Annotated in this window: 370 protein-coding genes and 10 pseudogenes (2 of these 380 running past the window's edge); 190 read left to right on the top strand and 190 right to left on the bottom strand. The window is 66.2% G+C overall.

Annotation, left to right across the window (positions count from 1 at the left end; all coding sequences use genetic code 11):
• The 5 genes in view from ACQP0C_RS19980 to ACQP0C_RS19960 are tightly spaced (at most 13 nt apart) and all read left to right on the top strand, a layout consistent with a single transcriptional unit that may run on beyond the window.
• Positions 1 to 215, top strand: the final stretch of a protein-coding gene (locus ACQP0C_RS19980) for a vWA domain-containing protein (RefSeq protein WP_433721922.1). 520 nt of this gene lie to the left of the window's left edge; the window shows 215 of its 735 coding nt (coding positions 521-735); its start codon lies beyond the left edge, outside the window; its stop codon occupies positions 213 to 215.
• Positions 216 to 221: 6 nt separating this feature from the next.
• Positions 222 to 1739, top strand: coding sequence for a protein phosphatase 2C domain-containing protein (locus ACQP0C_RS19975; protein WP_433721920.1), 1518 nt, complete (start codon positions 222 to 224; stop codon positions 1737 to 1739).
• Between the two features lie 9 nt (positions 1740 to 1748).
• Positions 1749 to 2840: a hypothetical protein gene (locus tag ACQP0C_RS19970; RefSeq protein WP_433734388.1), complete on the top strand. Its 1092-nt coding sequence runs from the start codon at positions 1749 to 1751 to the stop codon at positions 2838 to 2840.
• A gap of 13 nt (positions 2841 to 2853) precedes the next feature.
• Positions 2854 to 5463, top strand: a complete 2610-nt coding sequence (locus ACQP0C_RS19965; RefSeq protein WP_433734387.1) for an ATP-binding cassette domain-containing protein — start codon at positions 2854 to 2856, stop codon at positions 5461 to 5463.
• An 8-nt stretch (positions 5464 to 5471) separates the two neighbouring features.
• Complete coding sequence (locus ACQP0C_RS19960) at positions 5472 to 5987, top strand: hypothetical protein (protein WP_433734386.1); 516 nt, start codon at positions 5472 to 5474, stop codon at positions 5985 to 5987.
• Positions 5988 to 6011: 24 nt separating this feature from the next.
• Here ACQP0C_RS19960 and ACQP0C_RS19955 read toward each other — a convergent pair whose 3' ends face one another.
• Entirely contained in the window at positions 6012 to 7376 is a 1365-nt protein-coding gene (locus tag ACQP0C_RS19955; protein ID WP_433734385.1) for a protein kinase domain-containing protein, read from the bottom strand.
• A 97-nt stretch (positions 7377 to 7473) separates the two neighbouring features.
• Here ACQP0C_RS19955 and ACQP0C_RS19950 point away from each other — a divergent pair, with 97 nt between their 5' ends.
• Positions 7474 to 8229: a CAP domain-containing protein gene (locus ACQP0C_RS19950; RefSeq protein WP_433734384.1), complete on the top strand. Its 756-nt coding sequence runs from the start codon at positions 7474 to 7476 to the stop codon at positions 8227 to 8229.
• 111 nt (positions 8230 to 8340) lie between these two features.
• On the opposite strand, the gene ACQP0C_RS19945 is transcribed toward ACQP0C_RS19950, so the two are convergent.
• A complete protein-coding gene (locus ACQP0C_RS19945) occupies positions 8341 to 8775 on the bottom strand; it encodes a MarR family winged helix-turn-helix transcriptional regulator (RefSeq protein WP_433734383.1) in 435 nt (144 codons plus the stop codon).
• A 116-nt stretch (positions 8776 to 8891) separates the two neighbouring features.
• On the opposite strand from ACQP0C_RS19945, the gene ACQP0C_RS19940 reads away from it, so the two are divergent.
• Together ACQP0C_RS19940 and ACQP0C_RS19935 are read left to right on the top strand one after the other, a co-directional pair.
• Positions 8892 to 10019: an NADH:flavin oxidoreductase gene (locus tag ACQP0C_RS19940; protein ID WP_433734382.1), complete on the top strand. Its 1128-nt coding sequence runs from the start codon at positions 8892 to 8894 to the stop codon at positions 10017 to 10019.
• Between the two features lie 204 nt (positions 10020 to 10223).
• Positions 10224 to 11480: an NAD(P)/FAD-dependent oxidoreductase gene (locus ACQP0C_RS19935; protein ID WP_433734381.1), complete on the top strand. Its 1257-nt coding sequence runs from the start codon at positions 10224 to 10226 to the stop codon at positions 11478 to 11480.
• Positions 11481 to 11535: 55 nt separating this feature from the next.
• On the opposite strand, the gene ACQP0C_RS19930 is transcribed toward ACQP0C_RS19935, so the two are convergent.
• Positions 11536 to 12396, bottom strand: coding sequence for an SDR family oxidoreductase (locus ACQP0C_RS19930; RefSeq protein ID WP_433734380.1), 861 nt, complete (start codon positions 12394 to 12396; stop codon positions 11536 to 11538).
• 503 nt (positions 12397 to 12899) lie between these two features.
• Between ACQP0C_RS19930 and ACQP0C_RS19925 the strand changes: the two genes are divergently transcribed.
• A complete protein-coding gene (locus tag ACQP0C_RS19925; protein ID WP_433734379.1) occupies positions 12900 to 14279 on the top strand; it encodes a bifunctional lysylphosphatidylglycerol flippase/synthetase MprF in 1380 nt (459 codons plus the stop codon).
• Here ACQP0C_RS19925 and ACQP0C_RS19920 read toward each other — a convergent pair.
• From ACQP0C_RS19920 to ACQP0C_RS19905, 4 genes are read right to left on the bottom strand one after another with little or no spacing between them, the layout of a single operon-like run.
• Positions 14276 to 14920, bottom strand: a complete 645-nt coding sequence (locus ACQP0C_RS19920) for a pentapeptide repeat-containing protein (protein WP_433734378.1) — start codon at positions 14918 to 14920, stop codon at positions 14276 to 14278. The two genes, ACQP0C_RS19925 and ACQP0C_RS19920, sit on opposite strands and share 4 nt — an antisense overlap.
• A 52-nt stretch (positions 14921 to 14972) precedes the next feature.
• Positions 14973 to 16604, bottom strand: a complete 1632-nt coding sequence (locus ACQP0C_RS19915; RefSeq protein WP_433734377.1) for an RNA polymerase sigma factor — start codon at positions 16602 to 16604, stop codon at positions 14973 to 14975.
• Positions 16605 to 16613: 9 nt separating this feature from the next.
• Positions 16614 to 17027, bottom strand: a complete 414-nt coding sequence (locus ACQP0C_RS19910; protein ID WP_433734376.1) for a YciI family protein — start codon at positions 17025 to 17027, stop codon at positions 16614 to 16616.
• A gap of 42 nt (positions 17028 to 17069) precedes the next feature.
• Entirely contained in the window at positions 17070 to 17723 is a 654-nt protein-coding gene (locus ACQP0C_RS19905) for a DUF998 domain-containing protein (RefSeq protein ID WP_433734375.1), read from the bottom strand.
• A gap of 133 nt (positions 17724 to 17856) precedes the next feature.
• On the opposite strand from ACQP0C_RS19905, the gene ACQP0C_RS19900 reads away from it, so the two are divergent.
• Entirely contained in the window at positions 17857 to 19023 is a 1167-nt protein-coding gene (locus tag ACQP0C_RS19900) for a serine hydrolase domain-containing protein (RefSeq protein ID WP_433734374.1), read from the top strand.
• 151 nt (positions 19024 to 19174) lie between these two features.
• On the opposite strand, the gene ACQP0C_RS19895 is transcribed toward ACQP0C_RS19900, so the two are convergent.
• The 4 genes from ACQP0C_RS19895 to ACQP0C_RS19880 form a co-directional block, all read right to left on the bottom strand.
• A complete protein-coding gene (locus ACQP0C_RS19895) occupies positions 19175 to 20062 on the bottom strand; it encodes an NmrA/HSCARG family protein (protein ID WP_433734373.1) in 888 nt (295 codons plus the stop codon).
• A gap of 215 nt (positions 20063 to 20277) precedes the next feature.
• Entirely contained in the window at positions 20278 to 20889 is a 612-nt protein-coding gene (locus ACQP0C_RS19890) for an isochorismatase family cysteine hydrolase (protein WP_433734372.1), read from the bottom strand.
• Positions 20890 to 20940: 51 nt separating this feature from the next.
• A complete protein-coding gene (locus ACQP0C_RS19885) occupies positions 20941 to 21867 on the bottom strand; it encodes an MBL fold metallo-hydrolase (protein WP_433734371.1) in 927 nt (308 codons plus the stop codon).
• A 2-nt stretch (positions 21868 to 21869) separates the two neighbouring features.
• The gene (locus ACQP0C_RS19880; protein ID WP_433734370.1) at positions 21870 to 22694 is read right to left on the bottom strand and encodes an enoyl-CoA hydratase/isomerase family protein; all 825 of its coding nucleotides are present in this window, start codon (positions 22692 to 22694) and stop codon (positions 21870 to 21872) included.
• A gap of 123 nt (positions 22695 to 22817) precedes the next feature.
• Between ACQP0C_RS19880 and ACQP0C_RS19875 the strand changes: the two genes are divergently transcribed.
• Complete coding sequence (locus ACQP0C_RS19875) at positions 22818 to 23432, top strand: TetR/AcrR family transcriptional regulator (protein ID WP_433734369.1); 615 nt, start codon at positions 22818 to 22820, stop codon at positions 23430 to 23432.
• A 133-nt stretch (positions 23433 to 23565) separates the two neighbouring features.
• On the opposite strand, the gene ACQP0C_RS19870 is transcribed toward ACQP0C_RS19875, so the two are convergent.
• Both ACQP0C_RS19870 and ACQP0C_RS19865 read right to left on the bottom strand, forming a co-directional pair.
• A complete protein-coding gene (locus tag ACQP0C_RS19870; RefSeq protein WP_433734368.1) occupies positions 23566 to 23799 on the bottom strand; it encodes a Tn3 family transposase in 234 nt (77 codons plus the stop codon).
• A 62-nt stretch (positions 23800 to 23861) separates the two neighbouring features.
• Entirely contained in the window at positions 23862 to 27560 is a 3699-nt protein-coding gene (locus ACQP0C_RS19865; RefSeq protein WP_433734367.1) for a carboxyl transferase domain-containing protein, read from the bottom strand.
• Positions 27561 to 27588: 28 nt separating this feature from the next.
• Between ACQP0C_RS19865 and ACQP0C_RS19860 the strand changes: the two genes are divergently transcribed.
• Both ACQP0C_RS19860 and ACQP0C_RS19855 read left to right on the top strand, forming a co-directional pair.
• Positions 27589 to 28200 (top strand): TetR/AcrR family transcriptional regulator, encoded by a 612-nt coding sequence (locus tag ACQP0C_RS19860; RefSeq protein ID WP_433734366.1) that lies wholly within the window; start codon positions 27589 to 27591, stop codon positions 28198 to 28200.
• A 416-nt stretch (positions 28201 to 28616) separates the two neighbouring features.
• Positions 28617 to 29846, top strand: coding sequence for a glycosyltransferase (locus tag ACQP0C_RS19855; protein WP_433734365.1), 1230 nt, complete (start codon positions 28617 to 28619; stop codon positions 29844 to 29846).
• Positions 29847 to 30035: 189 nt separating this feature from the next.
• Here ACQP0C_RS19855 and ACQP0C_RS19850 read toward each other — a convergent pair whose 3' ends face one another.
• Positions 30036 to 31586: a flavin-containing monooxygenase gene (locus ACQP0C_RS19850; protein WP_433734364.1), complete on the bottom strand. Its 1551-nt coding sequence runs from the start codon at positions 31584 to 31586 to the stop codon at positions 30036 to 30038.
• A 332-nt stretch (positions 31587 to 31918) separates the two neighbouring features.
• On the opposite strand from ACQP0C_RS19850, the gene ACQP0C_RS19845 reads away from it, so the two are divergent.
• The 3 genes from ACQP0C_RS19845 (at position 31919) to ACQP0C_RS19835 (ending at position 35037) form a co-directional block, all read left to right on the top strand.
• The gene (locus ACQP0C_RS19845; RefSeq protein ID WP_433734363.1) at positions 31919 to 33340 is read left to right on the top strand and encodes an APC family permease; all 1422 of its coding nucleotides are present in this window, start codon (positions 31919 to 31921) and stop codon (positions 33338 to 33340) included.
• A gap of 139 nt (positions 33341 to 33479) precedes the next feature.
• Positions 33480 to 33893, top strand: a complete 414-nt coding sequence (locus tag ACQP0C_RS19840; RefSeq protein WP_433734362.1) for a YybH family protein — start codon at positions 33480 to 33482, stop codon at positions 33891 to 33893.
• Between the two features lie 103 nt (positions 33894 to 33996).
• A complete protein-coding gene (locus ACQP0C_RS19835; RefSeq protein ID WP_433734361.1) occupies positions 33997 to 35037 on the top strand; it encodes a crotonase/enoyl-CoA hydratase family protein in 1041 nt (346 codons plus the stop codon).
• A 33-nt stretch (positions 35038 to 35070) separates the two neighbouring features.
• On the opposite strand, the gene ACQP0C_RS19830 is transcribed toward ACQP0C_RS19835, so the two are convergent.
• Positions 35071 to 36459 carry a phenylacetate--CoA ligase family protein gene (locus ACQP0C_RS19830; protein WP_433734360.1) on the bottom strand — a complete coding sequence of 463 codons (1389 nt, stop codon included), beginning with the start codon at positions 36457 to 36459 and terminating at the stop codon, positions 35071 to 35073.
• A gap of 172 nt (positions 36460 to 36631) precedes the next feature.
• On the opposite strand from ACQP0C_RS19830, the gene ACQP0C_RS19825 reads away from it, so the two are divergent.
• Both ACQP0C_RS19825 and ACQP0C_RS19820 read left to right on the top strand, forming a co-directional pair.
• Positions 36632 to 38203, top strand: a complete 1572-nt coding sequence (locus tag ACQP0C_RS19825) for an alpha/beta hydrolase (RefSeq protein ID WP_433734359.1) — start codon at positions 36632 to 36634, stop codon at positions 38201 to 38203.
• Positions 38204 to 38265: 62 nt separating this feature from the next.
• The gene (locus tag ACQP0C_RS19820; protein ID WP_433734358.1) at positions 38266 to 39390 is read left to right on the top strand and encodes a BTAD domain-containing putative transcriptional regulator; all 1125 of its coding nucleotides are present in this window, start codon (positions 38266 to 38268) and stop codon (positions 39388 to 39390) included.
• Here ACQP0C_RS19820 and ACQP0C_RS19815 read toward each other — a convergent pair.
• On the bottom strand, positions 39387 to 41501 hold the full coding sequence (locus ACQP0C_RS19815; protein ID WP_433734357.1) for a serine/threonine-protein kinase: 2115 nt from the start codon (positions 41499 to 41501) through the stop codon (positions 39387 to 39389). The genes ACQP0C_RS19820 and ACQP0C_RS19815 overlap by 4 nt on opposite strands.
• A gap of 188 nt (positions 41502 to 41689) precedes the next feature.
• On the opposite strand from ACQP0C_RS19815, the gene ACQP0C_RS19810 reads away from it, so the two are divergent.
• Positions 41690 to 42298, top strand: a complete 609-nt coding sequence (locus ACQP0C_RS19810; RefSeq protein ID WP_433734356.1) for an HAD family hydrolase — start codon at positions 41690 to 41692, stop codon at positions 42296 to 42298.
• Here ACQP0C_RS19810 and ACQP0C_RS19805 read toward each other — a convergent pair.
• Positions 42295 to 42942: a TetR/AcrR family transcriptional regulator gene (locus tag ACQP0C_RS19805; RefSeq protein ID WP_433734355.1), complete on the bottom strand. Its 648-nt coding sequence runs from the start codon at positions 42940 to 42942 to the stop codon at positions 42295 to 42297. The genes ACQP0C_RS19810 and ACQP0C_RS19805 overlap by 4 nt on opposite strands.
• Before the next feature lie 131 nt (positions 42943 to 43073).
• Here ACQP0C_RS19805 and ACQP0C_RS19800 point away from each other — a divergent pair, with 131 nt between their 5' ends.
• The 4 genes from ACQP0C_RS19800 (at position 43074) to ACQP0C_RS19785 (ending at position 45593) form a co-directional block, all read left to right on the top strand.
• The gene (locus ACQP0C_RS19800; RefSeq protein ID WP_433734354.1) at positions 43074 to 44222 is read left to right on the top strand and encodes an acyl-CoA dehydrogenase family protein; all 1149 of its coding nucleotides are present in this window, start codon (positions 43074 to 43076) and stop codon (positions 44220 to 44222) included.
• Between the two features lie 35 nt (positions 44223 to 44257).
• Positions 44258 to 45010 carry a 3-oxoacyl-ACP reductase FabG gene (gene fabG, locus ACQP0C_RS19795; protein WP_433734353.1) on the top strand — a complete coding sequence of 251 codons (753 nt, stop codon included), beginning with the start codon at positions 44258 to 44260 and terminating at the stop codon, positions 45008 to 45010.
• A 130-nt stretch (positions 45011 to 45140) separates the two neighbouring features.
• A complete protein-coding gene (locus tag ACQP0C_RS19790; protein ID WP_433734352.1) occupies positions 45141 to 45359 on the top strand; it encodes a hypothetical protein in 219 nt (72 codons plus the stop codon).
• A 24-nt stretch (positions 45360 to 45383) separates the two neighbouring features.
• The gene (locus tag ACQP0C_RS19785; protein WP_433734351.1) at positions 45384 to 45593 is read left to right on the top strand and encodes a hypothetical protein; all 210 of its coding nucleotides are present in this window, start codon (positions 45384 to 45386) and stop codon (positions 45591 to 45593) included.
• Between the two features lie 15 nt (positions 45594 to 45608).
• Here ACQP0C_RS19785 and ACQP0C_RS19780 read toward each other — a convergent pair whose 3' ends face one another.
• Complete coding sequence (locus tag ACQP0C_RS19780) at positions 45609 to 45857, bottom strand: hypothetical protein (RefSeq protein WP_433734350.1); 249 nt, start codon at positions 45855 to 45857, stop codon at positions 45609 to 45611.
• A 100-nt stretch (positions 45858 to 45957) separates the two neighbouring features.
• Between ACQP0C_RS19780 and ACQP0C_RS19775 the strand changes: the two genes are divergently transcribed.
• A complete protein-coding gene (locus ACQP0C_RS19775) occupies positions 45958 to 46812 on the top strand; it encodes a helix-turn-helix transcriptional regulator (protein ID WP_433734349.1) in 855 nt (284 codons plus the stop codon).
• Here ACQP0C_RS19775 and ACQP0C_RS19770 read toward each other — a convergent pair.
• Positions 46803 to 47465 (bottom strand): hypothetical protein, encoded by a 663-nt coding sequence (locus ACQP0C_RS19770; protein WP_433734348.1) that lies wholly within the window; start codon positions 47463 to 47465, stop codon positions 46803 to 46805. The two genes, ACQP0C_RS19775 and ACQP0C_RS19770, sit on opposite strands and share 10 nt — an antisense overlap.
• 65 nt (positions 47466 to 47530) lie before the next feature.
• Positions 47531 to 47833, bottom strand: a complete 303-nt coding sequence (locus ACQP0C_RS19765; protein ID WP_433734347.1) for a winged helix-turn-helix transcriptional regulator — start codon at positions 47831 to 47833, stop codon at positions 47531 to 47533.
• An 83-nt stretch (positions 47834 to 47916) separates the two neighbouring features.
• Between ACQP0C_RS19765 and ACQP0C_RS19760 the strand changes: the two genes are divergently transcribed.
• Positions 47917 to 48648, top strand: a complete 732-nt coding sequence (locus ACQP0C_RS19760; protein WP_433734346.1) for an arginase family protein — start codon at positions 47917 to 47919, stop codon at positions 48646 to 48648.
• 177 nt (positions 48649 to 48825) lie between these two features.
• Positions 48826 to 49365 carry a hypothetical protein gene (locus ACQP0C_RS19755; RefSeq protein WP_433734345.1) on the top strand — a complete coding sequence of 180 codons (540 nt, stop codon included), beginning with the start codon at positions 48826 to 48828 and terminating at the stop codon, positions 49363 to 49365.
• 450 nt (positions 49366 to 49815) lie between these two features.
• Here ACQP0C_RS19755 and ACQP0C_RS19750 read toward each other — a convergent pair whose 3' ends face one another.
• The 3 genes from ACQP0C_RS19750 to ACQP0C_RS19740 all read right to left on the bottom strand — a co-directional run bounded on the left by ACQP0C_RS19750 (position 49816) and on the right by ACQP0C_RS19740 (position 52855).
• Positions 49816 to 52098: an ATP-binding cassette domain-containing protein gene (locus tag ACQP0C_RS19750; RefSeq protein ID WP_433734344.1), complete on the bottom strand. Its 2283-nt coding sequence runs from the start codon at positions 52096 to 52098 to the stop codon at positions 49816 to 49818.
• A 173-nt stretch (positions 52099 to 52271) separates the two neighbouring features.
• Complete coding sequence (locus ACQP0C_RS19745) at positions 52272 to 52439, bottom strand: hypothetical protein (protein WP_433734343.1); 168 nt, start codon at positions 52437 to 52439, stop codon at positions 52272 to 52274.
• A gap of 65 nt (positions 52440 to 52504) precedes the next feature.
• Entirely contained in the window at positions 52505 to 52855 is a 351-nt protein-coding gene (locus ACQP0C_RS19740) for a hypothetical protein (RefSeq protein ID WP_433734342.1), read from the bottom strand.
• Between the two features lie 160 nt (positions 52856 to 53015).
• On the opposite strand from ACQP0C_RS19740, the gene ACQP0C_RS19735 reads away from it, so the two are divergent.
• The 4 genes from ACQP0C_RS19735 (at position 53016) to ACQP0C_RS19720 (ending at position 54621) form a co-directional block, all read left to right on the top strand.
• Positions 53016 to 53924, top strand: coding sequence for a helix-turn-helix domain-containing protein (locus ACQP0C_RS19735; RefSeq protein WP_433734341.1), 909 nt, complete (start codon positions 53016 to 53018; stop codon positions 53922 to 53924).
• Positions 53914 to 54129, top strand: a complete 216-nt coding sequence (locus ACQP0C_RS19730) for a DUF397 domain-containing protein (protein ID WP_433734340.1) — start codon at positions 53914 to 53916, stop codon at positions 54127 to 54129. Before ACQP0C_RS19735 ends, ACQP0C_RS19730 begins: the two co-directional genes overlap by 11 nt.
• Positions 54119 to 54331, top strand: a complete 213-nt coding sequence (locus ACQP0C_RS19725; RefSeq protein ID WP_433734339.1) for a DUF397 domain-containing protein — start codon at positions 54119 to 54121, stop codon at positions 54329 to 54331. The genes ACQP0C_RS19730 and ACQP0C_RS19725 overlap by 11 nt, the downstream gene beginning before the upstream one ends.
• Positions 54332 to 54411: 80 nt before the next feature.
• Positions 54412 to 54621: a DUF397 domain-containing protein gene (locus ACQP0C_RS19720; protein WP_433734338.1), complete on the top strand. Its 210-nt coding sequence runs from the start codon at positions 54412 to 54414 to the stop codon at positions 54619 to 54621.
• Between the two features lie 309 nt (positions 54622 to 54930).
• Here the strand turns inward: ACQP0C_RS19720 and ACQP0C_RS19715 are convergent, their stop codons facing one another.
• Complete coding sequence (locus tag ACQP0C_RS19715; RefSeq protein ID WP_433734337.1) at positions 54931 to 55536, bottom strand: IPT/TIG domain-containing protein; 606 nt, start codon at positions 55534 to 55536, stop codon at positions 54931 to 54933.
• A gap of 320 nt (positions 55537 to 55856) precedes the next feature.
• The gene (locus ACQP0C_RS19710) at positions 55857 to 56576 is read right to left on the bottom strand and encodes an IPT/TIG domain-containing protein (protein WP_433734336.1); all 720 of its coding nucleotides are present in this window, start codon (positions 56574 to 56576) and stop codon (positions 55857 to 55859) included.
• A 127-nt stretch (positions 56577 to 56703) separates the two neighbouring features.
• On the opposite strand from ACQP0C_RS19710, the pseudogene ACQP0C_RS19705 reads away from it, so the two are divergent.
• Positions 56704 to 57101 (top strand): annotated as a pseudogene (locus ACQP0C_RS19705) (transposase); the annotation flags it as partial.
• A 244-nt stretch (positions 57102 to 57345) separates the two neighbouring features.
• Here the strand turns inward: ACQP0C_RS19705 and ACQP0C_RS19700 are convergent.
• Positions 57346 to 58233, bottom strand: coding sequence for a TIGR03621 family F420-dependent LLM class oxidoreductase (locus ACQP0C_RS19700; protein ID WP_433734335.1), 888 nt, complete (start codon positions 58231 to 58233; stop codon positions 57346 to 57348).
• Between the two features lie 58 nt (positions 58234 to 58291).
• Between ACQP0C_RS19700 and ACQP0C_RS19695 the strand changes: the two genes are divergently transcribed.
• From ACQP0C_RS19695 to ACQP0C_RS19680, 4 genes are all read left to right on the top strand, one after another.
• The gene (locus ACQP0C_RS19695; protein WP_433734334.1) at positions 58292 to 58690 is read left to right on the top strand and encodes a TetR-like C-terminal domain-containing protein; all 399 of its coding nucleotides are present in this window, start codon (positions 58292 to 58294) and stop codon (positions 58688 to 58690) included.
• Positions 58691 to 58774: 84 nt separating this feature from the next.
• Entirely contained in the window at positions 58775 to 59086 is a 312-nt protein-coding gene (locus tag ACQP0C_RS19690; RefSeq protein ID WP_433734333.1) for a nuclear transport factor 2 family protein, read from the top strand.
• 14 nt (positions 59087 to 59100) lie between these two features.
• Positions 59101 to 60294 (top strand): alkaline phosphatase family protein, encoded by a 1194-nt coding sequence (locus ACQP0C_RS19685; protein ID WP_433734332.1) that lies wholly within the window; start codon positions 59101 to 59103, stop codon positions 60292 to 60294.
• A gap of 70 nt (positions 60295 to 60364) precedes the next feature.
• Positions 60365 to 60733, top strand: coding sequence for a hypothetical protein (locus ACQP0C_RS19680; RefSeq protein ID WP_433734331.1), 369 nt, complete (start codon positions 60365 to 60367; stop codon positions 60731 to 60733).
• Between the two features lie 91 nt (positions 60734 to 60824).
• On the opposite strand, the gene ACQP0C_RS19675 is transcribed toward ACQP0C_RS19680, so the two are convergent.
• On the bottom strand, positions 60825 to 61250 hold the full coding sequence (locus tag ACQP0C_RS19675) for an MmcQ/YjbR family DNA-binding protein (RefSeq protein WP_433734330.1): 426 nt from the start codon (positions 61248 to 61250) through the stop codon (positions 60825 to 60827).
• Between the two features lie 147 nt (positions 61251 to 61397).
• On the opposite strand from ACQP0C_RS19675, the gene ACQP0C_RS19670 reads away from it, so the two are divergent.
• The 3 genes from ACQP0C_RS19670 (at position 61398) to ACQP0C_RS19660 (ending at position 64619) form a co-directional block, all read left to right on the top strand.
• Positions 61398 to 62618, top strand: coding sequence for a transcriptional regulator (locus ACQP0C_RS19670; protein ID WP_433734329.1), 1221 nt, complete (start codon positions 61398 to 61400; stop codon positions 62616 to 62618).
• A 79-nt stretch (positions 62619 to 62697) separates the two neighbouring features.
• The gene (gene exaC, locus ACQP0C_RS19665) at positions 62698 to 64215 is read left to right on the top strand and encodes an acetaldehyde dehydrogenase ExaC (RefSeq protein WP_433734328.1); all 1518 of its coding nucleotides are present in this window, start codon (positions 62698 to 62700) and stop codon (positions 64213 to 64215) included.
• Positions 64215 to 64619 (top strand): DUF779 domain-containing protein, encoded by a 405-nt coding sequence (locus tag ACQP0C_RS19660; protein WP_433734327.1) that lies wholly within the window; start codon positions 64215 to 64217, stop codon positions 64617 to 64619. Before exaC ends, ACQP0C_RS19660 begins: the two co-directional genes overlap by 1 nt.
• 157 nt (positions 64620 to 64776) lie before the next feature.
• Here the strand turns inward: ACQP0C_RS19660 and ACQP0C_RS19655 are convergent, their stop codons facing one another.
• On the bottom strand, positions 64777 to 66330 hold the full coding sequence (locus ACQP0C_RS19655; RefSeq protein WP_433734326.1) for a succinic semialdehyde dehydrogenase: 1554 nt from the start codon (positions 66328 to 66330) through the stop codon (positions 64777 to 64779).
• A 179-nt stretch (positions 66331 to 66509) separates the two neighbouring features.
• Between ACQP0C_RS19655 and ACQP0C_RS19650 the strand changes: the two genes are divergently transcribed.
• The 5 genes from ACQP0C_RS19650 to ACQP0C_RS19630 all read left to right on the top strand — a co-directional run bounded on the left by ACQP0C_RS19650 (position 66510) and on the right by ACQP0C_RS19630 (position 71083).
• Entirely contained in the window at positions 66510 to 66878 is a 369-nt protein-coding gene (locus tag ACQP0C_RS19650; protein WP_433734325.1) for a DoxX family protein, read from the top strand.
• Positions 66879 to 67263: 385 nt separating this feature from the next.
• Positions 67264 to 69750 carry a nitrate- and nitrite sensing domain-containing protein gene (locus ACQP0C_RS19645; protein WP_433734324.1) on the top strand — a complete coding sequence of 829 codons (2487 nt, stop codon included), beginning with the start codon at positions 67264 to 67266 and terminating at the stop codon, positions 69748 to 69750.
• Positions 69728 to 70123 (top strand): roadblock/LC7 domain-containing protein, encoded by a 396-nt coding sequence (locus ACQP0C_RS19640; protein ID WP_354960371.1) that lies wholly within the window; start codon positions 69728 to 69730, stop codon positions 70121 to 70123. The genes ACQP0C_RS19645 and ACQP0C_RS19640 overlap by 23 nt, the downstream gene beginning before the upstream one ends.
• Entirely contained in the window at positions 70120 to 70494 is a 375-nt protein-coding gene (locus ACQP0C_RS19635) for a DUF742 domain-containing protein (protein WP_433685066.1), read from the top strand. The genes ACQP0C_RS19640 and ACQP0C_RS19635 overlap by 4 nt, the downstream gene beginning before the upstream one ends.
• Entirely contained in the window at positions 70475 to 71083 is a 609-nt protein-coding gene (locus tag ACQP0C_RS19630) for a GTP-binding protein (RefSeq protein WP_433685065.1), read from the top strand. The genes ACQP0C_RS19635 and ACQP0C_RS19630 overlap by 20 nt, the downstream gene beginning before the upstream one ends.
• A gap of 244 nt (positions 71084 to 71327) precedes the next feature.
• On the opposite strand, the gene ACQP0C_RS19625 is transcribed toward ACQP0C_RS19630, so the two are convergent.
• Complete coding sequence (locus ACQP0C_RS19625; protein ID WP_433734323.1) at positions 71328 to 72524, bottom strand: lipase family protein; 1197 nt, start codon at positions 72522 to 72524, stop codon at positions 71328 to 71330.
• A gap of 342 nt (positions 72525 to 72866) precedes the next feature.
• On the bottom strand, positions 72867 to 73547 hold the full coding sequence (locus ACQP0C_RS19620) for a hypothetical protein (protein ID WP_433734322.1): 681 nt from the start codon (positions 73545 to 73547) through the stop codon (positions 72867 to 72869).
• Positions 73548 to 73580: 33 nt separating this feature from the next.
• Between ACQP0C_RS19620 and ACQP0C_RS19615 the strand changes: the two are divergent.
• Positions 73581 to 73773: pseudogene (locus ACQP0C_RS19615) on the top strand (integrase core domain-containing protein); the annotation flags it as partial.
• 165 nt (positions 73774 to 73938) lie between these two features.
• Here ACQP0C_RS19615 and ACQP0C_RS19610 read toward each other — a convergent pair.
• Positions 73939 to 74298 carry a hypothetical protein gene (locus tag ACQP0C_RS19610; protein WP_433734321.1) on the bottom strand — a complete coding sequence of 120 codons (360 nt, stop codon included), beginning with the start codon at positions 74296 to 74298 and terminating at the stop codon, positions 73939 to 73941.
• Positions 74299 to 75291: 993 nt separating this feature from the next.
• On the opposite strand from ACQP0C_RS19610, the gene ACQP0C_RS19605 reads away from it, so the two are divergent.
• Both ACQP0C_RS19605 and ACQP0C_RS19600 read left to right on the top strand, forming a co-directional pair.
• Positions 75292 to 75489 carry a hypothetical protein gene (locus tag ACQP0C_RS19605; RefSeq protein WP_433734320.1) on the top strand — a complete coding sequence of 66 codons (198 nt, stop codon included), beginning with the start codon at positions 75292 to 75294 and terminating at the stop codon, positions 75487 to 75489.
• Between the two features lie 289 nt (positions 75490 to 75778).
• Complete coding sequence (locus tag ACQP0C_RS19600) at positions 75779 to 75991, top strand: hypothetical protein (protein WP_433734319.1); 213 nt, start codon at positions 75779 to 75781, stop codon at positions 75989 to 75991.
• Between the two features lie 172 nt (positions 75992 to 76163).
• On the opposite strand, the gene ACQP0C_RS19595 is transcribed toward ACQP0C_RS19600, so the two are convergent.
• The 3 genes from ACQP0C_RS19595 to ACQP0C_RS19585 are packed head-to-tail and all read right to left on the bottom strand — an operon-like array spanning position 76164 to position 77640.
• Entirely contained in the window at positions 76164 to 76661 is a 498-nt protein-coding gene (locus ACQP0C_RS19595) for a hypothetical protein (RefSeq protein WP_433734318.1), read from the bottom strand.
• Positions 76662 to 76709: 48 nt separating this feature from the next.
• On the bottom strand, positions 76710 to 77126 hold the full coding sequence (locus ACQP0C_RS19590; RefSeq protein ID WP_433734317.1) for an NUDIX hydrolase: 417 nt from the start codon (positions 77124 to 77126) through the stop codon (positions 76710 to 76712).
• Between the two features lie 25 nt (positions 77127 to 77151).
• The gene (locus ACQP0C_RS19585) at positions 77152 to 77640 is read right to left on the bottom strand and encodes a winged helix-turn-helix transcriptional regulator (protein ID WP_433734316.1); all 489 of its coding nucleotides are present in this window, start codon (positions 77638 to 77640) and stop codon (positions 77152 to 77154) included.
• Between the two features lie 54 nt (positions 77641 to 77694).
• On the opposite strand from ACQP0C_RS19585, the gene ACQP0C_RS19580 reads away from it, so the two are divergent.
• Complete coding sequence (locus ACQP0C_RS19580) at positions 77695 to 78498, top strand: acyl-CoA thioesterase (protein WP_433734315.1); 804 nt, start codon at positions 77695 to 77697, stop codon at positions 78496 to 78498.
• Between the two features lie 15 nt (positions 78499 to 78513).
• On the top strand, positions 78514 to 79941 hold the full coding sequence (locus ACQP0C_RS19575) for an MFS transporter (protein ID WP_433734314.1): 1428 nt from the start codon (positions 78514 to 78516) through the stop codon (positions 79939 to 79941).
• Between the two features lie 241 nt (positions 79942 to 80182).
• Here ACQP0C_RS19575 and ACQP0C_RS19570 read toward each other — a convergent pair whose 3' ends face one another.
• Together ACQP0C_RS19570 and ACQP0C_RS19565 are read right to left on the bottom strand one after the other, a co-directional pair.
• A complete protein-coding gene (locus ACQP0C_RS19570) occupies positions 80183 to 80314 on the bottom strand; it encodes a hypothetical protein (protein WP_433734313.1) in 132 nt (43 codons plus the stop codon).
• On the bottom strand, positions 80308 to 80583 hold the full coding sequence (locus ACQP0C_RS19565) for a hypothetical protein (RefSeq protein ID WP_433734312.1): 276 nt from the start codon (positions 80581 to 80583) through the stop codon (positions 80308 to 80310). The genes ACQP0C_RS19570 and ACQP0C_RS19565 overlap by 7 nt, the downstream gene beginning before the upstream one ends.
• 580 nt (positions 80584 to 81163) lie before the next feature.
• Here ACQP0C_RS19565 and ACQP0C_RS19560 point away from each other — a divergent pair.
• The 4 genes from ACQP0C_RS19560 to ACQP0C_RS19545 all read left to right on the top strand — a co-directional run bounded on the left by ACQP0C_RS19560 (position 81164) and on the right by ACQP0C_RS19545 (position 85100).
• Entirely contained in the window at positions 81164 to 82327 is a 1164-nt protein-coding gene (locus ACQP0C_RS19560; RefSeq protein WP_433734311.1) for a helix-turn-helix domain-containing protein, read from the top strand.
• Between the two features lie 482 nt (positions 82328 to 82809).
• Positions 82810 to 83130 (top strand): hypothetical protein, encoded by a 321-nt coding sequence (locus tag ACQP0C_RS19555; RefSeq protein WP_433734310.1) that lies wholly within the window; start codon positions 82810 to 82812, stop codon positions 83128 to 83130.
• 37 nt (positions 83131 to 83167) lie between these two features.
• Positions 83168 to 84487: a WXG100 family type VII secretion target gene (locus ACQP0C_RS19550; RefSeq protein ID WP_433734309.1), complete on the top strand. Its 1320-nt coding sequence runs from the start codon at positions 83168 to 83170 to the stop codon at positions 84485 to 84487.
• A 166-nt stretch (positions 84488 to 84653) separates the two neighbouring features.
• Positions 84654 to 85100 (top strand): hypothetical protein, encoded by a 447-nt coding sequence (locus ACQP0C_RS19545; RefSeq protein WP_433734308.1) that lies wholly within the window; start codon positions 84654 to 84656, stop codon positions 85098 to 85100.
• A gap of 465 nt (positions 85101 to 85565) precedes the next feature.
• On the opposite strand, the gene ACQP0C_RS19540 is transcribed toward ACQP0C_RS19545, so the two are convergent.
• The 3 genes from ACQP0C_RS19540 to ACQP0C_RS19530 form a co-directional block, all read right to left on the bottom strand.
• Complete coding sequence (locus ACQP0C_RS19540; protein ID WP_433734307.1) at positions 85566 to 86678, bottom strand: winged helix DNA-binding domain-containing protein; 1113 nt, start codon at positions 86676 to 86678, stop codon at positions 85566 to 85568.
• 92 nt (positions 86679 to 86770) lie between these two features.
• On the bottom strand, positions 86771 to 87721 hold the full coding sequence (locus tag ACQP0C_RS19535) for a M56 family metallopeptidase (RefSeq protein ID WP_433734306.1): 951 nt from the start codon (positions 87719 to 87721) through the stop codon (positions 86771 to 86773).
• Positions 87718 to 88098 (bottom strand): BlaI/MecI/CopY family transcriptional regulator, encoded by a 381-nt coding sequence (locus ACQP0C_RS19530; protein ID WP_040690485.1) that lies wholly within the window; start codon positions 88096 to 88098, stop codon positions 87718 to 87720. The genes ACQP0C_RS19535 and ACQP0C_RS19530 overlap by 4 nt, the downstream gene beginning before the upstream one ends.
• Positions 88099 to 88226: 128 nt before the next feature.
• Between ACQP0C_RS19530 and ACQP0C_RS19525 the strand changes: the two genes are divergently transcribed.
• Positions 88227 to 89105, top strand: a complete 879-nt coding sequence (locus ACQP0C_RS19525) for an alpha/beta hydrolase family esterase (protein WP_433734305.1) — start codon at positions 88227 to 88229, stop codon at positions 89103 to 89105.
• 217 nt (positions 89106 to 89322) lie between these two features.
• On the opposite strand, the gene ACQP0C_RS19520 is transcribed toward ACQP0C_RS19525, so the two are convergent.
• Positions 89323 to 90039 (bottom strand): MerR family transcriptional regulator, encoded by a 717-nt coding sequence (locus tag ACQP0C_RS19520; protein WP_433734595.1) that lies wholly within the window; start codon positions 90037 to 90039, stop codon positions 89323 to 89325.
• A 113-nt stretch (positions 90040 to 90152) separates the two neighbouring features.
• Here ACQP0C_RS19520 and ACQP0C_RS19515 point away from each other — a divergent pair, with 113 nt between their 5' ends.
• Positions 90153 to 91364, top strand: coding sequence for an erythromycin esterase family protein (locus ACQP0C_RS19515; RefSeq protein WP_433734304.1), 1212 nt, complete (start codon positions 90153 to 90155; stop codon positions 91362 to 91364).
• An 86-nt stretch (positions 91365 to 91450) separates the two neighbouring features.
• On the opposite strand, the gene ACQP0C_RS19510 is transcribed toward ACQP0C_RS19515, so the two are convergent.
• Positions 91451 to 91687, bottom strand: a complete 237-nt coding sequence (locus ACQP0C_RS19510) for a MepB family protein (protein ID WP_433734594.1) — start codon at positions 91685 to 91687, stop codon at positions 91451 to 91453.
• Positions 91665 to 91976: pseudogene (locus ACQP0C_RS19505) on the bottom strand (MepB family protein); the annotation flags it as partial. The gene ACQP0C_RS19510 and the pseudogene ACQP0C_RS19505, both read right to left, overlap by 23 nt.
• Positions 91977 to 92321: 345 nt before the next feature.
• Here ACQP0C_RS19505 and dinB point away from each other — a divergent pair.
• From dinB to ACQP0C_RS19480, 5 genes and pseudogenes are all read left to right on the top strand, one after another.
• A complete protein-coding gene (gene dinB / locus ACQP0C_RS19500; RefSeq protein ID WP_433734303.1) occupies positions 92322 to 93593 on the top strand; it encodes a DNA polymerase IV in 1272 nt (423 codons plus the stop codon).
• A gap of 271 nt (positions 93594 to 93864) precedes the next feature.
• Positions 93865 to 94017: a hypothetical protein gene (locus tag ACQP0C_RS19495; protein ID WP_433734302.1), complete on the top strand. Its 153-nt coding sequence runs from the start codon at positions 93865 to 93867 to the stop codon at positions 94015 to 94017.
• Between the two features lie 357 nt (positions 94018 to 94374).
• Positions 94375 to 95787 (top strand): PQQ-binding-like beta-propeller repeat protein, encoded by a 1413-nt coding sequence (locus ACQP0C_RS19490; protein ID WP_433734301.1) that lies wholly within the window; start codon positions 94375 to 94377, stop codon positions 95785 to 95787.
• Positions 95788 to 95952: 165 nt separating this feature from the next.
• A pseudogene (locus ACQP0C_RS19485) lies at positions 95953 to 96220 on the top strand (hypothetical protein); the annotation flags it as partial.
• Positions 96221 to 96626: 406 nt separating this feature from the next.
• Positions 96627 to 97004, top strand: a complete 378-nt coding sequence (locus ACQP0C_RS19480; protein ID WP_433734300.1) for a PLD nuclease N-terminal domain-containing protein — start codon at positions 96627 to 96629, stop codon at positions 97002 to 97004.
• Between the two features lie 21 nt (positions 97005 to 97025).
• Here the strand turns inward: ACQP0C_RS19480 and ACQP0C_RS19475 are convergent, their stop codons facing one another.
• The 6 genes from ACQP0C_RS19475 to ACQP0C_RS19450 all read right to left on the bottom strand — a co-directional run bounded on the left by ACQP0C_RS19475 (position 97026) and on the right by ACQP0C_RS19450 (position 103368).
• The gene (locus ACQP0C_RS19475) at positions 97026 to 98192 is read right to left on the bottom strand and encodes a thiolase family protein (RefSeq protein WP_433734299.1); all 1167 of its coding nucleotides are present in this window, start codon (positions 98190 to 98192) and stop codon (positions 97026 to 97028) included.
• 202 nt (positions 98193 to 98394) lie between these two features.
• Entirely contained in the window at positions 98395 to 99273 is an 879-nt protein-coding gene (locus tag ACQP0C_RS19470) for a phosphoribulokinase (RefSeq protein WP_433685042.1), read from the bottom strand.
• Positions 99274 to 99316: 43 nt separating this feature from the next.
• Positions 99317 to 100381, bottom strand: coding sequence for a class 1 fructose-bisphosphatase (locus ACQP0C_RS19465; RefSeq protein WP_354956715.1), 1065 nt, complete (start codon positions 100379 to 100381; stop codon positions 99317 to 99319).
• Between the two features lie 15 nt (positions 100382 to 100396).
• Positions 100397 to 101425 carry an AAA family ATPase gene (locus tag ACQP0C_RS19460; RefSeq protein WP_433734298.1) on the bottom strand — a complete coding sequence of 343 codons (1029 nt, stop codon included), beginning with the start codon at positions 101423 to 101425 and terminating at the stop codon, positions 100397 to 100399.
• Between the two features lie 61 nt (positions 101426 to 101486).
• Positions 101487 to 101909: a ribulose bisphosphate carboxylase small subunit gene (locus ACQP0C_RS19455; RefSeq protein WP_433734297.1), complete on the bottom strand. Its 423-nt coding sequence runs from the start codon at positions 101907 to 101909 to the stop codon at positions 101487 to 101489.
• Between the two features lie 16 nt (positions 101910 to 101925).
• Entirely contained in the window at positions 101926 to 103368 is a 1443-nt protein-coding gene (locus tag ACQP0C_RS19450; RefSeq protein WP_433734296.1) for a form I ribulose bisphosphate carboxylase large subunit, read from the bottom strand.
• A gap of 126 nt (positions 103369 to 103494) precedes the next feature.
• Here ACQP0C_RS19450 and ACQP0C_RS19445 point away from each other — a divergent pair, with 126 nt between their 5' ends.
• The 4 genes from ACQP0C_RS19445 to ACQP0C_RS19430 all read left to right on the top strand — a co-directional run bounded on the left by ACQP0C_RS19445 (position 103495) and on the right by ACQP0C_RS19430 (position 108478).
• Complete coding sequence (locus ACQP0C_RS19445; protein WP_433685038.1) at positions 103495 to 104361, top strand: LysR family transcriptional regulator; 867 nt, start codon at positions 103495 to 103497, stop codon at positions 104359 to 104361.
• Positions 104362 to 104654: 293 nt separating this feature from the next.
• Positions 104655 to 105827, top strand: coding sequence for an aminoglycoside phosphotransferase family protein (locus ACQP0C_RS19440; RefSeq protein WP_433734295.1), 1173 nt, complete (start codon positions 104655 to 104657; stop codon positions 105825 to 105827).
• 113 nt (positions 105828 to 105940) lie between these two features.
• A complete protein-coding gene (locus ACQP0C_RS19435) occupies positions 105941 to 107239 on the top strand; it encodes a cytochrome P450 (protein ID WP_433734294.1) in 1299 nt (432 codons plus the stop codon).
• 363 nt (positions 107240 to 107602) lie between these two features.
• Positions 107603 to 108478, top strand: coding sequence for a class I SAM-dependent methyltransferase (locus tag ACQP0C_RS19430; RefSeq protein WP_433734293.1), 876 nt, complete (start codon positions 107603 to 107605; stop codon positions 108476 to 108478).
• Here ACQP0C_RS19430 and ACQP0C_RS19425 read toward each other — a convergent pair.
• Genes ACQP0C_RS19425 through ACQP0C_RS19415 form a run of 3 tightly spaced genes read right to left on the bottom strand, consistent with a single transcriptional unit; the run spans position 108469 to position 111732 of the window.
• Positions 108469 to 109746, bottom strand: coding sequence for an FHA domain-containing protein (locus ACQP0C_RS19425; RefSeq protein WP_433734292.1), 1278 nt, complete (start codon positions 109744 to 109746; stop codon positions 108469 to 108471). The two genes, ACQP0C_RS19430 and ACQP0C_RS19425, sit on opposite strands and share 10 nt — an antisense overlap.
• Positions 109743 to 110186 carry a hypothetical protein gene (locus tag ACQP0C_RS19420; RefSeq protein WP_433734291.1) on the bottom strand — a complete coding sequence of 148 codons (444 nt, stop codon included), beginning with the start codon at positions 110184 to 110186 and terminating at the stop codon, positions 109743 to 109745. The genes ACQP0C_RS19425 and ACQP0C_RS19420 overlap by 4 nt, the downstream gene beginning before the upstream one ends.
• Before the next feature lie 4 nt (positions 110187 to 110190).
• Positions 110191 to 111732, bottom strand: a complete 1542-nt coding sequence (locus ACQP0C_RS19415; protein WP_433734290.1) for a hypothetical protein — start codon at positions 111730 to 111732, stop codon at positions 110191 to 110193.
• Between the two features lie 117 nt (positions 111733 to 111849).
• Between ACQP0C_RS19415 and ACQP0C_RS19410 the strand changes: the two genes are divergently transcribed.
• The 15 genes from ACQP0C_RS19410 to nuoN all read left to right on the top strand — a co-directional run bounded on the left by ACQP0C_RS19410 (position 111850) and on the right by nuoN (position 128608).
• Entirely contained in the window at positions 111850 to 112260 is a 411-nt protein-coding gene (locus ACQP0C_RS19410) for an Rv3143 family two-component system response regulator (protein ID WP_433685031.1), read from the top strand.
• A 420-nt stretch (positions 112261 to 112680) separates the two neighbouring features.
• Positions 112681 to 113049, top strand: coding sequence for an NADH-quinone oxidoreductase subunit A (locus ACQP0C_RS19405; protein ID WP_433685701.1), 369 nt, complete (start codon positions 112681 to 112683; stop codon positions 113047 to 113049).
• 78 nt (positions 113050 to 113127) lie between these two features.
• Complete coding sequence (locus ACQP0C_RS19400) at positions 113128 to 113682, top strand: NuoB/complex I 20 kDa subunit family protein (RefSeq protein WP_354956693.1); 555 nt, start codon at positions 113128 to 113130, stop codon at positions 113680 to 113682.
• Positions 113679 to 114449, top strand: a complete 771-nt coding sequence (locus tag ACQP0C_RS19395; protein ID WP_433734289.1) for an NADH-quinone oxidoreductase subunit C — start codon at positions 113679 to 113681, stop codon at positions 114447 to 114449. Before ACQP0C_RS19400 ends, ACQP0C_RS19395 begins: the two co-directional genes overlap by 4 nt.
• A gap of 8 nt (positions 114450 to 114457) precedes the next feature.
• Complete coding sequence (locus ACQP0C_RS19390) at positions 114458 to 115807, top strand: NADH-quinone oxidoreductase subunit D (protein ID WP_433734593.1); 1350 nt, start codon at positions 114458 to 114460, stop codon at positions 115805 to 115807.
• Positions 115804 to 116511, top strand: a complete 708-nt coding sequence (gene nuoE, locus ACQP0C_RS19385) for an NADH-quinone oxidoreductase subunit NuoE (protein ID WP_433734288.1) — start codon at positions 115804 to 115806, stop codon at positions 116509 to 116511. The genes ACQP0C_RS19390 and nuoE overlap by 4 nt, the downstream gene beginning before the upstream one ends.
• Positions 116511 to 117824, top strand: a complete 1314-nt coding sequence (gene nuoF, locus ACQP0C_RS19380) for an NADH-quinone oxidoreductase subunit NuoF (protein WP_433734287.1) — start codon at positions 116511 to 116513, stop codon at positions 117822 to 117824. Before nuoE ends, nuoF begins: the two co-directional genes overlap by 1 nt.
• Positions 117821 to 120349: an NADH-quinone oxidoreductase subunit G gene (locus ACQP0C_RS19375; protein WP_433734286.1), complete on the top strand. Its 2529-nt coding sequence runs from the start codon at positions 117821 to 117823 to the stop codon at positions 120347 to 120349. Before nuoF ends, ACQP0C_RS19375 begins: the two co-directional genes overlap by 4 nt.
• Complete coding sequence (gene nuoH / locus ACQP0C_RS19370) at positions 120342 to 122174, top strand: NADH-quinone oxidoreductase subunit NuoH (protein ID WP_433734285.1); 1833 nt, start codon at positions 120342 to 120344, stop codon at positions 122172 to 122174. The genes ACQP0C_RS19375 and nuoH overlap by 8 nt, the downstream gene beginning before the upstream one ends.
• Complete coding sequence (locus ACQP0C_RS19365; RefSeq protein WP_433734284.1) at positions 122171 to 123073, top strand: NADH-quinone oxidoreductase subunit J; 903 nt, start codon at positions 122171 to 122173, stop codon at positions 123071 to 123073. The genes nuoH and ACQP0C_RS19365 overlap by 4 nt, the downstream gene beginning before the upstream one ends.
• Complete coding sequence (nuoK, locus tag ACQP0C_RS19360; RefSeq protein ID WP_062982135.1) at positions 123070 to 123369, top strand: NADH-quinone oxidoreductase subunit NuoK; 300 nt, start codon at positions 123070 to 123072, stop codon at positions 123367 to 123369. Before ACQP0C_RS19365 ends, nuoK begins: the two co-directional genes overlap by 4 nt.
• Position 123370: 1 nt before the next feature.
• Positions 123371 to 125257, top strand: a complete 1887-nt coding sequence (nuoL, locus tag ACQP0C_RS19355) for an NADH-quinone oxidoreductase subunit L (RefSeq protein ID WP_433734283.1) — start codon at positions 123371 to 123373, stop codon at positions 125255 to 125257.
• Positions 125254 to 125376, top strand: a complete 123-nt coding sequence (locus tag ACQP0C_RS19350; RefSeq protein WP_433734282.1) for a hypothetical protein — start codon at positions 125254 to 125256, stop codon at positions 125374 to 125376. Before nuoL ends, ACQP0C_RS19350 begins: the two co-directional genes overlap by 4 nt.
• Positions 125373 to 127001, top strand: coding sequence for an NADH-quinone oxidoreductase subunit M (locus ACQP0C_RS19345; protein WP_433734281.1), 1629 nt, complete (start codon positions 125373 to 125375; stop codon positions 126999 to 127001). Before ACQP0C_RS19350 ends, ACQP0C_RS19345 begins: the two co-directional genes overlap by 4 nt.
• Positions 126998 to 128608: an NADH-quinone oxidoreductase subunit NuoN gene (gene nuoN, locus ACQP0C_RS19340; protein WP_433734280.1), complete on the top strand. Its 1611-nt coding sequence runs from the start codon at positions 126998 to 127000 to the stop codon at positions 128606 to 128608. The genes ACQP0C_RS19345 and nuoN overlap by 4 nt, the downstream gene beginning before the upstream one ends.
• Positions 128609 to 128697: 89 nt before the next feature.
• On the opposite strand, the gene ileS is transcribed toward nuoN, so the two are convergent.
• The 3 genes from ileS to ACQP0C_RS19325 all read right to left on the bottom strand — a co-directional run bounded on the left by ileS (position 128698) and on the right by ACQP0C_RS19325 (position 134026).
• Entirely contained in the window at positions 128698 to 131844 is a 3147-nt protein-coding gene (gene ileS / locus ACQP0C_RS19335; RefSeq protein ID WP_433734279.1) for an isoleucine--tRNA ligase, read from the bottom strand.
• Positions 131845 to 132151: 307 nt separating this feature from the next.
• Positions 132152 to 133096 carry a serine/threonine-protein kinase gene (locus tag ACQP0C_RS19330; RefSeq protein ID WP_433734278.1) on the bottom strand — a complete coding sequence of 315 codons (945 nt, stop codon included), beginning with the start codon at positions 133094 to 133096 and terminating at the stop codon, positions 132152 to 132154.
• Between the two features lie 99 nt (positions 133097 to 133195).
• Positions 133196 to 134026 (bottom strand): alpha/beta fold hydrolase, encoded by an 831-nt coding sequence (locus ACQP0C_RS19325; RefSeq protein ID WP_433734277.1) that lies wholly within the window; start codon positions 134024 to 134026, stop codon positions 133196 to 133198.
• Positions 134027 to 134351: 325 nt separating this feature from the next.
• On the opposite strand from ACQP0C_RS19325, the gene ACQP0C_RS19320 reads away from it, so the two are divergent.
• The 7 genes and pseudogenes from ACQP0C_RS19320 (at position 134352) to ACQP0C_RS19290 (ending at position 141964) form a co-directional block, all read left to right on the top strand.
• Positions 134352 to 137366 (top strand): Tn3 family transposase, encoded by a 3015-nt coding sequence (locus ACQP0C_RS19320; RefSeq protein WP_433734276.1) that lies wholly within the window; start codon positions 134352 to 134354, stop codon positions 137364 to 137366.
• A 109-nt stretch (positions 137367 to 137475) separates the two neighbouring features.
• Positions 137476 to 138660 carry an NAD(P)/FAD-dependent oxidoreductase gene (locus ACQP0C_RS19315; RefSeq protein WP_433734275.1) on the top strand — a complete coding sequence of 395 codons (1185 nt, stop codon included), beginning with the start codon at positions 137476 to 137478 and terminating at the stop codon, positions 138658 to 138660.
• Complete coding sequence (locus ACQP0C_RS19310) at positions 138657 to 139553, top strand: RNA polymerase sigma-70 factor (protein WP_433734274.1); 897 nt, start codon at positions 138657 to 138659, stop codon at positions 139551 to 139553. The genes ACQP0C_RS19315 and ACQP0C_RS19310 overlap by 4 nt, the downstream gene beginning before the upstream one ends.
• Before the next feature lie 184 nt (positions 139554 to 139737).
• Positions 139738 to 139980: pseudogene (locus ACQP0C_RS19305) on the top strand (recombinase family protein); the annotation flags it as partial.
• Positions 139981 to 140102: 122 nt separating this feature from the next.
• On the top strand, positions 140103 to 140345 hold the full coding sequence (locus ACQP0C_RS19300; RefSeq protein WP_433734273.1) for a hypothetical protein: 243 nt from the start codon (positions 140103 to 140105) through the stop codon (positions 140343 to 140345).
• Between the two features lie 186 nt (positions 140346 to 140531).
• Complete coding sequence (locus ACQP0C_RS19295) at positions 140532 to 141125, top strand: TetR/AcrR family transcriptional regulator (protein ID WP_433734272.1); 594 nt, start codon at positions 140532 to 140534, stop codon at positions 141123 to 141125.
• Complete coding sequence (locus ACQP0C_RS19290; protein ID WP_433734271.1) at positions 141122 to 141964, top strand: alpha/beta fold hydrolase; 843 nt, start codon at positions 141122 to 141124, stop codon at positions 141962 to 141964. The genes ACQP0C_RS19295 and ACQP0C_RS19290 overlap by 4 nt, the downstream gene beginning before the upstream one ends.
• A 163-nt stretch (positions 141965 to 142127) precedes the next feature.
• Here the strand turns inward: ACQP0C_RS19290 and ACQP0C_RS19285 are convergent, their stop codons facing one another.
• The 4 genes from ACQP0C_RS19285 to ACQP0C_RS19270 form a co-directional block, all read right to left on the bottom strand.
• Complete coding sequence (locus ACQP0C_RS19285) at positions 142128 to 143336, bottom strand: DUF418 domain-containing protein (protein ID WP_433734270.1); 1209 nt, start codon at positions 143334 to 143336, stop codon at positions 142128 to 142130.
• A 101-nt stretch (positions 143337 to 143437) separates the two neighbouring features.
• Entirely contained in the window at positions 143438 to 144205 is a 768-nt protein-coding gene (locus tag ACQP0C_RS19280; RefSeq protein ID WP_433734269.1) for a hypothetical protein, read from the bottom strand.
• 228 nt (positions 144206 to 144433) lie between these two features.
• Positions 144434 to 145840 (bottom strand): three-helix bundle dimerization domain-containing protein, encoded by a 1407-nt coding sequence (locus ACQP0C_RS19275; protein ID WP_433734268.1) that lies wholly within the window; start codon positions 145838 to 145840, stop codon positions 144434 to 144436.
• 454 nt (positions 145841 to 146294) lie between these two features.
• A complete protein-coding gene (locus ACQP0C_RS19270; RefSeq protein WP_433734267.1) occupies positions 146295 to 147293 on the bottom strand; it encodes a zinc-binding dehydrogenase in 999 nt (332 codons plus the stop codon).
• A 54-nt stretch (positions 147294 to 147347) separates the two neighbouring features.
• On the opposite strand from ACQP0C_RS19270, the gene ACQP0C_RS19265 reads away from it, so the two are divergent.
• Positions 147348 to 148157 carry an AraC family transcriptional regulator gene (locus ACQP0C_RS19265; RefSeq protein WP_433734266.1) on the top strand — a complete coding sequence of 270 codons (810 nt, stop codon included), beginning with the start codon at positions 147348 to 147350 and terminating at the stop codon, positions 148155 to 148157.
• 1488 nt (positions 148158 to 149645) lie between these two features.
• Here ACQP0C_RS19265 and ACQP0C_RS19260 read toward each other — a convergent pair.
• The 3 genes from ACQP0C_RS19260 to ACQP0C_RS19250 form a co-directional block, all read right to left on the bottom strand.
• Positions 149646 to 151064 (bottom strand): S8 family serine peptidase, encoded by a 1419-nt coding sequence (locus ACQP0C_RS19260; protein WP_433734265.1) that lies wholly within the window; start codon positions 151062 to 151064, stop codon positions 149646 to 149648.
• Positions 151065 to 151126: 62 nt separating this feature from the next.
• Complete coding sequence (locus ACQP0C_RS19255) at positions 151127 to 151723, bottom strand: DUF308 domain-containing protein (protein ID WP_433734264.1); 597 nt, start codon at positions 151721 to 151723, stop codon at positions 151127 to 151129.
• An 88-nt stretch (positions 151724 to 151811) separates the two neighbouring features.
• A complete protein-coding gene (locus ACQP0C_RS19250; RefSeq protein ID WP_433734263.1) occupies positions 151812 to 152423 on the bottom strand; it encodes a maltokinase N-terminal cap-like domain-containing protein in 612 nt (203 codons plus the stop codon).
• A 341-nt stretch (positions 152424 to 152764) separates the two neighbouring features.
• Here ACQP0C_RS19250 and ACQP0C_RS19245 point away from each other — a divergent pair, with 341 nt between their 5' ends.
• Entirely contained in the window at positions 152765 to 153799 is a 1035-nt protein-coding gene (locus ACQP0C_RS19245) for a fatty acid desaturase family protein (protein WP_433734262.1), read from the top strand.
• A 328-nt stretch (positions 153800 to 154127) separates the two neighbouring features.
• Here ACQP0C_RS19245 and ACQP0C_RS19240 read toward each other — a convergent pair whose 3' ends face one another.
• Entirely contained in the window at positions 154128 to 155060 is a 933-nt protein-coding gene (locus tag ACQP0C_RS19240; protein WP_433734261.1) for a hypothetical protein, read from the bottom strand.
• 923 nt (positions 155061 to 155983) lie between these two features.
• Here ACQP0C_RS19240 and ACQP0C_RS19235 point away from each other — a divergent pair.
• Both ACQP0C_RS19235 and ACQP0C_RS19230 read left to right on the top strand, forming a co-directional pair.
• Positions 155984 to 156391: a YciI family protein gene (locus tag ACQP0C_RS19235; RefSeq protein ID WP_433734592.1), complete on the top strand. Its 408-nt coding sequence runs from the start codon at positions 155984 to 155986 to the stop codon at positions 156389 to 156391.
• A 6-nt stretch (positions 156392 to 156397) separates the two neighbouring features.
• Complete coding sequence (locus tag ACQP0C_RS19230; protein WP_433734260.1) at positions 156398 to 157543, top strand: RNA polymerase sigma factor; 1146 nt, start codon at positions 156398 to 156400, stop codon at positions 157541 to 157543.
• A 178-nt stretch (positions 157544 to 157721) separates the two neighbouring features.
• On the opposite strand, the gene ACQP0C_RS19225 is transcribed toward ACQP0C_RS19230, so the two are convergent.
• On the bottom strand, positions 157722 to 158090 hold the full coding sequence (locus tag ACQP0C_RS19225) for a hypothetical protein (protein WP_433734259.1): 369 nt from the start codon (positions 158088 to 158090) through the stop codon (positions 157722 to 157724).
• Positions 158091 to 158433: 343 nt separating this feature from the next.
• Between ACQP0C_RS19225 and ACQP0C_RS19220 the strand changes: the two genes are divergently transcribed.
• Positions 158434 to 159090 carry a winged helix-turn-helix transcriptional regulator gene (locus tag ACQP0C_RS19220; protein WP_433734591.1) on the top strand — a complete coding sequence of 219 codons (657 nt, stop codon included), beginning with the start codon at positions 158434 to 158436 and terminating at the stop codon, positions 159088 to 159090.
• A 17-nt stretch (positions 159091 to 159107) separates the two neighbouring features.
• Here the strand turns inward: ACQP0C_RS19220 and rox are convergent.
• Positions 159108 to 160537 (bottom strand): annotated as a pseudogene (gene rox / locus ACQP0C_RS19215) (rifampin monooxygenase).
• 471 nt (positions 160538 to 161008) lie between these two features.
• Positions 161009 to 161899, bottom strand: coding sequence for an RNA polymerase sigma-70 factor (locus tag ACQP0C_RS19210; RefSeq protein ID WP_433734258.1), 891 nt, complete (start codon positions 161897 to 161899; stop codon positions 161009 to 161011).
• 279 nt (positions 161900 to 162178) lie between these two features.
• Here ACQP0C_RS19210 and ACQP0C_RS19205 point away from each other — a divergent pair, with 279 nt between their 5' ends.
• The 4 genes from ACQP0C_RS19205 (at position 162179) to ACQP0C_RS19190 (ending at position 165515) form a co-directional block, all read left to right on the top strand.
• Positions 162179 to 162826, top strand: a complete 648-nt coding sequence (locus ACQP0C_RS19205) for an ABC transporter ATP-binding protein (protein ID WP_433734257.1) — start codon at positions 162179 to 162181, stop codon at positions 162824 to 162826.
• A complete protein-coding gene (locus tag ACQP0C_RS19200; RefSeq protein WP_433734256.1) occupies positions 162823 to 163599 on the top strand; it encodes an ABC transporter permease in 777 nt (258 codons plus the stop codon). Before ACQP0C_RS19205 ends, ACQP0C_RS19200 begins: the two co-directional genes overlap by 4 nt.
• Positions 163600 to 163685: 86 nt before the next feature.
• The gene (locus ACQP0C_RS19195; RefSeq protein ID WP_433734255.1) at positions 163686 to 164894 is read left to right on the top strand and encodes a site-specific integrase; all 1209 of its coding nucleotides are present in this window, start codon (positions 163686 to 163688) and stop codon (positions 164892 to 164894) included.
• Between the two features lie 207 nt (positions 164895 to 165101).
• The gene (locus ACQP0C_RS19190) at positions 165102 to 165515 is read left to right on the top strand and encodes a hypothetical protein (RefSeq protein ID WP_433734254.1); all 414 of its coding nucleotides are present in this window, start codon (positions 165102 to 165104) and stop codon (positions 165513 to 165515) included.
• 247 nt (positions 165516 to 165762) lie between these two features.
• Here ACQP0C_RS19190 and ACQP0C_RS19185 read toward each other — a convergent pair whose 3' ends face one another.
• On the bottom strand, positions 165763 to 166626 hold the full coding sequence (locus tag ACQP0C_RS19185; protein ID WP_433734253.1) for a class I SAM-dependent methyltransferase: 864 nt from the start codon (positions 166624 to 166626) through the stop codon (positions 165763 to 165765).
• 530 nt (positions 166627 to 167156) lie between these two features.
• Here ACQP0C_RS19185 and ACQP0C_RS19180 point away from each other — a divergent pair.
• Positions 167157 to 168605, top strand: a complete 1449-nt coding sequence (locus ACQP0C_RS19180; protein WP_433734252.1) for an amidase — start codon at positions 167157 to 167159, stop codon at positions 168603 to 168605.
• A 321-nt stretch (positions 168606 to 168926) separates the two neighbouring features.
• Positions 168927 to 169451: an ATP-binding protein gene (locus ACQP0C_RS19175; RefSeq protein ID WP_433734251.1), complete on the top strand. Its 525-nt coding sequence runs from the start codon at positions 168927 to 168929 to the stop codon at positions 169449 to 169451.
• 16 nt (positions 169452 to 169467) lie between these two features.
• Here ACQP0C_RS19175 and ACQP0C_RS19170 read toward each other — a convergent pair whose 3' ends face one another.
• Both ACQP0C_RS19170 and ACQP0C_RS19165 read right to left on the bottom strand, forming a co-directional pair.
• Positions 169468 to 170130 carry a maleylpyruvate isomerase family mycothiol-dependent enzyme gene (locus ACQP0C_RS19170; protein ID WP_433734250.1) on the bottom strand — a complete coding sequence of 221 codons (663 nt, stop codon included), beginning with the start codon at positions 170128 to 170130 and terminating at the stop codon, positions 169468 to 169470.
• Positions 170114 to 171019: an alpha/beta hydrolase gene (locus ACQP0C_RS19165; RefSeq protein WP_433734249.1), complete on the bottom strand. Its 906-nt coding sequence runs from the start codon at positions 171017 to 171019 to the stop codon at positions 170114 to 170116. The genes ACQP0C_RS19170 and ACQP0C_RS19165 overlap by 17 nt, the downstream gene beginning before the upstream one ends.
• Before the next feature lie 24 nt (positions 171020 to 171043).
• Here ACQP0C_RS19165 and ACQP0C_RS19160 point away from each other — a divergent pair, with 24 nt between their 5' ends.
• From ACQP0C_RS19160 to ACQP0C_RS19150, 3 genes and pseudogenes are all read left to right on the top strand, one after another.
• Positions 171044 to 171835 (top strand): TetR/AcrR family transcriptional regulator, encoded by a 792-nt coding sequence (locus tag ACQP0C_RS19160; protein WP_433734248.1) that lies wholly within the window; start codon positions 171044 to 171046, stop codon positions 171833 to 171835.
• 26 nt (positions 171836 to 171861) lie between these two features.
• Positions 171862 to 171942, top strand: a pseudogene (locus ACQP0C_RS19155) (hypothetical protein); the annotation flags it as partial.
• Between the two features lie 115 nt (positions 171943 to 172057).
• Positions 172058 to 172384 carry a recombinase family protein gene (locus tag ACQP0C_RS19150; RefSeq protein WP_433734247.1) on the top strand — a complete coding sequence of 109 codons (327 nt, stop codon included), beginning with the start codon at positions 172058 to 172060 and terminating at the stop codon, positions 172382 to 172384.
• Here ACQP0C_RS19150 and ACQP0C_RS19145 read toward each other — a convergent pair.
• The gene (locus ACQP0C_RS19145) at positions 172363 to 172746 is read right to left on the bottom strand and encodes a winged helix-turn-helix transcriptional regulator (protein WP_433734246.1); all 384 of its coding nucleotides are present in this window, start codon (positions 172744 to 172746) and stop codon (positions 172363 to 172365) included. The genes ACQP0C_RS19150 and ACQP0C_RS19145 overlap by 22 nt on opposite strands.
• Before the next feature lie 132 nt (positions 172747 to 172878).
• On the opposite strand from ACQP0C_RS19145, the gene ACQP0C_RS19140 reads away from it, so the two are divergent.
• From ACQP0C_RS19140 to ACQP0C_RS19130, 3 genes are all read left to right on the top strand, one after another.
• On the top strand, positions 172879 to 173814 hold the full coding sequence (locus ACQP0C_RS19140; RefSeq protein ID WP_433734245.1) for a zinc-dependent alcohol dehydrogenase family protein: 936 nt from the start codon (positions 172879 to 172881) through the stop codon (positions 173812 to 173814).
• 158 nt (positions 173815 to 173972) lie between these two features.
• Positions 173973 to 174464, top strand: coding sequence for a hypothetical protein (locus ACQP0C_RS19135; protein WP_433734244.1), 492 nt, complete (start codon positions 173973 to 173975; stop codon positions 174462 to 174464).
• 244 nt (positions 174465 to 174708) lie between these two features.
• Positions 174709 to 175347, top strand: coding sequence for a lysophospholipid acyltransferase family protein (locus ACQP0C_RS19130; RefSeq protein ID WP_433734243.1), 639 nt, complete (start codon positions 174709 to 174711; stop codon positions 175345 to 175347).
• A 73-nt stretch (positions 175348 to 175420) separates the two neighbouring features.
• Here ACQP0C_RS19130 and ACQP0C_RS19125 read toward each other — a convergent pair whose 3' ends face one another.
• Both ACQP0C_RS19125 and ACQP0C_RS19120 read right to left on the bottom strand, forming a co-directional pair.
• Positions 175421 to 175987, bottom strand: coding sequence for a TetR/AcrR family transcriptional regulator (locus ACQP0C_RS19125; protein ID WP_433734242.1), 567 nt, complete (start codon positions 175985 to 175987; stop codon positions 175421 to 175423).
• A complete protein-coding gene (locus ACQP0C_RS19120) occupies positions 175980 to 176831 on the bottom strand; it encodes an alpha/beta fold hydrolase (RefSeq protein ID WP_433734241.1) in 852 nt (283 codons plus the stop codon). The genes ACQP0C_RS19125 and ACQP0C_RS19120 overlap by 8 nt, the downstream gene beginning before the upstream one ends.
• Before the next feature lie 268 nt (positions 176832 to 177099).
• Here ACQP0C_RS19120 and ACQP0C_RS19115 point away from each other — a divergent pair, with 268 nt between their 5' ends.
• The 6 genes from ACQP0C_RS19115 to ACQP0C_RS19090 all read left to right on the top strand — a co-directional run bounded on the left by ACQP0C_RS19115 (position 177100) and on the right by ACQP0C_RS19090 (position 180179).
• Positions 177100 to 177510 carry a nuclear transport factor 2 family protein gene (locus tag ACQP0C_RS19115; protein WP_433734240.1) on the top strand — a complete coding sequence of 137 codons (411 nt, stop codon included), beginning with the start codon at positions 177100 to 177102 and terminating at the stop codon, positions 177508 to 177510.
• Positions 177511 to 177980: 470 nt separating this feature from the next.
• Positions 177981 to 178853 (top strand): helix-turn-helix domain-containing protein, encoded by an 873-nt coding sequence (locus tag ACQP0C_RS19110; protein WP_433734239.1) that lies wholly within the window; start codon positions 177981 to 177983, stop codon positions 178851 to 178853.
• Positions 178850 to 179062 (top strand): DUF397 domain-containing protein, encoded by a 213-nt coding sequence (locus ACQP0C_RS19105; protein WP_433734238.1) that lies wholly within the window; start codon positions 178850 to 178852, stop codon positions 179060 to 179062. The genes ACQP0C_RS19110 and ACQP0C_RS19105 overlap by 4 nt, the downstream gene beginning before the upstream one ends.
• 60 nt (positions 179063 to 179122) lie before the next feature.
• Complete coding sequence (locus tag ACQP0C_RS19100) at positions 179123 to 179359, top strand: DUF397 domain-containing protein (protein WP_433734237.1); 237 nt, start codon at positions 179123 to 179125, stop codon at positions 179357 to 179359.
• Positions 179356 to 179574 carry a DUF397 domain-containing protein gene (locus ACQP0C_RS19095; RefSeq protein ID WP_433734236.1) on the top strand — a complete coding sequence of 73 codons (219 nt, stop codon included), beginning with the start codon at positions 179356 to 179358 and terminating at the stop codon, positions 179572 to 179574. Before ACQP0C_RS19100 ends, ACQP0C_RS19095 begins: the two co-directional genes overlap by 4 nt.
• A 53-nt stretch (positions 179575 to 179627) precedes the next feature.
• Positions 179628 to 180179: a DUF402 domain-containing protein gene (locus ACQP0C_RS19090; RefSeq protein WP_433734235.1), complete on the top strand. Its 552-nt coding sequence runs from the start codon at positions 179628 to 179630 to the stop codon at positions 180177 to 180179.
• Between the two features lie 11 nt (positions 180180 to 180190).
• Here ACQP0C_RS19090 and ACQP0C_RS19085 read toward each other — a convergent pair whose 3' ends face one another.
• A complete protein-coding gene (locus tag ACQP0C_RS19085) occupies positions 180191 to 181588 on the bottom strand; it encodes an amidase (RefSeq protein WP_433734234.1) in 1398 nt (465 codons plus the stop codon).
• Between the two features lie 144 nt (positions 181589 to 181732).
• Between ACQP0C_RS19085 and ACQP0C_RS19080 the strand changes: the two genes are divergently transcribed.
• On the top strand, positions 181733 to 182371 hold the full coding sequence (locus ACQP0C_RS19080) for an MspA family porin (protein WP_433734233.1): 639 nt from the start codon (positions 181733 to 181735) through the stop codon (positions 182369 to 182371).
• A 5-nt stretch (positions 182372 to 182376) separates the two neighbouring features.
• Positions 182377 to 182715 carry a hypothetical protein gene (locus ACQP0C_RS19075; RefSeq protein ID WP_433734232.1) on the top strand — a complete coding sequence of 113 codons (339 nt, stop codon included), beginning with the start codon at positions 182377 to 182379 and terminating at the stop codon, positions 182713 to 182715.
• A 62-nt stretch (positions 182716 to 182777) separates the two neighbouring features.
• On the opposite strand, the gene ACQP0C_RS19070 is transcribed toward ACQP0C_RS19075, so the two are convergent.
• From ACQP0C_RS19070 to ACQP0C_RS19055, 4 genes are all read right to left on the bottom strand, one after another.
• Positions 182778 to 183254, bottom strand: coding sequence for a nitroreductase family deazaflavin-dependent oxidoreductase (locus ACQP0C_RS19070; protein ID WP_433734231.1), 477 nt, complete (start codon positions 183252 to 183254; stop codon positions 182778 to 182780).
• Positions 183255 to 183368: 114 nt separating this feature from the next.
• Complete coding sequence (locus tag ACQP0C_RS19065) at positions 183369 to 185648, bottom strand: molybdopterin-dependent oxidoreductase (protein ID WP_433734230.1); 2280 nt, start codon at positions 185646 to 185648, stop codon at positions 183369 to 183371.
• 521 nt (positions 185649 to 186169) lie between these two features.
• Positions 186170 to 186346, bottom strand: a complete 177-nt coding sequence (locus ACQP0C_RS19060; RefSeq protein ID WP_433734229.1) for a hypothetical protein — start codon at positions 186344 to 186346, stop codon at positions 186170 to 186172.
• A gap of 206 nt (positions 186347 to 186552) precedes the next feature.
• On the bottom strand, positions 186553 to 186882 hold the full coding sequence (locus tag ACQP0C_RS19055) for a rhodanese-like domain-containing protein (RefSeq protein WP_354955125.1): 330 nt from the start codon (positions 186880 to 186882) through the stop codon (positions 186553 to 186555).
• Between the two features lie 90 nt (positions 186883 to 186972).
• Between ACQP0C_RS19055 and ACQP0C_RS19050 the strand changes: the two genes are divergently transcribed.
• The 3 genes and pseudogenes from ACQP0C_RS19050 (at position 186973) to ACQP0C_RS19040 (ending at position 191032) form a co-directional block, all read left to right on the top strand.
• A complete protein-coding gene (locus ACQP0C_RS19050) occupies positions 186973 to 187452 on the top strand; it encodes a MarR family winged helix-turn-helix transcriptional regulator (RefSeq protein WP_433734228.1) in 480 nt (159 codons plus the stop codon).
• Positions 187453 to 187827: 375 nt separating this feature from the next.
• A pseudogene (locus ACQP0C_RS19045) lies at positions 187828 to 190080 on the top strand (MMPL family transporter); the annotation flags it as partial.
• A 151-nt stretch (positions 190081 to 190231) separates the two neighbouring features.
• Entirely contained in the window at positions 190232 to 191032 is an 801-nt protein-coding gene (locus ACQP0C_RS19040; protein ID WP_433734227.1) for a class I SAM-dependent methyltransferase, read from the top strand.
• 25 nt (positions 191033 to 191057) lie between these two features.
• Here ACQP0C_RS19040 and ACQP0C_RS19035 read toward each other — a convergent pair whose 3' ends face one another.
• Positions 191058 to 191768 (bottom strand): SDR family NAD(P)-dependent oxidoreductase, encoded by a 711-nt coding sequence (locus tag ACQP0C_RS19035; protein WP_433734226.1) that lies wholly within the window; start codon positions 191766 to 191768, stop codon positions 191058 to 191060.
• A gap of 563 nt (positions 191769 to 192331) precedes the next feature.
• On the opposite strand from ACQP0C_RS19035, the gene ACQP0C_RS19030 reads away from it, so the two are divergent.
• Positions 192332 to 193654 carry a family 1 glycosylhydrolase gene (locus tag ACQP0C_RS19030; RefSeq protein WP_433734225.1) on the top strand — a complete coding sequence of 441 codons (1323 nt, stop codon included), beginning with the start codon at positions 192332 to 192334 and terminating at the stop codon, positions 193652 to 193654.
• A gap of 80 nt (positions 193655 to 193734) precedes the next feature.
• Here ACQP0C_RS19030 and ACQP0C_RS19025 read toward each other — a convergent pair whose 3' ends face one another.
• From ACQP0C_RS19025 to ACQP0C_RS19000, 6 genes are all read right to left on the bottom strand, one after another.
• Positions 193735 to 194667 (bottom strand): TauD/TfdA dioxygenase family protein, encoded by a 933-nt coding sequence (locus ACQP0C_RS19025; RefSeq protein WP_433734224.1) that lies wholly within the window; start codon positions 194665 to 194667, stop codon positions 193735 to 193737.
• A gap of 109 nt (positions 194668 to 194776) precedes the next feature.
• The gene (locus tag ACQP0C_RS19020; protein WP_433734223.1) at positions 194777 to 196123 is read right to left on the bottom strand and encodes an LLM class flavin-dependent oxidoreductase; all 1347 of its coding nucleotides are present in this window, start codon (positions 196121 to 196123) and stop codon (positions 194777 to 194779) included.
• Between the two features lie 9 nt (positions 196124 to 196132).
• The gene (locus ACQP0C_RS19015; protein WP_433734222.1) at positions 196133 to 197008 is read right to left on the bottom strand and encodes an ABC transporter permease; all 876 of its coding nucleotides are present in this window, start codon (positions 197006 to 197008) and stop codon (positions 196133 to 196135) included.
• Positions 197001 to 197843 carry an ABC transporter ATP-binding protein gene (locus tag ACQP0C_RS19010; protein WP_433734221.1) on the bottom strand — a complete coding sequence of 281 codons (843 nt, stop codon included), beginning with the start codon at positions 197841 to 197843 and terminating at the stop codon, positions 197001 to 197003. Before ACQP0C_RS19010 ends, ACQP0C_RS19015 begins: the two co-directional genes overlap by 8 nt.
• The gene (locus ACQP0C_RS19005; RefSeq protein WP_433734220.1) at positions 197840 to 198925 is read right to left on the bottom strand and encodes an ABC transporter substrate-binding protein; all 1086 of its coding nucleotides are present in this window, start codon (positions 198923 to 198925) and stop codon (positions 197840 to 197842) included. Before ACQP0C_RS19005 ends, ACQP0C_RS19010 begins: the two co-directional genes overlap by 4 nt.
• A 302-nt stretch (positions 198926 to 199227) precedes the next feature.
• Positions 199228 to 200007, bottom strand: a complete 780-nt coding sequence (locus ACQP0C_RS19000) for an IclR family transcriptional regulator (protein WP_433734219.1) — start codon at positions 200005 to 200007, stop codon at positions 199228 to 199230.
• Between the two features lie 251 nt (positions 200008 to 200258).
• Here ACQP0C_RS19000 and ACQP0C_RS18995 point away from each other — a divergent pair, with 251 nt between their 5' ends.
• Both ACQP0C_RS18995 and ACQP0C_RS18990 read left to right on the top strand, forming a co-directional pair.
• Positions 200259 to 201833 carry an FAD-binding protein gene (locus ACQP0C_RS18995; protein WP_433734218.1) on the top strand — a complete coding sequence of 525 codons (1575 nt, stop codon included), beginning with the start codon at positions 200259 to 200261 and terminating at the stop codon, positions 201831 to 201833.
• Positions 201830 to 202168, top strand: a complete 339-nt coding sequence (locus tag ACQP0C_RS18990; protein WP_433734217.1) for a 4Fe-4S dicluster domain-containing protein — start codon at positions 201830 to 201832, stop codon at positions 202166 to 202168. The genes ACQP0C_RS18995 and ACQP0C_RS18990 overlap by 4 nt, the downstream gene beginning before the upstream one ends.
• A gap of 11 nt (positions 202169 to 202179) precedes the next feature.
• Here the strand turns inward: ACQP0C_RS18990 and ACQP0C_RS18985 are convergent, their stop codons facing one another.
• Positions 202180 to 202878, bottom strand: coding sequence for a TetR/AcrR family transcriptional regulator (locus ACQP0C_RS18985; RefSeq protein WP_433734216.1), 699 nt, complete (start codon positions 202876 to 202878; stop codon positions 202180 to 202182).
• 410 nt (positions 202879 to 203288) lie between these two features.
• On the opposite strand from ACQP0C_RS18985, the gene ACQP0C_RS18980 reads away from it, so the two are divergent.
• Positions 203289 to 205016, top strand: coding sequence for a GMC oxidoreductase (locus tag ACQP0C_RS18980; RefSeq protein ID WP_433734215.1), 1728 nt, complete (start codon positions 203289 to 203291; stop codon positions 205014 to 205016).
• A 271-nt stretch (positions 205017 to 205287) separates the two neighbouring features.
• On the opposite strand, the gene ACQP0C_RS18975 is transcribed toward ACQP0C_RS18980, so the two are convergent.
• On the bottom strand, positions 205288 to 206088 hold the full coding sequence (locus ACQP0C_RS18975; RefSeq protein WP_433734214.1) for a dioxygenase family protein: 801 nt from the start codon (positions 206086 to 206088) through the stop codon (positions 205288 to 205290).
• 90 nt (positions 206089 to 206178) lie between these two features.
• Here ACQP0C_RS18975 and ACQP0C_RS18970 point away from each other — a divergent pair, with 90 nt between their 5' ends.
• From ACQP0C_RS18970 to ACQP0C_RS18950, 5 genes are all read left to right on the top strand, one after another.
• Positions 206179 to 206628 (top strand): MarR family winged helix-turn-helix transcriptional regulator, encoded by a 450-nt coding sequence (locus tag ACQP0C_RS18970; protein WP_433734213.1) that lies wholly within the window; start codon positions 206179 to 206181, stop codon positions 206626 to 206628.
• 85 nt (positions 206629 to 206713) lie between these two features.
• The gene (gene merB / locus ACQP0C_RS18965) at positions 206714 to 207403 is read left to right on the top strand and encodes an organomercurial lyase (RefSeq protein WP_433734212.1); all 690 of its coding nucleotides are present in this window, start codon (positions 206714 to 206716) and stop codon (positions 207401 to 207403) included.
• A 187-nt stretch (positions 207404 to 207590) separates the two neighbouring features.
• Positions 207591 to 208070 (top strand): hypothetical protein, encoded by a 480-nt coding sequence (locus ACQP0C_RS18960; RefSeq protein ID WP_433734211.1) that lies wholly within the window; start codon positions 207591 to 207593, stop codon positions 208068 to 208070.
• A 1176-nt stretch (positions 208071 to 209246) separates the two neighbouring features.
• Complete coding sequence (locus ACQP0C_RS18955; protein ID WP_433734210.1) at positions 209247 to 210428, top strand: cytochrome P450; 1182 nt, start codon at positions 209247 to 209249, stop codon at positions 210426 to 210428.
• Positions 210429 to 210552: 124 nt separating this feature from the next.
• Positions 210553 to 210888, top strand: coding sequence for a histone-like nucleoid-structuring protein Lsr2 (locus ACQP0C_RS18950; protein ID WP_433734209.1), 336 nt, complete (start codon positions 210553 to 210555; stop codon positions 210886 to 210888).
• Positions 210889 to 211159: 271 nt separating this feature from the next.
• On the opposite strand, the gene ACQP0C_RS18945 is transcribed toward ACQP0C_RS18950, so the two are convergent.
• The 4 genes from ACQP0C_RS18945 to ACQP0C_RS18930 form a co-directional block, all read right to left on the bottom strand.
• Positions 211160 to 212623 (bottom strand): glycosyltransferase family 39 protein, encoded by a 1464-nt coding sequence (locus ACQP0C_RS18945; RefSeq protein ID WP_433734208.1) that lies wholly within the window; start codon positions 212621 to 212623, stop codon positions 211160 to 211162.
• Positions 212624 to 212793: 170 nt separating this feature from the next.
• On the bottom strand, positions 212794 to 213708 hold the full coding sequence (locus tag ACQP0C_RS18940; RefSeq protein ID WP_433734207.1) for an MFS transporter: 915 nt from the start codon (positions 213706 to 213708) through the stop codon (positions 212794 to 212796).
• A gap of 5 nt (positions 213709 to 213713) precedes the next feature.
• The gene (locus ACQP0C_RS18935; RefSeq protein WP_433734206.1) at positions 213714 to 214442 is read right to left on the bottom strand and encodes an MFS transporter; all 729 of its coding nucleotides are present in this window, start codon (positions 214440 to 214442) and stop codon (positions 213714 to 213716) included.
• Positions 214439 to 215860, bottom strand: a complete 1422-nt coding sequence (locus tag ACQP0C_RS18930) for a condensation domain-containing protein (protein WP_433734205.1) — start codon at positions 215858 to 215860, stop codon at positions 214439 to 214441. Before ACQP0C_RS18930 ends, ACQP0C_RS18935 begins: the two co-directional genes overlap by 4 nt.
• Positions 215861 to 216124: 264 nt before the next feature.
• Between ACQP0C_RS18930 and ACQP0C_RS18925 the strand changes: the two genes are divergently transcribed.
• From ACQP0C_RS18925 to ACQP0C_RS18910, 4 genes are all read left to right on the top strand, one after another.
• On the top strand, positions 216125 to 217183 hold the full coding sequence (locus tag ACQP0C_RS18925; RefSeq protein WP_433734204.1) for an alpha/beta hydrolase: 1059 nt from the start codon (positions 216125 to 216127) through the stop codon (positions 217181 to 217183).
• Between the two features lie 109 nt (positions 217184 to 217292).
• The gene (locus ACQP0C_RS18920; protein ID WP_433734203.1) at positions 217293 to 218588 is read left to right on the top strand and encodes an NtaA/DmoA family FMN-dependent monooxygenase; all 1296 of its coding nucleotides are present in this window, start codon (positions 217293 to 217295) and stop codon (positions 218586 to 218588) included.
• 51 nt (positions 218589 to 218639) lie between these two features.
• Positions 218640 to 218774: a hypothetical protein gene (locus tag ACQP0C_RS18915; RefSeq protein WP_433734202.1), complete on the top strand. Its 135-nt coding sequence runs from the start codon at positions 218640 to 218642 to the stop codon at positions 218772 to 218774.
• Positions 218775 to 218845: 71 nt separating this feature from the next.
• Positions 218846 to 219313: a cupin domain-containing protein gene (locus tag ACQP0C_RS18910; protein WP_433734201.1), complete on the top strand. Its 468-nt coding sequence runs from the start codon at positions 218846 to 218848 to the stop codon at positions 219311 to 219313.
• 31 nt (positions 219314 to 219344) lie between these two features.
• Here ACQP0C_RS18910 and ACQP0C_RS18905 read toward each other — a convergent pair whose 3' ends face one another.
• Together ACQP0C_RS18905 and ACQP0C_RS18900 are read right to left on the bottom strand one after the other, a co-directional pair.
• Positions 219345 to 220706 (bottom strand): NtaA/DmoA family FMN-dependent monooxygenase, encoded by a 1362-nt coding sequence (locus tag ACQP0C_RS18905; RefSeq protein WP_433734200.1) that lies wholly within the window; start codon positions 220704 to 220706, stop codon positions 219345 to 219347.
• Between the two features lie 11 nt (positions 220707 to 220717).
• Positions 220718 to 221959 (bottom strand): LLM class flavin-dependent oxidoreductase, encoded by a 1242-nt coding sequence (locus tag ACQP0C_RS18900; protein WP_433734199.1) that lies wholly within the window; start codon positions 221957 to 221959, stop codon positions 220718 to 220720.
• Between the two features lie 316 nt (positions 221960 to 222275).
• Here ACQP0C_RS18900 and ACQP0C_RS18895 point away from each other — a divergent pair, with 316 nt between their 5' ends.
• Together ACQP0C_RS18895 and ACQP0C_RS18890 are read left to right on the top strand one after the other, a co-directional pair.
• Positions 222276 to 223046: a GNAT family N-acetyltransferase gene (locus tag ACQP0C_RS18895; protein WP_433734198.1), complete on the top strand. Its 771-nt coding sequence runs from the start codon at positions 222276 to 222278 to the stop codon at positions 223044 to 223046.
• A gap of 13 nt (positions 223047 to 223059) precedes the next feature.
• Positions 223060 to 224139, top strand: a complete 1080-nt coding sequence (locus tag ACQP0C_RS18890; protein ID WP_433734197.1) for an LLM class flavin-dependent oxidoreductase — start codon at positions 223060 to 223062, stop codon at positions 224137 to 224139.
• Positions 224140 to 224213: 74 nt separating this feature from the next.
• Here ACQP0C_RS18890 and ACQP0C_RS18885 read toward each other — a convergent pair whose 3' ends face one another.
• Positions 224214 to 225611: a lipase family protein gene (locus ACQP0C_RS18885; protein WP_433734196.1), complete on the bottom strand. Its 1398-nt coding sequence runs from the start codon at positions 225609 to 225611 to the stop codon at positions 224214 to 224216.
• Between the two features lie 199 nt (positions 225612 to 225810).
• On the opposite strand from ACQP0C_RS18885, the gene ACQP0C_RS18880 reads away from it, so the two are divergent.
• Together ACQP0C_RS18880 and ACQP0C_RS18875 are read left to right on the top strand one after the other, a co-directional pair.
• Positions 225811 to 226236 carry a Scr1 family TA system antitoxin-like transcriptional regulator gene (locus ACQP0C_RS18880; protein WP_433734590.1) on the top strand — a complete coding sequence of 142 codons (426 nt, stop codon included), beginning with the start codon at positions 225811 to 225813 and terminating at the stop codon, positions 226234 to 226236.
• Positions 226170 to 229334, top strand: coding sequence for a multicopper oxidase domain-containing protein (locus ACQP0C_RS18875; RefSeq protein WP_433734195.1), 3165 nt, complete (start codon positions 226170 to 226172; stop codon positions 229332 to 229334). The genes ACQP0C_RS18880 and ACQP0C_RS18875 overlap by 67 nt, the downstream gene beginning before the upstream one ends.
• A 5-nt stretch (positions 229335 to 229339) precedes the next feature.
• Here ACQP0C_RS18875 and ACQP0C_RS18870 read toward each other — a convergent pair whose 3' ends face one another.
• The 5 genes from ACQP0C_RS18870 to ACQP0C_RS18850 all read right to left on the bottom strand — a co-directional run bounded on the left by ACQP0C_RS18870 (position 229340) and on the right by ACQP0C_RS18850 (position 236100).
• Entirely contained in the window at positions 229340 to 230311 is a 972-nt protein-coding gene (locus ACQP0C_RS18870; RefSeq protein WP_433734194.1) for an antibiotic biosynthesis monooxygenase, read from the bottom strand.
• A 10-nt stretch (positions 230312 to 230321) separates the two neighbouring features.
• Positions 230322 to 233048 carry a molybdopterin-dependent oxidoreductase gene (locus tag ACQP0C_RS18865; protein ID WP_433734193.1) on the bottom strand — a complete coding sequence of 909 codons (2727 nt, stop codon included), beginning with the start codon at positions 233046 to 233048 and terminating at the stop codon, positions 230322 to 230324.
• A complete protein-coding gene (locus ACQP0C_RS18860) occupies positions 233045 to 233872 on the bottom strand; it encodes an FAD binding domain-containing protein (protein WP_433734192.1) in 828 nt (275 codons plus the stop codon). The genes ACQP0C_RS18865 and ACQP0C_RS18860 overlap by 4 nt, the downstream gene beginning before the upstream one ends.
• 157 nt (positions 233873 to 234029) lie before the next feature.
• Positions 234030 to 235046 (bottom strand): alpha/beta hydrolase, encoded by a 1017-nt coding sequence (locus ACQP0C_RS18855; protein WP_433734589.1) that lies wholly within the window; start codon positions 235044 to 235046, stop codon positions 234030 to 234032.
• A gap of 409 nt (positions 235047 to 235455) precedes the next feature.
• Complete coding sequence (locus ACQP0C_RS18850; protein WP_433734191.1) at positions 235456 to 236100, bottom strand: dihydrofolate reductase family protein; 645 nt, start codon at positions 236098 to 236100, stop codon at positions 235456 to 235458.
• 375 nt (positions 236101 to 236475) lie between these two features.
• Between ACQP0C_RS18850 and ACQP0C_RS18845 the strand changes: the two genes are divergently transcribed.
• A complete protein-coding gene (locus ACQP0C_RS18845) occupies positions 236476 to 237954 on the top strand; it encodes a dynamin family protein (RefSeq protein ID WP_433734190.1) in 1479 nt (492 codons plus the stop codon).
• On the opposite strand, the gene ACQP0C_RS18840 is transcribed toward ACQP0C_RS18845, so the two are convergent.
• The 6 genes from ACQP0C_RS18840 to ACQP0C_RS18815 all read right to left on the bottom strand — a co-directional run bounded on the left by ACQP0C_RS18840 (position 237949) and on the right by ACQP0C_RS18815 (position 246278).
• Positions 237949 to 239475, bottom strand: coding sequence for an Hsp70 family protein (locus ACQP0C_RS18840; RefSeq protein ID WP_433734189.1), 1527 nt, complete (start codon positions 239473 to 239475; stop codon positions 237949 to 237951). The genes ACQP0C_RS18845 and ACQP0C_RS18840 overlap by 6 nt on opposite strands.
• 133 nt (positions 239476 to 239608) lie before the next feature.
• Entirely contained in the window at positions 239609 to 241474 is a 1866-nt protein-coding gene (locus tag ACQP0C_RS18835) for a dynamin family protein (RefSeq protein WP_433734188.1), read from the bottom strand.
• 67 nt (positions 241475 to 241541) lie between these two features.
• Positions 241542 to 242006, bottom strand: coding sequence for a hypothetical protein (locus ACQP0C_RS18830; protein ID WP_433734187.1), 465 nt, complete (start codon positions 242004 to 242006; stop codon positions 241542 to 241544).
• A 501-nt stretch (positions 242007 to 242507) separates the two neighbouring features.
• Positions 242508 to 243413, bottom strand: a complete 906-nt coding sequence (locus ACQP0C_RS18825; protein ID WP_433734186.1) for a DUF4344 domain-containing metallopeptidase — start codon at positions 243411 to 243413, stop codon at positions 242508 to 242510.
• 599 nt (positions 243414 to 244012) lie between these two features.
• A complete protein-coding gene (locus ACQP0C_RS18820; RefSeq protein ID WP_433734185.1) occupies positions 244013 to 244918 on the bottom strand; it encodes a DUF4344 domain-containing metallopeptidase in 906 nt (301 codons plus the stop codon).
• Positions 244919 to 245657: 739 nt separating this feature from the next.
• Positions 245658 to 246278 carry a glycosyltransferase gene (locus tag ACQP0C_RS18815; RefSeq protein ID WP_433734184.1) on the bottom strand — a complete coding sequence of 207 codons (621 nt, stop codon included), beginning with the start codon at positions 246276 to 246278 and terminating at the stop codon, positions 245658 to 245660.
• A 46-nt stretch (positions 246279 to 246324) separates the two neighbouring features.
• Between ACQP0C_RS18815 and ACQP0C_RS18810 the strand changes: the two genes are divergently transcribed.
• Complete coding sequence (locus ACQP0C_RS18810) at positions 246325 to 246639, top strand: CU044_2847 family protein (RefSeq protein ID WP_433734183.1); 315 nt, start codon at positions 246325 to 246327, stop codon at positions 246637 to 246639.
• A 3-nt stretch (positions 246640 to 246642) separates the two neighbouring features.
• On the opposite strand, the gene ACQP0C_RS18805 is transcribed toward ACQP0C_RS18810, so the two are convergent.
• Positions 246643 to 250782 (bottom strand): NB-ARC domain-containing protein, encoded by a 4140-nt coding sequence (locus tag ACQP0C_RS18805; protein WP_433734182.1) that lies wholly within the window; start codon positions 250780 to 250782, stop codon positions 246643 to 246645.
• Positions 250769 to 251869: a hypothetical protein gene (locus ACQP0C_RS18800; protein WP_433734181.1), complete on the bottom strand. Its 1101-nt coding sequence runs from the start codon at positions 251867 to 251869 to the stop codon at positions 250769 to 250771. The genes ACQP0C_RS18805 and ACQP0C_RS18800 overlap by 14 nt, the downstream gene beginning before the upstream one ends.
• A gap of 159 nt (positions 251870 to 252028) precedes the next feature.
• On the opposite strand from ACQP0C_RS18800, the gene ACQP0C_RS18795 reads away from it, so the two are divergent.
• Positions 252029 to 252538 carry a hypothetical protein gene (locus ACQP0C_RS18795; RefSeq protein ID WP_433734180.1) on the top strand — a complete coding sequence of 170 codons (510 nt, stop codon included), beginning with the start codon at positions 252029 to 252031 and terminating at the stop codon, positions 252536 to 252538.
• Between the two features lie 207 nt (positions 252539 to 252745).
• Complete coding sequence (locus tag ACQP0C_RS18790; RefSeq protein ID WP_433734179.1) at positions 252746 to 253369, top strand: TetR/AcrR family transcriptional regulator; 624 nt, start codon at positions 252746 to 252748, stop codon at positions 253367 to 253369.
• Between the two features lie 43 nt (positions 253370 to 253412).
• On the opposite strand, the gene ACQP0C_RS18785 is transcribed toward ACQP0C_RS18790, so the two are convergent.
• The 10 genes from ACQP0C_RS18785 to ACQP0C_RS18740 all read right to left on the bottom strand — a co-directional run bounded on the left by ACQP0C_RS18785 (position 253413) and on the right by ACQP0C_RS18740 (position 265463).
• Positions 253413 to 255596, bottom strand: coding sequence for an MMPL family transporter (locus ACQP0C_RS18785; RefSeq protein ID WP_433734178.1), 2184 nt, complete (start codon positions 255594 to 255596; stop codon positions 253413 to 253415).
• 34 nt (positions 255597 to 255630) lie between these two features.
• Positions 255631 to 257064 carry a DHA2 family efflux MFS transporter permease subunit gene (locus tag ACQP0C_RS18780; protein WP_433734177.1) on the bottom strand — a complete coding sequence of 478 codons (1434 nt, stop codon included), beginning with the start codon at positions 257062 to 257064 and terminating at the stop codon, positions 255631 to 255633.
• An 88-nt stretch (positions 257065 to 257152) separates the two neighbouring features.
• Complete coding sequence (locus ACQP0C_RS18775; protein WP_433734176.1) at positions 257153 to 257665, bottom strand: TetR/AcrR family transcriptional regulator; 513 nt, start codon at positions 257663 to 257665, stop codon at positions 257153 to 257155.
• A gap of 43 nt (positions 257666 to 257708) precedes the next feature.
• The gene (locus ACQP0C_RS18770; protein WP_433734175.1) at positions 257709 to 259619 is read right to left on the bottom strand and encodes an anthranilate synthase family protein; all 1911 of its coding nucleotides are present in this window, start codon (positions 259617 to 259619) and stop codon (positions 257709 to 257711) included.
• Positions 259616 to 260245, bottom strand: coding sequence for an isochorismatase family protein (locus ACQP0C_RS18765; protein ID WP_433734588.1), 630 nt, complete (start codon positions 260243 to 260245; stop codon positions 259616 to 259618). The genes ACQP0C_RS18770 and ACQP0C_RS18765 overlap by 4 nt, the downstream gene beginning before the upstream one ends.
• A gap of 44 nt (positions 260246 to 260289) precedes the next feature.
• Positions 260290 to 261054 (bottom strand): 2,3-dihydro-2,3-dihydroxybenzoate dehydrogenase, encoded by a 765-nt coding sequence (locus ACQP0C_RS18760; protein ID WP_433734174.1) that lies wholly within the window; start codon positions 261052 to 261054, stop codon positions 260290 to 260292.
• Positions 261051 to 262535 carry an amidohydrolase family protein gene (locus ACQP0C_RS18755; RefSeq protein WP_433734173.1) on the bottom strand — a complete coding sequence of 495 codons (1485 nt, stop codon included), beginning with the start codon at positions 262533 to 262535 and terminating at the stop codon, positions 261051 to 261053. Before ACQP0C_RS18755 ends, ACQP0C_RS18760 begins: the two co-directional genes overlap by 4 nt.
• Entirely contained in the window at positions 262532 to 262795 is a 264-nt protein-coding gene (locus ACQP0C_RS18750) for a phosphopantetheine-binding protein (protein WP_433734172.1), read from the bottom strand. The genes ACQP0C_RS18755 and ACQP0C_RS18750 overlap by 4 nt, the downstream gene beginning before the upstream one ends.
• Positions 262792 to 264420 (bottom strand): (2,3-dihydroxybenzoyl)adenylate synthase, encoded by a 1629-nt coding sequence (locus ACQP0C_RS18745; RefSeq protein ID WP_433734171.1) that lies wholly within the window; start codon positions 264418 to 264420, stop codon positions 262792 to 262794. The genes ACQP0C_RS18750 and ACQP0C_RS18745 overlap by 4 nt, the downstream gene beginning before the upstream one ends.
• 8 nt (positions 264421 to 264428) lie before the next feature.
• Complete coding sequence (locus ACQP0C_RS18740; protein WP_433734170.1) at positions 264429 to 265463, bottom strand: ketoacyl-ACP synthase III family protein; 1035 nt, start codon at positions 265461 to 265463, stop codon at positions 264429 to 264431.
• A 197-nt stretch (positions 265464 to 265660) separates the two neighbouring features.
• Between ACQP0C_RS18740 and ACQP0C_RS18735 the strand changes: the two genes are divergently transcribed.
• The 4 genes from ACQP0C_RS18735 to ACQP0C_RS18720 all read left to right on the top strand — a co-directional run bounded on the left by ACQP0C_RS18735 (position 265661) and on the right by ACQP0C_RS18720 (position 273920).
• Positions 265661 to 266998: a phenylacetate--CoA ligase family protein gene (locus tag ACQP0C_RS18735; RefSeq protein ID WP_433734169.1), complete on the top strand. Its 1338-nt coding sequence runs from the start codon at positions 265661 to 265663 to the stop codon at positions 266996 to 266998.
• Positions 266999 to 267145: 147 nt separating this feature from the next.
• Positions 267146 to 272188, top strand: a complete 5043-nt coding sequence (locus ACQP0C_RS18730) for a type I polyketide synthase (protein ID WP_433734168.1) — start codon at positions 267146 to 267148, stop codon at positions 272186 to 272188.
• A gap of 295 nt (positions 272189 to 272483) precedes the next feature.
• Positions 272484 to 273059 (top strand): TetR/AcrR family transcriptional regulator, encoded by a 576-nt coding sequence (locus tag ACQP0C_RS18725; protein ID WP_433734167.1) that lies wholly within the window; start codon positions 272484 to 272486, stop codon positions 273057 to 273059.
• Between the two features lie 72 nt (positions 273060 to 273131).
• Positions 273132 to 273920, top strand: coding sequence for an oxidoreductase (locus ACQP0C_RS18720; protein WP_433734166.1), 789 nt, complete (start codon positions 273132 to 273134; stop codon positions 273918 to 273920).
• 76 nt (positions 273921 to 273996) lie between these two features.
• Here ACQP0C_RS18720 and ACQP0C_RS18715 read toward each other — a convergent pair whose 3' ends face one another.
• The 13 genes from ACQP0C_RS18715 to ACQP0C_RS18655 all read right to left on the bottom strand — a co-directional run bounded on the left by ACQP0C_RS18715 (position 273997) and on the right by ACQP0C_RS18655 (position 300764).
• Positions 273997 to 275718: an ABC transporter ATP-binding protein gene (locus ACQP0C_RS18715; RefSeq protein ID WP_433734165.1), complete on the bottom strand. Its 1722-nt coding sequence runs from the start codon at positions 275716 to 275718 to the stop codon at positions 273997 to 273999.
• The gene (locus ACQP0C_RS18710; protein ID WP_433734164.1) at positions 275715 to 277478 is read right to left on the bottom strand and encodes an ABC transporter ATP-binding protein; all 1764 of its coding nucleotides are present in this window, start codon (positions 277476 to 277478) and stop codon (positions 275715 to 275717) included. Before ACQP0C_RS18710 ends, ACQP0C_RS18715 begins: the two co-directional genes overlap by 4 nt.
• A gap of 68 nt (positions 277479 to 277546) precedes the next feature.
• Positions 277547 to 277789, bottom strand: coding sequence for a helix-turn-helix domain-containing protein (locus ACQP0C_RS18705; protein ID WP_433684888.1), 243 nt, complete (start codon positions 277787 to 277789; stop codon positions 277547 to 277549).
• Between the two features lie 24 nt (positions 277790 to 277813).
• Positions 277814 to 278998, bottom strand: coding sequence for a thioester reductase domain-containing protein (locus ACQP0C_RS18700; RefSeq protein WP_433734163.1), 1185 nt, complete (start codon positions 278996 to 278998; stop codon positions 277814 to 277816).
• A complete protein-coding gene (locus ACQP0C_RS18695) occupies positions 278995 to 280311 on the bottom strand; it encodes an aspartate aminotransferase family protein (RefSeq protein WP_433734162.1) in 1317 nt (438 codons plus the stop codon). The genes ACQP0C_RS18700 and ACQP0C_RS18695 overlap by 4 nt, the downstream gene beginning before the upstream one ends.
• Before the next feature lie 10 nt (positions 280312 to 280321).
• On the bottom strand, positions 280322 to 280732 hold the full coding sequence (locus ACQP0C_RS18690; protein WP_433734161.1) for a type II toxin-antitoxin system RatA family toxin: 411 nt from the start codon (positions 280730 to 280732) through the stop codon (positions 280322 to 280324).
• Between the two features lie 44 nt (positions 280733 to 280776).
• Complete coding sequence (locus ACQP0C_RS18685; RefSeq protein ID WP_433734160.1) at positions 280777 to 282558, bottom strand: acyl-CoA dehydrogenase family protein; 1782 nt, start codon at positions 282556 to 282558, stop codon at positions 280777 to 280779.
• On the bottom strand, positions 282555 to 284336 hold the full coding sequence (locus ACQP0C_RS18680; protein ID WP_433734159.1) for an acyl-CoA dehydrogenase: 1782 nt from the start codon (positions 284334 to 284336) through the stop codon (positions 282555 to 282557). Before ACQP0C_RS18680 ends, ACQP0C_RS18685 begins: the two co-directional genes overlap by 4 nt.
• On the bottom strand, positions 284333 to 285946 hold the full coding sequence (locus tag ACQP0C_RS18675; protein ID WP_433734158.1) for a PfaD family polyunsaturated fatty acid/polyketide biosynthesis protein: 1614 nt from the start codon (positions 285944 to 285946) through the stop codon (positions 284333 to 284335). The genes ACQP0C_RS18680 and ACQP0C_RS18675 overlap by 4 nt, the downstream gene beginning before the upstream one ends.
• Positions 285943 to 293004 carry a beta-ketoacyl synthase N-terminal-like domain-containing protein gene (locus ACQP0C_RS18670; protein ID WP_433734157.1) on the bottom strand — a complete coding sequence of 2354 codons (7062 nt, stop codon included), beginning with the start codon at positions 293002 to 293004 and terminating at the stop codon, positions 285943 to 285945. The genes ACQP0C_RS18675 and ACQP0C_RS18670 overlap by 4 nt, the downstream gene beginning before the upstream one ends.
• 4 nt (positions 293005 to 293008) lie before the next feature.
• Positions 293009 to 299074 carry an SDR family NAD(P)-dependent oxidoreductase gene (locus tag ACQP0C_RS18665; RefSeq protein ID WP_433734156.1) on the bottom strand — a complete coding sequence of 2022 codons (6066 nt, stop codon included), beginning with the start codon at positions 299072 to 299074 and terminating at the stop codon, positions 293009 to 293011.
• Positions 299075 to 299131: 57 nt separating this feature from the next.
• Positions 299132 to 299410: an acyl carrier protein gene (locus ACQP0C_RS18660; RefSeq protein WP_433684879.1), complete on the bottom strand. Its 279-nt coding sequence runs from the start codon at positions 299408 to 299410 to the stop codon at positions 299132 to 299134.
• A gap of 52 nt (positions 299411 to 299462) precedes the next feature.
• Positions 299463 to 300764: an NAD(P)/FAD-dependent oxidoreductase gene (locus tag ACQP0C_RS18655; RefSeq protein ID WP_433734155.1), complete on the bottom strand. Its 1302-nt coding sequence runs from the start codon at positions 300762 to 300764 to the stop codon at positions 299463 to 299465.
• Between the two features lie 413 nt (positions 300765 to 301177).
• Here ACQP0C_RS18655 and ACQP0C_RS18650 point away from each other — a divergent pair, with 413 nt between their 5' ends.
• The gene (locus ACQP0C_RS18650) at positions 301178 to 301996 is read left to right on the top strand and encodes a UbiA family prenyltransferase (RefSeq protein WP_433734154.1); all 819 of its coding nucleotides are present in this window, start codon (positions 301178 to 301180) and stop codon (positions 301994 to 301996) included.
• A gap of 29 nt (positions 301997 to 302025) precedes the next feature.
• On the opposite strand, the gene ACQP0C_RS18645 is transcribed toward ACQP0C_RS18650, so the two are convergent.
• The 9 genes from ACQP0C_RS18645 to ACQP0C_RS18605 all read right to left on the bottom strand — a co-directional run bounded on the left by ACQP0C_RS18645 (position 302026) and on the right by ACQP0C_RS18605 (position 313635).
• Positions 302026 to 303090: a sensor histidine kinase gene (locus tag ACQP0C_RS18645; RefSeq protein ID WP_433734153.1), complete on the bottom strand. Its 1065-nt coding sequence runs from the start codon at positions 303088 to 303090 to the stop codon at positions 302026 to 302028.
• A 376-nt stretch (positions 303091 to 303466) separates the two neighbouring features.
• Positions 303467 to 308989: a biotin carboxylase N-terminal domain-containing protein gene (locus ACQP0C_RS18640; protein ID WP_433734587.1), complete on the bottom strand. Its 5523-nt coding sequence runs from the start codon at positions 308987 to 308989 to the stop codon at positions 303467 to 303469.
• Between the two features lie 151 nt (positions 308990 to 309140).
• Positions 309141 to 310037 carry an extracellular catalytic domain type 1 short-chain-length polyhydroxyalkanoate depolymerase gene (locus ACQP0C_RS18635; protein WP_433734586.1) on the bottom strand — a complete coding sequence of 299 codons (897 nt, stop codon included), beginning with the start codon at positions 310035 to 310037 and terminating at the stop codon, positions 309141 to 309143.
• Between the two features lie 118 nt (positions 310038 to 310155).
• Positions 310156 to 310866, bottom strand: coding sequence for a thioesterase II family protein (locus ACQP0C_RS18630; protein WP_433734152.1), 711 nt, complete (start codon positions 310864 to 310866; stop codon positions 310156 to 310158).
• Positions 310867 to 310901: 35 nt separating this feature from the next.
• Positions 310902 to 311405 carry a DUF2505 domain-containing protein gene (locus ACQP0C_RS18625; protein WP_433734151.1) on the bottom strand — a complete coding sequence of 168 codons (504 nt, stop codon included), beginning with the start codon at positions 311403 to 311405 and terminating at the stop codon, positions 310902 to 310904.
• 40 nt (positions 311406 to 311445) lie between these two features.
• Positions 311446 to 311835: a hypothetical protein gene (locus ACQP0C_RS18620; RefSeq protein WP_433734150.1), complete on the bottom strand. Its 390-nt coding sequence runs from the start codon at positions 311833 to 311835 to the stop codon at positions 311446 to 311448.
• A gap of 258 nt (positions 311836 to 312093) precedes the next feature.
• Complete coding sequence (locus ACQP0C_RS18615; protein WP_433734149.1) at positions 312094 to 312621, bottom strand: TetR/AcrR family transcriptional regulator; 528 nt, start codon at positions 312619 to 312621, stop codon at positions 312094 to 312096.
• A 196-nt stretch (positions 312622 to 312817) separates the two neighbouring features.
• Complete coding sequence (locus ACQP0C_RS18610) at positions 312818 to 313468, bottom strand: response regulator (RefSeq protein WP_433734148.1); 651 nt, start codon at positions 313466 to 313468, stop codon at positions 312818 to 312820.
• The gene (locus tag ACQP0C_RS18605) at positions 313468 to 313635 is read right to left on the bottom strand and encodes a hypothetical protein (RefSeq protein ID WP_433734147.1); all 168 of its coding nucleotides are present in this window, start codon (positions 313633 to 313635) and stop codon (positions 313468 to 313470) included. The genes ACQP0C_RS18610 and ACQP0C_RS18605 overlap by 1 nt, the downstream gene beginning before the upstream one ends.
• Positions 313636 to 314135: 500 nt before the next feature.
• Here ACQP0C_RS18605 and ACQP0C_RS18600 point away from each other — a divergent pair, with 500 nt between their 5' ends.
• Positions 314136 to 315140 carry a heme/hemin ABC transporter substrate-binding protein gene (locus tag ACQP0C_RS18600; protein WP_433734146.1) on the top strand — a complete coding sequence of 335 codons (1005 nt, stop codon included), beginning with the start codon at positions 314136 to 314138 and terminating at the stop codon, positions 315138 to 315140.
• 35 nt (positions 315141 to 315175) lie between these two features.
• On the opposite strand, the gene ACQP0C_RS18595 is transcribed toward ACQP0C_RS18600, so the two are convergent.
• Both ACQP0C_RS18595 and ACQP0C_RS18590 read right to left on the bottom strand, forming a co-directional pair.
• Entirely contained in the window at positions 315176 to 316381 is a 1206-nt protein-coding gene (locus ACQP0C_RS18595) for a metallophosphoesterase (protein ID WP_433734145.1), read from the bottom strand.
• 504 nt (positions 316382 to 316885) lie between these two features.
• Positions 316886 to 322348: a carboxyl transferase domain-containing protein gene (locus ACQP0C_RS18590; protein WP_433734144.1), complete on the bottom strand. Its 5463-nt coding sequence runs from the start codon at positions 322346 to 322348 to the stop codon at positions 316886 to 316888.
• A gap of 408 nt (positions 322349 to 322756) precedes the next feature.
• Between ACQP0C_RS18590 and ACQP0C_RS18585 the strand changes: the two genes are divergently transcribed.
• Complete coding sequence (locus ACQP0C_RS18585; protein WP_433734143.1) at positions 322757 to 323122, top strand: hypothetical protein; 366 nt, start codon at positions 322757 to 322759, stop codon at positions 323120 to 323122.
• A gap of 206 nt (positions 323123 to 323328) precedes the next feature.
• Here the strand turns inward: ACQP0C_RS18585 and ACQP0C_RS18580 are convergent, their stop codons facing one another.
• The 4 genes and pseudogenes from ACQP0C_RS18580 to ACQP0C_RS18565 form a co-directional block, all read right to left on the bottom strand.
• Positions 323329 to 324486, bottom strand: a complete 1158-nt coding sequence (locus tag ACQP0C_RS18580) for a lipase family protein (protein WP_433734142.1) — start codon at positions 324484 to 324486, stop codon at positions 323329 to 323331.
• 292 nt (positions 324487 to 324778) lie between these two features.
• Positions 324779 to 325060, bottom strand: a pseudogene (locus ACQP0C_RS18575) (pyridine nucleotide-disulfide oxidoreductase); the annotation flags it as partial.
• Between the two features lie 232 nt (positions 325061 to 325292).
• Entirely contained in the window at positions 325293 to 325784 is a 492-nt protein-coding gene (locus ACQP0C_RS18570; protein ID WP_433734141.1) for a nuclear transport factor 2 family protein, read from the bottom strand.
• Between the two features lie 10 nt (positions 325785 to 325794).
• Entirely contained in the window at positions 325795 to 326382 is a 588-nt protein-coding gene (locus ACQP0C_RS18565; protein WP_433734140.1) for an NADPH-dependent FMN reductase, read from the bottom strand.
• A 137-nt stretch (positions 326383 to 326519) separates the two neighbouring features.
• On the opposite strand from ACQP0C_RS18565, the gene sigJ reads away from it, so the two are divergent.
• Positions 326520 to 327410, top strand: a complete 891-nt coding sequence (gene sigJ / locus ACQP0C_RS18560; RefSeq protein ID WP_433734139.1) for an RNA polymerase sigma factor SigJ — start codon at positions 326520 to 326522, stop codon at positions 327408 to 327410.
• A gap of 4 nt (positions 327411 to 327414) precedes the next feature.
• Here the strand turns inward: sigJ and ACQP0C_RS18555 are convergent, their stop codons facing one another.
• Together ACQP0C_RS18555 and ACQP0C_RS18550 are read right to left on the bottom strand one after the other, a co-directional pair.
• Positions 327415 to 328155: an SDR family oxidoreductase gene (locus tag ACQP0C_RS18555; protein WP_433734138.1), complete on the bottom strand. Its 741-nt coding sequence runs from the start codon at positions 328153 to 328155 to the stop codon at positions 327415 to 327417.
• Between the two features lie 412 nt (positions 328156 to 328567).
• Positions 328568 to 329242, bottom strand: coding sequence for an alpha/beta hydrolase (locus ACQP0C_RS18550; protein ID WP_433734137.1), 675 nt, complete (start codon positions 329240 to 329242; stop codon positions 328568 to 328570).
• A gap of 285 nt (positions 329243 to 329527) precedes the next feature.
• On the opposite strand from ACQP0C_RS18550, the gene ACQP0C_RS18545 reads away from it, so the two are divergent.
• The 8 genes from ACQP0C_RS18545 (at position 329528) to ACQP0C_RS18510 (ending at position 342237) form a co-directional block, all read left to right on the top strand.
• Positions 329528 to 329800 (top strand): hypothetical protein, encoded by a 273-nt coding sequence (locus tag ACQP0C_RS18545; RefSeq protein WP_433734136.1) that lies wholly within the window; start codon positions 329528 to 329530, stop codon positions 329798 to 329800.
• Positions 329801 to 330231: 431 nt separating this feature from the next.
• Positions 330232 to 331071: a hypothetical protein gene (locus ACQP0C_RS18540; protein WP_433734135.1), complete on the top strand. Its 840-nt coding sequence runs from the start codon at positions 330232 to 330234 to the stop codon at positions 331069 to 331071.
• 1 nt (position 331072) lies between these two features.
• Positions 331073 to 332800 (top strand): non-ribosomal peptide synthetase, encoded by a 1728-nt coding sequence (locus ACQP0C_RS18535; RefSeq protein ID WP_433734134.1) that lies wholly within the window; start codon positions 331073 to 331075, stop codon positions 332798 to 332800.
• A 9-nt stretch (positions 332801 to 332809) separates the two neighbouring features.
• Positions 332810 to 333781, top strand: a complete 972-nt coding sequence (locus tag ACQP0C_RS18530; protein ID WP_433734133.1) for a TauD/TfdA family dioxygenase — start codon at positions 332810 to 332812, stop codon at positions 333779 to 333781.
• Positions 333778 to 336690 carry a condensation domain-containing protein gene (locus ACQP0C_RS18525; protein WP_433734132.1) on the top strand — a complete coding sequence of 971 codons (2913 nt, stop codon included), beginning with the start codon at positions 333778 to 333780 and terminating at the stop codon, positions 336688 to 336690. The genes ACQP0C_RS18530 and ACQP0C_RS18525 overlap by 4 nt, the downstream gene beginning before the upstream one ends.
• Positions 336678 to 336929, top strand: coding sequence for an acyl carrier protein (locus tag ACQP0C_RS18520; RefSeq protein WP_433734131.1), 252 nt, complete (start codon positions 336678 to 336680; stop codon positions 336927 to 336929). The genes ACQP0C_RS18525 and ACQP0C_RS18520 overlap by 13 nt, the downstream gene beginning before the upstream one ends.
• The gene (locus ACQP0C_RS18515; protein ID WP_433734130.1) at positions 336926 to 340993 is read left to right on the top strand and encodes a type I polyketide synthase; all 4068 of its coding nucleotides are present in this window, start codon (positions 336926 to 336928) and stop codon (positions 340991 to 340993) included. Before ACQP0C_RS18520 ends, ACQP0C_RS18515 begins: the two co-directional genes overlap by 4 nt.
• Entirely contained in the window at positions 340990 to 342237 is a 1248-nt protein-coding gene (locus tag ACQP0C_RS18510) for an MFS transporter (protein WP_433734129.1), read from the top strand. The genes ACQP0C_RS18515 and ACQP0C_RS18510 overlap by 4 nt, the downstream gene beginning before the upstream one ends.
• On the opposite strand, the gene ACQP0C_RS18505 is transcribed toward ACQP0C_RS18510, so the two are convergent.
• The 4 genes from ACQP0C_RS18505 to ACQP0C_RS18490 form a co-directional block, all read right to left on the bottom strand.
• Positions 342204 to 342992 carry a class I SAM-dependent methyltransferase gene (locus ACQP0C_RS18505; protein WP_433734128.1) on the bottom strand — a complete coding sequence of 263 codons (789 nt, stop codon included), beginning with the start codon at positions 342990 to 342992 and terminating at the stop codon, positions 342204 to 342206. The genes ACQP0C_RS18510 and ACQP0C_RS18505 overlap by 34 nt on opposite strands.
• Positions 342989 to 344368: a DUF6002 family protein gene (locus tag ACQP0C_RS18500; RefSeq protein ID WP_433734127.1), complete on the bottom strand. Its 1380-nt coding sequence runs from the start codon at positions 344366 to 344368 to the stop codon at positions 342989 to 342991. The genes ACQP0C_RS18505 and ACQP0C_RS18500 overlap by 4 nt, the downstream gene beginning before the upstream one ends.
• Before the next feature lie 131 nt (positions 344369 to 344499).
• Positions 344500 to 345288 carry a pyrroline-5-carboxylate reductase family protein gene (locus ACQP0C_RS18495; protein WP_433734126.1) on the bottom strand — a complete coding sequence of 263 codons (789 nt, stop codon included), beginning with the start codon at positions 345286 to 345288 and terminating at the stop codon, positions 344500 to 344502.
• A complete protein-coding gene (locus ACQP0C_RS18490; protein ID WP_433734125.1) occupies positions 345285 to 348338 on the bottom strand; it encodes an amino acid adenylation domain-containing protein in 3054 nt (1017 codons plus the stop codon). Before ACQP0C_RS18490 ends, ACQP0C_RS18495 begins: the two co-directional genes overlap by 4 nt.
• On the opposite strand from ACQP0C_RS18490, the gene ACQP0C_RS18485 reads away from it, so the two are divergent.
• Complete coding sequence (locus ACQP0C_RS18485; protein ID WP_433734124.1) at positions 348234 to 350189, top strand: amino acid adenylation domain-containing protein; 1956 nt, start codon at positions 348234 to 348236, stop codon at positions 350187 to 350189. The two genes, ACQP0C_RS18490 and ACQP0C_RS18485, sit on opposite strands and share 105 nt — an antisense overlap.
• Before the next feature lie 32 nt (positions 350190 to 350221).
• Here ACQP0C_RS18485 and ACQP0C_RS18480 read toward each other — a convergent pair whose 3' ends face one another.
• The 4 genes from ACQP0C_RS18480 to ACQP0C_RS18465 form a co-directional block, all read right to left on the bottom strand.
• Complete coding sequence (locus ACQP0C_RS18480) at positions 350222 to 350398, bottom strand: hypothetical protein (protein ID WP_433734123.1); 177 nt, start codon at positions 350396 to 350398, stop codon at positions 350222 to 350224.
• Positions 350395 to 350718 carry a hypothetical protein gene (locus ACQP0C_RS18475; RefSeq protein ID WP_433734122.1) on the bottom strand — a complete coding sequence of 108 codons (324 nt, stop codon included), beginning with the start codon at positions 350716 to 350718 and terminating at the stop codon, positions 350395 to 350397. Before ACQP0C_RS18475 ends, ACQP0C_RS18480 begins: the two co-directional genes overlap by 4 nt.
• Before the next feature lie 135 nt (positions 350719 to 350853).
• A complete protein-coding gene (locus tag ACQP0C_RS18470) occupies positions 350854 to 351084 on the bottom strand; it encodes a hypothetical protein (protein WP_433734121.1) in 231 nt (76 codons plus the stop codon).
• Positions 351085 to 351131: 47 nt separating this feature from the next.
• The gene (locus tag ACQP0C_RS18465) at positions 351132 to 352403 is read right to left on the bottom strand and encodes an NADH:flavin oxidoreductase/NADH oxidase family protein (RefSeq protein WP_433734120.1); all 1272 of its coding nucleotides are present in this window, start codon (positions 352401 to 352403) and stop codon (positions 351132 to 351134) included.
• A 106-nt stretch (positions 352404 to 352509) separates the two neighbouring features.
• Here ACQP0C_RS18465 and ACQP0C_RS18460 point away from each other — a divergent pair, with 106 nt between their 5' ends.
• Complete coding sequence (locus ACQP0C_RS18460) at positions 352510 to 353112, top strand: TetR/AcrR family transcriptional regulator (RefSeq protein WP_433734119.1); 603 nt, start codon at positions 352510 to 352512, stop codon at positions 353110 to 353112.
• A 39-nt stretch (positions 353113 to 353151) separates the two neighbouring features.
• On the opposite strand, the gene ACQP0C_RS18455 is transcribed toward ACQP0C_RS18460, so the two are convergent.
• Positions 353152 to 353850, bottom strand: coding sequence for a type 1 glutamine amidotransferase domain-containing protein (locus ACQP0C_RS18455; RefSeq protein WP_433734118.1), 699 nt, complete (start codon positions 353848 to 353850; stop codon positions 353152 to 353154).
• A 119-nt stretch (positions 353851 to 353969) separates the two neighbouring features.
• Between ACQP0C_RS18455 and ACQP0C_RS18450 the strand changes: the two genes are divergently transcribed.
• From ACQP0C_RS18450 to ACQP0C_RS18410, 9 genes are all read left to right on the top strand, one after another.
• On the top strand, positions 353970 to 354578 hold the full coding sequence (locus ACQP0C_RS18450) for a TetR family transcriptional regulator (RefSeq protein ID WP_433734117.1): 609 nt from the start codon (positions 353970 to 353972) through the stop codon (positions 354576 to 354578).
• 43 nt (positions 354579 to 354621) lie between these two features.
• Positions 354622 to 355182: an ElyC/SanA/YdcF family protein gene (locus tag ACQP0C_RS18445; protein WP_433734116.1), complete on the top strand. Its 561-nt coding sequence runs from the start codon at positions 354622 to 354624 to the stop codon at positions 355180 to 355182.
• A gap of 178 nt (positions 355183 to 355360) precedes the next feature.
• The gene (locus ACQP0C_RS18440; protein WP_433734115.1) at positions 355361 to 356524 is read left to right on the top strand and encodes an ROK family protein; all 1164 of its coding nucleotides are present in this window, start codon (positions 355361 to 355363) and stop codon (positions 356522 to 356524) included.
• Between the two features lie 155 nt (positions 356525 to 356679).
• Positions 356680 to 357723, top strand: a complete 1044-nt coding sequence (locus ACQP0C_RS18435) for an ABC transporter substrate-binding protein (protein WP_433734114.1) — start codon at positions 356680 to 356682, stop codon at positions 357721 to 357723.
• Positions 357720 to 358568, top strand: coding sequence for an ABC transporter permease (locus ACQP0C_RS18430; protein ID WP_433734113.1), 849 nt, complete (start codon positions 357720 to 357722; stop codon positions 358566 to 358568). The genes ACQP0C_RS18435 and ACQP0C_RS18430 overlap by 4 nt, the downstream gene beginning before the upstream one ends.
• Entirely contained in the window at positions 358544 to 359266 is a 723-nt protein-coding gene (locus ACQP0C_RS18425; protein WP_433734112.1) for an ABC transporter ATP-binding protein, read from the top strand. The genes ACQP0C_RS18430 and ACQP0C_RS18425 overlap by 25 nt, the downstream gene beginning before the upstream one ends.
• A gap of 16 nt (positions 359267 to 359282) precedes the next feature.
• Positions 359283 to 360626 carry an LLM class flavin-dependent oxidoreductase gene (locus ACQP0C_RS18420; RefSeq protein WP_433734111.1) on the top strand — a complete coding sequence of 448 codons (1344 nt, stop codon included), beginning with the start codon at positions 359283 to 359285 and terminating at the stop codon, positions 360624 to 360626.
• Positions 360623 to 364456 (top strand): ABC transporter ATP-binding protein, encoded by a 3834-nt coding sequence (locus ACQP0C_RS18415; protein WP_433734110.1) that lies wholly within the window; start codon positions 360623 to 360625, stop codon positions 364454 to 364456. The genes ACQP0C_RS18420 and ACQP0C_RS18415 overlap by 4 nt, the downstream gene beginning before the upstream one ends.
• Before the next feature lie 185 nt (positions 364457 to 364641).
• Positions 364642 to 365448 (top strand): VOC family protein, encoded by an 807-nt coding sequence (locus ACQP0C_RS18410; protein WP_433734109.1) that lies wholly within the window; start codon positions 364642 to 364644, stop codon positions 365446 to 365448.
• A gap of 263 nt (positions 365449 to 365711) precedes the next feature.
• On the opposite strand, the gene ACQP0C_RS18405 is transcribed toward ACQP0C_RS18410, so the two are convergent.
• Genes ACQP0C_RS18405 through ACQP0C_RS18390 form a run of 4 tightly spaced genes read right to left on the bottom strand, consistent with a single transcriptional unit; the run spans position 365712 to position 369570 of the window.
• Positions 365712 to 366677 (bottom strand): ABC transporter substrate-binding protein, encoded by a 966-nt coding sequence (locus ACQP0C_RS18405; RefSeq protein ID WP_433734108.1) that lies wholly within the window; start codon positions 366675 to 366677, stop codon positions 365712 to 365714.
• A gap of 28 nt (positions 366678 to 366705) precedes the next feature.
• A complete protein-coding gene (locus tag ACQP0C_RS18400; RefSeq protein WP_433734107.1) occupies positions 366706 to 367479 on the bottom strand; it encodes an ABC transporter ATP-binding protein in 774 nt (257 codons plus the stop codon).
• Position 367480: 1 nt separating this feature from the next.
• Positions 367481 to 368254 carry an ABC transporter permease gene (locus ACQP0C_RS18395; protein WP_433734106.1) on the bottom strand — a complete coding sequence of 258 codons (774 nt, stop codon included), beginning with the start codon at positions 368252 to 368254 and terminating at the stop codon, positions 367481 to 367483.
• Complete coding sequence (locus ACQP0C_RS18390) at positions 368251 to 369570, bottom strand: aryl-sulfate sulfotransferase (protein WP_433734105.1); 1320 nt, start codon at positions 369568 to 369570, stop codon at positions 368251 to 368253. The genes ACQP0C_RS18395 and ACQP0C_RS18390 overlap by 4 nt, the downstream gene beginning before the upstream one ends.
• Before the next feature lie 116 nt (positions 369571 to 369686).
• On the opposite strand from ACQP0C_RS18390, the gene ACQP0C_RS18385 reads away from it, so the two are divergent.
• The 3 genes from ACQP0C_RS18385 (at position 369687) to ACQP0C_RS18375 (ending at position 372167) form a co-directional block, all read left to right on the top strand.
• The gene (locus ACQP0C_RS18385) at positions 369687 to 370757 is read left to right on the top strand and encodes a LacI family DNA-binding transcriptional regulator (RefSeq protein WP_433734104.1); all 1071 of its coding nucleotides are present in this window, start codon (positions 369687 to 369689) and stop codon (positions 370755 to 370757) included.
• Positions 370758 to 370917: 160 nt separating this feature from the next.
• Positions 370918 to 371355: a TIGR03618 family F420-dependent PPOX class oxidoreductase gene (locus ACQP0C_RS18380; protein WP_433734103.1), complete on the top strand. Its 438-nt coding sequence runs from the start codon at positions 370918 to 370920 to the stop codon at positions 371353 to 371355.
• Between the two features lie 350 nt (positions 371356 to 371705).
• On the top strand, positions 371706 to 372167 hold the full coding sequence (locus ACQP0C_RS18375; protein WP_433734102.1) for an aminoacyl-tRNA deacylase: 462 nt from the start codon (positions 371706 to 371708) through the stop codon (positions 372165 to 372167).
• Positions 372168 to 372223: 56 nt separating this feature from the next.
• Here the strand turns inward: ACQP0C_RS18375 and ACQP0C_RS18370 are convergent, their stop codons facing one another.
• The 3 genes from ACQP0C_RS18370 to ACQP0C_RS18360 all read right to left on the bottom strand — a co-directional run bounded on the left by ACQP0C_RS18370 (position 372224) and on the right by ACQP0C_RS18360 (position 374046).
• The gene (locus tag ACQP0C_RS18370; RefSeq protein WP_433734101.1) at positions 372224 to 372424 is read right to left on the bottom strand and encodes a DUF6186 family protein; all 201 of its coding nucleotides are present in this window, start codon (positions 372422 to 372424) and stop codon (positions 372224 to 372226) included.
• Positions 372421 to 372834, bottom strand: coding sequence for a hypothetical protein (locus tag ACQP0C_RS18365; protein ID WP_433734100.1), 414 nt, complete (start codon positions 372832 to 372834; stop codon positions 372421 to 372423). The genes ACQP0C_RS18370 and ACQP0C_RS18365 overlap by 4 nt, the downstream gene beginning before the upstream one ends.
• A 165-nt stretch (positions 372835 to 372999) precedes the next feature.
• Positions 373000 to 374046 carry an endonuclease/exonuclease/phosphatase family protein gene (locus ACQP0C_RS18360; RefSeq protein ID WP_433734099.1) on the bottom strand — a complete coding sequence of 349 codons (1047 nt, stop codon included), beginning with the start codon at positions 374044 to 374046 and terminating at the stop codon, positions 373000 to 373002.
• Positions 374047 to 374079: 33 nt separating this feature from the next.
• Here ACQP0C_RS18360 and ACQP0C_RS18355 point away from each other — a divergent pair, with 33 nt between their 5' ends.
• The 5 genes from ACQP0C_RS18355 (at position 374080) to ACQP0C_RS18335 (ending at position 380233) form a co-directional block, all read left to right on the top strand.
• Complete coding sequence (locus ACQP0C_RS18355) at positions 374080 to 374895, top strand: helix-turn-helix domain-containing protein (RefSeq protein WP_433734098.1); 816 nt, start codon at positions 374080 to 374082, stop codon at positions 374893 to 374895.
• A gap of 53 nt (positions 374896 to 374948) precedes the next feature.
• On the top strand, positions 374949 to 375431 hold the full coding sequence (locus ACQP0C_RS18350; protein ID WP_433734097.1) for a VOC family protein: 483 nt from the start codon (positions 374949 to 374951) through the stop codon (positions 375429 to 375431).
• A gap of 482 nt (positions 375432 to 375913) precedes the next feature.
• Positions 375914 to 376849 (top strand): hypothetical protein, encoded by a 936-nt coding sequence (locus ACQP0C_RS18345; protein WP_433734096.1) that lies wholly within the window; start codon positions 375914 to 375916, stop codon positions 376847 to 376849.
• 706 nt (positions 376850 to 377555) lie between these two features.
• Entirely contained in the window at positions 377556 to 378560 is a 1005-nt protein-coding gene (locus ACQP0C_RS18340; RefSeq protein WP_433734095.1) for an RDD family protein, read from the top strand.
• Positions 378561 to 378781: 221 nt separating this feature from the next.
• Positions 378782 to 380233: an amidase gene (locus ACQP0C_RS18335; RefSeq protein ID WP_433734094.1), complete on the top strand. Its 1452-nt coding sequence runs from the start codon at positions 378782 to 378784 to the stop codon at positions 380231 to 380233.
• A 41-nt stretch (positions 380234 to 380274) separates the two neighbouring features.
• Here ACQP0C_RS18335 and ACQP0C_RS18330 read toward each other — a convergent pair whose 3' ends face one another.
• Both ACQP0C_RS18330 and ACQP0C_RS18325 read right to left on the bottom strand, forming a co-directional pair.
• On the bottom strand, positions 380275 to 380745 hold the full coding sequence (locus ACQP0C_RS18330) for a nucleoside deaminase (protein WP_433734093.1): 471 nt from the start codon (positions 380743 to 380745) through the stop codon (positions 380275 to 380277).
• Positions 380746 to 380758: 13 nt separating this feature from the next.
• Entirely contained in the window at positions 380759 to 381523 is a 765-nt protein-coding gene (locus ACQP0C_RS18325; protein ID WP_433734092.1) for an ankyrin repeat domain-containing protein, read from the bottom strand.
• A gap of 105 nt (positions 381524 to 381628) precedes the next feature.
• On the opposite strand from ACQP0C_RS18325, the gene cynR reads away from it, so the two are divergent.
• The 6 genes and pseudogenes from cynR (at position 381629) to ACQP0C_RS18295 (ending at position 385071) form a co-directional block, all read left to right on the top strand.
• Positions 381629 to 382513 (top strand): transcriptional regulator CynR, encoded by an 885-nt coding sequence (gene cynR / locus ACQP0C_RS18320; RefSeq protein ID WP_433734091.1) that lies wholly within the window; start codon positions 381629 to 381631, stop codon positions 382511 to 382513.
• 104 nt (positions 382514 to 382617) lie between these two features.
• Positions 382618 to 382878 (top strand): annotated as a pseudogene (locus ACQP0C_RS18315) (carbonic anhydrase); the annotation flags it as partial.
• Positions 382879 to 382981: 103 nt separating this feature from the next.
• On the top strand, positions 382982 to 383275 hold the full coding sequence (locus ACQP0C_RS18310) for a carbonic anhydrase (protein ID WP_433734090.1): 294 nt from the start codon (positions 382982 to 382984) through the stop codon (positions 383273 to 383275).
• 109 nt (positions 383276 to 383384) lie between these two features.
• On the top strand, positions 383385 to 383855 hold the full coding sequence (gene cynS, locus ACQP0C_RS18305) for a cyanase (RefSeq protein WP_433734089.1): 471 nt from the start codon (positions 383385 to 383387) through the stop codon (positions 383853 to 383855).
• A 16-nt stretch (positions 383856 to 383871) separates the two neighbouring features.
• The gene (locus tag ACQP0C_RS18300) at positions 383872 to 384375 is read left to right on the top strand and encodes a nucleoside deaminase (protein WP_433734088.1); all 504 of its coding nucleotides are present in this window, start codon (positions 383872 to 383874) and stop codon (positions 384373 to 384375) included.
• 132 nt (positions 384376 to 384507) lie between these two features.
• The gene (locus ACQP0C_RS18295; RefSeq protein WP_433734087.1) at positions 384508 to 385071 is read left to right on the top strand and encodes a GlcG/HbpS family heme-binding protein; all 564 of its coding nucleotides are present in this window, start codon (positions 384508 to 384510) and stop codon (positions 385069 to 385071) included.
• Between the two features lie 75 nt (positions 385072 to 385146).
• On the opposite strand, the gene ACQP0C_RS18290 is transcribed toward ACQP0C_RS18295, so the two are convergent.
• Positions 385147 to 385875, bottom strand: coding sequence for an IclR family transcriptional regulator (locus ACQP0C_RS18290; protein WP_433734585.1), 729 nt, complete (start codon positions 385873 to 385875; stop codon positions 385147 to 385149).
• A 232-nt stretch (positions 385876 to 386107) separates the two neighbouring features.
• Between ACQP0C_RS18290 and ACQP0C_RS18285 the strand changes: the two genes are divergently transcribed.
• A complete protein-coding gene (locus ACQP0C_RS18285) occupies positions 386108 to 386998 on the top strand; it encodes a fumarylacetoacetate hydrolase family protein (RefSeq protein WP_433734086.1) in 891 nt (296 codons plus the stop codon).
• Complete coding sequence (locus ACQP0C_RS18280; protein WP_433734085.1) at positions 386995 to 387759, top strand: IclR family transcriptional regulator; 765 nt, start codon at positions 386995 to 386997, stop codon at positions 387757 to 387759. The genes ACQP0C_RS18285 and ACQP0C_RS18280 overlap by 4 nt, the downstream gene beginning before the upstream one ends.
• 205 nt (positions 387760 to 387964) lie before the next feature.
• On the opposite strand, the gene ACQP0C_RS18275 is transcribed toward ACQP0C_RS18280, so the two are convergent.
• Complete coding sequence (locus ACQP0C_RS18275) at positions 387965 to 388714, bottom strand: SDR family NAD(P)-dependent oxidoreductase (RefSeq protein WP_433734084.1); 750 nt, start codon at positions 388712 to 388714, stop codon at positions 387965 to 387967.
• On the bottom strand, positions 388711 to 389070 hold the full coding sequence (locus ACQP0C_RS18270; RefSeq protein ID WP_433734083.1) for a nuclear transport factor 2 family protein: 360 nt from the start codon (positions 389068 to 389070) through the stop codon (positions 388711 to 388713). The genes ACQP0C_RS18275 and ACQP0C_RS18270 overlap by 4 nt, the downstream gene beginning before the upstream one ends.
• A 152-nt stretch (positions 389071 to 389222) precedes the next feature.
• Here ACQP0C_RS18270 and ACQP0C_RS18265 point away from each other — a divergent pair, with 152 nt between their 5' ends.
• Positions 389223 to 389900, top strand: a complete 678-nt coding sequence (locus ACQP0C_RS18265; RefSeq protein ID WP_433734082.1) for a class II aldolase/adducin family protein — start codon at positions 389223 to 389225, stop codon at positions 389898 to 389900.
• 39 nt (positions 389901 to 389939) lie between these two features.
• On the opposite strand, the gene ACQP0C_RS18260 is transcribed toward ACQP0C_RS18265, so the two are convergent.
• Both ACQP0C_RS18260 and ACQP0C_RS18255 read right to left on the bottom strand, forming a co-directional pair.
• Positions 389940 to 390419, bottom strand: a complete 480-nt coding sequence (locus ACQP0C_RS18260) for an SRPBCC family protein (RefSeq protein WP_433734081.1) — start codon at positions 390417 to 390419, stop codon at positions 389940 to 389942.
• Positions 390416 to 391309, bottom strand: a complete 894-nt coding sequence (locus ACQP0C_RS18255; protein ID WP_433734080.1) for an NAD(P)-dependent oxidoreductase — start codon at positions 391307 to 391309, stop codon at positions 390416 to 390418. Before ACQP0C_RS18255 ends, ACQP0C_RS18260 begins: the two co-directional genes overlap by 4 nt.
• Positions 391310 to 391448: 139 nt before the next feature.
• Between ACQP0C_RS18255 and ACQP0C_RS18250 the strand changes: the two genes are divergently transcribed.
• Complete coding sequence (locus ACQP0C_RS18250) at positions 391449 to 392192, top strand: GntR family transcriptional regulator (protein WP_433734079.1); 744 nt, start codon at positions 391449 to 391451, stop codon at positions 392190 to 392192.
• 324 nt (positions 392193 to 392516) lie between these two features.
• On the opposite strand, the gene ACQP0C_RS18245 is transcribed toward ACQP0C_RS18250, so the two are convergent.
• The 4 genes from ACQP0C_RS18245 to ACQP0C_RS18230 all read right to left on the bottom strand — a co-directional run bounded on the left by ACQP0C_RS18245 (position 392517) and on the right by ACQP0C_RS18230 (position 396782).
• Positions 392517 to 394157 carry a long-chain fatty acid--CoA ligase gene (locus ACQP0C_RS18245; RefSeq protein ID WP_433734078.1) on the bottom strand — a complete coding sequence of 547 codons (1641 nt, stop codon included), beginning with the start codon at positions 394155 to 394157 and terminating at the stop codon, positions 392517 to 392519.
• A 279-nt stretch (positions 394158 to 394436) separates the two neighbouring features.
• Complete coding sequence (locus tag ACQP0C_RS18240; RefSeq protein WP_433734077.1) at positions 394437 to 395288, bottom strand: alpha/beta fold hydrolase; 852 nt, start codon at positions 395286 to 395288, stop codon at positions 394437 to 394439.
• Between the two features lie 3 nt (positions 395289 to 395291).
• A complete protein-coding gene (locus ACQP0C_RS18235) occupies positions 395292 to 396200 on the bottom strand; it encodes a VOC family protein (protein ID WP_433734076.1) in 909 nt (302 codons plus the stop codon).
• Positions 396201 to 396239: 39 nt separating this feature from the next.
• Positions 396240 to 396782 carry a VOC family protein gene (locus ACQP0C_RS18230; RefSeq protein WP_433734075.1) on the bottom strand — a complete coding sequence of 181 codons (543 nt, stop codon included), beginning with the start codon at positions 396780 to 396782 and terminating at the stop codon, positions 396240 to 396242.
• A 188-nt stretch (positions 396783 to 396970) separates the two neighbouring features.
• Here ACQP0C_RS18230 and ACQP0C_RS18225 point away from each other — a divergent pair, with 188 nt between their 5' ends.
• Positions 396971 to 397366, top strand: a complete 396-nt coding sequence (locus ACQP0C_RS18225) for a YciI family protein (protein ID WP_433734074.1) — start codon at positions 396971 to 396973, stop codon at positions 397364 to 397366.
• A 23-nt stretch (positions 397367 to 397389) separates the two neighbouring features.
• Here ACQP0C_RS18225 and dmpG read toward each other — a convergent pair whose 3' ends face one another.
• From dmpG to ACQP0C_RS18195, 6 genes are all read right to left on the bottom strand, one after another.
• The gene (gene dmpG, locus ACQP0C_RS18220; protein ID WP_433734073.1) at positions 397390 to 398406 is read right to left on the bottom strand and encodes a 4-hydroxy-2-oxovalerate aldolase; all 1017 of its coding nucleotides are present in this window, start codon (positions 398404 to 398406) and stop codon (positions 397390 to 397392) included.
• Positions 398403 to 399362, bottom strand: coding sequence for an acetaldehyde dehydrogenase (acetylating) (locus ACQP0C_RS18215; protein ID WP_433734072.1), 960 nt, complete (start codon positions 399360 to 399362; stop codon positions 398403 to 398405). Before ACQP0C_RS18215 ends, dmpG begins: the two co-directional genes overlap by 4 nt.
• Complete coding sequence (locus tag ACQP0C_RS18210) at positions 399359 to 400219, bottom strand: 2-keto-4-pentenoate hydratase (RefSeq protein ID WP_433734071.1); 861 nt, start codon at positions 400217 to 400219, stop codon at positions 399359 to 399361. The genes ACQP0C_RS18215 and ACQP0C_RS18210 overlap by 4 nt, the downstream gene beginning before the upstream one ends.
• 961 nt (positions 400220 to 401180) lie before the next feature.
• The gene (locus ACQP0C_RS18205; RefSeq protein WP_433734070.1) at positions 401181 to 401609 is read right to left on the bottom strand and encodes a DUF6069 family protein; all 429 of its coding nucleotides are present in this window, start codon (positions 401607 to 401609) and stop codon (positions 401181 to 401183) included.
• Positions 401610 to 401766: 157 nt separating this feature from the next.
• Positions 401767 to 403485, bottom strand: coding sequence for a CocE/NonD family hydrolase (locus tag ACQP0C_RS18200; protein ID WP_433734069.1), 1719 nt, complete (start codon positions 403483 to 403485; stop codon positions 401767 to 401769).
• Between the two features lie 490 nt (positions 403486 to 403975).
• Positions 403976 to 404593, bottom strand: coding sequence for a TetR family transcriptional regulator (locus tag ACQP0C_RS18195; RefSeq protein WP_433734068.1), 618 nt, complete (start codon positions 404591 to 404593; stop codon positions 403976 to 403978).
• Positions 404594 to 405369: 776 nt separating this feature from the next.
• Between ACQP0C_RS18195 and ACQP0C_RS18190 the strand changes: the two genes are divergently transcribed.
• Both ACQP0C_RS18190 and ACQP0C_RS18185 read left to right on the top strand, forming a co-directional pair.
• Entirely contained in the window at positions 405370 to 405609 is a 240-nt protein-coding gene (locus ACQP0C_RS18190; RefSeq protein ID WP_433734067.1) for a hypothetical protein, read from the top strand.
• Positions 405610 to 406222: 613 nt separating this feature from the next.
• Positions 406223 to 406483 carry a hypothetical protein gene (locus ACQP0C_RS18185; protein WP_433734066.1) on the top strand — a complete coding sequence of 87 codons (261 nt, stop codon included), beginning with the start codon at positions 406223 to 406225 and terminating at the stop codon, positions 406481 to 406483.
• 49 nt (positions 406484 to 406532) lie between these two features.
• Here the strand turns inward: ACQP0C_RS18185 and ACQP0C_RS18180 are convergent, their stop codons facing one another.
• Together ACQP0C_RS18180 and ACQP0C_RS18175 are read right to left on the bottom strand one after the other, a co-directional pair.
• Entirely contained in the window at positions 406533 to 407321 is a 789-nt protein-coding gene (locus ACQP0C_RS18180; RefSeq protein ID WP_433734065.1) for an FkbM family methyltransferase, read from the bottom strand.
• Positions 407315 to 431743, bottom strand: a complete 24429-nt coding sequence (locus ACQP0C_RS18175; RefSeq protein ID WP_433734064.1) for a non-ribosomal peptide synthase/polyketide synthase — start codon at positions 431741 to 431743, stop codon at positions 407315 to 407317. Before ACQP0C_RS18175 ends, ACQP0C_RS18180 begins: the two co-directional genes overlap by 7 nt.
• Before the next feature lie 630 nt (positions 431744 to 432373).
• Here ACQP0C_RS18175 and ACQP0C_RS18170 point away from each other — a divergent pair.
• The 5 genes from ACQP0C_RS18170 (at position 432374) to ACQP0C_RS18150 (ending at position 434593) form a co-directional block, all read left to right on the top strand.
• Positions 432374 to 432547, top strand: a complete 174-nt coding sequence (locus tag ACQP0C_RS18170) for a hypothetical protein (protein WP_433734063.1) — start codon at positions 432374 to 432376, stop codon at positions 432545 to 432547.
• A 503-nt stretch (positions 432548 to 433050) separates the two neighbouring features.
• Positions 433051 to 433290, top strand: a complete 240-nt coding sequence (locus ACQP0C_RS18165; RefSeq protein ID WP_433734062.1) for a hypothetical protein — start codon at positions 433051 to 433053, stop codon at positions 433288 to 433290.
• Between the two features lie 99 nt (positions 433291 to 433389).
• Complete coding sequence (locus ACQP0C_RS18160) at positions 433390 to 433596, top strand: hypothetical protein (protein WP_433734061.1); 207 nt, start codon at positions 433390 to 433392, stop codon at positions 433594 to 433596.
• Between the two features lie 312 nt (positions 433597 to 433908).
• Positions 433909 to 434205, top strand: a complete 297-nt coding sequence (locus tag ACQP0C_RS18155; protein ID WP_433734060.1) for a putative quinol monooxygenase — start codon at positions 433909 to 433911, stop codon at positions 434203 to 434205.
• Positions 434206 to 434467: 262 nt separating this feature from the next.
• Positions 434468 to 434593, top strand: a complete 126-nt coding sequence (locus tag ACQP0C_RS18150) for a hypothetical protein (protein WP_433734059.1) — start codon at positions 434468 to 434470, stop codon at positions 434591 to 434593.
• Positions 434594 to 434637: 44 nt separating this feature from the next.
• Here ACQP0C_RS18150 and ACQP0C_RS18145 read toward each other — a convergent pair whose 3' ends face one another.
• Complete coding sequence (locus tag ACQP0C_RS18145; protein WP_433734058.1) at positions 434638 to 435636, bottom strand: NAD(P)H-dependent flavin oxidoreductase; 999 nt, start codon at positions 435634 to 435636, stop codon at positions 434638 to 434640.
• Between the two features lie 221 nt (positions 435637 to 435857).
• Between ACQP0C_RS18145 and ACQP0C_RS18140 the strand changes: the two genes are divergently transcribed.
• The gene (locus ACQP0C_RS18140) at positions 435858 to 436520 is read left to right on the top strand and encodes a PadR family transcriptional regulator (RefSeq protein WP_433734057.1); all 663 of its coding nucleotides are present in this window, start codon (positions 435858 to 435860) and stop codon (positions 436518 to 436520) included.
• Positions 436521 to 436586: 66 nt separating this feature from the next.
• Here ACQP0C_RS18140 and ACQP0C_RS18135 read toward each other — a convergent pair whose 3' ends face one another.
• The 8 genes from ACQP0C_RS18135 to ACQP0C_RS18100 form a co-directional block, all read right to left on the bottom strand.
• Positions 436587 to 437474, bottom strand: coding sequence for a haloalkane dehalogenase (locus ACQP0C_RS18135; RefSeq protein WP_433734056.1), 888 nt, complete (start codon positions 437472 to 437474; stop codon positions 436587 to 436589).
• Between the two features lie 15 nt (positions 437475 to 437489).
• Entirely contained in the window at positions 437490 to 437861 is a 372-nt protein-coding gene (locus tag ACQP0C_RS18130; RefSeq protein ID WP_433734055.1) for a hypothetical protein, read from the bottom strand.
• A gap of 211 nt (positions 437862 to 438072) precedes the next feature.
• Entirely contained in the window at positions 438073 to 438747 is a 675-nt protein-coding gene (locus ACQP0C_RS18125) for a DUF6875 domain-containing protein (RefSeq protein WP_433734054.1), read from the bottom strand.
• Positions 438744 to 455984, bottom strand: a complete 17241-nt coding sequence (locus tag ACQP0C_RS18120; RefSeq protein WP_433734053.1) for an amino acid adenylation domain-containing protein — start codon at positions 455982 to 455984, stop codon at positions 438744 to 438746. The genes ACQP0C_RS18125 and ACQP0C_RS18120 overlap by 4 nt, the downstream gene beginning before the upstream one ends.
• Complete coding sequence (locus ACQP0C_RS18115) at positions 455981 to 456103, bottom strand: hypothetical protein (RefSeq protein WP_433734052.1); 123 nt, start codon at positions 456101 to 456103, stop codon at positions 455981 to 455983. The genes ACQP0C_RS18120 and ACQP0C_RS18115 overlap by 4 nt, the downstream gene beginning before the upstream one ends.
• 869 nt (positions 456104 to 456972) lie before the next feature.
• The gene (locus ACQP0C_RS18110; protein ID WP_433734051.1) at positions 456973 to 457482 is read right to left on the bottom strand and encodes a thioesterase family protein; all 510 of its coding nucleotides are present in this window, start codon (positions 457480 to 457482) and stop codon (positions 456973 to 456975) included.
• 25 nt (positions 457483 to 457507) lie between these two features.
• Positions 457508 to 458404, bottom strand: a complete 897-nt coding sequence (locus tag ACQP0C_RS18105) for an SCO6745 family protein (protein WP_433734050.1) — start codon at positions 458402 to 458404, stop codon at positions 457508 to 457510.
• Positions 458405 to 458589: 185 nt separating this feature from the next.
• Entirely contained in the window at positions 458590 to 459189 is a 600-nt protein-coding gene (locus tag ACQP0C_RS18100; RefSeq protein WP_433734049.1) for a TetR family transcriptional regulator, read from the bottom strand.
• A 368-nt stretch (positions 459190 to 459557) separates the two neighbouring features.
• On the opposite strand from ACQP0C_RS18100, the gene ACQP0C_RS18095 reads away from it, so the two are divergent.
• Both ACQP0C_RS18095 and ACQP0C_RS18090 read left to right on the top strand, forming a co-directional pair.
• Positions 459558 to 459686 carry a hypothetical protein gene (locus ACQP0C_RS18095; RefSeq protein ID WP_433734048.1) on the top strand — a complete coding sequence of 43 codons (129 nt, stop codon included), beginning with the start codon at positions 459558 to 459560 and terminating at the stop codon, positions 459684 to 459686.
• Between the two features lie 5 nt (positions 459687 to 459691).
• Entirely contained in the window at positions 459692 to 460504 is an 813-nt protein-coding gene (locus ACQP0C_RS18090) for an enoyl-CoA hydratase-related protein (RefSeq protein WP_433734584.1), read from the top strand.
• 62 nt (positions 460505 to 460566) lie between these two features.
• Here the strand turns inward: ACQP0C_RS18090 and ACQP0C_RS18085 are convergent, their stop codons facing one another.
• A protein-coding gene (locus tag ACQP0C_RS18085; RefSeq protein ID WP_433734047.1) for an NADP-dependent oxidoreductase crosses the window boundary here: on the bottom strand, positions 460567 to 461373 show its 3' portion. Its footprint extends 195 nt past the window's final position; only the last 807 of its 1002 coding nucleotides appear in the window; its start codon lies off the right edge, out of view — the gene reads right to left on this strand; the stop codon is at positions 460567 to 460569.

The following is a 461373-nucleotide window of genomic DNA, read 5'->3' as shown; positions in this document are numbered from 1 at the left end:
TGGTGGCCTTGGGCATCGGCGATGTGCGAGAGGAGACGGTGCGACAGCTGCGGTCCCGCAATCCGGTCGGTGTCGCATGTGTCGCCGAGGGCAGTGTGGCGCCGGGAGATCTGTTGCGCGCCATCATCAACAGCATCAAGTTCTCGATCAGCAGCAGTGTCGGCCAGGGGCGGTTCCTGTTCCGCACTCCTCTCGGCATGCGGGAACTGGACTGAATACCCATGACACCGACTACCTTTCGCCGCCGACCCATCCTGGTCGTGGCCGGTATCGCCGTGCTGGGCACATTGCTGTCGATCATCGTGCAGCTACTGGCCGACAGTGGGCACGACAGCTGGACCACGGCCGACGTCGCCGACCGAGTAGCCGCCGATGTCGTGGGCTGTCCGCAAGCGGCGCCGAGCGAGCCGGAAGCCGCTATCGGCCCGGCGAAGTCGCCGGTGCGCGCGCAGCTGGTCAATAAGTCCAGCGACCCCTGTGCGCTGATTTCGGGTCTGTCCATCACCTTGGCCAAGGGCAGCCAGTTGCCCAAGCAAGGGTCGGATCCGGTGTCGCTACGCGATGTCGATGGCAAGGAGGTCAACGCCCGGCCCTTCGGCAACAACGGTGATGTGCTGCTGGTCTCGATCGCCGATCCCGCGCCGAAGCGGTCCTGGTTGTGGTGGTTGCCAACGACTCTGATGTGCCTGCTCACCGCGGCGGCGACCGGAGCGGCGGTGGTACTCGTGGGGCCGAGTCGGGCAACCACGCCGGCGCCGCCGGTCATCGATCGTCGCGCGCCCGAACGCCGCGAATCCGAACGCCGCGAATCCGAACGCCACGAGCTCACCGACCGAGCCGAGGCCGCCCGGCCGGTCGAACTCCCCGCATTGACCACCTCGGGTGTGAGCGGACTCGCGGTCGACCGCGGCCGCAGCGGCCGTTACGACGTCTATGCCGCGACGCAGGTGGGACTTTCGCATGCCAAGGACGGCCACACCCGCGAGGACGCCTACGCCATCGGCGGCGATCCGGATCGCGGCTGGGTGTATCTGGCGGTCGCAGACGGCCTCGGTTCGGCCGCCAATTCCCACGCCGCCGCGCAGCGCGCGACCCGCGCCTGCCTGACGCTGCTGCACCGATATGCGGGCTCGCTCGACCGCATCGGCTATCCATCCACCTGGGAGCCGCTGGCCGCGGAGATCACCGCGAAGGTCGCCGCACAACTCGACGCGGGCGCCGTCGACGAACTGGCCGCGGAGCTCGACTATCGCAGCCCGCACAGCTCGGGCCATAGCAAGCGCACGTCGATCCCGGCCTGCACCTTGGCCTTTGCCGCGCTCGGGCCGGTGTCGGCGGACGGCTACCCGCTGGCCTGGGCCACCGTCGGCGATTGCGATCTGCTGCTGGTCGATCTGGATTCCGGTGCGACCAAATGGCTGACCCAGCACGCGACAAAGCACGGGATGATCAGCAATGTCACGCCCTCGCTACCGCGCGACACCGACAAGGTGATCGCCGGGCTCACCTTCGTGCCAGCGAATCTGATGGTGGTGCTGGCCAGCGACGGTATGGCCGATGCGATCCGGCTGGTGCCCGAACAGTTCGCCACGCTGTTGCCGCAGATCGCCGGGCCGCGCCCGGCGGAGCATGTCTTCGGTCAGCTCGTCGGATTCGACCTGCCGGGCTTACACGACGATCGCACCATCGTCGCGGCCTGGCCGACACGCGGGCGTGGGTCCGCACGGGAAATACGGTAGGTGGGGGCAATGACAATGCCGGGGTGGTCGGCGGACGGTCGCACGGAATACCGGGTGGACGAGCTGCGCATCATGGGTGACTTTCCATTGGGCGAGGGCGGCTCCGCGCAGGTATGGCGGTGCACGACACCGGATCAGGTGTCGGTCGCGTTCAAACGCTATGACCGGGATACGGTGCGGCAATTGCAGCCAGCAGTGCTGCGCGAGTTGGTCGGCTGGCCGCACCGGCTGGACCAGGACGACCGCAAACGACTGCTGGAACTGTGCGCGTGGCCGCATGCGGTGGTTGTCGAAAACCACACTGTCGTAGGCATTCTCATGCCGTTGGCGCCGCGCGAGTTCTTCTTCGATGCCAATAGCGGGCCGCAGCCACGCGCGTTCACCCGGGTCGCGGTGCGGGTGCCGGACGCGCAGAAGCGTGGCCACACCTATTTCGATTTCCCGCACAAGATCGCCCGGCTCGGCCAGTTGCTGGTGGACCTGCAGTTCCTGCACGATAGCGACATTGTCGTCGGGGATCTGCAGCCCAACAATATCCTGACCACCGACGCCCACCCGGTCGATGGCGTCGTCTCGGCGCACAACTACTTCTTGGACTGCGATTCGTTCGTCATCGCGGGCCGCGGGGCGACGCCGCGGCTGGACCCGCTGCCCTGGCGGCCGCCGTATCCGGTACAGCAGTTCACCGCGACCACCGACATGTTCAAATTCGCCCTGTTGATGATCCGCTGCCTCGCCGAGAATCTGGCCGCCGATCAGCTGGACTACCGCCAATACGTCCAATTGCTGCCCACCGGGGACTTCCAGAAGATCGACCGGCTGCTCACCACACCCCAGCCCGATCTGACCTCCGCCGACCTCCGTGCGCTCGCACTGGCCTGGCAGGCGGTGGTGCGGCCCGACGGCCGGGTGTATCGGCGCACGGACTTCGCGCTGCGTGAACCGTGGAACGAACACACTCGCGCCGCGCACTTCGCCGAATTCACCGCCGCCGCGATGACGCCGAGCAGCACGCCGTCCCACAGCATTTCGCCCTTAGTGGTGGTCGCGTGGATCGCGGTGGTCCTGGTAGTGCTCACCGTCATCATCGCGCTCGCCTGATCAGGAACGACCGATGCCGGTACCCGAACCCGCACTCCTGCTCACTATCGGAGCGACCCGCCACCGGATCGCCGGACGCACTCATTCCCTCGGCTGCGGCCCCGGCGCCGATATCTCGATCAGTGACAACGGCCCGGCCGGACAATGGCTTCGCTTCCGGTACGTCAAAGGGTGGGCTATCCGCGCTGTCGATCCGGTGATCGAGGCGACCCTCGACAATGTGCCGATCGCGACGAGTGCTTGGACGGCGGTCGAGGATTCGGGCGCGCACGAACTCCGTATCGCGGTGCGCGGGCGGACGTTCCGCATTGTCGTCGCGAGTGCGGACCACAATGGAAGCGTCACGCCGCCAACAGTTGTCGGTGCGTCGGGTCGTGGACCGGATCCAACGGTCGACCCCCGCGCGTCCCGAACCCCGCCGCGACAGCGGCCGACCCCGCCCGCTGCTGGCCCACCGGCGGCGGACGCCGGACATGTCCCTTGGCAGGTCGATCCGGCGATGCCTGGACGGACACCGGGCGCAGCGCCGAGGCAGACCCCGCCACGACGTACCCGCGCACAGTCGACTCCGCCGTCGGCTGCGCGTCCGAAAGCGCGTGCCGTAGCCGACCCGACGATCATCGATGAGCCCGTACACGCATCGTCGGCCCACAGCACTCCCCCGCAACCCCATCCCGCACCGGGACAACAAGTCCCACCGTCCACCCCGCCCGGAACCTGGTCTGTGCCGAGCGATAGCCCGCTGGTGATCGGACGCGAGGGTGGGACCGCCGAAATGGCCTTGTCCGGTTTGGATTTGGCGCATCGGCATGCGACGGTGCGCTGGACCGGGCGCGCTGTCGAAGTGCGCGGACTCGCCACCAACGCGCGACCGTTCGTCGACGGCAAACCGGTATTGCACGCCCGGCTGCGAGTGGGCGAGCAATTCATGCTGGCGCACCACACTTTTGAGGTATCGGGCCCCGCGCAGCTCAGGTTGGTCCCCGTCGCCGTGATCGCGCGCGAGCCGCTGTTGCGGTTCGACGGGGTCAGTCTGCGCTACCAGGGGCGCACCGAACCCACCTTGCGCGACCTGACTTTCGAACTGGCGCGCGGTGAGGTTTTGGCCGTTATCGGCCCCTCCGGCGCCGGGAAGTCCACCATGTGTGCGGGGCTGCTCGGCGAGGTCGCGCTCGCCGCCGGATCGTTGCGGCTGGGCCGGGTCGACCTGGTCGCCTCCCGTATGCAGGCCAGCCATCTGGTTTCCTTCGTGCCGCAGCAGCCCGCCATGTACGGCGACCTCGCGGTGCGCGATGCCCTGCTGTGGGTGGCGGGTCTGCGCACGGCCAGCGATACCAGCCGGTCCGAGCGCGCAGCGCGGGTCGACACCGTGATCGCCGAGATGGAGCTGGGCGGTGAGGTGCACAAGCGGATCGACACACTGTCCGGCGGTCAGCGCAAGCGTGTCTCGACCGCGATGGAACTGCTCAGCGATCCACAGCTGCTCGTGCTCGACGAACCGACCTCCGGACTCGACGAGGGCTTGGACCGCGCGATGATGCAGCGGTTGCGCGTGGTTGCCGAAACCGGTTGTGCGGTAATCGTTGTCACGCATTCGATGGTCAATGTCGATTGCGCCGACAAGGTGCTCGCGGTGACCGGGCGCGGGCGGCTCGGATTCTTCGGATCGCCCCCGGAATTGCTCGGCGCCTTCGAGGTCGACAGCTATGCCGAGGTGATGGATCGGTTGCGCGCCGACCGGCAGGCCGGGCAGCCGTCGACACCATCGACTCCACAACCGGCCGACCGGGCGGTGGCCGCGCCGATGCGGGGATCGGTGCACCGGCATCTGCCGCGCCTCATCGGACGGGAATGGGCCCGGCAGCGCAATGGATTCCGCACTCTCGCGTTGGGTTCGGCGGCGGGTATCGGCTTGACCACATTGCTCGCCGCGGCCGCTTCCGACGACGGCCTCGGCGGTGATCCGCGCGCGATGAGTTCGGTCATGATCGCCTTGATCGTCTGTCTCACCTTCTTCTCGATGGCGCAGTCCTTCGCTGCCATCGTCGACGATCGCGTCGTCATCGAACGCGAAGCGCGCTGGGGTATTTCGGCGGCCTCGGTGGTGCTGGCGCGCGCGATCACCTGCACTCCACTCGCGGTCCTGCTGGGCGTGGCATCGATGATCGGATACCTGCGCGTCAAGTCCGGGCCCGCGGATCCGGTGCTGCCCCAGCCCTACGGTCTGCTGCTCTTCGCGATCACGCTGCCGCTGGCCGCGATGGCACTCGGCCTGCTGGTGTCGGCTTGTTCGAAATCGTTGCGGCAGGCGGTTTTCGTGCTCATGGGTGTGCTGGCATTGCAGGTGGTGATGACCGGGCTCGCGCCACCGTTCGAGGGTGGGCCCGGTGAGGTGCTGCGGATGTTCGCCTATGCCGCGCCGTCACGCTGGGCATCGGCCGGGTTGGGGTCCGATGTCGGCCTCACGGTGGCCGATCCCGCGACGAATCCGTTCAAAGATTTGATCTGGACCCATGATCTGCGACATGTCGAGACGGCCGCGGCGGTGCTGGTCCTCATCGCAGTCGTCGCCATCGCATCGACCATTCGCGTACTGCGGCGACAGCTGCTGGCACTGAAGTAGGAGCTGGTATGACATCACGACGCGGCCTGTCGCTCATCGTCGCGGCCCTGGTGAGTTTCGGCGCCGCAGGATGCTCCTCATCCGTGCGGAACGCCGTCGAGAACCGGCCGCAGGAGCCGCACGCACCGCGTCCGGCTACGGTACGGGCGGGACGGATTCCCAGCGGGACCATCACCCTGCGCACCAACCGACAGGTCACCTTCGATCCGAATTCGCTGCGGTACTGCACCACCGACGGCGCGGGATTCACATTGAGCACCGGAGAAATCATCTGGCTCAGCGGAATCGCGTCCCTGGAATTCGGTCCGCAACAAGGTTCGGAGTTGCCGGTGACCTACCGGCCGCGGAGCCCGAAAGGTGCGAACGCACAGATCTTTCCGAGCCCCGGCGCCCCGAATGTTCAACCCGCTACCGGTCGAATGTCGGCCGGATGTCAATTCTTCGTGGTGAATCGCGGTGAGCGGTATCTGCCGGGTGAGCTGACGAGTATCACCTTCGACCAGGAGACCGAATCGCATAACTGATATCGGCGATCCGGTCCGAACGAATCATCTGGCCGTGAGTGCCACCGCGATCACGACTATCGATATGGCGAGGGAAATCCAGCCGAACCGCAGCCACCGCGCGGCCGACAATGGCGGGGCGACGAATGCCCGTCGCGCATAGACCCGTTCGCGGATACCGCGCACGATCGCGATGGGGCCGAACAATAATCCGTATCCGAACAGCGACAACACAATAATTGCCACGACAACCCAGGTGCGGCCGAACGGATCGGACGCGGTGGCCGGTGTCGGCGGCTCCGTCGCGCCGACGGGCTGGCGCTGCGGGGTGAGGATATCGTTGCGCGACACCGGAGGGGTCGATGGCAAGGTATTGCGACGGGGTTGCGGGTCGGCGGACAGCAGATGCGGATCGTCGGAGGCGACCATGACCTCATCGGTCTCCGAGAAGGCGATGTCCTCGGGCACGGAGGAGGCCGGGCCATCCGACTCGGGCATCGCAGCACGGTCCGGCTCGACAAGCGTGACTTCAGCCGACTCGGACACCCCGACCTCGCCGCCCGAGGGCGCGACCACCGTCTTTCGCCGCCCGCTCTGCTCGTCTCTGGCTTGTGCCGCAAGGAAATTCACCAGCTCGGGGGCCGTCGGTCTGGCGTCGGGATCCTTGTCCATGGCAGCAACGACCATGCGCCGATAGCGACCGGGCACACCGGCCAGATCGGGATCGTCCCGAATTATCCGTGCTATCACCGCCGCCTGGGTGTCGGCTCGAAATGGTGGCCGACCGGTTGCCGCGAAGGCGACCAACGCGCCCCAGGCGAAGATGTCGGCGGGCGGGCCGACCTCGCGATTGCCGAGCATTTCCGGCGGCATCCAGGCCAGTGTTCCGATAATGCGGCCCGGCTCGGTGAGGCGGGTGGCGTCGGTGATTCGGGCGATACCGAAATCGATGACCCGCGGCCCGTCCCAGGACAGAATTATGTTGTCCGGCTTCAGGTCCCGATGGATGACCTCCGCACCGTGTATGCAGTCGAGCGCTTCGGCGAGGCCGCTGGCGAAATCGTAGAGTTGTGCGGGCGACATCGCGCCGTGCTCCCGAATCGCCTGTGCCATCGATTCCCCCGATACGAAGGAATTCGCCAGCCAGGGGCGCTCGGCATGGATATCGGCGGCCACCACCTCCGCGATGCGCCGCCCGTGCACACGCTGGGCGGCGGTGACCTCCTGCCGGAATCTGGCCCGGAATTCCGGATCCCGCGCCAATTCCACATGCGGCATCTTTATCGCGACAACGCTGCCGTCCGGTCCGAACCCCTGAAAAACGACGCCCATTCCGCCCGCGCCGAGACGTCCGTGTAACACGAAGGGACCGATAGCCGTCGGATCATCCGGCAACAATGGTCTCAGCATTCTCCCTCACCCGATTACGCTGAGCTGTCGTAGTTTTCGGAGCTTAGCACTCCGCGCCGCTGTTTTCCGACTTCATTGGTTCGCCGTTGGAGTTTCATTGGCCGAAGCCACGAATCTCATGGGTATGACCCCGACAACACACCCGATGCGCCGCCCCGCCGCAGCCGTGCTGGCCACCATCGCGGGCCTGACGATCGCAGCCCTGCCCGTGACACACCCGGCCCCCGCAGCCGCGGCACCGACCGCCAACTGCGCGCACGCCGACGATCCGGTACTCCCGCCGGACAAGGCGCCGACCGACAACTCGGGATCGCGCAACCGCCTGCGCGTTCTGTTCCCCGACCTCGCCTATCGCCACGAAATCGAGAAGGCGGTCCTGTGCCTGACGAACTTCGAACGCACCCAGCGCGGTCTGCCCGAACTCGAATGGAATATGCAACTCGTCGATTCCGCCGAAAAGTACGGTGCCGAGGCGGATCGCCTGAACTGGTGGACCGGATCCTCCCGTGCGGAAACCGTGAAGTGGCACATCCACCCCGAGTCCCCCCGCACCTCCGCCGACGACGAACAGGAGGCCCCGATCCAGATCGGCAAGCGCATCGGTGCCGCCCAACCCTGCGCTCCCGGTAAGACTTTGGTGTTCTGGACCGAAAACACCGCGTGGGGCACCGGCAATCAATCCACTGCCCGGGTCGTCGTCGACAAATGGATGCACAGCGACCGCCACCGGGACAACATCCTCAATAGAGACGCCACCCTCGTGGGCCCCGGCGTGGTCTACGGCTTTGCTCAACCCGGCACGGCACCGGACCAGGCAGGTCTCTACGTCCAGCACTTCGCATCCTGCAAATGATCCGTCCGACCGAATGATTCGGATGGTCTAGAGGTCTTGGTCGGGCGAAGTTGTGAACGGCCTGGCGGCGTCCGGCGTGACGGGTCCGGTGACCGTCGCGGGTCACCCCGGTCAGACGGCGCGCCGGGAGACGAAAACCCGTTCCAGCAGGACGTACAGGCAGTCCCGGTCCTGGTCGCTGAGCCTGTTCAGACCATCTTGCGTGGCGCGCATCTTCGCGCGGATCGCGTCGGTGACACGCTCGCCCTCGGCCGTGAGGACGAGATTCTTGACGCGCCGGTCGGATGCGCTGGTCTCGCGGCGCACGAGGCCGCGCTTCTCCAGCCGGTTGATGATCCCGGTCACGTTGGAGGCGTCGCAGACCATGGTCTCGGCCAGGGCGCTCATCGCGGCGGGTCCCCGGCGCAGCACGGTCAGCGCCTTGCCCTGGCTCGCTGTGAGGTTCTCACTCGCCGCCGCGACTGTGAAGTCGCCGTAGTAGGCGCCCAGCGACACCGAGAGCAGCTCCATGAGCTGGGCCGTGTCGACGCGGGGAGCTTCTGTCATGAGAGCCACCCTATCCGCTGAAACTTGACTATCTCAAATATCTACCTCTACGGTGTCCGCATTGCTTGAAGTTCTCAAGCATCAACGTTGTCGAGTAGCTACGAGGAGCGTCCTCTGTGACCGTCACCGCGTCCCCCGCCTCCCGCGCGGCCGAGATCCTGTCCCGGCCCGTCGCGCTGAACGGCCTGACCGTCCCGAACCGCATCGTGATGGCGCCGATGACGCGCATGTTCTCCCCTGGCGGTGTACCCGGTGACGACGTGCGGTCGTACTACGCCCGCCGCGCCGCCGCGGGTGTGGGCCTGATCGTCACCGAGGGGACCTACGTCGGCCACGAGTCGGCCGGGCAGAGTGATCGTGTGCCGCGGTTCCACGGTGAGGAGCAGTTGGCGGGGTGGGCGAAGGTCGCCGAGGCCGTGCACGCGGCGGGCGGCACGATCGTGCCGCAGCTGTGGCACATCGGCATGGTGCGCAAGCAGGGCGACGCGCCCTACGCCGACGCCCCCGCCGTCGGGCCCTCCGGTATCCGCGTCGACGGCACCGAGGGCACCGGCAAGGCGATGGTCCAGCGTGACCTGGACGACGTCATCGGCGCCTTTGCCGAGGCCGCCGCGGCCGCCGAGCGCATCGGCTTCGACGGCGTCGAACTGCACGGTGCCCACGGCTATCTCCTCGACCAGTTCCTGTGGGCGCGGACGAACCGCCGTACCGATGCCTACGGCGGCGACTCCGTGGCTCGTACAACGTTCGCGGCCGAGATCGTGGCCGCGGTGCGGGCGGCCGTCTCGCCGGGCTTCCCGGTGATCTTCCGCTACTCGCAGTGGAAGCAGGACGCCTACGACGCGCGGCTCGCCGAGACCCCGCAGGAGCTGGAGGCGATCCTGGCCCCGCTGGCCGCGGCCGGCGTCGACGCCTTCCACGCCTCGACCCGCCGCTACTGGCTCCCAGAGTTCGACGGCTCGGACCTGAACCTGGCCGGCTGGACCAAGAAGCTCACCGGCAGGCCCACCATCACCGTCGGTTCGGTCGGCCTCGACGGCGACTTCATCCGTGCGTTCACGGGCGAGGGCGCCGAGCTCGGCAGCCTCGACAACCTCCTCGATCGCCTGGAGCGCGACGAGTTCGACCTGGTCGCCGTCGGCCGCGCCCTGCTCCAGGACCCGGAGTGGGCGTCCAAGGTCCTAGGGGGGCGGATCGACGAGCTGAAGCCGTACGACGCGGCGACACTGAAGACGCTGAGCTAGAGGTGATGGTCGGGCGAAGCCCGATCTTCCGAGTCCTGGGCCGCGGCGGCGCGGCTTGCGGGTTGATGACGACGCTGACCGGGTCGACGACCCGGCCGCGGCCGGGTCGTCGACGGCGCCCCACTACCAGCGCTCCGACCAGCAGCATCAACGATCAGGATGTTCGACCGCAGTATTAAAATGACCCCTGTGCACCGCGCTGCAGTGACCGATCCTTCGCGTGTGGTGGTTCTCGGGTCCGGGTTTGCGGGTCTGTGGGCGGCGCTCGCGGCGGCCCGGCGGCTCGACGAACTCGGTGTGGCGGTCGGAACCGTCGATGTCACGATGATCAGTTCCACGCCGTACCACGACATCCGCGTGCGCGACTATGAGACCGATCTGAGCACATCCCGCATCCCGCTCAGCGCCCTTCTCGATCCAGTTGGAATCAAGCACATCATCGGCGAAGTGACGGCGATCGACCCGCTGGCGCGGGTCGTGGAATCCACCGCGGGCACTCACGGCTACGACCGGCTGGTGCTCGCGGTGGGCAGCCAGGTGGTCAAGCCCGATATTCCTGGCCTGCGGGAGTTCGGTTTCGACATCGATACCCATGACGCAGCGACCAGACTGCAAGCCCACCTGCGCCGGCTTGCCGAAGGCCCCGCCGACCCGGCGGCCGCGACAGTGGTCGTCGTCGGGGCAGGTTTGACCGGGATCGAAGCGGCGACCGAGCTGCCCGCAATGCTCGCCGACGCCTTTGCCGCGCGCGCCGTCGCACCGCGGGTCATCCTGATCGACCGCAACCCGTTCGTCGGCTCGGACATGGGCGCATCGGCGCGACCGGTCATCGAGGCGGCGCTGGCCAACATCGGGATCGAGACCAAGTTGGGCGTCGGGGTCGTCGGCATCGATGAGTGCCGCGTGACGCTCTCCTCGGGTGAAGTGCTGACCGCCGCCACCGTCGTCTGGTGTGCCGGCATGCGGGCCAACCCGCTGACCGCAGACTTCGGGGTCGACCGTGACCGGCTGGGTCGACTGCCCGTCGACGATTATCTGCGGGTCTGCGGTGTGCCCGGAGTATTCGCCGCCGGTGACGTCGCGGCCGCAAGAATGGACGACGAGCATATGTCGGTGATGTCCTGCCAGCACAGCCGCCCGATGGGCCGGTGGGCGGGATACAACGTCATCGGCGATCTTCTCGGCAAGCCCATGAAGCCGTTGCGGATCCCTTGGTATGTAACGGTTCTCGATCTGGGACCGGCAGGCGCGGTGTATACCGAGGGCTGGGATCGCCACGTGGTCGCGTGCGGCGAGGAGGCCAAAGAGACCAAGCGCACCATCAACACCCGGCGTATCTATCCGCCGTTGAACCGTGACCGCGACGCATTGCTGGCGGCCGCCGCGCCCGAACTGCAGGCCGCGCCCGAGCACGGACCCGAGTCCGCCCATCGACTACCAATCGCGCTGATGGATATATAGGAAGAGCCCGGCTTCGATCGCGGGCTGCGGCTCGGCTATGGGTGGTTCCTGTTCGTCAGACCTGGTTCGACACGGGTTCCTTCTCGATATAGCGGCTCATCGCCCAGTTCAGCCCGCGCATGGCGAGGTTGTAGGACGGCGGGAAGTAGCGCTGTGCGAGATAGCCGACGCGGATATCGGGCGAGGTGAAGACCATGTACCGATTGCGCTCGACCCCGCGCACCACCGATCGGGCGGCCTGCTCGGGAGTAACCGCGTGCCGCATGAACAATGCGACGCCCTTCTGCACCGCCGCCGCTTGCCGGTCGACGCCCGCGATATCCGCGCTGTCCACCATCGGTGTCGCCATCGCACCGGGGCAGACCAGGCTGACGCCGATGCGGTGCTGGCGCAGATCGAAGCGCAGCACCTCCGAAACGCCGCGCAAGCCGAATTTGCCCGCACTGTAGGGCGCATGCCAAGGCAGCCCGAAAAGTCCGGCGGCGGAGGCCACATTCACCAGATGCCCGCCGCGACCGGCCTCGATCATCGGCGGCACGAACTCCTCGATCACATGGATGGGCCCCATCAGATCGATATCGATAGTGCGCCGCCACTGTTTGTGTGTGAGCCGATCGACCGTGCCCCAGGTGGCAATGCCCGCCACATTCATCACGATGTCGACGCTGTCGACCTCGGCATGCGCCTTCGCGGCAAAGGCGACCACCGCGTCGTAATCGCTGACATCGGCACGCTCGGCGAGATGCACGACGCCGCCGGTCGCGCGCACATCGTCGGCAGTACGCTGCAAGCCGATGTCATCGATATCGGTCAGGATCACCGACGCCCCCTTGGCGGCCGCCGCCAGCGCCGTACTGCGTCCCAGCCCGCTGGCCGCGCCGGTGATCAGGCAGCTCTTGCCGTCGAACTTCGTCATGGATCGACGATAGACAATTATGAACACTGTTGTCTATAGATCCTGACCACCGTCTCAGACGAACTTTCCCCGCCCGCCAGCGCCGGATCGTAAAACGTGATTGATGCGTGACCGACTGAACGATAGCTGTTGGCTATCGATGGTGCGCAGGCTCACCGCCGAAGTAGGTCCCATGTCCACTGATCGCCTCGTCGTCGGCGCTGTCGGACCGGTCGTGATGGTAGTGGACGGAGCATTCGCGGTGGCTGGGCCACCCGAGATCCGGTCGTGATCCGTGCTTCACGGCAGCGTCCATCGGGTCACGGCGCAACAACTCCTCCCGCCCGACGGCCCGATGCGCTAGCCGAGCGAACGCCATCGCCGCCCGGTGATCCGGATGCGCCAGGAATGTTCGAGCCCTCATCCCATGTTCCGCATACAGTTACGTGTACAGGATCATCGGGAGGACCACATGGGGAACCTGTTCAGACGCAGCGCGTCGATCAGCCTAGGGGCGTACCGACGTGGCTGAAGGACGGGAAACAACAGCGCGCAGTTCGACACTGGCGGTGTACCGCGATGCCTCGATCACCACCACACCTGCGGCGCGGCCGATTATTTCCATCGCACTGCTGCTGATGAGCGTTGTACTGGTCTACGAGGCCGGTCGCGCTACGCCCGGACAGGACCACGGCTGGTTCATCGCCGTCTCCATCGCCGGACTCTTCGTGGTCCGCGGGCTGCATCTGCGCCGCCCGATCACCCTGCCGCATTTCACCATCGCGGTCTTCGTCCTCGCGGCCGCCAATGCCGCCTACCGCGCCTCACATCCCGGCTTCGGGTTCGTCTTCCTGGCCGCGACCGGATTCATTCTGATGCTGCCGCAGGCGAGTCGGCCACAGCCCGAGCAGTTGTACCGCGTCGCCGAGCTGGTCGGACGGACCGCGCGCGATCCGCTCGCCCCATTCGCGCTGCATTCGTCGAAGTCCTATTACTTCAACGCGAATTCGACGGCGGCGATCGGCTATCGGGCCCGCTTCGGTATCGCGGTCGTCGCCGGGGATCCGATCGGTGATCGGGATGCTTTCCCTGGACTGCTCTCGGATTTTTCCGAGTTCGCGGCGAATCACGGATGGCGGATCGCGGTGCTCGGCGCCAGTCCCGATCTGACGCAGCTGTGGCGGCATCGGGCGATCGAGCATCGTGGGTTGCGCGCGATACCGGTCGGACGCGATGTGGTCATCGATGTGGGCACGTTCGCGATGGTCGGGCGGACCTTCCGCAACCTGCGCCAGGCCGTGAGTCGCACCCGCAATTTCGGCGTGACCACCCAGGTGATCAGCGAGGCCGACCTGACCGAACCGCTGCGGGCCGAACTGCTCGACATTGTCGATTCGTGGAAGACCGGTCGGCAGAATCGCGGCTTCTCGATGATCCTCGACCACCTGCTCGACGGTCGGAATCCGGGCATGCTGCTGGTGCTCGCCAGGGATGCGGACGGGCGCGTCGCGGGGTTCCAGCGCTATGGCGTTTCCGGGCGCGGGCGCGAGCTCAGCCTGGATGTGCCGTGGCGGCGCAAGGACGCCCCGAACGGACTGGACGAGCGGATGATCATCGATCTCCTCGACCACGCCCGTGCACAGGGGATCGAGCGGATCTCATTGGCGTTCGCGCCGTTTCCCGAGCTGTTCGCCGAGAAGGAGCGGTCACGGACCGAGAAGCTGATCTATGTGCTCGCGCATCTGGGTGATCCGCTGATCCGGCTGGAGTCGCTGTACCGGTTCCTGCGCAAGTTCCGTTCGATGTCGGATCAACGGTTCGTGCTGATCCGCTGGCGCGAGGTACTGCTGGCGGCCGCGGCACTGCTCACCTTGGAGTTCGTGCCGCACCGCAAGCAGCACTAGTCGCGGACGGCAATGCCGATCGATCGGGCGAATTCGGGTGCCAGATCGAGCAATTGGAGCGGGGTGATGGTCGCGCCGCGCAGCGCGTCCAAGCCCTCGGCGATATCGAGGTGCGCGGCGCCGCGCAGGTCGACCTGTTGCAGTCGGGCGCGGTTGATCAGCATGCCCTCGACGGTGGTGCCGGGGAAGCTCAGCTTGGTCAGTTCGGCTTCACCGAAATCGGTGTGCCGCAGGACGCAATCGACGAATTGCACCTCGCGCAGTCTGGCTCTGCGGAAGTTCACCGAGTCGAATTTGCAACCCTCGAACCGCACCCGACGCAAGTTCGCACCGCCCGCATCGACACCGGACAGCGCACCGGCGATCAGTTCGACGTCCTGCCAGGAGGTATCGGACAGGTCGGTGCCGACCCAGCGCACATTGCGCTGCCAGACGTCGGTGAACCGGGCGAAGCGCAGGCTGCCGCGATTGATCGCGAGCGAGGTGAAGACGGTTTCGTTGAAGCGTCCGTTGCCCGCTTCGACGTCCTCCAGATCGGCACCGGTGACGTGTACACAGTCGTAGTCACCTTCGGGCTCGAGCGCCCCGTCCAGCGGCTTCAGAAAACGCGCATAGGGCAGATCTTCGAGCTGGTCGGGCACGGCTGACCTCCGGATTCGGCGACGGTCCTCCCTGTCTACCAGTCGCGACCGACTAGGGCTCGATGCGTTCGAGCAGCCAGCGCGGGCCGACGGATTCGGCGCCGAACGGTTCGAGTCGAGCACGGAGTCCGCGGTCGGCGGTCACGACGGTGATCGGCCGGGCGCTGTCCTGCTCGACCGCTGCCGCGACGACCTCGACTATCGCGTCATCCCCCGAACCCGGCGCGAGTACCACACGCAGACCTTCGAACTCCTCCGACGCCGCGGCCTTCGCGGCACCCTCCAACACGACGACCACCTCGGCCGGGTGCTCCAGTGTGCGCAGCCGCACGAGTAAGCGCCGGGCCGCACCGGCGCGGTCGCGCCACCAACCATCGGGCCGCGAGCCGACGACATTCGCGGCGTCCACCACGATCAGCATCACTGCATCGTTACTCGCCCGTTCGTCAGGTGCGCGGCGGGCCGCGCGTGCGTGCAGGTAGCGCTGCTGCGGCAGGCTCATGGTCTGCTGCGCGGCAAGCAGATACGCCGCGCGGGCGGCGGTCCGATCCCCCAGCGATTCCAACAGATGCGCGCGGACCGCGGACAGGCGGTGATCCCCGACCAGTTTGCCCTCGGCAGCCAGGTCGTCGACGAGTTTCAACCCGAGGTGCGGGCCGCGGGCCATCGCGACGGCTACCGCGTGGTTGAGGGCGATGATCGGGTTGTCCACCAGTGCGAGCAGGCGTTCGTACAGCAGCATGATCTGCGGCCAGTCGGTGGCTGCGTAGGTCGCTGCCTCATCGTGCAGTGCGGCGATGGCCGCTTGGAGTTGGTACGGACCCGGCACACCACGGGGCAGGGCATCGGTGATCAGCGCGATGCCCTCGGTGATCGCGTCGGTATTCCAGAGTGCGCGGTTCTGGTCTTCCATCGGAACGAGTTCGCCGTTGTGTCCGGTGCGGGCTGGTCGGCGCGCGTCGGTGAGCAGCATCAACGCGAGCAGGCCGGTGACCTCGGCGTCATCGGGTAGCAGTCGGTGCAGTAGACGGGTCAGGCGGATCGCCTCGGCGCAGAGTTCGACGCGGTGCAGGTTCGGTCCCGAGGTGCTGGCATAGCCCTCGGTGAAGATCAGATACAGCACATGCAGCACGGCGGCCAAGCGCGCGTCGCGCTCAGCGCTGGCGGGCGGGGCGAAACCGACACCGCTGTCCTTGATCGTCTTCTTGGCGCGGCCGATGCGTTTGGTCATGGTCGCCTCCGGCACCAGGAAGGCGCGGGCGATCTCGGCGGTGGTCAGGCCACCGACCGCGCGCAGGGTCAGTGCCACCTGCGAGGCGGGTGTGAGCGACGGGTGGCAGCACATGAACAGCAGGACGAGAGTGTCATCGGCGTCGGTCGGATCGCGGTCGGCGGGCGGGGTCAGCCAGTCCTCGGGGAGCGCCCAGCGGGCCACGGTGTCCTCGCGGCGGCGTCGAGCCTGCTCATTGCGGAGCAGATCGGTCAGGCGGCGCGCGGATACCGTGATCAGCCAGGCACGCGGATCGTCCGGTATGCCATCGACCGGCCATTGGGTGGCGGCGGCGAGCAGACCCTCCTGCACCGCGTCCTCCGCGGTGGCGAAATGTCCGTATCGCCGCACCAGTGCGGCGAGGACCTGCGGCGCGGAAATCCGCAGCAGATCCTCCACCAGGGCATCCGACATCGAAGGGGCTCAATCGAATTCGGGTGCCCACTCCTGGATCGGCCGGACATCGGCGTAGGCCGTCTCGGCGATATGCGCCGGGGCCGGGCATTTGCTGAGTTCGGCCGCGATTTCGGTGGCGCGATCGAAGTTCTCGCATTCGACGATCCAGTATCCGGCCAGCACCTCCTGCGTCTCGGCGTAGGGCCCGTCGGTCACGAACGGCGCACCGTTCTTGGTGGTGATCCGACGGGTGTGCACCGGCTGGGCCAGACCGCGCGTCTCGACCAGTTCGCCGGATTCCTCCAACTTCTTATTGAGATTGCCCATGAACTCCGCCATCGCCGCGAACTCCTCGGCGCTCCACGCCGGTTTGCCGGTCTGCCTGCCGACCATGCCGTCGTAGTCCTGCTGCGAGCCGTAGCTCAGGATCATGTACTTCATGACAACTCCTCCGCTGTGGCGGCACCCCGGTGGCACCGTTCGTCAGATACGTCGCAGCCGCTGACCATTCTCGGACATGGCCGCCGCCGAGCGCAGCAATCGCCGCGCGAGCATGGCGACCGCGCCGAATTCGATGGCGGTCGCAAGCAGCAGTCGCACGCTGAATCCGTCCAGCGACGGCCACGCGACCAGTGCGAGCACGGCCACCAGCGCCGTGATCCAGGGCCACTTCGCGGTAGATCGCCGGATCATGGCGATGACGAAGACCAGCCACCCGAGCTGTGCCACCACAAACCCCACCTCGTGCAGCAGGCCGTGCCAGCTCATCCGCTCCGGTGCACCATCCGGCGCGCCCGGCGGGAAGCCCGCGCCCGGATCGGTGACGAAAACCCCGGCAATGATCGAACCGACGCCGAGCGCGGCCACCGCAAACGGAATCACGGCGCCGCCCCAGGTATTTCGCAACTCCTGCCGCAGTCCCACCGCACTTGCCGCGAACACTGCACCCGAGACAACGAAGTTCGCGATCTGGATCCAGCCGAGTGAGCCGAGACTCAGCAGACTGATCGGATGGCGGCCGAGATCGAATCCCCTGCGCGTTCCCGCCTGCAGCAGCACAACCAGCACGAACAGCGGGCCGACCGCGATTGCGCAGCCGAGCAGTGCGCGGGTCTTATCGCTTTGTTGGTATGACATCGGTGCTCCCTTGGTCGCTGGACTATTCGTCAGGGACGTCGAAGCGGCGGTGGGCTGATGGACAGCGACTGCGAGTGGCAGAGTTGGCGAGCTCGGACGGCGGGCGGTGTGCACCCGTGACATGCTGGGGGACATGGTGATCGATGGTTTTGTCGCGTCCGGGTTCGAGGCGGTGCGTGAGGTGTTCGCGGCGAATTTCGCCGAGCAGGGGGATGTCGGTGCGGCGGTGACCGTGTATCGAGACGGTGAGCCGGTGGTGGATCTGTGGGGTGGGCTGGCCGATCCGGAGGGTGAACGGCCGTGGGAGCGCGACACGCTGCAGCTGGTGTATTCGGCGACCAAAGGGGTCACCGCGACCGTCGCGCACCTGCTGGCGCAGCGGGGCGAGCTCGAGCTGGACGCGCCGGTCGCGCGGTACTGGCCGGAATTCGCGGCGGCGGGCAAGGGCGACATTCCGGTGCGCTGGCTGCTGAGCCATCAGGCGGGGCTGGCGGCGCTGGACAAGGCGGTGCCGCTGGCGGATGCGCTGGCCTGGGGGCCGATGGTGGACGCGCTGGCTGCGCAGACGCCGAACTGGCCACCCGGTACCGCGCACGGGTACCACGGACGGACGTTCGCGTGGCTCGTCGGTGAGGTGATCCAGCGGGCGGCCGGGCGTACCGTCGGGCGGATTCTGGCCGAGGAGATCGCCGGTCCGCTCGGTATCGACTTCTTCATCGGTTTGCCCGCGGCCGAACAGCACCGCGTCAGTCGACTTGTGTTCGCGCCCAAGGTCGATGTGGCGTCGGTGCCGGAGGAATTCGTTCCAGCGGAGCTGCGGCCGATGGTCGCCGCGATGCGCGATCCGGAGGCGCTGGTCAATCGCGCTTTCGAGGTCACCGATCCGGCCGATATCGATTTCAACGATCCGGCGGTGCACGCCGCGGAGATTCCGTCCAGCAATGGCATCGGCACCGCGCGCGGTCTCGCCCGGCTCTACGCCGCGACTATCGGCGAGGTCGACGGCGCCCGCCTGTTCACCCCCGAAACCCTCGCTGCGGCAACGCGCGAACAGGCCAGCGGCATCGACCGAGTCATGATGCTCGAGGACCGCTATGCCAGCGGATACATGCTTCCCACTGCGGGTTTCGCCCTCGGCGGCCCCAACTCCTTCGGCCACCCCGGCCGCGGCGGATCCCTCGGCTTCGCCGACCCGGACACCGGCATCGCCTTCGCCTATGTCACCAACTACATCATCGAAGGCGCACCGGATCTACGCGCCCGCAACCTTGTCGATGCCGTGAACAAGGCGCTCGGGTAGGCGGCGTCTCGAGCGCCCGTTCCGGTCTCGATTCCGTACAACGAGGCCGATCGGGCCGCTCGAGCCACCATCGGCAATCATTCAGTGCCGAATTCCCTTGTCCACTGGCCCGATTCATCGTCCGCCGAGGTCTTCCCCGATGTTCGACGGGTCAGGCGGTGTGTGCGGAGTATTGCCGTATTCCTTCGCGCTGCAGCCAGGTGGTGAAATCCAGTAGTTCGGGGTGGCGTTGCCGCAGTGTCGCGATATCGGCGTTCCAACCGCCGCTCTGGTTGGCGAAACGGTAGCCGGCCATGGCGTCGGGGTCCTTGTCCGACAACGCTTCTCGTGGGATCGCACGGTATCGGATCGACTGCCCGAGGGACCGGCTCATGGCTGCCGCTATCTCGGTCATGGTCAGCTGGTCGCCCGCGAGTTCCACGGCGACGCCGATGTATTCATCGGGGTGGGCGAAGGCGAGCGCGGCGAAGGCGCCGATGTCGGCGCCGGCGATCAGCTGTACGGGTACGTCCGGGTGGATGACGTCGGCGAGGACTCCGTCGCGGAAGCCGAAGCGGGGGTCGAGCTGGTTTTCCATGAAGCGCACCGGGCGCAGCATGGTGGTCGGTAGGTCCAGTCGCGCGGAGTATCTCTCCAATGTCGCCTTGCTCTGCCAGCGTCGAATGCCGTGATCGGCGTCCGCGGCGCCAACCGAGGCGTAGACGAAGTGGGCGACACCCGCTGCCGCGGCCGCGTCCGCGACATTGCGACCCAGCCTCAGTTCGTCGTCGACGGTGAAGCCGGGCGGCGTGCCTGGGTACCCCGCGGTCGGTTGCACACTGAACACGCCGTGAACACCCGCCGCCGCGGTATCCAGCGTGGTTCGGTCGCCCATATCGCCGCGCACCAGTTCCGCACCCGCCTCGGCCAGCACCCGAGCACTCGCCGTGTCGGGGTCGCGTACCAGCGCACGCACCCGCCAACCCGCCGCGAGCAGCGCGCGAGCCGTTGCGCCTCCCTGGGTGCCCGTAGCTCCGGTAACCAACACGATGTCCGACATCGCATCCTCCTCGAATAGCCCTGTTCACCTACACTGGCCAGCAACCGGGGATTGTCCCCGTGTAACCGTCGGCTACGATACGGGGACAATCCCCGTTTCGCAATTGCGGTCGATGCCGGTCTACGACTGAGGTGGTCGGCCGCGAAAGCGGAGGCGGTGCCGCTGCTGACAATCGAGTACGGCAAACAGGGCACCCGGTCGGCCCCGGGGACTCTTCAGGCGGTGACGAGTTCGTCGGTGGTAACGATCGCGTGTGCGAAGGTGGGTCCGTTGATCTCGTGGGCGGTGCGCATCCCCTCACGGCTGAGGGCGGCGGTCGCATCCCTGACCAGGGTCGTGTGGTAGCCCAGCTCCGTCGCAGAACGCGAGGTGGACTCGATGCAGGTGTTGGCGAGCATACCGACGGTCACGACGTGGTCGATCCCACGCTGCCTGAGTTGGTGGTCGAGATCCGTATTGGCGAAACCGCTCTGCGCCCAGTGCTCCTTGATTACGACGTCGCCCGGCTGGACTTGGAAATCGTCGTGGAAGGCACCACCCCAGGTGCCATTGGCGAAGGTCTCGAGCTCGGCAGAAGCCACCTGTGTGGGGGTCGGGAACTTCCAATCCGCGTAGTCGCCTGGTTCCCAGCGGCGATGGGGCACGAAGAAGACCTGGACACCGACCCGCCGCGCCGTGTTCACGATGGTGCGCAGATGGTCCAGCGCATGCACTTCCTCGGCAACTTCCATTAGCCGCGGCCACAGTTTGCCGCCCTCGCTGAGGAAGTCGTTGTAGGGGTCGACCAGTAGCAGGCCGGTCCTCGCTGGGTCGCGATGAAAAGTCACAATGCACCTATACGCTTTCAAATTCCGGCAATCGACCGGTTCGGATTGCTGTCACGATTTGGCGAACAGCGGGTAGCCGCTGGTGTAGGTCAGTTCGATCAGTTCGGTACGAGGTGCTGCCCGGGCCAATGCGGCGCGGATCGGGCCGATGTCGGCGGGGATGGTGAGGCCGGGCAGGAAGTCGTCGTGGTGGCTGAGAATCACGCGTGCGGGATGGAGGAGTTGGGCTTGCCGGGCGATGAAGTCGGCGATGCTGCCCTGGATCGGTTCGCCGTCGAGGGTGGGCCTGCCGGTTGCGGCGAGGATGGCCACGTCGGGGTGTAGGTCGCGCAGGATGCCGCTCCAGTGTCCGGAGGTGTCTTGGAACAGCAGGCTGCCTTGGCTGGTTTCGAACAGGTAGACAAGTGCGCCGCCATCGCCGCGCGGGTGCTGGTTGCTGAGCTGGAAGTGGGCGAGCATCTGGGGAGAGAGGCCGGCCAGCCCGGTGGCCGGGGGCCGTTCGGCCTGACGGACCTGGCGTTCCTGGTAGGTGAGCCACAGATCGCCCAGGCATGCTTGGTCGGATGCGGGGAATTGGTGGGTCCAGACCGAGGAATGCAAGCTGGGGTAGACCGCGACGGTCACGTCGGCCGACAGGCGGATGCGTTCGCCTCCGCTGACCGGTAGCAGTTGGTCGTCGGAAACGCCCTCTCGTTCCATGATCCGGATGGTTTCGTGGCTGCCGATGATCGTGGCGCCGGTGCGCCGGGCAATGCGTTCTGCGCCCCACAAATGATCGAAATGGGAGTGGCCGATCACGATCCAGTCGGCTCTGTCGATATCGTCGGTGCGCACGTCGGGTCCCGGCGCACCGGGAAACCGATCGATGTAGGCATCGAGGAAGACGACGAGCTCGCCGATGGTCAGGCGGAAGGTCGCGCAGCCGTACCAGTCCAGGGTCGCCTCGGTCCGGGCGGTGCCGCCGTCATTGCCGCCCACTGCTAACCCCGGTTGCCAGGTCGGTCGGTGAAGACGCCGAAGAGCTCGTGGGCCATGCCGAAACCATGATCCTCCAGCAATCGCCGCCGGAAGGGCCGCTGCACGATGGCGTGGGTCAGGCGTCGCGTGGATCGGGGCCTGTCCATCATCGTCTGGGCGATCTGTCGTGCGCGAGGCAGCAGATCATTGGTGGGCAGCACCTCGTTGACCAGTCCCAGGTCCAGCGCCTTGCGCGCATCGATTCGCTCGCTGGTGTACAAGGCATGAGCGGCCCGTTTGGGCCCCAGCAAGGATTGGAAGGCCAGTTGCAGACCGTCGCCCGGCGCCTGCCCGGCGGCGAAGTGCCCGTCGGAGAAGACCGCGTCCTCGGCGGCGAGTGTGATGTCACAGAACAGGGCGAGCTCGGTGTGGAAGCCGGGACCGTTGACCACCCCGATGGTGGGGACATCGACTCCGAAGACAAGGTTCTCCAGGAGCTTCATCGCGTCGTAGTAGAGTTCGTGCGCGATATCGCCGGGCCATTCATGAAACGGCTGGGCGAAGGAGACAGGGTCGACGCCGGCCAGCCACGCGTTACCGGTCCCCGTCAGGATCACGACCTCGTTGCGAGGGTCGTTGCCGATCTCCTGCCACGCCTGGCCCCAGGCATTGTGAAGCCCCAGGGAGTAGATGGCGGGACCCCCCTTGGAGTGCATTCGCAGCTCTATGACCCCGCCGTTGCGCTCGATGACAAAGTGGTCGGAGTACTTATCTGCGTACTCCTCCAACGTTGGCCGCCTGACGAATCCGCCCAGGCGGTCATGCCACTCATCCAGCTCCTTGGACATTGGCCCACACCTCTCAATCCGACGCCCTCGCTGATGCGAGGAACTAAACGGGGACTGTCCCCGGTTAGGTCCTTGTAGAATACGGAGACACTCCCCGATTTGCAACCACGACCGAGGGACTACGTGACCAAGCCGGAGACCAGCGTGCCTGGAGCGGTACAGCGCCCCATGCGCGCCGATGCGCGCCGCAACTACGATCGGCTCCTCGCGGCGGCGAGGGACGCCTTCGCCGCGTACGGAGCCGATGCCTCCCTGGACGACATCGCCCGTAGCGCGGGGGTCGGCAACGCTACGCTGTACCGGCATTTCCCCAGCCGAGAGGCCCTACTGGACGCGGTCTTCCGCGACCGAGTCCACACGCTGTGCGCTCACGCGGAGGAGTTGCACGGCCGCGAGTCACCCGATGAGGCGCTGGTCACCTGGCTACGGGCCCTCGTCGTCCACGTCACCACCTATCGAGGCCTGGCAGCCTGGCTCATGTCCACCGCGGCCTGGCAAGTAGAGTCCCCGGCCTCCTGCCAGGAGTTGATACACGCGGCTGGAAAGTCCCTGCTCGTTCGGGCCCAACAATCCGGAGCTGTCCGTCCTGACGTCGGCACCTCACAACTGCTCAGGTTCACCAACGCGATCGCCCTGGCCACCGAACAGACGCCAGGCGAAGCCGACCAGCTGCTTTCACTGGTCATGGACGGCCTAAGGCAGACGTCCCCACCACCCGGCTTCTCCCCCGCGACCTGACGCACTCAGCCCGAGGCTCAACCGAGCTTGTCTCACCCGACCGGCGATGTGGACACGGATTTGCCCGGTCGTCGGCGAGGGCGGCGTGACCGGTGCCGTCGTCGCCGTGCGGGTCAGTCGTCTTCGGTCGGCGTCACGGAGTTCGCGGGCACCGGTCCACGTGTGACAGCCGAGCGCACTCGAGCGCGGCGGTGCTGGGCTTGGTCACCCGCGCGTACCCGATGTTGAGAGACTCGGAGATCAGGCACGCCGCCACCGAGACCTCGAAGCCGATCAGCTTGCTGGTTCCGCCGGCCACCGAGGTGAACGCCTGCTCGAACCCCTGCACGCGGCCCATCACCTCCAGCAGCAGCACGGGCAGGTCCACGCGCGGGACCGGCGTCGATGTCGGCCTCGGTGACCTTCTTCTTGCGGCCGCGACTACCGGGTTCAGCGCAGGGTGCGGATCCACCGCCGAGTGTCGGCGGGGTCGATTACATCGTCGAGTTCCAGGACCGTGGCGGCGGTGAGGGCCTTGCCGTTGGCGTAGGCGAGTTGGACCAGGTTGTCGAAGGCTTGCTGGCGTTCGGCGGGGTCTTCGATGGCGGCGAGTTCCTTGGCGAAGCCGAGGCGGACCGCACCCTCCAAGCCCATACCGCCGATTTCGCCGGTGGGCCAGGCGATGACGAAGCGCGGGGCGCGGAATGAGCCCGCTGCCATCGCTTGTGCGCCGAGGCCGTAACCCTTGCGGATGATGATGGTGCCGAGCGGGACGGTCAGTGCGGCGGAGTCGATGAACAGCTTGCTGAACTTGGTGACGGTCGCTTCCTTCTCCGCTTCCGGACCAACCATGAAACCTGGTGTGTCGCACAGCGATACGATCGGCAGGTTGTGGGCGTTGCACAGGTGCAGGAAGGCACTGAGTTTGTCGGCGGCTGGGGCATCGATCGCGCCGCCGAGGTGATGGCAGTCGTTGGCGATGAGACCGAACGGGCGGCCTTCGACACGCACGAGCGCGGTGACGACACCGACGCCCCAGTCGCGACGCAGCTCCAGCACCGAATCGACGTCGGCGACCGCTGCGATGACTTCACGGATATCGAAGGCGCGCAGTCGGTTCTCCGGGACGACATGGCGGGCGATCCGCGGATCAGGTGCCGCCCAATCCTTCAGCGGCCCTTGGAAATACGACAAATAGCGGCGCGCAACGGCGACCGCCTCGACCTCGTCGGCGGCGACGATGTGGACAACCCCGTTGCGCCGTTGGACATCGATGGGGCCGATGTCCTCGGGTGCGTACACACCGAGCCCACCACCCTCGATCATCGCGGGCCCACCCATGCCGATATTGGCATCAGGGGTCGCGATGACCACGTCGCACATACCGAGTAGAGCGGCGTTGCCCGCGAAGCACCGCCCGGACACGATGCCTATCAACGGAACTCGACCCGATAGCGCACCCATTGCCCGGAAGGTGGTCACATCGAGGCCGGAGATGCCCGCGTAGTCGGTATCCCCCGGTCGCCCGCCCCCGCCCTCGGTGAAGAACACCACGGGCAGCCGCTGTTCGTGCGCCAGTTCCAGCAACCGGTCGGTCTTGGCGTGATTGCGCATGCCCTGGGTGCCCGCCAGCACGGTGTAGTCGTACGACATCACCAGTGCCCGAGCGGCTTGCGCGCCGAATAGGTCCGCGTTGATGGTGGCGATGCCGCCGATCAGTCCGTCGGCCGGGGTGTTGGCGATCAGATCCTCGGGGCTGCGGCGAAGTCGCTGTGCGGCGACAGCCAGGGCACCGTATTCGAGGAAGCTGTCCGCATCGACAAGATCGTCGATGTTCTCCCGGGCCGTGCGGCGCCCCAGCCGGTGCCTCTTCGCAACCGCCGTCGGACGACCCGCATCCAGCCCGATCCGATGCCGCTCCCAAGCCTCCGCCAAATCGGCGCGCACCGCATCGAGGTCGATGGCCTCGATATCCGCAGCGGGACCATCGTGGTCGGCCTCGACCCAGCTCAGCAACAACGCATGCGGATCAACTGTTGCGCCCGGGGCCACGAAATGCCGCAACACCCGCAGCGGACGCTCGGCCCGCAGCACGTGCTGCATCTTCATCGCCTCGAGCACGGCAACTTCCGCCCCAGCCGCGACAACACTGCCCTGCTCGGCAAGGCCCACCACCGTCGCACCCATCGGCGACCGCATCCCCTGCTCATCGCCGGTCAGTACGGCCTCGGCCGCCGTTTGGTCGCGCACTCCCGCCGCCTCGAGCAGTTGATCCTGAACCACGGCATGTTCGTAATCGCCCGCCCGCTCGACGAGTTCACCGATGTGCTCCTCGAACCACGACGTGGACGCGATGACACCATCGGCGAGCTGATCCAGCACGGCACGCAGCAGGCGCGCATTGGTATCGACGCCAGCGATCATCGTTTCCGCCAGCGCATCCGAACAGCGTCGCACCGCAGCCGAATAGGTGGGACCATGCGCGACGACTTTCGCCAGCAGCGAATCGAACTGCGCACCTTGCCGCATCCCCGTGAATGCCGCGGTATCCACCCGAACTCCGACCCCGGTCGGCGCGGCGAACTCCGTCAACACACCGGTACTCGGGAAAACCTCCCCACCCGCCGTCATTATCTCAGCATTGATCCGAGCCTGCACCGCGAATCCGCGTACTCCAGCACGCCCTACGGCACCATCGACATTCGGCGCAGCGCTATCCGCCAGATCATCGGGAGGATCGGTTCGCACACGATCGCCGCGCTGGGGAGTGCCCGCGTCCTTCCCGGCGACACGAACGGCGTCCGAGGATCGGCTGCTGCCTGCTCGATCGTCTTCCTCGGGCGCAGCAGAAAATTGCCTGGGCTCAGCGGTTTCCACTAGTCCGATCTGATCGTCATACGAGGTCGGATCGTCCGATCCATCGGCGGCCGAGAGCTGTCGCGTGGCGGCCGCCACGCCTTCGAACAGCCTTGTGTCACTGGCGAGGTCGTGCGGCCCTGTAGTCGGGTAATCGGCGCGCCCGGTCCTCGCCGGATCGAACCGCCCTGTGTCACTGGCGAGGTCGTGTGCCACTGCAACCGTGTGATCGTCTCGCCCAGTTCCCGCGGGATCGGTTGTAGCCGCAGCGATGCCATCGCCGTGGGCGACGGCTGCCCCGAGGTTGCCCAGCGCGAGATCATTCAGTCCGGCGCCCTGCGCGAGGTCGAGTTGTACCGCCACCAGGTCAACGCCGGTCACTGCCTCGGTAACCGTGTGTTCGACCTGCAGGCGCGGGTTGACCTCGAGGAACCACGCGTCGTCGCCGGTGACAAGGAATTCCACGGTGATCACGCCGCGGCAGGAGACCGATTCGGCGATACGGACAGCGTCGTGGTGCAGTCGTTGCCGAAGTGCGACAGGCAGATTCGGGGCCGGGGCGATTTCGATCAGTTTCTGGTGGCGGCGCTGGACGCTGCAGTCGCGGTCGCCGAGAGCCATGGCCCGGTCGCCATCCGCGATGACCTGTACTTCGATATGTCGTGCGTCGGCGGCCAGTGCCTCGGCGTAGACGGTGTCGTCACCGAAGCCGGCGTGGGCTTCGGCCCGGCAGCGGTCGAGTGCTTCGGCGAGCGCATCGGCCGTGCGCACCACGCGCATGCCGCGTCCGCCACCACCGGCCACGGCCTTCAGCATCACCCCGGCGGGGTGGGCGGCGAGGAATGCGGCCATCTCGGCCGGATCCGCGCCGAGTGCTGTCGCGGGCAGTACCGGAACCCCCGCCTGCCGCGCGGTGTCCCGAGCCGACAGTTTATTGCCGAACACGCGTAGCACCTCGGGCGAGGGACCGACGAAAACCAGCTCGGCCGCCGCGCAGGCCGCCGCGAAATCGGCGCTCTCGCTGAGGAATCCGTAGCCGGGATGCACCAGCGCACCCGCACCCGCGGACTTGGCGGCCGCGACCACGGCGGCGCTATCGAGGTAGGCGGCGGCTCCGCTACCGGGCAGTTGGACCGCATCGTCGGCCAGCCGCACCGGCAGGGTCGCCGCCTCGTCGCCGGTATACAGCGCCAGGGTGGCGTAATTCCGCTCGCGGGCCGTCCGGAGCACCCGGACCGCCACCTCACCCCTGTTCGCCACCACCACATGCATGCCGACAGTCTGCTTTGACATTGACGTCAATGTCAACGACGATGAGTGCATGACTCAGGCAGGCTGGTCGGTCCGCGCGGCGCGGGAAAGGTCGCATACCGACCGCCACCGCGCCCTGCTCGACGCGGCCGCCCGCGTCTTCGCCGAGCGCGGCTACGATAGGACCACCGTCGCCGATATCACCGCCGCCGCAGGCGTTTCCCGTGCGACCTTGTACGTCTACTTCGCTTCCAAGGACGAAATCTTCCTCGCCCTCGCCGCCCAGGTCCGCGATGATTTCCTCGCCGCCCAGGAACCCGATCTCGATACCGACGATCCCCGGGAAGTGCTCGCCGCCACCATTGATGCCTTCGCCGCCGCGGTTGGCAATGCCGGACCGATGCTGCGCCTGATCGACGAACGCGGCGCCGTCGACGATCGCGTCGCCGCCCTCGCGCAGGAAATCGCCGAACGCCCCGTCCGGCGCTTCACCCGCTACCTCGAACGCCTTCGCGCCGCGGGCCGCATCTCCCCCGCCGTCCCAACCCGAATCGTCGCCGAAACCATCGGCTACGCCCTGACTCGCGGCACTCTCACCCGCATGGACGCCACCCCACGCGCCCGCGCCACCTACCTGGCCCACATACGGACCGTCGCCGAAACTCTCCTGTCCCCGACTTGATGCCGGGCTCGATCATGCCGTAACGCCGATCATCAAAGTGGCCGCCTTGCCGAAACCGGCTCGATGTGCTCGCATCTGTGGCCGAATTAGCAACTGCCGCAGCACATCACGATGCCGCGAACACGAGGCTACCGCTGGCCGAGAGCCAACAGAAGAGCGATCGAGCTGGGGTAGTCGATCAGCGCCGGAATCGGCGCGCGCAGGGTCCTCCCGTACAGACCGTTCCGAGGTTCAGGCCAGGATGTCGTAGGAGAAATTGCCGCTCACAGCGGCTTTCGGTGTGGCACAAGGGCACGGTGTCCAACCCCTTCCCCCCTTCAACCTATAGCGCACCCGGGGGCTTGCGGCAAGACCCGGGTCGTGCCCCATCATTGTCCGCCGAAGGCCAGTAACTGTGGAAATGGGAGATTCGCGAAGTGCGTGTGCTGTTGACGACGTGGGGATCACGCGGGGATGTCGAACCACTGGTGGGGCTCGCGGTCGCATTGCGAGGGCTCGGTGCGCAGGCACGGGTGTGCGCGCCGCCGGACGAGGATTTCGCGGCGCTGCTGGCGCGTGTCGGTATGCCGCTGGTCCCGCTCGGGCCGACGGTGCGCTCAGTGGTCGCGGGCACGAAGCCGCCGACCGCGGAAGATGCGTTCCGGCTCGCTCCCGCGCTGGTCGGCGCGCGGTTCGACACGTTGACCGCGGCCGCCGAAGGATGTGACGCGCTACTGGCGACCGGGCTGATGCCGGCCGGCGCACGGGACGTGGCCGAGAAGCTGGGCATCCGCTATGTGTACGGGTGCTACCACCTTGCCGGACTGCCGTCGCGGCACTTCGCTCCGGGGGTGCGGCCGGGCAAGCCGTCCCCCCAGGACGAGACCGACAAGCGGGTGCTGTGGGAGCAGGACGCCCAGCGGGTGAACACCTTGTACGGCCCGGCGCTCAACAGCCACCGGGCGGCGATCGGCCTGCCGCCGGTGGACAACGTTCGCGACCACGTCTTCACCGATCAGCCGTGGCTGGCAGCAGAGGCGACGCTGTGCCCGTCGCAGGGCATGACGGACCTCGATATCGTGCAGACCGGGGCGTGGACCCTGCCCGACGACCGCCCGCTCCCGGAAGATCTGGAGGCGTTCCTGGACGCGGGCGAACCGCCGGTGTACGTGGGCTTCGGCAGCATGGCCGCGCACGCCCCGAAGGGCATCGCCCGGGTAGCCATCGAAGCGAGTCGCGCGCACGGCCGCCGCGTCCTACTCGCTCGCGGCTGGGCCGACCTGGCCCTGATCGACGACCAAGACGATTGCTTCGTCGTCGGGGAGGTCAACCAGCAGGCGCTGTTCGGCCGCGTCGCCGCCGTCGTGCACCACGGCGGCGCGGGCACCACGACGACGGCCGCCCGGGCCGCAGCGCCCCAGGTGGTGGTCCCGCAAATCGCGGATCAGCCGTACTGGGCCGGTCGGGTGGCCGAGCTGGGCATCGGTGTGGCACACGACGGCCGGACGCCGACCGTCGACTCCCTGTCGGCCGCGTTCGAGGTCGCCGTGGCCCCCGAGACCCGCGCGCAGGCAAGGGCCGTGGCCGACACGATCCGCACCGACGGGGCGACGGTGGCCGCGAAAATGCTTCTCGACATCACCAGCCGGAGCGGGTCCACGGACTGATCGCCCGGCGGCCGCGCGGGCGGGCCCTCCGCTTGTCCGCGCGGCCATCCGGGGACACTCGAGCCCGTTCGACGGCCTCTTCTTAAACAGGACCCCCGCTGCGCGCGTCCGCCGGCATGGCCCGCAGTTCGTGACCTGTGCAACGTCTGGGCGTATCCGGACGTCGAATGGCGACGGCCGAAAGAGCTTTCAGGCGCTACGGGATACGACGACGGCCGCGCCCTGGGCGATGAGCTTGCGGGCCTGGCCGGTCAGCTTGCGACCGGGCCGAGCAGCGCCTGCCGCACCGTCGAATGTGAGAACCCCGTCCTCCAGCGGTGCTTTGCGCAGCAGAGCTCGGTCGCGGAAGTAGTTGTTGATCACCTGCCACGGGCCCCGGCTGCCTTGCCGCGGCATCACGCCGTCGCCGCGCTGGATGTAGCCGGAGGTCAGGGCGCCGCCCATCACCGATTGATCGGAGCGGTCGGCGTCCTCGGCGACCGCGAGCACCTTCGTGAAGCCGTGCGACTTCATGTGGTTGAGGATTCGGCAGAAGTATTCGGCGGCCAGATCCGCCTTCAGGGTCCAGGAGGCGTTCGTGTAGCCGAGCACCAGCATCGCATTGGGGATGCCATCGAGCAGGGTGCCCTTGTAGACCACCCGCTCGCGGGTCAGCACCGGTTCGCCGTCCACTTCCAGCGTCGCACCGCCCAGGATCTGCACGGTCAGACCGGTCGCGCTGATCACGATATCGGCGGGTAGCTCCTCGCCGGAGGCCAGACGGATGCCGGTTTCGGTGAAGGTGTCGATGTGGTCGGTGGCGATCGAGGCCTTACCGCTGCGCAGCACCTTGAACAGGTCGCCGTTGGGGACCACGCAGAGCCGCTGATCCCACGGGTTGTAGGACGGCGTGAAATGCCGCATGTCGATATCCTTGCCGACCTGCATTCGCACCGCGCCGAGGAACAGCTTCTTGGCCAGTTCGGGATTGGTGCGCGAGAGCTGGAAACTGGCCCGCTGCAGGGCGATATTGCGCGTCCGCCCCGCCCGGTAGGCGAACTTCTCCGGTACCCGCGCCAGTTTCATCCCGACCGCGACCGGATCGTCGGCGGGCAGTGCGGTGATGTAGGTGGGCGAGCGCTGGAGCATGGTGATGTGCGCGGTGTCGTCGGCCATCGCCGGAATCAAGGTGATCGCGGTGGCGCCGCTGCCGATCACCACGACGCGCTTGCCCCGGTAATCCAGATCCTGTGGCCAATGCTGCGGGTGCACGATCGGGCCGCGGAAGTTCTCCTCGCCGGGAAATTCCGGGCGGTACCCGTTGTCGTAGTCGTAGTAGCCGGTGCAGCCGACCAGGAAGTTGCTGGTGAAGATCTCGGTCTCGCCGGTCTGCTCGTCGAGTGCCTCGACGGTCCATTGTCCGGCCGCGCTCGACCAGCTGGCCCTGGTCATCTTGCGCCCGAAGTGAATGTGCTCGGTGACGCCGTACTCGGCGGCAGTGTCCTCGATGTACTGGCGGATATGCGGTCCGTCGGCGAGCACCTTGGTGCCGATCCAGGGACGGAAGCCGAAGCCGAAGGTGTACATATCGGAGTCGGAGCGGATGCCCGGGTACCGGAACAGATCCCAGGTACCGCCGATGGCACGGCGGCGTTCCAAGATGGCGTAGCTGCGTCCGGTCTGCTCGCGGGTGAGATGGCAGGCCATCCCGATGCCGGACAGACCCGCGCCGATGATCAGTACGTCGACATGCCGCGTCATTGAGGTATCCGTTTCGTCTGGTCTCGCCCGGGCACCCTTGTCCGAGCGTCCCCACGAGGTTACGTGTTATCGGAAGTAACGTCTAGTGGCCTGCTTCGCGATCGTTGCAACCAGCTGCGCATAGACGCTTGCCCGAGAATTGCCCCAATGCCGGATTGCGCCGCATGCAATGCCGCGCCTGGCGCACAACCGCACGGCACGCATATTTGCGCCGATGGTTGCCTGTTGGTCGCCCACAACCGCCCCGACGTCAACCGCGTCGACTCCGCCCACCAGAATGGATAGCCGACTCCGTCCCGTCGGCGGAGCCAGAGCACGCATTAAGGGAGTTCATGACCAGCGCAACCCGATGGCGCCGCCGCTTGCCCGACTCCGCGACGAGCCAGGAATCCGGGGCGACCCTCCAGCGCAGTCTGAGGCGCATCGATCTCACCGCCATGGGTGTCGGCACCATTGTCGGCGCGGGCATCTTCGTCATCACCGGAGTGGCCGCCGCCGAGAAGGCCGGCCCCTCGATCGTGCTGTCGTTCCTGCTGGCCGGTACGGTCTGCGCGCTGGTCGCTCTCTGCTACAGCGAACTCGCGGCCATGGCGCCGGTCTCCGGCAGTGCCTACACCTACACCTATGCCACGCTCGGCGAAGGTCCGGCATTCCTGGTCGGCTGGAATCTGCTGCTCGAATTCGTCATCGCGGGCGCCGCCGTGGCGATCGGCTGGTCCGGCAGCGTGGTATCGGCACTGGACACCATGTTCGGCATCACCCTGCCCACCGCGATCACCGCGGGCCCGTCCGAGGGCGGCATCGTCAACCTGCCCGCTGTACTCGTCATCGCCGTCATCGTCGCAGTTCTCGTCGGCGAGGTGACCCTGACGGCCCGGATCACCAAGGCGCTGGTCGCCGTGACGATCGGGGTGCTGGTCCTGGTCGTCGCGATCGGCGCACCGCATATCGATATCGGCAATTGGACCCCGTTCGCGCCCTTCGGATTCGGCGGCGTTGTCGGCGGCGCCGCCATCGCGTTCTTTGCCTTCCTCGGATTCGACGTGGTCGCCGCGTCCGCCGAGGAGGCGCGCAATCCGCGCCGCGATATCCCGTTCGCGATCATCGGCACCGTCCTCATCGCGACGCTGCTCTACGCATTGGTGAGCGCCGTGCTCACCGGCATCGCGCCGTTCGCGAGCCTGAACAACGCGTCGCCGATCGCAACCGCCTTCGGAAATCTGCGCATCGGCTGGATCGGTAATGTCATCGTGATCGCCTCGATCATCGCGCTCACCAAGGGCCTGCTGCTCATCGTCTACGCACAGGTCCGGCTGATGTTCGCGATGTGCCGCGACCGCCTGCTGCCGCGCGGACTCGCCGAAACCGGTAAGCGCGCTACCCCCGTCCGGCTGACACTGCTGCTCGGTGTCGTCTGCGCGACCATCGCCGGTCTGCTGCCGATCGATATCGTGGTGGAGTTGGTGAATATCGGGGCGCTTTCGGCCTTCGCCGTCGTCTGCGTCGGCGTCCTGGTATTGCGCAAGCTGGAACCGAATCGGGACCGCCCGTTCCGCACCCCGCTGGTGCCGCTGGTCCCGATTCTCGCGCTCATCGGCTGCGTACTGCTGGCAACCACCTTGGACGGGCTGACCTGGGTGCGTTTCGCGGTCTGGGTAGTTGTCGGTATCGCGGTCTACCTGGGCTACGGTCGAAAACGCTCCACTGTGGCAACTCCGACCGTAACCGTCTCAACGGTTTCTGCCGATCGGTAACCGGCGCGAATTTCGCCATTGGGATTCTGCACGAATGCATTCCGAGTCATTGCGTCGCACAGGCGCATTCGGCACGCTCTCTGAGTAAGAGCCACGGCGCATACCTCCGCGGCCGTGCTGGAAAGGACGACGACCCGATATGTCCGATGACGAAAAGCAGATCCGAATCCTGATCGAGCGGTGGGCGGCGGCGGTTCATACCGGTGATCTGGCCGGAGCGCTCACCGATCATGCCGACGATATCGTCATGTTCGATGTCCCCCCGCCGAACGAGGGGGTGCGCGGTATCGACGCGTATCGGGATATCTGGCCCGGCTTCTTCGAATGGCAGGCATCGGGTGCGACATTCGACATCGTGTCGCTCGAGGTCGTCGCCGGCGCGGATGTGGCCTTCGCATATGCGCTACTGCTGTGCGGTACGGCCGAGGATTTCGCCCGCGATCCGGCCAAGCGGCTGCGGATAACGTTCGGCCTGCGCAAGGAGTACGGTCGCTGGGTCGTGGTGCACGAACACCATTCCTTCCCCGACTACAGCATCGCACCCGAGGTCTGAGACCACCCGGTTCGCTACGGTGGCATCGAGCGCAACGATGCACCGGCCGTCCGTGGCAGCATCGTTGCCGAGAGCGCGGCATCGAGTGCACCGGGAGTTCCACGTGAATCAGCCTGATAACGACGCCTTTCCCAACCATGCGGGCACCCGCCCCGCCGCCTGGTACGAGAACTGGACGGAGGTCCCCGATTCGCCGTGGCGGGATCGGCCCGCCCCGGGCGGCGAACGCGAATACCGCACGCTCACCTACGAGCGCGATGGACGCGTAGCGCGGATCACCTTCAACCGTCCGGAGAAGGGCAATACGATCACCCCGGATACCCCGGTCGATCTCGCGCACGCGGTCGAGCGCGCCGACCTGGATCCGCGGGTGCACGTGATCCTGGTGTCGGGACGGGGCAAAGGTTTCTGCGGCGGCTATGACCTGGACATGTTCGCCGAACAGGGCAGCCACGGTGTCGGCGGTTCGACCGAGACCACCGGCACCGTGGCCGATCCGGTGGTGCAGGCGGTCAATCACAATCCCTGGGGCACCTGGGATCCGATGATCGACTACGCCATGATGAGCCGGTTCAACCGCGGTTTCGCCAGCCTCATGAATGCCAATAAACCGACGGTCGCCAAACTGCACGGCTTCGCCATTGCGGGCGGCACCGATATCGCGCTCTACTCCGACCAGATCATCTGTGCCGACGACACCAAGATCGGCTACCCGCCCACCCGGGTGTGGGGCATCCCGGCTGCGGGCATGTGGGCGCATCGCCTCGGCGATCAGCGTGCCAAACGGCTGCTGTTCACCGGCGACTGCATCAGCGGGAAACAGGCCGAGGAATGGGGTCTCGCGGTCGAATCCTGTCCCGCCGATGAACTCGACGAGCGCACCGAGGCCCTGGTGGCCCGCATCGCGCGAATGCCGGTCAACCAGTTGATGATGGCCAAGCTCGCGCTCAATTCGGCGCTGCATTCGCAGGGCGTGACGAACTCCGCGATGATCAGCACCGTCTTCGACGGAATCTCCCGGCATACCCGCGAGGGTTACGCGTTCCAACTGCGTGCGGCCACCGTGGGCTTCCGCGAGGCCGTCCGCGAACGCGACGAACCGTTCGGCGACTACAAGCGCGCCCAGTTCCGGTCCGAGGAATAAGCAGCGAACACGGGATCTCGATCCGCCCCGTACTCAGCGGGTGTAGCGGTGTTTGACGCCGGGTGGGAAGTAGTCGGGGTCGCCGCAGGGGCGTAACTCGACGTGTGGGAGTTGGCGTTCGGCTGGCACGTAGTGTGCGTATTCGCTATTGCGGCGCAGTAATTCGTCCCGGATCGATGCGGCGACGCGGCGGGTACGTTCGGGGGTGTTCGCCGCATCGGGGACCAGCTCGACGGTAACGCGCAGCATCCGGTCGTGGTCGGCGTTCTCCCACGCCTCCAGCACGAATTTGCCCGTCACCCATTCGCTGACCTCTGGCTGTTCCAGTCCGATCGTCACGGTCTCTGGAAAGACGTTCGCGCCGAATACCGATACCGCGTGCAGTGTTCGCCCGAATACGTACACGAACGGCAGTTCGGGCCCGGTATCGGTACCGAGGTCGAGGCCGTGCTCCGCACAGAACGCGAGCATATCGGCATGCGAGACCACGCCACCGTCATCGCCGATGTGATACCGGATCAGCGGAACTGCGGAGTCGGCGGTGAATGCCAGTGTGCCGTCGACGGATTCGAAGTACCGATCCGCCGGATCGTATTGCAGCAGCGTCGGCAGCCGCCGAGTGCCGAACAGTTCCACTCCGGCGGGATGCTCGCCGAGGAATCGTCGGATCTGCACGCTCAACGGCGTCTCATTGCCGAGCACTCCCCCATCAGCGGTCCCATAGAGAGAGGCCACATCCCGCACCGGATCCAGCCCCGCCCGACGCGCCATCAGATCGCGCCACTGTTCGCTGATCACCTCACCTGCCAGCACGAGCTTCACCGCGTAGCGCGACCATTGGATGCCGGCGCGCAGACCGGTATCGATCACGTCCTTGAGCAACGGTGGATAGCCCAGCAGCACAACCTGATCGACATGACCGCCCAACTCCGGTATCACCCGCAGGATCTCCGCCTTGTTATTCCCCGGCGCGACGATCGTCAGCGGCAACTGCCCGGTCAACGCACGCAGACACGACAGTGTGTACAGCCCGCCGACCCAGGTCCCGAGTGGAAAGCACACCACTGCCAGCGTGCGCGTCCGCGCGGCGTCGAATCCGTCGACGAGCACCTGCTCGAAGCGGCGCACCGATGCCGCTTCATCCGCGGCGGCGCGCGGCCAAAATGTGGGCGTACCAGTCGATCCCGAGGACACCGCGATCAGATCGCAATTGCTCAGGTCACCGCCGCGGCACCGCTGCGGTAGCGGATAGCGTTGGTGATAGTTGGCCTTGGTCGTCAACGGCAACTGCTGGAACGCCGCGGTATCGGTGATCTTCTCGGCGTCGATACCGTGCTCATCGAGAAATGCCCGGTAGGCGGGCACCGTGGCGGCGCTCCGCGCCACCAGGTCGAGAATTCGCTGATTCGGATCGGCTGTCATATCCGACCTTTCTCCCCGTTCGCGGCATCCACGCTACCGGCGTCGCATTCACGACATGCCCTACTGACGCGATCGGAAGTGAGAAGATATTTTCATCGCCTTCGGCGTACGCCTCGCTGGAGGACGGACGTGGCGTCGGGGCAATCACGCAGTAACCAGGGGGTCCCACACCATGCGGTATCGGTATCGGATTCTCCCGGCGCTGGCCGCCCTGCTGCTCATCACGACGGGCTGTGCGGGCCTGCTGACCGTGCCCGGCACGCCGGTAGTCACGCAGCCGCTGCCGACGGTCGAGGCCTATATGGCCCAGCGCATCGACTGGCAGCCGTGTGAGAACGGCCAAGCCGAATGCGGTTCGATCCGAGTACCCGTGGACTATGCCGATCCGGGCGCCATGGCCATCAGCATGCCGCTGATCCGACTGCGCGCCACCAATCCGGCCGCACGTATCGGTGTCCTGACCGCGAATCCGGGCGGGCCCGGCGAATCCGGCTACGAGCAGGTGCGTTACGCACTGAATCCGCGGGATACGAGTCTGCGCAAATTCCGTATTCGCTACGACCTGGTCGGTTTCGATCCGCGCGGCGTCGGCCGCACCGCCGCGGTCAGCTGCCTCAGCGATAAGGAAATGGACGACTACCTCGCCACCGACTTCACCCCGACCGATGCGGCGGGCACGCATCGGGTCGCCGACGCGCACAAGCGCTATACCGCCGCCTGCCTGCGCCATACCGGCAAACTCCTCGGCTTCCTCGGCACCGAATTCGTCGCGCGGGATATGGACATCATGCGCTCGGCCCTCGGCGAGGAGAAGCTCAACTATTTCGGGTTCTCCTACGGCACCCGGCTCGGCCAGTACTACGCCGACCGGTTTCCGGCGCATGTCGGGCGCATGGTGCTCGATTCGATCGACGATCCGAGCTGGACGACGAACCGCTGGGATTTCACCCCCGATCCCGACCCGCCGGATCCGACCCAGCTCTCCGCACACGACCGGATCGTGCGCGACATGCTCACCGCCTGTGCCGCCCGCTCGGATTGCCCACTGGACCACAATCCCGATACCGCCATGCGCAAGCTGCGCGAGCTGATCGATCGTGTGGACAAGGACCCGATTCCGACCAAGGACGGCCGCAAGCTCGGCTCGAATCTGGCGGTGCTCGGCATCTTCGAGGCCACCTACGACCAAGCCATGTGGCCGCGGTTCGAGCAGGCCTTCGCGGATGCATTGCGCGGCGACGGCACCGGACTCGCCCAGCTCGCCGACGGCTACGTCGGCCGCCGTGACACCGGCCGCTATACCTCCTCGGGCCCCGCCTTCTGGGCGGTGCAGTGCGCCAACGACGATCCCAAGAGCTATCGCTCGAAGTCCGAGGACCAGATTCTGGCGGAACTGCAGCACGATGCCGACCTGGCCGAGGTCACCTCGCCGCTGTTCGGCCGGAACCGAGCCTTCAGCACGCGGGTGTGTCTGTTCTGGCCGGTGCCGCCGACGAGCGTGTCGAAGGCCGTGTACGCGGTCGGCGCACCGACCATCGTGCTGCTCAACAACACCGGCGATCCGGCCACACCGCTGTCCGACGCGCAGCATGTCGCCGAGGAACTCGCCGACGCGGTGCTCGTCATCCGCGAGCATGAGGGGCATATCGCCTTCGATAACGGCTCTGCCTGCATCGACGCCATCGTCGTCGGATACTTCTTCGACGGCGTGGTCCCCGACCGTGGCACCCGCTGCCGCGACTGATTTTGGAAACGGTGGCGTCGCTGAGCTCGATAATCATTTCGAGAACGGGAGGACTGGCGGGGATGTCGGATATGCGGGCTCGGTTCGGGGTACTCGGACCGGTTCAGTTGACGATCGACGAGATGGCGCAGCCGCTCGGCGGCGTCAAACAGCGTGCGGTACTGGCGTATCTGGTGCTCAATGCCAACCGGCCGGTGTCAACCGAGGCGCTGGCCGAGGCGGTGTGGGAGGACAACCCACCGCCCGATATCCGCATCAGTCTGCACACCATGGTTTCGAATCTGCGAAAACCATTACGGGAGGCCGGACTGGACGCCCGCAACATCCTCTCCCGCGCCGGAACCGGCTACCGGATCACGGTGGCCGGGGACGGCTGCGATGTCCAGCGGTTCCGCGCCCGCAAGGAATCCGGGCTGCGGGCCATGGCTGCGGGCCGGTTCTCGGTGGCGAGCGAGGTTCTCTCCAACGCGCTCGCGCAATGGCGCGGCACCGCGCTGGCGGATCTGCAGGGACTCGGGTTCGCCGATGCCTTCGCCACTGCACTCGACGATGAGCGCATCGGCGTCATCGTGGCCCGCGCCCAGGCCGAGATCGCCCAGGGTCGGGCCGACAATGTCATCTCCGAGTTGGCCGAGCTGGCGGACAAGTACCCGTTGCGCGAACCGCTGTGGGAACAGCTGATCACCGCGCTGTATGTCAGCGGGCGGCAGAGCGACGCGCTCGAGGCGCTGCGCCGATTGCGTAAAACCCTCGCCGACGAGCTCGGCATCGATCCGGTGGCCTCGATCCGCGAACTCGAAGCGCGGATGCTGCGTCAGGAACCGCTCACCCCGCCCGCGGACGCCGTCGCATCCGCACTGCGCGCGACCACGATCGTCGATCTGGTAGCACCCGGATCCCAAGCGCACCTGCGGGATTCGAGCGGACAGACCTTCCCGATCACCGGCCCGTTCACCCGCATCGGACGCCTGCCCGATAACGATATCGTGCTCGACGACGGCAAGGTCAGCCGCCATCACGCCGTGATCGTCAGCAATGGGCTGTCGTGCTTGCTGAAGGATCTGTTGTCCTCCAATGGTGTTTACGTCGGCGGGGTTCGGGTCATCGATGGGATCGCGCTGTCCGACGGCGCGATCATCCGCATCGGCGATACCGAATTCACCTTCGGGATCGTTCCGCAGAATTAGCTGAAGTGCTTATCGAACCAATTCAGTAGTTGGGCTTCGGTTTTCGGTCCGGGTAGCGGATTCTCCGGTATGAGTGTGCAGAATTGGCCGATCAGGTGTGCATTGTCGTGCACGGCGATCAGGCAGGTCCGGGTACCGATACTCGGATCGTTGTCCAGGAAGCAGAAGAACCGCCCGACCGGCTTTCTCGCCGTCTCCCACACGTTGTCGGCTCCGCTGCCACCACCGCAGGCGTGTCCGCCGAGCACGCCGAGATCGGCTCGGTACAGGGCCTGGGCCGACTGGCTGTCCGGAAATCCGAAGAACAGGGCGGACGGATAATCGGCCGGAGTACTGCACACGATGGCGGCGTTGACCGTGCCGCCGGGCGGGGACATGTGCGCACAGTTCGCTGCCTGGTAGTCGTTGCCGAGCCGACCGAAGATCGCGCGGTCCTCTGGCGTGAAATAGTCCGGGTCACGGGCGGTTTCGTTGGTCAGGAACTGCGACGCGGTGAACTTGGTCAGGTAGTCGCGCAGCGGTTCATCGCTCGGTGTCGGCCAGATGAAGAATGCCAACGCCAGCTGGGTTTCATCGGTCATCACCAGGGATGGCTTCGGCGCGTTCGGGGTTTCCGCGCGGTTGGCGATGCAGGCCTTGCGGCCGGTCTCCTTGCCGTCGAGGACAGAGGGTCCGTCCGATCCGGCGGGGTCACCGGGGCAGTTCTTGGCCTGGAAGGTGCGCACCAGCAGGTTGTAGTAGTCGCGCAAGTCGTTGAGGCTGCGGAACCGCATGTATCGGGCCGCGGGTTCACTGGCCGCAGGGTGATCAGCGCAGAAGATGACCGCGAGGGTGGTGGAGGTGTCGGGCTGCTCATGCTGGCAGGTGGATCGTTTGCGGCCGGTCTGGGCGACGATCTTCAGCAGATCGACATCCGCGCCACGCAGCGCGGTGGCATCGGCGAGTGCGGAGCCTTTGCGATCACCGAGCAATGTCCAGAGCCCGAATCCGGCTCCGGCGGCGACGATGGTGGCGAGGGCCAGGATGAGTGCGACGAGGACACGGCGGCGCCGCCCCTGCTTCGGGACACCGGTTTTCTGGTCGCCGGTAGGCCGGGAATCAGATGGTTGCCCTTCAGAATGGGCATGCTCTGCATCGAGGAGCCCGACAGCGGGTGAATTGCTGGTTCCCCCTGTGGCGTTCGAAGTTCGATCGGTGAGGGCATCTGGCACACCGGTCGCGGGTCCAGGCGTAACCGAGATCTGTGTGCGTCCCTCGGTAACGGCACCGGCACTGGTCAGCGCCGCCTGTGCGGCGCTCGCGAGTTCACCGGCGGCGCTGAAACGTTCGCGCACATTCTTGGCCATGCCGCGGGCGACGACGGAGTCGAGCGCGGGCGATACATTCGGCCGGATCATGCTCGGTCGCGGCACCGGCTCGAACAGGTGCGCGCTGATGATCTGGGCATCGGTGCTGCCTGGATATGGCCTTGCGCCCGTGAGACATTCGTAGAGCACGCACGCCAGGGAATAGACATCGACCGCGGGTGTGGTGTGCTCGGCCCGGAATCGCTCCGGCGCCATATAGCTGAACGAACCGATCACCGCACCGTGGGTGGTCAGCCGATGATCGGCACTCGAATGGGCGATACCGAAGTCGACCAGATAGGCGAAGCCATCCTGGGTGAGCAGGATATTGTCCGGTTTGACGTCACGGTGGATCAGTCCTTCGGCGTGTGCGGCATCCAATGCGGCGGCGATTTGACGGATCACCGAAACCGCATCCTGAGGCGCCATCGGCCCATTGGTGCGCAGCACCGACGGCAAGCTGGCACCGTCGACCAATCGCATATCGATGTAGAGGCGGCCGTCGATCTCGCCGTAATCGTGAATCGGGATGACATGGGGTTCGCGCAGCCGCGCGGCCGCATCGGCCTCGCGCTGGAACCGTTCGCGGTAACCGTCGTCCTGCGCGAGCTTTTCCAGCAGTACCTTGATCGCGACAGTGCGGCGCTTGCGCATGTCGTAGGCCTCATAGACCTCGCCCATGCCGCCGCGACCGATCAGCCGATCCAACCGGTAGTGCCCGAACAGCGAGCCCACCGTGAGTGGCTGGCGCTGCTGGCTCGTCATCTCGTCCTCCGCGATACAGACCGGAGCCGTTCGCTCGTTGGTCAACTGTAAATTCGGCTGCCGGTTCCCTGAGCGGTTTCGCCCCGACTGCGGGAATGTCCCCCCCCCATTGATCTTCGCAGCGCCTCCGTTGGTTAACCAGTGGTGCCGCAGCGCCGCCGATCCTGCGCCGACGATAGGGTCCAGGTGTGAGCTGGACCGTTGGCTTCGACCTCGATATGACACTGATCGATTCCCGCCCGGGCGTGAGCAAGGCGATCGACCAGTTGGGTGCGGAGTTCGGGCTGGCGCTGCGCGGGGCCGAGTTCGCCGACCGGCTCGGTCCGCCGCTGGGGATGCTACTGGCCGATGCCGGTGCACCCCGGGAGTTGATCGCGCCGCTCGTGGCCCGCTACCGGGAGATCTATCCCTCGATCGTGCCCTACATTCCGGCCATGCCGGGTGCCGACGCCGCCCTCGCGGCGGTGCGTGCGCGCGGCGGGCGGGTGCTCATCGTGACCGGCAAACACGAGCCGCTGGCGCGGCTGCACGTCGCAGAACTGGATTGGCAGATCGACGAGGTGGTCGGTGATCTCTGGTCGGACGGTAAGGCGGTGGCACTGCGCGAGCACGGAGCCGACCTGTTCGTCGGCGATCACGAGGGCGATATGCGTGGCGCGCGGGCAGCCGAGATCTACGCGCTCGGTGTCACGACCGGTCCGTGCGATGCCGAGGAGTTGCGTGCCGCGGGAGCCGGGTGCGTTGTCCGCGATCTCCGCGAATTCCCGGACTGGCTGGCCGCGCACGGCCCGCGCTAACGTCCCCGCGCCGCACCCTCGAGCGCCGCGAAGCGCAACGCCAACCCATCCAGCAATGCGCGCAGCCCGGTCTCGAATGCGGCGTCATCGATATCGCGCTGGCGCCCCGACAGCAGATGCGCCTCGTCCAAGTGTGGGTAGTTCCCGCGATAGACGGCCGCATCCTCGGGGAACCCGCCCGCGAACGACCCGAGCGTCGATCCGGTGACGAAGAACCGCATCAGCGCACCCACTTGGGTCGCTTCCCGTCGTGGCCAGCCCGCCGCCACCAGACCCCCGAATACCGCATCGGCCTGCCGCAACGCATTCGGTCGTCGGCCCATGCCGTGATTCAAGGCGGGCACCAACTTCGGGTGCGCCGCCAGTGCCGCGCGATACGATCGCGCCCAATCGCGCAGCGCCACTTGCCAATCCGAGATGTCGGTGAACATCGACAGGTCGATCCGCCCGAGTACGGCGTCGACCATCGCGTCGAGCAGATCGTCCTTGGTGGCGACATGGTTGTAGAGCGAGGGGCCCTGCACGCCGAGTTCGGTGGCGAGTCTGCGGATCGATACCGCTTCCAGGCCTTCGGCATCAACCAGATCCAGCGCGGCCGACACGATGCGGTCACGGCTGAGCAAGGGCCGACGCGGTCTGCCCAATGAAAACCTCCTGGTAGATCCAATCCAGTGTCGCACGGCGGATGCCCGCGACGACAAACTTGCATCGTTAGTTTATCGAGGGTTAGCATAGCGGAAACTTTCACCGTTAGTTTTAGTAGCCGGGAGTCCTGATGAATCTGGAACTCAGCGACGAACAGGCCGCCGCCCAGCAGCTCGCGGCGGATTTCGTCGACCGTGAGATCGCGCCGCACGCCACCGCATGGGACCGGGCCGAATCCGTGGATCGCAAGATCGTGTCCAAACTGGGTGAACTCGGCTTTCTCGGCCTGACCATTCCCGAGGAGTACGGCGGCAGCGGCGGTGACCACCTCACCTACTGTCTGGTCCTGGAGGAACTCGGGCGCGGCGATTCCGCCGTGCGCGGAATCGTTTCGGTCTCTTTGGGTTTGGTCACCAAGTCGATCAGCCACTACGGCACCGACGAGCAGCAGCGCACGTGGCTACCGCGCCTCACCGCGGGCGCCGCACTGGGTTGCTTCGCCCTCACCGAACCCGGAACCGGTTCCGACGCGGCACAGTTGCGCACGCGCGCGGTCCGCGATGGCGACGACTGGGTGTTGTCCGGAACCAAAATGTTCATCACCAACGGCACCTGGGCCGATATCGCACTCGTCTTCGCGCGCACCGGCGGCGAGGGACATCGCGGCATCACCGCATTCCTGGTCCCGACCGACTCCCCCGGCTTCACCGCCCGCACCATCCACGGCAAGCTCGGGCTGCGCGGACAGGCCACCGCCGAACTCGTACTCGACGGCGTACGCGTCCCCGACAGCGCCCGACTGCACGACGAGGGCAAGGGTTTCACCGTCGCGATGGCGGCGCTGGCCAAGGGGCGAATGTCGGTGGCCGCTGGCTGCGTCGGCATCGCGCAGGCCTGTTTGGACGCCGCCGTCGGGTACGCCACCGAGCGCGAACAATTCGGCAAACCGATCGCGGGCCATCAGCTGGTCCAGGAACTGCTCGCCGATATCGCCCTCGATGTGGACGCGGCCCGGCTGCTGGTGTGGCGGGTCGCCGATCTCATCGACCGCGGCGCCGAATTCGCGGTGGCATCGTCGAAGGCCAAGTTGTTCGCCAGTGAGGCCGCGGTGCGCGCGGCCGACCGCGCACTGCAGGTCTTCGGCGGCTACGGATATATCGATGAATTCCCGGTCGGCAAATATCTGCGCGATGCGAAGGTGATGACCCTCTACGAGGGCACCAGCCAGATCCAGAAGCTGCTGATCGGACGGGCGCTCACCGGGGTGAGCGCATTCTGATGACCGCCGTACACAACTCCCGAGAAGGACGTTAGATGACCAGATTCACCGACCGGGTAGCCGTTGTCACCGGTGCGGCCCAGGGCATCGGCGCGGCCACCGCACAACTGCTGGCCGCACAGGGCGCGCAGGTCGCGGTGCTCGACCGCAATGCACCGGAGGACACCGCCGAGCAGATTGTCGCAGCGGGCGGTGCGGCCCGCAGCTACGTCTGCGATGTCACCGAGCGCGCCTCGGTGGAATCGGTATTCGCCGAGATCGCAACCGATCTCGGCGGTCCGCACATTCTGGTCAATAACGCGGGCATCACCCGCGACGATCTGTTCTTCCGATTGTCCGAAGACGACTGGAACGCGGTCCTCTCGGTCAACCTGACCGGCGTCTTCCACTGCACCCAGGCGGCTCAGGAGTACATGGTCGCCCAGCGCTACGGCAAGATCGTCTCGCTGTCGAGCCGCTCGGCGCTCGGCAATCGAGGTCAGGCGAACTATGCCGCCGCGAAGGCGGGCATTCAAGGCCTGACCGCAACGCTCGCCATCGAGCTCGGGCCGTACAACATCAACGTCAATGCCGTCGCACCCGGCTATATCGCCACCGCGATGACGGCCGCGACGGCGAATCGGGTCGGGCTCAGCACGCAAGCGCATCAGCAGGCCGTGGCCGAGCGGACGCCGCTGGGGCGGGTCGGGCAGCCCGAGGAGGTCGCGGCGGTGATCGCATTCCTGGCCAGTGATGAGGCGTCCTACGTCAGCGGTCAGACGCTGTACGTCAATGGTGGGGCCCGATGAAGGCTGTAATCGAAACCGATCGGTATGGGAAGATGGAGTCGGTTCGCGCACTCGGCAGCGGGAACCGACGTATGGCATCAGGCCAAAAGAAATAGCGCATCGGAGATAGCCGTCGACTGAAGGAGCAACCATGCGCGCCAAGTCGAATCAGTTCTTCGCATCTATGCTTGCCGCGGTGTTCGGCAGCCTCATGGTGGTGTCCGGTCCGGTCGCCATGGCTCAACCTCCGTCTTCGGATCCGACGCCGGAGTGCAAGGCCGGAGATTTCAAGGTCCAAGGTCCCTTCGACTGCAACTGCGGGCCGGACGGCAAGTGGGCCTGCAACGAGCGGGGGCACGGAGGCGTCTGAGGCGTGTCGCCTGAAGGAGCAACCATGCGCGCCAAGTCGAATCAGTTCTTCGCATCTATGCTTGCCGCGGTGTTCGGCAGCCTCGTGATGGTGTCCGGCCCGGTCGCCATGGCTCAACCTCCGTCTTCGGATCCGACGCCGGAGTGCCAGGCCGGAGATTCTCAGAGCCAGGGCCCTTACTACTGCATCTGCGGCAGCGACGGTCAGTGGGTCTGTCACGCACAGGACCGGTGAGCCCCGGCTCGGCGTTCACCAGGGAACGGCGCCGAAACGGTTGAAGAACCCGCCGGTGGGTCCGTCCGGTCCGATCGTCGCCAGGTGCACGATCGCATCGGTGCCCTCGGTAACCGTTTGATGGCCCGAATTCCCGTTCGAATCCGTTGCGGTGTAACCCGGATCGGCGGCATTGACGCGGGGGAGTTCGGCCAGCCTGCGGACGGTCTCGCGGCCGAGTCCCTTGTTCGCACCGGTCACCAGGGCTGTGGTCGTGTTGCTCATGGCTCGAGCCTGGCCCACCGCACGGGTTGGCTCCAGGACCGAGAACTCCTGGGATCGGCAGTACCACCCCCGCGCCTGGGCACTGCGGCATCATCGAGGCATGAATCGCACCGAACTCGCCACACTGCTGCGCCAGGCCCGCGCGAGAGTGCGGCCGGGCGATGTCGGACTGCCGAACGGTGCGCGCCGTCAGGTGCCCGGGTTGCGGCGGGAGGAGGTCGCCCAGCTCGCCGGTGTCAGCGTCGACTATGTGGTCCGCCTCGAACAGGGCCGGGGCCCGCGCCCATCCACCGCGGTGCTCGGCGCGCTGGCCCGCGCGCTGCGGCTCGAGGACATCGAACGGGATCTGATGTTCCGGCTCGCCGGTTCGGCGCCGCCGCAGGAGGGGCGAATCGCCATGGTGGTGCGGCCGAGCGTGTTGCGGCTGCTGGACCGGATGGCCGATCTGCCCGCGCTGGTGATTTCGGCGAAAGCCGATGTGCTGGCCTGGAATTCGATGGCCGCGGCGCTGCTCGGCGACTTCTCCGCGTGGTCGCCGGCCCGGCGCAATATCATCTGGCAGTCGTTTCTCGGCACCGAGCCCTCGCGGGTGGTTTTCACACCCGAGGAGGCCGCGGCGGGGGCGGAGTCCTGGGTCGCCTCGCTGCGCGGCGCGAAGGCCGCATATCCCGACGATCCGGATCTGGCCCGCTTGATCGCCGAATTGCGCTCGCGCAGTGAGCGATTCGAACGGCTGTGGCGCGAGGGGCGCACCGGGAACTGGCGCAGTGCCACCAAAACCATCGATCATCCCGAGGTCGGACGGATGGTGCTCGATTGCGATGCGCTGTTCGTACCCGACACCGACCAGGCCGTTGTCGTCTACTCGGCGGCACCGGGCACCCCGGCCGCTTCGGCGCTGGAACTGCTGCGTATCACCGGGACCCAGCAGCTTTCCGAGCGGCGTCAGGGCTGAGCCGAGAACTCATCGGCGAGCGTGTTCCAGAACATGAGTTCATAATTTTGGAACAGCCTCGCGTACAAATGCGCCTGCTCCGGCTGCAACCGCCCGGTGTCGAGTCCGGCTTGGATGGCGGCGAGGACCCGCTGTTCGATCTCGGGGACGTCGGCAGCGAAGAAGTCGAAGAACGCGCATGCGGCGTCGTCGAAATCGTAGTGGGTGCGCATTGCCTCGGCCACTGCCTTGCAGTAGCGGCCCCATGCGGTGAAATTCGAGTAGATGCCCGCCGCGGCGGCGGAGGGTTCGGCGTGCAACGCCAACCAGGCGACGTAGGCCGGATATGCCTGGCAGCCCGCTCTCGGCAGTTCCATGCCCTGGTCGGGTCCCACCGCATCCACCAGCGCGTCCAGCAGATCGTGCGCCTGTTGCTCGCCCGGTGGGAGTCCGCCGAAGAAGGCTCTGGCGTTCGGTTCGCCCGTCCGCGCCGCCATGGCGTGGAAGCTACGCAAATCGCTGCTGGTAATGCGCTGTTCCTCCGCCGCGATGGCCGCGAAAACCGCCTGCGGGGCTTGGCCCGTCGTGATCAGCGGGAGCAAGCGGTTGTCGCCGTCGCGCGGGGCCAGTTCGGCCTGGATCCCGTCGAGTAGCGCACGGGCGGAAAGCGTCATCGGAACCTCCCAATCCGTACGGGTGCCTCTATCTATTCAACCGCCCCACGACGACTATCGCCCGGTCATTCGGTTCCGTCTACGCCGTGTTCGACGTCCCAGCGTTGCCGGGCCGAGGCGATGACGTCCTTGTGATCACGTGACCAGTCGGCGAGCGCACCGATCGCGGCGGCGAGGCTGTGTCCGGTCTCGGTGAGCCGGTACTCCACCTGCGGTGGAATCGTCGGATAGGCGATCCGCTCCACCATGCCGTCGCGGCACAGCCGTTTGGTGGTCAGTGTCAGCATCCGCTGTGAGATACCCGGAATCGCCCGCTCCAATTCACGGAACCGCCGCACACCCTCGCTCAACTCCACGATCACCAGCACCGTCCACCGCGGCCTGTCCGCCCTCGATGACCTGACGGTAATTCGGTGGCACGGCTGTTCGGCACTGAATTAGTCTCGCGAAGATGCGCTTGCTCGTGCCGTACCACCTCGATGAGTATCGGCCGGAGATCGATGCTCCGATCACCCCGGACGCGGTGGTCACGGCCGTGCTGCCGGAGACCGCCGATCCATGGGCTCGGATGGCCGTGCTGTATGACGTCGTGGCGGATCGGGTCGCGGAGTCGGTGCGCGGGGGTGAACGTGCGGTGGTCGCGTCCGGGGACTGTACGACCGCACTCGGGACCGTGGCCGGGTTGCAACGGGCCGGGCTGGATCCCGCACTCGTCTGGTTCGACGCACACGGTGACGTCCAGACCGTGGAGACTTCCGCCTCCGGATACCTCGGTGGATTCCCCCTGCGCATGCTCGTCGGCTACGGTCGCCACTTGCTCGCCGACCGAATCGACTTGCGCGACATCGCCGAGGAGCGCGCCGTCTTGGTCGGCGGCCACGACCTCGACCCGCCGGAGGTGGAGTACCTGCGCACCGCTCGGATCCGGCACCGCCCTGTCGACGACCTCGGCGATCTCCCGGACGGCCCGCTCTACCTACACCTCGACTTCGATGTCATCAACCCCGACGACCTCCCCGGACTCCTCTTCCCCGCCCCCGGCGGCCCCACCCTGTCCGCGGTCTCGGCCGCCGTACACACCCTCCTCGCCACCGGCCGAGTGGCAGCCTTCGGCCTCGCCTGCACCTGGCGCGACAACGCCGACGCCGCCCACCACGTCCGCCCCCTGATCGATTCCGCCTGACCACACCTGGCGCGACACCTCCCACCAATGTCGGCCCCTGATCTTCTCCGTGCCGCCGAGGGCGACTGCAGCGACCATCGATCGCAAGCGGAATGGTGGCTCGAGCAGGTGATACATGAGCTACCGACGATCTTGTCCTACGTCGAGATCTCGGCGGGATCTGACAGGTCCGCGACGATGAGCAGCACTCGCTTCTATCAAACTGAGGTGGCGGCTGACGGATGCTGGGATGATAGGCAGGTTGACATCCTTCGAACGAGCATCGACGGGAGAACAACCATGTTCCACAGTTCGCTTCGCTCGAATCTAGCCGTTGTCACCGGGGTAGTCGGCTGCTGCGGAGGACTCTTCGCCGCAACCGCAGCTGCCCAGCCAGCCCCATCGATCACTGTCCAGCCTGAACTCGGCTACAACGTCAGCACGTTGACCATCAACGGATCGGCTACTTGTGACGGCGGTGGAACCGCCGGAGTCAATGTCGTGGATGGTTCGCTGGAACAAATGCTCCAAGGTGATATGGGTGGCCCGATCGCCGTGCAACTCGACGGACCGGTCATGGTCGACTGCGATGGCGCAGCGCACGCCTGGTCGGGCAATCTCAGCGCGCCCGGTCGCACACTGCCCAACGAATCCGGTGGCACGGTCACGGTCACACTCGCCCAAGGCCAGACCGTCATTGCAACAACCGGCCCGCAGGCAGTTCGCATCGTGCGCTGAACAATCGCCGTACCGAGCATCGGGCTGCGAACCGGCATCCATGCCGGGCGCTGAAACCCGGTGATGCCTGTCCGTGCGGGCCATCGCGATGTCCTGCCGCTTATCGAGCGGATTGATGCGGGCGGGCATAGGCCGCACCGGGCGTTCGATCACCGAGCGCCTGGTGCGGCCGGACGGTGTTGCACAAGAATCTCACCAGCGATGCAGGCTTGAAACAGTCAACGGTGTCGGCTCTGTCTTGCCATGAGGGCGATACGTGTTCGTCAATACCGATTTCACGGTGCCCCTGCATCGCGAGCCGGTCGGCGAATGGATATGCCCGGACGCGGTCACCTATCCAGAACGCAGCGGCGTCGGCCTGGCCGATCGATGAGCAGGGCCTGATCGGGCGCGGCCCCAGACCCTGCTGCACGGCACGCGTTGACCTATGCCGCCGCGGCGCCTGCTTACTCAGGCGCCCTTGTACTTTCGCAGGTACTCACCTGTCAGTGACGTCGGGTGGGTCAGCAGTTCGGCGGGGGTGCCGGTGAAGACGATTTCGCCGCCGTCCTTTCCGCCGTCGGGGCCGAGGTCGATGACCCAGTCGGAATGGGCTACCACGTCGAGATTGTGTTCGATGACCACTACCGTATTGCCGCGGTCGACCAAGCCGTCCATCAGGGCGAGCAGCGTATCCACATCCGACATGTGCAGGCCGGTGGTCGGTTCGTCGAGAACGTAGGTGGTGCCGGTGTTCTGGAGTTGGGTGGCCAGTTTGATGCGTTGGCGCTCGCCACCGGACAGGGTGCTCATTGCCTGACCGAGGCTCAGATAGTCGAGGCCGACCTCGTTCATCGTGCGCAATTTCGTGGCGAGTGCCTTTTCGGTGAAGAAGTTCAGTGCCTGCTCGGCCGACAGCTCCAGCACATCGGCAATCGACCTGCCGCGCAATGTCAATGCCAGCACCTCGTCGGAGAACCGACGCCCGTCGCACGCATCGCAGTGGGTGGTCACCGGGTCCATATAGGCGATCTCGGTAATGATCACGCCGCGGCCCTCGCACTGCTTACAGGCGCCGGTCGAGTTGAAGCTGAACAGGCCGGGCGACTCGCCCGTCGCCTTCGCGAACAGCTTCCTGATCGGATCCATCAGTCCCAGATAGGTTGCCGGAGTCGAGCGGGACGAGGCGGCGATCGCCGACTGGTCGACAAAGATCGCGTCGGGATGCTCGCGTACGAACACATCCCGGATGAGGCTGCTCTTTCCGGATCCGGCGACCCCGGTGATCGAGGTCAGGATGCCGGTCGGGATCGCGACCGTCACATCCTTGAGGTTGTGCACGTTCGCATGCTCGATCAGCAACTCGCCGTTGGACTTGCGGAATGTCTGCTTGACGGTGAACGGCCTGCGCAATCCGGCGCCGGTCGGCGTATCGGCGGTCCGCAGGTCCGCGAAGCTGCCTTCGAAAACCACCTGTCCGCCGTGCAGACCGGCCCGCGGCCCGACATCGACAATATGGTCGGCGATCTGGATGACATCGGGATCGTGCTCGACCACGAGCACCGTATTGCCCTTGTCCCGCAACGCTTTCAACAGGTTGTTCAACCGCCCGACATCGCGCGGATGCAGCCCGACGCTCGGCTCGTCGAAGATGTAGGTCATCCCGATCAAGGTGCTGGACAAGTGCTTGATCATCTTGAGCCGCTGCCCCTCACCGCCGGACAGTGTGGCGGTCGGACGGTCCAGGCTCAGATATCCGAGCCCGATATCGGTCACTCGCCGCAGCGCGGTCCGAATGGCGGCGGCCAGCCCGAGTGCGGCCGGATCGGTGATCTCGTCGAGCACGGCCATCAGATCGGTGATCTGCAGACCGGACCAGTCGGCAATGTTGCGGCCGTCGATCTTCGTGGCCAGCGCCGCGGGGTTGAGCCGTGCGCCGTCGCAGGACGGGCAGACGCCCTCGGTGAGGAACTTCTGCATCTGTTCGCGCGTCTTCTCACTGAGCGTCGAGGTATCGCGCTGCAACCGGGTGCGGGTGAATTTGGCCGCCAGCCCTTCGTAATTCGCCTTCCAAGTGCCCTTGCTGAAGGTCAGTTCCACCTTGCCGCCGGTGCCGTAGAGCAGATCGGTGAACTCTTCGTCGGTGTAGTCGGCCAGCTTCTTGTCCGGGTCGAATCGCCCTGACTTGCCGTACAGCTGCCACTCCCCGCCGCCAACGGCATAGCCGGGCAGCAGGATCGCACCCTCGTTGAGTGATTTGGTCCGGTCGAGCAGCCGATCCGGATCGGCCCGCACCGTGACCCCGAGTCCGTCGCAGTCCGGGCACATGCCCTGGGGCACATTGAACGAATAGTTGTAGACGAATCCGGCCGAGGGCGAACCGAATCGGGCGAACATGGCGCGCACCATGGAGTAGATATCGGTCATCGTGCCCACGGTCGAGCGCGGACCGCCGCCGACGGGCTGCTGGTCGATAATGACCGGGGCCGTCAGATTCTCCATCGCCTCGGCGTGCGGACGCTCGTAGCGCGGCAGGAAGTTGAGAATGAACGCGGGAAACGTCGCATAGAGCTGACGCTGAGACTCAACGGCAATGGTGTCGAATACGATCGACGATTTCCCCGAGCCGGAGACACCGGTGAATACGGTGATCTTGTTCTTCGGGATCTCCAACGACACATTGCGCAGATTGTGCTCACTGGCACCGAGCAGGCGGATGACATCGGGGGCGGCGATGGAATCGGCAGAAGGCATGCCGACCACCATGCCATGACCTACCGACAAAATGCCCGGGAAAGTGTGATGTAGATCACATTGATGACGGGTGTTCGGTCCTTGACCAGCGCATTCTTCGGCTGTCGCCGAAAAGTCGAACGGCTCGACGGATTCCGTTGACGCTCTTGAATTTCGCCATCTTCGGGTCTATCTCATGAGCCGAGGAACAGGCGTTCGCAGGGAAGGCGCGGATAGCGACTGGTATCGCCGAGATCGATGGTGACCGCGTCGACGTAATGCTGCATCCGGTGCTCGCGCGTGAAAATCAGCGCGGCGGTGAGGCAGGCGGCATAGTCGAAGCGCACGCCGTGCAGGAACACGCTGAGGTGGACATCCGGTTCGGCGGGTCGTGGCGAAACGCCTTCTGGGCCTCGAGGTTGCGCGCTCATGGTTTCCCGATGTCGCGAATATCGGTGGGCTGAATGGTGATTGCGTCGGCCTTGTCGGGCTCGGCATCCGAGTCGGAAATCCATCCGTCCTCGTCGACCGGCACCACCGAGCCGTCTGCCCGCTCGAGCATCGGACGGCTGTCGATGGGAGCGCAGTCGAGTTTCTGCTGGGTGTCTTCATGAAAGTCCGCGAGCAGACGACGCACAGATGGAGCTATCGGCGGGCCTGCCCACGCGCGGAGCGCGAACGCCACCTGCTCGACCAGATCCGGCGGCGCACCGCAGTACGCGGCGGGTGGCCCGGTGAACGGATCTCGTTGTGGAAGCTCTCGTTTCGGCGTGGACATGACGCAAGGGTGTGTCGAGCGCCGATGTACGGCAGGGCACATTCGCGAACTGGCGAAATCTCCGCGAATCCCCTGAGAACAGGCCAGTTCTGCCCCTATGCTCGTTCCGGTTCGGAACAAACCCATGTGGTTGAACGGAACGGGGGAAGGAACGGCGATCGTGACAAACGATGATGACGATCCCGAAGACACCAGTAGCACCCTGCCGCGACGCCAGTTGGGCCGGTTGCTTCGCGACGCACGGACAGCGGCGGGCCTGAGCTTGGAATCGTCGGCACGCTTGATGGACTGGGGCAAAGCGACATTGAGCCGTCTCGAGAACGGCAAGACCGAGAAGGTCAGACCCCGCGATCTGCAAGCTCTGGCGGAGCTGTACGTGGTCAGCGCTGATGATCTAGAGGCATGGAAGGAACTTGCCGCGCAAGCTCCGGTCCGATCCTGGTTGCGAACCTACAGTGATGTGCTGGCGACGAAATTCAACACGTATGTCGAACTGGAATCAGCCGCAAGCGAATTGGTGAACTTTCAGCCGCTGATCTTCCCGGGCTTGCTCCAAACCCACGCATACGCAGACACGATGAACCGCTCGGCCGAGCCACGAATCTCGGATGAGGATCTGGACCGGCTGGCGGCGGTGCGGACCCGGCGACAGCACCTGATCACGCGCGCGCGGCACCCAACCAGGCTGTTGTCTGTGATACACGAGAACGTCACGCGGACTGTGGTCGGCGGACCTGAGCTGATGGCCGATCAGTTACGGCATGTCGCCGATTTGAGCGCCCGCGAAAATGTCGATGTGCGCCTGCTGCCGTGCCATGCAGGCTTCCCGACTGGTCGAGTCATCGCCCCGTTCATTGTGTTGACTTTTCCTAAGGATTCGCAGGGTAAGCCGGTGGAGCCTTCGGTGGTCTATGCGGAAAACTTCGCCGGGGATACGGTTCTCGAGAAGCGTGACGATGTGCAGCGGTTCCGAAATGCGTTCCGCACGCTGCTCGGCGCAACGCTGGACGGCGGGCTGACTCGCATCCGATTGAGAGAGATAGCAAGGAGTTACGACAGTGAACATTGATATCGACCTAACCGGCGCGCTGTGGTTCAAGTCTCGGCGCAGCGACGCGGGGAAGGAATGCGTTGAGGTGGCCTTCCTCGACGGCGGCCACGTCGGTATGCGGGACTCGAAGAACCCGACCGGTCCCGCGCTGGTGTTCAGTGCGTCCGAATGGAAGGCCTTCACCGTAGGTGTGAACGACGGCGAGTTCGACCGTGAACGTTGATGCCGACCTGACCAACGCTCAGTGGTTCAAATCGAGCCGCAGCCAGGGCGGATCCGACTGTGTCGAAGTTGCCTTCCTCGAACAAGGACATGTCGGCATCCGAGACTCCAAGAACCCGACCGGCCCCGCGCTGGTCTTCACGCCCAGCGAGTGGGACGCGTTCACGGCTGGCGTGAACGACGGCGAGTTCGGCCGGACGTAGGCCGAGGTGGCAGAGCGGCCCCAGCTTACTCTGGGGCCGCGTGCATGCCCGGAGTGTCCATCCCGCAAGGAGTTACGACAATGAACGTTGATGTCGACCCAACTGGCGCGCAGTGGTTCAAGTCCCGACGCAGCGAAGCCGGAAAAGACTGCGTTGAAGTGGCCTTCCTCAACGGCGGCCATGTCGGTATGCGGGACTCCAAGAACCCGACCGGCCCAGCGCTGGTGTTCACTCCATCCGAGTGGGACGCCTTCACCGCAGGCGTGAACGGCGGCAAGTTCGACCGATGATGGCACCTGAATAACGCCGCAATCTGCTCGGCGTCGTGGCTGGCGAACGCCCGCGACGCGGCTTGAACGATGGCTCGGTTGTCGGCAGTCAATAGGCCGACAGTACAAACGTCCACGCGCGACATGCTGGCGGGAAACCGACGAAACCATCCGCAGCCCGATTTCCTCACCGAGGGCAACAGAAGCCTCGCTGAAGCGACAACGAAGCTACGCGCCGTTGACCGACTCGCACGGCTACGAGAATCGTCCCCGGTCGAATACCGCTCGGCCAGGGACGATTTGCGAATAGTTCAGTGGTACCACCGAAACTCAAGTCGTGATACCGCCGGCGGTGGCGGGCAGGCTGCCGATCACGGTGGGGGTAGCGGTGCCAGTTATCGGCGCCGTCTTCACATCACCGCTGAGTCTTTCGGCGATGAACAGGGTGTTGCCGGCTGCGGTGATACCGATAGGGATCGCCACACCGGTCACCAGGGACGTCGGCGTGCCGCCAGTTGTGGGCACCGTCCACACCCGATTGGACACCACGTCGCAGATGTAGAGGAGGTTGCCAATCCGGATGATCCCGCTGGTGCCAGCCATGCCCGACGCCAGAAGTGTTGCTGTGCCGCCGCTTTGCGGCACCGAATACACGTTTGGGCCGGTATCGGTGACGAATATGAGGCCACCGTAGGTGTAGGGCAGCGCATTGCTCGTACCGTCCAGAAGGTCCTGGACGGTGACGTTGACCGTGCCGGTGCCGGGTGGGGCGATGGCATTGAGCTGGGTGTCGGAGACGACGGTGAATGTGGTTGCCGTCGCGCCGAACCGCACGGTCAAAATTTTGCCAGCGAACCCGCTGCCGAATATCTCCACAGTATTGCCGCCCGAGGCAGGGCCGAAATTGGGGTTGAGCGAAGTGAGAACAGGTGCCATTGGTCCATCTCCGAACAGCGAAAGGATTATCCTGAAACAGGTGTCGACTCTTGTTGCGACACCGCTATATCCAGTAATCCTCCAGCAGTGGTAGTTCTGCAACGAGTTTCCAGTCCGGTTTCATCCGGTTTGTCCGTTGCTGCGGGATCCCAATGTTGTCGGGTGGGTACCCGAAGTCCCGAAATCCGACGCTAAGACCGTGTCTCATGTCGATGCGAATCGTTACCCGCGCGTCGGAATTGCCCCTGCGCGGGAATCGTCCCGGCCGGACACCGCCCGGCCGGAGACGATTTGCAATAGTTCAGTGGTCCCTCCGAAGCTCAAGCCGTGTCACCGAATGCGCCTGTGGGGATGGTGGCGACCAGAGTGGGGGTAGCGGTGCCGGTGATCGGTGCCGACACCAGGGTGTTGTTGTTTTGGTTGGCGATGAACAGGGTGTTACCGGAGACGGTGATTCCCGTAGGCCCGGCTAGACCGGTCACCAGGGGTGTGGGTGCGCCGCCGGTGATCGGCACCGTCGACACTCGATTGGCGCCCGTTTCGCAGATGTAGAGGAGGTTGCCGATCCGGATGAGACCAATGGGGAAATTCAGGCCGGACGCGAGAAGAGTTGGTGCGCCGCCGGTTTGCGGCATCGAATACACATGGCCGATTACGAGGCCATCGGTGAGGTAGAGGAGGCCGGTGCCGCCGTAGGTGTAGAGCAGCGCATTGCTCGTGCCGTCCAGACTGTCTTGGACGGTGACGTTGACCGTGCCGGTGCCGGGTGGGGCGATGGCATTGAGCTGGGTGTCGGAGACGACGGTGAATGTGGTTGCCGTCGCGCCGAACCGCACGGTCAAAATTTTGCCAGCGAACCCGCTGCCGAATATCTCCACAGTATTGCCGCCCGAGGCAGGGCCGAAATTGGGGTTGAGCGAAGTGAGAACAGGTGCCATTGGTCCATCTCCGAACAGCGAAAGGGTTAACCTGAAACAGGTGTCGACCGTTGTTGCGACACCGCTATATCCAGTAATCCTCCAGCAGTGGTAGTTCTGCAACGAATCTCCGGTCCGGTTTGGTCCGGTTTTGTCCGTTGCGGCCGGGTCCCAAAGTTGTCCGGGGGAACCAAATCCCGAAATCCGGTACTAATACTGCAACGGCACTCTGTTCGAGTATCGTGCCCGCGTGGTTGTGGATGTCGTTGCAGCGGAGCTGGATTCGCTGCATGCGAGAATAGGTGGCCGGTTCACCCGCTCGGAGCCGCGGGACCGGGCCCGAGCGTATGGGACCGGGTTGGTCGCGGGCCTCGAGCGTAAGAGCGGTTGGACACTGGCCGAGCGGGCGGGTGAGGTGAGCCCGGACGGTATGCAGCGGCTGTTGCGATGGGCGGACTGGGATGTCGACGGAATCCGCGATGATCTGCGCGGCTACGTCGCCGAGCCGCTCGGCGACTGTGAAGCGGTGTCGATCGCCTATGACATCGGATTCCTGAAGAAAGGCCTCCGGTCGGCTGGAGTGCATCGCCAGTACTCCGGCACGGACGGACAGACAGAGAACTGTAGATCGGGGTGTTCCTCGCCTATACCCAGATCTCGGATGTCGAGCAACAGCAGTTCCTCGGCGCGGGCAGCGGTCTCGTACAGCATGCGCCACAGCACCCGTTCCCGCAGCGGCGCATCCATGCCCAGCACCCCGGCAACCTCGTCGCGGGTCAGGGCGCACCCGCGGGCGTGACTTTTCGCGTCACCGGCCCTTACGGGCCTACTCCTCCCCGGTCATCCGCAGACCTTGATCATTGCTCCCGACCTGCCGTCGAATGCCCGGTGCTCAGCGCAGCAGTTCGATTACCGCGCCCATCGGCTCCATGCTGCTCTCGAGCACAGAGACGTAGCTGAATCCGAACCGTTCCCGGCGCTCTTCCAACTGCCGCGCCATTTCCTTCGGCGTCCCGATCAGCAACGCGGGCAACTCCTCCGGCCGGTCGGCGACATCGGCGGGCAGATGCGGCCCGTACCGTTCCAGTGCGGCCGATCGTTCCTCGGGCGGAACCACCCGCTGCAGCAGGATATTCAGCTCGACATCCTCGGCCCGGGTCCCGAGCAACTCCCGCAGGTGTGACATCCGTGCATCGGTTGCGGCGGGCCCGACGAACTGCAGTGGTCCACCGTTGTACGCCGGGGCCGCACCTGGCAGGGCGACGATTTCGGCGTATTCGGCCGCGACCCGCAGCAGCCGATCACCCCATCCGGCGATGGCCAGCGGCGGCCCTGCGGGTTGTGCGGGACGCGGCTGATACTCCGGATCGGCGAACAACCGCCGCAAGGTCGCGGCGGTCGCCGCCAACTGCTCGACCCGCTTGTCCGCGCTCTCGAAAGTGATTCCGGCCGTTTCGAATTCTTCTCGGACATATCCGGCGCCGAGTCCCAACTCCACCCGTCCATCGGTGAGTTGATCGGCCGTGGCTGCCTCACGTGCCAAGAGCGTCGCGTTGTAGAACGGCGTATTCAAGACGAACGTGGTCAGCCGGACCCGCTCGGTCGCCTCGGCCGCGAGCATCATTGCCGGAAAGGGTGCGGGCAATCCGAGATGGTCGGCCACACCGACCACGTCGTACCCGAGTTCCTCGGCCCTGCGACACTTTCGTATCCACTCCGCCCGGGAAGCGGGAGCGAGCAGGGTGACACCGAACCGGAACTTGCCTCGCGCAGCCGTCACCTTTTCCTGTCTACCAGCGTGTGCGCCCAACCCAGCTTTCCGGCAGCTCGGTAGCGATTTGGCCGACGCGCGCGCCGCCGCCGACACACCGCTGCAAGCGTTGACCGCGCTGGCCCGAGCTTATGTGCGGTTCTCCCAGGAAAATCCCGGCTACTTCCGCCTCATGTTCCGTCCGGAACTTTCGCAACCCGATAAGCATCCGGATGCGGGCGCGGCGGGCGATGCGGCCTTCGATGTCCTTGCCGACACCATCGCCGATGCTGTCGCTGCCGGGTTGCTGTCCGCCGACATGGCCGACACACTGGCCGTCATGTGGTGGAGTCTGGCGCACGGCATGGCCTCGCTGTGGCTGGACGGTCAGCTCGAAAAGCGCAGCATCCAACTCGGGACTGCGGCGCCGACGCTGGTCGAGGACATCATGCGCACCTTCACCGCACTGGTCGGCCCCGGCGCGTGACACCCGCGCGAGCGTACCCGGCACTAGAGTGAAGCCGAATGTTTGCTGTCCGATGCACCCACACTCTTCGAGAGGGATGTTCCGATGACACAGCAGCTCGATCCCACGGTCCGGGAATTCGTCGCGGCGCTCAACGACGCCGATCAGGACCGCTTCTACGCCATCCTCACCGAGGACGCGACCATGTCCGATGACGGCGTGGAGCGCAATCTCGCCCATTGGACCGATTCCGAGATCTTCAGCAGCAACGCACGCATGAATGTCGAGTCGATCGATGACGGCGGCACCGCGCTGGTCGCCGACTACACGAATTCCCGCTGGGGATCGATGCGCACCGCATGGCGGTTCACCGTGCGCGACGGCAAAATCAGCCGATTCGAGACCGGCCAGGCCTGAGTACGCTCGAGTGCGTGTCGTCCTCGCCCGCCGCCCGGCCACCAGCCGCTGATGGAGTCGCTTCGCGACACTGCATACCCCGGTACGGCACGGGCTCGCTCGCGGACCTGTTCCCCTCCCTCCTCGCCGGGCTCGGCGTGCCCGGCGAGGTCGATCGGCTCGGCCTCGAACTCGCCGCCGACCGGATCTGCGTATTGCTCGTCGACGGCCTCGGCGCGCAGGCATTGGCCGCGAATTCCGAAGTGGCGCCATTCCTGTCGAGCATGGCGCAGCGCACGCTGACGGCGGGATTCCCGAGCACGACCACGGTGAGTCTGAGTTCACTCGGCGTGGGTGTGCCGCCCGGCGAACACGGGATCATCGGGTATCTGATGCACGTACCCGGCTACGACCGGCTGATGAATGCGCTGACCTGGCGGCTGCACGGCCCCGGACCGAAAATCGACCTGCTGCGTGAACTGGTCCCCGAGCAATTCCAACCCACACCAACGGTATTCGAGCGCGCCGCGGCCGACGGCATCGCGGTGACCCAGGTCGCGCCGCATCTGCAGGCGGGTTCCGGTCTCACCCGAGCCGTGCTGCGCGGGTGCGAATTCCGCCCCTATGTCTCCTTCGGCGATTTCGTCGACGGTGTCGCCACCGCCGTGCGTGCGGGCCGGCGCTCGCTGGTCTACGCCTACCACGGCAACCTCGACACCACCGGGCATGTGCGCGGACCATCCTCTTACGCTTGGCTTTTGGAGCTCGCGCACGTCGACCGGCTGGCCGCGACCATCGCCGAACACCTGCCGCCGGATGCCGCGCTCATCGTCACCGCCGACCACGGCATGGTGGAACTCACCGACCGCGTCGACTTCGACACCACCGAGGTCCTGCGCGACGGTGTGCGCCAGCTCGGCGGTGAACCGCGCGCCCGCCACGTCTACACCCATGACGGCGCGGCCGCCGATGTCGCGGCGACCTGGCGCGAATACCTCGGCGCCGACTTCGAGGTCGTCACCCGCGCCGAGGCGATCGGGCGCGGCTGGTTCGGCCCCACCGTCACACCGCGGATCGCCGAGACCATCGGCGATCTGGTGGTGGTGGCCGGTGGCCTGCGCGGCGTCGTGCGCACCGGCGCCGAACCGCTGGAATCGATACTCATCGGCCTGCACGGTTCGCTGACACCCGCGGAAATGAATGTGCCGCTGTGCACGTTCGGGCCGTAATCGCGCCGCTGCCCTAGGCTGTACCGCGACGTCGCGGGCATCGCCGCCCGCCCAGCCGCCAGGAGGAACCATGGGTGCAGCACCGCGTAGCGATTCGATGAGGGGTGGCGCTCGGGCGACGCATGGACGCGCCACGCTGTCACGGGTCGGACTCGCGCTCGCGGCGGTCACCTTGCTGCTGGCTGGTTGCTCCGATATCCAACGTGCGCTCAACCAGGGTGGCGACACCACCTGCCGCGACTACGTCAAGCAGGACCAGGACGGCAAGCGCATGACGATCACCAAATTCATCAAGCAGCAGACCAAGGACGATCACGAACCCGCGGGAACGGCGGTCGACGCCACCATGATTCAAGTCGACCTGCTGTGCGGCGCTCAGGTCAACCAGGACACCCCGATCAAAAAGGCCGATATCGCAGGCATTTTCATCAACAAGTAGTCCAGTTTCCATCACCGAAGGAGCCTCGTGACCCGCACCGCGTCACGCGACCTGCCCGCCGGAATCCCGGTGGCGAGCGATCCCGCTGACCTCAGTCCGCGACGTTGTGCGCGGCCAGCCAGTCGGCGGCCCGCTTGCGCGAGGCCCGCGACAGCCAGGCATCCTGGATCACCTCGGCCAGTTCCTGTTTGCTGAGTTCGCCGATTCGGCTGGCGCGCACCAGGACCGACAGATGGCCATCGAAGTGCGGTGTGGTGAAGAACGGTGAATCCGGATCCTGCACCAGCGCCAGTTTGTCCGACTCCGAGGGCACCCAGATCACGATCACATCGGGATAGCGCTCACCGGTGTCCGGATCGAAGGCGTCCGGGCGCGGGTTGCGGAAGAATACGAAGGACTTGCCCCCGACCTGGTACACCGGATTGCCGCTCGGACCGTCCACTCGGCTGACGAACGGCATGCCGGTAGCAAATTCGTGCACGTCGGCGAGCCGGGCCCGCCGCGATACGGTCGCCATAACAGCAGCCTAGAACCTTGGCCGCACAACGGGATCGAATCTTCAATGGGGACTGGTCGGTTTGCCATCAAAGCCTCCCCTAACCACCTTGCGTACGCCATCATGAGAGAGCGAATGTGAGCTCACACCAACGATGGGGTTTACGAGGTGGCACAATTCCGCACCCTCACCCAACAACGTGCAGCACTGGAAAAGGAATGGGCCCGCTGGGCGGCGGCTCCCAGCAGCGCCGTGCGCCTCCCCGCGGGCACCACCTCACTACGCACCGAGGTGGTCGAATCCTGGCAGCGCTCACTGATGACCGTAGATCCGAATCGCACCGAGGCGCCCGGCCTGGGCGATATCCGCGATCGCTGGACCGAATCCCCACTGCGCCAACCGATCACCGAACTCGCCGGTGATCTGCGCGGGATCGCCGAGGACTCCGGATACCTCGCCGTCGTCACCGACGCCGCGGGCACCGTCCTGTGGTCGTGCGGTGATCGCGCTCTGCGCCGACAGGCCGAGGCGGTGAACTTCGCGCCCGGCGGCTGCTGGGACGAAAGCCATATGGGCACCAACGGATTGTCGCTCGCCCTGCACGGCGATCGCCCGGCCAGTGTCTTCGCCGCCGAACATCTGGTCGCGGCACTGCACGGCTGGGTCTGCTACTCCGCACCGATCCACGCACCCGACGGCCGACAGGTCGGCGTGCTCGACCTGTCCAGTTCCTGGGACCGCTCGCATCCGATGGTGATGACCTCGGTGCGAGCCCTGGTGACCGCCGTCGAGACGATGTTGCGTGCCGCCGCGCCCGATCCGGCCCCCGGCGTCCGGCTCGAATGTCTCGGCGGCGCACGGCTGGTCCGCGATGGCAGGCCGGTCCCCCTGCCACCGCGCCACCTGGAAATCCTGGCGCTGCTCGCGCTGGAACCCGACGGGTTCACGCCCGAACAACTGCAGGCCGCGGTTTACGGCGACCGTCCGGTCTCCTCCAGCACCCTCAAGGCCGATGTATCGCATCTGCGCCGCACCACCGGCGGTGAGATCAGCAACCGCCGCTATATGCTGACCGGCCCGGTTTCCTGCGATGCGGTCGACCTGCTGGCCGCGATCCAGGCCGGGGACACCACCTCGGCGGTCTGGCTGTACCGCGGACCGCTGCTGCCCGCCTCCGATACCCCCGGCGTCCTGGCCTGGCGCGATCATTTGGACGTCGGGGTCCGCACCGCCGTGCTGGCCAGCGATAGCGCCGACCACGCGGTGGCGTTCGGTGAGCGCTCCCCCGGCGATATCGAGGTGCACGAACACGCGTTGCGGCTGCTGCCCGACGACGATGTGCGCCGCGCCGTGGTCGTGGCCCGGCTGCATACCGCGCAGCGCGCCTGAGCATCCGGCGCCAACCTCGCACCAACCTTCTGGGGAGATAGTGGCCCCCGCAGAGATGATTCGCGAGGAGCGCCCACAGATGATCTATGCCAAACCGGGGTCGGCCACCGGCATCGTCAACTACGCCAGTCGCTATGACAACTTCATCGGAGGTGACTGGGCGTCTCCCGTCGAGGGCAGGTACTTCGACAACCCGTCACCGGTCGACGGTGAGACCTTCTGCTCGGTCGCGCGCTCCACCGCCTCCGATATCGATATGGCCCTGGAGGCCGCGCACCGCGCAACCGACCAGTGGGCCGCCACCTCCCCCACCGCGCGCGCGAACATCCTCAACAAGATCGCCGACCGGATCGAGCACAGCCTCGAACCTCTGGCCATCGCCGAAACCTGGGACAATGGCAAACCCGTCCGCGAAACCCTTGCCGCCGACCTGCCTTTGGCAGTCGACCACTTCCGCTACTTCGCTGGCGCCATCCGCGCCCAGGAGGGCAGCATCGCCGAAATCGATACCGATACGATCGCCTATCACTTCCACGAACCACTCGGCGTGGTCGGCCAGATCATTCCGTGGAACTTCCCGATCCTGATGGCCGCGTGGAAGCTGGCCCCGGCCCTGGCGGCGGGCAACTGCGTGGTGCTCAAGCCCGCGGAGCAGACTCCGGCCTCGATTCTGCTGGTGGTCGAACTGATCGCGGACCTCCTTGCGCCCGGAGTTCTCAACGTGGTCAACGGTTTCGGTGTCGAGGCAGGTAAGCCCCTGGCCGCCAGCCCGCGCGTGGCCAAGGTCGCCTTCACCGGTGAGACCACCACCGGCCGGCTCGTGATGCAGTACGCGAGCGAGAACATCATTCCGGTCAGTCTGGAGTTGGGTGGCAAGAGCCCCAATATCTTCCTGCCCGATGTCATGGCCGCCGATGACGAATTCCTGGACAAGGCTGTCGAGGGTTTCGTGATGTTCGCGCTCAATCAGGGCGAGGTGTGCACCTGCCCGTCGCGCGCGCTGATCCACTCGTCGATCTACGACGAATTCCTGGCCCGCTGCATCGAACGGACCAAGGCCATCAAGGGCGGTAACCCGCTCGACGACACCACCATGATCGGAGCCCAGGCCAGTAACGACCAATACGAAAAGATCCTGTCCTACATCGATATCGGCAGGCAGGAAGGCGCCCGCGTGCTCACCGGAGGGGAAGTACGCAAGGTGGACGGACTGCCGGGTGGCTACTACGTCCAGCCGACGATTTTCGAGGGCACCAACACCATGCGGATCTTCCAGGAGGAGATCTTCGGCCCGGTGGTCGCGGTGACCCGGTTCGACACCGTGGACGAGGCTGTCAGGATCGCCAACGACACCCTCTACGGACTCGGCGCGGGCGTATGGACCAGGGATATCACCACGGCGTACCGGATGGGCCGGGCGATCAAGGCAGGGCGAGTATGGACCAATTGCTTCCACGCGTACCCCGCTCACGCCGCCTTCGGTGGGTACAAGAAATCCGGCATCGGCCGGGAGAACCACAAAATGATGCTCGACCACTACCAGCAGACCAAGAATGTGCTGGTCAGTTATTCACCGACAAAACTCGGGCTCTTTTGATGCATGGCAGAGTAGCTCGCGTCGCCATCACCGAGCGGGCGCGAGAAGTGTTGCGCCGGTTGATCGAACAGCACGGCCCGGTGCTGTTCCACCAATCCGGCGGCTGCTGTGACGGCAGCTCACCGGTGTGCTTCGGCGTGCGCGAATTCCGCATCGGCGGCGCGGATGTGCTGCTGGGTCGGCTGCCGTGGCATACCGAATTCTGGATCAGCGGCGATCAGTACGAACACTGGAAACACACCCATCTCACCGTGGACGTGGTGAGCGGACGCGGCAGCGGATTCTCGCTCGAGGCGCCCGAGGGCGTGCGTTTCATCATCCGATCGCGGCTGCTGACCGATAAGGAGATCACGGTGCTGGCGCACGGGCCGCCGCCGCGGACCGGAGCAGACCGAATGAACTGACTGCCGCGAGCAGTCGCCTCGGCCCGATTCACGCCTGCGTAGGTGCGTCCGCGGGCGACGATCCGGTGATCGGCCAGGGGGTTCCGCAGCCCCAGGCCGACACCGCAAGGCCCCGCCGTCCCGCTGCAGACCGGGACGGCGGGGTCGGGGGGCCGGGTCAGCGGCCGGGCAGGAACCGGAAGCTGCGGGCCAGGGTCATCAGCAGCCGCTGCCACCTGTCCTGCGAGATCACCGCTGGCGCATCGAGATTCATCAATCGCGTGACGACCACGGTCTGCGGTTCGGTGAACTTCAGCAGACCGTCCGGGCCGTGCCTGCGCCCGACGCCGGAAATGCCCATACCGCCCATCGGCGCGGCGGTGGTGCCCCAGGCCGGTGCGTACCCCTCGTCGACGCAGACGGTGCCCGCGTGCAGCCGCTCGGCGATCCGCTCGCCCGCGGATTTGCTCTGTGCCCACACGCTCGCGTTCAGTCCGTACTCGGTGTCGTTGGCCAGCTCGATCGCCTGCTCGACATTCTCGACCGGGTAGATCGAGACCAGCGGGCCGAAGGTCTCATTGCGACCGCATTCCATCTCGTCGGTGACATCGGCGAGCACGGTCGGTTCGAAGAACAGCGGTCCCAGATCCGGGCGCGCCGAACCGCCGGCGAGGACCTTCGCGCCCTTGGAGGTCGCGTCGGCGACGTGTTTGGTGACGGTCTCCAATTGCGCCTCGGAGATCAGGCTGCCGATATCGGCCGAATAGTCATAGGCGGCACCGAGTTTCGCGGCCTTGACGGCTGCGACGAACTTCTCGGTGAACTCCGCGGCGACCGTCTTCTCCACGTACAACCGCTCGATCGAGATACACAGCTGTCCGGCATTGGAGAAGCAGGCGCGCACCGCGGCCTTGGCGGCCCGGTCCAATTTCGCGCCGCGGGTGACGATCATCGGGTTCTTGCCGCCCAGTTCGGCGGAGAATCCGATGAGCCTGCGCCCGCACTGTTCGGCCAGGGTGCGCCCGGTCGCCGAGGATCCGGTGAACATCAGGTAGTCGCAGCTGTCGACGATCGCGGTGCCGACCACGGTGCCCGGGCCCGGTACCACCGCGAGCAGGTCGCGGGGCAGCCCGGCCTGGTACAGCAGCTCCGCGCTGGCCAGTGCGGAGAACGGGGTCTGGCTGTCCGGCTTGACGACCACCGCATTGCCCGCGAGCAGCGCCGGGATCGAATCACCGATGGACAGCAGCATCGGATAGTTCCACGGCGCGACCACACCGACGACGCCCTTGGGCTGGTGGCGCACGCTCGCGCGGTTGAGCACCGGGAAGGCGCCGGGCACGCGATGTGCGTCGAGCAGATCGGGCGCGACCCTGGCGAAGTAGCGGGCCGCGAACATCAGGCCCATGATCTCTTCCTGGGCGGCCCAGCGTGCCTTGCCGGTTTCGGCCTGGATCACGTCCATCAGGAAATCCCGCTGTTCGATGACCAGTTCCCGATACCGCTCGAGCACCTCGGCCCGGTCCTCGGCCGACCGCGCGGCCCACCGGGCCTGCGCCGCCCTGGCCTTGCCGAAGGCGACCGTTACGTCCTCGGCGTTGCCCACCGGCACAGTGCCCAGTGGTTTGCCGGTGAAGGTCTCGACGATTGTCTTGCTCGCACGTTCGGCGGGATCATTGATCGCGGCGAGCGCACTGAGACGGTCGAAGACTTCGGCATTCGGCGCGGGCATCGGTGCCTCCTACTTGTCAGTAACCCCGGGATACACACAACATACGCCGCATGAGGTGCCCGCAGCAGCCACTACCCCGTGGTTGACGTAGATCGACGCGTAATCGGCCGGAACTGTCACGTTGTGCGGACCTGATTTGTCTGATGGACACCCGCCCCCGACGAACTCAGGGAGGAATCATGAATATCGCCTTGTGGATCGGACAGATCCTGCTGGCCATCGTGTTCACCGCATCCGGACTCGCGAAATCCACGCAGTCGAAGGAGAAACTGGTCGCATCGGGCCAGACCGGTGTCGCGGTATTCCCGAAGCCGGTCGTGCGACTGACCGCCTACAGCGAACTGCTCGGCGCCATCGGGATCATCGTGCCCTGGTGGACCGGGATCGCGCCGGTGCTCACCCCGCTGGCCGCGGTCGGTTTCGCCGTGGTGATGATCGGCGCGATCGCCTCGCACGTGCGCCTGCGCGAACCCCGCAATATCGCGATCACCACGACGATCCTCATCATCGCCGTCCTGGTCGCCATCGGCCGCTTCGCTGGCCTGTGACCCGGTGGCGCGTCCGTGGCGGGCGCGCCACCGAATTCGGTTCGGGCGCCGCGTCTTTCCCAGCTGCGTTCGAGTGTCGGGCCGAGCTCGAGTCCGATGTTGCGTTCGGCCCGCACCGAGAGCCCTTGCGGTGCAAGCGTTTCCCACTCCCCGATGCCGCCGATACGGACGTCGTACCGCGGGCCGATCGGACCGGCGTTCGACTTCCTCGGGCCGCCTCTCAGGCCATCGCCGTGCGGCGAATGTGCAGCGCTACCCCGATGCACCAGAGGGCCGTATATGTGCGCATCACTTCCGGATCGGCATTCTTCTCGGAATGTCAAATCTCGTCCCGCTCACCGGGACTCGAGCAACGAAATGGTCACAACTGGTTTAGGTTGTGTCGATGTTCAGAGCGAGGCTCGGGGTCCGAACGCGGATTCTGGCGATCGCGCTCGTCCCGAGCCTGACTCTGCTCGTGGTCGGCGTGGGAGCGGCGGGATACCTGGTTGCCGAGGGAAATAAGGCCAAGGACTGGGCGTCGCAGAATCAGCAGGCGATTCCCTCGACCCGGGAATTGGTGGAGGCGGTCCAGGGTGAACGCCAACTCACACTAGCCGCGCTCACCGGCGACGAGACCGCGGGACCCGCGCTCGGCGCGGCCCGGATCCGGCTGGACAGCGCGCTGAAGGGCCTCCTCGCGGCTGGCGACAGGCTGCGCGCGGTCGACGATTCCAAGATCGGCGACAACGCCGCGAACTTCATGACGCTCTCGACGTCGATGACCCAGGTGCGCACCGCAACCGATGCGGGCGCACTGCCCGTCCCCGACGCGTACAACTTCTACAACCGGCTGCTCGACGTCATCTCCTTCGGCACCGAGATCGCCGAGCAGACCGCGCCGGACGCCGAGATCGGCGTGCATATCGCCGACGGTATGCGGATCTTCCTGGCGACCGAGGCGATGTCGCGCAGTAACGCGCTGGCGGCCACGATCGTCAATGCGAATGGGCCGACCCCCGTTCCGATCGAGGAGTTCCTGCGCCAGACCGGCTTCTACCACACCGAGGTCGCCAATCTGGCGGGCGAACTCGACCCGAAGCAGCAGGAGAGCCTGCACTCACTCATGGCCGGTCAGGCCTGGCAGCAGTTGACGGCCATGGAAAATGCTCTGGCGCAGCGCAATATGACTGCGACGAGCACAACTTCCACCGGCACCAGCTCGTCGAGCTCATCAAGTGGCACCACCAAGCAGTCGACGCCACCGCCACTGCCACTGAGCATGCAGGAGTGGCACAATGTCGCCGCCGAGGTGAACCGCGGACTGATCGACGTCTGGATCGACCAGAACAAGTACTCGCAGAAACTCGCCGAGGACAAGGCCGCCGACACCACCGCGAACTCCGCATGGGCGGGCGGCGGTGTCGTGGTGGTCAGCCTGCTGGCATTCGCCATCGCGATCGTGCTGGCCAACCGAGTCATCCGCAGGCTCAAGCGACTTCGCGGCGAAACCCTGGCCTTGGCCGATGAGCGTCTGCCCGAACTGATGCGGCGGCTCGGTGAGGGCGAACTCATCGATCCCGATGCCGAAGTGGCGAACCTGGATTACGGTTCCGACGAAATCGGCCAGGTGGCAAAGGCATTCCAGCATGCGCACGCCGCGGCTGTCGCGGGCGCGGTGAACGAGGCACGCACCCGCGAGGGTGTGAAGGCGGTCTTCCTCAATATCGCCCACCGCAGCCAGATCGTGGTGCACCGGCAGCTGGAGATCCTGGACAAAGCCGAAGAGCGCCAAGAGGATCCGATCCTGCTGGATACGCTGTTCCGGCTCGACCATCTGGCCACCCGCGAACGCCGCAATGCCGAGAACCTGATCATCCTGGGCGGCGGTCAGCCCGGACGGCAGTGGCGCAATCCGGTGCCGCTGCTCGATCTGGTGCGCAGTGCGGTCGGCGAAACCCTGGACTACGCCCGGGTTCGGGTGGCCCGGCTCCCGCAGACCCATGTACTCGGCGCGGTCGTGGCCGACCTCATCCACCTGCTCGCCGAACTGGTGGACAATGCGACCTCGTTCTCACCGCCGCAGTCGCGGGTCGAGGTGACCGGCAACGTGGTCGGCAAGGGTGTGGTCGCCGAGATCAGCGATCAGGGCATGGGCATGTCCGAGTCCGAGATCGCCAGGGTCAACGAAATGCTGCGCCAGCCACCGGATTTCGGTGTCGCGGCACTGTCGGCGGATTCGCGTCTCGGACTGTTCGTCGTCGCGCAGCTGGCCGCCCGCCACGGTGTTTCGGTTCGGTTGACCGAATCCGATTACGGCGGCATCCGCGCCATCGTGCTCATCCCGAAGTCTCTGCTCGCCGACGGAACGACCCCCGCGCTCACCACGGGTTCGGAACCATCGGACTCGGTGCGCAGGCGACGGCATCCGGTCCCCTTCGTCGACTCCTCGCCCTATGGTGGCGCCGAATCCGATTCCGCCGTACTCACCGCGCCGCCACTGGCTGCGCCCGCGGTGCAGGCCGAGACCCCGGCGGATCCGCCGCAGCCCGCGTTCGAGGCGCCGCAGCCAACGGCATCCGACACCAGGCCCGCCCTGCCGCGCCGCAACCGACAGGCCAGCATCGCACCGCAATTGGCGCAGCAGGCCCCGAGGGAACCGGCTACCGAACAGCAGCCCGAGCGGGAGCGCTCGGCCGAGCAGGCCCGAGATCTGATGTCGGCCATCGAAAACGGGACCAGACAGGGCCGCCGCGCGGTCCCCGATTCCGCGATCCCTGATGTTGCGGTGCCCGAGGTGGCATCCACTGAGCATTTCGGCGCATCCGCTGCGCCTGCCGTCAACCCCTCGGATGAACAGGAAGGCAACGGTGACTTCTTCCAGCCCCGGTGACCTCAATTGGCTGCTCGATGATCTGGTCGATCGGCTGGCGGGCGTGCGCTACGCGGTGGTGCTGTCCACCGACGGCCTGCTGCTGGGCCGTTCCACCGCGATGACCCGCGAGGACGCCGAACATTTCGCTGCCATGTCCTCCACCCTCTACGGGCTGGCCCGCAGCGCGGGCAGCCGTTTCGACGGCGGCGGGGTCCGCCAAGCGGTGATCGAGCTCGATCGCGCCGTGCTGTTCGTGACCTCGGCCGGGGACAACGCCTGCCTGGCACTGCAGGCGGCCGAAACCGCGAACCTCGGGATGGTCGCCTACGAAATGAACGTCACCGTGCAACGCGTCGGCACCTACCTATCGACCCCAGCGCGACTGCCATGACACGCGGCGGCGGGCAATGGTTCGATGAGGACGCCGGTCCGCTGGTCCGGCCCTACGCACTGACCCGTGGGCGGGTCATGGGAGCAGGCCACGATCTGGACATGCTCACCGTGGTCGTCACGGCCGATCGGGCGCCCACCCTGCGCCGCACCGAACCCGAATACGCGGACATCGTCGCGTTGTGTCGCGTCCCGCAGTCGGTCGCCGAGGTGGCTGCGCATGTGAAACTTCCCTTGGCGGTAACCAAGATCCTCGTCGGCGACCTGATCGGCGAGGGCCACTTGATCTTCCGGGCACCGGTGCAGCCGGACGCGGGCCCCGGCGATCTCAACGTATTGCGAGCGGTACTGGATGGCATCCGAAAGCTTTGACCCGACCCGACCCGGTGCGACACCGCACCTGGCCGCCTCGGTGAAGATCCTCATCGCCGGTGGCTTCGGCGTCGGCAAAACAACCATGGTCTCATCGATCAGCGAAGTCGCGCCGCTGCGGACCGAGGAACTGATCACCGAGGTCAGCACCGGCATCGACGACCTATCCGGCGTCGAACAGAAGACCACCACCACGGTCGCACTGGACTTCGGTCGGATCACCATCGACGCCGACCTGGTGCTCTACCTGTTCGGCACACCCGGCCAGGACCGATTCTGGTTTCTTTGGGACGAACTGTCCCGCGGCGCACTCGGCGCGGTCGTCATCGCCGACACCCGCCGCCTCGGCAATTCCTTTGCCGCCGTGGACTTCTTCGAACGCCGCGGCCTGCCCTTTCTCGTCGCGGTCAACTGCTTCGACGGCGCACCGGTCTACACCGTCGACGAGGTCCGCGACGCTCTCGACCTCGATCCCCACATCCCCACACTGCTCTGCGACGCGCGCGACCGCGCCTCCTGCAAACAAGTACTACTCGAACTCGTACAACACCTCATCGAACGCGCAGGGCGGGCACCGGTCGCCACTTAGCGGTATTCGCGCCGGGTGCCGATGCAGTGGCCTGTAATCCCGGCGACCTTCCCGTCGTCGAACCAGCCGACGAGTCGGCGTTCGGGTGTGTTCACCGAGCCCCGGTTCGAGGATGACCAGCCACATCCCTCGTGCTCGACGTCAAGGCCATGACCCCGGCGATCGCGGTCACCGTGAGCACGCTCTTTGGCAGCGGCCCGCAGGATGACGAGCCGCGGTTCTAACCGTGGCAGGGCCCGGGGCATCAGTTCATGTCGGCAGTGGGGTCGATCTCGGCGGTGACGAGGTCCACGAGTTTCCCGGCCTCGCGGCTGTCGGGGTCGGTGGGCAGCTCCACGGACTGTCCGTTGATCGGGGCGGTTAGCGGCCGACGATTCGCCGGTGCCTTTCCAGTACCGTCGCCGAGCGGTACATCGGCCAAGGCCGCGATGCGGCCTATCCCGGTGTCGCCGACGTCCGCCGGGATGGCTACCGGCCAGGTCACGCCTGGGATGTCGAAGAACTGTCTGTAGCCGCCTATGTGCTGGTATCCGACCTGTTTCAGGTAGTCCGTCACCTTGGGGTTGAACGCGCCTTGGAATACGCCGTTGGTGGAGTCGAGGTGTGCATACTGGCCCGAGCTGGACGCCTGCTTGATCAGGTCGAACAGTCCGGGCCAAGGAGCGGGCAGGTTGTTGTCGGAGTAGAAGGTCTTGGCGCGATCGATGTCGTCCGGGTTCCAGACGTTCGGGATGACGTCGAGGCTGTTGGCGTAGCGCCGCACCCGCTGTAGGCGTTGGGTGGTGTAGGCGACGAATTCGGGATTGCCGAAACTCGGTCCGGCGGTGGACAGCACGCTGACCCTGGCTTTCTCGGATGGGTCCCACAGCTGCTGGGTGTCGCGCAGCAACAGGGCCAGTGTGGGTGACAGGGCACCAGCGAGGCTGTGGCCGGTGACGGTCAGGTCGATATCGGTGTGATCGAGCGCGCCCAGAAACGCGTGCAGGGTGCGACCGGCACCGGGGCGGTCGCCGGAGGGGGTGATCTTGGTGAGGATGTTCACCCCGATGGCCGCGCCCGTCGTGTAACGGGCGGCGGGATGCGCGAGCCACGGGATCTGGCCGATCAGGAAGTTCTCGACGAGCCAGTCGAACGGTCCGTCTGTGCTGCCGGCCACGGCGATCACGTACCGGGAGGGGTCGTCGGTGCTTCGCACCATGTACAGGACGTTGAGCGCGTACAGGTCGGTGGGGAACACCTCGATCCCCGGACCCCAGACAATCTCCCACCCCCCGATGACCCCCCGGTTGATGTCGAGATTGTCCTGGATCCGCTGCTGGAGCAGGCCCTCCAGGTTGCCATCGTTTTCCTCGCCGTTGATCAAGTTCGCGTACAGCGACAGCTGGAATGTGACCTTGTCTTGCAGGGTCGCCTCGTTGCTCGTCGTGGATCGTGCAGTCATGTGCCGCTCCTTGTCGAATAGAAGTTTCATCCGAACAGAGACAGGGGTGAAGCGGTGACGCGGATTCACGGGCTGCGTCCGCAGCGGGGACAGATCATCCCGGACCGGTAGCCGTGCAGGCGAGTACAGACCTCGGTCCACCAGACATGCGGGCTCAGCGTTCAGCTTCGCCGAATTGGGCGGTTGACCATGGATCTGATGGGCCGGATCCGGTCGAACCGCTGGCCGCCCGATTCGTTCGGCTGGTGGGCCCGCCCTGGGCAGTCACAGCCTTCGTCGCCTGCCTGATCCGTGTCGGCGCGAGCCGTCGCTATCTCGTGGAAGCCGTGCCGGGAGACTCGCTCATTTCGGAAGCGCGGTGACGCATTCGTAGTAATGGCCGTCTTCAGGAATCCTTGGCGCGATGTTCCACAACATCTCGCAGTTCTCCTGCACAGAGGAGATCATTGGGCCGTTTGAGTTGTAGTAAGCAAATGAGGTTCCACCAAGCGTTTCACCAGACGTACTCAAAATGTCGGACATCGCTTTTACGAACGCGGAGAAACGCGTCGAGTCACTTGTTGCCTGCTCTGCCGTCGAACTAGCATTCTGGGTCCAGCGATAGTATTGATCGATACGCGAATTAGTGGGCTTAGGCGCATCGGGCGGCAGGGCGATGGCGTCGTAGGTACGCGGCCTGTCGCTGAACCCCGCCATCGACCAATAGATCGAAGATGTATCTCCATGATCAACAGTCAAGGGACGGTCTCCGCTATAGTAGAGACAACAGCTGTGTATATTCAATTTCAAGCCAAATCGACTCACGTAGGTCGGTAACTGGCCACAGAATATGTCGTAACATTTGTCCGTGTCTCCTGAGCCTTTTTCTTCCGCCTCACCAGCAGCCCCGATTACCGCTAATGCGAATAGACCGGATGTGTCATCGCGGCCTCCGTCAGAGGCTGGGATGTACTTCTTCATGGCCTCGGATGGGTTTTGCAGCTCGTCACGGGAAGGCATCTCAGATATGCAGAGCTTGTGCATTTTGTCATCCTCCTCGGGTTCTTGATCGCTTGGCGTAACGGCTCCATCGAATCGTTCAACGGCCGCCTGCGCGACGAAATACCTCAACATCAGCAGCTTCGGGTCACTCCCCCAGGCTCGCGTCGTGATCAGCGACTGGAAGAACGAATACAACCACCGACGAGGACATTCCGCGCTGAGCTACCAGACGCCGGCCGGATACGCTGCAACCTGCATCCACCGATAACCGGCTCTCACACCCGATGGATCGAATCGCGGGTCCCGTCAGGGGCGTTCGGCGTACAGAGAATCGAGAACGCGAGCCCGGCCGAATAGGACGGTCGGGGAGTCGGGATCGGCTCGGCAATACCGAACACTCGAATACGGGGTTCTCGCCGATCCCGCATCCCGATCAACCGATGAAGTCACTCACCCTGTTCCGCCGGCCCCCCGCCACGCCTCCACTCCAGCTGAACCAGTAGGTGAACTCGGACCGGTCGTCCGGCCACCACAGGATTTGCTGTTGCTGGCCGGAACCTACGTCCATAACGGCTGCGTAGGTGCCGCGATCGTACGAGCTGCTGGTTTCGCCGGGGGCCAGCGTGATGATGCTTACGGGGTTGCCCGCGTCCCCCTCTTGCAGGAAGACCGAGACGTGGCGATCGGTGTCGTTGTACACCGTGTACGGGGCGACCGAGCTTCGCTCGGCAGGCTTCTGAATCCCAGACAAAGGCACGGTCACTTGTTTGATCGGGGTGTCGGTTACGGTCATTGTCTTCTCCTGTAGCTCGTTGCGCTGGCCACGCAGAATCGGTGACGCGGACCCGGCCAGACCGCTTGTAGCCCGCGCCGTTCGAGTGGAAGCCGGACGACAGGTCACCGAGAGCAGCGACCCGTGCCTCGACTCACAGAAGCTTCTGTTCGCATGGTGCAGAGTGTGGGCAGCAGCCCCAGGAGACGTGATTCACCTCTCTCGGGAATCACGTCTCGTCAGGCAGCCTCATCCACACAACGGTTCGGATTGGAGCTGCGGGGCTTCAGCGCGGAACCGCCGCCGGGCGGTGAAGATCTGATACGTGCCATCGAATTCAGCCATGGGTGCGTCCTCACCGTGTGAGCAGGGCGCCACCGGATGTCCATCACCGGTCACGCCACGCTGATCTCGTAGTCGTCTTCCAAGGCAAAATCTCAGGATCAATTGAATCAGGATCGCGACGAGACCGGACCCGATTCCGCACATCCGCCGAACCGGGCAGAGGTCACGGCGAGCTGCGGGGGCGGCCATGATCAGTCGTCGGGCTGTGCGAGGCGTTCGGCGCGGTAGCGGGCGCGTTCGCAGCCGCGACACCCGCATCCCCGATGCCGCGCACCCCTCGGCCGTGGAGTCCAACTGGCCGAAAAGTCAGTCTAGGCAGGATGTGCACTCCAAACAGCCCTGCGCTGAAACGGATTTCGCGATGGGCTGACCACTTTCGCGAAAAGTCGCGCAAAGGGGGCTGCTGATAAGCGCTCACTATCTGCGGTAACCGGCTTAGCGTGACTTTTCGCGGATCTGGACCTCGCACCCCGAAAGACCCAGGTAGCAGACAGTGACCGAGTTGGAGGGCGAAACCCAGGCGATTGCTGTCACGCCGCCATGCCGCGATTCAGCGCCGCAACCATGTTCATACTCCCACCGAAGCCGAACAGTCGGTTCTCTCCCGCTGGCTCTGCTGAGCGCCGAATTTCACTCATCTGGCCCTCACCGCCAGCTGCGCCGGGGTCGGTGCCGTCCCTCCCCCACAGTATCGGCGACAACCGATACATCGACGGCGGTTACCGATCCAACGAGAATGCCGATCTGGCAGCCGGGTACGGGCGGGTGCTGGTGCTGTCACCACTCGGCGGCAGATCACGGGCGCCGCTGGACTGGCGCATCCATCTTGCCGCGCCGGTCGACGAACTACGTGCACGCGGCAGCTGAGTCGAAATAATCTTCCTGGATAGCAACTCCCGCAACGCAATCGGCGTCACTCTGATGGATCTGTCGACGTGTCCGCCCTCGGCTCGGCAAGGCCTGTCGTCATGGAGATCCTCAGCCAATTCCACTCACCGCCAGTCGATGACCGACACGACCTCGGATCTGGTGCCCGCAAAATGAGTGTCTCGTTGGGTCGCTCATGCATAGCTACTGTCCTCCCGTACCTGTTCGAATGTCCGTGCGGCCGAAGAGATTCGAGGCCACGGATCCGACACTCATGGGAGTTGTCCTGATGTTCAAAATGATTCGTGTTGTCACAATTGGCGCGGGGATCGCCGTTGCGGCGATCGCGGGTGCCGGGTCGGCAGTTGCCGACGAGGCACCCGTCGGCGCCGGGGCTCCCATCGCCTCCGACCCGCTCGTTCCGATCCTCCGTCAGATCGCCACCGGCTCCTTCAATCCTCGCTGCTTCTCGACCGACGACCCGACCTGCCTTTATTACTGACCGGTCGGATGCGGTGACCGGCTGGTGGTCAAGTCCACCAGCCGGTCAGCGCACGAACCGATCTGTCCGCCCAGCTGCGCCCACAATCGCTGGTCATCTTCTTGACGACCTTGGGCATGGAACGAGCGTTCGTTTGCAGTAGCGGTCGTCGCATTCCCACGGGTCGGCAAGCTCAGATCTGGTGCAGCCAGGAAATGAAGAGCAGCACGCCGGCGACTGTCAACAGCAGCGATACCGGGAGCGGCCACCACGGGCCATCCCGGCCGAGCAGCCGCCGGGTCAGCCGCACCTGCGCGACGCCGAGTCCGGCCAGCAGCAGACCCCATGCGGGCAGCAGGCCGATCCCGAGCAGCGCGTGCACCGCCCAGGCTCCGGCCAAGGTCGGACCACCCCATGAGTGCTCCAGATCGTCGGCCGCTATCAGCGGGTAGATTGCCCCGCGCACCGCCGCGACGGTGGCCAGGAAGGCCAGAAACCAGGTCACCAGGCCGACCGCGCTGGCAAGTACCGAATGCACAGTCGCGCGCACCGCCAAGGCATCGCGCGGCGCGATGAAAATCCCGAGCATCCGGCGCGGAACGCGCAACCGGCTGGCGATGGGGCCGAGGGCGAGCAGCGGCGCGACCAACGCGTATGCGGCCCAACGCAACAGTGTGCGAACCGTGGTCATGATATCGACGGTATCCCGCGCACGGCCCTCGGTGGGCGCGCTAGCACATCATGCCAATCGACCCGCGTCGACGAGATCGTCGAAGAGCAGCTGATCCACCGGTGGCACCAGTGCGCGGTCGGCGTAGGAGAACCAGGCGACCTCTTCGATTTCACTGCTGGCCGCGAGCGTGCCGCGATAGTCGGCGGTGTAGCAACTCATCCGGACGATCACATCGGTGGCGGGTCCGTGCAGCTCGGCCTCATAGGTTCCGACGTGAGCGACGGTCTCCGGGACGAGCGCGACGGTCAGTTCCTCTTCGATCTCGCGCAGCAGCGTCTGCAGATCGGATTCCGTGCCCTCGCGTTTACCGCCCGGAATGTAGAAGATGTCCTTGCCCTTCGGGCGGGCGCACAGAATGCGGCCACCCTCGATGCGCACCCACGCGACCGTGTCGATCAGCTGCTGTACTCGCCCATCCACCACCGCCGCAGCCTAATGGACGCAGCACTCAGTGGGCGGGCTGGAGGTTGGCGGGCAGTATCGAGTGCCCGCCCGCGCCGGGGCCGTCGACGGGGCGCAGATCGGACCCCTGCACGTGCTCACCGCATTCGGCGCAGACCGGTTCGAGCACCGTGGTCTTGCCACAGCTCTGATGGACCGCCTGCACCGGCGGACCGTCGGGCGCGGCCCATGCGTCGCCCCACTGCCGCATGGCGTTCACGACGAGCCACAGCGAGCGCCCCTTGGGCGTGAGCCGATAGTCGTAGCGGACCGGATTCTCCTGGTAGGGGACCTTGACCATGATGTCGTGCGCGACAAGGTGTTCCAGACGTTGGGTGAGCACATTGCGCGCGATGCCCAGGCGTGCGCGGAAGTCGTCGAAGCGGGTCACGCCGAAGAGGGCGTCACGCACGATCAGCAGCGTCCACCACTCGCCGACCACCTCGAGACATTGGGCGACCGAGCAGTTCATCTCGTCGAAGCTGGTCCTGCGCATGAACCTCAGCATAGTCGGTTGCTTCAAAGAACTCACTAGCCTATGGTTCGTTTCATGATGCAACTCACTAGTCGGCTGGGTGACGAGTTCGCCTTGGCCGAGACCGACTACCGCATCTGGCAGGCCCAGATCGATGAGACCTGGCGCGGCTGGACCGGCCCGCACGGTGGTGTTGTCGCGGGACTGTTGGTCGAGGTCGCGCGGCGCGCAGGCGGCGGCGACCTCCCGGTGCGTGCGGTGGACCTACGGTTCCTCGGGCGACCGGCGGACGGGATGCTCACCTTCCGGGCGACTTCGCATCCGGTGGGACGCAGCACCGCGGTCATCGAGGTAATAGCCGATCAAGAGGGTAAATCCGTCGCATCCGCCGCGGTCACCTTCGGCCGGACCACCCCCACCCGGGTCCCCGATCTCCCGCCCGCCACCGCGCCGCAGGTGCCCGCGCCCGATGACTGCCTACCGTTCCGGCTGCCACCCGACATCGTCCCCGTCGGGGCGCATTTCGAGATCCGCCCTGCCGCTGGGCCACTGCCGCTCACCGGCGCGGACGAGGCGTGGATGTGCGCGTGGATCTCGCTGGTGCCACAGCTGACGACCGATGCCGCGACGCTCGCGGTGCTCGCCGACGCGCTACCGCCCGCCTTCTTCCCCACCCTGACCATGCCGGTCGCCGTGCCGACGGTGGCGTTCTCGATGCATCTACACACCGACCTGACCCAGCTGACCCATCAGCCCGTCCTCGTCCGCGCGACCAATGCCAGCACCATCGGCGGTTGGTCGGTGGACGACATCGATATCTGGGATCGCGACGGCGCGCTGCTCGCCTCGGCCCGGCAAACCCGCCGAGTGCTCGGCTGAATCGGAGACATAGTCGTGAGTTCCCTTGTCACATCGAAGGATCGGCCCGTCGATTCCCGGGTGGTGCTGGCCATCGTCTCGGTCGGCATTCTGCTGTCGAGCCTGGATCTGTTCATCGTCAATGTCGCACTGCCGGATATGGCCCACGATTTCGGCGATACCCAACTCTCGGGCCTGTCGTGGGTGCTCAATGCCTACGCGATCGTCTTCGCCGCACTGCTGGTGCCCGCCGGGCGACTCGGCGATCGCGGCAGTAACCGGGCCATATTCCTGATCGGGCTCGCCATCTTCGTACTGGGGTCGGGGCTCTGCTCGGCGGCCTGGAATGTGCCGTCGCTGGTGGGGTTTCGGATATTGCAGGCGGTCGGCGGGGCGATGCTGACGCCGTCCTCGCTGGGTTTGGTGTTGGCCGCCACCCCGGCCGAACGACGTCCGATGGCCGTACGGCTGTGGGTGGCCTTCGGTGGGCTCGGCGCCGCGCTCGGCCCGGTGATCGGCGGGTTGCTCGTCGAAATCGATTGGCGCTGGGTGTTTCTGGTGAATGTGCCGATCGGTTTGGCGGCACTGGCGGTCGGGCTGCGGCTGCTGCCGCGGCTGTGCGGGGACGGCGGCGCGCTGCCCGATGTCTTCGGTGCGGTCATGCTGATCGGCTCGATAGGGGCGCTGATCCTGGCGTTGGTGAAGGGTGAGGATTGGGGGTGGACGTCGGCGGGGGTGCTCATATCCTTCGCGGTCGCGGTGGTGTTCGGCATCGCGTTCGGGATTTCCTCGGCACGCCACCACAGTCCGGTAGTGGATCCGGGGCTGCTGCGCGCGCCGAATTTCGCTCTGATGGCAGGCAATTCGCTGTTCTTCCAGATCGCGTTCGCGGGGATGCTGCTCTCGGTCGTGCTGTGGGCGCAGAACGTGTGGGACTGGTCGGCATTGAAGACCGGGTTGGCGATCGCACCTGGACCACTGGTGGTGCCGCTCGTCGCGATTCTCGCGGGCCGGTTCATCGGCCGCGTCGGTGCGGGTCCGGTGATCGCCGCGGGCGGGGTGTTGTTCGCGGCGGGCATGGTGTGGTGGGCCCGGGCCATCACCCTGGAACCCGACTACGTGGGCGGCCTGCTCGGCGGCATGGTGGTCAGCGGTCTCGGCGTCGGCCTCACACTGCCGACCGCCTTCGCCGCGGGCAGCGCGGGTCTGCCACCGCAGCGCTTCGCCACCGGCTCGGCAGTCCTGAGCATGTCGCGCCAACTCGGCCTAGCCATCGGTGTCGCCGTCCTGGTCGCGACACTCGGCTCCCCCACCGAACCGCAGGCCACCCTCGACGCATTCCACCGCAGCTGGTACGTCACCGCCGCCATCGCGCTGCTGGCCGGACTCATCGGCGTCGGCGCACGCATGCCCAAACCAGCTCCCGCACAACAGGAGGCGGCGAGCGAGCGCGTCATCGCCTAGCTTCTCCGCCCGGTGCTCGCCTATCCCGAAGATGGGCGAGCACTGAGCTGTTTCAACGGTTGAGTCGTTGGAAGCGCCGGACCCGCCACCGGGCATTGACTGCAGCGCAACGAAAATGCTGGAGATCACTCGTCATCGGTCTACGCCCCGACCTGATCGCCGACACCGAAAACATGGTCTCGCGCCTGGAGTCGCTACGTCCCCGCACCCTGTTCCCGATCACCCGACCACTGGGTCTTCGCTATTCACTTCCGCGCCGCTTGCTCTTGGGCTTGCGCTGCGACACCCGCACCGGCCAGCACAGCGCCCACACCAACACCGCCACCGGCACACCAGCCGCCAGTACCAGCCCGGCCGTGCTCCAACTCACCATCCCTGCCTTCCACACGAGAACGCGGTCCAACGGGCGAAAGACATTCGCGGAGCTACAGTTTCGACGTCTGCGACACACATCACCGCATGCAACATCAGCACATCCAGATGCAGCGGGGACGGCATGATCACCGCATCCACATCCGCACCCCGAACCTGGTCGACCAGCGGCACCAGCGTGATGTCGGGCGGCCACACCAGCGCGTAGCCGAGCCGCCGCGCCAGCCGCCGCACCTGCGCGGCATCCCATTCCGGCATTCCGGTAACCACCGGGTCTATCCAACCCAGCGCGGTCGGACGCGGCCTCATCGCTGCCTTGCATCGTGGGGTGCGGCTGTCGGTGTGAGCCGTGCGGCGAGTGCCGTGGCATCCGCGCCGGGGTCGGTCAGGCCATCCAGTACATCCAGCAAGGTCTGCATGTCGGGACCGGGCGCCGCCGGCGGCTTGGGATCAAGGAGGTAACAATAGTCCAACTGCTCAGCGTGGCAACGAGTCTCGATCACGTGCTGCGACGTGTCCGGCCCAGCCCCATTGGCCCGGACGAAGCGGACGGCTTTCGACTTCTCTCGTCAGCATCGGCGGGTGTGGTTCGCCACGGCGTGTGCTGCTGGCAGATGTCTGTGTCCGGACTCATTCCGTGCTGTCCCTCCTGATCGCGTATTGGTAAGCACCCGCCGCCGGGGAGCAGTCGCCACCAACCGGATGGTTGGCCGGGCGGTCGATGTGCCGATGGGGAACAGGGCCTCGACCCGGCGGCGGGGCTGCCATTGAGCTTCGCGCTTGGCGAAGGGCCGAAGGGCCAGCGAAGGGACAGGAAGACGTGGCCTCGGCATCGATCTACGCTCGAAGCATGGGGCAGCAGCACATCGGGCAAGCACTTGCCGCCGAACGCAAGATCGCAGGGCTGAGCCAACGGCAGTTGGCCACCCGCGCCCAGTACAGCCTGAGCATGGTCAAGGCTGTCGAGCAAGGCCGTGAGGTGGCTTCACCCGGATTCATTTCCGCAGTGGCCCGCGTGCTACTGATCACACCCGAGCAGTTGACCGGCGCACCCTACAACGATGGCAAGCCGCTGTCCGACGCGATCAACACGTTGTCGATTCTGCTCACCGAAGGCCGCCACGCCCGCGCCACCGAACCAGCCCCGCTCGAACGGCTCGAGGCCGAACTCGCAGCGGCACAACAGCTCTACCGCAGCGACCGCACCCGGCAAACCATCGAGGTGTTGCCCGCACTGATCCGCCAGCTGCACGGCGCGATCCGTGAGCAGTCCGGCGACGTCAAAGCACACGCTTACACACTGTTGACCTCCGCCTACGTGCTCGCCGAATGGTCGGTACGCCGCACCGGACACATGATGATGGCGCTGCCGGCGCTCGACCTGGCCGACAGCTACGCCCCACTCGCCGACGACCCGATCTACGGCGCGTTCTCCGCACTCGCGCGCGCACGGGTGCTCACCCATTACGGCGAGTCCGCCGTAGCCGCCCGGCTTATCGACTCGGCTATCAACGCCGCCGACGACAGCAGGGCGGGAATGGTGCTCGCCGGGTACTCGCATCTGACCGGCGCGATCAACGACGCCCGGACGCTGAACTACGCCGCTGCGGCCGACCATGTACGAGCGGCACACGAGTTCGCAGCCCGCACGGGGGAGACAGATCTGTACATGACGGCATTCGGCCCACTGAATGTCGAGATCCACAGCCACGCTGTGGAACTCGAAGCGGGCGACCCCAACAAGGCAGCTGTCGAAGGCGACACGCTGACCTACGCACCCGGCGCCCCACCGACCCGTATCGCGCACCACTGGCAGGACAATGCCCGTGCCTGGCTGATGTCCGGCAAGCCCGACCGCGCCTTGGCCGCGCTCAACAAGGCCCGCGCCGCCGCACCCCAGCAAACCCGGCTGCACTCGTCGGTTCGCGAGACGCTCCACGGTATCGCCATGACCCAGCGTCGGCAGACGGACAGCTTGCTCGGGTTCGCATCCTGGCTCGGGTCGACACTGTAGCCGACGAAAGACACTGTCGCCGTGAAGAATAGAGCCGCCATGCACTCTGCGTGAGCCCTACCTTTCGCCGCGGTGCGAACAAGGCATTCGATGCGTTTGGCGACTCCAGGTTCGTCCTCCCTGGCTCGATCAAAGCCAGGGTCTCCGACCAAAGGGGCAGATCTCAGATGCCACGCAGTGATCCAGTCTTCTCGTGCTGCCGACACCGCCGACCAGCGATTTGGGGAGTTAGCGTCTGTCTGCCCACCACACGGACACTGAACACACTCAGGTAGCCGACTTAGGCAGGAAGTTCGACCTGCACCGTGGAATGGCGACGTTGTCGATGGGTGTGGGCGTCAACCTGTCGACGTGATGGTGATCATCGTGGTGATCGAAATGCGGTCCGGCGGAACCGATCATCGACTCCGTGCGTCAGTATCAGTACACAGGCGAACTGGAATGAGGCTCCCGCTCTCAGTGGGGAGCGCGGAGGGAGCGGTATGTCGTTCGAGGTCAATCCGGATAGCCTGCGAGGGGCGGCGGGTGTGATGGCCGCGCTTCCCGCTGAGATCGATCAGGCTCCACACCTGGGCGCGGGTCCGAACGCGGACAAGTTGAAAGGGTCCGCGGTCGGGACAGCGCTGGGCAAGTCGGACCCGTCGAGTAGGCGGGCCAAGGATGTGCTGAAGGCTCGGTTCAACCAGTTCTCCAGTCTGTTGGCGCTGTCGGCAGAAACCTTTCACGACACTGACCTCGATGCCGCGAAGCGGCTCGCTGCTATCGGCGATATCAACTCCGGCGACCCGCACGCAGGGCGGTAACACGGTGGGTACTCCAGGTGAGGTGCTGAGTTGGGATGTGTCCGGTCTGCAGGCGGTGGCCGTCAGTGCCACCGCGATAGCTGACGCGATCATCAAAGCCTCCGACACCATGCATGCCACGATCCACGACGACTTGGCTTGGAGGGGCGAAGCCAGCAAGGCCGCAGAAGAGAAGGCCGACCGGGAACGCACCCAGATGCGTGCAATCGCAACGGCATACGACGATCTCGCAACCGCGAGCTCTGGGGCAGCCCGAGATATGGCACACCCACTTGCGGAGATCCGAACCATCTTCCAGCACTATGTTGTATCGCCGGTCACCGTCGCCGACGACTGGACCATGAACGGCGTGGAGGATTGGAATTCCGAAGCGGGAATGCAGCTTTCGAGACTCGCAGGCTTGGTCTCGATTCTGGAAAGTTCGGATGCGCAGTGGGGCGCGAATATCGCGCAGGCGAATCAAGAACTCGACGCTATGGCGCCGGAATCGGTGCTGACCGAGGCGACCAAGACGATCGAGGACGACAAGAAACAGGACTCTCGCTCGAATCCTGATCGTCTCCGTACGTCGGCGGCGGCGTTCCAACAGATCTTCGGCCGAGCACCATCCAGTCCGACCGACTGGAAGACCGCCGAAGCCTTGAACCCGAATAGTTACGATCCGAAATATCAGGGCGTGCCGCCGAATATCAAGGTCGCGCGCATCCAGCCGGTCCCCGGCCAGGGAGTGGTTCGCACCGCTGCCTTCATCCCTGCCGCGCAGGTGTTCAATGTGCCCAACTACGACCTGGGGGACAATCGCTCCGAGGACCCCAACTTCGATCCCGAACACGCGCGTGTCACCACGTATGTCGACTACGAGAACGGCCTCATCATCACCCGGCAAAATCCATCGGTCACTACATCGGGTGAAGTGAAGGTCGGTGAACCGGAAGTTCAGGCGTCGCAGCTGTCAAATGGTTCGGTCCTGATCCAATATGATGCGGGGAATCCGTTTGCTCCGCCGGGATCCAGCGTGACCGGCCATACCGTCAACGGTGAACTCGTCATATCACCGACAAGCGGGAATCCTGGCACGCCCCGGGTGGTGGCTGGTGGAGAAATCACCGACTACCCGTCCATCGAGATCTACCAGGACAATTCTGCAGGAAATTCACGCCCTGTCTTGATCGATCCGGCGAATTCCGGGAGCCAGTGGGGACCACTCGCCAACCTACCGTCCTTCCATGAAGTAGGAGGAGGAAAAGCAATGTTCGAGCCGTTCAAAGCCGACTTCAGCGATCCGAACTGGGAGCGGAACAAACCGACAACCCTGGGTAGCCCGAGCAATCCGCCCTCAACTGTGGTTGTGCGCTAGTGGAGCATCGTGACGCCGCCCATGTGCGTGGCTTGATGTCCGGCCCCGTTTTCTGGCAGGCGACGACGCTAGCAGTGCCGCTCGCTTCGGCGACGGCGGTAATGCTGTTCGCGCTGGCGATCCGCGTGGCCGACGCGGCGTACCCGTCGGTCGACGCATCGAAGCATTGGGTATTCGCCGCCATTACAGTCGTTATGGCGGTGGCGGCGGTACTTCTTGCGCTTCGGAGAACACCACGGTCGCTGGGTACGGCTACCGGTATAGCGACATCCGGCTTACTCGTTGTATTCGTCTGGTTGGCTACCGCATGAGCGGCCTACCGTCGAAATACGCCCGGCAGGACTGGTTCGGGCCTGAAGCGTTCATCGCCGTGGTCATCGGCATGGTCTCTATCTCGTTGCCTTACACCGGACTAGTCGCCCGCGACGCGATCTGGTTCATAACCGGACCACCCATCGCTGGTGGCCTACTCATCGCCATCAGCGCCGCCGGCCTTCCACTCAGTGACAGCACCCGCCGAGCAGGCGTCGGGCTACTAGCCGCATTCGCCGGATTCCTGTTGTGCATCATCGGATTTCTCATCGGCCTCGCAATGGGGGCAATCTTCACGTAATAACTGCCGCCTCCTGCAAAGTTCACGCGTGCATTGCCGGATGACCTCCCGCGCGTCGAGCCCGCTTGGTAGCACCGGGCGAGGAATCGTCGTCAACATCGTGGTGAGCGGCCGGTACAGCTCTCAACCCGATTCGGCGCCAACGGATTCCTCGCTCGCCATTGGTCGTTCGGCCGCTGTTGTCTCAGCCCGCCCGCCTCGGTGAGCAGCTTGCGGTTGGCCCTCTGGACGTTGCCCCATCGCGGATTGGTGTCGATCTTGTTGATCACACCGGCCACCACCGGGCACACCTGCTGGATCTGCTGCAGAGATCACCGCCGCCAGCGGCAGCCCTGGCAGGGAAACCGAGCTCTCACACCGGCTGGGCCGAGCGCGGTCGAGGGTATGGCGATCGTACGCTTGCGCGCCTGGCCGACCAGATATCAGCAAGGGGCACAACATAAGTCGGGGCTGAATGCCGCGTTCTTACGCCACGTGTACGGCGAATCCGCTGTGGCTCATGGCGGCGGCGACGTGATCGGCGGCGGCCTTCAGGTCGCGGGTCGGCGGCAAGGATCCGTCGAAGGTGGTGACGGACAGGTCGTTGCCGCTGATCTCCCAGGTACCCGCGATACGGCCGCCGATGACCAGGATCGGCGAGATCCAGCCTGCCGCCCGGCTGACTCGCGCGCGGTGTTGGGCGGGCAGCAGTTCGGTATCGCCGGTGCCGGGGCCGAGCACATATTGGTCGAAGGCGCCCAGCAGGTGAACCGAGGTGTCCAGCGGCTCGGTGGCGGCGAGTTCATCGGCGTGTTCGGTGAGCACATAGGCGCGACGGCCCGCGATATCGACCTCGGTCAACTCCTCCCCCAATTCCGAAAACCACCGGCGCACCGTCGTTTTCTTCAGACTGTTTCGACTGAGCCAGGCATCGAAGGTCTCCGGGGTGGCCGGGCCGTACGCGCCGAGATAGGCCGTGATGGCCACCGGTGCGGCCGCATCCGGATCGGGCAGGCCGCGCCAGCCGCGAATGAGATGGGACGGACTGGTGAAGGTGACGCGATTGCCCTGCGCCGGACCGTGACACAGCGCGCCCTGCCAGGCCAGCGGCTTGAGCAGTGCACCCCAGCCGGAGCGCAACTCCGCACCGAGTCGATGGAAGGCGGGATCGGCGACCAGCGCGTCGACCAGTTCGTCCCGGCTGAGCACGACACCATCGAGGACCTGCGACACGGCATCGGCCAATGCCGCGACCTCGGCTGGGGATGCCCCGAACGTGCGCTGCCAGGCGGGCTTTTCCCAGGTCCGTGCCGAGCCGATCAACGAAAGGACCGCCGCCGCCAGCTCCGGGGCGAGCGCATGCAGGGTGCCGCGCATGGCCCAGGTCTTCATCAGCGTGCCTGCGGCCAACTCCGGTAGTAGCGCGCCGGGTTCGGGTTTGCACCGCCGTAGCGCGACCGCGAGGTCGGCCGCCGCGGTCACCTGAGCCTGCACACCGCACAGCCGCTCGACGATCTCGGTGATCCCGATATCGACCGGTTTCGTGACGTATTGCCTGCGCAGTCTCCAGGTGAAGACCTGATCCCAGGTGACGTGCACCTACTACCCCTCCTCCTATTCGGCGGACCGGCGCGCGGCGGAGTTGAGTCGGGCGCCGGATTCATCCCAGCGCCGTATTCATCGCACCTGATTCATCCCAGCACTGTGGTGCAGAACAGTACTCCGACCGCGATTTCGAGTAGGCCGATCACCGTTGTCGCCATTACGGCGAGCAAGGCCGTCCGGTTGGTCGCACGCCGCACCGGGCCGACCGGCGCGGCCAGGCGCTCGGCCCGCGCCAGCACCGCGGTGGCCGCGGCGCTGAGCGCACCCGCCGGGACCGGACCGGTCGCGCCGACGATCGCGAGCAGGCCGCCGAGCAGCGGTTCCGCGCCGTGTCTGCGTGCGGCCCTATCGTCGGCGCACATCTCCAGCAGGCGACCGATTTCGCCGACCCCGTCGGTCACCAGACGCACCCCGGGCAGGGTGGTCGCGATGGCGCGCAGCAATCCGATCAGCGTGCCATGGCGGCCGCTCAGATGCGCGTGCTCATGTGCGAGCACCGCGGCGAGTTGTTCACGGGTCAGGGCGTCGACCGCGGCGCTGGTGACGACAATGGTGTCGGGGCGTCCGGCCACGCAATAGGCTTGGCGCTGCGGCGAATCCAGTACCACCGCACTCACGCCCGGCACGCGGCGGCCGACCATCCGCACGGCGCGCCCGTGCGCGCGGGTGGTGCGCCGGAAGCGCACCATGGCGCGCGCGGTGTGCACCAGCATGCCGATGACGGCGATGGCGACCAGCGCCGCAAGTGTCAGGGTGCCCGTTCGGGCGATCGAACCGCCGTGCAGGTGGATGGGCGTGGACAGCACCGTATAGGAGTCACGCAGAGTGTCGGCGGGATGCTGACAAAAGGTGGCGAATTCGACGATCAGCACTCCGGCCGCCATGGCCCACGCGCCGAGCACGCCCGCGATCGCGACCAGCCAGGCGAGTACCCCCAGCCTGGGGGCGGCACCGCGGTGGGTGAGTCTGCGCAGCACGGTCGGGCCGAAGGTGGCCACCATACCGCCGTAGATCATCAGGCTCACCGCTATGTTCACGGCGCCTCGGGGGTCTTGCGCGAGGTCAGCCGACGCAGTGCGGCGCGCAGCCCCGCCGACTCCTCCTCGCTGATCCGATCGACGAAATGGCTGAGCACCAGATCGGAGCGGCCGCCGGAGCCGAGCGCCTCGAGCATGAGCCGGGCACTGTGCTCCTCGCGGGTGAGGGTGGGCCAGTATCGGTAGGCCTTGCCGGCGCGTTCGCGCGCCAGCCAACCCTTGCGGTGCAGATTGTCCATGGTCGACATGACCGTGGTGTAGGCGATGCCGCGTTCGGCGGCCAGTTCGTCGAAGATTTCGCGGACCGTTGTGGTCTCCGCGTCCCGATCCCAAATGCGGTCCATGATCACCGCCTCCAAGTCCCCGAAACCACGCACGATGCCGACTCCCTCATCCCTTACTGGACACCTCTGAAGTCCCAGGGTAGCTGGCTGGGCCTGTTGCTACGTAGTCATACCGTAGATTCGCTCGTTAGGCTTTAGACCTCGGCTCGAGGAGGCAGACGATGGGCGATGACCTGGTAACCGGCGAATTCGCCATCGACGGGCTCGTCCGCACCTGCGCCGTGCGCCCACCGCGTGTGCAGCACGCGCCGTTGGTGATGGTTCTGCACGGCAATATGTCCGGGAATCCGGCCGCCGCGACCAGACCGATCATGTACGACTGGACCAGTTTCGCGGCCCACGCCGACGACTGGGGCATCGCGGTCGCCTACCCCGACGGGCACGGTGGTTGCTGGGCCGATGGCCGAGGCGTCACGACCGCCGACCAGGCGGGCGTGGACGATGTGTCATTCCTGCGCGCGGTGATCGATCGGTGCGCCGACCAGTTCGGCACCGCACCGGATCGGACCATTGTGGTCGGTATGTCCAACGGCGCCTTCATGTCGCACCGATTCGCACTGGCGGCCGCCGACCTGGTGCCGGTATTCGCCGCGGTCGCCGGCGGCTTCCCTGCGGCATTGCGCGATGTCCGGCCCACCCATGCCGTGTCGGCGATGCTCGTCAACGGCGACGCCGACCCGATCCAACCGATCACCGGCGGCTTTTCGCGCCACCGCGGACCCGACGGTGAACCGCGCGGCCGCACATTCGGACTGCTCGAGACCGCCCAGCACTGGCGGGCACTCAACCGCTGTCGGCACGACCAGCCCGCGATCACAACCGAGACGTCGACCCGACAGACCGCGACCGGAGGCGTCGGAGGCGCCCAGGTGACGGCCTGGACGCTATTCGGCGGCGGGCATACCTGGCCGGGCACAGCGGTGCCGCCGGAATGGGCCGACCGCCCGGGTACCGGCGTGACCATGGAATTCGATGCCGCAGAGGAAATCCTCCGCTTCGCCCACCCCCTGCTCATCCCGCTCGACGAGCGCACACTCTGACACGATCCAGCACACCCGCACGTGTGCGCCGCGAAACCGGCAACCATTCTCGGTCCGCTTCCGCCCTGTCTTGCGTCACGAAGTCGGCAGGATTTGGAAGGACATGTGGTCGGCGCCAGCGTGGCGAAGCGCGGTGCGACCGCTCACTCTTGCCGAGCTGAGTATGTTGACCGGGCGCTCGGGTCCGTGCGCATGGTTTCAGGATCCAGCCTTGGCACTATCGCGCCGCGCATCCCCGCTGCGTCTGATCGAGCAGGGTGAGGTAGGTATCGAGCTGGGCCGCGCCGGTGAGAAGGTTGCGGCTGCGCATGGTCAGCCGGTCCTGCCAGGAGTCGAGGAAGGCGCGCAATGCGTCCGCCCCGCCCGCCTCGCGCAGCGACTCGATAAACTGCGCGACCTGGTGCAGCAGGTACCCGCCTCGGCGCAGCTGTCGTGCGATTTCGGCGTCGCGCACACAGTCCGGTCCGTATCGGCGGTAACCCGTTGCCCGGTCGCGTTCCGGGCGCAGGATGCCCTCGGTCTCCCAGGTGCGCAGCGTCGCCGGGTGCACGCCCAGTCGCCTTGCGAGTTCACCCACGGTCAGCGGTCGACCGTGGATCGGGGGCGGTGTCGTGGTGGACAGGCTGGCCAGGGCCGTTGCGACTTGGGTGCGGGTATCGCGTTCGGCCAGCAGCGCGACGTGTGCGGCGTCGATGAGCCGGTAGGCCAACTCGGTATCGCCCTGGTTGGTCGCGCGCATGATTTCCATAGCCTGCTGGTGCCCGTGGGCACCGCGCAACGCGAGGAAGGCGCGCAGGGCCTGTGCGTGCAGGGGCGTGTAGCGCCGGTAGCCGGTCTCGCTGCGCTCGGTCGGCGGGAGGATGCCCGCGTCGTCGTAGTTGCGGATCGCCTGCGCGGACAACCCGTGCTCCCGGGCGAGGTCGATGGGTCGCAGATGGCACCTCCGATTGAGGCTTTGATCTCTGGATCTCCGGTAGATGTCGCAGAAGTTTCACTCGAATCTTCAACGATACTGTCGAGGGCAGTTCCTTCTGAAAAGGGGTGTTCATGTCCACTGCCGCATCACTACGCGGGATCGGCCGCCAACTCGACGACCCGGCCAGCCTGGGCCGTGCCATCGATGAACTGCTCGCCCCGCGAACCGAGCCGCCGACCCTGCTCGGCCTCGGCGAGCCGACCCACGGAATCGAGGCGTTCCCGTTGCTGCGCAACGAACTCCTCGGCCAGCTCGTCGAACGCGGGTACCGGTCGATCGTGCTGGAAATTGATGTCTGCGCCGCGTCCGTTGTCGACGACTACGTCGGCGGGGCAAGGGGGGATGTCGACGAGGTGCTCGCGACCGGGTTCAGCCACGGGTTCGGCGCCGTGCCGGGCAACCGCGAACTCGTCGAATGGCTCCGCGCACACAACGCCGAGCGCGCGCCGCAGGATCGGGTTCGCTTCTACGGCTTCGACGCCCCGGTGGAGTACTCCGGTGCGCCGAGCCCACGACGTGCACTGTCCTCGGTCAATGACTACCTGCCCGCGGCACTGCGGCCTGAATCCGTCCGCGACCTCGACGTGCTGCTCGGTGCGGACGCGGGATGGACGAACGAGGCGGCCATGTTCGACCCGGCGGCGTCCATCGGGGACTCCGATCGTGCGCGCGCCCTGCGCATCGTCGCCGACGACCTCGCCAGCGCGCTGCGCCGCGCGGCACCTGCCCGGTGTCCAGCCGACCCGAACGGCTACGCCCATGCCGCCGCGCACGCGCGCACCGCCCAGGGCCTGCTGCGCTATCACGCGGCGATGGCCAGCCCCGCCCCCGATCGCATCGCGACCCTGCTCAGCCTGCGCGCCGAGATGATGGCCGAGAACCTGCTCGCGATCGTCGCCCAGGAGCAGCGCCGCGGGCCGAGCCTGGTGTTCGCGCACAACGCGCACTTGCAGCGTGCCCATACCTCGATCGGCGACGACGACATGACCTGGGGCAGCGCTGGCGCGCTCGTCGGGCTCACCCTCGGCGAGCGCTACATGTTCCTGGCAACCGACGCCAACCCCCACAGCGATCCGGGCACCCTCCAGAACGTGCTGGCCGAGGCAACCACCCGACGCGCCCTGTTCCCGACACCGGCCCTGCGCGCCGCCCTCGCCCCGCCCATCGGCACGGGCAAACCCATTGTGCCCGGCCACATCCCGCTCAACCCGGCGGACCTGGACAGCGCCGACGCAGTCATCTTCATCGCCGACACCGACGGAAAACGGCATCAGTACTGGTAGCAAGTTGTATGTCCAATGATGAACCGGAAGCGGCATCCCAGGTCTTGATCACGATTGGAAACAGGCCCGGCGACTGAAGGGTGCACCTACCGGTGGTAGAGGGCTTTGGCACGCTCCACCTCGGCAAGCCGGTCCTCCCGGAGACAGAGGAAATAGTTCACCTGCCATGCCTGAGTGCTGCATGCCTGACGATTGGTCGTGGTCACCCAGGGCGGGTAGACGCGGAACCCCTCGCTTCCCACCGGAACCGCTCCTGGACACGATGCCGCGCGCACACAGCACCTCTTGCGGGAACACGAACTGTCCGAAGCCCCCGCTGTCATGGCTACTGACGACGAAGAGATCAACCCCATCAGCGACATCAAAAGGCCGGATCGGACCTTCTACGGACCGCTGCCACATGGTGACGAACTGGCCGACCTTCGTCGGGGTGGTCTTGGCCACGCGAAATCTGACCGCCAACCCATCGATCGTGAACCCGTGAGCCGCGTATTCGGCACTCTCGGGTTCGGGCACCGGGTGTGCGCAAGCAAAGCCACCCGGGTCGTAGACCAATGTCTTCGCCGCCAGCAGGTCACCGTGCACCCCCGCCCAGGGCTGATTCGCCGCCATCCGCACATCCTGCCATCACGCCCGCCACAGACGGCCGAGTGATCGCGGTCGGCTCAGGCATCAGCACCTCCGCCACCGACCGGTTCGGAGCCGGGGGCACTGCTGTTCGCCTCCGCAGTCGACCAACCCCTGATCGCAGCTTCGCTCACCTCGACGACGATATGGTTCCTGCAACGCGGCCCAAGGTCGAACGCGGCGGTCAAATATCACTGCGACCGGTCATCCATCGCGGCGAGTCACACCAACGTCGGTGACAAATGTCGTGATCAAGTGACCGATACGGTGATCGGTCACACGGAGACCCGCCATGAAGCTTGACCGGGAGACCCTGGTCTATGCGAACATATGTTCGTGTCCGAGTTCGTTCGCCCGCCGCAGCCCCAGGTCAATGGGGCTCGCGCGCGGTCGGGGCGGCCGCGGATCCAGGCGCGGGCCGAGGCGTCGATTCTGCATGCGGACCTGGACTCGTTCTATGCCTCGGTCGAACAGCGGGACAATCCTCGGCTGCGTGGGCATCCGGTCATCGTCGGGGGCGGGGTGGTGCTCGCGGCCAGCTATGAGGCGAAGGCGTTCGGGGTGCGCACACCGATGAATGGTGGTGCGGCGCTGCGGCTTTGCCCGCATGCCATAGTCGTGCCGCCGCGCATGTCGGCCTATGCCGAGGCGAGCAGGGCCGTCTTCGAGGTCTTCCACAACACCACACCGGTGGTCGAGGGCATCTCCATCGATGAGGCGTTCCTCGATGTGGGCGGGTTGCGGCGGATCGCGGGCGAACCCGTCGACATCGGGCGGCGGCTGCGGGCCGCGGTGCGCGATCAGGTCGGGCTGCCGATTTCGGTCGGCATCGCGCGCACCAAATTCCTCGCGAAGGTGGCCAGCGCGGTCGCCAAACCCGACGGATTGCGGCTGGTGCCACCGGAACTCGAACTCGACTTCCTGCATCCGCTACCGGTCGAACGACTCTGGGGCGTCGGCGAGGTCACCTCCCGCACCCTGCACGAGCACGGCATCACCCGGATCGGTCAACTCGCCGAACTCGGTGAGGCGCCGCTGCGCTCGATCCTCGGACCTGCCGCCGCCCGCCACCTGTACGCACTGTCCTGGGCCCGCGACCCACGCCGCGTCGAAACCGGCGTCCGCCGCCGCTCCATCGGCGCCCAACGCGCACTCGGCAGGAGGCACCGGCCGCCCGACGAGATCGAGGCCTACCTGCACGGCCTGACCGACCGCCTCGGCCGCCGACTGCGCGCGGCCGAGCGCGTCTGCCGAACCGTGGTGCTGCGCATGCGTTTCGACGATTTCACCCGGGCCACCCGTTCGCACACCCTGCCCGAGGCGACCGACCATACCGAGACGATCCTGTACGCCGCCCGCACCCTGCTCGGCACCGCGATGCCCATGATCCAGGAGCGCGGCCTCACCCTGATCGGCCTGGCCCTGACCAATCTCGACAATGCCGACGCCGTCCAACTCACCCTGCCCCTGGAACCGCGCGCCAGCAACACGCTCGACGCCACCCTCGACGACCTGCGCCGCCGCTTCGGCTCCGCCGCCGTCACCCGCGCCGCCCTCATCGGCCGCGGCGAAGGTCTCTCGGTTCCGTTGCTACCGGACTGATTCGGAGCACGCGACTCGGGCGAACACGCGCCACGACGGCCGGAAATGCGGTGGCCCGGTCCGGCTGCCCGAGCGCCCGAACAGGGGGGCCTGCCGGGATACGAGCGTAAGGGGCAATGAGCTCCCGAATCTGCTGGGCAGGGCGGATATGCTCCGAGGTTGTTAGGCAGCGGGTGGTGAGCTCGGTGTGACAAAACCCGACCAGTGTCGGACTGCGCGGGCTGGATAGGCTGCGCTGCGTTACGTCGGTTTCTTGCTCGGGGTCTGGGTTGTGACGGCGATCGATCGCACCGCGTATCCGCGGTTCAAGAGAGTGGTTCCCGCGCGGGAGCTGGTTGAGTCGTCAACGCCGACGGTCGCCGAGGTCGCGTGGGCGCGGGAGAAGACGCAGAGCGATCAGCATCTGCTGGCCTTGGTGGTGTAGCTGAAGTCGTATCAGCGGCTGGGGTATTTCCCGAAGCTGGACGAGGTTCCCGCGGTGGTGGTCGAGCACGTGCGTGGTTTGCTAGGTCTGCCACCCGCTGGGGTCTGTTACATCGTTCCGATCATGGTCGAGATCGACTGCGGCGGCACCATCTGAAGCTCGTTTGCTTCCTCAGACGCGGCATCTCCAGGTCGGCGAATCCCACCGCGCCGAGAACTTGATCTTCCAGCTATGGGAAATCACCAGCGATGGGTCGTCCTCGCGATCGCCACCCTTCAACGATGGCTGATACCTTGCAGATTCGCATAGTTCGGCCAGTGCCTGGTCCAGATAGATGTATGAAGGAGACCTCTCCGCATGAACACGGCTGCACAGTGGTTCACCGGTCCGAACAGGCGTCGAAGTTGGATCGCGGTGCTGGTCGTGGCCGTCGTGTTGGGTGTCGCTGCGGTCGTATGGGCGGATCGATCACCGCGGCAGTCCCAGCAGGCAGCGCCGGTGGTGGGCGGCAAGTTTCGTATCGAGCCCACTCTAGGCTCCGCACCCACTCCTCGCTGGACGGTGCGCGCCGCCGATCTGTCCACTGACCCCGGCGCTGTTCTACTGTCCGCTCCGCACAGTCTGAACGTCTACTACGGAAACGGCACGCCGATCGATGCCGGGACCACGATCGTAGCGGCCACCGCGGTGCCGGACAGCGCGGGTGGCGGGGTCGGGCAGCCGGTCAGCGCGGTGCGACTGCACGGTATCGACCCCGATACCGGAAAGCCGCACTGGACAATCGATGTCGGCGCGATCGCCAGCTGCGCCGAACAGGTGTTTCAAGGCCTGCTGAGCTGTTGGGACACCCATCGGGTCCTGATCGTCGACAGCGCGACGGGCACGGTGCTCACCGACCACATCACCGATTTCGAGGTGGAGCAGGTCGATGCTCGCGACGGTGTCGTCACGGTGGCGGGGCGAACCGCGGATTGGCAGACCGCTGTCTTCACGCGAGGAACCGTCTCAGATATCGCCGCGAGCTGGCGTAAGACGTTTCCGACAGTGGTTCCCGGAGAGCCGGTCACACCCGTCATCAGCGCACCGGACTACTTCCGGTACGGGCGCTACGGCAACATTCGTGTCTACGATTTGCGCACTGGCGAGCCGCTTTTCACCGGACCGGTCGGCTATGTCTTCGACGGTGGCATGATCGCCTCGCAGGTGATCGATCGCAGCGGCACCGCGGGAAAAGTCGCGTTGCTCGGCCGCGACGGACACCGCATCACCGAGGTCGCCAATGCCAGCTTCATGCTCGAGTGGTACCCGGTCGCCACCGCGTCGCCACTGCCGATCCTGACCGGCGAGAGTGCCTACGAGCGCACGACAGGCCGAGTCCTGTGGACCAATCCCGAGATCGGCATCGACGGCACATCCGGGCGCATGGACGCGATCGAGGGTGTGGTGCGAGATACCGTGATCATCCGATCACTCGATGGCACAACGCTTTCCGGGCTCGATCTCACCGACGGGCATCGAATCTGGCAGCGGCCCTCGCCGTTCGAACACGCCACGAAATTCACAAGCTATGACGGCATCACCGACGCAACCCATCTCATCCTGACCGACGGTGTCACCGTGCAGGCGATCGATGGCGTCGACGGAACTCCGGTGTGGTCGATGCTGTTGCCGCCCAGTGGTGATCCCAGAGTCCACTCGCAGGTGCGGGCGATGGGCGGTCGCATGGTCACCGTGACCGCGCATGAATTCACCGGATACGCTGCGGCATAATGTGACTCGAACGTTCGGCGGCAGCCTTCATCGGCAAATTCAGTCGGCGACCGCAAGCGCCGGGTAGCCGGGTCGGTGGGTCCGAACATTTGCGGGCGACGTTGATCGCCGTCTCGATTCGTCGTCGTTCTCTTCGGTCGACGTCTAGCTACTTGCCCCTGAAAAGCGTTCCGCGACCGCAGCCGCGCCGCCGGGCGGCGGATCAAGCAGATCAGCCGCACCCTGCGGCGCCGCACCGGCCAGGCATCGGGCGAGATCGACCGGCTCACCGGCGAAATCGCCGACAGAACACGAACGCACCCGCTCCTTCCGGCGAATGCGTAACTGGCGCATCGGCGTCGAGGCCCGCATCAGCCACCTCAAACGAGGATTCGGGCTGCGCCGCACCCGCATGCGCCGCCACGAAGGAGCCCGCACCTGGATCGGGTTGGGATCGGCCGCTCCACCCTCTACCGCGCCCTGGAGCCTCACCTCACTGAAGCGCCCACCGCATGACGCGGTCACCGACATTCAGCTCACTGGCCAGGCACTACAACACGCCACAGCAGGTTTGGCCCGTATCCCGGCTGGCCCCGTATACCGCCCTTCGCCGACAACGACGCCTGACAGCCCTAATCAGCAACCCACGGCACCGAGCCAGACCTTCCGCAGCGCTGACCGGCAGCGTTACGGGCATTGCCCCTTTCGCTTCGTATCCCGGCAGGCCCCCAACAGGACCGGACGCCACCGCCCGCACCGTGTATTCTCCATGCGGGCCGGTTCGGCGGGGGGTGAGCATCGAACTTCGAAAACCGCGGAAGAACAGGCCCTCAGCCATGCCGCGAACCCGAGGAGTTCCGATGCCCTACGCGATACTCGGCCTGATCACCCTGGCCCTGTGGGTCTACTGTCTGGTCGACATCGTCACCTGCCCGGACGCGGGCATCCGTCACCTCCCGAAAATGGGCTGGCTCATCATCGTCATCCTGGTACCGACCGTGGGCGCGCTGCTGTGGTTGTTCGCGGGCCGCCCACTGTACGAGGCTCGCCCGCGCTCGACCACCCGCTACTCCGAATACGACCGCCCCGGCCGCTACGTCCCGCAGAATCCGGACGATGACGAAGCCTTCCTCCGCGGCCTGCGCGAACGCGCCGAATCCCAACGCCGCGAGGCCCGCCGCCAGGAGGAAGAGCGTCAGCGCGATCTGGATCGGCGCCGTGAACAGGGCGAGCTGTAATCATCAGCGGCGCAACGGAATCTACAGTCGCTCGATAATGGTGGCGTTGGCCAGGCCGCCCGCTTCGCACATGGTCATCAGCCCATAGCGGCCGCCGGACTGTTCGAGATGGTTGACCATGGTCGACAGAATGCGGGTACCGGAGGCGCCGAGCGGATGGCCCAGGGCGATGGCGCCGCCGCGGGGGTTGAGTTTGGCGGGGTCGGCGTCGAGGTCGTGCTGCCAGACCAGCGGGACGGGGGCGAAGGCCTCGTTCACTTCGTAGGTGTCGATCTGGTCGATGGTGAGACCGGCCTTGGCGAGCGCCTTGCGGGTGGCGGGGATGACCGCGGTGAGCATGAGCAGCGGGTCGTCGCCGGTGACCGCGAAGGAGTGGAAACGGGCACGCGGGCGCAGCCCGAGGGCGTTGGCCTTGTCTTCGCTCATGATCAGCGCGGCGGAGGCGCCATCGGTGAGGGGTGAGGAGTTGCCGGGGGTGATCGACCATTCGATCTCGGGGAAGCGCGCCTTGAATTCGTCATCGGCGAAGGCGGGGCGCAGACCGGCCAGCCCTTCGGCGGTGGTGGCCGGGCGGATGGTCTCATCGGCGGTCAGGGTGCCCGCGGGGATGAGCTCATTGTCGAAGCCACCGGCCGCGGCGGTTTCGGCGGCGAGCCGGTGCGAGCGGGCGGCGAAGGCGTCGAGAGTCTCCCGGTCCAGCTTCCAGCGCTGGGTGATGATCTCCGCCGCAATACCCTGTCCGATCAGGCCTTCCGGGAAGCGGTGGGCCAGCGGGCCGCGGTTGGCGTCCTTGCCCTGGGCATTGGAGAACATCGGCACCCGGCTCATCGACTCCACGCCACAGGCGATCGCGATGTCATAGGCCCCGGCGATCACGCCCTGCGCCGCGAAATGCGCGGCCTGCTGGCTGGATCCGCACTGCCGGTCGACGGTGGTCGCGGGCACCGACTCCGGGAACCCGGCGGCCAGCACCGCCGTGCGCGAAATATTGAATGCTTGCTCGCCGCTCTGCGTGACGCAACCACCGATCACATCGTCGACGAGTGCGGGATCGATGCCGGTGCGCTCGAGCAGCGTCTCCAGCACCCCGGCCAACAGCGTCGCCGGGTGCACATCCGAAAGTCCACCACCGGGTTTCCCCTTAGCGGAGGGTGTGCGGACAACGTCGACGATGACTGCCGATGTCATGACGGCTCCTTGCTGCTTCTGTGATCGCGCGCACGAACGGCGATTAACTTACGACACTTTACGTCGAACCGCCGCACGCCCGCGACCCCGGGTTCGCTCGCCATGCATTCGGGCACCTACCCGCCTCCGGGCACGGCTCTCCCCGCCTCGACCCGGATACTCCGATTCCTGCCCATCGGCACCCCGAACCGTCAGCAGCCCATCAGCGAAAACGCTTGGGGCGCTTGTCCATCAGGCGCAGGATAAGGGGGGTGAAGATGAGCTGCATGGCCAGTTCCATCTTGCCGCCGGGGACGACTATGCAATTGGGGCGGGACATGAAGGAGTCGTGCAGCATCGACAGCAGGTAGGGAAAGTCGATCACCTTGGGATCGGCGAACCGGATGACGACGAAACTTTCATCGGCGGTAGGGATGGTGCGGGCGATGAAGGGATTGGAGGTGTCCACGGTGGGGACGCGCTGGAAGTTGACATAGGTGTGGGAGAACTGGGGGCAGATGTATTTCACGTAGTCGGGCATGCGGCGCAGGATCGTATCGATCACGGCTTCACTGGAATAGCCGCGTTCGGTCTTGTCGCGGATCACCTTCTGGGTCCATTCGAGATTGACGATCGGCACCACCCCGACCAGCAGATCCGCGTATTGCGCGACATTCACCGTATCGGTCACCGCGGCGCCGTGCAGGCCCTCGTAGAACAGCAGATCACTGCCGGGGGTCAGGTCCTCCCAAGGCGTGAACGTGCCAGCGGGTTGCCCATAGGGTTTGGCCTCGAACTCGTCGTGGAGGTATTTGCGCACCGAGCCGACGCCGGTCTCACCGTAATCGCGGAACAGTGTCTCGAGCTCTTTGAGCAGATTCGCCTCCTCGCCGAAATGCGAGAAGGTCCGGTTGTGGTTCTGTTCCGCCTCGGCCATCGCAAGTTTCATCTCGTTGCGGTCGTAGCGGTGGAACGAATCGCCTTCCACCACGACCGCACTGATACCTTCACGTCGGAATATCTCCTGGAAGGTCCGCGTGACACTGGTCGTTCCCGCACCGGATGATCCGGTGATGGCGACGACGGGATGTTTGACCGACATGGCGCCTCCTCGATTGCCGGACAATGTTCAATGTGTGGGGCATTCAGCGCCCGGCCGGACGGAACAGCGACCGGGAACCGAACAGTGAGCTGTCGAAACTGGGCCCTTCCTCGGGCTCGCGGTGATAGCGCTCGATCCGCTCGACCTCATTGCGCGAACCGAAGATCAGCGGCACCTGCTGGTGCACCTGCTCCGGCGGCACCTCGAGCACCCGATCGCCGCCCGTGGTCGCCCATCCCCCCGCCTGTTCGACGATGTAGGCGATCGGATTTGCGCCGTACAGCAGCGAGACCCGCCCCGGCCGCCGGGTGTCGTACGGGTACAGATACACCCCGCCACGGGTCAGAATGTGGAAGGTATCCGCGACCAGCGACGCGACCCAGCGCATATTGAAATCCCGCCCGCGCGGACCGTCCACACCGTCGAGGCATTCGTGCACATACCGGCGCACCGGCCGCTCCCAGAACCGCTCATTGGCCGCATTGATCGCGAAACCCGAAGTGTCCTCCGGAATTCGCATTCGCGGATGGGTCAGCACGAACGCCCCGATCTCCCGATCGAGGGTGAATCCGTCGACGCCGCTGCCGGTGGTGAGCACCAGCATGGTCGCCGGTCCGTACAGGGTGAATCCGGCACAGACCTGGCGCACCCCCGGTTGCAGGAAGTCATCGGCACTGGGCGGGCCGCCGTCCGAGGCCCGCAATATGCTGAAAATCGTTCCGACAGGCAGGTTTACATCGATATTGGAAGATCCGTCCAACGGATCGAAGGCAAGCAGATATTTGCCGCGCCGGTGTGTGTCGGGCACCGGATGGACATCGGTCATCTGCTCGGACAACAGCGCCGACAGATGCCCCGTCCATTGGGTCTCGGCCACCATGATGTCATTGGCGATGGCGTCGAGCTTGCGGTGCACTGTCGGCGGCAGATTGTCCGGCTCGGCGGCGCCGAGGGAGCCGACGATGGCTCCCCTGGTCACCTGGTTGGCGATGATCTTCGTCGCGGTCGCGACGACATTCACCAGAGCGGAGAATTCACCGGACGATCCGGGATGCCGGTGTTCCTCCTCGATCGTGTATCGGGTGAGGGTCTTCAGTCCTTCTGGCATGGGTTCTCGATCTCGTCACGCGGGCGCCCTGGCGGTCGGCCCATCCGGCTGCTGTTCTGCCCGGTCGGATCGGCGGCACTCGCGGGGCCCTGCGTGCTCACGCAAGCTACCGCCGCCGGGTTCGTCGTTCGCGCCGCCGAACACACTGCTGCCGTAGACATCCCGGTCGGTCAGCGTGATCAGATCGGTCTTGGTGAGCGGTCGCCGCAGCTCCACCAGCCGCTTGGCCTGCCGTAACCGGCAGCGGTCCAGGGCATTGCGTACGCTGCGCGCATTGGAGAATCGGGGTCTGCTCATCCGCAGTGCGAGATATTCACCGAAGGCGGCGGATCCGGTGTCGTCGAAGCGGAAGTTGTCGCGCGCCACCATGAGTTCGGCGATGCGGACGAGTTCGTCGTGGGTGTAGTCACTGAATTCCAGATGATGGGCCACCCGCGAGGACAGTCCCGGGTTGGCCGAGAAGAATTTCTCCATCCGATCCGGATAGCCCGCGAAGATCACAACCAGGCTGGTCCGTTCGCTTTCCATTTCCTGCAGCAGGATTTCGATGACTTCCTGGCCGTAATCGCGTTCGTTCTCCGGGCGGAACAGGTAGTACGCCTCATCGATGAACAGCACTCCCCCGGCCGCCTTGGCGAGGGCTTCCTTGGTCTTGGGTGCGGTGTGCCCGATGAACTGGCCGACCAGATCATCGCGAGTCACCGTGTGCACCTTGGGTTTGCGGATGTATCCGAGCGCGTGCAGCATCTGCGCCATCCGCAACGCGACAGTGGTCTTACCGGTGCCGGGGCCGCCGGTGAAGCTCATGTGCATCGTCGGCCGGGAGGCCTGCAGGCCGAACCGCTCCCGGGCCCGATCGATGAGCAGCAGCGCCGCGATCTCGCGCACCCGGCGCTTCACATTCGCCAATCCGACCAGTTCGGCGTCGAGCCTGGTCAATACGTCTTCGACATCACTGCCCGCGATATCGGTGGTCAGATCCAGCACGGCGTCCTCGGCCAGCACCTCGCCCTCCGGTGGGGCATCCGCGGGTACCGCCCGCACCGGCCTTCCGTCGTCGACGCCGGGTCGGTGCAATCGGAAACCGCTTGCCGCGCTCGACCTTTCAGCCGCCATAGCGGGTACCCGGCCGTTCGTCGGTGGCATACGGGCGCAGTCCGTAGATCTGCCGCCGGTCCGGGCCCTCGGTGCGGGTCAGCAGGAAGCCGGGTTCATCGGCGGGGCGCTGCACCAGAAAGCTCAATGCGGTGGTCTGCCTGCCGTAGCGGGCATCGTAGGCGAGGACCCGAATGTAGTGCCGCGGAAAGGTATTGCGACAGGCGTCGATCTCGGCGAGCACGCCATCGGGCTCGTCGAGATCGAACAGCGGCAGCCCCCACATCTCCCAGTAGGCATTGCGGGGGTGCGGATCATCGGTGTACTCGATGGACACCGGCCAGTTGTTCAGCAATGCGTAGCGCACCTGGGCCGCGATTTCGGCATCGGTGAACTCGGGCAGGTAGGAGAAGGTTCCGTGACGCAGATACATGGGAAGGTCCTGTCGTTCAGCGGCTGGCCGTCGGCACGGCATCCGGTGCGTCGGTGGAGGTGTAGTCGAAGGTGACATCGCCCCAGGTGGAGAGCGCGACATCGAGTGGGCGGCAGATCTCGGCCGCCTTGCGCAGCACCTCCGGACCTTCCTTCAGCAGGTCGCGACCCTCGTTGCGGGCCTTGACAACCGCCTCCAATGCCACCCGATTGGCCTCTGCGCCCGCGGCGATGCCCAGCGGATGCCCGATGGTGCCGCCGCCGAACTGCAACACCACGTCATCGCCGAAAAGGTCGAGCAGCTGGTGCATCTGCCCGGCGTGGATACCGCCGGATGCGACCGGCATGACCCCACCCAGACTCGCCCACTCCTGATCGAAGAAGATGCCGTTGCCCGGGTTGGTCGGAATGTGGTTCTCTCGCAACGTGTCGTAGAAGCCCTTGGTCGTCGCCGGATCACCCTCCAGCTTGCCGACCACGGTGCCCGCGTGCACATGATCGACCCCGATCAGCCTGCACCACTTCGCCAGCACTCGGAAGCTCACGCCGTGGGTCTTCTGCCGGGTGTAGGTGGAGTGCCCGGCCCGATGCAGGTGCAGCAGCACACCGTTGCGCCGTGCCCAGTGCGACATCGACTGCATGGCAGTGAATCCCACGGTGAGGTCCATCATGATCACGATGCTGCCCAGTTCCTTGGCGAACTCGGCGCGCTCGTACATCTGCTCCATCGTCGCCGCGGTGACGTTGAGGTAATGGCCCTTGATCTCCCCGGTTTCGGCCACCGCGCGGTTGACGCCCTCCATGGCGAACAGGTACCGGTCGCGCCAGCGCATGAACGGCTGAGAGTTGATGTTCTCATCGTCCTTGGTGAAGTCCAGGCCGCCCTTGCACGCCTCGTAGATCACCCGCCCGTAATTGCGCGCGGACAGACCGAGTTTCGGCTTCACCGTGGCACCGAGCAGTGGCCTGCCGTATTTGTTCAGATACTCGCGCTCCATGACGGTGCCGTGCGGCGGGCCCTGGAAGGTCTTGACGTAGGCCACCGGAATCCGCATATCCTCGAGGCGCAATGCCAGCAGCGGTTTGAATCCGAAGACATTGCCGATGATCGAGGAGGTGAGGTTGGTGATCGAACCCTCCTCGAACAGGTCGAGATCGTAGGCGATGTAGGCGAAGTACTCGCCTTGACGGCCGGGCACCTCGTCGATGCGATAGCACTTGGCCTGGTAGCGATCGTGCGCCGTGAGACGGTCGGTCCACACGACAGTCCACGTGGCCGTTGAGGATTCACCAGCCACGGCGGCCGCGGCCTCGATCGGGTCGACGCCCTTTTGCGGGGTGACCCGGAAGACGGCCAGGACGTCGGTATCTTTGGGGACATAGTCCGGCGCGTAGTAGCCCATCGAAGCGTAGGAGTGCACACCCGGATCCCAGCGGTTCGGTTCGGTTACCTCGGTCATCATTCCTCCGCTTCGGGTGAACGCCTGATGAGTTCAAGGATGACCGCGGTGTTAACGACAAACAATTTGATTGTTTCTCGGAATACTCAACGGATTCATAGGGTTTGATACCGTCGAATTGTGGGTATGGTGAGTGCGGCTCGGATGGAAACATTCCTGGCCGTGGCCCGGCAGGGCAGCATCCGCCGCGCGGCCACCCAGCTGCACATCACCGAGGCCGCGGTGTCCGCGGCCGTCGCCCATATCGAAAAGCAGCTCGGCGCGAAGCTCATCGCGAAGTCCGGACGTGGAATCGCGCTCACCGAGGCGGGACGCATCTACTCCGAATACTGCCGCACCATCCTCGGCCTGATGAAGGAGGCCACTGCGGCCGTTCGGCGCGCCGAAACCGGCAAGCTCCGGATCGGCGTCGTCGCCACCGCGGGCGAATACGTGCTGCTACGGCTGCTCGCATCCTTTCGCAATCGCTATCCGGATATCGAACTCAGCCTGTCCGTGCACCCACGCGACGTGCTGTTCCTCGAATTGCACCACCATGAAACCGATCTCGTCATCGCGGGCCGCCCACCCCGCGACACCGGATTGGTCATCCGGGCCCGCCGCCCCAGTCAGCTCGTCGTCGTCGGCGCCCCCGGCTGCCCGGACCCGCTGCGCAGCACCTGGCTGCTGCGCGGGCGCGGATCCGGCACCCGCGACGCCACACTCAGCCTCATAGACCGCCTCGAAATCGCCCCGCCCACCCTGACTCTGGGCAGCCACGGCGCTGTCCTCGCCGCCGCCCGCGAAGGTCTGGGCGTCACCCTCATCCACAGTGACGCCCTCACCCAGGACTTGGAATCCGGTCTGTTGCAGGTACTCCCGGTGGACGGCACTCCGATGGACCGCCCCTGGCACGCCATCACCACCCGCACCCCCACCCCGACAACGCGACTGTTCCTCGCCCACATCCTCGACCCCGCCGAGGTCGGCCCGCACGCCTTCCATGTCGGTTAGCCCTTGTACTCGCGGGCCGCGCGGTCGACGCGCTACACCCGTTGATCCGGCAGGTTCACCAGCTGTGGCCGGTGCTCGGGCACCGGTCATTGCACGATGAACGCATGCCAACCGCGACATACCCACCACCCCGGACGGTGTTGACGCTACGGGTGTATGCACAAGCCAGCGCCGACGAGCGGGAGCCTTGGGCAACGTCGTTGTCGTACAACGTCTTCCGAAAGTATGGGGTAGTGTCTGCGGGCCCGGCTGCTCGGGACAGTGTTGTCGTACTCCGGAATCGAGGCAAGCGCATGAACCACAAGCTCTGGTTGCTCGGGCGATCCGCCACGGTCGGTGCTCATCTGCTGGGCGAGAAGATCACCCGACCGAAGGCGCGGTCCGTCGACGATGTCCCGGTTTCCGGCGAAGAGGTCACTCCTGAGTGGCTGACGGCTGTCCTATGTCGTGATGTTGCCGATGCCGAGGTGCTGTCGTTCGACACGTCCAACGGCAGCCGCGGCACGTCCACTCGGGTCGCGATCCGAGTCGAGTACAACGACGCGGGCATCAAGGCGGGACTGCCCACGGAACTGTTCGCAAAGACGACTACCGCCTTCAGCCAGCGCATACTGCTCGGCGGCGGAAAGATGATCGAAGGGGAAACCCGCTTCTTCCGCGACTTCCGCCCGCGGGTCGAGATGGAGGCCCCGATCGGCTATTGGGGCGCCTCCGATCCGTCGTCGTGGCGGTCGATCGCGCTGATGGAGGATATCGTCGCGACGCGCGGTGCCGTGTTCAGCGAGCCGACTGCTCCCATCGCACGTGACCAGATGGAAGATCTGATCCGCAATCTCGCCCGGTTGCACGGCACGTTCTGGGAGGACTCGTCTATCGCTGTCCTCAACACCCCGGCCTACATGCTCGACGCTTATCTCGCCGCGATCGATATGAAGAAGCGCTGTGAGGTAGGCCTGCGCCGGGCGGAAGAGGTCGTTCCCGATGCCTTGCACGGGCAGAGCGAGCGGTTGTGGGCGGGTGTCGAGCGGGCGGTCACGATCGCGACCAACGACGTTCCCGCGACCTTGTTGCACGGCGACCCGCACATCGGGCAAACCTACCTGACTCGCGACGGGCGAATGGGTTATGTGGACTGGCAAGTGGTGATGCGTGGCGGGTGGGTGCATGATTTCGCCTATGCCGTCAATTCCGGCTGTGAGCCCGAAGACCGTCGTGCATGGGACCGCGAACTGTTGGAGGCATACCTGGACGAGCTGGGACACGCCGGCGGCAAGGTGCCGTCGTTCGACGACGCCTGGCTGCTGTATCGGCAGCAATCCATGTTCGCCTATGCGGCATGGGCTTTCACGATCGGCCGTGCGGCGTATCAGCCCAAGATGCAATCGACCGAAACATGTTTGACGCTGTTGAAGCGCATCACCACCGCGATCGACGATCACGATTCGTTGGGAGCCCTCGGCGTCTAGTCCCCTCGGGCGGGGTTCGGTACTTCCTACCCAGGTCGGCAGGGGCAGCGGCTCGGCACAGTGCAGTGCAGTGCCACAGCAACCTGCAATACGAACAGTCTGGAGTCTTCTTCTTGAGTACGACGCAGTCCCAGGTGCGCCCGCAGACGTGCCCGGTCATCCACGGCTCGCCGATCGCTTCCGACGGCCCCCGAATACCGCTGCACTCCCCGGAGTTCGCCGCCGATCCGCACCATGTATACCGTGAAATGCGAAGGCAGTACGGCTCTTTGGCGCCGGTCGAATTGGCGCCCGGCGTGCCCGCCACACTGGTGATCGGCTACGGCGCCGCGGTGCGAATCCTCAACGATCCCGATCACTTCCCTGCCGATCCGCGCGCGTGGCAGACGACGGTTCCCTCCGACTGTCCGATCCTCCCGCTGCTGGAGTGGCGTCCCATGGCCAGCAGAAGCACCGGGACCGACTTCGTGCGATATCGGCAGGCGATCACCGCGAGCATCGACGCCGTGGATCTCTATGCCATGCACGACATCGTGGAGGAGATCGCGACCCCACTCATCAACAGCTTCTGCCAGGCGGGCCGCGCGGAGCTGATCAGCCAGTACGTGTACCCACTGGTGTTCGAAGTCGTCAATTCGATGCTGGGCTGCCCGCCGGAGATCGGGCAGCAGGTCGCCGCCGGCACGGCCGCATTGCTCGAGGGGGTCGATGCCGAAAAAGGCAGCCAGATGCTCGGCGCGGCACTGATGAATCTGGTGACCCTCAAACGAACGGAGCCCGGAAACGACATCACCTCGGTCCTGCAGCAGCATCCGGCCGCGCTGGACGATGTGGAGGTCTCCCATCATGTATCGCAGGTCTACGGCACGGGCATCGAGTTCGAACTGAACCTGATCGTCAATACTCTCCTGCTGATCCTCACCGACGATCGTTTCGGTGACAGTGTCCTGGGCGGGAATCTGTCCTCGCGAGAGGCCTTGGATGAGGTGTTGTTCGATGACCCGCCGCTGGCGAACCTGCTGATCACCTACCCTCGTCAGCCGATCCTCGTCGACGGTGTGTGGCTGCCTGCCAATCAGCCGGTCGTCATCAGCATGGCCGCCTGCAACAACGACCCCGCCATCCGCACCGATGACCTGACCGGCAATCGCTCCCACCTGGCTTGGGGCATCGGCCCACACGCCTGCCCCGCGCAGTCCCTTGCCTATTTGATCGCTCAGGATGCCATCGACCAACTCCTCGATGCCCTGCCCGAGATCCGGCTCGACAAACGGGACGGCACGCCGACCTGGCGGCCGGGGCCCTTCCACCGGGCACTGACGGAACTGCCCGTCACCTTTCCGCCCGCCTCTCCGTTGAACGCGAACATCGAACCCGTACGCCCACCCGACCCGCACGCAGCCAGACGCTAGTGGGTGCGGCCGTGGGCTCGTATCGGCCGATGTACGGGTACGCCTCTCCCCGTTACGAGTGAGCTCACCGCTCGTAACGATCGATCGAACTTGGGCAGCGGGAAGGGGCGGGCGGTGGAGTCCGGGGGGCACGACACCCGGACTCCACCCGACTGGCGATCGACTGATCGCGCAGGCTGTCGGCGGAAATTCGCCGGTGCGATGATTGTGGCCCAAATACCGGCTCAACAGCATGTTTCCCTGTTACGAGCCCGTGAATATCGTGTTCCCAGACGGCTCGATTCTCCGTCCGGCTCCATCGGAGGGCACTGCCACGGCTGACCCTGCCCGACGAGGGCGCACGACTGTGCCAGACTGGCCCGCATGACCGGTGGGGAAGGGTTGATCACCAATGTGTCCGATACCGCGCGGTGGGTGGCCGCCTACCGGGCGACCGAGACGGCACGTGCGGATGCGCTGTTCCGCGATCCACTCGCGCAACGGCTGGCCGGAGAGCGCGGCCACGCCATCGTCGCGGCCGCACCGCGGATCATGCGCGGCGGGTGGGCGGTGGTCACCCGGACCAAACTCATCGACGACCTGATCGCGACCGCCATCGGCGAGGGCTGTGACCGGGTGCTCAATCTCGCGGCCGGACTCGACACCCGCCCCTACCGCCTGGACCTGCCCGCCGATTTCGTCTGGGTGGAGGCCGATCTGCCCGCGTTGACCACCGAGAAGGAAGCCGCCCTCGCGGACGAGAAGCCGCACTGCACCCTGATCCGCCGCGGCGTCGACCTCGCCGATCCGGCCGCGCTGGCGAATTTCCTGGACGCGGCGCTCGGCCCGCTGGGACCCGAAAACTCCCCCGCCACAAAGGCTTTGGTGCTCACCGAAGGCTTGCTCATGTATCTCGACGAGGAAACGGTCCGCACCATGGCCGCTGCCCTGACCCGGCCGCAGATCAGCTGGTGGGTCATGGACATCACCGTGGCGATGCGGCGCATGCGCGCCAGTTCGATGTTCGTGAACGCGCCACTGAAATTCGAACCGAGCAATGGCATCGCCTACTTCGAGGAACTCGGCTGGCAGCCCCGCGAGGTCGAACATCTGCTCGTGCACGCCCGCAAATTCCACCGCGCCCCCTGGTACCTGCGCCCCTTCACCTACCTCCCCCAGCCCGACCCACGCCGACCGGGCCGCAACCCCTGGTCGGGAATTGTTCGTTACCAGCGCGGCCAGCGCACGGATCAGAACTGACTGTGCTGGGAGTCGAAGGTCAGGATGCGACCGCCGAGCAGGATCTGGCAGCCCGCGACCAAGGTGGTCGGGTGGTTCGGCATCGCCCGGATCCACTCCGGACGCCCGGGCATCCTGATGTAAGTGCCGTTGGCCGACCCCTGGTCGATCGCGGTCACCTCCCACTCGACCAGCCGAATCTCCACATGCGCCCGCGACATTCCTCCCGACTGGTCCGGTAGCCGAATCGGTCGCGCGCCGCGCCGCACCGCCGCGGCATGCTCGGGTTCTCGCCCGAGCACGATGTCATTGTCGAGCACGAACGATGTCCCGTCATCGAGCATCAGCAACCCGAGCGGCGGGCGAATCCCCTCGGTCAGCACACAGGTCAACTGATCCATCCGAATCCCGCACACCGCACAGAACGACACCCGCGGGTCGTTCAGATGCTGTCGCGAACACAGGAATCCCCGCACAACGACTCCGCCGCCATCGGGCATCACCACCGGAACCACCCCGCGCGTGCGAACCGGCACCGGAATCGGCACATTCGGCACCAACGTATCGGTATCGAACTCCGGATCGGGCCAGGATTGCGAACTGGGGCGAGCATCCTCGCTCACCTCGACAACCTTCCGAAGCCCAACCGGTCGACCCATCCGGACGACCGATGGCGCCCCCACCCCGTCGCCCGCCTCGTCCGATTCCGCTGGCTGCGAAATAGGTGCGCCGCTCGCCTTCGGTGCCGCCGGTGCACGATCGGCCGCGGGCGAGCCGAACCAGAGCACCGCCCCGGCCCCCGGCACGATCCCCGCATCGAGCCCGGCGATACCGCGCCCCGGTAGCTCGCTCGTCCCGTCCTCGTCCACGAACAACCCCACCCCGATATCGGGTGCCGGAATCACGACCCGATCCACGGTGAATCCGGCATCTTTGCCGTGCAGCACCTCCGAGCGATCCGAGCTCTCCAACACCGCCGTCACCCCGCCGTGCAGAAACAACGCCACCCCGTCCGCACTCGGTGTGATCACCCCGAACTCCACCTGATCCTCGTTGTCCAGGTTCATCAACCATGTGGTGGCAAGGCGTGCGAATATGCGTCCGGTGCGTGGTGTCTCCTCGGCACCGGCGTTGCGCACCAGCCCGAGTAGCGCCGTCATCGTCCGGCCCGCCGGCGATTCGGCACTTGCCGTGATATCGGCGCGATGGGCGACCACCACGACTACCCCGTCGGCATTCGCGATCAGATGCGTACCAGCCGGCAGCACCTCGAGCTGCGGATCGGTCACAGGAATCGACCACCCCGGAACCGCCACCGATGGAACACCGCTCGCATCGGCCCGTTCACAATGAGCCAGAACACGATCCAGGTGACGGTGAACTGGATGAGGAATGCAGTCAGCGAGGGGTGCAGCGCTCGCGGGAGCACGATGGTCGTGTCATGCACGAGGACCCACATCAGCGCCGCCTCGTTGACGATCGTCCAGAAGCCGAACAGTGTCGGCCAATCCTTCTCCCACCGGAACTGCTGCAGGAAATGGTAGAGCAACTCCCACAGCACGCCTACGAGCACGGTCGCGAGCAACACCGACAACGTCACGCGATACGCCTGCCCCAGTGATAGCGAGCCGGTCGGCAGCACCGGGGTAATGATCACCGCGACAAGGAATCCCAGGATGCCGAGCGCGAGTATGCGGGTCTGTATCCGCCCGTTCAAGGTGAGCAGCATCGGTTCAGATCTTCTTGTTCGTCGCCCACAACCACCATTGCCTGGTCGAGCGCAGCGGCCCCATGCGTTGACAGAATCCCAGCGCCGCAAGATCGTCCGCGATCTCCTGCGCCGCGATCTGCAAGCCGAGGAAGGTATCCACCCCCGGAAACGGACCACCCAGCGTCGCGCTACCAGATGCATAGATGCGTCCGCTGCCACTTCGCGTGCCGATCAATTCGAAGGTGGTCGCCACATCCATCCGCCCCACCGGATTACGTCCGGCCCCAGCGTGATCCAGCAGATCCGCCAACAAGCGATGCTCGCGCACATCGGCCTCCAACCCGGTGCAGTCGATGATGTAATCCGCGGCGGTATCGAAGGGCTGGGTCGGCGGCGCAAACGGCAGCGGCGCGGTCGGATCCGGCACGATGGTCGTGATCACCCCACCCCGGCCGGGCGCGGGCCGCAGATCGCGCGCCGTGCCCGCCATCACCTGGTACCAGCCCTGCTTGCGCCCACGCCGCAACTGCTCCTGCCAACCGTCGCGGATGGGCGTGCTGGTGCCACCCATCTCCTGGTAGGCCCGCGCGCGCTGTTCTCCTTGCAGTGTGCGCATTTTCGCCTTGAGCTGCCCGCCCCACACCGACTTCGGATAGTTGAATCCCTGATAGGACCAGCCGTCACCGGACCTGCGGCGGTTGAAGAGGTTCTTCCCCTGCGTCTTGCCCACATAGTTGCGGAACAGGTGCAGGATCCGAGTATCGAGTTGAAGCTGGTCGCGATCGTCGATGATCCGCTGCAGCACTCGGCTGGCAACGATTCCGCTACCGCGAATCATCACCGTGCACGGCCTGCGCTGCAGGGCCTGGTAGACGTGCTCATGCGGTTCGTAGGCATTGACCACCCGCGTCGGATCGCGATACTTCGCCCGGTATTCCTGCAGATCGGGCAGCAACTTCAGTCCCGGATACCCAACGGCCACATGGGCATAGGTACTGCGGAACGCGATCCGCTTGGTCGGTGTCGCACCGGCAGGCGGGGTGAGGATGGTGAAGTATCCACCGCCGTACCGCTTGCGCACCATGCGTACCTGCCCTTTGTGCAACGATCCGGCATACCCGATTCGATGGAACTCGCGCTCCATCGAAACGAACGCTTGCCCGGCCCTTGGTGTGTAGTAATTGGCGAAGATCGGCTCGGTGAACACATTCCACAGCGGCCGGATCGTTTTCTCCGCCAACGCCTCGCGCACCGCATAGGACGGAAACCCCCAGATATTGTCCGGCGTCGACGCCGAATCACTGCGCAACCGCTCCTCGCGCGGAATCTGCGACACCCGGGTCAGATACTCATACGACGACCAGGGCACCTCCTGCGGCCCGAGCACCGCCATCGATGCCGCCGCGACGCCGTAGATCCGCAGGGTGTCATAGGTGACGAAGGACCCGATACCGCTGCCGATCGTCACGAACGGAACATCCACCACCGGAATCCCCGCCCGGCCCACCATCTCATCGGTCCACACGTCGGTTTCGACGAGTTCCCGGGTGATATCTCCCCGCATTTTCGGGATGCTACCGGCCGGAACTCGGCAGTGGCTTTCGATTGCCTTGCTCGACGCGCACCACCGATCTGCACCAACCTGCCACGCCGCGTCCCCTCGCGGACGTACCATCCCTGCGTGGCCGACGCGAATCGTTCCACCCCGCTGCGGGTTCTCGTCTACAGCAACGACGCCGATACCCGGCGCCAAGTGATGCTGGCGCTGGGCAGACATCCGCACCCCGAATTTCCCACCTTCGAATACCTCGAGGTGGCGACCGCACCCGTGGTCATCGAGCAGATGGACGCGGGCGGTATCGACCTGGCCATCCTGGACGGGGAATCCGCCCCGGCGGGCGGGCTCGGCATCGCCAAACAGCTCAAGGACGAGATCGACCAGTGCCCACCGGTTCTGGTGCTGACCGGTCGCCCCGACGACGCCTGGCTCGCGAACTGGTCGCGCGCCGAGGCCGCGGTGTCGCATCCGATCGATCCGATCCGGCTCACCGAGGCCGTTGTCGCGGTGCTGCGCAATCGCACCGCGGCCTGACCGAATTTCGCTGGTAAGCCCGAGTAGACACACCATGCCCGCGTCTTCGGACGCGGGCACTCGAATGTCACGTGACGGGGCAATCACTGAGCGATCCCGCGGGCCGGATTACCCCCGATTCAGTCATAAATAGCAGTCCCGTTTTCGATCAAACACCTCATTCGAATGAACGGTCGACTCGTCGCGTCAGTTGTAGGCTGTGCCGTAGCTCACATGGGCGCGAGCCTCGATATGACAGACCCGCGCGGTGCGAGCAGGCCATGAGGCGAGTCTGACCGAGGCGGACAACGACGTCAGCCCGCCTCGGAAGCTGCCGTCATTCCGACGCCGACCAGCACACCTCCGGCGCCGTCGGGGGAAATGACGCCCAACCGCCAGCTACAGCTCGCAAGGAGGGGAAGTGCAGTCGTGAATATCGAGATGCCCACTCTGGTCCTCGGCGCGGTCGCCGCCGCGTTCGCGGTTTTCTCCATCATCCTCTCGGCCCTCGTCGGCCCGAAACGACGCAACCGGGCCAAACAGGAGGCCTACGAGTGCGGCATCGAACCGACACCGCACGCCGTCGCGGGCGGGCCGGGAAACGTTACCGGACAACGCTTTCCGGTGAAGTACTACCTCACCGCCATGCTGTTCATCATCTTCGACATCGAGATCGTGTTCCTCTACCCGTGGGCTGTCCACTTCGATGCGCTCGGTCTCTTCGGTCTCGCCGCGATGGCGCTGTTCATCTTCAACGTCTCCGTGGCCTACGCCTACGAATGGCGCCGCGGCGGCCTCAGCTGGGACTGATCGACCACATGGCCATGGCATACCGAGCAATACGCCCGCCAGCGACATACGCACAGTGGAAGTGAGAGTTAGTCGAATATGGGTCTCGAGGAAAAACTGCCCAGCGGCTTCCTGCTGAGCACGGTCGAAGATTTCGCCGGATACCTGCGCAAGGGCTCACTGTGGCCCGCCACCTTCGGTCTGGCCTGCTGCGCCATCGAGATGATGGCCACCGGTGCCGGACGTTTCGATATCGCCCGCTTCGGTATGGAGGCGTTCCGCGCCTCACCGCGGCAGGCTGATCTGATGATCGTCGCGGGCCGGGTCAGCCAGAAGATGGCACCGGTGCTGCGTCAGGTCTACGACCAGATGACCGAACCGAAATGGGTGCTGGCCATGGGCGTTTGCGCGTCCTCGGGTGGCATGTTCAACAACTACGCCATCGTGCAGGGCGTGGACCATGTGGTACCGGTCGACATCTACCTACCCGGCTGCCCGCCCCGCCCGGAAATGCTGTTGAACGCCATCCTGACCCTGCACGCGAAGATTCAGGAGATGCCGCTCGGCGTCAATCGCGAAGAGGCCATCCGCGCCGCCGAAGCGGCCGCACTGGCGTCCACGCCGACCATCCGGATGGAGGGTCTGCTGCGATGACCTTCGATACCCCCGACAACACCGAGACCAGGACACCGCAGGAGTTCATCGACGCCGCGGCCACCGCCGGTCCGGAAGGGACACCGCCGGAAGCGGATTCGCCACCGGCCGAGGTGATCGGTGTGCGGCGCGGCATGTTCGGCGTCAGCGGTACCGGCGACACCTCCGGGTACGGCCGCCTGGTCCGCCCGGTGACACTGCCCGGCAGCACCCCCGCGCCCTACGGCGGCTATTTCGACGAGATCGTCGGTGAACTCCACGCCGCCCTCGGCGCGGTCGATACCCGTTGGGAAAGCGCCATCGAGAAGGTGATCGTCTTTCGCGGCGAACTCACCCTGCACGTGCGCCGCGAACACCTCGTCACCGTCGCCACGGCATTGCGTGACACCGGCGCACTGCGTTTCGAGCTGTGCCTCGGCGTGAACGGCGTGCACTATCCCGAGGACGCCGGCCGCGAATTGCACGCGGTGTATCACCTCATGTCCATCACGCACAACCGGCGCCTGCGCATCGAGGTCTCCGCACCGGACGCCGACCCGCATATCCCGTCGCTGTTCGGCGTGTATCCGACCACCGACTGGCACGAGCGGGAAACCTACGACTTCTTCGGCATCCTCTTCGACGGCCACCCCTCGCTGACACGCATCGCGATGCCCGACGACTGGCGTGGCCACCCCCAGCGCAAGGACTACCCGCTCGGCGGGATCCCGGTCGAGTACAAGGGCGCGCGCATTCCGCCGCCCGACGAGCGGAGGGCGTACAAGTAATGAACGACATCGACACCCGGCCCGGCGTCAACAACGACACCGGGCCCGAACCCGCTGGCAAGCCGAAGTCGGAAGCGACCGTGGTGACGGTGGCCGGCCAGGACTGGGACGCGGTCACCGAAACCCTCGACGGCGCGGGCGAAGAACGCATCGTCGTCAATATGGGCCCACAGCATCCCTCCACACACGGCGTGCTCCGGCTGATCCTCGAGATCGAGGGCGAAACGGTCACCGAGGCCCGCTGCGGCATCGGCTACCTGCACACCGGCATCGAGAAGAATCTCGAATTCCGCAACTGGGCGCAGGGCACCACCTTCGTGACGCGGATGGATTACCTCTCGCCCTTCTTCAACGAGACGGCGTACTGCCTCGGCGTCGAACGGCTGCTCGATATCGAGGATCAGATTCCCGAGCGCGCCACCATCGTTCGCGTCATGCTCATGGAACTCAATCGGATCTCCTCACATCTGGTGGCGCTGGCGACCGGTGGCATGGAGTTGGGCGCGCTCACCCCGATGCTGTTCGGTTTCCGGGAACGCGAACTGATCCTCGACGTCTTCGAGACCATCACCGGCCTGCGCATGAACCACGCCTACATTCGGCCCGGCGGCCTGGCCCAGGACCTGCCCGATGACGGCGTCACCAAAGTCCGTGAGCTGCTTGCTCTTTTGCCCAAGCGGCTGCGCGATATGGACCATCTGCTCACCCAGAACCCGATCTGGAAGGCGCGCACCCAGAATATCGGCTACCTGGATCTCACCGGCTGCATGGCGCTCGGCATCACCGGTCCGGTGCTGCGCTCCACCGGTCTGCCGCACGATCTACGCAAGGCCGCACCGTACTGCGGTTACGAGAACTACGAATTCGACGTTCCCACCACCACCGGCTGTGACTGCTACGGCCGCTACTGGATTCGGGTGGCGGAGATGAAGGAATCGCTCAAGATCGTCGAGCAGTGCCTGGACAAACTGCGGCCCGGCCCGGTGATGGTGGACGACAAGAAGATCGCCTGGCCCGCCGACCTGCAGTTGGGCCCGGACGGACTCGGCAACTCCCCCGAGCACATCGGCCGCATCATGGGCACATCCATGGAGGGACTCATCCACCACTTCAAACTCGTCACCGAGGGCATCCGGGTTCCGGCGGGACAGGTGTATGTGGCCGTCGAATCCCCACGTGGTGAACTCGGCGTGCATATGGTCAGCGACGGCGGCACCCGCCCGTATCGCGTGCACTATCGCGACCCCTCGTTCACGAATCTGCAAGCGGTGGCGGCGATGTGCGAGGGCGGTATGGTCGCCGACGTCATCGCCTCCGTCGCCAGCATCGACCCGGTCATGGGCGGAGTAGACCGATGACAGAGATCCTGCTGAAGCTTTCCACCCGGCCGCAGCCGTTCGCACCGTATGTGCGCGAACGGCTGGAGGTCGATGCGAAAGAGATCATCGCCCGCTATCCGGAGCCGCGCTCTGCACTGTTGCCGTTGCTGCATCTGGTGCAGGCCGAGGAGGGCTGCGTCACCGGCACCGGCATCGAATTCTGTGCCGATCAGCTGGGCTTGACCGGCGCGGAGGTCACCGCGGTGGCCACCTTCTACTCGATGTACCGGCGCACCCCCACCGGCGACTACCACGTCGGTGTCTGCACCAACACCCTCTGCGCGGTGATGGGCGGCGACGCCATTCTCGATACGCTGCGGCAACACCTCGGTATCGGGCACGGCGAGACCACCCCTGACGGGGCGATCACCCTAGAGCACATCGAGTGCAACGCCGCATGCGATTTCGCGCCGGTGGTCATGGTCAACTGGGAGTTCTTCGATAACCAGACCCCGGAATCGGCTGCCGCACTGGTGGATTCGCTGCGCAGGGGCGAACAGGTGACGCCGACGCGTGGCGCGCCGCTGTGCACGTTCAAGCAGACCGCGCGCATTCTGGCCGGATTCCCGGACGAACGCCCGGGTGTCCTCGACGGCGCGGCGGGCGAGGCGACGCTGGCCGGGCTGCGGATCGCGCGGGAACAGAATATGCAAGCGCCGGAACCGAATTCGGAGGATGTGTGATGACACTGACTCCCGTACTCACCCGGTACTGGGATGACCCACAGTCGTGGACCATCGAGCACTACCGCAGCCACGACGGCTATCAGGCACTGCGCAAAGCCCTGCGCATGCAACCCGATCAGATCATCCAGACCGTCAAGGACGCGGGCCTGCGCGGCCGCGGCGGCGCGGGGTTCCCGACCGGTATGAAGTGGAGCTTCATCCCGCAGGGGACGGGACCGGATGGCGTCACCAAACCGCACTACCTGGTGGTCAATGCCGACGAGTCGGAACCCGGTACCTGCAAGGACATTCCGCTCATGCTGGCCACGCCGCATACCCTCATCGAGGGCGTGATCATCGCGGCCTATGCGATTCGGGCGGCGCATGCGTTCATTTACGTGCGCGGCGAGGTGGTTCCGGTGCTGCGCCGACTGCAGGCCGCGGTCGGGCAGGCGTATGCGGCCGGATTCCTCGGCAAGAACATTCTCGGCTCGGGCTATGACCTGGAACTGATCGTGCACGCCGGAGCCGGCGCCTATATCTGTGGTGAGGAAACGGCGCTGCTGGATTCGCTCGAGGGTCGGCGCGGCCAGCCCCGGCTGCGCCCGCCGTTCCCGGCCGTCGCGGGCCTGTACGCCTGCCCGACGGTGGTCAACAATGTGGAATCCATTGCCAGCGTGCCGCCGATCATCCTCAACGGCACTACCTGGTTCCGGTCCATGGGCAGCGAGAAGTCCCCTGGTTTCACGCTGTACTCGCTGTCGGGCCATGTCGCCCGGCCGGGCCAATACGAAGCGCCACTGGGCATTACGCTGCGCGAACTGCTCGACTACGCCGGTGGCGTGCGCGCCGGACATCAGGTGAAGTTCTGGACGCCGGGCGGTTCGTCGACACCGCTGTTCACCGATGAACACCTCGACGTGCCCCTGGACTACGAGGGCGTCGCCGGTGCCGGTTCCATGTTGGGCACCAAGGCATTACAGATCTTCGACGACACCACCTGCGTGGTGCGCGCGGTGCTGCGCTGGACCGAGTTCTACGCCCACGAATCCTGCGGCAAATGCACTCCCTGTCGCGAGGGCACGTACTGGCTCGTCCAACTGCTCACCCGGATAGAGGCGGGCCGGGGCACCGCATCGGATATCGAGAAGCTCCTCGATATCAGCGACACCATCAACGGCAAGTCGTTCTGCGCACTCGGCGACGGCGCGGCCAGTCCGATCATCTCCTCGTTGAAGTACTTCCGCCAGGAATACCTCGACCATCTGCGGCTCGACGGCTGCCCGTTCGATCCCGCGCGATCCACCGCCTGGGCCGAAGGAGTCAAATGAGTACAGCATCGCGTAGCGATTCCGTGGGCGGCGGCGGTCGGGTCGCGGGTGGGCCAGCCACCGTGAACACCAACACCAGTGGGCTGGTTGCGGCCGATCTGGTCACCGTCACCATCGACGACACCGAGGTCAGCGTGCCCGCGGGCACGCTGCTGATCCGGGCCGCCGAACTCATCGGCATCCAGATCCCGCGCTTCTGCGACCATCCGCTGCTCGACCCGGTCGGCGCGTGCCGGCAGTGCCTGGTCGAGGTCGAGGGTCAGCGCAAGCCGGTCGCCTCCTGCACGATGGCCGTCGCCGACGGCATGGTCGTGCGCACCCAGCTGACCTCACCCGCCGCCGATAAGGCGCAGGAGGGGGTGATGGAGCTGCTGCTCATCAACCATCCCCTCGACTGCCCGGTCTGCGATAAGGGCGGCGAATGTCCGCTGCAGAACCAGGCGATGTCCAGCGGTCGGCCCGAGACCCGGTTCGACGGCGTGAAGCGCACCTACCCCAAGCCGATTCCGCTCTCGACCGCGGTGCTGCTGGACCGGGAACGCTGTGTGCTGTGCGCCCGCTGCACCCGCTTCTCCCAGCAGGTCGCCGGGGATCCGTTCATCGAACTGATGGACCGCGGCGCGCTCGAGCAGGTCGGCACCGCACAGGCCGAACCGTTCGACTCCTACTTCTCCGGCAATACCGTGCAGATCTGCCCGGTCGGCGCGCTCACCGGCACCAGCTACCGGTTCCGGGCCCGCCCATTCGACCTGGTCTCGAGCCCGAGCGTCTGCGAGCACTGCGCATCGGGTTGCGCACAGCGCACCGACCACCGTCGGGGAAAGGTGTTGCGCCGCTTGGCCGGTGACGATCCGCAGGTCAACGAGGAGTGGAACTGCGATAAGGGCCGGTGGGCCTTCACCTACGCGACCGAACGCGACCGGCTGACCACACCGCTGGTGCGCGGCTGGGACGGCAAACTCGCCCCCGCATCCTGGTCCGAGGCGCTGGCCGCGGCCGCGGAGGGGCTGGCATCGGCCTTCGGCAACGCGGGCGTCCTGGTCGGCGGTCGCGTCACCGAGGAAGACGCCTACGCCTACGCCAAATTCGCTCGAATCGCCCTCGGCACCAATGACATCGACTTCCGCACCCGGGCGCATTCGGTGGAGGAGGCCGACTTCCTGGCGGCCCGGGTGGCCGGACAGGGCGTCACCGTCGACTACGACGCGCTGGAGAACGCGCCGGTCGTGCTGCTCGCCGGACTCGAGCCGGAGGAGGAGTCGCCGATCATCTATCTGCGGCTGCGCAAGGCGGCGCGCAAGCGCGGCATGCCGATCTTCTCCCTCGCCGCTTACTCCTCGCGCGGTCTGGAGCGGATGTCGGGCACCCTGCTGCAGGCCGTGCCCGGCACCGAGCCGCATCTGCTCGATGCCCTGCACACCGGTGAGATCGCAACGGACTCAGCCGCTTTGGCGACGGCTGCGCTGCTGCTGCGTCAGCCCGGCGCGGTGGTCCTTGTCGGTGAGCGAATGGCCGGAATTCCGGGTGCGTTGTCGGCCGCGGTCCGCCTCGCCGACGAGACCGGGGCCGCGCTGGCCTGGGTGCCGCGACGGGCCGGCGAGCGCGGTGCGATCGAGGCGGGCGCATTGCCCGGACTGCTGCCCGGTGGCCGCCCCGTGGTGGATCCCCGTGCGCGCCAACAGGTTCGCACGATCTGGAATGTCGCGGACCTGCCGGTCACCGTCGGTCGCGACACCGCCGCCATCCTGGAGGCCGCCCCCGCCTTGGGCGCGCTCATCGTCGGCGGGGTCGAGATCGCCGATATGCCGGATCCGCAGGCCGCGCTCGATGCCATCGACGCCGCCCGCTTCGTGGTCAGCCTGGAGTTGCGGCGCAGTGCCGTCACCGAGCGCGCCGATGTCGTCTTCCCGGTGGCCTCGGCGATGCAGAAGTCCGGCACCTTCCGCACCTGGGAGGGCAGGCCGCGGCAATTCGATGCCGCACTCGGTGATTCGATGGTGCGCCGCGAACCCGCACCGCTGTCGGATCAACGGGTGCTGCATGCCATCGCGGACGAAATGAAAGTGGCACTCGGACTCCCCGATACCGCCGCCGTGCGTGCCGAACTCGCCGAACTCGGCGCCTGGGACGGCCCGCCGGTCGCCGCGCCCGCCTATCGGCCACATCCGGTGCCCCAGACGGGTCCGGGCATCGCCATCCTGTCCGGCTGGCGGATGCTGCTGGATCAGGGGCGCATGCAGGACGGCGAGCCGAATCTTGCGGGCGTCGCGCGGCCGCCGGTCGTGCGCCTGTCCCCCGCCACCGCCGCCGAGATCGGTGCGGCCGACGATGACCAGATCGTCATCGCCACCGACCGCGGCGCCGTCACGCTGCCGCTGCTGATCACCGATCTGCCCGATCGCGTGGCATGGCTGCCGTTGAACTCGCCGGGCTGCTCGGTCAACGAACAGCTCGCCACCCAGCCGGGCGGTGTGGTGCAGCTGCATCGCGCCGACGAGAGGATGAAGGAACACCGCCATGAGTGATCTCTCTCTTTTCGGCCACGATCCGCTGTGGCTCGTCATCGGGAAGTCCCTGGCGATCTTCGCCTTCCTGCTGCTCACGCCGATGATGGCGGTGTATCTGGAACGCAAGATCGTGGCGTGGATGCAGATGCGCGTCGGCCCGAACCGGGTCGGTCCCAAAGGCACGCTGCAGGCCGTCGCCGACGGCGTGAAGATGGCGTTGAAGGAAGATATCGTTCCGACGATCGTCGATAAGCCGATTTTTATTCTGGCGCCGGTGATTTCGGTGGTGCCCGCATTCATGGCATTCGCGGTCATCCCGTTGGGGCCGGAGGTCTCGATCCTCGGTCATCGCACGGCATTGCAGCTCACCGATCTGCCGGTGGCGGTGCTCTATATCCTCGCCATCACCTCGATCGGCGTGTACGGCATCGTACTGGCGGGCTGGTCGTCCGGTTCGACGTATCCGCTGCTGGGCGGGTTGCGTTCGACTGCGCAGGTGATCTCCTATGAGATCGCGATGGCGCTGTGTTTCGCGACGGTATTCCTGCTCGGCGGCACCATGGCCACCTCCGGCATCGTCAAGGCGCAGGAGGGTACCTGGTATGTCTTCCTGCTGCTGCCGTCGTTTCTGATCTACTGCGTATCGATGGTCGGCGAGACCAACCGTGCCCCGTTCGACCTGCCCGAGGCCGAGGGCGAACTGGTCGGCGGCTTCCACACCGAGTACTCCTCGCTCAAATTCGCCATGTTCATGATGGCCGAATACATCAATATGGCAACGGTTTCCGCCCTCGCCACCACGCTGTTCCTCGGCGGCTGGCACGCGCCGTTCCCGATCAATCTGTGGGACGGCGCGAATTCCGGTTGGTGGCCGGTGCTGTGGTTCACGGCGAAGATGTGGACGTTCTTGTTCGTCTTCATCTGGTTGCGCGGTACGCTGCCCCGCCTGCGCTACGACCAGTTCATGAATCTCGGCTGGAAGCTGCTGATTCCGACCTCGCTGCTGTGGGTCATGCTGGTCGCCACGGCCCGGGTGCTGCAGAACGAGGGCTACAAAGTCCAGACGCCGTTCCTGGTGATCGGCGGGCTGATCATCTCCGCGCTGATGGTGCTGATGTTCCTGCGGGCCGGGCGCAGGCAGGGGGTGCCGCCGACGGCCGAGGAACCCAGCCGGGAGGAGTTGGGCGCCGCGGGCACGGTGTTCCTCGGCTTCCCGACGCCACCGCTGCCGGATCCCGCGACGCGGCGTCCGGAACCGAAGCCCGGTCTGTTCGAACCGCTGGCCGGATTCGCGGTCACCCTGCTCACCATGTTCAAAAAGGCCAATACCGAGTCCTATCCGGAACAGAAGGTGCCGACCGCGCCGCGCTACCACGGCCGCCATCAGCTCAATCGGTATCCCGATGGTCTGGAGAAGTGCATCGGCTGCGAGTTGTGTGCGTGGGCCTGTCCTGCCGACGCGATCTATGTGGAGGGCGCGGACAACACCGAGACCGCTCGCTTTTCGCCCGGTGAACGCTATGGGCAGGTCTACCAGATCAACTATCTGCGCTGCATCGGCTGTGGATTGTGCATCGAGGCGTGCCCGACCCGGGCGCTGACCATGACCAACGACTACGAGATGACCGATGACAACCGCGCCGATCTGATCTACGAGAAGGACCGGCTGCTGGCCCCGCTGCAGCCCGGTATGACCGCGCCGCCGCATGCGATGTATCCCGGCACGACGGAGGGTGATTACTACCGCGGCAATATTCCGGGCGGTGAAAGCGGTTCGGACACACCGGATTCCGGCACCACCAGGGAGCCCGCCACGGCGGGCGCGGAAGGAGGCACACGGTGACCGAATTCATCCTTGCCGCCCGAACACTAGCGGCGGAGCCACTGACCCACACCTCCACCGGTGAGGCCGTTCAGTTCTGGATCCTCGGCCCGCTCGCGGTGATCGGGGCACTCGGCATGGTGTTCGCGGGTAAGGCCGTCCATTCCGCGATCTGCCTGGCGGCCACCATGATCGTGCTCGCCACGTTCTACATGGCCCAGGACGCGCTGTTCCTGGGTGTCGTGCAGATCGTCGTCTATACCGGCGCGGTCATGATGCTGTTCCTGTTCGTGCTCATGCTGGTCGGCGTCGACTCCCCGGAATCGCTCGGGGAAACGCTGCGCGGACAGCGGCTCGCGGCCGGCACCGTCGGCCTCGGCTTCGGGCTGCTGTTGATCAGCGGTATCGCGAACGGCATTCGCAACTCCGGAATAACCTATCCGGCAAAGGGTTTCGCATACCAGGATGTGATCGCACAGCTCGCCGAGCTGATCTTCGTCCGGTACGTGTGGGCCTTCGAACTCACCGGCGCGTTGCTGATCACCGCGACCATCGGCGCGATGATCCTCGCGCACCGGGAGAACTTCGGACCCCGCCTGGATCAGAAGGAACTCTCGCGCCGCCGGTTCCGCAGTGCCTACGACCCCAACCGCCCCTCGGATCGGGCCACCCCACTGCCCACGCCGGGTGTGTACGCCAGACACAACGCGGTCGATATTCCGGCGCGGCTGCCGGACGGCTCGTTCGAGGAACTGTCGGTCAGCACGATTCTGCGGCACCGCCGCACCAGGGCGCTCGAGGAGGCCGCCGTCATCTCGGTCGGCGTCACACCGACATTCGCTGGCGAAGCCCCCTACGAACCCGAAAATCCCACGGACGTCGACGATTCGACGCAGGCTGACGAGGAAGGCAAGCGGTGAATCCTGAGAACTACCTGTTCCTGTCCGCCCTGCTGTTCACCATCGGCGCGGCCGGTGTGCTGCTGCGGCGCAACGCCATTGTGGTGTTCATGTGCATCGAGCTGATGCTCAATGCGGTGAACCTCGCCTTCGTGACCTTCGCCCGGCTGCATTCGAATCTGGACGGCCAGGTGTTCGCGTTCTTCACCATGGTGGTGGCCGCGGCCGAAGTCGTGGTCGGGCTCGCCATCATCATGACCATCTTCCGCACCCGCCGTTCGACCTCGGTCGACGACGCCAACCTGCTGAAGTTCTGACGTGGATACCGCAACGCTCTGGGTGCTGCCCGCATTGCCGCTGGCCGGTGCCGTCGTACTGCTGCTGCTCGGACGCTACAGCGACAAGTGGGGTCATCTGCTCGGCTGCGCGACCGCGCTGGCCTCGTTCGGCTTCGCCGTCGTCGCGTTCTTCGATATGCGCGGCCGCGACGACGCCGCCCGCGCGATCCACAACGATCTGTTCAGCTGGGTCCCGGTCGACGGACTGCAGGTGGACTTCAGCCTCCAATTGGACCAGCTGTCAGTATGTTTCGCACTGCTGATCACCGGGGTCGGATCGCTGATCCACATCTACTCCATCGGCTATATGGCCCACGATCCGGGACGACGGCGCTTTTTCGCCTACCTCAATCTGTTCCTCGCGGCCATGCTGCTGCTGGTGCTCGCGAACAACTACCTGGTGCTCTACCTCGGCTGGGAGGGCGTCGGCCTGGCGTCCTACCTGCTGATCGGATTCTGGTACCACAAGCCGACCGCGGCGACCGCGGCCAAGAAGGCATTCGTGGTCAACCGGGTCGGTGACATGGGACTGGCCCTTGCGATGTTCACCATGTTCGCAACCTTCGGCTCGATCGACTTCGGTGCGGTATTCGCAACCGCACCGCGGGCGAGCGAGGGCACGCTGACCGCCATCGGGTTGCTGCTGCTGCTCGCCGCCTGCGGTAAGTCCGCGCAGGTGCCGCTGCAGTCCTGGCTCGGCGACGCCATGGAGGGTCCGACCCCGGTCTCCGCGCTCATCCACGCGGCCACCATGGTGACCGCGGGTGTGTACCTGATCGCGCGCTCCGGGCCGATCTTCGATCTCGCGCCCGATGCGCGGCTCGGGGTGGTGCTGGTCGGTGCGGTGACGCTGCTGTTCGGCGCGATCGTCGGTTGCGCGAAGGACGACATCAAGAAGGCGCTCGCGGCATCCACCATGAGCCAGATCGGTTACATGGTGCTGGCCGCCGGTCTCGGCCCGGCCGGATACGCCGTCGCCATCATGCATCTGCTCACCCACGGCTTCTTCAAGGCCGGGCTGTTCCTCGGGGCCGGCTCGGTGATGCACGCGATGGACGACGAGACCGATATGCGCCGCTACGGCGGACTGCGCACACTGCTGCCGATCACCTACGTGACCTTCGGACTCGGCTATCTGGCCATCATCGGTGTGCCGCCGTTCGCCGGATTCTTCTCCAAGGATCGGATCATCGAGGCGGCGTTCAACCAAGGCGGCGCAAGCGGTTTCGCCTTGGGAACGGTGACCTTGGTCGGTGCGGGGCTGACCGCGTTCTACATGACGCGGGTGATGATGATGACCTTCTTCGGCGAACGCCGCTGGAAGCCAGATACCCATCCGCACGAGTCGCCGGCGGTGATGACCGGGCCGATGATTCTGCTCGCCATCGGATCGGTCGCCGCGGGTGGGGTTTTCGTCCTCGGGTCGTCGCTGCAGAACTGGCTCGAACCGGTTGTCGGGGCACATCACGGCGAGGAGGTCGTGCCCGCGGGTGTGGTCACTGTGCTCGCCCTGCTGGTGGTCGCGGTCGGCATCGGCTTCGCCTACTACCAGTTCGCGCAGCGCGAAGTGCCCGAGACCGCGCCGGAAGCCGTATCGGCGCTGACGATCGCGGCCCGCAAGGACCTCTACGGCGACGCGTTCAATGAAGGCGTATTCATGCGCCCGGGTGCGTATCTGACCCGGTCGCTGGTCTTCCTCGACAATCGCGGCATCGACGGCATCGTCAATGGAACCGCCGCGCTGATCGGCGGATTGTCCGCGCGGATCCGGCGAGTGCAGTCCGGATTCGTACGGTCCTACGCCCTGTCCATGTTCACCGGCGCGGCCCTGGTCGCGGCAGCACTTTTGGCGGTGAGGCTCTGGTGAGTTATCCCCGGTTGATCACGCGGTCGCGTCCGGCTGCGGCGGTGCTCGTACCCGATGTGTCCATGTTCACCGGCGCGGCCCTGGTGGCCGCGGCCCTGCTGGCAGTGAGGCTCTGGTGAGTGACTTTCCCTGGTTGACCACGCTGTGGGTATTGCCGGTCGCCGGCGCGGTGGCGGTGCTGCTGCTGCCCGCGTCCCGGCGTACCCTCGCCCGCGGGCTGGCGTTCAGTGTCGCATTGGCGGTGCTGGTGCTCGGCATCGTGCTGGCCGTGCGCTTCGAACCCGGTGGGGCGCAATATCAATTCGTCGAATCCCATGAGTGGATTCCGGCCTTCGGCGCGGGCTATACGCTCGGCTTGGACGGAATCGCATTGGTGCTGATCCTGCTCACCGGGGCGCTGGTGCCACTGCTGATCCTGGCCGGTTGGAACGACGAACGCGAGGTCGGCAGCGGACGCCGGGTGTCGCACACCTATGTCGCGCTGACCCTGCTCGTCGAGGCGATGGTGCTGATTTCGTTCGTCTCGCTCGACATTCTGCTGTTCTACGTGTTCTTCGAGGCGATGCTCATCCCGATGTACTTCCTCATCGGCGGATTCGGGCCGCGCAGTGCGGATCTCGCGCATCGCCAACAGCGTTCGCGGGCGGCGGTGAAGTTCCTGCTGTACAACCTGTTCGGCGGTCTGATCATGTTGGCCGCGGTGATCGGGTTGTATGTGCTGACCGCGCGGCAGGGGCTCGGGTCCGGATCGTCGGGCACCTTCGACTTCCGCACGGTCGTCGCGGCGGCCAATGCCGGACAGCTCGGTGCGGGTCCGGCGGTGCTCAACGCGCTGTTCCTCGGGTTCATGTTCGCGTTCGCGGTGAAGGCGCCGCTGTGGCCGCTGCACACCTGGCTGCCGGATGCGGCGGTGGCGGCGACGCCATCGAGTGCGGTGCTGATGATGGCGGTGGTCGACAAGGTCGGCACCTTCGGCATGCTGCGGTACTGCCTGCTGCTGTTCCCAGATGCTTCGGGAACCTATGCGCCCCTGGTCGTTACGCTCGCCGTGATCGGCATCATCTACGGTGCGCTGTTGGCCATCGGGCAGACCGATGTGATGCGCCTGATCGCCTACACCTCGATCTCGCACTTCGGCTTCATCATCCTCGGTATCTTCGCGATGACCAGTCAGGGCCAGACCGGCGCCACGCTGTACATGGTCAACCACGGTATCTCGACCGCCGCGCTGTTCTTGATCGCGGGATTCCTGGTGTCGCGCAGGGGAACTCGCGCGATCGGCGCGTACGGCGGGGTACAGAAGGTGGCGCCGGTGCTCGCGGGCACCTTCATGATCGCCGGTCTCGCCACGCTGTCGCTGCCCGGTCTCGCGCCGTTCATCAGCGAATTCCTGGTGCTGTTGGGCACCTTCACCCGCTATGGGTTCGCGGCGGTGGTCGCGACCGCGGCGCTGGTGCTGGCCGCGCTGTATGTGCTGTGGATGTACCAGCGGATGATGACCGGTCCGGTCAAGGAGGGCAACGAGCGGCTCTACGATCTCCTCCCGCGCGAGCTGGCCGTGGTGGTGCCGTTGATCGCCGCGCTGCTGTTCCTCGGCGTCTACCCGAAACCGATGCTGGACTTCATCAACCCCGCGGTGGGCCGGACGCTCACCACCATCGGCGTCCACGATCCCGCGCCGAAGACGCCCGCGATCCCCGAAGCAGGACCCGCCGGGGCCGATCACGGAGGTGCCCACAAATGACAGTGCTGCTCGCGGCCAGCGTGCCCGCACCGAGCATAGAATACGCCAAGCTGTCACCGATGCTGATCGTCTTCGGTGCCGCGGTGATCGGGGTGCTCGTGGAGGCCTTCGCGCCGCGCCGCCACCGTTACGCCATCCAAGTGCCCCTCGGGCTGGCCGGATTGATTGCGGCGCTGGTGGCGGTAGCGCGGTTGTCGGGGACCAAGGCGACCGCGATGGTCGGTGCGGTCGCGATCGACGGCGTGACGCTGTACCTGCAGGGCACGATTCTGGTGGTGTCGATTCTGGCGCTGCTGTTCATGGCCGAGCGCGGTGCTGAGCCCCGGCCGCAGGGCCGCTCGGGACCGGGGACCTGGAGTCTGGCCGCGGCCACCGTCGGTAGCGGTGTGGACGCGTTCACCCCGCAGGCCTCCGCGGTTCCGGGAAGTGCGGGCGAAATGGCCGCGGTTCGTGCGGGTGTCGCGACCACCGAGGTGTTCCCGCTGGCGATGCTCGCGATCGGCGGCCTGCTGCTGTTCCCGGCGTCGAATGATCTGCTCACCATGTTCGTCGCGTTGGAGGTGCTGTCGCTGCCGCTGTATCTGCTGTGCGGGCTGGCGCGGCGCAGGCGCCTGCTCTCCCAGGAAGCGTCGCTGAAATACTTTCTGCTCGGGGCGTTTTCGTCCGCATTCTTCCTCTATGGAGTTGCGCTGCTGTACGGGCAGGCGGGAACCGTCAAGCTCGGTGGTATCGCCGAGGCGATAACGCAACATCCACAGAACACCATCCTGGCGCTGCTCGGTGTCGCGATGCTGGCGGTCGGCTTGTTGTTCAAGATCGGCGCGGTGCCGTTCCAGTCCTGGGTGCCGGATGTGTACCAGGGCGCGCCGACTGCGGTCACCGGATTCATGGCCGCCGCGACCAAGATCGCCGCCGTCGGCGCGCTGCTGCGGATCCTGCAGATCGCCGTCCCCGGTCTGCGTGAGGACTGGCGGCCGGTGCTCGCCGCGGTCGCCATCGCGACCATGGTCATCGGCGCGGTCATGGCCATTACCCAGACCGACGTCAAGCGCATGCTCGCCTACTCCTCGGTCGCGCACGCCGGTTTCATCCTCACCGGCCTGGTCGCGGCCAATGCGGCGGGCACTTCGGCCATCCTGTTCTACCTGCTGGCCTACGGGCTCGGCACGCTCGGCGCCTTCGCGGTCGTCAGCCTGGTCCGCGACGCCGCGGGCGATGAAGCCACCGCTATGTCGCAATGGGCTGGTCTCGGCCGCCGGTCCCCCTGGCTGGCAACGGTTTTCGCGCTCTTGCTGCTCTCGTTCGCCGGTCTGCCGCTGACCGGTGGTTTCGTCGCCAAGTTCGCGGTCTTCCAAGCCGCGGCCTCCGGTGATGCCACCTACCTGGTGATCATCGGTGTCATCTCCAGCGCGATCGCCGCCTTCTTCTACATTCGCGTCATCGTCCTGATGTTCTTCACCGATCCACCCGCCGACGCCCCCGCCGTCGCCGGCCCATTTCTGACCACTGCGGTGGTCGCCTTCACCGCGGGCGCCACGGTCCTGCTGGGCATCCTCCCCCAGATGCTCCTCGATTTGGCCGATCGCGCAGCGACTTTCGTTCGCTGAGTCCCGAACCACAACACCGCCGCACCTTCGTCGGTCCGGCGGTGTTGTGGCTCTCGAGAGACTCTCACGCAAGGTGCCGCGAGCGAACCTCAGCTCGTTCGGGTGAGGTGAACGGTGAGTTCGGCCGCGCCCGCGGTGCCGTGGTAACCGTCGGTGAGGTTGGTGACCAGGGTGATGTCGTCGGCGAGTGTTTCTCGGCCGATGAACGGCCGGTGTTGTCGCACCGCATCCAACACGTCGTCGGGGGCCGCGATGGTCAGTGTGATTCGGTCGGAGATATCCAGACCGGCGTCGCGGCGGGCTTGCTGGGCGACGCGGATGACATCGCGGGCGATTCCCTCGACGGCGAGTTCGGGGGTGATGTGGGTATCGAGGGCAATGGTGGTTCCGCGCTGGGTTTCGACGATCCAGCCGCTGCGCGGGGTTTCGGTGATCGACACGTCCGCGCCGGTGATCTCGAGTGGTTCGCCGTTGTCATCGATGGTGGCCGTGCCGTGTTCGCGCAGCTGCGCGACAAGGTTCGAGGCGTCGGCGGCTCGGATGGCGTCGGCGACGGCGGGGGTTTGTTTGCCGAAGCGTTGTCCGAGGGCACGGAAGTTCGGTTTCACCGCGACTTCGGTCAGGGAGCCGGTCGTATCGAGGACATCGATCGTTTTGACGTTCAGTTCATCGGCGATGACTTCGATCAGCTCCGGCGGGAGCTGGATGTGTGGCGGCAGGCCGAGAAATGCCCGAGCCAATGGTTGGCGGATGCGGATGCCGCTGGTTTTGCGGGCGGCGCGCCCGCCCTCGACGGCGGCGCGAGCGATCGCGACCTGTTCGGGCAGGGGGGCGTCTACCAGCGTGGTGTCGGCGATCGGCCAGTCGGTGAGGTGCACGGATTCGACGGCGTCGGGGTTGCCGGGGCGGATGACGGTCTGCCAGATCTCCTCGGTGATGAACGGCATGATCGGCGCCAGCAGCCGGGTCAGCACGTCCAGGCATTCGTAGAGGGTCGACAGTGCATCCTGTTCGCCGTCCCAGAAGCGCGAGCGGCTGCGGCGCACATACCAGTTGGACAGATCGTCGATGAATCCGCCCAGCAGCCGACCCGCGCCAGCGGTGTCGTAGCCGTCGAGTTTTTCGTCGACCGCGCTGGTGAGGGTGTGCAGTTCGCCGAGGATCCAGCGGTCGAGGATGGCGCGATCGGTTGTCGGACGGGCGGTATCGGGTCGCCAGTCGGTGTGGCTGGCGTAGAGAGTGAAGAAGGCCGCGGTGTTCCAATAGGTCAGCAGCACGCGCCGGGTGATGTCCTCCAGCGGGCCCGCGCCGACACGGCGTGGTGACCACGGCGAGCCGGAGCAGGCCATGAACCAGCGCAGCGCGTCGGCGCCGTGGGTGTCCATCAGCGGGATCGGGGCGAGGATATTGCCCAGATGCTTGCTCATCTTGCGACCGTCTTCGGCCATGATGTGCCCCAGGCACACCACATTTTCGTACGGGGAGCGGTCGAAGATCAGGGTGCCGATGGCCATGAGGGTGTAGAACCAGCCGCGGGTCTGGTCGATCGCCTCGCAGATATATTGCGCGGGAAAGCGTTTCGCGAATGCTTCGGCACTGCCGGCAGCGTACGGGTAGCCGAGGGAGGCGAATGGCATCGCGCCGGAGTCGTACCAGGCGTCGATCACTTCCGGCACCCGCGTCGCGGTCCGGCCGCAGTCGGGACAGGGGAAGGCGACGGCATCGATGTAGGGCCGGTGCGGATCCAGATCCGATAGATCACGTCCAGCGAGCTGCCCGAGTTCGGCGCGAGATCCGATCGCGGTGATATGCCCGGAGTCGCAGCGCCACAACGGCAATGGGGTTCCCCAATAGCGCGAGCGCGACAGGGCCCAGTCGATATTGTTGGCCAGCCAGTCGCCGAAACGCCCCTCCTTGATGTGGTCGGGGAACCAGGTGGTGCGTTCGTTCTCCCGTTGCATCGCGGTCCGGACGCTGGTGGTGCGGATGTACCACGACGGCTGTGCGTAATACATCAGCGGCGTGTGACACCGCCAGCAGTGCGGGTAGGAGTGCTCATACTGCTGGTGGTCGAGTAGCAGCCCGCGCTCGGAGAGGTCGTCGATGAGCACTTGGTCGGCGGCTTTGAAGAGCAGTCCCCCGACCAGCGCAACGGTAGGGAGGAATTTCCCGTCGGGGGCGATCGGGTTGACCACCGGCAGGTCGTTGGCCCGGCATACCGCCAGGTCGTCGGCCCCGAACGCGGGGGCCTGGTGCACCAGCCCGGTGCCGTCGGTGGTGCTCACGTAGTCGGCCACCACCACCCGGTGCGCGTTCGGGATCTCGACCAGATCGAACGGCCGCCGATAGCGCAGCCCGGCCAGCTCCCGGCCGGTGAACCGGGCCAGCGGCTCGGCGTGGTCCCCGAGCACCGCCGCGATCAGCAATTCGGCCACCACGAACACACCGGCGGGGGTGCGGGCCAGCACATAGGTGACGTCCGGGTGCACGGCGACGGCGGTGTTGGCGACCAGCGTCCACGGGGTCGTGGTCCAGATCAGCAGGTGCACATCGTCATATCCGGACAGTGGTTCGGTCAGCGGAAACCGCACGTACACCGAGGGATCGGTGACGGTCTCGTAGCCCTGGGCGACCTCGTGATCCGACAGCGCCGTACCGCAGCGCGGACAATACGGAGTCACCCGGAAGTCCTCGACCAGTCGGCCGTCACCGTGGATCTTCTGCAACGACCACCACACGCTGTCCACGTATTCCGGGGACATGGTCGTATAGGGGTTGTCCAGGTCGATCCAGTACCCCATCCGGCGGGTGAGCTGGGCGAATTCATCGACGTGCCGCAGCACCGACTCCCGGCAGCGCGCATTGAACACGTCGATGCCGATCTTCTCGATATCGGGTTTGCCCGACAGCTCGAGTTCCTTTTCCACGGCCAGTTCGACCGGCAGCCCGTGGCAGTCCCATCCGGCCTGCCGCGGCACCGAATACCCCTTCATCGTGCGATATCGCGGGAAGATGTCCTTGAAGACCCGGGCTTCGACGTGATGGGTGCCCGGGGAGCCGTTCGCCGTGGGCGGGCCCTCGTAGAAGATCCAGCCAGCTGCGTCTCGGGTGCGTTCGGTGCTGCGGCGGAACACATCTTCGGCGCGCCACCAGTCGATGATCCTGGCATCGACCTGTGGCAGGTCCACCCGCGTCGGCAACGCGGCAAACGGCGACGCCACAGCCTCGTCTGTCATCGAATCAGATCCCTCGCTACGTCAACCCGCATGAGAACAGCCTGCTCATGCGGGGACGAAATACCCTGGCGCCAGGGAACTCCGCGGTACCACCCCGCTTGCACCAGTCGATACGGTGCCACTTCGTTCGCCGCTGTGACGTGCGGCCGACGTCCGGTTCTACAGGGGGCGGACCCCGTTCTTCCGGAAGCTCCCCGGTGATGGCCGGATCAATGCTGCTGTCGCGACTGTAACAAGCGTTGTCGGCCGCACGCGAGATTTTTTCGGGCCCACGACCTTCGAACAGGTCGGCGCGCACGATATTCGCCTATCGCGGACCGGATTTCGCAGGTTCCTTTCGCCCGAATCTGGCGCTCAGGTGCGATCGGGTGAATGCGGTATTGAGGCGGTCGAGCAAGGGGGTGGGCGGGTCGATGCCCTGGAGCGCCTCGGTGAGCAATCGGATCGGTTCACTGCAGCAGGTGTAGCGGGCGCCGGGGTCTTTGTCGAGTGACCGGTGCAGGATCGCGTCGACCTCGGGCGGGATCCAGTGTTGGCGCGCGGAAATTTCGGGCGGCGGGTCGTGCAGTTGGGCCTCCGCGGTGGCCATGAGATTCCCGCGGGGGAACGGCGGGCGGCCGGTGAGCAGTTCGATGGCCGAGCAGGCCAGTGCGTACTGGTCCGTCGCTGGGCACACCGCGCCCGCCCGCAGCAGTTCCGGTGCGGCGAACGGCACCGAGACGACGACGAAACCGTTGGTGGCCAGCGGCGGTTCGGGCCGGTGCAGCCAGCGGGCCTGATCGAAGTCCGAAAGCTTCACCGGCGCGGCCGCATCCGTGCCGAGCAACACATTCGCCGGTTTGACGTCGAGATGGACCACATCGTTGGCGTGCACGAAATCCAGTCCTGCCGCGACATCGGTCAGCATGCGCAGCACCCACGGCAGGTCCGGGCGTCGATGTGGCATCCGTACCAATGTCGACCCGGTCGAGCCCGCCACGTACTCGTGCGCCGACCACAGCCTGCCGTCGGTTTCACCGTGTGTGTACATCCGCACGATATTGGGGTGCCGCAGTACCGACAGAATGTCGAACTCGTGCACGAATCGCGCACGCGCCTCGGGCGACCGGCTGTCCTCCGGCCCCAGAATCTTCAGCGATACCGGCCGCGACCGTTGCAGATCCTCGGCCAGATACACATCGCTGCTGCCGCCATGACCGAGCCGGGCCTGCACAACAAATCCAGCAAACTGGTCATTCGGCTCGAGTACCACGGCCTCACCATAGTTCGCCGACATCCGGCATCGACGGCGCAACCCTCCGCTGCTGGGAAGAGCTACTCCGCCGGTGAGTGCACCCGATGTGGTGCTGGCCTACGACGTCGCCGCGAGCACCTCACGGAGTCGAGTGGCGAATGCGACTGGATCCTCGACGAATCCGGTGTGTCCGCCCGGGAATATGGTCGGTGTGACGCCGATGGCCGTGCCGAGGGCGCGGGAGGCGCGGTCGCAGAGCTGATCGGTCGAATCGGCGCCGATGCCGATGATGATGCGAGCCGGAATTGATTGCAGCACATCACTGTTCGGCTCCCAGATGATGGTGCCGCGCAGCTCATGGTCGAACCAGTAGCGCTCGCTGGCGAGTTGTCGTGGCTCGCGCTCGCCGCCGAACATCTGCTGCAGCACCGGTTCCGGGATGTTGATATTGGCATTGGCCATGAACTTGCGCCATGCGCCGACCACATCGCCGGTGCGGTAGGTGGCGATCATGTCTTCGGTATTGGCGCGCACTCGATCGCGGTCGTCGAGCAGTTCGCCGAGCGGAGGTTCGTGGGCGATCACGGTGGTGACCAGGTCGGGCTGGGATTCGGCCAGAGCCAGCGCACTCACGGCGCCGCCGCTGGATCCGAAGACCACCGCCGGACCGATGCCGAGGTGGGCGATGAGCCGGGCGAGGTCGTCGGCGCGCAGCTGCGGGGTCGAGTCCTGCTCCGGATCGTCGAGCACACTGCCCTGATGCCCGCGCGGGTCGGTGGTGAGTACGGTGCGGTCGGTGGCGAGCAGTTCGGCCAGCGGAGCGAAGGCCGCCGCGTCCATCGGTGCGCCGACCAGCACGACCAGCGGTCCCGTACCGCGCACCTGGTAATGCAGCTGCGCGCCGGGCACGTCGAGGGTGTGTGCGGCGGCGGTCGAAGTCGGGGTCATCAAGATCTCCTCGAGCAGTAGTCATGGTTGTTCGTGAATATCGACCGCCCCACCACCCCGAACTAATCGGTCGCCCACCAACTTTCTTGCGCAACCGCCCTGTCACCCACCGCGTGTACTCCCCCGCGCTGTACACCGACTCCGGCGCAACCGCGTACGCCACCTGCGACCCAACCTGGGGTCCCGGTAGTAATCGCGCGAAAAACAACACATATGGCTGGACCAGCAGCGATGGCGTTGTGATTGGTTCGGGCTGCGGGCGGGTGCGGTAGGTGCTTGGCTTGGCTGCCGATGAGGTTGGTCGGCGTGTTGGAGGTCAGGTTTCGTGGCGACGCAGGTGTTCGCGGATGAGGAGTTGGCGCGTCTGCGGGAGTTCCCGGAGATCAGCCGCGAGGAGCTGTTCCGGTTCTTCACGCTGACCCCGGCTGATAGCGCGTTTGTCGCGCCGGGGCGGGGGCGTGGCCCGGAGGATCAGCTCGGCCTTGCCGTGGCGTTGTGCACGCTGCCGTGGCTGGGGTTCGTGCCGGACAAGGTCGCAGCCGCGCCGCCGGTGGCGGTGTCCCGGTTGGCGGATCAGCTGAAAGTCGATGCGTCACAGATCCGTTCGTACGGTCGCCGGGCACAGACCCGCACCAAGCATCTGCGCCTGGTGGCCCAGTATCTGAGCTGGCGGCCTGCGGGTGCGATGGAGGTGAAGGAGCTGGACGAGTTCCTGTTGGCGCGGGCGATGGAGCATGATTCGCCGACGCTGCTGTTCCGGTTGGGGTGTGAGTATCTGATCTCGGCGCGCGTGATCCGGCCCAGCCCCGACACCGTGGTTCGCCGCGTCGTGCACGCGCGTGAGCAGGCGCAACGCGAGACCTATGATCGGCTCGCGCACGAGCTGACTCCGCAACACTGCGCGGAGTTGGACGCGTTGCTGGTCATTGATTCCTCGATTCGGATGTCACGGTTGCGGTGGTTGTCCACCGGACCGGTGGAGGCGTCGGCGGCCGTGGTGCGCAACGAGGTCGAGAAGCTGGGATTCGTGCGGGGCCTGGGCGCGGACACCCTGGATCTGTCGATGCTTCCGGCGGAGCGGCGCCGGTTCCTGGCCACGCTCGGCCGCCGCCTGACTCCGCAGGCGCTGGAGCGTCGCGACCCGCAGCGCCGGTATCCGATCTTGTTGACGGTGCTGGCGCAGTCGGGCACCGATGTGCTCGATGAAGTGGTGGAGCTGTTCGATCAGGCGCTGTCGGGGAAGTTCAGTGCCGCCGAGAATCGGATGCGTGAGCAACTGGCCGAACGCGCCAAGACCGGGGAAGACCGGCAGGCACTGCTGGATGACCTCCTATCCATCCTGATCGACCCGCAGATCCTCGATGAGGATGTGGGCGGATTGATCCGGGGTGAAGGTATCGGGTTGGAGCGGTTGCGGGCCGCGATCGCTCAAGCCCAACCGCGTCTGCCGCGTGATCACGGGCATCTGGCCGCCCTCGATACGTCGTATTCGTATCTGCGGAAGTTCACTCCGGCGGTGTTGTCGGCGGTCCGGTTCGCCGGCGGTACCGCGGCGACGGAGTTGCTGATCGCGGTGGACATGCTGCGCGAGCTGGACGCGACCGGCCGCCGCAAGGTGTTCGACGACGCACCGACGGGATTCGTGCCGGCCAAGTGGCGCGGCTACCTCGAGCAGGCGCGCAAGAGCGGCAACACCGTGGCCTATCGGCACTATTGGGAGTTGTGTGTGCTGCTCGGGTTGCGGGACGGGCTGCGTACCGGGGATGTGTTCGTGCCCGGGTCGCGTCGCTACGCCGATCCGGCCGCCTACCTGCTCACGCCCGAGCAGTGGGAGCCACAGCGCACCGAATTCTGTCGTCTGGTCGACAAACCGGCCGACCCGGCCGACGCGCTGGCCACGCTCACCGACGAATGGCATACGGCGGTCGGCGAGCTGGAGCAGCTCCTCGCCGACGGGGACGGGCCGGTGCGCCTGGACGAAGCCGGTGATCTGGTGATCTCCCCGCTGACCGCCGAGGACATCCCGACCGAGGCCATCGAGTTGAAGGCCGAGCTGACCGAGATGCTGCCGTTCGCGCCGATCGTGTCGCTACTGATCGAGCTGGACAAACGCACCGGCTACCTGGACTGCTTCACCCACGCGGGCGGCAAGCAGGCCCGCAGCCCGGAGCTGAAACGCAATCTGATCGCGGTCCTGCTGGCCTACTCGACCAACCTCGGACTGACCAATATGGCTGCCGCGTCGGGGATCTCCTACGACATCCTGGCTTGGACCGCGGAGTGGTATGTGCGGGAGGAGACGCTGCGCGCGGCGAACCTGGCGATCATCGGCTACCACCAAAGACTGCCACTGACAGCGGCTTTCGGCACCGGCACCCTGTCCTCGTCGGACGGGCAGCGGTTCCCCACGCGCGGTAAGTCCACCACCGCGCGAGCGGTGAATCACTTCTTCGCTGAGGAGGGCCTGTCGACGTATACCCACGTGACCGATCAGCACACCACCTACGGCACCAAGGTGATCGTCACCACGCGCCGTGAAGCCCATTACGTGCTGGACGAAATCCTGGGCAACGCAACGGATCTGCCGATCACCGAGCACGCCACTGATACCCATGGGGTCACCCTGGTGAATTTCGCGCTGTTCGATCTGCTCGGGATGCAGCTGTCCCCGCGCATCCGGGACCTGGGCAAGATCACCCTGTACCGGCCGGTCCCGCGCGCCGAGGCCGAGGCGCAGTTCCCGCATGCGGGACCGCTGCTGACCCGCAAGCTGAATCTGGACCTGATCGCCGAACACTACGACGACCTGCTCAGGTTGGCCGGGTCGCTGAAGTTCGGGCACGCCACCGCGTCGCTGCTGGTCGGCAAGCTGTCGGCCTCGGGCCGGCAGAACGCCCTCGCCGCGGCGCTCAAGGAGTATGGCGCGATGCGGCGCACCATCTACGCCTGCCGGTACCTCACCGATCCGGACTACCGGCGCAAGATCTCGCGCCAGCTCAACAAGGGCGAATCCATCCACGCCCTCAAACGCGGCCTCATCTACGCCCACGAAGGCGCTTTCCGTGCCCGTCACCTGGAAGCACAAACCGAGCAAGCATGGTGCCTGACTTTGGTCACCAACGCTGTAATCGCCTGGACCACAGAGTATTACGGGCTCGCGGTGGACCAGATGCGCCGTCAGGGCCGTCGCATCGACGCTGATGTGCTGGCCAACATCAGCCCGGCGCAGAGCGCCAACATCAACTTCTTCGGCGCGATCGAGGTCGATATCGAGGCCGAACTCGCGGCGCTCGGGCCCACCGGCTACCGGCCGCTACGAGTCCGCGACACCCTGTTCTGAGGATCGAGGGTGCAGGTGTGATCGAGCGGGGATCCCGCACTCTCGGGTGCAGTGGTGCACATCACACACGATGGTGTCATGTTTCGGCGGTCGGTGGTGTCTTGAGGACATGACACAACAAGGCACCCTCCACAAGGTCGTTGTCATCGGCGGCGGTTACGCCGGAACACTCGCGGCCAACCACCTGCGGATGCGCACCGACACCGACATCACGCTGGTCAATCCCCGCTCGGAGTTCGTCGATCGAGTCCGGCTGCATCAGTTCGTCGCCGGAACCGGCGACGCGACGATCGACTACAGCACGCTGCTCGGCGAGGGCATCCGGCTGGTGGTCGACAGCGCCACGCGCATCGACACCGCCGCCCGTACGGTGCGCCTGGCGTCGGGTCGTGCGCTGGACTACGACCACCTCATCTACGCGGTCGGCAGCACCGCGGCACTACCGGCGGTGCCCGGGGCGGCCGAGTTCGCTTTCCCCATCGCCGAGTTCGAGTCCGCGCAGCGGCTGCGTGCCCAGCTGGACGAGCTGCCCGTCGATGCTCCGATCACGGTGGTCGGCGGTGGGCCGACCGGCATCGAGACGGCCGCCGAACTGGCCGAACAGAAACGCGCGGTCACGCTGGTGTGCGGCGGAACCCTGAATCCGTCACTGAGCCCGCGAGGTCGCCGATACGTCGCCAAGTGGCTGTCCCGGCACGGTGTCACCGTGCTCGAAACCGATCGGGTGAGCCAAGTCCGGCCGGACGCGGTCGTGTTGACCGACGGTGCGGTGCGTGCGAGCGCACTCACCATCTGGACCGCGGGTTTCGGCGTACCCGGGCTGGCCGCCGCGAGCGGGCTCCGCACCGACACGCTCGGCAGGCTGCTCACCGACGAGACGCTGACCAGCATCGATGACGACCGCGTCGTCGCCACCGGCGACGCCGCCGCACCCTCGGGCCAACCGCTGCGAATGAGTGGGCAGGGCGCCGGGCCGCTCGGGGCGCAGGCCGCCAACACGGTGCTGAGCCACATCGCGGGCACCGAACCCGCCGTGATCGACCTGGCCCTCACTGGGACGTGCATCAGCCTCGGCCGTCGCGTCGGCATCCGGCAGCTCGCCCGCAAGGACGACATCGCGGTGAACCTCTATATCGGCGGCCGCGCGGGCGCCAGGATCAAGGAGTTGACCTGCAAGGTCGGGGTCGGGAAGATTCGCCGCGAGGCCCGCAAGCCGGGCTCGCTGTTCTGGCCCAAGGGCGGCCCGCGACCCGCACAGCCCGACTCCGCCGCACCGGCGGTGACGTCCGCATGACGACCGACGAGCACGCCGAACGATTCACCCTGCTGCGGCCGCTGCTGTTCACCATCGCCTACGAAATCCTCGGCTCGGCAACAGAATCCGACGACGTGCTGCAGGACAGCTACCTGCGGTGGGCCCAGGTGGACCTGGCGAGCGTACGCGACACCAAGTCGTATCTGGCGCGGCTGGTGACCCGCCAGTCGCTCAACGCGGTGCGGGCCAGCGCGCGCCGTCGCGAGGACTACATCGGCCCGTGGCTGCCCGAACCGCTGCTCGTCGAGGACACCGACGCCGCAGCGGATCTGGTGCTCGCCGAATCGGTGTCGATGGCAATGCTCGTGCTGCTGGAAACACTGAGTCCCGACGAGCGTGCGGTCTTCGTGCTGCGGGAGGTATTCGGCTTCGACTACGACGAAATCGCCGCAGCGGTAGGCAAATCCATCATGACAGTGCGTCAGGTGGCCCACCGTGCCCGCTCGCACGTTGACGCACGCCGCAAACGTTTCGAACCGGTCGACACAGCCGAGATCACGCAAATCACCCAGCAGTTCATGACAGCCGCGACCACCGGCGACGTACAGGGCCTGCTGTCGCTGCTGGCTCCCGACGCCACCTGGACCGCCGACAGCGGCGGCAAGGTCACCGCGGCGCGCCGACCGGTCGTGGGCGCCGAGAAGGTGGCCGCCGCCCTGGCGAACATCTTCCACACCAGGCGGCGCACCTCGGACATGCGGATCGAGACGGTCACCTTCAACAACACGCCAGCGATGGTCGCCTACAACGGCGACCATCTGGAAGGCGTCTTCCTGATCGAGATCCTCGACGGCAAGATCACCAACATCTACGCCATCCGCAACCCCGACAAACTCGCCACTGTCGCGGTTCCACGCCAGATCAGCCGGTAAGAACCGACAAACCCCGATGAGCGACAACCACCCCAGTGCTCAGTGAACGTCTCGGGGTGTTCCGTAAGCCGATCCACCATCGGAACACCACGGAGCGAGAATTCCGGCCCAGGTAAGCAGTGTTCCGCAGAGGTGTTCCGCGAACCATCCCGCTCAACCCCCGCTATCCGGAACAATCCAAGCGATGGATGAGCCGTTCCGCGTCCGATACTGCCGCTGCTCCACCGACGAACAGGACGTCGAGATCCAGACCGAGCAACTACTCGGGCTCGGTGTCCCGCCCGAACGGATCTTCATCGACAAAGGATTCTCCGGAACCACCCGCAAGAACCGGACCGGGCTCGACAACGCCCTCGCCGCGGTCACCTCTGCGGCAGCCGCCGCGAGCGGCCGGCAGGTGGTACTGACGACGACGAAGTTCGACCGGTTCGCGCGGAACATGGCCGAGGCCGGCGAAACCCTGACCGGCCTGCGCGAGCGGGAGGTCCTGGCAACTCGATCTACGACTGGCACGACCCGTTCGGCAAACTGTTCCTGCAAACCCTCGCGATGGTCGCCGAATTCGAAGCCAACCTCAACCACCTCCGCACTCGCGAGGGCATGGCCAAGGCCCGGGCCAAAGGACGCCTCAAAGGCAAGCAACCGAAACTGCCTCTGGCAGCACGGAAAACGATCCACCGCCGCTACCACGACCCCGACGACGAGGCGAGCCTGGCCGACCTCGCCGAGGAATACAGCGTCGGCCGCTCCACCATCCATCGCATCGTCAGCGGGACCACGCCCCGGACATAGGCCATCGCTGCTGGTCCAGTCATGTGCGTTGTTTTTCGCGCGATTACTACCGGGACCCCAACCTGCACCCCGGCTCCGAAACGCTCCCCCGGCTCGAGTTGAGCGGGGTCGCGGAATATCTTGATGATTGCTAAAGCTAGACACCTTAGGCTATAACCTAAGTATCCTAGTTTGACAGGAGGGGTCATGTCACCGCGTGCCGGGCTCACGGCCGAGCGGATCACGCAGGCAGCGGCCGAATTGGCCGATGAGGTCGGGTTCGACAACATCACCGTGGCGGCGCTGGCCAGGAAGTTCGGCGTGAAGGACGCGAGCCTCTACTCCCACATCAGGAATATCGAGGATTTGCGCAATCGGGTGGCCATGCTGGCCGCCGACGAGAAGACCGGCCATATCGCCGCGGCGGTGGCCGGGCGCGCCGGACGGGATGCGCTCGCCGCGTTCGCCGGCGAGTGGCGCGGTTACGCATTGGCGCATCCGGGTCGCTATGCCGCCACGCAGATGCCGATGGATCCCAGCGTCGCCGCCGGATGGACCGGTGGGCGGCGCGCGATCGATCTGACCTATGGGATGCTGCGCGCCTATGGTCTCGGAGAACCCGATATTACCGACGCGGTTCGCCTGTTGCGCAGCACATTTCACGGATTCGCCACCCTGGAGGCAAGTGGCGGCTTCGGCCACTCCCGGCCGACCACCGCGTCCTGGGACCGCATTATCGATGCTTTGCACATCACTCTCACCCAATGGCCATCGACCGACGAGAAAGCGAAAACCCAGTGAGAACAGAAACATTGGCCGTGCCCGGCGCCGCCCTGTATTACGAGGTGCGCGGCAGCGGCCCGGTGCTGCTCCTGCTGCCCGGCAGCGGCGGCGATGCCGGAATCTTCGATCCGGTCGCCGATACCCTCGCCGAGCACTTCACCGTGGTCGCCGCCGATCCGCGCGGTTACTCCCGCAGCGCCCTCGACGATCCCGAACCGGTGGACCAGCGGATGGAGGTATTCAGCGACGATGCCCACCGGCTGCTCGAACACCTCACGCCCGCGGGCGAATACGCCTATGTCACCGGCATCAGCGGCGGCGCGGTCGTCGCACTGGACCTGCTCGCCCGCCATCCCGAGCGACTGCGACTGGTCGTCGCTCATGAGCCGCCGTGCTTCGCGATCCTGCCCGATGCGGACGCGCACCGCACGATGGTCGAGGAGGTGATCGAACTGTTCAACCAGCAGGGCCCTGCCGCCGCTGGCGCGCGCTTCATGCAGGCCGTCGGCGTCCGGTCCAAGCCGCTGCCCGATCCAGCGCAGGTCCCGACCCGCACCGCCGAAATGCTCGGCCGTCTCATGGCCAACACTGCCGTGATGTTCGCCCACGAACTGCGCCAGGTCACCGGCTACCGCCCCGATACGGCCGCACTCGCCGCCGTCCGGGATCGGCTCGTACTGGCCGCTGGACGCGAAACCCGAGGCCAACTACCGTATCGCACCGCCGCAACCATCGCGACCGAGTTGCAGCACCCGCTCGTCGAATTTCCGGGCGGCCACAGCGGCGTCCGCGAAACCCCAACCGAATTCGCCCGCACTCTGCTCGAAACGCTGACGGCCAGCGCCGCCGAACGCTGAAGCCCTTCTCTACCATCGATACCGGTCGCATGCGAAGCCGACGCTCGGCGTGATCGGTTTACGACAACAGTATCGGAGAGCTGGCCCGGAACAGGGCCGAAGCCGCGCTGAGCGAGCACCTTTCGTCCACCTGCGGAATGTGCGCGCTCAGCGCAATCATCACTCAATCCCGCTGCACCGGAACATATTCCGACCGACGCCAGGCCGGAACCGATAGATACGTCGCGGCCCGCAAAACCCACTCCACCGGCCCATACGCATGCCCGCGCAACCACCGCTCGCTGAGCACGATCTGCACCCCATAGGTCACCAGCGCAATCGCGATAACGCCCGCTGGTGGCACATCATCGGCCAGCGCGAACCCATAGCCGGTGTAGATCACCATCAACACCACCGACTGCAGGATGTAGTTCGATGCCGCCATCCGCCCGGCCGGGGCGAGCAGCGCGAGATACCTTGCGGTGCGCGCAGATTCGGCCAGCATGACGATCCCGGCGATATACGCGAAGGTCATCAATGGGTTCACCAATTCCTGGATCCCGGCCCAGTACGACGGCGGATCCAGCCAATCCATCACATTCGCGAAGGTCACCGCCGAGACCGGCAGCCCAACCACCAGCCCGCCCACCAACACCCGAGGCGCCCAGCGGCGCAGTATCTCCCGATCGGTGAACAACTTGCGCTGACCCGCCGCCATTCCGATCAGGAACAACCCGAGTGCCGGGACGCCCTGGGTGAACCAGATCAGAACCATCCACCCCGGCGCCTGCGACACCTGCATCGCGAAGGTGTCGCCGAAGCTGCCGGTATACCCCTCGCGCAACGCCACCACGTCGAGCAGATCGGCGAGCGCCACGACACCGCCGGAATTCGGGAGAAACGACCACACCGACCACACGCCGTACAGCATCGCCCCACTGATCACCGCCGTCCGCGGCCCCACCCACCGCAGCAGAATCAAGATCAGGCACAGGAACGCGTAGAGGGTCAGAATGTCGCCGATCCACAGCAGAACGACATGCGCCAGCCCGACCGCCATCAGTGCGGCACATCGACGCAGCAATCGCGGATTCGCCGACACACCGGCGCGCTGCGCCGCCGCGATCTGCAGGGTGAACGAATAGCCGAACAGGAATGCGAACAGCAGATAGAACCGGCCCCCGAACAGCGCCTCCACCACCGCGTTCACCATATGGTCTGCCGTGCCGTCGAAGCCGGGTCGCGGATCGTCGTCGGTCCCGGTGAACGACCAGATCAGTGTGGCGACATTGACATTCACGATAAGGATCCCGAACAGCGCGAATCCCCGCAGAATGTCGACTTCGGCGATCCGTCGACCGGACGCCGGGGCGGACAGCACCGATTCGGACATGATCCGAAGGTAAGCGGTCGCACCGAAACGGTCGTCCTCCCATCGGCCGATTCCCACCCTGATCCGATGCACCCCGGACCGCTACCTCCGGCGTATTGACATCACGCCAGGTCGGCGACCTCCAGATGGATCTGCCGCTCGACGGCGATCTCGACGAGGAAGCCGCGCTCCCCACCCGCCGAGGTCTTCGTGTGGAATGCCGCCACCGCTATCTCCCCGACCCGCAACCGCTGGCCGGTGAAATCGCGCTGCCCCAGAATGATCGGCTGTGCCCGCTCGAACTCCAGCTCGCTGACATCATCGGGCAGCGGGTGGCCGAGCAGGTCGGTGACGGTGCCGGGGATCAGCCGGGCCGCGACGATCTGATCGAAACTCGGGCGCCGCACGATCCGGTGCGCCAGATACATCTGGCCCGGCCGCCCGAAGCACAGATGCGTCAGCAGCTCGCCCTTGCGCAATGGATGCGCACCGAGCCGGGCGAAGGATACGACATTGCGCACCGCGACATCGATATCGCGCGCGATCACCGCGCCGCCGCGATCCAGATGGCCGCGAATCAGATTGCCCCGGAACGCAGTTCGCGGATGTTGCGCACCCGGATCGAGGTCGGCCAGCGACAACCCCGCCGGAGCGAAGGCGTGACAGCCGACGAATCCGGCGCGTCGATCCGCGCCGAGCGCCCGACGGCCGCGTTCATCCAGTTCGACGTCGAGCACTACTTGAAAGTCATACGGCGCGAAAAACATCGGCCGATGCGAGAGATAGCAGTCGGTGCCGGTCCCGAACACCACCATCCCGTGTGTACCCACTGTGGGCACCGACCGGCATGGACCCGCATGCACGGCCGTCTTGGTGAACATCCCACTCATGAGGAGGCTCCTTTCCTCCATCCCCGACCCCCAGCCTGGCTCGAGCACGCCCCCCTGCCACGAGTGTCCGGCTACTCGAATCCCCCGACCCCCGCTACTCGACCTCCCGGATCCGATATGTCCCCTTCGTTCTCCACGATCCCCCGATTGCCCCGACTGGGCAATCGGTCATGGCCTGGACATATCGGTCGCCGGTAAATGCCCTGGCAAAGGGGCTGCGGACCAGGACTAGTTGTATGTCTTGGTGACGCCGTCGAGCAGGTGCTCGAGGGTGTCGTTGGTGGGGGTGTCGATCATGTCGATCAGGTCGGCGGCCACCGCGACGTGGTTGTCGCCGGTGACCTTGGCGAACTGAGTCGGATCGCTGGTGCGGAAGCCGTGCTCGGCGGCCAAACGCTGCAGGTCCGGGTCGGTGCTGAGCAGGCGGCCGACGCGATCGCCGGACGCGTTCAGCGGCACCAGGGTGTGCTGGGAGAGCACGGTCGGAGACGGGTAGGTCAGCACCATGCCGGGCTTGATCTGCCCGCGCACGGTCGCCTCGACGAACTGCGCCTCATAGATCCAGACCATCGGCGTCGGGCCCATGCCCGCCGAGAGGTATTCGCGGAACGGGCCTTCGGTGGAGTTCTCGGTGTAGCCCTGCCGCACGAAGAGCCGCGAAACCGTGGGCAGCACGGCCTGTTCGGCGGCCGAGCCCTGCACGATGGTGTTGTCGTTGGCGACGTGGCTGGCAATGGCCAGGTACATGGCCGCGGAGTTCGAGGTGCGCGGATCGGTGGTGGAAACCAGGATGTTCTTGTGCACCGGGTACACGGTGTTGCCGGGAAGTTTGTCCCACTCCATGTCGGTGCGCACGAGTTCGAGATAGCGGGCCATGTCGAAGATCGGCACCGGCCCCGGACGCAGCACACCGGCGGCGCTCAGCAGGTCTGCGATCGGCTGGAAGGTCGCGATCGCCATGGGCGAGGAGAACGGCGTGTACTTGGTGCTGATATTGCGGGCCCGCTGGATCCGATCGGCAGCCGGCGCACTGGACGGGAAGGCGAAGTCGTATTTCCCGAGGTCGACCGAGGTCGCGATCTGCCGCGACCCCGCCGGATCGACTGCCACCTTGACACCCTTGCGGGCCAGCGCCTCCACAACGCGTGGATCTTCGAAGAACGCCATCTTCTCCGAACCGACCACGCCGTGCACCGTGGTCATCCCGGGCGCTGCCGTACCGGCTGCGGCTGGTTCGTCGGGCCGCCGCACGGCGAATCCGACGACGAGTGCGAGGACCAGGACCACAACGGCGGCGGCGAGTGCCAGCAGCCGCTTATCGGCGACGAGCTTGCCAGCACCCGAGGCCACGATCGCGCGGATACCCTGCGCCTGAGTCCCCGAATCGCTCTGAACAGCAACAGCTTCGGTCGCAGGCGCAGCGGCCGTTGCGCTTTCGTCCTCCGATGCCGCCGCCAATTCCCTGCGGGCGATCCGCTCGATGAGAATCGGCACGAATTCCCGCACCGGATGACCTTCGAACCGCTGCCGCGCCGTGCCCACCACGGTCTCGACCTGATCGGCCGGGTAGTCGTCGACCAGGCGATCGGTCAACCGCTGGATGGCCTGCTCTTCGCGGACAGTAACGACACCCACCACAGTCTCCTCGGCGTCCCTTCGGTTTTCCGGTCACGACGGCACTCACCCCTGCCCGCGCCGCCGAACCCTACCGAAATTTTCCGCCACCCCGACACCGGCGCCACCCCCATCGGTGGCGAGCGAATCCCATTTCGACTGTGCCAGTGGGCATCTGCCGCAGACCGGCACCCACCGCCTCTGCGCAGGTCAGCGCGAAATCACTGTGCGATGACCCGCTCGCACCAGGGCGGCCCCGGCCGCGAACCGATACGAACCGCGGCCCGAACTCGCGCCGAAAGTTCAACGGGCTATTCACCTTTCGCCACCCAGCGTTGTCCGCATGTTTCCACCGCACCGTGGGACCGCGCCGCGGGCGACGCACGGCGGCGGCCGTTCCTGCCCGGCCCGGTTCTCTGGTGCAGGAGACCGCACAGCGCCAACCGGGGCCTGTGCGGTCTGTCTCCACCAGTGGCTAGGGCACCACGACAACCTTGCCGGTGGCTCGGTTGTCCTCCATGTACCGGTGCGCCGCAACGATGTCGTCCAAGCCGAAGACACGGTCGAGATTAGGTCGGTAGATGCTGGTCTCGACCTCGTGGACGACCTGCTGCAACACGGTCGTGCCCGCGCTCCCCTCGACGTTGTTGCTGTGGAAAGCCGTCAGCTTGGTTCCGGACGGGATCATCGCTATCGGTTCGAAGTCCGCGATCAGCCATCCACTGAGCGAGCCCGCCACGCACACCGTTCCGCCCCGACGGACCAGGTGCAGCGAGTCCACTGCGGTGCGCGCCCCGACGAGATCCAGCACATAGTCAGGCCCCTCGGGCCAGACCGTGTGCATGCTCGCTGCCAGCGGTTCACCGGCGTCGACGAGCACGTGGTCGACGCCATTCGCGGTCAAGGCGTCGGACTTGTCTTGCCGCCGAGTGGTGGCGGCGACTTCGACGCCGTAGCTGGACGCGATGGACGCGGCCGCCATCCCCACCGACGAGGTCCCGCCGCGAATCAGCAACCGCCCCCCGGCACCCGCCACGATCCCCAACGCGTTGAGCGAGCCTCGCGCGGTCAAGTACGTCTCAGGTAGTGCGGCCAAGGCGTCCCAGGACAGCGTGGTGCTGACCGGCATCAGCAGCGAGTTCGGCAACAGCGCATACTCCGCATAGCCGCCGTCGAAGTCCCGTCCCATCTCCCCCATCACCGCCGCAACGGTCGTCCCGTCCGGCATCGTGGGATCGGTCGAGGCTGCCACGATTCCCACACATTCGATCCCGAGCACACGCGGGAACCTCACATTCGGGGAATGCCCCTGCCGGGTCCTCAGCTCCGACCGGTTCAGGCCCGCGGCCTTCACCTGCACCAGACTCCAGCCCTCCCGAACCGCTGGCACCGGCACCTCGCGGATCTCCAGCACATCCGGCCCACCCGCCTGGACACAGACCGCCGCTCGCATTGTCGTCGTGATGTCGCGCATGCATTCACTGTCGTCGGCAGGCGATGTGGCCTGCTACCGATAGAATGCCAACTTATGCCCGTTGGCCGCCAACTTCCCCGACTGGGTGGAACATCCCAGCTGTGGCCGTCCGGAGGGGTTCATCGATGGCCGTCGGGGGGAACGAGTTCGGTGCATTCCCATCCACGTGGACATCTGGTGTACGCAGCCCGTGGTGTCCTGTCGGTGCACACCGAACGCGGCACATCGATCGTTCCGGCCAATCGGGTCGCGTGGACTCCTGCCGGGTGCATGCACTACCACCGTGCGCACGGCCAGACCGATATGCGGATCGTATTCCTCCCGGCATCCCTGGCCCGGCTCGTACCGGACCATCCTGCTGTGTTCACGGCCTCCGACCTCGCCCGCGAAATCCTGCTCACCCTCACCGGCCCACGCAACTACGACCGTGCCGCACGCGACCAAGACCGCGCCGCGCTCGCTCGCCTTCGCCGAGTCCTCGTCGATGAACTCCACGAAGCCCACGAGCAGCATCTGCAACTGCCGGAACCACACGACGACCGGTTGCAGGCCATTGCGCAGTTGCTGTACCAGAACCCCGCAGACAACACGTCATTGGCCGAACTCGGGCAGACGATCGGAGCCAGCGCCCGCACTCTCAGCCGACTGCTCAACAACGAACTCGGCATGACCTTCTATGAGTGGCGCACACAGCTACGCATCTATCACGCACTCGTCCTTCTCGCCGACGGCCACGACACCACCCACGTCGCCCACGCCTGCGGATGGGCGAACCCCAGCAGCTTCATCGCAGCCTTCACCAACATCATCGGCACCACCCCAGGCCGCTACCGCCCCGGCCACCAACCCCGCACCACCTCATGACGTGGACAGCACGTCGTGCACCACTCATCACCGGACCGAAGGACGATCCGCGACAGTCGAATACGCGAAATTGCCAGTCCGGGCGCCCTTTCAACCCGGGGTTCCGGTAGTAACCGCGCGGAATAACGGGGTTGAGGAGCATCCGGGAGGAAAGTCACGCTAAGCGGATGGGCTGAATCTGCCTGGCACCGCGCCGCGATCAGCCGCGATACCGACTTGCCCGTCAGCGCCGATCAGATGCAACTGTTCTGGTCGGCACCGGCGGATTCGGGGAGATCTGTCCGAGTCACATAGGGTTCTACCGCCGGGCAGTCGATAGCCGGGCTGCGAGGGCGTGTGCCGGATCTTCTCAGTCCGATCCGCCGTGTGCTGCCCGTGCCGGGGTGGGTTGTACGTTCCCGATCGGCGGTGGCGGTGCAGGGAGGAGACGGTCCTCCGTAGCGCGATCTGGGGCAATATTATGCGCTTGGCGACCCAGCCCTACCCATACCCGTCCGCTCGCGGGAAGAGCACCACTCGTAATGCCCAGGTCATTGCGGGCGCTGGCATAGAAGTGATCTCGTACCTTGCCGAGTTCCTCGTATAGGGCCAGGTACTCGGCGTGAGTGACCTCTCTGCCTGTGGCTATCTGGCTCAACCTCCAGATCGCCTGATGCCAGGCGCGAGCAGCCGCCACCGTGGCGGGCGACCCGAGCAGGAGCAAGGTCTCCCATTTCACGGCTCGAACAGCTTCCGCTTCAGCTAAAGCGTATGTTCCTTCATCTACATCGATCGGGTGCGAACCGCCAGGGTAGCCCCGCATTCCAGCAAGTCGGAAAGCGATCTGCGCTACATTTTTCACAGCGTTCGCATACTCGCTGTAGGAGTTCAGAAGTCGGTCATCCCACCGCGTTTCCTGACTCCTGCGCCATTTTGCTCGCTCAGTGAGTGATGTGAACCAGTAAGTTCCTATCGAGCCGAGCACCACACCAGAAAGTGTCAGTATCTGTAGCACGACTGAGTCCATGCCATGAATTGTCCTGTGCTGTAACAAGATCGGGAACTACAGCTTCATAACATCGGGGCGTGAGTCCGCCTGAAGCCCAGTGAGTCGGAGGGGTTGATAGCATCGGGGAGGAAAGTCACGCTAAGCAGTCGGGGTGAATCGGCTTGTTGTGCTGGTGATTTCATGTCGGCGTGATTGATGAGGGTGTGTCCGGTTACGGGCGTTTCGGTGTGTTGTCGCATGCTGTCCGTCGGTGGGCGTGACAGCAACGGATTATCCGATGATCAAACGCGGTCCCGGCCGCTGCACCATGTGTGTTCAGGCGTTGGCACGTTCGTTGCTACGCACCACGATCAGTGCCGTGAGATAGTGCTCGGTCACCTGCCCGCCGAGTTCGCCCGCCGGGCCCGGGACAGGACACGGCGGACCAATTCCTGTGTTCGAAGGAATTCCAGGCGGCCATGTGGTGTCGCGGCCCCGCATCGCCAGATCCCCGCTCGAATTCACGGTGCGGTCATGGCCTGGATATCGGGTAGGTTCCCGATTCGCTGGGTCGCGGGCCGTCCTGGTGCGTCCATTTGCGGTGAGCCGGTGGCGCGCAGCCGGGCCCGTACTTCGGCCGGGGTCTTGCGACCGGCCCCTGCGGCCGCCAGTCCCTGGTAGCTGGCGACCGAGCCGACGACGATCGGGGATGCGCTCGAGGTTCCACTGAAAGTGTCTGTGTACCAATAGTCTTCGTCGGCACCGCCCTGCAGATCGCCGTATCCGGTGGTGGTCACCTCCAGGCCCCAGCCCTGTGCGTCGAGGCGGGATCCGTAGTTGGAGAAGGCGAGCCGTGAGCGCGCGGGTCCGTTGTCGCGGCCGTGGAATCCCGGTGGCGGAGCGCCCGCGCCGACCAGGATCGCCCCGGAATCGGCTGCGCCGCCACGGAACGGGTTGCGCCAGGAGGACGGGAAATCGGCGGGTCGGGTGTCGTAGAGCGCGCTGTCGAGGTCTTCGGCGCCATTGCCCGCGGCCCCGACCACGATGACACCGCGTCCGATGGCGTAGCGGATCGCGGCCCAGTCGTCAGGCCACCATTCGATCGCGATGTATCCGGCTTGGTCCGAACGGTTCTGGTAGTTGTAGCGCGGTCCGGGCCGATGCAGTTCGAGCAGGATGATATCGCCCGCGCCGAGCGCGTCGGCGGCGGTGCGGATGGCGGCCGCGGAACCCGCGTCGAAGACCGAGACCGCGCGGATGGCCGCATCGGCGGCAATGCCGGTAATGCCGAATGTGTTCACGTCACCGCTGATCTCACCGGCCACCGCGGTGCCGTGATTGCGCCAGCCCAGATCCGCCGACGGCGCATTGCCGATCACCCCGCCCTGGTTCGCCAACAGGTCCTCGTGGGTGAACCGCCACGCGCCCTCCACATCCACGATGCGCACGCCCGCGCCGCGACCACCGGGTTGGGTCCACGCCCAGCGCGCGTTCACCCCCTGCGGCGCGGCGTCCAGATATCCCTGCCGGACTTCGTAATTCGGCGTGACCGCCGGTGCGTCCTCGCGTCGCCGAACCGCGATATCGGCCAGCACCACCGGTGGCGCGATCGGCGGCTCGGTGGGCGGTTTGATGTAGGCCGCCTCGACCGCGTCATCGGCTCGCAGCCGATCCGCGAGCGCCTCGAGTTCGGCCGCGACACCGCGCACCGCGAAATAGTTCAGGTACTGCGCACCGATCGGCTCCTGATCGGTGTCCGCGATCCGCTGCGGCAGCCGATCGGCGGGCCCGAAGATCCGCAGCGGCGCACCGCCTTCGGGCAGCAACTCGACCAACCGGGATTGCGCGGCGATACTCTCGCGCACCGCATTGCGGTCGATACCCGCCCGCGCGCCGTGGGTGACAACGATCAGTTCCGAACCACTCGCCGTGGGTGCCATGCCCGACAGTCAACCCGCCAACTGATCTTCGCGCCACCGCACCAATTCGAGAGTGTGCCAACTCAGTTCGGCACTGCCGGAATGGGCGCGGTGTCCTGGACCGAGACGACCTCGCCCCGGCCTCGGGCGACAGTGAGGATTTCCAGTGCGCCCATCACGATCGCGCAGCCACCGGCCGCGATGGCCAAAGCGTCGAACGAATCGAAGGGCACGACGATCACGACCATCCCGACCACCATGGTCAGCAGCCCGAACACCTCTTGCCAGCCACTTTCCGGCAATTCGGCGGCCCAGACCGCGACGGTGGCCTGCGCGATGCCTCGGATGGCCCAGCCGAGGCCGATCCATACCGCGAGCAACACCACCGAATCCGTGCTGCGCAACGACAGCACCGCCAGGGCGACAGAGGCCGCGCCGCTGAGGAATACGAAGATCCGCAGCGCGGTCGCCAATCGCGAACCCATGGCGATGATGAGCTGTAGCGCACCGCTCCACAGGAGATACAGGCCGAACAGCAGTTCCGCGGTCGCTTCGGTCTTGTGCGGCCACATGGCGATCAGCGCCCCGAGAATCACCGAGCCGACGCCTGCGACCAAGACCGCCTGCCGCACTCCGCCGACAACCGAACCCCCAGGACCCGCACTCTCGTTTTCGGGCATAGCTCAATGGTATGACCCGAGAATGCGGATAGCCGAATATTTGCTTTCGACTCGCGTAACTCCGATATTTTTCCACCGGATTCCCGGCTTATGCCCCTATTGCGAGGATTACGCCGCGGGCGGTGGACCCGTCGCCGAGTTGCCACGGCACGCTCACCCGACCATGTGCCGTACCAGGGGCGTCGGCAGTGTTCAGGACCTGGCGTAGCACTGCGATCGCAGCGCCCGGCACCGCGATATCGGTCTGTGAACGTCCATCGATGGCCGAGACGAGTTCGCTTGCGGTGTCGGCGAGTTCGCCGACACTGACGATGACCGACGGGTCCACAGTGTCGGTCTCGCTTTGTGCCTGCGGCCGCGCTCGCCCGGTCAGTAGCGCGACAATCTGGGCGAGCGCCACCGGATCCCGGGTTCCGTCATAGACCCAACGCTGTCCGAGCACGCCGTGTATCGAGGTGCCGATGAGGGCTTCGTCGGCACCGTCGAGTGGCGCGCCACGGTAGGTCAGCGGCAGGTGGTAGGTGCGTGCGTCCGGCCCCGCGCCATCGGTCACCAGCATGAATTCGATGCCGACCGCACCCGCCGGATCGTCGAGCCGGAAGCCACCGGCCTTGGTCAGCTCCGGTGTGCGCCCACTGTCTCGATACCAGGGCCGGGTCGGCAACCAGGCGGTGAGCAGTTCGAGTTTGGTGGGAGACATTGTCGTGCGGTGGATTACAGCCATGGGCCACACTACCCTTCGGCGGCAGCGGGCGGCGCTACGCGGCCTGGAGTTCGGGGGTGCGTGCTGCGATCCCGCCAGAGCTCGGCCACGATCCACCCCGCGCCGATGGTCACCAGTTGCACCCCAACCGATGCGCGCCGCATGGGGCAGCGAGAAGTGCGGCCGGACAAGCGGTGGCCAGCGGCACACCGCTGCGGCGAGGTCGTTTCCGGGGCGCCGACAGCCGATGCTCCCGTCGGCGTGGTTGTTACGAAGATGTGTCATCGATCGGCAAACCCGTTCACTTGGACGTGGTCTCCATGCGTCAGGCTGGTTCCGTGGTAGTTGCGTCTGATGTCGTGCCGGTGCGTGGCAGTGAGTACTCGGTCTTGTTGCGTCGGATCCGGGAGGCGGATCTGTTGGACCGGCAGTTGCGGTACTACGGGTGCAAGACTGCGATTACCGCAGGGGCATTCGTTGCCGGGTGGGCGGGGTTCTTCGTCATCGGAGATTCGTGGTGGCAGCTGGGTGTTGGGCTGTTCCTGGCCGCGGTGTTCTCGCAGATCGCGTTCCTGGGGCATGACGCCGGGCACAAGCAGATCTTCGCGTCCCGGCGGGGCAACTACCTGTACGGCATGATCGCCGGCAATCTCGGTATCGGGCTGAGCATCGGCTGGTGGACCAGCAATCACAACAGGCACCATGCCCACCCCAACACCGAGGGTGCGGATCCCGACGTCATGGGAATCCTGGCCCATTCCAGCGAACGCGCACGCGCGGGCACGGGTATCCGCCGGCTGATCTTCCGCTACCAGGCCTGGCTGTTCTTCCCAATGTTGTTGCTCGAAGGCGGCAGTTTGCACTACGCGAGCGTCCGTGCGGTGTTTCGCTGGCCGATCCCGAATCGCATCTGGGAGGGTGCACTGCTCGCGGCGCACAGTGTCGGGTACCTCTCCGCGGTGTTCCTGGTCCTGTCGCCGGGTAAAGCGTTGGCGTTCATCGTTGTTCAGCAAGGTCTGTTCGGGTTGTACATGGGCTGCACGTTCGCCCCCAATCACAAGGGGATGGAAGTTCTGCCTGAAGGCGACAACACCGACTTCCTGCGCAGACAGGTACTCACCTCACGCAATATCCGCGGCGGCTTTCTCGTCGACACCGTCCTGGGCGGCTTGAACTATCAGATCGAGCACCACTTGTTCCCGTCGATGCCGCGCGCCAACCTGCGGCGAGCCCAGCCGATGGTCGCGCAGTTCTGCGCCGAAATCGGCGTGCCCTACTGCGAGACGAGCCTTGTCGAGTCCTACGTCCAAGCGCTGAGCCACCTCAACGACGTCGGGCGCCAGACCTGGACGACACCGCAACCGGTCGAATAGGGCAAGAGGGTCGGTAGGCGCCGATTCCGCATCTCACCGTTCATCGTGAACCACCCGCCACGCCCCCTTCGGATACCGACGGGCGGATCGCGATTTCGGGACCGCCGACCAGCATCGCACGGATCATGTGCTGGTCTGTTGGGCCTACCAGAAGCCCAGCTCAGGCTGGGCTTTGCGTTCCGGTGCTACTTCGCGTCGGCCGATCTTCCGAACTGATTCACAACTGAGTTGTTCGACGCGTCCCGGTCGGTCCCCACCGCTGACCTCTGTGGACCGCTATTTCCGGAGACCGCTGTCGTCATCGAATTCGAAGATGTATCGCGGTCTGCTATCCCGGAGCCGCATCGGACACCGAGCCCCTTCGGCTCGCGCGAGATTCGGCGACCATATGGTCGAGCTGACGTTCCGCGCGTTCCGCCCGCGCCAATGTCTGCGCCCGGGCGTCATCGAGTGCGGCCAGCCGTTCGGCTGCTTCGTGGCGGGCCTGCTCGAGCGCCGCCGCAGACTCGGCGCGCACCGCCGCGATCTCCGTGCTCCCCGCGCGGCGAACATCGGCGAGCTCACCGCGGGTCCGATCCAGTTCCGCCCGCACCCGGTTCAACTCCTCGCGCGCCTCGGCGACGGCCTGATTGCGCTCGGCGGCAGACTGTTCGGCGCGTTCGATGGCGCGCTCGGCATCGGCGGCGCGCTGCACCGCCAGATCGCGTTCGGCACCGGCCGCGGTGATCTGCTGGGCGGATTCGCGGCGGATCTGCTCGATCTCGGCGGACGCCTTGCGCCGCGCCAATTCCACATCCTCGGTTGCCTGCTGCCGCGCACGTTCCACATCGTCGGCCGCCTCGCGACGGATGGTACGAATCTCGGTTTCGGCCGCGCTACGCGCCGCGAATACGTCCTCGGCGGCCTGTTTGGTTGCCCGCTCGACCTCACGCATCGCATCGGCCCGCGCGGTATCCGCCTGGGCGACCAGGGATTCCGCATGCTCGGCCGCACTCGCCGCATCGTCGGCGGCCGATTCCGCTGCCGCCCTGGCCTCGTCCGCCTCCCGACGCGCCTGCTCGGCCGCGACCGTCGCGACCTGCGCCTCGGCGATCCGCCGCGCCGCATCCGCTTGCACGGCCTGTACCTGCGCTTCGGCGATCGATGGATCGGCGAGGGTGGACAGCTCGGCCACCGCCGCGGTCAGCGTATTGCCCAATTGATCAGCCAGCCCACGGAATTGGGTGAGCAGTTCGTCGGCACGCAAGCGAGCCACCGTCACCGGCCCCTGCTGCGTCACAGTGACAGAACTCGGGGGTGCATCCGATTCCTGTTGCTGCCGTTGCCGTTCCCGCCACGCCCGCCAGCGCGTGTGGTCGGGATGGTCACAGTATTCCGAGGGTCGCCCGGGCCCTCCCCCGCGCGTAATCGGTCGAGCGCACCCCGGGTAGCTACAAACGTTGGACACCTCAGAATCGTAGCGTTGGTTTCGTCAATTCCAACGTATCCGCACGAAACGAAATCCGTGTCGTACCAAGAACTTCCCAAGTCAACCATCTGGTTCTAGCCTCCGATAAGTGAACATTATCGGGGGTCAACTCCTCTGAGCCGGCCGCAAACTCAGGGCTTTGGTTTCGTTTACGTTTGGTGCGTGCAAACGAAACGTATCTCCAACGGAACTCATGAAAAACTGGGCACCCCGCTCGATCAGCGCGGTTCTGCCCCGATCTGTCGGATCCCCAGCGATTTGTCGTAGCCGTCACGAGTTCTCTGTGATGTGTCGGGCAGGTGGCGTGCCGGCAGTCTGAGCTGGAGAGGATGTGCCTGTACTGAATACTGTTGAGCACCAGTGGGATTCAAGGCCGATGGTGCAGACTGGCGGTTAGAGGTTGTTGTTCGTGGCCGCCGGTTGAGCGACGGGTGGTGTAGCCACCGGTGGTCGTCCACGAGACTGATGGGCCACGCACCAGGTGGCCTTCCGAAGGAAAGTGAGTACCCGCGTGAGTGTCGAACCCGAGATCTGCACGACTGCCGGACTCGTGCGTGGCAGGTGGGACAACGCCAGCACGGTCTTGCGGGGTATCCCCTACGCCGAGCCGCCATTCGGCTCGCGGGAGCTTCGGGACGGCCCGGTATCCCGAGCACGGCTCCGTCCCCGAGGTGAACACGACCACCATGGGCCGTACCGCATCCAAGGAGAACATGATGGCCAAGTACCTGCTGCTCAAGCACTACCGGGGCGCCCCGGCATCGGTCAATGACGTGCCGATGGATCAGTGGACGCCCGAGGAGATCTCGGCCCACGTGCAGTACATGCAGGACTTCGCGGATCGGCTCGAGAGCACCGGCGAGTTTGTCGACGAGAAGGCGCTGTCCCAGGAGGGCACCTTCGTCCGCTACGACGGCGAGGGGAGGCCGCCGGTCACCGATGGCCCGTTCGCCGAGACCAAGGATCTGATCGCTGGCTGGATGGTGATCGACGTGGACAGCTACGAGCGGGCGTTGGAGCTGGCCGGCGAGCTGTCCGCGGCTCCGGGCGCGGGTGGGAAACCAATTCACGAGTGGCTCGAGGTGCGCCCGTTCCTGACCGCGCCTACGACGGTTACAGAGTGACGCACGGTGGATGAGGCCCTGGTCCGAACCCTCACCCCCACTGTGATCGGGATCCTCGGCCGCCGCGGAGCCGACTTCGCGGCCGCCGAGGATGCCGTGCAGGATGCCCTGATCGAAGCGGTGCGGGTGTGGCCGCACGACCCACCGCGCGACCCCAAGGGCTGGTTGGTCGCCGTGGCCTGGCGCAAGTTCCTCGACGCCGCCCGCGCCGATACCTCCCGTCGGCGGCGCGAGGAGCTCGTCGACACCGAGCCCATGCCCGGCCCGGCCGAAACGGTGGACGACACACTGCGGCTGTACTTTCTGTGCGCGCATTCGGCCCTGACCCCGGCCTCGGCGGTCGCGTTGACGCTGCGCGCGGTCGCCGGGTTGACCACGAAACAGATCGCGCAGGCCTACCTCGTGCCCGAGGCGACCATGGCCCAGCGCATCAGCCGGGCCAAACGGACCGTCTCGAGCGTCCGGTTCGACCGAACCGGTGATGTCGCCACGGTGCTGCGCGTGCTCTACCTCGTCTTCAACGAGGGCTACTCCGGCGACGTCGATCTCGCCGCCGAGGCGATCCGGCTCACTCGTCAACTGGCGGCCATGATCAAGCACGAGGAGGTTGCCGGTCTGCTCGCGCTCATGCTGCTCCATCACGCACGGCGCGCGGCACGGACTCGCACCGACGGCAGCCTGGTGCCGCTCGCCGAACAGGACCGCAGCCTGTGGGACACCCGCCTGATCGCCGAGGGCGTCGAAGTGCTCCAGGCAGCCCTTACCCGCGACCGATTGGGAGAGTTCCAGGCCCAGGCCGCCATTGCCGCGCTGCACGCCGACGCCCGCACGGCCGAGGAGACCGACTGGGTGCAGATCGTCGAGTGGTACGACGAACTGCTGCGGCTCACCGACAACCCGGTAGCCCGCCTCAACCGCGCCGTCGCCGTCGGCGAGGCCGACGGCGCACGGGCCGGACTGGCCGCCCTGGCGGAGCTCGACCCCGCCCTGCCCCGCTACACCGCCGTCGCGGCATACCTGCACGAGCGTGACGGTGACCCGGTGACAGCGGCCCGGCTCTACACCGAAGCCGCCCGAGCAGCACCCAATCTCCCTGAACGCGACCACCTCACGCGTCAGGCCGCACGGCTCACCGCAAAGCTCCGCGGTTGAGCGGCCCTACACATGGGCAGGCGTTCACTCGGTCGGTAGGGATCGCCCGACCACCCTGTCGGCTGGTCGCGGTACGTCCTTGACCTTCAGGTATCGGGCACCCCGTACCCCGGCACTCACCATGAACGAAACCTCACGGACGCCGCCGCCATGGTGACCGATCCGGGCTTGCGAGCCCTCAGTGAAGGCTGCCCCTCGACACTTGTTTCCCGTCGTTCGCCGACTTGACCTCAACGAGAATCACGTTCACTTCGCCCGCCAGCAATTCCCAGGCGTGGTCGAAAGCGTCTTCTTGCCAGACGACGGCACCGGGGTTCAGATCTACGATCTGCGTCGTCCCATCGGCCCAGGTCACTTTCTGTCGCCCGGAGCCGAGGTTGACCACCAGCATCGGCGGGTGCGAGTGCATCGCACTTTCCCAGCCGTGAGAGGCGCGCGCATGGATCACCCGAACGTGTTCGTTCTCGAACAAGACTTGGTGCACATCGGGATCCACGATCGTTGCGTGCTGGGGCTTCTGAGCTGAGACCGGGGTCGAAATACTCATTGCAGGCTCCTATCTGCCGGGTTGTTGCGCGATCTCGGCGCTGGCTCCACCACCGGATCGGCCCGGTGATCTCGGAGTGGACCACTGGCTGTCGCACGGATCTGTCCTTCCCAGCGCCATCGTCGCCACCTGACCTCGCTGGGTTCCGCCAGGCCGGCTGCTAAACAATAACCGCATGGAGTTGTAAAAAACAACCGCTCTAAGTAGTGGTTTTGCATCAGAAGGCAATGGCCTGCCGACCAGCCGTAGCTATCGAACCCATGTGGGATGACTCGGGCTCTCGACGCCGGTGGGGCAAAGAGTTGTGAAAAGCAACTACTATGAGTGGCAGTTTCAGATCAGGATGGACAAGGAGGGAGTAGCGATGCCGACCAGCCGTAGCTATCGGGACTCGTGTGGGATAGCTCGGGCTCTCGACGTTGTCGGGGAGCGGTGGGCACTGCTGGTCGTGCGCGAGCTGCTCCTGGTGCCGCAACGCTTCTCCGAGCTGCGGCACGCTCTGCCCAACGCCAGCTCGAACCTGCTTGCCGATCGACTTCGAGAACTCGAACAGCACGGGGTGATCCGGCGTCGCAAACTCGCGTCAACGGCAGGCCCGCAGGTCTACGAACTGACAGAGTGGGGCCGGAAGCTGGAACCGATCGTCCTGGCTCTGGGCGATTGGGGGATCGATGCCCCCAACCCCGCAGAGCCCACCTCACTCAGCGCCACCTCGGTGCTCATCTTCCTGCGAGGTGCCGTTCGTCCCGACCCGGCGGCGCCGCCGATCGTTTGTCGCCTCGATCTCGACGGCTCGGTCTGGACGGTCTCCGTTGACTCCGGAAAGGTGCAGGTGCACAGCGGTGAACCTGCCACGGCCGACATCTCGCTTCGCACGGACCCCAAGACGCTCGGCAGCCTGCTGGCCGACCCCACCTCGCTCGACGCTGCGCTCGCCGAAGGGAGCGTGGCCCTTGTGGGCGAGCTTCCGGCCCTCAACCGGCTGCTATACGGGAGTTGAGGATGGCCACTGCACGCTCAGCTGACGGCCGTGCCGAACCACTTGGGTAGCTGGCCGAGCAGTTCCTGCTGATCGTCGCCGACCCATGCCACGTGGCCGTCGGGCCGCAGCAGCACCGCGGGCACGTCCAGTTCCTCGCTGATATCGACGACGTGGTCGACCCGGTCCGCCCAGCCCGTCACCGAGAGTCGGCCGGTCTGGTCGAGCAGCAGTCCGCGGCCGGCATGCATGAGCTCGTAGAGGCGCCCCCGCTTCAGCCCGATGTCGCGCAGCCGTCGGCCGAGCAGTTCGTGCCCCTCGCCGAGGTCGTAGCGGATCCCGATCGCGGTGATCTTCTCGGTCAGGTACCGGTTCACTTCCTCCAAGTCCATCAGCTCCGACAGCAGTCGGCGCACGGACCGGGGACCCGGCGCGGTGGACATCAGCTCGGACTGCACGCGGGTGTTGTTCAGTACGTCGGCGGCTACCGGGTGCCGTTCGGTCTGGTAGCTGTCCAGCAGCCCCTCCGGTGCCCAGCCGTTGACCTCGGCGGCCAGTTTCCAGCCCAGATTGAACGCGTCCTGGACGCCGAGGTTGAGGCCCTGCCCGCCCAGCGGTGCGTGGACGTGCGCCGCGTCGCCGGCCAGCAGCACCCGACCGACCCGGAAGCGCTCGGCCAGCCGGGTGGCGTCGCCGAAGCGCGACAGCGAACGTGGTGAGTGCACGCCGAAGTCGGTGCCGGCGAACACCCGCAGCTGTCGCTGGAACTCCTCGAGGGTCGGCGGGACCGACCGGTCCTCGGCCACCCCTCGGCGGGCACGACGATGCGGTACACCCCGTCGTCGCCGGAGGGCCCGGCGCCGAACCCCTTGTGGGTCTTGCGGACCTCAGCCACCACGGCGGCCAGCTCCTCGGGCGGCGCGGCCACCTCCATCTCGCCCAGCAGCCACTCGACTGTGGCGGGCTCGCCGGGAAAGCCGACGCCGAGCAGTTTGCGCACCGTGCTGCGGCCGCCGTCGCAACCGGCGAGGTAGCGCGAGCGCAGCTGTGTGCCGTCGGCCAGCTCGACGGTCACCCCGTCCTCGTTTTGGCTCAGCCCGACCAGTTCGCGGCCGCGCCGGATCTCGACGCCGAGTTCGGTGGCGTGCTCGTTCAGCAGGCGCTCGGTGATGGGCTGCGGGATGCCGAGGATGTACGGATGTGCGGTGTCGAGCCGGTCGGGCCGCGGCTTTGTGATCCCGGCGAAGAGGCCGCCGACCGGGTACTGCTTGCCGAGCGCGAGGAACCGCTCGAGCAGACCGCGCTGGTCCATCACCTCGACGCTGCGCACATGCAGGCCGAGCGACCGGACATGCCCGGTCGGCTCGGCCTCCTTCTCCAGCACGAGCACGTGCACGCCGTGCAGCCGCAACTCGCTGGCCAGCATGATGCCGGTCGGCCCGCCACCAGCAACGATCACGTCGATCATGAATTCCCCATTCGCCTTGATTGCATTTCGCCCGGTTGCGACGCGCGGTCCGCCGGCGCGCACACCCCGGGTGCCGAGTCCGGCGCTTCAACGCCCCGCGAGACCCGCACGCCGACAAGCGCGCACGTACGTCGCGCACCCCTGATTTCCGCAGGTTCTGACTTCGGCTGGAGATTCTGCAACACGACCGGGGTCTTGCCGCAAGGCCCCGGTTGCGTTATATGTTGAAAGTGGCAAGGAGCGGATAACCTCCTTGCCTTCGCTATTTCTCTTCGGTTGTGGACCGACCAGCTCCTGAGCACACCCGAGATCCATCTCTGCTCGTCGGCTTTGTCCGGTGGCCGGGTCGCGCACTGGCCGCCGCTGGTCGGGATGGACACGCGAAAGCTGTAGCAGACCAGCATGTTCGAGGTCCGTTTTGCTCGCGCGGACAGAGCCGGTCGATGTTCTCGTTCAGCACATCGACCGGACTCAACGGCTCACGACGGTCTCCCGTTCCACACGCGACAGCTTCTCGGGATTGCGCACGATGTAGAGCCCGGTGATCAGGCCGTCGTCGATCCGCGCCGCCACGACATTGTCGATCTCCCCGTCGATCCGGACGATCAGTGCCGGGCTGCCATTGATCTGTACCGGCTCGACCGACACCGCGCCGGTGACCCTCGGCAAGCCGACCGCCAGCAAGCGAGCCACCCGCTCGGCCCCCACGACGGGCCGCACCACGGCCTGCACGACTCCGCCACCGTCACCCAGCAGGACGACATCGGGTGCAAGCATGTCGAACAGGCTTTGCAGATCACCGGTTTCGATCGCCCGTCGGAATGCATCCAGCGCACCGCGGGTCTCGGCCGGGGAGACGGTCCCGCGTGGTCGTCGTGCCGCGACGTGTGCCCGTGCCCGGTGGGCGATCTGGCGGACCGCGGCGGGCGTCTTGTCGACGGCCTCGGCGATTTCGTCGTAGGCCAGATCGAAGACCTCGCGGAGGACGAATACCGCCCGCTCGGTCGGCGCGAGTGTCTCCAGTACCAGCAGCATCGCCATCGAGACGCTGTCGGCCAGCTCGACGTCCTCGGCCACATCGGGCGTGGTGAGCAGCGGCTCGGGCAACCAGGGACCGACGTAGGACTCTTTGCGACGACCGAGAGTGCGCAGCCGGGTGAGCGCCTGTCGGGTGGTGATCCGGACCAGGTAGGCACGCTGATCCCGCACGGTGTCGAGATCGACGTCCACCCACCGCAACCAGGTCTCCTGCAGGACGTCTTCGGCGTCGGCGGCCGAGCCGAGCATCTCGTAGGCGACGGTGAAGAGCAGGTTGCGGTGGGCGAGGAAGGCCTCGGTAGCGGGATCGGTGCGCTCGCTCATCGGTGACTCCTGTCTGTTCGCTCTCGACTGTGTCACGCACCAGACGCCGATCCAATCCGTTTTGTGACACCTACGAGCAGTGGCGCACGTCACGTCGGCACGTGTCACCAGGGCATGCTCGCCAGCATCTCGTGCTGGTTCAGCACGGACGCCCACAAGCGAGGACGAACCGATGCAGACTCGAGAGCGGCGCAGTAGCCGCCGCTTTGCCCGGCGATCGCGGTGGCTGTCCTGGGCTCCGACCGGACACCGCTGCCGCCGATAGGGAATGGTGGGACGGTGCCGAATATCAGTCTGGATCGGGTCAGTGCGAGTCACGGGGACGCGCCGATACTCAGCGATATCACCGTGACGTTTCCCGCAGGTCGGTGTGCGGCGGTGGTCGGACCGAGCGGCACAGGAAAGACCACGCTGCTGCGGCTGCTCAATCGGCTCGACGAACCGAGCGGCGGCCGGATCCTCCTCGATGACATTCCGATCACCCGGTTGCACGCCCCGGATCTGCGCCGCCGCGTCGGGCTCGTGCCACAGCGCCCCACGCTGCTCACCGATACCGTCGCCGCTGAGATTCGCGTCGGCCGCGCCGATCTCGGGTCCGATCGCCTGGACACGCTGCTCGCCCGGGTCGGCTTGCCGGACTTCCGTGATCGGCGCTGCCTCGAGTTGTCCGGTGGCCAGGCGCAGCGAGTGTGCCTGGCTCGGGCGCTCGCCGTCGAACCCGAGGTGCTGTTGCTCGACGAACCGACCTCTGCTCTCGATGCGCAATCCGCTGCGGCGGTCGGCGCTCTCATTCGTGAGCACACGGCGGGTGGCGGCGGTGCGATCCTGGTCAGCCACGACACTGCCTTCGTGACCGATGTCGCCGACGACGTCTGGACACTGCGGGACGGGCGCCTGTCCCCCGGCGATGATCGGAAATCCCAGTGACAGAACAGCTTTCCGTACCCGGCTGGCCCGGTGTCGCGACCTCGCTCGTGCTGGTCGCGGTGGCCGCCGCGATCGCCTACCGCCAGCAACTGCACCTGACGCGCGAACTACTCATCGCCGCCACCCGCGCCGCGGCCCAGTTGGTGGCCGTCGGCGCCATCCTGCTGGTCCTGTTCCGGCACACCGGATTACCGGGCGCGCTCACGTGGGTCGTGCTCATGGTGCTGATCGCCGGACAGGTGGCGGGCCGACGCGGCAAGGGTCTGCCGCGGGCGCGCCGGGCCGCCACCATCGGCGTCGGCACCGGATCGGCCATCACGCTCGGCGCACTCATCCTGCTCGATGTCATCTCGACACAGGCCCGGGTCGTCGTCCCGGTCGGCGGCATGATCGTTTCCGCCTCGATGCAGGCCACCGGCATCGCGCTGCGCCGACTCCACGAGGACGCCCGCACTGCGCGCCCCGCCATCGAAGCCCGGCTGTGTCTGGGCCTTTCGGCGCGCGAGGCCTTCCTGCCGCATCGCCGATCCGCATTGCGCACCGCGCTGATCCCGACGATCGACGCGACCAAGGTCGTGGGCTTGATCAGTTTGCCCGGCGCCATGACCGGACTCATCCTCGCCGGTGTCGACCCGCTCACCGCTATTCGCTACCAGATCGTGGTCATGTACATGCTGCTCGCGGCCACCGCCCTGGCCGCGCTCACCGCGTCGCGGGTCGCCGAGTCCTATCTGTTCGATAGTGCACAGCGGCTGCTGCCGATACCGGACTGACGGGTGTCGCGAGGAGACGGGAATCGCCGGCGAGCGCATAGGCTTTGGGCTGTCGAACTTCGGACCGGGCGGATGGGAGTGAGCGGGTGGGCGATGCGGTGGTCGCGGTGCCGGAGTCGGTGCGCACGGAGTTGCGGCGCGGGGTACGCAGTGTGCTGGTGGATGCGGTCGCGCTGCGGTTGGTGCGGGAGCGGTTCGATGATGAACAGGCCGGGGCATTGCGGCGGTATCTGGAGGCGTCGCAGTCAGCGAATACGTTGCGGGCGTATCGAACCGATTGGATCGCGTGGGCGGGATGGTGTGCGGCGGAAGGTCGGCAGGCACTGCCCGCGGATCCGCTCGATGTCGCGGTGTACCTGGCCGCGGCGGCGGATGCGTTGCGTCACAGTGACGATGGATCGCAGCGTTGGGCGTTCAGCGCGGCGACCCTCGAGCGCAAGTCGGCGGCTATCGCGGCGGTGCACGCCGCCAACGGATTACCATCGCCCACCCGCTCCGATGTGGTTCGCCTGACCTTGCGCGGCATCCGCCGGACCCGCCGCACACAGCCCAAGCGCAAGCGCCCGGTGCTGCTGCATACCCTCGAACAGTTGCTCGCCGAACTGCCCGAACCACAGTGGCCGACCGAACCGGCGCGCCGCCGCGATACCTTGGCATTGCTCGTCGGGTTCGCGGGAGCGTTGCGCCGCAGTGAACTCGCCGGATTGCGGATCGCCGATGTGCGGGTGGATCTCGATCACGGCACCGGTGAGCCGCTGCTGCTCGTACAGCTCCCGACCACCAAAACCGATCCCACCGGCATCGCCGAGCAGCGCGTCGCACTCCCGCGCGGCCAACGTCCACATACCTGTCCGGTCTGCGCGTTCGCCGATTGGATCCAGCTGCTCGAAGTTCACTGCGCGCGCGGTGATGTGCGAGCCTGGCTCGACGACACCCCCGCGACATCCCCGCATATTCACCGCTGCCACGGTTATCGGGGCACCGCACTCGCCGAAAACGCCACGCTCCCCTTGTTTCCGACCATCACCCGCCACGGCGGCATCGGCACCGAGCCGATGTCCGGTCGCGCCATCGCCGAACTCGTCAAACGCTACGCGGCCCGCGCCGGACTGGACCCGGACCTGTTCTCCGGACACTCCCTGCGCGCCGGATTCGCCACCCAGGCCGCACTCGGCGGTGCCAGCGACCGCGAGATCATGCGGCAGGGCCGCTGGTCCAATCCGCGCACCGTGCACAACTACATCCGTACCGCGAACCCATTGGAAGACAACGCCGTCACCAAACTCGGCCTCTAGATCTTGAACTAGGATGAATTGCATCAAATACAACACTGCACATTCTCGCGATTAAGGCTGCGACGCAGGTCAAGAACAATTGCCACCCGAGCGGGTCGCCGCGAAAATCGCGCCCTACCTGGATGATTCCAGCGTTCCGCGAACAAGACGCAACAATGTTGTGTCTGCAACACCGTGGCGAGGGCTGATCTGCCAGGTGCCGCGCACGTGGTGCTGGCCGATGGGGTCGTGCACCTGGACCCCGAACGCGCGGTGTTCGATGCGATGCTGTTCGGTTGGGAGCGCCAGCAGCGGACGCGGTTTCTCGAGGACGCCACGATCCGGCTCGCCCTTATCCGCCGGTTCGGTGAGTTCACGAATTCGTATCCGTGGCAATGGGAATCGGCCGATGCAGAAGACTTCATCACCCACCTGCGGGCTGAGCGTGACGGGACACGCCCGATCACCGTCTCGACCGCGCGCGGGTACGAGCTGTCGATCACGCTGTTCATCCAGTACGTGACCGACACCCGTTACCAGTGGCCCGCGGTCTGCCGGGAGCGGTTCGGATCGGTGCCGGTGTTCCACGAGGGCAACTCTCGCGCATGTCGCCAAACCCGGTCGGCGGCCGCTGACCTATGACGAGGTCCAGGCGTTGTTCGATGCCGCTGGCGCGCGTGTCGAGCACGCGCGCCAGCGCGGCCGCAAGGGCGCGTTACCCGCGCTGCGTGATGCGGCGTTGCTGAAAACCGTTACGCCTACGGCCTTTCTCCGAGGCTCCGCCCACGTACGTTCCCGCATTTCTCTGAATCTGTGCAGTTCAGAGGCTGATGCCGGAGATGCTGGCCGTCGCGACAGATGTGGTGCGAGTCCAGGTGGCGGGCAATCCTCAGCGACTCGCGCGCAGTATGCGGATTGCGCGCAATGCGCGGGGCGGTTCGCCTTCGAATCCTGTGGAGCCGTCGAGGTAGCCGGTGACGAGGTCGGGGGCGGAGTGGTCTTCGAGATCGGTGAAGCCGAGGGCGCGCAGCTGTGCGGCGATGTCGTCGGGCGTGAAGTAGCTGAACACGGGTTCGCCGACGCCGGCCAGCCGATCGGCACGTGCCTGCTGGTGGGCACGGTCGGCGTCGCTGTTGGCGGGCTGCAGGTAGTCGAAGACCACCTCGACCGGCTGGGCCTGACCAGCGATGTATTCGAGAGTGGCGTGGGCGGCATTCGGAGTCAGATAGAACACGACGCCGAGCCACACGAATACGGCCGGGTCGGTCCGTTTGAATCCGGTGGATTCCAATCCCGCTGCCAGCGTCTGGGTTTCGAAATCGACCGGCACGAAGGTCAACGTCTCAGGGCGGTCGATTCCGGCGGTAGTAAGGCGTTCGCGTTTCCACGCTTGGGTGGCGGGGTGGTCGACCTCGAAGACACGCACGTCCGGGCGCGGATTGCGATAGGCGAAGGTGTCCAGGCCTGCGCCGAGGATCACGACCTGCCGCACACCAGCGGCGATGGCCGTGGCCACGGCGTCCTCGGCGAAGCGCGCGCGTGCGGCGAAGAACAGGCGGCGGGACCGATCGCTGGCCCCATCACCGAGGTGATCGGTTGTGGGCGTACCCAATTCGGCCAGTTCGTCTGCGGTGACGCCGAGCAGACGTGCCGCCAGGGGGTCGGTGAAGATCAGTGGGCGGTCAGCGATCTGGTGATAGGCGCGGGCGTACGCGGTGATGAGCGCTGTCCGGCTGGGTCCGTCGTTCTCCATCTTCAAGAACCTACTTGCGAATGTGGCGCGTGCTCTATGAAATCACTCACGCTCACTCCGCAAAGGAGCACGCGAACACGATCGGTAACCCTGTTTACGGTCGGCCCTCCTTCGGAGCGGTTGCCACGAGTCGACAGGGGGCTCGAACCTGTTATCGCATGCACGGATGCAATACCGCTACTTCACCGGTTTTTTGGGAATGAATTGAATTTTCCGGCCGTGCACGGGGTCCAGCTGCCTCGTGGGCACGTTTTCTGAATTTCTGGGCCGGCACCGATCTCGCCGCACGTCGCCATGACCAGGCCGGTCCAACAGGCCGGAGGGGAACACGGTAGCCATTGTGACATCCATCCCGTTGTGCGAAACGGCATTTCATGGCCTGCGCCAATCGAGTCGGCCGTGCCGACATCGTGACCTGGGATATGACACAACGAGTGCGTTAATTTGCACTGAAGGTCACCCGTTCGACTTTCCCGTTTGCGCGAAGCGGCATTTTATGTCCGCTGTGGCAGACCGATACGGTCGAATTCATGGAGTGGAGTTTTGTGGCGGCCGAAGAGCTCGCGGCTGCGTTGCGGGCCGGTGAGGTGACCTCGGTGGAACTGACCGAGGAGGCGATCGCCCGAATCGAGCGCGACGACAAGGTGATCAACGCGATCTGTGTGCCGGATTTCGACCGCGCGCGGGCCGCCGCGCGCCGTGCTGACGAGGCACGTGCTCGCGGCGAGGATCGGCCGCTGCTCGGTATTCCGGTGACGGTCAAGGAGTCCTACAACATGGCTGGGCTGCCCACGACCTGGGGCATGCCACTGCAGAAGAACTATGTGCCTGCCGAGGACGCGGTACAGGTGTCGCGGTTGAAGGCCGCCGGCGCTGTGGTGCTCGGTAAGACCAATGTGCCTTTGATGCTGCGAGATATCCAGAGCTTCAACGAGATCTACGGCACCACTAACAATCCGTGGGATCACGGCCGCACGTCGGGTGGGTCGTCCGGCGGATCGGCGGCGGCGCTGGCATCGGGATTCGGCGCGCTATCTATCGGCTCCGACCTCGCGGGTTCGCTGCGCACCCCCGCGCATTTCTGCGGTGTCTACGCGCACAAGCCGACACTCGGGCTGGCGCCGACCCGCGGCATGGTCGCGCCGCCCGCGCCGGCGTTGCCGATCGACCTCGACCTCGCTGTCGTCGGTCCGATGGCGCGCACCGCCCGCGACCTCACGCTGCTGCTCGACGTGATGGCCGGACCGGACCCGCTGACCCACGGCGTCGCCTACAACGTCGCACTGCCGCCCGCGCGCCACGAGCGGCTGTCGGACTTCCGTGTCCTGATCATCGAGGACCATCCGCTCATTGCGACCGGGTCCGCTGTGCGGGCCGGGGTGAACCGGGTCGCCGAGGCGCTCGTCGACGAGGGCGCCCGCGTTGAACGGCACAGTCCGCTGCTGCCCGATCCGACCGAAGCGGCGACGCTCTACATGCTGCTGATGCTGTCGAACGCCGCCACAAGTCTTTCCGTCGACGTGTACGAACAGCTGCAGACCCACGCCGCCGCCCTGAGCGCGGACGACCGGAGTCTGGATGCGGCGCGGCTGCGCGGCATGGTGCTCAGCCACCGCGACTGGGTCGAGGCGAACAACCGTCGCGAACTCCACCGCCACGGCTGGCGGCAACTGTTCGCCGAGTTCGATGCCGTGGTGTGCCCCATCACGCCCACTCCCGCCTACCCGCATGACCACAACGGAGGTCTGGAGGACCGGCGCATCGACATCGACGGCGTCGAGTACCCGTACTTCGACCAGCTCGTCTGGGCCGGTATGGCCACCATGCCAGGCCTGCCCGCCACCGCCATACCGACCGGGCGGTCCCCCGAGGGCCTGCCGGTGGGAGTGCAGCTCATCGGTCCGATGTTCGAAGACCGCACCCCGCTGCGGCTGGCCGAACTGCTCGAGCAGAAGATCGGCGGCTTCCAGGCACCGTAGTGCACGCACCGAATCAGACCAGTGCGTAGGCGTCGGTGCCCCGGCCGCGCCTGCGCACTCGAGTTCAACAGGCCACTCTGATGAGGACACCGGCGAGCCCTCTTGCACCGAGCCAGGACCGTGCACGATTCCAATACCGCTACGTCACCAGTCTTTTGGGATAAATCTCCCTGATGAGAGTTCCAGCTCACCGAATCCGAAGTCGGCGTGATAGCACCCGCGACACGAGCTCAGCCACTCGACTTCGGCGAGTAGTCGCATTCGACTGGACCCGGGCCAGCGGTCCGAGCAGACCTCGAACCAACCCGGTACGTTCGAAACATGATCATCTGGCTGAACGGAACCTTCGGAGCCGGAAAGTCCACGACAGCAGGAGAATTGACCGCACTGATCCCCGTATCGCGGATCTTCGACACCGAAGAGGTCGGGGTCATGCTCCGCCACGTCCTCGCCTCCGAGATCGTCCGGGACTTCCAGGACTGGCAACCCTGGCGCGGTCTGGTCGTGGCTGCAGCGACACAGATCCTCGACTACGTCGGCGGCATTCTGATCGTGCCCCAGTCGGTCCTCGTCCACCAGTACTGGCAAGAGATCCGCGCCGGACTCGAAAAAGCCGGCATCCCACTGCATCACTTCGTTCTCCACGCCGATCATCACGAACTCCTGCGCCGCATCCGAACAGATCCCAGCAAACCGAACTCACAATGGCGGCTGGAACACCTCGACGACTACAACGCCGCCCGCTCATGGCACAGCCGAGAGGCACACGTCATCGACACCACCACACTGCAACCGCAACAAGTCGCAACGCTCATAGCGACCCATACGGGCACAGCCATCGGCTGATCATCGACCTCGACGCCTATGCGAAGGGCTTTTCAGGGGCTGTTCGGAGGCGCGCTGTCAGCACTGCCACGCCGTCACCCGTCAGGCGTGGCAGGGCCCAGAGGCGACCCGCCAGGACCGACGCGAGATGGGCTGCTCGGCCGGTCACCGTGGGTCCGTCGGCGGGGCTCGACCAATTGGTGTCGGTGGCAATCAGATTCAGACCTCGCGCTCGCGCGGCGGCCGGTACGAACGGGTTGGGTATGCGTACCTGAGTATCTAGAACGGCGGCGACCGTAGCGGTGGGTATCGCGGAATCTCCACCGAGCGCATACGTGATGTCCAGTTCGTGGATGACGTGATCACCCAGGAGCAGCCGCCGCGGGAAGAGCCGGCCGATACCTCGCGGTTCAAATGTCAACGTGGTGAAGTCGTCGAGCAAGTCGTCCGGGCGCCGATGTGCCGCCAGCGTGCGGGTCATGTCGGTGTTGGCCCGGTCGAACGAACCGCGGTGCCGCACCATCGCGATGGCGATGGACCTCACCGGGGACGAATAGCCCAGGACGAGATGGGCCAGGACATCGTGATTGGTCCATTCGGTGCACAGGCTTGGTTGGGCCCACTGCGTGGCCGTGAGGCTACGGGCGAATTCAGCGAACCGAGCGTCGTTGTCCCGCAACGAGTCAGTCCATCTGGACATTCAGGTGCTCCTGAAGAAAATGGGTTTGGTCGGCGAGCAATTCCGCTACCAGTGGCGGGTGATAGATCTGGAAGTGGTCGCCGTCGTAGCGGCGCGCGACACCACGCGGTGCGCGGCGCGCTACGTCTTCCGCGTGGCGCGGGTCCATCAGGGATTCCCGTTGGGATACGCACACCAGAAGCGGTGCAGTAATCCTCGCGGCGCGGCGCTTGGCGCTGATCAATGCGATACCGATGATGTCCGCCGCGGCGATACGATTATCGAACGTAGCGCCGGACGGGACGGTCGAATACCAACCCTCCAGAGCACCAGCGACGGTGACCGCGGCCAGGCTGTTGGGCCTGGCGACAATGGGAACATACCTGCGGCCCGCTCCACGCATCCACCGGAGTGCGTCCCCGACGATTGCCGGCGTCATTCGCACGATGGGTCGCCAGCCGTTTGGGGCCAGGGTGGCCGGGCCATGGACGATCGGACACTGCACGACCACCGCGGCAACGTCGGCACGCGCGCTGGCTTCCCGTAGCACGTGCATCGCCCCGAGGCTGGTGCCCCACAGGCCGACCCGGTCGGGATCGATGTCGTCGTGGCGGCGCAGATAATTCAGCGCAGCCCCGACGTCCTGCTGGTGGCGGCGCATGCTGATTCGCTGCCGGGGCACACCCTCGGATTCACCGGTGTGCCGGTAGTCGAATGCCAGCGTCGCCAGCCCCGACCGCGCGAAGTGCTGCTCGTATTGCGACAACAACATGTCGTGGGTAGCGCCGAGACCGTGGGCAAGGACAACGGCCGGGTGCGGGCCGGGACCATCGGGCAATGTCAGCCAGCCGGCGCAGCGAGTGCCGTGCGAGGCGAACGACACCCTCGCGGTGTTGACGGGAACGCTCATGCGGAATCCTCCAATACACGTACGATGTACGTATTCTCTTACAGGTACGATGTACGTGTCAATCCGTTCGCAAGTCAATCCGTTCGCAAGGAGGACGATCCGGTGGTTCCGGCACGATTCACGGTGGCCGAAGTGCGGGCGCAAGCGATCCAGATCGTCGACCGTGACGGTCTCAACGCTCTGAGCATGCGATCGCTGGCCACGGCACTGGGCACCGGACCGATGACGCTCTACAACTATGTGAAAGACCGTGACGAACTGGAGGGACTCGTCGCCGAAGCGGTACTCGCCGACGTCGAGCTCCCGCCCCCGTCAGATGACTGGCTCTGCGACGTCAAGTCGATTGCGACCGCCGTCTGGGAAACAATGCGAGCTCATCCCAACGCAGTGCCACTGGTCCTGACTCGCCGCACCGTCTCCGACGCCAGCTACGCTCCTGCGGAACGCCTCATCGAAGCCCTCGGCCGCGGAGGACTTGCCGCACACGATCAACTTGCCGCGTTTCGCGGAGTCCTGAGCCTCGTCATGGGGGCCGCCCAAGTGGAGCTGGCCGGCCCGTTGGTCACAACCGACCGCGAGCAAGCCAACGCCGCGGTAGCCGCACGCATCAGTCGTTTGGCCGGCAACGAGCACCCGCACATGGCGGCAATGGCGCACACGAGCCAAAAGTCAACCATGGCAGCCGACTTCGGCTCCGCTCTCGACATGCTGCTCACCGGCATCCAGGCTCGATCCACCGGGCGTCAGCCACCTCCGAAGAAGCGGACACGTCGAAACACCGACCATCCCGTGCCGAAACAACTCCCCGCGCTGTAAACCAGCTCCGCCGATCTTGAAAGTCGCTGAACGGGAAGTTCGCCGGGTACTGCCGCTGCTCCACCGATGAGCAGGACATCGAGATCCAGACCGAGCAACTACTGGCGCTCGGCGTACCGACCGAGCGGATCTTCATCGACCGGGGATTCTCGGGCACCACGCGCAAGAACTGGACCGGACCGGACAACGCGCTCGCCGCGAGTCACCTCAGCGGCCGCCGCCGTGGCCGATCGGCAGGTGGTGCTGACCACGACGAAGTTCGACCGGTTCGCCCGCAACACGGCCGACGCCGACGACATCCGCACTGGCCTGCGCAAAAGAGACGTGCTGTTCGGGCTCGGCAGTGCGATCCACGACTGGAACGACCCGTTCGGACAGCTGTTCCTGCAAACCCTCGCGATGGTCGCCGAGTTCGAGGCCAACCTCAACCACCTGCGCACCGGCGAAGGCATGGCGAAGGCTCGCGCGAGTGAGTTCAGCTGGACTGAAAGTCACCGCCGCGTTGGCGAGTTCGCCCGTCGTCGAGATCAACTCACCGGGCGACCATGAGTAGAAGTGGCGGCTTGCGCCGCCTCCTGGAAGTCGGCGATGGCCCCGCCGTAGTCCCTGGCCCAGTTCGTCAGGACCTCGATGGGCTCGACGAGGGTCTGGCCGAGGTCGGTGAGGCGGTACTCGACCCGCCGTGGCGCCTCGGCATGGCGTTCGACCAGACCGTACTGCTGGAGTCGGCGCAGTGTCTGGGTGAGGACCTTGCGCGAGATGCCGCCGATAAGGTCGACCAGATCACCGTGCCGGCGAGGCTGATGGCTGAGTCCGAAGAGCACGAGCACGGCCCATTTGTCAGAGATGATTTCGACCGCCAGTCGTGTGGGGCAGTCGACGAGGAAGACCGGTCCAGCCGTGTTCTGCATGAAAGTCGAAGGTACCAGGAGGTAACCGAGGGCTCCGTAACGTCTTGCGCAAGTAACGAATCCAGCGTCAGATGCGGAGGAATCACCATGCCACGAGTTGTCGTATTCGACGAGTTCGGCGGGCCGGATGTCATGCACGTCGTCGAGGAGCCGGTCGTCGAGCCCGCAGCCGGCGAAGTGCGGGTCAGGATCGAAGCGTTCGCCGTCAACCCGCTCGACCAGATGATGCGTTCGGGCACCTCGCCCGCAATCGTCGCCTTGCCGCACGCTCGCCTCGGCGTCGAGGGAACCGGCCGCATCGACGCGGTGGGACCCGAGGTCATTGGGCTGGAGATCGGCGATCCGGTCATCCTCACCGCCATTCCGGACGCGAGTGTCAAGGGTAGCTACGCCGAATACACCACGATCCCCGCGAGCCGGGTCGTCGCCCGGCCTGCCGGGCTCGCAATCACGGAAGCGGCGGCCATATGGGTCGCGTACTCCACCGCCTACGGCGCGCTCGTCGAGAAGGCTGGGATGCGTGCCGGCGACCACGTCCTCATCACTGCCGCGTCCGGCGGTGTCGGTCGGGCGGCAATGCAGATCGCGAATCAGATCGGCGCCGTGCCCATCGCCATCACCCGGCACACCGCGAAGAAGGACGAGTTGATCGCCGCCGGCGCCGCCGCCGTCATCGCCACCGACCACATGGACGTGGTCGAAGCTGTCCGCCACCAGACCGGCGGGACCGGCGCCGACATTGTCCTCGACGTAGTCATGGGCCCCGGCCAGCAGGATCTGCTGAAGGCGGCCCGCCCCGGCGGAACACTGGTCGCAGCGGGCTTCCTGGACCCTCGGCCCACACCCTTCCCGACCAGCACGCCGCTCACGATCTTCGGCTACCGGAGCTTCGAGCACACCCTCGACGCCGTGGTGGTGAAGCGCATGGCGGCCTTCTTGAACGCCGGTGTACGCCTCGGCGCACTGTGGCCCGCCATCGACAAGGTGTTCGCCTTCGACGACGTCGTCGAGGCACACCGCCACCTCGAGAAGGGGCTCCACGCCGGGAAGATCGTCGTCACGATCTAGTTTCTCCTCTGGCGGCCGTTCGGGACCTGCAGGTCCCGAACGGCCGCCAGAGAGCCGACCCACGCCTGCTCGATTTCACTCTCCGTGAAGAACTTTCGGTAGGGCCGCAGAGTGATCGGCCGCGCAGACAGTGCCCGGTCTGCAGCGGGCGAGCGGTCATGTCCCGGGCGGGTGTGGCGCATCTGGCCCGATTCACCGTGCCGAGCGTCTCCGATCTGGTCCGTGCCGCGCTGCGCATGCCTCGACGGTCCGTGCCGATCGGCAGCCTGCCGCGGACCCGATCAGCCGCCGCCGCAACCTCCACCACCACAGCCTCCGCCGCCGCAACCGCCCCCACCGCCCCCACCGCCGCAGCCGGAGTCGCCGCTTCCGGAATCGCCGCCGCTGCAACCGCCTCCGTTGATGTAGGCACCCAGGCCGACGCCTCCTGCGGCGGCTGCGCCGCGGGTGCGGGCGCTGGTGGTCCACAGTTGGGCGCGGCGGCGTTGGCGCAGGAAACGCACGAGCGCGACGCCGACGAATGCGGCGGCGATCGCGAATGCCACGGCGGCGGCGACCGGGTAGAACTGGACGAGTACGGCGCCCGCGAGTACGAAGACCACGGCCATCATTACCAACATCAAGACCTCCCCCACGGAAACGTTCTGTGATCAGGATACCCAGCACCACCGACAATTTCGGACGCGCGACTGCCGATCTATCGCAGGCCCGTCAGCGCCGAGCGAAAGGCCGGGTACCAGCAGATATCCAATCCGACGGAGTTTGTCGGGCCGATGCCATAGTCTTGCTGCGCAAGGCCGACGTTATGGGCGCGGCACTACACGGGGGCAGCGAAATATGACAGACCATGCGTCATCGTCGGATCCTCGACGGAGTCGGCGTCGTCCGGTCGGGTTGGGTAAGCGTGCGTGGCTCACGACCAAGGTGGTGCGCCGCCTGCTGCGGTTTCTCGCCTGGTCGCGGTTCGTTCGCGTGACCGTGGTGAACCGGGAGGTCGTTCCGGCCCGCGGGCCGGTTCTGGTGGCCAGCAATCACATTTCGATGCTCGATGCGGTGTTCCTGTGGGGCGCATTGCGGCGGCGAGCGATGGCGGTGGCCATGGCGGAGTTGTGGTCGTGGCCGGTGGTGGGCTGGTTGGTGCGGCGGCTCGGGCATGTGCCGGTGGTGCGACGCGACCCCGAATCCGGGCAGCAGGCCCTCGAGCACGCCGAATGGATTCTGCGTCACGGCGGCGTGATGCTCATCTATCCCGAGGGCCGATGCGTGCCGCCGGGAGAATCCGAACCCTACAAGCCCGGTGTCGCGAAACTCGCACTGGCAACCGGTGTTCCGATCATTCCGGTCGCCACCACCGGCACCGACAATGTTCTACCTCTGCGCACCAAGGGCGGCGGGCGTCGCGGGTTCGACCGCTCCCATCTGGTCACGATTCGCTTCGGCCCGCCGATCGACCCCACCGACTTCGACTCCCCCGAAAAACTCCTCGACCAGCTACGCGCCGATATCGAATCCCTACGTGCCGAATTCGCTTGAACCACAGCTGATCTCGGATTCTGTGGACTGAACCGCCGAGGCTGCACAGAACTCGCACGGGAATCGGCACGACCTATCTCTCAGCGCGCAATCCGCGATCGATGAACTCGATCATCCAGTCGAAGCTGACTTCCGGGTCACCGGTCCATTGGAAGCCGCGGGAGGCCTGCAGGGATGCGAACCCGTGGAACGCGCAGCGCAGTGCGCGCAGCGCGTGATCCATTTCGTCTTCCGGGATGTGGTACCCGCGCAGCACTGCCGCCATCGAATCCAACAGGCGGGCACTGGGTTCCAGCAACGGATCATCGGCGCCCTCGAACTCGGCGCCGATGGTGGCGGTATACCGGCCGGGATGGGCGATCACGTAGGCGCGGAATGCGCGGGCGAAGGCCGCTAGGGCGTCGGCGCCGGAGAGTCCGTGCATGGCGTCGCGGATCTCGCGGTCGAGTTCGGTCATGGCCAGGACCGCGATGCCGTGTTGCAGGTCGGCCAGGTTGGTGACGTGCTTGTAGAGCGAGGGCGTTCGAACACCGAGCCGTTCGGCCAGCGGCGCCATCGCGAGATTTCCGTAGCCGACGTCGTCGGCGAGCTCGGCGCCCGCTCGAACGACGTCGGCCTTGGTGAGCCCGACCCTAGGCACGAGCATGCTCTCGCAGGAAGGCCAGGGCGAGTTCGGCGACCCGGTCGGGCGCGTCCGCATGCGGGTAATGCCCGGAGCCCTCGGACAATTCGACCCGGCCCAGGCCCTCGGGCATGAGCGCCACGATGGCATCGCCTTCGGCCTTGGGGTCCGGGAAGTCGGGGTCGGCGGTACCCATGACGATCAACGCGGGCACGGTGAGGTTGGGCAGCTGTGCTTCGGCGTCGGCCGGAGTGGACTTGCCGGTCTTCAGGAACTCCGCGAATCGGCCCGGTTCACCCAGCAGCTGCGCCAGCTCGGCCATGTACTGGTCGTAGTCGGCGGGCTTGATCGGGTAGGCGACATTCAGGTAGCTCATCCACAGCCCGAGGCTCTTGAAGACCATCGCGCCCAGCAGTCGAGTCATGCCCTTGCGGTAGCGCGCGACGGTGAATATCGCACCCATGTCGAACTGCTGGGTCTTGGTGAACGGGTTGAGTTCGATGATGCCGCTGACGAGTTCGGGTGACTGCGCGGCGGCGATGGTGGCGGCACCACCGGAGATGGAGTGGCCGATGATGACCGCGGGTCCGCCCAGGTGGCGGATCAGGGCGAGCAGATCACCCGCGATATCGGTGCGCGAGATGGCCGCACTGCCATCATGGGAGGTCCAGTTCATGCTGGATTCTCCGTGTCCGCGCAGGTCGGCCGATGCGACCCGGAAGCCCGCCGCGACCAGCTTCGGCGCCAGCAGCCGATAGGCCTGGCGTCGGTCACCGATCCCGTGCGACAGCACCACCAGCGGGCCGTTGCCGGCCACTTCGTAGGCGATCTGTCCACCGTCGATGGTCAGGTACTCGGTCATGTCGAACTCCAAAGCGTGAGTAGCTAATGCTGATAGCCATAAAGCTAATCGAATTAGCCTTAAGCGTCAAGTGATGTTCCCAAACTTTTGCGGCCCGGCGGTAATCGCTTGGAAAGCAACGGTTTTGGCGCAGCTGCGAGTAGGCGGCGAACTCGGCCTCGCGGTCGGGCGCCTCTCACGTGGCCGTGCCAAACATCGTTGGTGAATCCAACGAATGTATGTATAGTTGGCTGCACCAATATTGGTAACTCCAACGAAAGAGGATGTCATGGCCGCGGATACTCTGGTCGCCGACCGCATCGAGATCGCCGACCTGTTCGCCCGCTACGCCCGCCTGCTCGATGAGAAGCGATGGGACGATGCCGACACGATCTTCACCGACGATGTGGCGGTCCACTCGCCACGAGCCCAACTCCGCGGCATCGACAAGGTTGTCGACTACATGCGACAGGCCGAGGTCGAGGGCGAGCACACCCAGCACATGACCAACGACCTGCTGGTGAACATCGACGGCGACCAGGCCGCGGCCGCGGCGAACTCACTCGTGTACTTCTACCGCGAGGGTCGATCGCCGCATCAAACCAGTGGCCTGCGAACGGCCTGCACCGTAGTACGGACGGCGGCAGGCTGGCGAATCAGCGAGACACGGATCATGCTCGCCTGGATACGCAAGGATTGATCTCTCCCCGAGTGCTTGCAACGCCTGGAGTTACAAGCACTCGGGGCTTTGTCAGTGTCTTGCGAGGCCAGTCTTCGGCGTGAGTGGGTCGGACACTGCCGCTGCGGGGCACGGCGTAGCCAGCGCTTGGCACTCAGGCGCCGGTCCATCGTGGCCAGGAACCGCCACCGCTTCGCGGACAGCTCCGATATTCACCGCGTGCTTCGACCGTACGAACGAAGCTGCGCCGCATAGACATTCAGCTGTTCCACCAACCGTGCGACTGTCACTGGCGGCGCGCAGGCGACCTTGTCCGGCACGAATCCTCAGCACTACCGTGACCGGTGTGTCGGGGCTGTTGAGCAGGGAATTCGGGTTTCGACTAGGGATTTCGGAGTGTTCGGACGGATTCGAGGTGAAGATCGCGGGGAGATCGGTTCCCGATGGGACAGTCATGCCGAAACCACATCACCGGGATCGGGGGTACGGACGTGTCGAACACTGGCAGTACGCTGCCGCGGCGGCAGCTCGGGCGGTATCTGCGCGACCTTCGGCAGCAGGTCGGGTTGACGTTGGATGAAGCGGCGAGGTTGATCGAGCGCAGTGCCAGCAGTCTGCAGCGACTCGAGACCGGGCACGCGGAACGGATTCGGCTGCTGGATGTTCGGGAGCTGTGCACGATGTACAACGCCGATGAAACGACTACGGCCGGGGTGATCGGGCTAGCGCAGCAAGCGTCGGTAAAGTCGTGGTGGCATCGGTACGGCGATCTCATCCCGACGGACTTCGATGTGTATATCGGGCTGGAAGCGGCTGCGCGCCAGCTCACTTCGTACACTCCCGATGTTGTGCTCGGGCTGTTGCAGACACCAGCTTATGCCAACGTGTTGGTACGAGGTACCTACCCGAATGATGCCGACGACGAGATCGACCAACGCTTGCGACTCAAGCGCAAACGACAAGGCCTCATTACCCGCAAGCGCCAGCCTGCTCAGCTGAATGTGGTGCTACTCGAATCCGTACTGCATCGTGTCGTCGGCGGCCCCAAGGTCATGGCAGCACAACTGCGCCACCTGGCTGATGTGTCCACGCTGCCGAACGTGGATCTCCGGATACTGCCGTTGCGGGCCGGAATCCCCCTGGGCGACCCGCTGGGGCAGTTCATCATCCTTGATTTCGATACCGGCGCGACCCCGGAACCGTCCGTCGTGTACCTGCAAAGCTTCACGGGCAGCTTATATCTTGAGGACCAAAATGACGTGGGGCACTACCATAGAGCACATCAAGCCATCCAACGTGCCTCGCTGGATGACATCGCGAGCAGGAACCTGATTCGACAGGTAGCTAGGGAGTACGCCTCGTGACGAACAAACACCATGTCGATCTATCGCACGCTGTGTGGCGCAAGAGCACCCGCAGTTCGGGTAGCCGGGAGTGTGTTGAGGTGGCGTTTCTCGACCGCGGGTTGGTCGGTGTGCGGGATTCCAAGAACCCCACAGGTCCTGCGTTGGTCTTCACCTCCCGCGAATGGAATGCCTTCACGCACAGCGTCATTGACGGCGATTTCACGTAATAGCCAAACCGTTCCGGACCGGGCAAGAAAACTCGGGGCAGCAACGACAGGGGGTGTCTCGTGATCGCCGAGTACGAAGTCGATCTCGCTCGCGCCCAGTGGCGCAAGAGTGCCAGGAGTTCGGCGAGCAGAGATTGCGTCGAGGTTGCGCTCCTCGGCGGCGGGTTGGTCGGCGTGCGGGACTCCAAGAACCCCACAGGTCCTGCGTTGGTCTTCACCTCCCGCGAATGGAATACGTTCACGCACAGCGTCATTGATGGCGAACTTTGGGCGGCAACGACATGGGGTGGCTTGTGATCAACAAGTGGAAAGTCGATCTTTCCCGCGCGGAGTGGCGCAAGAGCGCCAACAGCTCGGCCAGCAGGGAGTGTGTCGAGGTCGCGTTCCTCGACGCTGACCTCGTCGGCGTGCGGGATTCCAAGAACCCCACCGGTCCGGCTCTGGTCTTCACCACCCACGAGTGGAACGCTTTCACCGCCGGGCTCATCGACGGTGAGTTCTCCCAACGGTGAATCCTGCTGACGTGACACCTTTCCCCGCAGGTCGAACGATCCTCGTTCGAGACATGATCTTCGGCAGGTCATTCACCGAATGGCCGCAGCGGGTCGTCGAGGACGGCGGCGACGAACTGCGGGTACTGCTGACGCCCGGTACGGTCGGCCTCGGTCCGGAGCTGTGGATCAAGTCGATGCGCGAGAACGACCCGGCGGCCCGCGGGCAGTTGCTCGAGGCGTATGCCCGCCGGGAATGGGCGATGGCGAACTGGACCTGGCAGCGCACCACGCGGCTGGCCATCATGTACGCCGAGCGCTACTTCGCGATCGCGCCGATGTGGAACGAGCGTGGCGAATTCCTGGGCTGGTATGTCAATTTCCAACTGCCCTTCGTCCGGACCACCGAGGGCGTCGATACCAGTGACCTGCATATCGACCTCGTCGTCGCACCCGATCTGAGCTACCGGTGGAAGGACGAAGACGAGTACGCACTGGCCATTCGGCTCGGATTGGTACCCGACGAATGGCAGCGCGAGATCGAGGCCGCGCGCACCGAGGCACTGACAATGGTCGAGCGTCGCGATGGGCCCTTTGCTGAGGAGTGGGTCACGCTTCCCGTGTAGTGCAGGCGGATTCAGTCTTGGATGCGGCGCCAAGGGCGTTCGGCTTCGAGCGCGAAGGCGATTTCCAGCAATGTGCGTTCGTCGCCGTAGGCGGCGGAGAATTGCATGCCGATCGGGAGCCCTTCGCTCGAGGTGCCCATGGGCAGCGAGATCGCCGGTGCGCCCGCGACATTGTTGAACGGAGTGAAGGCGACCCAGGAAATCAGCCGCTCGAAGAGTTCGTCGAAGGGGACCGTCGGGTTCAGATAGCCCAGTCGCGGGGTGGCGTGCACCAGGACCGGTGACAGGATCAATTCGCTATCGCGCGACATCTCGGCGTAGGCGCGTCGCGCCTGCGATAGGCGGTAGAGGATGGCGGGAGTGCGCGCCATCGACTTCCGATACCGCGCGGCGAGTCCGCGGGTGAACGTATCGAGTCCGCTCGCCCGGAACCGTGGATCGATGGCGAACTTGCCGCCCACCGCGACCAGGAACGCCAACAACCCCCAGTAGACGGTGAAGTCGTCGACGAACCGCCGCCCGACCGGCGGCGCGATGGGCCGCACCTCGTGCCCCATCTTCTCCAGCACGGCGATGGTGTCATCGAGTACCGCACGGGTCTGCGGACAGGTTTCGGTGCCGGTGACCGAATCGGCGATCACCCCGATCCGCAGCCGCCGACGCGCCGGGCCTTCCACCAGACCGACCGGCGGCAGCTTCGGATTGCGCCAGTAGCGTTCGGCGGCGGCGAAATATGTCGCGGTATCGCGCACGGATCGGGTGAGCACCCCCTCGGACACCAGATTGATCGGCATCGACCGCGCCTGCGGCCCGTCGACGTGGCGCCCCCGGCTCGGCTTCAATCCGACAATGCCGCAACACGCGGCGGGAATGCGGATCGACCCGCCGCCGTCATTGCCGTGCGCGATCGGCACCACGCCCGCGGCGACCAATGCGGCCGCACCACCCGATGACGCGCCCGGCGAATAGTCGGTATGCCACGGATTGCGGGTCGGTTCGGCCGCGGCGAATTCGGTGCTCGCGTTCAATCCGAACTCCGGCAGCCGACTCTTGCCCAGCACTGTCATCCCGGTGCTGAGCAGCTGTTTCGTGTACGGCCCGTCCTCGGCGCAGGGCCGCGCGACGAACGCCGCGGTGCCGTGGTTGGTCGGCAATCCCCGCACATCGGTGTTGTCCTTGACATAGGTCGGCACACCGAACAGCGGTGCGTCGGTACTACCCGAGACCAACCCGGTCGATTCGATCACGACGGCGCGCAATGTCGGATCCACGCGCGCCGCCCGCGCCCGCGCTGCCGCGGCGACTTCCGCGGCGCTGACGGCACCACGACGCACCAGATCGGCGATGGCCACTGCGTCGTGGTCGGCGAGCACATCGTCTGTGAAGGCATGTAATCGCTGTGTCGACATATTCGGATTCTGCGCGCTCCGATACCGACCATGTGCCGTTTTGGACGATCGTCCTATGTGGTGCGGCGATCTTGGTGGCGGTGGGGACGACGGCATCGGGCTTCGATATCGTTCGACGAGCAACACACCGAGGAGACCTGACATATGAATAGCTCGATGGCCGTCCCGCTATGCCTCATGGCCGCGGGTGTGCTGAGTATCGTTCCAGCACAATCGGCTTCGGCGGATGCGCCGCCGGATCAGTCCCGTACCGTCACCACCGAGGACGGCTGGGAATTGACCGTCACGAAGGCCGCTGAAAACCTGGATCGAGTGCCCAATCTCGCGGATACCGCGTTCACCCGCGAGGGGTTTGTCAGCCTGCGTGCCGTCGCCGATATCGCCGGCGCGGGCAGCGTGGCGGTGAACTCCGGGACGCTCACGCTGGGCTATCAGATCGGCTGCCAGATCGATGTGTCCAACGGGATATCGGTCGGTCTCGCGGCCTCGGTCGGACCGAATGTCAATGTGATGGTCGCGCCGACCCCGGGGCTCGGTGTCGGCGTCGGCGCCGCCGCGCTGCCCAGCGTGTCCACCACCTTCAAGCCGGGCACCATCACCACCATCCCCTTCGGCACCAAGGCCCTCGCCGGACCGCACGGTTCGATCACCACCGACCAGGTGCAGATCAAAATCGACGCCTGTATGGGACCGGTCAGCCTGCGCTCGTATGTGATCGCCAGTATCTCCACCAACACTGCGGACAACTCGGTCGCGGTGTACGGCGACCCGATCTGGTTGTGATCCCCGTGCCCACTACCGTCATCGCATCCCGTCCGCGACCAGCCGCCGCCGCGCTGCTGGTCGCGGCCGCTGGCATCCTGGTCACCGGCGCCATCACGACCAGCACCGCTACGCTCGCGGCACCGATCGTGCCCGCCACCACCTGCGACCGCTCCGCCGATCCCGACTGCACCGAGCCGGACAAGACGCCCCACCAGGTCATCGTGCCCGCGCCTGTGGGTCCGCCGATCCTGACACCGGCCATGCCGCCTCCGCCCGCCAAGCCGAGCTCACCGGCGGCCGCGCTGACGCCGCCCGCGCCAGCCCCGAATCCAGGCGCGCCGATCGTGCCCGCCGTGCAATGACCGCCAGGTAACGACCGCAGCCGCGAGATGACCGGCAGCTCAGTGACCGACACCCGCCACCATCAGCTGCGGCGCAGCTCGAAAATGCGGAAGGCCCGGCTGCCGGACAGCTCGTACTCCATCTCGTAGCCCGGCCAGAACTCGACCGCGAGGTCCCATGCGCGTTTGCGGTCCACCCCGGTGACCTCGGTGACGCGCACCTCGAACTGTTCGCCCTTCAGCCGGGCGGTAGCGGTGCTCGCCGCACGCAGGTTGGCCGACCACATCGGATGCTTCGGACTGCCCCAATTGGAGCCGACGAGCAGGATGTCGTTGCCGCGCGGAACGTACAGCAGCGAGGTGGTCCGCGCAATCCCGGTTTTGCGCCCCGGCACGGTGATCTCGATCGAGGGCAATCCCGCGAGATCGAGCACCCCGTGCCGACCACGGCTGATCCGCCGCACGAACCGCTCCAGCCACAGCACGAGCGGCGCCAGGCGCATGACCCAGCGTCTCTGCGCGATCCGGCGGGCTAGCGCGGGCAGCGGATTCGACACCATAATTCGAAATCCTGACAGAAATCGCGCACCGGATCGCGGCCGGGACCGCGTGATGAGACCAGCCTCACCTCCTGGGTTGCCAACAGTGTGCCCTGAGTCACGAAAAGCGTTGGGCTACTGGGTAATCGAGGGTGGCGCATCGACGGCCAATTCCGGCAGCGGGCCGCGGTGGGGTTCGATCTCGACCAAGGCCAACTGCCCGGCACACGCCTGACTGAGAGTGGACGCGGGCCGGTCCGCGGTCAGCACATTCGGGTTGCCGTGACGACAGAACGTGGGGTCGGCCGGATCGGGGTCGTACCAGGCACCGGTGGACAACTGCGCGACCTGCGACCGGACCCCGTCGTCAACAACCAGACCGGCCAGACAACTCCCCCGGTCATTGAAGATCCGCACGATATCCCCATCCCGCAGCCCTCGTGCCGCGGCATCGTCGGGATGCAACCGCACCGGTTCCCGCCCGGCGATCTTCACCGACCGGCTGTGCGCGCCGACATCGAGTTGGCTGTGCAGTTTGGTCCGCGGCTGATTCGCGACCAGTTGCAGCGGGAACCGCACCGCGGCGGCGGCGCCGAGCCATTCCTCGGGCTCGAGCCAGACGGGATGACCGGGGCAATCGGAGTATCCGAAACCATCGATCGTCGCCGAGAAGATCTCGATCCGGCCGCTGGGCGTGGTCAGCGGGAAACGCTGCGGATCGGCGCGGAAATCGGACAGCAGCACCGGCTCGGGATCCTGCACCGGAAGCGCCAGCGACTCGCTGTCCCAGAACTCGTCGAAATCCGGCACCGCCGGATCCTTGGTCCCGGCGCGCCATTCCTCGTACAGATGCCGCAACCATTCGTCGACGGTGCGCCCCTCGGTGAATTCCTTACCGATACCGATACGTTCGGCCAACTCACCGAAGATCGCGTAGTCATCGCGGGACGAACCGTGTGGTCGGGTCAGCGCCTTCATCGGAAAGAAGTCGCGGTCGTTCTGCCCGGCGCCGTAGTCGTCGCGTTCGATGCTCATCGTCGCCGGGAGCACGAAATCGGCACGACGTGCGGTGGCGGTCCAGAACGCATCGTGCACGACCACCGTCTCCGGCCGCGCGAACGCCGCATGCAGTCGGGCCAAATTCTGGTGGTGGTGAAAGGGATTCCCGCCGCACCAGTACACCAACTTGATGTCCGGGTAGACCAACCGCGCGCCGTTGTAATCGAACGGCTGTCCCGGATTCAGCAGCATATCGGCGATTCTGGCGACCGGAATGAAGGTTGCCACACCATTGCTGCCCTGTCGAAGCCGTGGCACCATGCCACCTCGCGCCGGTTCGCCGACATGCGCGGTCGACCCGTAGCCGTGTCCGAATCCACCACCGGGCAGTCCGATCTGGCCCAGCATCGCCGCCAACACCACCCCGAGCCACAGCGGCTGAACTCCGTGCTCGGCCCGCTGCAGCGACCAACTGACGTTGATCATGGTGCGCGCCGCGGCCATCTCATGTGCCAGCGTCCGGATCCGCCCGGCCGATATCCCGGTGATCGACTCCGCCCACACCGGATCCTTGACTACACCATCGGTTTCGCCGCGCACGTACCCGACGAACCGCTCGTACCCGACGGTGTACCGGTCCAGAAACTCCGTGTCCGCCAACCCATCCGCATCCAGCACCTGCGCCAGCGCGAGCATCAGCGCGGTATCGCTGCCCGGCCGCGGCGCGATCCACTCGGCCTCGGCTTCGGCCGGAATGTCATCGCGCAGTGGGCTGATCGAGACGAACCGGCAGCCGCGCGCCCGCGCCGCGCCGATCCAGGTCTTGGTGTTGTGCCGTGACACACCACCCGGCGACACCGCGGAGTTCTTCGGTGACAAGCCGCCGAACGCCACCACCAACTCCGCGTGCTCGACCAGCACACTCTTCGCGGTCGCGTGACCCAACAGCAGCTCGGCCGAGCCGATCACGTGCGGCAACAACACCTCCGAGGTACCGAGGCTGTAGCTGTTGACATGCCGCACATAACCGCCGAGGCAGTTCAGGAACCGATGTACCTGACTCTGCGCGTGATGAAACCGCCCCGCACTCGCCCAGCCATACGATCCGCCGTACACCGACTCCGCACCATGCTCGCGATAGACCCGGCTCAACTCACCGGACAGTAGTTCGAACGCCTTGTCCCACGACACCGGCACGAACGGCTCATCACCACGCCCCGACGCCCCCGGCCCGCGCTCCAACCACCCCTGCCGCACATAAGGTTGGTCGATCCTCGTCGGATGATGCTGCGCCGATGCCACATTCTCGATCAACGCCATCGGCTCCGGATCCCCGCGCCACGGGCGCACCGAGGTCAACCGCTCCCCATCGCTATCGGCCTCGAACACTCCCCAGTGCGTCAGATGCGTGGTCATCCCCCCCACGGTAGCCCGCCCCACCGACAAGGCTCACCGCTTTACGGACGGCACCAGACGGCCGACGAATCATCAGACCGCCCAGTTGGATTCGATACCGTTGAGCACTGGCGGCCGACTGCGCGGGCCTCGACCGCGCCTGCGTGACCGCGCGGCCATCCGTACAAAGACGGCCCCGATTCAGCCCGGGAAAACCACAACAACCGCGGCCGAGCCGACAGCCGCGCAGTGCGAGCCGACCCTCGCTCTGCCGAGGACGCAGCAAGGACTTCCCGCGATCGTCGGTATCGCAGTATCGCGGCGAAGCAGTCATCGGCGGCGATCTACGGACAATCGCCGTCCGGTGGACCCCGAGGACCGGCCGAGAACAAGCGCCGGACCCCTACCAACTCGGCGATCAGGAGGGCCGGCAAGCCTGTGGCGCTGACCCAGTACTTCGGTGAGCGCGTTAGATATTCACCTCGACGAGCTGCGGGCCGAGAACTCCTGCAGGTCGGCGACTGCTTGCCTGCCCGGCAACCTCAGATGCAGATGCTGAAGCTGAAGAAGCCCAGCGGGATGTTGAAACAGAACACGACCGAACCACCCACCTGCTCGGCGGTCGGCGCGGGTGCTTGCGGTGCGGCCGACGCCACGGGCGTGGCGACGGAGAGAGCGATGGCGATCGCGGCGAACGCCGAAGCAATTCTTGTGGTCATTTCAACGTCTCCCTGGCTACTCGACGATGATGAGACCCCCGACCATAAATAGTTACGCTTGAAATCATCCGCCGATCCCGGGGCGACCACAAGCCCGCTTCGACTCGTGAACATCCTCGGAGCACCACCAGCGAACCGCGTCGGCGGCGCTACCCGGCCCTGATGCGCGGTCGGGCGGTGCACTGCCCGACCGCGACCCACCCGAGTCAGGACTCGGATTCGACCGGCAGACCCGCCTCGGTCCAGTCCTGGATGCCCGCGCGGTAGGCGCGGACGTTCGTGTAGCCGAGCGCGCGCAGTTTCACGGCGACGACCTCGCTGTTCTGGCAGGCGTTATTGGAGCAGTAGGTGACGATCGGTGCGTGCTGGTCCGGAAGCAGCTGGGCGGCACGGGATTCCACATCGGCTTCCACCAGGGTGAGCGCACCGGGCAGATGCGCCTTCTCGTAATAGCCCGCCCCGAGGGTGTCGAGGACCGTTACCGAACCGGCCTCGATCGCGGCCGCCAACTCTTCACGGGCGATAACTGTGGTCATGGGATTCCTTCCTAACGGCGCACCAATATTTATGTGCGTGCGCACGCTATTATATATGTGCGGGTGCACGCAAGTGGTTAGAATCGGTGCGTGACGCAATCGGAGAAGCATCGCCACGCAGCGAGCAGCGCGTGGTCGGCCCTGCTGCGGGTGCACGCGAACCTGGTCCCGCGCCTGGACGCCGAGCTACGCCGAGACTTCGGACTCCCGCTCGCGTGGTACGACGTACTGCTGGAACTCGACGGCGTCGAACCGCTGCGCATGACCGATGTCGGCGAACGCGTCGTACTCAGCCGCACCCGGGTCAGCAGGCTCGTCACCGAACTGGCGGCCGCGGGCCTGGTTGCGCGCGAAGCGAATCCGGATGACGGCCGATCCGCCTTCGTTGCCATCACCGACACGGGTCGCGAACGCCTGCACGCGGCAACGCCCAGCTACCTCGCGAGCGTTCAAGAATGCTTCGCCGACAAGCTCGATCCGGACGAATTGCATACACTCGCCGCGACTCTCGGCAAAATTCTGGGTCCCACCGATATCGCGCTCACGCCGCGGCGCCCGCGGAGTTCATAGGCCGCAACACTGCACAGCGTGCAATTCGCTTCGTAGGCAACTCGATCCGGTCGATGCCGCGGTCAGACTGGCCGGGCGCGATTATGTCCGTCCGGACCTGCCGACCAGGAGCTAGGCGAACTTCATTGCCCGTTGCGCCAGTACGACCGCAACCCCGATCCGTCGGGGCCATTCGATACACCTTCGCAGTCAATGCAATTCAGGTCACACTGCCACATTCGCGGCATCATTTCTGAAACAATCCCACTTCACATATGCCTGTACCTTGGATTACAGGCACATCGAGCGTGCACCCCGGAAAGGATGCAGCCCCTTGGCGATCGACGCGGCGCAGCGAGCAGCACAACAATCTACCCCGCGGCAAGGAACCCGCTGATGTTCACGCGCTGGGGGGATCTCGTATACCGGCTGCGCTTCGCCGTCATCGGGATCGTAGTGGGCGCGCTACTGGCACTCGGCGGATACGGTTTCGGCCTGGACGACCATCTCAGCTCCGGCGGAATGGACGATCCCACCTCGGAATCCGCGCAGGCCGCGCGCCTCGCCGACGCCGCCTTCGGACGCAATCACGACTTCGACGTCGTCGTGCTCTACACCGCACCCGACGGCAAGACGGTCGACGATCCGGAATTCAGCCAGCCGATCATCGACAACCTCACTAACCTGCCGCACAGGTATCCCGACGAGATCACCGGCATCAACGCCTCCTATTGGCGCGTCGAGAACGCCAAGATCAGCGGCGCGAAGGCGGCGACCGATGACAAGAAGCACGCGGTGGCCGCCATCGCCATCGCGGGCGATAACGACACCGACGCCGTGCGCAACTTCCGAAAGGTCAAGGACGCCTTCGCCATACCCGGTATCGATGTGCAGGTCAGCGGGCTACAGGCGGTGGCGGGCACACTCAACGACACCATGGCCGACGACGTCCACCGCATGGAAGTCCTCGCCATCCCCGCCGTCGCGGTCCTGCTGTTCTTCATCTTCGGCGGCCTCGTCGCCGCCGCGCTGCCGCTGCTGGTCGGCGGACTCACCGTGATCGGCGCATCGGGCATCATCATGTTCCTGACGCGCTTCACCGAAGTGAATTCATTTGTGTCATCGGTGCTCTCGATGATCGGTTTGGGCCTGGCGATCGACTACGGACTGTTCATCGTCAGCCGATTCCGCGAGGAACTGGCCGCGGGCTATGACACCCGTCTCGCGGTGCGCCGCACCGTCATGACCGCGGGCCGCACCGTCGTGTTCTCCGCGACCATGATCATCGCGAGTCTCGGCGGCATGCTGCTGTTCCCCCAGGGCTTTCTCAAATCAATGGCCTACGGCGCCATCGCCACGGTCCTGCTGGCCGCCCTCACCGCCATCACCATCCTGCCCGCCAGCCTGGCCATCCTGGGGCCACGCGTGGATATGCTCGGGTTCAAGCGATTCCGAAGAACCAGGACCGCCGAACAGGTCGAGAACGGACTGTGGGGCAAAACCACCCGCTGGGTCATGCAGCGTCCACTGACCGTCGCGATTCCGCTGGTCATTGTGCTGTTCCTGCTGATCATCCCGGTCAAGGACCTCATCTTCGGCGGTTTCAGCGAACGATATCTGCCACTGGACAACCCCACCCGCGTCGCGCAGCAACAGATCGACACCTACTTCCCGCAGCGCAGATCCGACCCCATCGAACTGGTCTTCGTCGCCGACAGCAGCGGTCCGGTCGGCGATGCCTGGCGCGCCGCCGGGCATGCGCCGGGACTGGCCAGTCCGTTCGATATGCCGTCCAAATCCCTGACGCAGGACAATGTCTACCGCACCAAGGCCACGGTGGTGAACTCCAACGAGGCGGGCGAAACCATCGAATACCTACGCTCGATGGACCTGCCCGAGGGCGTCACGATGCTCGTCGGCGGCATCCCGGCAATGCAGAAGGACAGCATCGACGCACTGCTCTACCGAATCCCGGTAATGATCACCCTCGTCCTGCTGGTGACGACGCTGCTGATGTTCCTCACCTTCGGCTCGCTCGTCCTACCGATCAAGGCAGCGCTCATGAGCGCACTGGGCCTCGGCTCGACCCTCGGCATCCTGACCTGGATCTTCGTCGACGGACACGCCGCCGGGCTGTTGAACTTCACGCCACAGCCGATCCAGTCCAATGTGCTCGTGCTGATCATCGCGATCATCTACGGCCTGTCCACCGACTACGAGGTCTTCCTGCTCTCCCGCATGGTCGAAGCCAGGGCCAAGGGCGCGACCACCACCGACGCGGTGCGCACCGGCACCGCGCACACCGGACGCATCATCACCGCCGCCGCACTGATTCTGCTGGTGGTCACCGGTGCGTTCGCATTCTCCGATCTGGTGATGATGCAGTACATCGCCTACGGCATGATCGCCGCACTGTTCATCGACGCGACCGTACTGCGCATGCTGCTCGTACCCGCCGCCATGAAACTGCTGGGCGACGACTGCTGGTGGGCACCGGCCTGGATGAAACGGCTCCAGGAGAAAATCGGACTCGGCGAACCTATTCTGGACGATGAACGCCCGGGCACCGAGGACAAGCGCGACCTGGTCGAGACCACACCGATCACCGACACCGTCCGACCGAAGCTCTCGGCCACAACCGCAGCACGCTCGGAAGGTTCCTAGCAGAACCGACGGCTGCGCGAAAGGGACGCCACGCGCCGCCTCGGGAGGTACGCTCTGCGCCGGAAAGCCCGCGGACCCGATCGCCGGACCTGGCGACCTGGTCAACCACCGGCCATTGGACCGAAGGACGACCGCGATGTGCAGCTACCGCCTCGATGCCGAATATGCCGATCCGACACCGCTGAAGGTGCGCATCGACACGCACCAGCGCTACTCCGAACGGCCCGACGATCCGGCCGCCGCTGTTCTGGCCGCGCTAGCGCTCACCGGAACCGAGCATCTAGCCGATATCGGCTGCGGAGACGCGCGTTTTCTCGCCCAGCTCGCCGCCAGCGGTCACCAGGGTCCGCTCGTCGGCATCGACACCTCCCCCGCGATGGTCGCCGCGGCCGATGCGGTCCCCGGGGTGCGCGGGGTATTCGGCAGTGCGGAGCGTATCCCCTTCGACGACAACAGTTTCGAGGTGATCACCGCTCGCCACATGCTCTACCATGTGGCCGATCCGATCGCCGCGCTCCGGGAGTTCCGGCGCACCACCAAACCCGGCGGGTCGGTCAGCGTGGTCGTCAATCATCCCGGAACCTATCCGTACACCAGCGAACTCGTGGCCGCGCATGCCGCGACCTATGGCGCGGGGTCCGCGGTCACCATGACCGTCGACTCCGATACGTTGCCGGAGATGATGACCCGGGTATTCGGCGATGTGCGGATGCACCGGTCCGACAACGCGCTCGTCTTCGATACGCCCGAACCGCTGGTGCGGTTCGCCGAGGCGCTGCTCACGTTGTACGGCGTGACACCGAACCACCCACGGCGGCAGGCCATCCTCACCGATCTGCGCGAGGACGTCGAGGACTGGTTCACCCATCATCCGGAACACACGTGGCGCGATCCGAAGGGCTACCTGGTCGCAACGGCCGTGGTCGAGCCGGAATAGTCGCACCGCGGCAGCTGGTTTCGAATCACCAGGGCAGTGCGCCTTCGGCATCGAAGTAGCCACCGGTGGGGCCATCGGGCCCGATCTGCGCCATCCGCACAATGATCTCGGCGCCCTCTTCGACGGTCTGGATGCCGGTATTCACATTCAGATCGGTCTTCGTGAAGCCGGGCTCCACCGCATTGATCCGCATGTTCGGGAATGCCTTCGCGTACTGGACGGTGATCATGTTGACTGCGGTCTTCGACGCGGGATAAGCCACGCCGGGGTAGGCGTATGCCGGGGTGCCCGCGGCGGTGACTCTGGTCAGTGAGGCCAGACCGCTGCTGACGTTCACCACGACCGCGGCGCTGGAACGCTGGAGCAGCGGCAGGAATGCGTGTAGGACGCGCACCGTGCCGAATACGTTCGTGTCGAATGTCTTTCGCATGATGTCGGCCGTCACATCCGCGGCGCCGACCACGACATGCCTATCACTCATCTCTGCCTGGATGCCCGCATTGTTGATCAGCACATCCAGCCCACCCTCGGCCGCTATGGTCTCGACCGCGGTCGCCACGGACGCGTCATCGGTGATGTCGAGCTGAACCACGCGCGCGCCCAACCGCTCGGCGGCCCGGCGACCGCGTTCGGCGTCCCGGCTGCCGATGTAGACGGTGTGGCCCGCGGTAACGAGTCGGCGGGCGGTCTCGAAGCCGAGACCTTTGTTCGCTCCGGTGATCAGTGTTGCTGTCATGTCTTCACGCTAGGTTTTAGAGCGCACTCGAAGTCAAGTCGGCCTCTCCCCTCTGGGCTGGAGGTGATTGTTCGAGTCTTGCGTTGGGTTTGGAAGGTGATTTGTGGTTGGTGTGACATGAGAGGATTGATGCGTAGATGCGCATATCTACCTAACTTAATGTTTTATCTCGGTATCTGTTAGACCTTGTTTCCCCTGCGCCTCCTACGTCGATATGAACCCTTATGGCCAACTCCCCCTCGGAGAGTCGGCCTTCGTGGTCCATGGCCACTCCCCCCTGCTCCGAGCAGTCCCACTCATCCACTCCCCCTCGGGTGCTGCTGGAGATGACCGAGCCGGAGCTGGTGTGGGATCTGATCGAGAACATCGTGTCCAAGGCGGCTGCTGATGGTCTTCACGCCCGAAATCCTAAGCGCGATTTCTCGCGTCACTGGACCCCATGTTCCGTATAGGTGCCTCGCGAAGGTCGACCGACCAGTTACTCTCGTCGCGTGGTCCTGCCCGACCCGGCACGTGCGCCGGAGGTCCATGAGCGCCCGTCACCCTCAGGAAGCAGGAGTTCGATGCGATTACAGAGTCGTCGCCATGTTTTGGTCACTCTGGCGGCTACCACTGCCGCACTCATTGTCGGAGGTTCGGTGCCCGCGGTGGCGAGCCCGGCCCCGCCCACACTGGTGCAGCCGCTCGGCGCCGATTTCCTCTGGGGCGTGGCCGCGTCGGGCTACCAGTCGGAAGGCCATGCGCCGGACAGCAATTGGTCCCGATATGTGGCCGAGGGCAAGACGACCGAGCCGTACCTCGAGTCGGTCGACTTCTTCCACCGCTACCGATCCGATATCGACCTGGCCGCGAAGCTCGGCGTCAAGGTCTACCGCATCGGCGTCGAATGGGCGCGGGTGCAGCCCCGACCGGGTGAATGGGATGAGGCCGGACTTCGCTTCTACGACAATGTGATCGCCGCGATCACCGCCGCAGGCATGCGGCCGATGCTCACCATCGACCACTGGGTCTACCCGGGTTGGGAGGTCGATCGCGGCGGGTGGTCGAATCCGAATATCGTCGCGGACTGGCTCGCCAATGCCCGCACTGTCGTCGATCGGTACGCCGCGAACAACCCGCTCTGGGTCACGTTCAACGAGCCCGCCGCCTACATCATGAACGAGTCCACGCACGGCGGCCTCGACGCCACCGCCATCCCGGCGATGCAGGACCGCATCGCCCAGGCGCACACCGCCATCTACGACTACATCCACGCCGTTCAGCCCGGCGCGATGGTCACCAGCAACGTGGCCTACATTCCCGCGGGCGAGGATGTGGTCAATGGCCCGCTCATCGACAAGATCGCCGCGAAGCTCGACTACATCGGCATCGACTACTACTACGGCGCCTCCCCCGGCACCGTCACCCAGCTGAGCTTCAGCGAACTCTGGAAGAACCCGCTCGAACCCGAGGGCATCTACTATGCCCTGCAACACTATTCACGCAAGTTCCCGGGCCGCCCGCTCTACATCGTCGAAAACGGTATGCCCACCGAGAACGGCGCACCGCGTACCGACGGCTACACCCGCGCCGACGACCTCCGCGATACCGTCTACTGGCTGCAGCGTGCGAAGGCCGATGGCATGAACCTCATCGGCTACAACTACTGGAGCCTCACCGATAACTACGAATGGGGTTCCTACACACCGCGTTTCGGCCTGTACACCGTCGATGTCCGGACCGACCCCACCCTCACCCGCAAGCCCACCGACGCCGTCCCCGCCTACACCGATATCACCCACAATGGCGGCGTCGCCCCCGGCTACCGCCCCACCCGCGACCCGAAACCCTGCTCCTTCGTCGACGCCGCCGCCAGCTGCGTCGACCCGGTCACCGTGCCCCGCTAGCCGGAGCGCAGGCACCGAGGTTCGCGGGCCGCGCGCAGCGGTTGGTCGGCTCCCGGGATCGCCGGGAGCCGACCCTCGAGTCAGGCGCCGGTGAACTGTGCGCCGGAGATCGAGCGGGACTTCTCGCCGTCGACGCCGACGGGAATGTCGCCCTCGAGGGTGGTGCGGTAGAGGACGCGGGTGACGTCGAGATGGTTCAGGTCGCCCGGGGCCAGGTGTGCGGTGGCCCGGTTGTCCCAGAACGCGAGGCTGCCCTTCTCCCAGCGGAATCGGACGGTGTAGGCCGGATTCGACAGTTCGTCGAACAGCAGCCGCAGCACGGCATCGCTCTGGGCCGGACTCAGGCCGACGATGTGGGTGGTGAAGCCGGGGTTGACGAAGAGCACCTTCTCACCGGTCACGGGATGTACTCGGACGACCGGATGTTCGGTCACCAAGGGGGCGCCGGCGACCTTCTTCGCGTAATCGCTGTCCTCGTTCCATGCGGGCCTGCTGCCACCGAACCGGTGCACGGCCCGCAACCCCTCGACGAACTTCCGCAGCGATTCGGGCAGGTTCGCGTACGCGGCGGCGAGATTGGTCCAACTGGTGTCGCCGCCGCGCGCTGGTGCGATCTCGGCCCGCAGCAGTGAGGCGGCGGGCGGGTTGATCAGCGCGGAGACATCGATGTGCCAATGGTTGGTGTAGGTGAACTTCTTGACGCCGAAACGCTTTTCGTAGAGGCGGCTGTCGACGGCGAGAATTTCGGGGAATTCGGTCGGCGCGTCATCGTCGTAGGGGTGTGATGGCGTGACGGCGCCGAAGCGCCGGGAGAAGGCGATGTGCTCGGCGTGGCCGATGTGCTGATCGCGGAAGAACAGCACCTTGTATTCGTAGAGCGCCGAGGTGATGTCTGCGACCTCCTGATCGGTGAGTTCGGCGCGCAGGTCGACGCCCGCGATCTCGGCGCCGATATGTCCGGCGACGGGTGTGATCTGCAGGGTGGTGGTGGGGTTTTCGCTGACGGTGGTCATGGTCGTAGTTCCTTCGGCGATGGGTTGGGATGGTCGGTGCGGCTCGGGCGACAACCGCTGCCGCCCGAGCGCATGAAGTCGATGGCGCGCCGCCGGGTCAGCCGGGTGGTCATGCGCCGACTTCGGTCCGCACCCGCGCGAACTGGCTTTCCACCGGAGCCAGCCCGTAGTGCCCGCGCAGGGTGGTCGCGGTGTAGTCCGTGCGGAACAGGCCGCGTTCCTGCAGGATCGGCACGACTCGGTCCACGAAGACCTCGAGCCCGCCGGGCAGATACGGCGGCATGATGTTGAAGCCGTCGGCGGCACCGTTGTCGAACCACGACTGCAGTTCGTCGGCGATATCGGCGGGTGTGCCCGCCAAGGTGCGGTGCCCGCGTCCGCCGCCGAGCTTGCCGATGAGCTGGCGCACGGTGAGGTTCTCGCGTTCGGCCAAATCCTTCACCAGTGTGAATCTGCTCTTGCCGCCCTCGATCTCGCTTTCCTGCGGCAGCGGCGGCAGTGGTGCGTCGAGCGCGTGTTCGGTGAGATCGACACCGAGCAGCGAAGACAGTTGCCGCAGTGCGTAATCCGGGGAGATGAGGTCGGTGAATTCCTGTTCCAGCGCCAGTGCTTCCGCCCGCGTGTCGGCGATGAACGGCACCAGGCCGGGCAGCACCTTCAGATCATCGGCCGAGCGGCCGTACTTCAACAGCCGTGCCTTCAGATCCCGATAAAACGCCTGTCCTTCCGCCAGTGATCGTTGCGCGGTGAATACCGCCTCGGCATAGCGCGCGGCGAAATCCTTACCGCTCTCCGACGATCCGGCCTGCACCAGCAGCGGCCGCCCCTGCTGGCTGCGCGGCGAATTCAGCGGACCACGGACCCGGAAGCGCTCGCTGGCGTAGTCGATGGTGTGCACCTTGTCCGGATCGGCGAATACGCCCGCATCCGGATCGAGCACGATCGCCGAGGACTCCCAGCTGTCCCACAACTGTACGGTGACATCCACGAACTCCTGTGCCCGCTCGTAGCGCCTGGCGTGTTCCGGAATGGCGTCGAAACCGAAGTTGAACGCCTCCTGTTCATTGGCCGAGGTGACAATATTCCACCCGGCCCGCCCACTACTGATGTGGTCGAGGGAGGCGAATTTGCGCGCCAGATTGAACGGTTCGTTGTAGGTGGTCGACGCCGTCGCGATCAAGCCGACGCGTTCGGTCACCGCGGCGATCGCCGCGAGCAAGGTGAGCGGTTCGAACACGGCCAGCGTATTGCGCTCGATCCGCGGTCCGACCGCCAGCCCGTCGGCGAAGAACACCGAATCGAGTTTGCCGCGCTCGGCGATCCGTCCGAGTTCCTGGAAATGCCGCACATCCAGCACCCGGCGTTCCTCGGTCCGGGGATGGCGCCAGGCAGCCTCGTGATGGCCGACTCCCATGAGGAAGGCATTGAGGTGGAATTGCTTGCGAGGTAGAGACATGGGAGATCCTTAACGGGATGGTTCGGCGCGCCAGCGCGACAGACGGCGTTCGAGAGCGACCAGTACGCCATTGAAGGTCAGCCCCAACAGCGAGATCGCGAGGATGCCCGCATACATATTGGGAATCTGGAAGTTCTGCTGGGCCGCGGTGATCAGGTAGCCGAGTCCGGCGCGCGCACCGACCATTTCGGCGGCGATGAGCACCAGGATCGAGGAGGCGGCCGCCATTCGCACACCGGTGAATATCGATGGCACGGCGGCGGGCAGGATCACCTTCTGGAACAGTCGAATCGGCGAGAAGCCGAGCGAGACAGCCGATTTGATCAGCAACGGATCCACCGTGCGCACACCGGTGATGGTGTTCAGCAGGATCGGGAAGAAGCTCGCGTACACCACGAGCGCGATCTTGGACGTCTCGCCGATCCCCAGAATCAGGATGAACACCGGCAACAGCGCCAATGCCGCGGTGTTGCGGAACAATTCCAGGATCGGGTTGAGGAAATCCGCCACCGGCTTGTACCAGGCGATGGCCACACCGACCGGAATGGCCACCAACAGTGCGAGGGAGAATCCGGTCGCGGAGCGGGTCAGGCTCGTCGAGACGTGTTCCCACATCTCTCCGCTGCGTACCAGGTCGACAAAGGCCTGCGCGACGGTCGAGAACGGCGGCAGGAAGACCTCATCCACGAGCCCGAGCCGCGGCGCCGCCTCCCAGACCGCGACCAACAGGCCGATGGCGAAGGTGGGCTTGAAGATTCGCCACGCCAGCAGCGCGAATGCGCGCAGCAGACGCGCCGCGCCGATCGGCCTCGGTGCGGTGGATTCGGCCCGGCTCCGCACTAGGACCGGCCGGGACTTTTCGACCACCTGTACTGCGCTAGACATGAACCGACTTCCTTTCGGTATTCGTGGTCGTGGACAGCGATTCCCGTTCGAGTCCCTGTGCCCGGGTGACCTCGCTCTGCAACTGCGACCAGATCTGATGCCGGGCTTCTCGGAACCGTTCGCTCGACCGCACATCCGCACCGGAATCGCGATCGATCTCGATATCGATCACGGCCTTGACCCGCCCCGGCCGCGAGGTCAGCACGGCAACCCGCTGGCCGAGGTAGACGGCCTCATCGATGCCGTGGGTGATGAACAGGATGGTTTTCCCGGTCGCCCGCCAGATCCGTAACAGCTCGTCCTGCAATGACTCCCGGGTCTGGGCGTCGAGCGCGGCGAACGGCTCGTCCATCAGCAGCACCTGCGGATCGAAGGCGAGGCTGCGGGCGATGGCGACGCGCTGCTTCATCCCACCGGATAGCTCATGCGGATAGCGATCGCCGAATCCGTCGAGCCCGACCAGCTCCAGGTACTCCGCCGCGATCTTGCGGCGGTCCCGGCGCCTGACCCCCTTGGCCTCCAAACCGAATTCGATATTGGCCCGAGCGGTGCGCCAGGGCAGCAGCGCATACTGCTGGAATACGATGCCGCGGTCCAGTCCCGGACCGCTGATCGGCTTGCCGTCCAGCAGGATCCGCCCCGCGCTCGGCTTGCTCAGCCCACCGAGCAGATCCAGTAGTGTCGACTTCCCGGATCCGCTGGGGCCGACGAGCACCAGGAATTCGCCGTCATGCAGTTCCAGTGAAATATCCTCGATCGCGGTGAACTCCGCGTTGGCGCCCCGGACCGGGAACTGTTTGCGCACTCCGGTGAGTGCGAGTTTCACCTGACTCATTTCGCTGCGACCACCTCTCCGGTCGGGCCGGTGCTTGGGCCGTAAGTGCCATTGGCGTACGGGTTGTCCTTATTGGTGAACAGGTCCTTTGCAGACAGCTTTCCCGCGGGCAGATCACCGTTGCGGACCAGCCAATCGATCCAGATCTGCAGTTCCTTCTCGGCGATCACGGCACCGGGCACCGGAATGCCCGGACTCCTCCAGAATTTCAGCAGGTCGGTGTTCTCATTGCGCCCGCGCTTATTGATGATCGAGGCGAAGCGCGCCACCACCTCGTCACGCGGTGTCACCTGCAGCCAGCGCGTCGCCCGTGCGGTGCCCTGTACGAAGTCCTTGACCGCCTCCGGATGCTGGGCGATGTAGTCCTTGCGGAAAACGTAAGTGCCATAGTCGAATTGCCCGAACAGGGCCTTGTCGGTGTAGAGCGGGTGGATCCCGCCGCGCCCTTCCGCGCTCTCCCGGAAGACCCCGCCGAGGGTGCCGACATCGATCTGGCCCTTGCGCAGGGCATCCTCGGTATTGGCGGGCGGCACCACGATCAACTCGACCTGTTTGATCTCCTGGTCGGTCAGCCCCTGCTGATGCAGCCATTCCCGGGTGATGAATTCATGGTGTGCGCCAAGGGTATTGACGCCGACCTTCTTGCCGATCAGATCCCGGGCCGAGGTGATGCCGGAATCGTCGCGGACGAAATAGCCCGTGAACGACTGCTCATCCGCGCCGTAGGAGCTCAGCACCGAGGTGACCGGTGCGCCGCCCGCGGACAACTTGACGACCGCGCCGTTGAACGCGCTGCCGAATTCGATCTGACGGGTCGCGGCGGCTTGGATATTCGCCGGGCCGCTGGTGGTGTCACCCTCCCAGTGCAATGCGATCTTGGAGAAGTAGCCGAGATCGTCGGCCAGTTCATAGGCCGAGACCTGGCCGGTCGCGCCCTGGTAGCGCAGCACGGCCTTGCCGTCGGCATCGGTGCCCGGCCCCGACTTTCCGCAGCCGGTGAGCACCGCGAGTGCGGCGGGAATGGTGAGTGCGGCGGCCAGCGCACGGACGAGCCGCGGCCTGGTTTTCTGGGACAACGTCATGGGAGTTCTTTCACCGAATGCGCCCTACCGCGCGGCGGCATCGGCCACGCCGCGACGGCAGGTAAGCGCGAGGATTACCTGATTGTCGAATGCGGCTACCGTCTTTCGGCGACCGCGGATTCAGGCGCGACAGACTCCGTGCGGGAGGCGCATGAGATCCACCGTGCGACGGCGGATCAGCGCAATGGATTCAACCATGTCAACGACCTTCGTGGATTGTGTGCAAGCGGCGACCCCGCGGCTGTGTGTCCATGGTGGGGTCGACCCCGCAGGGCGACAATGGCGATTTCACATTGTGAAAATCACCGTGAGTACAATTCGACCGGCGCATCGGTAATGGCGGCGGTCGAGTCGAACAGTGGACCGATTCGGCCCGCGATCTGGCGCATCGCCGGCACGATTCCCCGCACCAATTCCGCATTCAGACGTGCCGAACGAGCCTGCACGCCGAGCGCGCCCCAGACCTGTCGGTCGGGGCCGAGGATCGGCACCGCCACCGAGCGCACCGGATCCTCGCGCTCGATGATCTCCTCGGCGAAACCGCTGCGGCGCACGCGATCCAGATCCGGTGGCGGCAGCGGCGTCGGCCGCCGGTCCGGTCCGTCGGCAATGGCTCGCACCGGTGCGAATGCCAGCAGCGCGTGCCCGACCGCGCTGGAACGCAAGGGCTGGCGGGCGCGCGGAAGCTGGTTGGGGCAGAAGTACACCGGCGGCCGAGCCTGGAAGACGGTGACCGCGTCCCGGTCATCGGCAATGCTCAGACTGACGGTTATCTTGATGCCCGCGGCCAGCGCATACAGATGCGGTGCGGCCGCGTCGATGCCCAATCGCGACAGTGCGGGCCGCGCCAGTGAGGCGAGTCCCTGACCGATGCGGTAGCGATCGGTCGCCGGATCCTGCTCCAGCAACCGACCCCGGACCAGGGCCTGGGCCAACCGATAGGTGGTGCTGACCGGTAGGCCCGCGCGATGGGCCAGTTCACTCACCGACAGTTCCGGATCATCGCCCTCGAAGCAGTTCAGGACATGGATCGCGCGGTCGACCGCTTGGGCACCCGAACGGGGTTGATCGGCGGCAGTCATGGTTCCTCCTGATATTTCTACCGATCCGGATGTGGCCAGAACTATCGCCGGATGCGCCGTGCGCGGCAATGGTTCTGCGCCCGCTGCGTGGATTTCTCGCGCATCAATCACTCGGGCGTCAAAATCGCGCTGATTCCAAGGGTTTTGCGCTGCCGATGACGGCCGTACATTTCGAATTCCCTGCGCTGACCCCGCATTCCGCTGACGATTGCCCATTTCGGCCGCAATCCCGACGCCTCAGGAGCAGACGCATGAGTGAACTCTGGCAGACCGACACCGACGTCTTGGTGATCGGCGGCGGTCCGGCCGCGACATGGGCAGCCATCCACGCGCGTGCGGCCGGGGCCGAGGTGACCCTGGTCGATAAGGGCTACTGTGGAACAAGTGGCGCCACCGCGCCTTCCGGCACCGGTGTCTGGTACGTCGCCCCGGAAGCGACGGCACGTGCGAATGCGAAGGCGAGTCGAGAGGCGCTCGGCGGCCATCTCGCCGACCACTATTGGATGGACCGGGTCCTCGATCAGACCTACACGAATATGAATCGCCTTGCGGTGGAAGGCAAGTACCCGTTTCCCATCGACCCCGTGACCGGCGAGCAGCTGCGCACCGGAGTGCAGGGACCCGAGTACATGCGCCGGATGCGCGCATGGGTCAAACGACTCGGTGTCCGGATCCTCGACCACGCACCGGCTCTCGAACTGCTGGTCGACGATGACGGCACGGTTCGTGGCGCGGCCGGATTCCAACGCCAACTCGACCGCGACTACCGCATTACGGCGGGCGCGGTGGTGTTGGCCAGCGGCGGTTGCGCATTCCTCTCACGCGCGCTCGGCACCAATGTCGACACCGGTGACGGTGCGCTGATGGCCGCCGAGGTGGGGGCGCGCTTCTCCGGTATGGAGTTCTCCAACGCCTACGCGATCGTGCCGAAGGGCTCGACCATCACCAAGACCGCCTACTACGGCTACGCGACGTTCTTCTATGAGGACGGGCGGGTGCTCGAGGGCGCAGGCTCGACGAAAGGCCGGTCGGTCATCGCCCGAACCCTGTTGTCCGAGAAGGTATTCGCACAACTGGACCGGGCCGAAGCGACGGTGCAGGCGCAGATGCGACTCGGGCAGCCGAACTTCTTCCTGCAGTTCGATCGGCGCGGTATCAACCCGTTCACCGACCGTTTCGAGGTCGACCTGCTCGCCGAGGGCACCGTGCGCGGCACCGGTGGCATCGATATCGTCGACGACGACTGCGCGACCACGGTGCCCGGCCTGTTCGCGGCGGGTGACGCGGCGACCAGGGAACGGATCTGCGGTGGCTTCACCGGTGGTGGCAGCCACAATTCGGCGTGGGCGATGTCGTCGGGGAGTTGGGCGGGCGCGGGTGCGGCACGGTTCGCACTCGGCTCGACGCGGCCCGACGCCGCGACCTTGCGCGGCACGGGAAGGGTCGGATTGCGGCCGACGGGCTCGGCCACACTTTCCGCCGCCGAGGTCGTCGAAGGTGCTCAGCAGGAGCTGATTCCGTTCCAGAAGAACTACTTACGCCACGGCGATCGATTGCGGCCCGCACTCGCCGAACTCGACACGCTCTGGGAGCGCGCCGGTGCGGAGCTGGGCGGCCGCACCGGTGACGAGCGGATCCGCGCCCGCCAGGCCGCCGCCATCACCGCGGTCGGCAGGCTCATGTACGCATCGACACTGACGCGCACCGAGACGCGCGGCATGAGCAAGCGCGCCGACCATCCGGATCTGGATCCGACACAGCGCCACCACATCCACTCCGGTGGCCTCGATACCGTGTGGACCGCGACGGCCGCGGTGGCGTCATGATCGAACGCGTACTCGCCGACGCCTGCATCGGCTGCGATAAATGCGTCGACGCCTGCCCCACCAATGTCTTCGACCGCACCGAATCCGGAATCCCGGTCATCGCAAGGCAATCCGACTGCCAGACCTGCTTCATGTGCGAGGCCTACTGCCCCACCGACGCGCTGTATGTCGATCCCGAATCGACCCCGCTGGCTGCTGGCACCCCCATCCCCGAAGAGCAGATCGGCCGCTACCGCGAGAAGCTCGGCTGGGGTAAGGGACGAACAGCGGGCGCGCTGATCGCCATCGGCCCCCGCCTCCCGCACGGCGGGCCCCCGCCCCGCATCGTCACCTGACCGCGGCCCGATCAGCCGTGGTAGCCGAGTTGTTCGAGTAGGCCCTCCAGTTGGAGCTCGAACAGTTCGGCGCGATCGGCGAAGCTATCGGTGCCGTACTGGTCGAAGACGTCGAAGGTCACGGCACCGAAGAGTCCGGTCCACATGGTGATGCCGCGGGCGATGAGCCAGTCCGGGACATCGTGGCCGAAGACGGCTCGGATGTCCGCGAAATTTCCTGCGAGCGCGGATGATATCGGCCGCTCCCGCACCGGAGCGGTGAGCAGGCCCGCGTGGTAGGCGCGGGCGAAGAGGGTCTGCATGGTCGCGATCACCCGGGTGCCCGGGACGTTGGTCTGTTCCGCCGGGGCGTCGTAGCCCGGGACCGGTGTGCCGAACAACAGCCCATAGCGCGCCGGTTCGGCCAGCGCCCAGGCACGCACGGCGCGGCCGACGATGCGCAACCCCTCGATCGGATCATCGGGGGCATCGGCCAGCGCCGCGTCCACCGCGTCACCAAGTGCGTTGTAGCCATCGATCACGAGCAGGGTCAGCAGTTCATCGCGACTGCGCACGTAGCGGTAGACCGCCGAGGAGACGACACCGAGATCGCGGGCGACAGCGCGCAGCGACAGCGCTGCCGCGCCATCGGTGGCCAGATGTTCACGTCCGATCCGGACGATATCGCTCATGGTCTGGGCCCTGGCACGGGCCCGTGGTGTCGTCGCCATACGCATCACCATGCGCGCCGATGAGAGCGATGTCAACTAATGCGAGCACCGCTCTTGGGCGCCTGGCGTGGTGGCAACATGCTCACCTCCCCCGCACTCCCGATTTCGGCAAGCCCGGGGTCCGGATCCAGCTGGTGTGCGCCCGCGAGGCGCATGCTGCCGCGCCGGTGAGCGTTGCCGCATCGGACGTCCTCGGCCCGTATCGAGATGAATTACCAGGTCACTCCCCCGTTCGGACTGGACTCCGCTGCCAGCGAGCAGCGCCTCGGACTGCGCCCGACACCCATCGACCACGCTATCGCGGCCACCGTCGCTCGGCGGAAATCCCAGTTCTGAACCCTCGAGCGAGGCTTAGCTACTCGGTAGTAGTGTTACCGGTGTCACTGGCGACACAGATCGAGGAGCACCACATGGACCAGCGGACGACGGATTTCGACGTACTCGTCGTCGGTTCAGGATTCGGCGGCAGCGTTACGGCACTGCGGCTGATCGAGAAGGGCTACCGGGTCGGGGTACTCGAGGCGGGTCGGCGCTATTCCGATGACGAGCTCCCCGAAACCAGTTGGGACCTGCGCAAATTCCTCTGGGCACCCAAGCTCGGCTGCTACGGCATCCAGCGCATCCATCCGCTGCGCAATGTGCTGATCCTCGGCGGCGCCGGTGTCGGCGGCGGTTCACTGAACTACGCGAATACCCTCTACGTGCCGCCGGAGCCGTTCTTCCAGGACCAGCAGTGGCGTGACATCACCGACTGGCGCGCCGAACTCACCCCGTACTACGAGCGCGCGAAGAAGATGCTCGGCGTGGTACAGAACCCGCATCTGACACCGGCGGACGAGGTGTTCAAGAAGGTCGCCGATGATCTGGGCGTCGGGGACACCTTCGTGCAGACCCCGGTCGGCGTGTTCTTCGGCGAACCGGGAAAGACCGTGGCGGATCCGTACTTCGGCGGCGTCGGCCCCGATCGCACCGGTTGCCTCGAATGCGGTGAATGCATGACCGGTTGCCGCCACGGCGCGAAGAACACCCTGGTCAAGAATTACCTGTACCTCGCGGAAAAGACTGGCGCACAGGTGATCCCGATGACGACGGTGACCTGCGTCCGTCCGTTGCCCGATGGCACCTGGGACGTCTCGACCGAGCGCACCGGCGCGTGGTTGCGCAAGCGCCCGCACACCTACACCGCCGACCATGTCGTACTCGCCGCGGGCACCCTCGGCACGCAAAAGCTGTTGCACGCCATGCGCGATAGGGGCGTACTTCCCGAATTGTCCAACCGGCTGGGCGAACTCACCCGCACCAACTCCGAATCCATTGTGGGCGCGGCGACCCGCAAGGTGAATCCGGATGTCGACTTCACCCGGGGTGTCGCGATCACCTCATCGATCCACCCGACCGCCGACACCCATATCGAACCTGTCCGCTACGGCAAGGGCTCGAATGCGATGGGCCTGTTGCAGACCCTCATGGTCGACGGCGGCGGCCGGATACCGCGCTGGCTGCGCTTCCTCGGCCAGGTGGTGCGAAACCCGTTCACCCTCATCAGTTTCCTGAGCGTGAAGAACTGGAGCGAGCGCACCATCATCTCCCTGGTGATGCAGCACCTGGACAACTCCATCACCACCTACACCAAGCGCACCCTCTTCGGCCGCAAACTCACCAGCAAACAAGGCCACGGTGAACCGAATCCGACCTGGATTCCCGCGGGCAACGAGGTGACCCGCAAGGTCGCCGAGGAAATCGACGGCGTCGCCGGCGGCAGCTGGGGCGAAGTCTTCAATATCCCCCTCACCGCCCATTTCCTCGGCGGCGCCCCCATCGGCGCGGACCGCGACTCCGGCGTAATCGACGCCTACCACCGAGTTTTCGGCTACCCCACCCTAAGCGTCGTCGACGGTGCCGCCGTCTCCGCGAACCTCGGCGTCAACCCGTCCCTGACCATCACCGCCCAAGCCGAACGCTGCGCCGCCTACTGGCCCAACAAGGGCGAACAAGATCAGCGCCCCCCGCAAGCCGTTGCCTACCAACAGATCCAGCCCATCGCCCCCAAGAACCCGGTCGTCCCCGCCGAAGCCCCCACCGCCCTGGTCCTCCCGATCGTCGAGATCCGGACCGAAACCAAACCCGCCGCCAGCTGACCACACCCCCTCCCCCACAGGACTTGGACGAATGCTCACCATGCGCTCGTGCAGGCAAACGTCGAGAACACACCCGCACCAGCGCATTCTCGATGTTGTGATGCTTTAGGTGCGTAGGAGGAGGACTGCGCTGGCAGTAGCCGATGCCAGTGCGATGGCTGCGAGGCCGGAGGTGAGGCGGGGGGTTCGCAGGGTGGGGATGTGGCGGTCGAAAGCGGGGCGGCCGGGGCCTGGGCGCCGTGGGCGGCCATGGTGAGGCCGACGGCCAAGATCAGCCGAACTGGAGGGAGCGCCGGGCCATGCCGAGCCAGAACCCGTCGATCACGGTGCGTTGGTCGGCCAGATCGTCCGCGCCCGCGCCGAGGGCGACGAACAGCGGTGCGAAATGGTCGGTGCGCGGATGCGCGAGATGTGCCGCGGGGGCCTTGTTTTCGAAGTCGAGCAGGGCGTCGAGATCATGGGCGGCGAGGGTTTCCCGGCCCCAGTCGTCGAATTCGGCGGTGAAGCTGTGAACGTGCTCGTCATCGGCGGTGATGGCGCGCAGGTTGTGGGTGAAGAAGCCACTGCCGATGATCAGCACGCCCTCGGCGCGCAGCGGCGCGAGTTTGCGGCCGATCGCCAGCAGCTGCTGCGGGTCCAGCGTCGGCATCGAGAGTTGCAGCACCGGAATATCGGCATCCCGATACATCTCCTTCAGCGGCACATAGGCACCGTGGTCCAGCCCGCGATCCGGGACATCGACCACGCTGCCGCCGAGCAGTTTGCGCACCTTGTCCGCCAGTTCCGGCGCCCCGGGCGCGGCATATCGCACCCGGTAGTAGCGCTCCGGAAAGCCGCCGAAGTCATAGACCAGCGGCACCGTGGTGGTCGCACCGAGCGCGATCGGCGCGGCCTCCCAATGCGCGGAGATCATCAGAATGGCGGTGGGCCGGGGCAATGCGCGCGACCACGCGGCCAGCTCACCGGGCCACCGCGGATGGTCGGCCAAGGGCGGCGCGCCGTGCGAGAGGTAGAGCACCGGCATCTGCCCAGGCCCGCCGCTCGTCGATTCGCGACGCGAAGCTGCACTCATCACTGCACTCCATCCAAGTAGTTCAAATTTGAACCCAAGCAAACTATAGCCTTTTGTTCAAATTTGAACAAGCCGAGTAGGGTGGCTGCCGTGGGTGATACGAAATGGCTCAATGAGCGGGAGATGCGCACCTGGCAGGGCTTCCTGGCGGCCGGGGCACTCGTCGGCCGCCAGGTCGAACAGCACCTCAAACAGGAGGGGCTCTCGCACACCCAGTACGAAGTGCTGGTCCGCCTCGCCGCCGCCCCGGACGGCCAACTGCGGATGACCGAACTGGCCGATGCGCTCTACACCTCGAAAAGCGGCCTGAACTACCAGGTTACGCAGCTGGAGAAGTTCGGCCTCGTCCGCCGTGAGGCCTGCCCGACCGATATCCGCGGTGTCACTGCCGTTCTCACCACGGAGGGCCGTCACCGCCTCGAACAGATCGCACCTGGTCACGTCGAGACGGTCCGCCGCGTGCTCATCGACGTGCTGAGCCCCCAACAGCAGGAGGCCATAGCCACCGGACTCGGCGAGGTAGTGCGCCGACTCGGGTAGGTCGCGCCCGCCGCACCAGCGTTCAAGACTTCCGATCCGGCCGGGCCGAGGCTGGGACACCGCACTTGTGTCAGGAGGTAGCGCAATGAACGATCCTTCCGCGGCGAAGCGGGAACAGGTTCGCGTGGCGTTGTACGCCCACTTCGCCCGCACCGGAACCGCCCCTACCCCAGCGGATCTGGCAGCCGGGACCGGACTCGCGCATCCCGAGATTCGCGACGCACTCGCAGCGCTGCACGAACACCGCGATCTGGTCCTCGACACACAGAACCGTGACCGGATCCTCATGGCGCACCCCTTCGCCGCCATCCCGCTCGGCTTCTCGGTAATGGGCACGAGCACGCTGTGGTGGGGCGGTTGCGCATGGGATTCCTTCGCCATCCCACACCTGCTCCATGACGAGCCGGACGTGCTGGTCGCCACGCGCTGCCCGGCCTGCGACACCCCCCACGCGTGGGTGGTCGGACGCGCGGCTCCACCCGCGGGTGATCAGGTGGCCAACTTCCTGACTCCGGTCCCCCGCATCTGGAACGACGTCGTGCACAGCTGCGCCAACCAGCGCCTGTTCTGCTCGGCCGCCTGCGTCGAAACCTGGCTCGAGAACACCGGGCAGACACCGGGTTACGTCATGGACCTGGCCACGCTGTGGCGGCTGGCCAGCGACTGGTACCGCGGGCGCATGGAATCCGGGTACATCCGGCGCGATCCGGCCTCGGCCACAGCCTATTTCGCCCAGGTGGGACTGCACGGGAAGTTCTGGGGTTTACCCGGATGACTCCGGCGCCGGTGTCCGACGAAAGGAGGACATCGGCCGCGACCATAGGCCGATGTCACGGCCCTGGGAACCCCGCAGAATCGGGGCCGTAAGAAATCTGTTGGGAAACTCTAAGCCCCAACAGATTTGATGCCCAGGTAGGGATGTGACGCTGATGGTCGCAGATTGACCCAGAACGGAGAAGACAGTGCCCACCACGTTTGCGAGTTCCGTCGCCGAGGCCGTTGCGGATACGGTGCAGGACTGCCGCCGACGTGGGTGGACGGTCGCCGAAACGGTCAATGGCGTCTGCCTGATCACCGACGAGCAGATATCGGCCATCGAACTCACCGGCACACTGGCCGCCACCGTGCGCCGGTTCCTGCGGGCGAACAATCTGTCCGGTCCGGTGATCGAGATTCCGGGGGCGCAGCGCCGCGAGATCCACTTGGTCGTCGGCGCCGCCAAGGCCGCGATGGCGATCGGCGCGCTGCGCGAGGTCGGCGCGATCGTGCACACCGGCGGTGCGAGCATCCCGTTGCCGCCGACCCGGCTCTCGGCCGGTTCGGCCTGCTGGGGAGTCTCTCCGGCCGAGGCCCGCTGGGTACCGCCGGTCGTCGCCATCGCCGCCGCCGTACGCGCTGCCGAAACTGGCCGCAAGCCGCATGTCAGCGGCATGGCCTGCTGAAATCTCGATCCACGTCGCCGGAAGTCGGCAGGACGCGCCCACAGCAGATCCGGAGAGGGATATCGGATTGCCCGAACCGACTGTGCGCGTCCCGCCCTCGAACATCGGTACGCCCGCGATACCGACTGCGGCCTCGGTATCGCGCCTCGATGTTCGAGACACGGTGTCGGCGACGGCGCCTGGAGATCACCATGCCCATTCAGATTAGAGCCGATCGTCCATTCGAGTTGATTTCTTTGGGGCACAGCATAATTGGCGCATGTCGCCGTCGTGCCCTGTCACAACGCCGCGCCCGCACCCGCATTCGATCGGTCCGACACCTGAAGGGCTCCCGCGGCGGCGCGGGCCCCACCAGCCTGCGCTCGTAGCCGAAGAACACCGCGCCCAGCACGAGGGCGGCGGCGATCAGTTGCCGGTCACAACCTGTAGCCCACACGGCATCACGACCACGGGCCGGACGAGCGAATGCGACTCGCACACACTGGTGCTCCTGTGGCGTGTGTGACGAGATGGCAAACCGGTAGCGCCACGCCGCGGAGCCGATCCTCGACCTTTTCAAGACGCCAGATTGCGACCGACTGAGTGCGTTCGACGTGGAACAACGAATTCCGCGCTGAAAGTGTGTGGCTTTGTCCACTGCCGACACGATAATCGGCTGCGTTAGCCCGGAGTCTGCTCGCCGGGCTCCGGACGCGCCATAATCGGCGCTCTCGCGAATACGAGAGGTCCTCGTGCGCCGGGCACACCACGAACGCGCACGCTGCCAGCTACTGGACGGTCGGGTAAGGCAAGTATTCGCCGGTTTGCGGCGATAGTGCTATTCGGACCGGTTCGCGCTGCGGACCGCGATAGGGAGGAGGTATGATCCCACGATGATCGAAACATGTTACGGTCTAACACATTTGGTGTACCGCTCGGTTTCGGACAGGCGTGTGGACGATCGCGCCAACCGGGGAGCGGACACCGAGGTTCTAAACACGTAAGGCCGTAACTGCCTGTGGATCAATGGGATCCATCCACCTCGTAGCGTTCCAGTAGCAACATGCTTCGACCCCGTATGACCGATAGTGGGCCGACGATCTGGAGACGGTCGCATACACAGGCTTGAAAGACCGTGCAGTTGAACAGATCTCACCGTTAACGTGTTATTCGTTCTTGGGAGCTACTTTCTTGGCCATGTCCCTGCATTCGCCGGAGTTCGCAGCCGATCCGCACGCCGCATACGACGATATGCGGCGTCGTCACGGTCCGCTCGTTCCGGTGGAGATAGCCGTCGATGTGCCCGCGACGCTCGTGATCGGCTACCGCGAAGCACTGAACATCCTGAGTGATCCCGCCCACTTCCCGGCGGACCCGCGGGCCTGGCAGGCCACCATTCCGGAGCACTGCCCGGTCCTACCGATGATGAAGTGGGGGCCCACCGGGTCGAAGACGGTGGGCGAGGACCACTCTCGTCATCGAGCTGCCTATACCGCCAGCCTCGAAAAAGTCGATCTGTACGCCCTACGCCACGCGGTCGAAGCCATCGCGGTGCCATTGATCAACAGCTTTTGCGAGAGCGGTTCCGCGGATCTGCTGGGCGAGTACGCCGTCCCGCTCACCGTGCGGGTGCTCAACGACCTGCTCGGGTTCTCGCCGGAGGCCGGGCAGGAAGCGTTCGCGGCCTTGGTGGCGCTGCGCGATGCCTCGGATGCGGCCTCGACCGAGCACAGCGAGCAGCGATTCACGGCGGCGATATCGGATGTCGTGAAGGCCAAGCGCGCGGCGCCTGGTGCGGACGTAATTTCCTGGCTGATCGGACATTCCGCCCGATTCGACGATGCGGAGATCGTGGCGCAGACGGCGATGTTGTACTCGACGGGTACCGAACCGACGTGGAACCTTATCGTCAACGCACTGCTGTTGATGGTGACCAATGACCAGTTCCACGATGAGCTCCTGGGTGGCGCGCTGTCCATCCGTGACGCGATCGACGAAGTGCTGTTCAGCGATCCGCCGCTGGCGAACTTTTGTTCGCGCTTTCCACGGCAGCCACAAATAATCGGGGGTTCGTGGTTGCCGGTCCACCAGCCCGTCGTGATCAGTTTGGCGGCGTGCAACAATGATCCCGCGGTCGGTGGCGACCGGACCGGCAACCGGTCGCATCTGGCGTGGGGCGCCGGGCCGCGTTCGTGCCCGGCGCAGTCAATAGCCATGGTCATCGTGCAAGAAGCGCTCGACCAACTGCTCGACGCCCTCCCCGATATCGAATTGGCCGTGCCCGCCGACCAGTTGCAGTGGCGGCCGGGCGCCTTTCACCGTGCGCCGACCGCGGTCCCGGTGACTTTCCCTCCAGCACCACCGCTCACTTTCGTATAAGGAGAATCCCCGGCCGAATTCACCGTGAGATTCCGCCCGAGCGAGACGCCTGCGAGTCGCCCTCGCAGGCACTCGTTATGATCACGTTTCTCTGCCCGCTGTCGACTCATGAAGAGGAATGCCCATGGCACGCAAAGTCGTTGTGACGCTGGTCGATGACTACGACGGCAAGTCCCCCGCCGAGGAAACAGTGGCCTTCGCACTGGACGGGGTCGAATACCAGATCGATCTGTCCACGGCCAATGCCGGCCAGCTGCGCGGCATCTTCGAAAACTGGACACCGAACGCCCGCAGGACCGGTCGCGTACCACGCGGCAAGGGCCACGCCTCGCGCTCGGCGAATGACCGCGCACGCACCGCCGCCATTCGCGACTGGGCGCGCAAGAAAGGCCTCACCGTCTCGGCGCGCGGACGGATTTCGGCCGAGGTGGCCAATGCGTACGAGAAGGCCAACGCCTAACCCGGCCATCAGGATTGCGCGCCCGTACCGGCGCTGAAGATTTGGTGGCGCCACTACGGCGCGGCTTCCCATCGTCGTGGACTGGGTTGGCTAAGCTTGCTGCGCTGTGCGACGTGGCGGCGTCCGCACAGCGAACGGGGAAGGGAACCCGCTCGGCGATACTCCGCGTATCGCCGAGCGGGCTCGCAAAAGTCCACGACACCGTCAACTGATCCCGACTTACCCGGTCCAGTCGCTGCGCTCGCGGCAGCCACTGCGCCACCGGGCGTGGTCACAGTCCTGGATCGAGGACCGACGTGGTGCGGGTGCGCCAGAGTTCGGACCAGTTACTGGTCGGTCCTAGGCATTTCCACACCGTCACCCTGCTGGAAATACCGGGGAAGCCGAGCGGGTCGTCGACCCGAGCAACCGGCTCTACCTGGGAAAACAGCGGGCGCAGCGCTGGTTCCGCGGCACCGGCGGTGATGTAGAGAACCGTAGTGGCCGAATCGGGCGGTGTGCCGAAGAAGGCGAAGCCGCGGTTGGGGCTGTACACCGCGGGCAGATCGGCGCCGCCGAGCCGATCGACCGCCGCGGCCTGCCAATAGGTTTGGGCGACTATCACCGTGCGGCGTCGTTCACTGGGATCCAGCCGCGCGTCGGCCGCGCGCACAGCCGCGACCAACTCCGACCACCCGGTGGTGCCGAATATACGCATGCGCGTTGACTGCTCGTGCGGTGTCCGCGTCGGGTTGTGCAAACGCGAGGTCGGCAATGGCAGCAATACGGTCAGCACCACCGCGATCGTCACCGCCATCGCGACGACCGCGATGCCTACGCCGCGCCACCACCGTCGCAGATCGCACGCCGACACTCCCACCGCACCGGCCGCGAACAGCACCGGCAGCAACCCGGCCAGATAGTAGGGCCGCCCACCGGACACGAGCACGAACCCGATCTGCGCTGCCACTGCGACAACAAGGAACCGGTACTCGCGCCACCAGGGATAACGAACCACTCCCCAAAGCCCCCATAGCGCCAGCACCGAACCGAGCACTCCTGCGAGGGTGGCCAGTTGGATCGGCACCGTCGCTGGCCCCCCTGCGGCCGCGAACTGTTCCGAACGGATCACCGTTCCCATATCCAGCTGCGGCCATCCGTGTGCGGCCTGCCACCACAGCCCGGGTGCTGCGGCGGCCGCGACGATCAGCACCCCGAGCCACAGTGCCGGGCGGCCCAGCATCGCCCGGGGCCCGAAGACGATTACGCCGAGGCCGATCCCCGCCAGTAGCACCGGAATCAGTAGTTTGACTTCGCTATCGAGTGCGGCGACCAACGCGGCGACCAGCAGCACGCCGTCGCGATGGGTCCGAATCCATACCAGCAACAACCACACCATCACCGCGGACAAGGTGGCGTCGAAGGCAAAGGTGGACAATGTCGCCGCCTGTGTGACCAGGAACGGACAGCTGGCATAACCGAGCCCGGCCAACAGCTGTGCGCCGCGTCCGCCGCCGAACTCGCGGGCGAGCGCGGCGGCAAGCGCGATACCCGCGATACCCAGCATGATCGCCGGAAGCCGCAGTGCGACAATCGATCCCGGTGCGATGGCGTCCATGAGCCGAGCGACGATCGGAAGCAGCGGCCCCTGATCGACATATCCTGTCGAGAGCCGCCGACCGGCGGCCAGGAAGTACAGCTCATCGCCGAAATAGTCATATCTGCCCGCCCGGACCACCAGGATCAGCCCGGCCACCGCCGCAATGGCCGCGACAGGTCCAATCGCGAACGGCGCCAGAACCTTCGATGCGCCGACTGTCGTACGGTTCGTCGTCGCAACCGTTTCTATCGCAGCGTCGGGACCGGTGCCATCAGATGTCGTCGAGGTGCTGGCCGACCGCGGGTCGCTACGAGCTGTCGGGATGGTCATGAACTGCGCATTTTCGGCAGAGCCAGAGTCAGTGCGGTCAATGCGAACGCGACGCCGGACACCACCCACAGCACAGTCGAGTAGGCCGCCAGATAGGTGTGGCCTGTCGCCACACGAGTGGCCGCATCGATGGCCGAGGCGATTGTTGCATCACCTGCCGAACAACTGTGCTCGGCCAGCTTCGGAGTCGCTGATGTCAACGCCGTTTCGACGCAGTCACCGAAGCCTCCGACGATCCGAGCCTGCTGCTCGGCGGGCACACCAGAATCGGTAAGTCGTTCCACGAGAGTACTTTTCGCCTGTGTGGTACCCGCATCGGCTGCGCGGGCGACACGGTCGAAGAACAGCACACCGATCGCGGCCACCCCGAGCGAGGTACCGAGTTGTTGCAGGGTCGGCACCGTGCCCGTGGCCGACCCGGTGACCCGTTCGGCCACGCCCGCCATCATGACCGCGGGCAGCGGTGCGGCGAACCAGCCCATACCCGCCCCGGCAATGAGGACCGGGCCGCTCAGTTGTCCGAGATCAACGCCCGCCGCACTCGGGGTGATCGTCGCTGCCATCATCGCGACCGCGAGCGTGAACAGCAGCAGGCCAACGGTCAGGGCGCGCGATCCCCAACGCGCCATGAGGATCGGCGAGGTCAGTGCGCCGAATGCGCCGCCGACCGCGAACGGCACCAGCACCAACCCCGTCCGCAGCGCGGAGAAGCCCAATCCGGATTGCGCCGCGACCGACACGGTGAGCAGAGACGCCGCGAACAATCCGAAGAACACCACCGTGAGCACCGACCCGACCGCGAACCCACGATCGGCGAACAATTCACCACGAAACAGCGGGCTCCCGCCGCGGCGCGCCAACCGGTACTGCTGCCACCCGAATACCGCCAACAAGGCAACCGCCCCCAGCATGATTATCAAAAGCGTTGTCGGCCACCCTTTTCATGTCCGACGGTGACCGGATAGATCAACAGGAACAGCCCCCTCGTCGATAGCACCATCCCGAGCACGTCCAGCCGCTCACCGGTCGCCGACGCATCGAGATGCAGAAATCGATGCGCCAAGGCCAGACCGATGAGTCCGATCGGGATATTGATCAGGAAGATCGCGTGCCACCCCACCCCGAACCCATCCGCGGCGACGAGCAGCCCGCCGACCAGCGGCCCCGCGATCGCGGCAAGTCCGGCACTGCCGCCGTAGAGCGCGAACGCCAGCGCGCGGCGGGCAGGGGGAAATGCGGCGGTGATGATCGCGATGATCTGTGCCGACATCGCCGCCCCTGCCAACCCCTGCACACCGCGCGCCACGATCAGCTCATCGGCGCGGTGCGCCAGACCGCACCACAGTGAGGCGCTCACGAATCCGGCCAGCGCGGTGCGGAACATGCGTCGACGTCCGATCAGTTCCCCGATCCGCGCCGCCGTCATCAGGGTGCAGGCGAACGCCATGCTGTAGGCGGTCACCACCAACAACTGCGCCGAGCCGGACGCGGCCAGGTCACCGGCGATATCGGGCAGTGCGGTATTGACGATCGTCAGATCCAGCATCTGCATGAACACCGCCAGCAGACACGCTGCCAGCGATGCCCACGCATCCCGCGAGACGACGGCGCGTTCCGTGGCTTCGACCGCTGCTGGTGCGCTCACGACGACACAGTGGCGGGCACGGCGTATTCGCCAGTGGCCACCACCGTCGCGAAGATCGCCTGCAGCGCAGCGATATAACGTCGGATCGCCGCCTGCGCCTGCGGGGTGTCGGGAAACAGCAGGCTCAGCTGCGTCACGTCGGTGAACCGGTTCACCCAGATGTACACCTCGCTGGACAACCCGCGACTGCCGTACATGCCGCCGTTGATCTGGTCGAACATCTCCACGCCGGGGATCTTGCGCACGTCGAGATAGGAGAGCATGCGTGCCGACCAGCCCGGTTCGACGCGGATACCCAACTCCGGAGTGGCCAACTCCACCGCACGATGCAATGACACATCGATGAGGTCTTTACCGCGATCGTGGGCCGCCTGAGCGGCCGCGACCACCTCGGTGAAACGGTCTCCGGCCCGAACCGGGAACTCGACCGGAATCAGGTTCGTGTACCAGCCCACCGACCCCGATTCCCCCTGCGTGCTACGGGTATTGGCGGGCGTCAGCCCGAAATACCATTCTCCACCGCCCAGTGCGGCCTCCGCGAGTGCGGCGGCGGCGAACAGGCCACCGGGGAACCGCCCGCCGTGGAGCTGGCAGACCTGCTCGAATCGCACGGCGTCGTTTTCGTTGACCAATGGCACGGTGACCTGTGTGCCCCGAATATTTTCCTGGTCGCCGACCGCCCGATCCAGGGGAAATCTCGGAACGCCACCACCGTTGCGCCGCAATAATTCCAACCACGTACAGATCTGCGGAGATCGCACTGTCAGTTCGGCACTCGCTCGGCGCTCGCGCTCGCAATACGCGAGATGTCCGTCCACCGGCACGGATTCGACTTTGCCGCCGGACAATTCATTGCCGTAGAGCATCAGCAGATCGACACATGACAATGCCTGCGCGATACCATCGGTATGCAAATGATCGACCGCCGCGTACACGGTGAACGAATCGGCATGTTCGATCACTCCGAAACTGCAGCAGTCCCACCACAATGCCGCTGGCGTCTCCATCTCCACATGTGCGCGTATCGCCGTACTCGCAGCGAACTCGCCGTGCTCGGTCGGTATCAATCGGATGGCCGACGGGCTCATCACATGCCGGCGTACGCTGCCATCGGGCTCGAAGGAGAACCAACTCCAAAAGGTGTCATGGCGCTGGAGGAACGCACTGAAAGTCCTCGTCCAGGCGGGATAATCGGGTGCTCCCGGTATGGTGAAAGCGATCATGCACAACCGGGAGACCTGAAATCCGGCGTCGCCATGGCGGCGCACCGTGCGCAGATATTCCTCCTGCTGGTGCGACGGCGGGGTGGGCGCGATCGGCGCCCGCCGCGCTGCGTCCAGCGATTGCGGGGACGCCGTCCAACTGGTCAGTTTGCCCGGGGCGGGCACCCATTCCTCGATGAAACCGAAATTGACCACAGGTGCCTCAATTCATACAGACAGGGAATTCGCCCGGAAGACCGATGCGAACCAAATGCGCTGCGCCGCAGCACGATCACCGAGTTAACGGCACAAACTTGTCGAGAGCCACAGGTCTTCGACAATCTTGTGACCGCAGCCAGCCCGAAACCGATTTCACTGGGTGGGCACCCAAATCGACCGCCAACCGGTTGCCCGACAAGGAAATCGCACCCTACCGTCGCCACAGGGCCGTCACTGCCGATTACCGCCGGGAGGTACCTAGTGGATGTCCGCACCGGACCCGGCCTCCGGGCCGCATGCCTTGCCCTACTCGCGACGGCGGCGCTCACCCTGCCGCTCGCGAAGCCAGTGGGCGTTGCCACCGCGGAACCAGCGGCTCGGCCGAGCGACGCCGCGCCCACTTTTCCGCGGCAGCCGAACCCCGCCGGTGCACGCCTGCTCAGTATCGGTGCCGGAGTGGGCCGCATGCTCGACGTGACCGTGCACTCCGCCGCGATGGACACCGATATCCGCCTGAAAGTGCTTCCCGCACAGAATGACTCGAGCCCCGCACCGACGTTGTATCTGCTCAATGGCGCCAGCGGTGGCAACGAGGGCAGTACGTGGTTCGACCAGACCGATATCGCGGAGTTCTTCGCCGACGAACACGTCAATGTCGTCATCCCCGTCGGCGGGGCAGGCAGCTACTTCACCGACTGGCACAACGACGACCCGGTCCTGGGACGGCCCCGCTGGACCACCTTCCTCACCCGCGAACTCCCACCCATCATCGATAGCGCCTTCCACACCACCGGAACCAACGCCATCGCCGGAATCTCCATGGCCGCGACCTCGGTCTTCCAGCTGGCCCTGGCCGCACCCGGGCTCTACCGCGCCATCGGCTCCTACAGTGGCTGTATCCAAACCTCCGATCCGCAAGGCCAGGGCATGATCGCCGCCGTCGTCGGCCGCTGGGGCGGCAACCCCATCAATATGTGGGGACCACCCACCGACCCCACCTGGGCCGCCAATGACCCTTACGTGCACGCCGACCAACTCCGCGGCACCACCATCTACGTCGCCACCGGCAGCGGTCTGCCTGGGACACTCGACACACCCGACGCGGTGCACGGCAATATCCCCAAGCTGGTCGGACAACTCACCGGCGGCGTCATCTTGGAAGTGATCACCAACCAGTGCGCCCACCGGCTGCAGGATCGCCTGCGGGAGCAGAACATTCCCGCGATATTCGATTTGCGCCCCACCGGCACCCACTCCTGGGGCTACTGGCAGCAAGACCTGCACAACTCCTGGCCTCATATCAGCGCGGCGCTGAACTGACCATTCGGCGAAGTCACTTCCCGCGCAATCGGTTTCCGTGCGCACAGGATTCGCGTCCGACTGATCGCAATCCTGTTCTGCGGGCGGACAATACGGTTGGCTCCGGTAAATGAGTTCTGCACGACGTCGGCCGTTGAAGACGGTCACCGGAGTCAGCGGCGCGGTGAGCGTGTATGCGGCCGCCATCGACGCGAAGGAATCGACGGTGGCCTCCGCCATCGAGATCGCGAAGATCGCCGAGGCCAATAAGTTCGACGCATTGTTCGCTGCCGATCTGCTCAGCTTCGGTGCGCAGGGCGCGATCGGCGCGCAGGAGCCGCTGATCTTCCTGTCCGCATTGAGCGCGGTGACCACGCACGTCGGCCTGATCGCGACAGTGACCAGCACCTTTCATCATCCCTTCAACCTCGCCCGGCTGTTCGGAACCCTCGACCATGTGAGCAACGGCCGCGCCGCCTGGAACGTCGTGACCTCGTCGGTGGGTGAGGAGAATTACGGCGACCAGGACCTGCCGAATCCAGAGGATCGGTATGCGCGTGCGACCGAATCGCTCGAGGTCGTCAATGCGCTGTTCGACAGCTGGGAGCCGGGCGCACTGACCCCCGATGGGCATGGTGGCGCGATCCTCGACACGACCAAGGTGCGCCCGATCGAGCATGCGGGACAGTACTTCACGGTGCGAGGCCCGCTCAATATTCCACCGCTGCCGCAGCGACGCCCGGTCCAGTTCCAGGCGGGTCAATCGGCAGGGGGCATCGAGCTCGGCGCCCGCTTCGCCGAAGTGGTCTTCACCTCGCTGCCGACACTCGAGGACGCGGTCACCTACTCGAAGACGGTCCGGGCCCGCGCGACGGAACTCGGCCGCGCACCCGGATTACCGCTGATCATGAGTTCGCTGCACGCGACGTACGGAGCGACCGAGGAGCAGGCTCGCCAACTCGTCCGCGAGGAAGCCGAAGCTACCGACTTCGACGCGGGCCGAATCCGCCTGGCCGATATGTTGGGCGGCGGAGTCGATCTCGCCGAACTACCGTTGGACCAACCGATACCGCAAAGCCTACTGCCGGAGCTGAATTCGGTGAACCGCCGCCGGGGCCGCGTGGAGATCTTCACCAAACTCGCGGCATCGGGCCGCACGCTGCGCGAGCTCATCATCGCGTCCAAGGACACCGGCCACTGGGCCGCCGCAGGAACTCCGGAACAACTCGCCGACGCCATCGAAGAGCGCTATCGCGCAGGCGTCCTCGACGTCATCTCACTGGGCGGACTGGCCGAACCCCGAACCCGTGACTTCGTCACCAATGGACTCCTGCCCGAACTACGCCGCCGCGGCATCGTCGGCAGCGACTACGTCGGCAACACATTCCGCGAGAACCTCGAACTCCCACCACTTCCCGCGCGCTGACCGCCGCGGTGCGCCGTGCGGGCATCGACACCATCAACGATGGAGGAACTCATGCCGGTCGCGATCGTGACTGGCAGCGCACGCGGTATCGGCCGCGCCATCGCCGAACGGCTCGCCTTCCTCACCTCCGACGCGGCCCGCTGGATCACCGGCCGATCCCTGCACACCGGTGGCGGACTGTTCTGAGTCCACCCCTGGGCGGAGTAGCCTGGCGTTAACCGCTCAATTCCACGATTGCCGCCGAAAGGCCCGATCCGATGAATGACAGCACACCGGACTGGCGGCGAGAAGGCGTACGGGTCGTCCCCGGCGACCGCCTCGACCCCAACACCGCGCAGACGCCCGGCATGTATCGCGAGGCCGCGATCAGCAATGCCATGGTGGGCGCCCAGAAGATCTGGGCGGGCACCGTGCGGATCGAACCCGGCGCAAAAACCGGTGCGCACCACCACGGCCCGCTGGAGAGCGTGATCTATGTGGTCGCCGGGCGCGCCCGCATGCGCTGGGGTGACCGGCTCGAGTTCACGGCCGAAGCGGGTCCCGGTGACTTCATCTACGTCCCACCGTTCGTACCGCATCAGGAACTCAACGCCGACGACGATGAGCCCCTGAGCTGCGTGGTGATCCGCAGCGATCAGGAGCCGATCGTCATAAATCTGGACATCCCGATAGCGGAGAATCCCGAATCGGTCCCGTGGATCGACCCGCACCACCCCGCTGAGTAAACGCCCGGATTGTCAAGATCCACAACGGAACTCACACGTCCGCCGAAACCGCCGACCGCACGTTCGGGAGACCGAGGTTGTCGCGCAACGTGGTTCCGGTGTACTCGGTGCGCAGCGCGCCGCGATCCTGTAGCAGCGGCACCACCTTGTCGACGAATTCGTCGAGGCCCGAAGGGACCAGGTGCGAGCCGAGGATGAAACCGTCGGAGCCGTCGTTCTGGACGAAGCTATCGATCTGCTCGGCGACCTGGGCGGGGGTTCCGACCAGGGGGCCGCGCTCGAACTGGTCGATCACCACCTCGCGCAGAGTCAGCTTCTTGGTTTCGGCGACCTGCCGCAGGCGCTCGACCGTGGCGAAGCGGTCCTGGTGCAGGAAGGCGCGGCCCTGGATGATCGGTGCCGCATCGGGGTCCGGATCAATATCCGGTACCGGGCCCTCCGGGTCGTAGCCCGACAGATCGCGGTTCCAGATCTGCTCCAGCAGAATCAGCGCGGTCTGCCCCGTGACCTGCTCATTGCGAATCGCATGGAATTTCTCGATCGCCTCGGCCTCGGTCTCGCCGAGCACTAAACTCGCCGACGGCAGAATCTTGATGTCCTCGGCCGCCCGTCCGGCCGCGACCGCGCGCGCCTTGATATCGCGGTAGAAGTCCGCGGCCTCGGGCAGCTTGCCGTACGGGGAGAAGATGGCATCGGCATTGGCAGCGGCGAATGCGCGGCCCTGCGGTGAGACACCGGCCTGCAGGATCACCGGCCGACCCTGCGGGCTGCGCGGCACGGTGAACCGCCCGGTGATGTCGAACTGGTTGCCGTGGAAGGCGAATGCCCCGGCATCCGGGCGAGCCAGGAACCGGCCGGAATCCTTGTCGGCGACCAGATCGGCCGCATCCCAGGAATCCCACAGAGCGCGAACGGCATTCAGCGTCTCCTCGGCCCGCACGTAGCGGTCGGCCGGATCGAGGTATCCGCCGCGCCGGAAGTTCTGGCCGGTGAAGGCGTCGAAGGAGGTCACCACATTCCAGGCGGCGCGACCATCGGATAGGTGATCCAGGCTCGCCAGTTGCCGGGCCAGCTCGTAGGGCTCGTTGAAGGTGGCGTTGATCGTGCCCGCGAGCCCGAGATGTTCGGTGACCGCGGCGATCGAGGCCAGCACGGTGAAGGTGTCCGGGCGGCCGATAATGTCCTGGTCGAAGATCTTGCCCGCGCGTTCGCGCAGGATGAGCCCTTCGGCGAGGAAGAAGAAATCGAATTTGCCGCGCTCGGCAGTGCGCGCGGTGTGCTCGAAACTGCTGAAATCGATCTGGCTGCCCGCCTCGGGATGCCACCAGGAGGTGTGATGGTTGACGCCGCCGAGGTAGGCGCCCAGGATGACCTGCTTACGGGGAGTGCTCAAGGTGACCTCTCTCAGGCAGTCGCGTAACGGTTGGGAACGTCGGTGGGCAAACCGAGCAGGGCGCGTAGCGAGCCGTCCGGATAGCCGGTGCGGAACAAACCTCGGCGCTGCAGGGCGGGGACGAGCCGGTCGGCGATGGCGGCGAGGTCATCGACCGCGACACCGGGCCGCAACCGGAACCCGTCGATCCCGTGGCCGCTCCATTCGATGAGCAGTTCGGTGAGTTCATCGGCGCTGCCCGCGAAAATCGCCGCATCCGAGGTGAATTCGGCAGCCGCGTTCAATCGCGCCAGGCGCTGTGGACCGGTCGCGTCATCGGTATCGAGGAAGACAACGATGTCGGCATACACCCGCAGCGGTTCGCCACCGCGATCCACCCGTGCCGCGGCAGCGCGGACCCGCTCGACAACCGGGGTGGGTCCGGCCGCGTGCGTCGGCGTGCTGAAGACCAGATCCGCACCGCGGGCGGCGAATTCGTAGATCAGCGGGCCGTGCGCCAGCGCCGCCACCACCGGCTGTCCCTGTGGCGGGCGCGGTGTGATGGACGGTCCGCGGACGCTGAAGAAGCGGCCCTGGAAGTCGATGTAGTGCAGTTTGTCGCGATCGATGAAGCGGCGGGTGGCCGCATCGCGGATCTCGGCCTCGTCCTCCCAGCTGTCCCACAGTCGCCGCACCACCTCGACGGCGTCGGCGGCCTCATCGAACAGATCGTGCACTTCGCTGGGGAAGGTGCCCGACGCGACCGCTTCGGCCAACTCGGCGGCGGTAATGTCGCGCAGTTCCCGGCGTCCGAAATGCGCGGCCTCACCGGGGGTTGCGGACACCCGGACCTGCCAGCCCGCCCGGCCCCGCGAGGTGTAGTCGAGCGTGGCGATCGCCTTGGAGACGTGGAACGGTTCGGTGTGGGTGGTCGTCACCGTCGGAATGAGCCCGATGTGCTGGGTCACCGGAGCGACCCGGGCGGCGATGAGGTTCGCATCGATCCTGGCCCGGACCCGGTCGACGGCGTCGTCGGCAGGTGCGTGGCGGTCCCCCGGAATCGCCAGGCTGTCCTCGATGCTGACGAAATCGAGCAGTCCGCGCTGTGCGGTGGTGACCAGATCCGTCCAGTACCCGGCGCTGAACAGTTCGGTGGGCCGGGAGTTCGGCTCCCGCCACGCGGCCGGATGCCAGCCCGCTCCATCGAGCGCGACGCCGAGATGTAATTGTTCCGGTGCCATCGTCTCCCGTTTCTGTGCCTGCGCGAATGTCATGCCCTGCAACGCGTGCAACCGGTGCGAGCCCGTTCGAACGTTGCGCTGCCGGTGCTGCGGTGGCTCACCGATCTGTCGGCCGGGCTGCCCATCAGGTCCCATACCTGGTGGCCAGATGAGGTTCGCGACGGCACGATCCCGCCCCGGCGCGGGCGCTGTCAACGATTGGGATCAGCTCGAGCGCTGGGAAATACCCTGCGGGCGAGCGGAATTGAAGGCCGCCAACGGATATGAATTGCGATGAGCGCAACCGGTGCCAGCGGTCGTGTGTGTCGCTAACGTTCTCCGGTCGGACCCTGATGCGGAGGAGTGCGCGATGACCACCGAGTCGACCATCGACATCGATACCTCACTGCACCCGCTCGACGACCCGGTGCGGGCGTCGCTGCGTGGCGAGCACCGCAGGTTCGCGAGTTGGATGGGCCGCGTCGGCCGCTACGACCCGGAGGTCGCCAGATTCTTCGGTCATCCGCCGGTACTCGACGATCAGGACTGGGCCGATCTGGCCACCCTGCTCGGACCGGGCGGCAGCACCGCACTGCGCGGCTACGGCCACGTGCTGCCGGAGGGCTGGACGGTGCTGGACGAATTCGGCTCGGTGCAAATGGACGGCACCGCGCTGCGCGTCGCCCACGACCCGGAACTCGACGTACTCACCGCGGCGGATGTGCCCGAAATCCTCGACCTGATCGCCCGCACCGCACCCGGCCCCTACGCGCCGCGGACCATTGAAATGGGCACCTACCTGGGCCTGCGAGTGGACGGCAGGCTGGTCGCGATGGCAGGCGAACGCCTGCATCCGCCGGGCTGGACCGAGATCAGCGCCGTCTGCACCGATGCCGAATTCCGCGGCCGCGGCTTCGCCTCGCGCCTGATCCGCGCGGTCGGCGCTGGCATCCGCGCCCGCGGCGAAACGCCATTCCTGCACGCCGTCGCCCACAACGCGACCGCGATCAGTTTGTACGAAACGCTCGGCTTCACCCTGCGCAAACGCTCGCCACTGACGATCGTGCAGGCGCCAGCACCCATCAGCCCGACTCCGACGCCGAACCAGCCGTCGAATCGTCAAGACGCCGTTCACCATTGAACAGGAATCATCCGTGAGTCTCGAATTCCTTTGGTACATCCCCAATCAGGTCACGCCCGGACACCGTGGCGAACCCGTCACGGCCGACCACAACAGCTTGGCAACCCTGCTCGCCCAGGCACGGGCCCTCGAGGACCACGGCTGGAAGGGGGCGCTGATCGGCACCGGTTGGGGGCGCCCGGACACGATCACCGTCGCCACCGCGCTGGCCGCCGCGACGACGACCTTCGAGCCACTCATCGCGATCCGGCCGGGCTACTGGCGCCCGGCCAACTTCGCCTCGGCCGCAGCGACGCTCGATCATCTCTCCGGTGGCCGGGTCCGCGTCAATATCGTGTCCGGGAAGGACAACCTCGGCGCATACGGCGAGACCGAAGGCGACCAGGCCGACCGCTACGCCCGCACCAAGGAGTTCCTACAGCTCATCCGCAAGTTGTGGACCGAGGAGAACGTCACCTACCGCGGTGAGCACTACCAGGTCACCGAATCAACTCTGGAGCCGCGGATCACCCCGCGCGGCGACCGGCCGCACCCGACCCTCTACTTCGGCGGCGCATCCGAGGCCGCCGAACGTGTCGCGGCGACCGAGGCCGATGTGCAGCTGTTCTGGGGTGAGCCACTCGAGGGGGTGCGCGAGCGTATCGAGCGCTTGCGGTCACTGAGCGAGGAACTCGGCCGCGAGCATGCACCACTGGAGTTCGGCCTGCGGATCACCACATTCGTCCGGGACACCACCGAACAGGCCTGGGCCGAGGCCGAGGCGAAGGTCGCGGAGATGGCGAAGAACGCGGGTGTGTCGCCACAGAACCCGCACGGCCGGACCGCCGTTGGACAGCAGCGACTGCTCGACCTGGCCGCCCGCGGCGACGTGCTCGACGACAATCTCTACACCGCACCGGGCCGGTTCGGTGGTGGCGGCGCGGCCACCACCTGGCTGGTCGGCTCCCCCGAGGACGTCGCCGCATCGCTGCGCAAATACCGCGACCTCGGCGTCACCCACTTCGTCCTCTCCGACACCCCATACCTGCGCGAGATCGAACGTCAGGGCAGCCAACTGCTTCCGCTACTACAACAAGTCAGCGCGAACACTTAACGCCCGTAAGGTAACTGCGCGCCGCCGCCAGTTCGGGCGAGACAGGCATGCTACCGGTCGATGCGGAATTCCGCTCAGGAACCCGCACGGCATTCGTTCGGGGCGGGTTCGCCACGCAGTCGTCCGTCGAGCCAGCCGATCTCGCCGGGGAAGCCGGTGAACAAGGCGATGATGTGCTCGCCGGGCTCGGTGCGGTGCATCGCAGGGACACCGCGGGCGCATTGGTCGCGGTAGAGGTCGTAGCCGTTCTCGAAGGGGATCCAGAAGTCGTTGGCGGCGTGGTAAATGTAGAGCGGGACACCGGATTTCCGGTTCGTCAGCGCGGTCCGCGCAAAGATCGCATCGGCGACGTCGCTGTTCAGCGGGTCGGCGATATCGGCCGCGGCGTCGATCGGGACGCCGACCACGCCGAGCGGGCCGTTGCTGTCACCGCAGGTGTCCTTGATCGGCGAGGTCGCCAGCCACTGCGTCAGGTGATTCATATGCCCGAGAATCTCCGGGTATTCCCGGCCCATCGCCAGCGCGACGACCAACAGAATGCCGGAGGCGGAGCTCCCATTGAAGCGGTGTGCGACCATTCGATAGTCGGTCACCAGCCCTCCCATGGTCGCGCCGACCACCGCACCGGCCAGTTCCGGCGCATACTCGTCGAGCAGCATCGCGGCCGCATACGACGCGATCGCGCCGCCGGAATACCCGCCGATGGCGAAACGGCTGCCGCCGAACTCCGCTGGCAATTCATTGCGCACCGCGCGAATGGCATCGAGCACCACATGCCCGGCGACCTTCGGTTCCGCATAGGCCATCCACGGACCTTCGTGATCGGGGATGAGCGCCGCATAGCCACGGCTGACCGCCCACGCGGTGGTCGGCGGGAACAGATCACCCGCATTGAATTTGCTGTGCAGCCCGTGCGCCATCGCATAGCTCGGCGTGCAGTTGAGCCCGAGCGAATTGATCGGCAATGCATTCACCAGCACCGGCCGCTCCCCCGGACCGGTCCACGCCGCAGCGGGAATCACCAATGTCGCGGTACCGAAGGACGGCCTGCCCGTGGCGTCCGTCGTCCGGAATTTCAGCAGCACCGCCCGGCTGATCGGCGCCACCACCAGCGGCGCGGAAGTCGCTGTCACATCACGCCATTCGACGATATCGCCAGGGGCGAGCGCGTCGAGACCACTCGGCCATTCGTCGAAGATCCGATCCCCCGACGGTGCGGACCGCACCGCTTGCCATAACGCGGCGAGTTCGGTGGACAATGCGCGCGTCGGCGGTGCTGGCGCGGGCGCGAGCGCTGGGGCCGGAATGTTGGCATCGATCCACTGCTGAAGCTCGAACGGCAGCGAACCAGCAGGCTGCGTCGGTTGCGGGTGCTCGGAAGTACCGGGATCCGCGGACGCGGGCACCGGGCCGACCAACAGTGAGCAGCCCACCATGGCCGCAACGACAACAACCACGCGGAGTTTCGACATTTCGATCTGCTCCTCCGGAATTCGAGGCCGCCCCCTGAGCGGCCAGACTATGTCGCACCGGAACCGCGCTCAGCGCGGTTCGAACTTCTCACGATCGAGGCTGTCTTCGGTGTAGCTCCAGCACAATGCCGAAACCCACGGGCACGCAGGCAATGAGATGAGCGAGGCTCAGCTATTGTAACCGCAGGTAGGGGCCCCGATCGCACCAAAGGCCGTTGGTCAGCGGCGCCGTCCGTCCCAGGAGCGGGCGAAGGCAACCCGCGAGCACATCAGACCTACGCGCTATCCGCCAGAACATAGATACCGCATACCTCAATGGAGGAAGATTCTCGGCACCGGCACCAAAAGGCGGCAACAGGCTTCTATCAAATGGGAATCCGAGGCCAGGATTCTCCGATGGTTCGAACCTGTCCTTGTCCCTGGTCCACTCCAAACGGCTGACTACGCTACCGGCACCAGCGAGAGCACTTGTTTCACCCCACGGGCATTGTTCCTGAGTAGTCTTTGGATCGTCGATCGATGCTTTGGAGCCAGTCGCCGTCGTGGAGCGGGAATCCCATGGTCACCCAACGCAAGAATCCGGTTGTCGCGGTCGTGGCAGTCGCCGCGTCGATCACCCTGTTGATCGCGGCATGCACGTCCGATCGGGCCAAGCCATCGGGCGGTGGCAATGCTGGCCCCGATGCCGCCCCGGTCGCCTACCGGGAGCCGGTCGAGCTCGCGAGCAAGGACGGCGTGCTCGAGGTGCGACTGTCGGCGCATCAGGGCACCGTTGCCCTCGACACGGTCGCGAAACCGGTCTCGAACTTCCTGGTCTTCGGTTATGAACTCATCAGGGGAACCGCCTCGGACGGATCGAGCAAGGGCGACAACGGCTATCCGGCCCCGACGCTGCACGTCGATCCGGGCGAGCGTTTGATCGTGCACTTCGACAATGATCTGCGCGATCTGACGATCAGGGACTATTACAATCCCGCTTTCACCCCGGCCGGTGGGGATGTGCCGATCTACCCGCCCGCCCTCACCTCCTCGCCGCTGAACCTGCACACCCACGGGCTGCACGTGAGCCCCAACGGGAACGCCGACAACGTCCTGCTCGATATCCCGGCGGGCAAGGGGAATGTCTACGACTTCGCGGTGCCCAAGAGCATGCCGAACGGCCTGTACTGGTATCACAGCCATCGCCACACGGTCACGGCTCAGCAGACCTACAAGGGACTCGCGGGTCTACTGGAAATCGGTCGGCCCGACGGCAATCTGCCGCTGGTGACGCGCAACAACATTCCGATCCGCACCATGGCGTTGCAGTACAACTTCGTCTTCGACCGCAAGGGCGCCGGCCACCAGTTGAACGATCCGAACTGGCCGCAATATGTGAGCACGCTGCGGCCACCGCAGGGGTCACAGCTCGCCGAGGGCACGTACCGACCGAGTCTGGCCCCGGTGAACTTCGCGCAGACAACCATCGGCTCCCGGTATCTCACCAACTGGCACACCGGACCGCTATCGCCCGCCAACCATCGTGGGCAGAACCAGTTCGTGCCGAGCAACCTGCAGAGCTTCACCAGCGATCCGACAACACAGCCGCCCGTCGCGATCCCGGCCGACCCGAACCTGCCGGACAACCAGCGTGACGTGCAGTTCACGATCAATGGACAGTTCCAGCCCGCCCTGCGGCTGAAGCCGGGGCAGACCGAGATCTGGGTTCTGGCCAATATCAGCGACTTCGCCTACATGCCGGTCACGCTGACCGAAACGGCGACGGGCAGCCATCCGAAATTCGCGATCGTCGGCCAGGACGGCGTTCCCTTCCCCGAGGTCCACCTCCCGGTCGACGGCGACGGCACCCGGCTGGTCATCGCGCCCGCGTCGCGGTACGCGATCGCGGTGACGATGCCGACGACCGGCGATCTCGTCCTCGAGATGCCCCCCATGCCAGGGGCCCGCCCGATCACCAATCCCGGTGTGCTCTATACGAATAACGGCACAGACAACCCACCCGCCGTCCTGGGTACGGCCACCGTGGACCCCGCGGTCATCAGCTACGAGGACGGCTTCTTCACCTTCCCCACCCAAAAGCTGCTCCAGGTGCGGCCCGACAAGGGCGCCGGACAGACCACACCGTTCGTGCCCGGCCAGCAGCTCGACGCGTACACCTCGTTCACCGACACCTCGGTCGCCACGCCCGACGTGCGCCGAACGCTCACCGTCACCGGCGGATTCGGCAATGACAAGGCCAGCAGCAGCGATCCCAAAGCGTTCACCTACGAGTTCGACGACAACACCTTCCCGAATATCCCGCTGCTGCAGCCGCGACTCGAATCGGTCGAGGAGTGGCTGATCACGAATCTGAACAATGACGAGCACCCGATGCACATCCACGTGAACGATATGCAGGTGATGGCGATCGTCGATCCGGTGGCGAATTCCAGGACCGGCGTGCAGATGTGGGGTCAGGACAATCTCAATGTGCCCGCGCCCGTGACCGACGAGTACGAGAATCCGCTCGTGCCCGCCTCGGTCGCATTGCGCATGAGGTTCACCGAGTACACCGGCACCTTCGTGATCCACTGCCACCGCCTCAATCACGAAGACAACGGCCTGATGGCGCTCGTCAATGTGATCCCCGCGGTATCGACGTATGCGGTGGCCATCGCGGGCTCGCCGGGCACGCCCGCGACCGTGCGGGTCTACGACGGCAATGGCGACCGGCAGGTCGCGACGGTCACGCCGTTCCCGTCATTCGAGGGCACACCGACGGTTGCCATGGCCGATGTCAACGGCGACGGTGTGCTCGACCTCGTGGCCGGTACCGGTGCGGGAGTGGCCTCGGAAGTGGTGGCGTACAACGGTGCTGGCGTCACACCCTTCCGCGCCGAACTGGCTCGGTTCGCGCCGTTCGGGCCCGACTTCCGTGGCGGGGTCGATGTCGCGGGGGCCGGTATCGATGGCAATGCGTCGGCCGACAACATCATCGTCGGCTCGGGTCCCGGCATCGAATCCCAGGTGAAGATCTTCTCCTCGACCCTGCCCGGTGAGCGCGGCAAGGCACCCGAGCAGTATTCGAGCTTCATGCCCTATCCCGGATCGACGACCGGCGTCACCGTCGCGACCGGGATGGTCGACACCGCCTCGGGCCGGGCCAGCATTGTGACGGCCCCGGGGCCGGGCGACGCCCCGAAGGTGAAGACCTTCCGCTATGACCTGTACACACCGACCGCCGCCGCGAAAGGCACACCGGATGCCGGTCATTCCGGCGAACCGATGATGACCTCGGAGTTCCTCGCCTTCGACGAAAGCTACCGGGACGGTGTCTCACTCTCGACGGGATGGGTGGCCGGTGCCGAGGGCGGGGCGCAGAGCATTATCACCGGCATGCTCGGCGGCGAGGGCACGGTGCGCGTGTGGTCGAGCGGATCGCGGCTCGACGGGCAGCCGGTGATGTACACCGACAGCCCGAACCACCATGCGAGCCCGATAGCGTTCCGCGAGATCACCTCGTTCGCCCCGTTCGCCGATGGACCTGCTGGCGTCGGGGTGCGGGTGGGGACCACCAGCACGACCTCCGGTGCGGATCTACTCGTCAGTGGGCAGGCGGGCACTGGGACCGAGGTCCGAAAGTTCGGACTCGGCCGTGCCGAACCACAGGCCACAACCCTGACACCGACACTGGTGAGCACGATTCCCGCACCGACCGGACCCGCTCCGCTCGGCGGCCGATAGCAGGGTCAGGGCAGTGTCCAGAGCTGGGTCGTCACCACGTAGAAGATGACGACCCACGCCAGCATGAGGGCGGCGACGACGGCGATGCCCGCGCGGTTCGTCTTGGCGGCGGGAGCATCCGGAGGCGGCCACAGCCAGCGGCGCAGCAGCCGGTTCACGTAGTAGGGCATCGTCAAGAAACTCATCACGAAGCTGGACAGCAGATTGCCGATGAGCAACCCCAGCCAGAGCGGCATGTGCAACGGCGACAATGCGAGGGTGAGCAGCACTACCGTCGGATAGAGGCCGACCCACACCGCGACGGCGGTCTTGGTATCGGACGGAGCGGGAGTGTCGTGCCCGTTCTCGTCGAAGGCGAACCAGCTGCCGAAGGAGTTCTCGATGGTGCGCAATTCGAAGTCGCTGAACTTCTCGCCCTCCGCGAGCAACTCCCTGCGCCGCTTCGAGGTGAGCCAGGTGGCCAGATTCGCGGCGGTATCGAAGCGGTAGAGCGCGGTCCACTCGTCCTGCACACCCTCGATGGGACGGAAGAGTTCGGTGCCGCGGAAGCCTTCGAACTTCGCCTCCTCCTGGCTCAGATGTGCTTGCCACGCAAGGAAATCCGCGACGCTGTCGGGAGTGACGCGATGGGTCACGACGACCGTCACGAGGGGATCGACGGGCCGCGCACCGCCGCTGATGACCTGCTGGGTGGCGGGACCGTCGAAGTATTGCCGGCCCCGGTCCAGGAATTGCTGACGGGTGGCGCTGTTTATCCAGTCCTGTAGATGACCGACCGAGTCGAAACGGTAGACCACGATCCACTCCCGCTGCACCGCGGTGGGAGCGGCGATCTCCGCGCCGAGGAATCCGATATGGCGCGAGGCCGCCGCGTTCAGCTCCTCCTGCCAGATCTTGAACGCTATCTCGAAACCCGGGCGCACGCGCTGGCCGATAATGACCGTCGCCGCACTATCGATACCTTTCCCGGCGTCCATCGCGCTCTCCTCACGGATCGGCTCGCGTCGGAACCGGCGCGTGCGCGATGAGCCGCCGGTAAATGCGCTCGGGAGTCAGCGGCAGCGCGCGGTATCGGATCCCCGTCGCATTCTCCAGCGCATTGGCCAGCGCGGGTGCCACCGGGTTGACGCAGCATTCCGCTATCCCTTTCGAGTGCATCGCCCCGACGGAATCGGCGGAGTCGACCGTCAGTACTTCGGTACGGGGAATATCGGCGTAGGTCGGGATGCGGTAGTTGCGCAGATTCGGGTTGACCATGACACCGTTCGCGTCGACGTGGAAGTTCTCGGTCAGCGCGAAGCCGATGCCCTGTGCCACGCCACCCTCGATCTGGCCGCGCACCTGGGCCGGGTTGATGAGGACTCCGGCATCGGTGGCGTGCACGCTGTAGAGGATTCGGATCTCACCCGTCACCCGGTGGACCGCGATCCGAAATCCATGAGAGTTGAAGACGACGCTGCGCGGCGATCCGAATGCCTTGCGCGCCTCCGTCAATCGAATACCGCGCCCGTGTGCGATATCGATCAGCTCCGATAGCGATACGTGGCGGTCACCGCAGATGACCCCGGTGTCGCCCAACGCGCACGAAGCGATATCGACACCCATCTGTGCGGCCGCCAGAAACAGGATGCGATCGCGCAGGGCGTCGGCGGCGCGCAGCACCGCGTTCCCGGCGACGAAGAGTCCGGCGCTGGCGAATGCGCCGGTATCGAAACCCGTTCGGTCGGTATCGGATTGCACCAGACGCACCCGTTCCGGTGTGGTGCCGAGCCGATCGGCCGCGATCTGCACATGTGCGGTCGGGGTGCCCTCGCCGAATTCGACAGTGCCGACCGCGAGTTCGTAGCTGCCGTCGTCGCCGAGGGTCAGCCAGGCCTCGGAGAGGTGGTCGGTCGGTGGCGCGGTCTCGTGCAGTGAACTGGCGGTGCCGATGCCGATGAGCCATCCGTCGCCCGGTGGCGATTCGGCGGTATTGCGCCGCAGCGCGTCATCGACGAGATCGATACAGCGCGCGAGGCCCTCCTCACCGAACATGACATCGTCCGGGCCGTCGTCGAATGCCACGAGTGCGTCACCGGGGCGCACGATATTGCGTCGCCGCAGCTCGAGCGGATCCATATCGAGTGCGACCGCCAGCTCGTGCATGGCGGATTCCATCGCGAACGCGGGCTGGGTCATGCCGTAGCCGCGCAGCGCGCCGCTGGGCACGGTGTTCGTGTAGACCGAATACGCGTCGAACTTCTTATTGGGGCAGCGGTAGATCGCGACGGCGGCTCCACCGGCGAACAGTGTTTCGCCGCCGTGGTTTCCGTATGCGCCGGTATTCGAAACATTGCGGACCTGGATCGCGGTGAGCGTGCCGTCGGCCCGTGCGCCGAGCTTGACCGTCATCGACATCGGATGCCGCGGCGAGGCCGTTGTGAACTCCTCTTCGCGGGTGAACTCGAAACACACCGGGCGACCGGTGTCCAGTGCGGCGAGTGCGGCCAGATCCTCGGTGATGACCTCCTGTTTGCCGCCGAACGCGCCGCCGACCCGCCGACAGAACACGCGCAGCTGATCGGGACGCAGATCGAACAGATAGCCGAGCTTGCCCTTGGCGATCGACGGGGATTGGGAGCTGGTGCGAACGTGCAGGCGGCCGTCTTCGAGCCAGGCTATCGATCCGTGTGTCTCGAGATGCGCGTGCTGTACGCGCGGTGAGGAATACGTGCCTTCGTGGATCACATCGGCCTCGGCGAATCCCGCCTCGACAGCACCGACATGTCCATGGATCTCGAGCAGAATATTGTGCTCGGGATCCCGCAGGAAGGGGTCGTGCGAGCCGTGCAGCTGGGGCGCGCCATCGGCCATCGCCGCTTCCGGATCGAAAACCGCTGGCAGCACGTCGTATTCGACGATCACCGCGCGACAACCCGCCTCGGCCGCCCCGACGGTATCGGCAACCACCGCGACCACCCGCTGACCGACGAAGCGCACCACGTTGTCGAGGATGTAGGTGTCGCTGGGATCGACCAGGTGATCGGTGTGGATCGCGGTCGTGAACCGCTTGCGCGGCACGTCCTCCCACGTGTACACGCGATGCACACCCGCAACCGCGAGTGCCGCGGTGGTGTCGATCGAGACGATGCGGGCATGGGCATGCGGCGAGCGCAGCACCTTCAGATGCAGCATGCCCTCGATCGCGGTATCCATGGTGAATTCGGCGCGACCGGTCACCACCTCGGTGCCCGCCGCAGCGCCGACGCTGGTGCCGATGACTCGGCCCGGCTGTGCGACCTCGATCCCGACGACACCGTGCACCGCATCGTCGATCGCCCGGTAGCCGGTACAGCGGCAGAGGTTGCCCTTCAGCGCACGCGACAGATCTTGTTTCTGGGCGTCGGTCAGTGCCACGCTGGTCATGATCATGCCCGCGGTGCAGAAGCCGCACTGGAAGCCAGGAGCATCGCGGAACTGCCGCTGCATCGGATGCAAGTTCGTTGGCGAACCGAGACCCTCGATCGTCGTGACCACACGGCCTTCGGCGCGGAACGCGGGCGTGATGCAACTGTGCACGGGCTGCCCGTCCAGCCACACCGTGCAGGCACCGCAATCGCCCGCGTCGCACCCCTTCTTCACACCGTGCATGCCGAGCGAGCGCAGGAATGTGCGCAGACATTGACCGGGATTCGGCTCGTCCTCGAAGGTGTCTCCGTTCACGGTGTACGTCACGCGGGACCGCCTTCGCTTAGCTCGACGCGGATCTCCTCGGCGAAGTGCCTCGCCAGGTGGTGGCGATGGTCGGGGGTGCCGTTCGGATCGCTGAACCACACGTCATCGGGTAGGGCGTCGATACGCTGGCGCAGCACCTCGGCGTCGGGCATCCCGTCGAATGCCAAGCGCACCGGACGGGTGGTGCCCGCGGTGATGGTGAGCAACAGGTCCGCGGTTCCCGGCGACCGGGTGGCGATCATGAACAGCGTCGAGCGGCCCAGCCGTGTCAGGGAGAAGCGCCGGTACGCGGGGCGTTTGCGCAGCGCAGTGACCGGGATATCGACGCGCCGCAGGATCTCACCGGGCGCGAGAACGTTGTGGTGGTCGCCGATGACGAAGTCGGCGGCATCGATCGTGCGTTCGGAACCATCGCCAGCCCACAGGGTGTACGTGGCTTCGAGCGCCACCGTCAGTGTGATCATCGGGCCCGCGGGCAGCGACATGCAGATATTGCCGCCCACCGTCGCCGCGTTCCATACCTTGAACGAGGACAGGAACGCCTCGCAGCAGGTGGTGAACAGCGCGCTCGCGGACCAGTCACTCGGCGGCGCAAAGCCATTCAGCTCGGCGATGGTGCATGTCGCGCCGATCTCGAGGCCGTCGGCACTCGGCACCAGGCTGTCCCAGCCGAGTGCGGTGAGATCGACCAGACGCCGCAGTTGCGGCTGCTCGGTCGAGAACAACCACGTTCCCCCGGCCAGCCATGCGTCACCGTCGCGCCAAGCGGCGCCCGGTCGGTCGGAGGGTCGCCGAACGATATCGGTGATCGTATTGAGATCCATAGCGCCGCTCCTTCGGAGAAGGTGCCGTGCTGCCGATCGCCCGCCGAGTTCGTCGCGCCACGAACCCGCCCGGTCGGGGGACATCGCCGTTCACGTACTCGGTTGACGTCAACGTACCCGACTCGACCACGAGCATGGCGCTGATCAGCCCATATGCCTACAATCCCAATCCTTGTGCCAGCACCGGCCAGGATGCTCTCAGCTCATCACCCCAGTAGCCCCAGGAGTGGGTGCCGTACGGGCGCAGCTCAACGGTCGCGGGGATATCCAGATCCGCCAACCGGGTGGCCATATTGCGGGTGCACTGCTCCACCGCGGCCTCGATGATGCCGCCGACCAGGATCTGGTTCGCCAGCGCAGCGCCGCCGCCGACCAGATGCCGATCACCGGCCTTGTCGTAGGGGCCGGGCAGTCCGTTCCCGCTCGACAGATACAGACTTATGCCACGCAAACCCGCCGCATTCAGGTACGGATCGTTGGCGCCCCACATCGGATCCTCGGGTGGGCCGTACATGTTGGCGGCATCACCGCCGCCGTAGGCCACGGTGAGACGGACATAGGCTTGGCCGACCGCATCGGCGATCTGCGCGCATCCGCTGTAGGCCGCCACCGCCCGATACAGGCCGGGTTTCGCGATCGGCAATTGCAATACCGAGGTACCCGACATCGACACTCCCGCAATCGCATTGATCCCGTTGGTGCCGAGAGCGGCATCGATGAGCGGGGGCAATTCCTCGGTCAGATAGGTCTTCCATTTCACGACGCCCAGCCGAGGATCCGGCGCGCGCCAATCCGCATAGTAGGACGCGGCGCCACCGACGGGCTGCACCACATTGACGTTCTTATCGTTCAACAAGTCGGTTGCGCTGGTCAGTCCATCCCACGACGCCTGCCCCTTCCCACCGCTACCGCCGTTGAGCAAATACAGGACCGGACGCGGCGCGGAGGTATCGGCCGGGCGCTGTACCTCCACGGTGAATTCGCTGTTCATCGCCGCCGAGAAGACGGTGAGAACGAGATGCCGATCATCGATGACGCGGGTATTCACGATCCGTGAACCGCCGGGCGAGGTATGTGCTCCATCGGGCACACTGACGCCCGGCTCCGCCGCTCCCGATGGTGTGAACGGTGTCGATGACAGCGTCGTAGCGAATACGCCCGCCGCTATCACCATTGCCGCACTGCGCAAAAACGAGCGGTATCGCAACTCTGAGCCCTGCTTTTCCTGTGCCACCGCCGATATCGCACAGCGGCGGCCACTTTCCGACAACTGAATCCGTCGCGCGGCACGGCGATAACTCGTCGGCTGCGCGGCCGCGAGTCTCACACCCCCTGACCACTCCTTGACGAACAGGAGGTTGCGGGATGTTGTCTACGAAAGGGCAGCTTCACCCCGCAGCGCGATTACTGCTCGAAGCGGCCGCCGAATCCGCGCAGGGAAGGTCGGCGCTGGTGAGCATGCAGAAGCATTGACCGCACGGCCACGAACGCGGCGCTCGTAGCGTCGCCTCGTCAACAGGCCGACGATCGGTCGGATTGCCGCGTCGAACCGACCGATGCGCGGCCCACCATAGAGTTAGCTGTCACTTTCGCCAGAAGAAGTGATGCACCACCCCGCTGGGGCTCGGGATCTGCTCCAGATGGAAACGGTCGACGAGTTCGTCGGGACTCGTCCAGAGTCGTTCGCCGCGACCGAGTTCGGCCGACGAGACGGCGATGTGCATCGTATCGATCAGGTCGGCCGCGAGGAACTCCCGCACCGTCGCGACCCCGCCGCCGATCCGCACGTCCTTACCCTCGGCGGCTTCCAATGCCTGCGCCAGTGCGTCCTTGGGAGACGCGTCGAGGAAATGGAACGTGGTGTCGCCCAGCGTGAACGAGGGCCGCACGTGATGGGTGAGGACGAACACCGGTGTGCGGAACGGAGGTTCGTCCCCCCACCATCCCTGCCAGTCGTAGTTCTCCCATGGCCCGCGCTGCGGACCGAACTTGTTGCGCCCCATGATCTCCGCACCGATGTTGTTGTGGAAGTCCCGAGTGCAGTAGTCGTCGAGGCCGTAGGTTCCCCCGGGGTCGGTCCGGGTCGGCCAGTGCGCGGTGGCGCCCGCCCACGAGAAAAGCGCACTCGGATCGGCGTGGCCGAACGGGCGCTCGAAGCTCTGCCCCTTCCCGGAACCGTACCCATCGCTGGACACATTGAAGTTCTGAACGCGGACCAACTGTGTCATCGGAAACCCTTCTGGTTGCAATCTGCAATCAGTTGCGAATCTACCTAGACTGATCCCACGACGCAACCAGTTGCTCATGACAAGTTGTCGGTGGCCCGGGCAAATGTTCGGCGGCAACACCCACGTTCGCGAACTGCTCGTCGGGTCCATCGAGGGGCCCGCGGAACTTCCGGGCCGATCGGCGATTCGTCACCCCCGTCACCTCGCCGATCGCAACCAAGCGGGCACGATCGATCAGCTCGCTACCGCCTGGCAACTCGCCAAAGGCGGCATAGGCCTGCGCCGCGGATTCCGCGGCGCAATGATATTCGGTATGGACACAAACCTGCTGGGTGACGCTTCGACGCAGCCGGAAGAGTTGATCCGGACGCCGATATGAGCGCGCCGGTTGCCAAGGTGGACAGAATCATCGAGGGAGCGCACCGCGTCTACTTCGGCAACCGCGCGGTAACCGATCGCCTCGAAGCGGGTGCGCAACGATTGCGCGAACCGCTGCGGATAGCGTTGGCCGGGGCCGTCAAAGCGGGAAAGTCGACCCTGCTCAACGCACTCGTCGGCCAAGACATCGCGCCGACCGACGCCACCGAATGCACCCGCGTCGTCACGTGGTACCGGCACGGTGCCACGCCCGCGGTGACCGCCTGGCTCGCGGACGGTCGGTCGGCGAACGTGCCGGTCCAGCGCGCCGACGGCGGCCTGACATTCGACCTGGGCAGCCTTTCGGCGGACCAGGTCGAGCAAATAGATGTGGACTGGCCCGTAGGTCGCCTGGCGCGCACCACGATCATCGACACACCCGGGACCACCTCACTGTCGACCGAGGTGTCCGCGCGCACGCTGCGGCTGCTGACTCCGGACACCGGGTCCGCCGGAGCCGATGGGGTGGTCTATCTGTTCCGTTCCCTCGACGATTCCGACCTCGCACTGATTCGTCAGATCGGTGAGCACGTCGGCGGCAGCGCCGGTCCGCTCGGCATTGTCGGCGTGGTGTCGCGGGCCGATGAACTCGGTGCGGGCCGCCCGGACGCCATGCATTCGGCCCGCGCGGCAGCCAAAGACTTCACGCGTGAACTGGAGCTGACGGGGCTCTGTCAGGCGGCCATACCGGTCGCGGGTCTGCTCGCCTTCGCCGCGAAGACCCTCCGACAGAGCGAGTTCGTGGCCCTGCGCCAGCTCGCGCAGGTCGCACCGGCAGATCTGGAATTGGCCATGCTCTCGGCGGATCGATTCCAGCGAGCCGATCACCTGCCGATCGATACCTCGACACGACAGCATCTCGTCAGACGTTTGGGGCTGTTCGGAATTCGCATGACACTGACTCGCTTGCGGGCCGGTACCACCGATTCGCCGGCACTGGCCGACGAACTGATCGCACGCAGCGGCATCGGGGAACTCGAGCGCGTGATCGATATTCAATTCGGCCAGCGTGCAGACGAACTGAAGGCGCACACCGCTCTGCTCATGCTGAAGCAGGTGCTCGACACCAACCCGGCGCCGTCGACCGCACCGCTTATCCGCGAAGTCGCGACGTTACTCGCGAATATGCACGGCTTCCACGAACTCCGTCTCCTCGGCCGACTCCGCTGCACCGAGACGGCACTGTCCGACGACGAACTCAGCGACCTCCAGCGGGTAATCGGCGGTCAGGGGACGGGCCCCGCCGAACGCCTGGGAATCGAACCGTTCGCCATCGCGGGCGTCGGCCAAGACGTCGCCTTGGCGGAGATCAGCCGATGGCGATCCCGTGCCGAACATCCGCTCGCGGATCAGTTCACGGCCAGTGCTTGTCTGGTGGCGGCACGCAGCGCCGAAGGCGTCCTCAGCGAGTTGCGGCACAACTCCGGTCAGTTATGAAACACGCCTGGTGGGGTATGGGAGAGGAGTGGAGGGTGGGGTTCGCGGAACCGAAACCTGCTCGCTGACTGCGGGCTTCTGCTCCGGTTTCGGGTCGGGTTGGGTCAAGGTGTTCGGCATGACGATCGCAACTACTCCAACAATTGCCGCGGCAATAGCCACTATCACCGCCGCGGCGAGCAGTGCTCGCTTGCGGCGACTGCGGACCTTTTCGCCACCTCCGCTGCCCTGTGCAGACACCGATTTCGGGGGAACAGCGGCCAATGGTGGGTCGCTCGGGACCGTGTCGATGTACGGATCCGACTCCGGTGCCTCCGGTGCAGTAATCGGGTTCGGGGGAACAGCGGCCAACGGTGGGTCGCTCGGGACCGTGTCGATGTACGGATCCGACTCCGGTGCCTCCGGTGCAGTAATCGAGTCCGGTTCCGGCACGGACTGCGGCGGCGAGTCGGCGACACTCACCGAGGAAGACGCAATCAGAGCGGCGCCTTGCGCCGAAGTGAGGGCGGAATCGGCTTCTCCGATAACCGGCACATGGAACTCCGCGGACAACATCTCGGCGACCAGCGGGGTCGCTGCCGCACCGCCGGCGAGCACCACTGCTCGCACATCCTCAGCATCGATATCGTTGGCGTGCAAAGCTTCTCGGATAAATGCGGCCGAATCGACGACGGGCTCCCTGATCAACTCCTCCAGTTCGGAACGGACGATGCGCACCTCGTGACGGACACGTCCCAATTCCACCTCGACCACCGCGACGGTCTCCGCGGACAGCGTCTCCTTGGCCTGTCGGCAGCGCAGACGCAATTCGCTCAGCGGCGCAACCAATGCGGGATCCCCGAGATCGATATCCCCGAGTTCCCCATCCAGACCACTGAGCACATGCCGGAAGATCGCGTAGTCGATATGCGAACCACCGAATTCCGCGCTTCGAATGGTCGTGCCGATCTGCTCGGTGCGGCGGGCCAGCGAGATGCTGAGGCCGTTGCCGCCGAGGTCGTACACCACAACGATGCCGTCCGGTGGCAGGCCACGTGTCGCGTCGACTCGGGCGAGAATCGATCCGACCTCGTCCACGAGGTCCACACCTGTCATATCCATCCGATCGAGCGCCTCGCGCAGCGCCTGCAAGTCGTGCGACTTCCAGTGGCTCGGATAGGTCGCCGCGATCGCGGGTGCCCCGGTAAACGCACCGGCCGAATACCGTGTCAGGTAGTGGACCGCGCCGGCGACCAGATCTTCCGGCCGATGAGCGGATCCGTCGGCGGCGATGAGGTCGATCGGGTCGCCGACGCGGTCGACGAACCCGGTGATCGCAAGTCCCGACTGCACCGGACGGGCGCCGCTGCCGAGGCGAGCGAGTGTCGGCGCCGTACCCGGCGTCATGATCAACGTCGCTTGGTGCTGGATCGTCTCGAGACGCGGGGCGCACCGCCCAGAAGCCCCGGCCCTTGCCTGCTCCGCCACGGCAGCGGCGGCGAAACCGGTTGTGCCGATCTTGATGCCAAGACTTCCGGACATGTATTACCTCTCAGTTGGTTGCTCTTACCTGCGCATATCAATCTTGTCCACGGCCGGATCGCCAGCCAGCTCCCCAAGTGCTGAAGCGGCACTCCGAAGGGGTGGGGTTCATGCACCCAAGGTGCAGCGACAGCTACTTTCGTCCCGCAGTCGCCAGTTGACCGGCGCCGTTCGCCTGCCCGGCCTGCAACCTGGTGACGATGTCGCGAACCCTGGCCAGCACGGCCAACTTCTTCTCGACCTCGGCGGCACGCTTTTCCCGCTCGGCGACCTCCAGATCGGCGGCCTCCTGCGCCGCCTTCATCGAACCCTGCAGCGACGCCAATGCTTGATCGGCAGATTCCCTGAAGTGATCGCGCAGCTCGCGCTGCACATTCCGGAGGCGGTCGCGGGAGAGTTTGTGCACCTGGAAGGAGACGTCGTCGAGGTACTTTCGCAGCGTGATCTGGGCTTCGTTGCGGCGGCGTGCGAGTCGCCCGGCCCGGTCCTGCTGATAGGCCTTCACACCGAGCACGACACCGGCTCCGATCGTGATCGGATTCATCAGCGCCGCGCCGAGCATGGTCGCGCCCATGCCGATCATCATCGCGCCGCTGTAACCACCGCGCAGCGCGGTCAAGCCCTTGTCCGCAAGCGAATTCTTCGCATCTCTCAGCTCGCCGACCTGCAGTTCGGGACCGATGAGGTCGCCCTCACAAATGGCATTCAGTGCCGGAAGATCAATGCTCACGCAGTCATCGGCGAACGACGCCGCAACCCGTTCGGCCAGTGCCTGAGCGGACCGGAACGCCTCGACGAAATTGTCGCCGACCGCGGCGCTCACCTGTTCCTGCACCCACCCCGTCAGCACCGGCCATTTCTTGTCCGGATCGCCGTCGGCCAATTCGGATTCGATGTACTTGCCGATGCCGCGCAGCCGTTCCCGAAGGTCGTGTTCGATTCCGGAATTGAGGTCCGTCACACCGTCGTTCAGCACATGCTGCCAGGACTTCGCCGACTTGACCCGCGCGTCCGATATTTCCTTCTTGGCTTTCAACTCGCCGCGCATGCGCTGGTGGAAGGCCGGGTCGCGCAACGCATTCAGTTCCGCCTCGAACGGCACCGTCAGGTGCTGCGCTACCGACTCGAGATCGCGCGCCATGCGGACGCGCCGCTTGGTTCCGATATCGGCGAGGACCTCGCAGCTCAGGAACCGAAACAGCTCGGGATAGCCGGATTCGGCGTTGAGTTCCTTGTCACCGAGGCGCAGCGCGTGGTTGCGCAGCGTTGACGACATCGGAATGATCCGGCAGTCCACCCCCACGTTCGCGAGATGGGACCGGTCGGCGTCCGCGATCCGGCGCCATTCGGGGTAGAGGTCGACTTTGGTCAATGCGATGACGGCCGTGGGGCACAGACCGATCACCTGCCGCACGAATCGGAATTCGGGTTCGGTGAACTCCTGGCTGGCATCGCCGACAATGACGACCGCGTCGGCCTGCGCCACCTCGTTCAGTACGCGCGCGGCATGCCGCTGGCCGGGGCCGCCGACACCGGGAGTATCGACCAGGGCCAGACCGGTGGCCAGAGCCGCGACATCGACGCCGATCTCCGCGCGCGCCACTTGGCGGCCTTGTGCGCGCGGCGAATTCACCAGATCCGACTGCAATTCGTCGAGTGGCAATGGAACTGTTTCGAAATCCGCCGACTTTTCGATGACCAACCTCGCGGCAGGTTCGGCCGCGTGCCGGACCACCGTGACCACCGAGGTGGCCCGGCGATCACCGACCGCACAGACCTCCTTGCCCAGGAGGGCGTTGATCAGCTGGCTCTTACCCTGCTGGCGCAACCCGACAAAGGCGACCCGGACCGAATTGTCGGCGGACCGGCGCCGCACGGCATCGAGAGTGCCGAATAGGTCCTGCCGGTCCGCCGACTGCGCGAGCCGAGTCAGCGGATCGAGCAAGGCCGTAATGACGCCGACCGTGCTGCGGCCGTTCTCGGCTGCTGGCTTGTTCACCTGCTGCTGTCCTCCGATCGGCAGGCCCCGGGGGACCCGCCTGTCGGTTAGTTGATCTGTCCTGTGCTCAGAAGACGTCGAAGGCATCGGCGATGGCATCGCCGAAATCGGCCGCCGCGTCTCCGATGGCCACGCCCGCATCATCGAATTCGCTGCCGAGGCTCCCGTCCCACTGGGTCTCGCCACCGCTCGACGCGTCGTTCCAGTTGACGTCATAGCTGTTGTCGAGTCCGCCGAAGACGTCATCAGTCATGCCGCATGTCGACTGATCCACCTGCTCGCCCGGCGTCAAGTCCACCTGCTCGCCCGGCGTCAAATCCACCTGCTCCCCCGGCGTCAAATCCACCTGCTCCCCCGGCGTCAAATCCACCTGCTCCCCCGGCGTCAAATCCACCTGCTCCCCCGGCGTCAAATCCACCTGCCCGCCCGGCGTCAAATCCACCTGCCCGCCCGGCGTCAAATCCACCAGCGCCTGTGGCGTCTGATCGACCGGCATCGTGTCAAAAGCGAAAATATCGTCCAGCTGGTTCATTCTTTGCCTTCCATGGATGTCTGTCGCTGAATGGGGAAGGAATCCGCGTCGGGGATTCCAATGGCTCGTGCTCCATGGTCTGGGCTTATGGCGGCCGAAAATAGGCACCCGAGGGGGAGGAAAGCTCACACCCCCGGTGTCCGGTATCCGCCCCCTTCGGGTAGTGACGCAGGAGCGTTTCCGGAGCAGATTCGGTGCGAAATTCGGGTGGATACGAGCAGATCTACCGCGGTCACCGAGCTGTTCGACCACTCGAGGCACGACCAGGAATCGTCCGGTTTCGGCGAATTACCGACGCGCGATTACCACGAAGTCGGCGCTCTCTCAACGGCCGGAGGCGCCGCTGAGCTGACAGCGGGTGGCGCCACTGGCGACCTCATCGAAGACTGCGCCGATACCCCGCCCGCCTGTCGTTGGGCGGACGGTATCGCGAGGTCGGTGTTGTCGGTGAATCAGAATCTGCGCTGGAATGCCGTCGAGCACCTGCTGCGATGATTCGTGCTACCGCGTCGGGGTGGTCGTGGTCGAATGCGTCGCATGCGCGCTGGTGCTGGTGCTGCCGCTGGCGGGAATGCCGAGTTCGACCTTGATATAGGGCTTCAGAAGGGTCTCCCACGAGGCGCGCATTTTGGTGTATTCGTCGGGACACCCGACGGCACGCTGATAAGGCAGGCGCCCCTTCTGCTCACGCTGACCCGGTTGTGTCACAAGCACCTCGAGCTTGTCGGGAACGGCGCCATAATCCCAACACAGCAGGTTGTAGGCGCGCACCTGCGTGAGCGAGTGCTCATCGGCGAAGGTGCGCGCACTGAGGGCTGACGGGTTATCGGAGAGGTCGAACCAGAAGTCCGCCGCCGCGGCCACGCCAGCAAAGTCGCCGTGGCCGGGCTCGGTCAGCTGCAGCAGGGCGCCGAGCTGGTCTGCCGAATCCTCCTCGCGACCTGTTGAGGGCAGCGAATAAATATTGATCGCCATGTGTGCGGACTCATGGAAGGTGATCATGCGCGTTATACCGTCGAAGTACAGGTTGTAGTAGTCGGGACGTCCCTCGGACTGCGCCTTCGCATAACTGTCGGCGACACCGAACATCTCGTAGCAGAGGATGATCGACTGCTTCGTCGGGTCCCAGAAGGCGTTGAAATCACCGCATTCCGTCCCGACGACAGGAATATCCTTGGGCAGCTTGTACACCGACCCCAGCGCCTCGGCGAGTTCCTCGATGACCTTGTTGTCCTGAGTGACCTGTTTGCCGGTCTTGGCCAGGTCGGACATCATCGCACGGTCGTACTTGACCACGAACTTCCCGGTGTCCGCCACCTGGCTCGTCGTCACGGCGCTTGTCGCCCCCGACGCCGCCGGTTTCTCATCCTTATTCGACGAACATGCCGCGGTCGCCGCCGCCAACATGGCAACCGCCCCAGCCCATCGACACCACCTGGGAACCATGGCAATCCGCCTCTCCACACCGCAGGGCCCCACCACTCGAAGATTGCTAGATAGTAGCAATCGAGTGCGCATAGCATGGCGGGTTTCCCTATCGTCACGGCAGCGTCTCAACCGCCGTGTCGACCGCGATGACCGGCGATCGGTAGCGCTGACCGAACAAATGGCTATGAGCAGCTGCAATCGCCCACAAAGGCCCGAGAAGCACCGATTTGAACGAGAATAACGACGTCGCGATTCCGCAGCTGGTTGTTGACACGCCCGCCTCAGCGCGTGGACACAATGTTGCCGTCATGTAGCTATGAGGCCACGCGCTCGACCGAACCGGATATCGTCGCTGACCGCGATCAGCCCCCGGGCGCAGCCTGCCAGCGCAGTGAGGTGGCCGTTGCTGCTGGCGACAGTCGCTGTGCTGCAACCGTTTTCGTCGACGAATTGTTGTCACCGTCGGCCGGCCGGAGTCGTGTTCGACCAGAATATGCATGGCAAGAGGAACCTCGGCGCTGGTGTTGTCGGTGAACCGGCAGGACCTGCGCTGGAGCGGACCGCTTTCGACAGTTCAGCTACCGCGTCGGGGTGGTCGTGGCGGAAGGGGTCGCACGGGCGGAGGTGGTGGCGGTGGCGGTGGTGGGAAGGCCCAGCTCGATCTTGATATAGGGCTTCAGAAGGGTCTCCCACGAGGCCCGCATCCTGTTGTATTCGTCGGGACACCCGACGGCACGCTGAGATGGCAGGAGCCCCTTCTCCTCCGGCTGGCCCGGTTGTTGCACCAGCATCCCGAGCTTGTCGGGTACGGCGCCGTATAGCCAGCACAACAGGTTGTAGGCGCGTACCTGGGACAGCGAGTGCTGATCGGCATAGGAACGCGCATCCAGGCTTGCCGGATCATCGGAGACAGCGAACCAGAAGTCCGAAGCCGCGCCCAAACCACCGAGGCCGCCAACGCCGGGGGCGGTCAACAGGATCAGGGCGCCGAGTTGGTCCGCAGCATCCTCCTCGCGTCCCGTCGTGGGCAGCGAATACAGGTTGATCGCCATGTGTGCGGACTCATGGAGGGTGATCATGCGCGTTATGCCGTCGAAGTACACGTTGAATAACGTGAGATCGTCCTCCGCCTGCGCCTTGGCAAATTTCTCGGCGATTCCGAACATCTCGTAACAGAGGACAATCGACTGCTTCTGCGGGTCCCAGTAAGCGTTGAATTCACCACATTCTTTGCCGACGACCGTAACGTCCTTGGGCAGCTTGTACACATTCCCCAGGGCCTCGGCGAGATCATCGATGACCTTATTGTCCTGGGCGATCTTCTTGCCGTCCTTGGCCAGGTCGGAAGCCATCGCACGGTCGTACCTGACCACGAACTTCCCGGTGTCCGCCACCTGGCTCGTCGTCACGGCGCTTGTCGCCCCCGACGCCGCCGGTTTCTCATCCTTATTCGACGAACATGCCGCGGTCGCCGCCGCCAACATGGCAACCGCCCCAGCCCATCGACACCACCTGGGAACCATGGCAATCCGCCTCTCCACACCGCAGGGCCCCACCACTGGAAGATTGCTAGATGGTAGCAACTAGGTGCTTCCGAGAGGGCGGATTCTCCTATCGCAGAGGCGGCGTCTCGACCACTGTTTTCGACAGCGCTGACCGATGATCGCTGGACATGACCGAAGAAATTGGCCCTGAGCAGCCATACATCAGCATCCAGTAGCCCTGGAAGCACCGACCTGGACGAGAATGGCGACGTCGTATCCCGCAGTCGGCCATCCCCTGGTCTGGTTCAGCGGAACAGACGGAATGTTGCTGTCATTTAACCGCCGAGCCGGTCGCCGACCTTCGTCGTTGTCGCACGTATCGATGGGCGCGAACCGCCCGCCACGCGTGGCCGGAGGCCAGCCACCCACTCGGACAGTCCGTCTCGGCATGCCCAGCGAGCAAAGTGGCCGATCGGTGATTGCGACAGTCGGTGTGCCGCAACCGCTTCCGTCAACAGATTGTGAAGGTGAGCCTTCATCGTCAATTCTCGGTCGGCGTTCCATCCTCACCACGGTTGCTTCCCGGTGGTTCGCCCTCATCGCGAACGGGCGCTGATTTCATGATTGATCGCACGGCCGGGGAACACCGCGACCAGCCTTCTGTCACCAAATGACTCTTGTCGCTCAGCCCCCTCGGCTCGCACTGATTCACAGCGGACCAACGGCTTTCGCAACACGCTCATCGGTGGCGCAGTAGGTCGAGGAGCTTGCGGTGGGCGTGGGCGATCCCGGACGGGGTGTAATGAGCGACCACGACACCCTCGTCGGCGGCGCGACCGTCGATGTGAGCACGCAGATAGTTGTATTCGTCGGACAGGAAATGGGTCGGGGTGCCCAGAGTGTGGACCGCGTAGTTCAGGGCCGACTGATCCTCGATCGGAAGCGGCCGCGCGTTATCGCGCCACAGCTTTCTCGCGAGATCGAATACCGGGCGATGGGCGCGGCGATTCACGATGAACATGCCGGAGTTGAAGTACGTAGACCGCGGGATATCGGCGTCGTAGTCGGGGTACAGCTCGATGAACTGGTCACGGACACAGATGAACTCGGCACGGTCCGCTAGTGCGGCGGGCCGCCACTCGCGCAGCACGACCGCGTCGGCGTCCAGGTAGCAGATGTGATCGGCGGCCACGAGATCGAACAGCGACAGTTTGGCGTATCCGGGGAATGCCTCGGGCGGGAAGTTCCGCGGCGGATGTTCGATGACAACGAATTCCAGCCCCGTCATGCGCTGTGCCCGAGCGGCGCTCAGCCGCGCGGTGTCGCGATAGGCGCCGAGTCCCAGCATTACTCCGATCATTGGTCAAAGATAGTGCGCTGCAAGAGAATACCGGTACCGTTGCAGAATGAGCGAACTCTTGCGTTTCCGTACCGGCGACGGTGGCGTGATCGTGGTCGAGGGTGATCCGTCCGATGCCGGTGTGCAGCGGGTCGGACGCGGTGGTGTGGTGGAGGTGAATCGTCGCTTCGAGGATGCACTTGCTGACGTTCAGCGGGCCGCGGCGGCCGCGTTGGCGGTGTTCCGCGACGGCAGCCTGAAACCGGACGGGGTCGATCTGGAGTTCGGTATCAAGCTCAACGCCGAGGCCGGCGCGGTGATTGCCAAGACGTCGGTCGAGGGCCATCTGACGGTAAAGCTGTCGTGGAAGCCGGGAGCATGAGGCTCACTGTTCGCACAACGTGAGTATGTGTACGGCGCCCGCCGCCTCACCACATGCCACACCGCCGTCAGGTAAGGGCGCGATCGCGGTGATGCGGCCGTCGCCGCTGAAACAGGCCACCTCGGCTCGGGATTCGAGGTCGTAGACGGCCAGCAGGTCGCCGGCCCCAACGGCGATGCGCTGCCCCCCGTGCAGCGCCGCGATGGCGCGCACGGGTGCATCGAGTTCGGCGAGCACGCCGATCAGCGCTCCGTCGGTAAGTCGCCACAACCGGATCGCACCGTCGCCGCCACCGGTCACGACCCGGTCCCCGACGATCAGGATGCCGGTCAGCAGCGAATCGTGCGCCTGCTGCTCCCAAACCAGTTCCGGGGATCCGAGTCGCCAGGACGACAGCACCCCAGAGACGCAGCCGGACAGGATCTGGTCGGCTGCTGTCGCCAGGCTGATGATCGGGCCGCCGCGCCCTCGATAGGTCTGGATCTGATGGCGGGTCGTTACGTCCCACACGCTGACTTGTCCCCTGATGCCGCCGACCACGACGTGGCGGTTACCGGCGTCGACCACCAGCATTCGTGGTGGCTCCGCCAGCTCGGCGTCGATCGCTCCCGCGTCGAGGTCCCCGATCGAATCGGCGGGCCCGAAGAATCGCAACCCGGTGGTCGACGCCACCACCAGGCATCCGTCCACGGCGACGGCTCCCCGCACCGCGTTCCGGGCGACCGCGCGGCGCACCACCTGCGCAGGGTCGGATTCGCCCGTCGCATCCCACCGCATCTCCGCGCCGATGTCAGCCTGATTCGACATACTGCCCAAGGCCTCGCCGGGAAGTATCATTCCGGCACCCAGCTGGTCCAATACCATCCACCCGAGATTCGCCACCTCGACGACGGCGACCGCGGGGGCCGTCATCGCGACAGTTGTCGATCGCCGTCCGGTCGCCATATCCCAGACCGAGACCGATCCGTCATCCGCAGCGGCCACAACCGTGTGGTCAGCTACCGCGGTAATCGCCCCGACCCACGCGGCGTGCATCGGAGCGCCACGCTGAGTCGGCGAAACGGTCAGATCCCACACCCGCAAGATGGATTCGTTCGCGGCGGATACCACGCGGGTTCCGTCGGAGCTGAACGCGGCGACTGCTATCCACCCCGTATGACCACGCAGCGTCCGCGCCGATTCATCCCCGATCCGGCGATCACGCAACCGAAGGATGCCGTCGTCGGCGCCCGACAGCACGTGATACCCATCCGGAGCCACCACCACCATCTCGACCCATCCGCTGTGCACACCGATTTCGACTGCGGGAGAAACCGTTTCGAGATCCAGCAACAGCACCTCCCCCGATGCACAGCCGACCACCGCATGCCCGCCGTCGGGTGTCGCCGCGATGGACCACACCTGCCCACGGGCGGGATCCCGGTCGATCCATACGACCGATCCGTCCCGGTGATCCCAGCAGTACACCGTGCCATCGTCGCCCGCGCACAGCGCGTGCCGATCGGTCAACGCCATCGCGCGCGACTGCACACCGCGCTGGCCGGTGTCGAAACACCATGTGTGCGTGCCGGTTTCGAGATCCCAGATCCGAAGCGTGCCGTCCTCGGACTTCGACGCGATCGTCCGTCCGCCACGCGCCCCGAGCACCGTGTACGCGATACCTGTATGCCCGCGCAGCACCCGGACCTCGCGGCCGAGCGCCCAATCCCACACGCGCACAGTCATATCGACCGATGCCGACACCAGCAAAGTGCTGCTCGGAACGAGCGCGATCGACCACACCGCGGCCTGGTGCCCGCGCAGCACATGCCGAGTGCTGCCGTCGGCGAGGTCCCACACGCGAATGGTGCCGTCGGCTGATCCGGACATCGCATAGCGGCCCTCGGCCGATACCGCGAGCTTCCATACACCACCCGAATGCCCTTGCAGCACATACCTTTCACGGCCGTCGTCCGCCAGATCCCAGACGCGCACCGCGCCATCCCAGCCACCGGACAGCGCATACCGATCATCGGGTGTGAGCACGACATCACGAATCGGACTGGTATGCCCGACCAGCGTGAACAGTAGTGGCCCGCCCGGGGCCGTCAAACTCGCGGCTCGCGGTCGGAGCCAGGGTTCGCCGCGCCAGCCGGATGCTGCGGCAACCAGTTCCTGCACTCGAGGCCACTGCGACTCGCCGAGACGCCCGACCATCTGGGCGGGCAGCTGCCCCCTACCGCGAGCCAGCGCATGGCTGCTCAGCCGCAACGCGTCGCCGACGACCGCGACCGGGTCCGACTGCGGCAGTACCCGATAGGCGGCGATCAGCTCCGTCGCGTCGGTGGCCCAGAGCATCGTCTGCAACCACGCCAGATGCGACAGCAGCGCGCGCAGCTCTTCGCCCGCGCCCGCTGCGGCAAGGTGATGCGGCAGGTTGCGATGGAAGTAGCCGTCATCCGGACCATGCTGCCAACCGCCCGGCGCCTGCTCCCGATATGCCTCGACCAATCGCCGATGCAGCTGCGTCAGATCTGAAACCTGGTGGCGCACATAGTCCAATTGCAGATCGTGCATCCCGAAACGGCCGTCACTATCGAGATGGATCAGCGATCGGTCGGCGAGGCGGTCGAGCAGCTCCGCCACGTCGAGCTCATCGAGTCCTGCGTGCTGCCAAAGCGCCTGTGCCGCACCGACGGTCGGATTCCTCCGGTCGAATACCGCGAGTTCGAGATAGCGGGCGCGATCGGCGGGATCAAGCGCGTCGACGCTGACGCTGATTGCACGCAACAGATCTGGGTATGGATAGTTGCTGAACGGTTGGGCGATCATGGCGAGATCGGCCTGGCGCAATCGGCGCAGCACTCTTGGCCAGCGCTCCGGGCGGCCCGCGATCATGGCGCCCGCCATCGCCAGCGCCAGCGCCAGATAGCCACATTCGGCCGCGATCTCCAACGCCTCCTGCGGAAGTGCCTCCACCGCGAGCCGCGCCCACCGGGCCAATAACACCAGCGACTCCCGGATGCTCAGCCCGGTCACCTCGAAACAGGTCGCGCCCACTGCTCGCACGATGGCGGTATCCCGGGTCGTGACCAGTAGCCGTCCGGGCGCCTCGACAACATCGAGATCGCCGAGATCCTGTGCCGCCCAGACATTGTCGACGACCAGCAGACAACGCCGCCCTGCCAGCAACTGCGTGAGCAGCGCCTTGCCCTGCTGAACGTCGGCGAAGACCACACCCTGCTGCCCGAAGGCGGCCGCCACCTGCGCTTGTCTGATCGGCGTCACCGGATTCGGGCCCAACTCCACCCAGACTATGCCGTCCGGAAAAGCGGCCCGTACCCGCTCGTCACGGCAAACAGCCGCTGCGAGAACGGATTTTCCGACGCCGCCCATGCCTACCGCAGCGACCCGCGCGCCGTCCTCGGCCGGCTCCAGTAGCGCGGCGCGGAGCTCCGATGCCACGGACCGTATGACGAACTGAGTGGGTAAGGCCGGCACATTCGACAGCAGTCCCATCGCCGATCGGGCCGCCCCGAACTCCACGCCGAACTGCGCCACCACGGCAGCGATGAGCGCCGTGGGCAGCATGAAGCCGATCTTGCGGGCCGCCGCACGGTCGCGAGCAACCACCATGCCGACCACGCCATCGGCCAGGTCGTCACACACCGCGCCACCGCTGAAGCCGCCTTCGATCGCCGAACCGGGCACCTTGACATCCTCGAGCTGATACCAGCCACCACCCACTCGATCCCGGATCACACCGGTCGCCCACAGCCCCTCGTCATGGCCCTCCGGGAATCCGTAGACGCGAAAAGAATGCCCCCACAACGTCGTCGAATCCGAATCCAGCAGGCGGATCGGGGCGGCGGGCGGGGCGCTCGCAAGCAGCAATACCGCGATGTCACCCGTGTGTACATCATCGACCGGCGACCAGGCCGCCACCGTTGCCTCGATCGGTGCACCGCCGGGCACCTGCGTGAACTCCACCAGCACCTGTTCGGTCGGCACCACATCGGCCGCAGCGTCTGCTCCGGTGGCATCGCCGATGACGTGGGCGCAGGTCAGTATGTGCCGCTCGGTAATGAGGAATCCGGCGCCGTAGGTCCCACCATCGGTGGACCGAATCGCGACCAATGCGCGCCGCCACTCAGGCGTAGGCATTCCACTGCTCCCCGTTCACCTCGCACCGTCCGGTGCGCAATTCGCCCGCCGCCGTGCGGACGAACAGGTCCAGCCGATCCGGTCGACTCGAACACGCCGCGGGGCGGCCGACCGAGCCGATTCCATCGTCGAGCACGCGGTGGCGTGCCGAGGAACCGCCCGTATCGGTGGTGAGCCAGCCGACCGTCCCCGCGGATACCCCGAAGAACACATCGACGCGGCGGGGCCGGGCCGAGACCGCCACGGGATCCGAGGCCACCGAGGGCACGGTCAGTACGCGGTTACCGCGACCGGTCGGCCAGGCGGGCCCGGGTTCGAACTGGACAAGGCGATCCTCTTGCCGCGCAAAGGCAACCAGGCGGTTCTCGACCGCACCGATGCCCCGGCACCACACCAGGGTCGGATCACCGGTACAGCGCAGCGATTCCCCAGTCGAGGGCACGACATCGGGACCGACATCGAAGGTGGCGCGGCCGGGCAGCATCGGTGTCGAGGTCCACTCGTGTGTGCGCTCCTCGGGGACGTGGTACTGCCGCCGCAACACCCCGTCGACGCTGCCGCGCGCGACAATTTCCAGCCCATACAGGCTCGTTACCACCACGGCGGGCTGCCCGACCACGGGACGGGCCAAGCTCTCCGGTCCCATCAGGCCGATCGGCTGCTGATACCAATAGTGTTCGAGCACGCCGTCCGCGCCCGTGCTGAAGACGTCGAATCGGCCGCGGCTCCAACTGACGAAGCTCGCATCCGATACCGCCCCCTCGGACCGAGCCAGCCGCGGCGACCCCCAGACGCCGTCGAATTCGCAATGCCACAACCGCGTCTCGACATCACGGACGAACACATCCAACCGATCGGCGCCCCAGGACCCGATGGTCGGGCGGCCAACGGGACGGGCGGGCAGTTCCAGCCGCTCGACGATCCTTGCCGTACCGGCGGCTACGACGAGATGACAGAGCCGGTTTCGGTCATCGATCGCGACAACATCCACGCACTCAGGTGTGCGTGCGGTAGCCACCGGGTCGGTCACGATGCCGTCGGCGAGCACACGGAACCTCGGTACCCGCAGCACGGCACATTCGTCCACAACTCCTCATGATCCTATGGCGCGGGCGAATGCGCTGTGCCGTCGATGATTTGATCGACTGGTACTTCCCAGGATCATCACCTGACGGCAAGGGGGCTGGATGAATTGCCAGCTCGGTACCAAGGATCCCAGGCCATCCCCCATGCAACCATCGCCGCCGTGACGGACGGCAAGTGCACGACCCACGGATGGAGCGCCATCACTTCGGCCACAACCCACTCCCAACTCGCCGGTGTACTTGCCGGGTTCTTGTTTACGGGGATCGTGCTGCTATTCGGACGGACCGGTCGGGACTACACGCAGACCATCGGCCTTTTCACCGGCGCCTTCTTCGTCCTCGCTGTCAATAGCTACGAATACAGCCTCATCGCTGGGAACACCCCTCCCGAGGCGACATTCGCTGAGCAATGCGCCCTGGTCTGGAGTCAAATGATGCCAGCCAGCGGACTGCTTGCGGTGGGCGGCACCGCGCTGACGTGCGGCGTCAGTTGGCTGCTTTCAGACCACGTTGAAGCATCGTCTATCACAGTCATGCCGCGACGCAGGCTGTTTCATCGCCGACAACAGCCACCGCCGCCGATACCGAACCGCTATCTCAACCGGCTCGCGGGATTGTTGCCGTTGAACCGCCGCGGGCGTGCAGGCCGAACTCGACCTGACCCCAGGTGACCTGACAGGCCAGGTCACGACATCCCGTTCCGCCGAGTTTGCCAGATCGCACCGTGCGAGCCGCCGAACGTCCACTTTGTGGCGTGGGGGCTGTCGCGAGGCCCTCTCACCGACCGGCACCCTCGACCACTCAATTCGGGCAGGTTCGGTTGTCATGCGAGGTGTTCAGCTGCCAGCATCGTCGGGGTGGCTGATTTGGGGTCTGCGGTGAAGCGCACTGGTCGCAAGGGTTCTTATCATTTCGGGGATCTGCGTAGTGCTCTGGTGGGGGCCGCGGTCGAACTGGCGGGGCGCGGTGGGCCTTCGGCAGTGACCGTGCGGGCGGCTGCGCGGCGCGTGGGGGTTACACCGACGGCGGCCTATCGGCATTTCACCAATCATGGGCAGCTATTGTGTGTGGCCAAGGAGCAGGCGCAGCGCAGCCTTTTCGGAGCGATGTCGGCGGCACTGGCCACACTCGAGCCGGGGACACACGGAGTCACCCGGCTCAACGCCGCCGGGCGCGGATACATCGCATTCGCGATGAGCGAACCGGGGCTGTTCCGAACTGCCTTCTGCGACACCGCCGATGACGAAGAGCGCGACTCGCCTGCCTTCGACCTACTGTCGGAATTGCTCGACGAACTGGTCGAGGTCGGATTCACCGATCCGACGCATCGGCCGAATGCCGAAATGGCCGCGTGGTCCACGGTGCACGGCCTGGCGTCGCTGGTGCTCGATCGGGCCGGGATCGACGCGGTCACGCGCGAGCAGACGATCACCGATACCTTGGCCGCGATCGAACGCTGCTTCGCTACCGGCCCGAACGCCACCGGTTACCACAGCCGGTAATCCCCGGCCGCCGGATTCGACGGCCGGGGATCAGATGTGCGGGTCAGGTCAGCGCGGGCACGTCCGACTCGGTGGACGGCTTCGCTTCGGCCGGTGCGGGTTCGCCATCGGATTCCTGAATGCCGAACCGGGCGTACAGCTTTCGCAGCGGACCAGGTGCCCACCATCCGGCACGGCCGAGCAGGCGCATGATCGCCGGAACCAGCAGGATCCGCACGATCGTAGCGTCGAGAACGATCGCCACCACCATGCCGACGCCGAAGAGCTTCATGGTGAGTACCTGACTGAAGGCCATGGCCGCCAGCGGAACACACATCAGCAGTGCCGCACTGGTGATCAACCTGCCGGTACGCTGCACGCCGGTCGCGACCGCCGCGGTGGGGTCGCCGAGCCGGTCGTACTGTTCGCGCACCCGCGAGAGCAGGAACACCTCATAGTCCATGGACAGGCCGAAGATCAAGGCGAACAACATGATCGGCATATTCGGCTCGATATTGCCGGTCGGATCGAACCCGAGCAGGCCGGACAGGTGTCCCTCCTGGAATATCCAGACCAGGATGCCGAAGGTCGCCGACAGCGACAGCAGATTCATCACAATCGCCTTGAGCGGCAACAAGACCGAGCCGAAGGCGAGGAACAGCAGCACGTAGGTGGACACCGCGATGTACAGCAGCATCCACGGCAGCACCGCGCCGAGCTTGCGCAGCGTATCGTCGTACGCCGCGGTCTCACCGCCGAAGTACGCCGTCGCGCCCGGCGGTTTCGGCTGGGCCCGCAAGCGGTCGAGCAGTTCTCGGCTCGACTTCGATACCGCGGCACCGTCATACGACACCGACACCGACGCCATCGTGCCCTCCGCACCGGTGATCTGGGCATTGCGAACACCGGCGACGCCGTCGAGTCGGGTGGCATAGGCGGCGAGTTCACTCTGCTGCCCGTCCGCGGGACCGGACAGTTTCAACACGGCGTCGATGGTCTTCGCACCGTCACCGTCGAAATCATGCGCCAGCATCTCGAAAACCTGTCGCCCCTCGGCGGTTTCGGGCAGCTGACGAGCATCATTGGCGCCGAAGTCGATCTTCAGCAGCGGCGCGGCCAACACCAGCAACAGTGCGATGGCGACCGCGGTCACCGCGATCGGGCGCCGCATGACGCCGTGCGCGAGCCGGTACCAGAAGCCGCCATCGCCCGGGACGGCCGAACGCTGTTTCCACAGCGACAGCGCGTTGACCCGATGGCCGAGCACGCCCAGCGCCGCGGGCAGCGCGATCAGTGAGAAGACCATGGACAGCAGCACCGCCGCGATACCGCCGTAGGACATGGACTTCAGGAATACGAAGGGGAACAAGCTCATCGAGGCCAGCGCCACCGCGACCGTGATACCGGATACCGCGACGGTGCGTCCCGCGGTGGCCAGGGTGTGCACGATGGCGTCGGCGCCCTCCCGGCCGCGTTCGGTTTCCTCGCGGTAGCGGCTGACGATGAACAGGCCGTAGTCGATGGCCACGGCCAAGCCGAGGATGGTGACCAGGCTCATGGCGAATACCGAGATATCGGTGAACTGGGCCAGCAACCGCAGCACCGCCATCGAGCCGAGGATCGACAGGCCGCCGACGACCAACGGCAGGCTGGCCGCGACCAGTCCGCCGAAGACGATCACCAGCAGGATGAACAGCACCGGGAACGAAAGTCCCTCGGCCATGCCGAGATCGCTGCCGACCTGCTCACCGGCCTCGTATCCGGCCGGAGTGTTGCCGCCGCGGATGGTCCGCAGCCCATCGACGCCGAGCTTGTCCTTGATCTTCAGATAGCTGTCCTGTTTGGCATTGTCATCCGAACCCGCCAGGTTCAGCCCCACATAGGTGGCATGCCGGTCCCGGCTGGCCAGATCCGGCGCCCCGGTGCTCCAGAAGTCGACCGATCCGCTGACCACATCCTTGGGCAGCGCCGCGATCCGGTTCTGCACCGCAGTGCGGAAGGCGGAGTCGTCGACGGTTTTGTCGGTGGAGCGGTACACGATGACCGCATCCGGCGCGCGCTGCGGAAATGCCTTTTCGGCCAGTTCCGCGGCCTGCCTGCTCTCGGCGTCACGCGCCTCGAAACCGTTGGGCACCATATCGCCGAATACTCCGACGCCGTAGGCCCCCGCCACCACCGCGAACAGCAGCGTCAGTGCGAGCACCGCCTTGCGCCAGGTGTAGACGAACACACCCAATTTCTCGAACATCATTACCTCCCATCAAGATTCGGTGTCACAGCGGTCAACCTCGGGCCGGTGCCGCTTCGGGCTCGACGACCACATCGGCCGGTTCGGACGCCGCGGTGGCGCTCCGCCCGGGCAGCGCGATGGCGAACAGCGTGGCCGCGCCGAGAATCGCGCAGCCCGCCCACACCGCGGGCGCGAAACCGTCGGTGAAGGTCTGTCCGGTCGCATAGCTGCCCTTGGCCGTGAAAACCGCGCCGAGCGCGGCGATTCCGATGACGGTGCCGAGATTGCGCACGGTATTGGACACACCGGAGGCGACGCCTTCGTGCTCCGGCGCGACGTATTCCAGCGCCAGCCGGGCGATCGGCGGGAAGAACAGACCCATTCCGGCACCGCTGATCACGAACGCGGGGACCAGCGCCGCATACGACACCTCCGGATCGGTGATGGCGGCCAGCCAGCCGAGTCCGATGGTCTGCAGCACCAACCCGGTGACCAGCACCGGCTTGCCGCCGATCCGATCGATGAGAATGCCCGCGATCGGTGCGGTGAAGGTCGGCATCGCGGTCCAGGCCAGGGTGTACACGCCCGCCTTCAGCGCCGAATAGTGCTGCACCGTCTGCAGGAACTGGGCCAGCAGGAAGATCGCGCCGAACATGCCGACGGCCATGGCGAATCCGGTCAGGATGGTCAGGGTGAAACCGCGACCGGCGAACAGCACGGGCGGAACCATCGGTGCCGACGCGCGCAGAATCCACACCACGAATGCCGCGAGCACCAGCGCACCCGCGACAATCGGGCCGAGCACGCCCACGCTCGTCCAGCCGTGGTCATTGCCCCGGATCACACCGAACACGACACCGAACAGTCCAGCGGCCACCAGCACATTGCCGACCACGTCCAACGAGCCGTGCGCGCCGTAACTTTCGCGCACCATCCACACCGCGATGGGCAGCAGCAACACCCCGATCGGCACGTTCAACCAGAAGATCCACTGCCAGGAGGCGACGTCGGTGATCGCACCGCCGACCACCGGTCCGAGCCCGACCGCCAAACCGCTCATCGCGCTCCACATGCCAATGGCCGCACCGCGTTTCGTGGGCGGCACGGCATCGGCGAGCAGCGTCAGGGTGAGCGGGATGAGAATCGCCGCACCGATGCCCTGGATCGCCCTGGCGCCGATGAGGAATTCGATCGACGGTGCCAACGCGCAGGCCGCCGAGGCCGCGGTGAACAGCGCCAGTCCGAGCGCGAAAACCCGTTTACGTCCGAAGCGGTCACCGAGCGAGGCGCCCGCCAGCAGCAGCACCGCCTCGGTCAGGGTGTAGGAGTTGACCGTCCACTGCAGGCCATCGAGGCCGGTGTGCAGTTCGGCACGGATGGTGGGCAGCGCGTTGAACACCACCAGGTTGTCCAGCGACACCATGAAGACCGCGAAGCCGCAGACCACAAAGGTCCATACGATCCGATTCTTGTCGGGGTGTGTCATCAGTTTCTTCCCTGAGTTAGTTAGTGATCACTTAGTTCCCGAGACACGGCGAAGGCCAAGGATCCGAGCGTTATTCGGGGTGCGAGGGTTAGTCGGGCAGGTTCAGATCGAGTGCGCTGGCCACATTGAGCAGCATTCCGTCGGCCATGAATTTCGACTGCGCGGCCGCGTCCGCTCCGGTCAGCTCGTGCACCAGATCGAACAGTCGCTGGTAGCGCACCCGGCTCAGGTCGCGGATCTCCTCGTCGAGACTGGCCGCGGCGTAGACGTGCAATTGGAAGGTCAGCAGTTGGCGGTCGGCGAGCAGCCCGATATAGGCGTCCCCGATCGCCGCCAGGCGCTCTTCCTCGGTGTCGCCGACCGCATTGTCCCGAAAGGTCTGCTCGACGATGTCGAATGCGCGTTCGGCGGCCGCGAGGAAGATCGCCTTCTTGGTTTTGTACAACCGGAACAGGTATGGCTGCGAGACGCCCATCCGGCGGGCGATCGCTTCCGTCGCCGTCCCCATATAGCCACCGACCGCGAATTCGGCAATGGCCTCGGTAACGAGCTGCTCACGCCGCTCCTCCGAGGACATCCGCACTTTCGCCGGTGTACTCACATTCCCAACGTTAGTAATCAATCACATACTGGTCAATGAGTAGTCAGCTCATTGAGTAGTCGGCCGCGGCGCTGCCGACGGATTCGCCCAACAGCAGCGGTGTGATCAGGCGATCGACGATGGCCGAGCCATTGGTCGTCATCACCGAGGCCGGGTGGAACTGTACCGAGGCGAATCCGTTGCCGCGCAATGCGTGCACCGCTGCGGTGTGGGGATCACGGCAGACCTCGATCGGACCCGAGCGGCGCTGGCTCCAGTAGACCGCGTCGTCATGACGGGCCTGGAAGGTGTTGTAGAAGTACACCGATTCCGGCGCGCCGAACAGCTCGACGCGGCGCCGCACGCCCTGGTTCGGGACCGGACAGCGGACTACGTCCAGGCCGAGCTGGGTGCTGAGTACCTGATGGCTCAGGCAGACCGAGAAGAACGGCACCGGACCGTCGAGCAGTGCGCGGGTGAGCATGTGCAGCCGGGCGATCTTGGGATCGGACAGATCACGGGGATCACCCGGACCGGGGCCCATGACCACGAGGTCATAGTGGCGGGGTTCGAACGGTGCGCCACATGGGTGCACGGTGACATCGAGACCGAGCGCGCGCAGCAGCCGGGCGCCCATCGCGGTGAAGGTATCCTCGGCGTCCACGATCAGTACCCGGCGACCGGCATGCGGTCGCGCGGCAGCCGTCGGTCGCAACCAGAGCGTTGCCAACGGCCCATTCCGATCCGAAAGCGCCTGTTGCACAGCGGGATCCGCACCGAGATCACGGGTGGTTCCGATGCGGGCGCGGTTGTGCAGCGCGTCGAGCAGACCGGCGGCCTTGGCGCGGGTCTCACGCGATTCGGCGGCCGGATCCGAATCACGCACCAAGGTCGCGCCGACGCCGATACGCAATCGGCCCGCGCGATCCACCTCGGCGGTGCGGATCATGATCGCCGAATCCATGCGCGGGCGGCCGCGTTCGTCCCGTCCGGCGAGGGCGAGCACACCCGCGTAGTAACCGCGGCCGGTCGGCTCGAATCGAGTGATCACCCGGCAGGCATTTTCCAGCGGGCTGCCGGTCACGGTGGGCGCGAGCAGCGTTTCGCGCAGCACCTCGCGATAGTCGCGGTCGCAGTCCCCGGCTATCCGATATTCGGTATGCGCGAGCCGGGCCATCTCCTTGAGCCGCGGGCCGTGCACATACGGCTCGGGACAGATGCGGCACATCATCTTCAGCTCTTCGTCGAGCACCATATAGAGCTCATTGGTTTCCTTGCCGTCGGCCAGGAAATCCAGCACCCCGGCGACCGTGGGGCCCTCGGCGGGATAGCGGTAGGTACCGCTGATCGGGGTCATGGCGGCCGCGCCATCGGCCAGGCTGACCTGTCGCTCCGGGCTCGCGCCGATGAAGGTGCGACCGCCGGTGTGCACCAGGAACGTCCAGTAGGCGCCGGTTTCCCCCGCGAGCAGCCGGACGAAGTACGCCACGGCGGTGCGCACGCTCCAGTTGGTGACCTCGCATTGCCAGGTGCGGCGCAAGACGAAGTTGGCACCCGCGCCGTGGCCGATCTCCTCGGCCAGGACGCGACGGACCAACTCGGCGTAGGCGGTGTCGTCGATATCGAATTCGCCCGGGCCGACCTCGATCGGCCAATCGGCAACGATGGCGCGCAGCCGCTCGACCGGCAGTCGGGTCTGCCGGTCGATATCGAGGCACAGCACCGGCGCACCGTCGTTGTGATGGGCGAAGCCGCGTTCGCCGATGGCCCGGTACGGCACGATGGCGAGCAGGGCGTGTGCGTCCACGGCCGGTGCCAGCGCGGGCAATTCGGCCGTGGTGGCCAGCTCCGACACGGTGCCGAGCAGCAGTTCGATTTGCTCCCCCGGCCCGGATTCCGGCCGTTGCAACAGCGCGAACGGCGTTGTCCCCGAGAGACATTCGGCGAGCAGCGGAGTGAATTCGTCGGGGCTCACCGCGCCGCCACCTCGGCCGCCGCGGACAGCTCGGCGAGTACCTGCGCGGATACCACCACCCGGCCGCAGCGACTCGCAACGTAATCCAGTGTCATTCGGTGGAATTCGGGTGTGAAATCGGCGATCGCGTCGGCGATGACGAAGGCCTGCTGGTCGTTGGCGAAGGCGTCACAGGCGGTGAGCAGCACTCCGACGTGTCCGTACACCCCGCAGATCAGCAGCTGATCGCGGCCGGTGCGCCGCATCAGATCCAGCAGTTCGGTGCGGTGGAAGGCACTGGCCCGCCATTTGGTGAGGACCGGATCGGCGGGCTCCGGGCGCAAGTCGTCCGGGATGCCGCGGTGTTCGGGGGCCGCGCTCATGCCGGGGCCCCAGAAGTCCTTGAGCAGCCCGCGCTGCTCGTCGGTCATGCTGCCGGGCTGGGCGGTGTAGACGACCGGAATCGACAGCCGCGCACACAGATCGCGCAGTGCGGTGACATTGCGAAGCAGCGCGGTCAGCGGTTCCCGGTCCGTCGAATACGGCGCCAGGAAATAGTGCTGCATATCGTGGACGAGCAGTACGCAGCGCCGCGGCTCGATCCGCCACCGCACGGTGTTATCCGGCAGTTCCGCCGCGCCGGGCATCGGGTAGGGGGCTATCGGTGCGATGGCCACAGCTGTCTCCTTGTTCAAGCACCGAGCGTGGCGCCACCGTCGACGGTGAGCTGCTGCATGGTGATGTGGCGGGCCTCGTCGGACAACAGAAACAGGACGGCATCGGCGATATCGCTCGGGCGCGCGATCCGCCCGAGCGGAATGCCGATCCGAAAGTCTTGCGGCACACCGGCGATGGTGGCGCGCTCGGCATCCGAGCCGTCGAACAGTGCGGTCAGCATGGGGGTGGCGGTGGAGCCCGGAGCCACCACATTGCAGCGAATTCCGTACTCCGCCAGCTCGAGTCCCAGGCAGCGGGTCAGCATGCTGGCCGCGGCCTTGGAGGCCGCGTACGCCGACATGCCGATTCGCGGTGTGGTCGCGGCATTCGAGGATACGGTGACGATCGCGCCGCGCCGACGCGACTGCATGCGTCGAGCCACCGCCTGGCAGACATGGAATACGCCGCCCGCGTTCACGGCGAGGGTGGTCGCCCAATCCCGTTCGGCCATTTCCTCGATCCGGCCGTGTTGCAGAATGCCCGCGGCGTTCACCAGAGCGTCGACCGGACCGAGTACGGCTTCGGTACGGGCCACCGCCGCGGCCACTTCCTCGGGCACGGCGACATCGGCGGCCACGGCGAGTACCCGGCCACCCGCCGCGTCGAGCTTCTCCGCCAGATCCCACAGCGCCGGAATCCCGCGGTCGACCAGGGCCACCGCCTTCTCGGATTCAACCAGGGCACGGGCGATTTCGCTGCCGATGCCGCCCGCCGCACCGGTCACCAGTGCGACACTCATCGCCGCGCTCCGGCCAATATGCGCCCGACCACCTCGGCGGGCACCCCGAGGCAGCGGGTGGTGAACGAGCCGAGCGCGGTCAGATACCGCTCCCGCAACTCATCGACATCGACACCCACGCTGCCTCCGCCGGACAGCAGCACCTGCCCGCCCACGACCACCGTATCGACATCGTGGGATCCACCCAGCCACAGAAAGCTTTCCAGCGGACGGGGATTGAGCAGATAGCGCCAGTCGTCGGTGCGGATGAGCACCAGATCGGCCTGTTTGCCGACCTCGAGACTGCCGATCTCCCCGGACCAGCGCAGGCCCTCGGCAGCGATACGGGTGGACATTGCCAGCGTGTCGGTGGGCAGCACATCGGTCTGGTCGGCGACCATCTCGTTGTACATCTGCCAGGCCGCGCGCATCGCCTCGGCCATTCCGGCATTCGGGAGCGATGCCCCGTCGGTGGACAGCGATACCGCAACACCCGCCCGACGCAGGCGCGGCACCACACCGGTCTCGGTCAGCGTGGATTCGCCGGAGGGGCCGTACTTTCCGGGCGAATGGCTGATGTGCGCACCGGCCGCGCGCAGCAGCTCCTGTTCCTCGTCATCGATGAACGCGCAATGCGCGGCCATCAGCCGGTCGGTGACCAGGCCGAGATCGTGCAGGCGACGAACGCCGGTGGCGCCGTAGTACTTTCGCATCAGTTCCGGTTCGTTGCGCACCGCACCGACGTGAGTGACGAAACCCGCGTCGTGCCGCTCGACGAGTTCGGCGAAACCGCGACCGAGTTCATCGGTCATATTGGTGACATACGCGATCGACGGACGACAGCGGATGCGGCCGGATTCATCCTGTGCGCAGCTCTTCAGCAGCTCTTCGAGCTGGGAGAGTACGGCGTCGGCATCCCTGGTGCGCAGGAAGGAGTCGGCGGCGGGCGGGCAGATGGCATCGGATGCCCAGGTGGTGGCGCTGAACCGGATGCCGAGTGTGCGCGCGGCGGCGACGAGTGCGGCCGGGCGGTTGAGCGAACCCGCGTCGCCCAGCGTGGTGACACCACCGCGCAATTGGGTCCACATCGAATATTCGGCGATCGCCTGGCCCTCGTCGGGGGTCAGGCCGCAGATGAGACCGTCGAACGAGTCGAACATGCCGGAGATCTTGTGCATATCGCCGCCGCCACCGAACATGGCGACCTCATCGGCGCGGTCGCTGACGGGACGCAGTGCGCCGCGCAGCGGGAAGCCCATGGCGAACATATCGTGCCAGTGCGCGTTGATCAGGCCGGGCAGCACCATCATTCGCGCCGCATCGATGGTGCGCAGTTCGGAGCGCACCGGCTCGGCGAGTGCGGCCACCGCCGCCGCGACGGTCTCGGGGGCTCCGAGCGCCGCGATCTTGTCGTCCACGACGAGAATCGAGCCGCGTGGGAGCACCGTTTCGGCGTCGTCGGCGGTGTAGACGACGCCGTTCTCGATCAGCAGGGCGCTCATGCGTTCGTCGCCCCCTGCGCGACGATGGCCGCGAAATGCCGCAGCCAGGCGGTCAGCGTGGGGGTGGCGACAAGTTCTTCGAATACCGCGGGCACCCCGGCCTTGTTCCAGCGACCGACCATGCGCATCAATTCGAGAGAACTCAGGCCCAGCACAACGAGATTGGCGTCGGGATCGAGTTCGGCGGCATCGGCGAGGCCGAGTACGGGCGCGAGTTCGGCACGCAGCTGGGCCTCGGTGGGAACGGATACGACGGTCACGACGGCACTCCTGTTGTCGATGCGCCCGCGCGAGTGCGGACCAGGGCTTTCTTGTCGACCTTGCCCAGCGGGGTCAGGGGCAGTTCGACGATGATTTCGATGTCATCGGGAATTTTGTAGGCGGCCACACCGCGGGCGTGCATGGCCTGCTTCACTTCGGCCGGATTCGGCGCGGCGTCCGTGGGCACGACGAATGCACAGGTGCGCTCGCCGAGGAAGGGATCGGGCACGCCGACCACAGCGACCGCGCGCACCCCGGGGCAGCCGAGCAGGTGTTCCTCGACCTCGCCCGCATTGACCTTGTCGCCGCCGCGAATGATCATGTCCTTGATTCGGCCCTCGATGACCAGATCGCCATCAGGGGTGAGCCGGGCCAGGTCGCCGGTCCGATAGAAGCCGTCGGCGGTGAAAGCGACTCGATTATGTTCCGGCGCAGCGTAATAGCCGCGCAGCGTGTAGGGGCCGCGGGTGAGCAGCTCCCCCACCTCGCCCGGTGCCACTGCGACGCCGTCGGTGTCGGCGATCACGATCTCGTCGGCGTCGGAGATGGGCTTGCCCTGGGTGGTCAGCACCGACTCGGCGGGATCATCCGGGCGGCTGAAGCACAGCAGACCTTCGGCCATGCCGAATACCTGCTGCAGTTCGCAACCCAGTGCGGGCCCGATGCTCGCGGTGAATTCGCGGGTCATCCGCGCGCCACCGACCTGCAGCAACCGCAGACTGCTCAGATTCCAGGAGGCCCATTCGGCGACCTCCAGCCAGACCGCGACCAGCGAAGGCACCAAGGCGGTGACCGTCACCCGCTCCCGCTCGATCAGCGGGAAGCAGTCCATCGGGTTCGGGGTGTCGGCCAGCACGACGGTGCCGCCGGTGTGCAAGGTGCCGATCACGCCCGGACAACCCCAGGCGAAGTTGAATTCGATCGGCAGCGCGGCGAGATAGACGTCGCGGTCGTTCAATTCGCACACCTCGGCGGCGCGCAGCGATTGATAGACGTAGTCGTCGTGGGTGCGCGGGATCAGCTTCGGCAGTGCCGTAGTGCCGCCGGACAGCAGGAAGAACGCGACATCGGTCGGATCCGTATCGGGCAACTGCGTCTGATAGGGCTCCTGATCCGCGTCCTCGATCGAGACGAAACCGTCGGCGCGGCCGCCGACCAGGAACAGGGTCCTCAATTGATCGTGCGTCGCGCGGATGCGTTCCGCCATGTCGCGATGATTGAACTCGCGGTGGGTCTCGGGCAGCACGTAATGGGTTGCGCCGCTGAGGCGCACCAGGTGGCCGACCTCGGTCTCGCGATGCGCGACCAGGCAGAACACGGGTTTCGCGCCGATTCGCAAGAGCGCGAACGTAATCGCGACGAACTCGGGCACATTCGGCAACTGCACCAGCACCCGATCGTCCGGGCGCACGCCGTGCCGCCGAAACAGCGCGGCCAGTAGATCGGCCCAGGCATCGAGATCGCGGTAGCCGATCCGACGGTCATCGTGGACCAGCGCGGTCCGGTCGCCGTAGCGCTCGGCGGCCCGACGCAATACGCTCCCCAGCGTTTCGCCGCTCCAGAACCCTTGGGCCCGATAGCGTTCGGCGAATTCTCGCGGCCAGGGTGTGAATCCCTCCAGCATCGCCGCCTCTACTTCGCCGGTGCGGGCGCGAGGATCTCGACCACTGCGGCACCCGCTTCCATGCCGGTGCTCGCACCGATCATCAGCACATGGTCGCCGGGGCGGACCTGTCCGGTCCGCCACACGTGTTCGAGACCGAGGAACATATCGGCGGCGCCGGTGTGACCGATGGTGCTGGTGAAATCCCAGACCTCCTGGTCCTTTTCGACGCCGAGCGGCTGCAGGAACATGGCCTCGAGCGAACCGCGGCCGAAGCCGATGTGGCAGACCTTACTGATCTTGTCGAACGAGACGCCCGCTTCCTCCATGGTGCGCTCGGCGATCGCGGCCACCGCCAGGCCGAAGTTGCGGATCGGCGGGGCCTGGCCCGCGGCCCACTGTTCGCGGACCTTGGCCGCGCGTTCGTCGAAGTTCAGACCGCGACCGCGGGTAATACCGGGCGGGAACAGCGCCTCACCGGCGCGGTGCAGGATTTCCATCGACGAATCCGACAGCGAGCCAACGGCACGCACTTTCGCGAATCCCTCGCGCCGCGACACCACCGCCGCCGCACCCGCGTCGGCGAACAGGAAAAGCTTCGAACCGCGCCAGCGGTCCACCAGCGGCGTGGAGAAGTTGTCACCGGTGGTGAGCAGCACCGCGTCATGGCTGGGGTTGGCGATGAGCCGGTTGGCGGCGGCCTCCAGCCCTGCCAGCATGCCGAGGCAGCCCTGTTTGATCTCGATCGCCGGGATCGGGCGATCCACGGTGTTGTTGAGGATGTAGTGCACGGCGGACCAGCCGTCGGGGCCCTGGTGATGGGTGTAGCTGTGCAGCAGCGCACCGATATCGTCCGAATCGTGGCCGCATTCGGCCAAGGCGACGCGGGCCGCGCTGATCGCCAGATCCGGCGCCGGGGTTTCCGGGCTCACCGCGCACGAGCGCATACCGGACGCGACGCGCTCGGCCTCGTCGTACCAGCCCGCGGCGACGGCGGATTCGGTGGAAATCGATTCGGGCAGGTAACTACCCACGCCAGCCAGATAGATATCCTCGGTTTGCATGCGGCCCAACTTTCTCGTGTCGCCGTGCTACACCTGGGATGCAACCATGCCGGTGCCGGGAAATCTTGAGTAGTTGCTACTCAATTTCTGGGAGTACGAAGCGCATTTCGCTCAATTGAGTAGCAATTGAGTAGCTGCCCGGCTGGCGTGGGCGTCGCGCGGGTGTTGTCCTAGGTCGTAGCATCCGAGGAGGATCGATGACCGTAATTCCCAAGGGCGAAATAGCGGTTCGCAACCGTCCGGAAATCGGCGATTGGACCACGCCCGACGAACTCGCGCAATTACAGCGGGCACAGCTGCCGAGAATATTCGAGCGGGCCGCGCGGTCGCCCTTCTATGCCGCCCGATTCGAGCGCGACGGAACTCCGCGGGCGGCCGATGATTTCGCCGATCTACCCCTCACGTCCAAACAGGATCTGCGCAATGCGTATCCGTTCGGAATGCTCGCGGTGCCCCGCGCGGAATTGGCGACCTATCACGAATCCAGCGGCACCTCCGGAGAACCAACGGCCTCGTACTACACCGATGAAGACTGGGCCGATCTCGCGGAGCGGTATGCCCGCAAGTGGGTCGGCATCACACCGGCGGACACCTTCCTGGTGCGCACGCCGTATGCGCTGGTGATCACCGGACATCTGGCGCAGGCGGCGGGGCGGTTGCGCGGTGCGACGGTGGTACCCGGCGATGCCCGCTCACTGGCACTGCCACTGGCCCGCATCGTGCGGCTCATGCACCGCCTGGATGTCTCGCTGACCTGGTGCAATCCGACCGAAGCCATGATGATCGCGGCGGCCGCCCGGGCGGCGGGACTGCGACCCGAGCGCGACTTTCCGGCCCTGCGTGCAATGTTCGTCGCCGCCGAACCGATGACCGCGGCCCGCAAGCGGCGGCTGAGCGAGATCTGGGGCGGGGTGCACATCGTCGAGGAGTACGGCTCCACCGAAACCGGCACCATCGCGGGCGAATGCCCGGAGGGCAGGCTGCACCTGTGGGCCGATCGGGCCATCTTCGAGGTGTATTCGCCCGAGACCGGCACACTGTCCGAGACCGGATGCGGGCAGCTGGTGGTGACGCCGCTGTATCGCGCGGCCATGCCGTTGCTGCGGTACAACCTTGCCGACGATGTCGAGGTGCGCCATGAATCCTGTGCCTGCGGGTGGCGGCTGCCGACGGTTCGGGTTTTCGGCCGCACGGCGTTCGGATATCCGGTCGGCGGGGTGACGGTGCGGCAGAACGATCTGGAGGAAATGATTTTCCAGCTGCCGCTCGCATACGAGGTCGGCTTCTGGCGCGCGCGGGCCGAAACCGATGTGCTGCGGGTGGAATTCGAAGCGCCCGATGGTGTGCGCGACCGTGCCGCGGTGGAGTTGGCCGCGGCGATCGATCGGACACTCGGCGTCCGGCACGCCATTACAGCATTGCCGATCGGCAGCCTGGTGCCCGCCGAGGCATTGACCACGCAGCGCGACATCCTCAAGGCCCGCTATCTGTTCGGACCGGACGAGTCCTGGGATAAGGCCCTCATGTATCAGTGACGCGGCCGATCACCGTCGCGTCCACCCGGACTCGTTCCGGGACCACACCTTCGCGTGCCTGCGCCGGACGGTCTGCGGATCGCCGGTGCGGTCACCGCCGTTCGCACAATCGGTGAGGACCTTCTCGTGTACGAGCCCACTGCCCCTGTGACCACTACCGCCGACGACACCACCGCCGACGACCGGATCGCCGTCGTCGGGCTCGGCTGCCGCTTCGCTCCCGATCTGGGTTCACCGGACGAACTCTGGCAATTCCTGCTCGACAAGCGGTGCGCGGCCGACGCCGTACCCGAGGATCGGTGGGCGGCCCAGCGCGCCCACTCGCGCGAACACGCCGCGGTGCTGACACGGGTCACCCCGCGCGGCGCATTCCTCACCGATATCGCCGGATTCGACGGCCGGTTCTTCGGTATCTCCGCCACCGAGGCCCGCCAGCTCGACCCCCAGCAGCGGATCGCGCTCGAAGTGGCATGGGAAGCCTTGGAGCACGCCGGAATTCCACCGCACACATTGGCGGGGACCGATGCGTCGGTATTCATGGGTGTCGGCGCCGACGACTATGGCCGCAGACTGCTCGAGGAGCTGCCGGAAGTCGAGGCGTGGACGGGTATCGGAGCCTCACCCTGCGCGGTGGCCAACCGCATCTCCTACACGCTGGACCTGCGCGGGGCCAGTCTTACCGTGGATACCGCCTGTTCCTCCTCGCTGGTGGCGCTGCATCAGGCCTGCGCCGCACTGCTGCGCCACGAGACACCGCTCGCGCTGGCGGGCGGTGTGATGGTGATGGCGGGCCCCGGGCTGACCACGGTGCTGGATCAGGCGGGCGCCATCTCGAAGGACGGACGTTCCAAACCCTTCGATGCCGCGGCAGATGGATACGGGCGCGGTGAGGGATGCGGCATCGTCGTGCTGAAGCGACTCTCGGACGCTCGGCTCGACAATGATCGGGTGCTGGCGGTGATCCGCGGCAGCGCGGTCCATCAGGACGGACGCACCGAAGGCATTATGGCGCCGTCCAGTTCGGCGCAGGAGCATCTGCTGCGCCGGGCATACGCCGCCGCCGGGATCGATCCGCGCGAGGTGGACTACGTCGAGGCGCATGGCACGGGCACAAAGGTCGGCGACCCGATCGAGGCGGCGGCGCTCGCCGCGGTGCTCGGACGTCGGGCCGAGGGGGCCGCACCGTGTCTGATCGGTTCGGTAAAGGGGAATATCGGGCATACCGAGGCAGCGGCCGGGATCGCGGGGGTCATCAAGACCGTGCTCGCGCTGACGCGGCAGATCGTTCCGCCGACCGTGGTGGTCTCCGGACCGCGGGCCGAAATCCCCTGGCACGATAATGGTTTGCGGGTGGTCACCGAGGCCGTGCCGTGGCCGCGGATGGACCGGCCGCGCACGGCGGGTGTCGCGAGCTACGGCTACGGCGGGACGATCGCGCATGTCGTACTCGAAGAGGCGCCGCGACAAGCCGGTGGTGCGCAGCGGCCCGGCATCGACATCGCACCGGAGCCGATGCGGCACAACCGATCCTGGCTCTACCCGATTTCCTCGGCGACGCGGGCCGGGCTCGCCGCCCAAGCGGCGCGCTTGCTGCCGATCGCCGAATCCGCCGAGCTCGGCGATCTCGGACATACGCTGGCACGCCAGCGCGGACATCTCACGGTCCGCGCGGGTGTCGTGGCCGCCGACCGCACCGAACTCGTCACCGGGCTGACGGCACTGGCGACGGGCGGCGCCGAAAGGTCGGTCGCCGTCGCAGAGGTGATCGGACACCGGGCCGATCCGGTGTGGGTCTTTTCCGGGCACGGCGCGCAGTGGTTGGGTATGGGCCGCGAATTACTCTGCACCGAATCGGTTTTCGCGGAGGTGATCGACCGGATCGGGCCGATCTATCGCGAGGAGATGGGGCTGACGCCGCGCCGGGTGCTGGAGAGCGGCCGATTCGATTCGGTGGATGTCATCCAGGCGATGCTGGTCGCCGTGCAGCTCGGACTGGCGGCGGTGTGGCGGCGCTACGGTGTGCGTCCGGGCGCGATCATCGGGCATTCCGTCGGCGAGATCGCCGCCGCGGTGACCGCGGGCGTGCTGACCGAGGCCGAGGGCGCACTGCTGGCCTGCCGCCGTTCCAATCTGCTGCGCAAGGTGGCCGGCAATGGCGCCATGATCATGGTCGATCAGCCGTTCGACGATGTGCTCGCGCAGCTGGGTGCGCGCACCGATGCGGAGGCGGCGATCTGCGCCGCACCATCCTCGACCGTGGTGGCGGGCGAGGTCGACGCGATCGACGAACTCGCCACGCACTGGCCCGAACTCGGGTGGACAATCCGCCGAGTCGATTCCGATGTCGCCTTCCACACCAACCAGATGGAGCCGCTGGCCGCCGATCTCGCGATTGCCGTCGCCGATCTCGCCCCCGCCCCCGCCGCCGTACCGCTCTACGTCACGGCGGTGGACGACCCGCGCTGCGCACCGCCGCAGGGCGCCGAATACTGGGCCACGAATCTGCGTGCGCCGGTGCGCTTCCACCAGGCCGTCGCGGCCGCGATCGCGGACGGACACCGGGTCTTCGTCGAGGTTTCCGCGCACCCGGTGGTGAGCCACTCGATTCTGGAAACCCTGTCCACCAACGGCATCGATGACGGACTGGTCCTGCCGACCCTGCGGCGCAACACCGCCGAACAAGCCACCCTCCTGCGCTCGCTGGCCGCCCTGCACTGCCGCGGCATCGCCATCGACTGGTCGGCGGCCGCACCCGCCGGTCGGCTGCTCGACCTGCCCACCAATGCCTGGCAACACCAACGCCATTGGGTCGACGGTCCGCAGCGCGCCGAATCCCCCGTCGACACCCTGCTCGGCGCATGCGGCGCGGTCCACGGCACGCCGGTCCAGCTCTGGCGTACCACACTCGACTTCCGCACCCGCCCGTATCCGCGCCGTCATCCCGTACTCGGCACGGAAATCACCCCGGCTGCCGTGCTGCTGAACACCCTGTGCACCGCGGGCAGCACCACCGAGCTGGTGGAGGTCCAGCTGAAACAGCCGGTGGTGGTACCCGATCCGGCGCAGACCCGCGAACTCCAGGTCGTGCGCGACGGCACGGCGCTGCGTATCGTCTCGCGCCCGCTCGGCGCGGACGACACCGCATGGGCGACCCACACCTTGGCGCGCATCGGATCGGCTTGCGGCCCGGACCACCGATTCGTGCTCGAAGCTGCTGCGACCCAGAGCAACTCACCGCTCGACCCGAATTTCGTGGTCGACCGCTTGGCGGATCTGGGCGTTGCGGATATGGGTTATCCGTGGCAGATCGAGACCCTCCGGCACAGCGAGACCACCCTGTTCGCCACCGCCACCGCCGATCTCGACCGCAGCTGGGCCGCCATTCTCGACGCCGCCCTCTCGATGGCATCGGTCATCTTCCCCGGCCCCGCGACGCTGCGCATGCCCGCCCATATCGACCGCGTCACCCTGACCGGCCCGGCACCGCGGCGCGCCGATATCGCGGTCCGTCTCCAACCCGATCAGCCGACAACCGTTGATGTCGTTGTCACTGGCGATGATTCGACGGCGACACTTATCGGACTGCGCTACGCCGAACTCACCGCAACCCCCGGCGCATCCGATGACCTCCACCTGGCCGCGACCCGCTTCGACCTCTCGTGGCACCCCTTGGCCGCGGCCGAGAACTCGCCGGTCGACACCTCGATCGTCGTGGTCGAATCCACGGAAGATACCGGACTGGTCGATGCCGGACGCGGTGCGCACGTGGTATTCGCACCGCCGGTGGGGACACCGTTCGAGGCTGCCGCGGCATTCGCCACCGCCGTGCAGCGGGTCGGTGCGGTTGCGCCCGAGCGGCGGCCTCGATTGTGGGCGGTGACGCGCGGGGTGCGCGAGGGCGATACCGCGCATGCACCGCTGTGGGGCATGGGTCGGGTTGCCGCGAGTGAGCATCCGGACTTCTTCCGGTCGGTCGTCGATGTGTCCGCCGATGACGATCCGAATATGGTGATACGCACGGTTATCGAAGCCGGTATCGCGGATCCGGTGGTGTCGCTGCACGACGGTGCGGTCTTCGGGCAGCGGATCGTCGCGGCCGATCGCGAGCGGGATGTGGCCTTCGCCTGCCGTCCCGACGGGACCTATCTGATCACTGGCGGATTGGGGGCGCTGGGACTGCTGGTGGCCGAACATTTGGCCGAGCGCGGGGCCCGACGCATCGTGCTGCTCGGGCGGCGGCCGCTGCCGTCCAGGGCCGAATGGTCCGATGACGATGAGCGGGTGACCGTGGTGCGGCGGCTGGAGAATGCGGGTGTGACCGTGCGGACGGTCGCGGTCGATATCACCGACCGCGCGGCCACCGAATGCGCGCTCGCCGCACTGGATCTGCCGCCGGTGTGCGGTGTCGTCCATGCGGCGGGCACGGTGGACAGCGCGATGCTGCCCGATCTCGATCCCGAGGTGCTGCGAAATGTCATGCGCCCCAAGGTGGATGGCGCGCGGGTGCTGCACGAGTTGTTCCCGCCCGGCAGCATCGACTTCCTTGTGCTGTTCTCCTCGGCCGGTCCACTGCTCGGATTGCCCGGCCAGGCCGCTTACGCCGCCGCCAACTCGTTCCTGGACGCACTCGCGGTGCAGCGCCGTCGCGCCGGATGCCGCGACACCGTGAGCCTGGCCTGGACCAGCTGGCGCGGCCTGGGCATGTCCACCTCGGCCGCCGCGACCGATCTCGAACTGGCCGCCCGCGGTACCGCCGATCTCACGGCCGAACAGGCGCTGACAATCCTCGATGACGCCTTGGCCGACGCGAATTCTCCGGTGCAGGTCGCCCTGACCGTGCTCCGCGACCATCACGGCCCGCGCCCGGCCCTGCTGGGTGAGCTGGTCCTGGAAACCGCCGAAACCGAATCCGCCGAACCGGATTGGGCCGAGCTGTCCGGTTGCGAGCTGACCGACTATCTCCTCGACCTGGTCAGCACCCGCACCGCGACGACACTCGGCGCCGCCCCGGAAGACCTCAACCCGCACCGCCCCCTCACCGAATCCGGTATCGACTCCTTGCTCGCCACCGCCCTGCGCGCGAATCTCGAACGCCACCTCGGCATCCCGCTGCCCGCCACCCTGCTCTGGAACTACCCGACGATCACCGATATCGCTCGCTACCTCGAGGAGGTCCTGCAGTCCCGCTGACCCGGATTCCGCATCCGGCCACCTGACCCGAGGGCCCGACGCCAACGCACAGTGCGATGGTGGCGGGCCCTTCGGGCTTTTGATCAGAGGGCAGCTCCCATTGTCGGTTCCCAAGACGCTCGGCACGCCGCGCACGCTGTACGGAATCGGCACGGTCATCCGACAGATCACGTCGAAAGCGTTGACGCGGGTCAGCATGATCACCAAAGACCCGACTGCCGAGCGCACGGTTGCGCTCGGACCGATGCCGCCCGAATTCTTGACCTGTGGGTCAAGAACTTTTAGAGTTCTTTGCGTGGGCAGGCCGCGGAACTTCGAAACCGATACCGTGGTCGAGCGCGCGATGGAGGAGTTCTGGACCCACGGGTACGCCGGCACCTCTCCCGCACAACTCGCCGAGGCCACCGGTGTCGGCAAGGGCAGCCTGTACCACACGTTCGGCAGTAAACGGCAACTGTTCGACCAGGCATTGGCCCGCTACGGACGGATGGGCGTGGAGCACGCCGAGGAGCTGCTGTTCCAGCCGGGAAGCACCCGCGAACGCATCGGCGCGTACCTGCGAGACACCGTGGATTCCGATGTCGCACAGCCGGTTCGGCGTGGCTGCATGGCCGTGAACACAGCCGCCGAGCTCGGCGGCCACGACGAGGAGATCACCCGAGCCCTGCGTGGCATCGAGGAGGGCATCGTCACCGCGCTGGCCGCCCGGATCGAACAGGGCCGACGCGACGGCGACGTCGGCCCCGACGTCGATGCGCGGGCCACGGCCGAGTTCCTGCTCAACACCAGCGCCGGCCTGCGCATCATGGCCAAGACCCGCGACACCGAAGCGCTGTACCGCATCATCGACGTCGCCCTGACCGCCCTCTGACCGATCCGCCGACATTGCGGCGGCTCTCGCATACCCCGGTTTTTGACCTGTAGTTCAAGAAAGGAAGTCTCCATGGATCTCGAATTGACCGGCAAGACCGCCGTCGTCACCGGAGCCAGCCGAGGCATCGGCCTTGCCGTCGCCGAGACCTTGTCCGCCGCGGGCGCACGCGTGGTCGGCGCCGCCCGCACCATCACACCCGAACTCGAAAAGGCCACCGTGGCTACCGTTTCGGCGGACTTGAGCTCGCAAGACGGCGCCACTGCGCTCGTGGATACCGCGCTGGAGGAGCTCGGCGGCATCGACATCCTGATCAACAACGTTGGTGGCGGCGACCCCGACCGACTGGCGCCGGGCGGGTTCCTCGACAGTACCGACGATCAGTGGCGGCACTTCCTGGATGTCAACCTGTTCAGCGCCGTCTGGGCGACCCGCGCCGCCCTGCCCAGCCTGCTCGACCGGCGCGGCACGATCGTGAACGTCTCCTCGATCAACGCACACCTGCCGTCCGTCGGGCCGGTCGGCTATAGCGAGGCCAAGGCCGCGCTCACCGCCTTCGGCAAGCGCCTGAGCGAGGAGTTCGGTCCGCAGGGAGTCCGCGTCAACACGGTCTCACCCGGCGTGGTCGGCACCCGGATCTGGCGCGGTTCCGAATGGGTCGGCGCGAAGCTCGCCGCCGCACAGGGCATCTCGCACGAACAGTTGCTGGCGGCGCTGCCGGACCAGTTCGGCATCGCCTCGCGCCGAATCTCCGAACCGGAAGAGGTCGCGGCCCTCGTGACGTTCCTGGTCTCGGGCAAGGCTGCCAACATCGTAGGAGCCGACCTCGTCATCGACGGCGGGACCATCAAGACGAGCTGATCCGACACTGCATGGGGCCATACGCACGTCGTCCCGCCGACCCCGGATCGGTCGGCGGGACGACTGCGTCGGAAGGTCAGCTGAGTACCCCGACCTTCCATTCGGTGGCGCGGCGGCGCTGTGCCCAGAACGCCGCGTAACGGCCCTCGGCGCCCAACAGGTCATCGTGCGTTCCCGCCTCGACAATCGTGCCGTTGTCCAGGAACAGGATCTGGTCCGCGGCCGCGACGGTATTGAGGCGGTGCGCGATCACCAGCACCGTCCGATCCGCGGTCAGCGCGCTCAGCGCCTGCTGCACGGCCTGTTCGTTTTCCGGGTCCAGCGATGCCGTCGCCTCGTCCAGCAGCACGATCGGGGCGTCCTTGAGGATGGCGCGGGCGATCGAAACTCGTTGCCGCTCACCGCCCGACAGGCGGGCACCGCCCTCGCCGACCGTGGTGGCCCAGCCCTCGGGGAGGCGTTCGACGATCTCGTCGACCCGGGCGGCGGCGGCAGCCGCACGGACTTCGGCATCGGTGGCGCCGGGGCGACCGAGTCGGATGTTCTCCTCGATGGTGTCCTCGAACAAGTAGACGTCCTGGAAGACGATCGAAATGCGCGACATCAGCTCGGCCGGGTCGATCTGGCGCACATCCACCTCGCCGATCTGCACGCTGCCGTCGTCGACATCCCAGAATCGGGCGATCAAGCGGGCGATGGTGGTCTTGCCGGAGCCGGATGGCCCGACCAGCGCGGTGACCCGGCCCGCCGGGGCGGTGAACGAAACATCTTGCAGCACAGTGGATTCGCCGTAGCCGAAGCCGACCGACTCGAAGTGCACCGCATTGCCCTGCGGCACCCGGGCCTGCAATGGCTCGGGCAGCGGCCGTTCGACGACCAGTTCGCCCACCCGGTCCAGCGCGGATTCCGCCGTGCGCAAAGTGGATCCGAGGATGGCGAATTCGGCGATCGGCTCGGTGAACCGCACCGCGAGCACCAGCACCGCAAGCAGGGTCGGCACCGCGAGGCTACCGCCGAGGGCCAGATAGGTGCCGTACACCAGGATCGTGGTGAATGCGGCCTGCACGATCAGGGTGAAGCCGACCAGCCCGGGCACGCCGGTGACGAGTACCTTGCGCGAGGTCTCATATTGGGTGTGCAGAGTGCCATCCAGCGTCTCGGCGCCGCGGCCGAATACCCGCAGCACCGGCTGCAGCTGCGCGAATTCCACGACCCGCCCGCCGGTTTCGGCATTGGCCGCGGTGCGCATCTCATCGGCGGTGCGGCTCAGCGACACACTCCAGCGGTAGACCGCGATGATCACCGGAATGGTCAGCGTCGCGGCCAGCGCGAGTCGCCAATCGAAGAAGTACATCAGCACCACCACCGTCACCGGCGTGACGAAGGTGGTCACCATCGGCCGCAGCAGGTGCGCCGGTACACCCATGATGTCCATGACACTCTTGGTGGCCAACTGGCCCAGCTGCCCGACCCGTTCGGGCCCGAACCAGCCCAGCGGCAGCCCGGCCACCGTGTCACCGATGCGCATGTGCAGCGTCTTCGCCAGTGCCGCACCGACTTGCGCGCCGATACCCATGCTGACGTAGTACGCCAGTGCGTACAGCGCGGCCACCCCGAACAGGGTCCACAGCCACGGCCACACCGAATCCGGATCCGAACCCAGCAGCGCGCGCAGAATCGGCACCAGCAGTGCGAAGGCCAGACCTTGCAACACCGCGCCGATCACCAGGACCGCGAGCATTTTGCGCAGCGCCGCCCCCTGTTCCGGGCCGACCACCGCGAGCAGTTTCCGAATCATGCCCCGGTCCTTTCCATCTGCCGGTTCCGCCAGCCCCCGGCGTTCTCGTGCGCCCGCCACATCCGGGCGTAGCGGCCCTCGGCGGTAAGCAATTCGGTATGGGTCCCGCGCTCGGAGATCGCGCCGTTGTCGAGCACCACGATCTGGTCGGCCTCGACGACAGTGGAGAGCCGGTGCGCGATCATCAGCACGGTCTTGGCGCCGGTCAGTGCCGACAGCGCATCCTGCACCTCGGCCTCGGACTGCGGATCGGCGTAGGCCGCGGCCTCGTCGAGCACGATGATCGGGGCATCGGCCAGCAGTGCCCGTGCGATCGAAAGCCGCTGTGCCTGACCACCGGACAGCCGCGCATCGTCCCCGATCACCGAGTCGTATCCGCGCGGCAGCGCCAGAATCTCGTCGTGGATGCGGGCCATCCGCGCGGCGGTGTGCATCTCGAATTCCGACGCGTCGGGCCGGGCCATCCGGATATTCGCCGCGATCGAATCCTGTGCCAGCCGCACATCCTGGAATACGAACGCCACGCGCCGGTACAGCTCCTGGGGCGCCATCTCGCGGATGTCCACACCACCGACGCTGACCGCCCCGCCGGTGACATCCTGGAATCGCGGCAGCAGCGTGGCCAGGGTGCTCTTACCGGATCCGGACGGACCCACCAGCGCGGTCACCGTGCCCTCCGCCAACTCCAGGTCGATGCCGCTGAGTACCTCGGTCTCACCGTCATAGGAGCACGACACCTCGGCGAACCGAACCGCATTGCCGCTGGGCGACTTCGGGGAGTCGACCACCGGAAGCGGTGCGGTATCCAGTACCTCGGTGACCCGCGCCGCCGCCTCCTTGGCGAAGCGCAGTTCATAGCTCGCGTAGAACAGCGCCAGGATCGGCGCGGTGAGGCCGACCCCGAGCAGCGCGAACGGCAGCAGATCCGCGGCGACCAACCAGCCCCGGGTGACGAACCAGGCGCCACCCCCGAGCACCGTCGCCAGCACCGCGATCGGCGAGAGCACGATCTCGGCCGCGGTTTTGGAGATGAGCGTCGACTTCACCCAGCCCAGGAAGAAATTCGCGAAATCGCTTGCGGCGCTGGCGTATCGGCCGTGCGCGCGCTTGGCCTGGCCGAAGGTCTTGACCACGGCGATGCCCTGCACGAATTCGACTGCGCTGCCGTTGATCCGGCCCATCGCCCGATCGTATTCGGGCAGGTGCTTACCCATTCCGGCCATGGTGACGCTGTACAGACTCAGCCCGATCACCAGCGGAGCGATGGTCACCAAGGTCATCTTCCAGTCCACCCAGAACAGGTAGATCAACGCGGTGACCGGCAGCACCACCGCGGAGGTCAGCTCCAGTACGGAGTGCGCGACCAGGTGGTGCATTGCCGCCACATCATCCTGCACGATCTTCTTCACCGTGCCGGAGTTGTGGCCGGAGAACCAGCTCATCGGCACCTCACCGAGCCTGCGCACCAACCGTCGGCGGATATCGAGGGCCAGCTCGCCGTCGGCGAAGTGGGTGAGCGCGCCCGCGGCCAGCAGGAAGATCAGCCGCACCAGCAGCGCGCCCGCGGCAACGGCGGTCAGCGTCCACGCTTCGCGGGTCCGATCGGGCCCGTTCTCGAGCAATACCCGCCCCAGCTCGGCAACGGCGATGAAGGGCACCACCGCGGCAACGGACGAAATAGCTTGGGCGGCAACGGCTAGACGCACGCGAACGCGGATAGGACGGAGCAGTTCACCGAGAGCGGATCGTTCCGCGGCCATGGCGGAAACCTCCAATTTCGAGGGTCAGGAGTTCCTTGGGTTGAGATTAGTGATTACTAACAAACTAGTCAACGCCCGGAGGTGAGATCGAGCCTGCTGTGGATGCCGAGCTTGCTATAGATGCGGTGCAGGTGGTTCTCGACCGTGCGGACGGAGATGAACAGGAGCACTGCGATCTCACGATTGGACTTACCGTCGGCCGCCAGTTCGGCGATCACGGATTCGCGGCGGGTCAGCCGCGGATCGGTCTCCCGCAAACGCGCCGGATGGTGCGCGGTTCTGCTGGTCGGGTATGTGGTCGGCGCGGACATCGCGGTACTCCTGTCAGTAGCCGGTCAGGCGGAAGCGACCGGCGCGGGCAGGTGCCCGTGCCGGACGAAGAACGAGGCGTAGGTGCCGAAGAGCCGCTCGTCGATATTCGGGCACTCGATCCCGGTGCCGTCGAGCAGGCGGCGCGTGAGGTGGTCGGTGAACAGCAGCGGCTCCTGCCGCTCCATCAGCATGGTGGTGCGGATCAGCGGGAACATCGCATTGGTGACATCGGCCGAGATGGCCTTGAGCCACTTGATGATGCTGACCTCTTTGATCTCGAATCCGGCCGACCGGATGAAACCGAGAATGGTCTCGGAATCGATGGCCGCGGGCCCGATCTGGTGGTAGATCCCGCCGAGCGCGGCATCCTGGGCGGTGACCCCGGCGATGGCCGCGCACACGTAGTCGACCGGAACCAGATTCATCTTCAGCCGGAAGTTGCGCGGATACACTCCGGCCTGGATGGAGCCGGTGATGAAGCGCCAGACGAAGTCGTTCTTCTGGCACGCGCCGGATTTCGAGTCGCCCCACACCTGTGCGGGCCGGTGCATGGTGATCGGCACACCACGCCGATCCGCCTCCAGAATCAGTTGCTCGGCAACCCATTTGCTCTTGGTGTATCCGAGCGGCATATCCGCGGCGGGTCCGGTGGGATCGGCTTCACCGCGCGGATCCGAATCCGCGTCCCCGGCGAAGACGCCGAGCGTGGACACATGGTGCATGGGCGCGGTCGCCGCGCAGGCGAAACGCAACATCTCATGGGTGCCCGCGATGGTCTGCTTGCGCAGCCACTTGTAGGGCGTGAGGAAGTTGACCTTCGCCGCGGTGTGGTAGCTGGCCTCGACCCGATCCGCGAGCTCGGCATAATCGCCGTCGGATAGTCCGAACTTCGGCAGCGTCACATCACCGGGCACCACCCGGATCCGGTCGGTGGCGATGGTCTCGGCCAGCTCGTAGGTGTCCAGGTTGGCGGTCAACCGGGCCAGGGCGCTGTCGGCGTCGGCCGCGCGCACCAGGCAATGCACGGTCAGTCCCCGGTCCAACAGTTCCTTCAGCAGGAACACCCCGAGGAATCCGGTCGCGCCGGTGAGGAATACGTCCCGCACCGAACCCGCGCGCACCGCGGGAGTGAAGCCCTGGATATCGGCGGCCAGTTCGGTATCGGCGGCCAACTGTTCGGCCGCGCCCTCGATTTCGAGCGATGTCATGACGATGCGTCCAATCCGGGTCGGGTCGGGTCGATGGCGGCGGCGGCCTGCTCGATCGCGCCGCGCAGCAGGAACAGCGCCTCCGCAACATCGTCGGAGGTGGCGATGATCGGCGGGATCAGCCGCAGCACTTCGGGTCGGCTCAGGCAGGTGGACACGACCAGGCCGCGCTGTGCGAGCCCGACCTGCACCTCACCGGCGAACTCGGGTGAACAGAAGTCCAGCCCCCACAGCAGACCCCGTCCGCGCACCGCGGTGACGACGGTGTCGTGGTCGGCGGCCAGCAGTGCCAGCCCCTCGGCCATTTCGCGCGCGATCCGAACCCCGTCTGCGACATGGGCTTCGATGGTGGCCAGCGCCGGGGCCACGGCCGAGACGCCGAGCGGATATCCGCTGAAGGTGGCGGTGTGCAGCACCGGATCCCCGGTCAGCGGGGCGTACAGCGCCTCGGTGCAGACCATCGCCGAAACCGGTACCACTCCGCCGCCGATCGCCTTGCCCAGCAGCACCGCGTCCACCGGCAGCCCGTGCGCCAGGGCGACGGACCGGTCACCACAGCGCCGCAATCCGACCTGGATCTCGTCGGCGATGACGAATGCCCCATGCGCGTGCGCGTCTGCGCACCAGCGGGACAGGATCGCCGGATCCAGCAGTGTGACCCCGTTCTCCCCCTGCACAGGCTCGAAAATCAGTGCGGCGACCGAATTTTCGGCAAGCGCACAGGAAACCGCGTCCGGGTCGGAAGGATCGATGTGCACGGTATTGCCGAGCACCGGAGCCAAATTGCCCTTGAACCGCTCGTGGTGGGTGAGCGCCAGCGCAGCCAGCGTTTTGCCGTGGTAGGCGCCCTCGACCGCGAGCACCGTGCTGCGGCCGGTGGCCAGCCGAGCCAGCTTGGTGGCCGCCTCGACGGCGTCGGCGCCGCTCAAGCCGAAGTACACCTTCGACAGTTCCGGCGCATCATCACCGCCGAACTCGGCGGCGGCAAGGTACTCCACAACCGCCTCGGCGGCCTGCCCGGGCAGCGGGTTCAGCACCGACCTGGTCGAGGTCGGCATCCGGTCCAGCTGCGCACGGACGGCCTCGACCACCGCGGCATTGCGGTGACCCAGCAGCGCGACGGCATAGGAACCGAAGTCCAGCACCGTGCGCCCGTCGGACAGGGTCACCCGGCTGCCGCTGGCCGAATCCTCGACCGCACCCTGACCGGTGAATTTGCCCGCCAGCGCCATCGACGGCGAGAAGTGGCGCTTGACCTGTTTGAACGTGGCCTTCGCAATATCCTTGGCGCCGCGAGTCTTGATGTCGCTCATGACAATTCCCTCACTGTGCGGCCCGGGTGACGATCGAGTTCGCATAACCTTCCAGCGCCGTGGCAATGGCCGGATGGATCATCTCGGCGACCAGCGGCAGCCCGATATCGAATTCGACATTGAGTTCCAGTTCGCCGCCCGCGCCGTTCTCGTGGATCTGCCAGTAGCCCTGGTAGCTCTGCAGATCGCCATCGGTCTGCCGGAATTCGATGCGCTGCCGTTCGGCATCGATCTGATCTTCCTGCTCCCACTCCATTTCGGAGCCCTTGAGCTCGACGACCCAACTGCTCGTGCGGCGCTGACCGTCTGCCTCGAGGATTTCCACCTCGTTGACCCCGCCCATGTAGTCAGGGAAGGACTCACAATCGAGCAGCACCTCCCAGACGTCCGCGGGGGCGGCCGTCTGGTGCCGCGAATTCATCGAGTACACAATGTGTCCTTCCAGGGTGTTACGTCCGAGATTGGTCAGGCTGTGGTCTCGCCGCTGGCTTGCAATTGGAACTGCCAGTGCGAGAAGAGTTTCCGTTCACGGTGCAGGTCCAGCAGCACCGTCATCACGCGGTCCACGACGACCGCGTCGGTGACCGGGTCCGCCGGGTGGAACCCGCGCCAGATGCGCTCCAGGCACAGCAGCAGCACCGCGCCGTCCGGGAACGGCGGCGCCAGTACCGCTTCCGAACGCACGACCAGATGGATCAGTGCGGCGGCCGCGTGCAGTGCGCAATATTGTTCGGCGAGCCGATAGATTTCGGCCGAGGCGCCGTAGCCGCGGCCGAGGGTCTGTTTGGCCCGCTGCTGTTCGAGCAGGATCCGGTCCAGTTCACCGAGTAGGCGTTCGGCGAGATCGGCCGATTGTTCGAACCAGCCGCGCTGCTCGCCTTCGCGGGTTGCGGCCAGTGCGCGCAGATCCGTGATCGCCTGCGGCAGCGCAAGTATGGCGGCATCACCGGCCCGGCTGAACAGCTGCTGCTGGGCGGGCTGCCACTCGTCGAGCTTGGCGTCGAGATCGTAGCTGCGCGCGACCTTCTCCGCCGCGGCGGAGCGCTGTTCGGCGGTCGCGGAATTGGCCGCGCTCAAGATCTGCTCGAGCTGCGCACCAACGGATTTCAGATTCACCACGGTATTGCCGTCGGCGAATACCGACACCACGATATCGCGCAGCATCTTCTGGAAGATCGCGTAGTGCGGGTGGTCGCGCAGGTACAGCCGGGCGCCCAGCACCTCTGACAGCTGGGTCATGGTGCGCTCGAGCGATGTCGGCACGAAATATTTGACGATCGCGGAATCGACCGCGATCTGCTCGGGCGCGGCCTGCAGTCCGCGCACGGCGCCGGTGGCCACCGCCTCGGACAGCAGCAGATCGGCGAAGCTCTCGGCGATCTGGCGGCGGGTATAGGGGAAGTCGACGACGTGCTGCCCGAAGATTTCCCGCGTCACGATGAAGTCGCAGGTGACCCGCAACGCGGTATCGACCGCACCGAGCGCCAGCCCGCTGATCGTGGTGCGCGCCACCTGGGCGCTCTTGAGCACCATCTCCAGGCCCTGGCCCTCGGCGCCGATGCGGTGGCTGTCGGGAACGAAGAACTTCTCCAGCTGGATGCCGCTGAGATCGAGCGCGCGCAGGCCGTGCAGCCGCTCATTGGGCAACTCCCGCACCGCACCCGCGGGGCCCAGCCGCTTTTCGACCAGGAAGATGGACCAGTCGCCCGGTCCGCCGCGTTCGCCGGTGCGGGCGTGCACGGTCACCATATCGGCCAGCGTGGCATTGCCGATGAGGTACTTCTCCCCCGTCAGCAGATAGCCGCCGTCCACCTTCTCGGCGCGCATCTCATTCGAGAGCACATCGCTGCCGTGCGCGCGCTCGGACAGCCCCCACGCCAGCTTGGCGCCATTGTTGATCTGCGATACCAGCCGGGTCCGCTGCTCATCGGTGCCCGCGATCCAGGTGGGCATGAATGCCAGGTCGGTGAGCATCAAGGCGGCGGCGGTGGTGGGGTCGCGGCGGGCGACCAGGCGCAGCAGCGAAAATCCGGTCTCGACATCACCGGCGCGGCCACCCCACTTGGCGGGCAGGCAGTATTCGTGCAATGCCCAGCGCTGCAGCAGGCCGAGCAGGTCGTGTGGGAATTCCTCGAGCTCGTCACAGCGCAGAATGCGCTGGAACGACATCTGATTCGCCGGATCGTGCGGATCGCCCAGATAGCGTTCCAGCTCCTCGGCCAGCTCTGTCACGTACTGCACGGTCATGACGGTTCGGTTCCTTCCTCGGTGGCGAGCGGGAGCGGCCGCGCGGTGAACAGCCGACGGTCCCGGTGCAGCCGGGCGATCACGTCGAATGCGTTGTCCGCCAGCGCCATCGACAATCGGGCGGTACGACAGTCGGCCCGGTCGAGCAGTAGCGCCAGTGCCGGGAGCAGCCAGTCGACCGATCCCGGGGTGGTGCCGTAGAGCGACCGCGCCCGGTTGAACCACCACAGCTGGACACACGCCGCGGCGGTGTGCAGGTAGGCGATGCGCAGGGCGAGATCCACTGTCGCGGTGGCGCGTTCGGAGGTGGACAGCTCGGTCAGACCGGTGATGTCGGCACGCGCCGCCGCCAGCGCCTGCTCCAGCCGGTCGACCAGATCCAGGGCCCGGCCGGTGCACGGACGGGCCGCACCGAGCACGGCGCGCATACCCGCCGCGGCCACCGGGAATCCGCCGGTGACGACCTCGAGCCCGCGTGCCGACAACGTCAGGTTGGCGAAATCCAGCGGAGGCAGGGTGGCGTCGAGATCGAAAGTGTCCGAGAGCAATTCGAGCGCGCCGTCCTGCGCAGCGGTGAAACCGGCTTCGACGAACCGGCCCAACTGCATGGCGACCAACCGGAGATTGGCGGTGGGGCTGGTGTCGAAGTAGCGAACCACCGCGTTATCGGCGCGCAGTACGTCGAAGGCGCCTTCGGGCCCCTCACGCAGTACGCCGCGGGTACCGAGCACATCCGCACAGCGCGTGAACGCCTCGGTGGACAGCTCGGTGAGCACCGCTTTGAGCAGGCCGGACCACAGGCTCTGCGCCGCGGGGAAGGTGTGCATCGCACGCGCACAGGCCAGTGCGGCCGCATCGCTGGCCAGCAATGCCGCCGCGGCCGTGCCCAATTCGCGTCGGTTGAGCGCATGCTCGCGGACCGGGCGGCCCGCGACCACGTGGCGCCCGGCAAATTCGAGGGTGAGCCGCAGCGCCGAATCGACCGCGGCGAGATTGGCGCCCACGCTGGTGGCCCGGACCACCTGCATGGCGCGCATCGCGGTCTCCATCCCCCGCCCGATCCGCCCGACGATCGCGTCGTCGGCCACCGGCAGTTCGGTGAAGTGGAAATGCGCGAAGTCGGTGCCGCGCATACCCGCCGGTCGCTGCAGTCGGTAGCGGGCCGAGCTCTGCCGCAGGGGATCGTGGACCAGCGCCATCGAGTACGCGGCCGGACCGCGTCCGCCGGTGTGCGCGATCACCAGCATGGCAGCGGCCCGCTTGCCGAATCCGGTCAGCCACTTCTCGCCGTCGAGCAGCCAACCGCCGGTCACCGGATCGGGGGTCAGCGCACAGGTATTGGCGAGCAGATCGCTGCCGTGCTCGGGTTCGGAGAAGGCGAATCCGATGGACTGGCCCGAATCCAACAGCCGCACCACCTGATCGCGCTGCTCGGGCGAACCGGCGAGCAGCACACACAGTGTCGCGGTGATGTCGATCATCGTGGCGGGCATGATGGTCAGATCACGCCGCGCGGCCACCCGCACCAGCATCAGGGTCTGGTCGTAGGTGATCAGACCGCCGCCGTACTCGGCCGGGATATAGGACTTCCGCAGCGGCGGTCCGGCGATATCGGCGAGCGCATCGGGAAAGGCATCCCGTTCGGCGCGTGCCAGCATCGCCGTGAAACCGAACAAATTATTCTGTGCCCGTGGATCTCCCAGCGCCGCCTCCAGGGCCGCCGCCGCCGGATACGGTCCGAGATCGGTGGCGGCGGCGCGGCTTTCGACGGTGGTCACCGCGCGCCCCCGGAGTCGTCGGCCAGCGGCGCCGGACGGTAGTCGGCGCAGCCGCGCGGCACCCGGACGCCGTTCACGGCCAACTGCTGGATGCGGGTGGTGAAGGCCGCACCGTGCAGCAGATTCAGCGCCACATCGGCGACCCGGCGGTTCTCGGTGGCGGCCAGGTAGGAGCCGCGCACCCATTCGTTGAAGCTGCCCATGGCCGGACCGCACCAGATCTGGTAGTCCAAGCCGCGATCGGCCTCACCGACCACGGCCCAGCGCGAGGCCATGCCCAGGTACCAGCGGAAGACCAGGGCCATCTTGCGCTTCGGGTCGTCGGCGGCCCGGGTCAGCTGGTCCGGATCGCGACGGGTGAAGTAGGCGACGACGTCCTGCCAGACATCTTCCACCGAGCGGCGCAGGATCTGCTGTTCCAGCCGGGCGCGCTCGGCGATCGGCAGCACGTCCAGACCGTCGTAGGTGCGGTAGAGCTCGTAGAGCCGCTTCGCCCGCATCGCGAACATGCTGCCGTTCTTCAGCACCTGCAGCTCGACGCCCATTTCGAACATATCCGCCGCGGGCGCCATATCCACATCCGCGACGCCGGCCCCCGCCAGCAGGTGCCGGACTTCGTCGGAAGTGCCCGCCTCCAAGCAGGATTGGTTGACCGATCCGGTGACCACATAGTCGGCGCCCATCGCGAAGGCCGCCGCGGCGGCCACCGGGGTGCCGATGCCACCGGCCGCGCCCACCCGGACCGCCACCGGATAGCCCAGATCCTGCTGCACCTGGTCGCGGCGGCGCAGGATGGACGGGAACAGGGTGGTCAGCGGGCGGCGGTCGGTGTGGCCGCCGGAATCGGCCTCGGCGGTGATGTCATCGGCCAGCGGCACGAATTTGGCCAGCTCGGCCTGTTCGGCGGTGATCAGCCCGCGACCGAGCAGATCGGAGACGATCGCGGCGGGCGCGGGACGCATGAACTTCTCCGCGACCTCGGCCCGGGATACCTTGGCGATCACCCGGTTCGCGATGAGCACCCGCCCGTCGCCGGTGCGGGCCAGTCCGGCCACCCGGTAGCGGACGATATGCGCGGTGACGTCCATGAACGCCGACGCCTCGACGCAGCGCACCCCGTACTTCAGGAACAGCTCGACCGCGGCGCGCTCCAGCTCCTCCTCACTCGGGCTGTGAATCAGGTTGGCGGCGTAAGGCAGTCCCGGAATCTCGGCCGCGAATCGCTGCAGCGCGGCCTCCACGCGCTCGGGGAGCAATCCGGCGGCGCCGAACGAGCCGAGGCAACCGGACCGGGCCAGCGCGATCACGTAGTCCTCCGAGGCGATACCACCCGCCATCGCGCCACCCATGTAGGCGTAGCGGACGCCGTGGCAGGCGCGGAAGCCGGCGGAGCCGAGCTGCTCGGCGGGCAGCGGGCCGATCGCGGCGACGACCGAGGCGTCGTCATCGGGACGGGTGGTGCTCAGACCGGTGCCGTGGGCGGTGCGCACCACGTAGACCGGCTGGTGCAGGGCGGTCAGCGTCTCGTAGAAGCCGTCCTGGCTGTGGTGGACAATGGGATCGACGGCGTAATCCGTTGTATCCCGCTCGGTTCCGACAGTTATGCTCATCGTTCGTCCTCTCTGCGTTCGTGAACCTCTACGGCGACGTTGGCGAGTTCGTAGATGCGCATCCCCGGCTTCCACACATTGGCGTCGGCGATCACCAGCACCCGATCGTCGGTGCGCCGCACCTCCTTGACGTGCAGGTCGAAGGTCATCGGGCCCTCGGTGCGCAGAATCTGTCCCCGGTATTTCCAGACCATTTCGACATCCAGCGGCATCGCGAACACCGGGTCGGTGAACCCGTCGCCCGCACCGATCTCGATCGCGTAGACCTGCAGTGCCTGGATGAGTGCCTCGACGCCGAGCGAGCCGGGCATCACCGGATCGCGATAGAAGTGGCATTCGAAATACCAGTCGTCGTGGTCGATTCGGCGCAGGCCGCGCAGATAGCCCTGCCCATGCGTGCCACCGTCGTCGACGACGTCGATCTCGTCGATCAGCCGAAGATGTCCATCCGCCAGCCGCAGGCCGGGGCGGGTGAACCAGCTGTCCTCGGTGCGCACCGTCAGCGTGCGCACTCGGCCCGGCGCGAGTTCGCCCTGCTGATCGAGCCAGGGCGCCACGTATTTGGCATTGTCCAGGCCGATCTGATTACTCAGGGCCTCGGCGGTGTGGTAACCGAACATGGACTCGCCGTGGTAGAACAGCTCGCCGTCGGCGAAGAGCTCGTAGCGGAATTTCTGCAGCGAGGTACCCGGCATGATCTGGTTGAACAGCATCGTCGTGTGCTGGCGAATGGTCTTGCCGCGCAGGTCGATCTGCTTGACGACGGTGGCCTTACCGTCCAGGTTGCGGATATTGAGTTCCTGCTCGGGCGTGGCCAGGCTGGCGCCGAGGTAGTAGCCGAGCAGGATGGCGGCCTGCAGCGAGGACTCCATGTAGACGCAGTTCGGCAGGCCGGGGAAGGCGTTCTCGTGGAAGTACCAGGCCTCCGGCGGGCAGTCGTATTCGGTCTCCATGGTGGCCCCGGCCTTGAGTTCACCGCGCACACCGCCGAACTTCATGATGCGGTCGACGAATCGGAAGTCGCCGTTGGGGATATAGGGCGCCTTGCGGTCGGCGTAGATCTCGAACTCCGTGCCCATGGCGGTGGCCAGATCGCCCTTCGCGGCGTGCGCCAGATGCAGTTCGTTGATGAAGGCCGGTTCGCCGGCGGCATTGCGGCGGCCGAGAAACGCTGGTATGCCGCCGGTTTCGGGCCGGTACGGGGTGCCGGGCTTCTCCCGGACCTGAACGCCGAAGTTGCGCATGCTGATCATCGCCTTATCGCCGTCGTAGACGATGATGTCGGCGATGATCGTCGGACGCGGCAGCATGGTGATCTCGGTGATCTCCACGTGGTAGCGGATGCTGGACTGCTTCGGGGTGATCTGGCCGCGCACCTTCACCTGGGTCTTCAGCCCGGGCACCGACTGGAATTCGGCATCGGGCAGGACCAGGTGCAGCCCGAGGTAGAGCGCATAGGTCTGCAGCAACTGCACGCCGCCCTCGGCGACCAGGGATCCGGCCAGCACCGGGTCACCGGTGAAGTGGCACTTGAAATACCAGCCCTCGGGGTCCAGGTATTTGACCGCGGTCAACTCACCCAGGGCGCGCGGGCCGCCGAGCCGGTCGATCGCGGTGATCTCGTCGATCATCCGCAACATCCGATCCGGCAGCCGCAGTGAGCGATTCGAGCCGTCGGCGGTCTGGTCCCAGGCCGGACCGAAGACCTCGGCCGGCCGCCCGGCGGCGAGCAGTTCGAGATCCGCCGCGGTCAGCGCGGTCCGGTCGGTGCGTGCGAGCGGCTTGAACCAGGTCTTGGTCATCGACTCGCGGCGCTTGCGATCGGCGGCATTGAAGACCACGCCGAGGGAATCCTCGAGTTCGGCGGCGGAGAAGAAGCCCGCGCAGGCATCCAGCAGCTCCAGGATGAGCACACCATCGGCGAAGCACCGGTAGTTGAAGAAGAACAGCAGGCTGTCGCCGTTCCAGACGAAGCGGTCGATCTTGATCTCGTAGCGCAGGGTCTGGCCCTCGCGGGGGAGGCCGCCGTGGAAGACCAGTTCGCTGTCGAGCAAGCGGTAGACCTTCTCGCCCCTATTGCGGAAGTCGATGCCGAGGTAGCTGACCAGCAGCAGGTCACACTGTCCGGCCTCGATGGTGACCGCGCAGGGCACCAGCCCGTCCACCGAGTACCAAGCACCCTTCGGCACGTCGTATTCGGTGGTTATCGCCGACGGCACGTATTCGCCGGTGGTGGCCCGCAATTCGGTGACCCGGGTGACGAAGTGGTAGGGCGGCTCGGGCAGTCGCACCCGCACCGGGTAGGTATCGATCTCGGCGAACTCCGGGCCGAAGACATTGGCCACCTTGCCGTTCGCGAATTCCAGCAGCGCCGCCTCATCCCAGATCACCGGGCGCTCCGGTTCCGCTGCGGCGGTGGGGAATTCGCTCGGTGGAGGCGGGAAGCCACGTCCCGCCTCGAGGTCGTCCAGGCTGCGCTGGACCAGGGCGCCGTGGACGCGCAGGAAGGACCGGTGCGCCTGCGAGACGCTATGACTCATCGGTCGCAGCACCAGGGCGCGGGCGGTGTCGAGCGGATCGGCGACGCGGGCGATCGGCGCGGCGGCCGTGGCGCCGACCGGAACTGGTTGCGGTGCGGGCTGTTCGGCGGCAGCGCGACGGGGCAGGTACACGAACGGCTCTCCCTCGATGATGATCAGATCCGGATCCACGATGGGGACCGCGGTGATGACGGTGACCGGATCCACCGTCTTGTGCGCCGGCGCCGTCTTCGCCGCCGCCAGGATCGGGGCGGTGCGCGCGGCGACCCGGTCGACCACCGATTCCCCTCCGCAGGTCACCGCGATGCGGTACCTCGGCTGGGCGGCGACGGCTTCGGGGGCCGGGAACAGCAGGTCGAGGCGCACGGCGACGCCATGGCTGACCAGCCGGGCCAGCGCCTGTCCCAACGCGATGCCGCTCGGGATGCCGCGCCGGTCGGCGGCGACGGCGATATGGTCGCGGCCGGTGAGTGTTTCACCGATCCAGCGGGTGCAGGTGGCGCCGGGGCCGACCTCGACGAACACCCGGAAGCCGCGGTCGTAGGCGTTGTTCACCAGTCTGGCGAAGTCGACTGTGCTGCAGAGGGTTTCGGCGATCCGGTCGGCGATGACCGCGCGGTCGGACGGATCGACCTGGTCGTAGTCGTAGCTGGACAGCAGCTCCAGGCCCGCAGCCGGATGACCGAGCGGGTGGCTATTGAGTCCGGCGAAGGCGGCGCGTTCGGATTCGACTGCGGCACAGTGCATAACGTGGTTCGCAGGCGCCTTGGCGGATTTGCAGCCGAGCCGGGTGATGAGTTCCCGCACCGCGGCCGGACTGCCCGCGACCACGACCTCACCCGGGGTATTGACATGGGTCAGGTACACCCGGTCCAAGTCGGCTATGGCCACGCGCACTGCATCGGCCGGGGCCAGCAGCACCTGGGTGGTCCAGACCTCGCGGTCGGCCAGCGTATCCGGCAGCCCCCACTGCTTGCGGATCAGCCGTTTCGGGCCGCGCAACTGGTCGACGAACAGCGGCGAGTTCCGCAGCGCGGCGTCATCGCGCACCGCCGCGTCCCAGACGTCCATCGCGAAGAGCATGCTGCTCTCCCCCAGGCTGTAGCCGAAGCCACCGTCGGCCCGGATGCCGAGCGAATCCCGCAGCAGCCGCGTCGACAGCACCGCGGCATTGGTGCCGATGGCCAACATGGTGGGTATCGACTCGATGAGCTCGCCCTCGTGCCGCATCAGCGCGGTCCGGTCGATCCCGCGCGGCGCACTCGGATACAGCGCCGAATGCTTGTACTCGGCCCACGGCTGCTGCGACTCCCGCTCGAAGGCCGCGAGCAGCGATGGGAACAGCGAGAACAATTCGCGTCCCGCTCCCGGGTAGGCGGTGAACGCGCCCGGGTAGACGAAGGCGATACGGGCGTCCGGTCCGACCGGCCGCGCGGTGCAGAAGCTTCCCGCGGGGGTGGCCCATTCCCCTCCCGCCGCAATGGTTTCCGGCAGATATCGCGCGGCGGCCGCCAGTTCCTTGCGCAGCTTGACGCCATCGGCGGCAACCACGACCGCGGTGTAGGTCCCGGACCGCGGCGCGGCCACATATTCGCGCGCCAGCTCGACCGGATCCAGACCCGCATCCAGCGCATCGAGGCATGCTTCGGCCCGAGTGGCCAGCGCGGCACCGGTATCGCCGTGCAGCGGGATCAGCAGCGGTCCACCGCCGCCCACCCAGTCGGCGACCGGCACACGTTCCCCAGATCCGTTGACAGCCGAAACCGAGTCACCCGAGGTTCGTTCCTCGGAATGCGGCACGGCGATGGGAGCCGCGGAGAGGAGGACATGGGCGGTGCTCGCGCCGCTCATCGCGTGCACCGCGGCCACCCGGCGGCGGTCGCGTGCCGTGGCGAGCCAGGTCGCCGGAGCGTCGAGCAGGTGCAGGGCGGAGTCATCGAGTTCCGCCACGTCATCGGCGATCCGGCGCAGCGCCCCGGGGGCCGGTGGCAGTTCGCGGTGACGCAGGGCGAGGGCGGCGCTCACGACGCCCGCCAGCACTCCGGCCTGCTGTGCGTCGCCGGTCAGGGCGACGTGATTGCCGAGGGCACAGCTGGCGATGTCATCTTCTCGTGCCGGGAAGATTTCGGACAGCGCCGTCAGGTGGTGGCCGGATACCGAGCCGGCGAGTTCCAGGTAGCCGACCTCATCCGGCGTGACACCGGTTGCCGCATAGCTCTTTTCGAGCGCTTCGCGCAGTCCGTTCCGATCGCCGCGGTGCGTGGTGATGTGGTCGATGGTGACCGGATCGGCGCCATCGCAGCGGCGCAGCACCAGGGCGGCGGCACCGTCACCGAGATCCGGGCGGTCGCCATCGGCGAGGACGCTGCGGACCAGCGTATTCTCCACTCCGGCCGCGAGTTCCACGCCACCGACGAGGACCGCTTCGACGCTCGGGTCGAGCAGCAGCAGTCCGGCCACCTCGAGGGCTCGGGCGCCACCGGTGGCGTCGGCCGAGATGGTGAAGACGGGGCCGGTCAGGTTGTGTGCGGAGGCGATCCGGCTGGCCATGATGTTGCCGATATAGCTGAGCACCTCATTGGCGCCGATCCGATCGTGCACACCGGTTCGGACCGCGGCCTCCAGCCTTTCCAACTCCTGCGGCCCGAGTTCGATACCGGCCCTGGCGCATTCGGCCCGCACCTGGGCTCCGATATCGAAGCGAGCGCGATGGGCATGCGAACGCGGCTCCATCTCCATGGCCACCACCACCGCCACCCGGCGCCCGGCCTGCTCCCGCCCGCTGCCGGTCAGCCCGGCCTCGGCCAGGGCCTCCTCGGCGGCTTGGAAGAACAGCAGATGTTGCGGATTCATCTGCGCGAGTTCGGCGGGCGGCAGTCGGTAGGCGCGGATATCCACCTCGACGCTGTCGACATAGCCCGCGGGCCGCTCGTCGGCGAGTTCGGCGATCCCCACCTGTTCCGTGCCGTACCAACGACCTTCGGGCCGCTGCACCAGCGCGGGTTGCCCGGACCGGACGGTCCGCCGCAGGGCGTCCGTCCCGGCCACGTTACCGATCCGAATTCCCATTCCGGACACCGACATTCGAGGCAACTCGACACTGCTGGCAGCCGGCGCGTGGATCGGAACCGGCGCACCGAGGTTCGACTCGGGCGGCGAGGCCAGGACGAGGTGGGCATTGGTGCCGCCGAAGCCGAAGGCCGAGACACCAGCGCGGCGCTGCGCCGAATCACGCTGTGGCCAAGGCTGATTGATGGTGACAATGCGGTCGGCGACGCTCTGGGCGCCGGTCGGGCGGATCGCGTCGCCGACACCGGGCGTTGCGGGGATGACCCCGTGGCGCATGGCCAGCATCGCCTTGATGAGGCTGGTGAAGCCCGCGACCGTGAGCAGATGGCCGACATTGCCCTTCACAGAGCCGAGCAAAGGCACATTCGCACCGAAGAATTCGGCAAGTCCGCGCAGTTCGATCGGATCACCGACGGGGGTTCCGGTGGCATGACATTCGATGTAGTCGACGGCCGCCGGATCGACGCCGCCGTCGTAGGCCCGGCGGTAGGCGGCCAACTGGCCGTTGATATTCGGAGCCAGCAGGTGCGCGCCGGAACCGTCGTTACCGAGACCGATGGACTCGACCACCGCGTAGATGGTGTCGCCGTCACGCTGGGCATCGGCCAGACGCTTGAGCACCACCACACCGGCGCCCTGGCCGGTGACGATGCCGCTGGAATCGGCCCGGAACGGCTGGCTGACACCGTTCTCGGGGAAGGCACGCAGATCCGAGAAGCACAGGTGGATGAGCAGCGGATCCGGCGCGCACACCGCGCCGGCCAGCACCACATCGGCCGCGCCGGTGGCGAGATAGTCGCGGGCCAGCCCGATGCTGTACAGCGCCGACGAGCACGCCGCGTCCAGCGCCAGGCGCGGCCCACCCAGGCCGAAGGCATCGCCGACCACGGTGGTCGGCAGGCCCGAGGGCCACAGCGATTCGACCGGAACCTCCGGCTCCCACTGACGGACTCCGTTGTCCGGCAGTGGCAGTCCGGCGGCCCGCAGACCCTCGGCGACCGCGCGCCGGGTCAGCGGCACGCACAGGTCGACGGAGCGTTCGGTCGGGAAGGAATAGTTGCCGAGTACCAGGCCGGTGCGGGCGAGCACCGCGTCGTCCTCGGCGATTCCGGCATCGGCCAAGGCCTGCCGGACCACGTACAACGGCCAGCGCACCACCCGCCCCAAACCATCGATCCGCTCGGCCGCAACCCGCAGGCCGGTCGTGTCGATCGCCGGTTCGGTGACGAATCCGCCCCGGGTGGCGGTGATTTCGTGCTCCGGATCGCCCCAGCCACCGATGGTGGCCGGGTCGATCCCGAAGACGTCCGCGCCGCCCTCGGTGCGCAGATCCGCGCCGTCGAGCAATCGGTCCCAGAATTGCCGTGGGGTGTGCGCACCGGGTAGCAGGCAGCCGATTCCGACGATCGCTACCGGCACACGCGCCGCGCCGTTGTCCGTGTCTGACATGTCCTCACACAGTCCGATCCGTGTCGTCCGTCGTGAATTTCGCGCCGAGCGCCTCGCTGATCACCAGGTCCACCGCACCGAAGCGCAGCAGCACCTGTCCGGTCGCGCTCACGGCGGTGACCGTGCCGGTGGCCGTGGCCCCGCGGCTGATCAGCGGATCCACCACAATGTGGAACTCGACATCGCTGGGCACCGCGTTGTGCACCTCGATCGCGCCGACCGCGGTCGGCAGGCTGTTCTGTCCCGTGGTGCGGTGCACCTGGACCAGGGCGGCCTGCAACAGCAGATCGGCGAGCACCGGGCTGTAGTCCTCGGCCGCGAACGCACCGCCGAGCAGCGGGCGGTCGGCCAGGCGGCAGGTCAGCACCAGACGCCCGTCCTCGGCCTGCACCGCGTCGGTGATGCCGCGCAGCGCGGGACCGTGGAACAGCGTGCCGTCGGTGTAGACCGAAACCGGCTGTGCCGCAGCCATATCGGGCAACCCGGTCAGGGTCTCGGGCGTCGGGTCATCGTCGACCACGCTCGCCCGGAATCGGGGCCGGCCGTCGGAGTCGGTCACCAGTACCGCGGTCGCCACGGCGCCCGGGGTGTAGGTGAGCCGCAGTTCCGTCGGCGCGGCAGCGTCGAGGACGACGCCCTTGAGCACCGAGAACCCGGTCAACCGCCGCACGGTCCGTCCGGTGATCCGCTGCGCGGTACCGAGGATCGTGCCGATCGCGGCCGTCGCGGGCAGCACCGGAACTCCGCCCACCGCATGGTCGGCCAGCACCGGATCCTGTGCGGCACCGGTGAGATCGCGCCGCACCACCGTCGGCTCGGCCGACAGCGTTCGCGGCGGCGCGGCCGACAGCGGCGCATTCGGCCCGACCACGCACACCACATCCGCGGACCGTGCGGTGCGGAACTGTTCGGTGAAGAACTCCACACCGGTGCGCAAGGGGATCAGCGTGACCCCGCGCTCGGTGAACATCCGCTCCAACTCCGGTGTCACCATGCCGCCCGCCCAGGCACCCCAGTTCACCGAGGTGACCCGGCTGCCGGGCATCCGCCGCCGCAGGGCGGCGGCCACCCGGTTGAGCGCCTCATTGGCGCTGGCATAGCTGGACTGACCGCGATTGCCGAAGAATCCGGCGATCGAGGAGAACAGCACCACATGGCGCAGCCGCTCCGTATCCAGGGCCGCCAGCGTGGACGCCAGACCGGTCAGCTTGGTCGCCAGCACCGGCGCGACATCCGCGCGGCGCTGATCGGTGATCGCCTTATCGGCGAGCACCCCCGCGCCGTGCACCAGACCGGTGATCCGATCCCGGTACGGTGCCAGTGCCGCCGCGGTCGCCGCGGCGTCGGTGACGTCGACGGCGAGGTATTCCGCGGTGGCGCCGGCGGCGCGAATCGCGGCCAGGGTGGCCCGGATCTCGCGGCCCGCGACCAGGCCGCGGAAGATCCGTTCGACCTCGCGTGGCGTCGGCTTGCCGCCGCCCGCGCGCAGATCGGCGACAATGGCGCCCTTCAGCTGAGCCTCGGAAACCTCAGTCGCCCAAGCGGGTTCGGGCTCGAGCGGGCTGCGCCCGAGCAGCAACAGCCCGCAACGGTACTGTTCGGCGAGTCCGATCACGCATGCCGCGGTGACACCGCGGCCGCCACCGGTGACCACCAGCAGATCCGCGACGTCCGGTTCCGGTACCGAATCACCCTGCGGCAGCAGCGGATCGGTGCCGTCATCGGTGGACGCGCGCAGCGTGCGACGGGTGCCGTCGGCGGCGATGCCGACCTCGGCGGTGCCGGTATCGGCATCGGCGAGTTCGTCGAGCACCCGGGCCACCGCCTGCTGCACCGCCAGTTCCGGACTCAGGTCCAGTGCGCGGCAGAACAGCGAGGGCGCCTCGATCGCAAGGGTTTTCACCAGGCCCGGCAGTCCGCCGAGCAGTCCGGCGGCGTCGACCGTGCCGGACAGACCGAGCAGGCCGTCCACGCGGCTGACCGTGAGGAAGGCCGCGCGGTGCCGCGCCGCCGCCTGTTCCAGAGTGCGCTGGGTCGTATGCGCCAGCTCGAGCGCATCTTCCAGCGCCGCAATGGAACTCGACCACCGGGTCGGCGCCTCCGGAGCGAGGAATACGACCAGGTCCAGCCGGTCGTCCGGGCCGAGGTCGGCACCGGCGACGACCGACCAGCCCGCCGCCGCGAGGGCGGCGGCGAGCGGTTCGGCCAGTGCGCTGCCGCCACCGGCGATCAGCGCGACGGGCTCGGCCGCGAAGGCCCCGACGAGCGGGGCCACGGCGGGCAGCTCGGAAAGGCGCGCCTGCATCCGCGAGATGCGGGACGCGCCATCAGCTTTTGGGTGCACCACCTCCGCCGCCGCCACGGCGGCCGAGCCGCCGATCGCGACGCTGATGAAGGCGATGATCCCGCCCAGTGTGCGCAATTCGCCCATCTGCTCCGGACCCGCCTGCGGGCTGTCCGGGAAACGCTCCTGCAGTGCGCCCATGATCTCGACCCGCTTGATCGAGTCGATACCCAGGTCGGCCTCGACATCCATGGACACGTCCAGCATGTCGGCCGGGTAGCCGGTCTTCTCGGCGACGATCGACAGCAGCGCGTCCTGCACCACCTCGGTGGCGTCACCGGTGACCGGGGTCTCGGCCGGGGCGCTGACCACCGGTGCGGCCGGCGCGGTCGCGACCGGATCCGGCTGCGCGACAACTGCTTCCGCGACGGGCTGCGGTGCGGCGACCGGCTGGGCGACCGGCGCGGGCGCCGGAGCGGGGGCCGACACCGGGGCGTAGGTCGGAGCAGCCATCAGCTCCGCCTGCGCCGCCAGCTCGGTCCGGGGCAGCCGCTCGACCGGGCGGCGGATGGCCGGAGCGTCGATGCTCTGACCCGCCTCCAGGTACGCGAAGCCGAGCAGCACCTCACTGGCGTGACTGTGCGCCTGGCCGATGGCCACGCTGTGGTCGCTGACCGAGGCCAGCCCGGCAACCGTGCGGTCGTCCAGGGTGCCCTGGCGCGAGTCGTATTCCAGGATGCCGCTGAGCCTTTCGGCCACCCGAAGCTGGCTGCTCAGGTACTCCCGGTGCAGCGCGAGGTGATCACCGGCCAGATCGCCCTGGCCGCCGGTGGCCGCGAGGGCGGGCGGCGCGGCGGCGGGCACCGGCGCGACATTGCCGTTGCCATTGCCGTTGCCGTTGCCGTTGCCGTTGCCATTGCCATTGGCGGGCTGCGGTACGCGATATCCGTTCTCGAGAGCGTCGCGGTAGGAACTGCGCCGCTCCTCCGAGACATAGTTGATGCCGTTCAAGGGGATCCTCATTCCTTTGCTTTCGACTACTTCGGATTCCTCGGCGCTGTACCGGTTCAGACCGGTCAGCGGCAGTCCCAGCACCGCGAGCCGCGCCGCGAGCTGCTTGAGCGCGCGGTCGCCGTCGGCGCCCGCGTCGGCGGCGAGCATCACCGCGTCCGGCATATCGGCCAGGATCTTGCGCACCAGGCCGGAGAGCACCGACTTGGGGCCGAATTCGACGAAGACCCGGTAACCCGCGTCGTACATCTGCTGGATCCGCGGTGCGAATCCGACCGGCTGGGACAGCTGCTCCACCAGCACATTTCGGTTCGCCGCCAGATCGGCGCCGTATTCGGCGCCCGCGGCGTCGGCGAATACCTCGAGGGCGGGCTTGCCGATCGTCTCCTCGGCCACGGCCGCCCGGAACGCGTCCACCGCATGCGCCACATAGGAGGTGTGGAAGGCGGCGGCTACCGGCAGCAGCTGGGCGTGCAGGCCCTGCTCCTGTGCGGCCGCGGCGAATTCCCGCACCGCCTCGGTACCGCCGCCGACGACGGTCTGCTCCGGCGCATTGAGGTTGCACACCACTACATCCGGGTGCGCCGCCAGCAATTCGGTCAGGGCGTCCGGCCCGCAGCGCAGCGCCGCCATGGTGCCGCGATCGGCCGCGCCTTCGGGCAGTGTCGCCATGGCGGTGCCGCGGGCGCGGGCCAACCGGTAGAACGTGTCGTCATCGAAGGCCCCGGCCGCCCACAGCGCGGTGAGCTCACCGAAGCTGTGGCCGAGCGCGCCGTCGGGTACGAAGCCCAGTTCGTCCAGGAAGCGGTACTGGCCGGCGGCCAGCGCGCCGATGGCGGGCTGCGCGAAATCGGTGCGGCGCAACGCTTCTTCCTGGGCCGCGGCATCCTCCGGGGTGAACGCGGGCGGCGGGAAGATGGCCCGGCTCAGCGGATCGGCGGGATCGGAATGCTTACTCGCGGCATCGAAGGCGGCACGGACCGGCGGCACCGCGACGGCGGTCTGCGCGCCCATGCCGACGTACTGACTGCCCTGTCCGGCGAACAGCGCGCCGATCTTGCCGACAACCGCCGCCGAGCGCCGGTAGTAGGCACCACCGGGCACCTCGAACGCGTCCACCGACTGCTCGGCCCGGAGCCGTTCGACGGCCTTGTCCCGCAACGCCGTCAGCTCGTCATCGGTCTGTGCGACCACGGCCAAGCGGGCGTGCGCCTCCGGAATCGCCGCGTCCAGTTCGACACCGCGCGGGTGCTCTTCGATCGCGGTGAGCAATTCCTCCGGCGTCGCGGCGTGCCACGCGTGCACCCGGTAGTCCCGGTGCAGCGCACGGGCATCGGCGCCGGCGGAATCGTATTCCTCCAGCACGCAGTGGAAGTTCGTGCCGCCGAAGCCGAAGGAGGAACTGGCGGCCCGCCGCTTCTCCCGGCCCGGCTCCAGCACCCACGGCCGGGTCGCCGAGTTCACGTAGAACGGCGAGTTCGGGAAGTCCACCGACTCCTTGGGCTGCTCCACATTGATCGTCGGCGGCAGCACCTTCTGGTGCAGCGCCAGCGACAGCTTGATCAGCCCGGCCGCGCCCGCCGCCGCCTTGGTGTGTCCGATCTGCGACTTGACGCTGCCCACCGCGCAGAACTGCTTCTCATCGCTCGCCTCGGCGAAAACCTCACGCAGCGCGGACAGTTCGGTGTAGTCACCGACCGCGGTACCGGTGCCGTGGCATTCCAGCAGTCCGATCTGCTCGGGGCCGAATCCGGCATCGGTGTAGGCCCGGCGCAGCGCCAGCTGCTGCCCCTCCTTGCGCGGGGCGTAGATGCTCTTGAACCGCCCGTCGCTGGAGGTGCCGATGCCGCGCAGCACCGCGTAGATGCGGTCGCCGTCGCGCTCGGCGTCGGCCAGGCGCTTGAGCGCCAGCATGCCCATGCCCTCGCCGATCATGGTGCCGTCGGAATTCTCGTCGAACGGCCGGATCATTCCGCTCTTGGACAGCGCGGGCGTCTTGCTGAAGCACAGGTACATCAGGATGGTGTTCTCGGCGTCGCAGCCACCGCTGATCATCAGATCGGCCCGGCCGGACACCAGTTCGGCGGCCGCCATGTGCACCGCGGCAAGCGAACTGGCGCAGGCGGCGTCGATGGTGCAGTTGGTGCCACCCAGGTCGAACCGGTTGGCGATGCGCCCCGACACCACGTTGCCGAGCATGCCCGGGAAGGAGTTCTCCTCCCAGGGCGCGAAGGCCTTGACGAATTTGGCCGCGATCTCCTCAGCGTCCTGATCGCTCAGGCCGCAGCTGCGCACCACTTCTTTGAGCACCGGGGTCTGCAGGCGCGTGGCCAGCGGCTGGGTCAGCGAGTTGGCGCCGGTGATACCGAGAATGACGCCGGTGCGGCTCGGGTCGTACCAGGACGAATCGGGTGCACCCGCATCCGCGAGGGTCTGCTTGGCCACCACCAGACTCAGCAGCTGCAAGACGTCGGTGACCTCGAGGATGTTCGGCGGCAGGCCGAACTCCATCGGATTGAAGTCGATGGTGGGCAGGAAGCCACCGCGCTTGGCGTAGGTCTTATCCGGCGCGCTGGGGTCTGGATCGTAGTAGTCCTCGATCTTCCAATGGGTTTCGGGTACGTCCTCGATGCAGTCCGCGGCCGCGACGATATTCGACCAGTATTCGGTCAGATCCGCCGAACGCGGAAACAGCGCGCCGAGACCGACGATCGCGATGGGCGTATCGCCGAGCCGGGTACCCGGCGTGGGCGAGAGCGTTGTCTGTGATTGCATGGGGGGCACTGCTCCTCGACGGCGTAAAACGAAGCGGCGGTGGACGATTCGCGACACTCAGGCCGCGAGCCGGTCCTTCTCGGCGACGATGTACTTGGCCAGTTCGGCGATGGTCGGGTGGTACCAGAGCGCGGTGGTCTCCAGTTCGAAGCCCAGCCAGGACTCCAACTCACCCGCGAGCACCAGCGCCTCGGTGGAATCGAGGCCGAAGCTGTCGAAGAAGTCGTCCACCGACACCTCTTCCGGCTCGACGGACAGCTTGTAGGCGATCTTCTCCCGCAGCCAGTTCTCCACTTCCTCGACGGAAAGCGATGCGGTGGTGGCCTGCTCGGTCATGGGAAACACACTCCTGATGCGGTAACAGCGAATTGTTCGGATGAGGGAGAACTCATTGAGCGGGCGCAGCGGACAGGCTGCGCACCACCGCGTCGGCCGCGGCGGCGCCGGAATCGAATCCGGATTCGTGGTTGCCGACGATATCGATACCCATCTTGCGCGAGTGGAAATACGAGCCCGCGAACTTGACCCGGGAGCTGCCCTCATTGATGGTGTGCAGCACCGGACGCAATTGCCGGGCCTCGTAGGTGAAAATCGGGTGGCGGTAGGCCAACTCGCGGATCACCCGGTCCGGGTCGATGTCGACGCCGCAGTCCAGCGTGAGGAAGTAGTCGGTCTCGCTGGTGAAGCACTGCAGCTCGTTGAGGTAATAGACGACCCAGGACTGCATATCGTCGGGCCCGCCCGAGCGCACATAGTTCCAACTGCGCCAGATCGAACGGTCGCCGGACATGCAGACCGGATCGGTGTGCAGGGTGGCGCGAGTGTCGTTGTAGGACAGAGCTTCCAGCATGCGCTGTGCTGCCGTGGGCGCGGTGAGCATGGCCAGCGCGTCATCGGCGTGCGCCGCGATGATCACCTCGTCGAAGCGCCGGGGGCCCTCGGGGGTGTAGACGGTGACTCCGGTTTCGTCCTCGTCGACCCGATCGACGGCGGTGCCGAGCCGGATCTCCTGCCCGGCCGCACCCAGGTGCTCCAGCGTCGCGCGGACATAGTTGATACTGCCGCCGGTGACCGTATTCCACGGGGCGGTGCGCCCACCCAGGCCCTCGCGGCCGTGCCCGAGAAAGAACGCGATAATGGTTGCCGCGGGCATTTCCCAGATGCGATCGGCCGGTACCGACCAGGCGGCGGTGGCGATCAGCACAATGAATCCGTAGCGGAAGTCCTGGCTGTAGCCGTTGACGTCCAGATATTCACCCATCGGCATCTCGGCCTGCTTGCGGATGAAATGCTTGGGCGATTCCCGGTAGAACCGCTCCGCCTCGGCCCACATCGGCACGAATTCCGGCCCGTATTTCGCCCTGATCTCGTCTTCGGGGAGTACGAAATCCTCCGAGACGAAGCCGAGCCCGGTATCGGCGTGGTAGAAGCTGAAGGTGCCGGGATGCGATTGCGTCGCCACGCCCAGATCGGCGAAGAATTGCGTCAACCGCTGGTAGTGCGCCTCGTTGTAGACGATAAATGCGGTATCCAGTCCAAGGATCCGACCATTATCGTTCACTTCGATAGAGTTGGCGTGACCACCAGCGTTCACTTCCTTTTCGAACAGGGTCACTTCGGCCCGTCCACGCAGGTGGTAGGCGGCGGACAGACCGGCGATCCCACCACCGATCACGGCCACTGCGGACATACTGCCCTCAATTCATCACCAAATGTCAGGAATTTGATCCCGAGGCCACTCCGACGCGGGATCGAAACCGACGATATCTGTTCGTTACCACCACCCCAAGAGACACTTTGGGAACATCATGGCATGTATCCAAAGAGGTATGCGCCGTCATTACCTGGCCTTTTCCGGCGACTTTCAGCGACATTGGAACGCTCCCCCAACTCTTCGTTAATTCGCCCCGAACGACCGGGAACCGATGCACCGAATTAATCGCAAGATGAGTGTGGACCGCACTCGGGCGCTCGCGTTAGCGTTTGTCCATGGCCACCGCCGCAACGCAACAGCCACGCCGAGTACGCGCAGTAACGGAAACAATGGCCGCCTATCACCGACTCCGAATGTGTTTCCTGGAAGCGCGCCCCATGGTTCAGCTGATGTTCTTGCTGCGTTTCCTGGCCGCATCCGCAATCGCCGCGGAATACGGTATGGGACACCGAGAAATCTCCGTCCGAAATTATGGCTACGCACTGCTGTCCTGGTTTTTCGCGACCGTCTGCATCTATCTCGCCAACGGCATTGCCGACGGTGCGAACGACCGGATCAACGGCGTCGGCCGCCCGATCGGGCGCGGCGACCTGATGCCCGCACAGGCGCTGCCGGTCGCGGTCGGCGCCGCGGTCGGCGCCGTGCTACTCGGCGCGCTGGCGGGTCCGATCCCAACCCTGCTCGTATGCGCGTTCCTGGCCATTGGCTACGCCTACTCGGCGCCACCGTTCCAACTGCGCCGCGGCTGGCTGGGTTCGACAACGGTCGTGGTTGCCGGTGGTCTGCTCACCTACGCGGCCGGGGTGGTGGCGGTCGGCGCGCGGCCGACGCCGACCCTGGTCGCCTTCGCCATCGCGATGTCGCTGTGGATGGGCTGCATCGGCGCGGTGACCAAGGACTTCTCCGATGTGGACGGTGACCGCGTCGCACGGCCGCGGACCCTGATCGCGCTGGTGGCCGAGTGGCCGCTGCGCCGCTTCGTCGCCGCGGTCGCGACCCTCATCGCAGTCGGCATAGTGTTTGCCGCACAACAGATTCCCGGGCTCGTCCCGACCTGCGCCTGCCTGCTTCCCGGCGCGGTGGCGGTCGGATATCTCACCCTGACCACCCGCCACCACCATCCCCGCCGACGCAGCCGCCGCCCCTACCATGCCTTCATGGCCACCCAGCTCGCCGCCAATGCCGCAATGGGTTTGAGCGGCCTGTAACCGGCCCGAACCGCATGGGCCGGCAGTGATCAGATCGCACAGGCCGCCAACACCGGAATCCACACCCCGACCGTGGTGCCCCCGCGCTTGCGCGAGACCACGGTCACCGCTCCGGACAGCAGTTCGGCGCGTTCACGCATGGAGTCCAACCCGTTGGTGCGGTGCTCCGCCCTCGGGTCGAATCCGATACCGTCGTCGGCCACCGTCGCCCAGACCTCGTGCGGTGCGATATCGACCGTGACCACCACCTGCTCGGCCGCCGCGTGCGCGAAGGCATTGCGCAGACCTTCCCGCAGGATCAGGAAGATTTCGTCGAGCACCAGCGAGTCCACCCAGGACTCCACCCCGTTGACCTGGATCCCGACCGCCGGTTCGGTCAGTCGCATCGCACCGACGAATGCGGTCAGCGCATCGCGCAGACTGCCGCTCCCGTCGTCGGTGCGCAGCCCGGTGGTGATGTACGAAAGTTCCTGCAGCGTATCGGTCAATGCCGCGATGGCATCGGAGATGGTCGGATCGCTCGCGGACTGCGACGCGGCGCACAATTCCAGCCGCCGCATCGCCACACTGATGCTATTGCCGATCCGGTCGTGGATATCGCGGGCCAGCATCCGCCGCTCGGCGTCGTTGACCATGCGCACCTGGTTGAGCAGGAACGAGTCATAACCCTTGGCCCCGGCCTCGAGCCGCGCGTATATCGCACGGTTCAGCGTGATGGCGGCGATCCCCAGGCGCCGCGTCGAATCCGGTAGCGGGGCAACGATTTCGGCCACCTCGGTGAGCACCAGCTCGGAGAGCACCCGGGCCGCGCGCACCGAGGCATCCGGCCGAATACCCCGGTCACCGCGCCGCTGCGCCATATCGGCGATGGCGTGCAGATGTCGGGCCACAATGCCGACCCGACCGGAGCCGAGCGCATCGGCGCAGTCGGCAATGATGCGCTCGGCCTGGATCGAACATTCCTGCCAGGTGACCTCGTCGGCGACCAGCGCACTGTCTATCGCCGCCAGTTCCGCGCGATAGCGCTCGAGAATCAGCTGCTGTCGAGCGCGCAGGTCAGCGACCGCTGCTGTCGGCCCCACCTCTGTTGTCATCGTGTCGGTCTCCATCGACGGGCCGGACCTGCCCGTCCCACTGACCTCGGCGCGCGGCGGCACAGCGCTGTGTCCCACGCACCCGGTCGTCCTACTGTCGGGTCAACCGATGGGTTTCGCCGACCCATCTGAAGTGAACGCAGTGTCACATCCGGGGCCGACTCGACCACGGCGCCACACCATCCAAGTCGTGACCATTCTTATACGGTTGTGTTAACTCGGCCAGTCGAAGAGTAACGGCCCCAATATTTTCCGGACCGCAATACCGCAAAATGTCTGCAACCGCTCCGTATGAGGGAAATATCCCAAATTTCAAGTTAGATCAACCGACCAGTTTTTGGACCGAAACCGCCGCCACTACCTTTACTGAAACCGGTTACACCCCAATCTCATTCTGCTCCGGCGAAAAAGGCGCGTCCCGCATCCACTCGTCGATCGCGGTTGCGATCCGCAGGCGCAGCTCGCTCGCGGCGACCACGGAATCCACCGACCCGACTCCCACCGCGCGTTCAATACTGTGCACCGCGTCGAATTCCGCAGCCAGCGTTGCCAGATGCTCGGCGCGCACCGCCGTGCGCTGGTCCACCAACTCGGCGGCCAGTTTGGGCCGCTCGGATACATCGGCGCGGGCCAGGCGGTGTTCCAGGTCGCGGACGCGGGCGTCCGCGACGGTGCGTGCGTCCACGGTTCGCGCGAACACCACCGCCGCCGCCGGAGCCCCGCCGATCACCGAGGCGAAGGACCCCTCGACCGCGAGCACTGTCATATTCGGATTCAGTGCCTTGGAGAAGACCACGAAGGCGCCGCCGTGGTAGCGGGAGATCACGCAGAAGACGATCTTGCCGTCGAAGTTCACTACCGCCCGGCCGATCTCGGCGCCGTACTCCAGCTGTAGCGTGCGCATGGACTCCGGCGATCCGTCGAATCCGGACAGATTGGCCAGCACCACCAACGGCCGATTGCCGCTGGCCGCATTGATCGCCCGCGCCACCTTCTTCGACGAACGCGGGAACAGTGTGCCCGCGGTGTAGGTGTCCGGACCGTCCGCGGGCGGAAAGCCGTGTCGGACAACGGGCTTGGATTCGATCCCGATCAGGCAGACCGGCCAGCCGCCGATCCGGGCGTCGGCGACCACCGCGGTGTCCGCGTCGGCCATATCGGCCCAGCGCTCCAGCAGTTGGTGGTCCTGGTCGGTGACCGCGCGCAGCACCGCGCGGATGTCGAAGGGCTTCTTGCGATCGGGATTGGCGGTGGCGGAGAAGATTTCACCGACCGTGCGGAACTCCGCACCCGGATGCGGGAACGTGGTGATGTCGCGCTCTATCGGGTCGGTGCTGGCGGCCCGGCGCGGCAGCGGCTCCCCCGGACCGCGGTAGCTGTGTGCGTAGTGCGCCAGCAGCACGTCGCGGGCCTGCGCCAAGTTCGCGGCCCAGTACTGCGCCTGCCCATTCGGGCCCATCACCCGCGCGTAGCCGCCGATGCCGAAGTTGTCCTCGGCCGATACCCCACCGGAGAAGTCCAGCGACTGCTTGCCGGTCAGCACCATCGCACCATCCGGGATCATCACCAGGATGCCCTTGGTGTGCATCAACATGGTGGCCTCGGCGTTCCAGTACGGCTGCGCGCCCACATTGATACCGGCGACCACCACATTGATCTCGCCGCCGTCCTGGGTGAACGTGACGATGCGGCGCAGCGCGCGAGCGACCCAGTCCATATTCTCGGTGCCGGAGTCCAGCGAGATGCGCGCACCCGCCGAGAGCGCGAACCACTCCACCGGAACCGCAAGCCGCTGCGCCAGATCCAGCGCCGCGATGATCCGGGAGCATTCGGCCTCCGATACCGCGCCGAGCGCCTTGGTGGGGTCGCCGAACAAGGTCACCCGGGACACGCCCTCCGGGTGCAGCGCGGTCGGCGTGGACGCCACACCCACCACGATGCCCGCCGTATTGCGCCCGCGCGGTCGGTCCACCGGGACCAGCCGCGCCGAGGTGGACTCGGAGTCGAGATCGTATTCGGTGAAGGTGCCGACCGCACCGGTGAGCAGCGGGATCAGCTCGTATGGGTACACGGTGCCGCGCCGCCGCGCCCGCACCACCTTCTGGTCGTAGTCGTCGAGCGGTTCGAGCGCGACCTGCGGAGGTCCGTCGATGGTCACCTGTGCGCTGGAGCCGGGCTCATAGCGCAATCGGGTGACCGCCTCCCGGAAGGTCCCCTCCCGGGTGGCCAGGCGCACCTGGACCAGCACCTCCTGCACACCGGCCTCGGTGAATTCCGGTGCGACGGAACGCTGCCAGGCCGCGAACTCCGCCAGGTCGACCTCGATACCCGGCCGGATATCCAGCCAGATGTGGTTCATATCCAACCAGGCCCCCGCCGGGTCCAGATCGTGGCGAGCCCGTCCGATCGCCTCGACGCACGCCGAGAGCACCGTGTCGACATCACCGACCGCCGCGATCGCCCCTTGTTCGTCGCGGGTCAGCTCGAAGCGGCCGACCTGGGCAAGCGCCACCAGCCGCTGGTCGTCCGGGTTGTCCTTGGCCACACAGTGATACAGCAGAATCGCTTCGGGAGTGTGGATCCGCGACAGATGGAAGTGCCGCAACCGCCACAGCGACAGCCGCCGCCCGACCAGCGGGTGGACCCCGCGCACCAGCCGGTCCTCGACCAGATCCGATTCGGCCCGGCGGAAGGTATAGAACTCCACGTCCGATCCGGCCACGGCAACCACGATCCGCCGCGCCTGTTCGGACAGCCGGGCCGCGATCAAACCGCGGCACAGTGCCTCCGCGCGTTCGTCGGGCGAGGCGGGTGCGTCCGGCCAGACCAGGTGCAGGTCTGCCACGGCCACCTGCCCGACCGGCACCGCGAGCAGTTCGGCGCGCAATGCCGCCACCAGTGCGGTATCCGGCTGATCGGCGTACTCCGGCAGCTCGGCGAAGGTGCCCACGGTGGCGACGGCGGTGGTCGGCACGGCGTGGGCCGGATGCAGTTCCAGTCGATAGTCGCAGACCACGAACGGACGGCCCGCGATATCGAAGGTGCGCAATGCATGCAGGTGCTGTTCGCCGTAGTGCCAGCGGGCCAGCACCTCGAGCATGGGTTCGCGCGGGGCGAATCGACCGTCCGGACCGGCGAGCAGACGCTCGGCGAGGAACTCGTACAGCGGCTCCGGAATGTCGACCAGCGCGGTGATCCGATGCGACCGCTGCGGCGAATCCGGCGCCGCCGCGAGGGCGGCCAGTTCTTCCGACACCCCGGTCAGCATGGCGGTACGGGCGGCATCGGTCGCCGGGCGCATGAACCAGGCGAAGGCGACGCTGCGGGCCAGGTCGGCGACCGCGGGGAACCGCGAGCGGGACATCCGGATCACCCGCTCCAAGATCTCGCGGGTGTGCGCGTGGTGCGCAACCGGCGGCGGATCCGCACCGATCCACAGCTTCAGCAGTTCGGTCACCGCCCGGACGCCCACGGCAATCCGATTGGTGCCCAGGAAGATTCGGAAGACTGCCGCTTCCAGTCCGGGAGTCCGATCCAGTTCCGCGACCCCGTAGTGGGCCAGTGCGCGCCCGAGCCCGATGCGGAACTCGGCCGGAATCGCGCCCCGCTCGGCGTCGAGGCTCTGCAGGTAGAGATGCAGCTGCTCACGCGGGCTGTCGGCGCCGCGGCCCGATGCCTCGGGCGAGGCCAATTCCGCGATATCGGCGAAGATTTCGGCCAACTCGACCTCGCCGACGAGCCACTCGCCGTCCGCGACCGCCAGCGCGTCGCGATCGAGCAGATAGCGGGCCCAAGCGTCGGGGGATGCGGCATCGAAACCGAGCAGTTCGGCCCGCACGTCCGTCCGCGCGCGCCGCGCCCGATCGGCCGCGCTCGGCGGCTGCGCGGGCGACGGGATCATCAGATCGATCGACCGCGACGGCGCCACCCGAGTCGCACCGCCCGCCGGTTCCACCCGCGCCAAGAGCTCCCCCGCCGCGACTTGACTGCCGACGGCGACCAGCAGCTCCCGCAGCCGACCAGCGCAGGGTGCGGGCAGTACGGTTTCCAGCTTCATACTCTCCAGCACCAGCACCGGTGCACCGCTGAGCACTTCGCCGCCGACCTCGACCGGGGTCGCGACCACCAGCGCGGGCGCGGGTGCGCGCAGCACACCACCTTCGTCGCGACTCACCCGATGTGCGACGCCGTCGATCTCGACCAGGTGGACCGCGCCGTGCGTGGCCGATACCAAGCGGTAGCGCTGACCGGCCACGGTGAGCGCGGCCAGGTGCTCGTCGATCCGCTCGACAGCCGCCTCGAATTCGACGCGATCGGCGATACCGTCCTCGATCGCGACCCAGAATCGGCCGAATCCGCTCTTGGCCACCGTGACCCGGTACCCGCGCTCGCCGACGCGCAGTTCGACGGCCCGACCGACCTCGTGCTGCACATGTGGACGCCGCCCGCGCCCACTTTCCCAGAGCCGCTCGCGAGCACCGTGTTCGGTGTCCTCGTAGCCGTCGATCGCCGCGGCCGCCAAGGCGAGGCCGAGGTGGTGCTGGGTGGCCAGCCCGCCCTCGGCCGATACGCGGTCCACCCACCGGGTGTCGGCGGTACCGTCGATCACTTCGGGCGTATGGAGCAGCGTCAGCAGGAAGCTCTTATTGGTCGCGCCGCCCTCGATCACCACCGTCGTATCGGCCAGTGCCCGGCGCAGTCGCTGGAGCGCCTCGGTCCGGTCCCGGCCGTAGGCGATGATCTTGGCGATCATGGAATCGAAGTCCGCGGGGATTTCATCACCCTCGCCGACACCGGTGTCCACCCGGATACCCGGCCCGGTCGGCAAGCGCAGCAACGCGATTCGGCCGGGTGCCGGTGCGAAGTCACGGTCCGGATCCTCGGCGTTCAGCCTGGCCTCCATCGCGTGCCCGCGTTCGGCGGGCACCGGTCCGCTCAGCGGAATTCCGGCCGCCACCTGCAGTTGGGCCTTGACCAGGTCGATGCCGGTGGTGGCCTCGGTGATGGGGTGTTCGACCTGTAGCCGAGTGTTCACCTCCAGGAACGCGAAGAACCGTTCGCCCGGGTGATACAGGAACTCGACCGTGCAGGCCCCGCTGTAGCCGACCGAAAGTGCCAGCCGTCGCGCGGATTCCTTCAGCTCCAGCGCCTGCTCGGCGGTGAGCACCGGCGAGGCCGACTCCTCGATGATCTTCTGGTTGCGTCGCTGCACCGAGCAATCGCGCACGCCCAGCGCCCAGGCGCCGCCCTGCCCGTCGGCGATCACCTGCACTTCGACATGCCGGGCACCGGTCACCTGACGTTCCAGGAACACCACACCACTGCCGAAGGCCCGTGCGGCCTCCTCGCTGGTGCGCTGGTAGGCCTCGCGCAGATCGGCTTCCGAGGCGACCACCCGGATCCCGCGTCCACCACCGCCCGCGGTCGCCTTCAACATCAGCGGGTAGCCGATACGCTGCGCGGCTTCGATTGCGGCGTCCAGCGTTTCGACCGGACCACCGCTCCACGGCGCGACCGGCACGCCCGCCTGCTCGGCCAGCAGCTTCGCCCCGATCTTGTCACCGAGCCTGCGCATCGCCTCCGCACTCGGCCCGATGAACGTGACACCCACCCGCGCGCACAGTTCGGCGAAGGCCGGATCCTCGGCCACGAATCCCCAGCCGACCCAGGCCGCGTCCGCGCCGGTCTCACGTAAAGCGCGTTCCAGCAGTGACAGATTCAGATATGGGCGCGCACTCGCCGGTCCCAGGCAATACCGCAGATCGGCTTCCCGCACGAAGGTCGCATGACGTTCGCCATCGGTATACAGCGCGACGGTTTCGACGCCCAACTCCCTGGCCGTGTGAATAAGCCTGCGGGCGGCCTCGCCGCGATTGACAATTGCGATCCGGGTGAACATCTGCTGCCTTCCGTGCACGCCTGTCCGACCGATCATCGGCCCCTCTGCACTTACAACTGTGGCGGCAGATGCAATCCCGGTCGAATCGAGAGCACGAAATAAGTAGTGGCAGTGCCGATTCCAGCTGATCCCGACGAGCCGTTCGGCCCGGTCAACGGGCGTGAGCTGCGAAGAACTGCCAGCTGGCTTCCGAGGCGTCGAAGATGTCGGTGGTCGGGCCGATGAGGGCTTTGGGGAGGTATTGGTGGCCGCCGGGCCAGGTGTGTCCTCCGTTGTCGACCTGCATGAAGGTCACCTCGGTGCCGTCGGCACAGGCGGTGGCGGTGAGGCGATGGACTTGGGTGGCGTCGTTGCCCGTGGCTGGGAGCAGCTCTTCGGTCGGCGCTTGGCAGCGGTCGGCCTCGCGCCAGCGCGCCGCGGTGGTGAGGGCGGGCAGGATAGTCGATTGTCCGCCTCGGCCGGTCATGATTCCGCCGGTGAAGGGCACGATCGGATCGGCGGTGCCGTGTGTTTCGAGTACCGAGACCGGGCGTGTGGGCGCACAGTTGACGTTTGTACCCAAGGTGCCCGCGACCGGCGCGATGGCGGCGAATACATCGGCGCGATCACAGGCGAGTCGATCCACCATGAACGCACCGTTCGACATACCGGTGGCGAATATGTGACCGCGGTCGATATCGAAGTCGCGGGCGATTTCATCGACGAGCGCGACGAGGAAACCCACGTCATCGATGCCTCGACGGTCCGGCTCGGACGCACCCCGCCCATCGGCCCAATTGTGGTCGATACCATCGGGATACACCACGATGAAGCCGTGCCGGTCCGCGACGGCGTCGTAGTGCGTGAGCGATTGCTGGCCGTTCCCGGTCGAACCACCGCCGTGCAGATTCAACACCAGGCCAGCCGGATGATCGGATCCAGCGGGGACATGCAGACCATAGGTCCGCACCAACCCGCCGAACGACAATTGCCCGCGCTGATCACCATCGGAGCCGGTTTCCGCGCGCGATATGTGATGCAGACCCAAAACGGCTATGGCGCAGCTCATTACGCAAACCAATACCGTCGTCAGCACCGACCGACGGGGAATCCGATTGTGCAGCCTTTCCGACACGAGGCAAAGATACCGCACGTTCGTGAACGTTGATCGATGTCGAATCGGCCGCTCAGAGAGCGCTATTGATCACCTTCGCGACCGCCGCCGGTTGGGCGTCCAAGTAGAAATGCGACCCCGGGAAGACATGCACATCGAACGACCCCGAAGTATGCGTACGCCACCGCGCGAGCTGGTCCGGTGTGACCACGGGGTCGTCGACCCCGGTCAGACCGACCACCGGGCAGCGCACCGGATCACCGGGTGTGTAGATGTAATTCTCGATCGCCAGGTAGTCGTTGCGAACCGCGGGCAGCACGGCGGCGGCGAGTGCCGAGTTGGTACGCAGCACGGCCACTGACGCGGGATCATTTGCCAAGCGCTCCAATTCGGCGATCAGCGTGGCATCGCCGGTGTCGGCCAGCCGGTCGACGGTGGGCTCGGACGGGGCCGTCCGACCCGATACGAACAGCGCGATCGGTGTCCGGCCGCGCGCCTCGAGCCGACGGGCGGTCTCGAAGGCGATGGTCGCGCCCATGCTGTGGCCGAACAATGCCAGCTCACCGCCGAGCAGGGGTGCCAAGGCCGCGGCGATATGGTCCGCAAGTTCGGTGAGGCATGGAATCAGCGCCTCGCCGATCCGATCGCGGCGACCCGGATACTGGACCGCGTAGACGCCGACACCCTCGGTGATGTGGTTCGCCAGATCGCGATAGCCTCCGGCCGCGCCGCCACCGGGCGGAAAGCACACCAGGGCCGGTCGGTCGGGCCGTCCAGGGCGCATTCGTCTCATCCATACCGCGAACGGGTCACCGTTCATCACGCATGCTCCCGCCGCAGCCAGCGCTCGGTGAAGGCATCCACCGCACCCGAGTCCTCGATGATCCCTTTCGCGAAGGCCCCGGCGATCAACCGGCCCGCCATCGGAATTCCGGAATCGACCGTCACCGAGTATTCCGAGAGGCATCCATCCGCGCTGTCGCGCAGCTCGCAGGTGCCCGCCATGGTGCCGACGCCGGCGATACTGCCGCGTATTTCGGCCCGGGCCACCCCCTCCACCAGCGGTGACCAGCGCTCGGAGTAGTCCAGCCGCAGCCCGGACGGCCAAACCCGCGCCAACCGCGGCGGAATCTGGTCCGGGGCGACAGGTTTGGATATCGCGGCCACGAGCACGCCGTCGGCGTCACGACTGAGCGACAGTTCGGCATGCGGGCCGTCCAGTTCGGCCACGCGCGCCTGCCAGTACTCGGCACTGACCAGTGCCTCATGGAAAAGCACTGCGGAAAAAGAGAACTCACTGATCAAGCGAATCTTCTGCGGCATCACCACTCCTCGATCGGCTGGTCGGGCTAGGTGTCAGGGGCTAGAGCGCGGAGATCCGGACTCTTGCGTCGGCCCAGGACAGCGGTATGTCCCCGGTCGACGCGCTCGACTCGACGAAATTCGGATCGCCGATCCGACCGGCCATATCCGCGAGCATCTTCGCGTGCGTGCCGCTGTGCGCGAACTGGTCCATGGCCGCCTTGTCCGACCACGCGGACAGCGTCCAGAAGGTCTTGGAGATCAGCTTCGCGTCCAATGCGAACCCGACGCAGCCCGGTGCGGACACCAGTTGGGTGCGAATCCGCATTGTCCAGTAGAGAAATCGGGGCACATCAATGTAGTTCGTCAGCGGCAGCCGGGAGGTGAGCACGTGCAACTGGTCACTGTCCGCGGGCTTGTGCACCCCTGCGGTCCAGGGCAGAGCGGGCATGGAAATCTCCTTACGTGATATGGGATGGGATCAAGAAATTCGGGAAGCCATCAAGGCCCGTATATAGCGCTATTCTGATGTCGGCAAAGTATTCAGAACAACCAGATTGTCGAGCGAAACCATGAAGATCGCGATAACGCTGACGCAGGGTCGGCAGCACGCGATGACAGCCCATGCCTGCCATCGATGAATTCCATGTTCAAGAACATGGCTTATCACGCAATGCGATCGCGCGATGAAACCACTCGGAATCTGGAGTTATTCTCCACTGTCCGGGTCCAGTAGTTCCAGTTCCAGCACACTCGTGACATTCAGCAGCATGCCCTGCGCCATGAAATCGAACGCACCCCCGGCATCGCTGCCGGACAAGTCCTTCACCACCTGGTAGAGACGGTGAAACCGTTCGCGGGCGAGGGCGCGGATCTCGTCGTCGAGCGCCGATGCCGCATACACCTGCAGTTGAAAGGTCAGCTGCTGACGATCACCCAGCAGCTCTATATAGGCGTCCGCCATCGCGGCCAGCCGGTCGTCTTGCACACTTTCCGAGGCGGCCGCACGGAAGGCCTCCTCGACCGCATCGAATGCTCGATTCGCCGCGGCGAGAAAAATCTCCTTCTTGGTCTGGAACAAACGAAAGAGATAGGCCTGCGAAATTCCGGCATGCCGCGCGATCGACTCCGTTGTCGTCGCCGTGTAGCCACCGGCTGCGAATTCGGCTATGGCAGCAGCCAATACCTGTTCGCGTCGCGCGCTCGCTGACATTCGCACCCGAGCCGGTGAACTCATATCCCCAAGTTTAGTGATCACTCACCTAACTGATCAACCGGTGCGGCGGATAGTTCAGCCCGAGTTAACAGACCGGACACCAAAAGCGCCACGATCCCGGATCTATTGCGCACTCACGACGTGCTATCGCGATCCACGACAGGCGACCGCGACGCACACAGATGGCCGCCGATCACGGCGCGGCGTGGCGGTGTGATCAGTCCGGCGGGTACGGGACGATCAACTTGGCCGCCGTCGCCCGGTTGACCATATCCAGTCTCGACACGGCGCCGAGCTTCTGGAAGATATTGCGCAGGTGCCGCTTTACGGTGCCCTCGGTGATGCCGAGGACATTCGCGATCTGCCGGTTACTCATGGCGCTCGCGACCCGTTCGACGACCTCCAGCTCGCGCGCGGTGAGCGCCTGATCCGGCGAGGTGTTGTCGTCGGCTGATCGGCGATCCTCCTGCCAGGACACGTAGACGATGACCTCGCCATCGCTGTCCGCGGTGCGGATCGCCGACAGCAGCGTCTCCCGCCTGGCGCTCTTGTGCAGATAACCAGCGATGCCGCACTCGACCAATTCACGGATCAGACCCATGTCCTGGTGCACGCTGACGATCAACACTCGCGTGTCGGGACTCACCTCGCGCAGCCTGAGCAGTGTCGTCACGACATCTTCCCCGGGGATCTCGACATCCAAGATCACCACATTCGGATGCAGCCGCTGCGCCTGCTCGATGCCCGAACGGCCATCGGCGGTCTGGCCGACCACCGTGATATCGCTCTCACGATCCAGGATTTCGCACAGCGCGCCGCGCAGCATGTTGTGATCGTCGATCACCAGCACCGATATCATCGCGGTCATCACGCCTCATCGATCGATAGTCGTATCCACAACGCGACGCGTGTGACCGCCGCCCCGATTCCCCTGCGGCCCTTGGGCTCCCCGGCCACGAGCCCGCGGCGATGACCGTCGGGAACGCGCCGGGTCGCCAGGCGGGCGGGCACCGCATCCGGCGGATGCCGCGTCATACACCGATCTCCCGGACGCCCGGATAGGCAGCAATCGATCGGCTATTCTGGCCGTGGCGAATCGCCCAGTGCCAGTACCGCATTCGTGCCACGGTTACCATTTCGGTTTCCCCTTTGATACCCACCCATGGTGCCCCGGGCTATCCCTCGATGGATATCCTCAGGTGAACCGCACTGTACCCAAGGATCGCACGGTGTTCGACCGGTCCACGGTCCGGTTCATCCGGGCGGACCGAACTAAAACGCAATGCCAAATATCTGGTCGTTTGACCTATTTTCTTGCGGTTCAACATGCTTTAACTTCCGCCGCGTCGAGTTCACTTCCGGACTCGCGCCCGCCCCTACCAGGCAACACACATCAAGACCAGACAGCCGGGCCGCGATCCGCCAGTAAACTACTCATGAACACCGGAAAACCATTGCGGGAAAACAACTTCCAATACGAAATCCACGAAAATTGAGTAGCGAACAGAGCACTCCCCCCGGATACTGTGACAATCATGTTCAGCCGCGCCGGACTCGGAATCCTGGCATTCGGACTCGCCTTCGCACTGGGGCTCAGTGCCTGTTCGTCACCAGGGCAGACCGATGTCGCAACCAACGGCGAAATCACAGCAACCCTGACGGATCCCGATCCGCAACCGATCGCAGCCGACCCGCGGCCGAGGCTGCCCGTCACCGTCCGCGGTTTCGACGGCACCGACGTGACGGTCTCCGACACCAGTCGCATCATCGCCGTCGACCGTTTCGGCACCCTGGCGCAAACGGTGTACGCACTCGGCCTGGGCCCACATCTCATCGGTCGCAGCACCGCGGCGAAACTCCCGGCGATCATCGACCGCACCGACGTCACCCCCGGCGGTGAGGCCATGAGCGTCGAGGCCGTGCTGGCCTTGCACCCCACCCTATTGCTGACCGATACGACCACCGGGACACCCGCGGTCTTCGAGCAGTTGCGCGCCGCTGGCGTGTCGATCGTCTTCTTCGATCCAGCGCGAACACTGACGGGAACCGGTCCGCAGATCCAGGCCGTCGCGGACGCCCTCGGCGTCCACGACCAGGGTGTCGCGCTCGCCCAGCGCACTACCGCGGAGATCGCTGCCGCGACCGCGGCCGTCCCGGCGGGAAAGCCCAAACCGCGCATCGCATTCGTGTACCTGCGCGGCACCGCGCTCACCATGCTGGCCGGACCGGGCTCGGGCGCGGACGCGCTGATCACCGGGCTGGGGGCCGAAGACGCCGGAACAGCGGCCGGACTGACCGAGCCCTTCGTCACGATCACCAGCGAAGCGCTGATCGCGGCCCGCCCCGATATCCTCCTGGTCATGACCGATGGCCTCGCCTCGGTGGGCGGCCCGGCCAGCCTGCTCAAACTACCCGGCATCGGACAAACTCCAGCCGGACGTGCCGACCGGATCATCGATATGTCCGATAGCGTCCTACTCTGCTTCGGCCCCAATACGGGACGGGTGATGACCGCACTGCTCCCAGCTGTCTATCGCTGACCGCGGACGGCTGTGTACGGCCGGCCAGCGCGACATCACGCCTGCAGCGAAGCGAGCTCGACCACGGTGATGTCGGATGGCGCCCCCACCCGGACCGGCGGGCCCCACGCCCCGGCGCCACGGGTGACATACAGCTGCGTGTCGCCGTAGCGCTCCAGCCCGGCAACGGTCGGATTGGCCAGGCCCGCAAGGAAATTGCCCGGCCACATCTGGCCGCCGTGCGTGTGCCCCGACAGCTGCAGATCGACGCCGTGGGCAACCGCATCGTCGATCAGCACGGGCTGGTGCGCCAGGAGCACCGCAGTGCGCGACCGATCCCGATCACCCAGCGCCCTGCCGAAGTCGGGACCTTGTCCGGTCGACGCGCCCTGCACATCGTTGACACCCGCGAGGTCGAATCCGGGCAGCTCTGTTCGGGTGTTGGCGAGCAGGTGCAGCCCCAATTCCTGGACGTGCTCGATCCATTCCTGCGCGCCGGAGAAGTACTCGTGGTTGCCGGTCACGAAATACGCACCATGGCGGGCCCGCAACCCGGCCAGCGGCGCGACGGCGGGGCCGAGATCCGCAACAGTGCCGTCCACCAGATCACCGACAACGGCGATGAGGTCGGGCTGCGTGTCATTGATCGTGGCGACCACCCGCTCGGCGAACCCCCGTCCGAGAATCGGCCCGAGATGGATGTCGCTGACCACGGCAATACGGAACCCGTGCGCACGGCGAGGCAGTTTCGCCAGTGGAACGACAATGCGCTGCACACTCGGACCGCGCAGCACACCGTAGGTTCCGTAGCCCACGGTCGTCACCGCGACAGCAGCGGCCGCACCGCCCACGGCACGAGATACGAAGAGCCGACGCGGAATGCGAGCGACCGCGGCAGCGGCCGTCGCCGATGACGGCTCCGGTTGCGTCTCGGCACCCGGCCCCGCGATCGGCGCACTGCTCGCGGCCGACGCGACCGTGCCCGCAACCGGGATTGCCGCGGCGGAATCCCCCGCCACGTCTTTGCGAACAGCCCATCTCAGCAGTGCAATTCGGACTATCTCACCCACGAACAGCGCCATCAGCAAGTACACGAAGACAGCACCCCACAGAAAGCCCGGCCAGGCGATCACCTGAACGAGCCGGAACGGAGCCCCAACGCGTTCGGCAACCACAGTCCCGATCAGCAGCACAGGCCCAACCACCACGATGGCGCTGCCGATGTGCCGGGAGACGGCGCCCGCGACAGTCGTATCACGCACAAGACGCCGCCATACGTACCAATGCAGCGCAACACCTGACACCGCGGCAACGACGACTCCCACCACAACCGCGACAACCACAACAACGACCACCACGTACTCCCCACGACTACCGAACCCGCGCGGCTCCCCAACCTACGTCACCGAACCGCCTACCGCGCCCGAACGACCCACAACATCAACGGCTTTCGGACCTGACTCACTCGGACCCACCGGCCCGATCACACTGCCGCGGCAATTCCGCAGTGGATAAGGACTTGCACGCCGATGCAGACCCGACTCCCGGCGGCGGACTCGTACGAATCCCTGCGCAGCTGCGGTGTGCCCGGGGCCCAGTCACGCAGCGCCGCATTGAATCCACAGCGGCCGCAGACGCCGGGAGGCGGCGTTGGTACAACGCCGCCTCCTCCAGCTTCGCCTCCGCGGGTAGCCGTTTCACCGACTCGGGCCCCGATATCGAGCCCGTAGTCCTGCCTGCCTCAGCAATCAGATGGTCCGCAATGATCAGCCGGGCAGACCTGCCTCGATGGCTTCGATGATGCGCGGGCGCAGTTCGGCGGCGCGGATGATGGCATCCACCGAACCGACCTCGACAGCGCGCTGAATATTGTGCACGCGGTCGAATTCCGCTGCGACCTCACCGAGTTTCTCCGTGCGGACCGACGTGCGGACCTCGTCGCGTTCCGCCGTCAGTGCCGCACGGTCGGCGCCGACCGCGTTCGCGGCGCGGGCCTCGAGGTCCCGCACCCGCTGATCGGCCGTGGTGCGCGCATCGACCTCGCCGGCGAACACCACCGCGGCCGCGGGGGCGCCGCCGAGCACCGAGGCGAACGAGCCTTCCAGCGCGAGCACGGTCATATTCGGGTTGAGCAGCTTCGAGAACACCACGAACGCGCCGCCGTGATAGCGCGAGATCACGCAGAACACAATGGGTCCTTGGAAGTTCACGATCGCACGGCCGATCTCGGCGCCGTACTCGAGCTGCAACTTCCGCATCGATTCGGGCGAGCCGTCGAAGCCCGACAGGTTCGCCAGCACCACCAGCGGCCGATTGCCGCTGGCCGCGCTGATCGCCCGTGCGGCCTTCTTCGACGACCGCGGGAACAGTGTGCCCGCCGTGTAGGTGTCCGGGCCATCGGTGGACGGGAAACCGCGCCGCGGCACTCCCCTGGACTCGATGCCCAACAGGCACACCGGGATACCACCGAGCCGCACGTCCTGCACCACGGCCGTCTCGGCGTCGGCCATCCCCGCCCAGCGTTCCAGCACCGGGTGGTCCTGATCGGCCACCGCCCGCATGACGGTCCGGATGTCGAACGGCTTCTTGCGGTCCGGGTTGGCGCTGGCGGAGAAGATCTCACCGACCGTGGTGAAATCACTGCCCGCCACGACATGCGGGAAGTCGGAGACGTCGCGATCGATCGGGTCACTGGTCCGAGACCGGCGCGGTGACTGCTCGCCGGGTGCCACGTAGGTGTGGTCGTAGTGCGACATCAGCACATCGCGCGCGGCAAGCAGGTTCGGCGCCCAGTACTGTGCCTGCCCGTTCGGGCCCATCACCCGGTCGTAGCCGCCGATGCCGAAGTTGTCCTCGGCCGACACACCACCGGAGAAGTCCAGCGCCTGCTTGCCGGTGAGCACCATCGCCGAGTCCGGCGTCATCACCAGGATGCCCTTGGTGTGCATGAGCATCGTCGCCTCGGCGTTCCAGTACGGCTGCGCACCGACATTGATGCCCGAGACTACGATGTTGATCTCGCCGCCGTCCTGGGTGAATTCGACGATCCGCTTCAGCGCCGCCGCCACCCAGTCCATGTTCTCGGTGCCCGACTGCATCGAGATCCGGGCGCCGGAGGACAGCGCGTACCACTCCAGCGGCACCTGCATCCGTTCGGCCAGGTCCATCGCGGCGATCACGCGACGGCACTCCGGCTCCGAGAGCGCGCCGAGAGACTTCGTCGGATCACCGAGCAGCACCACCCTGGTGATGCCGTCGGGATACTGCTCGGTCGGTGTGGTGACAACGCCCGCGACGATCGCGGCCTTATTGCGGCCCTTGGGACGGTCGACCGGCACGAGCGTGTGGTCGGCGTCGAGGTCGTACTCGGCGAACTCGCCGAGCAGACCGGTCAACTCGTAGGGGTAGACGGTATTCCGGCTGCTCGCCCGCAGCACCTTCTGCCGGTACTCGTCGAGTGGCTCGACCACCCCGTCGGACCGCTCGCCGATGGTCACCTCGGTGCCGCCGGTGGTGTCGAAGGATATGCGCACGGCGACCTTGATCAGCTCACCGGACCTCGGGGCCCGGTGCCGTGCGATGAGCAGGATCTCCTCCAGCCCGGCGCCCGCGGTCGTCGGCCGCACGCGATCGACGATGGTCTCCAACTCGGAGCGGGTGATGTCGACCGGCGGCCAGATGTACATCACGATGCGGTTGGTGTGGAAGCGCTTGGCCGACGGCCGCTGCGACTGTGCCCGGCGGATCGAGTCGAGGCAGGTGGCGATGGTGCTTTCGGCCGTCGGCAGTGCCAGCAGTCTGCCGTCGTGCTCACGCAGCGCGGCCAGGTCACGCACCTGGGCGAACGCGACGAGGCGCTCGTCGGACGGGTTTTCTTTCGCGATGCAGCGGAACAGGTAGATCTCCTCGTCCGAGGACGGCAGCCGGGTGAGATCGAACTTGCGCAGCCGCTTCATCTGCATCCGCTCCGCGATGTAGGGATGCAGGCCGCGGATCAGCCGCTCCTCGACCATGCCCGTTGCGGACGGGCGGAAGGTGAAGTGATGGTGCATCACCGCACCACCGCTGCCCGCGACGGTCGCGGTGATCCGGTGGATCTGGTTCGGCAGTGGCCGCGCACCGAGCACTTCCTGCAGCGCCGCCGCCATCGCGTCGAAGTCCTCTGGCTGCTTCTCCCAGCTCAGGTAGATGTCGACCTCGATGGACGCGGCCCCGCTCGCCAGTTCGGTGAGACCGCGCAGCACGGTGTCGAGCGCGTCGAAACTCACCGCTGCCGACACCAGGCTCAGGCCCCGGCGCTCGGCGATCACGAAGGTGCACCCGCCGGCCTGCCGGGTCTGCACACTGGCCAGCCCCTTGTTTCCGTAGTACCGCCGGGTCAGCACCTCGAGCATGGCGGTGTTGTCCGCACTGCCGCGCACCAGCCGCTGACCGAGCAGCCGCACCAGCGGTTCGGTGCTGCGCACCATCTCGGAAATGCGCTCGGCGCGATCGGGCGTTTCCGGGTGCGCGTCGAGGTGGCTGAGCTGCTTACGGACATTGGTGTAGACGCGGGCGCGGTTGCGCCGCAGCAGCGGCTGGCCGAACCAGGCGTACACCAGGCCGCGGGTGAGGTCGGCGATCACCGGGAAGCGCACCTGCGTCGCGGCCACCAGTCGCTCCAGCGCCAAGCCGACCGGTTCGCGCAGCGCCCGGTCCGGCACCGGCTCGCGCAGCCACTCGCGCAGCAATGTGGTGATGACCGTGACGGTGTCGGATGGACGTTGCTGGGCGAGGAAGATCCGGAAGACCGCGGCTTCGAGCTCGGGAGAACGCTCCAGATCGGCGACGCCGTAGTGCCCCAGCGCCTTGGCGAGTGTGGCCTGATACGACTCCGGCAGCCCGGCCCGCTCGACATCGAGGCTCTGCAGGTAGGTGTGGAAGTACTCGCGGGCGCTGTGGACATGCCCGTGGCCACCGTCCTCGTCCCCCGACCTGTTGTGGCTCAGTTCGGAGAGATCGGCGAACACCTGCACGAGTTCGATTTCCTCGGCGAGGGGCCGACGGTTGTCCGCGAGGGCTGCCCGGCGAACGGCGAGGTAGCGGTCGAGTACCCGGCGGTCGTCATGCGGGTCGACGTCGAAGCCCAGCAGCAAGCTGCGCAGGTCCTGCAGGCTGCGTGCCGTCCCCTCGTGCGGTCGCTCCGGTGCGGATTCACCGGGCAGATCCAGCTCGACCGACTCGACCACTGCGGCGTCCGCGGCCTCGTCGTCCTCGGCGAGCGGCTCCAACCGCAGCAGCGGCGCACCGGTCTCCACCTGGGTACCGACCGAAACAGCACATTCCTTCAACCGAGCCCGGAACGGCGCGCGCAGCACCGTTTCCATCTTCATGCTCTCCAGTACCAGGACCGGCGCGCCCGCCTCGACCTCGGCGCCGACCTCCAGTGGCGTGGCAACGACAAGCGCGGGAGCGGGCGAGCGGACGACACCACCCTCGTCACGGCTGATCCGATGCGTCACACCATCGACATCGACCAGATGAATCGGCCCGTGCGTGCCGGTGATCACGCGGTAGCGGGTGCCGTTGACCACGATCTGCCCGGTGTGGCGGTCGAAACGCTCGAGGTCGACATCAGCGGCTGCCGTATTGCCGCCCGCCTCGATGCCGACTCGGAACCGGTACGCGCCGATACGTGCGACGCGCACGCGGTAGCCGACGCCGCGCAGCTTGAGGTCGTGCGGGCGACCGCTCTGATGCTGCACCTGTGGACGTCCACCGGCCGCCGTGGACAGCAGCCGGTGCCGCTCGACCCGCTCTTCCTCTTCATAGGCGTCGATGGCGGCGACAGCCACCGCGATCGCAGAGTGCCGATGCGATACGAGACGCCCCTGGGCGCGAACACGGTCGATCCAGCCGGTGTCCGCGCTGGCGTCGATCACCTCGGGCTGGTTCAGCAGGTCGAGCACGAAGCTCTTGTTCGTAGCGCCGCCCTCGATGACGACCCGGGTCTTCGCCACTGCCCGGCGCAGCCTGCCCAGCGCTTCGTCGCGGTCCCGGCCGTAGGCGATGATCTTGGCGATCATCGAGTCGAAGTCGGCGGGAATCGTGTCGCCCTCGCTGACGCCGGTGTCGACTCGAATGCCGGGCCCCGCGGGCAGGTCCAGCCGCGCGATGCGGCCCGGAGCGGGCGCGAAGTCGCGGTCGGGGTCCTCGGCATTGAGCCGGGCCTCGATCGCGTGCCCGCGCTCCGCCGGAGGTTCGCCCTCGAGCTTGCCGCCCGATGCCACCAGCAGCTGCGCCCGAACCAGGTCGAATCCGGTGGTGCACTCGGTGATCGGGTGTTCGACCTGCAGGCGGGTGTTGACCTCGAGGAATGCGAACAGCTGGTCACCCGGGTGGTACAGAAACTCGACGGTCGCGGCGCCGCGGTAACCGACCGCGATCGCCAATCGCTCGGCCGACGCCTTGAGCTCGGCCGCCTGCTCGGGACGCAGCACCGGCGAGGCCGACTCCTCGATGACCTTCTGATTGCGTCGCTGCACCGAGCAATCGCGGACACCGAGCGCCCATGCGGTCCCTTGGCCGTCCGCGATCACCTGGACCTCGACATGCCGTGCGCCGGTCACCAGCCGTTCCAGGAAGACCACGCCACTGCCGAATGCGCGCGCAGCTTCCTGACGGGTGCGCTCATAGGCATCGACGAGCTCGGCCTCGTTCGTGATCACCCGGATACCCCGGCCGCCACCACCGGCGGTCGCCTTCAGCATCAGTGGGTAGCCGATCTCGGCGGCGGCCTCGAGGGCCGCCTCCACGGTTTCGACCGGACCGCGGCTCCACGGCGCGACCGGCACGCCGACTTCCTCCGCGATCAGCTTCGCACCGATCTTGTCGCCGAGCTTGCGCATGGCCTCCGGACTGGGGCCGATGAAGGTGACGCCGATCTGCTCGCAGAGTTCCGCGAATGCCGGATCCTCCGCGACGAAACCCCAACCGACCCACGCGGCGTCGGCCTTGGTCGTCACCAGGGCACGCTCGAGCGCCTTCGGATCCAGATACGGGCGCGCCGACGCCGGACCGAGGTCATAGGCGATGTCGGCCTCCCGCACGAATGTCGCGTTCCGATCGACATCGGTGTGCAAAGCGACGGTTTCGATCGGTCTCCCGGTCTCCGCGGCCAGATCTTGGACGGCATGGATGAGGCGCATGGCGGCCTCTCCGCGGTTCACGATGGCGATGCGGCTGAACACTCGCCCGCTCCTTCCACTCCACAGCACTGGCCCGCTCGGGCTAGAGGTTGCGACTACCGGTCCCGCGTAGTCTGCACCTCATACTGCTCGCAGGTACAGAGCATCAGGCGGTTACCCGCGCGTATCGTGGGAAATCCCTCATACAGGCCCATGACAGTCGGTGGTGGAATTCCTCGGTCCGGCCAGGTTCCAGTACCGTGCCCGTGATCGGGTCGTGGTTCGGCCCGGGTATCGATGAGCGCATTCGAACGGGAATGGCGGGCGGCGTTTCCCGACCAGCATCGCCAGATGTGTTGACCTGCAACGTTTCTTCGTTTTCCGAGCCCGCGCGGCGGCGCAGGCGTATCCGATCGGCGAGGGCACCCGAGCAGCTCTGAACGCTCCGCCGCAGTGCAGGAGGTGATCTGTGTGGCCGACATTGTCGATGTATTGCACGCTCGCTGCGCGGAGGTCGCGGGCGAGGCGATCCTCTCCGGAGCGCAGCACCCGACCCTCACCCTGACCACACGTGAGGTAGCCGACCTGCTCAACCACATGGCCGACCTACGCCGCCGCCACCACGACATCGACCTCGCCTACCGCGAACTCGACCACCGCTACACCGTGCTGCGCCGAGCCGCCAACGATGCCACTGCATCCTTGGATCGGATCCGCGACGCACTGGAGCAGCGCACCGCGCACCCGGAAGCTCGTGCACGCCAGGCTTGCACCATCGCCCGATTCGCTGCTCAGAACCTCACTGCCGCAAGCCTGAACACCGAGAAGGCGAATTGACCATGCGGCCCGCACGCGGCTCGTCACGAAGATCGGGGTGAACACCTCGACATCGAGCCCGGTCAGAATCTGATAGGCGCTCGGCCCGATCGCGCCGCAGACCGGCGCGCGATCGGTGACGTGGAAGACCGACAATGGCCGTCCACGCCACCGACACGGCGTTTGCGTCTGCGCTGAGCGACCACCTGCGACGATCCCGTCGGATCTCAGCAGGCGACAGGGGCGGGTTCGCCGCGAACCCGGCCCTCCAGCCACCGCAGCACCTCAGGTGCGCCCGCTGCCGCTGCGGACAAATGCTCGGGCACGGATACCGTCATCGTCTGCAACTGCACCCCGGAACTGCACCAGCGGCGGTCGGTGTTTTCGATGGCCTGGACCGGAACCAGCGGGTCGCTCGGCGAATGCCATTCGAACACGGGCATTTCCGGCACCCCTGGGTACAGCTCCAGGCTGTTTTCCTCCACCACCGTCCGGGCCTCGGGCCGGTCGAATATCGAGGTGGTGGTGACGAACTCGCGAGCGCTGCCGTTGACGCCGATGGCGAGGATCTCGTTGGTGCAGAGGTTGGCCATGGCGTCACGCAGCGCGATGCCGCGCGGGTTCAGATACCTGCTCATCGGCACCTGGTCCGGATACTCCCGCTCCAAACCGATTGCCGTCGCCATGGCCAGCCCGAAGGCCGGGTGCGGTTCGAGGCCGAGCGCCTCCGCCATCGTCAGCAGGTTCATCGGTGCGCCGCCGATGGCCGCGCCCGCGATCCGCAGCTCACCGGCGTACGACGGCTGCAGCACTGACGCCCATGAGGTGGCCAGGCCGCCACCGGAGTAGCCAGCCATCGTCACCGGGCTGTGCTGAACGGCCAGTTCGGGCAGCCTTTTCACGGCCCGGATGCCGTCCAATACGATGTGAGCGCCCAACTTCGCCGCTCCGAGTGCGAACTGCGGTCCCAGGTGATCCGGCATCGCGACAGTCCACCCCTCTTGCAGCACCACGTTCAACATCGTCGCCGTCGCCGTCAGATTCAGATCGCCGTTGTACAGCTTGTGCGATACCGCGCAGTCGGTGCCGAGTGAATTGATGAAGTGCTGATACGACAGCAACGGCGCATCGGGCTGATGGCCCAGCGGCGTGAGGACCGTAGTAGTCGCCGCGATCGGCCCACCGTGCGAGTCGGTCGAGCGGAATTTGACCAGCGTGACGGTGGCGCCGGGGAAGACCGGCACCGGCGGCATCGCCCGCACTTCGAGAATGTCACCGGGTTGATGCGCTGCCACATCCCCCGGGGTGGCATAGAACGGGTCCGGATCGACCACCGGAAACAGCGGTTCGGCGGTTGCCGTCGTCGTCAGCAGCGCGAGTGCCACACCGCTGAGTGCACCCAGAACCTTGGTCCGAACGCTGCGTCTACTACCGAAGAAAGGATGGAACGGACGAGTCACGACCTTGACCTCCACGGATAGTTCGCGGGCATTAGTCGACAAACCAGGCTGAATACAAATACCACATTCGGCAAATCTCCAGCGACACTATGGAAAGAAAGCCGAATTGGTCCATGCAACTGGCAGCCGCACATCCGATGTGAGCCCGAGCCGATGGCGCTGTCGTCTAACAATTCAGAGCAAACGACAGTTATGCCGGAGCGGCCCCGGACATCCGCTAGCCCAGGTTGATCCGCAGCATATCCGCACGCTCGACGACCTTGACGCGCTCGCGTCCCTGATGGTCACCGCGCGTCCGTTCGAGCGCGTCGAGGCGATAACAACCCGGCCAGGTCGTGAACGGAATGCCCTTGGCGATCAGGAAGGCAATGACCGACTCCGGCGCGGGATACACCGCAGCTGAGAGGATTTCGCAATTGTTGAGCAAACATGCGGTTTCGTTGGCGTCGCGGTTGGTGTGGCCGATGAGACCGACCGGACCGCGCTTGATCCAGCTCGTGTCGGCCAGCGTCGCGGCGGACGAATGCAACGGCACCACAACTTGATTCAGCGATCGCGCCCGCCGACGGCCCGCCGTCAAGACCTCGGCGGCGCGCTCGCGCTGCCCCTGGCCGTCAGCAGTCTGGCGTTGCAGACCGCCACCGGAGGGCGTTCATCAGGCCGATGATGCGGGACGGGGATGCCGCCCACGGGTTGCCGGTAGCCGCGGCGGCCCCGTGGGCAGCGCATGATCACCCGTGCGGTTGGGCAGCGGATATGTCCACACCCAGTCCGTTCTCTCCCGGCGGTGAGCCCGGCAGCGGCGAGTTGTCGAGGTATCGGATCTCGTAGACCCGCTCGGTGAATTTCCAGCCGTCGGCCGTTCGCCGGTAGCGATCGTGATAGATCGCATAGTTCAGATGTGAACTGCCGCTTCGCAATCGGCCGAATTCGCAGATGTGGGCGCGGCCGGAGGCGGTGTCGCCGTCGATCTCGATCGGGCCGGGATGGGTGTGCTGGACGAAGAAGTCCCAGGCGGCCTGCATTTGCGGCATGCGGGCCCGCAGTTCGGCGCGGCCGACGACTTCGATACCCGCGTCGGGGATGCGCATCACCGCGTCCTCGGTGAACAGTGCTGCCAGGCGGTCGAAGTCGCGCAGCATCGCCGCATCGGGGAATTCGGCTCGCAGCGCTTCGATCTCGATGCGGTCGGCGAGTGACCGAAGGTCGTTCGGTGTCGACATGAGTGGCTCCTCAGGAAGTGGCGAGAGTGGTTTCGGCGGCGGGCTGCCGGAGCGGCGCGAGCGCGGTGCTCCATGCGACGACCTTGCCCAGCAGCGCGTTCAGCGTGGTGGTGTGGCGGTCGCCCGGTGTGAAAGTGGTGTAGTTCTCGAAATCGCTGTGCACCGAGAGCGTGACCTGGTGGGCCACGTTGGCCATGCCCAGCGCGCTGCAGACCAGCCGCAGATACTCCACGGCGCGCAGGCCGCCGCTCGCGCCGTAGGAGACGAATCCGACCGCCTTGTCGACCCACTCCGAGAAGAGGTGGTCGAGGGCGTCCTTCAGGACTCCGGGGGCGCCGTGGTTGTACTCCGGGGTCACGATCACGAAGCCGTCGAACGGGGCGATCCGCCCGGCCCAGGCGCGGGTGTGCTCGTGGACGGAGGGGCCGAGCATGGGCGCCAACGGCTCGTCCAGATGCGGGAGCGGGTGGTCGCGCAGGTCGATCAGCTCGAACTCGGCGTCCTCACGCCGCGACGCCGTGTCCAGCACCCACTGGGCGACCTGCGGGCCGTTGCGGTTGGGCCGGGTACTGCCGAGAATGATGCCGATTCTGATCATGGTCGGAACTCCTGTTCTGCTGAACGTGTGACGACCTTCCGACGACGCAGGTGGCCGGAATGTCAGGCCGCCTCACAATTCGGGCCGCCATTTCGTCGATCAGGTGAGGGCCACAACCGACCGAAGGAGCCGACACCATGACCGATCCGCACCTGCGCGCGGTGATCGGCGAACGCCGTCAGCTGATCAATCTCGCCTACCGACTGCTCGGCTCGCTGGCCGAAGCCGAAGACGTGGTGCAGGAGACCTACACGCGCTGGTACGCCATGTCCGAGCCGCAACGGCGGGACGTGGACGCGCCCGGCGCGTGGTTGACGACGGTCGCCAGCCGCATCTGCCTCGATCTGCTCGGCTCGGCGCGAGCCAGGCGAGAGCGCTATGTCGGCGAATGGATTCCGGAGCCGGTACCCGACCGTTCCGAATGGCTCGGCGGTCCGGCACCCGCCGATCCAGCCGACCGGGTCACCCTCGACGAGTCGATCAGTATGGCCTTCCTCGTCGTGCTGGATTCCATGACACCGGCCGAGCGCGTGGCGTTCGTCCTGCACGATGTCTTCCGCTACTCCTTCACCGAGGTCGCCGACATCGTCGGGCGCACCCCCGCGGCCTGCCGCCAGCTCGCCTCCTCCGCCCGCCGCCGCATCCGCACCTCGCAGGGTCCGTCGAGAACCCAGCGCGCCGAGGTGGTCAGGGACTTCAAACGAGCCTGGGAGACAAGCGATATCGAGGCGCTGATCGGCCTGCTGGATCCGCAGGCGACCGCGACAGCCGACAGCGGCGGCCTGGCTCCGGCCTTCCGCCACCCGATCAACGGGGCCGACGAGATCGCCCGCGCCTGGATCGATATCGCCGCCCGAGGCCCCGAGGTGACACTGCTCGAGCGTACGGTGAACGGCCAACCCGGCCTGGTGGCGCAACTCGCCGACACCATCGTGTCGGTCTACGCCTTCGATATCGCCGACGGCCGGATCACCCGGATCTGGGCGATCCGCAATCCGGAGAAACTGCGGCCCTGGACCGCGGGCTGAACTTTCAGTGGGTCTTCCGGAGCCAGTCCTGGTAATGCGTCGGCGCCAGGTGAGCGTCCGGCCCTGCGATGAGCGCATCTCCGGGGACGGGTGCGAACATGCCGGCCGTGTCGTCGGTGACGACGGTCCGGCTGTCGTGCTGTGCCGCGAGGGTGATCCTGCCGAGTTCGTCGAGCCGAAAGACATCCGGGCCTGCGACGTTCCAGATCCCGCGCAGCGGGGCGCCGGTGGCGACTTCGACGACCGCGTCGACGACGTCAGCCGCGGCCATCGGTTGGAGCCGGGTTGCGGGCAGCCGCACGGTATCGCCGTCGGAGGTCCAGGACAAGACCGCGTCCATGAACTCGAAGAACTGGGTGGCGCGCACGATGGAGTACGGCGTGGGCCCCTGCCGGAGCAGGTCCTCCTGCAGGGTCTTGGCCCGGTAATAGTCCAGCTGGGGTACCTGGTCCACGCCGACGATCGAGAGGACGACCTGGTGCCCGATACCGGCCCTGTCCCCTGCCGCGAGCAGGTTGCTCATGGTGGTGCGGAAGAAGTCCATCGAGGCCTCGTCGAAGGTCGGCGAGTTCGCCACGTTGACCACGACGTCAGCACCCTCCAGCGCTTGGTCCAAGCCCTTTCCCGTGAGCAGGTCGACACCGGTCGACGGTGCCGCGGGGACGGCCTCGTGTCCGGCTGCCTTCAGTTTCTGGACCACCTGCGAGCCGATCCGTCCAGTACCACCGATGACTATCAGCTTCATGGTTCTCCCCTTGTCACGTGCTACCCGAACATCCAGGGTTCATAGCGGCCGATTGCACTGGTGCCGTTTATCGCGCCAGCCCGAAGGTGATGCTGTCTCCCGCGGCCCGCGCCACGAGTAGTCGACCACCCTTCCCGCATTTCCAGCATCCCATCAGCAAACCGCTGATGGGGTGTTTCTGTCAGAGGTCCACGAATTCGCGCCCTGCGGCGTCATGCCGGACTCGCCGGCAGAGTCGAGCTGGTTGTGCGGATCTCTCGTGGTGACGGAGATAGCCGGGCTCAAAGAGCCGTTACCCAACCCTGAGGACAGAGTGATGGCGAAACCACCGGCGGTCGCAATTGCGACGATCTGTCCGGCGCCGATGAACACCGGCACCGGTGCCGGTCGAGGGTGGCGGCCACGATGTCGGCTAGGGGCCGCCGAGCAGTCCTTGTTCGGCGGCGTACGCCTCTAGGCGGTCCACCAGCTCGTGTGGGCGGCTCAGGGCGGGGGTGTGCCCACCGTCGATCTCGTCGGGGGTGATGCCCAGGCGCTCCTGGGTGATGCGGTGCAGGAAGTCCGCGGGGAACAGATGGTCGTCGCGACCGATCAGGACTCGCGTCGCGACATTGGGCCAGGTCTCGAGCGGCGACGGTTCGCCCATTCGGGCCTCGGACTGGGTGCGCGCCCGGTTCAGTGCTTCGGCGGCCAGCTCCGGCGGAACATCCTGGTAGAACAGGGCGATCGTATCGTCGTACCGGACCCGCACCTGCTCACTGAATTTCGTATGGGTCCAGTAGTCGGCGGGCGCCTCTCCCGGTGCGGGGATCATCGGCGCGACGAGGACGAGCAATTCCACGCTCACTCGGTCGCAGAGGAGCGGGGCGGTGAAGCCGCCGAACGATTGCGCGGCCACGATGAGATCGGTCCGGTCACCGATCGCACCGACCACGGTGTCCGCGTACTCGGGCAGGCCGGCCGAGTCGTCATCGCAGGGAAGATCCGGGGCGATGGCTTCATGACCTCGTGCGCGCAGTTCGGCCGCCACCAGATGCCAGTACCAGCCGACATCGCCAGCGCCGTGGATCAAGACGAATGTGGCCACCCGGCCTCCCTTCTCGAGATTCTGCCGCCTGGCTCCAGTGCAGTCGATCAGCAGCAAGCACTTCCGGTTTCGCGGTGAGGTTAGGCGAGGGTACCGACAATCTCGACCGCGCTGCCGGGTGCGGGGCACAGCGTCTGCCAGGGGAGGTGGGGTTTCTCACCGTCTCGATTGGTCAATATTCATGCAGCGGACCGTCGGTCCCGCACGATCGGCGCCCGCCACACACCAGCTCTACCACCCCGCCCGTGAACCGCGCCACCCTGCGCGAACAAGGAGGAAGAACAAGTGCGATCCAGCAAAGTCGGTGCCATCGCCATTGCACTGGCCGCCGCCACCGTGGCCGCGGCAAGTCCGGCGCAGGCCGATGAACCCGCCCCCGGTGCCCCCAGCGAGCTCATCTCGATCGATCTCAACCTGCTGAGATGTTCCATCGGCGCTGGACTGGGCGTGGATCTCGTACTGGCCCTCGCCAGTAGCGGCTCCAGTTCCAACGCCAGCGTTTCCTCCGGTCTGGCGGCCCGCCTGCGCGCCGCCGGTTGCCTGCCCTGGCCTCGGTAATCGTGATGCCCCGCGTCGGCTGGCCCGATGTGGGTTGATCTCCCTATCCGCGGTCTCGGTGTGGCCTGGTAGCAGGCCAGACCGAGACCGCAACTAGCTTGTGTGGCAACGATTATCGGTGCCGAAGTCGCAACCGCATCGGCCGAGCCATCAGAACAGATCGTGAATCCCGCACTCCGAGTATCGATTCCGGCGTTCTCGATGTCGGGCGCGCGCCCCCGGAGGTTCACCGCCATGAGCACGTCAACTCCGTAGGGAATCACCAGGGACGCATACACATTCAAGTATCGCCAGATCTGGAACCGTCGAATCTGCTGCGTACCAGCGATATTCGCAATATTCCCATCATCGGGAATGCGGGAGAGACAACGGCGGCCCACGCCATCGGGTTTACTGGCAGGACTCAGCCCTCGCTGCAATGGAGCGTCCACGTGGGGTCAGATTCGTCGGAGGCCACCCGACACGGTGGCATCGTCCCGCCGGGTTTCGTCGGCCTCGAGCCGGGTGCCAGCGAATACCTTGTGGTGGCAGTCGATTTCGACCTCACCAGCCGCGGTGAGGCAGGGTTCCGTGACCTCGCGACGCTGCTGCCCGAGCCGGTGACGGTGTGGCTGACCGCCCAGCCGCCCGCGAGCATCGCCGACACGGCGTCGGGTGCGGTCTATACCGCGTGGTGGTGGGATCGGCTTGCCGCCTCCGGTGCGCGGATCGATGCGATACTCGGGTATTGCGCCGGCAGTGTGTTCGCCTGCGCCCTCGCCGATGAGGTGGCACGTCAACATGGCCGCCGGCCCGCGACCATTGTTTTCAATCCCGGTCGCCCCACTAGGGGTTCGGTGTTCCGCGACATGCGCACCACCCTGACGTCGCTGTCCTCGCTATCGGCCGCCGAACGCGACGACCTCATCGGCCAAGCGAGCGCGCTGCTTCAGCAGTGGCCACGCGATGTTCCCGGCATCCTGGATCGGCTCCTGGCGCTCTACCGCGACGCCGCCGGCGACGCCTTCGAACGAGTCGGTATCGCACCGGACGTCAGTGCCGAGCTGATCGACGTGTTCGCCTCCTACACCGCGTATTTGCGGGCGGCATCGACCATGGCACCGCACCCGCAGTGGTCCTCGGCAACCGCCGTTATCTCTGTGGAAGACGACGGAGAACCGGATTTCACCGCGCACCGGATTCCCACCGAGATCAGCCGCCGCGACCTGTTGCGCACACCCCAGGTCGCCCGCCTGGTCCTGAACGCGATGCAGCCGCAAGGTAGGAGATGACATGGCGACCGGCACATCCACTGTCGCAGAACTGTTCCGCGAACAAGTGCATCGGATCGGCGATGCCACGGCCGTCGTGCACCCGCATGGGCGACTGAGCTATCGAGAACTCGACGATATCTCCACGCGTCAGGCCCGAGCATTGCACCGCAACGGAGTGCGCCGCAGCGACCTCGTCGCGATGTACCTCGACAACTCCGTCGATCTCGTCATCGCGCTACTCGCGATCGTCAAGAGCGGGGCGGGCTATCTGCCGCTGGCCGTGACCGATCCGCCGCGACGTACCGAGGCCCTGCTGCGGGCAGCCGAACCGAAACTCGTTCTGGTCGACCAGTACCACCCACCGTGGATGTCCGGACTCGCTTCCATCGTCCCGATGGGCGTGCAGACCGACGACTCCCCCGGCAATCCGCCACCCGGCCCGACACCACACGATGCCGCGTACGTCATATACACGTCCGGTTCCACCGGCCGCCCCAAGGGCGTCGTCATCGAACACGGCGCTCTCGCAACGTATCTCCGTTGGGCTGTGACGCGGTATCCGGGCTTGGCCGACCTTGTGCGCGTGCACTCCTCGCCAGCGTTCGACATGGCAGTGACGAGTCTGTTCGGCCCGCTGGTCGCGGGCGGAACGCTCGATATCGCCCCCCTCGATGACCGCGGCGCGACCCGGGACACGCCAACCTTTCTCAAGGTGACTCCCGCGCATCTGCCGCTGCTGCGCTCCACATTCCCGCACTGCGCGCCCACCTCGGACCTCATTGTGGGCGGCGAAGCGCTCACCGGTGCAATGCTGGCCGACTGGCGCCGCGAGCATCCGGCGGCCGCCGTCGTCAACGAGTACGGGCCCACCGAGGCCACGGTGGGCTGCTGTGTCCACCGAGTGGGGCCGGGCGATGCGCTCGCACCCGGGCCCGTCCCCATCGGCCTGGCCACCCCGGGCACCCGACTGTACCTGCTCGACTCGCGACTTCTTCCCGTCGAGGAAGGTGAGCTGTACATCGCCGGGGCACAACTCGCGCGCGGCTATCTGCACAGCCCCGGACTCACCGCCGCCGCCTTCGTCGCCGACCCGCTCGGGCCACCCGGAACTCGGATGTACCGCAGCGGCGACCGCGTCCGCCGCCGCGACGACGGCCTACTCGAATTCGCGGGCCGGATCGACGATCAGCTGTCCATCAACGGATTCCGGGTCGAGCCGGGCGAAATCGCCGACATGCTCACCCGGGCCACCGACGTGGATCGAGCCGCGGTGGTCGCTCGCGATGACGGATCGGCGGGCACCGGGCTCGTCGCGTACGCCACACCGGCACCGGGCGCCAGCCCGACCGCAGCCGCGCTGCGGCAGTACCTGGCCGAGCGGCTTCCGGGACACCTGGTGCCGACGACCATCGTGCTGCTCGAAGCATTCCCGTTGACCTCGAACGGCAAGCTCGACTACGCCGCACTGCCCGAACCCGCGGAAAGCGCCGGGCAGCAGTCGGATTCGTCCGCGGCTTCGCGGACGCCCACGGAACAACTCGTCTGTGAGCTGATGGCCGAACTGCTCGAACTCGAAGAGGTCGGCGTCGACGACGACTTCTTCGCCCTCGGCGGAACCAGTCTGGCCGCCGCGCGCCTGGTGACCCGCGCCCGCCGCGGCGGCGTGGATTTCACCATCACCGACGTGCTGAGCCACCGCACGGCGCGCAGGTTGCTCGATCCCCACTTCCGCGCGGCACGGCACTGAGGAGACGATATGGCACCAACGCTGCCCGCCGAACTCGCCCGGCTCGGTCCCGTCGCGGGCCTGCTCGAAACCAACGGGATCACCTCCGCCGCGGTCTATCCGCTCCCGGATGACCTCCCCGACATCCCCGCATGGGCACGGCAGCACCGCGCGGAAATCCGGGCTCTGCTGGCCCGATTCGGGGTGGTGCTACTGCGCAACGTAACCGTGGAACTCGACCTCTTCGGACGAATCGTCGCCGCCGTCGGCGGCGATCCGCTGCCCTACCGCGACCGGTCCACGCCACGCTCGCGCGTCGACGGCAATATCTACACCTCCACGGAATACCCTGCAGACCAACGGATTCCGCTGCACAACGAGAACTCCTACGCCGACGTCTGGCCCACGGTGCTGTTCTTCTTCTGCGCGGCACCCGCCCAACACGGCGGGGCGACGCCGGTCGCCGACAGCCGCGCGATGTTCGACCGGATCGATGCCGACATCCGCACGCGGTTCGCCGACGGCATTGTCTACACCAGGACCTACCGTGACGATGTGGGTCTGGGTTGGCAGGAGGCGTTCCAGACCGATTCGAGGTCCGAAGTCGAGGACTATTGTGCCCGACACGGCCAACATTGCGAGTGGGACGGCCCGGTCTTGCGCACCCGGTTCCACCGGCCGAGTTGGCGTACCGAGCCGTCTTCCGGCGCCACAGTGTGGTTCAACCAGGCCCACTTGTTCCACGTGTCAGCGCTGGACGAGGAGATCCGCGAGGCACTGCTGCTGAGCTACCCCGACGGCGATCTCCCCCGCAACGCCTATTACGGCGACGGCAGTCCGCTGGCCGCGGACGATCTCGAACGCATCGACGAGGTCTACCGGGAATGTGCCCTCACGATCCCGTGGCGGCGCGGCGATCTGATGCTGGTCGACAATATGGTGGCCGCGCACGGCCGCATGCCCTACCGCGGCGCGCGCCGCGTACTGGTGGCCATGACATGACCGGCGACATCACCGAACAGGGCGTGGCCGTCTATGCGGCGTCATTCGGTCAACGTCGACTCTGGTACGCGCAGCGCCTGGAGCCGACGAGCCCGATCGCCAACGTGCCCTTGGCAATACGCCTGCGCGGGCCCTTCGATTCCGTCGCGTGGCAGCGAGCCGTCGATATGGTGGTGGCGCGGCACGATACGCTGCGTACGTGTCTCGCTGATCGCGGCGGGGCACCGGAACAGGTGGTCCTCGACACCTGCCGGGTGCGCGTCGAAATCGAGGAAATCCCCGAGTCGGACGCCTCGGCTTTCCTCGACCGGGTCGCGACCACCCCCTTCGATCCGACCGTCGCGCCGCTGCTGCGCATCGCCGTTGCCCGCTTCGCCGACGAAGACCACCTGCTGGCGATGACCATGCATCACGCCGTCACCGACGGCTGGTCATATGGCGTGCTGCTGCGTGAACTTTCCGACAGCTACGCCGCGATTCGCTCGGGCGCGATCGTGGATCCACCGGAATTGACAGTGCAGTACGGCGATTACGCCGAGTGGCAGCAGGATGCCGTCGCGGCGGGCCGGTGGGCGGATCAGGCCGACTTCTGGCGCGCCGAACTCGCGGATGTCCCGCTCGTACTGGATTTGCCGACCGACCGCCCACGACCAGCGGTGCGATCAACGGCGGGCGAAGCAATTCCGTTCACGGTGCCCGCGCCGACCGCCGCGGGCATTCGGGAGGCGGCGCGCCGACTCGGCGGCACCGTACATATGGCGCTGATGGCCGCGTTCCAGGCGGTGCTCGCCGACGTCGCCGGTCAGGACCGGTTCGTCGTCGGCACCGCGGTGTCCGGCCGCAGCCCCGCGGCGGTGGAGAACCTGATCGGGTTCTTCGTCAACACCGTTCCCGTCACGGCGGATTGTTCGGGCACACCAACGTTTCCGGAGCTGTTCGGCCGGGTTCGGGAGCGGCTGCTGCGTGCCTATGCCCACCAGGATCTGCCGCTGGAGCACATCGTGGACGCCGTGCGCCCGCCGCGGGATCCGGCACGCACTCCGCTGTTCCAGGCCATCCTCACCTACGGCCCGCACCCGATCGCCGAACTGCGCCTGCCCGACATCGCCCCGGAGTACGTCTGCGTTGCCCCCTCCGGCGGCTGCCATTCCGACCTCGATCTCATCATTTACGACGATGGAAAGCGATTGCAGGGCTACCTGATTCGCCCCGCTGCCCTCATCGACGACGAACGTGCTTCCGCATGGGCGAGGAGACTGTTGGGGCTGCTCGAGGACATCGCGGCCGGGGTGGAGCGCGCGCTCTGCACGAACGCCCGTCCAACGCAGACGATCCCAGCCCGAGTAGTCGCTCCCGCCGACGCGGCAGCCGCTGACGGCCCACGAACCGACCTGCAGCGGTTCGTCACCGAAATCTGGACGCAGTTGCTCGGCCTGGACTCCGTCGGCGTGCACGAGGACCTGTTCGCCTGCGGCGGCGACTCGCTGCAGGCCATTCGGCTGCTGAGCCGGGTCGAGACCAGGACCGGACGCAGCATCGGGCTGGCCGATTTCCTGCGCACGCCAACCGTCGCCGGACTCGCCGCACTGCTGGCCACGAATCCCGCTGCGGGCGAATCGGATTCAGTGCCATTGGGCCCATCGGTACGCATTCCCGCACGCGTGTCATACGGTCAGCACCGCCTGTGGTTCATGCAGCGATTGGAGCCCGACAGCACCACCTACACCGTGCCGGTATCCGCCAGAGTTCGGGGTGCTCTGGATCTCGCGGCGCTGCAACAGGCAGTCGAGGTGATCGTGGCACGCCACGATGTCCTGCGGACGCGCTTGGCCGACACCGGCGGCATCCCCGAACAGCTCGTGGCAGCCGACTTCCGGGTATCGATCCAGGTCGAAGATGTAGCCGAGACCGGCGCGGCGGATTTCGTCGCCCGAATCACCGACACCCCATTCGACCTGACGACGCTCCCATTACTGCGCATCGCCGTCGCGAGATTCGACGCCGCCGATCATATGCTGGTCATCGCGATGCACCATGCCATCACCGATGGCTGGTCCATCGACCTCCTATTGCGCGAATTGTCGCTCTGCTACAACGCTTTCCTGAACGGGACCACGCCGGTACTGCCGGACATTCCGCTTCGCTATGGCGATTACGCGGAATGGCAGCGTGCCATGGTCGAGGCTCGACGGTGGGATGACCAGTCGTCGTTCTGGCGCACCGAACTCGCCGACTGGCCACTGACCCTGGAACTGCCGACCGACCGGCCGCGACCGGACATACGGACCGGACACGGGCAATCCCTGCATTTCGTGGTCCCCGCGCACACCACGGCCGGGATACGCGCGGCTGCCCGACGGTGCGGCGGCACCGTGCACATGGTGCTGATGGCCGCGTTTCAGGCAGTGCTCGCCGAACTCAGCGGACAGGATCGATTCGTCGTCGGCACCGCGGTATCGGGACGTGGCCCCGCCGCGGTCGACAATGTCGTCGGATTCTTCGTCAACACCATTCCGGTCAAGGCGGACTGCTCGGGGGCACCCGACCGACCGGAGCTTTTCGACCGGGTGCGGCGCAACCTGTTGCGCGCCTACACGAATCAGGATCTTCCCCTGGAGCACATCGTCGAGGCCGTACGCCCGCCCCGCGACCTCGGCCGCACCCCGCTCTTCCAGGCCGTCCTGACCTTCGCAACCGACCCGTGCGCCGAACTGCGCCTCGGCGCAACGCGGATCGAACCGCGTCCGGTGCTGCAGCACGCCGCCCGCACCGACATCACGGTGGAGATCCACGACACCACACCGGCTTTGGACGGCGTGGTGGAGTTCAGCACCGACCTGTTCGACCCGGTGACCGTCGCCTCGTTCACCGACCGCCTGCTGGAGGAGCTCGCCCAGTGGAACCGCTGACCGATATGACCCACCCCGGCATCACCGCATATGTCACTCGAATGTGGTGCACGATCCTCGATCTCGACGCGGTCGGCCCGGACGACAGCTTCTTCGACCTGGGCGGGACCTCCTTCCAACTGCTCATGGTGAAGGACCGCCTCGATACCGAGTTGGGCATCACCACCGAGCTGACCAGCTTCTTCCGTCATCCCACGGTGGCGGAGCTGGCCGACTACCTCTACGGGAAGACACGATGACGGTGGATGACGCAATCGCGGTGGTGGGTATGGCGGGCCGTTTTCCGGGCGCCTCCGATGTGGCCGAGTTCTGGCGGAACCTGGTGGCGGGCAAGGAATCTCTGGTTGCCTCGGCGACCGGCACACCAGGTTCATCGGACGCCTACGGTGTGCTGGCCGACGTCGACCTGTTCGATGCCGAGTTCTTCAAGTTCGCACCGGCCGAGGCCGAACTCCTCGATCCACAGCACCGGCTGTTCCTCGAATGCGCATGGCATGCCTTGGAGCACGCCGGCTGCCCGCCGGACCGCTATGGCGCGCAGACCGGAGTCTTCGCCTCCGCCAGCCCGAGCACATATCTGCTTCGAACCCTGCTCACCCGATTCCAGCACGCGAATCCGACCGAGCAGCATCGTATCCTGCTGGCCACCGACAAGGACTACCTCGCGACCCGCACCTCCTACAAGCTCGATCTGCAGGGCCCCAGCATCGGCGTACAGACGGCATGCTCGTCGTCGCTGGTCGCGGTGCACCTCGCGGCCCGCGCGCTGGCCGCGGGCGACTGCGGGGTCGCCGTCGTGGGCGGGGCCACCGTATTCCTTCCGCAGGTGACCCTGCAGGAGCATGTGGACGGCGCCATCATCTCCGCCGATGGGCACTGCCGCCCGTTCGACGCCGCCGCCACCGGCGCGGTCGGCGGCAATGGGGTGGCCGCGGTGGTGCTGCGCCGCGTCGCCGACGCCATCCGCGACGGCAATCCGATTCGCGCGGTGATCCTCGGTTCCGCGGTCGAGAACGACGGGCGGCGCAAGGTCGGCTACGCCGCGCCCGGCTGGGATGGCCAGGTGCGGACCGTATCCCGCGCGCTCGAACGCGCGGGCATCGCGAGCACCGACATCGGATACGTGGAAGCCCACGGCACCGGCACGCCGATCGGTGATCCGCTGGAGGTATCGGCGCTGGCCGAAGCGTTCGGGCGGCACCGCGACGGTGCGGCGGCACCCGGCGACTGTCTGCTCGGTTCGGTCAAGTCGAACATCGGACATCTGGACGCCGCCGCGGGCGTGACCGGCCTCATCAAGGCGGTGCTCGCGCTGGAACACGGAATCATCCCGGGCACAGTGCATTTCCGCGAGCCGAACCCGAACTTCGAGTGGGATCGCTCCCCGTTCGCCGTCAACGCCTCGGCGGTGCAGTGGCCGCAATCGCGCGCGGACCGCCGTTGCGGCGTGAGCAGTCTCGGTATCGGCGGCACCAATGCCCATGTCGTGCTGGGGGGTTGGGCCGAAGCCACACGCACACCCGCCGAACGTTCGTCTCACGTGGTGACGTTCTCGGCGCACTCCGCTGCCGCCCTGGCAGCCCGAACCCGAGATCTGCGCACACACCTCGAGGCCAACCCCGATGTCGATCCGGCCGACATCGCTCGCACCACCCAAGTCGGCCGCGGTGCCCTGCCGCACCGTCGTTTCGCGATCGCGAGCAGCCGCTCCGAACTGATCGCGGCGCTCGCCGACACAGCGGCAGTCGGCACAACGGCAGCGTCGAAGGCAAAGGTGGCGTTCCTCTTTCCCGGCCACGGCGGACAGTACCCCGACGTCGGCGGCCGGCTGTGGCCCGACTTCGCGGTTTTCCGCGACGCGCACCGGGAATGCCTCGAGCTGCTGGACGCCGTCTCCGACCGGCCACTGAAGACGTTGCTCGCCGAATCGGCGCACGCGCACGACACCCTCATCGCCCAACCCGCACTGTTCGCGGTCGAATACGCGCTCGCCCGCACCTGGCTGCGCCTCGGTGTGCGGCCGACGAGCATGATCGGCCACAGCCTCGGCGAATATGTGGCGGCGGTGATCGCGGACGTGCTGACCGTCGAGGACGCTGCGCGGCTGGTGGTGGCCCGTGCGGAGCTGATGCAGCAACTCGCGCCGGGGGCAATGCTGGCCGCCGCGATCAGCGAGGAAGACGCCGCTCGGTTCGTTGCCGCGGGCGCGGATCTCGCGGCCGTCAACGCCGCGAAGTCATGTGTGCTTTCGGGGTCCGTCGAGATCGTCGAGGCGGTCGCCGAGGACCTGACCGGCGCGGGCATCCCCTTCCGGCGCCTGGCGGTGACACGGGCCTTCCACAGCCGGATGACCGATACCTGCCTCGACGGCCTGCTTGCGCAGTTGGCCCAGGTGAGGTTGCACCCACCGAACATTCCCTTCGCGTCCAATGTCACCGGCACCTGGATCACCGACGAGCAGGCGACGAGTCCGGACTACTGGGTCGAACAGACCCGCCGCACAGTGCGATTCGCCGAAGGTTTGGCCACCGTATTCGCCTCGGGTCCGAACATGGTGGTGGAACTGGGGCCCGGCCGCGCACTGAGCAGGCTCGCACGGCGCGATCCGGCGCGGCCGGAAGACCTGCAGGTCCTCGCGGCTCTGCCCGCGCCGGACGACGCCGAGTCCGAATCCGAGTGCCTGTCACGGGCGTTGGCGGCGGCATGGACCGCGGGCGCGCCGGTCGACTGGTCGCCGCTGTGGGAGCACGACGGGCCGTGGACCGCTGTCGACCTGCCTGCCTATCCGTTCCAGCGCACCCGCCATTGGCCCTGCGACGCACCCCCGGAATCCGGCGCAGTATCAGCCGCTGTTGCCAAGCGACCAGAGGCGAGCCCGGAACAGTCCCGCTCGGAATCGGGGGAGCTGCTCGCGGCGGTTCGCGCCACATACTCCGATACGATCGGACGTCCGCTCGACGACACCGCCAACTTCTTCGACGCGGGCGGAGATTCGTTGGTCGCAGTGCAGGCGGTGCTTGCACTGCGCGCGAAGCTGGGCCGGGAGCTGTCGTTGCGCGAATTCGTCGACAACCCCAGTATCGAGCGACTGACAGCCCTGCTGGCCGACCGTGAAACCGCCGTCTCCACATCCCCAGCAGTCACGGCACCTCTGCCTGATGTCACCGACCAGTCGATTCAGACCTGTCCGGTGACGTCCACGATTTCCGTATGTGACAGTGCCGCAGCCGCATCCGACCCACGGTCGGGCCCGCAGTTCAGCGTGTTCTTCTTCTCCGCCAACTCCGTCGAGGGCGACCGCTACGGGCTGATCCTCGACTGCGCGGAGCGCGCCGATGAACTCGGCTACACCGCGATCTGGACGCCGGAACGCCACTTCCACCAATTCGGCGACCTGTTTCCGAACCCCTCCGTGTTGGCGGCGGGCATCGCGACCCGTACCAATAGGATTCACCTGCGTGCGGGCAGTGTTGTCGCGCCACTGCATCATCCGGCACGCGTCGCCGAAGAGTGGGCGGTCGTGGACAATCTCTCGGGCGGCCGGGTCGGACTCGCATTCGCGCCGGGATTCCTGCCGCTCGACTTCGTCTTCAGCCAGGCCTCCTACGAGAACAAGCAGCAGATCATGCTGGATCGTGTCGAAAAGGTGCGCCGGCTGTGGCGCGGTGAATCGATCGATGACGTCAACGGTTCGGGTGAACGGGTGCGCCTGCGTACCTTCCCCCGGCCGGTCCAGCCCGAACTACCGGTGTGGCTTACCGCGGCCACCAACCCGGCGACCTTCGCCGCGGCGGGGCGCTCGGGCTACAACGTACTCACCGCGCTGATCAACCTGGACGTCAACGAATTGGAACAGCGGATCGTCGCTTATCGCGCCGGACGCGCCGAGAGCGGCCTCGACCCGGCCGCGGGCACTGTTTCCGTCATGGTGCACGCCTACCTGGGCGCGGGTAACGACGACGAGGTACGGGCGGTGGTGGAGCGGCCGTTCCGCGAATATCTGTGGGCGAACTCCGAAATCATCAAGTCCGCCGCCAAGGCGGTGCTCGGAGACCTCGACCTGGATCAGCTCACGGCCGCCGACCGGGAAACCCTGATGGACTTCGCCTTCGCGCGGTACTGGGGAGCGAGCGCGCTGCTCGGCGGCGCGGACACCTTCCGGTCCCGGGCGCAGCGACTGGCGGATATGGGTGTCGACGAGATCGCCTGCCTGGTGGACTTCGGCCTCGATCGCGGCACCGTAGTCGCCAGCTTGGAACGCATCGCCGAAACGATGGCGCTGCGGGTCGTGCCCCGGGTATGACAACGCGCCCGCACGCGCGCGCATGGCCGGGCCACGTGCGGATCTTTCTCGGTGGTCAGGCGGTGTCGCTGCTGGGCGACGGGCTCGCAGTGTTGGTGGTGCCGCTATTGGCCCTCGAACTGAGCAGCAGCCCAGTGGTTTCCGGGATATCGGCGGCCACGGTCACCATCGGCTACCTGTGTGTCGGCGTGCCCGCCGGAGTCATCGTCGACCGGTTCGGTCCGTGGCGGGTGCTCCTCGCCATGGACGCGCTGCGTGCCTGCCTGTTCGCCGCGCTGTACGCGCTGGCGGTAAGCGATCTCCTGACCGTGCCGCTGCTGCTCGGGCTGGGTCTGCTGGCTGGTGCGAGTCATGTGTTCTTCGAGACCGCGGTCACGGTGACGGTGACACAGCTGTGCGCCGATCGCGATCTGCTCCGGGCCAATTCGGTGCTCGAAGTGAGCAGTCAGCTCGCGCTGATACTGGGGCCGGTCACCGTCGGCGCGCTGGCCGCCACGGTCGGTCTGGATACCGCACTGCTCGTCAACGCCGTTACCTTCCTGGTGTCGCTGGCGAGCCTGCTCGCCGTGTGGTCGCACCGGTCCGCGGCGCCGCCGGTGGTGTCCCCGCTGGCCATGAGTCACATCTGGCGGGAATTCCGGGACGGGTTGTGGTACCTGCTGTCGATCCGAATTCTCGTGGTGTTGACCGCCCTGCAGATGGTGGTGAATTTCGGTCTGGCCGTGGAGAAGATGCTGTTCTTCTACGCCAAGGACACACTCGGACTGGCCACCTCCCTGGTGAGTGTGGTGGTGGCCGCCGGTGGCGGCGGCGGGCTCGTCGGCGCGCTGACCGCGCCATGGCTCGGACATCGGCTCGGACATCTGCGAGTGTTCGCCGGTGGCGTGGTGCTCGCCGGAATCGCCACGGCCGCAATGAGTCTGGCGCACACATGGCCCATGCTAGCGGCGGCGAACGCGGTCTACCTCTGGGCATTGGTCACCGCGAGCCTGGTCAATCGCACCCAGCGGCAGCTGATGGTCCGTGGCGATATGCTCGGGCGGGTAACCAGCACCGTGAAGCTGCTGTTCCTGGCGGTGGATCCGATAGGCGTACTGGTCGCCGGAAGTCTTACGCTGGCGCTCGGCGGCGATCCCAGGTTCGTATTTCTCGGCGCGGGAACGCTTGTGACGGGTGCGGCGATCGTGGCGTGGTACTCCGGGCTGAGGGGCTATCGCCGTGCGGCGATCAGCAATCTGCGGTAGTCGCGCAACGTCGGTGTCATGGTCCGGGCCTCCGAAACCAATACTCGCGCGGCCTCGGCCCCCAACTCCGCGACCAGATCCGGTTCGGCACCGATGATCCGGTCATATACCGCGGTCTGCCGCTCATACCAGCCCGCGGGTTCGCGACAGCTGAGCACCTCCCACCCTGCCGCCGTCAGCAGGGTCGCGTAGGACAGATAGCTCGGCTCCCACGTCGACAACACCCAGCGCGCCCCCGGCTCGAGCAGCCGCGCCACTTCCCGCATGGCCGCGGCTTTGTCGAGCACCATCCACAGCGAATCAATGCTCACAGCGCCCTGGAACGAGCCCGCAGGCAACCCGGTGTCGAGGAAATCCCCCACAACGAAGGTCGCCGACCCACCGGGATACAGTGTCGGAGCGCGCTTTTGGGCCGCGGCAACGGCCTCCGGGAGCAAATCCACCCCGACCAGACCGACCTCGGCGTGCCGGGCGATCCACAGGCCCGGTCCGCCGCGCCCGCACCCCACATCCACGATGCGATCGCCCGGGCCCACGTCCAGCCAGCGCCGTAACGACCCCAGTTCCCCGGCGGAACTGAAGCCCAGCGGTTCCAGTCCGTCCGGGAGGTCGGCGCCATAGCACTCCTGCCAGATCGCCGTGAGCGTCGGGCTCCAGTCCCCCGCGGCGTACACCGGCCGGTACCGGGCCTCGTCCGCCAGCGGCGTTTGCGCCGCCGAAAGATTCGGCTTCGAACCCGCGGATTCCGTTGTCACAGTGCGGCCTTGGTCAACGGTGCCTCGAGATCTGCGGCTACCCGCACCGGCGTGGTACACGCTTGCGACAGCGGCGCATAGTCGTCGGTGGAGTAGCTGCCCGAACCGTGCACGACCACCTCCGCGCCCGTGGGCACCAAACCGCGTTCGATGGCATTCATTACGCCGGTCAATGCCATTACCAGCGACCACTCCCGCAGTGCGGCGGCGTCGGCGGGCAGCGCAATGTCCACCGCGGCCAAGCGGGCCCGCAGCTCGTCGTACCGGGCCAGGCATTCCCGCCGCGACACCACGATGCCGTCGCCACCGTGCCGTTCGATGATCGCGTTCATGGTCGGCGACGTGGCGGGTCGGCGCGTGTAGAAGGTGCTGTCCAAATCCTCTGTGGGACTGTCGGTGACCGCGGGGAAGTGCGGATCATCGTGCTGCGCGAACACTTTCGCGGATTCGTCGCGAAGGTAGCGCGGCGCGATATCGCCACCTGACCTCGCACGCAGCAGGCTCGTCACCATATCGGGTGTGCGCAAGTGCTGCACCAGCAGGAATTGCGGATGGTCCGGGTCGCTCTCGGGGTGACGCACCCGCCTGCCGAGGTGGTAGCCGAGCAACCCGAACGCGCTCGATACGGCGTGCGCGTGCAGTCGGCCCTGTGCCGGTGGCGCACCCGACACGTCCGCTTCGAAGAAGGCCCGCGCCGTATCGGCGACGATGTAATTGGCCAAATCCATTGTGTACCAGAGCCGGACTCCCCGATCGCGCTCGAAGGAGTCCGCGGCGGTGCGCACGAACTCGGCGGCCAGCGCCTTGACCCCGTCCGAGCGCTCACCGTCGTAGAGCAGAATCGGATTGCGCCGCAACAACTCCGCGTCATCGGACAGCTCGGAAGCCCACAGCTTGGGCAGCGACCCCGCGGGCGCGACCACCGCGATGCTCAGCTGCGCGGCCGACACCAGACCGAGTCGGATCGCCCGCAGCACCGCATCGCGCAATGCGGTGCCCTTGTTCGCCGATGTCGGCGTCACGATCATTACCCGCTCGCCGGTTCGCTGGATATGCGCCACCGCCCTGGCCACGATGAGCACCGAGGCGAACGTCTTCGTGGTCCGGGTGGACGCGGTGCGGCGCAAGTCCAGCAGCCGCAGTTCGCTGCCCGCGTGCGAACCCAGTCCGACCATTCGCATCTGAGCGATCCCCAGCAACTGCGCCAGTGGCTCGGTCAGTTCGGGAAGCTCCGGATCCATGGCCAAACCCGGTGTCTTCGGAGTTCCGTGCTCGGACCGGTAGAGCCGGGCCGCGGTGCGCAGGGCCGCGTAATAGCGGACCAGCACACTGTCGCCGTCGATATCCACCGGAACTGCGGTCTGTGCGATCACCATCGGTTCTCCAATGCGGGCGACAACGCTGTAATGCAATCTCCCGGAAAGGATATCGACGCGCATCGCCGCGCAAGCCGCACGAGTTCCCGGCAGTGGAAAACTCAAAAGGCATTGCGCCGCAATCCAGTTGGTCACCGCGCGGGCAATGCCGCCGCAGCGGCGGCGCGCACCGCGTGCGGTAGTCCCTGAGCTTGCGCCGCCGCCAGCGCTCGCTCGGTCGGCCCGCCGGGCGAGGCCACCGCGCGACGCAGCGCGAGCGTGTCGTGCTCGAACTCGGCCAAGAGGGCGGCCGTGCCGCGCAGCGTCTCGGTCGCCAGCGATTTCGCGAGATTCGCCGGGAGTCCGGCGCGGATAGCCGCATCCGCTTGGGCCTGTGCGAACATCGCGACCAGTGCGGGACCGACACCGGCCAATGGAATCAGCGCGTCCACTTGATGTTCCGGGATTCGCACGACCGCGCCCACCCGGCCGAACAGTTCCGCCACGGCGGATTCCACCTCCGCGTCCACGCACTGGCCGGTCGGCAGCGATACGATCCCCGCGCGGACCCGGACCGGGAGATTCACCGTTACTCGCACCACGCGCGAGCGGCGGTACACCGCTTTCAGCTGTGCGGATGTCACGCCGGATAGCACCGAGACCACCACGGCCCGCGTCCCATCGAGTTCCCGGCCCACCGCGGCCAGCTGTCCCGGCTTGTGGCACAACACGATCACGTCCGCGCGGGCGGCGAGTTCGGCATTGGTCGCCACGGCGACACCGCCGGTGTCCGCGGCCAGCTCAGCCGCTCGTCCCGAGCCGTTGTCGGTGCACAGGATCGGAGTTGCCCACCCGGTTGCCAAGGCACGTGCCATATTTCCCGCACCGACTGTGCCGATCGTCGCGAAGGTCCGCGCACCGTTGTTCTGGTTGTCGGTCATTGTGCGCTGCTGTCCTCGACGAGTTCGGTCAGGAGCTCTGCCACGCCTGCCGCAATGCGATCGGCCGCTTCCGAATCGTGGCCGCGCACATGGACCCAGCCGGTGAGACCCCCCGCCTGTTCGGTCACCTCCAACAGCCGCATGGTGTGACCGCCGAGGATCGGCAGTTCGACCGGAGTCGCCTCGATGCCGTCGAGCTGCAGGGGTTCGGCGACAGCGGGATGCACGAGGACGTGATTGGTCAGCATCGACGACGACAGACCCAGCTCCCCGCACAAGAACTCGACGGGGATCTCCGCGAATGCGGCGGCGTCGGCGAGTCGCTCGGTCTCCATCCGCAGCAGCTGCCGCAGCGAATGCCCGGCGGCGACGCCGACCACTGCGGGCTCGGATCCGGCGAAGGGGCCGATCACCGACTCCCACTCCGGCCCTGGACGACGTAACACCCTGGTACACACCGCAATCTGGTCCTGGTCGGGTTCATCGGCGGCGACCGCCATCGCGAAAGCCGTGCGCAACACCACAGGCAGGCTCATGCCCAGTGACCGTGCCTCGGCCCGCAGCGGGCGAACCACGGTCCGCGGCAGCGACAGCCGTGCCGACCAGACCGCGCCTGCCGCGTCCGCGGACGGATCGACCTCGCCCAGTCGAGACTGCCAGTACCGCAATGCTTTTCCCGCGTCCGCTATCGGGTCTTGCGCACGGGCGAAGTCCGGATAGTCGGCCGCGGGCTCGGCAAGGCTTGCCGCGCTTCGCATTCCCGAGTACAGCTCGCCGAGTTCACGTACCAGGATGTCCAGAGAAGGCTCATCGGCAACGAGACGGTGACAGCGCACCAGCAACGTGCCCGCCGCTTGCATCGGGTGCTCGTACAGGGTCACGTCGATGACCTGCCCGCGCGTAACGTCCATGGCGGTGGCGCACGCCAGCGCGAGCACCGCGGTCATCTGGTCGGCGGGTGCCGTCTCGGTCCTGACCGCAACACTGGCCCGGTGCCGCACGGTCTGGCTCGGCGGTTGTCCCGGCGGCGCATCGAACGCGCAGCGCAACACCGCATGTCTGCGCAGCACGGTAGCCACCGCACCGGCGAGCCGATCCCGGTCCGGCCGACCGTTCAACCGGAATGCGCGCGCCACGACCGGGGGTTGGGCTTGCGAGGACGCCAGATTCCACAGCCCCCGCTGCACCGCGGACAGCGGATACCGGGTTCCGGTCCGGCGTACCAGCTCATCCGTCGTCCGGGCGGCCGCCGCCCGTCCCGGTAAGTTCGCGGCGAGCAGTGCGACAGTGGGATTGCCCAGGATGCGCTCGGTGGTGAAGTCACGGCCCAGATCCGAGGTCAGGCGGTTCGCGATGCGCGCCGCCAGCAGCGAATGCCCGCCGAGATCGAAGAAGTTGTCGTCGCGCCCGATCTCGCGCACCTTCAGCACGTCCGACCAGACCTCGGCAATCGCTCGCTGTACCGCGGTGCTCGGGGCGAAATCGCGCGCCACGCCATCCTCGGCCCCCGCCCGGCGCCCGCCGAACACCGGCTCCGGCAAGGCGGATCGGTCGACCTTGCCCGTAGCCCCCAGGGGCAGCCGGTCCAGGAACACGTACGCCGCCGGAATCATGTGGGCCGGCAGCAGTGCTGCCAAGTGTGTCCGCAGCCCGCCGCTGTCGAGCGGGGCACCTGCCGCGGTCTCTTCTCGGACGATGTAGCCGACCAGGACGATCCCCTGCGTCGGGCGGCGATGACCGACGACGACCGACGCGCGGACGGCCGGGTGCCGGGTCAGCGCCAACTCGACTTCCGCGGGCTCGACCCGGTGGCCCCGCAAGTTGATCTGCCGGTCGCGCCGACCGAGGTACTCCAGCGTCCCGTCCACGAGCAGGCGTCCCAGATCCCCGGTGCGATAGAGCCTCGCCCCACCCACGGCGGATGCCGACACGAACGGATCGGCGATGAACCGCCCAGCCGTGTGGCCGACCGCTCCCAGATATCCCCTGCTCACTCCTGTTCCCCCGATGTAGATTTCGCCCACTTCGCCCCGGTCGACCGGCTGCAGCGCACTGTCGAGCACGTGCACCGAGACGCCCGGCAGTGGCGCGCCGATCACATCGGTGCCGACCGCCGTCGAGGTGATCGCGTGCTGGGTGGCGATGAGTGTGGTCTCGGTGAGCCCGAAATGATTGACTACCCGCCCGAATCGGGCCAGGGCCGCCGCGTGCGCACGCAGCGGCAGGAAACTCTCACCGCTGACCAACGTGGTTTCCAGCCGAGGCGGTTCGGCAGCGAACCCCGGCGAGGTGATCAGGCCGGTGAGCAAAGCCGGTGTGGCACTCAACAAGTGGGTGACTCCGTGTGCCCGCACCGCGGCCAGGAGCTGATCCGGGTTGCGGCGCACCGACTTCGATGTGACCACCACCTTGGCCCCCGCGGCGAGCGGCATCAGCGCATCCCGCAGCCACGGATCGAAGGTGAACGCCGCCACCTGCAGCACCACGTGGTGCTGCCCGAGCGAGACGTACGACGCCATCGCGGTGTGGTAGGCGGTGAGGCTGTGATGTTCTACGGCAACACCTTTCGGCCTGCCCGTGGATCCGGAAGTGAACATCACGTACGCGAGGTTCCGAGAATGGGCGGGGCCGAGCAACGGTGCGTCACCCGGAAGGGACGGCTCCGGTTCCGACGCGTCGACGAGCACCGCGTCGATACCGTCCAGTCCGGACAGTCGTGCCTGCTGCTCGGGCTCGGTAAGTACCAGGCGCGCACCGGATCCGGCCAGCCACCGCCGCAGCGTATCGTCGGGAAAGTCCGCGTCCAGCGGCAGATACGCGCCCCCGACGGCCCACACCGCCAGCACCGCAACGATCGCCACCGCGGGCTGCCGGACACAGATCGCCGTCACCGTCTCAGGTTCGACTCCGTTGCGCCGCAACCGATCTGCCATGACATCGACCCGATGGCCGAGCTCCCGATACGTCAGCACGCGCCCGTCGTCGACAAGTGCGACGGCGTCGGCGAAGTTCTCGATCCCGCGCCGGATCCGATGGTACAGACTGTCCATCCTCCGAGGGTCGCCCATGACCGCGCCGCCGCTATTCCCCTCGTTGGCAAGATTCGTGAAATAGCAGGAGTAATAACATCATTGGACTCGACTCACCGCGGAGGGCAGGCGGATAACATGCACGCTGACGGCAGGTACGGCGACGATGCATCCGACACCGTGGTGCACCGCAGGGTACTCGAATGGTCTACTCGCACACCGGATTCGGTGGCAATAGAGTTCGGCGACCGACGCCTCGGCTACGCCGAACTCACCACCACCGCATGCCGCATCGCGGCAGGCCTGCGCCGCCATGACGTCGGCCCCGATGTCCCTGTCGGCGTTCATCTTCCGCGTAGCGAAAGGCTTGTCACGGCACACCTGGCCGTACTCGCCGCGGGCGGCGCCTATCTGACCCTGGATCCCGCGCAACCCGATAAAGCGCTCGCCGATCAGATCGCCATCGCCGCGGTGCCCATCGTGATCACCGACCGCGCCATCAGCGACCGGCTGCCCGGCACCGTCCGCACGTTGCTGTACGACGACCTCGTCGACCATCCCGCCGAGCCGCTGCCCGATTCCGTCGGACCGGATCACTTCGCCTGCATCATGTTCACCTCCGGCTCCACCGGAAAACCAAAGGCGGTGGCCATTCCGCACCGCGCGGTGACCAATGTCGTCACCACCCAGAACTACATGAAGGTCGGACCGCAACAGTGCTACCTGCTGCACACCGCGCCCACCTTCGATCCGTCGATATTCGAGACCTGGGGCGCCTTGATCAACGGCGGCAGGCTCGCGATCGCGCCGCCCGGACCGCCTTCGGTGGGCGAATTCGCCCGCCTGGTAAGCGAACACGGCGCGACCGCGACGTTCCTCACGCCCACCATGTTCCGGCTGATCCTGGAGGAACGGCCGCATGCGTTGGGTCCCCTGCGCGATCTGCTGCTCGGCGGCGAAGCCATCTTCCCCGCCCACCTCGAGCTGGCTGCCCGACACCTGCCCGACACCTCGATAATCGTGGGCTACGGTCCCACCGAATCGACCGTCCTCGTCACCGCGCATGTCCAGACGAGTGCCGATCCGCTACCTCCGGTCGTCGTCATCGGTCACGACATCGCCGGCGTGCGCACCTATATCCTCGACGAGGATCTGAACCCGGTCCCCGACGGCGAACCGGGCGAATTGTGTATCACCGGAGCAGGACTGGCCTGCGGATACCTCGGCGCACCCGACCTCACCGCGGAACGGTTCACGCCGGACCCGCACGCATCGCGCCCCGGCGACCGGCTGTACCGAACCGGCGACCGGGTGCGAGCGATCGGCTATGGCGGGATGGAATTCCTGGGTCGCATCGATAACCAACTCAAGATCCGCGGCCGCCGAATCGAACCGGCCGAAGTCGAGCAGGCGCTGGTGCACCACCCGGATGTCCTCACCGCCTACGTGACCGCCGAACACAATGACCGTCGCGGCAAGTACCTAGCCGCGTATGTGGCTCTGCGCACCGGGTCCACAGCCGACGAGTCGGACCTGCGCGGCCACATGGCATCCACTGTCGTCGACCACCTTCGGCCCGACATCTACGTCCTGCGCACCGACGCGTCCGTCACCGCCAACGGCAAACTCGACAGACGCCGCCTCATCGACGGCACGGCGGCGCCCACGACGCCGACTGCCGGTCCACCCCTGCGCACAGTCGTGGTCAATGACGATGACCAATACGCGATCTGGCCCGCGCACCGACCCGCGCCCACCGGCTGGACAGCGGTCGGCCAGCCCGGCACCCTCGACGAGTGCAAGGCACTCGTCCGTCGAGTCTGGTCCGACATCCGCCCCGCCCGCCGACGACCCGCCGTCAAGACCTCATAGGCGCGGCATTCGCCCTGTGTGCCCACCGGATGTTATTCGGTGCGCCATTCCGATCGGCTGGAGCCGCAGGGCACCAGTAGCGGATCGGGCCGAGCGGCGGTGGTGCGGGAGAAGTGGACGGAGATCAGTTTCGGATACTCATTGGGGCCATGGATCAGCATGACCGGTGGCGCGGCGGGGTTTCCCGCGATCATGGCCCCGGCGCTCATCCGGCGACCGCCACGGGCGTGCGACGGTGCAGCAGATGCTGGGTGGGCTCGAAATGCAGTGTGCGGCACCGCAAGTCGATGGTGGAGCCCGGCCAGATATTGGTATTGCGGCCGTCTTCGTTGAGGTACCAGCTGGTGCAGCCGCCGGCGGTCCACACGGTGCCCGCATCGAGACGCTCGACCTCCTCGGTGAACGCATGCTGCGCGACAGCGGTGGGTTCGACGGCGGCCAGGTGGTGGTCGCGGGCGTAGCCGACCGCGTCGGCGATGTAGTTGCAGGTCGTAGTCGTGATTCCAGCGCGCGGAGTGGAAGCTGACACCGGCGAAACGGTCCAGACCCGCAATCGCGGGGATGACCGGATCGGCGAGCGCGCCGGTGGCCAGGACCACGTGCGTGGCGGTGCGCGGCCCGCGGGCGGTGTCGAGCCGCCACAGCTGCGCGACCGGATCCCACGTCAGCTGTTCCACCGTGCAGTCGAGTACCACGTGTGCACGCAGCCCCTGGGTGTCGGTGACGTTTTTGAGGTAGGCGAACAGCTCGGGAAGTCGGTGAATCCGGCGCGGCGCAGCCGCACCGCGGTCGCGATGCCGCCGAAACCGGTGCCGATGATCGCGACATGGTTGTGGGGAGTGCTGGTGTCGGTGGATGCATCGCTGTCGCTGGGCGCGATCGTGCTGAGGGGCATGATTCCTCCTGGGAGCAGGGGGCGGGATGACTCAGGGATGGCTGGACTCACAGCTCGACCGGGGCGGGTGCCACGGCGTCCTGCGGTTTCCTGGTGGCCAGCCACGCGCGGTAGCTACGCAGCGCGCGCCGCTGGACGAGCTGGTCGGCCACGAACGCGACGGCGGGGCCGACACCGGGCGCGGGGTTGCGTCCGCGCGCCATCCGGCGCATCTGATACCGGACCATCGCCATGCCGGCCATCGAGGCCGCAGCCTTGTCCGACCAGGTCACCGGTTTCAACGTCGCGGTCGCCCCCAGGTTCTCCCGCCACCTGTTGGGCAGATCCGGTGTGAGCGCCAACGCGGTGCCCATGCCGATCACCGCGACATTGTTGGCCAGGACCTGCTCAGCGGTTTCCGCGCGGGTGATGCCGCCGGTCAGCATCAGCGGCAGCGGGCTGGTGCGAGCCAGCTCCGCGGCGAGTTCCAGGAAATAGGCCTCGCGGGCAGCGGTGCGGCCGTCGGCGGGTCGGCCCGTCATCGCGGGGCTTTCGTAGCTGCCACCGGACAACTCGACCAAGTCGACCCCCAGCGGCGCGAGCATCGCGATCACCTGCTGGGCGTCGTCGGCGTCGAATCCGCCGCGCTGGAAGTCCGCGGAGTTCAGTTTCACCGCGACCGCGAAGTTCGGCGACACCACCGCACGAATGGCGCGCACCACCTCGAGCAGCAACCGGGCCCGGTTCGCCAGGGATCCGCCCCACTCGTCGATGCGGGTATTGACCAGCGGTGACAGGAACTGCGACAGCAGGTACCCGTGCGCGGCATGGACCTCCAAGCCATCGAACCCGGCCTGCTCGGCGCGCAGCGCGGTGGTGGCGAAGCGAGTGATGGTGGCACCGATCTGCGCGGGCGTCATCGCGAGCGGGCGGCCGAACCGCTTGGAGTGACGGCCCATCTCGACCGCGACATCCGACGGCCCCCACACGACCCCGGGCATCGCCGCCTGCACTTGGCGGCCGGGGTGGCTGATCTGCATCCACGTCGCCGCACCGGCAGCCTTACCGGCCTGCGCCCACGCCGTGAACGGCTCGAGCGGTGCGTCGGCATCGAGGACGATGCCACCGGGACCGGTCAGCGCCTCCGCGTGCACCATCACGTTCCCCGTGATCAACAAGCCGGCACCGCCGGCGCCCCACCGCCGATACAACGCGACCAGACGTTCGTCGGGCAGCTGTGCCTGCCCCGCCATCCCTTCCTCCATAGCCGCTTTCGCGATCCGGTTGCGCAGCATCTGGCCGGACCCCAACTGAAGCGGCGAGAACAACCCGCTCGACATGGGTACCTCCCGTTCATCCACTAATGTTTACAGCGCTCACATCATGTGTGCAGCGCTAACATTAAAGCGAGATGTAAGCACTGTCAACACTTGTTAGGTTGGAGGCATGTCAACATCGACCGCGTCGTATCACCACGGCGATCTACCGGCCGCGCTGGTGCGCGCGGCCGTGGAATTGCTCGAGGAAAGCGGGGCGACGGAGTTGTCTCTGCGCGCCGCGGCCCGGCGCGCCGGCGTGTCCACCGCCGCGCCGTACCGGCATTTCGCCGACCGCAACGCACTGCTGTCTGCGGTGGCCGCCGTCGGGTATCGCGAACTCGCCGCACATCTGGCCGCGGCACATCCCTCGCCGACGAAGGCCGAGGATCTCGCCGCGATCGCGGTCGCCTATGTCCAGTTCGCGCTCGAGCGGCCCGGACTGTTCCGGGTGATGTTCGCCGACCCCTGCGATCCGAGCAGCCCCGAACGGGTGGCCGCCACGGCCGCGATCACCGAGTACGTCAAATCCATTGTGCAGCAGGCCTTTCCCGCCGCCGACCCGGAAGCGATGGCCACCGCGGTGTGGGCACTCGTCCACGGCCTGGCCTTCCTGCACCTCGACGGCAAGTACGACACCTCCACCCCACAGGTCGTCGCCGATCGGGTTCGCGCGGCGGTGTACGCGACACTCGGCGCCTCCAGCGCGGTAACAGCACTTCAGCAGCCCTGATTCGCTGCCGCGACGGCGGCCCGACCCGGGTCGCGCAACTCACCCGCGCAGTTCCGACACCAGCAGGTGCGCCAGCTTTTCCGAGGACTGCGGATTCTGGCCGGTGTAGAGATTGCGGTCGGTCACCACGAACGGTCGCAGGGGCATGCCCTTCTGATAGTCGACACCGGCCTCCTTCAGCTTGTCCTCCAACAGCCAGGGAGCCTTGCGGGCAAACCTGTTCAATCGCTCTTCCCGATTCGACAAACCGGTCATCCGGTAGCCCGAAAACGCCGAACTGCCATCCGGATTCGTGGCCGCGAGAATCGCCGCCGGCGCGTGGCACAGCAGGGCCAGCCGCTTACCCGAGGCGAGGCGATGCCTCAGCAGCTCACCCGAAACCTCGTCGTAGGCAAGGTCTTCCATCGGACCGTGACCGCCGGGATAGAACACCACATCGAACTCGTCGGCCTCGACCTCGTCCAAAGGTCGCGGAGCGCTCAGCGCGGCGCCGATGTCGTCCAGGTAGTGCTTGATCGCACGCCGTTTCTTCGGCATCCCACCGGCGAAACCCAGACTCAGCTCATCGAGAGTGGGCGGCTTACCACCCGGTGTGGCGATCGTTATGTCCCATCCGGCCTCGCTGAAGATCCGATGTGGAACCGCCAACTCCTCGGCCCAATATCCGGAGGGGTGGACGGTGCCGTCGTTGAGTGTCCAGCGATCTGCCGCCGAGACCACGAAAAGAACCTTTGCCATGTTTGCTCCGCCTCCTTGCGCGTTCGTTCTTCACGACTCGATTGTCACTGCATGACAGATATGTCATCTTGCGACACTCTTGGCAGTGTACGCCACATTTGGCATTGTATGCTTTCGGCATGGCAGTAGCGGACACCGGCGGTTTGCGCGCCCGCACGCGCGAGGCATTGAAGGAATCCTTGGCCGAAACGGCGATCGAGCTGTTCGACGAGCGCGGATACGACCAGGTCACGGTCCACGACATCGCAGCGGCGGCCGAAATCTCCACGCGCAGCTTCTTCCGCTACTTCCCGAGCAAGGAAGACGTCGTCTTCGGCAGCCGAATTCCCACTGCCGAGGAGGTCCGTGAGGCCTTCGTCGCCAAGCTCGGCGACGCCGATATCTGGTCCGCCCTGCACGCGACCTTCCGCGAGGGCGCCACCTGGATGGAGGATGACCCCGCCAGCTGGAAACGCATCATGCGCGTGATCACCCACACCGGCGAGTTGCGGGCGAAGAATCTCGAAAAGCACCTCGCCTGGTCCGCTGCACTGTCCCCGGAAGTCGCCCGCCGTCTCGATGCTCACGACGACGCCGCTGACCTCGAGGCACGTGCGGTGGTCAGCGCCGCCTTGGGATGCTTCGAGGTCGCGCTGGCGCAGTGGGCCGATAGCGAGGATGCGCGACCACTCCCCGAGATCATCGATCGTGTCTTCGCATTCATCCGGATCCGACCTCCTCTCGATTGAGAATCCCGTGCGGAAACGAACTCGGCTTTCGGCCATCGGTCTCGTGCTCGTGCTGCTGTGGGGCGAGTGGGAGAACTGGCGCGCTTCCCGCAGGCTGGTGGGATCGGCCACGGGCGGCTCCGAGGCCGTTGTGGTGCTCGGCTATCGCAACGCGGGCACGCGCGCGAACATCATGAACCGGTGGCGGGTGCGAGCCGGTCTGCGGTCCATCGACCCGAACGCGGACAGCACTCGTCTCGTACTCTGCGGAGGAGCCTGCGCGGGCCCGCACACCGAGGCAGCCCTGATGGCCCACTACGCCACGGCGACCCGCGGGTACCGCGGCGAGCTCGTCTTGGAAGACCAGAGCCGGACCACGTGGGAAAACATCGGTTTCGCGATCCCCTACCTGACGAACATCGATCGAATCAAGATCATCTCGCTGCCCCTCCACGCCGCGAAGGGGCGACGATACCTCGCCCAGCAGTGCCCGGAGCTGGCGTCGCGCCTGGTGCGCGGAGCGGAATACCGGTTCGGTGAATGGATAGCGGCAAAGCCACTGATGGCCCTCCACGGCCGATGGCAGGACGCTCGCGACCGACACGATAACCGTCCAGCTCGCTGATTCGAAACGGCGGCCACGACAACCTTTCTGGGCTAGGCGCGGTGAGTGGGAAGTCCGCTCGCGCCATTCGTACGCCAGTGATTCCGGCCGGACAGAATCGGCTCGAGCGCAACGGTTCCCGGAGGGGCTCGACTCGACGACTATGGGGGCGTTTGGGTCGAGGTGAAGGTGAGCTCGAATGGCGGTGGCAGGGGGTAATAGCGCGGGGGCGGTGTTGCGGGCGGTGCTCGAACAGGGAGTGGCGACGCGGACCGCGATCGCACGGGTGGCCGAGCTGTCACCGGCGACGGTGACCACGCAGGTGCGGGCCCTGGTGGCGGCCGGGTTGCTGATCGAACATCCGGAGACGGCCAGCCCGGCCGGGATGGGGCGTCCGCATTCGCCGCTGGAATTGAACAGTGCGGGCAATGTGGTGATCGGCGTGCACATCGCGGCGGAACACGTCACCGTCGCGGTGCTCGATATCGCTGGGACGGTGCGACTTACGCATCGGGTGCCGCACCCCAATTTGGATCCGGATGCGATTCTCGATGGGGCGGCCGCCGAGGTGCGGCGGTTGCGGGCCGAGCTCAGCGAACGGGTGATCGGGCTGGGGGTGGCGGTCGGCGGGTGGGTCGACAGTTCGGCGGGGGCGGTTGTCGATCACATTTCCCTGCGCTGGCGCAATGTCGCTGTGCGACAGTACCTTTCCGAACGGACCGGGCTCGCGGTCAGTCTGGACAGCCATACCAGGGCGCTGCTGCACGCGGAACAGTTGTTCGGAAAGGCGCACAACGCCGCGGCGACGGTGGCGCTGTTCGCGGGCAATGTCATCGATGTGGCATTCGCGGTGCACGGGCGAGTGCACTACGGCCCGCGGTCGGCCGCCGGAGCGATCACGCGACTCGCCGGTGGGGAGGCGGCCGATGCGGCGCTCATCGAATGCACCGATCGTGCTCTGCTCGCGCGGGCCAGGCGGGAATCGCTTGCGGTCACCGGCATTCCGGATCTGATCGCCGCCGCCGGGCGCGACGAGGCGGCGCGCGAACTGTTCAAGGATCGCGCCAGAGTGCTCGGCCGGGTGGTCGCGGTGCTGATCGACCTGCTCGACCCGGATGCGGTGGTGATCGTGGATCCGGCCCTGGTGCGGGTGCCGGGCGTGCGCGCGACGTATCTCGATGTGGTGCGGCGGTTCTCGTCGTGTGAGCGGCCCGAGGAGGTCGTTACCGGATCGTCGTTCATCGGACGGGCACTGGAAACGGCAGCGGGCACCGTGGTGTTGCAGCAACTGTTCGCCGATCCGCTTGCGGTGGTGGCCGCGGCCACGCCGGTCCCTTCGATCCCGGCCTTTAATTCCGAGTAATTTTAAGTCGAACGAATGTTGCCCGATCGCAACGTCTTCCGGGACAGTCTGTGCATGGATAAGCACGCACCCGCCCCCCGATTCGAAATCCTCGATTGTCACTGCACCTCGGATTTCCGTTATACATTCCGGCACTTGCCATCGAGGAGAGAGAAATGCGAACCACGATTCGCGGGGTAGGGTTCGCCGCCGCGGCGGCGGTACTGTTCCTCAGTGGCTGCGCCACCCGCAACAGCGGGGATACGGACCTGTCGGCCGGTCTGCCGACCTCGGTGCCGCCGGGCACGAAGGTATCGATTTCGGTCAACACCACCCGCGTGGCCCTGCAAGCCACCGGACAGCTGAACACGCTGCCGTTCACCGTATCCGATTGGCCCGCGGTGCAGGCCGGACCTGATGTGATCCAGGCATTCCGCGGCGGCGCGCTGGATGTGGCCAGCAACGCGGGGATCCCGCCGATCCATGCCCACGCGACGGGCGTGGACGCCAAGATCGTTGGGGTCAAGGTGCGGGAAACCGCACAGTACAAGCTGGTGACCGCGCCCAATTCGGCGATCAACGCGCTCGCCGATCTGCGCGGCAAGAAGATCGGTTTCTCCCCGGGACAGGCCCAGGGCGTGATCGTGCTGCGCACGCTGCAGGCGGCCGGGATCGGGCTGAACGAGGTCGAACTCGTGGAGCTCAACAGCACGCAATTCCTCACCGCACTGCAGGGCAAACAGATCGATATCGCCCCGCTCGCGGAGCCGTCGATCACGAAATACCTTGCCCAATACGGTGATCAGGGCGCAAAGGCGGTGGACACTCCGGCTGTGGACGCACTGACCATCCTGTGGGCACCGACCGCGGTGCTGCAGGATTCCGCGAAACTCGCCGCCGTGACGGAATTCGTGAAGATCTGGGCGCGTGCCGACATCTGGTCCTGGGAGCATCCCGAGGAATGGTCCGACGCATATTACGTGAAGGACCAGAAGGTTTCGGCCGAGGATGCCCGGCGAATTCTGCGGACCGTGGAACGCCCCTATTACCCGGTGAATTGGAACGAGGCCATCAAGTGGGAACAGGAAACGATCGACCTGGTCACCAAATCGGGTTACTTCGGTAAGAGTTTCGACGCTGGCGCCCTGTTCGACCGGCGATTCGAACAGTTGGCCGCCGATGCGGTGCCCACGCAATATCGGACCAAGGAGAAGTCATGACGCTCGCATTGCCGCGCCTGGCGGTGTCGGCCCCCGCCGCCGCGGACGGCTTCGTCGGCCGGCGTCGCCTGCGTCGATTGGGACTGCGTAAACCCGTGCCCTTCGCCCGCCTGCTCGGTGTGGCGCTGCTGTTGGGTGCCTGGGCCGCCGGAATCCATTTCGGCCTGCTCGACGAGCGCAAACTGTCCGCACCATGGACCGTGCTGGACACCGGCTGGGAGCTGTTCCGCGACGGCAGCCTGGTGGACAATGTCGTGGCCTCGCTGCGCCGCGCGGCGCTCGGACTGGCAATCGGCGTGGTGGTCGGGACGGGACTGGCCCTGCTGTCGGGTCTTTCGCGGTTGGGTGAGTCGCTGATCGACGGTCCACTGCAGATCAAGCGCGCCGTTCCCACGCTCGGCTTGATTCCGCTGATGATCCTGTGGCTCGGTATCGGCGAGGAGTTCAAGGTCGTGCTGATCACCTTCGGCGTGGTCATCGCCATGTACATCCAGACCCATGCCTCGCTCACCACCATCGATAAGCGATTCGTGGAACTGTCGGAGGTACAGGGTGTTTCGCGGACGCAGTTCATCGGCCGGGTGGTGATCCCGGGCTCGCTGCCCGGCTTCTTCCTCGGGCTGCGACTGTCGGTCACCGGATCGTGGCTGGCTCTCGTTGTCGTCGAATCCATCAATGCCACAGACGGACTGGGCAAGATGATGAGTAGCGCCCAGAACTATGGGCAGGCCGATGTGATCCTGGTCGGTCTGGTCATCTACGGCATCTTCGGGCTGGTGTCCGATGCCGGTATCCGTTTGCTCGAACGCAAGGTGCTGTCATGGCGTCGAACCATCGCGTATTAGGCGTCCAGACCAGGGATCTGATCCGATCCTTCGGCGACCGGACCATTCTGGACGAGATCACGCTGAGTATTCCGCCCGGCCAGTTCGTCGCCCTGCTCGGCCGCAGCGGCTCGGGCAAAAGTACCCTGCTGCGGGCGCTCGCCGGACTGGATCACGATGTGGCCGGGTCGGGCACGCTGCGAGTGCCCGCGAAAACCGCTGTGGTGTTCCAGGATTCACGTTTGCTGCCGTGGCAGCGAGTGCTGGCGAACGTGCTGTACGGACAACCCCGCTCCCTGCGCGACGCCGGTGCGGCGCTGCTGGCGGAGGTCGGGCTGGCGGGCCGCGAACGCGCCTGGCCGACGGAACTGTCCGGCGGCGAGCAACAGCGCGTGGCACTGGCCCGATCCCTGGTGGGTGCACCCGATCTACTGCTGGCCGACGAACCCTTCGGCGCGCTGGACGCCCTGACCCGCATCCGCATGCACGAACTGCTGCGCGATCTGATCCAGCGGCACACCCCGGCCGTACTGCTGGTCACCCATGACGTGGACGAGGCGATCACCCTGGCCCAGCGCGTGCTGGTGCTGGATTCCGGCCGCCTCACCGTCGACCTTGCCATCGAACTTCCCGCCGAGCGCGATCCGGGCGACCCGGAATTCCAGCGCATCCGCCGCACCCTACTGACCGCGCTGGGCGTTGTCCCGGCCGGTGTCTAAGAGAAAGAACTCCCGCATGTCGAAACAACTGCACCTCAATGCTTTTCTGATGTCCACTGGGCACCACGAGGCCTCGTGGCGGCTCCCGGAATCGGATCCGCACTCGAATACCAAGATCGAGCACTATGTGCATCTCGCGCAGATCGCCGAGCGCGGGAAGCTGGATTCCATCTTCTTCGCCGACAGCCCCGTGCTGTTCGGCGACACCGGACGCCGACCCAGCGGCAAGCTCGAGCCCACGGTGCTGCTCACCGCCATCGCCGTGCAGACCTCCCGGATCGGTCTCATCGCCACCGCGTCCACCAGCTACAACTCACCGTTCAACTTGGCGCGCCGGTTCGCCTCCGTCGACTGGGTGTCCAATGGTCGGGTCGGTTGGAATATCGTCACCACCGCCGGAGCCGATGCGGCCCGCAATTTCGGACTCGACGATGTGCCCGATCACAAGCTGCGCTACGAGAAGGCCGCCGAATTCGTCGAGGTCGCCACCAAACTGTGGGACAGCTGGGCCGATGACGCGGTGCTGGCCGATAAGGAATCCGGTGTCCATACCGATCCCGACAAGGTGCGCAAGATCGAGCACGAGGGCCGGTTCTTCAAGGTGGCGGGGCCGCTGAATCTGCCACGCTCGCCGCAGGCGTATCCCGTTCTGGTGCAGGCCGGTTCGTCCGAGGACGGCAAGGAGTTCGCGGCGCGCTACGCCGAGGCCGTCTTCACCGCGCAGCAAACCCTCGAGGACGGTCTCGAGTTCTATACCGACGTCAAGCGACGCGCGATCGCACTCGGCCGCGATCCGGAATCCATCAAGATCCTGCCCGGCATCGTTCCCGTCATCGGCGACACCGAGGAGCACGCCCGGGAGCTGGACGCCGAACTGGAGCGGCTGATCTCACCCGAATACGCGAAGCGCCAGCTCGCTCGCACCTGGGGTATTCCGGTGGAGGATCTCGACCTGGACAGCGAACTGCCCGACGACCTGCCCACCGAGGACGAGATCCAGGGCGCGAAGAGCCGGTTCTCCCTCATCGTGAATCTCGCCCGGCGGGAACGGCTCACCCTGCGTCAGCTGATCGCCCGCCTCGGTGGCGGACGGGGTCATCACACCTTCGCGGGCACCGCTGACCAGGTGGCCGACACCATCGAGGAGTGGTTCACCCGCGGCGCGGCCGACGGATTCAACATCATGCCCGCGGTACTGCCGTCCGGTCTGGAGCGGTTCGTGAACGAGGTGGTGCCGATCCTGCAGCGGCGCGGCCTGTTCCGCACCGAGTACACCGAGACCACGCTGCGCGGCCACTACGGCCTGGCGCGGCCGGCGAACCAGTACACGGCCGCGGATTCGCTGGTGGTCGCCGGATGAGTTCGGACTCCGGCTGTTTCGACGCCGCGGCCTCGGATTCCGGGGCCGCGCGGTCGACTTCCCACCCCTCGAACGCACAGTCCACCGGTTGGATTCGATACCTGCTGCGGCGCTGTGCGGCGCATCGGCGGACGGTGCTCACCGCCGCCATCGGATCGGTGCTCGCGGCCGCGCTGACCGCGGTGCTGCCGCTGATCGTGCGGCATACGGTCGACACTCTCACCACTACCGAGGCATCGGTGCTGCCGTGGATCGGGCTGCTGCTCACCGTCGGCGGCGTGCGATTCGTCGCCGGATATCAGCGCCGCACCGGATCCTCGCGGCTGTCGCTCGATGTGCAGCACGATCTGCGCCGCGATCTGTTCGCGGCGCTGCTGCGCCTCAATGGGCGACAACGCTCCGGCTTGTACACGGGGCAGGTGGTCAGCCGCGCCATTACCGATGTGACGCTGATCCAGATGTTCCTGCAACTGGTTCCGCTGGTCGCCGGAAACGCGGTGCTGCTCGCGGTGTCGCTGGTACTGATGGCGACGATGTCACCTGCCCTGACGGTGATCGCGCTGCTCGTGGTCCCGGCGCTGTGGCTGATCACGACACGCAGTCAGCGAGAGCTGTTCCCGGCCAACTGGGATGCACAGGCCCGCGCCGCCGAGGTCGCCATGCGGGTAGAAGCCGCGGTGACGGGCGTGCGGGTGGTGAAGGGGTTCGGCCAGGAATCCCATGAGCTGGATCAGCTGGCCGCCTCCGCCCGCGACCTGTACCGGTCGCGGTTGCGGATCACTCGGATCACCAGCCGATTCACGCCCACGATGCAGGCGATCCCGGCGGTGGGCCAGGCACTGGTCCTCAGTGTCGGCGGACTGCTCGCCTTGCATCAGTCCATCACCTTGGGCACCTTCCTGGCTTTCATGACCTATCTGGGGTCCTTCGTCCACCCGATCCGGATGTTCTCCATGCTGCTCACCGTCAGTCAGCAGGGAAAGGCGTCGCTGGACCGGGTGCGCGAGGTGATCGAGACTCCGGTCCCGGACGAGGCGCGCGCCGCCACGCCCGCGGCACCGACGCCGCCGGGCAGTGCGCCGCGCATCGAATTCCACGGTGTGCGTTTCGGATTCGAGGATCAGCCGCCGGTACTCGACGGGCTCGACCTGGTGGTCGAGCCGGGCGAGACCATAGCGATCGCGGGTGCGGCGGGCTCCGGAAAGTCGATTCTCGTGCAGCTGCTGCCGCGGCTGTTCGACCCGGATGCGGGCCGAATTCTGCTCGACGGTATCGATATTCGGGAACTGACACAGCTGCGCGGCCAGGTGGCCATGGTCTTCGAAGACACCTCGCTGATGGCGGACACGGTGCGCGCCAATGTGTCCTATGGGCGTCCGGACGCGGACGACGAACAAGTCTGGCACGCACTGTGTCTCGCCGCCGCCGACGAATTCGTGGCCGCGCTGCCCGACGGGCTCGACACACTCATCGGTGAACGCGGACAGCGGTTGTCCGGCGGGCAGCGGCAGCGACTCGCGCTGGCCCGTGCGCTGATCACCGATGCGCCCATCCTGGTGCTCGACGACGCCACCTCCGCGATCGATGCCCGGGTGGAGGAGCAGATCTTCGCGCGCATCGCCGGCGAGGTTCGACGACGCACCACCATTGTTGTGGCACACCGCATCTCGACACTGGCGCTGGCCGACCGGGTGGCGGTGCTGGACGGCGGGAGAATCGCCGAACTGGGTTCACTGCACGAACTGCAAAGCTCCGGCGAGCTGTTCCGAACCCTGTTCACCCCGCCCGATCCGGCGGGTATCGCCGCCGATCTGGAGACCGTGGCGCAATCCGTGCCCACCGCGGGACTGTGGCTGCACACCGAGACCGACGGCGACGAGACCCGGGCGCTCGAGCAAATGGCGAAGGCGTTCTCGCAACGGGCTGCGGGCTCCCCGGGAGCCATGGGCGGACAGTTGGGCGGCGGCATGATGTCGAGCGCACCGCCCAGCGGCGATGTGCGGGCGCTCATCGACAAGCTGCCGCCGGTCACCGGGGAACCCGATGTGCCCGAACACTTTTCCCACACTCCGGATACCGCATTCGATCTACGCGGACTGCTGCGGCCGTTCGCGCTGCCGCTGCTGGCCGGGCTGGGACTGGTGGCACTGGACGCGCTGGCGCAGATTCTGATTCCGTTCCTGGTGCGCTACGGCATCGACCACGGTGTGCTGACCGGCGCGCGCGACGTACTGCTGATCGCGGCCGGGCTGGCACTGCTCGTGGTCGCGGTGGACTGGGCGATCACTGTCGCGCAGGTACGGGTGACCGGCCGGGCGGGCGAACGTCTGCTGTACGGGTTGCGGGTCAAGGTGTTCGCGCAACTGCAGCGCCTGGGTCTGCAGTTCTACGAGCGAGAACTGGCCGGGCGCATCATGACTCGGATGATCACCGATGTCGACGGTCTGTCCACCTTCCTACAGACCGGATTGGCGGTCGCCCTGACCAGCACCCTGACCATCGCCGGGGTGGTCGTCGCGCTGGCGGCGATCGACGCCGGGCTGGCGCTGGTGGTCCTGCCCCTGATGCCGGTGCTGGTGGTATCGACGATCGCGTTCCGCCGTGCCTCGGTGCCCGCCTACAACCTCGCGCGTGAACAGGTCAGCGCCGCCAATGCCTACCTGCAGGAGAATGTCGACACCATCGCGGTGACCCAGGCATACCGTCGCGAGGCGGTCAACCAGCGCGAATTCGAGCGCCGCTCCTGGGGATATCGCAACGCGCGGCTGCGCAGCCAAACGCTGATGGCGGTGTTCTTTCCCTTCATCGAGATCATGGCGGTCATCGCCACCGCCGCGGTACTCGCGGTCGGTGTGCACCAGGTACGCGAGAACGCGCTCACCGCAGGCACTTTGATCGCGTTTCTGCTCTACGTCGACCTGCTGTTCGCGCCGATCCAGCAGCTGTCGCAGGTGTTCGACAGCTACCAGCAGGCGGTGGTCGGCGTGCAGCGGATCGCGGTCCTCATGCGCGAGCCGGTCACCACTGCGGACGTGGACCGAGCCCATCCGGTGCGGCGCCTCACCGGTGAAATCGAGTTCCGCGGTGTCGGTTTCGCCTACGACCGCGATGGGAAACGAGTCCTGTCCGATATCGATCTGCGCATCGCGCCCGGCCAGAAGGTGGCGGTGGTCGGCGAAACGGGTGCGGGCAAATCCACTCTCGTGAAGCTGCTCGCGCGCCTGTACGACACCACCGACGGTGCCGTCCTCGTCGACGGCGTCGACATCCGGCACTACCGATTGCAGGACTACCGCAAGCGGCTCGGCGTTGTACCGCAGGAACCGTTCCTGTTCGGTGAAACCGTGCACGCGGCCATCGCCTACGGCAAACCCGCCGCCACTGCGGCCGAAATCGAATGGGCCGCACGGGCGGTCGGCGCACACGAGATGATCGCCGCGCTGGAACACGGTTACCGCCAGCCCATCGGCGCACACGGCGCGAGCCTGTCGGCGGGCCAACGGCAACTGCTCGCGCTGGCCCGCGCCCAATTGGTGGAGCCCGATATCCTCATCCTCGATGAGGCCACCGCCTCGCTGGACCTGGCCACCGACGCCAGGGTCCGCGCGGCCGTCGATGTCCTGACGGCCGGACGCACCACCGTCGTGGTCGCCCACCGATTGGCCACCGCCGCCGACGCCGACCTCATCGTCGTCTTCGGCGAAGGTCGCCTGCTGCAGACCGGCCGCCACGAAGACCTGCTCACCGCGGACGGACCATACCGGCGGCTCTGGGCCGCATACGTGGGCGAGGAGGTGAGCGCAGCACCGGCGGTGCGATCAGGTCGTTGACCGCTCGAAGAACTCCGCGACGGCCTTCGGGGCGACTCGCCGACGACTTCCTGGGCCATCCGGCTGTGCGGTGGCGGTAATCGGGGCAAACTCTTAACCGGCTCGATCCCCTTTTTTCGACATAGTGCAAGGCCGCCCGCCTAGATTCGACGCGGCGGTTCCGCCCTCGATTAAGGAGACAAACCATGCCCATTCGTGACTCCGCTTGGCCACAGGGCACACCGTGTTGGGTCGACTGTCAGGTCGACGACACCGGCAAAGCCCGCGAGTTCTACGCCAATCTCTTCGGCTGGGACATCCAGGACAGCCCAGCCGAAGCGGGCGGCTATCTGATGGCGCTGCGCAGCGGCAAGCCCGCCGCTGGTATCGGCCCGAAGCCCGAGGGTATGCCGATGCCCTCGGCGTGGACCACCTACTTCGCCGCGGACAGTGCCGACGATATCGCCGGTAAGGTCACCGCGGCAGGTGGGCAGGTGTTCATGCCGCCGTTCGATGTCATGGACGTCGGGCGGATGTTCGTCGCCGCCGATCCCGCGGGCGGCGTATTCGGCGTGTGGGAAGCCAAGGCGCACACCGGCGCGGGCGTCTACAACGAACACGGCACCTACTGCTGGAACGAACTGCACACCCGCGGCTACCAGCCCGCACAGGACTTCTACCGCACGGTGTTCGGCTGGAGCTACACCGAGATCGGCGACGGCGAGCAGTTCATCTACTCCACCTTCACCAACCCGGGCGGCGGCGACAGCGTCGGCGGCGTCATGGATTCCAGCAAGGAGCCCGGAGAGGGGATGAGCTACTGGCTCACCTGGTTCCAATACGACAACGTAGACACCGCCCTCGAACGCGCCGCCGAACTCGGCGCCACGGTCATGATGGGCCCCGATGACAGTCCCTTCGGCCGCATGGGCGTGCTGAGGGCGCCGCAGGGCGAGATCTTCGGCGTCATCGACACCAACGTCACCGTCGGCGCGCCGCCCACCGGGTCCTAGATTCGCCTCGGCGGATCCGCCACTGAACCGGCGGATCCGCCACCGACACCGGACACACCGTCGCCGAGAACCGCAACAAGGTCTCCATCGAATTCCTTTTGATCACTATTCACTCACCGATGTGGCTGATCCTGCTGACAATGTTCGCGGTCGGCTGGGTCACCGGCGTAATGATCATGCGCCGCCGCCACTCGCGGTAGTCACCCCGCCCGGGATCGGGCGTTCATGTGGGTGATCCACGTGATCGAAGAGGACCTGACGCGCTAGCCGACGTGTGGCAGGAAGGCAGTCACGAGCAGGGTGCCGTAGTTCGGCAGCTGGGTCGACTGGTCGATCTTTCCCTGGGACTTGGCCCAGGTGCCGAGGCCCGTGAGGTTGTCGGCGAGATCGGGCTGCAACTGAATCGTGTAGTCGAATTCGGGCAGGATCTTCTGGAGTAAGTCGGGTGCGAGCTGGGTGGCGGCGGCAATCGCCGAGATCGCGCCGTCGGTGCGCGTCGACAGTGCCGCGCTCGCCTCGTTCAGGGCCGCGAAGAATCCGCTCAGGGCAGCCGATTTCTGGGCTACCGCGGTATCTGAGGCCAGGTAGAGGCTGTGCTGGTTGTAGCTGCCGCCCGGGAGTTGGACGGCGTCCTCGCCCAGGGCCGCGATCACCTGCGCCTGATACGGCTGAAAGATGGAGACGGCGTCGACATTGTGCTGGGTCGCGGCTGTCAGCGTCGCCTGCGGCGCCACCTGCACCAGATCGGCTTTGATGCCATTGTCGGAGAGCGCCTTCGCGGCGAAATAGGCCGCACTGGTGCCCAGCGGGGTGCCGATGGATCGTCCGGCCAGGCTTTCGAGCGAGCTGATACCGGCGCTGCGCCGGGCCACGATTCGCGATCCCTGCCAACGGGACCCGTCGGCGACGACGCGCAGCGACGGGGACCGCGACAGGGTGGCGGCGGCCGGGACATCGGCGGCGGTCGCGACGTCGACCTGGTGCGCGGCGAGCGCTTGCAGCGCTTCCACACCCGAGGGGAAGTTCACGACTTTGACTTTCACGCCCTTGTTTTCGAACAATTTATCGTGCTGGGCGACGGGTATCTGCGCCCAGGACGGATCGACGACGAACGCGACGGTGAGGGTGTTGGAATCGGACCCGTCGGAGCTGGCGCATGCGGCGAGCGTGGTGGATATCGCGGTGACTGTCAGGACTGCCGTGAGCAGCCGGTTCACAAGTGTTTTCACGGGTCTCTCTTCATGTTGCGATAGGGATTCAGCTGTCGAGCAGCTGTCGAACGTCGTGCTCGACGCCGAGTTCGTGATGCAGGGTGCGGCGCAGCTCGCTGTAGCCGGGTTGGTCGGCAAGCGCATCGGCGGGGCGCGGGCGGCTCAGCGGATTGGTGATGTGCCGGGTGAGCTGGCCGCCCCTGAGCACACTGATGGTGTCCGACAGCCGAATCGCCTCGTCGACATCATGGGTGACGAAAATGACGGTCCGGTTCAGCCGCGTCCACAGATCGATGAGCAGGTCCTGCATGCGCAGCCGGGTCAGCGCGTCGAGCGCCGCGAACGGTTCGTCCATCAGCATGACGGCGGGTTCGCCGGCGAGCATGCGCGCGATGCCGACGCGTTGGCGCATGCCGCCCGAGAGCTGGCTCGGGCGTTGCTCGCCCACCTCGCCGGACAGTCCGACGAGGTCGAGAAGTTCGTCGGTGCGCGCACGCCGCTGTTTGCGCGCAACGCGGTGTGCGCGCAGGGCGTAGCCGATGTTGTCGGCAACGCTCATCCACGGAAATAGCACGTCGCGCTGGAAGGCCACACCGCGGCGCGGGTCCGGGGCCGTCACCGGTTCGTCATTGTCGACCACCGTGCCGGAGGTGGGCGTGATGAGCCCGGCGAGACAGTGCAGCAGAGTCGATTTGCCGCTGCCGGACGCGCCGACCAATACGGTGAACGAGCCGTCGGGCACACTCAGCGTGATGTTCCGCAGTGCGGGGGCGGACCTGTTCGGGAATTGAACGACCAGATCCTGCGTCATGATGGTCATATCAGTGCTCCTCATGCGCCCATCGCGTAATCGGCGCGGAAATCGAGGCAATCGCCAGATCACATGCCGCTCCGATCACCCCGAGCACTATCAGGCAGAAGATCAGGCGATCGGCCTGTGAGAACAATTGGGCTTGATAGATGCGGTAGCCGATGCCCGCTGTGGTCCCGGTCATTTCGGCGACGACGATGAGTACGAAAGCCATGGCCGCGCCCACTCGGAGGCCGGAAACCACATCGGGCGCCGCCTCGGGCAGGACGATCCGAGTCATGGCCTGCCAGCGCCGAGCGCCGAGGCAACGCGAAGCCAGTAGGTAATCGGCCGGGGTGCTCGCGAATCCGGCATGACTGTTGATCCACACCGGGACGAACACGCCGAGCGCGATCACCAGGGTCTTGCTGCTCTCGCCGATCCCGAACCACAGAATCGCCAGCGGCACAACGCCGATCGTCGGAATCGGAGAAAGCAACCGGAGCACCGGTTGCAGAATTCTGTGCCCCAGCCAGGTGTTCGCGGTGACGATCGCCGCCGAGATTCCGGCGATTGCGCCCAGGACGAATCCGAACAATGCCCGCTGCAGGCTAGCTGTGATATCCGGAACCAGCAGCCCCTCGGACCACAGGGTGTGCCCGGACCGAATGACCTGCGGCACAGTCGGAAACAATTCCGTGGGGAAGCGCCCGGTGGCAACGATGAGGCTCCACAGAATTGCGGCCAGAGCGAGCCCGCCGACGATTCCGCCGATCGCCGCCCAGCGTTTGTCCGAGGTTTTCATGGCGCGGGCCGCCGGTCGACAGGTTCTGGAGCCGACTGCGGAGAACCGCCGGGCACCCACTCGAACGGAACCGCCTGTGCGCGATAGATGAGCGAGGTCCGGCTGAGGCGATCGACGCCCGGTACCCGGGGTTCGTGCACTTCCGGTTCCCCGGCGACCCCATAGCCTTCGTACGGCGTCTGGTACTCCCAGACCACCTGGCCGTCCGGAGTCACCTGGAACAGACGGCCGTTCATGCCCTCGGTGATGAGGGTGTTGCCATTGGGCAGGCGTTGGGCGTTGCTCACGAAGGAGCTGAAGAACGTCCACGACGGCTGCCCGGAGTCCTCGGCGGTGTACTGCCACACGATCTGCTCGGTCGCCGGGTCGATCTCCAGGACGCGTGATCCCGCGTAGATCCCCAGTGCCGCAGGCGGATAGCCGGCCCCGCCCTGATTGTCGAAGACCAGAATATTGCCCGCGCCGGGGAGGCCGTCGGCGATGAAGTGCGGATTGTGCTGTCCGGAGATCTGATCGAGCGGGCGCGGCACCTTGTGCGCGTTGATCCGCTGATGCTGCGCCCCGGGCTCGGCGGCGAAATACGGACCCAGTTTCCACACAATGGCTTTGGTGGTCTTGTCGATCAGCGCGATCACGTTCGCCTTGCGCAGGCTGATGAGGATGTTGTCGGGATGGAATACGCTGCCCGAATCCGCGCGATGCCACCGGTTCGGTCCCAGCGTCTTGGCGCTGTTCATCTCCAGATAGCCCCAGGGATCATTCGGATCACGGGACACGGTGTCCCGCAATGCTTTCCAGCCGTCCTCCGAGAATCCGAGCTCATCGAGGTGGTCGCCAGCCCGCCACTCCCACACGATCTCGCCTTCGGGCGTGACCTCGTACAGTCCTTGGTCGCCGACGATCTCGTCGCCCAGACCGGGCACGATGCGCGGGATGGTGACCAGCAGCAGCCGATTCCCGTTCGGCAGCAGTTCCCAGTCGTGGTTCTGCCGTGCCGACCCGCCCGGGGCCTGCTCACCCCATTCCCATACCCGCTCCCCCGACCAAGTCAGTTGCCCCACTGTGCCATTCGCGTAGATGCCACCCCTGGCGTCACCGCTGGGCAAGAGTTGCACGCCGACATCGCCCAGCCGACCACCGGTGCGCGCGGGATCAATGATGCGCGGCGGCACCCCCGCGAACGGCCACTCGTGCAGGACCGCACCGTTGAGGTCGATGAGGCGGGTGATCGAATCCGATCCGGTGTAGAGGACATAGCTGTGGTGCGCCAGATCGGGGTCGTAGTAGGTGACGCCAGTGAGTCGAACGAATGCCATGCCAATTACTCCACCAGTCGGTTGTTAAGTGCGTGAATCGCGAGCGTTACCAATCTAATCGATTTGCGTAGGCCTTCCCGCAGTCGTAGCGTGTGAGAATCAGGACGATTCAAACCATGTCCGACCTGCACAATGTCGACCAGAATGGGGCAGTTGTGACCGTCAAGCGTGTGACCCTCGCCGACGTGGCGCGGCGGGCGGGGACCTCCACCGCTGTCGTCAGTTACGTGCTCAACGACGGCCCGCGGCCGGTATCGGAGGCGTTGCGCGCACGCGTGAACGAGGCGCTGGACGACCTCGACTATCGCCCGGACCGCATCGCCCGCGCCCTGCGGCGCCCGAGCCGATGGCGGCAGATCGGGCTGCTCATTCCCGACGTGACGCTACCGCTGTTCGGAGCACTGGTCGGGCACATCGAGGTCGAGGCGCGACTGCGCGACCATCTGACGCTGATCGGCAACACCGGATACGACCCGGAGCGGGAGCTCGAATTCGTCGGTGCCTTCGCCGACTCGGGCATCGACGGCCTGATCGTCGTGGGCGGCGCCAACGGTGCCGCGACCGCGAAACTCTGTGCCCAGAACCGGATTCCGATCGTCTGGGTACACAACAACCGGGACCACGTCGATGCCCACGTCATCGGCGCCGACCATTTCGAAGCCGGTGCGCTGGCCACCCGTCACCTCGCAACCGCGCACCACCGCAGCGACATCGTGTTCGTCGGCGGATTCACCAGCGAGGACGTTCAGCACGGTGACCGCGAAACCGTGGCGCAGCGCTATGCGGGCTATGCCTCTGTCGTGGGCACTGCGGCCGCACGCCAGATCCGCACCGATCTCACCCCGGCGGGGGCGTACCGCGCGGTGAGCCGGTACCTGGCCGACAACCCGACGCCCGGCGGCATCGTCATCGGCACGTACGGACAGGCCGCCGCGGTGCTGCGTGCCATCACCGATACGGGAGCGCGTATCCCCCAGGACATTTCGGTCGTCGGCTTCGACGGCGACCGCACCAACACCTACGGGCAGCTGGTCCTCACCACGGTGCAGCAACCCATCGACGCGATCGCCCGCGTGGCCCTCAATGCGGTGCTGAGTACCCACAGCGCTACCGACGAGAGCCCGCTGGCCATCGATGTCCACCTCGATCTCGGGGAGACGTGCGGCTGTCGGCCGCCGATGTCCTAGCACCGCTTCCGATAAGTTCGCGCGCAGTCGGACCGGTCATGACTCGGTGTTCGCGAGGCTCTGATGGTCAGGATCGAATAGGACCGGCCGGAGCATTGTTCTAGTAAGCGCACAACGGAGCATGCGACGATCTGCTGGGCACACAACCATGGGAGATGTGATGACCACACTGGCACAGGCGGCTCAGGTGGCTCGTGACGAGAACGGCCTCGCCGTCGTTTCGACGCTGCGATCCGACAACACCATCCACTCCACGCTGGTCAATGTCGGACTGCTGGCTCATCCCGTATCCGGCGAGCCGATCCTGGGTTTCGTTACCTACGGCAAAGTGAAACTCGCCAATTTGCGTATCCGGCCCCAGGTGACCACCACGTTTCGGCAGGGCTGGGCGTGGGCAACGGTCGAGGGCCGCGCCCAGATCGTCGGCCCCGACGATCCTCAGCCGTGGATCGACGCCGAGGGGCTGCGCCTGCTGCTGCGCGATGTGTTCACCGCCGCCGGTGGGAAGCACGACGACTGGGACGAATACGACCGCGTGATGGCAGCGGAACGTCGCGCCGCGATTCTCATCGAACCGAGCCGGGTCTACAGCAACTAACCCTTCTCGGCGAAAAGGATTGGGCCACGCGAATATTGAGGACGCTCGACGAGCAGTTCGCAGGGCTACCCGACTTCCCGTTCGAGCCGCACAACCGGCCGCGACCGCCGTGACGGCCCGAGTTGTGCGGTGACAACAACATCTGTCCGACGCGATCGCATCCACCGACCATCGAGTCCGACTACTCCACGACAGTTGCACCAGCACCAACACAACGTCGGTGCCGCGGGTGCGTCCCCCTGAGTTCGAGCAGGCTGGCACCTGCCTGGCCAAGGCGTAGCAGGGCTAGCATGAAGGAATAGGGCCGCCGGGTTCGAAAGTGGTGCCAACCAGCCAGTGGAGGTTCCGCCATGCCCATATCACCGACCGTGCACACCTGCCTGAGCGATGCAGGTGTCGAATATGAAGTCGTGCGGCATCCGCACAGCCATAGCAGCACCGAGACAGCCGTGACCGCGGCCATTCCCGGCGACCGGCTCGCCAAGACGATTCTCCTCGAAGACGAGCAAGGGTACGTCGGTGCCGTGCTGCCATCCACTCATCACCTGCGGTTGGCGAAACTGTGGGACGAAACCGGACGGCGGCTATCGCTGGCCACCGAGTCGGACATACGCGAAGTCTTCAAAGACTGCGAACTCGGCGCCATCCCCCCGGTCTGCACCGCCTACGGCATGACGACGCTGATGGACGAAAGCCTGAGCACACAACCCGATATCTACTTCGAGGCCGGCGACCACGAAACGCTCATCCACATGCGGACCGAACAGTTCATGCGCTTGATGGAACAGGCAGAAACCGGACACTTCTCCTAGCACATCAAGCCCGGATGTATCGCTGGTTTCGCCTGCGCCAACATCGTTCAGGCTAGCTACCGCGCGAGAAAGTGCCAGCCGACCCATCCCCACACGAGCACTGCGACAATCCTCGCCACTCGAGTGCGCGTGAGGTACGCGATCGTTTCCCCCACGGGCGCGACCAGATCCCGGCGCACATGCGTTACCACGACCACGCCGAGGGTGACCACCAGCACCAGCACGAACCCGACGAAGACGATCGCCCGATCGCTCATCGCGACACCAGCCACCAGCCGAGACCCAGCCACACCAGCCATCCGGCCAACCGCAGCGGCCAATGCTCGAGTGCCGGATCCAGCAGTGTCGACAAGGTCGGGTGCGCGTAGTTCGCCCGCGTCCGATCCGGTTGCCGCACAAAGGCGTACGCCTCCCACGCCGACGCAACGACCAGCAGCGCCGACCAGACGGCCACTCCGCGCCGCAGCCGGGCGGTGCGTGGAATCCGCTCGGGCCTCGCCCGGAAAACCAGCACCAAAACCACGACCATCGGCACCATCACGAGTGCGGTTGCCGACCAACTGAACGGCCGGGTGGCCGCCCCACCCGCTGCCAACGCCGCACCGACGGCCAGCAGCACCAACTGCCGCCGGAATGGTCGCGCCGAGCCCGCCGCTTCCCCTGTCACATGGGCAGAATAAGTCCCTGAGCACTGGATTCGGGTATGTATCGGCGCTAGATCCTGTCCACCGCATTGTCGACCCGACGATGTCGCCGCGCCCTCACTCTCGCTCGAGACCTGATGTACGCAACCACGCCAGCCACGGGCGGAGGCGCGCACCCATCCTCTCTGTCAGTCGGTGAGTTGGTATGTCGCGAGGATGCCCTTGTGGTCGCTGCCCCACCGCGCTGGCGTGGCGAGGAAATTGTCCCGGGTTGGTTCTTGCTGTCGGGTACCGCGCACGATGGACCCGCGCGGGCCGATGATGCCGACGGCAGACAGGCACAGCGCGGCACCATGAGCGAAGATGTAGTCGACGCGGTCGCGTTCGTCGGCCTCGGGAGCCCAGGCGAGCTCGGAAACATCCACATCGACGTTGTCCGAAGGCCAGGTGAGTCCGGGATGGGTGGCCGGGTCCGGGTAGATCGATCGGTAGGCATCGATGAAACCGGCTCGGTGCAGGCGTCGAGTGGTCTCCCACGCCAACACCACACCGTTGTGGTCGAACAAGTTCGCGGTGGCGGGCGTCCAGTCCAGCAGGGACGGCTCGTTCAGGTCGCCACCGATGATGACCGAGGCTCCATCGGCGATCTCGGCTTTCGCGTCGGCGAGAAAGCCGCTGATGACCTCGGAGCGACCCGAGGCCGCGTTGATGCGCTGGATTGCGGCAGGGTCGGTCACTGGGCCGTCCGACAGCTTGTTCCACTCGTGCTCGGCGAACTCGCCCGGCGCCGGGGTCCCGGGTCCGTACCCTCGGGGCAGGTTGGAGGCATACCAGCGATACTCCAGATGCGCGGAGTAGACGGTGAGGCGCTTTCCGTCGATGTTCAACCGCGCCTTGACCATCCATTGCAGATCGGCGCTGTCCTGGACCGGAAACACCGACAGAATTCCCGTGTCGGGTGAGGGAACGGCGTTGAACTCGCGTCCCCGCCGCGCGAGTTCGGCCGCGACGGCCGTGGTCGCTTCGGTTGCCTCCGAGAGCAGCACGATCGAGGCCTGTGTCGAGATAACGAGATCGGCGATCAGCTGAATGCCATTGGAGATCTTGCTGCCGCTGTGCCACGTGTTCAATGCCAGCACCCGGATCTCTCGTGCCGCGGGAACGGACGTCACCGAACCAGCCGCGAGCACTCCGCCCGCCCCTGCCGACCCCAAGTCATCATCGCTTCGCGTCATCAACCCATCATGGTGGGCGTCGATAATCGGTGAATGAGCAATGGGGCGGACCGCGGCACGCGCGTGGTCGTCGAGTCGTCGGCGGTGCGGTCGGAGATCAGCGTCGGCAGATACACCGGCTACCGGGAGATGTTGGATTCCGCGGTTCTGCATCGCGAGATCCCCTCCAGCGATGTCGTGCTGCTGATCGGTTTCGCGGAGTCGGTGCAGATGATTCGGTCTGCGCGGGGTCCGGTCGGTGGCTCGAGCCGAAATGTCGTCTCCGCGCTCCGGACCGGTGTCGCCGTCACCCGTCACCGGGGACTACAGCACGGTATCGCGATCCGATTGGATCCGCTGTGTGCATACCGGCTGTTCGCGGTCCCCATGCAGGAGATCAGCGACGATCTGGTCGATCCCACGGCCATGCTGGGTCGGTTCGGTGCGCTGCTGACCGAAAGACTCGCCGAAACCCGGTCCTGGCGGGATCGGTTCGCTCTCCTCGACCGCGCTCTTGCCGCTCGGATCGCGTGTGGACCGGCCCCCGATCCGGAGGTGAGCTGGGCCTGGCGGACGCTACGAAACGGTTTGCTCGCCGTCTCCATTGCCGACCTCGCCGAACGGGTCGGCTGGAGCAGGCGACATTTCGAGCGTCGCTTTCGGCACCAGATCGGTTTGCCACCGCACACCGTCGCACGCGTTCTGCGATTCGAGCGCGCGCTCGCCGCGCTGGCGGACAGCGGTGGAACCTTTGCCGAGGTGGCGGCGCGCGCCGGTTACAGCGACCACGCCCACTTCGCCCGTGACGTTCGCTCCCGTACCGGCGCCACGCCGGGCCAACTCGCCCAACAGTGCCGACCGCAGCGCTGAGATGTCGCATTCGTTCAAGACCGCACACGGTACCGTCGAATAGCTTGCAGCACATGAGATCCGACTCCCCCTCCCACTACCGCAGCGGCACTGCGCTGATCGCGGTCCACGATGCTGCCGCGGCGCTCGAGTTCTATCAGCGCGCCTTCGATGCCCGGCTCGGTACCAGGCTCGACGCACCCGACGGGCGGGTCATGCATGCCGCGTTACTCATCGACGACTCGGCAATCGTCGTGGTCGACGAGATGCCCGAGGTCGGTCTCCGATCGCCGAAACACTATGGCGGTGCCCCATTTTCGATACTCCTCGCATGCGTCGACGCCGACGCCGCACACGCGCGCGCGGTAGCGGCGGGTGCGCGCGCACTCGCCCCTGTCCAAGCCGATTTCAGCGGCGGCCGTCACGGCCTGGTGCAATGTCCCTTCGGACATCGGTGGCTGCTGTCCAGCCGAACCGAGGATCTGTCTCTGGACGAGATCGCGCGCCGCTTCCACGATTGGCTCGCAGCAGGCGAACCGGTCGAACTCCAGCCGTAACATCGATACCGAGACTCGCGAGATCGCAAGGGCCGCACTGTCACAACCACGCACGTACATGGCGGCCTTTCCACCACCTGTTGACCGCCTACGTTATCGAGCAACGTCGAAATACTCCCGGGACCGCGCTGCTGGCCGGATCGCGGATCTTCGACACCGAGGACATCGGACTCGTGCTCCGCTAGGTCCTCGTCCGAGATAGTCCGGCGGAACAGGTCCGGCGTGATCTTCGCGCGCCCCGTGGACCCCTCGGGCAATCAATTCGCTATCTTCACCCCACCGTCGGCGACCCGAGGCCTGATGGTGGTACGTGGTGATGCGGCGCACCACCCCCCGCGAACCCGCACCGAAACCCACGGCCAGCCGACACACGGTCTACGTTCCGCGATCCGACCTTCAGCAAAACAGCAGCTACTAATATCGGCATGGTTGCCACGCCGCAAGTAGAGCAGCCGAACATGACCCTGAAAGGGAAATATCCCATGCAGCGATCCACTCTCTACCGTGCGTTCGCGGTCACGGTGACCGCCGTCGTCGCAGCCACCGGCGCCCATCTCATTGCCGGATCCGGCACTGCGTCGTCACTGCCGTGGCCCGGTAGCGCCGACCAGTTCACCCTTGCCGCAGACAGGTCGGGGCACCGATGGGCGTCCGTCGCATCCGCCACCATAACGCCAGGTGTGCAGACCAACACCCAGGGTGGGAGGCAGTGCACGGCGAACTACACCTTCGTCGACAATGCCGGCAACGTGTACCTCGGTCAGGCCGCGCACTGCGCGGGTAGGGGTATCGGCGACCTGGCAGACCCCGACGGCTGCACCGCTGACAGTCTCCCCCTCGGCACCGACGTAACCTTCAACCGCGGCAGCCTACTGATCTTCCCGGGTGAGGTCGTCGGCACCGGTCAACTGGTCTATAGCAGCTGGTTGGCCATGCAGCATGACGGCGAGCGGGACCACAACACCTGCATCTACAACGATTTCGCGTTGGTGAAGGTCGCCTCCGACGACGTCGGCAAGGTCAACCCGAGCGTGCCGTACTGGGGTGGTCCCGTCGGTATCAACACCACCGGAACCGACATCGATGACTGCGTTTACGGTTACGGCAACTCCGGCCTGCGGTTCGGAATCACCGAACTGTCCCCTCGGACCGGCCAGAGCAAGGCCGACGGGCAGGCTACCGCCGGTTGGACACACGCACTGACCGCACCCATGCCGGGGATACCCGGCGACAGCGGCAGCGCCTTCCTCGACCGCAACGGCTATGCCCTCGGCACGCTGTCGACGCTGGGCATCAGTTTGCCGATCGTCAACAACATCGGTGACGTGAGCCACGAACTCGCCTACGCCCGAGCCCATTCCAACATCTCGGGACTCTCGCTGGTCCTCGGCACCGAACCGTTCAACCCGAACCGCTGAGAGGAGCTATGCGGCGACGATGTCGAGCGGGACCAGCTCATGCAGACCGCGTCCTGAGCCCGCCGTGATGACACCTGACCTCGATCCGACAGCACCCGATGACCTTGCCGCCGCTGTCGGCGGTCCAGATGGCGTCCGGTGCGCCACCTGGCGCACCGTCATCACGGATTTAGAACCATCCAGGCACACAATCCACCGATAACTGGCTGAGCTACTGCCGGTTCATTTTCACCTCGAGTCCACCCCTGCTCGCAGTGGTGACGGCACATACAGGATGGTGGCCGAAGCTCGCGCCGATCGCATACGAGATCGACAGACGAATAGGGCAAGAAGACCCCTGATCACTTCGGCGCCAGCTCACTGCGCAACGCGTGCGGTCCGCCGCGCGTGACGGCGCACCGATACTGCCACGCCGCCGCGACCGTGGCGGAATTCGATGCCAGACTGGACAGTTCGTGTGGATGGCTGACCAACCGCCATGTATCCGTTCTTTTTCCGGTTGATGCAGGCTCCAGCATGATCGGCCCGGATTAGTATGCCGTATATCTCCGGACCGATGGGTTTCCATCGTGGATCGTGTGTGTCGCCCCAGTTGGGAGCGGAACAATAGCTGGACGCGGATTGGAGGAAAGCTCCAGCTGTCGGGGCCGCGTTCGTTTCTGACACAAAGGTGCACGCAATGGCTGATGACCTGCAGTCGTTCGATGTGGCCCCGATCGGCAGACGGGCAGCCGCATGGGCGATCGACTTTGCTCTCATCGTGGGGGTTGCGGTTCTACTCGGTTCGGTGACCCATTATCGGATCGCCGACTATCTGTCCAGCTGGTCGGATCTCGGTCAAACGGGCGTGTGGGATGTCATCGGCTCGAATGGTGATTGGGGCGGTGCTGGCAAGGCATTCGGGTGGGATGTGGTCCACGAGGTCCTGGTGTACATCATCGAGGCATTCGTCGCGCTGATCGTGATCACGTTCGCTTACCAGTTCGCCTGCCTGACCTGGAAGGGTCGCACTGTCGGCAAAGTCGTTATGGACATCCACGTATGTCCGGTGACGAAATCCACAGGCGGACTCAGCAAATGGGTCTCCGCCCGCCGCGCATTCGGAAGCACGATGACCGACGTCGGCATGTACTCACTTGCCTGCATCGCGTTGCTGGCAGGCAAATTCTTCTTGTCGTTCGCGCTCTGGCTGGCAGCCGTTGTGGTTCTGCTCTTCAACGGCCTGCCACTCACCGGCCCGAGTCGACGATCCGCAATCGATCGTTTCGCCGGGACCGTTGTGGTAACGGCGGGGCTGTATCAAAAGTCGTGGGAAGCTGTAAAAGACAGCGCGGTCCTCGAACGCGGAATCCGTGGGGCGCAGACCGGATTCGACAAGGCACAATCCGCGAAAGATGTAGCCCAACAGGCGGCCGCACGCCTCGCCGAGGATGAGCGCATTCGGACGTTGCGTGAATCGCAGCAGGCTCAGCAACTCCGCAATCTGAGTCACGCCGCCGGCCGACGCACGACTGAGGTCGCCCGACAGGCTCTGACATCGGAACGAGGACAGCAGGCACAACGTGCTGCGAAACGGATGGGCGCAGGACTGAAGAACGCGTACGACAAGCGCCGAACCAACAGCCGTAGCCAGACGGTGCACGGTTTGGCCATTGATGGCTATCGCCATGGCCAGTGGTCGGGCGAAGGTCTGTGGCCGGAGGGAACATGATGAGTATTGAGGCATCTATCCCGTTGTGCGAAGCGGCATTTCATGTCCTTTGTCGGTGGAATTAGCCCGCTGCCGACGTCGTGACCTGCGGCGGGCCGCCTTCGATGGCAGAACGAGTGCGTGACTTTGCCAGTGAAGGTGGTCCGTTTCGACCTTTCTGGTAGATGTGGGCGACTGATGTCGGGTCGAGCGCCCGCGGCAGGCCGGTAGGTTCGGATTTCATGGAGTGGAGTTTTGTGGCGGCCGAAGAGCTCGCGGCTGCGTTGCGGGCCGGTGCGGTGACCTCGGTGGAACTGACCGAGGAGGCGATCGCCCGAATCGAGCGCGACGACAAGGTGATCAACGCGATCTGTGTGCCGGATTTCGACGGCGCGCGGGCCGCCGCGCGCAGTGCCGACGAGGCACGCGCTCGCGGCGAGGATCGGCCGCTGCTCGGTATTCCGGTGACGGTCAAGGAGTCCTACAACATGGCTGGGCTGCCCACAACCTGGGGGATGCCGCAGTTCGCGAACTATCTGCCCGTTGAGGACGCGGTGGCGGTGTCGCGGTTGAAGGCCGCGGGCGCGGTGATTCTCGGCAAGACCAACGTGCCGTTCATGCTGCAAGATTGGCAGAGCTTCAACGAGATCTACGGCACCACAAACAACCCGTGGGATCACGGCCGCACGTCGGGCGGATCCTCCGGCGGATCAGCGGCGGCGCTGGCATCGGGATTCGGCGCGCTATCTATCGGCTCCGACCTGGCGGGTTCGCTGCGCAACCCAGCACATTTCTGCGGTGTCTACGCACACAAGCCGACATTCGGACTGGTGGCGACCCGCGGGATGGTGCCGCCGCCCGCGCCGGCGTTGCCGATCGAAGGCGACCTCGCCGTCTGCGGTCCGATGGCGCGCACCGCCCGCGACCTCACACTGCTGCTGGACGTGATGGCGGGACCGGACCCGCTGACGCTCGGCGTCGCCTACGACTTGACACTGCCGCCCGCGCGCCACCAGCGGCTCAGCGACTTCCGTGTCCTGATCCTCGACGAACATCCGCTCATTGCGACCGGGTCCGCTGTGCGGGCCGGGGTGAACCGGGTCGCCGAGGCGCTCGTCGACGAGGGCGCCCGCGTCGAACGGCACAGTCCGCTACTGCCCGATCTGACCGAAGCCGCGACGCTCTACGCGCAGTTGATGTTTTCGAACGTCGGCGCGCGCATTCCCGCCGAGTCGTACGAGCAGCTGCGCAACCGCGCCGCCGCACTGAGCGCGGACGACCAGGGTCTCGACGCGGCGCGGCTGCGCGGCATCGGCTTCAGCCACCGCGATTGGATCGAGGCGAACATCCGCCGTGAACTGCACCGCTCCCGCTGGCGGCAGCTGTTCGCCGAGTTCGATGCCGTGGTGTGTCCGATCACGTCGATTCCCGCGTTTCCGCACGACCACAACCCCAATCCGGTGGAACGACGGATCGACATCGACGGCGTCGAGTACCCGTACTCCGACCAACTCGTCTGGGCCGGTCTGGCCACCATGCCAGGCCTGCCCGCCACCGCGATACCGGCGAGCCGGTCGCCCGAGGGCCTGCCGGTGGGAGTGCAGCTCATCGGTCCGATGTTCGAAGACCGCACCCCGCTGCGGCTGGCCGAACTGCTCGAGCAGAAGATCGGCGGCTTCCAGGCACCGAAGTAGGACGTACTGCGCTCCGCCGTCCGCCGGGAGAGCGAGATCGATCATGGATTCGCGGCGTGACGCCGGAACGGCGCGAGCGCCTCATCGCCCAGATTCGGGCCGGAGACGGTGATCGACGTGTCGCTGGACCCGATGACCTCGGCGCAGCGCAAGCAGAATCGTGGGTGCCCGCCGATGATCGCGATGAAGTCCGGCTCGGCGGCGCCGAAGACGACGCGCGTGATCCCTGCCCAGACGATCGCCGCACTGCACATGGGACAGGGCTCACCACTCGCGTAGATCGTGGCGCCGATCAGCTCCCCGGCGTGCCCGGCCTCGATTGCGGCCGTGATGGCGACCAGCTCCGCGTGAGCGGTGACGATGCCCGTGCTGGCCACTTCGTTGCGGCCCTCGGCGATCACTGCGCCGCCGGCCGTGACGATGACGGCGCCGAATGGACGATTGCCCTCGAGGCGGGCGTGCTCGGCGAGCGAGATCGCCCGCCGCAGTTGGGTTTCCTCGCTGTTGATCATGCTGTTCCCTCTCTCATGCGTGGCCACGCAAAATCGAGACGATCGCGGTCTGCCCACAGCGCTGTGCGTTGTAGAGCGCGGTGCGGCCGGCTCCGTCGCGGATCGACGGGTCGGCGCCGGCGTCGAGCAGCGCGGTCACGACCTGTTGGTATCGCTCGGATCCGTCTCCGTAGACGATCGCCTCGTGCAGGGCGGTCCAGCGCGGCTTGTTGATGTGGTTGACGTCGACACCCGCCTCGATCAACATCGGGACGGTGGCGAGGTAGCCGTGCTCGCTCGCCGGGATCAGAGCAGTTCCCCCGTAGCGGTTCGTACTTCGGAGGTCGGCGCCATTGCGCAGCGTCATCTCGAGGATGTCGTCGAGGCCCTCGGCGCCGGCATACAGGTAGGCCGAGTCCTCGAGGTCGTCTTTGGCATTGACGTCGGCGCCGGCCTCGATCAACGCCTGCGCTGCGGCGGTGGCCCGGTTCTTCGTGGCCGCGATCAGCGGGGTGCGATCGTGATCGCCTCGGCTCTCGATGTCGGCCCCGCGGGCGACCAGCTCTCGTACCGTCGCGGCGTCGTTGTTCGCCGCTGCCCGCAACAGGTCCGCGTCGAGGGCCGGATCGCGAGGCGTGCGGATCGGCTGGGGCTCATCTTCGTGTGCGGTGGGCGGTGCTGGCGAGGTTTTGTCGGCTGTCGGCGCAGCGAGAGGACCGGCCGTGCACGCCGTGGCCACGAGAGACAGCGCGGCGAATGCGCTCGCGGCCAGCGCTGTTCGGAGGGGACGCTTGTTCACCCGAGATCTCCTGACTGGTTGCTGATTCCACCATGCCCAGCGCGCCCAATAGAGTCCAAGACTTACTTTCCATCGTTCCAGTAGATTGCATCTATAGTCATGGTCATGGAGCTGCGCCATATTCGGTATCTGTTGGCGGTCGCCGAGCACGGGAACTTCACGCGCGCGGCCGAGGCGTTGCACATCTCCCAACCCACCTTGTCGCAGCAGGTCAGGCAGGCCGAGCGCGCACTGGGAGTGCAGCTGCTCGACCGGTCCGGCCGCACCGTACGCCTCACCGAAGCCGGCGAGGCCTACGCGCATCACGCGCGACTCGCCCTGCGCGACCTCGACGCCGGCAAGCGCGCAATTCACGACGTACAGGACCTGTCCCGTGGGCACCTGCGGGTGGCGATGACGCCGACCATCACCGCCTACCTCATCGGTCCGCTGGTGCATCAGTTCCACGTCGCGCACCCGGGCGTGACCCTCACCGTCGTGGAGACCACCCAGGATCGGATCGAGTCGGACCTGCTCGCCGACCGCGTCGATCTCGGCATTGCGTTCACCGGCACCCACGCCGCCGGGATCGAGAACTCCGCGTTGTTCACCGAGAACCTCAGCCTGGTGGTCGGATCAACCCACACCCTCGCCGCGCGATCGGAGCCGCTGCCGGTCCAGGAGCTCGCACACCATCCGCTGGCGCTGCTCAGTCGCGACTTCGCGACCAGAGCCCACATCGACGCCTACTTCGATCATTGCGAGATCACGCCGAGCATCGGGGTCGAAGCCAACTCCATCGGTGCACTGGTCGAGTTCGTTCGCCGAGGTCGGCTCGCCACCGTCCTACCCGACGCCATTACGCGTGCCCAGCCGGACCTGCTGCCCACAGCGGTGACCCCCGCGTTACCCACCCGAACCGTGGAACTCTTGCGTCGCAGTAGCACCTATCACTCGGCCGCCGCACGCGCCTTCGCCGCGATCGCCCAGGCGGCCGCACTGTCGAACTGAGCGCGCCGTGACAGAGGGCGCCAGACCGCCGTCGCATCAACTATAGACAAGACCAATCTTCGCGATGGATAGCAAGTATTGGACTCTATAGCGACAGGTTGTGCATGGTGGGATCGGTCGGGACCAACCGGCCAAGCGACCCTCGAAGGGAGCGATCCATGCACGACCTCGTCGCCGGAGTCACGCACTTTCAACGCGATATCTTCCCCGCCAAGGCGGATCTGTTCGCCCGCCTCGCGACGACCCATCGTCCCGACACTCTGTTCATCGGCTGCTCCGACGCACGCGTCATTCCGGAATTGATCACCAACAGCGAGCCGGGCGACTTGTTCGTGATCCGCACGGCAGGCAATCTCGTCCCGGTCCACACGTGCGGAGCCGACGGCATCGCGGCGAGCATCGAGTTCGCCGTAGCGGTGCTGGGGGGTTTCCCGCATCGTGGTGTGTGGCCACTCCGAGTGCGGTGCGATGACCGCCGTGGCGGAACGGCACGACCTTCGCGGCACACCGGCGATCGCCGAATGGCTCGAACACGTCGATGCCACCGACAGCGCGGCCAAAGGCGCCGAGCCGGACGATCGTGTCTCGATGCTCGTGCGATCGAATGTCGTTGCGCAGCTGGCCAACCTGTCGACCCATCCGTCGGTGTCCCGCGCCGTGAACGCCGGCACCGTGAATGTCGAGGGATGGGTGTTCGACATCGGTACCGGCGCGGTCACCGTGTTCGACGCCGCCGGATCCGAAGTCGCTCCGGCCGCCTGACCGCGTAGTCACGGTCTCCGCGCGCCGCGCGGGAACCGACCCACCCGCCAGAACGCCGCCCCACCCTTGCCATCTCAGTTCGGCGTTCGACCAGAAAGGAATCACCCAGATGGTGCACGCACAGTTCGACCCCACCGCCCGCCTGACACTGGCTGCCGCAGCGGTGGAGGCCAAGACGGCGAAAAACCTCACCTGGCAACAGATCGCGGATGCCGCCGGCTACTCGGTGGCCTTCGTGACCGCCGCGGTCCTCGGCCAACACGCCCTCCCCGAGCAGGCCGCGATAGCGGTTGCCGAACTGCTGGGGATGGACGACCACGCAGCGATGCTGCTCCAGACGATCCCGACCCGCGGATCCATCCCCGGCGGTGTCCCGACCGATCCGACGATCTACCGCTTCTACGAGATGCTGCAGGTCTACGGCACCACCCTCAAGGCCCTGGTCCACGAGCAGTTCGGGGACGGCATCATCAGCGCGATCAACTTCAAGCTCGACGTGCGCAAGGTCGCCGACCCCGAGGGCGGCGAGCGCGCCGTCATCACCCTCGACGGCAAGTACCTGCCCACCAAGCCGTTCTGAGAAACGAGGACAGCCCATGACCGATTTCGCACACCACACCATCGACCTCGCGCGCCGCAATGTCGCCGAGGGCGGGCGGCCGTTCGCGACCGTTATCGTCAAGGACGGCCAGATCCTGGCGGAAAGCCCGAACAGGGTCGCGCAGACCAACGACCCCACCGCACACGCGGAGATCCTTGCCATCCGCCAGGCATGCACCGAGCTCGGCACCGAGCATCTGATCGGCACCACGATCTACATCCTCGCCCTGCCCTGCCCGATGTGCCTGGGCGCGCTGTACTACTGCTCACCCGACGAGGTCGTCTTCCTCACCACCCGCGATGCCTATCAACCGCACTACGTGGACGACCGAAAGTACTTCGAACTCAACACCTTCTACGACGAGTTCGCCAAACCCTGGGACCAGCGACGCCTGCCCATGCGACACGAGCCCCGCGACGAAGCGGTAGACGTGTACCGCCTCTGGCAGGAGGCGAACGGCGGCGAGCGTCGCGTCGCCGGGGCTCCAACCGCCGACTGAACCCCAATACCCCAGCCGTCCGAACAGCCCGCCGAGAGCAGCCGGTGTGGTGATGGCGACGGACGGCATCGGCCAGAAGACGGCTATCTCGCACCGGCTACCCAGCCGCCATCGATAAAGGAGAACGTAACCGTGGACATTCGCAAGAAGTCGGGCAAGCGCACCGGCGCCCTCGTCGGCGGAGCACTCGCCGTCGTCGCGGCGGGCACCATCGGCGCGCTGGCGGTAGGCGGCACGGACGCGGGCCCGGCGGCGCAGCCGGCGCTTGTCGGCAAGGTCGAGCCAGCCGACCTGCGCCAGACCGATCACCTCACGGTCGCTGCCGCCACCGAGGCCGCGCAGGCCGCGCTCGCCGCCGCGAGCCAGGATAATCAGCGAGTCAGCGTCGCCGTCGTCGACCGTGACGGCAACACCATCGTGCTGCTGCGCGGGGACGGCGCGGGACCGCAGTCCTACGAGTCCGCGGAGCGGAAGGCCTTCACCGCGGTTTCCTGGAACGCAGCGACCTCTCAGCTGGCCGAGCGTCTGGACAAGACCCCGCATCTGGCCGACATTCCCGGCACCCTGTTCCTCGGGGGCGGTGTCCCGGTGGCCACGAGCGGTGCACCGATCGCCGGCATCGGTGTAGCGGGTGCGCCCAGCGGTGATCTGGACGAGAAATATGCCCGCGCCGGTGTCGCCACGCTCGGAGACTGAGGTCGGCACGGCACGGTGCAAGAGCTATGGCGCCAGTCCCGTGCCGCGCTCGGGGTCTGTCCAGCGGTGACGATGTCACTCCCGCTTCCGGAGTGCATCGCGCCGTGCCAGGGTCGCCGCGATGCCGTCCGCGGCAGCGCGCACCGACGCCGCGTGCTGCTGCGGACGGAAACGGGTTACCGGACCGGTGACGCTGACTGCCGCGAGGACCCGCTCATCGGCATCGAGCACTGGCGCGGCGACGCACACAATTCCTATTGCGGACTCCTCGAATTCGAAGGCGATCCCGCTCTCGACCACATTATCGAGCTGTTTACAGAGCGTCCCTCGTGCGGTGATCGTCCTCGGCGCCAATCGCGGCAGCGGCTCCGCAAGCACGGCCTGGCGCACGTCCGCGGGAGCATGGGCCAGCAGCGCCTTGCCGATGGCGGTGGCGTGCAGTGGCATCCGGCCACCCAGTCGGGAAGGCGAGCGCACCTGCCGGTGGCCACCTATCTTCGCGACGTACACCACCTCGTGGCTCTCCAAGAGCCCCAGGTGCACCAACTCATGGGTGCGTTCGTAGAGGTCCTCGAGGAAGGGTGTGGCCACCTCGATCAGGCCTCGCTCGACCGAGGCCCGCATGCCGAGTTCGAAAAGGTGACCGCCCAGATGATAGGCACCGCCGACCCGATCCAGCAGGCGTGTCGACTCGAGATCGCCCAATATGCGGTGCAGCGTTGCCTTGGGCAGCCGGGTACGCCGTTGCAACTCGGCGAAACCGATTCCATGGTCCTCGACTTCGAACGCGTGCAGCACTGACATCACCTTGCCCAGCACTGTGTCCGGATCCGGCTCGGCGCGCCTTGCGGAATCAGGCACTTCACGCCCCTCCATCAGCAGGCCACCAGTATCTCAGTCACGCCGTCACTTCGAAGAAGTGACTGCCCAGCAAATTTCGTCCTCCGGAATAGCGGGCCCGCCGGGCGAGCGAGCTTGACAACCCTCGCGAAAGTGTGTGCACTTTAGGGAGCTTACCGATTCTTAAGGGGTTTCCATGTCGTCGCAGCGTTGGTGTCTCGTCCAATTCGTCGAGAACAACCGAGCCGAGCCGAGTATCGGCGTGCTCGCCGACGGCAAAGTCGGTCGAGCGCCGCAGTCGCTGTCCGGTCGCACCCTGCTGGAAGTCTTCGACCGGTGGGAGGAGTTCACGCCACTGCTCCAGAATCTCGAGCTCTCGGAACTCGAGGTCGTGCCGGACGCCGATCTGGTCGCCCCCCTCACCTACCCCCGCAAGATCCTCTGCGCCGGGGCGAACTATTACGGACACGCGCAGGAGATGGGCACACAGCGCCCGGACCCCGACGCCGAGCCGTTTTTCTTCCTCAAGCCACCGACCACGACAGTGGTGAGTGCGCACGACGACGTGCGGCTGCCGGATAACGCAGACGTGGACTGGGAGGCCGAGCTGGCCGTCGTCATCGGCACGGGCGGGCGCGATATCGACGAGCGAACAGCCCTCGAGCACGTCGCGGGCTACACCGTCGCCAACGACCTGTCCGCACGCGGACGGTTCCCGAGGAAGGATGCGGTGCTCCCGCCATTCGGCTGGGACTGGTTCCAGCACAAGGCATTCGACGGATCGTGCCCGTTGGGGCCCGGAATCGTTCCCAGCTGGCAGATCGGCGACCCGCATGACCTCACACTTCGGCTGACCGTCAACGGGGAGATCAAACAGGAAGCATCGACCGCCGACATGGTGATCACGGTGCCACGGCTGATCGCTGCCGCGAGCCGCGTTCTGACGCTCGAGCCAGGTGACGTGATCCTGACCGGAACGCCGGCCGGGGTGGGCATGCCGCACAAGACCTTCCTGCACGTCGGCGACCTGGTCGTCACCGAGATCGACGGCATCGGCCGACTGGAGAACAGAATGGTGGCGTCGTGACCACGGCGACAATGCCGTCGCACGAGTCGGTCTCCTCAGCCGAGAACGTCCTCACCCTCCTCATTGCTCTTCGCGAGCACGGCCGGTTGCGAGTGGCCGACGCCGCCGAGCTGCTGTCGGTGACGCCCCCTACCGCACACCGGCTGTTGTCCACCCTCAAGCGACACGAGTTCGCTGAACAGGACCGCACACGCGTCTACCTGCCGGGGCCTCGGCTGGCGCAGCTGCCGTCGGGCGCCGAGCCGCCGCATGACCTGGGCGCCCTGGCGCACCCCTATCTGGCGGCGCTATCGCGCAAGGTAGGCCTCACGACTTTTCTGGTGACGTTGCAGGGCAACGGCTGCCGCGTCATCGACGGCGTGGAGAGCAACCACGCGCTCCGAGTCGGCAGTCGCGTCGGACTCCTACTCCCCGCGCACACCACATCCGGCGGCAAGGTACTCCTGGCCCAGCTTCCGGACACCGAACTGGTCGCGCTCTACCCCAACCGCCATGTCCGTCTGCGTGATGGCTCGATGCGTGATCTCGCCACGCTGCGTCGTGAGCTCGGTGTCGTCCGCCGCAAGCGTTATGCCCTCAGCCTCGAGGAAACCGAGCAGTGCGTGAACGCCGTCGGCGTCCCGGTCATCAGCCGGTCGGGCAAGGTCATCGCCGCAGTCGTGCTGGCGTGCCCGTCGGTGAGCTGGAGCCGCCGACATCTTGTCGATCTCGTGCCCGACGCCAGGGCGACCGCGACCGCGATCGCGGGGAACCTCACCTAGCAGCGGGCCACGCTCCAGTGCCGACGGCACCGGCTGGTAGGACAGCCTCCGCGAACTCTGCGAGCCGCTCGGCATGGTCGGCTGGCGACCAGTAGACGAACGCATTCATCCGCGGCCGGACCTCACCTGTGAAGGTCCGGCCGGTCGGGTCAGGCCGGGACGTTCTGCCCGGCAGTCTCAGCCGGAGGCTTCATGATCGCTTCGTTCATGCCCGCATCCATCCGCCGTCGACGATCAAGGTCTGGCCGGTAATGAAGGCCGCGTCGTCCGAAGCCAGAAACGACATTGCCCCGACCAGGTCATGAGGCTCCTGGGTCCGTTTGATCGCCTGCAGCTGGGCGAGCGCATCGAACCAATGCGCTGCGGGGCCGCTCTCGGTGGTGGCCGTTCGCACCAGACCCGGGGCGATCGTGTTCACCGTGACCCCGTGCTCTCCGACCTCGGCCGCCAGGGACCGGGAGAACCCGATCACCCCGCCCTTACTCGCGGTGTAGTGCGTGTTGAGCCCGATCCCGGAATGGAAGGTATTCGACGAGACGCTGATGACCCGACCCCAGCCCCGCTGGACCATGCCGGGAACGAAGGCCTGCCCGAGCAGGAACATCGAGTTGAGGTTGAGGCCCAGCACCCGCTGCCATTCCGCCCAGCTCATCCCGATGAAGGCGGTGGCCGGGTAGATGCCCGCATTGTTCACCAAGACGTCCACTTGCCCGAGCTCGCCCTCGACCTCGGCGGCGAATGCCCGCACGGACTCGGGCGAGGACACGTCGCAATGGGCAGCGAACCCTTGGCCGCCCGCCTTCTCGATCAGGCGTACGGTCTCGTCTGCGGGGTTGACGTCGGCGATGGCAACCACATGTCCGTCCACGGCCAAGCGCTCGGCGAACGCCTGCCCGATGCCGGCAGCGCCTCCGGTGACGACCGCGACTCGTCCTGTCGCGTTGCGCGTGGTCATGCGAACACCGGAGTCAAGTCGAAGAAGACCCGGTATTCGTCGATCAGGCCGCTGTCAGCGATGGTCCAGATCGACACCACCGGGATCGGGACCTTTCGACCATCCTTACGCGTGTACGTGACCACGAGTTCGACGATCGTGTCCTTGCCCACGACCCACTCGTTGACGATGTCGTGATGCATCCCATCGATCGTGCCGAAGAAGCCGGCGCAGCCCGCCTCGACGGCATTGCGGCCTTCGAGAGTGGGGATATTGCCGAAGGTGATCTTGCCGTCGGGCGCGAAATGCTCGGCGAAGCCCTTGGCGTCGAGAGAGTCGACCGCCTGTAATGCTGCTGCGGTCAAAGCGCTGGTCATGGTGGATCCTTTCGAGCGATGTGCATACACATTGGCTTTCGATAGTGACGCCGGTCACGTCGAATGCTCGGAAATTTCACCTAGCGGAACGAGTCCTCGACCGAGCGCCGACTTTTGCGTCCAGCGTCTCTGAGTGCATACAGTTACCTCTTATGCGCTCCCCCATCACTCGGTCTCTCGATATCCAAGTTGCTGACGCGGCGCGAGCTTTGGCCGCATTGGGGCTCGTCGACGCGTTCGGGCATGTGTCCGCTAGGGACGTCGACGACATGGTCATCACCCCTGCGGCCGATTTGGCGACCGTCGCGGCTTCGGACTGCCTGCGCGTCCCGTTGACCGCCACGGCATTGCCATCCGGGTGCCCGGCCGAGGCATGGGCCCACCTGGCCCTCTACCAGCGCTACCCAACGACCGGAGCGATCGCTCGCGCACAGCCCGCGGCGTCGCTGGCTGTCGGCATGCGCACCGACCGCGTCGCCCCGACACATGGTCAGGCGTGCTGGCTCGGCGACTCCATTCCGGTGTATCCGTCCGCGCTGCTGGTCCGCGAGGCCGATCGAGGCCGCAGGCTCGCCGAGGCGATGGGGTCGGCGGACGCGATGATTCTGCGTGGCAATGGTGCGATCGCGATGGGCAGCGACCCGGCCACGGCAGTGGCCACAATGTCGGTGCTGGCGGCGGCATGCACCGTCTGGCTCCAGCTCAGGGGCGAACCCGCCGCGCCCCTGTCGGCAGAGGAGATCCGCTCTTGGCAGGCCGTCAAGCCGGAATTGCTGCCCCGACTGGGGGCGCACCTGCTGCGCAAAGCAGCAGGTGGCCCGGCTCGATGAGCCGGGCCACCTGCTGACGACGGGTCGGTCGACGGGACGTCAGATCACGCTCAACACGATGGGCGCTTCTCCGCGCGCGACGCGACGCATGGCGTTGAGCGTGGCGCCGACGGCCGCTACGTAATGGGTCTTGGTCTCGTCGGCGTACGCCGACTCCTCGGGAGAACCGCTCTGGGCGCCCTCGAGCACGAGCGCGAAGCTGAACCGGAGGAACAGGCCCTCCGCGTCCTCCTCGATGTCATTGGTGATCGTGCCGAGGACCGGACCCGCGAGGCGCGTGAAGACCACCCGCTGCTGGGGTTGCAGGGTGATCCGCTCGATGTAGCGGTCACCGAACGCCTCGATCTCGCGCTCGAAAGTCTCGTCGTCCAGGCGAGCAGTGACCTCGCAGTACGTCATGACCGGCACGAAAGGCAGCGCGTTGTTGGCCTTCATGACCAGTCCCTGCCACACAGCGGCCCGATCGAGAGTGGGCTCGCCCGGTTCGTTGACCGGGAGGCGGTGGGTGACGTAGATCATTTACTGACTCCTTGTGTGAGAGCGTCTTCGGTGGAAATTTGGTCGTGCACGCTGGCTATATCGAGCTCACCCCAGCCATCGGCCATAGCTTGGTCGAACACCGCTTTGGCCGCCTCGAATACCGGCCGACGCTCGCCGAGATCGTGCAGGTGTACCTCGATCTGGTCGAGGATCTCGTGCAACGTCGCGATGGGCCCGGGGGCCGGCAGCCATGATCGGTGCGCCATGCGGGGACCTCGTTGCGCCAGCAGCGCCGAGCCCGCGATGGACGTCTCCAGGGTGCACTGGACCATGTCCAGGTCCAGGTTGTTACGGCGGGCCAGCACGATCGCTTCGGCAGCCGCGACCGTATGGGTCGCCACCAGCATGGAAGAGATGTACTTCAGATGGGTGCCGGTGCCGAAGTCGCCGGTTCGGACCCAGGGCCCCGAGATGGCGTCCAACACATCGGCCACCCGTTCGATCGCTTCCGCCGCTCCCGAGGCGAAGACCGTGGCGAGCCGCGAGCCGACCATTCCGGGGCTGCCGCTGATCGGGCAGTCGAGCATGGTGGCCCCGACGTGCTCGAGTTGACGCATCAGCCCGAGTTTGCTCGGAACCGGGATCGTGCTCATCTCGAGGTGGACCGCCCCGGGGCGCATCGTCGACAGCGTGCCCTCGGGCCCGCTGATGACGCGCTCGACATCGTCCGCGGTCGGCAGGATCGACACAATGACCTCGCACGAGGCGGCCAGGTCCGCCGGCGACGGCGCGACGGTGCCACCCGCGGCCTCGAGCTCGGGACACTCGATGCTGCGCCGGTACCCGACGACATTGAAGCCGCGGTCCAGCAAGTTCTCGGCGATCGGCAGGCCCATCTTGCCCAGGCCGATCACCCCGATAGTTCTCACATTCGTCACATCCTCACGGGTTTTCGTCGGGGAGGCGACGGCTTCGCAGACACCGCACCTCCTCGATACTGTATGCACTTTACCTGGGCGACACAGGAAAGAGAAGGAATATGTATACACATCGCCTAAGCTAATGGTCATGAGTCGCAAAGTGCTCGTCCCGCACATCACCAAAGTCGAGCTGCCCGAGGCACGGCAGGCGATCCCGCACGTACACGCCTACCTGCGCGAGCGGATTCTCGACGGCACGCTGCGACCAGGGACGAAGCTCTCGCAAGTATCGCTGGCCGAACAACTCGGCGTCAGCCGAACGCCGTTGCGCGAGGTGCTGCGGATGCTGCAAGAGGAGGGCCTGGTCCAGATCGAGCCGAACCAGCGCACCCGCGTCTCCGTGCTCGACCCTCGTGAGCTCGACGAAATCTATGCGAGCCGAATCGTGCTCGAGTCGCTGGCCGTAGCCATGACGGTGGGCGACTTCGACGCCGACGCCCGAGAGCAGGCGGCTGACCAGCTGGCGGCCATGCGAGCGGCCGCGGAGGCAGGCGAGACCGAGCGCTGGTTCGTCATCCACTCGGCGTTCCATCGCACGATCACCTGTGGCGCCAGCGAGACCATGCAGAAGCAGTTGCGTCAGCTGGCCGACCAGTGCGTGCGGTACATCCGCATCTACCAGGGTGGCGAGCCCAATAGCTGGCATCAGGCCGGTGATCACGAGCACGTGCAGATTCTGTCGGCGGTGGAGGAAGGAACCAAGGCCGTGGCCCAAGCCCGCCTGGCCAGCCACCTGGCCCACACCGCCCTCAAAGTATTGAGCGACACCTCGCCCGACTACCAGCCGACCGCGGTGCCGTTGGCACTGGAGATGGTCGGCGTTCCGGACTGAGGGTGCGTGGCCGCCATGCGCGGCAACGGTCTTCGGGATGGGATCGAAGCCAGGCTGGCGCCGTGGCAGCGGCTCACGAGACGGACCGCTCCGGCCTACCTGTACTGGCGCTGTGCGATCTGCTGGTCGCCGACCAGCAGATCGCGTCGAGCACACGTGGCGTGCTCGGCCATTCGGCTTGTCCCGCAGCGCCTGGCGCGACCTGGCGAAACGCCATCCAATCCCGCAAACGGTACGTCTGACCGCGCGGCGGCAGCGGATCACCCCACGCCACCACTGCCGATGGTGGAGTAGTGACGTGGGGCGGTCACCAGGAAGACGGGCTCAGTCGAGCGTGGTGACGTCCAGGTCTCCGTCGGCGTACCGGCTGCGCAGGCGCTTCTTGTCGAACTTGCCGACGCTGGTCTTGGGGACCTCCGCGATGAAGGTCCACCGTTCCGGCAGTTGCCATTTCGCGAACTTGTCGGCCAGGAATTCACGCAGCTCTTCGGGTTTGGTCTCGGCACCGTCGGCGAGCACGATCGCCACCAGCGGGCGCTCGTCCCACTTCTCATCGGGCACACCGATGACCGCGGCCTCGGCCACGGCCGGATGACCTATCACCGCGTTCTCCAGATCCACCGAGGAGATCCATTCACCACCGGACTTGATCACATCCTTGGAACGATCGACCAGGGTGAGATAACCGTCGGAGCTGATCTTGCCGACATCGCCGGTACGCAGCCACCCGTCATCGAACTTCTCCGGATCCACCGCCGCCCCGTCCGGGGAGTAATAGGAACCGGTGATCCACGCGCCACGCACCTCCAGCTCACCCAGCGACACACCGTCGTTGGCCACCACAGCGCCGTCGTCGGCGACCAGACGCGCCCGCACACCGGCCGGGAAACGCCCCTGGGTCACCCGGTAGGCCCACTTGTCTTCCTCGGTGACCGCGGTCGCGGGCGGATGCGCGACGCTACCCAACGGCGAGGTCTCGGTCATGCCCCACGCGTGCAGCACCCGCACACCGTGGGCGTCCTCGAAGGTGCGCATCATCGACGGCGGAACAGCCGAACCACCCACCACCACCGCACGCAAATGCGTGATGTCCTGCGGATTCGCCGCCAACCCCGCCAACACCCCACCCCAGATCGTCGGCACCGCGGCAGCGAAGGACGGCTTCTGCGCGGCCATGCACTCGAGCAACGGACCCGGCTGCAGGAACCGGTCCGGCATCAACAGATTCGCACCCGACATCAACGCCGCATACGGCAGACCCCACGCATTCGCGTGGAACAGCGGCACGATGGCCAAGATGGTATCGGTTTCGAACAGGCCCATACCGTTGTTCGCGCTGACCTGCATGGCGTGCAGCCAGTTGGAGCGGTGCGAGTACACCACACCCTTCGGATCACCAGTGGTGCCGGAGGTGTAACACATCGCCGCGGCGCAGCGCTCGTCGATCACCGGATAGTCGTAGGTGTCGGGCTGCGCGGCGAGCAGTTCGGTGTAGGAATGCACCCGCACCCCCTCGGGCGCGGTCAGTGCGGCGGCATCGCCATTGGCCACGATGACGTGGCGGACGGTCTTCAGATTGGGCAGGTACTGGGCGAACATCGGCAGCAGCGAGCCGTCGACGATCACCACCTGATCCTCGGCGTGGTTGGCCACGAAAGCGACCTGGTCGGGGAACAACCGGATGTTCAGCGCGTGCAGCACCGCCCCCATCGCGGGCACCGCGATATAGGCGACCATATGCTCGTTGTTGTTCCACATGAAGGTGCCGACGCGATCACCGACACCAATTCCCAAGCCGCGCAACGCATTTGCTAGACGCGCCGATTCCGCGCCCAGCTCACGGTAGGTCATGGTGCGTACGCCGGTGCCGGTCCAGGTCGATACGGTCGAATCGCCCAAGAACGTCGATGCATAGCGCAGCAACGTCGCCAACGACAACGGCTCGTCCTGCATGGTGCTCAACATCGGTACTCCTTTTTCTTCAGTGACTTCCCCTCAGAAAGCCAAGTCCGTTTCGGCGGTCTTCGGGACCGAATAGCCTGCCCACCCGGCCGCGGAGCATCGGCCACCCGAATCCGAAATTCCTGCCCAGCCGTGAGATCACGCTCGATACGGGACTGCGCAACGAGTGCCCGGCGATGGTGTCCGGTCGCACCATGCGCACGCCGTCGGCCGCCACGGTGGAAGATCCGAAGAAGCGGGTGAATGATCGAAGGCCCCCGCGAGCGCGGGGGCTCAGCCAGGTCAGGCCTGGGACAGGAACGGTTCCACGACGCCGAGGAACTCGGCGGTCTTCTCGATCATGGTCCAGTGGCCGCAGTTGCCCAGCAGGTGCAGCCGGACGTCCGGAAGGAGTTCCAGCAACGCCCCCGAGGATTCCTTCCACGGCACGACCCGGTCGTCCCGCCCATGGATCATGAGGGTCGGCTGCGCCACCTGGGTCAACTCGGCTCCGGACAGGGCCAGGTCATCGACCCAGCGTTGGCGCGGTTCGGGGAACATCGCTTCCCAGGATTTCGCGACCGTGGGCTCGACACTTGCCTCGTATCGCATCTCGACCAGTTGGTCGGTGATCAGCCCCCGGTTGTAGGCGAACAGCCCGATGATCTCGCGCATATTCTCCATTCCCGGCCGATAGCTCCAGACCGTATCGAGCCCTTGCGGTAGCGCCATCGCGACGCCCATCGAGCCCATGAGGACGAGGCGACGAATGGCGTGCGGGCGCTCGGCCGCGAGCGAAAGGGCGATTGCTCCGCCCATCGAGTTGCCGATGATGTCGAAGGTCTCGATGCCGAGTTCGTCCATCAGCGCGAGTGCGTGCCGGGTCCACGCCTCCCGGCCCCAGGTGCGCGGCTCACCGGTGGCTGTGCCACCGAAACCCAACTGGTCGGGGGCGATGACGCGCCGGGTCGCCGACAGCGACGGCAGCACGGGACGCCAGTTGGCCGCGGCGCTGACACCGGGACCGGATCCGTGCAGGAGCAGTAGCGGCGGCTGAGTGCTCGAGCCGGTGGGTTCCCCGGTGTCGATGACGGCGGTGCGCACCCCATCGACCTCGCGGATCGATGCGGTCAGCTGATCGCTGGTGACGGTCACTTGCTAGCTCCTCGTTGGGGTGGAATGAGATTCGGCCACCGGGGCCGGACGCTGCGTCGAGACCCGCTTGACCGGGCCCAACCACATGTCGATCGAGCCGGGTTCGTCCGGATCGAATGTGCGCGGTCGCCAGGCCGCCTCATCCTCGATGCGACGCACCCCGAACGAGTACTCGTAGGTGAAACCCTCGGGGCCGAGAAAGTAGAGGAACACCGCTGTCGACTGTGGGTGGCGACCAGGGCCCATTTCGATCTGGACATTGTGCTCTTGCAGGAAGTGCCAGGAACGGAACACGTCGTCGATGGACTCGACCTGAAAGTTCATGTGGCACAGACCAGCGCTCTCCCCCTGGAATACGGCGAGCTTGTGGTGCACGGGATCGATCCGCATCAGGCACGCGGCATCGCCGATCCAATCCGACACGCGCGCGTTGAAGTGCCCGTTCCAGAACCGGTAGGCCTCGTGCACATCCGGGGCGTCGAGGCACAGGTGCCCGAACTCCGTGATGCCGGCCGGCCGAGTGAAGGCGACCGGGCGAGTGATCGTCTCCTGCTGGCAGACCAGCTCGATGCGATTGCCGAAGGGGTCGTCGAAGCCGATGAACTCGGCCACGCGCCGCGAACGAGCCTCTTGCTTCGCCCCACGCCGCACCGTGAAACAAGCCCGCTCGAGCTCACTCTCAGCCGCCGCCAGCGCATCCGAGTCGGCGACGGTGAACCCGGAGGCCAGGACCCCCGACACCCCCTCGACCAGAGCGAGACAGTGGTGGCGGGAGTCGGCGCGAAGGTGTGCGATGCCCGGTTCGGTCTCGTTGGCGAGCTCGAGACCGACGATGCGCGTCGCGAAGTCGACGGCGGTGCTGAGATCGGCGACTCCTGACCGCACGTAGGCAATGTCGGTCAGCGTGATCATGGGTTTCCTCTCCTGTGGAACCTTGCCGAACGCGCGCTGTCAGGAGTCGATCGCGTCCGGGATCAGGTTCTTCACCAGCCCCGGCTGCAAATAGCCGGTCTCCCCGTACTGAGCGACCAGCGCCGCGTTGTCGGCCAGCAGCTTCTCGATCGGTTCGGTGAGGTCGATCGCCGCCAGGAATGGCTGGCGGGCGGGCAGCCCGGTCTGCCAGTACACCTCGCACCGGTTGCCCTCGGGATCGAAGAAATAGATTCCGAACGCGTTGCCGTGCGTCACGATCATGTCGAAGTGGACATCGTGCTCGATGAATCTGCGGTGGAACTCGAGCAGCTCGGTCAGATGATTGACCCGGAACGAGACCTGCTGAATGAGTTTGGTGTCCTCGTCGGCGCGCGCCACGGTCCGGCCTTCGACGAGCTGGAACTCGTGGTGCTCGAAGTTCGGTCGGGCGCTGAAGAACCGCATGCCCAGATTCAGATCCTCGTCGGTGACGGTCAGTCCGAGGACATCGCGGTAGAACGCGGTACTGGTCTCCAGGTCATTGCAGAAAACTCCGAAATGACCGAGTTCAGCGATCGGCATGGTGAACCTTCCTTTACTTGGGTGGCGGCCGGGTCATGTGCTGGTCGATGAGCTGCGCTTCGAACCGCTCGGCCGAGGAGCGCGCATGTGGCGGCACCCCTGTTCGCTCCTTCTGACCGTAATGTGTATGCACTTTTGATGTCAAGGTTCTTCTGGATCTTGGCGGCAAATGTGCATACAGTTCTGGGATGAATTTATTGCCCCCCACCACCGATCACAGCGCTCCGGATCTCTCACGGCTCCTGGGCCGGGACTACTGGATGGTGACCTCGACCCCGGTAGACGGGACGACCGCCGAGGCCATCGCCGCCCTCGCCCCGGCGCACATCGCCTGGCTACTGGACCTCGAGCAACGCCACCTCGTGTTCCTGTCGGGCCCCCTGGTCAGCGGCCCCGGCGCTGGCCCGGGATCGGGCGTCACGGTCTTACGGGCCTCCGACGAGGCCGAGGCAACCACCATTGCGTCAGCGGATCCCTTCGTCACGGCGGGTCTGCGAACTTTCGTTGTTCATCAGTGGCGCCTCAACGAGGGCAGCGTCTCGATGCGGCTGTCACTCGGTCGCGGTACCTACGAATGGCAGTGAGCGAGTTGGGCATTCAGCCTTCCCTATGCGGTCTGGGCGGCCGTCAGGTCCAAGGCGATGTCGATGATCATGTCTTCCTGTCCGCCGACGAGCCCGCGCCTGCCGACCTCGAGGAGGATGTCACGCACGTCGATGCCGTATCGCTCGGAGGCGGCTTCCGCATGGCGCAGGAAACTCGAGTAGACGCCCGCATAGCCCAGAGTGAGGGTCTCGCGGTCCACGCGGACCGGCCGGTCCTGCAACGGACGAACGAGGTCGTCAGCAGCGTCCTGAAGCGCGAAGAGATCACATCCGTGCTTCCAGCCGTACAGGTCGGCGACGGCGACGAAAGGCTCGATGGGACAGTTGCCCGCGCCCGCGCCATGGCCGGCCAGCGAGGCATCGACCCGGGTCACTCCCTCCTCGACCGCCACCACGGAATTGGCAACCGACAGCGACAGGTTCTCGTGCGCGTGAATGCCGATCTCCGTGGTCGGGCTGAGCGCGTCACGATACGCGCGAACGCGCTCGCGGACCCCGTCCATTGTCAGCCGTCCCCCGGAGTCGGTCACATACACGCAGTGTGCGCCGTAGGACTCCATGAGCGCCGCCTGCTTCGCCAGCTCGTCGGCCGGGGCCATATGGCTCATCATCAGGAAGCCGGACACGTCCATGCCGAGTTCGCGGGCCGTGGCGATGTGCTGCGCGGAGACGTCGGCCTCGGTGCAGTGCGTGGCCACGCGGACGGAGCGGACGCCGAGGGAGTACGCCTGCTTCAGGTCAGCGATGGTGCCGATTCCCGGTAATAACAACGTGGTCAGGCGCGCGTGCTCGATAGTGGCCGCGGCGGCTTCGATCCACTCCCAGTCGGTGTTGGACCCGGGGCCGTAGTTGAGGGAGCCGCCGGCCAGGCCGTCACCGTGCGCGACCTCGATGCCGTCGACACCGGCGGCATCGAGCGCGGCCACGATCGCGGCGACATTCTCCGGCGTGATGCGGTGCCGGACGGCATGCATGCCGTCCCGCAGCGTCACGTCCTGGATGAACAGGTTGGCGGTCATCGGGTTTCTTCCTTCCGCTGGGCGATGCGCTCGGCCATCTGCACGGCGGCAGAGGTCATGATGTCGAGGTTTCCGGCGTAAGCCGGCAGATAGTGGGCAGCGCCCTCGACCTCGAGGAACACCGACACCTGATGGGTCGGCACGGTGTCGGTGCCCTCGCGCAGCAACGTGTGCACCGGTTGGCCGTCCGGGATCGGGCTGATCTGGACCGCCTGCTTGAGCCGGTACCCGGGCACATAGGCGGCCACGTCGCCGACCATCTTCTGCACCGATGCGGTGATCTCCGCACGGACCGCCGGGTCGGGGGCTTGCACCAGGCACAAGACGGTGTCGCGCATGATCAACGGGGGCTCGGCGGGGTTGAGGATGATGACGGCCTTACCGCGCTCCGCTCCCCCGACGCTGGTGATGGCATGCGAAGTGGTCTCGGTGAACTCGTCGATGTTGGCGCGCGTGCCCGGGCCTGCCGACTTCGATGCGATGGACGCCACGATCTCCGCGTACGCGACCGGCACAACCCGCGCGACGGCTGCCACGATCGGAATCGTCGCCTGACCGCCGCAGGTGACCATGTTCACGTTCGCGGCGTCGATGTGCTCATCGATGTTGACCGCCGGCACCACGAATGGTCCGATCGCCGCCGGGGTGAGGTCGATCAGTCGCTTGCCGTACGGCGCCAGTTCGACCGCGTTGGCCTCGTGCGCCTTGGCCGACGTCGCGTCGAAGATGATCTCGATATCGTCGAAACCGGCCATGTCGATCAGGCCGTCGACACCGTCGGCCGTGATGGGTACGCCGAAGCGGGCCGCGCGGGCCAAGCCGTCGGAGTGCGGGTCGATGCCCACCATGGCGCCCATCTCCAAGTGTTTCGAGAGCCGCAGCACCTTGATCATCAGGTCGGTGCCGATATTCCCGGACCCGATGACGGCGACCTTGGTCTTGCCGGCGTGGTTCATGCTGCCTCTCCTGCGTAGATGTCGGTGGTCCTGCTGGGGGTTGGGTCCCCTGCGAAGCGGGCTTGGACCACGCCCAAGCCGCTGATCTCGGCGATGACGTGATCGCCGGCGACTACCGGTGCCATCGGGCCCAGCGCGCCGGAGAGGATGATCTGGCCGGCCCGTAGCGGATCGCCGAATTCTCGGGCGGTTCGGGCGAGCCACCGCAGGGCTTCGAGCGGATCGCCGAGGCAGGCGGAACCGGTGCCGGTGGACACTTCACGACCGTTGATCCGCATGCTCATGGTGACGTCGACCGGTTGGAACTCGTTCAGGTCGCGACGTGCACTGCCGATCACGAACAAGCCGCTCGACGCGTTGTCGGCGACAGTGTCCCCGTAAGTGATGTCCCACCCGGCGATGCGGCTGTCGACGATCTCCAGGGCGGGCGCGGCGTAAGCGACCGCACGACGTACCGACTCGATATCGAGCCGTCCGTCGTCCAAGTCCCTGTCCAGGACGAAGGCGACCTCCGCCTCGACCTTCGGCTGCAGCAGCCGGTCCATCGCCACGACCTGCTCCTCCGAACAGTGCATGTCGGCGAAGAGGACGCCGAAGTCCGGCCGGTCGACGCCGAGCTGGGCCTGGACTGCCGGTGAGGTCAGACCGATCTTCCGACCGACGATGGTGGCGCCGACGTCGAGCCGGGCGGCGGTCAGGCGCTCCTGGACGGCATAGGCGGCGCCGACGTCGGTGCTGCCGATCAGGTCACGGACCGGCGCACAGGGCTGCCGGTTCGCGGCTGCCCGGATGAGACGGGCCGCGGCCGCCTCGACAACGTCGGGCCCGGATCCCGGACTGTTATTCACAAAGGACATGCGACATACCGTGACCCAAGAATGTGCAGCGTGGCGACAGTTGAGTTCCGGTGAGCCGAACTCTTCGCGATCCGGTGCATTCCGAACAATGCGCCGCATCGCACGAATCGGACGCTGGAACTTCTGATTCGAGCCGCTCACCGAAGCGCGATCGACAGTGGGCGGCGTAGACGAGCACAGGCGGGTGTTGAAGATCTCGGAAGCGCTGACGATCGCTCGCTGAACCATCGCCCCGTCCAGCCAGGGCATGGTTGGCGATCAGCGTGGGGTGTTCGAGTGCGAGTCGAGTTCGGCTGGAGCTCGAACTGGTGTGCGCGGCAAGGGATTCGGCTCCGGCCGAGCCCATCAGATGCCGCAGCAGGCGGCATCGGTCATGTTTGTTCATCGCCAGAGCCGCTGATAAGGCATGGGCTGCAATGCTTTACGCATATCCTGATCGATTTGGATTGTTGCCAGTCCCATTTCATGCGCTGCCTTCGCAAAAGTGTGCGCTGCTACGGGGTCGGCGTGGAAGTGCATCGGCGGCCAACCCGGGAATTGGACTGTGACATGGCATCGCATTGCATTACCTTGGTCGTTCGGTGCAGTCAGGTGCGGACATCTCGGGACCGCCATGATCGAGAACCCGGTATTTCACCTGTCGCACACTGATATCCGGCCGTTGGCCGATGGAATCTGTCCGGTGATCACCTGGCGATGGAACTGCCCGGGGTCGCGGACGGCGGCTCGGGAGTCGCAGGGATGCGGCTCGGGCACTCGCCTCGTCGACGTCGGCGTACCTCAGGGTGGCACCGGGTAGCCGGACGGCGGGGCAGTCGGGGTGGAGCGCCGCAGAGTCCACCACGATCGCGGCAAGGTTGGCATGACGACTGGGCATGTGCATGGGCTCCTTCGACGTTCCCGGCCGCCGGCCGGATCGGACTCCGCACTTTCAACGGACCGATTGGTTGTTTCTGGCGTGCTACTGCGTTGCGGGCCGATCGCCGCTTCCGCGGGCCAGGAGCGGGATGAGTACGGCGGCGACTGCCAGGTGCATCAGGGCGAGCGTGGCTTTGGCACTGCCGGATGCCTCGACGTACGTCATCGGCGCGAGCGACACCAGCAACACGATGACGGCCAGTCGGATCCAGACAGTCGAGGCCCGGTCGGTCAACCGATCCAGCCACTTCCGCGTCGCTGAGGCGAGCAGAGAGACGATGAGCGTACTGCCGACGACGATAGGCAGGCCGACATCCTGGGCCGGAAGTCCGTTGCGGGTATCGACGTGAAGTTCGACGCCGAGGCTGTGGGCTGCGACCCACAGCAGGGCGGTGACCAGGACGGCCCCGCCGCCCGCTGATGCGTAGCGGAGAAGGCTCGGGCTGGTTCGGCGGGTGGATGTAGTGGTCATCAGGGCACTCCTTAATTAGAGGTTGGGACGGTCTTGCCTGGCCTGTTCGCCGCGGCGAACAGGTGTATAGGGGGCCACGCCGGTTCCGGCCGCGACTCACCAGGCGGGTGATCGAGACGAGCGGACCGAGTCGGCGCGGTCGGAGGGCATCCCGTTCTCATTCGCCGTCCAGGATCGGAAGGAGAAGGCGTGAGCTGGAGTGCACCGTATTGACGGCCCCGATGCCGACGAGGGCGTGACTGAACAGCATCATGGGGCGGAAGTCCTTGCGGGTGTCGTCACTGGTGAGGATCAGCCGGATGCGATGCCCGCGGCGGAACTGGCGGGCATTGGCCACCAGCGGGATGCGGTAGTCGACCGACTCTCCCACCGGGATGGGATCCCGCGTCCTCATCGGGAGGACCGGCCTGCCCGTCTCACTCGCGTCCTCGTCGACGTGGCGCATGCTGGCGCGCAGCCACCCCGGGGTGACGTCGGTGGACTCGCCGTCCGGTCCGATGTCTTGCAGGAGCAGGATCCATCCCGTGTCGGCCTCACTGCTGGTGGCGGTGAGCCGTAGCTCGGGATGACCGACCATGTCGAGGTCGTCGGGAAGGGGATCGCTGGTCCAACTCAGCTGTGCGGGCATGGCGTTCGCGCCGTCCGTGGCGTAGCTGCGCTCCCCCGGCCGCTCGTCGGCCGTGAGGGAGCCGTCCGCGTTGAGGGACAGGGCCGTGTATGTGGCCGGCGGGGGCCAGGAGTCGGCGGTGCGCCACTGTTCGGCCCCGGGCAGCCAGTAGCGGATGGCGGGGCCTTCGAGAATGCCGGTGTCCTGCCCCTTGAGCCAGTGGTCGAACCAGGCGAGGGCCTCGATGTGCATGCTCTCCCATGGCCAGGGCAAGCCGTGCTCCCCGAGCATGGCCATGCGCACATGCGGGTTGTGGGCGAGGGCCTGCCAGGCTTTGAAGAGGCCGGGCAGATGGAGAGCAACGTTGGACCACTCGCCGCCGAGGTAGACGGGAATGTCGACACGGGTGAGCAATTCGGTCAGGTCACGGTCGTCCCACCACGCATCCCGGACGGGGTGCTCGGTGGCCACTGCGTTCAGCAGGTCGTCCCATGGGTGGGCATCGTGGCCGAATCGGCTGACCAGCTGCAGGCCGTGGTGCACCTTGGCGACGTCGGCGTGGCGAAACCCGTGGTGGACGGCGGGAATGGCGAGAACTTTGCGCACGAGACGGGACAATCCCTTGCGGTAGAGACGGTCGCCGTGGGCGGACAGCACGCCCAGCGCACGGAACCAGGGGGTGACGAAAGCCTCGTTCAACAGGCCGTTGTGGTAACTGGCGCCCCACGCCTGGACAGTGACATTGAAGGGAAACAGGGCCTTGAGGTGAGGCGGGCGCTGGGTGGCCGCCGCCATCTGGGTCATGGCGTAGTAGCTGATGCCGATCATGCCCACGTTCCCGTCGCACCACGGCTGCCCGGCGACCCACTCGATCAGGTCGAACAGGTCCTTGCGCTCCTGCTCGTCGAAGAAGGTGTAGGTACCGCCCGAGCCCACCGTGCCGCGCAGGTTGGCGATGACATGGGCGTAACCGCGCGGCGCCCAGAAGTCGCTGGCACCGGCCTCGATGATGGCCGCAGGGGCACCAAGGTCCTGAAGTTGGCGGGGATAGGGTGCCGCCGCGATGAGCGCGGGGAATCTGCCCTCCCCATCGGGCCGGTGAATGTCGGCCAAGAGCTCGGTGCCGTCGCGGACCGGGACGGGCATATTGTCCTCGCGGATCGTCCCGTGCAGAGCCGGGGACAGGTTCTGGTACTGACGACCTGTGGTCTGAGGTCCGTTGAGCTGCCGCTGACCGGACTCCACACCCGCAGCCTTGAATTGCGCCATTGCACTCCATTTACACATGTACGGAAATTAACTGCCATCACCGTACGCGCGCCGGTTCGCTGCGGGCAAGGGAAATTTCCACAGACCGTGAAAATATGGGCGGGTCCGGCGGAGCGCCGCCGCGGGCAGTCACTGCCTGCAGGCGTTCGCCGGAACTCGCCGCCACAGGGGGCCCACATTCAGCGCGGGCGCAGGAAGCATTGGACGGACCCCCGTCCAGCGGTCCGCGTTCGCCGCGGTGGGTCTACAACTCGAACCAGACGCGTTGGTCACGCTGGAGCAGCAAGGCACCCCAGCGGCAGGCTAGGGCGTCTACCAAGAGCACCGGCCGCGCCCGCCCTCATCCTCGCCGCTGGCGCAGGTCAGGACGGGCAGACTGCACGAACCGCTGGTGACCGGGTGGAAGATCTTTTGGGGTACCGGCGACCGGCTGGCTGCGCTGGAAAAGGCGGGCCGGCCGGCGATATCGGCCCTGGGCAGTCGCTTGCAGTCAGGCGTTCTCAGGGATGTCCCCACCCAAGGCGCCCGTTAAGTAGTGCTGCACAGTCGGCGCGATCAGGTCGATGACCTGCTCTGAAGGGATGTCAGCGATGCGGTCGATCGCCCAGACGTAGCGCGTCATCGCCAGGCCCACGATCTGCGTGGAGACCAGATCGGCGCGCAGTTCGGCCTCGTCGTGCGGAAGACTCGCCGACACGACCTGCAAGACGAGCGCGGAGAAGACGGAGCGGAGGCGCTCCATGGCGAAGGGCGCCTGACTTGCCGCGAGGATGATCGAGCGCAGGACCTCCGAGGTGGCCGGGTCGTCCCACATGCGCATCGCCGCCTCCACGAAGGCTCGCCCCCGCTCCTCCAGCGGCACCTGGGCAGCCTCGGCAATGCCCTTCCCGAAGGCATCCGGCGGTTCCAGCGCCGCCTCCAGCAGTCCCGTTTTATTGGCGAAGTAGTAGTTCACGAGGGTGGGATCCACATCGGCGGCCTGAGCCACCGACCGCAATGAGGTCCCGTTGTAGCCCCGCTCAGCGAAGGACTTGCGGGCCGCCGTCAGGATGCGGTCCGCCTGCGCGCCACGTTCCCCGCGCGGCCCTCTTCCTGCTCGTGCTGCCATGTCCCGCTGTCCCCCTTTGCCTGTTCCATGAGCGCATGATGGCCCGCTAATGCCGTTTCAGCCTGGTGAAACATATTTCAGTATACCGTGAAATTGCAACCGGGACGGAAACCTGGGCCACCACCAGGCAGATCAGCTCGGCAGCGGTGAGCGTCTACGGCCGGCCTGGCCGTCGCGACCCAAGTCGTCGCCGACAATCCGGGCCGCCTCCTGCAGACACATCCCGGGACCTATCCCGCCCACGGCCACGGCCACATTTCGCGTGCGTGCGCCAGCGCCCATTTCGATCTAGCAAACTCACTGGAAGCGCGACAGTGCAGTAGTGCACCTGCGGTTTTCTGCAGCGGTTCCCACATTCCCCTATACATAGTTAACCGACTGTGCGTAAACTGTGACCAAGCTGATATCAAAAGACGACCGGGAAGGTCGGCAGCCCTGTAGGCGCAAGGTCGAAACGATCACACGTCCCGCGAGTTGCCCATGAGATCGGCGAGCAGCAGTCCACAACCGGCTCGCGATCTGCAGGCTCACCCTCTCGTCATCATATTGAAGATCGACCGCTGTGACACCGCGGCGGGCAGCAATAACGAGACGGTAGCGGCGATTTCGTGCGTTGCCGAACAGCTAAGCGTTTCCACAACACCAGAACTGCTGCATCGGCGAGCCTCAGCGGCTCTTGCTTCCCGGGTCCGTGCTACCCGACCACGTTGCCGGAACCCGATCCCCTTGTCCGAGAAACCGATTCACAACATCACTACAGCTACGAAGGAGCTGCAATGCGCAAGAAGGTCCAAGAAGCACTACATCAGGATTTCAATCGCTGGAGCGAACTGGTCGACCGCGCCGCCCACGCGGATAACGAATTCGAAAGAGAGAAACCCGCCTTGGCCGCGGCAGAGCTGGAAATGAAGTGGATCCGCACGGCCGCCGAAGACTGGAGAACACTGCACGACCAGTGGTGCGAAAGAATCGACAGAGCGCGAGCAAGTCTGAAGTCCCAATACGCTCTGCTCTGAGCCATATCGCCGAATCGACCTGAACGGTCGAGGACCACCACGAACTCCGAGCGGTCTTGTACCGGCCACGTCTGAGATCGGCTGGTCACCATATTGTGATCGGCCGCGATCGCGGTCAGCTCGACCACCTCGATGACGGGTTGCCGCACCAGTTTTCCGGCCGCGAGCGACGATAGGGTGCCGACTCCCCATGACAGCGTCGCGGACAGCGAATCCGGGCGCAGCACCGTCGCTGAACCGCTTCCGGTAGATGCCGGAGCAGGACGAGGGCTGCGGCTACGACCGCACCGATTCGCCACGGCCACACCCGATCCGAACGTATGTCCCCTTGACACCACATGGCCTCGCACCACTGGTGTTGTGTACTTGCTCCCGGCAAGCTGCGAAGCAGGGCGTCGCCAGACCGAGCATGCTAGCGCGCTCCAGCGATCGATACCGGTTGAACGACCCCCGTGAAGTCGTGCACATCGTGTTCGACGAATAGATGCCCGATGGCCGGCTCGGTGGCACCGTTCAGCCAGCACATCTCGCGGACCTCCGCGCTCAACGGCGCTATCAATCGGATGTCACGCACCATTCGATAGCCATTCCTTCCTCAAATCTTCGAACCGCTGTGCCACGCCGGAACACGCACGCGGCGCCGAGTGCCATTGCCGGCGAAGGAACCGCCGACGGTCGATTCGCCGCCGGACAGATCCCGTCGAACGCCGCGCACATCAGCGACTTCATTCTCGAGATCGTGGCCAACTGCGGCCACACCAGCACACTCGAACAACCTGAAGCGATCACCGAGCTGCTCGTCGCGTTCCTGACATCCCTCGACCGCGGCCACCCCGCCCCGCACCTGACTCGACCGAGCCCACCGGTTACGTAGCGGTCCCAACCTCTGCGACTAGCGATCGCACCAGGGCGGCTACCGCTGGTCAGTCGGCGCGGGGCCTGGTGGCAAGTACCTCGTGCATTTCGGTTCCGATCAAATGCGGGTCCTGGTGAGTCTGCGCGGACATGCCCTGCTGATCGAGCAGCTCGCAGACTTCTCGCAGGCGGCCGTCGCGATCATGGACTTCGGCGACGACGGCGTGGATACGACGCCAGTCCGCTTCGGTGATGCCGTGCAGGACATCCAATTCGGCGCGCTCGACATCGACTTTGAGCAACCCGATCTCGCTGTCGCGGCAGTATTCGTCCAATATCGCCGAAACCGTGGTGACCCCGACCTCCAGTGGTACACCGTCGTGCAGGCCGGTGGTGATGAGCGCGATGGCCTTGTCGTCCAAGCCGCAGTTGTGCAGGTAGATCTTGGTGGCTTCGTCATCTGCCTCGCGATCGGCGAAGAAACCGGAGTTCGCCGATGCCCGCGGATACCAGGTGAACGGGCGCGTGCCCGGCGTGGCGGCGACCGCGATCTCGAGGGATATCCCGCCCGGTACATGCGCTGCAATATTGCGGTCCAGGCAACGAAAGGTCAGCGGAACGGGCTCGACCGCGATGACCTGAATTCCGGGGCAGGTGTCGGCGAACATCATCGCACTGAGTCCGATGTTGGCGCCGATGTCGAGGGCCACATCTCCAGGGCGAAGGCGCGCGGCGGCACGGCGGTAGAACCCCTGCGTCGTGGTCGTCTCGCCCCACAGCATCCGGGCCTCGGCCGGGCTTGTGCAGGTCACCGTTCTGCCGTCGTCGAGACGCAGTTGCTGCAAAGTGGTCAGCATTGTTCCATGAACCTTTCCAGGACAGGGCCGACGATGGCCAGCGCATGTGGATGGCTCAACTCGAGATGGCGGGCGTCGACGACGACGTTGTGAATGTCGCCGCTGACATAGGGCCGCCACGTGTGCGCGAGAGCGTCATGGTCCGCGGCGTCTTTTCCGGCGGTGAAGAAGACCAGGTCGCCGTCGAAGACATGCGGCCGATAACCGGCGGAGATATCGCTCGCGGTTCGGAAGCTTTCCATCACCCGATCGGTCTGTTCGGCGGTGAACAGTCCGGTGGCGATCACCTGGTCCCGGATGACGTGCCACGCTTGCTCATGGGTGGTCGCCTGCAGCTCGTCGCCGAGGTCGAACAGCTCCCGCCAGCCGCCGAGCAGATCGGCCATCAGCTGTCCCGGTGCGGGCTGGCCTGCGTGGGATGCGGCCGGTTGCGATGGTGCACCTGCCGCGCTGTCCAGCAGGGCCACGACGCCGACCTGATCACCGTCGCGCTGCAGCTGGACCGCCATGGCGTGCGCGATCTGTCCGCCCAACGACCAGCCGAGCAGGTGATACGGACCCGCAGGCTGCACTCGGCGAATCTCGGCCACGTAGCGTGCGGCCAGTTCGTCGACGGACTCCGCACCTGGTTCGCTGGACACGACGTGCGGATCCTGCAACCCGTACACCGGCCGATCCGGATGCAGATGTTCGATGATGCCGCCGTAGAACCACGCCAGTCCGCCGGCCGGGTGCACGGCGAAGACCGCTGGCTCGGATCCGCTCGCGCGCAGCGCCAGCAGCACCTTCAGGCCGGAGTCGCCTTCCGACTCGTCGGCCCTGCGCGCCAACGCCTCTGGAGTGGCATCCTCGAACATCCAGGGCAGTTCGATCGTCACACCACGAGTCCGCAACTGTGTTACCGCCATGGTGGCCAGCAGTGAGTTGCCACCCAGATCGAAGAATCCGTCGATCACCCCGACTCGCGATGTTCCCAAGACCTGCGCGAACACATCGCTGATCACTTTCTCGGTATGCGTGCGCGGTGCGACGAACCGATATACCGCTGCGTCGAAATCGGGAGCGGGCAAGGCTTTTCGATCCAGCTTGCCGTTGATGGTCAGCGGCAGATCGGGCAGGACCATGACCACCGACGGCACCATGTAGCTCGTCAGCACCTCAGCGGCGGCCGCCCGGACCTGGCCTGGATCGATCCGCTGCCCGTCGGTGCCGACGACGTAACCGATCAGCTGATCGATGTCGCGCTCGTGGCGGTGCACCGCGGCAGCAGCCCGCGACACCAACGGATGCCGTAGCAGCGCCGACTCCACCTCGCCCAGCTCGATCCGGTACCCGCGCAACTGAACTTGTGCGTCGCTCCGGCCAGCGTAGGTCAACTCCAGCCCGCTGCTGGTCTTGCGCCAGCGGCCGACATCGCCCGTCCGATACAACCGGCCGCCGTTCGGATCGAACGGGTTCGCCACGAATCGGCCCGCCGTCAACGCCGGAGCCCGCAGGTAACCGCGCGCGAGTTGCCCTCCGGCGATATGGATCTCGCCACGGACCCCGATCGGTACCGGCCGCAGCCGGTCGTCGAGCACATACACCCGCAGCCCCGGCAGGGGTGCGCCGATCCTGGCTGCGCTCGGGTCATCGACCTCGGCGAATGTCACGTGCACGGTCGTCTCGGTGATCCCGTACATGTTGACCAATTGCGGCGATCCGGGTTCATGCGCGGCGAACCAGCCGGTCAACCGCGCCGCATCCAGTGCCTCGCCACCGAAGACGACATACCGGAGCACGAGATCGCCACAGCCGCAACCGGATTCGCGGTATCGGCGCTCCGCATCGATGAATCCGTAGAAGGCTGAAGGAGTTTGGCTCAACACCGTGACGCGCTCGCGCGCCACCAGTTCCACCAACGCCTCCGGCGACCGGGAGGTGTTGTGGTCGACAACGACCAGCCGGCCTCCGGTCAGCAGGGCGCCCCACATTTCCCACACCGCGAAATCGAAAGCGTACGAATGGAACATCGTCCACACGTCGTCGGGGTGGAAGTCGAATCGTTCGGCGGCGTGGGTCAACAATGTGACGGCTTCGCGATGGCTGACGGCCACTCCCTTCGGGGTGCCGGTCGACCCCGAGGTGTAGATCACGTAGGCGAGGTTGTCCGCTCGCGCGGCCGAAGGCACCGGACAGTCCGGGACCGCGGCCCGGGATTCTTCGACCAGAACCGTCGGTGCCGCGTATCCCGGTACGTCCGTTGCCATTTCGACAGAGGTCAACACCGCGGCCGGACGCGCGTCGTCGAGGATGAAGCGCAATCGCTGCGGCGGGTTCGCCATATCCAGCGGCAGATATCCGGCGCCTGCGCGCACGACGGCGAGCAGGCCCACGACCAAGTCGACCGAACGCGGCAATGCCACTGCCACCAGGGTTTCCGGCCCCACACCGTGCTCGGTGAGCCGAACAGCGAGTTGGGTGGCACGCCGATCCAGCTCCGCATACGTCAGCTGCGACACACCATCGGTCACCGCGACCGCATTCGGCTGCGCCGCGACGTGGGAGGTGAACAGCTCGGCCAGGGTCACATCCGCGACCGCGACGCCGTCGACTCCGGCAGCGGTAAGCATCTCGCGTCGCTGGTCGGGATCCACGATGTCGATATCGCCCATGGCGACAGCCGGATTCGCGGTCGCCTGCTCCAGGATCCGGGTATACGCGTGCGCGAACCGGGTCATCGTCTGCTCGATGTACAGGTCGGTGGCGAACGTCAGTCGTCCGACCATGCCGGCCGGTCGGCCCCCTGCGCCGAACCGTTCGACGAGCTTGACGTTCAGATCCGCGCGGGCCTGGTCGAAGCCGTTCTCGATCGGTTCGACGGTGAGCCCCGCCAGCTCCAACGCGGCCGCGCCGAGATCCTGGACGTCGAGCGTCACCTGATAGAGCGGCATGTGCGCGGTCGACCGCCGCGGATTGAGCGCCTCCACGACCTCTTCGAAGGGCACATCGGAATGGGCGAGCGCGGCGAGATCCGTCTCGCGGGTGGCAGCGAGCAGGTCGGCGAACGACTGCCGCGACGACACCCGTGACCGCAACACCAGCGTGTTGACGAACATGCCGATCAGATCGTCGAGTTCGCGGTCGCCGCGGCCGGCCACCGGAGTGCCGATAGCCACATCGTCGACGCCGGCCAGCCTGGACAGCAGCACGGTCAAGGCGGCGTGTAGGACCATGAACACCGTCGCGTTGGCCTTGCGGGCGAGTGCATCGATGCGGGCGTGCAACTCGGCGGGCAGCTCGAAATCGACCACGCGGCCGTGCATGGACGGCACCGGCGGCCGGGGCAGGTCGGTCGGTAGCTCGAGCAGTTCGGCCAGTCCGGTGAGGTGGTCGGTCCAGAATCGCAGCTGCCGGGAGACGAGCGAGTCCGGATCGTTTTCGTCGCCGAGCATCTCACGCTGCCACAGCGCGTAGTCGGCGTACTGGATCGGAAGGGGCGACCAGTTCGGTTGTGTCCCTTGCCTACTCGCCTCATAGGCCACCGCCACGTCCCGCGCGAGCGGCATCATCGACTGTCCGTCGGCGCAGATGTGATGCACGCAGAGCACCAGCACGTGATCACGGTCGCCGAGGGCGAACAACTCGGCTCGCACCGGAGGTACTCGGGTCACATCGAAGCCCGCGGAGACCACCGCCGCCGCCCGCTCCAGCAGATGTTCTTCGTCGACCCGGATCGGAGTCAGAGCCGGTGCGACCTCGTCGACGCCGACCATGACCTGACAGGGTGTCCCGTTGATCATCGGGAATGTGGTTCGCAGCGACTCGTGCCGGTCGATGACCAGCCCGCACGCGTGCCGCAGCGCATCGATATCGAGCGCACCCCGCAGCCGGATCACCAGCGGAATGTTGTACGCGCCGACCGAGGTGTCGAATTGATTGAGAAACCACATCCGCTGCTGCGCTGGGGACAGCGGTACCAGAGCTGGGCGGGTACGCGGTGCCGGGGATACGGCGACATTCCGGTCGGCGGTCGTGAGATGCGCGGCCAGTTCGGCGACTGTCGGTGCGTCGAACAGGTCCCGAATACCGACGCGCACGCCGAGTGCCGTGCGCAATCGCGCGGCCGCACGCGTCGCCGACAGCGAATTTCCACCGAGCTCGAAGAAGCTGTCCGCTGCGCCCACTCCGCCGACGCCCAACACGTCGCCGAAAACGTCCGCGACGCGCTGTTCGGTGTCGGTACTCGGGGCGACCCATTCCCGCTCATCCGGGAATTCCGGTGTGGGCAATGCCGCCCGATCCAGCTTGCCGGTCGCGGTCAGCGGGAGCTCGGCGAGCGGCATCAGTACGTCGGGCACCATGTGCGTGGGCAGATGACGTCGGGCAGCAGCCTTGACCTCGCGTGCATCGATGCGTCCGTCGCCGAGCAGATAGCCGACGAGCTGGTTGGTGCCGCGCTCGTCGGTGCGCAACACGACCACCGCGTGATCGACCCCTGGATGCTCGGCGAGCACGGCTTCGATCTCGCCGAGTTCGATGCGTTGACCGCGGATCTTGACCTGGAAATCACGGCGGCCGAGGTACTCCACGGCGTGGTCCGAGGTCCAGCGGGCAAGATCGCCGGTGCGATACATGCGCGACCCTGCCCCGCCGAAGGGATTCGCCACGAAGGAACCCGCGGTGACCGCAGGCTGGTTCACATATCCGCGCGCAAGCTGGATGCCCGCGAGGTACAACTCCCCCACCACCCCGACCGGCACCGGCCGCAACCACGGATCGAGCACGACAGCCTCGACGCCGCGGATCGGTCCGCCGATCGTCACCACATCGCCCGGGTACAGCGAACCGCTGATCCCGGCCAGAATCGTCGCCTCGGTCGGTCCGTACCCGTTCAGCAGCCGTCTGCCCGGTTCCCACACCGAGACCAGTTCCGGTGTCACCGCCTCGCCGCCGGCCATCAGTACTCGCAACGAATCCATACCGTCCGGTGACATGGTGGCCAGCACGCTCGGGGTGAGGAACGCATGCGATACCCGTTGCGCCCGAATCAATTCCGCCAGCTCATCGCCGGCGAATGCGTCCGGTGCCGCCACCACGAGCACTGCCCCGTTCGTATGGGCCAGCAATACTTCGAGGACCATCACATCGAAACCGGGACCGGCCGCCTGCAGCACGCGCGCATCGGTGTCCACGCCGAAGCGGTCACGCACGACCGCGGAGAAATTCGCCAGCCCCTCGTGGGTGACCGCGACGCCCTTCGGGATTCCGGTCGACCCCGAGGTATAGGTCACGTACGCCGCATCCCGGACCTGTGGCGTACGCAGGCGATCGGCGGCGGTGACCGCGGCCGCGGACTGCGCCACGAGAGCGGTCTCGGTGTCCGGATCGTCGAGGACCAGCGGGCGTACCGCGTCGGGAAGCAGATCCCGTGATGCCTCGACGGTGAGCGCGACCCGCACACCGGAGTCCGTGATCATGTGTGCCACGCGCTCGGCCGGATTGCGCGGATCGATCGGCAGGAACGCCGCACCCGTCTTGGTCGTCGCCCACACGCCGAGCACGAACTCCGTCGACCGGCCCAGCGCCAGCGCGACGTGGTCGCCGGGGCCGACACCGCACTCGATCAACTGCCGCGCCAGCTGGTTCGACCGCGCATCCAACTCGGCGTAGGACATCGTGCGCCAACCCGAAAGCAGCGCTGTCGCACTGGGATTCACGTCCACGCCCGCCGCCAGCAACTCCGCAAGCAGCTGCGGCGACGCGGCACTGCCACCTGTGGCGGGCACCAATTCACGCCGATCGGCCGTGGCCAGCAGATCGACCGAATCCAGCCGAGCGTGCGGATCCGTCGTGATCGCGCGCAGCACGATGTCGAACCGGGCGGCGAGACCGGACGCCGTCTCGTCGTCGATGTGATCCCGCTGGTAGCGCAGGCGGACGTGCAGTTGGTCGGTGTGGTGCGCCTGCACGGTGATCGGGTAATGCGCGGCGTCGCGACCTTCCGCTGCGACCACCCGCATGCCATCGATGTCGGCGTCGCCCAATCCGCTGCTGTCGACCGGGTAGGACTCGAACACGACCAGCGTGTCGAACACAGGCACGGCGTCCACGGCCGCCAAGATCTGCGGTAGTTCGAGGTAGTGGTGGTCGAGCAACCGGGTGTTGTCGGCCTGCAATCGAGTCAGCGCGTCCTCGATGGTCCGGTCCCGGCGCACCTCGACGACGACCGGAATCGTATTGATGAACAGACCGATCATCGACTCGACCCCGGACACGTCGGCCGGACGGCCGGACACCGTGCTGCCGAACACCACACGTTCGGCGCCGAGCAGGTTGCTCAACACCACAGCCCAAGCGAACTGGACGATCGTCGCCATCGTCACCGCGTGTGTCCGGCCGAATTCCACCAGCTCGGCCGTCGCGTCGCGATCCAGCACGACCGGCAAATCGATCGGAATCGTCGCGGTCGAATCGGCGTGCGGATCGGCGACCAGCGTCGGCTCGGCGACACCGCGCAGCGCATCCCGCCACACCTCGACGCTTCTGCTGTGGTCGCGCCGGTTCAGCCAGTCCAGGTAATCACGGTAGGGCACCGCATCGGGCAACAGCTGCGACTGTGCGTCCACCGCGTACAGGCCGATCAGTTCACGCCACAGCAGCGGCAGCGACCAGCCGTCGAGTAAAAGGTGATGGGCGGTCAATATCAGCCGGAAGTCTTGCGGCGCCACCGTAACGAACACGAACCGCAGCAGCGGCGGATCGGCTGGATCGAACCCGGCCATCCGCTCGGCATCGGTCACCTCGTCCAGGCCCGGTGTGCTGTCGGACAGCGTAATGCTGCGCCAGGGAATGGCGGTATCGGCCGGAATCACTTGTACCGGAACGCCTTCGGCGGTTCGGGTGAAGGCGGCCCGCAGGTTGCCATGGCGTGCGAGCAGGGCCTGCGCGGCGCGCTCGAGCCGGTGCTCGTCGACCGCGCCCGACAGCGTGAGCACCGATTGCGCGATATAGACGTCGACCTGGCCCGCGGCGACCTCGGCGTGGAACAGCAGCCCCGCCTGCAGCGGCGCCAACGGCCACACCTCGCTCAATCGTCCGTACCGGTCGGCGAAGTCCCCCAGCTCGCGCTGGGTGACCTCGACGAGCGGAACGTCTGCCCGAGTCAGTCCCCAGTCCTGGTTCGCGACGGCCGCGATGGCGGTCAGGACATCGACCCATTCTTCGACGAGTTCGGCCACGTCGTCGTGGTCGAGTAACCGCGAGGCGTAGCCGACGTACGCCGACAGCTCGGGTCCGGCCGCCGCGTCGACGATGTTGACGTCGATCGTGAGGACCGCCGCCGCTGGCATATCCGGATCGAATGCGGCCCGTCCGTCGAAAGATTCGTCGGTCGGAACCCATGCCAGGTCCGACAGTGCCGTGAGATCGACGCCGGTTCGCCCGAGATTGTTGACACTGATCTGCGGCTGCGGCAGTGTCGCGAGCCGCTCGGCCGTCTCGGTATTCAGATGGCGCAGCAGGCCGTAACCGATCCCCTTGTCCGGGACGTCGCGCAGCTGGTCTTTCACGGATTTCACCGCCGCGCGCACATCAGTGGGATCGACACCACTCAGGTCGAGCGCCACCGGATATCGAGTGGTGAACCAGCCGACGGTCCGGGAAAGGTCTGCGCCCTCGGCGATCTGCTCCTCGCGGCCGTGCCCCTCCAGCAGGACCTTCATGCCCGTATGCGCAATGCCACGACGCCGCCGCCAGCGGGTCAGGGCCACGGTGAGAGCGGCCAGCAGCGCATCGTCGACGCTGCCGCGCACGGCTTCGGGCATCCCGTCGACCAACGCCGAGGTAACTTCGGCCGGGAGCGACACGGTGAGGTGACGCACGGTCGACTGGGTGTCCAGCGCAGGATCCAGATCCGCACGTCCGAGCAACGGATCGGGTGCCGAACAGATCCGATGCCACAGCTCGAATTCGCCGGCGCGCGCTGCCGCGGCGGCGATCGACGCGGCCGACCAGCGACGCATAGAGGTGCCCGGCGCGGCCAACTCGACCGGCCGCCCCTCGGTGATCTGTTGCCACGCAGTCGCGAAGTCGGGCAGCAGAATCCGCCACGACACCGCATCGACTGCCAGGTGATGGATCACGATGAGGGCACGAGCCTGCGCGTCGACGCCCGTTTCGGGCAGCAGACACACGACGTGCACCATCGCGCCCGCCGCCGGGTCGAGCCGGTCGAACGCCGTGGTGGACGCCGCCTCCACCGCGGCGGTGAAACCGGCGCTACCCGGTGCCTCGCCGGCACCGAAGGTCCGGACGGACACCGAGCCGGCAGTATCGGCAGCGCTCGGTGGCAGCACCTCCCAGCGACCGGCGTCGAGCCGCGAGCGCAGCACATCGTGGTGTTCGACGATTGCCCGCACGGCCGAGCACATGTCATCGATGCGCACGTCGCGCGGCAAGCGCACCAGCATCGACTGTGCGAACCGGGCCGGTGCCCCGAGTTGCTCGACGAACCAGGACACGATCGGCGTGAACGCAATCTCGCCAACACCACCGCCGGGCAGTTCGGCGAGCGACGCCCGCTCGGCGGCCTGCGCGACCTGCGCCAGGCCGCGAACTGTCTTGCGCTCGAAGATGTCTCGAGCCGTCACGCCGATGCCCGCGGACTTCAGCCGCGACGCCAACTGGATCGACATGATGGAATCGCCGCCGAGCGCGAAGAAGGAGGTCGTCGCGCCCACCGTCGGGACGCCGAGGACGTCCGCGAAGGCGGCGGCGATGGCGTGTTCCAGTTCGGTCGATGTCGCGGCGGCGCCGTCCTGGGTGGTCTCGAAGACGGGCTCCGGCAACGCTTCTCGATCCACCTTGCCCGTCGAGGTGAGCGGCAGGCGGTCGAGTACGGTGATCGTGGCCGGCACCATGTGGGCGGGCAGGGCTGCCGCCGTGTGATCGAGTACCGCGCTCGGATCGGCGACCGCTCCGGCTTCGGCCGTGATGTAGGCGGCGAGCACCGATTGCCCGCCGGGCCCTCGACGACTCACGGTGACCGCGGTGGCGACCGCCGGATGCGTGAGCAGCGCGCCGTCGATCTCGCCCAGCTCGACACGCTGGCCCCGAATCTTGATCTGGAAATCGAGGCGGCCGATGTATTGCAGCGCGCCCTGCGTGGTCCAGCGGACGATGTCGCCGGTGCGATACATCCGCGAACCCTGTGCACCATAGGGGTTCGCAACGAACGAACTGGCCGTTGTCGCAGGGCGATTCAGGTAACCGCGCGCCAGCGCGGTCCCCGAGAAGTACAGCTCCCCCGCTACTCCGATCGGCACCGGCCGCAGCCGCGCGTCCAGCACCACCGCCTCCGCACCGCGGATCGGTCCGCCGATGGTGAGCACCTCGCCCGGGTGCACAGGGTCGCTGATCGTGATCACGATCGTCGTCTCGGTCGGACCGTAGATGTGGTGTAATCGCCGCCCGGCCGCCCAGGCGGCGATCAGATCCTCCGCCACCTTTTCGCCGCCGACCGCCAGCATCCGCACCGAATCCACCTCGGCAGGCGACATCGTCGCCAACACACTCGGTGTCAGAAACGCATGCGTCACCTGATGCGCTCGGATCAGCGCGGCCAGGTCCGCGCCGCCGAGCACTTCCGGCGGCGACACCACCAGCGCCGCGCCGGCAGCGTACGCCATCAACGCTTCGAGCAGGACCGCGTCGAAGGCGGGTGCCGCAGCTTGCAGCACGCGCGACGTGCCGTCCACCCGGTAGCGCTCGCGCTGCTCGGCCGCGAAGGCCGCCAACCCCTCGTGGGTAACCACCACACCCTTGGGCGTCCCGGTCGAACCCGACGTGTAGATCAGGTATGCCGCGTCCCGAATCCGCAGTGCGCGTGGGCGGTTCGCGTCCGCGACGGCGTGGCCGGGACGTGCGGCGATATCGGCGGCCGTGCCCGGCTCGTCGAGCACCAGCCAGCGGACGTCGTCCGGCACGGATGTGCGCGCGGCCGCGACCGTGATGCCGACTTCGGCACCGGAGTCGTGCAGCAGGTAGGCGATCCGCTCCGGCGGATAGCGCAGGTCCACCGGTACGAAGGTGGCGCCGGTCTTCGTGATCGCCCACATGGCGACGTGATAGTCGGCCGATCGTGGCACGGCGAGCGCAGCGCACATTCCCGGCCCTGCGCCGCAGGAAAGCAACTGCGCCGCAAGCTGATTCGCACGGTGGTCGAGTTCGATGTAGGTGAGGGTCCGGGTGCCGTCGATCAGGGCGATCGCCAAGGGGGTGGTTGCCACGGCCGAGGCCAGCAGGTCGGGAAGCAGACGCGGCGCAGGAGCGTCGCTGCCGCGCGCCGGGACCAGCCGTTCGGCCTCGGTGCCGATCAGTGGGATATCGCCCACCGGGCGCGCCGGATCGCAGACCACTGCATCGAGGACGCGGATGAACCGCTCGGCCAGCGATGCCGCGGTCGATTCGACGAAAATATCTGTGGCATAGATGATTTCGCCCTCGATACCGGCAGGTCGGTCCCCGTCGAGGCGTTCGGTCAGCAACACGGTGAGGTCGGTCTTGGCCTGGGCGATTCCGGGATCGAGCAGTTCGACATCGACGTCCGGCAGCTGGAAGCGGGCCGCCGAGGTGTTCTGCAACCCGAACAGCACCTGATACAGCGGCGTATACGCCGTCGACCGGGGGCGGTCGAGTAGATCGACCAGTCGCTCATGGGGCAGATCCGCGTGCGCGAGCGCCTCGAGGTCGACACCGCGCACCTCCGCGAGGAGGTGCCGGAACGACATGTCGTCGCGGACCGACGTGCGCAGCACCACGGTGTTGACGAACATGCCGACGAGATCGTCCAGCGCCGCGATGCCGCGACCCGCTACGGGCGTGGCGACCGACACGTCGTCGGTATGCGCGGTGCGCGCCAAGACGATTGCCAGTGCGGAATGCAGCACGACGAATACGGTCACGCCCTCTCGACGGGCCAGCTGCACGACCTCGTCGTGGAGCCGTTGCGGTATGCCGAAGCGAACACTGCCGCCGACCATCGACATGGTCGCAGGCCGAGGTCGATCGGTCGGCAGGTCGAGCAGCTCCGGGGCGTCAGCGAGAACCTCGGTCCAGTAGGCGATCTGCCGCGCGATCACCGACGACGGATCGTCCTCGGCGCCGAGTATCTCCCGCTGCCACAACGCATAGTCGCCGTACTGGACGTGCAGCGGTTTCCATTGCGGCGCCAGGTCTTTCACCCGCGCGCGGTAGGCCGCGAACATGTCGCGAGCCAGCGGCGCCATCGACGAGCCGTCGGCGGCGATGTGATGGACGGCCAGCACCAGAATGTGCTCGTCAGGGCCGGTGCGATACAGCCGCGCCCGCACGGGCACCGCTGCCGAGACATCGAAGCCCGTCTCGACGCTCTGCCGGATCCGCTCGCCTAGCACGATTTCGTCGGCGACCGGCTCCGCATTCAGTGCCAGGCCATCGACTACTGTCGCCGCATCCCGCACGACCTGACACGGTTCACCGCCGACCGTGGGATATACCGTCCGCAGTGGCTCGTGCCGGGCCACCAGGTCCTCGAACGCCGCACGTAACGCGTCGACGTCCAGCGCGCCGCTCAACCGGGCCGCGAGACCGATATTGTAGGCCGCCGAGGCGGTATCGAACTGGTTGATGAACCACAACCGTCGCTGCGCGGCCGCCAGCGGGATCGTCGCCGGGCGCGGCCGCGGCACGAGCGGTATCAGTGACGACCGCATGCGCTGCGCCAGGCGTGCCGCCAATCCCGCGATCGTCGGCTCCTCGAAGATATCGCGGATACCGACCTGGACGCCGAGCGCCGCCTCGGCGCGCGCGGCGAGGCGCGCGGCCGAGAGCGAGTCGACACCGATCTCGAACAGGTTCGCCCGCACGCTCACCCGGTCGCCGCCGGTGATGGTGGCGACGATATCGGCCAGTGCCGCTTCGCGTTCGGTGCGCGCCGCCACGAACTCCTCGCCGTCGTCGAACGTCGGCTGCGGCAGCGCGGCTCGGTCGAGCTTGCCGTTCGGAGTGAGCGGCAGCTGCGCGAGCACCTCGACGCGGACCGGAACCAGATACGACGGCAGCGTGCGAGTCAACTGGTCGCGAATCGCGCGACCATCGGTCACCGCTCCTGGCGCGAGCGTCACGTAGGCGACGATTCGCTGCGAGGTCACGACAGCAACGGCACGAGCAACCTCCGGTATCGCGCAGGCCGCCGCTTCGATGTCCCCCGGCTCCACTCGCTGACCGCGGACCTTCACCTGGAAATCGCTGCGGCCCAGAAAATCCAGCGCGCCAGTTCCCGTCCACCGCACCAGGTCACCGGTGCGGTACAGCCGCTCCCCCGGCGCGCCGAACGGATCCGCGACGAAGGCTGTGCACGTCAGGTCGGCGCGGCCGTGATAACCGCGCGCCAACTGCACACCCGAGACATACAGCTCGCCGACCACACTGACCGGCACCACTTGCAGTCGCTTGTCGAGCACATAGACCCGCATGCCGGACACGGGCGCGCCGATCGGGACCGTGGGGGGCGTCGCACCGGGCAGGCAGCGCCGGGCGGTGACCACCTCCGCCTCGGCCGGGCCGTACCAGTTCACCACCTCTGCCTCGGTGAACACGCGCACCACGGCGTCGACGGTGTGCTGCGCCAGCGCCTCACCAGCGACGAATATCCGTCGGATCGAGGGCAATTCGGTATCACCGACCGCTTCGAGGAGAACATCGAGCATCGACGGGACGAAGTGCACGGTGCTGATGTTTCGGCTCGCGATGACCTGCGCGAGGTAGGCGGGGTCGCGGTGCCCGTCGGGCTCGGCAACCACGATGTGCGCACCGATTTGCAACGGCCAGAACAACTCCCACACGGCGATGTCGAAAGTGATCGGAGTCTTGTACAGCACCGTGTCGGCCGCGGTGTGCGGCCACTGCTGCTGTGCCCATGCCAGCTGACTCATGGTCGCGGCATGGGTCAGAGCCACCCCCTTGGGAACTCCGGTCGAGCCGGAGGTGAACAGGATGTAGGCCACATTGTCCGGCCGCAGCGGTACACACCGATCCATGTCCGTGATCGGGGCGCCGGACAGCTCGGCGAGATCCAGCCGATCGAGGCGAGCGGAGGGGAATCCCTCGGGCAGTGCGTCGCCGTCCGCTGATGTCGTGAGCACCATCAGTGGTCGCGCCGCACCCAGCACGCCGGCGATCCGCTCGCTGGGTTGATTCGGGTCGATCGGCAGGAACGCGGCACCCGCCTCGAGCACCGCATACAGGGCGGTCACGAGGTCGATCGAGCGCCGAATGGCTATGGCCACAACGGTTTCCGACCTCACATCACGCAATATGAGCCACCTGGCCAGCCGATTGACGCGGGCGGCGAAATCCCGGTAGGTCAGCGCGTCGCCGTCCGGAGGCCGAATCGCCGGAGCATCCGGGGTGCGTTCCACCTGTTCATGGAAGGCGTCCACCAGGGTTCGGCCCACTGATACCGGGTCGCCGGTGTCGTTCCAACGCTTGAGCACCAACTGCCGCTCGGTGGCATCGAGCAGATCGAGTTCACCGATCGGAGCATCGGCGTCGGTCGCGACGCCGTTGAGCAGGCGAACGAACCGGTCGGCGAAACGCTGTCCAGAGTCCGCGTCGAACAGGTCGGTGGCATAGGTCAGGCGCAGCGTCATGCCGGTCGGCTCGTTGTCCGGCCCGTGCTCCTCGGTCATCATGAGCAGCAGGTCGTAGATCGCGGCACTGTCGCCGGGATCGATGTTCTCGACGGTGAGACCCGGAAGTTCCGCGCGCGCCCGCACCATGTTCTGGTAGGCGAGCATGACTTGGAACAGCGGCGTGTGCGCTGTCGACCGTGCCGGATTCAGCGTTTCCACCAGCTGCTCGAATGGCACGATGGCATGGTCGAAGGCCTCGATGTCGCTGTGCCGCACCGCATCCAGCAGGCTGGTGAACGTCTGATCGAGGGTGACGCGGGTGCGCAGGACCAAGGTGTTGACGAACATCCCGACCAGATGATCGAGCGCCCGGTGGCCACGACCCGCATGTGGCACGCCGATGGTGATGTCGTCGCTGCCCGACAGCCGTGACAGCAGCACCGCGAGCGCCGCGTGTACCACCATGAACGTCGTCGCCCGGGCTCGCTGGGCCAGGGACTCCACTCGGCTCTGCACATGCGCGGGAATCTCGATGCGGATCAGCGCGCCGCGGTGACTCTGCTGCACCGGGCGCGGTCGATCGGTGGGCAGCTCGAGCCGTTCGGGTATGCCCGCGAGTCGGGTTCGCCAGTAAGCGATATCGCGGGACACGGGCGAATCCGGGTCGTCCGGCGAGCCCAGCACCTCGCGCTGCCACAGGGAGTAATCGGCGAATTGGACGGTGAGCGGCGCCCAGTCCGGCAGGTTTCCGGCGGTCCGCGCCCGATAGGCCGTCACGATATCGGCGGCCAGCGGCGCCACCGAATAACCGTCGCAACTGATGTGGTGCACGGCCACCGCGATCACCCAGGCCGTGTCCAGCAGTTGGTACAGCGCGACCCGCACCGGCACGCCCTTCGACACGTCGAACCCGGTGTTCGAGAACGCGGCCAGCCGATGTGCCAGCTCGCGCTCATCGATCCGCTGCGGGCTGAGGTCCCAGCCCGCGACGATATCGGCCGCGTCCAGCACCACCTGTGTGGGCATGCCGTCGACCGCTGGATACACGGTGCGCAAGCTCTCGTGCCGCTCGACGATATCTCCGATGGCCGCCGCGAGCGCATCGACATCGAGCACTCCGTCGAGGCGAATCGCGAGCGGCACAATGTATCCCGGCAAATCCGGATCGAACTGATTGAGGAACCACATCCGGGCCTGCGCAGTCGACAGCGGCAGACGATCCGGTCTCGGCTGCGCCGTCGGGGCGGGCAGGCCGGGCACCCCCCGCAGGTGCGCGATGCGCTCGGCCAGCTCGGCGACAGTGGGCGCCTCGAATATCATTCGCACCGGTACGGTCGCGTCGACCGTGGCGCCGATCCGGCTCAGCGCGCGCGTGGCGACCAGCGAATTCCCGCCGAGGTCGAAGAAGTCGTCGTCCGCGCCGACCGTCGGCACGCCGAGCAGCTCGGCGAAAACCTCGGCGACGACCTGCTCCACGAGCCCTCGCGGCGCCCGGTATTCCGCGTGGTCGCTCAGATCCGGAACAGGCAATGCCCGGTAGTCGACCTTGCCGTTCGCCGTGAGCGGGACCGCGTCGATCCGAACGATCGCGGACGGCACCATATAGGCGGGCAGCCGCTCCAGCAGGAGGCGTCGAATCTGCTTGGTGTCCAATGTCTCCGGAGTGACCACGTAGGCGACCAAGCGTTGCTCGTCGCGGCCGGAATGCACCCGCGCGACGGCCGCGGTCACCTGCTCGTGCGCGAGCAGGGCCGCCTCGATGTCGCCCAATTCGATCCGCAACCCGCGAATCTTCACCTGATCGTCAACACGGCCGACATAGTGCAGGGTGCCGTCCTTGTCCCAGCGGACAAGGTCGCCGGTGCGGTACAGGCGAGATCCGTGCGCGTCGTCGAGCGGGTCGGCGACGAACGCCGCCGCCGTCAGATCGCGACGTTGATGGTATCCGCGGGCCAGCTGGATGCCGCCCAGATACAGCTCACCGGTCACCCCCACCGGAACGGGGTGCAGTCGCGAATCCAGCACGTGCACGACGACATTCGGCTCGGGAACCCCGATCGGCACCGCGGGGCCGTCGATCTCGTCGATGCGATGCGCGGTGACGCTCACCGCGGTCTCCGTAGGCCCGTACAGGTTGTCGATGCGCGCGTCGCTGAGATCCCGGAAGCGGCGCACGATTTCGGCCGGCAGCGCCTCACCGATGCACAGCACGCGCCGCAGGTCCGGGAACTGGCGGCCGGCGGCCGTCTCACAGAACACCGAGAGCAACGACGGCACGAAATCCGCTGTCGTTATGTGATGTTCGGCTATCAACCGGGCCATCGCATCCGGATCGCCGCTCGCGGTGCGGCCCGCGACAACCAATTTCGCACCACATGTCAAGGGGCAGAACAACTCCCAGACCGACAGGTCGAAGGTGACCGGAGTCCGCAACAGCATGACGTCGTCGCCGAGTCGGTAGTGCTCGTGCATCCAGCGGAGTTGATTGACCACCGCTGCATGCGGTATCGCCACACCCTTCGGTACCCCGGTCGAGCCGGAGGTATAGATGACATAGGCCAGGTTCGCGGGACGCAGCGGCTCGAGCCGATCGGCGTCCGTCACCGGCGACGCATCCCGGTACTCGACGTCGAGTTCCGCGAGCGCCCATACCGGGACGTTCTCGGGCAGATTCGCGTCGTCGAACCGGCGGGTGAGCACCGCCCGCGGCCGCGCGGCGGCGAGGACGGCGCGCACGCGGTCGAGCGGGTGATCCGGATCCAGGGGCAGGTAGGCCCCGCCGGCCGCGTGGATCGCATACAGTGTGACCAGCAGGTCGATGGAGCGGTGCATCGCCACGGCCACAACGGTTTCGGGGCCAACTCCGCGTCCGATCAACGAACGCGCCAGCGAATTCACCCGTGCCGCGAACTCTCGGTAGCTGAGTCGCGTGCCGTCTTCGGAGTCGAGCACGGCCGTGCTGTCCGGCGTCGCGGCGGCCTGCGCGGCGAACAGGTCCGCGATCGTCGCAGACGATGGCGGCATCGTCCCCCCGGTTTCGCGCACGGCCAGCGCGCGCGCCTCGTGCGCGGTCAGCAGCTCGATGTCGCCGACCGCGCGGGTGGGATCGGCGACTATCGCGCGCAGTAGCAGCACGAACCGGTCGATCATCGAAATGATCGTTGCCTCATCGAAAAGATCTGTGGCGTAACTGAATTCGACTGACATCGCGCCGGGTTCACCGTCGCGCTCCGCGGTATCGACGAGATTCAGATGCAGATCGTATTTGGCCACACTCGGATCGACCGTCCGGGCCGACACCGTCAGTCCCTCGAACCGCACCGTGGGAATCTCGATGTTGTGAAACGAGAAACCCACCTGCGTCAATGGCGCGTGCGCCGCCGTGCGTGGCGGATTCAGCACTTCGACAAGGCGCTCGAACGGGATGTCGGCGTGGTCGAAGGCGGCCAGATCGGTAGCCCGGACCTGTTCCAGGATGTCAACGAAGGACGCGCCGGGTTCGATGCGCGTCCGCAGCACCAGGGTGTTGACGAACATTCCGACCAGGCGCTCGAGTCCCGGTTCGCCGCGACCGGCGATGGGCGTGCCGACGGCGATGTCACCGGTTCCCGAAAGCCTGGCCAGCAGTGCGGCATACGCCGCGTGCAGCACCATGAAGACCGTCACGTCGCGGCGCCGGGATAGGGCGACCAGGGCACGACCGAGGTCGGCGGGCAGTGTCGTCGACACCGTGGCACCGCGGAACGATTGCCGCGCCGGGCGCGGACGGTCGGTGGGCAGGTCGAGTACTTCGGGCAGATCGGCAAGAGCAGCCCGCCAATACTCGATCTGGGTGGCGGCCGGGCAGTTCGGGTCGTCCTCGGTGCCGAGCCATTTCCGTTGCCACAGAGCATAATCCGCGTACTGCACGGGCAATGGCGACCACTGCGGCGCCGCGTGCTTTGTACGGGCGTTGTAGGCGGTCATCAGGTCCGCGGCCAGCGGTGCGAGCGAGGATCCGTCGAAGCTGATGTGATGGACGATCAGGACCAGGGTGTGGTGATCGGATGCACTGCGCAGCAACGTGATTCGGAAAGGAACCGCGCGGGTGACGTCGAATCCGGCCGCGGCCGCCGCGACGATACGCGCCTCGATGTCTGCCGCCGCCACCTCGACCGGCTCCAGCGGGGGTAGTGCCGCCTGCACCGGCACGATCAGCTGGTGCAGTCCGCTGTCGCTGTCCGGGTAAACGGTCCGGAGAGCTTCGTGCCGGTCGAGCACATCGGCGATCGTCGCATGCATGGCGGCCACGTCGAAGGGGCCCGACATGTCCACGACCAGGGCGATGTTGTACAGCGCCGAGCCCGTGTCGAACTGATTGAGAAACCACATGCGGGCCTGGGCAGGAGACAGCGGGATCCGTGCCGGGCGTTCCTGCGGGATCAGCGGTTCCCGCCCGGGTGCGTCGATGGCCCGCAGATCCGCCGCGAATGCCGCGATGCTCGGCGCGTCGAACACGGTGCGCAGCGGAATTTCGACACCGAAGACAGCGCTCAGCCGCGCGGCTACCCGCGTCGCCGACAGCGAGTTGCCGCCGAGATCGAAGAAGTTGTCGAGGACGCCGACGCGATCAATGCCCAGAACAGCGCCGCACACCTCGGCGACGATCTGCTCGGCCGCGTCACGTGGCGCGACGAACTCGGCGGTCTCACCGCCGAACACCGGTGCCGGCAACCCAGCACGGTCGATTTTGCCCACCGATGTCAGCGGTAGCGCGTCGAGCACCGTCACCGCATCCGGAACCATGTGCAACGGAAGGCGTTGGGTGGCATAGGTCGTCAACTCCGTGACATCGACGGCATCCATTGCCGGCGTCACGTAGGCGGCAAGCCGCAGTCCGCTCTGCGTCGCAATGCTGACCGTCACTACGGCCGCCACCGCTGGATGCCGGGCGAGGACGGCCTCGATTTCGCCGAGTTCGATGCGCTGGCCGCGGATCTTCACCTGGAAGTCGGTGCGCCCGATGTATTCGAGGGTGCGCTCGGGTGTCCAGCGGACCAGGTCGCCGGTGCGGTACATGCGTGCCCCCACCGCACCGAACGGATCGGCCACGAATGCCGACGCGGTGTCCGCGGGCCGGCCGAGGTATCCGCGGGCGAGATGGATACCGGAGATGTACAGCTGTCCGGTCACCCCGACCGGTACCGGCTGGAGATTCGCGTCCAATACCAGCGCCTCGACACCGCGGATCGGGCCACCGATCGTGACGCGGGCACCGGAGCACAGCCGATCGCTGATCGCGACCATGATCGTGGTCTCGGTCGGCCCGTACCCGTTGAACAACCGACGACCAGGACTCCACGCCGCGGCCGTTTCCGCCGACACCGCTTCCCCGCCCGCGACCAAAACCTGTAGTGAATCCACGTCGGCCGGCGACATCGTCGCCAGCACGCTCGGTGTGATGAACGCATGCGAAACCCGTTGCGTGCGAATCAATTCCGCCAACCGTTCCGCCGCGAAGACATCCGGCGGCGACACCACAAGGGCCGCACCGTTCGGGTGCGCCATCAGCAACTCCAGGACCATCGCATCGAAACCCGGAGCCGCCACCTGCAACACCCGCGCGGAACTGTCGATCCGATAACGTTCACGTTGTTCGGCGGTGAAATTCGCCAAGCCCTCGTGCGTCACAGTGACGCCCTTCGGCTCACCCGTCGACCCCGAGGTGTACACCACGTATGCCGCGTTCGAGGCACGGCACGCGCGGATCCGATCCGCGGCCGTCACGGCGGCAGCCGATCGCGCCGCGATGCAGACCTCGGTGCCCGGATCGTCGAGAATCAACCGCTCGACCGCGGACGGGAGCAGGCCCTGGGTGGCTTCCACCGTCAACGCCACCCGAACATTCGCGACCATCAGCGCGACTCGCTCGGCGGGATGCCGCGGATCCACCGGGACGAATGCCGCACCCGCCTTCGCCACCGCCCACATCGCCACCACGAGTTCCACCGACCGCGCCATCACCAGCGCGACCTGATCATCCGGGCCTATCTCCCACTCGATCAGCAACCGAGCCAGCTGATTCGACCAGGCATCCAACTCCCGGTACGACACCGTGCGTTCCCCCGACACGATCGCTACGGCATCCGGTTCCTGGACCGTCAGCAACTCCGCCAGCACCCGTGGCGCCTCGGCACTACCGCCCGACGCGGGCACCAGCGCGGCTCGCTCGGTCGTCGACAGCACATCGACAGCACCCACTCGCTGCTGCGGATTCGACACGACCGACTCGAGGATCCGATTCAGTCGCGCGGCGAATTCCTCGATCGTCCCCCGATCGAAAAGGTCGGTGGCGTAGTTGACCCGTAGCGCGAGATCGCCTGCCGCCCTGGCGTTCTCGGCGACGGTGACAATGATGTCGACCTTCGCCGGTTGCGGTCCCGGATCCAAGATCTCGGCAGTGAGCTCGGCCAGCTCCAGGCTCGGGCGGTCCATATTGTCGAAGGCGAGATACACCTGACACAGCGGTTCGTGCGCTGCCGACGGCATCGGATCGACCGCTTCCACGACGCGTTCATACGGCAGGTCGCCGTGGGCGAAAGCCTCGATATCGATATCTTTGACTCGCGTCAGAAACTCCGTGAACGATTCGTCGCCGCGCACCTGGGTGCGCAGCGGCACCGTGTTGACGAACATGCCGATGAGCGGTCCCAGCGCCCGCTGGCCGCGGCCCGCGACCGGCGTCCCGATGGTGATGTCCGCCGAATTCGACATCCGGGCGAGCAGAACCGCCAACGCGGCGTGAACGACCATGAAGGTCGTGACGTTCGCCGTGCGCGCCACTCGTTCGATCCCGGCGCACGTCTCGGCAGGAAGCACGGCGTCGACGACGTCTGCGAGCATGGACCGGCGAGCCGGCCGACGGCGGCCGGCGGGAAGTTCAAGCAGTCGCGTCACACCCGCCAATTGCTCTGTCCAGTAACGTAATTGGCGTGCTGCGAGCGAGTCCGGATCGCTTTCGTCGCCGAGCACATCGCGATGCCAGACGCTGTAGTCGGCGTACTGCACGGTCAGCGGTCGCCAATCCGGGGCGTGTCCCTGCGACCTCGCTCGGTAGGCCGCCGCGAAATCGGCCGCGAGCGGTACCAGCGACGATCCGTCGCAGCAGATGTGGTGCAGGACGACGACCAAGACGTGTCTGGGCTGGTCGGTGGATGCGAGCAGTGCGACCCGGATCGGCGGACGTCGGCGGACGTCGGTCCCGGTCGCGGCCAGCTCGCGGATCCGGTTGTCGAAATCGTCGGGACTGGTGAGCTGCGGGGTCGAATCCAGATCGGCGGCGACTTGCTCGGCCGACAGGATCACCTGCGTCCCTTGACCGTTCACGGCGGGATAGATGGTTCGCAGGGATTCGTGCCGTTCGATCACATCGGTCAGCGCCGAGCGCAGTGCCGCGGTGTCGAGGTGTCCGGTCAGCTGCAGCACCAGCGGAATGCTGTACGCCGCCGACTCCGGGTCGACCTGATTGATCAACCAGATCCGGTTCTGCGCGGGCGCCAGCGCAATGGGCTCGACGCGTGGCCGCGCCCGCAGGGCGGGGCGGCTGGAGTGCCGACCGGCTTCGATATGGGTGGCGAGTTGGGCAGCGGTCGGCTTGCCGAACAGCTCGCGCACCGATACCTCGCACCGGGTCAGCTCGGCGATCCGCACGGCAGCGCTGGTGGCGGTGAGCGAATTACCGCCCAGCTCGAAGAAGTTGTCCAGCACGCCGACCTTCGCAGTGCCCAGGACCTCAGCGAAGACGTCGACGATGGTCTCCTCGACGACAGTGCTCGGCGCTACGTACGGCGCGGCCGAACCGACGCCCGGCTCGGGCAGCGCCCGATGGTCGATTTTGCCGTTGACGGTCAGCGGCAACGCCTGCAGAACGACAATGTGGGCCGGGACCATGTATTCCGGCAGCATCGACCCGACGTGCGCGCGCAGCACCTCGGGCGCGCAGACCGCATCGGCGGCGGGCACGACGTAGGCGACCAGCCGGGCCGCTTGCGTGCCCGGCAGGTGCACGATGACCACCGCCGTCGAGACCGCACTGTGGCTCAGCAGCGCACTGCGGATCTCGTCCAGCTCGATCCGGAACCCGCGCAGCTGCACCTGCTGATCGGCGCGTCCGCGATATTCCAACTCGCCCTTGGCATTTCGTCGAGCGACGTCGCCGCTGCGATAGAGACGCCGGCCCGGCTCGCCGAACGGGTCGGCGACGAAGCGTCCCGCAGTCAACCCGGGGCGGCCGAGGTAGCCGCGGGCGAGTTGCGTTCCCGCGACATAGATCTGGCCCCAGGCTCCCAGCGGCGCCGGGCGCAATCGTTCGTCCAGGATATACACGCGCAACCCCGGCAGCGGTGGGCCGATCGTGCTCGGTGCGCCCGGCGCGGCGTTATCGGGTGTCAACCGGAGATAGGTGACGAAGACGGTGGTTTCGGTGATGCCGTAGCTGTTTGCCAGCACGGGCGGGTTCGGATTGTGTTCGTACCAGTCCGACAAACCCGCCGGATCGAGAGCTTCGCCCGAGAGAACGCCCAGTCGCAGGCAAACCTCACCGTCGGGCTCCCCGGCCTGCGCATATCGCTGTCGCGCGGTCGCGAATTGCTGGAATGCCGAGGGGGTCTGGCTGAAGATGCTCACCTTCTCGCGCGCCACCAGGCGCACGACGTCATCCGGCGAACGCGTGGCAGGTCCGTCCACCACGACCACCCGCCCGCCGGTAACCAGCGCACCGAAGATCTCCCACACCGAATAGTCGAACGCGAACGAATGGAACAACGTCCACACGTCGCCGGCGCGGACTCCGATTTCGGCACACGCGTTCGTCAGGTAGGCGGCGACCGCGCGATGAGTGATCGGCACGCCTTTCGGCCGTCCCGTCGATCCTGAGGTATAGATGACGTAGGCGACGTTGTCGAGGCGCAGCGGGCGGGTGCGGTCCGCATCGGTGATCGGACGAGCGGTCTGCACACCCGAGTCGTCATCGAACAGCACGACGGAACCGACATTGCCGGGCACCTGATCGCGCATGCTCCGGTTGGTCACCACAGCGATCGGATCGGCATCGTTCAGTACATAGTCGAGTCGATCGAGCGGGTGCGCGAGATCCAGCGGCAGATACCCGGCGCCCGACTTCAGCACCGCTAGAGCGACGACGATCAGATCGGCATCGCGTGGCATCGCGATGGCCACCAGCGATTCCGGCCCAGCACCGAGGGCAATGAGCTTGCGGGCGAACCGGTTCGAGCGCTCGTCGAGTTCACGGTAGGTCAGAGCGGTCGTACCCGATGTGACGGCCACCGCGGAGGGAGTGGCCGCGGCCTGTCGCGTCAGCAGATCAACGAGCGTCGCAGAACTCGCTACGCCGTCGCGCCCGGCGAGTTCGCCCAGCATGCGCCGCTCCTCGGCGGGATCGACGAGCGGTATGTCGACCAAGCGGGTGTCGGCAGGGGAATCCATCATGCGGTACAAGAAGTCGACGAATCGACTGATGTGCAGGTCGAGTTCGTCCTGCCGGTACAGGTTGGCGTTGCCGTGCAATTCGATGAGCAGCGGCGCGTCGGCCCCGGAGCGGTACATATTGAGCTGCAGGTCGTCCAGGGCCCCGGACGTCAGTGCGCGGTAGCGGCCGATCGCCGAACCGAGCCGAATCTCGGAATCGAAGAACAAGATATTGACGATCGGACCGAACGAGGTCGCGGCCGCGTCCAACGCGTTGGACTCGCGGCGCAGATCCTCGAAACGGTAGAGCTGGTGCCGCATCGCCAGGACGAGCTCGGACACCGACGCCCGGATCAGCCCTTCGACGGTGGTCGTCGGGTCCACGGCGAATCGGATCGGCACCATGTTCGCCAACATCGCGGCGGCGTTGCGCATGGGCATCGTCAGACGTCCGGTCACCGGCAGCGACAAGACGACGTCGTCGGTGTCTGTCATGCGGGCGAGAAACGCGGCGAACGCGGCCACCACGACTTGCGCAGGCGATGCGTGCAGGTCGACGGCGAAACGGCCGAGCATGGCGGTCAACCGCGACGGCAGCGACCGACCGGCGAAGCGGTCGTTTTCGCTCCACTTGGCGGTGCGGCCGGACAGACTCGTCGTCGGCGGCAGATCGGCGACCTTGTCGAGCCAGTACGCCTTATCGGTGTCGAACCGGCGGCTCATACGATATTGGCGCTCCGCCGCGACGATGTCCGTCAGCCGGGCCGCCGCCAGCCGGGCCGGCGGCCTGCCTTCGAGCAGTGCGTTGTAGTGCTCGGCCGTTCGGTTCACGGTGTTGAGCGCACCATAGCCATCGATCACCAGATGATGGGCGCGCGCGTACCACAGATACCGGTCTTGGCCGACCCGGATGAGCCGCGTCGCGGCGAGCCGGTCCCGGGCCAGGTCGATAGCCTTGGTGTTGTAGTCACGGCGCATCCATTCCATCGCCGCTGCGTACGGATCGTCTTCGGCGCTGAGATCCAGTAACGGCTCGTCGTAGACGATGCTGCGGTCGACGAATTGAAACGGCTGCCCCCCGGATTCGACCACCCGGACGACAAGAGACTCGGTCTCGTGGCCGGCGTCGTTCACCGCCTTGGTGAACACGTCGTAGGCTATGGGCCCCTCGATCTCGACGTAGTGTGCGATATTGACGTTCGGGCCGCCGGGCAGGTTGTCCGCGAGCCACATTCCGTATTGCGCCCTCGAAAGCGGAATCAGATCCGGATCTCGGTCGGCAGGCGTGGCTGAATTCCGACTCATCGTTTAACCCCTCCTCGAATTCCGAGAAACAGGAGCAGCGCGCGACAAAGACCCGTCCGTGCCCGGAACTTCCCGTAGGTGTTTTCTTCCTTACCGATGCAATTGCATATGCACTTCGCCGACGTTCGAGCGAGCGTCCATCCCTGCTGCGGTCATGCGCCCGCCGAATGACCTCACTAATGACAGCTCGAAATCGTAGCCGCTCCATAGGCATACCAAGCCCTATCACCGAGCGTGCCGAGCAACTTTGCAAAAATTCGTCGCAAGGGCGGCACGAGGATCTGCCGCCGCAAGCGCGCAGACGTCCAGAAACCCCCTGTTCACGCGAGGTCGACCGCGACCCCGCAGGACATCGAGCTACGTACGATATGTCCGTATCAAAGAGATCCGCGTTATCGAAGCGGCTGAGTCCCGCACCTAACCTCGGGTTCGGGATCTCATTCCGAAGTTGAGCCCGCCCGGGCGGCTACTGCTTCGGACATTATCCGGCCCCTCAAAAGACAAGAGGCTCACACATCCACGTGCCGGAACCGCATGTGGCAACCTTCTGCACCCGTGATATAGGGAAACCCGTTGCGCCACATACATCTAATGCTACTGGATTCCGACTTTTGATGTCTCACACTCGACGTGAATCTCGACGCCCTCAACACTTCCGCAGCCTCCGGTTTGTCGCAGGTATCCGCAACCATGTTCACCCGCTGGCTCTTCGCCACCATCCGCGCAGCGATAACCCGGGCAAGGCTCGATCTCTCGATCCTCAGCGTTGTGATCACCGCGATCATAGCTGGAGTCGATCAGTGATTCCCCTTCTGCCACACCGAGACGAGACCAGTTGGTCCTTCAATGGGCCGTTGCACGTCTGCTCCGGCTTCAGTGCTGCTGGACGACCCGCACCACCCACCGCCGAAACTGCTGCCGATGCTCCACCCACGGACGCTGCCGCCGCTCCTCGCACTCATCGCGCCGACGCACTCGGGCCGCAACGGCTCACACCGGGCGCGGGCCATTTCGTCCCGGCGGCACCGAGTTTCGCCGACCGGCTAGAGGAGTTTCTTTCGTCGGGCAAAGACACGCAACCGCGGTAGCCCTGGACAGAACTGCCCCGGCGAGCCGTCCACGGCAGCAAAGCCGCGAAGCGCGCCCGTGACCCCGAACAAGCCGCTCTTTGGGACTCCCAGCTGTCTCGCGTGGCCGGATCGGTCACGGTCAGCGGCATTCCACCGATCCTGCCCCCTACAAGGCGCTCGAGGTTCGACAGGACCTGGTGCTGAGTCGAATCCGGGCTTGCTGACGTCTTCTGTTCCGTGGGAGACAGGCCCAGCGCGCTGGACAGCAGGTCGGATTCAGCGCTGACCGTACCGATCGGCGTCGTCGCGGGCGGAGTCGCCGGAACCGTGGTCGGGTACTACGCCGGTTCATTCCTCGATTCAGCGGTGGGGCAGCGGCTCCCACAGCTGGCCGATGCCTATCGCCGCGGATCCCGCGAAGCCCGCAACGTCGTCGTCCGCCCCGACCGGACAACCGAACCGTGCGAAGCGGAATGACCAATCGGAAGACACGATTCTCGCCGACCATGTCGCAAATAGAACTCATTCTGCCGCATTTGGTGTCCGGACGCTGCGTAGCGTCGGCGGCGCCCGCGAATGGTCGTCATTGATGACGTGGATGGAGATGCCTATGAACGCATCGATCGTATTGCAGCCGTTGACGGCGGTGCAGGCATGATCGAAATTGCCGCGCAGTCGATATGTCGCGCAGGACTGAGCTACGGGGCGCTCGTCGCAGATGCCATTGCCAGTGTCGCCGAGGCTGCGTTCGCAGTTGGGGAGACGCCGTGTTGTGCCATCTGACAGTCGATTTCGGCCTTGGATCGCCACTGCATTTCAGCGCTTCCCACGAAGCGGCAGTGATATTCGCACGGGAGTCGACTGCGAAGGGGTGGGCCTGGGCAGCGACAGTCGATGATCGAGTGGAAGAAGGCTATCCGTCTATGCCGTGCCAAGACCTGTACACCTCACCGACTGGACCGGATGTGCGGGCATGACGAACAGCGAACTAATCGAGGCGTGCATTGATCTCGTTGGACGCAGATCACACGAACAGCTGCCTCGAATTCGATGAGCTCACATCCGTTCCGACTGCAGGGTACAAGGAGAAAATCGGTGACTCAGAGTTACTTTCAGGTGATCGCCCACTATCACGTACAACCGGAGCAGTTGGCGACCGTTCTCGAACTGCTCGCCCGGTTGCGCACCGCCAGCCGCGAAGAACCCGCCGACCTGTCCTACGACTACTTCCAAAACGCCGACGACCCAGCGCATCTGGTGATCCTCGAACGCTACACCGACGCCGAGGGATTCACCGCCCACCGCGAATACGAGCACTTCCAGATGATCGGAATCGGGGAAATCATTCTGCGCCTGGATCGCAGGCAGGTCGACACCTATCCGGTCGCCTGACACGGTCGCCGATCGGCGGCGCGTTCGGACGCTCGACCTTGGTCTCGAGGTCCAAGCTGTTCAAGCGTTCGCGCCTGCACAGTCGAATCGTTGATACGCCACCCTCATTGGACGTGGCGACAGGTCGTCATCCGAATACCTTTCCTCGCCGTTCAGACGGCTTCGACGAGGTCGTGGTGATCCTCCAACTCGGCGAACCGTGCCGCGGTCAACACATCATCGGCCACCCCGGCACCGCCAGTCCCGCAGCGTTGAGGATTCGATGCGACTCGCGGTGCTGCTCCTTGCTGAGCGGGAGACCTCGGGCGACGGCGTCCCGAATATCCGCGGGCACCATCGTGGTGAAGAACTTCCGAAGGCCTTCTCGGAACTCGATATCCTGCTGTGAGAGAGAAAGTCTCATTGCTTCTCCAGTCCCAGCGTGTGCGCATATCAGGCGAGCTGCGCGACAATGTCGGCGCTCAGCGCCTTGTGGGCGAGAGCTCTCGCCGCCTCGTCGTACTGGGCCTTGAAGACGGCCACCAGATCGGCGACGGTGAGGTTTTCCTTGATCGAGCCGATACCCTGCCCAGCGCCCCAGATGTCCTTCCATACCTTGGCGCTCGAGCTGCCGCCGGAGCCGAAGTTCATGGCCGACGGGTCGGACTGGGGAAGGTTGTCCGGATCCAGGCCTGCGGCGATGATGCTGCCGCGCAGATAGTTGCCATGAACACCGGTGAACGAGTTCGTGTAAACGATGTCCCTGGCCGTGGACTCTACGATCATCTGCTTGTAGTCGACAGCCGCGACAGCCTCGGCTGTCGACAGGAACGCCGAACCGACATATGCGAGATCAGCGCCGGCAGCTTGGGCCGCGAGGATGGATCGCCCGTGGGCGATGGCACCCGACAGCAGCACCGGCCCGTCGAACCATTCACGGATCTCCTGAACGAGCGCGAACGGCGACTGGGTGCCAGCGTGGCCGCCGGCGCCAGCGGCCACGGCAATGATGCCGTCGGCGCCCTTGTCGATTGCTTTGCGCGCGAACTCATCGCTGATCACGTCGTGCAGCACGATTCCGCCGTAGGAGTGGACGGCCTCGTTGATCTCCGGACGCGCCCCGAGGGACGTGATCACGATCGGCACTTGATGTTTCACGATCACTTCCATGTCGTGATCGAGGCGGTCATTGGTGCGGTGGACGATCTGATTGACCGCGAACGGCGCCACCGTGGCATCCGGGTTGGCGGCCGCATACGAAGCGTTTTCCTCCGTGATGCGGTCGAGCCAGTCCGCCAGCTGCGAGGCGGGGCGGGCGTTCAGGGCCGGGAAGGAACCGATCACTCCGGCCTGACACTGAGCGATCACCAGCTCGGGCCCAGAGGAGATGAACAACGGCGATCCCACGATGGGCAGCGTGAGGCGACCGGACAGAGTTGCAGGTAGGGCCATGACGGGGGTCCTTCGGAAGATGCGAAAGCGTTTGTCTCGCGGCGCGTCGGCCGCGAAGGAAGTGCGCTACGACGAAGCTATCGCCGCGACAACCTCTATGCAATAAGTTGCATAAACATGTGGCGCCCATCACACTGGTGGCCTTGCGCTCGCCGTTGCGACCGCCCGAAATGCGATGTGCCGCGCCGAGGCACTCCCGGCTGAGTGAGATTTCTCCGCCGATGATCGACTGGTCGCAGACTTCGCAGCGACCTTCTCTGCCGGAGCTCGCGGATCCGGGCGGCGCGATCTGGTCGATCGGTGCTCTCTACCATGGGGCGGTGGCACTGCAGTTTGCGATCCTGACCGCGTTGACCGAACGCGAGTCGACCGGCATCGAGCTCGCCCGGCGGTTCGACCGCGCATTCGGATACTTCTGGTCGGCCACGCACCAGCAGATCTATCGCGAACTGGATCGACTTCGCACCGGCGGCCTGGTCGCCGAGGTTCCACAACGGGAGCCTCCCGGACGTGGCCAACCGAAGCGCTTCTCGATCACACCTGCGGGAACCGCCGCTCTCCACAGGTGGATGAGCGAGACCGACGAGCCGACTCCGCAGCGGAATGCGCTGATCGTGCGGTTGCGCGCCGCAGCCGCTGTTGGGGACTTCGAGGGCATCCGAGATGCGGTCGCCAACCATCTCGAAGTGCATGAAAGGACGTACGCCACCTATCGGGAGATCGAGGAGCGTGACTTCTCGGCTATCGGCGATGACAGCGATAAAGTGCGGCATCTGGTCTTGAAGGCCGGCCTAGGGACAGAACGCGTCTGGGCCGACTGGTGTCGCGAGGTTATCGCGACATTGGATGAAATACAGAGGCCGAGCGAAGCTCGACCTACCTGACTCCGGCCGGGCGTACAGTGCGGTCGATGTCAAGGGACGACGGGCGGCATAGCGCTCGAGCTTGTCTCAGCCGCGCACCTCTTTTACGAATTCCGCGATGGCGGAGCCGATTGCATCAGGGCTGTCTTCTTGGATGAAATGCGATCCGGGAACGGTGATTTCGCGCTGGTTGGGCCAGGTGCGACAGAATTCGCGCTGGACGCCGGTGAGGATGGAGCCCGGTTCCGCATTGACGAACAGCTTCGGGAGGTCGCTTGTACTCAGCCACTTTCCGTAGTTATCGACTACTCCGACAACATCTTTCGGCTCTCCGTCGATCGGTATCTGGCGAGGCCAGCTCAGAGTGGGCCGACGGTCCTCGCCCGGCGAGGCGAAGGGCCGCCGATACTCGGCCATCTCCGCCTCGCTCAGTGACCGCAGCACCGACCCTGGGAGGACCCTCTCGACGAATATGTTCTTCTCCAGCACCATTCCCTCACCGGCAGACGACCGGAAGCCCTGGAACACACCTCGCGCACCCTCCGGCCACTGCTCCCACGTGACCGGCATGACGATGCTTTCCATATAGACGATCGCCCGGACACGGTCGCGGTGCTGGTTGGCCCAATCGAATCCCAGGGCCGACCCCCAGTCGTGCAGGACCAGCACGACATCGTCACCGAGGTCGAGCGCATCCCACAGCGCGAAAAGGTGATCACGGTGCTCGGCGTAGGTATATCGGTCGGGACCGGATTCCGGGAGCTTGCCGGAATCACCCATACCGATGAGATCACAGGCGATCAACCGCCCCAGCCCTGCACAGTGCGGCATCACATTGCGCCACAGATACGACGAGGTCGGGTTGCCATGTTGGAAGACAATGGCGTCGCCCTCCCCCTCGTCGATGTAGGCCATGCGTTGCCCGCGAACATCCGAGAACTTCTTCGAAGCGAAAGGTTCTGTGCTGTATGACATTATTCTCCTAGTTGGTCAGCGTCCGGCGAAGACAGGTCTACGTCGCTGCACGAAGGCCTGAACACCTTCACGGCCGTCGTGGCTTCGGCTGGTTTGCACGAGCTGTCGTGCCTCGCGTTCCATGTGCGATTCCAGGCTGTCGTTGGACGCCATCATCAGCAGTCTCTTGACTCCACCGTGCGCGTAGGTCGGCCCGTCCGCGAGCTTGCCAGCCACGGCGGCGACGGCGTCGCGCTGGGCATTCGAAGCTGTTGGCTCGGCCAAGGTGTTCGAGACCGCGTACGCCGTCACCGGTCGTGGTGGTGGCACCGTGTCGGCCGGACTGCCACATCCCTCGGCGACCGTGCAGCTGTCACCGCTCGGCATCGTGGCCGAGAATCGGCGCATCCTCGGCTCCTACATGGGCACGGCACAGCCCGCTGTCGACATCCCGACGATGATCTCGCTGTGGCGCGCGGGCCAGCTCCCCCGTGGACCGCCTCGTCTCGAGAGAACTACCGCTCACCGACATCAACGCAGCAATGGATGATCTCGCCTCGGGTCGGGCACTGCGTCTGATCATTCGCCCCGTCGGCCCTGGTAGCAGCCGCGGTGAACGTCATGCAGCTCCTTCTTCCGACACCTCGGGTTCCTGTACGAGTCGGTCGGCCATGGTGGACGCGATGAACTTGGGGATCGTGGGGGCGAAGAGTTCGAGGTAGGAGTCCATCCATTCGTGGCGGGAGCTGAGGAATGGGAAGTCGGTGGGGGCCATATAGCGGACGGCGAGCATGGGCAGTGGCGCGTCGAGTGCGGGGAAGTCCGGATTGTGCAGCCCCGCGACGGTGCATCCGGGATAGAACTGGCCGAGCATCAGACCCTTTTCGACGAACCGAGACTTCTGGTCCTGTTGAATATCGTCGATGTCGGAGTATTCGGTGAGGTTGGGGAATACCGCGAGGACCGCCTTCGATTTGGCATCGGGTTCGCCCTGCGGTGGCAGGGCGGGGAACAAGTCGTACAGATCGTCGATGATCGCGGCTATGCGGTGGGCATCGATGGAACGACTTTCGAACGCGGCCCAGATGAACTGATTCCGGACGGCACGGTTGGTGTAAGGACAGACCGGGCCGGTTCGGCCGAGGTCTGGGTGCGGTCGGCACAGGTATTCGACCGTCCACCGCTGCAGTTCGGCGGCGCAGGGATGCAGGGCGCTGCGGGCCGCCTCATCGGTAGCGAATAGGTTGACTGGCTCGACGCCGGAGCGGATCCCGACGAGTTGGGAGTTGGTCATGATCGGCCTGTCCTTCCTGAGGTGGTGGACCCCCGTTGCGTGCTGCGGGCAGAGCGGAAGTGCTCGGTGAGGACGAGGCCGATCGCGCGGAGCGAATCGGGTTCGATCATCCGTTCGTGCCGGACCGGAATGGGGTGTTCAGTGATCCGGCCGGTGATGAGGTCGTTCCAGGCGAGGGCCGGATCGGGGCCGCCGTCCGTGTCGTCGGCGGCGCGGAAGTAGATCAGATCACCGTCGAAGCGCGTCGGCCGATGATGCCGGGTGAGCTCGACGAGCCGGGTGTAGTCGTCGCGCAGGGTCACCAGATGCTCGGCGGTGACGGCGCTGAAGAGTCCGCCTTGCTGGTGCAGCAATTCGGCCGCGGCCTCGGCGGTGAGATCGGCGGTGTCCGTCGGCATCGCGATTCCGCCGAACTCGGCAAGCATCTGCGTGATCGTCGGGGTGGAAACGCGGACGGTGCTGGCGGTGACGACGCGGGTGTCCATCATGGCCAGGGTGGCGACGGACTCGCCGTCGCGTCGGAGTCGGGCCGCGATCGCGTGGGCGATGGTGCCGCCGAGTGAGTAGCCGAGCAGGTGGTACGGGCCGTGCGGCTGGATGGTGCGGATCTCGTGGACGTAGCGGGCGGCGAGTTCGTCGAGCGTCTCGAATTCGGCGGTGGCGTCGCTGAATGCCGGGGATTGCAGCCCGTACACGGGGCGGTCGGGATCGAGGTGCTGCACGAGTCCGCTGAAACCCCAAGCCAATCCGACGGCCGGGTGGACGCAGAACAGCGGCGGTTCGGCACCGGCGGCACGCAGCGGGAGCACGACTGCGAGTACGTCACCGGTGTCCTGTTCGTCGAGGCCGCGCAGTCGGGCATCGATGCGCGCAGCGAGCGTCGCCGGAGTCGGATCGGTGAAGATCCACTGAACCGGCACGGTCGCACCGGTCGACTCCACCAGCCGCGCCACCAATCGGGCGGCGGCCAGCGAATTGCCTCCGATGGAGAAGAAGCCGTCGTCGACGCCGACTCGTTCGATGTCGAGGGTCTCGGCGAAGGCGTCGCAGACGGTGGCCTCGAGTTCGGTCGACGGCGGCCGGTACGGGGAGTGACGCAGGTCGGGACTCGGCAGCGCCTTGTAGTCGAGTTTGCCGGTTGCGGTGCGCGGCATCCGGTCGAGGGTGATGATGGCGGTGGGAATCATATGGGTGGGCAGACGGGTCGCGAGTGCACTGGTCAATGTGGTGATATCCGGCGTGGCGTCGTGGGCAGGTACGACATAGCCGATGAGCTGGCGGGTGCCGTCGGGTCTGGTGTGGACGGTGACCGCTGCATTAGCTATATCGCGCTGGCTACGCAGCGCCGTTTCGATTTCGCCGGGTTCGATTCGATGTCCGTGCATCGTCAACTGCAGGTCGCTGCGGCCGATGAACCGCAGTGTGTGGTCGGCGGTCCAGGCGACGAGGTCGCCGGTCCGATACATGCGTGTTCCGGGCGGTCCGTAGGGGTCGGGGACGAATCGGGCCGCGGTGGTCGCGGGCTGCCGGTGGTAACCGCGGGCGAGGCCCGGTCCGGACAGGTACAGCTCGCCGGGGACGCCGGGTGGGACCGGACGCAGTCTGCGGTCGAGTACCACGGCGGTGAATCCGCGCGTCGGCCCGCCGATTGTCATCGGGCCGTCCGCATGCGCGGTCAGGGGAGCATCGGCGCAGCTCATGATCGTGTTCTCGGTGGCGCCGTAGGTGTTGATCACCCGGTGGCCCGGTGCCCATCGAGCGGCCAGATCGGGCGGGCAGGCCTCGCCGCCGAGGATCAGCGTCTGGAGGGTGTCGAGCCCATCGGTGGGTAGCGATCCGAGCACAGTCGGGGTCAGCGCGGCATGGGTGACGTGTTCGGCGTCGATCACCTCGGCCAGTTCGGCGCCGGCAGCCACCGGCGTCGCGGCGAGGACCAGAGTCGCACCGGCCGCGACGGCCGTGAGCCATTCGAGGATCGAAACGTCGAAGCTCGGCGAAGCGGCACCAAGTATGCGGCTCATCGGTGTGACACCGAACCGTTCGCGTGTTTCGGCGGCCAGGTTCGCTATTCCGGCGTGGGTGACCACGACTCCCTTGGGAGTACCGGTGGAACCGGAGGTGTAGATCAGGTAGGCCGGGTGCTCGGGCCGCAGTGTGGTGGTGCGCTCATGGTCGTCGATCGGGCTCGGCGTCGCCGGCTCCGTCATCGCGGCGAAGGTGGGATCGTCGAGGTCGAGCCAGCTGATCTCGCCCGGTAACTGGTCTCGGTAGGTTCCGTAGGTCAGCCCGACGGCGGCGCCGGAATCGGTAATAATGCTGGTGATCCGGTCGTGCGGATGGATCAGGTCGACCTGCACGAACGCGGCGCCGGTCTTGGCGACCGCCCATACGGCGATCATGGCATCGATGGAGCGCGGTAGCGCCACGGCCACCGCCGATTCCGGTCCTACTCCCGCGGCGATCAGTACCCGTGCCCACCGGTTCGAGGTTTCGTCGAACTCGCGGTAGGACAGCGTCGCCCCGGCACAGACCAGCGCCGCTGCGTCCGGCGAAGTCGCGGCGGCGTCAGACAACACCTGCGGCAACGGCGACGTGACCGTGCCGGGTCGACCGCGGACGGGTACGAGTGTGGCCTGTTCGACGGGCGAGAGCAGTTCCAGTCGGGTGAGGGGGAGGTCGATGTGTGCGGCGATGGTGTGGAGCACGTGTAGCACTCGGTCGGCGAGGGCGTCGATGTGGTGGTGGTCGAAGAGTTCGGGCAGGTATTTGAAGGTCAACTTCAATTGTGTGTCGTGGTGGGCGATCAGGCCGAGTGGGTAGTGCGCGGCGTCTCGTCCCTGGACGTCGAGGACGTGCATTCCGGCGATGTCGGTGTCTTGGGACAGTCCGGCCGAGTCGACGGGGTAGGACTCGAAGACGGTCACGGTGTCGAACATCGCGCCGGGACCGGTCAGCTGTTGGATTTGGGCGAGTCCGAGGTGGTGATGGTCGAGCAGGGCAACCTGTTCGGTTTGGATCCGCCGCAGCAGTTGGGCGAGGCTTTCGTGGTGGTCGAGTCGGACCCGGACGGGCACGGTGTTGACGAACAGCCCGACCATCGATTCGATGCCGGAGATGTGTGGGGGACGTCCGGAGACGGTGGTGCCGAAGACCACGTCTTCGCGGGCGGTCGCGTTGGCGAGCACGAGCGCCCACGCCGCCTGGATGACGGTGTTGAGCGTGGTTTCTTGTTGCTGGGCCGCGGTGACCAGCGCCGCGGTGTGAGTTTCGCTCAGCTGCACTTGGACCTCGCGCGGAGCGGTGGTGTTGCGGCGGGCGCGGTCGGCAGCAGCGAGCAGTGTCGGCGCGGTGATGCCGTCGAGTGCCCGCGTCCATGCGGCCTCGGCCGCGGCCTGATCCTGGGCCTTCAGCCACATCAGGTAGTCGCGGTAGGGACGCACCGAGGGCAGTGCCGCGGTGTCGCTGTCGGTGGCGTAGAGCACCAGCAGTTCCCGGATCAGCAGTGGTGTGGACCAGCCGTCGATGAGGATGTGGTGCATGCTCAGCAGCAGCCGGTACTGCTGGGGGGCGATGCCGATCAGGGTCAGGCGCAGCAGTGGTGCTGTGGTCATGTCGAATCGGCGGTCGGCGGTGTTGATCTGTTCGAGCGCGGCGGCGGTGTCGTCGTGCTCGGTCAGGTCGATCTCGGTGAACGGAACATCGACGGTGTGGGGTATCACCTGGACCGGTTCGCGGGCGCCGTCGCGCACGAACGCGGTGCGCAGGTTCGGGTGCCTTGCGAGCAGGGTTTGGGCGGCGCGGTGCAGTCGGTCCGCGTCGACGCGCCCGCCGAGTTCGATAGTGAGTTGCACGATGTAGGCGTCGATGGCGTCGGTGGCGAGTTGGGCGTGGAACAGCAGCCCGGCCTGTAGCGGTGTCAGCGGCCAGATGTCGTCGAGCGCCGGGTACCGGGCCTCGAGTCGGTCGATGGCGGGCTGGTCGAGGTCGACGAGGCCGACATCCGACGGTGTCAGCCCGCCGACACCGGGTCGGGCGGCGTGGGTGGCCAGCGCGGTGACCGCCTCGCGCCACAGTTCGGCGATCTCGGTGACCTCGATGGCGGTGAGTAGGCCGGTGGGGTAGTCCCAGGAGGCGCTCAGGGTGGGTCCGTCGGGGGTGTCGGTGGTGGCCGCGTTGATGGCGAGCACGGCCGCGGCGGCGGCGTCGGGGTTCTGGATGCCGCCGCCGTCGCTGTCGCCGCCGGCGGGCAGCCATCCGATCTCGCGCATCTGCGCGGGGATGGTGTCGAAACGACCGAGGTAGTTGAAGCTGACCTGCGGCTCGGGGAGCCCGCCCAAGACCGCGGCGGTGTCGGGGTTGAGGTAGCGCAGCAGCCCGTAGCCGATCCCGCGACCGGGCACCTGGCGCAGTTGTTCCTTGACCGACTTGATGAGCGCTCCCGCGGCGGGACCGGTGGTGAACGCGTCGTCGATGTCGATGCCGGACAGGTCCAGGCGCACCGGGTAGGTGGTGGTGAACCAGCCGACGGTGCGGGTGAGGTCCGCGCCCGGCAGCACCGCGTCGTGGCGGCCGTGGCTTTCGAGAGTGAGCAGTGTTTCGGTGCTGTCGTGGCCGTGGCCGTGGCCGTGGCCGTGGTCGTGGCCGTGGTCGTGGCCGTGGCGGTGACGCCATCGGGTCAGTGCCAGCGCCAGCCCGGCGATCAGGGCGTCATCGACACTGCCGCGGAAGGCTCGGGGCAGCGTGGTCAGCACCGCGCGGGTCACCGCGGTCGGCAGTGTCACCTCGACGGTGGCGACACTGGCCTGGACATCGACGTCCGGGTCGAGCGGGCGGGCACCGATCATCGGGTCGACGGTATCGAGGGTGGATTGCCACCAGTCGAGTTCGTCGAGGTGTTCGGCGGCGGTGTGCAGGCCGTGGGCCCAGCGTCGCATCGAGGTACCCACCGGCGCGAGCTGTGGTGGTTGCCCGGCACTGATCTGGGCCCACGCCGAAGCGAGGTCGGGAACCAGGATCCGCCACGACACCCCATCCACAACCAGGTGATGTACCAAAACGAGCAGCCGACCCGGCCGATCAGCCCAGTCGAACCACACCAACTGCATCATCACCCCGGCTGCGGGATCCAAGCGCTCGGCCGCAGCGTTCGCCTCCGCGTCGACGATCACCGCGAAATCGGCACTGTCCGGCGCCACGGCCACCGGCACACGCCGGATCAGCCCAGCGGCGCTCACCCCGGCGGTGCTCGCCTCGGTTGGCTGCACCTGTAGCGCCCATCCGGTCGGGTGTGTGGGGTCGGGAAGGAGTTGGGCGCGCAGCATGTCGTGGTGATCGATCACCGCTTGCACGGTGGCCTCGATCCCGGACCGGTCGATGCCGTCGGGCAGCGTGAGGGTCACCCACTGGCAGAACCGGTCGAACCCGCCGCGTTCGAACATCCAACACATGATCGGCGTCAGCGCCACCGCTCCCACGCCCCCACCGGGAAGCTCGGCAGGCAGGGCGACCGCCGCGGCACTGTCCTGGACGGCAATCTGGGCCAGTCCTGCGACCGTCTTGCGCTCGAAGACCTCCCGCGTGGAGAACACCACACCAGCTGCCCTGGCCCGGGTGACCAACTGGATCGACATGATGCTGTCGCCACCCAAAGCGAAGAACGAATCATCGAGACCGACGGTATCGATACCTAACACTTCACCGAACAGCCCAGCCAGCATCCGCTCCACATCGGTCACCGGCGCCCGGAACTCGGCGCGAGCCGAACTGAAATCCGGCACGGGTAGCGCGGCGCGGTCGAGCTTGCCGCTCTCGGTCACCGGCAGCGTGTCCAGCACCATCACCGTCGCGGGCACCATGTGCGGGACCAACCGCTGTTCCACGAACGTCAGGACCCCGGCCGGGTCGAGGTCGACCCCTGGCTCGGGCACCACGTACCCGACCAACCGGTCACCGACAGCGGTGCCATTGTGTACGGTCGCCACGGCACGAGCCACACCGGTGCAGGCCAGCAGACCCGATTCGACCTCACCCAACTCGATGCGGAACCCACGCAGCTTGACCTGGAAGTCGGCCCTGCCCACATAGTCCAGTGCCAGATTCCCCTCCGGTTGCCGCAGCCACCGCACCAGATCACCGGTTCGATACATGCGCTGTCCGGGCTCTGCGAACGGATCGGCGACGAACCGCGCCGCCGTCAGGCTCAGTCGGTTGCGGTAACCACGAGCCAGACCCGGACCCGTGAGATACAACTCGCCCACAACACCGACGGGCACCGGCCGCAGCCGGGCATCGAGCACGACCTGCCCGACCCCGCGGATCGGTTCGCCGACCGTCACCATCTCTCCCGCCACCAATGGCGCACTGGCATCGGTCTGGATCGTCGCCTCTGCCGGACCGTAGGTGTTGAAGAGTCTGCGATCCGGCGCCCAACGCGACACCAGTTCGGTCGAGGGCGCTTCACCGCCGACCACGACGGTCTCGAGGTGCTCCAGCCCGGCCGGGTCGACCGTCGCCAAGGCCGTTGGCGTGAGCGCCGCATGGGTGACGCGCTGACTCGATAGGATCTGCGCCAGCTCGTTGCCGCCGTAGACGGTCGGCGGCGCGATCACCAGCCGCCCACCGGATGCGAACGCCCACAGCAGTTCCAGGACCGCCGCATCGAAACTCGGCGACGCGACGTGCAGGACACCCGCGTCCGGCCCGATGTCGAATCGTGAACATTGTTCTGTCACTAGGTTCGCCAGGCCCTGGTGCGTGACGACCACGCCCTTGGGCACACCCGTGGAACCGGAGGTGTAGATCACGTACGCCGCCTGGTCGAGCCGAACCGGTCCGGTTCGCTCCGCGTCGGTCACCGGCGCCGCCGACAACTCCCCCGCGTCGGCCGCCTCGTCGAGGACCAGCCAGCGCACCGATCCGGGGAATCGATCCCGCCACTGTGACAGCGTGATCCCTACCCTCACACCGGAATCGGTGAGCATGTGCTCGATTCGGCCGGTCGGATACTGCGGGTCCACCGGAACGAATGCCGCCCCCGACTTCGCCACCGCCCACACCGCGAGCACCGACTCGACCGACCGCGCCAACCCCACCGCAACGCTTGCCTCCGGCCCCACCCCTTGATCGATCAGCAACCGCGCCAACCGATTCGACTCCGCATCGAGCTCACCGTAGCTCCACTGCCGATCCTCGTACACCACCGCAACCGCCTCGGGATCGCGCTGTACCGTCGCCGCCAGTAGTTCCGCAAGCGCGCGACCCGGCACCGGCGGGTTGCCCGACACCGGGGTCAACTCCCGGTATTCCGCGGGGGTGAGCAGGTTCAGCCGAGCCAGCGGCAAATCAGGGTCGGTTGCCATGATCCCCAGCACGCGCAGCACCCGCTGCAGGGTCGCCTCGACCGTGTCATGGTCGAACAGTTCGGGCAGGTACTTGATCTTCAGATGCAGTCGCGTGTCGACGTGCGCGACCACGCCCAGCGGATAGTGCGCGCCATCCATACCTGTGACGTCGACGACTCGCATGCCCGCGATATCGGTGTCGGCGGTCAGCCCGAAACGATCGACCGGGTACGACTCGAAGACCGTCATCGTGTCGAACACCGCTGCTGGCCCGGCTACCCGCTCGATTTCGGTGAGGCCGACGAACTGGTGATCGAGCAGGGCGGTCTGTTCGGCCTGGATCCGGTCGAGCAACTGCCCCAGGCTTTCAGCGGCATCGAGACGTACCCGCACCGGCAGCGTGTTGATGAACAGTCCGATCATCGATTCGATGCCCGCGAGCTGCGGGGACCGCCCCGACACCGCGGCACCGAAGGTCACATCGTCACGGGAAGTCAACGAGCCCAACACAATCGCCCACGCCAGCTGGATCACCGTGTTGAGCGTGACCCCACGGGCCCTGGCCAGATGGTTCAGCGTCGCGGTCTGTTCCTCGGTCAAATCGGCGACCACATCGCGGGATTCGGTGTAGCGGCGGCCGGGATCGGCCTGCGCCACCAGGGTCGGCTCCTCGGTGCCGTCGAACGCACCGGCCCAGGCATCCAGTGCCGCAGGCAGGTCTTGCCCCGCGATCCAGGCCAGGAAGTCCCGATAGGGGCGGACTCCGGGCAGGATCGTGGCATCGCCGTCGGTGGCGTAGAGCACCAGCAGCTCCTTCAGCAGCAGCGGGGTCGACCAGCCATCGAGCAACAGGTGATGATTGGTCAACACCAGCCGATACTGCTGGGGCCCGGTGGTGACCAGCATCCAACGCAGCAGCGGCGCACGAGCCGGATCGAACCTGGTCACCCGATCCGCGGCCAGCAGCGCCTCCCACTCGCGTTCGCGCGCACTGTCATCGAGCCCCGACAGGTCGACTTCCGACCAGGACGCCACGACGTTCTCCTGCACCACCTGCACCGGCCCAGCACCGGTGGCGTCGAAGGCGGTGCGCAGATTCGGATGTCGGTCCAACACAATATGCCCGGCTCGGCGCAGCCGCTGCGGATCGACCTGTCCGCGTAGTTCGAGGACCAGTTGGGTCAGGTAGGCGTCCACCGATTCCTCGGACACCAAGGCGTGGAACAGCAATCCCTCCTGCAGCGGAGTCAACGGCCACACATCGCTCAATGTCGGATATCTGTCCTCGAGCCGCTCGATCTCGGCCTGCCCCAGCCGCACCAGATCCAGATCCGAAGGCGTCCGTCCACCACTTCCGGCACGGCGGGCATGAGCCGCCAACGCAGTCAACGCCCCGCACCACGACTGCGCCACCGAACGGACCTCGTCGGCGGTGAGCACGCCGTCGGGATAGGACCAAGTCGCCCGCAACCGCTGCCCGTCCCCGTCGTCGCGGGTGCAGGCATTGATGTCGAGCACCGCCGCGACCGGCATATCCGAATTCTGCGCACCGGAAAGCTCGCCGCCACCCAGGTCGCCGCTGCCAGCGACCGGCAGCCAGCCGACCGCCGGTAGCCCTTCGGGAACTCCCGAGGAGATGCGGCCCAGGTAGTTGAAAGCGATCTGCGGCCTCGCCAGCGCGCCGAGTGTCGGGCCGGTGTCCTCGTTGAGGTACCGCAGCAAGCCATAGCCGATCCCGTGATCCGGGATAGCGCGATGCTGTTCCTTGACGGACTTGACCGCTGCGCCAATGGCGAGTCCACCCGCGTACGCGTCGTCGAGATCGATGCCCGACAGATCCAAACGCACCGGGAAGCCCGTGGCGAACCAGCCGACCGTCCGAGTCAGATCCGCGCCCGGAACGACGCCTTCCTCCCTACCGTGTCCTTCGAGACCGATCACCACATCGGTGAGTTCGGCGGTCTCCGGCTGTCGGTCGCGCCGCCACTTCGTCACCGCCACCGCCAGCGCGGCCAGCAGGCCGTCGCCCACCCCGCCGTGGAATATGGCAGGCACCTTGGTCAATAGCGCCTCGGTCACCTCGGGAGACAGCTCGACCTCGACCGTGCGGGCGTTGGCGGCCACGTCGATCGCGGGGTCCAGTGGCCGCGACCCGATCATCGGATCGGGCCCGTCGGCCATCGCTCGCCACAGTTCGAGTTCGGCGGTGCGCTCCTCGCTGTGGGCCGCCTCGACCAGCCCATGCGCCCATCTGCGCATGGATGTCCCGATCGGGGCGAGCTCGGGTGGCTCGCCGGATTCGATCCGCGCCCACGCGAGCACGAAGTCGGGCACCAGCACTCGCCAGGAAACCCCGTCGATCGCGGAATGATGCACCAGCACAAGGGCCCTGCCCGGTTCCGCCGGGTCCACCGGATCGAACCAGACCACCTGCAGCACGATCCCGGCACCCGGATCGAGCCGGTCCGCGGCGGCCGTCAACTCCGCCGCCGCCAACGTCCGGAACTCGCTGCTTTCCGGCGTCGCGTCCATCGGCACCCGGTGGATCAGGTCGTCGGCACGAATCATGCCGACCGGCAGCGCTTCCCACGTCCAGTGTCCGTCGTCGTCTCGAGACAGTCGTGCGCGCAGCATGTCGTGCCGATCGAGCACCGCCTGCACCGTGCTCGCCATCCGCGGCTGGTCGATCCCGGTCGGCAGACCGAGCAGCATCGACTGCGAGAAGCGGCCGAAACCCGACGCGGACCGCTCGAGCATCCAGTGCATGATCGGCGTCAGCGGCAGCGGTCCCACACCCCCGCCGGGCAGTTCCTCCGGCAAGGCGGCCACCGTGCCGTCGTGCGCGGCGACCTGGGCGAGTCCGGCGACGGTCTTGCGCTCGAACACATCCCGTGCCGAGAACGCCACACCGGCTGCCCTGGCCCGAGTCACCAACTGGATCGACATGATGCTGTCGCCGCCCAGGGCGAAAAACGAATCGTCCAAACCGATCGCTTCGGTGCCGAGTATGTCGGCGAACGCTTGCGCGATGATGTGTTCGGTCGGTGTGTGCGGTGCTCGGAATGGTTTGTCGGCAAGGAAGACCGGATCCGGTAGTGCTTTTCGGTCGAGTTTGCCTACCGGTGTGAGTGGGATGCGGTCCAGCACCATGATCGAGGACGGCACCATATACGACGGCAACCGATCGGCCAGATAGTCCACCAACAACGCGGTATCGACCGATTGCCCCGAAGCGGCAACAACATAAGAAACCAGCGACTGAGTACCCGCGTCGTTACGGTGACCGACAGTCACCGCGTAGCCCACGCTGTCATGGGCAGCCAGAGCAGTATCGATCTCACCGAGTTCGATACGCAGACCACGAATCTTGACCTGGAAATCGGACCGACCCAGATGCTGGATCCTACGATCACTGGTCCACCGCACGACATCGCCGGTGCGATACATACGCGCACCAGGAATCCACGGACACGCAACGAAACGCTCCGCCGTCGTCACCGACCGACGATGATACCCACGCGCAAGAAGATCACCCGCAACATACAACTCACCCGCAACACCCGCCGGAACAGGCTGCAGCCGCTGATCCAACACCCATGCCGAGGCACCGGGGAATGGCCCACCGATGGTGACCAACTCACCCACCGCTATCGGGGAGGTCAGTGTCGCGGCGATGGTCGTTTCGGTTGGCCCATATTCGTTCAACAGCTTTCGCTCGCCGCCCCAGCGTTCGACCAAGTCACTGCCGTAGTCCTCGCCGCCGACCATCAGATACTTCAGATCCGTTAGCGGCCAACGGGTGTGGTCGATGGTGGACAGCGCCGAGGGAGTGATGAGGGCGTGGCTGACGTGTTCACGGTCGAGCAGTGCGGCAAGCTCGTCACCGCCGTAGACATCGCTGGGCGCAATGACCAAAGTCGCGCCCGCGCTGAGCGCACACAGCAACTCCAGTACCGACACATCGAAGCTGGGCGAGGCCAAATGCAGTGTGCGGGAGCTGGGTTCGATGTCCATCGCATCCCGGTGGGCCGCAGCGCAATTGCCGAGGCCGCGGTGGGTGACCGCGACACCCTTGGGTAGCCCGGTCGATCCGGAGGTGTAGATAACGTAGGCGATATCGTCGATCCGCAGCGGACGAACCCGGTCGCTGTCGGTTACCGGACCGCTGTCCGCCTCGACGAGCTCGTCTAGCAGCAGCCAATCGGTGTCGGGTAGTTGGGCGCGTACGGATGTCACAGTCAGACCGGTCGTCGCTGTCGCATCGGTCATCATGTGAACGATGCGTTCAGCCGGATGGGTCGGATCGATCGGCAGGAACGCCGCCCCCGTCTTGGCAACAGCCCACACCGCGACAACAGAATCCACCGAACGCGGAATACCGATCGCGACAACATCTTCGGGCCCGATACCACGCCGAATCAGCAACCGCGCCAACCGGTTCGAACGCTCGTCCAACTCTCGATAACTCAACCGCTGTCCATCGAACACGACCGCAATGGCATCAGGATCCAACGCCACCGCCGCACCCATCAGACCAGGCAGCGTGACCGGTGCCGCCGCAGGAGCACCGGAACGGGCCAACAGATCAGCTCGCTCGGCAGGCTCGAGCACATCGATCGACCCGACCGCAACAGTCGCGTCGGCGGTAATCGACTCCAGAATCCGAACCCACCGATGCGCAAGCGAATCAACCGTCGCAGCATCGAACAGGTCGGTGGCATAGGTGACCGCGACGGTCATATCACCGGTGTCTCGGTTTTCCGACAGGATGAACTGCAGATCGAACCGGGATACCTCGTTCGGCAGGTCGACCACCGACAGCTCGAGATCGGGGAGTCGCAGCGTTACCGGTTCCAGGTTCTGGAACGCCAGCATCACCTGGAACAGCGGGTGTCGTGCCTGGGAGCGCTGCACACCGAGCTTGTCCACCACCTGTTCGAACGGAACGTCGGCGTGTTCGAAGGCGTCCAGATCGGCTTGTTTGATCCGGCCGAGCAGATCGGTGAACGATTCATCGAGATCGATCTCGGTCCGCAGCACCAGGGTATTGACGAACATGCCGATCATGTCGTCGAGTGCGGCCACACCGCGCCCGGCGATCGGTGTGCCGATCGGAATGTCGGTGGTACCGCTCAACCGGGCGAGCGCGACCGCCAATGCGCCGTGTATGGCCATGAATAGTGACGAATTATGTTCCCGCGCAAATCTTTCCAGTGCGCGAACCAGTCCGGCAGGCACCGAGTAACCGACCGTGACACCTCGGTTCGACATCACCACCGGCCGTGGCCGATCGAACGGCAGGCGCAACTCCTCGACGACTCCGTGCAACGTTTCGGTCCAGTACCGGATCTGCTGGGCGGACAGCGATTCCGGATCATCGGGCGCGCCGAGGGTGGCTTGCTGCCACAGTGCGTAGTCCGCGTACTGGACCGGCAGCGGTGTCCACGCCGGGGGTGCACCGTGGATCCGTGCGGCATAGGCAGTCGCCACATCACGGGCCAACGGCGTCATGGAGAAGCCATCGGCGGCGATGTGGTGCACCACGACGGCAAGGACGTGTTCCGGTTCCTCGGCGTCGCTGACACGGAACAGCCGGGCACGCGCGGGCGCCTGAGTGCTCACATCGAAGCCTTCGGTAACGAATTCGGTGACCGCCGAGACCAACTCGCCCGATACGACCGGTACCACCACCAGCTCGCGGTCCACGCTCTCCACGGATTCGATCTGTTGGATCAGCATGCCGTCATGGTCCAGGTATCGCGTTCGCAATGACTCGTGCCTACCCAGCACGTCGAGGACCGCTGCGTGCAGGGCGTCGACGTTCAATGCGCCGCGCAGCCGGATAGCGATCGGCATGTTGTACGCGCCCGATGCGGTGTCGTACTGGTTGAAGAACCACATCCGTTGTTGGGCTGGCGCCAACGGCACGAGATCGGGCCGCGGCCCGGCGACCAGCGGTGGGCGACGTCGTCCCGTGCCGGCATGCTGCTCTATGCGGGTGGCGAGTTCCGCGACCGTGGACGCCTCGAACAGCAGCCGCACCGGGATCTCGGCATCGAATGCGGCCCCCAGTCGCGCCGCGACCCTGGTCGCGACCAAGCTGTCGCCGCCCAGGGCGAAGAACGAATCATCGAGACCGATCGTGTCGATACCCAATACGTCGATGAACGCTCGAGCGATCGTGTGTTCGGTTGGTGTGTGGGGTGCTCGGAAGGGTTTGGTGTCGGTGAATACCGGTTTGGGTAGTGCTTTTCGGTCGAGTTTGCCGACCGGTGTGAGTGGGATGCGGTCCAGCACCATGATCGAGGACGGCACCATATACGACGGCAACCGATCCGACAGATAGTCCACCAACAACGCGGTATCGACCGATTGCCCCGAAGCGGCAACAACATAAGAAACCAGCGACTGAGTACCCGCGTCGTTACGGTGACCGACAGTCACCGCGTAGCCCACGCTGTCATGGGCAGCCAGAGCAGTATCGATCTCACCGAGTTCGATACGCAGACCACGAATCTTGACCTGGAAATCGGACCGACCCAGATGCTGGATCCTACGATCACTGGTCCACCGCACGACATCGCCGGTGCGATACATACGCGCACCAGGAATCCACGGACACGCAACGAAACGCTCCGCCGTCGTCACCGACCGACGATGATACCCACGCGCAAGAAGATCACCCGCAACATACAACTCACCCGCAACACCCGCCGGAACAGGCTGCAGCCGCTGATCGAGTATCCAGATCGAGGCGCCGCAGACCGGGCGCCCGATGGTCACCAGTTCGTCTGCCGTCATGGGGGTGGTCAGTGTCGCGGCAATGGTGGTTTCGGTTGGCCCGTATTCGTTGAGCACTGTGCGGTTGTCGGCCCAACGTTGGACCAATTCGGTGCCGTAGTCCTCGCCACCGACCATCAGATACTTCAGATCCGGTAGCGGCCAACGGGTGTGGTCGATGGTGGACAGCGCCGAGGGAGTGATCAGGACGTGGCTGACATGTTCACGGTCGAGCAGTGCGGCGAGCTCGTCGCCGCCGTAGACATCAGTGGGTGCGATGACCATGGCCGCGCCGCCGAGCAGCGGGAGGACCGTTTCCAGTACCGAGACATCGAAGCTGGGTGAGGCCAAATGCAGCGTGCGGGAGCCGGATTCGATGCCCATGGAGACGCGGTGTGTCGCGGCGAAGTTGCCGAGGCCGCGGTGGGTGACCGCAACGCCCTTGGGTAGCCCGGTCGATCCGGAGGTGTAGATAACGTAGGCGATATCGTCGATCCGCAGCGGGCGTACCCGGTCGCTGTCGGTGACGGACCGATGGCCGTCTGCGCCCAGGTTGTCCTCGGCTGAGTCGAGGTCGTCCGAAATAAGCCAGTCGGTGCTGTCGGGTAGTTGTGCACGTACGGATGTCACAGTCAGACCGGTCGTCGCTGTCGCATCGGTCATCATGTGAACGATGCGTTCAGCCGGATGGGTCGGATCGATCGGCAGGAACGCCGCCCCCGTCTTGGCAACAGCCCACACCGCGACAACAGAATCCACCGAACGCGGAATACCGATCGCGACAACATCTTCGGGCCCGATACCACGCCGAATCAGCAACCGCGCCAACCGGTTCGAACGCTCGTCCAACTCTCGATAACTCAACCGCTGTCCATCGAACACGACCGCAATGGCATCAGGATCCAACGCCACCGCCGCACCCATCAGACCAGGCAGCGTGACCGGTGCCGCCGCAGGAGCACCGGAACGGGCCAACAGATCAGCTCGCTCGGCAGGCTCGAGCACATCGATCGACCCGACCGCAACAGTCGCGTCGGCGGTTATCGACTCCAGGATCCGAATCCACCGATGCGCAAGCGAATCAACCGTCGCAGCATCGAACAGGTCGGTGGCATAGGTCACCGCGACTGTCATAGCACCGGTGTCATGATCCTCCGACAGAATGAACTGCAGATCGAGCCCAGGCGCTTCGCCGCTCGGGTCGACGATCGGCGGCTCGAGATCGGGCAGGGCCGATCCCACCGGCTCCTGATTCCGCAGCGCCAACAGTACCTGGAACAGCGGATGCCTGGATTGAGACCGCTGCGGCACCAGCTGGTCCACTACCTGCTCGAACGGCACATCGGCGTGTTCGAACGCGTCCTGATCGACCTGTTCGATCCGGCCGAGAAGATCGGTGAACGATTCAGCGGGATCGATCTCGGTGCGCAACACCATGCGCGCCGCGGCACCGTCCCCGGCGATCGGTGTGCCGATCGGAATGTCGGTGGTGCCGCTCAACCGGGCGAGCAGGACCGCCAACGTGCCATGGATGGTGGTGAACAGCGACGAATTATGGTGCTGGGCAAACCCTTCCACCGTCCGAACCAACTCGGCATGCAGCGCGTAGTTCGCCGTGGCCGCTCGATTCGACGACACCACCTGCCGCGGCCGGTCGAACGGCAGCGGAAGGTTCTCGGGCAGGTTCGCGAGTGTTTCCCGCCAGAACGCCAGATTCTCACGGCGGCGGCGGATCCGCGCGCCTTCGCCGGCGCTTGCGGGGTGCACCTGCTCGAGCGCAGTGTCCGGCGCGGCGGCGAACGCGTCGAGGAACTCCTCGAACCTCGTGCAGTGTGCCGAGAGCTCGGAGTCGGTATAGAGGTTGGGATTGGCCAGGAAGTGCAGGATCGTCCGCGCCGGCTCCCCGGTTTGATACAGGTCGATGAGCAGATCGTCGACCGGCCCCGAACTGAGGATATGGAACTCCCCGGTCACCGATCCGAACCGGATCTCCTGGCGGAAGAACATCACATTCACCACCGGGCCCGCGAAGCGCCGCAGTCCGCCGTTGTATCCGACGGCGGCACGAATGTCGGTCAGGCCGCACCGCTGGTGCCGCAACGCCCCCACCAGATCGGACTGCACCCGCCGCGTCAGTGCCGCGACGGTGTCGCCCGAATCGAGGGTGAGCGCAAGCGGAGCGACATTGACGAACATCCCGCCGGACCGTCGCAGTACCGCGTTCGTGCGACCCGATACCGGAATGTTGACCATGACGTCGTCTCGGCCGGTCATGCGGGCCAGATAGCAGCCGAATGCGGCGATCACCACCGCGGCCGGGCTCGCGTTCAACGCTTTCGCGGCCTGCTCGATCCGCTGCACCGTCGTCGGCGACAGGTCGACCTTCGCGACTGTACTGTTCGCACACGCGGGTGCGTGCCCGTCGACCAGACTGGACTCGTCCCCGACGTCGGCGAGTCTGTTGACCCAATATTCCTGGTCGTCGGCGAACCGCTTCGACTCCCGATAGCTGCGATCGGCCTCGTAGAGCGCACGTACGTCCGCCGCCTGGTTCGGCTCCGCCTCCCGTCCCTCCACGGCCGCCGCGTACAGCGCGGCGATCCGGTTGACGATCATCATTCCGGCGTAACCGTCCAGCGCGACGTGGTGGATTCGGCTGTACAGCAGATAATGCTGATCCCCGACCTGCACGATCGCCGTTCCCACCAAGCGGTCTCTGGTCATCTCGAGCGGAGTGGTGTACTCCCGATGCATCCACTCCAAACCCGCCGCGACGGGATCCGGTTCGCCGCGCATATCGATCACCGGCGCCGGTGACTCGAGCGACGGGTCGAACACCTGGTACGGCTCGCCGTCGACCTCTACCAGCCGCAAGTATCCGGACTGGAACTCGTGGCCTGCTCGAATCGACACCTCGCGCAGCAGCTCGACGTCGAGATCTCCACGCAACTCGACGTACTGCGCCTCGGATATCGGCACATCCGGACTCAATTTCTGTGCCAGCCACAACCCCCGCTGCCCGGCCGACAGCGGCACTTGCTGTATTGCTGACGCGTCCGGCTCGGTATCTACGCTCGATCCCCGCTCGGGGTGAATCTGTGGTCGCGAAAGGGTCATTTGGCCTCCTCCAGCGCCGCCCACAGCCGGTCCAAGTCGAATGGATTGCGTGTGCGTGCGCGGCGTTCGGAATTCGACGGCGAAATATTCACCGAATTCATCAAGGCAATTGGCGGCATACATTGACTATCGCGGGATCCCGCCGGGGCGTATCAGATGCCGAATGGAAACCGCTGTCCCGCAGGGGCCTTCGCACCCCATGTCGTCGACTGAATACGGTTACTTTCAACGACTTTCGTCTTGTATATAGTCAACCGAATCACGTTCTCGAATTTCACAAATCGGCATAATTTACCCAGGACCGTTAACGCATGATATTCGTATCGCGATTCTCGAATTCTCGCCGGAACCCGGGGACTGTTCAGCGCGGTCCGCCACTGTCGGTTCCACCGGTGCCCGATCGCCGGAGGCGTCGTGGCCCCACCTGAGTGGCGGCGGTGTCGTGCCAGCTCGGGCCGGATACAACCGGTCACCCGCACAACTCGACAGCTCGCCCCGCCGGGGCGTGATACGTCTCGCGGTGCTCGATCCACGGACGCTGACGCTCCTGCTCACCCATCGCCAACAACTCACATAACTTCCCCGCGCCACCTCACCAGTCGGCGTATACACCTGCATCCACGCATGCGGAACCGACGGCAAACTAATCCTCGTCAAAACGTCTCCAACTCCCCCACCGCCGAATTGCGAACCTGCTTCGTCCGACCCGCCACATCATTACGCGCTCACAACGAGGCGAAACTATCACTCTCCGAACACAACTCGGAGATGAAATCTTCCCAACCCGGATTCTTCGCATACGAACCACGCACGTAACCGATCATGCGCCGCAAGTCATCCCAATTATGGTGATAGGGATTGCAGCAGCACTGCGGAGTAAGGAACACTCAACGAGCGACATTGCGTCCCCCATGAATCCGGGAAAGTCGTATCGGCCGGGCGGTTTCGCGGGCCGCGGCGGCGGTATCTTGCCGCGGCCCGGCGTTTCTCAGTCGCGTGCGGGTGCCGCCACCCCGCGCAGCTCGAGCACACCGTGCTCGGGACCGAACCCCAGCGCACGAGTGCGCGCGATGGACTCGTCCAGACGCCGCGCCACCGGGTCGGGCAGGGCCGCTGGTCGGCGGGTAGCCAGATCGACGTTCACACTGAGGAACTCGAATGAATTGGCGATCTCACCGGCGGTGCGATTGACGAGATATGAGATGCCGTGCACGGCCTTGTCAGTGCGGCCCAGATAGCAGAGGTGTACCGAAACCTCCTGTCCCACCAGAACTTCCCGGTAATAGGTGAGGTGCTGCTCGCTGGCGAACAGGCCGAACCCGGAGATCTCGCCGAAGCCGAGCCGATGGTGCAATTGCCACATGGCCTCACCGTGCAACTGGAAGTAGCGCATCACGTTCATGTGCTGGTTGCGGTCCTCGAATTCCGGCGGGACCAGCCGGGTGAACGCGGTTCGCACCGCAAGTACCTCGCTGAGTTCCGGTTCGACTGCCTTCATGCTCGTCCTCTTCACCTGTCCGGATCTACCGTGCACCTGCCCGGAGCGCTTGCCGATAACGCTCCGACAGCGCTGGCGGGAAGCCTAGATCACCTTCGATCACCCGAATCGCCAACGGCGCGGCGAGCGATCGCAGTCGCTCGCATCCGGCCGCACCGATCGCCTCGTACGGATACACCGCCAAGTCGTCGGTGCGGTTCTCGATCGCCTGGCGCCGCGCGGTGCCGTGCAAGGTCAATGCGATCTCATCGCGCGCCAGCCAGCCGCGCTCACGCAACGCGTGTACGCCCGCGGCCCACTCCTGTTCACTCCAGGATCGGCTCATACGCAGGACTTCCGGGGCGATCTCTCCTGTCGCGGCGTGTGTGATCAAAGCCTCGATGCCGCTGAGCCCCTCGGTCAGCAGCAGGGCGACATGGCCGTCGCCGCGGAACTCCCGCAGTAAGGACTGCGCATGCCACAGCACGAGATGCGGTTCGTCGGGCCAGGGCAGTGCCGCATGGGCCGCGAACAACGGCCGTCCGTGCAGTCGCTCGCAGGCCCGCTCGGCGGCCCGCCTCACCAGGTCGGCCGCCTCACGCACCTGCGCGCCGACGACATCGTCACCCCACGCCTGCCGCAGTGATCGGTCGGCTGCCTCCAGCCGCGCGCGCAGAATGGCCCCGGGAGCGGCGATCTCCCATGCGGCCGGCAGGACCGCGCGTACCGCGGCCGGGTTGAAGTTGAAGAAGGCGCCGATGGTGACCTCGGCGGGGACCGGGCCGAAGGCGGCAGAGCGCGACGCGAAATACATCATTCGTGGATCGGTGATGCCGAGTTCGCGATACACCTCGGGACCGTGCGGGGTGAAGTAGATCATCCCGTGCACCGGTTCGAGGGCACGGAAGGTCAGCCGGGCATCCTGCGGGGAAATTTTGCTCACGAGATCGCTCCGATATCTCATCACGATGGAGAGGCCGAATCTGCTAGTGGCCATGCATCACTCGGATCATTCGCCACCGAACGTGACGAGCGTCAATACATGGTTACCCGAATCCGATGTCAACTTCAAGCGTGCGGATGCGGAGCGACACCACCCCTATGGCGGCCATATGGAAGCGGACCGGCCTACTTGCGCGCGCCCACGATCCGCAGTGCGAGATCGACGTAGTAGTCGCCGATCTCCTCGGGCGACATCGGACCGTCCTCCCGATACCAGCGGGCGAGGTCGATGCCGAGCGACAACAGTGCGACCGCGGCCATGTGCGGGTTCGGATTGTCGAACGCGCCGACCGTGACACCGCGTTCGATCAACTGCCGCATCTCCGCATCGATGAGGTGCCGAATGGCTTTGATCTCCCGCTGATGCTCCGGGTTGAGCGCGGCCAGTTCGTAATTGATCACCCGGGCCACGGTGTGCGCCCGTGCGTGATGGATGGCGAAGTCCCGCATGACCGCGATCAACTGCTCGACCGGATTGTTCGAGGAGGCCATGGCGACCCGGATGCGGTCCAGCGTGTTCTGGTGCCCGCTGCGCGAAACCTGATAGAGCAGTTCCTCCTTTGAGCGGTGGTGCACATAGATGGCCGCCGTGCTCATGCCCGCGATCGAGGTGATGTCACGGGTGGTGGAGCCATGGAAGCCACGCTCGGCGAAGGCGGCCACGGCAGCCTCCAATAGCCGAGCCCGCGTCTCGTCCGCGCGCGAGCGATCCTCTGATCCGGTCACTCGAACAGTGTGGCATCCGATCAGTGAAAATCTCCGGGCGGTACACCCGATATGGATCGTCTCGACCGAGAATTCCCCGGTCACACCCATGATCCACGCATTGAATATGAACTCAGATTCAACTACGATCGGTCCGCAGACACGGCGGAAGGGATTTCCATGATCAGCCCGACACCCGCATCGGCCGAGCGCGGCAAACCCGCGACCGCGGTGCTGTTCGACGTCGGCGGTGTCCTGACCTTCAGCGTCTGCGAGGCGCTTCCCTCGGTTGCGCTCCCGGGCTGCCGTTACGCCTGCTCACCAAGGACCCCGCGGCACGAGCCCTGCTGGTCGACCAGGAGGGGCGTTCCGCGCCGCAGCCGACCGTGATGGCGGACGGCCTGGGGCAGAACATCGACGCCGCCGAGCGGGTGGGGCTCACCGTCCCGCATCGCGAGGCATCCGACACCGCCGCGCGACTGTGCGGCGCACCGACCAACGAAAGGGCAATACCGTGAGCCCGATCCTCCAGGAGTCCACCGATACCGTCCTGGCCGAGAAACGCGGCCCGGTGCTGATCCTGACCCTTAATCGGCCGGACCGGCTCAATGCCTGGAACGACACACTCGAACAGCGCTACTTCGAACTACTGGACGAGGCGGACAACGATCCCGGGGTCCGGGCCATTGTCGTCACCGGTGCGGGACGCGGATTCTGCGCCGGTGCCGATATGGCGGATCTGCAGCAGGTCAGCACCGCTGACGCCGCGAATCTCGAAGTGCCCCAGCGAAACCGGCCCCGCGAGTTCCCACTGTCGGTCCGCAAGCCCCTGATCGCTGCGATCAATGGCGCGGCGGCCGGCCTCGGACTCGTGGAGGCGCTGTACTGCGATCTGCGGTTCAGCGCCCCGGACGCCAAGTTCACCACGGCGTTCGTACGCCGGGGGCTGATCGCCGAATACGGCATCGCCTGGCTGCTTCCCCGCCTCATCGGCCGCGGCCGCGCAATGGACCTACTGCTGTCCGGCCGCATAATTCGCGGCGAGGAGGCGCATGCTATGGGACTCGTCGACCGAATCTGCCCGCCGGAGACGCTGCTGGACGAGGCGGTCGCCTACGCGACCGAGCTGGCGAACCACTGCTCCCCCACCGCCATGAGGCTGGTCAAAAGCCAGATCAATCGGGCCATGGACTCGGATTTCGCGACGGCGGTCGCAGTCGCCGACGATCTCATGCTGTCGGCGTTCGGCCATCCGGACTCGACCGAGGGTGTGATGAGCTATCTCGAACACCGCGCACCCGCCTTCACCCCGCTGGGGCCGATCGCTACCGACTGAAATGACAATGAAATAACAAGGGGCCCCGCCGCATTTTCAGCGTGGGGCCCCTTGTTTTCCGCTCAGAGCGCGAGCACCAGTTTTCCGGTGTTCCCACCGCTGAACAGCATGTTCAAGGTCTCACCGAACCGGGCGACCCCGCCCTCGACCACGTGTTCGCGGCTCTTCAGCTTCCCCTCTGCCACCCACTGCCCGATCTGCGCAACCGCTTCGCCGTAGCGGTCGGCGTAGTCGAAGACCACGAATCCGGTCATGCTCGCGCGGAAGACCAACAGCGACATGTAGCGTGACGGCCCGGGCTGCAGTGTCTCGTCGTTGTACGCCGAGATCGCCCCACACAGGACCACGCGAGCACCGCGGCGGAGATTGGCGAGCGCGGCATCGAGAATTTCCCCGCCCACATTGTCGAAGTAGACGTCGATCCCCTTCGGCGCGAGCGCACGCAATCGCTGCAGAACGTCTTCGCTGCGATAGTCGATGGCCGCGTCGAAACCGAGTTCCTCGGTGAGCAAACGGCACTTCTGCGGCCCACCGGCGATCCCGATCACGTTCGCGCCCTTGGCTTTCGCGATTTGACCGACCACGCTGCCGACGGCTCCGGCCGCAGCCGACACCACCACGGTCTCACCCGCCCGCAGCTTTCCGACCTCCAGCAGGCCGAAATACGCTGTCATGCCGGGCATTCCGAGCGCGCCAAGCCAGGTCGGGCCGGGCGCGACGCTCAGGTCCACCTTCTGGACGCCCTTGCCGTCACTGATCGCGTATTCGGTCACCCCGAAGGCTCCGCTCACGGTGTCGCCGACGACGAAGTCCGGGTGCTGCGACTCGACGACGGTGGCGATATCCAGTGAGCGCATCACCTCACCGAG

This window comes from Nocardia sp. CA-129566 (genome assembly GCF_050956075.1).
Taxonomy (GTDB): Bacteria; Actinomycetota; Actinomycetes; order Mycobacteriales; family Mycobacteriaceae; genus Nocardia.
This window is presented reverse-complemented; position numbering and strand designations above follow the sequence as displayed.

Coding starts and splice junctions, on each gene's coding strand:
- ACQP0C_RS19120 (WP_433734241.1), bottom strand. CDS start 176,831: ATGACCGAGTACCTGACCATCGACGGTGGACAGATCGCCTACGAAGTG.
- ACQP0C_RS19770 (WP_433734348.1), bottom strand. CDS start 47,465: ATGACGCTTTCCGCCCGTGCGCTACTCGACGGGATCCAGGCCGAACTG.
- ACQP0C_RS18685 (WP_433734160.1), bottom strand. CDS start 282,558: ATGACCGTGCAGTACGTGACAGAGCTGGCCGAGGAGCTGGAACGCTAT.
- ACQP0C_RS19280 (WP_433734269.1), bottom strand. CDS start 144,205: ATGAGTGGGATGTTCACCAAGACGGCCGTGCATGCGGGTCCATGCCGG.
- ACQP0C_RS18210 (WP_433734071.1), bottom strand. CDS start 400,219: ATGTCCTTTGTGAATAACAGTCCGGGATCCGGGCCCGACGTTGTCGAG.
- nuoF (WP_433734287.1), top strand. CDS start 116,511: ATGACACTGACTCCCGTACTCACCCGGTACTGGGATGACCCACAGTCG.
- ACQP0C_RS18715 (WP_433734165.1), bottom strand. CDS start 275,718: ATGATTCGGAAACTGCTCGCGGTGGTCGGCCCGGAACAGGGGGCGGCG.
- ACQP0C_RS18915 (WP_433734202.1), top strand. CDS start 218,640: ATGCCGGTCGCGATCGTGACTGGCAGCGCACGCGGTATCGGCCGCGCC.
- ACQP0C_RS18625 (WP_433734151.1), bottom strand. CDS start 311,405: ATGCCGCAGAAGATTCGCTTGATCAGTGAGTTCTCTTTTTCCGCAGTG.
- ACQP0C_RS18270 (WP_433734083.1), bottom strand. CDS start 389,070: ATGACCAGCGCTTTGACCGCAGCAGCATTACAGGCGGTCGACTCTCTC.
- ACQP0C_RS18615 (WP_433734149.1), bottom strand. CDS start 312,621: ATGAGTTCACCGGCTCGGGTGCGAATGTCAGCGAGCGCGCGACGCGAA.
- ACQP0C_RS19600 (WP_433734319.1), top strand. CDS start 75,779: ATGTTCAAAATGATTCGTGTTGTCACAATTGGCGCGGGGATCGCCGTT.
- ACQP0C_RS19865 (WP_433734367.1), bottom strand. CDS start 27,560: ATGTCAAAGCAGACTGTCGGCATGCATGTGGTGGTGGCGAACAGGGGT.
- ACQP0C_RS18985 (WP_433734216.1), bottom strand. CDS start 202,878: ATGGCGACGACACCACGGGCCCGTGCCAGGGCCCAGACCATGAGCGAT.
- exaC (WP_433734328.1), top strand. CDS start 62,698: ATGATCTATGCCAAACCGGGGTCGGCCACCGGCATCGTCAACTACGCC.
- ACQP0C_RS18110 (WP_433734051.1), bottom strand. CDS start 457,482: ATGAAGGCAGTCGAACCGGAACTCAGCGAGGTACTTGCGGTGCGAACC.
- ACQP0C_RS18455 (WP_433734118.1), bottom strand. CDS start 353,850: ATGGCAAAGGTTCTTTTCGTGGTCTCGGCGGCAGATCGCTGGACACTC.
- ACQP0C_RS19055 (WP_354955125.1), bottom strand. CDS start 186,882: ATGACCACAGTTATCGCCCGTGAAGAGTTGGCGGCCGCGATCGAGGCC.
- ACQP0C_RS18470 (WP_433734121.1), bottom strand. CDS start 351,084: ATGCCCCTCAGCACGATCGCGCCCAGCGACAGCGATGCATCCACCGAC.
- ACQP0C_RS18160 (WP_433734061.1), top strand. CDS start 433,390: ATGGTCGTCATTGATGACGTGGATGGAGATGCCTATGAACGCATCGAT.
- ACQP0C_RS19030 (WP_433734225.1), top strand. CDS start 192,332: ATGCGATTACAGAGTCGTCGCCATGTTTTGGTCACTCTGGCGGCTACC.
- ACQP0C_RS18300 (WP_433734088.1), top strand. CDS start 383,872: ATGACCGATTTCGCACACCACACCATCGACCTCGCGCGCCGCAATGTC.
- ACQP0C_RS18655 (WP_433734155.1), bottom strand. CDS start 300,764: ATGTCCGCAGTGGCCGTGATCGGTGGTGGGATCGCCGGTCTGTCCGCC.
- ACQP0C_RS18375 (WP_433734102.1), top strand. CDS start 371,706: ATGCCCATATCACCGACCGTGCACACCTGCCTGAGCGATGCAGGTGTC.
- ACQP0C_RS19510 (WP_433734594.1), bottom strand. CDS start 91,687: ATGACAGCGGGGGCTTCGGACAGTTCGTGTTCCCGCAAGAGGTGCTGT.
- ACQP0C_RS18370 (WP_433734101.1), bottom strand. CDS start 372,424: ATGAGCGATCGGGCGATCGTCTTCGTCGGGTTCGTGCTGGTGCTGGTG.
- ACQP0C_RS19080 (WP_433734233.1), top strand. CDS start 181,733: ATGAATAGCTCGATGGCCGTCCCGCTATGCCTCATGGCCGCGGGTGTG.
- ACQP0C_RS19635 (WP_433685066.1), top strand. CDS start 70,120: ATGACACGCGGCGGCGGGCAATGGTTCGATGAGGACGCCGGTCCGCTG.
- ACQP0C_RS19775 (WP_433734349.1), top strand. CDS start 45,958: ATGAATCGCACCGAACTCGCCACACTGCTGCGCCAGGCCCGCGCGAGA.
- ACQP0C_RS19005 (WP_433734220.1), bottom strand. CDS start 198,925: ATGACGTTGTCCCAGAAAACCAGGCCGCGGCTCGTCCGTGCGCTGGCC.
- ACQP0C_RS19400 (WP_354956693.1), top strand. CDS start 113,128: ATGGGTCTCGAGGAAAAACTGCCCAGCGGCTTCCTGCTGAGCACGGTC.
- ACQP0C_RS18130 (WP_433734055.1), bottom strand. CDS start 437,861: ATGCGCCGATTCTCGGCCACGATGCCGAGCGGTGACAGCTGCACGGTC.
- ACQP0C_RS19250 (WP_433734263.1), bottom strand. CDS start 152,423: ATGTCTCCCACCAAACTCGAACTGCTCACCGCCTGGTTGCCGACCCGG.
- ACQP0C_RS19300 (WP_433734273.1), top strand. CDS start 140,103: ATGGTCGCCGAATTCGAAGCCAACCTCAACCACCTCCGCACTCGCGAG.
- ACQP0C_RS18670 (WP_433734157.1), bottom strand. CDS start 293,004: ATGTCAGACACGGACAACGGCGCGGCGCGTGTGCCGGTAGCGATCGTC.
- ACQP0C_RS18440 (WP_433734115.1), top strand. CDS start 355,361: ATGGCGGTGGCAGGGGGTAATAGCGCGGGGGCGGTGTTGCGGGCGGTG.
- ACQP0C_RS18260 (WP_433734081.1), bottom strand. CDS start 390,419: ATGATCTACGTCACCCACCGCCTCCCGGTCAACGAACCGGGCGAGCCC.
- ACQP0C_RS19680 (WP_433734331.1), top strand. CDS start 60,365: ATGGGTGCAGCACCGCGTAGCGATTCGATGAGGGGTGGCGCTCGGGCG.
- ACQP0C_RS19285 (WP_433734270.1), bottom strand. CDS start 143,336: ATGTCCGAATCGGTGCTGTCCGCCCCGGCGTCCGGTCGACGGATCGCC.
- ACQP0C_RS19880 (WP_433734370.1), bottom strand. CDS start 22,694: ATGTCCAAGGAGCTGGATGAGTGGCATGACCGCCTGGGCGGATTCGTC.
- nuoE (WP_433734288.1), top strand. CDS start 115,804: ATGACAGAGATCCTGCTGAAGCTTTCCACCCGGCCGCAGCCGTTCGCA.
- ACQP0C_RS18335 (WP_433734094.1), top strand. CDS start 378,782: ATGGAGTGGAGTTTTGTGGCGGCCGAAGAGCTCGCGGCTGCGTTGCGG.
- ACQP0C_RS19455 (WP_433734297.1), bottom strand. CDS start 101,909: ATGTATCTGCGTCACGGAACCTTCTCCTACCTGCCCGAGTTCACCGAT.
- ACQP0C_RS18885 (WP_433734196.1), bottom strand. CDS start 225,611: ATGTCGAAACTCCGCGTGGTTGTTGTCGTTGCGGCCATGGTGGGCTGC.
- ACQP0C_RS19955 (WP_433734385.1), bottom strand. CDS start 7,376: ATGCTGAGACCATTGTTGCCGGATGATCCGACGGCTATCGGTCCCTTC.
- ACQP0C_RS18265 (WP_433734082.1), top strand. CDS start 389,223: ATGCGCTCCCCCATCACTCGGTCTCTCGATATCCAAGTTGCTGACGCG.
- ACQP0C_RS18940 (WP_433734207.1), bottom strand. CDS start 213,708: ATGCTGGGGGCGGTTGCCTTGTTGGCGGTATTCGGGTGGCAGCAGTAC.
- ACQP0C_RS18360 (WP_433734099.1), bottom strand. CDS start 374,046: ATGACGCGAAGCGATGATGACTTGGGGTCGGCAGGGGCGGGCGGAGTG.
- ACQP0C_RS18330 (WP_433734093.1), bottom strand. CDS start 380,745: ATGATCAACAGCGAGGAAACCCAACTGCGGCGGGCGATCTCGCTCGCC.
- ACQP0C_RS19655 (WP_433734326.1), bottom strand. CDS start 66,330: ATGCCCGCGCCGAATGCCGAAGTCTTCGACCGTCTCAGTGCGCTCGCC.
- ACQP0C_RS18755 (WP_433734173.1), bottom strand. CDS start 262,535: ATGAGCGCCCTGCTGATCGAGAACGGCGTCGTCTACACCGCCGACGAC.
- ACQP0C_RS19490 (WP_433734301.1), top strand. CDS start 94,375: ATGAACACGGCTGCACAGTGGTTCACCGGTCCGAACAGGCGTCGAAGT.
- ACQP0C_RS19270 (WP_433734267.1), bottom strand. CDS start 147,293: ATGCGCGACATCACGACGACAATGCGAGCGGCGGTCTGTGTCCAGGCG.
- ACQP0C_RS19450 (WP_433734296.1), bottom strand. CDS start 103,368: ATGACCGAGGTAACCGAACCGAACCGCTGGGATCCGGGTGTGCACTCC.
- ACQP0C_RS18430 (WP_433734113.1), top strand. CDS start 357,720: ATGACGCTCGCATTGCCGCGCCTGGCGGTGTCGGCCCCCGCCGCCGCG.
- ACQP0C_RS19165 (WP_433734249.1), bottom strand. CDS start 171,019: ATGAGCGTTCCCGTCAACACCGCGAGGGTGTCGTTCGCCTCGCACGGC.
- ACQP0C_RS18140 (WP_433734057.1), top strand. CDS start 435,858: ATGATCGACTGGTCGCAGACTTCGCAGCGACCTTCTCTGCCGGAGCTC.
- ACQP0C_RS18875 (WP_433734195.1), top strand. CDS start 226,170: ATGGTCACCCAACGCAAGAATCCGGTTGTCGCGGTCGTGGCAGTCGCC.
- ACQP0C_RS19580 (WP_433734315.1), top strand. CDS start 77,695: ATGATGCAACTCACTAGTCGGCTGGGTGACGAGTTCGCCTTGGCCGAG.
- ACQP0C_RS19675 (WP_433734330.1), bottom strand. CDS start 61,250: ATGGCGACCGTATCGCGGCGGGCCCGGCTCGCCGACGTGCACGAATTT.
- ACQP0C_RS19180 (WP_433734252.1), top strand. CDS start 167,157: ATGGAGTGGAGTTTTGTGGCGGCCGAAGAGCTCGCGGCTGCGTTGCGG.
- ACQP0C_RS19625 (WP_433734323.1), bottom strand. CDS start 72,524: ATGACTGCACGATCCACGACGAGCAACGAGGCGACCCTGCAAGACAAG.
- ACQP0C_RS18180 (WP_433734065.1), bottom strand. CDS start 407,321: ATGCTGACCACTTTGCAGCAACTGCGTCTCGACGACGGCAGAACGGTG.
- ACQP0C_RS18115 (WP_433734052.1), bottom strand. CDS start 456,103: ATGCCGCCAATTGCCTTGATGAATTCGGTGAATATTTCGCCGTCGAAT.
- ACQP0C_RS19465 (WP_354956715.1), bottom strand. CDS start 100,381: ATGCCAGAAGGACTGAAGACCCTCACCCGATACACGATCGAGGAGGAA.
- ACQP0C_RS19090 (WP_433734235.1), top strand. CDS start 179,628: ATGATCTTCGGCAGGTCATTCACCGAATGGCCGCAGCGGGTCGTCGAG.
- ACQP0C_RS18690 (WP_433734161.1), bottom strand. CDS start 280,732: ATGAATTCGCGGCACCAGACGGCCGCCCCCGCGGACGTCTGGGAGGTG.
- ACQP0C_RS18275 (WP_433734084.1), bottom strand. CDS start 388,714: ATGACCACGCGCAACGCGACAGGACGAGTCGCGGTCGTCACCGGAGGC.
- ACQP0C_RS18465 (WP_433734120.1), bottom strand. CDS start 352,403: ATGTCGAGCGGGTTGTTCTCGCCGCTTCAGTTGGGGTCCGGCCAGATG.
- ACQP0C_RS18490 (WP_433734125.1), bottom strand. CDS start 348,338: ATGGACAGTCTGTACCATCGGATCCGGCGCGGGATCGAGAACTTCGCC.
- ACQP0C_RS19610 (WP_433734321.1), bottom strand. CDS start 74,298: ATGACCGTAACCGACACCCCGATCAAACAAGTGACCGTGCCTTTGTCT.
- ACQP0C_RS19825 (WP_433734359.1), top strand. CDS start 36,632: ATGCGGTATCGGTATCGGATTCTCCCGGCGCTGGCCGCCCTGCTGCTC.
- ACQP0C_RS18810 (WP_433734183.1), top strand. CDS start 246,325: ATGAGCGAACTCTTGCGTTTCCGTACCGGCGACGGTGGCGTGATCGTG.
- ACQP0C_RS19570 (WP_433734313.1), bottom strand. CDS start 80,314: ATGGTGAGTTGGAGCACGGCCGGGCTGGTACTGGCGGCTGGTGTGCCG.
- ACQP0C_RS19010 (WP_433734221.1), bottom strand. CDS start 197,843: ATGAGTCAGGTGAAACTCGCACTCACCGGAGTGCGCAAACAGTTCCCG.
- ACQP0C_RS18600 (WP_433734146.1), top strand. CDS start 314,136: ATGTTCAGCCGCGCCGGACTCGGAATCCTGGCATTCGGACTCGCCTTC.
- ACQP0C_RS18425 (WP_433734112.1), top strand. CDS start 358,544: ATGGCGTCGAACCATCGCGTATTAGGCGTCCAGACCAGGGATCTGATC.
- ACQP0C_RS18390 (WP_433734105.1), bottom strand. CDS start 369,570: ATGGCATTCGTTCGACTCACTGGCGTCACCTACTACGACCCCGATCTG.
- ACQP0C_RS19900 (WP_433734374.1), top strand. CDS start 17,857: ATGGTGATCGATGGTTTTGTCGCGTCCGGGTTCGAGGCGGTGCGTGAG.
- ACQP0C_RS19115 (WP_433734240.1), top strand. CDS start 177,100: ATGGCCGCGGATACTCTGGTCGCCGACCGCATCGAGATCGCCGACCTG.
- ACQP0C_RS18290 (WP_433734585.1), bottom strand. CDS start 385,875: ATGTCAGTGCTGCACGCGTTCGAAGTCGAGGACCATGGAATCGGTTTC.
- ACQP0C_RS19830 (WP_433734360.1), bottom strand. CDS start 36,459: ATGACAGCCGATCCGAATCAGCGAATTCTCGACCTGGTGGCGCGGAGC.
- ACQP0C_RS19975 (WP_433721920.1), top strand. CDS start 222: ATGACACCGACTACCTTTCGCCGCCGACCCATCCTGGTCGTGGCCGGT.
- ACQP0C_RS18310 (WP_433734090.1), top strand. CDS start 382,982: ATGACCGCCGTGGCGGAACGGCACGACCTTCGCGGCACACCGGCGATC.
- ACQP0C_RS18815 (WP_433734184.1), bottom strand. CDS start 246,278: ATGATCGGAGTAATGCTGGGACTCGGCGCCTATCGCGACACCGCGCGG.
- ACQP0C_RS18630 (WP_433734152.1), bottom strand. CDS start 310,866: ATGCGCCCTGGACGGCCCGACCGACCGGCCCTGGTGTGCTTTCCGCCC.
- ACQP0C_RS18950 (WP_433734209.1), top strand. CDS start 210,553: ATGGCACGCAAAGTCGTTGTGACGCTGGTCGATGACTACGACGGCAAG.
- ACQP0C_RS18190 (WP_433734067.1), top strand. CDS start 405,370: ATGCGCAAGAAGGTCCAAGAAGCACTACATCAGGATTTCAATCGCTGG.
- ACQP0C_RS19595 (WP_433734318.1), bottom strand. CDS start 76,661: ATGACCACGGTTCGCACACTGTTGCGTTGGGCCGCATACGCGTTGGTC.
- ACQP0C_RS18120 (WP_433734053.1), bottom strand. CDS start 455,984: ATGACCCTTTCGCGACCACAGATTCACCCCGAGCGGGGATCGAGCGTA.
- ACQP0C_RS19405 (WP_433685701.1), top strand. CDS start 112,681: ATGCCCACTCTGGTCCTCGGCGCGGTCGCCGCCGCGTTCGCGGTTTTC.
- cynS (WP_433734089.1), top strand. CDS start 383,385: ATGGTGCACGCACAGTTCGACCCCACCGCCCGCCTGACACTGGCTGCC.
- ACQP0C_RS19515 (WP_433734304.1), top strand. CDS start 90,153: ATGTCCACTGCCGCATCACTACGCGGGATCGGCCGCCAACTCGACGAC.
- ACQP0C_RS18640 (WP_433734587.1), bottom strand. CDS start 308,989: ATGTTCACCCGGATCGCAATTGTCAATCGCGGCGAGGCCGCCCGCAGG.
- ACQP0C_RS18805 (WP_433734182.1), bottom strand. CDS start 250,782: ATGCCTACGCCTGAGTGGCGGCGCGCATTGGTCGCGATTCGGTCCACC.
- ACQP0C_RS19715 (WP_433734337.1), bottom strand. CDS start 55,536: ATGGCACCTGTTCTCACTTCGCTCAACCCCAATTTCGGCCCTGCCTCG.
- ACQP0C_RS19220 (WP_433734591.1), top strand. CDS start 158,434: ATGGACAAGGAGGGAGTAGCGATGCCGACCAGCCGTAGCTATCGGGAC.
- ACQP0C_RS19945 (WP_433734383.1), bottom strand. CDS start 8,775: ATGACAGAAGCTCCCCGCGTCGACACGGCCCAGCTCATGGAGCTGCTC.
- ACQP0C_RS19210 (WP_433734258.1), bottom strand. CDS start 161,899: ATGAGCGAGCGCACCGATCCCGCTACCGAGGCCTTCCTCGCCCACCGC.
- ACQP0C_RS18920 (WP_433734203.1), top strand. CDS start 217,293: ATGAGTTCTGCACGACGTCGGCCGTTGAAGACGGTCACCGGAGTCAGC.
- ACQP0C_RS19650 (WP_433734325.1), top strand. CDS start 66,510: ATGAATATCGCCTTGTGGATCGGACAGATCCTGCTGGCCATCGTGTTC.
- ACQP0C_RS18245 (WP_433734078.1), bottom strand. CDS start 394,157: ATGTTGAGCACCATGCAGGACGAGCCGTTGTCGTTGGCGACGTTGCTG.
- ACQP0C_RS18695 (WP_433734162.1), bottom strand. CDS start 280,311: ATGAGCGACATCAAGACTCGCGGCGCCAAGGATATTGCGAAGGCCACG.
- ACQP0C_RS19750 (WP_433734344.1), bottom strand. CDS start 52,098: ATGCCTTCTGCCGATTCCATCGCCGCCCCCGATGTCATCCGCCTGCTC.
- ACQP0C_RS19015 (WP_433734222.1), bottom strand. CDS start 197,008: ATGTCTAGCGCAGTACAGGTGGTCGAAAAGTCCCGGCCGGTCCTAGTG.
- ACQP0C_RS19315 (WP_433734275.1), top strand. CDS start 137,476: ATGACACAACAAGGCACCCTCCACAAGGTCGTTGTCATCGGCGGCGGT.
- ACQP0C_RS18780 (WP_433734177.1), bottom strand. CDS start 257,064: ATGACACACCCCGACAAGAATCGGATCGTATGGACCTTTGTGGTCTGC.
- ACQP0C_RS19760 (WP_433734346.1), top strand. CDS start 47,917: ATGCGCTTGCTCGTGCCGTACCACCTCGATGAGTATCGGCCGGAGATC.
- ACQP0C_RS18435 (WP_433734114.1), top strand. CDS start 356,680: ATGCGAACCACGATTCGCGGGGTAGGGTTCGCCGCCGCGGCGGCGGTA.
- ACQP0C_RS19620 (WP_433734322.1), bottom strand. CDS start 73,547: ATGCACAAGCTCTGCATATCTGAGATGCCTTCCCGTGACGAGCTGCAA.
- ACQP0C_RS19905 (WP_433734375.1), bottom strand. CDS start 17,723: ATGTCATACCAACAAAGCGATAAGACCCGCGCACTGCTCGGCTGCGCA.
- ACQP0C_RS19020 (WP_433734223.1), bottom strand. CDS start 196,123: ATGTCTCTACCTCGCAAGCAATTCCACCTCAATGCCTTCCTCATGGGA.
- ACQP0C_RS19000 (WP_433734219.1), bottom strand. CDS start 200,007: ATGACTGCCGCCGATCAACCCCGTTCGGGTGCCCAAGCGGTCGACCGC.
- ACQP0C_RS19325 (WP_433734277.1), bottom strand. CDS start 134,026: ATGACCCCGACTTCGACCGCCGCCGCACACACCCTCGACGTGCCCGGC.
- ACQP0C_RS19265 (WP_433734266.1), top strand. CDS start 147,348: ATGCCCGTTGGCCGCCAACTTCCCCGACTGGGTGGAACATCCCAGCTG.
- ACQP0C_RS19225 (WP_433734259.1), bottom strand. CDS start 158,090: ATGAGTATTTCGACCCCGGTCTCAGCTCAGAAGCCCCAGCACGCAACG.
- ACQP0C_RS18480 (WP_433734123.1), bottom strand. CDS start 350,398: ATGAGCGCCGGGGCCATGATCGCGGGAAACCCCGCCGCGCCACCGGTC.
- ACQP0C_RS19930 (WP_433734380.1), bottom strand. CDS start 12,396: ATGACGAAGTTCGACGGCAAGAGCTGCCTGATCACCGGCGCGGCCAGC.
- ACQP0C_RS19065 (WP_433734230.1), bottom strand. CDS start 185,648: ATGACCACGCATCTGACGCACTGGGGAGTGTTCGAGGCCGATAGCGAT.
- nuoH (WP_433734285.1), top strand. CDS start 120,342: ATGAGTGATCTCTCTCTTTTCGGCCACGATCCGCTGTGGCTCGTCATC.
- ACQP0C_RS18765 (WP_433734588.1), bottom strand. CDS start 260,245: ATGCCCGGCGCGGCGGAACTGCCGGATAACACCGTGCGGTGGCGGATC.
- ACQP0C_RS19755 (WP_433734345.1), top strand. CDS start 48,826: ATGAGCAGCACTCGCTTCTATCAAACTGAGGTGGCGGCTGACGGATGC.
- ACQP0C_RS19170 (WP_433734250.1), bottom strand. CDS start 170,130: ATGTCCAGATGGACTGACTCGTTGCGGGACAACGACGCTCGGTTCGCT.
- ACQP0C_RS18855 (WP_433734589.1), bottom strand. CDS start 235,046: ATGGTGATAGCGGCGGGCGTATTCGCTACGACGCTGTCATCGACACCG.
- ACQP0C_RS18095 (WP_433734048.1), top strand. CDS start 459,558: ATGGCGGACGGCCTGGGGCAGAACATCGACGCCGCCGAGCGGGTGGGG.
- dinB (WP_433734303.1), top strand. CDS start 92,322: ATGTTCGTGTCCGAGTTCGTTCGCCCGCCGCAGCCCCAGGTCAATGGG.
- ACQP0C_RS18410 (WP_433734109.1), top strand. CDS start 364,642: ATGCCCATTCGTGACTCCGCTTGGCCACAGGGCACACCGTGTTGGGTC.
- ACQP0C_RS18230 (WP_433734075.1), bottom strand. CDS start 396,782: ATGCCGATCGCTGAACTCGGTCATTTCGGAGTTTTCTGCAATGACCTG.
- ACQP0C_RS18845 (WP_433734190.1), top strand. CDS start 236,476: ATGAGCGCGCCGGTTGCCAAGGTGGACAGAATCATCGAGGGAGCGCAC.
- ACQP0C_RS18235 (WP_433734076.1), bottom strand. CDS start 396,200: ATGATCACGCTGACCGACATTGCCTACGTGCGGTCAGGAGTCGCCGAT.
- ACQP0C_RS18195 (WP_433734068.1), bottom strand. CDS start 404,593: ATGGCAGCACGAGCAGGAAGAGGGCCGCGCGGGGAACGTGGCGCGCAG.
- ACQP0C_RS19790 (WP_433734352.1), top strand. CDS start 45,141: ATGCGCGCCAAGTCGAATCAGTTCTTCGCATCTATGCTTGCCGCGGTG.
- ACQP0C_RS19525 (WP_433734305.1), top strand. CDS start 88,227: ATGGGCGATGACCTGGTAACCGGCGAATTCGCCATCGACGGGCTCGTC.
- ACQP0C_RS19915 (WP_433734377.1), bottom strand. CDS start 16,604: ATGTCGGATGCCCTGGTGGAGGATCTGCTGCGGATTTCCGCGCCGCAG.
- ACQP0C_RS18555 (WP_433734138.1), bottom strand. CDS start 328,155: ATGAAGCTGATAGTCATCGGTGGTACTGGACGGATCGGCTCGCAGGTG.
- ACQP0C_RS18710 (WP_433734164.1), bottom strand. CDS start 277,478: ATGGCCGCGGAACGATCCGCTCTCGGTGAACTGCTCCGTCCTATCCGC.
- ACQP0C_RS19585 (WP_433734316.1), bottom strand. CDS start 77,640: ATGCGCAGGACCAGCTTCGACGAGATGAACTGCTCGGTCGCCCAATGT.
- ACQP0C_RS18705 (WP_433684888.1), bottom strand. CDS start 277,789: ATGTCCGCGCCGACCACATACCCGACCAGCAGAACCGCGCACCATCCG.
- ACQP0C_RS18125 (WP_433734054.1), bottom strand. CDS start 438,747: ATGACCAACTCCCAACTCGTCGGGATCCGCTCCGGCGTCGAGCCAGTC.
- ACQP0C_RS19785 (WP_433734351.1), top strand. CDS start 45,384: ATGCGCGCCAAGTCGAATCAGTTCTTCGCATCTATGCTTGCCGCGGTG.
- ACQP0C_RS19040 (WP_433734227.1), top strand. CDS start 190,232: ATGTGCAGCTACCGCCTCGATGCCGAATATGCCGATCCGACACCGCTG.
- ACQP0C_RS19035 (WP_433734226.1), bottom strand. CDS start 191,768: ATGACAGCAACACTGATCACCGGAGCGAACAAAGGTCTCGGCTTCGAG.
- ACQP0C_RS19140 (WP_433734245.1), top strand. CDS start 172,879: ATGCACGTCGTCGAGGAGCCGGTCGTCGAGCCCGCAGCCGGCGAAGTG.
- ACQP0C_RS18530 (WP_433734133.1), top strand. CDS start 332,810: ATGGCACCAACGCTGCCCGCCGAACTCGCCCGGCTCGGTCCCGTCGCG.
- ACQP0C_RS19135 (WP_433734244.1), top strand. CDS start 173,973: ATGTCCCGGGCGGGTGTGGCGCATCTGGCCCGATTCACCGTGCCGAGC.
- sigJ (WP_433734139.1), top strand. CDS start 326,520: ATGACCGATCCGCACCTGCGCGCGGTGATCGGCGAACGCCGTCAGCTG.
- ACQP0C_RS18650 (WP_433734154.1), top strand. CDS start 301,178: ATGTTCTTGCTGCGTTTCCTGGCCGCATCCGCAATCGCCGCGGAATAC.
- ACQP0C_RS19475 (WP_433734299.1), bottom strand. CDS start 98,192: ATGACATCGGCAGTCATCGTCGACGTTGTCCGCACACCCTCCGCTAAG.
- ACQP0C_RS18870 (WP_433734194.1), bottom strand. CDS start 230,311: ATGGACGCCGGGAAAGGTATCGATAGTGCGGCGACGGTCATTATCGGC.
- ACQP0C_RS18355 (WP_433734098.1), top strand. CDS start 374,080: ATGAGCAATGGGGCGGACCGCGGCACGCGCGTGGTCGTCGAGTCGTCG.
- ACQP0C_RS19440 (WP_433734295.1), top strand. CDS start 104,655: ATGAACCACAAGCTCTGGTTGCTCGGGCGATCCGCCACGGTCGGTGCT.
- ACQP0C_RS18605 (WP_433734147.1), bottom strand. CDS start 313,635: ATGACGCGGCATCCGCCGGATGCGGTGCCCGCCCGCCTGGCGACCCGG.
- ACQP0C_RS18395 (WP_433734106.1), bottom strand. CDS start 368,254: ATGAAAACCTCGGACAAACGCTGGGCGGCGATCGGCGGAATCGTCGGC.
- ACQP0C_RS18995 (WP_433734218.1), top strand. CDS start 200,259: ATGAGTGAACTCTGGCAGACCGACACCGACGTCTTGGTGATCGGCGGC.
- ACQP0C_RS18285 (WP_433734086.1), top strand. CDS start 386,108: ATGTCGTCGCAGCGTTGGTGTCTCGTCCAATTCGTCGAGAACAACCGA.
- ACQP0C_RS18610 (WP_433734148.1), bottom strand. CDS start 313,468: ATGACCGCGATGATATCGGTGCTGGTGATCGACGATCACAACATGCTG.
- ACQP0C_RS19815 (WP_433734357.1), bottom strand. CDS start 41,501: ATGACGAGCCAGCAGCGCCAGCCACTCACGGTGGGCTCGCTGTTCGGG.
- ACQP0C_RS18380 (WP_433734103.1), top strand. CDS start 370,918: ATGACCACACTGGCACAGGCGGCTCAGGTGGCTCGTGACGAGAACGGC.
- ACQP0C_RS19445 (WP_433685038.1), top strand. CDS start 103,495: ATGGTGAGTGCGGCTCGGATGGAAACATTCCTGGCCGTGGCCCGGCAG.
- ACQP0C_RS18825 (WP_433734186.1), bottom strand. CDS start 243,413: ATGTTGGCGGCGGCGACCGCGGCATGTTCGTCGAATAAGGATGAGAAA.
- ACQP0C_RS18135 (WP_433734056.1), bottom strand. CDS start 437,474: ATGTCATACAGCACAGAACCTTTCGCTTCGAAGAAGTTCTCGGATGTT.
- ACQP0C_RS18700 (WP_433734163.1), bottom strand. CDS start 278,998: ATGACATCGCTCGAAATCGAGGGCGCGGCCGAACAGTTGGCCGCCGAT.
- ACQP0C_RS19255 (WP_433734264.1), bottom strand. CDS start 151,723: ATGCCCGAAAACGAGAGTGCGGGTCCTGGGGGTTCGGTTGTCGGCGGA.
- ACQP0C_RS19800 (WP_433734354.1), top strand. CDS start 43,074: ATGAATCTGGAACTCAGCGACGAACAGGCCGCCGCCCAGCAGCTCGCG.
- ACQP0C_RS18820 (WP_433734185.1), bottom strand. CDS start 244,918: ATGTTGGCGGCGGCGACCGCGGCATGTTCGTCGAATAAGGATGAGAAA.
- ACQP0C_RS18785 (WP_433734178.1), bottom strand. CDS start 255,596: ATGTTCGAGAAATTGGGTGTGTTCGTCTACACCTGGCGCAAGGCGGTG.
- ACQP0C_RS19025 (WP_433734224.1), bottom strand. CDS start 194,667: ATGACCACCGTCAGCGAAAACCCCACCACCACCCTGCAGATCACACCC.
- ACQP0C_RS18860 (WP_433734192.1), bottom strand. CDS start 233,872: ATGGATCTCAATACGATCACCGATATCGTTCGGCGACCCTCCGACCGA.
- ACQP0C_RS18760 (WP_433734174.1), bottom strand. CDS start 261,054: ATGAGTGTCGCACTGGTGACCGGTGCGGCGGGCGGCATCGGCAGCGAA.
- nuoN (WP_433734280.1), top strand. CDS start 126,998: ATGACAGTGCTGCTCGCGGCCAGCGTGCCCGCACCGAGCATAGAATAC.
- ACQP0C_RS18900 (WP_433734199.1), bottom strand. CDS start 221,959: ATGACATTCGCGCAGGCACAGAAACGGGAGACGATGGCACCGGAACAA.
- ACQP0C_RS19235 (WP_433734592.1), top strand. CDS start 155,984: ATGGCCAAGTACCTGCTGCTCAAGCACTACCGGGGCGCCCCGGCATCG.
- ACQP0C_RS18990 (WP_433734217.1), top strand. CDS start 201,830: ATGATCGAACGCGTACTCGCCGACGCCTGCATCGGCTGCGATAAATGC.
- ACQP0C_RS18515 (WP_433734130.1), top strand. CDS start 336,926: ATGACGGTGGATGACGCAATCGCGGTGGTGGGTATGGCGGGCCGTTTT.
- ACQP0C_RS18145 (WP_433734058.1), bottom strand. CDS start 435,636: ATGGCCCTACCTGCAACTCTGTCCGGTCGCCTCACGCTGCCCATCGTG.
- ACQP0C_RS18660 (WP_433684879.1), bottom strand. CDS start 299,410: ATGACCGAGCAGGCCACCACCGCATCGCTTTCCGTCGAGGAAGTGGAG.
- ACQP0C_RS19375 (WP_433734286.1), top strand. CDS start 117,821: ATGAGTACAGCATCGCGTAGCGATTCCGTGGGCGGCGGCGGTCGGGTC.
- ACQP0C_RS19965 (WP_433734387.1), top strand. CDS start 2,854: ATGCCGGTACCCGAACCCGCACTCCTGCTCACTATCGGAGCGACCCGC.
- ACQP0C_RS19780 (WP_433734350.1), bottom strand. CDS start 45,857: ATGAGCAACACGACCACAGCCCTGGTGACCGGTGCGAACAAGGGACTC.
- ACQP0C_RS18225 (WP_433734074.1), top strand. CDS start 396,971: ATGAATTTATTGCCCCCCACCACCGATCACAGCGCTCCGGATCTCTCA.
- ACQP0C_RS18850 (WP_433734191.1), bottom strand. CDS start 236,100: ATGACACAGTTGGTCCGCGTTCAGAACTTCAATGTGTCCAGCGATGGG.
- ACQP0C_RS18955 (WP_433734210.1), top strand. CDS start 209,247: ATGTCCCTGCATTCGCCGGAGTTCGCAGCCGATCCGCACGCCGCATAC.
- ACQP0C_RS18565 (WP_433734140.1), bottom strand. CDS start 326,382: ATGATCAGAATCGGCATCATTCTCGGCAGTACCCGGCCCAACCGCAAC.
- ACQP0C_RS18895 (WP_433734198.1), top strand. CDS start 222,276: ATGACCACCGAGTCGACCATCGACATCGATACCTCACTGCACCCGCTC.
- ACQP0C_RS18745 (WP_433734171.1), bottom strand. CDS start 264,420: ATGCTGGAGGGATTCACACCCTGGCCGCGAGAATTCGCCGAACGCTAT.
- ACQP0C_RS19160 (WP_433734248.1), top strand. CDS start 171,044: ATGTACGTATTCTCTTACAGGTACGATGTACGTGTCAATCCGTTCGCA.
- ACQP0C_RS19295 (WP_433734272.1), top strand. CDS start 140,532: ATGTCACCGCGTGCCGGGCTCACGGCCGAGCGGATCACGCAGGCAGCG.
- ileS (WP_433734279.1), bottom strand. CDS start 131,844: ATGACAGACGAGGCTGTGGCGTCGCCGTTTGCCGCGTTGCCGACGCGG.
- ACQP0C_RS18740 (WP_433734170.1), bottom strand. CDS start 265,463: ATGCAAACCGAGGATATCTATCTGGCTGGCGTGGGTAGTTACCTGCCC.
- ACQP0C_RS19970 (WP_433734388.1), top strand. CDS start 1,749: ATGACAATGCCGGGGTGGTCGGCGGACGGTCGCACGGAATACCGGGTG.
- ACQP0C_RS18350 (WP_433734097.1), top strand. CDS start 374,949: ATGAGATCCGACTCCCCCTCCCACTACCGCAGCGGCACTGCGCTGATC.
- ACQP0C_RS18525 (WP_433734132.1), top strand. CDS start 333,778: ATGACCGGCGACATCACCGAACAGGGCGTGGCCGTCTATGCGGCGTCA.
- ACQP0C_RS19910 (WP_433734376.1), bottom strand. CDS start 17,027: ATGAAGTACATGATCCTGAGCTACGGCTCGCAGCAGGACTACGACGGC.
- ACQP0C_RS19555 (WP_433734310.1), top strand. CDS start 82,810: ATGTCGTTCGAGGTCAATCCGGATAGCCTGCGAGGGGCGGCGGGTGTG.
- ACQP0C_RS19720 (WP_433734338.1), top strand. CDS start 54,412: ATGAACGTTGATGTCGACCCAACTGGCGCGCAGTGGTTCAAGTCCCGA.
- ACQP0C_RS19630 (WP_433685065.1), top strand. CDS start 70,475: ATGGCATCCGAAAGCTTTGACCCGACCCGACCCGGTGCGACACCGCAC.
- ACQP0C_RS18175 (WP_433734064.1), bottom strand. CDS start 431,743: ATGAGTCGGAATTCAGCCACGCCTGCCGACCGAGATCCGGATCTGATT.
- ACQP0C_RS19840 (WP_433734362.1), top strand. CDS start 33,480: ATGTCCGATGACGAAAAGCAGATCCGAATCCTGATCGAGCGGTGGGCG.
- ACQP0C_RS19145 (WP_433734246.1), bottom strand. CDS start 172,746: ATGCAGAACACGGCTGGACCGGTCTTCCTCGTCGACTGCCCCACACGA.
- ACQP0C_RS19860 (WP_433734366.1), top strand. CDS start 27,589: ATGACTCAGGCAGGCTGGTCGGTCCGCGCGGCGCGGGAAAGGTCGCAT.
- ACQP0C_RS18675 (WP_433734158.1), bottom strand. CDS start 285,946: ATGAGCATAACTGTCGGAACCGAGCGGGATACAACGGATTACGCCGTC.
- ACQP0C_RS19850 (WP_433734364.1), bottom strand. CDS start 31,586: ATGACGCGGCATGTCGACGTACTGATCATCGGCGCGGGTCTGTCCGGC.
- ACQP0C_RS19690 (WP_433734333.1), top strand. CDS start 58,775: ATGACACAGCAGCTCGATCCCACGGTCCGGGAATTCGTCGCGGCGCTC.
- ACQP0C_RS19070 (WP_433734231.1), bottom strand. CDS start 183,254: ATGGTGTCGAATCCGCTGCCCGCGCTAGCCCGCCGGATCGCGCAGAGA.
- ACQP0C_RS18735 (WP_433734169.1), top strand. CDS start 265,661: ATGACCGTAATTCCCAAGGGCGAAATAGCGGTTCGCAACCGTCCGGAA.
- ACQP0C_RS18570 (WP_433734141.1), bottom strand. CDS start 325,784: ATGTCGACACCGAACGACCTTCGGTCACTCGCCGACCGCATCGAGATC.
- merB (WP_433734212.1), top strand. CDS start 206,714: ATGAACGATCCTTCCGCGGCGAAGCGGGAACAGGTTCGCGTGGCGTTG.
- ACQP0C_RS18645 (WP_433734153.1), bottom strand. CDS start 303,090: ATGACAACAGAGGTGGGGCCGACAGCAGCGGTCGCTGACCTGCGCGCT.
- cynR (WP_433734091.1), top strand. CDS start 381,629: ATGGAGCTGCGCCATATTCGGTATCTGTTGGCGGTCGCCGAGCACGGG.
- ACQP0C_RS18420 (WP_433734111.1), top strand. CDS start 359,283: ATGTCGAAACAACTGCACCTCAATGCTTTTCTGATGTCCACTGGGCAC.
- ACQP0C_RS19740 (WP_433734342.1), bottom strand. CDS start 52,855: ATGTCCACGCCGAAACGAGAGCTTCCACAACGAGATCCGTTCACCGGG.
- ACQP0C_RS18345 (WP_433734096.1), top strand. CDS start 375,914: ATGCAGCGATCCACTCTCTACCGTGCGTTCGCGGTCACGGTGACCGCC.
- ACQP0C_RS18635 (WP_433734586.1), bottom strand. CDS start 310,037: ATGAGCTGCGCCATAGCCGTTTTGGGTCTGCATCACATATCGCGCGCG.
- ACQP0C_RS18215 (WP_433734072.1), bottom strand. CDS start 399,362: ATGAACCACGCCGGCAAGACCAAGGTCGCCGTCATCGGGTCCGGGAAT.
- ACQP0C_RS18910 (WP_433734201.1), top strand. CDS start 218,846: ATGAATGACAGCACACCGGACTGGCGGCGAGAAGGCGTACGGGTCGTC.
- ACQP0C_RS18205 (WP_433734070.1), bottom strand. CDS start 401,609: ATGACCACTACATCCACCCGCCGAACCAGCCCGAGCCTTCTCCGCTAC.
- ACQP0C_RS19845 (WP_433734363.1), top strand. CDS start 31,919: ATGACCAGCGCAACCCGATGGCGCCGCCGCTTGCCCGACTCCGCGACG.
- ACQP0C_RS18975 (WP_433734214.1), bottom strand. CDS start 206,088: ATGAGTGCAGCTTCGCGTCGCGAATCGACGAGCGGCGGGCCTGGGCAG.
- ACQP0C_RS19430 (WP_433734293.1), top strand. CDS start 107,603: ATGACCGGTGGGGAAGGGTTGATCACCAATGTGTCCGATACCGCGCGG.
- ACQP0C_RS18200 (WP_433734069.1), bottom strand. CDS start 403,485: ATGGCGCAATTCAAGGCTGCGGGTGTGGAGTCCGGTCAGCGGCAGCTC.
- ACQP0C_RS19060 (WP_433734229.1), bottom strand. CDS start 186,346: ATGACCACAAGAATTGCTTCGGCGTTCGCCGCGATCGCCATCGCTCTC.
- ACQP0C_RS19175 (WP_433734251.1), top strand. CDS start 168,927: ATGATCATCTGGCTGAACGGAACCTTCGGAGCCGGAAAGTCCACGACA.
- dmpG (WP_433734073.1), bottom strand. CDS start 398,406: ATGACCGCCAACCTGTTCATCCAGGACGTGACGCTGCGGGACGGCATG.
- ACQP0C_RS19895 (WP_433734373.1), bottom strand. CDS start 20,062: ATGTCGGACATCGTGTTGGTTACCGGAGCTACGGGCACCCAGGGAGGC.
- ACQP0C_RS18485 (WP_433734124.1), top strand. CDS start 348,234: ATGGCCGAGCTCCCGATACGTCAGCACGCGCCCGTCGTCGACAAGTGC.
- ACQP0C_RS18830 (WP_433734187.1), bottom strand. CDS start 242,006: ATGAACCAGCTGGACGATATTTTCGCTTTTGACACGATGCCGGTCGAT.
- ACQP0C_RS18400 (WP_433734107.1), bottom strand. CDS start 367,479: ATGACCATCATGACGCAGGATCTGGTCGTTCAATTCCCGAACAGGTCC.
- ACQP0C_RS18510 (WP_433734129.1), top strand. CDS start 340,990: ATGACAACGCGCCCGCACGCGCGCGCATGGCCGGGCCACGTGCGGATC.
- ACQP0C_RS19480 (WP_433734300.1), top strand. CDS start 96,627: ATGCCCTACGCGATACTCGGCCTGATCACCCTGGCCCTGTGGGTCTAC.
- ACQP0C_RS19085 (WP_433734234.1), bottom strand. CDS start 181,588: ATGTCGACACAGCGATTACATGCCTTCACAGACGATGTGCTCGCCGAC.
- ACQP0C_RS18535 (WP_433734134.1), top strand. CDS start 331,073: ATGGCGACCGGCACATCCACTGTCGCAGAACTGTTCCGCGAACAAGTG.
- ACQP0C_RS18980 (WP_433734215.1), top strand. CDS start 203,289: ATGGACCAGCGGACGACGGATTTCGACGTACTCGTCGTCGGTTCAGGA.
- ACQP0C_RS19470 (WP_433685042.1), bottom strand. CDS start 99,273: ATGTCGGTCAAACATCCCGTCGTCGCCATCACCGGATCATCCGGTGCG.
- ACQP0C_RS19645 (WP_433734324.1), top strand. CDS start 67,264: ATGTTCAGAGCGAGGCTCGGGGTCCGAACGCGGATTCTGGCGATCGCG.
- ACQP0C_RS19185 (WP_433734253.1), bottom strand. CDS start 166,626: ATGGAGAACGACGGACCCAGCCGGACAGCGCTCATCACCGCGTACGCC.
- ACQP0C_RS18450 (WP_433734117.1), top strand. CDS start 353,970: ATGGCAGTAGCGGACACCGGCGGTTTGCGCGCCCGCACGCGCGAGGCA.
- ACQP0C_RS19960 (WP_433734386.1), top strand. CDS start 5,472: ATGACATCACGACGCGGCCTGTCGCTCATCGTCGCGGCCCTGGTGAGT.
- ACQP0C_RS19660 (WP_433734327.1), top strand. CDS start 64,215: ATGCATGGCAGAGTAGCTCGCGTCGCCATCACCGAGCGGGCGCGAGAA.
- ACQP0C_RS19560 (WP_433734311.1), top strand. CDS start 81,164: ATGGGGCAGCAGCACATCGGGCAAGCACTTGCCGCCGAACGCAAGATC.
- ACQP0C_RS19395 (WP_433734289.1), top strand. CDS start 113,679: ATGACCTTCGATACCCCCGACAACACCGAGACCAGGACACCGCAGGAG.
- ACQP0C_RS19310 (WP_433734274.1), top strand. CDS start 138,657: ATGACGACCGACGAGCACGCCGAACGATTCACCCTGCTGCGGCCGCTG.
- ACQP0C_RS19420 (WP_433734291.1), bottom strand. CDS start 110,186: ATGCTGCTCACCTTGAACGGGCGGATACAGACCCGCATACTCGCGCTC.
- ACQP0C_RS18460 (WP_433734119.1), top strand. CDS start 352,510: ATGTCAACATCGACCGCGTCGTATCACCACGGCGATCTACCGGCCGCG.
- fabG (WP_433734353.1), top strand. CDS start 44,258: ATGACCAGATTCACCGACCGGGTAGCCGTTGTCACCGGTGCGGCCCAG.
- ACQP0C_RS18720 (WP_433734166.1), top strand. CDS start 273,132: ATGGATCTCGAATTGACCGGCAAGACCGCCGTCGTCACCGGAGCCAGC.
- ACQP0C_RS19415 (WP_433734290.1), bottom strand. CDS start 111,732: ATGCGGGGAGATATCACCCGGGAACTCGTCGAAACCGACGTGTGGACC.
- ACQP0C_RS18415 (WP_433734110.1), top strand. CDS start 360,623: ATGAGTTCGGACTCCGGCTGTTTCGACGCCGCGGCCTCGGATTCCGGG.
- ACQP0C_RS18500 (WP_433734127.1), bottom strand. CDS start 344,368: ATGGTGATCGCACAGACCGCAGTTCCGGTGGATATCGACGGCGACAGT.
- ACQP0C_RS19260 (WP_433734265.1), bottom strand. CDS start 151,064: ATGGCACCCACGGCGAGTGGTTCGGAACTGATCGTTGTCACCCACGGC.
- ACQP0C_RS18250 (WP_433734079.1), top strand. CDS start 391,449: ATGAGTCGCAAAGTGCTCGTCCCGCACATCACCAAAGTCGAGCTGCCC.
- ACQP0C_RS18840 (WP_433734189.1), bottom strand. CDS start 239,475: ATGTCCGGAAGTCTTGGCATCAAGATCGGCACAACCGGTTTCGCCGCC.
- ACQP0C_RS19820 (WP_433734358.1), top strand. CDS start 38,266: ATGTCGGATATGCGGGCTCGGTTCGGGGTACTCGGACCGGTTCAGTTG.
- ACQP0C_RS18495 (WP_433734126.1), bottom strand. CDS start 345,288: ATGACCGACAACCAGAACAACGGTGCGCGGACCTTCGCGACGATCGGC.
- ACQP0C_RS18385 (WP_433734104.1), top strand. CDS start 369,687: ATGTCCGACCTGCACAATGTCGACCAGAATGGGGCAGTTGTGACCGTC.
- ACQP0C_RS18150 (WP_433734059.1), top strand. CDS start 434,468: ATGCGACTCGCGGTGCTGCTCCTTGCTGAGCGGGAGACCTCGGGCGAC.
- ACQP0C_RS18665 (WP_433734156.1), bottom strand. CDS start 299,074: ATGCAATCACAGACAACGCTCTCGCCCACGCCGGGTACCCGGCTCGGC.
- ACQP0C_RS18620 (WP_433734150.1), bottom strand. CDS start 311,835: ATGCCCGCTCTGCCCTGGACCGCAGGGGTGCACAAGCCCGCGGACAGT.